424 protein-coding genes, 1 tRNA gene, 5 pseudogenes and 2 riboswitches (1 of these 432 only partly in view) are annotated in these 453,375 nt (G+C 62.7%); of the genes and pseudogenes, 187 read left to right on the forward strand and 243 right to left on the reverse strand.

Annotated elements, in window-relative coordinates; genetic code table 11:
* From ACFFNA_RS27435 to ACFFNA_RS27445, 3 genes are all read left to right on the forward strand, one after another.
* The coding region (locus tag ACFFNA_RS27435) for a sulfotransferase family protein (protein WP_378923094.1) at positions 1-342 on the forward strand (342 nt) is incomplete at its 5' end.
* Positions 343-589: 247 nt separating this feature from the next.
* A complete protein-coding gene (locus ACFFNA_RS27440) occupies positions 590-1,105 on the forward strand; it encodes a GNAT family N-acetyltransferase (protein WP_378923095.1) in 516 nt (171 codons plus the stop codon).
* A gap of 268 nt (positions 1,106-1,373) precedes the next feature.
* The gene (locus ACFFNA_RS27445; protein WP_378923096.1) at positions 1,374-1,688 is read left to right on the forward strand and encodes a VOC family protein; all 315 of its coding nucleotides are present in this window, start codon (positions 1,374-1,376) and stop codon (positions 1,686-1,688) included.
* Positions 1,689-1,947: 259 nt separating this feature from the next.
* Here the strand turns inward: ACFFNA_RS27445 and ACFFNA_RS27450 are convergent, their stop codons facing one another.
* The 8 genes and pseudogenes from ACFFNA_RS27450 to ACFFNA_RS27485 all read right to left on the reverse strand — a co-directional run bounded on the left by ACFFNA_RS27450 (position 1,948) and on the right by ACFFNA_RS27485 (position 9,830).
* Positions 1,948-3,162: an NAD-dependent formate dehydrogenase gene (locus ACFFNA_RS27450; RefSeq protein ID WP_378923097.1), complete on the reverse strand. Its 1,215-nt coding sequence runs from the start codon at positions 3,160-3,162 to the stop codon at positions 1,948-1,950.
* Between the two features lie 1,015 nt (positions 3,163-4,177).
* Positions 4,178-4,252, reverse strand: a pseudogene (locus ACFFNA_RS27455) (NADH-quinone oxidoreductase subunit D-related protein); the annotation flags it as partial.
* A gap of 42 nt (positions 4,253-4,294) precedes the next feature.
* Positions 4,295-5,938, reverse strand: a complete 1,644-nt coding sequence (gene groL, locus ACFFNA_RS27460) for a chaperonin GroEL (RefSeq protein ID WP_378923098.1) — start codon at positions 5,936-5,938, stop codon at positions 4,295-4,297.
* 50 nt (positions 5,939-5,988) lie between these two features.
* The gene (gene groES, locus ACFFNA_RS27465) at positions 5,989-6,303 is read right to left on the reverse strand and encodes a co-chaperone GroES (RefSeq protein ID WP_378923099.1); all 315 of its coding nucleotides are present in this window, start codon (positions 6,301-6,303) and stop codon (positions 5,989-5,991) included.
* A gap of 339 nt (positions 6,304-6,642) precedes the next feature.
* A complete protein-coding gene (locus tag ACFFNA_RS27470; RefSeq protein ID WP_183452182.1) occupies positions 6,643-7,080 on the reverse strand; it encodes a hypothetical protein in 438 nt (145 codons plus the stop codon).
* Positions 7,081-7,813: 733 nt separating this feature from the next.
* Positions 7,814-8,488, reverse strand: coding sequence for a protein-L-isoaspartate(D-aspartate) O-methyltransferase (locus tag ACFFNA_RS27475; protein WP_378923100.1), 675 nt, complete (start codon positions 8,486-8,488; stop codon positions 7,814-7,816).
* Between the two features lie 182 nt (positions 8,489-8,670).
* Positions 8,671-8,913 (reverse strand): hypothetical protein, encoded by a 243-nt coding sequence (locus ACFFNA_RS27480; RefSeq protein ID WP_378923101.1) that lies wholly within the window; start codon positions 8,911-8,913, stop codon positions 8,671-8,673.
* A 119-nt stretch (positions 8,914-9,032) separates the two neighbouring features.
* Positions 9,033-9,830: a phosphodiesterase gene (locus tag ACFFNA_RS27485; protein WP_136621989.1), complete on the reverse strand. Its 798-nt coding sequence runs from the start codon at positions 9,828-9,830 to the stop codon at positions 9,033-9,035.
* 892 nt (positions 9,831-10,722) lie between these two features.
* On the opposite strand from ACFFNA_RS27485, the gene ACFFNA_RS27490 reads away from it, so the two are divergent.
* The 4 genes from ACFFNA_RS27490 to ACFFNA_RS27505 all read left to right on the forward strand — a co-directional run bounded on the left by ACFFNA_RS27490 (position 10,723) and on the right by ACFFNA_RS27505 (position 14,106).
* Entirely contained in the window at positions 10,723-11,913 is a 1,191-nt protein-coding gene (locus ACFFNA_RS27490; protein WP_378923102.1) for an NADH-quinone oxidoreductase subunit D, read from the forward strand.
* A 456-nt stretch (positions 11,914-12,369) separates the two neighbouring features.
* Positions 12,370-12,921, forward strand: a complete 552-nt coding sequence (locus ACFFNA_RS27495; RefSeq protein ID WP_378923819.1) for a nuclear transport factor 2 family protein — start codon at positions 12,370-12,372, stop codon at positions 12,919-12,921.
* Positions 12,921-13,190, forward strand: a complete 270-nt coding sequence (locus ACFFNA_RS27500; protein WP_378923103.1) for a hypothetical protein — start codon at positions 12,921-12,923, stop codon at positions 13,188-13,190. Before ACFFNA_RS27495 ends, ACFFNA_RS27500 begins: the two co-directional genes overlap by 1 nt.
* A 586-nt stretch (positions 13,191-13,776) precedes the next feature.
* A complete protein-coding gene (locus tag ACFFNA_RS27505; protein WP_378923104.1) occupies positions 13,777-14,106 on the forward strand; it encodes a hypothetical protein in 330 nt (109 codons plus the stop codon).
* Positions 14,107-14,350: 244 nt separating this feature from the next.
* On the opposite strand, the gene ACFFNA_RS27510 is transcribed toward ACFFNA_RS27505, so the two are convergent.
* Positions 14,351-14,545 carry a hypothetical protein gene (locus tag ACFFNA_RS27510; protein ID WP_378923105.1) on the reverse strand — a complete coding sequence of 65 codons (195 nt, stop codon included), beginning with the start codon at positions 14,543-14,545 and terminating at the stop codon, positions 14,351-14,353.
* 138 nt (positions 14,546-14,683) lie between these two features.
* On the opposite strand from ACFFNA_RS27510, the gene ACFFNA_RS27515 reads away from it, so the two are divergent.
* On the forward strand, positions 14,684-15,544 hold the full coding sequence (locus ACFFNA_RS27515; protein ID WP_378923106.1) for an alpha/beta hydrolase: 861 nt from the start codon (positions 14,684-14,686) through the stop codon (positions 15,542-15,544).
* A gap of 72 nt (positions 15,545-15,616) precedes the next feature.
* On the opposite strand, the gene ACFFNA_RS27520 is transcribed toward ACFFNA_RS27515, so the two are convergent.
* The 7 genes from ACFFNA_RS27520 to ACFFNA_RS27550 form a co-directional block, all read right to left on the reverse strand.
* A complete protein-coding gene (locus ACFFNA_RS27520; protein ID WP_378923107.1) occupies positions 15,617-15,982 on the reverse strand; it encodes a response regulator in 366 nt (121 codons plus the stop codon).
* Positions 15,975-16,913: an HWE histidine kinase domain-containing protein gene (locus ACFFNA_RS27525; RefSeq protein ID WP_378923108.1), complete on the reverse strand. Its 939-nt coding sequence runs from the start codon at positions 16,911-16,913 to the stop codon at positions 15,975-15,977. The genes ACFFNA_RS27520 and ACFFNA_RS27525 overlap by 8 nt, the downstream gene beginning before the upstream one ends.
* The gene (locus tag ACFFNA_RS27530) at positions 16,861-18,006 is read right to left on the reverse strand and encodes an AI-2E family transporter (RefSeq protein ID WP_378923109.1); all 1,146 of its coding nucleotides are present in this window, start codon (positions 18,004-18,006) and stop codon (positions 16,861-16,863) included. The genes ACFFNA_RS27525 and ACFFNA_RS27530 overlap by 53 nt, the downstream gene beginning before the upstream one ends.
* Before the next feature lie 103 nt (positions 18,007-18,109).
* Positions 18,110-19,024: a hypothetical protein gene (locus ACFFNA_RS27535; RefSeq protein WP_378923110.1), complete on the reverse strand. Its 915-nt coding sequence runs from the start codon at positions 19,022-19,024 to the stop codon at positions 18,110-18,112.
* Between the two features lie 1,398 nt (positions 19,025-20,422).
* On the reverse strand, positions 20,423-21,610 hold the full coding sequence (locus ACFFNA_RS27540; RefSeq protein WP_111545937.1) for an NAD(P)/FAD-dependent oxidoreductase: 1,188 nt from the start codon (positions 21,608-21,610) through the stop codon (positions 20,423-20,425).
* Positions 21,607-22,326 carry a class I SAM-dependent methyltransferase gene (locus ACFFNA_RS27545; RefSeq protein WP_111545936.1) on the reverse strand — a complete coding sequence of 240 codons (720 nt, stop codon included), beginning with the start codon at positions 22,324-22,326 and terminating at the stop codon, positions 21,607-21,609. Before ACFFNA_RS27545 ends, ACFFNA_RS27540 begins: the two co-directional genes overlap by 4 nt.
* A complete protein-coding gene (locus ACFFNA_RS27550; RefSeq protein WP_378923111.1) occupies positions 22,323-23,555 on the reverse strand; it encodes a type III polyketide synthase in 1,233 nt (410 codons plus the stop codon). The genes ACFFNA_RS27545 and ACFFNA_RS27550 overlap by 4 nt, the downstream gene beginning before the upstream one ends.
* A gap of 200 nt (positions 23,556-23,755) precedes the next feature.
* Here ACFFNA_RS27550 and ACFFNA_RS27555 point away from each other — a divergent pair, with 200 nt between their 5' ends.
* The 5 genes from ACFFNA_RS27555 to ACFFNA_RS27570 all read left to right on the forward strand — a co-directional run bounded on the left by ACFFNA_RS27555 (position 23,756) and on the right by ACFFNA_RS27570 (position 28,077).
* Positions 23,756-24,310 (forward strand): group I truncated hemoglobin, encoded by a 555-nt coding sequence (locus tag ACFFNA_RS27555; protein WP_111545951.1) that lies wholly within the window; start codon positions 23,756-23,758, stop codon positions 24,308-24,310.
* A 657-nt stretch (positions 24,311-24,967) separates the two neighbouring features.
* Positions 24,968-25,207 (forward strand): DUF7546 family protein, encoded by a 240-nt coding sequence (locus ACFFNA_RS41305; protein ID WP_425374409.1) that lies wholly within the window; start codon positions 24,968-24,970, stop codon positions 25,205-25,207.
* A 160-nt stretch (positions 25,208-25,367) separates the two neighbouring features.
* On the forward strand, positions 25,368-25,550 hold the full coding sequence (locus ACFFNA_RS27560; protein WP_208647114.1) for a hypothetical protein: 183 nt from the start codon (positions 25,368-25,370) through the stop codon (positions 25,548-25,550).
* A gap of 212 nt (positions 25,551-25,762) precedes the next feature.
* Positions 25,763-26,047, forward strand: a complete 285-nt coding sequence (locus ACFFNA_RS27565; protein ID WP_111545950.1) for a hypothetical protein — start codon at positions 25,763-25,765, stop codon at positions 26,045-26,047.
* A gap of 497 nt (positions 26,048-26,544) precedes the next feature.
* Positions 26,545-28,077 carry an FAD-dependent oxidoreductase gene (locus ACFFNA_RS27570; protein WP_378923112.1) on the forward strand — a complete coding sequence of 511 codons (1,533 nt, stop codon included), beginning with the start codon at positions 26,545-26,547 and terminating at the stop codon, positions 28,075-28,077.
* Between the two features lie 461 nt (positions 28,078-28,538).
* Here ACFFNA_RS27570 and ACFFNA_RS27575 read toward each other — a convergent pair whose 3' ends face one another.
* Together ACFFNA_RS27575 and ACFFNA_RS27580 are read right to left on the reverse strand one after the other, a co-directional pair.
* Complete coding sequence (locus tag ACFFNA_RS27575) at positions 28,539-29,597, reverse strand: YihY/virulence factor BrkB family protein (protein WP_378923820.1); 1,059 nt, start codon at positions 29,595-29,597, stop codon at positions 28,539-28,541.
* Positions 29,598-29,618: 21 nt separating this feature from the next.
* Entirely contained in the window at positions 29,619-30,143 is a 525-nt protein-coding gene (locus tag ACFFNA_RS27580; RefSeq protein ID WP_378923113.1) for a DUF982 domain-containing protein, read from the reverse strand.
* A 298-nt stretch (positions 30,144-30,441) separates the two neighbouring features.
* On the opposite strand from ACFFNA_RS27580, the gene ACFFNA_RS27585 reads away from it, so the two are divergent.
* The 3 genes from ACFFNA_RS27585 (at position 30,442) to ACFFNA_RS27595 (ending at position 32,276) form a co-directional block, all read left to right on the forward strand.
* Complete coding sequence (locus ACFFNA_RS27585) at positions 30,442-30,705, forward strand: YMGG-like glycine zipper-containing protein (RefSeq protein WP_111545931.1); 264 nt, start codon at positions 30,442-30,444, stop codon at positions 30,703-30,705.
* 184 nt (positions 30,706-30,889) lie between these two features.
* A complete protein-coding gene (locus ACFFNA_RS27590; protein ID WP_111545930.1) occupies positions 30,890-31,546 on the forward strand; it encodes an outer-membrane lipoprotein carrier protein LolA in 657 nt (218 codons plus the stop codon).
* 268 nt (positions 31,547-31,814) lie between these two features.
* Positions 31,815-32,276, forward strand: coding sequence for a phasin (locus ACFFNA_RS27595; protein WP_378923114.1), 462 nt, complete (start codon positions 31,815-31,817; stop codon positions 32,274-32,276).
* Between the two features lie 74 nt (positions 32,277-32,350).
* Here the strand turns inward: ACFFNA_RS27595 and ACFFNA_RS27600 are convergent, their stop codons facing one another.
* Positions 32,351-32,530, reverse strand: a complete 180-nt coding sequence (locus tag ACFFNA_RS27600; RefSeq protein ID WP_111545944.1) for a DUF3606 domain-containing protein — start codon at positions 32,528-32,530, stop codon at positions 32,351-32,353.
* Between the two features lie 410 nt (positions 32,531-32,940).
* Here ACFFNA_RS27600 and ACFFNA_RS27605 point away from each other — a divergent pair, with 410 nt between their 5' ends.
* Positions 32,941-34,944: an ABC transporter ATP-binding protein/permease gene (locus tag ACFFNA_RS27605; protein WP_378923115.1), complete on the forward strand. Its 2,004-nt coding sequence runs from the start codon at positions 32,941-32,943 to the stop codon at positions 34,942-34,944.
* 785 nt (positions 34,945-35,729) lie between these two features.
* Here ACFFNA_RS27605 and ACFFNA_RS27610 read toward each other — a convergent pair.
* The 5 genes and pseudogenes from ACFFNA_RS27610 to ACFFNA_RS27630 form a co-directional block, all read right to left on the reverse strand.
* Entirely contained in the window at positions 35,730-35,924 is a 195-nt protein-coding gene (locus ACFFNA_RS27610) for a hypothetical protein (protein WP_111545928.1), read from the reverse strand.
* Positions 35,925-35,934: 10 nt separating this feature from the next.
* The gene (locus ACFFNA_RS27615) at positions 35,935-37,032 is read right to left on the reverse strand and encodes a glycosyltransferase family 9 protein (protein ID WP_378923116.1); all 1,098 of its coding nucleotides are present in this window, start codon (positions 37,030-37,032) and stop codon (positions 35,935-35,937) included.
* A gap of 276 nt (positions 37,033-37,308) precedes the next feature.
* Positions 37,309-38,007, reverse strand: coding sequence for a hypothetical protein (locus ACFFNA_RS27620; protein WP_378923117.1), 699 nt, complete (start codon positions 38,005-38,007; stop codon positions 37,309-37,311).
* Positions 38,004-38,642 (reverse strand): hypothetical protein, encoded by a 639-nt coding sequence (locus tag ACFFNA_RS27625; protein WP_378923118.1) that lies wholly within the window; start codon positions 38,640-38,642, stop codon positions 38,004-38,006. Before ACFFNA_RS27625 ends, ACFFNA_RS27620 begins: the two co-directional genes overlap by 4 nt.
* A 212-nt stretch (positions 38,643-38,854) precedes the next feature.
* Positions 38,855-38,958, reverse strand: a pseudogene (locus tag ACFFNA_RS27630) (VOC family protein); the annotation flags it as partial.
* Between the two features lie 643 nt (positions 38,959-39,601).
* Between ACFFNA_RS27630 and ACFFNA_RS27635 the strand changes: the two are divergent.
* On the forward strand, positions 39,602-39,946 hold the full coding sequence (locus tag ACFFNA_RS27635; RefSeq protein WP_111543870.1) for a hypothetical protein: 345 nt from the start codon (positions 39,602-39,604) through the stop codon (positions 39,944-39,946).
* A gap of 32 nt (positions 39,947-39,978) precedes the next feature.
* Here ACFFNA_RS27635 and ACFFNA_RS27640 read toward each other — a convergent pair whose 3' ends face one another.
* From ACFFNA_RS27640 to ACFFNA_RS27665, 6 genes are all read right to left on the reverse strand, one after another.
* Positions 39,979-40,338, reverse strand: a complete 360-nt coding sequence (locus ACFFNA_RS27640) for a helix-turn-helix transcriptional regulator (protein WP_146606032.1) — start codon at positions 40,336-40,338, stop codon at positions 39,979-39,981.
* Positions 40,339-40,346: 8 nt separating this feature from the next.
* Entirely contained in the window at positions 40,347-40,595 is a 249-nt protein-coding gene (locus ACFFNA_RS27645) for a type II toxin-antitoxin system RelE family toxin (RefSeq protein WP_111543868.1), read from the reverse strand.
* Between the two features lie 61 nt (positions 40,596-40,656).
* Positions 40,657-42,276: an ABC transporter ATP-binding protein gene (locus ACFFNA_RS27650; RefSeq protein ID WP_111543875.1), complete on the reverse strand. Its 1,620-nt coding sequence runs from the start codon at positions 42,274-42,276 to the stop codon at positions 40,657-40,659.
* Between the two features lie 17 nt (positions 42,277-42,293).
* Entirely contained in the window at positions 42,294-43,415 is a 1,122-nt protein-coding gene (locus ACFFNA_RS27655; RefSeq protein WP_111543867.1) for an ABC transporter permease, read from the reverse strand.
* Complete coding sequence (locus ACFFNA_RS27660) at positions 43,408-44,331, reverse strand: ABC transporter permease subunit (protein ID WP_111543866.1); 924 nt, start codon at positions 44,329-44,331, stop codon at positions 43,408-43,410. Before ACFFNA_RS27660 ends, ACFFNA_RS27655 begins: the two co-directional genes overlap by 8 nt.
* A gap of 164 nt (positions 44,332-44,495) precedes the next feature.
* Positions 44,496-46,088 (reverse strand): peptide ABC transporter substrate-binding protein, encoded by a 1,593-nt coding sequence (locus ACFFNA_RS27665; RefSeq protein WP_378923119.1) that lies wholly within the window; start codon positions 46,086-46,088, stop codon positions 44,496-44,498.
* 371 nt (positions 46,089-46,459) lie between these two features.
* On the opposite strand from ACFFNA_RS27665, the gene ACFFNA_RS27670 reads away from it, so the two are divergent.
* Positions 46,460-46,915 carry a TadE family protein gene (locus ACFFNA_RS27670; RefSeq protein WP_378923821.1) on the forward strand — a complete coding sequence of 152 codons (456 nt, stop codon included), beginning with the start codon at positions 46,460-46,462 and terminating at the stop codon, positions 46,913-46,915.
* Positions 46,916-48,682: a Tad domain-containing protein gene (locus tag ACFFNA_RS27675; RefSeq protein ID WP_378923120.1), complete on the forward strand. Its 1,767-nt coding sequence runs from the start codon at positions 46,916-46,918 to the stop codon at positions 48,680-48,682.
* Positions 48,683-48,739: 57 nt separating this feature from the next.
* Here ACFFNA_RS27675 and bglA read toward each other — a convergent pair whose 3' ends face one another.
* The 10 genes from bglA to ACFFNA_RS27725 form a co-directional block, all read right to left on the reverse strand.
* Positions 48,740-50,365 carry a beta-galactosidase BglA gene (bglA, locus tag ACFFNA_RS27680; protein WP_378923121.1) on the reverse strand — a complete coding sequence of 542 codons (1,626 nt, stop codon included), beginning with the start codon at positions 50,363-50,365 and terminating at the stop codon, positions 48,740-48,742.
* Positions 50,352-52,388, reverse strand: coding sequence for a glycogen debranching protein GlgX (gene glgX / locus ACFFNA_RS27685; protein WP_378923122.1), 2,037 nt, complete (start codon positions 52,386-52,388; stop codon positions 50,352-50,354). Before glgX ends, bglA begins: the two co-directional genes overlap by 14 nt.
* Positions 52,389-52,399: 11 nt before the next feature.
* Positions 52,400-54,028: an alpha-D-glucose phosphate-specific phosphoglucomutase gene (locus ACFFNA_RS27690; RefSeq protein WP_378923123.1), complete on the reverse strand. Its 1,629-nt coding sequence runs from the start codon at positions 54,026-54,028 to the stop codon at positions 52,400-52,402.
* Between the two features lie 3 nt (positions 54,029-54,031).
* Positions 54,032-55,477 carry a glycogen synthase GlgA gene (gene glgA / locus ACFFNA_RS27695; protein ID WP_378923124.1) on the reverse strand — a complete coding sequence of 482 codons (1,446 nt, stop codon included), beginning with the start codon at positions 55,475-55,477 and terminating at the stop codon, positions 54,032-54,034.
* Between the two features lie 91 nt (positions 55,478-55,568).
* Positions 55,569-56,834, reverse strand: coding sequence for a glucose-1-phosphate adenylyltransferase (glgC, locus tag ACFFNA_RS27700; RefSeq protein WP_378923125.1), 1,266 nt, complete (start codon positions 56,832-56,834; stop codon positions 55,569-55,571).
* A 19-nt stretch (positions 56,835-56,853) separates the two neighbouring features.
* Positions 56,854-59,067, reverse strand: coding sequence for a 1,4-alpha-glucan branching protein GlgB (gene glgB, locus ACFFNA_RS27705; RefSeq protein ID WP_378923126.1), 2,214 nt, complete (start codon positions 59,065-59,067; stop codon positions 56,854-56,856).
* A 94-nt stretch (positions 59,068-59,161) separates the two neighbouring features.
* The gene (locus ACFFNA_RS27710; protein WP_378923127.1) at positions 59,162-61,630 is read right to left on the reverse strand and encodes a glycogen/starch/alpha-glucan phosphorylase; all 2,469 of its coding nucleotides are present in this window, start codon (positions 61,628-61,630) and stop codon (positions 59,162-59,164) included.
* Between the two features lie 132 nt (positions 61,631-61,762).
* A complete protein-coding gene (locus ACFFNA_RS27715; RefSeq protein ID WP_378923128.1) occupies positions 61,763-62,551 on the reverse strand; it encodes an ATP-binding cassette domain-containing protein in 789 nt (262 codons plus the stop codon).
* Positions 62,548-63,630, reverse strand: a complete 1,083-nt coding sequence (locus ACFFNA_RS27720; protein WP_378923129.1) for an ABC transporter permease — start codon at positions 63,628-63,630, stop codon at positions 62,548-62,550. Before ACFFNA_RS27720 ends, ACFFNA_RS27715 begins: the two co-directional genes overlap by 4 nt.
* A 93-nt stretch (positions 63,631-63,723) precedes the next feature.
* Positions 63,724-64,701, reverse strand: coding sequence for a sugar ABC transporter substrate-binding protein (locus tag ACFFNA_RS27725; protein ID WP_378923822.1), 978 nt, complete (start codon positions 64,699-64,701; stop codon positions 63,724-63,726).
* Between the two features lie 268 nt (positions 64,702-64,969).
* Between ACFFNA_RS27725 and ACFFNA_RS27730 the strand changes: the two genes are divergently transcribed.
* The 4 genes from ACFFNA_RS27730 (at position 64,970) to ACFFNA_RS27745 (ending at position 68,961) form a co-directional block, all read left to right on the forward strand.
* The gene (locus ACFFNA_RS27730) at positions 64,970-66,196 is read left to right on the forward strand and encodes an ROK family transcriptional regulator (RefSeq protein WP_378923130.1); all 1,227 of its coding nucleotides are present in this window, start codon (positions 64,970-64,972) and stop codon (positions 66,194-66,196) included.
* Positions 66,196-66,642, forward strand: a complete 447-nt coding sequence (locus ACFFNA_RS27735) for an RbsD/FucU family protein (protein WP_378923131.1) — start codon at positions 66,196-66,198, stop codon at positions 66,640-66,642. Before ACFFNA_RS27730 ends, ACFFNA_RS27735 begins: the two co-directional genes overlap by 1 nt.
* Entirely contained in the window at positions 66,639-67,562 is a 924-nt protein-coding gene (locus tag ACFFNA_RS27740; RefSeq protein ID WP_378923132.1) for a carbohydrate kinase family protein, read from the forward strand. Before ACFFNA_RS27735 ends, ACFFNA_RS27740 begins: the two co-directional genes overlap by 4 nt.
* Positions 67,563-67,818: 256 nt before the next feature.
* On the forward strand, positions 67,819-68,961 hold the full coding sequence (locus ACFFNA_RS27745) for a DegT/DnrJ/EryC1/StrS family aminotransferase (RefSeq protein WP_111543852.1): 1,143 nt from the start codon (positions 67,819-67,821) through the stop codon (positions 68,959-68,961).
* A gap of 13 nt (positions 68,962-68,974) precedes the next feature.
* Here ACFFNA_RS27745 and cysQ read toward each other — a convergent pair whose 3' ends face one another.
* The 4 genes from cysQ to ACFFNA_RS27765 are packed head-to-tail and all read right to left on the reverse strand — an operon-like array spanning position 68,975 to position 72,888.
* Positions 68,975-69,766 (reverse strand): 3'(2'),5'-bisphosphate nucleotidase CysQ, encoded by a 792-nt coding sequence (gene cysQ, locus ACFFNA_RS27750; protein WP_378923823.1) that lies wholly within the window; start codon positions 69,764-69,766, stop codon positions 68,975-68,977.
* A gap of 10 nt (positions 69,767-69,776) precedes the next feature.
* Entirely contained in the window at positions 69,777-71,714 is a 1,938-nt protein-coding gene (gene cysN / locus ACFFNA_RS27755; RefSeq protein ID WP_378923133.1) for a sulfate adenylyltransferase subunit CysN, read from the reverse strand.
* Positions 71,715-71,716: 2 nt separating this feature from the next.
* Positions 71,717-72,622 carry a sulfate adenylyltransferase subunit CysD gene (gene cysD / locus ACFFNA_RS27760; RefSeq protein ID WP_111543849.1) on the reverse strand — a complete coding sequence of 302 codons (906 nt, stop codon included), beginning with the start codon at positions 72,620-72,622 and terminating at the stop codon, positions 71,717-71,719.
* 44 nt (positions 72,623-72,666) lie between these two features.
* Positions 72,667-72,888 (reverse strand): hypothetical protein, encoded by a 222-nt coding sequence (locus ACFFNA_RS27765; protein ID WP_378923134.1) that lies wholly within the window; start codon positions 72,886-72,888, stop codon positions 72,667-72,669.
* A 317-nt stretch (positions 72,889-73,205) separates the two neighbouring features.
* Here ACFFNA_RS27765 and ACFFNA_RS27770 point away from each other — a divergent pair, with 317 nt between their 5' ends.
* Together ACFFNA_RS27770 and ACFFNA_RS27775 are read left to right on the forward strand one after the other, a co-directional pair.
* Positions 73,206-74,456 carry an O-antigen ligase family protein gene (locus ACFFNA_RS27770; protein WP_378923135.1) on the forward strand — a complete coding sequence of 417 codons (1,251 nt, stop codon included), beginning with the start codon at positions 73,206-73,208 and terminating at the stop codon, positions 74,454-74,456.
* Positions 74,453-75,400, forward strand: coding sequence for an NAD-dependent epimerase/dehydratase family protein (locus ACFFNA_RS27775; RefSeq protein ID WP_378923136.1), 948 nt, complete (start codon positions 74,453-74,455; stop codon positions 75,398-75,400). The genes ACFFNA_RS27770 and ACFFNA_RS27775 overlap by 4 nt, the downstream gene beginning before the upstream one ends.
* A gap of 48 nt (positions 75,401-75,448) precedes the next feature.
* Here ACFFNA_RS27775 and ACFFNA_RS27780 read toward each other — a convergent pair whose 3' ends face one another.
* The 3 genes from ACFFNA_RS27780 to ACFFNA_RS27790 all read right to left on the reverse strand — a co-directional run bounded on the left by ACFFNA_RS27780 (position 75,449) and on the right by ACFFNA_RS27790 (position 79,110).
* On the reverse strand, positions 75,449-75,988 hold the full coding sequence (locus ACFFNA_RS27780; protein ID WP_378923137.1) for a sugar transferase: 540 nt from the start codon (positions 75,986-75,988) through the stop codon (positions 75,449-75,451).
* Between the two features lie 121 nt (positions 75,989-76,109).
* Positions 76,110-77,042, reverse strand: coding sequence for a glycosyltransferase family 2 protein (locus tag ACFFNA_RS27785; RefSeq protein ID WP_378923138.1), 933 nt, complete (start codon positions 77,040-77,042; stop codon positions 76,110-76,112).
* Positions 77,043-77,121: 79 nt separating this feature from the next.
* Positions 77,122-79,110, reverse strand: a complete 1,989-nt coding sequence (locus tag ACFFNA_RS27790; RefSeq protein WP_378923139.1) for a UDP-N-acetylglucosamine 4,6-dehydratase — start codon at positions 79,108-79,110, stop codon at positions 77,122-77,124.
* 268 nt (positions 79,111-79,378) lie between these two features.
* On the opposite strand from ACFFNA_RS27790, the gene ACFFNA_RS27795 reads away from it, so the two are divergent.
* From ACFFNA_RS27795 to ACFFNA_RS27820, 6 genes and pseudogenes are all read left to right on the forward strand, one after another.
* Positions 79,379-80,242 (forward strand): ABC transporter permease, encoded by an 864-nt coding sequence (locus ACFFNA_RS27795; RefSeq protein ID WP_378923140.1) that lies wholly within the window; start codon positions 79,379-79,381, stop codon positions 80,240-80,242.
* A gap of 5 nt (positions 80,243-80,247) precedes the next feature.
* Positions 80,248-80,949, forward strand: a complete 702-nt coding sequence (locus tag ACFFNA_RS27800) for an ABC transporter ATP-binding protein (RefSeq protein ID WP_111543843.1) — start codon at positions 80,248-80,250, stop codon at positions 80,947-80,949.
* 120 nt (positions 80,950-81,069) lie between these two features.
* Complete coding sequence (locus ACFFNA_RS27805) at positions 81,070-82,449, forward strand: glycosyltransferase WbsX family protein (protein ID WP_378923141.1); 1,380 nt, start codon at positions 81,070-81,072, stop codon at positions 82,447-82,449.
* Positions 82,449-84,047, forward strand: coding sequence for a rhamnan synthesis F family protein (locus ACFFNA_RS27810; protein WP_378923142.1), 1,599 nt, complete (start codon positions 82,449-82,451; stop codon positions 84,045-84,047). The genes ACFFNA_RS27805 and ACFFNA_RS27810 overlap by 1 nt, the downstream gene beginning before the upstream one ends.
* Positions 84,048-84,168: 121 nt before the next feature.
* The gene (locus ACFFNA_RS27815) at positions 84,169-84,312 is read left to right on the forward strand and encodes a hypothetical protein (protein WP_378923143.1); all 144 of its coding nucleotides are present in this window, start codon (positions 84,169-84,171) and stop codon (positions 84,310-84,312) included.
* 174 nt (positions 84,313-84,486) lie between these two features.
* Positions 84,487-84,709: pseudogene (locus ACFFNA_RS27820) on the forward strand (transposase); the annotation flags it as partial.
* A gap of 72 nt (positions 84,710-84,781) precedes the next feature.
* Here ACFFNA_RS27820 and ACFFNA_RS27825 read toward each other — a convergent pair.
* The 16 genes from ACFFNA_RS27825 to ACFFNA_RS27900 form a co-directional block, all read right to left on the reverse strand.
* On the reverse strand, positions 84,782-85,219 hold the full coding sequence (locus ACFFNA_RS27825) for a VOC family protein (protein ID WP_378923144.1): 438 nt from the start codon (positions 85,217-85,219) through the stop codon (positions 84,782-84,784).
* 227 nt (positions 85,220-85,446) lie between these two features.
* On the reverse strand, positions 85,447-86,208 hold the full coding sequence (locus ACFFNA_RS27830) for a methyltransferase domain-containing protein (RefSeq protein WP_378923145.1): 762 nt from the start codon (positions 86,206-86,208) through the stop codon (positions 85,447-85,449).
* Between the two features lie 144 nt (positions 86,209-86,352).
* Positions 86,353-88,299 (reverse strand): rhamnan synthesis F family protein, encoded by a 1,947-nt coding sequence (locus tag ACFFNA_RS27835; RefSeq protein ID WP_378923146.1) that lies wholly within the window; start codon positions 88,297-88,299, stop codon positions 86,353-86,355.
* Between the two features lie 67 nt (positions 88,300-88,366).
* The gene (locus tag ACFFNA_RS27840) at positions 88,367-90,319 is read right to left on the reverse strand and encodes a rhamnan synthesis F family protein (RefSeq protein WP_378923147.1); all 1,953 of its coding nucleotides are present in this window, start codon (positions 90,317-90,319) and stop codon (positions 88,367-88,369) included.
* A 59-nt stretch (positions 90,320-90,378) separates the two neighbouring features.
* Positions 90,379-91,437 carry an NAD-dependent epimerase/dehydratase family protein gene (locus tag ACFFNA_RS27845; RefSeq protein ID WP_378923148.1) on the reverse strand — a complete coding sequence of 353 codons (1,059 nt, stop codon included), beginning with the start codon at positions 91,435-91,437 and terminating at the stop codon, positions 90,379-90,381.
* 138 nt (positions 91,438-91,575) lie between these two features.
* Positions 91,576-92,490 (reverse strand): lysylphosphatidylglycerol synthase domain-containing protein, encoded by a 915-nt coding sequence (locus tag ACFFNA_RS27850; protein WP_378923149.1) that lies wholly within the window; start codon positions 92,488-92,490, stop codon positions 91,576-91,578.
* Entirely contained in the window at positions 92,477-93,457 is a 981-nt protein-coding gene (locus ACFFNA_RS27855; protein ID WP_378923150.1) for a glycosyltransferase family 2 protein, read from the reverse strand. Before ACFFNA_RS27855 ends, ACFFNA_RS27850 begins: the two co-directional genes overlap by 14 nt.
* Before the next feature lies 1 nt (position 93,458).
* On the reverse strand, positions 93,459-94,157 hold the full coding sequence (locus ACFFNA_RS27860) for an O-methyltransferase (RefSeq protein ID WP_378923151.1): 699 nt from the start codon (positions 94,155-94,157) through the stop codon (positions 93,459-93,461).
* Entirely contained in the window at positions 94,154-95,887 is a 1,734-nt protein-coding gene (locus ACFFNA_RS27865; protein WP_378923152.1) for a hypothetical protein, read from the reverse strand. Before ACFFNA_RS27865 ends, ACFFNA_RS27860 begins: the two co-directional genes overlap by 4 nt.
* 286 nt (positions 95,888-96,173) lie before the next feature.
* Positions 96,174-97,526, reverse strand: coding sequence for a class I SAM-dependent methyltransferase (locus tag ACFFNA_RS27870; RefSeq protein ID WP_378923153.1), 1,353 nt, complete (start codon positions 97,524-97,526; stop codon positions 96,174-96,176).
* A 21-nt stretch (positions 97,527-97,547) separates the two neighbouring features.
* A complete protein-coding gene (gene rfbD, locus ACFFNA_RS27875) occupies positions 97,548-98,429 on the reverse strand; it encodes a dTDP-4-dehydrorhamnose reductase (RefSeq protein WP_111542364.1) in 882 nt (293 codons plus the stop codon).
* Entirely contained in the window at positions 98,426-99,496 is a 1,071-nt protein-coding gene (rfbB, locus tag ACFFNA_RS27880) for a dTDP-glucose 4,6-dehydratase (RefSeq protein ID WP_378923154.1), read from the reverse strand. Before rfbB ends, rfbD begins: the two co-directional genes overlap by 4 nt.
* A gap of 22 nt (positions 99,497-99,518) precedes the next feature.
* Positions 99,519-100,073 (reverse strand): dTDP-4-dehydrorhamnose 3,5-epimerase, encoded by a 555-nt coding sequence (gene rfbC, locus ACFFNA_RS27885; protein WP_378923155.1) that lies wholly within the window; start codon positions 100,071-100,073, stop codon positions 99,519-99,521.
* Complete coding sequence (gene rfbA, locus ACFFNA_RS27890) at positions 100,074-100,955, reverse strand: glucose-1-phosphate thymidylyltransferase RfbA (RefSeq protein ID WP_111542366.1); 882 nt, start codon at positions 100,953-100,955, stop codon at positions 100,074-100,076.
* A gap of 132 nt (positions 100,956-101,087) precedes the next feature.
* Positions 101,088-102,113, reverse strand: a complete 1,026-nt coding sequence (locus tag ACFFNA_RS27895) for an NAD-dependent epimerase (RefSeq protein WP_378923156.1) — start codon at positions 102,111-102,113, stop codon at positions 101,088-101,090.
* Positions 102,114-102,150: 37 nt separating this feature from the next.
* Positions 102,151-102,741, reverse strand: a complete 591-nt coding sequence (locus tag ACFFNA_RS27900) for a biotin transporter BioY (protein ID WP_111545976.1) — start codon at positions 102,739-102,741, stop codon at positions 102,151-102,153.
* A gap of 124 nt (positions 102,742-102,865) precedes the next feature.
* On the opposite strand from ACFFNA_RS27900, the gene ACFFNA_RS27905 reads away from it, so the two are divergent.
* Positions 102,866-103,774, forward strand: coding sequence for an MBL fold metallo-hydrolase (locus ACFFNA_RS27905; protein ID WP_378923157.1), 909 nt, complete (start codon positions 102,866-102,868; stop codon positions 103,772-103,774).
* A gap of 11 nt (positions 103,775-103,785) precedes the next feature.
* On the opposite strand, the gene ACFFNA_RS27910 is transcribed toward ACFFNA_RS27905, so the two are convergent.
* The gene (locus ACFFNA_RS27910) at positions 103,786-104,571 is read right to left on the reverse strand and encodes a DUF1499 domain-containing protein (RefSeq protein WP_378923158.1); all 786 of its coding nucleotides are present in this window, start codon (positions 104,569-104,571) and stop codon (positions 103,786-103,788) included.
* Between the two features lie 155 nt (positions 104,572-104,726).
* Positions 104,727-106,355 (reverse strand): fatty-acid--CoA ligase, encoded by a 1,629-nt coding sequence (locus ACFFNA_RS27915; protein WP_111546016.1) that lies wholly within the window; start codon positions 106,353-106,355, stop codon positions 104,727-104,729.
* Positions 106,356-106,545: 190 nt separating this feature from the next.
* On the opposite strand from ACFFNA_RS27915, the gene ACFFNA_RS27920 reads away from it, so the two are divergent.
* A complete protein-coding gene (locus tag ACFFNA_RS27920) occupies positions 106,546-106,902 on the forward strand; it encodes a hypothetical protein (protein WP_111545979.1) in 357 nt (118 codons plus the stop codon).
* A gap of 147 nt (positions 106,903-107,049) precedes the next feature.
* On the forward strand, positions 107,050-107,439 hold the full coding sequence (locus ACFFNA_RS27925) for a DUF427 domain-containing protein (protein WP_378923159.1): 390 nt from the start codon (positions 107,050-107,052) through the stop codon (positions 107,437-107,439).
* A gap of 40 nt (positions 107,440-107,479) precedes the next feature.
* Here ACFFNA_RS27925 and ACFFNA_RS27930 read toward each other — a convergent pair whose 3' ends face one another.
* The 3 genes from ACFFNA_RS27930 to ppdK all read right to left on the reverse strand — a co-directional run bounded on the left by ACFFNA_RS27930 (position 107,480) and on the right by ppdK (position 112,437).
* A complete protein-coding gene (locus ACFFNA_RS27930; protein WP_378923160.1) occupies positions 107,480-108,220 on the reverse strand; it encodes a polysaccharide deacetylase family protein in 741 nt (246 codons plus the stop codon).
* Positions 108,221-108,391: 171 nt separating this feature from the next.
* Complete coding sequence (locus tag ACFFNA_RS27935) at positions 108,392-109,495, reverse strand: glycosyltransferase family 9 protein (RefSeq protein ID WP_378923161.1); 1,104 nt, start codon at positions 109,493-109,495, stop codon at positions 108,392-108,394.
* A 257-nt stretch (positions 109,496-109,752) separates the two neighbouring features.
* Positions 109,753-112,437 (reverse strand): pyruvate, phosphate dikinase, encoded by a 2,685-nt coding sequence (gene ppdK, locus ACFFNA_RS27940; RefSeq protein WP_378923162.1) that lies wholly within the window; start codon positions 112,435-112,437, stop codon positions 109,753-109,755.
* A 224-nt stretch (positions 112,438-112,661) separates the two neighbouring features.
* On the opposite strand from ppdK, the gene ACFFNA_RS27945 reads away from it, so the two are divergent.
* Together ACFFNA_RS27945 and ACFFNA_RS27950 are read left to right on the forward strand one after the other, a co-directional pair.
* Entirely contained in the window at positions 112,662-113,006 is a 345-nt protein-coding gene (locus ACFFNA_RS27945; RefSeq protein WP_111545984.1) for a VOC family protein, read from the forward strand.
* Between the two features lie 127 nt (positions 113,007-113,133).
* Positions 113,134-113,208: transfer RNA gene (locus ACFFNA_RS27950), tRNA-Gln, on the forward strand.
* A gap of 27 nt (positions 113,209-113,235) precedes the next feature.
* Here ACFFNA_RS27950 and ACFFNA_RS27955 read toward each other — a convergent pair.
* Positions 113,236-113,724, reverse strand: coding sequence for a hypothetical protein (locus ACFFNA_RS27955; RefSeq protein ID WP_378923163.1), 489 nt, complete (start codon positions 113,722-113,724; stop codon positions 113,236-113,238).
* Positions 113,725-114,301: 577 nt separating this feature from the next.
* On the opposite strand from ACFFNA_RS27955, the gene ACFFNA_RS27960 reads away from it, so the two are divergent.
* A complete protein-coding gene (locus tag ACFFNA_RS27960; RefSeq protein ID WP_378923164.1) occupies positions 114,302-116,401 on the forward strand; it encodes an O-antigen ligase family protein in 2,100 nt (699 codons plus the stop codon).
* A gap of 122 nt (positions 116,402-116,523) precedes the next feature.
* Here the strand turns inward: ACFFNA_RS27960 and smc are convergent, their stop codons facing one another.
* The 3 genes from smc to ACFFNA_RS27975 form a co-directional block, all read right to left on the reverse strand.
* Positions 116,524-119,982: a chromosome segregation protein SMC gene (gene smc, locus ACFFNA_RS27965; RefSeq protein ID WP_378923165.1), complete on the reverse strand. Its 3,459-nt coding sequence runs from the start codon at positions 119,980-119,982 to the stop codon at positions 116,524-116,526.
* A 129-nt stretch (positions 119,983-120,111) separates the two neighbouring features.
* Positions 120,112-120,855, reverse strand: a complete 744-nt coding sequence (locus ACFFNA_RS27970; protein ID WP_111545988.1) for a DsbA family protein — start codon at positions 120,853-120,855, stop codon at positions 120,112-120,114.
* Positions 120,856-121,017: 162 nt separating this feature from the next.
* Positions 121,018-121,518, reverse strand: coding sequence for a DUF721 domain-containing protein (locus ACFFNA_RS27975; protein ID WP_378923166.1), 501 nt, complete (start codon positions 121,516-121,518; stop codon positions 121,018-121,020).
* Positions 121,519-121,573: 55 nt separating this feature from the next.
* Here ACFFNA_RS27975 and mutY point away from each other — a divergent pair, with 55 nt between their 5' ends.
* Both mutY and ACFFNA_RS27985 read left to right on the forward strand, forming a co-directional pair.
* The gene (gene mutY / locus ACFFNA_RS27980; RefSeq protein WP_208647118.1) at positions 121,574-122,704 is read left to right on the forward strand and encodes an A/G-specific adenine glycosylase; all 1,131 of its coding nucleotides are present in this window, start codon (positions 121,574-121,576) and stop codon (positions 122,702-122,704) included.
* Positions 122,697-123,308 carry an HAD family hydrolase gene (locus tag ACFFNA_RS27985; RefSeq protein WP_378923167.1) on the forward strand — a complete coding sequence of 204 codons (612 nt, stop codon included), beginning with the start codon at positions 122,697-122,699 and terminating at the stop codon, positions 123,306-123,308. The genes mutY and ACFFNA_RS27985 overlap by 8 nt, the downstream gene beginning before the upstream one ends.
* Before the next feature lie 67 nt (positions 123,309-123,375).
* Here ACFFNA_RS27985 and ACFFNA_RS27990 read toward each other — a convergent pair whose 3' ends face one another.
* Positions 123,376-124,509, reverse strand: a complete 1,134-nt coding sequence (locus ACFFNA_RS27990; protein WP_378923168.1) for a site-specific DNA-methyltransferase — start codon at positions 124,507-124,509, stop codon at positions 123,376-123,378.
* Positions 124,510-124,686: 177 nt separating this feature from the next.
* Here ACFFNA_RS27990 and ACFFNA_RS27995 point away from each other — a divergent pair, with 177 nt between their 5' ends.
* Positions 124,687-125,376 (forward strand): HAD family hydrolase, encoded by a 690-nt coding sequence (locus ACFFNA_RS27995; protein ID WP_111545993.1) that lies wholly within the window; start codon positions 124,687-124,689, stop codon positions 125,374-125,376.
* A gap of 42 nt (positions 125,377-125,418) precedes the next feature.
* Here ACFFNA_RS27995 and ACFFNA_RS28000 read toward each other — a convergent pair whose 3' ends face one another.
* Positions 125,419-126,129, reverse strand: a complete 711-nt coding sequence (locus ACFFNA_RS28000; RefSeq protein WP_378923169.1) for a hypothetical protein — start codon at positions 126,127-126,129, stop codon at positions 125,419-125,421.
* Positions 126,130-126,258: 129 nt separating this feature from the next.
* Between ACFFNA_RS28000 and thrC the strand changes: the two genes are divergently transcribed.
* Genes thrC through ACFFNA_RS28020 form a run of 4 tightly spaced genes read left to right on the forward strand, consistent with a single transcriptional unit; the run spans position 126,259 to position 132,465 of the window.
* Positions 126,259-127,656, forward strand: a complete 1,398-nt coding sequence (gene thrC / locus ACFFNA_RS28005) for a threonine synthase (protein WP_378923170.1) — start codon at positions 126,259-126,261, stop codon at positions 127,654-127,656.
* A 14-nt stretch (positions 127,657-127,670) separates the two neighbouring features.
* Positions 127,671-128,963 (forward strand): M16 family metallopeptidase, encoded by a 1,293-nt coding sequence (locus tag ACFFNA_RS28010; RefSeq protein WP_378923171.1) that lies wholly within the window; start codon positions 127,671-127,673, stop codon positions 128,961-128,963.
* A gap of 13 nt (positions 128,964-128,976) precedes the next feature.
* Complete coding sequence (locus ACFFNA_RS28015; protein ID WP_111545997.1) at positions 128,977-129,573, forward strand: GNAT family N-acetyltransferase; 597 nt, start codon at positions 128,977-128,979, stop codon at positions 129,571-129,573.
* 3 nt (positions 129,574-129,576) lie between these two features.
* Complete coding sequence (locus tag ACFFNA_RS28020) at positions 129,577-132,465, forward strand: EAL domain-containing protein (protein ID WP_378923172.1); 2,889 nt, start codon at positions 129,577-129,579, stop codon at positions 132,463-132,465.
* A gap of 18 nt (positions 132,466-132,483) precedes the next feature.
* Here the strand turns inward: ACFFNA_RS28020 and ACFFNA_RS28025 are convergent, their stop codons facing one another.
* Positions 132,484-133,092 carry a YqgE/AlgH family protein gene (locus ACFFNA_RS28025; protein ID WP_091576862.1) on the reverse strand — a complete coding sequence of 203 codons (609 nt, stop codon included), beginning with the start codon at positions 133,090-133,092 and terminating at the stop codon, positions 132,484-132,486.
* 170 nt (positions 133,093-133,262) lie between these two features.
* Here ACFFNA_RS28025 and ACFFNA_RS28030 point away from each other — a divergent pair, with 170 nt between their 5' ends.
* From ACFFNA_RS28030 to ACFFNA_RS28040, 3 genes are all read left to right on the forward strand, one after another.
* Positions 133,263-134,069, forward strand: a complete 807-nt coding sequence (locus ACFFNA_RS28030) for a protein-disulfide reductase DsbD domain-containing protein (RefSeq protein WP_378923173.1) — start codon at positions 133,263-133,265, stop codon at positions 134,067-134,069.
* 82 nt (positions 134,070-134,151) lie between these two features.
* The gene (locus ACFFNA_RS28035; protein WP_111545999.1) at positions 134,152-134,634 is read left to right on the forward strand and encodes a peroxiredoxin; all 483 of its coding nucleotides are present in this window, start codon (positions 134,152-134,154) and stop codon (positions 134,632-134,634) included.
* A gap of 70 nt (positions 134,635-134,704) precedes the next feature.
* Complete coding sequence (locus ACFFNA_RS28040) at positions 134,705-135,181, forward strand: DUF2938 domain-containing protein (protein ID WP_378923174.1); 477 nt, start codon at positions 134,705-134,707, stop codon at positions 135,179-135,181.
* A 93-nt stretch (positions 135,182-135,274) separates the two neighbouring features.
* Here the strand turns inward: ACFFNA_RS28040 and ACFFNA_RS28045 are convergent, their stop codons facing one another.
* From ACFFNA_RS28045 to coxB, 13 genes are all read right to left on the reverse strand, one after another.
* Complete coding sequence (locus ACFFNA_RS28045; protein ID WP_378923175.1) at positions 135,275-135,598, reverse strand: hypothetical protein; 324 nt, start codon at positions 135,596-135,598, stop codon at positions 135,275-135,277.
* Positions 135,599-135,782: 184 nt separating this feature from the next.
* Positions 135,783-136,295: a ribonuclease HI gene (gene rnhA / locus ACFFNA_RS28050; RefSeq protein WP_378923176.1), complete on the reverse strand. Its 513-nt coding sequence runs from the start codon at positions 136,293-136,295 to the stop codon at positions 135,783-135,785.
* Positions 136,292-137,254, reverse strand: coding sequence for a homoserine kinase (locus tag ACFFNA_RS28055; RefSeq protein ID WP_378923177.1), 963 nt, complete (start codon positions 137,252-137,254; stop codon positions 136,292-136,294). The genes rnhA and ACFFNA_RS28055 overlap by 4 nt, the downstream gene beginning before the upstream one ends.
* A 5-nt stretch (positions 137,255-137,259) precedes the next feature.
* Complete coding sequence (gene ispH / locus ACFFNA_RS28060) at positions 137,260-138,270, reverse strand: 4-hydroxy-3-methylbut-2-enyl diphosphate reductase (protein ID WP_111546004.1); 1,011 nt, start codon at positions 138,268-138,270, stop codon at positions 137,260-137,262.
* Between the two features lie 88 nt (positions 138,271-138,358).
* A complete protein-coding gene (locus ACFFNA_RS28065; RefSeq protein WP_378923178.1) occupies positions 138,359-139,114 on the reverse strand; it encodes an SURF1 family protein in 756 nt (251 codons plus the stop codon).
* Positions 139,111-139,497, reverse strand: a complete 387-nt coding sequence (locus tag ACFFNA_RS28070) for a DUF983 domain-containing protein (protein ID WP_111546006.1) — start codon at positions 139,495-139,497, stop codon at positions 139,111-139,113. Before ACFFNA_RS28070 ends, ACFFNA_RS28065 begins: the two co-directional genes overlap by 4 nt.
* Before the next feature lie 3 nt (positions 139,498-139,500).
* Complete coding sequence (locus ACFFNA_RS28075) at positions 139,501-139,992, reverse strand: L,D-transpeptidase family protein (protein WP_378923179.1); 492 nt, start codon at positions 139,990-139,992, stop codon at positions 139,501-139,503.
* 185 nt (positions 139,993-140,177) lie between these two features.
* Entirely contained in the window at positions 140,178-141,059 is an 882-nt protein-coding gene (locus tag ACFFNA_RS28080; protein ID WP_111546007.1) for a cytochrome c oxidase subunit 3, read from the reverse strand.
* 1 nt (position 141,060) lies between these two features.
* Entirely contained in the window at positions 141,061-141,690 is a 630-nt protein-coding gene (locus ACFFNA_RS28085; protein WP_378923180.1) for a cytochrome c oxidase assembly protein, read from the reverse strand.
* 7 nt (positions 141,691-141,697) lie between these two features.
* Entirely contained in the window at positions 141,698-141,862 is a 165-nt protein-coding gene (locus ACFFNA_RS28090) for a cytochrome c oxidase system small membrane protein (protein WP_167458591.1), read from the reverse strand.
* Positions 141,859-142,803: a heme o synthase gene (locus ACFFNA_RS28095; protein ID WP_378923181.1), complete on the reverse strand. Its 945-nt coding sequence runs from the start codon at positions 142,801-142,803 to the stop codon at positions 141,859-141,861. The genes ACFFNA_RS28090 and ACFFNA_RS28095 overlap by 4 nt, the downstream gene beginning before the upstream one ends.
* Positions 142,804-142,880: 77 nt before the next feature.
* Positions 142,881-144,533: a cytochrome c oxidase subunit I gene (ctaD, locus tag ACFFNA_RS28100; RefSeq protein ID WP_111546010.1), complete on the reverse strand. Its 1,653-nt coding sequence runs from the start codon at positions 144,531-144,533 to the stop codon at positions 142,881-142,883.
* Between the two features lie 38 nt (positions 144,534-144,571).
* Entirely contained in the window at positions 144,572-145,438 is an 867-nt protein-coding gene (coxB, locus tag ACFFNA_RS28105; RefSeq protein ID WP_378923182.1) for a cytochrome c oxidase subunit II, read from the reverse strand.
* Positions 145,439-145,813: 375 nt separating this feature from the next.
* Between coxB and ACFFNA_RS28110 the strand changes: the two genes are divergently transcribed.
* The 5 genes from ACFFNA_RS28110 to ACFFNA_RS28130 all read left to right on the forward strand — a co-directional run bounded on the left by ACFFNA_RS28110 (position 145,814) and on the right by ACFFNA_RS28130 (position 149,076).
* A complete protein-coding gene (locus ACFFNA_RS28110; protein WP_378923183.1) occupies positions 145,814-146,338 on the forward strand; it encodes an invasion associated locus B family protein in 525 nt (174 codons plus the stop codon).
* A 6-nt stretch (positions 146,339-146,344) separates the two neighbouring features.
* A complete protein-coding gene (locus ACFFNA_RS28115) occupies positions 146,345-146,839 on the forward strand; it encodes a GNAT family N-acetyltransferase (protein ID WP_378923824.1) in 495 nt (164 codons plus the stop codon).
* A gap of 85 nt (positions 146,840-146,924) precedes the next feature.
* Positions 146,925-148,337, forward strand: a complete 1,413-nt coding sequence (gene tldD / locus ACFFNA_RS28120; protein ID WP_378923184.1) for a metalloprotease TldD — start codon at positions 146,925-146,927, stop codon at positions 148,335-148,337.
* Positions 148,338-148,424: 87 nt separating this feature from the next.
* The gene (locus ACFFNA_RS28125; RefSeq protein ID WP_378923185.1) at positions 148,425-148,700 is read left to right on the forward strand and encodes an AbrB/MazE/SpoVT family DNA-binding domain-containing protein; all 276 of its coding nucleotides are present in this window, start codon (positions 148,425-148,427) and stop codon (positions 148,698-148,700) included.
* The gene (locus ACFFNA_RS28130; protein ID WP_378923186.1) at positions 148,687-149,076 is read left to right on the forward strand and encodes a type II toxin-antitoxin system VapC family toxin; all 390 of its coding nucleotides are present in this window, start codon (positions 148,687-148,689) and stop codon (positions 149,074-149,076) included. The genes ACFFNA_RS28125 and ACFFNA_RS28130 overlap by 14 nt, the downstream gene beginning before the upstream one ends.
* Before the next feature lie 107 nt (positions 149,077-149,183).
* Here ACFFNA_RS28130 and ACFFNA_RS28135 read toward each other — a convergent pair whose 3' ends face one another.
* From ACFFNA_RS28135 to ACFFNA_RS28145, 3 genes are all read right to left on the reverse strand, one after another.
* Positions 149,184-149,477: a hypothetical protein gene (locus ACFFNA_RS28135; RefSeq protein ID WP_378923187.1), complete on the reverse strand. Its 294-nt coding sequence runs from the start codon at positions 149,475-149,477 to the stop codon at positions 149,184-149,186.
* 148 nt (positions 149,478-149,625) lie between these two features.
* Positions 149,626-150,867 (reverse strand): class I SAM-dependent RNA methyltransferase, encoded by a 1,242-nt coding sequence (locus tag ACFFNA_RS28140; protein WP_378923188.1) that lies wholly within the window; start codon positions 150,865-150,867, stop codon positions 149,626-149,628.
* Complete coding sequence (locus tag ACFFNA_RS28145) at positions 150,864-151,628, reverse strand: TlyA family RNA methyltransferase (RefSeq protein ID WP_378923189.1); 765 nt, start codon at positions 151,626-151,628, stop codon at positions 150,864-150,866. Before ACFFNA_RS28145 ends, ACFFNA_RS28140 begins: the two co-directional genes overlap by 4 nt.
* Before the next feature lie 172 nt (positions 151,629-151,800).
* Between ACFFNA_RS28145 and ACFFNA_RS28150 the strand changes: the two genes are divergently transcribed.
* Positions 151,801-152,202, forward strand: coding sequence for a GFA family protein (locus ACFFNA_RS28150; RefSeq protein ID WP_378923190.1), 402 nt, complete (start codon positions 151,801-151,803; stop codon positions 152,200-152,202).
* 30 nt (positions 152,203-152,232) lie between these two features.
* On the opposite strand, the gene ACFFNA_RS28155 is transcribed toward ACFFNA_RS28150, so the two are convergent.
* From ACFFNA_RS28155 to ACFFNA_RS28180, 6 genes are all read right to left on the reverse strand, one after another.
* A complete protein-coding gene (locus ACFFNA_RS28155) occupies positions 152,233-152,520 on the reverse strand; it encodes a hypothetical protein (protein ID WP_378923191.1) in 288 nt (95 codons plus the stop codon).
* A gap of 148 nt (positions 152,521-152,668) precedes the next feature.
* The gene (dxs, locus tag ACFFNA_RS28160; protein WP_111546831.1) at positions 152,669-154,582 is read right to left on the reverse strand and encodes a 1-deoxy-D-xylulose-5-phosphate synthase; all 1,914 of its coding nucleotides are present in this window, start codon (positions 154,580-154,582) and stop codon (positions 152,669-152,671) included.
* 143 nt (positions 154,583-154,725) lie between these two features.
* Positions 154,726-155,646, reverse strand: coding sequence for a pirin family protein (locus ACFFNA_RS28165; protein WP_378923192.1), 921 nt, complete (start codon positions 155,644-155,646; stop codon positions 154,726-154,728).
* Between the two features lie 37 nt (positions 155,647-155,683).
* The gene (locus tag ACFFNA_RS28170) at positions 155,684-155,950 is read right to left on the reverse strand and encodes a DUF2277 domain-containing protein (RefSeq protein ID WP_111546833.1); all 267 of its coding nucleotides are present in this window, start codon (positions 155,948-155,950) and stop codon (positions 155,684-155,686) included.
* A 112-nt stretch (positions 155,951-156,062) separates the two neighbouring features.
* Positions 156,063-156,314, reverse strand: a complete 252-nt coding sequence (locus ACFFNA_RS28175; RefSeq protein WP_027035956.1) for an exodeoxyribonuclease VII small subunit — start codon at positions 156,312-156,314, stop codon at positions 156,063-156,065.
* 3 nt (positions 156,315-156,317) lie between these two features.
* Positions 156,318-157,244, reverse strand: a complete 927-nt coding sequence (locus ACFFNA_RS28180) for a histone deacetylase family protein (RefSeq protein ID WP_378923193.1) — start codon at positions 157,242-157,244, stop codon at positions 156,318-156,320.
* Positions 157,245-157,365: 121 nt separating this feature from the next.
* Positions 157,366-157,545: riboswitch (cobalamin riboswitch) on the forward strand.
* Between the two features lie 60 nt (positions 157,546-157,605).
* Between ACFFNA_RS28180 and bluB the strand changes: the two are divergent.
* A pseudogene (bluB, locus tag ACFFNA_RS28185) lies at positions 157,606-158,223 on the forward strand (5,6-dimethylbenzimidazole synthase); the annotation flags it as partial.
* 116 nt (positions 158,224-158,339) lie between these two features.
* On the opposite strand, the gene ACFFNA_RS28190 reads toward bluB, so the two are convergent.
* Positions 158,340-159,323, reverse strand: a complete 984-nt coding sequence (locus ACFFNA_RS28190; RefSeq protein ID WP_378923194.1) for a hypothetical protein — start codon at positions 159,321-159,323, stop codon at positions 158,340-158,342.
* A gap of 97 nt (positions 159,324-159,420) precedes the next feature.
* Positions 159,421-160,029: a TetR/AcrR family transcriptional regulator gene (locus tag ACFFNA_RS28195; RefSeq protein WP_378923195.1), complete on the reverse strand. Its 609-nt coding sequence runs from the start codon at positions 160,027-160,029 to the stop codon at positions 159,421-159,423.
* Between the two features lie 121 nt (positions 160,030-160,150).
* Between ACFFNA_RS28195 and ACFFNA_RS28200 the strand changes: the two genes are divergently transcribed.
* Entirely contained in the window at positions 160,151-161,374 is a 1,224-nt protein-coding gene (locus tag ACFFNA_RS28200) for an MFS transporter (RefSeq protein WP_378923196.1), read from the forward strand.
* 53 nt (positions 161,375-161,427) lie between these two features.
* On the opposite strand, the gene ribB is transcribed toward ACFFNA_RS28200, so the two are convergent.
* Together ribB and aroC are read right to left on the reverse strand one after the other, a co-directional pair.
* Positions 161,428-162,528 carry a 3,4-dihydroxy-2-butanone-4-phosphate synthase gene (gene ribB, locus ACFFNA_RS28205; protein WP_111546838.1) on the reverse strand — a complete coding sequence of 367 codons (1,101 nt, stop codon included), beginning with the start codon at positions 162,526-162,528 and terminating at the stop codon, positions 161,428-161,430.
* Between the two features lie 101 nt (positions 162,529-162,629).
* Positions 162,630-163,745 (reverse strand): chorismate synthase, encoded by a 1,116-nt coding sequence (aroC, locus tag ACFFNA_RS28210; protein ID WP_378923197.1) that lies wholly within the window; start codon positions 163,743-163,745, stop codon positions 162,630-162,632.
* Positions 163,746-164,026: 281 nt separating this feature from the next.
* Between aroC and ACFFNA_RS28215 the strand changes: the two genes are divergently transcribed.
* Positions 164,027-164,281, forward strand: coding sequence for a DUF1344 domain-containing protein (locus ACFFNA_RS28215; RefSeq protein ID WP_111546839.1), 255 nt, complete (start codon positions 164,027-164,029; stop codon positions 164,279-164,281).
* Between the two features lie 181 nt (positions 164,282-164,462).
* Entirely contained in the window at positions 164,463-165,182 is a 720-nt protein-coding gene (locus ACFFNA_RS28220) for a carbonic anhydrase (RefSeq protein ID WP_378923198.1), read from the forward strand.
* 74 nt (positions 165,183-165,256) lie between these two features.
* Here ACFFNA_RS28220 and ACFFNA_RS28225 read toward each other — a convergent pair whose 3' ends face one another.
* The 4 genes from ACFFNA_RS28225 to ACFFNA_RS28240 form a co-directional block, all read right to left on the reverse strand.
* Positions 165,257-165,844, reverse strand: coding sequence for a histidine phosphatase family protein (locus ACFFNA_RS28225; RefSeq protein ID WP_111546841.1), 588 nt, complete (start codon positions 165,842-165,844; stop codon positions 165,257-165,259).
* A gap of 47 nt (positions 165,845-165,891) precedes the next feature.
* Positions 165,892-166,710, reverse strand: coding sequence for an enoyl-ACP reductase FabI (gene fabI, locus ACFFNA_RS28230; RefSeq protein ID WP_111546842.1), 819 nt, complete (start codon positions 166,708-166,710; stop codon positions 165,892-165,894).
* A gap of 107 nt (positions 166,711-166,817) precedes the next feature.
* The gene (locus ACFFNA_RS28235; protein ID WP_378923199.1) at positions 166,818-167,747 is read right to left on the reverse strand and encodes a DnaJ C-terminal domain-containing protein; all 930 of its coding nucleotides are present in this window, start codon (positions 167,745-167,747) and stop codon (positions 166,818-166,820) included.
* Between the two features lie 99 nt (positions 167,748-167,846).
* Positions 167,847-168,308 carry an RT0821/Lpp0805 family surface protein gene (locus ACFFNA_RS28240; RefSeq protein WP_378923200.1) on the reverse strand — a complete coding sequence of 154 codons (462 nt, stop codon included), beginning with the start codon at positions 168,306-168,308 and terminating at the stop codon, positions 167,847-167,849.
* Between the two features lie 41 nt (positions 168,309-168,349).
* Here ACFFNA_RS28240 and pdxH point away from each other — a divergent pair, with 41 nt between their 5' ends.
* Positions 168,350-168,967: a pyridoxamine 5'-phosphate oxidase gene (gene pdxH / locus ACFFNA_RS28245; protein ID WP_111546845.1), complete on the forward strand. Its 618-nt coding sequence runs from the start codon at positions 168,350-168,352 to the stop codon at positions 168,965-168,967.
* A 9-nt stretch (positions 168,968-168,976) separates the two neighbouring features.
* Here pdxH and ACFFNA_RS28250 read toward each other — a convergent pair whose 3' ends face one another.
* Positions 168,977-169,729, reverse strand: coding sequence for a crotonase/enoyl-CoA hydratase family protein (locus ACFFNA_RS28250; RefSeq protein ID WP_378923201.1), 753 nt, complete (start codon positions 169,727-169,729; stop codon positions 168,977-168,979).
* Between the two features lie 18 nt (positions 169,730-169,747).
* Positions 169,748-171,517 (reverse strand): acyl-CoA dehydrogenase family protein, encoded by a 1,770-nt coding sequence (locus tag ACFFNA_RS28255; RefSeq protein WP_378923202.1) that lies wholly within the window; start codon positions 171,515-171,517, stop codon positions 169,748-169,750.
* A 216-nt stretch (positions 171,518-171,733) separates the two neighbouring features.
* On the opposite strand from ACFFNA_RS28255, the gene ACFFNA_RS28260 reads away from it, so the two are divergent.
* Together ACFFNA_RS28260 and ACFFNA_RS28265 are read left to right on the forward strand one after the other, a co-directional pair.
* On the forward strand, positions 171,734-171,970 hold the full coding sequence (locus tag ACFFNA_RS28260; RefSeq protein WP_378923203.1) for a hypothetical protein: 237 nt from the start codon (positions 171,734-171,736) through the stop codon (positions 171,968-171,970).
* Positions 171,971-172,050: 80 nt separating this feature from the next.
* The gene (locus ACFFNA_RS28265; protein ID WP_378923204.1) at positions 172,051-173,217 is read left to right on the forward strand and encodes a glycoside hydrolase family 25 protein; all 1,167 of its coding nucleotides are present in this window, start codon (positions 172,051-172,053) and stop codon (positions 173,215-173,217) included.
* Between the two features lie 17 nt (positions 173,218-173,234).
* Here the strand turns inward: ACFFNA_RS28265 and purD are convergent, their stop codons facing one another.
* Both purD and ACFFNA_RS28275 read right to left on the reverse strand, forming a co-directional pair.
* Positions 173,235-174,512 carry a phosphoribosylamine--glycine ligase gene (purD, locus tag ACFFNA_RS28270; protein ID WP_378923205.1) on the reverse strand — a complete coding sequence of 426 codons (1,278 nt, stop codon included), beginning with the start codon at positions 174,510-174,512 and terminating at the stop codon, positions 173,235-173,237.
* Positions 174,513-174,670: 158 nt separating this feature from the next.
* Positions 174,671-175,492, reverse strand: coding sequence for a phytanoyl-CoA dioxygenase family protein (locus ACFFNA_RS28275; RefSeq protein WP_378923206.1), 822 nt, complete (start codon positions 175,490-175,492; stop codon positions 174,671-174,673).
* Between the two features lie 88 nt (positions 175,493-175,580).
* Here ACFFNA_RS28275 and ACFFNA_RS28280 point away from each other — a divergent pair, with 88 nt between their 5' ends.
* Both ACFFNA_RS28280 and ubiA read left to right on the forward strand, forming a co-directional pair.
* Positions 175,581-176,507 carry a LysR family transcriptional regulator gene (locus tag ACFFNA_RS28280; protein ID WP_378923207.1) on the forward strand — a complete coding sequence of 309 codons (927 nt, stop codon included), beginning with the start codon at positions 175,581-175,583 and terminating at the stop codon, positions 176,505-176,507.
* A gap of 31 nt (positions 176,508-176,538) precedes the next feature.
* Positions 176,539-177,522, forward strand: a complete 984-nt coding sequence (gene ubiA, locus ACFFNA_RS28285; RefSeq protein WP_111546852.1) for a 4-hydroxybenzoate octaprenyltransferase — start codon at positions 176,539-176,541, stop codon at positions 177,520-177,522.
* 40 nt (positions 177,523-177,562) lie between these two features.
* Here the strand turns inward: ubiA and ACFFNA_RS28290 are convergent, their stop codons facing one another.
* The 3 genes from ACFFNA_RS28290 to ACFFNA_RS28300 all read right to left on the reverse strand — a co-directional run bounded on the left by ACFFNA_RS28290 (position 177,563) and on the right by ACFFNA_RS28300 (position 180,729).
* The gene (locus tag ACFFNA_RS28290) at positions 177,563-178,129 is read right to left on the reverse strand and encodes a DUF6101 family protein (RefSeq protein WP_111546853.1); all 567 of its coding nucleotides are present in this window, start codon (positions 178,127-178,129) and stop codon (positions 177,563-177,565) included.
* A 185-nt stretch (positions 178,130-178,314) separates the two neighbouring features.
* Positions 178,315-179,745 carry an FAD-binding oxidoreductase gene (locus tag ACFFNA_RS28295; RefSeq protein ID WP_378923208.1) on the reverse strand — a complete coding sequence of 477 codons (1,431 nt, stop codon included), beginning with the start codon at positions 179,743-179,745 and terminating at the stop codon, positions 178,315-178,317.
* Between the two features lie 9 nt (positions 179,746-179,754).
* Positions 179,755-180,729 (reverse strand): L-threonylcarbamoyladenylate synthase, encoded by a 975-nt coding sequence (locus ACFFNA_RS28300; RefSeq protein WP_378923209.1) that lies wholly within the window; start codon positions 180,727-180,729, stop codon positions 179,755-179,757.
* Between the two features lie 178 nt (positions 180,730-180,907).
* Here ACFFNA_RS28300 and ACFFNA_RS28305 point away from each other — a divergent pair, with 178 nt between their 5' ends.
* Together ACFFNA_RS28305 and ACFFNA_RS28310 are read left to right on the forward strand one after the other, a co-directional pair.
* On the forward strand, positions 180,908-181,414 hold the full coding sequence (locus ACFFNA_RS28305; protein WP_378923210.1) for a hypothetical protein: 507 nt from the start codon (positions 180,908-180,910) through the stop codon (positions 181,412-181,414).
* A 153-nt stretch (positions 181,415-181,567) separates the two neighbouring features.
* Positions 181,568-181,957 carry a hypothetical protein gene (locus ACFFNA_RS28310; RefSeq protein ID WP_111546857.1) on the forward strand — a complete coding sequence of 130 codons (390 nt, stop codon included), beginning with the start codon at positions 181,568-181,570 and terminating at the stop codon, positions 181,955-181,957.
* Positions 181,958-182,134: 177 nt separating this feature from the next.
* Here ACFFNA_RS28310 and ACFFNA_RS28315 read toward each other — a convergent pair whose 3' ends face one another.
* Positions 182,135-182,836, reverse strand: a complete 702-nt coding sequence (locus ACFFNA_RS28315; protein WP_111546858.1) for an alpha/beta fold hydrolase — start codon at positions 182,834-182,836, stop codon at positions 182,135-182,137.
* Positions 182,837-182,942: 106 nt separating this feature from the next.
* Between ACFFNA_RS28315 and ACFFNA_RS28320 the strand changes: the two genes are divergently transcribed.
* Complete coding sequence (locus ACFFNA_RS28320; protein ID WP_111547187.1) at positions 182,943-183,869, forward strand: LysR family transcriptional regulator; 927 nt, start codon at positions 182,943-182,945, stop codon at positions 183,867-183,869.
* Between the two features lie 186 nt (positions 183,870-184,055).
* Here ACFFNA_RS28320 and ACFFNA_RS28325 read toward each other — a convergent pair whose 3' ends face one another.
* Both ACFFNA_RS28325 and glyS read right to left on the reverse strand, forming a co-directional pair.
* A complete protein-coding gene (locus tag ACFFNA_RS28325) occupies positions 184,056-184,364 on the reverse strand; it encodes an ATPase (protein ID WP_378923211.1) in 309 nt (102 codons plus the stop codon).
* Between the two features lie 108 nt (positions 184,365-184,472).
* A complete protein-coding gene (gene glyS, locus ACFFNA_RS28330) occupies positions 184,473-186,851 on the reverse strand; it encodes a glycine--tRNA ligase subunit beta (protein WP_378923212.1) in 2,379 nt (792 codons plus the stop codon).
* A gap of 434 nt (positions 186,852-187,285) precedes the next feature.
* Here glyS and ACFFNA_RS28335 point away from each other — a divergent pair, with 434 nt between their 5' ends.
* Entirely contained in the window at positions 187,286-187,462 is a 177-nt protein-coding gene (locus ACFFNA_RS28335) for a hypothetical protein (protein ID WP_378923213.1), read from the forward strand.
* 2 nt (positions 187,463-187,464) lie between these two features.
* Here ACFFNA_RS28335 and ACFFNA_RS28340 read toward each other — a convergent pair whose 3' ends face one another.
* A complete protein-coding gene (locus ACFFNA_RS28340; RefSeq protein WP_111546861.1) occupies positions 187,465-188,385 on the reverse strand; it encodes a glycine--tRNA ligase subunit alpha in 921 nt (306 codons plus the stop codon).
* A 242-nt stretch (positions 188,386-188,627) separates the two neighbouring features.
* Between ACFFNA_RS28340 and ACFFNA_RS28345 the strand changes: the two genes are divergently transcribed.
* Positions 188,628-189,089 (forward strand): GNAT family N-acetyltransferase, encoded by a 462-nt coding sequence (locus ACFFNA_RS28345; protein WP_111546862.1) that lies wholly within the window; start codon positions 188,628-188,630, stop codon positions 189,087-189,089.
* 104 nt (positions 189,090-189,193) lie between these two features.
* Here ACFFNA_RS28345 and ACFFNA_RS28350 read toward each other — a convergent pair whose 3' ends face one another.
* The 5 genes from ACFFNA_RS28350 to ACFFNA_RS28370 form a co-directional block, all read right to left on the reverse strand.
* Positions 189,194-190,969 carry a tetratricopeptide repeat protein gene (locus ACFFNA_RS28350; RefSeq protein ID WP_378923214.1) on the reverse strand — a complete coding sequence of 592 codons (1,776 nt, stop codon included), beginning with the start codon at positions 190,967-190,969 and terminating at the stop codon, positions 189,194-189,196.
* A 236-nt stretch (positions 190,970-191,205) separates the two neighbouring features.
* Positions 191,206-191,649 carry a DUF1284 domain-containing protein gene (locus ACFFNA_RS28355; protein ID WP_378923215.1) on the reverse strand — a complete coding sequence of 148 codons (444 nt, stop codon included), beginning with the start codon at positions 191,647-191,649 and terminating at the stop codon, positions 191,206-191,208.
* Positions 191,646-192,239 (reverse strand): biotin transporter BioY, encoded by a 594-nt coding sequence (locus tag ACFFNA_RS28360; RefSeq protein WP_378923216.1) that lies wholly within the window; start codon positions 192,237-192,239, stop codon positions 191,646-191,648. Before ACFFNA_RS28360 ends, ACFFNA_RS28355 begins: the two co-directional genes overlap by 4 nt.
* A 192-nt stretch (positions 192,240-192,431) precedes the next feature.
* Entirely contained in the window at positions 192,432-193,100 is a 669-nt protein-coding gene (locus tag ACFFNA_RS28365; protein WP_111546865.1) for a GntR family transcriptional regulator, read from the reverse strand.
* A 107-nt stretch (positions 193,101-193,207) separates the two neighbouring features.
* Positions 193,208-194,224, reverse strand: coding sequence for a polyprenyl synthetase family protein (locus ACFFNA_RS28370; RefSeq protein WP_111546866.1), 1,017 nt, complete (start codon positions 194,222-194,224; stop codon positions 193,208-193,210).
* 178 nt (positions 194,225-194,402) lie between these two features.
* On the opposite strand from ACFFNA_RS28370, the gene ACFFNA_RS28375 reads away from it, so the two are divergent.
* The 7 genes from ACFFNA_RS28375 to ACFFNA_RS28405 all read left to right on the forward strand — a co-directional run bounded on the left by ACFFNA_RS28375 (position 194,403) and on the right by ACFFNA_RS28405 (position 198,726).
* Positions 194,403-194,627 carry a putative signal transducing protein gene (locus tag ACFFNA_RS28375; RefSeq protein ID WP_015318845.1) on the forward strand — a complete coding sequence of 75 codons (225 nt, stop codon included), beginning with the start codon at positions 194,403-194,405 and terminating at the stop codon, positions 194,625-194,627.
* Positions 194,627-195,427 (forward strand): tRNA1(Val) (adenine(37)-N6)-methyltransferase, encoded by an 801-nt coding sequence (locus ACFFNA_RS28380; RefSeq protein ID WP_378923217.1) that lies wholly within the window; start codon positions 194,627-194,629, stop codon positions 195,425-195,427. Before ACFFNA_RS28375 ends, ACFFNA_RS28380 begins: the two co-directional genes overlap by 1 nt.
* 79 nt (positions 195,428-195,506) lie before the next feature.
* Positions 195,507-196,367, forward strand: a complete 861-nt coding sequence (locus ACFFNA_RS28385) for a S49 family peptidase (protein WP_378923218.1) — start codon at positions 195,507-195,509, stop codon at positions 196,365-196,367.
* 140 nt (positions 196,368-196,507) lie between these two features.
* Positions 196,508-196,693: a membrane protein gene (locus ACFFNA_RS28390; RefSeq protein ID WP_013896713.1), complete on the forward strand. Its 186-nt coding sequence runs from the start codon at positions 196,508-196,510 to the stop codon at positions 196,691-196,693.
* Between the two features lie 26 nt (positions 196,694-196,719).
* Complete coding sequence (locus tag ACFFNA_RS28395) at positions 196,720-197,607, forward strand: 4-(cytidine 5'-diphospho)-2-C-methyl-D-erythritol kinase (RefSeq protein WP_378923219.1); 888 nt, start codon at positions 196,720-196,722, stop codon at positions 197,605-197,607.
* 1 nt (position 197,608) lies between these two features.
* Positions 197,609-198,151 (forward strand): molybdenum cofactor biosynthesis protein B, encoded by a 543-nt coding sequence (gene moaB / locus ACFFNA_RS28400; RefSeq protein WP_111546870.1) that lies wholly within the window; start codon positions 197,609-197,611, stop codon positions 198,149-198,151.
* Between the two features lie 110 nt (positions 198,152-198,261).
* Positions 198,262-198,726, forward strand: a complete 465-nt coding sequence (locus ACFFNA_RS28405) for a GFA family protein (protein ID WP_378923220.1) — start codon at positions 198,262-198,264, stop codon at positions 198,724-198,726.
* A gap of 7 nt (positions 198,727-198,733) precedes the next feature.
* Here ACFFNA_RS28405 and ACFFNA_RS28410 read toward each other — a convergent pair whose 3' ends face one another.
* Together ACFFNA_RS28410 and ACFFNA_RS28415 are read right to left on the reverse strand one after the other, a co-directional pair.
* Positions 198,734-199,708 (reverse strand): hypothetical protein, encoded by a 975-nt coding sequence (locus ACFFNA_RS28410; RefSeq protein WP_378923221.1) that lies wholly within the window; start codon positions 199,706-199,708, stop codon positions 198,734-198,736.
* A 146-nt stretch (positions 199,709-199,854) separates the two neighbouring features.
* Complete coding sequence (locus ACFFNA_RS28415; RefSeq protein ID WP_111547189.1) at positions 199,855-200,379, reverse strand: glycosyltransferase; 525 nt, start codon at positions 200,377-200,379, stop codon at positions 199,855-199,857.
* A 150-nt stretch (positions 200,380-200,529) separates the two neighbouring features.
* Here ACFFNA_RS28415 and ACFFNA_RS28420 point away from each other — a divergent pair, with 150 nt between their 5' ends.
* Complete coding sequence (locus tag ACFFNA_RS28420) at positions 200,530-201,684, forward strand: PA0069 family radical SAM protein (protein WP_378923825.1); 1,155 nt, start codon at positions 200,530-200,532, stop codon at positions 201,682-201,684.
* 152 nt (positions 201,685-201,836) lie between these two features.
* Complete coding sequence (gene rnhB / locus ACFFNA_RS28425) at positions 201,837-202,532, forward strand: ribonuclease HII (RefSeq protein WP_378923222.1); 696 nt, start codon at positions 201,837-201,839, stop codon at positions 202,530-202,532.
* Positions 202,533-202,704: 172 nt separating this feature from the next.
* Here the strand turns inward: rnhB and ACFFNA_RS28430 are convergent, their stop codons facing one another.
* The 7 genes from ACFFNA_RS28430 to ACFFNA_RS28460 all read right to left on the reverse strand — a co-directional run bounded on the left by ACFFNA_RS28430 (position 202,705) and on the right by ACFFNA_RS28460 (position 208,323).
* A complete protein-coding gene (locus ACFFNA_RS28430) occupies positions 202,705-203,196 on the reverse strand; it encodes a F0F1 ATP synthase subunit B (protein WP_378923223.1) in 492 nt (163 codons plus the stop codon).
* 10 nt (positions 203,197-203,206) lie between these two features.
* Positions 203,207-203,806 (reverse strand): F0F1 ATP synthase subunit B, encoded by a 600-nt coding sequence (locus ACFFNA_RS28435; RefSeq protein WP_111546875.1) that lies wholly within the window; start codon positions 203,804-203,806, stop codon positions 203,207-203,209.
* A gap of 78 nt (positions 203,807-203,884) precedes the next feature.
* Entirely contained in the window at positions 203,885-204,109 is a 225-nt protein-coding gene (locus tag ACFFNA_RS28440) for a F0F1 ATP synthase subunit C (RefSeq protein ID WP_006206606.1), read from the reverse strand.
* A gap of 83 nt (positions 204,110-204,192) precedes the next feature.
* Positions 204,193-204,951: a F0F1 ATP synthase subunit A gene (locus tag ACFFNA_RS28445; RefSeq protein WP_111546876.1), complete on the reverse strand. Its 759-nt coding sequence runs from the start codon at positions 204,949-204,951 to the stop codon at positions 204,193-204,195.
* Between the two features lie 66 nt (positions 204,952-205,017).
* The gene (locus ACFFNA_RS28450; RefSeq protein ID WP_378923224.1) at positions 205,018-205,425 is read right to left on the reverse strand and encodes an AtpZ/AtpI family protein; all 408 of its coding nucleotides are present in this window, start codon (positions 205,423-205,425) and stop codon (positions 205,018-205,020) included.
* A 256-nt stretch (positions 205,426-205,681) separates the two neighbouring features.
* Positions 205,682-206,866: a cell wall hydrolase gene (locus tag ACFFNA_RS28455; RefSeq protein ID WP_111546878.1), complete on the reverse strand. Its 1,185-nt coding sequence runs from the start codon at positions 206,864-206,866 to the stop codon at positions 205,682-205,684.
* A gap of 149 nt (positions 206,867-207,015) precedes the next feature.
* Positions 207,016-208,323, reverse strand: a complete 1,308-nt coding sequence (locus ACFFNA_RS28460; protein ID WP_378923225.1) for an MFS transporter — start codon at positions 208,321-208,323, stop codon at positions 207,016-207,018.
* A 123-nt stretch (positions 208,324-208,446) separates the two neighbouring features.
* On the opposite strand from ACFFNA_RS28460, the gene ACFFNA_RS28465 reads away from it, so the two are divergent.
* Positions 208,447-209,370, forward strand: a complete 924-nt coding sequence (locus ACFFNA_RS28465; protein WP_378923226.1) for a LysR substrate-binding domain-containing protein — start codon at positions 208,447-208,449, stop codon at positions 209,368-209,370.
* 26 nt (positions 209,371-209,396) lie between these two features.
* Here ACFFNA_RS28465 and der read toward each other — a convergent pair whose 3' ends face one another.
* A complete protein-coding gene (gene der / locus ACFFNA_RS28470) occupies positions 209,397-210,830 on the reverse strand; it encodes a ribosome biogenesis GTPase Der (protein ID WP_378923227.1) in 1,434 nt (477 codons plus the stop codon).
* The gene (locus ACFFNA_RS28475; protein ID WP_111546882.1) at positions 210,827-211,492 is read right to left on the reverse strand and encodes a tetratricopeptide repeat protein; all 666 of its coding nucleotides are present in this window, start codon (positions 211,490-211,492) and stop codon (positions 210,827-210,829) included. Before ACFFNA_RS28475 ends, der begins: the two co-directional genes overlap by 4 nt.
* A 208-nt stretch (positions 211,493-211,700) precedes the next feature.
* On the opposite strand from ACFFNA_RS28475, the gene ACFFNA_RS28480 reads away from it, so the two are divergent.
* Positions 211,701-212,708: a polysaccharide deacetylase family protein gene (locus ACFFNA_RS28480; protein ID WP_378923228.1), complete on the forward strand. Its 1,008-nt coding sequence runs from the start codon at positions 211,701-211,703 to the stop codon at positions 212,706-212,708.
* 36 nt (positions 212,709-212,744) lie between these two features.
* Here the strand turns inward: ACFFNA_RS28480 and sbmA are convergent, their stop codons facing one another.
* From sbmA to ACFFNA_RS28495, 3 genes are all read right to left on the reverse strand, one after another.
* Positions 212,745-214,004, reverse strand: a complete 1,260-nt coding sequence (gene sbmA, locus ACFFNA_RS28485; protein WP_111546884.1) for a peptide antibiotic transporter SbmA — start codon at positions 214,002-214,004, stop codon at positions 212,745-212,747.
* 113 nt (positions 214,005-214,117) lie between these two features.
* Positions 214,118-215,278 (reverse strand): YbfB/YjiJ family MFS transporter, encoded by a 1,161-nt coding sequence (locus tag ACFFNA_RS28490; RefSeq protein WP_378923229.1) that lies wholly within the window; start codon positions 215,276-215,278, stop codon positions 214,118-214,120.
* Positions 215,279-215,428: 150 nt separating this feature from the next.
* Positions 215,429-215,761, reverse strand: a complete 333-nt coding sequence (locus tag ACFFNA_RS28495) for a hypothetical protein (protein WP_378923230.1) — start codon at positions 215,759-215,761, stop codon at positions 215,429-215,431.
* A gap of 95 nt (positions 215,762-215,856) precedes the next feature.
* Here ACFFNA_RS28495 and ACFFNA_RS28500 point away from each other — a divergent pair, with 95 nt between their 5' ends.
* From ACFFNA_RS28500 to ACFFNA_RS28510, 3 genes are read left to right on the forward strand one after another with little or no spacing between them, the layout of a single operon-like run.
* Entirely contained in the window at positions 215,857-216,855 is a 999-nt protein-coding gene (locus tag ACFFNA_RS28500) for a LysR substrate-binding domain-containing protein (RefSeq protein ID WP_378923231.1), read from the forward strand.
* Positions 216,852-218,108 carry an aminopeptidase gene (locus tag ACFFNA_RS28505; RefSeq protein WP_111546888.1) on the forward strand — a complete coding sequence of 419 codons (1,257 nt, stop codon included), beginning with the start codon at positions 216,852-216,854 and terminating at the stop codon, positions 218,106-218,108. The genes ACFFNA_RS28500 and ACFFNA_RS28505 overlap by 4 nt, the downstream gene beginning before the upstream one ends.
* A 27-nt stretch (positions 218,109-218,135) precedes the next feature.
* Positions 218,136-218,489, forward strand: coding sequence for a DUF488 domain-containing protein (locus ACFFNA_RS28510; RefSeq protein ID WP_111546889.1), 354 nt, complete (start codon positions 218,136-218,138; stop codon positions 218,487-218,489).
* 101 nt (positions 218,490-218,590) lie between these two features.
* Here ACFFNA_RS28510 and ACFFNA_RS28515 read toward each other — a convergent pair whose 3' ends face one another.
* Positions 218,591-218,947, reverse strand: coding sequence for an ArsC family reductase (locus tag ACFFNA_RS28515; RefSeq protein ID WP_111546890.1), 357 nt, complete (start codon positions 218,945-218,947; stop codon positions 218,591-218,593).
* A 163-nt stretch (positions 218,948-219,110) separates the two neighbouring features.
* Between ACFFNA_RS28515 and ACFFNA_RS28520 the strand changes: the two genes are divergently transcribed.
* Both ACFFNA_RS28520 and ACFFNA_RS28525 read left to right on the forward strand, forming a co-directional pair.
* A complete protein-coding gene (locus tag ACFFNA_RS28520) occupies positions 219,111-219,467 on the forward strand; it encodes an ArsR/SmtB family transcription factor (protein ID WP_378923232.1) in 357 nt (118 codons plus the stop codon).
* Positions 219,464-219,943 (forward strand): SRPBCC family protein, encoded by a 480-nt coding sequence (locus ACFFNA_RS28525; protein WP_378923233.1) that lies wholly within the window; start codon positions 219,464-219,466, stop codon positions 219,941-219,943. Before ACFFNA_RS28520 ends, ACFFNA_RS28525 begins: the two co-directional genes overlap by 4 nt.
* A 111-nt stretch (positions 219,944-220,054) precedes the next feature.
* On the opposite strand, the gene ACFFNA_RS28530 is transcribed toward ACFFNA_RS28525, so the two are convergent.
* The 8 genes from ACFFNA_RS28530 to ACFFNA_RS28565 all read right to left on the reverse strand — a co-directional run bounded on the left by ACFFNA_RS28530 (position 220,055) and on the right by ACFFNA_RS28565 (position 228,249).
* Entirely contained in the window at positions 220,055-220,408 is a 354-nt protein-coding gene (locus ACFFNA_RS28530) for a SnoaL-like domain-containing protein (protein ID WP_378923234.1), read from the reverse strand.
* A 262-nt stretch (positions 220,409-220,670) separates the two neighbouring features.
* Entirely contained in the window at positions 220,671-222,098 is a 1,428-nt protein-coding gene (locus ACFFNA_RS28535) for an aldehyde dehydrogenase family protein (protein WP_378923235.1), read from the reverse strand.
* Positions 222,099-222,134: 36 nt separating this feature from the next.
* The gene (locus ACFFNA_RS28540) at positions 222,135-223,220 is read right to left on the reverse strand and encodes an ABC transporter ATP-binding protein (protein ID WP_378923236.1); all 1,086 of its coding nucleotides are present in this window, start codon (positions 223,218-223,220) and stop codon (positions 222,135-222,137) included.
* The gene (locus ACFFNA_RS28545; protein ID WP_111547190.1) at positions 223,210-223,818 is read right to left on the reverse strand and encodes a helix-turn-helix domain-containing protein; all 609 of its coding nucleotides are present in this window, start codon (positions 223,816-223,818) and stop codon (positions 223,210-223,212) included. The genes ACFFNA_RS28540 and ACFFNA_RS28545 overlap by 11 nt, the downstream gene beginning before the upstream one ends.
* Positions 223,819-224,079: 261 nt before the next feature.
* A complete protein-coding gene (locus ACFFNA_RS28550; protein ID WP_378923237.1) occupies positions 224,080-225,144 on the reverse strand; it encodes an ABC transporter substrate-binding protein in 1,065 nt (354 codons plus the stop codon).
* A complete protein-coding gene (locus tag ACFFNA_RS28555) occupies positions 225,129-225,995 on the reverse strand; it encodes an ABC transporter permease (protein ID WP_378923238.1) in 867 nt (288 codons plus the stop codon). The genes ACFFNA_RS28550 and ACFFNA_RS28555 overlap by 16 nt, the downstream gene beginning before the upstream one ends.
* Entirely contained in the window at positions 225,992-226,876 is an 885-nt protein-coding gene (locus tag ACFFNA_RS28560) for an ABC transporter permease (RefSeq protein WP_378923239.1), read from the reverse strand. Before ACFFNA_RS28560 ends, ACFFNA_RS28555 begins: the two co-directional genes overlap by 4 nt.
* An 89-nt stretch (positions 226,877-226,965) precedes the next feature.
* A complete protein-coding gene (locus tag ACFFNA_RS28565; RefSeq protein ID WP_446685979.1) occupies positions 226,966-228,249 on the reverse strand; it encodes an NAD(P)/FAD-dependent oxidoreductase in 1,284 nt (427 codons plus the stop codon).
* A 242-nt stretch (positions 228,250-228,491) separates the two neighbouring features.
* Between ACFFNA_RS28565 and ACFFNA_RS28570 the strand changes: the two genes are divergently transcribed.
* From ACFFNA_RS28570 to ACFFNA_RS28590, 5 genes are all read left to right on the forward strand, one after another.
* Positions 228,492-229,649, forward strand: a complete 1,158-nt coding sequence (locus ACFFNA_RS28570) for a fumarylacetoacetate hydrolase family protein (protein WP_378923241.1) — start codon at positions 228,492-228,494, stop codon at positions 229,647-229,649.
* Between the two features lie 360 nt (positions 229,650-230,009).
* Positions 230,010-230,945, forward strand: a complete 936-nt coding sequence (locus ACFFNA_RS28575; RefSeq protein ID WP_111546900.1) for a substrate-binding domain-containing protein — start codon at positions 230,010-230,012, stop codon at positions 230,943-230,945.
* 119 nt (positions 230,946-231,064) lie between these two features.
* Positions 231,065-232,051, forward strand: coding sequence for an ABC transporter permease (locus ACFFNA_RS28580; RefSeq protein ID WP_111547193.1), 987 nt, complete (start codon positions 231,065-231,067; stop codon positions 232,049-232,051).
* A 3-nt stretch (positions 232,052-232,054) separates the two neighbouring features.
* On the forward strand, positions 232,055-232,846 hold the full coding sequence (locus ACFFNA_RS28585; RefSeq protein WP_111546901.1) for an ATP-binding cassette domain-containing protein: 792 nt from the start codon (positions 232,055-232,057) through the stop codon (positions 232,844-232,846).
* Positions 232,847-232,996: 150 nt separating this feature from the next.
* Complete coding sequence (locus tag ACFFNA_RS28590) at positions 232,997-234,019, forward strand: LacI family DNA-binding transcriptional regulator (protein WP_111546902.1); 1,023 nt, start codon at positions 232,997-232,999, stop codon at positions 234,017-234,019.
* Between the two features lie 339 nt (positions 234,020-234,358).
* Here the strand turns inward: ACFFNA_RS28590 and ACFFNA_RS28595 are convergent, their stop codons facing one another.
* Positions 234,359-234,949 carry a TetR/AcrR family transcriptional regulator gene (locus ACFFNA_RS28595; RefSeq protein ID WP_111546903.1) on the reverse strand — a complete coding sequence of 197 codons (591 nt, stop codon included), beginning with the start codon at positions 234,947-234,949 and terminating at the stop codon, positions 234,359-234,361.
* A gap of 246 nt (positions 234,950-235,195) precedes the next feature.
* Here ACFFNA_RS28595 and ACFFNA_RS28600 point away from each other — a divergent pair, with 246 nt between their 5' ends.
* The 3 genes from ACFFNA_RS28600 to ACFFNA_RS28610 are packed head-to-tail and all read left to right on the forward strand — an operon-like array spanning position 235,196 to position 239,786.
* On the forward strand, positions 235,196-235,450 hold the full coding sequence (locus ACFFNA_RS28600; RefSeq protein ID WP_111547195.1) for a hypothetical protein: 255 nt from the start codon (positions 235,196-235,198) through the stop codon (positions 235,448-235,450).
* Positions 235,444-238,620, forward strand: coding sequence for an efflux RND transporter permease subunit (locus tag ACFFNA_RS28605; RefSeq protein ID WP_378923242.1), 3,177 nt, complete (start codon positions 235,444-235,446; stop codon positions 238,618-238,620). The genes ACFFNA_RS28600 and ACFFNA_RS28605 overlap by 7 nt, the downstream gene beginning before the upstream one ends.
* A gap of 14 nt (positions 238,621-238,634) precedes the next feature.
* Positions 238,635-239,786, forward strand: coding sequence for an efflux RND transporter periplasmic adaptor subunit (locus ACFFNA_RS28610; protein ID WP_378923243.1), 1,152 nt, complete (start codon positions 238,635-238,637; stop codon positions 239,784-239,786).
* Between the two features lie 21 nt (positions 239,787-239,807).
* Here ACFFNA_RS28610 and ACFFNA_RS28615 read toward each other — a convergent pair whose 3' ends face one another.
* The gene (locus ACFFNA_RS28615; RefSeq protein ID WP_378923244.1) at positions 239,808-240,740 is read right to left on the reverse strand and encodes a LysR substrate-binding domain-containing protein; all 933 of its coding nucleotides are present in this window, start codon (positions 240,738-240,740) and stop codon (positions 239,808-239,810) included.
* Positions 240,741-240,845: 105 nt separating this feature from the next.
* On the opposite strand from ACFFNA_RS28615, the gene ACFFNA_RS28620 reads away from it, so the two are divergent.
* From ACFFNA_RS28620 to ACFFNA_RS28655, 8 genes and pseudogenes are all read left to right on the forward strand, one after another.
* The gene (locus tag ACFFNA_RS28620) at positions 240,846-241,634 is read left to right on the forward strand and encodes a HalD/BesD family halogenase (RefSeq protein WP_378923245.1); all 789 of its coding nucleotides are present in this window, start codon (positions 240,846-240,848) and stop codon (positions 241,632-241,634) included.
* A 118-nt stretch (positions 241,635-241,752) separates the two neighbouring features.
* Positions 241,753-242,490: a GntR family transcriptional regulator gene (locus tag ACFFNA_RS28625; protein WP_378923246.1), complete on the forward strand. Its 738-nt coding sequence runs from the start codon at positions 241,753-241,755 to the stop codon at positions 242,488-242,490.
* A 52-nt stretch (positions 242,491-242,542) separates the two neighbouring features.
* On the forward strand, positions 242,543-243,649 hold the full coding sequence (locus tag ACFFNA_RS28630; RefSeq protein WP_378923247.1) for a mandelate racemase/muconate lactonizing enzyme family protein: 1,107 nt from the start codon (positions 242,543-242,545) through the stop codon (positions 243,647-243,649).
* 1 nt (position 243,650) lies between these two features.
* Positions 243,651-244,835, forward strand: a complete 1,185-nt coding sequence (locus tag ACFFNA_RS28635) for a mandelate racemase/muconate lactonizing enzyme family protein (RefSeq protein WP_378923248.1) — start codon at positions 243,651-243,653, stop codon at positions 244,833-244,835.
* A 251-nt stretch (positions 244,836-245,086) separates the two neighbouring features.
* A complete protein-coding gene (locus ACFFNA_RS28640) occupies positions 245,087-246,751 on the forward strand; it encodes an ABC transporter substrate-binding protein (protein ID WP_378923249.1) in 1,665 nt (554 codons plus the stop codon).
* A 71-nt stretch (positions 246,752-246,822) separates the two neighbouring features.
* Positions 246,823-247,776: an ABC transporter permease gene (locus tag ACFFNA_RS28645; RefSeq protein ID WP_378923826.1), complete on the forward strand. Its 954-nt coding sequence runs from the start codon at positions 246,823-246,825 to the stop codon at positions 247,774-247,776.
* Complete coding sequence (locus ACFFNA_RS28650; RefSeq protein WP_378923250.1) at positions 247,773-248,651, forward strand: ABC transporter permease; 879 nt, start codon at positions 247,773-247,775, stop codon at positions 248,649-248,651. The genes ACFFNA_RS28645 and ACFFNA_RS28650 overlap by 4 nt, the downstream gene beginning before the upstream one ends.
* Positions 248,644-250,673: pseudogene (locus ACFFNA_RS28655) on the forward strand (dipeptide ABC transporter ATP-binding protein). The gene ACFFNA_RS28650 and the pseudogene ACFFNA_RS28655 overlap by 8 nt, the downstream one beginning before the upstream one ends.
* A gap of 37 nt (positions 250,674-250,710) precedes the next feature.
* Here ACFFNA_RS28655 and ACFFNA_RS28660 read toward each other — a convergent pair.
* The gene (locus tag ACFFNA_RS28660; protein ID WP_378923251.1) at positions 250,711-251,613 is read right to left on the reverse strand and encodes a LysR family transcriptional regulator; all 903 of its coding nucleotides are present in this window, start codon (positions 251,611-251,613) and stop codon (positions 250,711-250,713) included.
* Between the two features lie 113 nt (positions 251,614-251,726).
* On the opposite strand from ACFFNA_RS28660, the gene ACFFNA_RS28665 reads away from it, so the two are divergent.
* The 7 genes from ACFFNA_RS28665 (at position 251,727) to ACFFNA_RS28695 (ending at position 259,673) form a co-directional block, all read left to right on the forward strand.
* Entirely contained in the window at positions 251,727-253,382 is a 1,656-nt protein-coding gene (locus ACFFNA_RS28665; RefSeq protein WP_378923252.1) for an ABC transporter substrate-binding protein, read from the forward strand.
* An 89-nt stretch (positions 253,383-253,471) separates the two neighbouring features.
* Complete coding sequence (locus ACFFNA_RS28670; RefSeq protein WP_378923827.1) at positions 253,472-254,269, forward strand: DUF427 domain-containing protein; 798 nt, start codon at positions 253,472-253,474, stop codon at positions 254,267-254,269.
* 90 nt (positions 254,270-254,359) lie between these two features.
* Positions 254,360-255,124, forward strand: a complete 765-nt coding sequence (locus ACFFNA_RS28675; RefSeq protein WP_378923253.1) for an SDR family oxidoreductase — start codon at positions 254,360-254,362, stop codon at positions 255,122-255,124.
* A gap of 250 nt (positions 255,125-255,374) precedes the next feature.
* Positions 255,375-255,536: a hypothetical protein gene (locus tag ACFFNA_RS28680; RefSeq protein ID WP_378923254.1), complete on the forward strand. Its 162-nt coding sequence runs from the start codon at positions 255,375-255,377 to the stop codon at positions 255,534-255,536.
* A 26-nt stretch (positions 255,537-255,562) separates the two neighbouring features.
* The gene (locus ACFFNA_RS28685; protein WP_378923255.1) at positions 255,563-256,537 is read left to right on the forward strand and encodes an ABC transporter substrate-binding protein; all 975 of its coding nucleotides are present in this window, start codon (positions 255,563-255,565) and stop codon (positions 256,535-256,537) included.
* A 77-nt stretch (positions 256,538-256,614) separates the two neighbouring features.
* Positions 256,615-257,694, forward strand: a complete 1,080-nt coding sequence (locus tag ACFFNA_RS28690; RefSeq protein ID WP_378923256.1) for a quaternary amine ABC transporter ATP-binding protein — start codon at positions 256,615-256,617, stop codon at positions 257,692-257,694.
* Positions 257,691-259,673: an ABC transporter permease gene (locus ACFFNA_RS28695; protein ID WP_378923257.1), complete on the forward strand. Its 1,983-nt coding sequence runs from the start codon at positions 257,691-257,693 to the stop codon at positions 259,671-259,673. Before ACFFNA_RS28690 ends, ACFFNA_RS28695 begins: the two co-directional genes overlap by 4 nt.
* A gap of 15 nt (positions 259,674-259,688) precedes the next feature.
* On the opposite strand, the gene ACFFNA_RS28700 is transcribed toward ACFFNA_RS28695, so the two are convergent.
* On the reverse strand, positions 259,689-261,047 hold the full coding sequence (locus ACFFNA_RS28700; protein ID WP_378923258.1) for a trimethylamine monooxygenase: 1,359 nt from the start codon (positions 261,045-261,047) through the stop codon (positions 259,689-259,691).
* A 338-nt stretch (positions 261,048-261,385) separates the two neighbouring features.
* Here ACFFNA_RS28700 and ACFFNA_RS28705 point away from each other — a divergent pair, with 338 nt between their 5' ends.
* Entirely contained in the window at positions 261,386-262,111 is a 726-nt protein-coding gene (locus ACFFNA_RS28705) for a helix-turn-helix domain-containing protein (RefSeq protein WP_111546919.1), read from the forward strand.
* Here the strand turns inward: ACFFNA_RS28705 and ACFFNA_RS28710 are convergent.
* From ACFFNA_RS28710 to ACFFNA_RS28725, 4 genes are read right to left on the reverse strand one after another with little or no spacing between them, the layout of a single operon-like run.
* On the reverse strand, positions 262,108-263,148 hold the full coding sequence (locus tag ACFFNA_RS28710) for a heme-dependent oxidative N-demethylase family protein (RefSeq protein WP_378923259.1): 1,041 nt from the start codon (positions 263,146-263,148) through the stop codon (positions 262,108-262,110). The two genes, ACFFNA_RS28705 and ACFFNA_RS28710, sit on opposite strands and share 4 nt — an antisense overlap.
* A 9-nt stretch (positions 263,149-263,157) precedes the next feature.
* A complete protein-coding gene (locus tag ACFFNA_RS28715) occupies positions 263,158-264,123 on the reverse strand; it encodes a PDR/VanB family oxidoreductase (RefSeq protein ID WP_378923260.1) in 966 nt (321 codons plus the stop codon).
* Complete coding sequence (locus ACFFNA_RS28720; RefSeq protein WP_378923261.1) at positions 264,120-264,716, reverse strand: dimethylamine monooxygenase subunit DmmA family protein; 597 nt, start codon at positions 264,714-264,716, stop codon at positions 264,120-264,122. Before ACFFNA_RS28720 ends, ACFFNA_RS28715 begins: the two co-directional genes overlap by 4 nt.
* A 41-nt stretch (positions 264,717-264,757) precedes the next feature.
* Positions 264,758-265,891: an aminomethyl transferase family protein gene (locus ACFFNA_RS28725; RefSeq protein WP_378923262.1), complete on the reverse strand. Its 1,134-nt coding sequence runs from the start codon at positions 265,889-265,891 to the stop codon at positions 264,758-264,760.
* A gap of 298 nt (positions 265,892-266,189) precedes the next feature.
* On the opposite strand from ACFFNA_RS28725, the gene ACFFNA_RS28730 reads away from it, so the two are divergent.
* The 18 genes from ACFFNA_RS28730 (at position 266,190) to ACFFNA_RS28815 (ending at position 287,858) form a co-directional block, all read left to right on the forward strand.
* Positions 266,190-266,468 (forward strand): hypothetical protein, encoded by a 279-nt coding sequence (locus ACFFNA_RS28730; protein ID WP_245446195.1) that lies wholly within the window; start codon positions 266,190-266,192, stop codon positions 266,466-266,468.
* Between the two features lie 12 nt (positions 266,469-266,480).
* Positions 266,481-266,858 (forward strand): hypothetical protein, encoded by a 378-nt coding sequence (locus ACFFNA_RS28735; RefSeq protein WP_111546925.1) that lies wholly within the window; start codon positions 266,481-266,483, stop codon positions 266,856-266,858.
* Between the two features lie 18 nt (positions 266,859-266,876).
* Positions 266,877-267,038, forward strand: coding sequence for a hypothetical protein (locus ACFFNA_RS28740; RefSeq protein ID WP_111546926.1), 162 nt, complete (start codon positions 266,877-266,879; stop codon positions 267,036-267,038).
* A gap of 14 nt (positions 267,039-267,052) precedes the next feature.
* Entirely contained in the window at positions 267,053-268,447 is a 1,395-nt protein-coding gene (locus ACFFNA_RS28745) for an APC family permease (protein ID WP_378923263.1), read from the forward strand.
* A gap of 45 nt (positions 268,448-268,492) precedes the next feature.
* Positions 268,493-269,182: a hypothetical protein gene (locus ACFFNA_RS28750; RefSeq protein WP_378923264.1), complete on the forward strand. Its 690-nt coding sequence runs from the start codon at positions 268,493-268,495 to the stop codon at positions 269,180-269,182.
* Positions 269,179-269,508: a hypothetical protein gene (locus ACFFNA_RS28755; RefSeq protein WP_378923265.1), complete on the forward strand. Its 330-nt coding sequence runs from the start codon at positions 269,179-269,181 to the stop codon at positions 269,506-269,508. The genes ACFFNA_RS28750 and ACFFNA_RS28755 overlap by 4 nt, the downstream gene beginning before the upstream one ends.
* 84 nt (positions 269,509-269,592) lie before the next feature.
* A complete protein-coding gene (locus tag ACFFNA_RS28760) occupies positions 269,593-270,489 on the forward strand; it encodes a class II glutamine amidotransferase (protein WP_378923266.1) in 897 nt (298 codons plus the stop codon).
* A gap of 4 nt (positions 270,490-270,493) precedes the next feature.
* Positions 270,494-271,225 carry a GltB/FmdC/FwdC-like GXGXG domain-containing protein gene (locus tag ACFFNA_RS28765; protein ID WP_378923267.1) on the forward strand — a complete coding sequence of 244 codons (732 nt, stop codon included), beginning with the start codon at positions 270,494-270,496 and terminating at the stop codon, positions 271,223-271,225.
* A gap of 6 nt (positions 271,226-271,231) precedes the next feature.
* On the forward strand, positions 271,232-272,560 hold the full coding sequence (locus ACFFNA_RS28770; protein ID WP_111546931.1) for an FMN-binding glutamate synthase family protein: 1,329 nt from the start codon (positions 271,232-271,234) through the stop codon (positions 272,558-272,560).
* Between the two features lie 50 nt (positions 272,561-272,610).
* Positions 272,611-273,918, forward strand: coding sequence for a type III glutamate--ammonia ligase (gene glnT, locus ACFFNA_RS28775; protein WP_378923268.1), 1,308 nt, complete (start codon positions 272,611-272,613; stop codon positions 273,916-273,918).
* Positions 273,919-274,011: 93 nt separating this feature from the next.
* On the forward strand, positions 274,012-275,265 hold the full coding sequence (locus ACFFNA_RS28780; protein WP_378923269.1) for a sarcosine oxidase subunit beta family protein: 1,254 nt from the start codon (positions 274,012-274,014) through the stop codon (positions 275,263-275,265).
* A gap of 16 nt (positions 275,266-275,281) precedes the next feature.
* Positions 275,282-275,557: a sarcosine oxidase subunit delta gene (locus ACFFNA_RS28785; protein ID WP_378923270.1), complete on the forward strand. Its 276-nt coding sequence runs from the start codon at positions 275,282-275,284 to the stop codon at positions 275,555-275,557.
* A gap of 241 nt (positions 275,558-275,798) precedes the next feature.
* A complete protein-coding gene (locus ACFFNA_RS28790; RefSeq protein ID WP_378923271.1) occupies positions 275,799-278,780 on the forward strand; it encodes a sarcosine oxidase subunit alpha in 2,982 nt (993 codons plus the stop codon).
* Positions 278,773-279,402 (forward strand): sarcosine oxidase subunit gamma, encoded by a 630-nt coding sequence (locus ACFFNA_RS28795; RefSeq protein ID WP_378923272.1) that lies wholly within the window; start codon positions 278,773-278,775, stop codon positions 279,400-279,402. Before ACFFNA_RS28790 ends, ACFFNA_RS28795 begins: the two co-directional genes overlap by 8 nt.
* 284 nt (positions 279,403-279,686) lie before the next feature.
* Entirely contained in the window at positions 279,687-282,056 is a 2,370-nt protein-coding gene (locus tag ACFFNA_RS28800; RefSeq protein ID WP_378923273.1) for a trimethylamine N-oxide demethylase, read from the forward strand.
* 259 nt (positions 282,057-282,315) lie between these two features.
* The gene (locus ACFFNA_RS28805; RefSeq protein WP_378923274.1) at positions 282,316-284,025 is read left to right on the forward strand and encodes a trimethylamine N-oxide permease; all 1,710 of its coding nucleotides are present in this window, start codon (positions 282,316-282,318) and stop codon (positions 284,023-284,025) included.
* A gap of 182 nt (positions 284,026-284,207) precedes the next feature.
* Positions 284,208-286,310, forward strand: a complete 2,103-nt coding sequence (locus ACFFNA_RS28810; RefSeq protein ID WP_378923275.1) for an oxidoreductase — start codon at positions 284,208-284,210, stop codon at positions 286,308-286,310.
* Positions 286,311-286,319: 9 nt separating this feature from the next.
* The gene (locus ACFFNA_RS28815) at positions 286,320-287,858 is read left to right on the forward strand and encodes a trimethylamine methyltransferase family protein (RefSeq protein WP_378923276.1); all 1,539 of its coding nucleotides are present in this window, start codon (positions 286,320-286,322) and stop codon (positions 287,856-287,858) included.
* Here the strand turns inward: ACFFNA_RS28815 and ACFFNA_RS28820 are convergent.
* The 11 genes from ACFFNA_RS28820 to ACFFNA_RS28870 form a co-directional block, all read right to left on the reverse strand.
* A complete protein-coding gene (locus tag ACFFNA_RS28820; protein ID WP_378923277.1) occupies positions 287,855-288,535 on the reverse strand; it encodes a TetR/AcrR family transcriptional regulator in 681 nt (226 codons plus the stop codon). The two genes, ACFFNA_RS28815 and ACFFNA_RS28820, sit on opposite strands and share 4 nt — an antisense overlap.
* A gap of 43 nt (positions 288,536-288,578) precedes the next feature.
* Positions 288,579-290,138 (reverse strand): ABC transporter substrate-binding protein, encoded by a 1,560-nt coding sequence (locus tag ACFFNA_RS28825; protein WP_378923278.1) that lies wholly within the window; start codon positions 290,136-290,138, stop codon positions 288,579-288,581.
* Between the two features lies 1 nt (position 290,139).
* Positions 290,140-291,168 carry an oligopeptide/dipeptide ABC transporter ATP-binding protein gene (locus ACFFNA_RS28830; RefSeq protein WP_378923279.1) on the reverse strand — a complete coding sequence of 343 codons (1,029 nt, stop codon included), beginning with the start codon at positions 291,166-291,168 and terminating at the stop codon, positions 290,140-290,142.
* Positions 291,165-292,130: an ABC transporter ATP-binding protein gene (locus tag ACFFNA_RS28835; RefSeq protein ID WP_378923280.1), complete on the reverse strand. Its 966-nt coding sequence runs from the start codon at positions 292,128-292,130 to the stop codon at positions 291,165-291,167. Before ACFFNA_RS28835 ends, ACFFNA_RS28830 begins: the two co-directional genes overlap by 4 nt.
* Complete coding sequence (locus ACFFNA_RS28840; protein ID WP_378923281.1) at positions 292,127-293,014, reverse strand: ABC transporter permease; 888 nt, start codon at positions 293,012-293,014, stop codon at positions 292,127-292,129. Before ACFFNA_RS28840 ends, ACFFNA_RS28835 begins: the two co-directional genes overlap by 4 nt.
* On the reverse strand, positions 292,998-293,948 hold the full coding sequence (locus ACFFNA_RS28845) for an ABC transporter permease (RefSeq protein ID WP_378923282.1): 951 nt from the start codon (positions 293,946-293,948) through the stop codon (positions 292,998-293,000). The genes ACFFNA_RS28840 and ACFFNA_RS28845 overlap by 17 nt, the downstream gene beginning before the upstream one ends.
* A gap of 19 nt (positions 293,949-293,967) precedes the next feature.
* Complete coding sequence (locus ACFFNA_RS28850) at positions 293,968-295,977, reverse strand: CocE/NonD family hydrolase (RefSeq protein WP_378923283.1); 2,010 nt, start codon at positions 295,975-295,977, stop codon at positions 293,968-293,970.
* 197 nt (positions 295,978-296,174) lie between these two features.
* Positions 296,175-299,315 (reverse strand): efflux RND transporter permease subunit, encoded by a 3,141-nt coding sequence (locus ACFFNA_RS28855; RefSeq protein WP_378923284.1) that lies wholly within the window; start codon positions 299,313-299,315, stop codon positions 296,175-296,177.
* A 198-nt stretch (positions 299,316-299,513) separates the two neighbouring features.
* The gene (locus tag ACFFNA_RS28860; RefSeq protein WP_378923285.1) at positions 299,514-300,662 is read right to left on the reverse strand and encodes an efflux RND transporter periplasmic adaptor subunit; all 1,149 of its coding nucleotides are present in this window, start codon (positions 300,660-300,662) and stop codon (positions 299,514-299,516) included.
* A gap of 52 nt (positions 300,663-300,714) precedes the next feature.
* A complete protein-coding gene (locus ACFFNA_RS28865) occupies positions 300,715-301,320 on the reverse strand; it encodes a TetR/AcrR family transcriptional regulator (RefSeq protein ID WP_111546950.1) in 606 nt (201 codons plus the stop codon).
* 187 nt (positions 301,321-301,507) lie between these two features.
* On the reverse strand, positions 301,508-303,148 hold the full coding sequence (locus tag ACFFNA_RS28870) for an acyl-CoA synthetase (RefSeq protein ID WP_378923286.1): 1,641 nt from the start codon (positions 303,146-303,148) through the stop codon (positions 301,508-301,510).
* 294 nt (positions 303,149-303,442) lie between these two features.
* Between ACFFNA_RS28870 and ACFFNA_RS28875 the strand changes: the two genes are divergently transcribed.
* Together ACFFNA_RS28875 and ACFFNA_RS28880 are read left to right on the forward strand one after the other, a co-directional pair.
* Positions 303,443-304,408: a sugar-binding transcriptional regulator gene (locus ACFFNA_RS28875; protein ID WP_378923287.1), complete on the forward strand. Its 966-nt coding sequence runs from the start codon at positions 303,443-303,445 to the stop codon at positions 304,406-304,408.
* 195 nt (positions 304,409-304,603) lie between these two features.
* A complete protein-coding gene (locus ACFFNA_RS28880; RefSeq protein ID WP_378923288.1) occupies positions 304,604-306,658 on the forward strand; it encodes a bifunctional aldolase/short-chain dehydrogenase in 2,055 nt (684 codons plus the stop codon).
* Between the two features lie 66 nt (positions 306,659-306,724).
* Here the strand turns inward: ACFFNA_RS28880 and ACFFNA_RS28885 are convergent, their stop codons facing one another.
* The 3 genes from ACFFNA_RS28885 to ACFFNA_RS28895 form a co-directional block, all read right to left on the reverse strand.
* Positions 306,725-307,777, reverse strand: a complete 1,053-nt coding sequence (locus ACFFNA_RS28885) for a substrate-binding domain-containing protein (protein WP_378923289.1) — start codon at positions 307,775-307,777, stop codon at positions 306,725-306,727.
* A 48-nt stretch (positions 307,778-307,825) separates the two neighbouring features.
* Positions 307,826-308,821, reverse strand: coding sequence for an ABC transporter permease (locus tag ACFFNA_RS28890; RefSeq protein ID WP_378923290.1), 996 nt, complete (start codon positions 308,819-308,821; stop codon positions 307,826-307,828).
* Positions 308,822-308,903: 82 nt separating this feature from the next.
* Positions 308,904-310,415: a sugar ABC transporter ATP-binding protein gene (locus ACFFNA_RS28895; RefSeq protein ID WP_378923291.1), complete on the reverse strand. Its 1,512-nt coding sequence runs from the start codon at positions 310,413-310,415 to the stop codon at positions 308,904-308,906.
* 135 nt (positions 310,416-310,550) lie between these two features.
* Between ACFFNA_RS28895 and mtnK the strand changes: the two genes are divergently transcribed.
* Both mtnK and mtnA read left to right on the forward strand, forming a co-directional pair.
* Positions 310,551-311,822 carry an S-methyl-5-thioribose kinase gene (gene mtnK / locus ACFFNA_RS28900; RefSeq protein ID WP_378923292.1) on the forward strand — a complete coding sequence of 424 codons (1,272 nt, stop codon included), beginning with the start codon at positions 310,551-310,553 and terminating at the stop codon, positions 311,820-311,822.
* The gene (gene mtnA, locus ACFFNA_RS28905; RefSeq protein ID WP_111546959.1) at positions 311,819-312,913 is read left to right on the forward strand and encodes an S-methyl-5-thioribose-1-phosphate isomerase; all 1,095 of its coding nucleotides are present in this window, start codon (positions 311,819-311,821) and stop codon (positions 312,911-312,913) included. The genes mtnK and mtnA overlap by 4 nt, the downstream gene beginning before the upstream one ends.
* Before the next feature lie 19 nt (positions 312,914-312,932).
* Here the strand turns inward: mtnA and ACFFNA_RS28910 are convergent, their stop codons facing one another.
* On the reverse strand, positions 312,933-313,472 hold the full coding sequence (locus tag ACFFNA_RS28910) for an Lrp/AsnC family transcriptional regulator (RefSeq protein WP_378923293.1): 540 nt from the start codon (positions 313,470-313,472) through the stop codon (positions 312,933-312,935).
* A gap of 48 nt (positions 313,473-313,520) precedes the next feature.
* On the opposite strand from ACFFNA_RS28910, the gene ACFFNA_RS28915 reads away from it, so the two are divergent.
* From ACFFNA_RS28915 to fba, 3 genes are all read left to right on the forward strand, one after another.
* Positions 313,521-314,696: an MFS transporter gene (locus tag ACFFNA_RS28915; RefSeq protein WP_378923294.1), complete on the forward strand. Its 1,176-nt coding sequence runs from the start codon at positions 313,521-313,523 to the stop codon at positions 314,694-314,696.
* Positions 314,697-314,895: 199 nt separating this feature from the next.
* Positions 314,896-315,110, forward strand: a riboswitch (FMN riboswitch).
* Positions 315,111-315,184: 74 nt separating this feature from the next.
* Positions 315,185-315,658, forward strand: a complete 474-nt coding sequence (locus ACFFNA_RS28920) for a 6,7-dimethyl-8-ribityllumazine synthase (protein WP_111546962.1) — start codon at positions 315,185-315,187, stop codon at positions 315,656-315,658.
* A 163-nt stretch (positions 315,659-315,821) separates the two neighbouring features.
* On the forward strand, positions 315,822-316,886 hold the full coding sequence (gene fba / locus ACFFNA_RS28925; protein WP_378923295.1) for a class II fructose-bisphosphate aldolase: 1,065 nt from the start codon (positions 315,822-315,824) through the stop codon (positions 316,884-316,886).
* A 59-nt stretch (positions 316,887-316,945) separates the two neighbouring features.
* Here fba and ACFFNA_RS28930 read toward each other — a convergent pair whose 3' ends face one another.
* The 12 genes from ACFFNA_RS28930 to ftsZ all read right to left on the reverse strand — a co-directional run bounded on the left by ACFFNA_RS28930 (position 316,946) and on the right by ftsZ (position 332,282).
* A complete protein-coding gene (locus ACFFNA_RS28930; RefSeq protein ID WP_378923296.1) occupies positions 316,946-318,169 on the reverse strand; it encodes a VWA domain-containing protein in 1,224 nt (407 codons plus the stop codon).
* Positions 318,162-320,411, reverse strand: a complete 2,250-nt coding sequence (locus tag ACFFNA_RS28935; RefSeq protein WP_378923297.1) for a DUF5682 family protein — start codon at positions 320,409-320,411, stop codon at positions 318,162-318,164. The genes ACFFNA_RS28930 and ACFFNA_RS28935 overlap by 8 nt, the downstream gene beginning before the upstream one ends.
* A 4-nt stretch (positions 320,412-320,415) precedes the next feature.
* On the reverse strand, positions 320,416-321,495 hold the full coding sequence (locus ACFFNA_RS28940; RefSeq protein ID WP_111546965.1) for an ATP-binding protein: 1,080 nt from the start codon (positions 321,493-321,495) through the stop codon (positions 320,416-320,418).
* Positions 321,496-321,526: 31 nt separating this feature from the next.
* Positions 321,527-322,954, reverse strand: coding sequence for a DUF5691 domain-containing protein (locus ACFFNA_RS28945; protein ID WP_378923298.1), 1,428 nt, complete (start codon positions 322,952-322,954; stop codon positions 321,527-321,529).
* Complete coding sequence (locus ACFFNA_RS28950) at positions 322,951-324,159, reverse strand: SWIM zinc finger family protein (protein ID WP_378923299.1); 1,209 nt, start codon at positions 324,157-324,159, stop codon at positions 322,951-322,953. Before ACFFNA_RS28950 ends, ACFFNA_RS28945 begins: the two co-directional genes overlap by 4 nt.
* A 298-nt stretch (positions 324,160-324,457) precedes the next feature.
* Complete coding sequence (locus ACFFNA_RS28955) at positions 324,458-325,738, reverse strand: amylo-alpha-1,6-glucosidase (RefSeq protein WP_378923300.1); 1,281 nt, start codon at positions 325,736-325,738, stop codon at positions 324,458-324,460.
* A gap of 22 nt (positions 325,739-325,760) precedes the next feature.
* Positions 325,761-326,801: an ABC transporter ATP-binding protein gene (locus ACFFNA_RS28960; protein ID WP_378923301.1), complete on the reverse strand. Its 1,041-nt coding sequence runs from the start codon at positions 326,799-326,801 to the stop codon at positions 325,761-325,763.
* Between the two features lie 21 nt (positions 326,802-326,822).
* The gene (locus ACFFNA_RS28965) at positions 326,823-327,668 is read right to left on the reverse strand and encodes a carbohydrate ABC transporter permease (RefSeq protein ID WP_378923302.1); all 846 of its coding nucleotides are present in this window, start codon (positions 327,666-327,668) and stop codon (positions 326,823-326,825) included.
* Entirely contained in the window at positions 327,665-328,510 is an 846-nt protein-coding gene (locus tag ACFFNA_RS28970; protein ID WP_378923303.1) for a carbohydrate ABC transporter permease, read from the reverse strand. Before ACFFNA_RS28970 ends, ACFFNA_RS28965 begins: the two co-directional genes overlap by 4 nt.
* A gap of 155 nt (positions 328,511-328,665) precedes the next feature.
* Complete coding sequence (locus tag ACFFNA_RS28975; RefSeq protein WP_378923304.1) at positions 328,666-329,937, reverse strand: ABC transporter substrate-binding protein; 1,272 nt, start codon at positions 329,935-329,937, stop codon at positions 328,666-328,668.
* 35 nt (positions 329,938-329,972) lie between these two features.
* Entirely contained in the window at positions 329,973-331,016 is a 1,044-nt protein-coding gene (locus ACFFNA_RS28980; protein WP_378923305.1) for a substrate-binding domain-containing protein, read from the reverse strand.
* A gap of 228 nt (positions 331,017-331,244) precedes the next feature.
* Entirely contained in the window at positions 331,245-332,282 is a 1,038-nt protein-coding gene (gene ftsZ, locus ACFFNA_RS28985) for a cell division protein FtsZ (protein WP_111547204.1), read from the reverse strand.
* Between the two features lie 379 nt (positions 332,283-332,661).
* On the opposite strand from ftsZ, the gene ACFFNA_RS28990 reads away from it, so the two are divergent.
* Both ACFFNA_RS28990 and ACFFNA_RS28995 read left to right on the forward strand, forming a co-directional pair.
* Positions 332,662-332,931, forward strand: coding sequence for a GntR family transcriptional regulator (locus ACFFNA_RS28990; protein WP_378923306.1), 270 nt, complete (start codon positions 332,662-332,664; stop codon positions 332,929-332,931).
* Positions 332,874-333,374, forward strand: coding sequence for a GntR family transcriptional regulator (locus ACFFNA_RS28995; protein WP_378923307.1), 501 nt, complete (start codon positions 332,874-332,876; stop codon positions 333,372-333,374). The genes ACFFNA_RS28990 and ACFFNA_RS28995 overlap by 58 nt, the downstream gene beginning before the upstream one ends.
* Before the next feature lie 119 nt (positions 333,375-333,493).
* On the opposite strand, the gene ACFFNA_RS29000 is transcribed toward ACFFNA_RS28995, so the two are convergent.
* Entirely contained in the window at positions 333,494-334,306 is an 813-nt protein-coding gene (locus ACFFNA_RS29000) for a class I SAM-dependent methyltransferase (protein WP_378923308.1), read from the reverse strand.
* A 333-nt stretch (positions 334,307-334,639) separates the two neighbouring features.
* Between ACFFNA_RS29000 and ACFFNA_RS29005 the strand changes: the two genes are divergently transcribed.
* Complete coding sequence (locus ACFFNA_RS29005) at positions 334,640-335,995, forward strand: glutamine synthetase family protein (protein ID WP_378923309.1); 1,356 nt, start codon at positions 334,640-334,642, stop codon at positions 335,993-335,995.
* A 293-nt stretch (positions 335,996-336,288) separates the two neighbouring features.
* On the opposite strand, the gene ACFFNA_RS29010 is transcribed toward ACFFNA_RS29005, so the two are convergent.
* Both ACFFNA_RS29010 and ACFFNA_RS29015 read right to left on the reverse strand, forming a co-directional pair.
* Positions 336,289-336,978: an SDR family NAD(P)-dependent oxidoreductase gene (locus tag ACFFNA_RS29010; RefSeq protein ID WP_378923310.1), complete on the reverse strand. Its 690-nt coding sequence runs from the start codon at positions 336,976-336,978 to the stop codon at positions 336,289-336,291.
* A 186-nt stretch (positions 336,979-337,164) separates the two neighbouring features.
* A complete protein-coding gene (locus ACFFNA_RS29015) occupies positions 337,165-338,025 on the reverse strand; it encodes a MurR/RpiR family transcriptional regulator (protein WP_378923311.1) in 861 nt (286 codons plus the stop codon).
* Between the two features lie 208 nt (positions 338,026-338,233).
* On the opposite strand from ACFFNA_RS29015, the gene murA reads away from it, so the two are divergent.
* The 9 genes from murA (at position 338,234) to ACFFNA_RS29060 (ending at position 348,978) form a co-directional block, all read left to right on the forward strand.
* On the forward strand, positions 338,234-339,490 hold the full coding sequence (gene murA / locus ACFFNA_RS29020) for a UDP-N-acetylglucosamine 1-carboxyvinyltransferase (protein ID WP_378923312.1): 1,257 nt from the start codon (positions 338,234-338,236) through the stop codon (positions 339,488-339,490).
* The gene (locus tag ACFFNA_RS29025) at positions 339,487-340,368 is read left to right on the forward strand and encodes a glucosamine kinase nucleotide-binding domain-containing protein (RefSeq protein ID WP_378923313.1); all 882 of its coding nucleotides are present in this window, start codon (positions 339,487-339,489) and stop codon (positions 340,366-340,368) included. The genes murA and ACFFNA_RS29025 overlap by 4 nt, the downstream gene beginning before the upstream one ends.
* Positions 340,369-340,546: 178 nt before the next feature.
* Positions 340,547-341,470, forward strand: coding sequence for an N-acetylmuramic acid 6-phosphate etherase (murQ, locus tag ACFFNA_RS29030; RefSeq protein ID WP_378923314.1), 924 nt, complete (start codon positions 340,547-340,549; stop codon positions 341,468-341,470).
* A 169-nt stretch (positions 341,471-341,639) separates the two neighbouring features.
* On the forward strand, positions 341,640-343,160 hold the full coding sequence (locus ACFFNA_RS29035; RefSeq protein ID WP_378923315.1) for an ABC transporter substrate-binding protein: 1,521 nt from the start codon (positions 341,640-341,642) through the stop codon (positions 343,158-343,160).
* 34 nt (positions 343,161-343,194) lie between these two features.
* Positions 343,195-344,154, forward strand: coding sequence for an ABC transporter permease (locus tag ACFFNA_RS29040; protein ID WP_378923316.1), 960 nt, complete (start codon positions 343,195-343,197; stop codon positions 344,152-344,154).
* Complete coding sequence (locus ACFFNA_RS29045; RefSeq protein WP_378923317.1) at positions 344,154-344,993, forward strand: ABC transporter permease; 840 nt, start codon at positions 344,154-344,156, stop codon at positions 344,991-344,993. The genes ACFFNA_RS29040 and ACFFNA_RS29045 overlap by 1 nt, the downstream gene beginning before the upstream one ends.
* Entirely contained in the window at positions 344,990-346,738 is a 1,749-nt protein-coding gene (locus ACFFNA_RS29050) for an ABC transporter ATP-binding protein (RefSeq protein WP_378923318.1), read from the forward strand. The genes ACFFNA_RS29045 and ACFFNA_RS29050 overlap by 4 nt, the downstream gene beginning before the upstream one ends.
* Before the next feature lie 106 nt (positions 346,739-346,844).
* A complete protein-coding gene (locus ACFFNA_RS29055; RefSeq protein WP_378923319.1) occupies positions 346,845-347,852 on the forward strand; it encodes a serine hydrolase domain-containing protein in 1,008 nt (335 codons plus the stop codon).
* Between the two features lie 10 nt (positions 347,853-347,862).
* Positions 347,863-348,978 carry an anhydro-N-acetylmuramic acid kinase gene (locus tag ACFFNA_RS29060; RefSeq protein WP_378923320.1) on the forward strand — a complete coding sequence of 372 codons (1,116 nt, stop codon included), beginning with the start codon at positions 347,863-347,865 and terminating at the stop codon, positions 348,976-348,978.
* On the opposite strand, the gene ACFFNA_RS29065 is transcribed toward ACFFNA_RS29060, so the two are convergent.
* The 3 genes from ACFFNA_RS29065 to ACFFNA_RS29075 all read right to left on the reverse strand — a co-directional run bounded on the left by ACFFNA_RS29065 (position 348,979) and on the right by ACFFNA_RS29075 (position 352,669).
* Positions 348,979-349,407 carry a GNAT family N-acetyltransferase gene (locus ACFFNA_RS29065; RefSeq protein WP_378923321.1) on the reverse strand — a complete coding sequence of 143 codons (429 nt, stop codon included), beginning with the start codon at positions 349,405-349,407 and terminating at the stop codon, positions 348,979-348,981.
* 68 nt (positions 349,408-349,475) lie between these two features.
* The gene (locus ACFFNA_RS29070) at positions 349,476-350,867 is read right to left on the reverse strand and encodes a sigma-54-dependent transcriptional regulator (protein ID WP_378923322.1); all 1,392 of its coding nucleotides are present in this window, start codon (positions 350,865-350,867) and stop codon (positions 349,476-349,478) included.
* A complete protein-coding gene (locus tag ACFFNA_RS29075) occupies positions 350,864-352,669 on the reverse strand; it encodes a sensor histidine kinase (RefSeq protein WP_378923323.1) in 1,806 nt (601 codons plus the stop codon). The genes ACFFNA_RS29070 and ACFFNA_RS29075 overlap by 4 nt, the downstream gene beginning before the upstream one ends.
* A gap of 319 nt (positions 352,670-352,988) precedes the next feature.
* Between ACFFNA_RS29075 and ACFFNA_RS29080 the strand changes: the two genes are divergently transcribed.
* Positions 352,989-354,317, forward strand: a complete 1,329-nt coding sequence (locus ACFFNA_RS29080) for a dicarboxylate/amino acid:cation symporter (RefSeq protein ID WP_378923324.1) — start codon at positions 352,989-352,991, stop codon at positions 354,315-354,317.
* Positions 354,318-354,392: 75 nt separating this feature from the next.
* Here the strand turns inward: ACFFNA_RS29080 and ACFFNA_RS29085 are convergent, their stop codons facing one another.
* The 10 genes from ACFFNA_RS29085 to ACFFNA_RS29130 are packed head-to-tail and all read right to left on the reverse strand — an operon-like array spanning position 354,393 to position 363,906.
* A complete protein-coding gene (locus ACFFNA_RS29085) occupies positions 354,393-355,493 on the reverse strand; it encodes an ABC transporter ATP-binding protein (protein ID WP_378923325.1) in 1,101 nt (366 codons plus the stop codon).
* Positions 355,486-356,508, reverse strand: coding sequence for an ROK family protein (locus tag ACFFNA_RS29090; RefSeq protein ID WP_111546992.1), 1,023 nt, complete (start codon positions 356,506-356,508; stop codon positions 355,486-355,488). The genes ACFFNA_RS29085 and ACFFNA_RS29090 overlap by 8 nt, the downstream gene beginning before the upstream one ends.
* Positions 356,505-357,227 (reverse strand): ribulose-phosphate 3-epimerase, encoded by a 723-nt coding sequence (locus ACFFNA_RS29095; protein ID WP_378923326.1) that lies wholly within the window; start codon positions 357,225-357,227, stop codon positions 356,505-356,507. The genes ACFFNA_RS29090 and ACFFNA_RS29095 overlap by 4 nt, the downstream gene beginning before the upstream one ends.
* Complete coding sequence (locus ACFFNA_RS29100) at positions 357,224-358,057, reverse strand: alpha/beta fold hydrolase (protein WP_378923327.1); 834 nt, start codon at positions 358,055-358,057, stop codon at positions 357,224-357,226. The genes ACFFNA_RS29095 and ACFFNA_RS29100 overlap by 4 nt, the downstream gene beginning before the upstream one ends.
* Positions 358,057-358,875: a sugar phosphate isomerase/epimerase family protein gene (locus ACFFNA_RS29105; protein WP_378923328.1), complete on the reverse strand. Its 819-nt coding sequence runs from the start codon at positions 358,873-358,875 to the stop codon at positions 358,057-358,059. Before ACFFNA_RS29105 ends, ACFFNA_RS29100 begins: the two co-directional genes overlap by 1 nt.
* A complete protein-coding gene (locus ACFFNA_RS29110) occupies positions 358,875-359,951 on the reverse strand; it encodes a Gfo/Idh/MocA family protein (protein WP_111546996.1) in 1,077 nt (358 codons plus the stop codon). The genes ACFFNA_RS29105 and ACFFNA_RS29110 overlap by 1 nt, the downstream gene beginning before the upstream one ends.
* An 11-nt stretch (positions 359,952-359,962) precedes the next feature.
* Positions 359,963-360,784 carry a sugar phosphate isomerase/epimerase family protein gene (locus ACFFNA_RS29115; RefSeq protein ID WP_378923329.1) on the reverse strand — a complete coding sequence of 274 codons (822 nt, stop codon included), beginning with the start codon at positions 360,782-360,784 and terminating at the stop codon, positions 359,963-359,965.
* 5 nt (positions 360,785-360,789) lie between these two features.
* A complete protein-coding gene (locus ACFFNA_RS29120) occupies positions 360,790-361,626 on the reverse strand; it encodes a carbohydrate ABC transporter permease (RefSeq protein ID WP_378923330.1) in 837 nt (278 codons plus the stop codon).
* Complete coding sequence (locus ACFFNA_RS29125) at positions 361,623-362,555, reverse strand: carbohydrate ABC transporter permease (protein WP_378923331.1); 933 nt, start codon at positions 362,553-362,555, stop codon at positions 361,623-361,625. Before ACFFNA_RS29125 ends, ACFFNA_RS29120 begins: the two co-directional genes overlap by 4 nt.
* 4 nt (positions 362,556-362,559) lie before the next feature.
* Positions 362,560-363,906: an ABC transporter substrate-binding protein gene (locus ACFFNA_RS29130; protein WP_378923332.1), complete on the reverse strand. Its 1,347-nt coding sequence runs from the start codon at positions 363,904-363,906 to the stop codon at positions 362,560-362,562.
* A gap of 177 nt (positions 363,907-364,083) precedes the next feature.
* Here ACFFNA_RS29130 and ACFFNA_RS29135 point away from each other — a divergent pair, with 177 nt between their 5' ends.
* Positions 364,084-365,220 (forward strand): Gfo/Idh/MocA family protein, encoded by a 1,137-nt coding sequence (locus tag ACFFNA_RS29135; RefSeq protein WP_378923333.1) that lies wholly within the window; start codon positions 364,084-364,086, stop codon positions 365,218-365,220.
* A gap of 10 nt (positions 365,221-365,230) precedes the next feature.
* On the forward strand, positions 365,231-366,178 hold the full coding sequence (locus ACFFNA_RS29140) for an alpha/beta hydrolase (RefSeq protein WP_378923334.1): 948 nt from the start codon (positions 365,231-365,233) through the stop codon (positions 366,176-366,178).
* 10 nt (positions 366,179-366,188) lie between these two features.
* Here ACFFNA_RS29140 and ACFFNA_RS29145 read toward each other — a convergent pair whose 3' ends face one another.
* The 12 genes from ACFFNA_RS29145 to ACFFNA_RS29200 all read right to left on the reverse strand — a co-directional run bounded on the left by ACFFNA_RS29145 (position 366,189) and on the right by ACFFNA_RS29200 (position 381,168).
* Complete coding sequence (locus ACFFNA_RS29145; protein ID WP_378923335.1) at positions 366,189-367,223, reverse strand: LacI family DNA-binding transcriptional regulator; 1,035 nt, start codon at positions 367,221-367,223, stop codon at positions 366,189-366,191.
* A gap of 189 nt (positions 367,224-367,412) precedes the next feature.
* Positions 367,413-368,939, reverse strand: a complete 1,527-nt coding sequence (locus ACFFNA_RS29150) for a zinc-binding dehydrogenase (protein ID WP_378923336.1) — start codon at positions 368,937-368,939, stop codon at positions 367,413-367,415.
* A gap of 9 nt (positions 368,940-368,948) precedes the next feature.
* Complete coding sequence (locus tag ACFFNA_RS29155) at positions 368,949-369,386, reverse strand: SRPBCC family protein (RefSeq protein WP_111547002.1); 438 nt, start codon at positions 369,384-369,386, stop codon at positions 368,949-368,951.
* Positions 369,387-369,458: 72 nt separating this feature from the next.
* Positions 369,459-371,645 (reverse strand): flotillin domain-containing protein, encoded by a 2,187-nt coding sequence (locus ACFFNA_RS29160; protein WP_378923337.1) that lies wholly within the window; start codon positions 371,643-371,645, stop codon positions 369,459-369,461.
* A gap of 89 nt (positions 371,646-371,734) precedes the next feature.
* On the reverse strand, positions 371,735-373,960 hold the full coding sequence (locus tag ACFFNA_RS29165; RefSeq protein ID WP_378923338.1) for an ABC transporter permease: 2,226 nt from the start codon (positions 373,958-373,960) through the stop codon (positions 371,735-371,737).
* Complete coding sequence (locus ACFFNA_RS29170) at positions 373,953-374,738, reverse strand: ABC transporter ATP-binding protein (protein ID WP_378923339.1); 786 nt, start codon at positions 374,736-374,738, stop codon at positions 373,953-373,955. Before ACFFNA_RS29170 ends, ACFFNA_RS29165 begins: the two co-directional genes overlap by 8 nt.
* A 25-nt stretch (positions 374,739-374,763) precedes the next feature.
* The gene (locus ACFFNA_RS29175) at positions 374,764-376,011 is read right to left on the reverse strand and encodes an ABC transporter substrate-binding protein (protein ID WP_111547209.1); all 1,248 of its coding nucleotides are present in this window, start codon (positions 376,009-376,011) and stop codon (positions 374,764-374,766) included.
* Positions 376,012-376,061: 50 nt separating this feature from the next.
* The gene (locus ACFFNA_RS29180) at positions 376,062-377,090 is read right to left on the reverse strand and encodes a branched-chain amino acid ABC transporter permease (protein WP_378923340.1); all 1,029 of its coding nucleotides are present in this window, start codon (positions 377,088-377,090) and stop codon (positions 376,062-376,064) included.
* Positions 377,087-378,136 (reverse strand): branched-chain amino acid ABC transporter permease, encoded by a 1,050-nt coding sequence (locus tag ACFFNA_RS29185; protein WP_111547007.1) that lies wholly within the window; start codon positions 378,134-378,136, stop codon positions 377,087-377,089. Before ACFFNA_RS29185 ends, ACFFNA_RS29180 begins: the two co-directional genes overlap by 4 nt.
* Positions 378,133-379,461, reverse strand: a complete 1,329-nt coding sequence (locus ACFFNA_RS29190) for a metal-dependent hydrolase family protein (RefSeq protein WP_378923341.1) — start codon at positions 379,459-379,461, stop codon at positions 378,133-378,135. The genes ACFFNA_RS29185 and ACFFNA_RS29190 overlap by 4 nt, the downstream gene beginning before the upstream one ends.
* A gap of 52 nt (positions 379,462-379,513) precedes the next feature.
* Complete coding sequence (locus ACFFNA_RS29195; RefSeq protein ID WP_378923342.1) at positions 379,514-380,293, reverse strand: alpha/beta fold hydrolase; 780 nt, start codon at positions 380,291-380,293, stop codon at positions 379,514-379,516.
* A complete protein-coding gene (locus ACFFNA_RS29200) occupies positions 380,290-381,168 on the reverse strand; it encodes a fumarylacetoacetate hydrolase family protein (RefSeq protein WP_111547210.1) in 879 nt (292 codons plus the stop codon). The genes ACFFNA_RS29195 and ACFFNA_RS29200 overlap by 4 nt, the downstream gene beginning before the upstream one ends.
* Positions 381,169-381,392: 224 nt before the next feature.
* Here ACFFNA_RS29200 and ACFFNA_RS29205 point away from each other — a divergent pair, with 224 nt between their 5' ends.
* Together ACFFNA_RS29205 and rsgA are read left to right on the forward strand one after the other, a co-directional pair.
* On the forward strand, positions 381,393-382,061 hold the full coding sequence (locus ACFFNA_RS29205; protein WP_378923343.1) for a FadR/GntR family transcriptional regulator: 669 nt from the start codon (positions 381,393-381,395) through the stop codon (positions 382,059-382,061).
* Positions 382,062-382,271: 210 nt separating this feature from the next.
* Positions 382,272-383,315, forward strand: coding sequence for a ribosome small subunit-dependent GTPase A (gene rsgA / locus ACFFNA_RS29210; protein ID WP_378923344.1), 1,044 nt, complete (start codon positions 382,272-382,274; stop codon positions 383,313-383,315).
* A gap of 25 nt (positions 383,316-383,340) precedes the next feature.
* On the opposite strand, the gene ACFFNA_RS29215 is transcribed toward rsgA, so the two are convergent.
* Positions 383,341-384,000 (reverse strand): sterol desaturase family protein, encoded by a 660-nt coding sequence (locus tag ACFFNA_RS29215; protein WP_378923345.1) that lies wholly within the window; start codon positions 383,998-384,000, stop codon positions 383,341-383,343.
* 65 nt (positions 384,001-384,065) lie between these two features.
* Here ACFFNA_RS29215 and ACFFNA_RS29220 point away from each other — a divergent pair, with 65 nt between their 5' ends.
* Positions 384,066-384,536 (forward strand): NUDIX hydrolase, encoded by a 471-nt coding sequence (locus ACFFNA_RS29220; RefSeq protein ID WP_378923346.1) that lies wholly within the window; start codon positions 384,066-384,068, stop codon positions 384,534-384,536.
* A gap of 101 nt (positions 384,537-384,637) precedes the next feature.
* On the opposite strand, the gene pobA is transcribed toward ACFFNA_RS29220, so the two are convergent.
* The 6 genes from pobA to pcaD are packed head-to-tail and all read right to left on the reverse strand — an operon-like array spanning position 384,638 to position 389,443.
* Positions 384,638-385,810, reverse strand: coding sequence for a 4-hydroxybenzoate 3-monooxygenase (pobA, locus tag ACFFNA_RS29225; RefSeq protein WP_378923347.1), 1,173 nt, complete (start codon positions 385,808-385,810; stop codon positions 384,638-384,640).
* Entirely contained in the window at positions 385,810-386,862 is a 1,053-nt protein-coding gene (locus ACFFNA_RS29230; protein ID WP_378923348.1) for a 3-carboxy-cis,cis-muconate cycloisomerase, read from the reverse strand. Before ACFFNA_RS29230 ends, pobA begins: the two co-directional genes overlap by 1 nt.
* Positions 386,863-386,874: 12 nt before the next feature.
* Complete coding sequence (gene pcaG, locus ACFFNA_RS29235) at positions 386,875-387,489, reverse strand: protocatechuate 3,4-dioxygenase subunit alpha (protein WP_378923349.1); 615 nt, start codon at positions 387,487-387,489, stop codon at positions 386,875-386,877.
* Positions 387,489-388,244, reverse strand: a complete 756-nt coding sequence (gene pcaH / locus ACFFNA_RS29240; protein WP_378923350.1) for a protocatechuate 3,4-dioxygenase subunit beta — start codon at positions 388,242-388,244, stop codon at positions 387,489-387,491. Before pcaH ends, pcaG begins: the two co-directional genes overlap by 1 nt.
* On the reverse strand, positions 388,234-388,641 hold the full coding sequence (pcaC, locus tag ACFFNA_RS29245) for a 4-carboxymuconolactone decarboxylase (RefSeq protein ID WP_111547017.1): 408 nt from the start codon (positions 388,639-388,641) through the stop codon (positions 388,234-388,236). The genes pcaH and pcaC overlap by 11 nt, the downstream gene beginning before the upstream one ends.
* Complete coding sequence (gene pcaD, locus ACFFNA_RS29250; protein ID WP_378923351.1) at positions 388,634-389,443, reverse strand: 3-oxoadipate enol-lactonase; 810 nt, start codon at positions 389,441-389,443, stop codon at positions 388,634-388,636. Before pcaD ends, pcaC begins: the two co-directional genes overlap by 8 nt.
* 93 nt (positions 389,444-389,536) lie before the next feature.
* Here pcaD and pcaQ point away from each other — a divergent pair, with 93 nt between their 5' ends.
* The 8 genes from pcaQ to ACFFNA_RS29290 all read left to right on the forward strand — a co-directional run bounded on the left by pcaQ (position 389,537) and on the right by ACFFNA_RS29290 (position 397,701).
* The gene (gene pcaQ, locus ACFFNA_RS29255; protein ID WP_378923352.1) at positions 389,537-390,454 is read left to right on the forward strand and encodes a pca operon transcription factor PcaQ; all 918 of its coding nucleotides are present in this window, start codon (positions 389,537-389,539) and stop codon (positions 390,452-390,454) included.
* A gap of 237 nt (positions 390,455-390,691) precedes the next feature.
* A complete protein-coding gene (locus tag ACFFNA_RS29260) occupies positions 390,692-391,990 on the forward strand; it encodes an ABC transporter substrate-binding protein (protein WP_378923353.1) in 1,299 nt (432 codons plus the stop codon).
* A 21-nt stretch (positions 391,991-392,011) separates the two neighbouring features.
* Positions 392,012-392,755: an ABC transporter ATP-binding protein gene (locus ACFFNA_RS29265; RefSeq protein WP_378923828.1), complete on the forward strand. Its 744-nt coding sequence runs from the start codon at positions 392,012-392,014 to the stop codon at positions 392,753-392,755.
* Positions 392,752-393,480: an ABC transporter ATP-binding protein gene (locus ACFFNA_RS29270; RefSeq protein ID WP_378923354.1), complete on the forward strand. Its 729-nt coding sequence runs from the start codon at positions 392,752-392,754 to the stop codon at positions 393,478-393,480. The genes ACFFNA_RS29265 and ACFFNA_RS29270 overlap by 4 nt, the downstream gene beginning before the upstream one ends.
* Positions 393,477-394,367, forward strand: coding sequence for a branched-chain amino acid ABC transporter permease (locus ACFFNA_RS29275; RefSeq protein ID WP_378923355.1), 891 nt, complete (start codon positions 393,477-393,479; stop codon positions 394,365-394,367). Before ACFFNA_RS29270 ends, ACFFNA_RS29275 begins: the two co-directional genes overlap by 4 nt.
* Positions 394,364-395,428, forward strand: coding sequence for a branched-chain amino acid ABC transporter permease (locus ACFFNA_RS29280; protein WP_378923356.1), 1,065 nt, complete (start codon positions 394,364-394,366; stop codon positions 395,426-395,428). The genes ACFFNA_RS29275 and ACFFNA_RS29280 overlap by 4 nt, the downstream gene beginning before the upstream one ends.
* A 2-nt stretch (positions 395,429-395,430) precedes the next feature.
* On the forward strand, positions 395,431-396,216 hold the full coding sequence (locus tag ACFFNA_RS29285) for a coniferyl-alcohol dehydrogenase (RefSeq protein ID WP_378923829.1): 786 nt from the start codon (positions 395,431-395,433) through the stop codon (positions 396,214-396,216).
* A 39-nt stretch (positions 396,217-396,255) separates the two neighbouring features.
* Positions 396,256-397,701: an aldehyde dehydrogenase gene (locus ACFFNA_RS29290; protein ID WP_378923357.1), complete on the forward strand. Its 1,446-nt coding sequence runs from the start codon at positions 396,256-396,258 to the stop codon at positions 397,699-397,701.
* On the opposite strand, the gene ACFFNA_RS29295 is transcribed toward ACFFNA_RS29290, so the two are convergent.
* From ACFFNA_RS29295 to ACFFNA_RS29325, 7 genes are all read right to left on the reverse strand, one after another.
* Positions 397,689-399,092 (reverse strand): FAD-binding oxidoreductase, encoded by a 1,404-nt coding sequence (locus ACFFNA_RS29295; RefSeq protein WP_378923358.1) that lies wholly within the window; start codon positions 399,090-399,092, stop codon positions 397,689-397,691. The genes ACFFNA_RS29290 and ACFFNA_RS29295 overlap by 13 nt on opposite strands.
* A 149-nt stretch (positions 399,093-399,241) precedes the next feature.
* Positions 399,242-400,501 carry an ABC transporter substrate-binding protein gene (locus ACFFNA_RS29300; protein WP_378923359.1) on the reverse strand — a complete coding sequence of 420 codons (1,260 nt, stop codon included), beginning with the start codon at positions 400,499-400,501 and terminating at the stop codon, positions 399,242-399,244.
* 93 nt (positions 400,502-400,594) lie between these two features.
* Positions 400,595-401,023, reverse strand: a complete 429-nt coding sequence (locus tag ACFFNA_RS29305) for a DUF4440 domain-containing protein (RefSeq protein ID WP_378923360.1) — start codon at positions 401,021-401,023, stop codon at positions 400,595-400,597.
* Positions 401,020-402,075, reverse strand: coding sequence for an aldo/keto reductase (locus tag ACFFNA_RS29310; protein ID WP_378923361.1), 1,056 nt, complete (start codon positions 402,073-402,075; stop codon positions 401,020-401,022). The genes ACFFNA_RS29305 and ACFFNA_RS29310 overlap by 4 nt, the downstream gene beginning before the upstream one ends.
* Entirely contained in the window at positions 402,072-402,425 is a 354-nt protein-coding gene (locus ACFFNA_RS29315; RefSeq protein ID WP_378923362.1) for a TIGR04076 family protein, read from the reverse strand. The genes ACFFNA_RS29310 and ACFFNA_RS29315 overlap by 4 nt, the downstream gene beginning before the upstream one ends.
* Before the next feature lies 1 nt (position 402,426).
* Entirely contained in the window at positions 402,427-402,909 is a 483-nt protein-coding gene (locus tag ACFFNA_RS29320; protein WP_111547028.1) for a DUF3830 family protein, read from the reverse strand.
* Positions 402,906-403,640: a GntR family transcriptional regulator gene (locus ACFFNA_RS29325; protein WP_378923363.1), complete on the reverse strand. Its 735-nt coding sequence runs from the start codon at positions 403,638-403,640 to the stop codon at positions 402,906-402,908. The genes ACFFNA_RS29320 and ACFFNA_RS29325 overlap by 4 nt, the downstream gene beginning before the upstream one ends.
* A 126-nt stretch (positions 403,641-403,766) precedes the next feature.
* On the opposite strand from ACFFNA_RS29325, the gene ACFFNA_RS29330 reads away from it, so the two are divergent.
* The 5 genes from ACFFNA_RS29330 to ACFFNA_RS29350 are packed head-to-tail and all read left to right on the forward strand — an operon-like array spanning position 403,767 to position 408,517.
* Entirely contained in the window at positions 403,767-404,567 is an 801-nt protein-coding gene (locus ACFFNA_RS29330; RefSeq protein WP_378923364.1) for an ABC transporter ATP-binding protein, read from the forward strand.
* Complete coding sequence (locus ACFFNA_RS29335) at positions 404,564-405,331, forward strand: branched-chain amino acid ABC transporter ATP-binding protein (protein ID WP_378923365.1); 768 nt, start codon at positions 404,564-404,566, stop codon at positions 405,329-405,331. The genes ACFFNA_RS29330 and ACFFNA_RS29335 overlap by 4 nt, the downstream gene beginning before the upstream one ends.
* Positions 405,328-406,236 carry a branched-chain amino acid ABC transporter permease gene (locus ACFFNA_RS29340; protein ID WP_378923366.1) on the forward strand — a complete coding sequence of 303 codons (909 nt, stop codon included), beginning with the start codon at positions 405,328-405,330 and terminating at the stop codon, positions 406,234-406,236. The genes ACFFNA_RS29335 and ACFFNA_RS29340 overlap by 4 nt, the downstream gene beginning before the upstream one ends.
* A complete protein-coding gene (locus tag ACFFNA_RS29345) occupies positions 406,233-407,216 on the forward strand; it encodes a branched-chain amino acid ABC transporter permease (RefSeq protein WP_378923830.1) in 984 nt (327 codons plus the stop codon). The genes ACFFNA_RS29340 and ACFFNA_RS29345 overlap by 4 nt, the downstream gene beginning before the upstream one ends.
* Positions 407,213-408,517, forward strand: a complete 1,305-nt coding sequence (locus tag ACFFNA_RS29350) for an NAD(P)/FAD-dependent oxidoreductase (protein WP_378923367.1) — start codon at positions 407,213-407,215, stop codon at positions 408,515-408,517. Before ACFFNA_RS29345 ends, ACFFNA_RS29350 begins: the two co-directional genes overlap by 4 nt.
* Positions 408,518-408,524: 7 nt before the next feature.
* On the opposite strand, the gene ACFFNA_RS29355 is transcribed toward ACFFNA_RS29350, so the two are convergent.
* From ACFFNA_RS29355 to ACFFNA_RS29370, 4 genes are read right to left on the reverse strand one after another with little or no spacing between them, the layout of a single operon-like run.
* Positions 408,525-409,181, reverse strand: coding sequence for a GntR family transcriptional regulator (locus ACFFNA_RS29355; RefSeq protein ID WP_378923368.1), 657 nt, complete (start codon positions 409,179-409,181; stop codon positions 408,525-408,527).
* A 16-nt stretch (positions 409,182-409,197) separates the two neighbouring features.
* Entirely contained in the window at positions 409,198-410,514 is a 1,317-nt protein-coding gene (locus ACFFNA_RS29360) for an aspartate aminotransferase family protein (RefSeq protein ID WP_378923369.1), read from the reverse strand.
* The gene (locus tag ACFFNA_RS29365) at positions 410,515-411,573 is read right to left on the reverse strand and encodes a phosphotransferase (protein ID WP_378923370.1); all 1,059 of its coding nucleotides are present in this window, start codon (positions 411,571-411,573) and stop codon (positions 410,515-410,517) included.
* On the reverse strand, positions 411,570-412,871 hold the full coding sequence (locus tag ACFFNA_RS29370; RefSeq protein ID WP_378923371.1) for an ArgE/DapE family deacylase: 1,302 nt from the start codon (positions 412,869-412,871) through the stop codon (positions 411,570-411,572). Before ACFFNA_RS29370 ends, ACFFNA_RS29365 begins: the two co-directional genes overlap by 4 nt.
* A 181-nt stretch (positions 412,872-413,052) precedes the next feature.
* Between ACFFNA_RS29370 and ACFFNA_RS29375 the strand changes: the two genes are divergently transcribed.
* The 8 genes from ACFFNA_RS29375 (at position 413,053) to ACFFNA_RS29410 (ending at position 422,142) form a co-directional block, all read left to right on the forward strand.
* Positions 413,053-413,721, forward strand: a complete 669-nt coding sequence (locus tag ACFFNA_RS29375; RefSeq protein ID WP_378923372.1) for a GNAT family N-acetyltransferase — start codon at positions 413,053-413,055, stop codon at positions 413,719-413,721.
* Positions 413,722-416,436, forward strand: coding sequence for a winged helix-turn-helix domain-containing protein (locus ACFFNA_RS29380; RefSeq protein WP_378923373.1), 2,715 nt, complete (start codon positions 413,722-413,724; stop codon positions 416,434-416,436).
* A gap of 83 nt (positions 416,437-416,519) precedes the next feature.
* Positions 416,520-417,641: a histone deacetylase-like amidohydrolase gene (locus ACFFNA_RS29385; RefSeq protein ID WP_378923374.1), complete on the forward strand. Its 1,122-nt coding sequence runs from the start codon at positions 416,520-416,522 to the stop codon at positions 417,639-417,641.
* The gene (urtB, locus tag ACFFNA_RS29390; RefSeq protein ID WP_245446204.1) at positions 417,586-418,503 is read left to right on the forward strand and encodes an urea ABC transporter permease subunit UrtB; all 918 of its coding nucleotides are present in this window, start codon (positions 417,586-417,588) and stop codon (positions 418,501-418,503) included. The genes ACFFNA_RS29385 and urtB overlap by 56 nt, the downstream gene beginning before the upstream one ends.
* The gene (locus tag ACFFNA_RS29395; protein WP_378923375.1) at positions 418,500-419,486 is read left to right on the forward strand and encodes a branched-chain amino acid ABC transporter permease; all 987 of its coding nucleotides are present in this window, start codon (positions 418,500-418,502) and stop codon (positions 419,484-419,486) included. The genes urtB and ACFFNA_RS29395 overlap by 4 nt, the downstream gene beginning before the upstream one ends.
* Complete coding sequence (locus tag ACFFNA_RS29400; protein WP_378923376.1) at positions 419,483-420,187, forward strand: ATP-binding cassette domain-containing protein; 705 nt, start codon at positions 419,483-419,485, stop codon at positions 420,185-420,187. The genes ACFFNA_RS29395 and ACFFNA_RS29400 overlap by 4 nt, the downstream gene beginning before the upstream one ends.
* A 2-nt stretch (positions 420,188-420,189) precedes the next feature.
* Positions 420,190-420,891: an ABC transporter ATP-binding protein gene (locus tag ACFFNA_RS29405; protein ID WP_378923377.1), complete on the forward strand. Its 702-nt coding sequence runs from the start codon at positions 420,190-420,192 to the stop codon at positions 420,889-420,891.
* Between the two features lie 81 nt (positions 420,892-420,972).
* Complete coding sequence (locus ACFFNA_RS29410) at positions 420,973-422,142, forward strand: substrate-binding protein (RefSeq protein ID WP_378923378.1); 1,170 nt, start codon at positions 420,973-420,975, stop codon at positions 422,140-422,142.
* 72 nt (positions 422,143-422,214) lie between these two features.
* On the opposite strand, the gene ACFFNA_RS29415 is transcribed toward ACFFNA_RS29410, so the two are convergent.
* Positions 422,215-423,117 carry a LysR family transcriptional regulator gene (locus ACFFNA_RS29415; protein ID WP_378923379.1) on the reverse strand — a complete coding sequence of 301 codons (903 nt, stop codon included), beginning with the start codon at positions 423,115-423,117 and terminating at the stop codon, positions 422,215-422,217.
* Positions 423,118-423,213: 96 nt separating this feature from the next.
* Here ACFFNA_RS29415 and ACFFNA_RS29420 point away from each other — a divergent pair, with 96 nt between their 5' ends.
* From ACFFNA_RS29420 to ACFFNA_RS29430, 3 genes are all read left to right on the forward strand, one after another.
* Positions 423,214-424,203, forward strand: a complete 990-nt coding sequence (locus ACFFNA_RS29420; protein WP_378923380.1) for a zinc-dependent alcohol dehydrogenase family protein — start codon at positions 423,214-423,216, stop codon at positions 424,201-424,203.
* A 318-nt stretch (positions 424,204-424,521) separates the two neighbouring features.
* A complete protein-coding gene (locus ACFFNA_RS29425; protein WP_378923381.1) occupies positions 424,522-424,821 on the forward strand; it encodes a TFIIB-type zinc ribbon-containing protein in 300 nt (99 codons plus the stop codon).
* 72 nt (positions 424,822-424,893) lie between these two features.
* Positions 424,894-425,901: a Tim44 domain-containing protein gene (locus tag ACFFNA_RS29430; protein ID WP_378923382.1), complete on the forward strand. Its 1,008-nt coding sequence runs from the start codon at positions 424,894-424,896 to the stop codon at positions 425,899-425,901.
* 56 nt (positions 425,902-425,957) lie between these two features.
* On the opposite strand, the gene ACFFNA_RS29435 is transcribed toward ACFFNA_RS29430, so the two are convergent.
* A complete protein-coding gene (locus ACFFNA_RS29435; RefSeq protein WP_281004986.1) occupies positions 425,958-426,092 on the reverse strand; it encodes a hypothetical protein in 135 nt (44 codons plus the stop codon).
* A 199-nt stretch (positions 426,093-426,291) separates the two neighbouring features.
* On the opposite strand from ACFFNA_RS29435, the gene ACFFNA_RS29440 reads away from it, so the two are divergent.
* The 3 genes from ACFFNA_RS29440 to ACFFNA_RS29450 are packed head-to-tail and all read left to right on the forward strand — an operon-like array spanning position 426,292 to position 429,178.
* On the forward strand, positions 426,292-426,843 hold the full coding sequence (locus ACFFNA_RS29440) for a MaoC family dehydratase (RefSeq protein ID WP_378923383.1): 552 nt from the start codon (positions 426,292-426,294) through the stop codon (positions 426,841-426,843).
* A 2-nt stretch (positions 426,844-426,845) separates the two neighbouring features.
* Positions 426,846-428,006, forward strand: coding sequence for a CaiB/BaiF CoA transferase family protein (locus ACFFNA_RS29445; RefSeq protein WP_378923384.1), 1,161 nt, complete (start codon positions 426,846-426,848; stop codon positions 428,004-428,006).
* A gap of 32 nt (positions 428,007-428,038) precedes the next feature.
* Positions 428,039-429,178, forward strand: a complete 1,140-nt coding sequence (locus ACFFNA_RS29450) for an extracellular solute-binding protein (protein WP_378923831.1) — start codon at positions 428,039-428,041, stop codon at positions 429,176-429,178.
* Between the two features lie 10 nt (positions 429,179-429,188).
* On the opposite strand, the gene ACFFNA_RS29455 is transcribed toward ACFFNA_RS29450, so the two are convergent.
* Both ACFFNA_RS29455 and ACFFNA_RS29460 read right to left on the reverse strand, forming a co-directional pair.
* Positions 429,189-430,028: an amidohydrolase family protein gene (locus tag ACFFNA_RS29455; protein ID WP_378923385.1), complete on the reverse strand. Its 840-nt coding sequence runs from the start codon at positions 430,026-430,028 to the stop codon at positions 429,189-429,191.
* Positions 430,029-430,092: 64 nt separating this feature from the next.
* A complete protein-coding gene (locus ACFFNA_RS29460; protein ID WP_378923386.1) occupies positions 430,093-430,878 on the reverse strand; it encodes an IclR family transcriptional regulator in 786 nt (261 codons plus the stop codon).
* A gap of 168 nt (positions 430,879-431,046) precedes the next feature.
* Here ACFFNA_RS29460 and ACFFNA_RS29465 point away from each other — a divergent pair, with 168 nt between their 5' ends.
* From ACFFNA_RS29465 to ACFFNA_RS29500, 8 genes are all read left to right on the forward strand, one after another.
* Positions 431,047-432,366, forward strand: a complete 1,320-nt coding sequence (locus ACFFNA_RS29465; RefSeq protein ID WP_378923387.1) for an ABC transporter substrate-binding protein — start codon at positions 431,047-431,049, stop codon at positions 432,364-432,366.
* Positions 432,367-432,507: 141 nt separating this feature from the next.
* Positions 432,508-433,404 (forward strand): carbohydrate ABC transporter permease, encoded by an 897-nt coding sequence (locus ACFFNA_RS29470; RefSeq protein ID WP_378923388.1) that lies wholly within the window; start codon positions 432,508-432,510, stop codon positions 433,402-433,404.
* A 2-nt stretch (positions 433,405-433,406) separates the two neighbouring features.
* Positions 433,407-434,273 carry a carbohydrate ABC transporter permease gene (locus tag ACFFNA_RS29475; protein ID WP_378923389.1) on the forward strand — a complete coding sequence of 289 codons (867 nt, stop codon included), beginning with the start codon at positions 433,407-433,409 and terminating at the stop codon, positions 434,271-434,273.
* A gap of 3 nt (positions 434,274-434,276) precedes the next feature.
* On the forward strand, positions 434,277-435,374 hold the full coding sequence (locus ACFFNA_RS29480) for an ABC transporter ATP-binding protein (RefSeq protein ID WP_378923390.1): 1,098 nt from the start codon (positions 434,277-434,279) through the stop codon (positions 435,372-435,374).
* Positions 435,375-435,379: 5 nt separating this feature from the next.
* Positions 435,380-436,492 (forward strand): mandelate racemase/muconate lactonizing enzyme family protein, encoded by a 1,113-nt coding sequence (locus ACFFNA_RS29485; RefSeq protein WP_111547057.1) that lies wholly within the window; start codon positions 435,380-435,382, stop codon positions 436,490-436,492.
* 9 nt (positions 436,493-436,501) lie between these two features.
* Entirely contained in the window at positions 436,502-436,831 is a 330-nt protein-coding gene (locus ACFFNA_RS29490; protein ID WP_378923391.1) for an L-rhamnose mutarotase, read from the forward strand.
* Positions 436,827-437,900: a Gfo/Idh/MocA family protein gene (locus ACFFNA_RS29495; RefSeq protein WP_378923832.1), complete on the forward strand. Its 1,074-nt coding sequence runs from the start codon at positions 436,827-436,829 to the stop codon at positions 437,898-437,900. The genes ACFFNA_RS29490 and ACFFNA_RS29495 overlap by 5 nt, the downstream gene beginning before the upstream one ends.
* Complete coding sequence (locus ACFFNA_RS29500) at positions 437,897-438,352, forward strand: MaoC/PaaZ C-terminal domain-containing protein (protein WP_378923833.1); 456 nt, start codon at positions 437,897-437,899, stop codon at positions 438,350-438,352. Before ACFFNA_RS29495 ends, ACFFNA_RS29500 begins: the two co-directional genes overlap by 4 nt.
* A 140-nt stretch (positions 438,353-438,492) precedes the next feature.
* Here the strand turns inward: ACFFNA_RS29500 and ACFFNA_RS29505 are convergent, their stop codons facing one another.
* From ACFFNA_RS29505 to ACFFNA_RS29525, 5 genes are all read right to left on the reverse strand, one after another.
* Positions 438,493-439,149, reverse strand: a complete 657-nt coding sequence (locus ACFFNA_RS29505; protein ID WP_378923392.1) for a GntR family transcriptional regulator — start codon at positions 439,147-439,149, stop codon at positions 438,493-438,495.
* Positions 439,150-439,344: 195 nt separating this feature from the next.
* On the reverse strand, positions 439,345-440,775 hold the full coding sequence (locus ACFFNA_RS29510; RefSeq protein ID WP_378923393.1) for a DHA2 family efflux MFS transporter permease subunit: 1,431 nt from the start codon (positions 440,773-440,775) through the stop codon (positions 439,345-439,347).
* A 165-nt stretch (positions 440,776-440,940) separates the two neighbouring features.
* Entirely contained in the window at positions 440,941-441,465 is a 525-nt protein-coding gene (locus ACFFNA_RS29515) for a DUF5943 domain-containing protein (RefSeq protein WP_378923394.1), read from the reverse strand.
* 5 nt (positions 441,466-441,470) lie between these two features.
* Entirely contained in the window at positions 441,471-442,745 is a 1,275-nt protein-coding gene (locus tag ACFFNA_RS29520; RefSeq protein ID WP_378923395.1) for a metal-dependent hydrolase family protein, read from the reverse strand.
* Positions 442,746-442,773: 28 nt separating this feature from the next.
* Positions 442,774-443,658 carry a fumarylacetoacetate hydrolase family protein gene (locus ACFFNA_RS29525; protein ID WP_378923396.1) on the reverse strand — a complete coding sequence of 295 codons (885 nt, stop codon included), beginning with the start codon at positions 443,656-443,658 and terminating at the stop codon, positions 442,774-442,776.
* 145 nt (positions 443,659-443,803) lie between these two features.
* Between ACFFNA_RS29525 and ACFFNA_RS29530 the strand changes: the two genes are divergently transcribed.
* Positions 443,804-444,505, forward strand: a complete 702-nt coding sequence (locus ACFFNA_RS29530; RefSeq protein ID WP_111547065.1) for a GntR family transcriptional regulator — start codon at positions 443,804-443,806, stop codon at positions 444,503-444,505.
* A 76-nt stretch (positions 444,506-444,581) separates the two neighbouring features.
* Here the strand turns inward: ACFFNA_RS29530 and ACFFNA_RS29535 are convergent, their stop codons facing one another.
* From ACFFNA_RS29535 to ACFFNA_RS29575, 9 genes are all read right to left on the reverse strand, one after another.
* On the reverse strand, positions 444,582-445,628 hold the full coding sequence (locus ACFFNA_RS29535; RefSeq protein WP_378923397.1) for an extracellular solute-binding protein: 1,047 nt from the start codon (positions 445,626-445,628) through the stop codon (positions 444,582-444,584).
* 81 nt (positions 445,629-445,709) lie between these two features.
* Complete coding sequence (locus ACFFNA_RS29540) at positions 445,710-446,513, reverse strand: ABC transporter permease (protein WP_378923398.1); 804 nt, start codon at positions 446,511-446,513, stop codon at positions 445,710-445,712.
* Complete coding sequence (locus tag ACFFNA_RS29545) at positions 446,510-447,379, reverse strand: ABC transporter permease (protein WP_378923399.1); 870 nt, start codon at positions 447,377-447,379, stop codon at positions 446,510-446,512. Before ACFFNA_RS29545 ends, ACFFNA_RS29540 begins: the two co-directional genes overlap by 4 nt.
* A gap of 7 nt (positions 447,380-447,386) precedes the next feature.
* Positions 447,387-448,385 (reverse strand): ABC transporter ATP-binding protein, encoded by a 999-nt coding sequence (locus tag ACFFNA_RS29550; RefSeq protein ID WP_378923400.1) that lies wholly within the window; start codon positions 448,383-448,385, stop codon positions 447,387-447,389.
* A 209-nt stretch (positions 448,386-448,594) separates the two neighbouring features.
* Positions 448,595-449,686, reverse strand: coding sequence for an ABC transporter ATP-binding protein (locus tag ACFFNA_RS29555; RefSeq protein WP_378923401.1), 1,092 nt, complete (start codon positions 449,684-449,686; stop codon positions 448,595-448,597).
* 4 nt (positions 449,687-449,690) lie between these two features.
* Positions 449,691-450,620 (reverse strand): ROK family protein, encoded by a 930-nt coding sequence (locus ACFFNA_RS29560; RefSeq protein WP_378923402.1) that lies wholly within the window; start codon positions 450,618-450,620, stop codon positions 449,691-449,693.
* On the reverse strand, positions 450,620-451,663 hold the full coding sequence (locus ACFFNA_RS29565; RefSeq protein ID WP_378923403.1) for an SIS domain-containing protein: 1,044 nt from the start codon (positions 451,661-451,663) through the stop codon (positions 450,620-450,622). The genes ACFFNA_RS29560 and ACFFNA_RS29565 overlap by 1 nt, the downstream gene beginning before the upstream one ends.
* A gap of 62 nt (positions 451,664-451,725) precedes the next feature.
* A complete protein-coding gene (locus ACFFNA_RS29570) occupies positions 451,726-452,601 on the reverse strand; it encodes a carbohydrate ABC transporter permease (RefSeq protein WP_378923404.1) in 876 nt (291 codons plus the stop codon).
* Between the two features lie 8 nt (positions 452,602-452,609).
* Positions 452,610-453,375, reverse strand: partial view of a carbohydrate ABC transporter permease gene (locus tag ACFFNA_RS29575; RefSeq protein WP_378923405.1) — the 3' portion only. It continues 122 nt past the right edge of the window; 766 of the gene's 888 nt are visible here — the last part of the coding sequence; the start codon falls outside the window, past its right edge; the stop codon is at positions 452,610-452,612.

Consider the following 453,375-nt stretch of genomic DNA (forward strand, 5'->3'; position numbering starts at 1 on the left):
GTTATCCTGACATACCGATCGCCGGAAAGCTGGTGGAAAAGCTTCGAGAACACGATCCTGGCAGGCATCAGCCAGAGCACGGATCAGGAGTCGCTGGGTCTTGCGTTGATCTCCAGGCAAGTCTTCGGCGGCCGGCCGCACGATCGCGCCAACGCCATAGCCGTCTACGAAGCCAATGTAAGGGCGGTCATTGCGACAGTACCGCCGGGTCGGCTGCTGGTCCACAATCTGGGCGACGGATGGGAGCCGCTCTGCCTGCATCTTGGCGTGTCAGTACCGGACCAGTCCTATCCCAATCGCAACAACACCAAAGACTTTCAGTCGGCTCTTGCTCAGAACTAGTCTGACCGTCTGCAAGGGGTGGAAAGCAGACCTTCGGATCAAAGGACCGGTGACCGTGATGCGCCCACAAGGAGACGTTCGCTGCTGTCCGGTTGTGCAAGCATCGTAAATTGCACCGTTACTAGGGCAGCCCGGCGGCGCGGAGGGCCTCGCCGAGAGAGACCGCGAGCGCCGGCGCGCAATTCACGCCTGAAAATTGCCTCGCTCTCGGCCCGCCCGTGTCGATGAATTTGCGACCTCAATCTGAGTGACCTATGCTCAAGCAATGCAACATCTCAGTTCGTTGACCGCCAGGCCCCCGCATGGATATTCCGACAAAGAACTCGATGCCTTTGTCAAGTTGGTTGTTTCGGAGGGCGAAGTTTCCCACTATGGGCTGCTTGAACGCATCAAGGGTGCGCGGGGCCTAGTCATGCTTTATGACGGTAAGAAGCTGGTCGGAACTGCGGCGATTAAAAATCCAGAGCCGGACTATCGAACCGCCGTCTTTGCCAAGTCGAAATCAAATGCGGACGCCGCCGCCTACCCAGTCGAACTAGGGTATGTAGTCGTCGCAGAAAGCCATCGCCGTCATAAATTGGGCTGGCGTCTCGTCGACGCGGCGCTGTCATTCGCAAGCGGATCAGCCGTGTTCGCTACAACACGCAGCAATAATGCCGCCATGCGGCGAATCTTGCCGGCTCGCGGTTTCACGGCCAATGGGTCTCCCTACCCTTCCACTGAACATCCCGGTCAGGAAATTCATCTGTTCCTACGTGGGTAAGCGCCCTGAGGACCGAACCCGGCCCTATAGCCCGAGCACGCGGTCTTGTTCGACTTGCGGCAGAAAGCTTAGGATCCCTCGAGGAACGACTGCAGCGCCAATCGCGCCGATCCGCCGGTAACGTGCAGAGCCTACGGGCGCAGCATTGCTAACCCCTCGCCCCTCATGAAACTGTCGTGGCTGACTGATAGGGTGAGCAAATGGTCAAATTCAGCCCGATGGCTGGCGCACCGTCACGCCGAGAATCGTCACCGACGACGTCAGGGGCTTGGTTGAATTTCTCAAAACCGTATTCGACGCGACCGGCGAGTACCGGACTGGGGCGCCGGCAGGGATGAAGATTGGCGACCCTATCGTGATGGTCAGCGGCGATGGCGAACGCGAAGCAATGCCGGCTTTCCTCTATGTGTATGTAGAAGACACTGACGAAACGTACCGGCGTGCAATCGGTGCGGGCGGAGAGTCGATTGAGGAACCTAAGGACACGCCACATGGCGACCGACGAGCGATGATGTGGGATGCGCGGGGGAATAGATGGCAGATCGCGACACATCGGGAAGACATGTCAGTCAACGAAATTTGAGAATGCGCGGAAGCTGACTTGTTTCGGTTGGGATGAGTCCCCGTCCAACCGCTCCGCCCTAGCGTGTTAACGCTAATCAGAGGCACGGACACATCAATCTTCTTTAGCGGACTTTTTCAAACCGGCCAGCATCATCGTCCAATTTTTCTTGAGTTCGGCCTTGGTCTTTTCGTCAACCTTGGCAGCAGAACCCATGTCGATCTACCCCCACGTCACCCTTGTCTTGTTCTCGTCCGAGTCGAGCGCAGCGGAAATCGATCTAGCGCGGATCACTCCTGGCCTTGAAGCGTGCTGCCTCTTCCGAACCGCGGGTGGCGTCGCCGGCGCTGTAGGAATGCGCGCCGGCGCCGGCGAGCTTGCCGCCGTCGACGATCAGATATTCCTCACGGATCGGCCGGCCTTCGAACCAGCATTCGAGAATTTCGCGGGTGCCCGCGGCGTAGCGCGCCTGGGCGGAGAGCGACGATCCTGAGATGTGCGGCGTCATGCCGTGATGCGGCATCGATCGCCACGGATGGTCCTTGGGAGCCGGCTGCGGGAACCAGACGTCGCCGGCATAGCCAGCGAGTTGGCCACTCTCCAGCGCGCGGGCGATGGCGTCACGATTGCAGATCTTGCCGCGCGCCGTGTTCACCAGATAGGCGCCGCGTTTCATCCTGGCGATCATCGTCTCGTCAAAGAGGTTTTCCGTCTCCGGATGCAGAGGTGCATTGATCGTGACCACGTCGCAGACGCCGACCATGGATGCGGGATCCTGGTGGAAGGTGACGCCAAGTTCTTTCTCGACCGCCTCAGGCAGGCGGTGGCGATCGGTGTAGTGCAACTTGACGTCGAACGGCTTCAGCCGGCGCAACACCGCGCTGCCGATCCGGCCGGCACCGACGGTTCCGATCTGCATTCCCTCGATATCGTAGGAGCGTGCGACGCAGTCGGCGATATTCCAGCCGCCTTTCACGACCCACTGGTAGGACGGGATGTAGTTGCGCACGAGCCCCAGGATCATCATGACCACATGCTCGGACACGCTGATCGAATTGCAGTAAGTCACCTCGGCGACCGTGATGCCGCGGTCCATGGCGGCCTGAAGATCGACATGGTCGGATCCGATGCCGGCGGTGATCGCAAGCCTCAGTCTGCTTGCCTTGGCTATTCGTTCTTCAGTCAGATATGCCGGCCAGAACGGCTGCGAGATCACGATTTCGGCGTCAACGAGCTCGCGTTCAAAAATGCTGTCGGGACCGTCCTTGTCCGAGGTCACTATCAGGCTGTGGCCCGCGCTTTCGAGAAATTTCCTCAGGCCGAGTTCGCCCGACGCGCTACCGAGCAAGACCCCCGGTTCAAAGTCGATGGCCTTCGGCGTGGGAAGTGTCTGGCCGCCGGGATAGCGGTCGAGCTTTGGCAGGCCGTCCCGCGCATATTTTGTCGGATAACCGTCGACCGGATCGTCATAGAGGACGCAAACGACCTTTGCCATTGTGTATCTCCCTTCGTCTGACAACGAAGAGGAAAACGCTCTGTTGTTAACGCTGCCGGCCAACGATGGTCGGCACGGCGATGCTCTGTTGAATTGCTGGTGTGGAGCAGACTCATCTGCCGGCGCTTCCTCATTCGGAAAGTTGTGCGCTATTGCGTATTACATGGAAGACCCGGGCATGGTTTCAAGTGCTGCGGGCGGCACTGGTGCAGCGTTCGAGTTCCTTTATTTCAGACCGCGCGCACGGTCTGCTGACAACAAATGCTTGATGCGGACACTTCAGAATTGCCGAGGTTGGGCACCGTGCATCATGATCGCTGACAGGCTCCGACTTCGCAGGCCTCAGGGGCTTCGGCATCCCCTCAAAGATTGCAAACAACCTGTTAGTCAGCGCTTATCAAGCGGAGGAATCTCGCATCGCTTGCCGCTCAGACGGTATTGCCAAGCCAGTTCGCAACGCTCACCGATGTCACCTGGAAATGGCGAAAGTGACGAGACAGACAGGCAGCTTATGCGAGTCCTGATCAAGTTCGAGTTGTGGACGCACTAGCCAGCGCTACAAGGCTAGCCTTTCCACAATGCGGGCCGTTTGTTGCCTTTTTACAGAAGATACGAAAACGCCGCTCGACCGGAAGGGAGCGGCGTTTACCAAGTGTGGTGTCCTACCCTAGACGAAACCCCGATTTGGTCGGGGCCGTCGGACTTGAACCGACGTTTCCAGCTTGTTCGCTATCAGTCTATAGGTGGTGTTTTCGTGTCGTCCTTGCAAGCGCCATCGGCGCAGCTTTGCAGGGTGTGCAAGGATAGTCGGAGTCGATACAATTCCATCCGAATTCCGCAATTGAACGACCGCTGCTTTCCAGCTTCCGTGACGCGCACACTCGCTGGTTCTGCCGTCAGCAATGTCATCAATCGACCGGTCGCGTTCGACGCGGCTTGGAACGCCGATGATGCAACGATATCCTGACTCGCCGTAACGGCAGGCGCTGGCCCTGTCGCCTAACTGCTCCGTCACCTATCGATCGATCTCCCCGAACACGATGTCAAGCGAACCGATGATCGCCGAGATATCGGCTCGCATGTGCCCGCGTCGCTGGCCTTCCGGCGTCCCGGCTATAGTTTCAGGCGCCGCTCAGTAGTCCATTCCGCCCATTCCGCCCATACCTCCTGCGCCACCCATAGCGGGCGCATCCTTCTGCGGCATGTTCGCAATCATTGCTTCAGCGGTGATCAGGAGCGCAGCAATCGAGCCGGCATCCTGCAGGGCCGTCCGAACGACCTTGGCGGGGTCGACGATACCGGCCTTGATCATGTCGACGTAGAGTTCGGTCTGAGCATCGAAACCTTGATTGTGATCCTTGCTGTCCATGAGTTTCCCAACGACGATCGAGCCTTCGACGCCGGAATTCTCGGCGATCTGGCGGATCGGCGCTTCGAGCGCCCTCAGCACGATCGAAATGCCGGCCGTCACATCGGCATTGGCTCCCGTCAGCCCGTTAAGCGCCGACCTGGCGCGCAGCAGCGCCACACCGCCTCCGGGAACGATGCCTTCTTCCACCGCCGCACGCGTGGCGTTCAGCGCGTCGTCGATGCGGTCCTTCTTTTCTTTGACTTCCGTCTCGGTCGCGCCGCCGACGCGAATGACGGCAACGCCGCCAGCCAGCTTCGCCAGCCGCTCCTGGAGTTTCTCCTTGTCGTAGTCGGAGGTGGTTTCCTCGATATGCAACTTGATCTGCTGGACACGCGCCTGGATGGTGGCTTTTTCGCCGGCGCCGTCGATGATCGTGGTCGTGTCCTTTTCGACGAGCACGCGCTTAGCCCGCCCGAGCATGTCGATGGTGACGTTCTCGAGCTTGATGCCGAGATCCTCGGAAATCATCTGGCCGGCGGTGAGCACCGCAATGTCTTCCAGCATGGCCTTGCGACGGTCGCCGAAGCCCGGCGCCTTGACGGCCGCGACCTTCAGGCCGCCGCGCAGCTTGTTGACCACAAGGGTCGCCAGCGCTTCGCCTTCGACGTCCTCGGAGATGATCAGCAGCGGCTTGCCGCTTTGCACCACGGCTTCAAGGATCGGCAGCATCGCCTGCAGATTTCCGAGTTTCTTCTCGTGAATGAGGATGTAGGGATCCTCCAGCTCCGCGCGCATCTTGTCGGCATTGGTGACGAAATAGGGAGAAAGATAGCCACGGTCGAATTGCATGCCTTCGACGACATCGAGTTCGGTCTCGGCGGTCTTGGCCTCCTCGACGGTGATCACGCCCTCATTGCCGACCTTGTTCATCGCCTTGGCGATCATTGCGCCGACCGACGCGTCGCCATTGGCGGCGATCGTGCCAACCTGGGCGATCTCATCCGAAGATTTGACTTTCCTGGCCCGGGCTTGAACGTCCTTCACCACGGCAGCCACAGCAAGATCGATGCCGCGCTTGAGATCCATCGGGTTCATGCCCGCGGCAACGAATTTGGCGCCCTCGCGCAGGATGGAGGCGGCCAGCACCGTGGCGGTGGTGGTGCCGTCACCGGCAAGGTCGTTGGTCTTCGAGGCCACTTCGCGCACCATTTGCGCGCCCATGTTCTCGAACTTGTCGGAAAGCTCGATTTCCTTAGCGACGGCGACCCCGTCCTTGGTGATGCGCGGCGCGCCATAGGCGCGGTCAATGATGACATTGCGGCCTTTGGGGCCGAGGGTCACCTTCACCGCATTGTTGAGGATCTCGACACCGCGCAGCATCCGGTCGCGGGCATCGGTAGCGAATTTGATTTCCTTGGCAGACATGATTTTACGTCCAGTTCAGTCTAGAAATTAGGAGAGCGCAAATCGCCCGGTCAGGCGGCTTTCTTGGCCGCTTTGGTCTTCTCGACGATGCCCATAATGTCGCTCTCCTTCATGATCAGGAGATCCTCGCCGTCGATCTTGACCTCCGTGCCGGACCATTTGCCGAACAGGATGAGATCGCCGGCCTTGACGTCGAGCGGGATCAGCTTGCCGCTCTCATCACGTGAGCCCGGGCCGACGGCGATCACTTCGCCTTCCTGAGGCTTTTCCTTGGCGGTGTCGGGAATGATGATTCCGCCCTTGGATTTGTTTTCGCCTTCAGCGCCCCGAATGACGACGCGGTCGTGGAGTGGTCGGAATTTCATTGGGGGTTCTTTCTGCCGCCGCACATAGAGCGACTGCAACACTTAACATAGCCCCTTTGGCACTCGAATGATAGGAGTGCCAAATTTTCCAGGCTTGCCTGGCGACGCGTCGGCGCGTTCATTCACCTGCCGGCAATCGCCCTGCAGAGTTCGGCGCAACAGATGGTGCAGCTCAGCCCGGCAGACCTCGACGCCGCTCTCGAAAAGGACCTTGGATAATCATGACCGCACCATCCTTCATGCAACGCAGCCTTCCCGCGTGGGGAGCGCTTGCCTGCGCTGCGGCGGAGGCTTCCATGCGAGCCGCTTCAAAAATGATGCTGCGAAACGGCGCTGGCTTTATCCGACGAACGCGTCGCGCAACCGAGCGAACATGCCGGGCTGTCTCCCGGTACGCACCGCACGGATGTGTCGGGCGGCCGTTGCGGCGGTCACCGTTGCGCCAAAATGACAATAGCAGATGATCTCATGCAATTGCCTGTCGGTCAGTTCGAAGAACCGCTTCGCTTCGCCGTAGTTGTCGTTTTCCAACCCGGCGGCGCGCAGGACAGGATCCTCGAAAGCGACTGAGATCGGCGAGCCGTCGCCGCGCATGGCCCCGCGTGCTCTAACCGGCTGATACTCGGTCTGAGGCAGTGTCGAGAGACGCCGGTCAGGGTTCCGTTCGAGGAGCTCTGCCCAGCGTTCAAGACGTTCGCTGCGCGACATGGCCTGGCGCGGGTAGGCCTGATCGATCTCGGCGACGATCTGCAGTTGCTCGATCGTTTGGTGCTTCATGTTGGCCTCCTATTCGGACGATAGTTGGTCCACCCATATCCTTCGTATGCCTGCAGCCAGGGTGACTCCAACGGATCATGAAGTCCAATCACGATGATGCCTGGAGGGCTTCGTTCACGCAGATGTGGAGGCTTCTCAAAGATCCGGCCATTAATTTGGCGAACGCGGTCAAATGCGCGGCTGCTCAACGATGTTGGTCTGGAGTCCGTGCCGATCGAGGTGACCGACGGGCAGAGTCTGTGCTGGAGTAGCCCGGCTCCATTGCTGGCTGGGCGGCGGCGGGATCAAGGGAGTGGCAGTTTAGCTTCGAAACCGCCGAAGGCCCTTGTGGCTCCAGTGTACGACTTCCGGCACGACCTGGCGCCTGGCTACTCCGTAGGATTGCAGTTTGTCCGTGTCGAAACCCTATCGAAGTTACCCGGCCCGATGGCGGAGTGTTGCGGATTGCGCGCGATCCAAGGACCGGTCCTCCAACAAATTGAGCGGAAGCCATCTCAAAAACGGTCCAGCCTGTGCGTCGTCAGGATGGTAGCCGAACCAGCGAAACAGCCAATCAGGTGTCCCTTCCTTCAACCTTTAGAGACTGAGCAGTCAGCTGCCGCCAAGCGTGCTCGACGAGTAGCGTTGCGGCATGGATGTCAAAAGATCGGCGATGCCATCCAGCGCCCGTGTGATCGATGCGGCGCGCGTTATCCTGATCTTCCAGCACGGCTCCGCGCAGCCGCACCCCTCATTAGACCGTTTCGAGCCGACTGAACCGAACTGGGATGAGTTTCCGAGTCTTGAGTTGCCCTGCCGCATCCTTGTCGATGACAGTCAGCAACTGTACTTTTTCAGATCCCACAGGCAGAACCAGGCGTCCCCCTGGCTTGAGCTGCTCAAGCAAAGCCGGCGGGGTCGGCTCAGCCGCCACCGTGACCAGGATCTTGTCGAATGGGGCGTGCTCAGGCCAGCCACGAGACCCGTCTCCGACACGAATGCCGACATTGGAGGAGCCGAGGCCCTGCAGGAGAGACTCGGCATAGCTTGCGAATTCCTCGATGATTTCGACGCTCCAAACTTGCCCGGCGAGTTCCGCGAGGATTGCGGTTTGGTAGCCCAGGCCGGTGCCGACCTCGAGCACTGCCTCGTGCGGTTGGGGAGCAAGGAGATCGGTCATGAGAGCGACGATGAAGGGCTGCGAGACGGTTTTGTCGAAGCCGATCGGCAGCGGCATGTCCTCGTAGGCATAAGGCGCAAACGGGGTTGGCACGAAGCGATGCCGCGGCACCCGCCGCATCGCTGCCATCACCCGCTCATCGAGCGTCGCCTTGCCGAGTTCTTCGCTTGCAAGGTCGGCATGGATTGCAATCACCTCGACCATGTGCCTGCGTAGAACCGCGAGGTGCTCTTCGTTCATCGGCTTCATGACGGTGGGGCGTTCCTCAACCAGTCTGCTGCCTGATAGCCTTATACCCTGTTCGTCTTGTCACGGTAACCATGTCGTCGAGAACGCGGCTTCGGTTGGGGCGGGTTGTACCGCCCTGCTATTTCGTCGCCGTCCTTGGTGCTCTCCCGTTCCTCGCACCGGGGGGTGGAACGGCGTACGCATCAGAAGCTCGCCAGCCAGGCGACAACACCGATATAGCGGATCGCCAGCCAGTTGAGCACCAATAGGCCGAAGGCCAAAACGACGCCGAACCCTGCGCTGTCGCTCACCGGCTCCTTCCCGTGCTGATCGTGCGTGATCTGATGATTGACGATGACCGAACCTGGGCGAGCCAGCACGCTATTCGTGCTGCTGGCGAGGCGAGGGCGAACGCCGGCACAGCTGGCGCGGCGCTTCCGTTGCATTTACGCCGCCTCCGGACCGTCACTACTGCGCTGTTTGGATGCGCGTTCCGGCCTCCGCTTCCGCCGAGGCCAGCAGTAGCGGCTCATTTCTCGAGCTTCCACGGACAACCGGAATAAAGCTAAAAATCGCGACTCGGTCCGTAGTCGCCGATTGGCGCGACATGCGAGACCAAGCCGGTCTCGGGCGACCAGGCGTGGAGCGCAAAGCCCGGAGGCTCGAGGATAAATCGGATGGGCTGGCCCGGGCGAAGATCAAGCGCCAGCTGATGCGCCACTCCGGGCACAACGAAGCCGACGGTGCCGGCCCAGCGACGGGTGATGGGGCGATGGTGATGGCCGGCGACCACGCATTCAATTTCAGGATGGCTTTCGACAAGCCCCGCGAATGCGCTGTCGGTTCGGCACATCGTCGCGTCCATCCCGCTGACACCGGTAACGAAGGGTGGGTGATGCATGAAGACCAGCGTCGGGCGACCGTCGCCTTCAGCGAGACGATCGGCAAACCAAGCCGCTCGTGCGGCGCAGATAGCACCGCCGACCTTTCCCGGCACCACCGTGTCGAGGCCGATGAGCCGAACTGGAAAATCCTCGACAACGTAATGCAGAAAATCCTCAGCTTGGCGCAGATAGGGATAGGCCGCGGCGAGGCCGTCGCGCATCGTCTCGCGCCGGTCGTGATTGCCCGGAATGACGAATACCGGCATTGCCAGGCGGGACAAGATATCAACCACGAGAGCGTACTCGTCCAGGCCCCCGCTATCGGCAAGATCGCCCGTGACGAGGACGCAATCGGGAACAGGGTCCAGGGCAGCGATCGTGGCAATGGCGCGCCGCGTCATGGCATTGGTGTCGATGCCAGCATATACCATTTGGCCAACGGGATGGACATGGAAGTCGCTAATCTGCGCAACGAGCATGGAAAGAAGTCCAAGTGGAGGGATAACCGGGGGCCGGTTGGCGCCCGTGCGGTGAATGGGGTGGCGCCGATGCGGATCGGTACCTTACCTGCTCCGAAGCCGTGAGCTTTCGGAGCCCTGCTATCTCATCGGAGCCTGAGTTTCCTGGCAAGGCGTTCGGCCCATCCTCGGGGGGAGACCGGTAATTTTGCTGGGGTAAATTCCGCCCCTTGATCGAGGTAATCCATTCGATCGTCGCGTCCATGACGAAAACGACCGTGTTGGATCGGACCTTGCTGCCAATCCCTGTAGACACTACCACAGCAAAATTACCGGTCTCACGATTTACATGTCCAAGGCAACAGCTCCGAGGCACGGCTTTCACCATTGGGCACATCTGTGGCAGCCGAGGGCCACAACTAAGGGATACTCTTTGTTGCCATCAAGATGATCCTCCTTTGAGCAAACGAACGGAAAGATCATGCGCATGCTGACGACAATCGCCGTCCTTTTGGCACTCGGCGTGGCGTCGCCAGTTTACGCTCAATCCCCGGGCGCGCAACTTCCCCCAGATGTAACCCAGGCTCCGCCAACTTTGTGTGACCAGGCTTCACGAGCGTAGCGGTCATCGACATCGAGGATTTGCCTCCGGAAATTAGATCGGAGGTCGATGCCGTGATTACCCAAACGAGCTCGGAAGAGTAGTATATCCTGCAAAGTTCGATCGATGCGACGCCACCTGCCGTGTCGGTGTCGGTGTCGGCAGCGGTCGGGCTGGATTCGTCGCATGTGGTCGCTGCCAACATCGGTGACGATGGCCCAGACGACGACTTGATTTGATCGCCGGTCAGGCGCCGCACTTTGCATCGGGCATTCGAGATCGACTGCGAACTACGAGGCCGGAAGGATTGCCATGGCCGAGGCCGCAATTCGCAACTTCACCATCAATTTCGGACCGCAGCATCCGGCCGCGCATGGTGTCTTGCGGCTCGTGCTTGAACTCGATGGCGAGGTCGTCAAGCGCGTCGATCCGCATATCGGCCTGCTCCATCGCGGGACCGAGAAGCTCATAGAGCACAAGAACTATCTGCAGGCCCTGCCCTATTTCGACCGGCTCGACTACGTCGCGCCGATGAATCAGGAGCATGCATTCTGCCTCGCCGTCGAGAAGCTGCTCGAAATATCGGTTCCGCGGCGCGGACAGCTCATCCGTGTCCTTTTTTGCGAAATCGGCCGGCTTCTGTCGCACCTTCTCAATGTGACGACGCAAGCCATGGATATCGGCGCGCTGACCCCGCCGCTCTGGGGTTTTGCCGAGCGCGAGAAGCTGATGGTCTTCTACGAGCGCGCTTCCGGCGCCCGCATGCACGCGAATTATTTCCGGGTCGGCGGCGTGCATCAGGATCTGCCTCCGAAGCTTCTGGACGACATCTGGGATTTCTGTGACCCGTTCCTCAAGGTCTGCGACAATCTCGAAGTGCTGCTCACAGACAACCGCATCTTCAAGCAACGCAACGTCGATATCGGCGTGATCGGTCTTGACGGTGCCTGGGCTTGGGGCTTCTCCGGCGTGATGATACGCGGATCGGGCGCGGCCTGGGATTTGCGCAAGGCGCAGCCATATGAATGTTACCCCGAGATGGATTTCGACATTCCCATCGGCAAGAACGGGGACTGCTATGACCGCTATCTCGTCCGAATGGAGGAAATGCGCCAGTCTGTGCGGATCATGAAGCAATGCCTGGAAAAATTACGGTCGCCGGAAGGCCGGGGCCCGGTCGCACTTCCAAATCAAAAGATCACGCCACCGTCGCGTGCCGAGATGAAACGCTCGATGGAAGCGACGATCCATCATTTCAAACTTTACACGGAAGGGCATCACGTGCCCGCCGGAGAGGTATACGCTGCGGTCGAAGCACCGAAGGGTGAGTTCGGCGTATATCTGATTTCCGATGGCAGCAATGTTCCGTACCGGTGCAAGATCCGAGCACCCTCCTTCGCCCATCTGCAGGCAATGGATTTCTTGTGTCGAGGCCACATGATCGCCGATGTCTCCGCGATCATTGGTTCGCTCGACATCGTGTTCGGAGAGATCGATCGTTAAGCCGAGTTGCACATCTCGGCTGCTGGAAGATAGGCCTACAATCGCAGGATCATCCGTGGTTTATCGAAGTCGCGCAAAAAAAAGCCCGCCGGAGTCGTCTCTCTGGCCTGCTGCCGGTTCAGTGGAGAGGCAGCAGGCCAAGTTGACCCTACCCAGCCGTCAGGGAATGACAAATCCAAGAAGAACGGCTCGCCCTTTCACAAGGCGGGCCGTTCGTTCGCTTTTTACAGATGATACAAAAACGCCGGAGCGGCGTTTATCAAGTGTTGCTATGGACGGCAGCCGGCTACCGCCCCTCAGCCTCGACGTCTCCTAGCCGCCGCAGGCTCAAATCACGGACACGCAACGGACGATACTTTTAGTGGAATGCCCGATACCTTGTGGCATGGATTGGGCCGTCCTCATTGGTGAAATGAGGAATCCCATCTTATTCTCAAACGGAAGGAAGAATTGGCCATGTCCACTGGAACGAAGTCTTCGCATAGCGAGCCTTCAATCCCGTCAGGCCGCGACATTCCCAATGACACGACGGCGCCACTGGATTCGGCAGCGCGGACAACCTTGAGGAAGTGGCTCGCCATGATCGCAAGTGGTGACTTTGGCGACCTGGACTCTGTCATTGCCGCCGAGGCGGTCTACCATTCGCCAGTCGAATGGCACCCCTACCCGGGACACGATCTGGTGTGCCTTCTGGTCCGGACCGCGGCGGGGGTTTTCGAAGACTTCAAATATGAGCGCCAGATGGCGGGCGGCGACAGCGCCATGCTCGAATTCTCCGCGCACGTCGGCGACATCCAGATGAAAGGCGCGCACCTCATCCGCTTCAACTCTGATGGCGGGATCATGGACATCGACCTGATCGCACGGCCGGCGACGGGCGTCATGGCGCTCGGTAACGGAGTAGGAGACAAAATCGGACCGCAGATCAAGGCGGCACTGACTGCCGCCGGCGGGCGCAAGCCTGATGTTGGATATGGAACTTCCGACCGCAAAGGTTTAGCACCTTGATGTTCGAAGGTTTTCGACTTGAGACAATCCAGCTGCCCGAGGCGACGCTGCGGGCGAATGGAGAAGGGAGCGTCCCAGCGGTGGCCTATATGGTGATTTGGTACGGGAAAGAGGGCATCGTTGAGAAGACGCCCTTCGATGCCGAGAAAGCCGCAAGAGATCACGCGCTGGCGACATTTCTTGCTCGAAAGCGGAACGACCGCATCGTAGCGGTGGAAGTTCGCAAGGACGATGGCACGGTTGTATTCAGTCAAGCAGGAGCCGGCTAAGTCGTCTGGATCGTCGCCGCAGCGCCCCAGTGGGCAGCCTGGCTATAGGTCGAAAAGATCGTCCTTCAACTGGTCGAGCAGATCAGGCCTGTTCCAGCACGAAACGAAAAAGCCCGCGCCTCTGGCGGAGGACGCGAGCCCCTGGGGTACGGGTCCCGATCGAGCAGCATCCGGGAGATATCACTGCCAACCCATAACTCTTTAGCCCAGCTAAGGCTCCTGAAAGCCTCGAAGGTGACTTATCGACTGACGCGGTTCAGGCAAGGACGAAGCCGGCCAAAAGGACCGCAAGAACAAGCGACAGAGGAACGGCAAGAAGCCAGCGAGCCTCCACAATGCTGTTGTGCTGATAATCCATCACGGGGACCTAGTACCAGCGTCCGCGACCGTAAAAACCGCCACCACCCAGCAGAATGACAATAAGAACTATGACCAGAATTGTGGTGATATCCATATGTACCTCCTGAGCGCGCACGGCCGCGTTCGCCGTTCGCCGCTCTTGCCCTGTAGGGCATGAATTGTTCCTGTCACTTTGACATCCATCAACGTTCCGCGCGGCATTCTTGTTCCAATGGACCTATCAGGCATGACCAGCCCAACGGAACCGCTGGCCTCGCACCTCGGCTGGAAAGGTTTCAGAAACCATGTCCGGGTTCATCAAGGAACCAACTGGCCTGACGATTTCTTTAGCTGCATGAAAAAACCTGGCACGCTCGGAACGGAAGATCACGACCACACCGGTTCAGTCCGTACGCCGCCCGAATTGCCATCCCAACATCAGGATGCTGAAGGCGATTTCGGCGGTCGATTTGGATATGGGCATCCCGCTCACAAGCCGGATCCTTTTGCCACATACACGTTCTCTTCCGGGGCTGTTCGTCCTCTGCCGGTCGATAACAAGAAAAGATGGCGCTGACCGCTGTGCAAAAACCCTACGAAACAGCCTATTTCGCCAGGAAGCACGCAGGCCCAGGCACGACGGATCACCAAGGACTTCGGCCCTTTACGTGTCAGGTGCGACATTGCCGCCCAGTATCTGAACTTGGCCCTGACAGGCTCATCGCCCTGCATGAGCGTCAGCCAGCATCTGTGTTGATATCGAAGGAATAGCTGAGTTCTGAACGCAGACGGCCAAAGCCGATGCATCGGTCTTGGCACAATCAGCGAAGCCACTTCCTGAACCTCGCGGCTTTATTCCGCACGAATGCAGCAGCTGCAGCATCACACGTCCTTCGCGATGGTCCATTCGCGGCGATGATGAACTTGGCGTCTCTCACCGTGAGGCCGTACTTCTTTGCAAAGTAGATTGCTCCATAAGGGTCGTCTTGGGGTATGCCCCCGTTCGTGTAGGCCATTTGTGCCTCGCATGACGGATAGTCTGGCTCGACTTCGGCCTCTTTCCGCCCGCCCAGTTTGGTACACAAACCTTCGACGACAGGCGAAGGTTCCGATCAGATGTGGAACCTCCGACCACAGCCAAGGTTAGCACCTTGATGTTCGAAGGTTTTCGACTTGAGACAATCCAGCTGCCCGAGGCGACGCTTCGGGTCAGGCACGGCGGTTCAGGACCACCGGTCCTGCTTCTGCATGGCCACCCACGTACACATGCCACCTGGCACCGTGTTGCGCCGCTTCTCGCAGAAAACCATACGGTGGTTTGCCCAGATCTCCGCGGTTTTGGGCAGTCGTCGATTCCCGAGGACAGCCACGATCATGCGGGTTCATCCAAGCGCGCCAAGGCGAGAGACTGTGTCGCGCTCATGCGCCATCTGGGTTTTGACCGCTTTGCCGTCGCCGGGCACGATCGCGGAAGCTACACCGCTTTCCGGACGGCGATGGATCACCCGTCCGCGGTAACGCATCTCATCGTTATTGACGGCGTTCCCATCCTGGAAGCACTCGAGCGATGCGACGCCCGCTTCGCCGCCGAGTGGTGGCACTGGTTCTTTTTTGCCCAGCCCGACAAGCCGGAACAGGCGATCATGGCGAACCCCGAAGCCTGGTATGGCGGCTCCGCCGATCAGATGGGCGCTGAGGCGTTTGCGGACTACAGAGCAGCAATTTTCGACGCTCGTGTCATCCATGGGATGGTCGAGGATTATAGGGCAGGCCTCTCGATCGACCATCTGCACGACGCGGACGACCGAAGGGCCGGCCGGCGAGTCCAATGTCCCACCATGGTTCTATGGTCGATGCTCGATGATCTGGAACGGCTTTATGGCGATGTTCTCGGTGTATGGCGCCCGTGGACGACAAGCTTGCAGGGGAAAGGCCTCGCCTGTGGACACCATATAGCTGAAGAGGCGCCAGAGGCTCTCGCGGCAGAAATCCTCGCCTTCTTGCGTCCTATCTAGTTCCGACGTCCGAGGTCTATCAGCCAGGTGGCGATGGCCAGACGACCAAACAAGGGAGTCTTGTTTTCTCGATCAGGGAGAAAGAAGGCGTTCGAGTTTGCTGGTCAGTTCATCAAAGCTGAACGGCTTGCGAAGGACCGCACGGTCGCTGAAGCCTTCCCGCATGTCGCGACCGCTGTTGCCGGTCGAGTAAATGAACGGCACACCGCGCTCGGCAAGCGCGTCGGCCACGGTATTGCTGTCGCCGCCGTCCAGATTCATGTCCAGCATAGCGGCATCGAAAATCTGTGCTTCGATCAGGGCGACGGCCTGTCCGATCGTGGCGGCTGAGGTGACGGACTCGCAGCCAAGATCGCCGAGCATGTCCTCTATCATCATCAGGACCAGAATTTCATCCTCGACAACGAGCATACGTCGGCCAGAAAGCAATTTATCCATCGCGAGTTCCCGGTACCGGCATGTTCATCGTGCAGATCAACCCGTCTGGGCGATAGTCGAGTTGCACCGTGCCTTCGAGTTCGTGGGTCAAGCCGCGCTCGATTACACGCGAGCCGAACCCTTTTCGCAGCGGTGGCGTAACCGGCGGACCGCCCTGCTCTCGCCAGGACAGGATCAACCTACGGCCCTCCGACATCGGCTCGATAGTCCAGTCGATCCGGATCGAGCCCTTGTCGTTGGAAAACGCACCGTACTTCACCGCATTGGTCGCGAGTTCGTTGAACGCGATGCCAAGGGCCAGCGCCGCCTTTGTCGAAAGGCGGATGTTTTCGCCGGCAATCACCAGTCGCTCCGCTCGCCCGTCGGTGACGCCGAACGGTTCCAGGGCATCGTGGAGCACATCGAGCAGTCCGGCGCTATGCCAATTTTCACGGGTCAGCAAATTGTGCGATCGGGAGAGCGCAAACAGCCGCGACTCGACAGCTTCGCGGATCGCCCGCGGGTCGGAATTGGCTCGCGATGCCTGCCAGACGATCGACTGCACAGTTGCCAGCGTGTTCTTCACGCGATGGTTCAGTTCGTCGATGAGCATCTTGGATTGCGCCTGCTCCTCCTTGTGTCTGGTGAGATCGACGAAGGAGGCAAAATACTGGACGATGGCGCCGCTCTTGTCCTGGACAGGATTGGCGAAAAGACCCGCCCAAAATTCACTGCCATCCTTACGCCTGTAGAGGATTTCCGTACCCGCCTCCAAATTGGCTTCGAACTCCGCCTTGATACGTTTCAGCGCCCTGGCGTCGGTGCTGTCCGCCATCAGGAAATTGAAGGGCTGACCCAGCACCTCTTCCCTGACGTATCCGGTCAGCGCGAGGAAGGCGTCATTGGCAAAAATGATCGGATTGCCGGGTTCTTTTGCATCGGTGAAAACCATGGCCATTCGTGTTGTCTCTGCGGCAACGACGAACGGGCCAAGGTCGTCGTGAAAGCCCGCGACTTCGGCTTCGGCGTCCGACCGCGCCAATAAACCCCCACAGCCACGACCAGAACGCGATGGCGATGAATATTGCCACGGAGTTGATCTCAAGGCGTCGACCGACAACCGTCGGCGTGACAAATTGGCCTTCCAGCACATCGCACAGAAGCACAAAGGCCGGAGCCAACAGCGCGTAAGGCAGACTATCAAAGCTGATCAACCCGATAGCTGCAACCAGAACGATGGTGATCAGGGCACCAATGTACGGCAGAAAGTTCAGAAGGGCTGCGGCTGCCCCCCAGAGCAAGGGATTGGGCATGCCGAGCGCCCAGAGGCCGAGAGCGATAACGGACCCCAATCCGGTGTTAATGACCGCAACCGTGAAAAGGTAATGCGAGATTTCGCGCTCGACATCATAGGCGACCTGAAGCGCTCGTTTTTTATCGCTGAGCTTGGGAAATGACTGGATGATCTTCTCGTAGATCATGGTTCCGGAGGCGAGAATGAACAGCGACAGCACGAAGATGATGGTGATGCTGGTGCCTACCGATAGAAGGTTGCCAGCTGCCTGCGAGACAATGCCGGACGGAGCGACCACCACTTTCTGGACGCCCGGTTCCTGCGTTGCATCTGTAGCGCTCTCAACCTGATGCGAAATCTCGATGAAACGTTCAAAGGGATGTTTCAGGTCGGAAAGCCGTTCGCTCAGCTTTTGGCCGATCGAAGGCGCATTGCTGATCAACTGGACAATCGGGTCGCTTAGGAGATAGCCCGCGCTGGCGACCGCGCCGACTGCCAATAGAACGAGCATTGTCGCCGACGCAGCTTCCGGCACGCCATGCTTTTTCAGGAAACGAACGACTGGCCTCAACGTCAGCGCAAGCAGGAACGCCAGGATAACTGGCATGAAAAAGTCACGCGCAAAAAACAGGGCGTCGACTGCCATGAAAATGAATATTCCGATTACCAGAGACCGGATCAAATGCGTATCGGCTTGCGAATTAGGGGTGGCTGCATCTCCTGCGGCCACCCCAGCGGATTCGATTTTCATGGTTATCCTCCAACGCGATTCAATGGTCGCCCTGGCTGGCCGCGACGATGATTGAGAAAGCCCGACTTCGCGCCGGGCTTTCTCTTGAATCGAGTGGGCCGCTTTAGCGGCTGGTCAGGAAAACCGCTTCCTCCTCGTCGCGCTGCCTGCCGCCGAGTGCTGCCGCGGCACTGGCTATGAAGGCACCGATGACCAGCGAGAGAGCCCCGATCAGCGCGAAGGTGGCAGTCGCCTTCCTGGCGATGTCGGCTGCCTGCTTGGCCTTGACCTTAGCGTCCTGCACCTTGGCAAGCACCGCATCGACGCGCGTCTTGGCGTCCGCTTCCGACAACCCCGTGCGCGCAGCCACCAGCTGCGACAGATAGGTCTTGTCGTCGGCCGAAACCTCGCCTGCTGCGGCGCTGGCGATCAGGATGCGCGATGCCTGTGCCGTTGCCGCCGTATCGCTTTGCGGATTGGCAGCGGCGAGCTTGGTTGCATCGGCCGGCCGGAAAAGCGAATCCACGAAATAGGATGTCGCGTTGTCCGCCACTCCGCCAGCGTTTGCCGCTGCACCGGCCGAAACGCCCATGGCGGCCCCTGAAGCGACGGTCGATGCCGCCTGCACGCCGGAGCCGATGACCGCGGAGAGTGCCGAGCCGAGGACCCCGACGACGAGCAGCGTGGCGAGTGCCCAGGCAAGAAAGCCGTGGGCCGTATCACGGAAAAAAACTTCATCGGTGTGGATGCCGACCCATTTGGTGCGCAGGCGTCCGGCAAGATAGCCGCCGACGCCGGAGGACAGCCACTGCACGACAATCAGCCAGACTGCGGTGGAAACCGCAAATGTAGTGACAGAGGCCCCCGAACCTGACCAGGGCGAAACCATTGTCAGTCCAAGGCCGGAGCCGAGCAGCATCAAAATGAAGGTGAGCGTGCAGGCCGCGAAGGCGCCGGCAATGATCGGCCCCCAGCTGACGGCGGTGGAAGAGGATTCCGTCGAAGCGGAAACGTCGACAGCCGATAGGGTTGATTGCAACAGAACCTCCTACCGTGCAAAAAGCATGATGAGAATGATGATTGGAATCGGAATGCCGAGCAACCAGAGCAAGATGCCGCGTCCCATGAGAGCCTCCCGTTACTGCGTTACGATGCAGTAATAATTCGGTGATCGGCCTTTCGTTCCCTGTCCAAATGGATACGTCGTTTCGCAATCGACCGTTGGCGTTTGTGAAAAGGTCATCCTAACGAAAGATTTTTGGAACTGCTTGGCGCCATGCCACGTTGATCTCCGCCATTCGGAGATTGCAACGATGTCTGTGCAAAAAGAAGACTATCGGACCAACAGAGCCGACTATGCGTTTGCTGCGAAGCATGGCAGAGCGGTCGCGGACAGCGATCGCGACGAACTACTCGCACGAAAGAAGAAATCCCTGTGGCTAAGTGATCGGCGTTCCGCCAAATTGGCCAGAAACCCGGCGGAAAGCTCGCCAGAGCCGAAATCCAGACTGCGCGGTTAGCGCGTCCGGCGCCGGGCATCTTCCTCCTGCTGAAATCGTCAAGCGGCGCGCGCGGGGCGGATGCGTGAGCGTGTCTGCCTCGCCACTCCGCGCCCCTAAAGGCGTGGACCTATCTCGCGACAAGGCGCATAGTTCGCGGATGAAGCCGCTCCCTGTTATCGACCCGGCCAACTGCAACGGTGAGCCAGAAGATCACCCAGCCGTAGCCACAGTGGCCCTTCACGCTGCCGTCAAGGGGCTGGATGCACCCGTTGAATTGCTGGCCAGCAAGATCAAAGCGCCTGTAGAGGGAGCGTCGCAGCGGTGGGATACACGGTGATTTGGTACGGGAAAAAGGGCATCATTGAGAAGACGCCATTTGATGCCGAGAAAGCTGCGAGGGACCACGTCTTTACTACCTTTCCCGCCCGAAAGCAGGATGACGGTATGGTAGCGGTGGAAGTTCGCAAAGACGACGGCACGGTGGTTTTCAGCAGGGCGGGGTGACAAAATGAATTCGAGGGAAATGCAACTGGCCTACCCCCTGGACCTTTTGAGTGTTTGCCCGAGTGGCGGTTCCTGAATTTTGCGAGGCCATTAAAAATGAAGCGGCAAAACTGACGGGCGACATTGCATCCAACAGTCGAGTCGCATGTACCAAACCGACACGCCGTGTGTGGATGGTCGCCTGCACCTTTCCGCGGCGAGTGGAAGGGTGCACCACGCTCTCGCCCAACAAACCGAAGCGGGGTTTCTGGAGCTGTGGTCGGAAACGCACGCTCTCTCCAAGACCGCTGGTCAGGCCCGGCGGCCGGATGGTCGCCCTCTAAGACGGTCGGGCCGCGCCGGAGAAGCCTTTTCAACCCCAAAAAAGCCCGTCCAGCCGAGAGCTGAGCGGGCAAAGAGCGACTGGTTCGGGGTAAATCTCGCACCGACCGTCAGGTAAGATCGGGAATCGGCTTTGTCTTGCCGCTTAGCATTGCGCCCAATGTCAGCGCTTGCGGGAAATTTCGCACTGCCGCCCGCATCAGCGCGGCGCTGACTGGGCGAAGGACGATTTGGGCGACAGCAGCTGCTGCGTAGACCCGTGTCGAAAACAGTCCTTTCCAGGCTGCCTCATAGCGTCTGCGGGCAAACTCGCGCCCTGCATGACCGCTTGGCGCGCCTGCTAGTTCCGAAGCCAGTAGCCAGCCAGACTGAAGCGCCATCGAGATGCCCTCGGCGATGATCGGATGCGACTCTCCGGCTGCGTTGCCGACGCGGAAAATATCCCGTTTGTAGCAGGAGCGAATTCCCGGCCGGATCGGACCTGCGGCAAGCCATGGACCGTCGAGGTGAGCTGTTTCCAGGGCATCGCTGACGCCCCGACACGATTCCATGAGATGGCAAGAGACCGCATCGGCGGCCGACACATGGCCATGGTGTTCCCGCAACCGCGCGAGCATATCGCGCCGGATACAGCACGAGATCGACAACCGACCATGATCCGCCCAAACCATGCCGCCATAGCCCCCCGGAAACGCTAGGAGAGGCATTAAATCAGGCGCCAGGGTCGATCCCGTGAAATGCGCCTTGAAGCCGAGCAGGTCCGACGGGCGGTTTGTCTTTTCGAGCTGGCTGGGCAGCGGCCCCTGTTCCCAGGAACCGTGTGCGGCGACTATCACCGGAGCACGCAGCATCGTCTTTTCGTTTTTGGCTTCAATTCGCACCATCTGCATTTCGCCATCTCGGTCAATGGCGACGGCGCGGTAAGGCTGAAAGATCTCGACGCCTGCCGATCGCGCCCCCTGCAAAAGCAGAAGGTCGAGAATATCTCTGCCGAGCGCCCGGCCGAAGCCATCCTTTGCACAGGGCATTGCCGCCGCGACGCAGGTTTCGGCAGAAAAAAAGCCAACACGGCGGATTTCGGGGCCGGCATTGGCGCGCCAGGCATCGCCGACCGCGAACTGATCCAGAAGGGCAAGATTGCTTGCCGACATGTATTCGCCGCAGACTTTGCGGCGCGGGAACATGCTCTTTTCCACTATAGCCACAGCCCATCCGCGCTGGGCCAGTGTCAGCGCGACAGATGTGCCCGCCGGGCCGGCGCCTATGATGATCGCGTCATGGGTCGATAATCCCGTCATGGGTCAATTACCGGCACCGGCCTGGCGCCGACGAAGATGTGGGAAAAAAGGCCGGCGCGCCGTTCCTCGATCGGCTTGCCATTCGCCGCACGCCAGAGATCGGAAAGCTCGGCCCCGCGAAAGCCGGCACGCACGCTTTGAGCCGCGTCATTTCGTGTGACGTCGTTGGCGCCGATTGCCCAGAGAAGACGGGTCGCGGCCAGCACCAAATTCGCCCTCAGCGGTTCTGTCGCCAGCAGCACCGGGGCTTTCGGCGCCATCAGTGAGAATAGCCGCACGAGCTGCGCATCGTCGAAATGATGCAGAAACAGGTTGACGGTGATCGCGTCGAACTGCTTGCCCTCAACCTTAGCTGCCCAGTCGAAGACGTCGGCAGTGATCCCTTCGATGTTCCATCCCAACTTGCCAAAATCACCGCACAGCTGCGGGGTCATGAGGTCGACGCGATCGAGCATCGCCAATTTGACGCCCGGCCAATGTCTGGCCACCCGACGCGCTACCGCGAGCATAAATCTGCCGTCGCCGGCCCCAATCTCCAGAATGCGGTTTGGCGGCTTTGGCACGAATTTCCTGAGCATCGACGCCATGATCTGCGGCTGAAACATCAGCGCATTGATGTGATGAAGGTCGCGGCGCGAGGCAAGCGCTCGCGGATCGTCGGCCGCCAGTCCGTCAAGGATTTCCGGCGCAAGGTGACGGTGACTCAAGCCGCTCATGACACGGTTTGGAAAAGCATGGTTTCGGCCGTCAGTCCGGGTCCGAATGCCATGCCGCAACCGAGAAGGCCCGATGGCGCTTTCAACATCTCTTCCATCACGAACATGAAAGTCGCGGACGACATGTTTCCGTATCGGCGCAACACCTCGCGCGATTTCGCCAGCGCGGAGGGCGCGAGTTTCAGAGCCCTTTCGACTGAGTCGAGAACGGAACGTCCGCCGGGGTGAACGGCCCAAAGATCGATCGCCTCTACAGGCCGATCGCCCAGGATCGCATCTTTGCTGCCCTGCAACGCTTCGGAGATAGCGGCCGGAACCTGGCCGGAAAGGTACATCTCGAAACCATCGTCGCGAATGCTCCAGGTCATCAGATGCCGCCGCTCGGTCGCGACGATACAATGAAAGTCTTCGAGCAGGATGCCATGCGGCTCCGCGGTGACGAGCGCTGCAGCGCAACCATCGCCCCAGAGACAAAACGACAGCAGCTTTTCCAGTTCATTGGTTTCCTGCAGATGCATCGTGCAGAGTTCGATGTTGACCATGAGGACCCGGGCCTGCGGATCAGAACGGATGATATGGCGGGAAAGCTTGAGGGCGTTGATCGCCGCATAGCACCCCATGAAGCCGATCATCGTGCGTTGGATCGAGTTCGACAGGCCGCATAGTGCCATCAGGTCCAGATCGATGCCGGGCGCGTAAAAACCGGTGCAGGTGGTGACGATGAGGTGGGTAATACGGGAAGCGTCATCGCCAAGCTGCAATGCGTCGACGCCCTTTTGCGCCAGAACAGGCGCGGCGGCGCCAAACATTCCCATTCTGGAAGCCGTTCCAGGAAATGCACCGCGCACGAAAGTCCCGGCAAGATCGGCAGATGGTCCTTCGGGGTCGAGGGCGGGTGCAAAGCAGGAATAGCGGCTCTCGATGCCGGCGAGATCGGCCATACGTTCGAAAACCCTTCGGCGATCGGCCGCAAGCATGGAGGCTGCGAAACGCAGGTAGAATTGATGGACCTCGTGCTCCGGCACCGCAGTCGCGATCCGGTTGATGTAGGCGCTGGCGGGCATGTTCTGACTCCTGGCGCCGTAGACGTTTACCGTGGCGCCACTGCCGGAGGGTCTCTGCTCATCGACACTAGGTTTTGAGCTTTGCCTGTTCGATAAACGTTTCTGAAAACTAATTTCATCCCGAAAACTCAGCATGTCGCTTGGTTTCAGCTCGGCCGAACCCAATAGAAGTCGCTCGGCGCGGAGTCTCTCTGCCGCGGGCGGCGTAGCCTAACCCATTTCCATGGAATCGCAGTCCTGATTTGCCTTCGACACGGCAGCGGCTGCCTCGGCACACAACGGCCGGATGGTTAAGGCGCCGGCTCTTTTTGGTTCGTCCTGGAACAATCTCTCAAGATTGTCGTTTAGCCTGCCGCGAGGTGATGATGGCACAGGCTGTCTCGGCTTCTATCACAAGACGAACGTTGGTCGCAGGGCTGGCGGTGACCGTCGCTCCGATGGCTGTGTTGGCGGTGGCGCATAACGCGCAGGCCAAGCAAACCACACCCGAGAAGAGCCTGTACGAGCGGCTGGGGGGCGTCTTCGCCATCGCAGCGGTGGTGGATCACTTCAGCGACGCCGTCGTGAAGAACAAAATCGTCGGCCAGAGGTCCAAGAACTCGCAGCTGCGGAAATGGCACACCAAGAACCTTGGCAGGCTGCCTGGCCTCAAGTTCATGCGGACGCTATGGGTCTGCGACGTTTCTGGTGGGCCCTTCAAGTTCACGGCCACCAAGCCCGGCACGACGCCGCTCGGCCTTGAGGAGGCCCACCGGGACCTCCGGATCTCTCCTGCAGAATTCGATGAGGTCGCAGCGGAACTCGGACGGACCCTGGACTTCTTCAAGGTTCCGAAGCCCGAGAAGGCCGAGGTCATGGCCGCCTTCGCCGCCCACAAAGACGAGGTCACCGCCGGCTACGTCGCAGCTAAGCGGGGCTGAGCATCCCGGTCCAGACGATCCCGCCCAGCTTTGGCTGGCGGTTAGCTGCGCGCCGACGAGTGATATCTGCTTCCAGCATGGTTTGCCCGGAGTGGGAAGCGAGCGGCTCCGCCGGGCCCCCGTGCCTGGTGCGTCCATTGGAACAAGAATGCCTAGCGGAACGTTAGTTGAAGTTGACAGGCACAATTGCTGCACTGGTCAGGGCCAAGAGCGGCGAAGAGGCGAAAGCCGCGGGCGCGCTCTAGGAGGCGCATATGGATATCACCACAATTCTGGTCATCGTTCTTATCGTCATTCTGCTGGGCGGTGGCGGCCTTTACGGCCGTGGACGTTGGTACTAGACGGCGAAGGCAATCGAGTCCGGAACCTCTCGGTTCAGGAACATTAGCCTTGCTAAATAGTTCATGGGTTGGCAGCGATATCTCCCGGATATCGCTGCGGGATCGGGGCCTGTACCCGATGGCCCGCGTCCTCAGCCAGAGGCGCGGGCTTTCTTATGCACAGGCCCTGGAATGCCGACTGGCGGCAATCCTCCAGCCGAACCATGAATCCAGCGTGATGGAACAAGAATGCCGCGGCCCCGTTTGCATTTGATGACAAAAGTTTTCCCTATGTGGGTAGATCAACATAAAGGAGAGCCGTCATGAACGGCATTATTTGGATGGTCGGAGCCGTCGTTATCGTACTCGCAATACTAAGCTTCTTTGGCTTGCGTTAGGCCGCTTGGTTTGGCGAGATCCCGGGAGCCGACAGGCTGGCAAAGCGCGGCGCGCCGACATGATCGGCTGTGGCTACGCCTGTCTATTAGTCTACGCTAATGGAACCACAACCCAAGCCTGCCATTTCGGCTTGAGCAGTTTTGTCTTGCGTCCTGGTTGGTCGCCGTTTCCGACGTAGATCGGCCGCCGCCGCATCACACTGAAGAGTGGCCTGATGGGCGCCGGCCAGACCTATCGACAGTCCGCCGCTCGACGATCCGGCAAAAATGTCGCCCTTCTTAAATGCCGGCATGAAGACCATGAGATCCGAGAAGGAATTCATGGTCGCCTAGCTGGCCATGAAGGAAGGCGACCGCGCCAGCGTGACGAAGGAATGCGGCGATGCAGCCATTGCCAAGGCGCACGACAATTTCTGCAAGATGACCAAGCGCAGCTCGGCGACGCCAACTAGCGCAGCCCGTTCGAAGTCGGAGATGGCGGGCAAAGGTACCCGCCATTTTTCTTTGAACGGAGCATGGTGATCTGTCGCCAATCGCAGATGCTGGAGATTGGCGGCCAGCACATGGCCCGGAAGCACCGACCCTTCCGTTGCAGTAGATTTTTCTCCTCAATTGCTTTCCTTGGAAATATCATTCTATCTTTATGGAAATCTGCGGAACCTTTGCGCAAACGGTCCGTTTCTTTCTTCGATCGCTGCTTGGACGATCTCAAAAGCAATCAGGAGGAAACGATCATGAACATCAAGATGCTTTGCATGGGCGCGATGGCGCTAACGATGATGACCGGCGCGGCCCTTGCCGGCAACACCTCGGCACTCGACGATCCGGCGAAAATGGCGCCCTTCTTCACCGACGCCGACATGAAGACCATGAAGTCGGAAGCCGAGTTCAAAGCGGCGTGGATGGCTATGAAAGAAGACGAACGCGCCGGGATGATGAAGGAATGCGGCGACGAAGCCATCGCCAAAGCGCACGACAATTTCTGCAAGATGACCAAGCAGCTCGGCGGCGCCAATTGACCGTCGGCTTCTCGCCAACTGAAATGGCGGGCAGAGTTGCCCGCCATTTTTCTCTGAGGATGCGACATCTTCATAAAATTTGCTGACGATAGCGGTTGACCCTAGGCCGGCCTGGCGAAGCTGATTTCGAATGCCCATAATGCGGTCGATCCAATTCTCAGCAGATCGGTCGGAGCGAAGTCAGCCGTGTCCGACATATTCACAACGGTCAGGATGCGCTGAGAACTTCGAAAGTTCGCCGGAGGACCGGACAACGATCAATTGCTCGACTTGCGAGCCTACCCTGACTGAATGTCAGGCGGCGCCTTGATGGCGGGAATTTGAAGTGTGCATACTGCCCAACTCGCAACGAATGACATAGCCGGACGTTTGGGCAGAAGTGGTGTCAAGAACCTGAAGGCGCGCTAACCAGGCAGAAGGTATTTCGATGCTGGTGGACCTGGGAGTTGCTGCTTGGCCGTACAGGGATTTTGACACCGCCAAAGAGAGAGAAGAAAATGGCTGAAGGCCATACCAAATTAAACGGGCCGGATCTGGTTCAGGGCATCGCGTTCGCCGATCTTCCTGATGGCGGAAAGCTGGCAGGTTATTGCGGCGATGAGCAGGTGCTGCTGGTGCGCCATGGGGCCGAGGTCTTCGCCATCGGGGCGACATGCACACATTACGGCGGGCCCCTCGTCGACGGTCTTGTGGTGGAGGATACCGTTCGGTGTCCCTGGCATCACGCGTGCTTCGATTTGCGAACAGGCGAGGCTCTGCGCGCCCCTGCCTTCAATCACCTCGCTTGCTGGTCGGTCGAACTACGCGATGACCGGATATTCGTGGGAGAGAAACGCAAACGGACAGTACCGAAGCAGCGCGCCGGAGGCTCCGGCCAGGTTCCAGAGAAGATCGTCATTGTCGGCGGCGGCGCGGCCGGTTTCGCAGCGGCCGAAAAACTACGGCGCGAACATTATCAAGGCAGCATCGTCATGCTCAGCAACGACGACGCGTCGCCCGTTGATCGGCCCAATCTTTCCAAGGACTACCTCGCCGGCAAAGCACCGGAGGATTGGATTCCGCTCCGCGGCGAAAGCTTCTATTCGAAGAACGATATCGACCTGCGTCTCAGCGCGAACGTCGCCAGCATCGATGCACGTTCTGGCGAGGTTGTACTCGCGGACGGGTCCCGGACTCCTTACGACAGGCTGCTGCTTGCGACCGGAGCCGAACCGGTTCGCCTGACCATACCCGGCGCTGACCAGCCACACGTTCACACGCTGCGCTCGTTCGCGGATTGCAAGGCGATCATCGAGCGAGCCACGACTGCGCGCCGCGCCATCGTGCTTGGCGCCAGTTTCATTGGCCTGGAAGTTGCCGCGGCCCTGCGCTCGCGCAATATCGAAGTTCATGTCGTGGCGCCAGGTAAACGACCCATGGAGCGGGTCCTGGGTCCGCAAATGGGTGACTTCATCCGCGCCCTCCATGAGGAGAATGGTGTTGTATTCCATCTCGAGGACACTGCGACCAGCATCGACGGCAGGAAGGTGAAACTCAGCAGTGGCGATACGTTGACGGCGGATTTCGTCGTGGCCGGCATCGGCGTGCGACCGCGGACCGGGCTCGCCGAAAAGGCTGGCCTTAGCCTTGATCGCGGTGTCGTGGTGAACGCCTTTCTGGAGACGAGCGCGCCCGGCATCTTCGCGGCTGGCGACATTGCCCGGTGGCCAGATCCACACAGTGGCGAGAACATTCGGGTCGAGCATTGGGTGGTTGCAGAGAGGCAGGGGCAAACCGCGGCACTCAACATGCTCGGCCATCGCGAGAAGTACGCCGCCGTGCCGTTCTTTTGGAGCCAGCATTACGATGTTCCCATCAACTACGTCGGTCATGCCGAGCGATGGGATGAGATCGCGGTCGATGGAGACATCACTGCCAAGGATTGTCTGCTCCGCTTCAAACGCAAAGGACGCACACTGGCTGTCGCTTCGATCTTCCGCGACATCGAGTGCCTAGAGGCCGAGGTGGAATTGGAGCGTCAAGTGACCTAGCGAAACGCAGGCTGTTGTCCGCCTTCGGTGGCGATCAACATCCAATTGCGCATCCTTGACTGAAGAAGATAATTCGCAGGCCAGCTTGCAACCCGCTTTGTTTAGTCTAAATGACCGTTCGCTCGGTCGTCGGCTACGATGGGCGAGGCAAATTCGTTGGGTCATGAGATTGCTAAAAAAAGGGCGGCTATCCGTGTTCCGGTCACCCATCGATCGATGCCGGTGCCTCCCGATAAGATATCCGACCACCCCGCAGGCAATAAGCGCGGTGGCGATATCAGCCATGATGTCGCCGATATAATGGGGCCCGACATAGACACGGGAAATCAAGCAGGGCGGCAGCGAAGAACCATAGCGCCTTGCGGATACGAGCGTTGAACACATTGCTGAAGACGATGGCAAAGCTGGCGGTAGCGTGGTCCGATGGAAACGACGCCTGGTGGGGCGATCGAGATTTGGCGTCACTCGGCGACCTTGCCAAGCGTATCAGCAACAACCGCCCCTCTCTGACCCATTGGTAATGGCGGCCCGGTGGTTGAATCTCGCGACGTCTGATGTTCCATTTCGGCGTTGATCGCGGCCCCGACAATGAGGATAATCACCGAAATCCAAGTCCACATCATTAAGCCGACCACGGCGCCCAACGATCCGTAGGTCACATTGTAGTTGGCGAAATGCTGGAGATAGAATGAGAACAGCCACGATGCGGCTAACCAGACCAACGTGGCCGTTACGGCGCCCCAGCTCAGCCAGCGCCATTTAGCCTTTTCCCGGCTCGGACCGAACCGGTACATCAGCGATATTCCGGTGAGTATGGCCAGCATGAGGATTGGCCAACGCCCCACCGCGAAGAGCACTTCTGCCCATTTGTCGAGATATAAATACGACAAGATGACGGGGATGACACCGACGGTCAGAAGCAAAACGATGCCGATTATCAAAGCACCAATGGTGAATGCGATCGACATGAAGTTTAGTTGGATAAAGCTGCGTTTTTCGGTTTCCTCGTAGGCGATGTTCATGGCGTCGAACAGCGCCTTGATACCGCTGTTTGCGCTCCATAGCGCAATAGCCAGGCCGACGAAAAATCCCACCCCAAGCGCGCTTGTGTTCTGATGTGCCAGCGCCTGCAACTGCTGACGAATGAGATCGAGGCCGCCCGAAGGAAGCAGGCCGGCGAGATAGGAAACGTGATCGGCTACGGTCACTGGATCTGCCACAAACCCATATAGAGACATGAAGGCCGCCAGGGCCGGAAACAGTGCGAGTAGCAGGTAAAACGTGGCGCCTGCTGCGACCAGCATGATGCGGTCCTTGTTGAATTCCTCCCACACGCGCCAAGCGATATCCCTCCATCCAAGGGCAGGAATCTCGGATGGCCATTCCGCCTCCCTGCCTCGCTCTTGCCCGTCCTCACCTACAGTCGTAGGCTGACCCTTGGACGAGCGAGCAGCGTGGCCCTCAGCCTCCCTGTCAATCAGTGATTTGCTTTCGGCGGACCCAGAAGTTCTTGCTGACATTTCGAACAGGCACATCAATCGTCAGGCGGACTTATCAACCAGAATTCCGGCGTATTCTGCCAAGGCCACAAATGCATCACGCGCCTGATCAGGGGTGGCCTTCCCTTCAATCGCTCCCTCGATCGTCTCCCTGGCCGATTGATAGTAAGGTCCGCGTTTCGAATGAGGCCAATCCACCAGAACCTCGCTGGCGCCATTCACCGATTTTACTTCCCTCACCGAGGCGCTGCCGTGAGGACGGATGCTAACACTGCTTTCGAAATAGATCCGCTTGGGATCTGATGTTTGGGTATGGCTGTCGTCGAAAAGAATGACAGCTTCGCGCGCGGCCTCCAAAAAACGAATTTTTGCATCTTCCGTTGAACGGTAGCCTTCCAAGACTTTTTCGGCGGTTTCGAAGGCGTCCCGATGGATAGCGGTTCGCTCTCCAGGCCAATCGACGCTAGCAAGGATGGCTGAGGCATCGTTCGCGGACCGTATCCGCTGCAGCTTGCCGTTGGCGGTTAGACGTATGGTTACAGGCTCGTCAAACAACTTGTCGTCCATACCATATCCCATCTCGTCGACGCCAACGTCGTTAGGGTAACGAAACGGACGAACACCGGTTCCGAGCAGTCGTCCAACAAACCAAAATCTCATCGTTAGTTGGCGTCCAGGTGGGCGCGCCGCGCAACTCGTCGGGCACCAGGCGTCGGCTAGCGCGAGAATCCCTGCATCCTGTATCGCGACCGCGGGACCCACTATTTCGGAAGCCCGATCCGGGACTTACATTCCGATTGATGGATCGAAAAGCTCAGTCGCGCATTTATTCTTCGGCTCAAACCGGGCCTCAGGAGAGAAAATCATGAAAATGACCCTGCTCATGTTGAGCCTACTCGTTCCACTCGCGGCATGTTCGCGCACCGAACAAGGCGCCGCAGTTGGCGGGTTGGGCGGCGCAGCAATTGGCGCCGCAGTTGCTAACGATCCGGTGCAGGGTGCTGTCGTTGGCGGTGCCGTTGGTGTAATTGCTGGCGCGGTCATCGGGCACGCAAGTGAAGCTGGTCAATGCCGATATCGCGATCGTCAAGGCCGCGTTTACATAGCACGGTGCCCGCAGGGCTACTGATCTCGAGGCCGCGTGATCCCGTGTGTAGGTCACGCGCCTGCGCTCTCGGTCCTTGACAAAGTTGAGACTCTACCTGGTGTTCGTGCGCCGGCTCGCAACGAGGGATGCAGGAAGGCGATCTTCGCTACGACCTCTCGGAGCTTAAAGTCTGAGACTGCGTTTAACTCCACAGGAGGAGGACTGAATGGCTAGTAAGATCAAGCGACTCCTTGGTCTCTGTTTGGCCTTTGTCGGCGCAGCCTCGATCAATGTCGCACCCGGATTTCAGTTGATTGCTCCAGCACTCTCGGCCGCACCTGTAACAGCGCAGATGATCGCAGATCACTTCTCGTCAGTAAAATCCATGTCCGGGGATTTCGTTCAGTCTGGCCCGAAGGGGGAACAGACCGGCGGCAATTTTTTTCTGCAACGCCCAGGCAAGATCCGATTCAACTATACGGGGCGATCGAGTGTCAACGTAATTGCCGATGGAAAATCGTTGGTCATTTACAATAAGAAGCTTAAGACATCGCGCCTTTATTCACTCTCGAAGACGCCTCTCAAGCTCTTGCTCGACAATCAGGTCGACTTCTCTGGCAATCGCTTTAGAGGCATGAAAGAAGAAGGCGATCTCATCGCTATTCGGCTCGCCGACAAGTCATCTTTTGGAAATTCAAAGATTGCCATGATGTTTGACAGAAGATCCTTTGAATTACGCAGATGGACCATTACTGACGAGCAGGGACTCTCCACGACGGTGACGATTTTCAACGTCAAGCACGGCGTTCACTTCACAGAGGGAACCTTCACAATCGATTACTCGGCAAACCGCGAGTTCAACACCACCACAAAGGCTCGATGACAATTGAAGCTTTGGATCTGACCGATACGTCCCTCTGAGCACGGTATGAACGCTGGCATAAGCATCGCAGGACGCCGATATCTGAGGGAAGGTTCCGCAAAGCCCAGGCTGAGGCGTTGCAGGCCCCAACCAACACCGACAGTTGCAGTGCCCCACGCCCAGCAACATCTTTGGTGCATCGCAACAAAGATGTTGCATTGCACACAATCTTCCATTAGAGAATGCTAATAATACTTCTAGAAAGCTGCTGCTGGAAAGGATGGAAACGATGTCCAAAACCACTGAAAAAACCGCTGAATTTATCGACAACGGGTACCCCGCCTTGGACGCTTCCAAGGCCATCGAATATGTGAACTCGGTTGCCGAAAAGGGCGTCGAGCAGTCGAAAGAGGTCTATGCCAAATTCACGGCGGGGTCAGAGACGACCCAGAAGGCTCTCGAGTCGAGCTTCGAAGCCGCCAAGGCCGTTGGCGCCGATCTGTCGCTGAAGACAATTGCCGTTCTGCGCGCCAATGCCGACGCCGGCTTCTCGCACTTTGAAGCCCTACTTGCCGTGAGGTCGCCTTCCGAATTCGTTGAACTTCAGACCGCCTTCGTCCGTAAGCAGGTTGAAAAGGCCGTCGAGCAGGCCAAGGAACTCCAGGCCGTCACGACCAAAGCCGTCGAGGACGTGTCCAAGCCGATCAAGTCCGCCTTCGAGAAGGCGGTCAAGGAATTCAAAGTCGCCTAGCTTTTTCTTGGGGCGGAGCCTTGGTCGCTAGCCGCACCTGATTTGCCGCACCCCTACATACGCGTGTGGGTGCGTTAGCTTTCGGCCTTGTAGTTCTCGGCTTCGTCCTTGATCTTCGCCCAATCGTTGCCGTGCTTGCGCAGCAGCGCGCGCGCCTGATTGGGTGACAAGTCGGTAGTTTCGGCCAGGTGTTGCACCTCCAACTCCTGGCCCTTCACCACGCGGCTGGTGTCGCTCGTTTTTTTGACAGCCATTTCTGCGTTCTCCTCTTGCATACCAGCCAGATGAACGAGCATTGATGTGCATCGTTCCGTGTTGGGCTTGCGATCTCAGAATTCGGTGAGCAAACTTGCCCGCCCTATCCATCAGTCATTGCTAATGTATAACCTGCCGGCTTCGGCTGGGGCTTTCTGTAGGCGCGCTTAGCGGACCACGATCATGGTGCGCCGTTTAATTAGCCACAATGTTAGCACGAGCGGCCCAGCAGCCAACTGCCGGCATCAGACCCGTGGCCGACACTCAGCGGCGAACTGCCCGCAACAGGTGAAGGCTGTCATTCGAGAACGACCATAGGCGAGGCTGTTATGAGGGCTAGCCTCGGCGCTGTTTGCCTTCTTGAGAGGATACCATGAAACCTTTTGATTTTTAAGCCGTTGTCGGCCGTATGTCCGAGGCTAAATCCAAACCGAAACCGGCCAACAGCGCTAAACCACGCGGTACCGGGAAGCCGCGTCAGCAGGAGGGGCCGGCTGTCGAAGTCGCGTCCGAGGTCGTCGGAGAGGCCGAGCCGCCACCGGAAATCATCGAATCCAATCCGGAGCAGACGCCCGAGCAGGCTGAGCAGGCGGGCAAGAAGTATCTGCTGACGCGGTTCTGGATCAGCGCGCGCGGATATTGGAGCCGGCGCGGCGACCGGCTCGCCTGGCCGTGCACGATCGGACTGTTGGCCCTGATCGGCATGAATGTCGGTTTCCAGTATGGGATCAATGTCTGGAACCGCGCGATTTTCGACGCCATCGAGCAACGCAATGCCCCCACTGTCTATTTTCTCAGCGTCGTTTTCCTGCCACTCGTGGCCGGAAACGCCGGCCTCGTCGTCGCGCAGGTCTTCATTCGGATGACGATTCAGCGCCGCTGGCGCTCTTGGCTTACCACTTCGGTCATCGGGCGCTGGCTGGCTAACGGCCGCTATTATCAGCTGAACCTTATCAGCGGCGATCACCAGAATCCTGAGGCCCGCATCGCGGAGGATCTGCGGATTGCCACCGAGTCGCCTGTTGATTTCGTGGCCGGCGTCATTTCTGCGTTTCTGTCTGCCGCGACTTTTATCGTGGTGCTCTGGACAATCGGTGGCGCCCTTACCCTGCCGATTGGAGGTTCGAGCGTCACCATCCCTGGGTTCCTCGTCATCACTGCAGTAATTTATGCCGCCATCACCTCTACCTCGATGGTGGTCATTGGCGGCCGTTTCGTCGAGCTCTCCGAGGAGAAAAACCAGACGGAAGCCGAATTCCGCTACACGCTGACGCGGGTGCGTGAAAACGGTGAGAGCATTGCACTGCTTGGGGGCGAGGAGGAGGAGCGCAGCGGCATCGACAAGACGTTCGGGCACGTGCTCAAGCAATGGGCGCTGCTTACTGGCCAGCACATGCGCACGGCACTGGTGTCGCAGGGATCGAGCCTGTTCGCGCCGGTCGTGCCGGTCTTGCTTTGCGCTCCAAAGTTTCTCGAAGGCAGCATGTCGCTGGGACAGGTCATGCAGGCTGCTTCCGCCTTCGCCATCGTGCAGGGCGCGTTCGGATGGCTGGTCGACAACTACCCGCGCCTCGCCGATTGGAACGCTTCCGCGCGCCGTATTGCCTCGCTGATGATGTCGCTCGACGGGCTCGAGCGCGCGGAGCAAAGCGACGCCTTGGGACGCATCAACCATGGCGAAACCGAGGGCGAGGCGATGCTCAGCCTGAACGATCTCTCTGTGTCGCTTGACGATGGCACCGCCGTGGTCAGGGAAACCGAGGTCGCGATCGAACCGGGCGAGCGGGTGCTGGTGGCCGGCGAATCCGGCTCAGGCAAGAGCACACTGGTGCGGGCGATCGCGGGCCTGTGGCCTTGGGGTGGCGGCAGCGTCAATTTCCACCCTGACAAGCGAATGTTCATGTTGCCGCAACGTCCTTACATCCCCTCGGGGACGCTTCGGCGTGCGACCGCCTATCCCGGCGCCGCCGATAACTGGACGCTGGACGAGATCAAGGCTGCCCTCGACAAGGTGGGACTCGGTCATCTGAACGACAAGATCGAGGAAGACGCGCCATGGGACCAGACCTTGTCGGGTGGCGAAAAGCAGCGGCTCGCGTTTGCGCGCCTCCTCTTGCACGCTCCCGACATCATCGTGCTTGATGAAGCGACGGCAGCACTCGATGAGAAGAGCCAGGACAAGATGATGGAGACCATCATCCACGAATTGCCGAACGTCACCATCATAAGCGTGGCGCATCGGGTCGAGTTGGAGGCCTTTCACAGCCGCAAGATCACATTGGAGCGGCGCAAGGGCGGCGCCAAGCTTGTCAGCGATATCGAGCTTGTCCCGCGCAAGGGCAAACGGAACCTGCTCACGCGCGCTTTGTGGGGCTCCGGCGCGCGGACCGAAAGGCAGCGTGAGCTTGAGTAGGGCGAGGTGTACCGGGCAAGAAGTTGAGCTCCGCCAGATCGGCGTGCCCCCCGGGGGGACTTGGGCACGCACACGCTGTGCGAGGGAGGAGGTCGCGTCACGCGCACTGCCAACTGCTTGAACGGGCGTCAGCCATCAGCTCGAACTGAACTGGACGGCCGCGGCCGACTTCCAAGCGGATGCCGCAGAGGCAATCGTCTCTAAGGCGCGTTCGCGAAACCTTCCGAAAAATGTGGTCCGAATGCCTATGGCACAGAAGGCGAACGCTCCCGCCACTCCCCACAGAAACCCCACATCTAAGTCGGAAACAAAGGTGAACAGAAGCCGCCGACCGTGACGAGAAATGCCGGAAATCCGGGCTTTTCCTGGCAGCCCTCGTCGTTCGGGACGAGGGGGTCGCAGGTTCAAATCCTGCCACACCGACCAGAAAAAACAATGTGTTAGGCAGCCCGAAGACTGCCTACCCCACAGAAAAATGGAAAAGCATCTAGGCCGCTCGATGCATCGGGCAGACGCATAACTATCAAACTGCGATACGCTATTGCGGCCATTTCACTCGCCAGCCCAGGTCGGCTTGTTTCCGGCGCCTACCGTACCGAGACCGCATTGACCACTCGCTATTTTGCCGAAGGTTCTCGTCTCGCCATCTATGTCTGCTTCGCGCAAAAACGCGTCGATCGCCGACAGTTGTCGAATGACTCCAATGGGCCGGAAGCCGGCCGTCCGCTATCACGATGAAACGATCAAAAAGCGGCCGTACCGCCCGAGCGCCGCGGCTAGGCAGGTTAGATGTGCATAGTTGGGAGACGATGGGATGTTATTGACAGCCAGCAGCGTTCAAAATCGATTTCGCGACTGAGCGCGTTGTCGAGCGGACTGGTGAAGCTGTGCGGCCTGCCGATCACCGAATCGATGAGCGCACGATCCTTGTCGACATAGGCCTGCAGGGCCTTCTTCACGGTTTCAAGCGGGCCGGTCATGGCTGTAGGTTCAATTGGCCGTCTCATTCGCCTGTCTCACTGCATCTATCAAGTCTCGTGTCGCTTGAGCGACCTTGGCAACTGGTAGTCGATGAACGCAGTAAACGCCGCCCGGGTTGTCGGGTTTGCACAAATCGGGCGCAACACACTGGCAAGGCAACGGCGGCTCAACGGTGCGGTGAAGCACCCCAAAAGGCCCCCAGATGTCAGGGGGCGTCAGGCCATACAGGCCCACAACTGGAGTTCCGACTGACGCAGCCAGGTGCATTGGGCCGCTCTCGTTTCCCAGAAAGATGAATGCATCCGCAAGCAATGCTGTTAATGTCTCAAGCGAGGCTTTACCAACAACGCTCACCAATGGTGACACCGCCACATTCAGGATAGCTTGCGCGGTTGCGCTCTCATCAGGTCCACCAATCAGCAGTGACCGCAGGCCCGTCGTTGCATATACCTCGTCGATTACTGCAGCGAACCGTTCAGGTTGCCAACACCGCCCTTCGAACCTTGCTCCAGCGTGTACCGCGACGAAAGCTTTTACAGCCAGATTGCTTTGCGCCAGAACCTGGGTAGATGCGCTTCGGCCGACTGGTGTGGGTTCGAGCCTCGGTGTCACTTCGCGTAATTCTATCCCAAGAGCTTCAAGCGGGGACAGATATCGGTACAAGTAGTGCGCGCCTCCATGGCCGAAGGTTTCAGCAAATATATTGGCAGGCTGACTTTCCCAAAATTTCAGGGGCCTTTCCGGGGGATTGTATCCAACGCGCAGGGGGGCGCCGATTGACCTGTGCATTATCCTTGATGTCTTCGAGTCAGTTAGATCAATGGTGAGATCGAATTTTCGGCGGCGGAGGTCAGCGACCAAGCTTGAATATTCCTTCACTCGCTGAGGCAGACTTCTACCAGCACCTCGACGGTCGAATCCGATGGCCACGTCTGCGATATTCTGGCTGACTATGAAGTCTCGCAGGCCAGGAGCGCAAAGCATGGCTATCGCAGCGTTTGGGTAAGCGAGGCGCAGATTTCGCACGAGCGCCGAGGTCAGAATGACATCCCCGATGTACTTCGTCTGAATAACGAGAATGGACTTGATAGCCAGCCGATCAGCCATCGAGATATCCAGCACATCGACCTCACGAAGGGCGGGGCATATTGGTCATTGGTGGGCACCAACGTCCAATCGACCTCACGGTTCCGGCTAATGGATATCTCTCTTTTCAACATCGAAGCAAGGTCGTCTTTGAAAGCAGCTCAAAGACGAAGCCTCAAATCCTTGGTCACTGTCGCCGCTTGGCCTCACCATCATTACGCGCTTTTAGAAAATGCTAAGCAATGCCGTACTGGCTCGAGTATCTCGCCATTCGCCATTGGCCTGCTGCTGTCGTCGTCATGGCATCTGTCCCTGCCACAAGGGCAATCCACTTTCTGCAGCGAAGTCTCTATCCTCTGCGTAGATTGGCTCGCCTCTTCTCACCACCCGTCGAAGCAAATCCGCATCTTCGTCGGCATGATATCGAAAGGCATTTCGGGTGTCGTATCCATGCCCGGCTTGGGATAGGGAAAACCCGCTGACTACAACAGGAGCGAAACCGGCGAAACGCGCCAGCATGATCGCGAAGGCTCCGGTGGAGATTTTCCGGTGCCAGCCGCGGGACACATGATATTTGCCGCTAAGCGGCCAGACGATGTTGGCAAGCTGCCATTTGGTAAGCGCCTGCAAGGTGTCATAACGGTAATTGAAGGTGCGACAACCGGCTTTCAGCTTGTCCTCAACGTCCGGCCAAACCGGGATGATCAGATGCTTTGCCTGCCGTCCTTTTAACAAATCACGCTTGTAAAAATCCTGCTCGCTCTCGCCGACTAAAATGCCGCGGCGGATCAGGGCGATATCAGGAACGGGGAGGCCGAAGGTTTCCGCCAAAAGCTGGGAAGCGTTGACGGTCACAAGTGCCCAATCGGCATCATGTCCCTCCGGGAGGCGAAAATTCGGCGCCGACCCCATCACCAAGGCGGGGCCCGTGACCCTGGGCAAGCGAAGAATTGGCTTTGAGAAGGTTGGCAAGAGATCCGAAAGCGGAGTTTTCATGCGGGAATCTGAACCGCATGTTCCTCAAACGCGCGCAGAATGCTCTCTTCTCGGCTCCACAATTCGTCCCATTGCGTGGCGCCGGACCAGCCCGCAAACCAAGGACCGCCGAGCGTGTAGTGCGCCAGCGAGACATCGGCGGGGTCGAGTTCGGAAGCCGAAGCCCCTACGAGGTAGTTCCATGCCAGAGGCAATTCCCCGATCTCGTGGTCCTCAAGCCATTTGAAGGCATGGAGATCACGTCCGGGCCACGTATTAAGCATCTCGTTGGTCAGCCGTTTGTTGGCGGGATGATCTAGATTCCACAAAACGACCGACGACCAGTTTTTGCGGCGATAGAACGTCTGCGTTTGTCCATCCATCTTGACCGCTTCGGATTCGCGTTGCTGGTGCTTAACCGCCATAATCGCGTAGGAAGGATCGACTAGGTCGAGCAGCTTGACTGGATCCTTCAGAAACAGGACGTCACAATCGCAGAACATGGCCCAGCCGCCTTGCCCTATAAACGGAACGGCAAAGCGCGATATGGCAAACTCGGTCGACATCGGTGCCTCGGAAATCGGGCACCAGAGCTTACCATCACGTACCACCATCGGTCGCTTCATGATTCCTTGGGCTTCAAGGTCTTTGAGCACGAGTGGCTGTATCTGCAACGGCGTGCTTGTCCGCCGGTAGGCGCTCCATCGCGCTACGTCTAGAACTCGGGATTCGCGTGGGTCATACCCAATGTAGATTGGTATCACGTGGCAACTCTATAATTTGATGTGAATTTACTCGAATTAAGCATGGCAGCACTGCAAGCGGAAGACCCGAAGTACAGCGGATCACTTCGTCGCGGTGACGACCGTGCACGGTGAACGGCACCCACTGCGCTATCGGGAAAGGTCTCGACGTAGAAGCCGCAGCCTCCGCGTCCTTGTCGTACCAGAGGCAAATCGTATTCTTTGGCATTGCGTGTTCCTTTCGACCTGAAGCCAGGGTTCCGTCCTTGTTCCCCACCCACGCTCTCTGAAATAGGTCGCCAAAGTCGGCAGACGTAGCTAACCGCTTCGCGTCAGAGCCCAAAATGTGTTGACGGAACCCGGGCTGCGCCCGTTTCAGTCGCGCCGCCCGGTCTGCGGGATTTGTCTCCGCTTCGACTGATCCCATTCTGATGAAAGCTCGACGGGCCGATGAAAGGCTGACGGGCCAGAGCTCGCGTCGCACCTATCGGAGGCCGAAGAAGCTCAATATCACTAACACGATGACCACCGCTCCAACGAGCCAAATGATGTTGTTCATGATCTCTCTCCGGTTGCTCAGGGAGCCCGCGCCTCTGGCGCAGAACGCGGACCGACCAGCCATTGCCGGCTGATCTTCAGCAGACACCAAGCCGATGCCGGCTGTCAGGAATAGAACAGTTAGGCGCGCCTAATGTTCCGCCATTTGGTGAGGATCGAGAGATGGGGGGCAGATCGTTGTGCTGCCTGATGTGACCGAGACCGACGCGTCGACGGGTTCCGTAGCGATCGGAAACTTTGACGAAGATAGGCATTGGCTTTAGGTAGTTCGACGGATATGAGGGAGCCGGCAAAACGGCCAACCGGATGCGGACATGAATCTGATCTCAACGACAGCCTCGCCACCGGTTCTTGTGATTGCGCTGTTTCTCCTCGCCGGCTGTTCCTCGATCGGCCGAACCGTCGATCCTGCGAAATACGAGAGCATGAGTTGCACCGAGCTCAACAGCGCGCTGGGAGACATCGCTCGCGACATCTCGCAAACCGCAATCACCCGCGGCAAGGTGGCCAACACCAGCGTTCCGCGCTGGCTGCTGGGCGGCTCACGCGTGAAGACCGCGGTCGCCGACCGTGAAACGGCCAGGATCGGCCGGCTGAAGCAGCAGGAAGAGGCGATTGCCGCTGCGAGAGGGCACAAATGCTCGACGTCCTCAAATTGAATTGCACTTCATTAGACGCCGAGCGGATCGACTCAGTCTTCGTCAACCAGTTGATCGACCGGCACTTCAAGCACGCGCGACAACCGCAGCCACAGGCTGACATCCCCACCCCGCTTGCCGTTTTCGACTGCCGAAAGCATGTTTTGTGAAATGCCGACTTCCGAGGCTAGCGCCGCCTGCGTCCTTCCTTTCCTGGCTCGCCAGAAAGCGAGCGGCGACACCGCATTGGCGAAAGCCAGTGCCTCCTCAGCGGTGAAGCCGGGCGCCTCGCCGGCCCTGTAACTCGCCACCTCACGGGCACGGGCAGCGCGATCTTGTAGCGCATTGAGTTCAGCGCGCGGCAGTACAGCCATTTCGTCACCCTTGGGCGTGGTGAAATAGTGAATGCTCACTGTCACTCCTATTCGTAGATAGAGCCGCGCGGCCCGATCCTGCTTACAATGATCTCATTTTCGGTTTCGGTGAAGATGATGCGGTAGTCGCCGACCCGCAGCCGCATTTCGTCGGAACCGACCAGCTTCTTGATGTTGTTAGCCATGGCTTCCGGGGTTTCAGCATAGATCGTAATCTTGGCAACGATGCGGGCGGCATCAGATTGGTGCTTGCGAAGCGATTTGATTGCGGCTGCGAGGTAGATGACCTGCTTCACAATTTAATATCTCATATTGTGATATCTCAATCAACTGGAAATCACGAAATGGAGTGCACCATCACGCGCTGAGGCGAAACCGCGTGACATCGATCGCCGCGGCCATCAGCGTCTGTGTGTAAGCGTGCTGCGGATTGCTGAAGATCGCCTCGGTCGGTCCCTCCTCGACGATCTTGCCTTGCTTCATGACGATGATGTAGTCGGCCATGGCGCGCACGACCGAGAGATCGTGGCTGATAAAGAGGTAGGACAGTTCGTGGTCTGCCTGCAGCTTGCGCAGCAGTTCGACGATCTGTTTCTGCACCGAGCGGTCGAGCGCCGAGGTCGGCTCGTCCAGCACCACCAGCTTGGGCTTCAGGATCATGGCCCGCGCAATGGCGATGCGCTGCCGTTGCCCACCGGAGAATTCGTGCGGGTAGCGGTTGCGTGCGTTGGGGTCGAGGCCGACTTCGAGCAGGGCCTCGACCGCGCGTTGATCGCGCTGTTTGCCGGACAGGTTCGGCTCATGCACCAGAAGCCCTTCGGTGATGACCTGGCCGACCGTCATGCGCGGCGAAAGCGAGCCGAATGGATCCTGGAAGACGAGCTGCATCTGGCGCCGCAGCGGCCGCATCGCCTGTCGGTCAGCCTGTGAAATGTCGCGATCACCAAAACGAATGAGCCCGTCGCTCGGCAACAGCCGTAGCAAGGCGCGGCCGAGCGTCGATTTGCCCGAGCCGGATTCACCGACAATGCCGATGGTCTGGTTGCGTTGCAGCCGGATCGAAATGTGGTCGACGGCGCGCAGCATCAGCGGCTCGCCAGCGAGAAAACCGCCGCCGATCCTGAATGTCACTTCGACATTCCGGCCTTCGAGCAGCACGGGAGCATTGGCGGGCGGTGGCGCCTTGCTGCCGGTCGGCTCGGCGGCCAGCAGCATTTTCGTATAGGCATGCTGCGGGTTGACGAAGATGGCTTCCGCCTCACCCTCCTCGACAACCTCACCCTGGCGCATGACATAGACGCGGTCGGCAAAGCGCCGAACGATGCCGAGATCGTGGGTGATGAAGACGATGGCCATGCCGAGTTTACGTTGCAACTCGGCCAAGAGCATCAGGATCTGCGCCTGGATGGTCACGTCGAGCGCCGTCGTCGGCTCGTCGGCGATCAATATGTCGGGGTCGTTGGCGAGCGCCATGGCGATCATGACGCGCTGGCGCTGGCCGCCGGACATTTCGTGCGGATAGGATTTCATCCGCCGCTCGGGATCGGGGATATGCACGAGGCGCAGCAGCTTGAGCGCCTCTTCGCGTGCCTCGGCGGCATTCAAGCCGCGATGCCGGCGGATCGGTTCGATCAGCTGGTTGCCGATCGAATAGAGCGGATCGAGCGAGGTCATCGGCTCCTGGAAGATCATGCTGATCTTGGCGCCGCGCACCTTGTTGAGCTCGGATTTACTCAGCGTCAAAAGGTTGCGGCCGCGATAGTCGACACTGCCGGTGGCCTCGCCATTGGAGGCGAGCAGGCTCATCGCCGCCATCATCGTCTGGCTCTTGCCGGACCCGGATTCGCCGACCACGGCAACGGTTTCGCCGGCATTGACGTGGATGTTGATGCCTTTCACCGCCTCGACCGCGCCGTCGAGCGTGCGGAAGCGGACGCGCAGGTCCTTGACGCTGAGGATCGTTTCGGAAGCAGCCATCTTAGCGATCCCCATCTTTATCGATCTCTCGGGTCGAGCGCGTCGCGCAGGCCGTCGCCGACAAAATTCAGGGCGAACAGCGTCGAGACGAGGAAAAAGGCGGGAAACAGGAGCAGCCAGTTGGCGGTGCCGATGTTCTTGGCGCCGACCGAGATCAGCACACCCCAGCTGGTCATCGGTTCCTGCACGCCGAGACCGAGGAACGACAGGAAACTCTCCAGGATGATGACCTGCGGCACCAGCAGCGTCATGTAGATCACCACCGGACCGAGCAGGTTGGGAATGACGTGGCGCAAGAGGATGCCGCGCTGGCCGACGCCCATGGCTTCCGCCGCCTGGACATATTCCTGGCGGCGGATCGACAGCGCCTGACCGCGCACGATGCGCGCCATGTCGAGCCACAGCACGGCGCCGACGGCCAGGAACATCAGCACGAAGTTGCGGCCGAAGAACACCACCAGCATGATGACGAAGAAGATGAACGGCAAGGAATAGAGCACGTCGACGATGCGCATCATCACCTCGTCGATCTTGCCGCCGGAAAAGCCGGCCGCAGCGCCGTAGACCACGCCGATGACCACCGCCACGACGCCGGCGAGCAAGCCGATGGCCAGTGAGATGCGCCCGGCCATAAGCGTGCGCGAGAGAAGATCGCGGCCGGTGTTGTCGGTACCGAACAGGAAATACTGCTGCTTGACCGACGCGCTCATCGTCACTTCGAGGCCGTCAGGCGACTTGCTCTCGATCTTGGTGTCGTCAAAAGCATCGGAACGGTCGAGATAGCGGATATTGCGGTCGTCGATCGGCTTGGTCGACTTGACAGTAACGAAGACCTGATTGCCTTCCTGCCGCCATTCCTTGATGTCGACCCGCATGCGCTTGATCGCTTCGGTGAGTGCCGTCTCGATCATCTCGGCTTTCGGATAGGCCGACAGGCTTGGCGGCATGCGCACATAGTCGGCATAGATGGTGGTGTATTGATGCGGCACGAACCAGGGTCCGAACACGCTGACGACACCGATCAGGGCAAGGTAATACAGGCTGAACATGGCGGCGCGATTGGCCTTGAGGCGCGCCCAGGCATCACCCCAGAGCGAGCGGCCGATGACGGCGGGAGCCGTGGCTGCAATGTCAGTCATAGCGCACCCTCGGGTCGACGACCGCATACATGACGTCGACGATCAGGTTGAAGACGATGGTGAAGATGGCGATCACCACCACCGTTCCCATCACCAGCGTGTAGTCGCGGTTGAGCGCGGCATCGACGAAATAGCGGCCGACGCCCGGAATGGAGAAGATCGTCTCGACGATAACCGAGCCGGTCAGCAGCGCCGCGGCTGCCGGACCGGTGAACGAGACGATCGGCAGGATGGCGCCGCGCAGCGCGTGCTTGACCACCACCGACCAGTCGGAAAGGCCGAGCGCGCGGGCCGTGCGGATATGATGGGATCGCAAGGATTCGATCATCGAGCCACGCATCAGCCGGGCGACGATGGCGATCTGCGGCAGAGCGAGCGTCAGCACCGGGCCGACCTTGTTGATGAAAGCGCCATCGCCCCAGCCACCGATCGGCAGCAGTTTCCAGGTCAGCCCGAACAAAAGCTGGATCACTGGCGCGATGACGAAGGTGGGGATGGTGCTGCCGGCGGTTGCCAGCGCAATCACCATATAGTCGCCAAGCTTGTTCTGGTTGAGCGCGGCAGTGGTGCCGAGCACGGAACCGAGCAGAAGTGCAAGGACGAGCGCCGAGGCGCCGAGCTGAACCGAAATGGGCAGGCCCTTGGCGAACAGTTCGGTGACGGTGAAATCCGGCATGTTGTAGCTCGGGCCGAAATTGCCGCGCAGCAGATTGCCGAGATAGTGGACAAATTGCAGCCAGAGCGGGTCGTTGAGGCCGAACTGGGCTTCGAGATTGGCCCTGATCTCGGGGCTCAGCCCCCGCTCCTGGTTGAATGGGCCGCCTGGCGCGACGCGCATCAGGAAAAACGCCATGGTCACGATGACGAACAGCGTCGGAATGGCGGTCAAAAGCCGCCTTAGTACATATCGCAGCATCGGTGCCCCGCTTGATCCAGAGCAGCGCGCGTCCAACTGGACGATTGCGCTCTAGCCTTCAAATCTTCGCACCGACATTGCCGAAAATCGATTCCGGTTCCCGGGCCGATGCGATGGCAAACCAGCGCCGCCGCGCATTTAGTGCGCGGCGGCTTGGCCAGGGATCAGTCCTTGCTGACGAAGCGCGACGGATGGACGTCCATCACGTTGTCGACGAAGCCATGCAGCTTCGAGGAAACGATATCGTGGTAGCTGTAGTAGAGGAGCGGGATCTGGCCGACGTCGTCGACGAGGATGCGCTCGGCCTCGGAGAGTTCCTTCATGCGCTCTTCGGGCTTGCCGCCGGCGGCGGCGGCCTTGTCCATGGCCGCCTCGTATTTCGGGCTGTTGTAGTCCGAATAGTTGTTGCCGCTGGCCTTGCGCGAGATGCCGAGGAAGGTTTCCGGATCCTTGTAGTCGGCGATCCAGGCGGCACGCGCCACGTCATAGTCGCCCTTCTGCTCGAGGAAGGAGTAGTGGGTCTTGGTGTCGGTGTTGAGCAGCGTGACGTCGACGCCAAGCGGCTTCAACTGTTCCTGAATGGCCACAGCGGTGTTCTTGTGGTTTTCCGAAGTGTTGTAGCGGATCTCCATCTTCAAAGGATGCTCGGGCGTATAGCCGAGTTTCTCGAGGATCTTCTTGGCTGCGTCCTCGCGGTCGATCTGCGGCATGTCGGCATACTTGGCCATTGCCGGCGTGTAGCCCTCGATGCCGGGAGGCACCATCGAATAGCCAGGCAGCATCGAGTTCTGCCAGACCTTTTCGGCGATGAAATCGCGGTCGATCGCCATCGAGATGGCGTTGCGAAGCTCGACATTGTCCCAAGGCGCCTTGTCGGTCTTGATCGCATAATAGTAGGTGCCGAGATACGGTCCGACGTGGATCTGATCGCCAAACTTGGTCTTGAGGTCGGCCAGCTGTTCAGTCGGGAGATCGTCGTAGCTGTCGAGTTCGCCGGCCTCGAAGCGCTTCATTGCCGATGACCGGTCTTCGGTCGGAATGTAGTTGACCACGTCGAACTTGACGCTCGCGGCGTCCCAGAATTTCGGATTCTTGACCAGCTTCATGTGGTCGTTGGGAACCCACTCAGCGAGCGTATAGGCGCCGTTGGACACCAGATTGCCCGGCTTGATCCAGTCGGCGCCGAGCTTATCAATGGATGCCTTGCTGACCGGATAGGTCGCCTGGTGGGTCAGCATCTCGAGGAAGTAGGGCGTTGGCGCCTTCAGCGTGACTTCCAGAGTATTGGCGTCGATCGCCTTGACGCCCATATCCTCCGGCTTGCCCTTCTTGGTGTTGACTTCCTCGGCGTTCTTCACGGGATAGAGCATGGAGGCGTATTCGGCGCCGGTCGCCGGGTCTTCCAGCCGATGGAAAGCGTAGACGAAGTCATCTGCCGTCACCGGGCTGCCATCCGACCACTGGCCATCCTTGCGCAGCTTGAACGTATAGACGGTGCCGTCGTCCGATACTGTCCAGCTCTCGGCGGCACCTGGAATGAGGTTGGCCTTCTCATCCTGCATGACCAGGCCCTGGAACAGGTCGCGCAAGACATTGGCTTCGTAAACCGTCGAGGTCTTGTGCGGATCGACCGACTCCGATTCGGCGGCGGTGCCACGGTTATAGACGGTCTCGGCGAAAGCGGGCGTGTAGAACGTGCCGGCGGCCAGCGTCATGGTAGTGGCGAACACCGTCGCCTTCAGCATGTTTTTCAGCATGAAGTTCTCCCTGTCGGCGCAGCCGTCGGCGCGCCCTTAAGTGTTGACGCCCCGGAGCCGATATCTGACCCCTTTGAGCGCGCCGCCGGTTCCCTTCCTGCGGCTGGTGGCCAAACACTAACGCGGAGAATTTTTATTTCAACAGACTCTCTGGGTCACCCAAAGTAAGGCGGGTCGAAAGCTGTGCCGTGGCGGCCGAAATACGAGCCGAAACCAGGAGCTTGACTTGGTTTCCTCACCTCGACGCCATTTCTCACCGGGAATCTGTGGCCGCGCCAGTTTGCCGGAATGTGTTAATGCGTTCTTAAGCAACCAGAGGTTACATTATGACTGCCTTTTTGTGCGGTTTTTATCTCAGACACGTGGCAGTCATGAGTACCAGGTCAAGTAGATCATCGATAATCTGCCAAGCAACGCGGAAATTTCAAGAAGAATCTGGAACTTCGGCGGTTGAGTTCGCCTTGCTCTCGCCCATCTTCATCCTCCTTTTGCTCGGAATGGTTGCATACGGTATATATTTTGGCGCCGCCAACTCGGTCCAGCAGATCGCGGCGGATGCGGCCCGCACTGCAATTGCCGGACTGAACCAGACCGAGCGCCAGACGCTCGTAGCCAGCTTCGTCACCAACAATGCCGGCGGATATCCCTTCGTGGATGCCAGCAAGTTGACCTACCAGGCCAATGACAGCGTCGCCGACGGAAGCCAGTTCGTGGTGTCAATCCAGTACGATGCCCGCAACCTGCCGATCTGGAACCTCTTCCCGGGCATCGCCATGCCGGGAAGCACGATCAAGCGCCAGTCGACGATAAGGGTCGGGGGCATCTGAATGCTGCTGCGGGCGTGCACTGAGATCGGCCGGCTTGCCCGATCGATCCTGGCCGACAGAAGAGCGAATTTCACCGTCATGGCGGCATTGAGCGCGCCGGTCGCGCTGGCGCTGGCTGCGGTGGCCATCGACGAAGCCTCGATCTACGCCGAGCGCCGCGAAGCCCAGGCAATGGTGGACCTGGCGGCGATCACCGCCGCCTCGAACATCACCAACGTCGACACCGCTGTCGTGACCACGTTGACCGACAACGGCATGCCGGGAGTTGTCGTTCAAGGCTCGGGACAGACGATCGCGCCGGCCGTCGGCAAAACCGTCGTGACGGTCACGCCCGGGCGCTACGCGGCATCAACCGCGAATGTCAGTCAACGCTTCCAGGCCGGCGTAACGCCCTACAATGCCGTCCATGTCACCCTGAAGAAGATCCCTGCCCGCTATTTCGCGAGTTCGCTGATCCCCTCTCCCGTCATCGGCACCGAAGCCACCGCCAGCATGACGCCGCAGGCGACGTTCTCGGTCGGGTCGAGGTTGCTCAGCGTCAATGGCGGCATTCTCAACGCGCTGCTCAGTGGACTTCTCGGCGGCAACATCTCGCTCAGCGTCATGGACTACAACGGGTTGATCGCGGCCGATGTCAGCGTGTTGTCGTTCATAGACGGCCTTGCCACACAATTGAGCCTGACCGGCGTCACCTATTCGGACGTGCTGGCATCGAAGGCGACCGTCGGCCAGATCGCCACGGCCATGGCCAACGTGCCCGGGCTTGGCAATACGGCCAAGGTGGCGCTGCAGTCGATCGCGTCCAAGTCGACCAGCACTTTCAAGATCCCGCTCAACAAGCTCGTCGATCTCGGTTCCGTCGGCAGCCTGGCCCTCGGGCAAAGGCCAGCCGGCCTTGGAGTGGACGCCAGCGCCATGGGCATGCTGACCGCTGCCGCCGTGCTGGCGAACGGCACCAACCAGGCCCAGGTCAATCTCGGAGCCACCGTACCCGGGCTTCTGTCCACCGCGCTTAACATTGCCATTGGCGAGCCGATGCAATCTTCGCCGTGGCTCGCGGTCGATGGCATCGGAACGGTGGTGCGCACCGCCCAGACACGCATCAAACTGGTGGCCACCGTCGGTGTCGGCACGCCCAGTCTCGGCGGCGGTATCAGCCTTTTGGCCGTCAATCTGCCGCTCAATGTGGAAGTCGCCTATGCCGAAGCCAAACTGACCGACATCACTTGTCCGACCGGGCCCTCCAGCATCAAGGTTTCCATTGCCGCGCACCCAGGCATTGCCTCGCTGCATCTGGCCAACAGCAACAGTTCAGGTTTCGGCGACTTCAGCCAGCCGCAGACCTTCACTGACGCGGAGATCGCGGATGTGAGCCTCAAACTACTGCTGATCAACATTCCGCTGATACAGGTGATGGGTTCCGCCGCGACCGCGATCACCAACAACAGCCCGACGACGCTGACCTTCGATGCAACCGATATCGCCAACAAGACGATCAAGACCGTTTCGACACGCAACATCTCGCAGTCGCTGACCACGTCGCTGGTCAGCAACCTGTCGCTGTCGGTCAATGCGCTCGGTCTCGGGATCGATGTGACCGCCCTGCTCGGAACGGTCAAGCCGGCAGTTGTGGCCGTGCTGAACGGCGTAACGGCGCCGGTCGACGACCTGCTCTACAATGTGCTTTCGGCGCTCGGCGTCGGCGTCGGCCAGGCCGATGTGCGTGTCACCGGTGCGACCTGCGGGCGCTCGGTTCTCGTTCAATAAGGCATTTGCAGCCCAAGTGGGATCACTTGCGTTGCAAGCAGCGGCCGAAGCGCTGAATCAGCTGAGCTGACCAAGGAAACAGCCAAGCGCTGGCAGCGAGATCTGGCTCTCTTCAAAAACCCCGCTCCCGCCGTCAATAGCCACGACAGCTCCGGTATCCGTAGGCAACGGCCAATTCGCCGGGACCTCGGCGAAGTTGAAGACACAGAGAAGTTTCTCACCGCCGTCTTCGCGGGTGAAGGCGAGAATTTCGCCCTCCGCATCGAGAAACCGGATCGAACCGCCGACCAGCGCCGGATGCCCTCTGCGCAAGGCGAGCATGGCTCGATAGGAGGCGAGCACCGAGGCCGTGTCGGCGTTTTGCACATCGACCGCGCGGGCGCGATGGCTGGCCGGTATCGGCAGCCACGGCTTAGCCGTGGAGAAGCCTGCATTGTCGGCAGCGGCCTCCCAGACCATCGGCGTGCGACAACCATCCCTGCCCTTGACGCCTGGCCAGAAGCGGATGCCAAAGGGATCGCGCAGATCCTCGAAGGTGAGTTCCGCCTCTTCCAGGCCGAGTTCCTCGCCCTCGTAGAGACAGATCGATCCACGCAGGCAGGAGAGCAGCATGATCGATAACCTTGCGACGGTATCTGGATCGCTGCCCGGCCTTGTCCAGCGGCTGACATGGCGCACCACGTCATGGTTGGAAAACGCCCAGCAGACCCAGCCATCGGACACGGCTGCCTCGAAGGCTTCGACGCAGCCCCGCACATGCGCCGCCGAGAATTGTGGGCCAAGCAGATCAAAGGTGTAGCACATATGGAGCTTGTCGCCGCCGGTGGTGTAGGCGGCGAGCGTCTGCAGCGAGCGGCCTTCATCGCCGATCTCGCCGACAACGGCGCGGTCCTCATACTCACCGAGCAGCGCCCTGAAACGCTTGAGGAACGCCAGGTTTTCCGGCTGCGACTTGTCGAACAGGTGTTCCTGGTAGAGGTAGGTGTTGGTTTCGCTGTTGGTGCCGGCGACGCTTGACGCCAAGGGTGGATTGCTGCGCAGCCAGCGGTCGTGGACATAGTAGTTGACCGTGTCGAGCCGAAAGCCGTCGACGCCACGCTCCAGCCAGAACCGCACCGTTTCCAGAAGTGCGTCCTGGACCTCCAGATTGTGGAAATTCAAATCCGGCTGAGAGGCGAGGAAATTGTGCATGTAATATTGTCGGCGGGTCGAATCCCACTCCCAGGCCGGGCCACCGAAGACGGAGAGCCAGTTGTTGGGCGCCCCGCCATCGGGCTTCGTATCGGCCCAGACATACCAGTCGGCCTTGGGGTTGTCGCGGCTGGCTCGGCTTTCGACGAACCAGTCGTGCTTGTCGGAAGAGTGCGACAGCACCTGGTCGATGATGATCTTCAGGCCGAGCCGGTGCGCCTCGGCGACCAGCGCATCGAAATCCTCCATGCCGCCGAACATCGGATCGACGGCGCAATAGTCCGACACGTCGTAGCCCATGTCCGCCATCGGCGACTTGAAGAAGGGCGACAGCCAGATGGCGTCGACACCGAGTGAGGCGACATGCTCCAGACGGTTGGTGATGCCGCGCAGGTCACCGCTGCCGTCGCCGGTCGTATCCTGGAAGGATCGCGGATAGATCTGATAGATGACGCAGCCACGCCACCATCCGATCTGGTCACCTACCGCCATTGCGCTTCTCCCTTGTGCCGGCCTGCGCGGCTGCGCGTTCGATCATGAAGATCACCGTTCGCCCCGATACCGGCCGCAAGATGTCGGCCACCTCAGCCGTTTCAATGGCCGGCTCCCAGAAAAATCCCTCACGCTGAGGCAGCGTGAACATGCAGGCCCGGCGATCGCCGTTGATGAGCGCCGCAAGACGGCGTTCGTCATCGGTTGCGCCCCGCAGGATCATGACCAGGCGATGCCGCTGCGGGTCTTGCCAGCTCTGTTCATCGAGCGGAGCGCCTGTTTCGGTCAGCCATGCGACGTCCGGAATATCGGAATCTGCTGGAGGCCGCCCGATGAGGAAGCGCGTATCGGAGAGCGCCGGCACCGCTCGGCGCAGCGTCGAGAGCAGCGCCGTGTAATGCTCCAGCGCCTGGTCGCGCCCGGCCCAGTCGAGCCAGGTGATCTCGTTGTCCTGCGCATAGGCGTTGTTGTTGCCGTGCTGGCTGCGGCCGAATTCGTCGCCGGCCGTCAGCATGATGGTGCCTCGCGAGACAAACAAAGTGGCGAGCAGCGCGTACTGATCGTTAAGACGCGCCATGGCTACGGCCGGGTCGTCCGCCTCACCTTCCACGCCGTTGTTCCACGACAGGTTTTCATTGTGGCCGTCGCGGTTTTGCTCGCCATTGGCCCCGTTGTGCTTGCGCTCGTAGCGCACGATGTCGGCCAGCGTCATGCCGTCATGGGCGGCGATGAAATTGACCGTGCGGCTGGCGCTTTGGCCCTTCGCGGCAAACACATCGGACGAACCGGCAAGCCGGGTCGCCAGTGCGCCGACCATGCCGGCGTCGCCGCGCCAGAAGCGTCTGACATCGTCGCGATACTTGTCGTTCCATTCGAGGAAAGGCGGCGGAAAATTGCCGAGCTGATAGCCATCCGGACCGACGTCCCAAGGTTCGGCGATCAACACGCGATCGGCCAGCAGCGCGTCCTCGCCGATTGCCTTCAGCAACGGCGCCTCGGCGTCGAATGTCCCTTCGACCCTTCCCAGAATGGGCGCCAGGTCGAAGCGGAAACCATCGACCCCGACATCACGGACAAAATGGCGAAGTGTGTCGAGGACCATTTCCTGAACGACGGGGTGGTCGCAAGCCACGGTGTTGCCGGTGCCTGTGTCATTGGCCAACCTGCCGTCAGGTGTGTGCCGGTAATAGGCCTGGTTGTCGAAGCCGCGCAGCGACAGCGTCGGCCCGAGCCGGTCGCTCTCGCCGGTGTGGTTGAAGACGAGATCGAGGATAACGCCGATGCCGGCCTGCCGCAGCGCGGCGACCGTGTTTCGCAATTCCATGATGCCGCCGGGTGCAAGGCGTGGATCAAGCGCCATGAAGGTGACGGGATTGTAACCCCAGGCGTTGCGCAGCCCGAGCGGCGGCAGGTGCCGCTCATCGATCGACGCCGTCACCGGCATCAGTTCAACAGCACCGACGCCGAGCTTTTTCAGGTGCTCGATAACCACGGGATGAGCGAGAGCGGCGACCGTACCGCGCTGCTTTTCGGGAATGTCCGGATGCAGCATGGTGAAGGCGCGCACCGGCACTTCGTAGATCAGGGCGCCGGGCTGGAACAGCGGCGGCGCCGCCTGCACGGGTTTCGGCAAGGCTGCAACAATCGCCTTCGGCATTAGCGGTGCGGTATCGGGGCCTTCGCCCCGGCGCCGGGCCAGCCGCCAGTCATAAGCGTAAGGCCTGTCGATTTCGAGGGCGTAGGGATCGATCAGCAATTTTTCGGGGTCGAACCACAGGCCGCGATCCGGCGCATAATCGCCATCGACGCGAAACCCGTAGCGGGTACCGGTACCGAGACCAGCGACGAACAGCGCATGCACGCCCTCGCCTTCCGGCTGCAGCTCAAACCGTTCGATTTCCCGGTTGCCCTGCTCGTCAAAAATCGAGACCCAGAGCCGGCGGGCGGCTTGCGACCAAGCGGCAAAGCGAATGCCGCCCTCCGAAACAAGCCCGCCAAATCGCGGCCGCAGATCGGCCGGCATCGCAGATTTCATTAAGTGATGACACTCGGCTTGGCGCGGCCGGTATGGCTGCGAATCCCGGCAATATCATCGGCCGCCGAAATCAGATCGGCAAGGGCGGCCTGGGTATCGAGATCGTGCCTCGACTTGTCCGGCTCGTAGCGCTCGATATAGACGCGCAAGGTCGCGCCCGACGTGCCGGTGCCGGAAAGCCGGAAGACGACGCGCGAACCGCCCTCGAACAGCACCCTGATGCCCTGGTGTTCGCTGGTCGAACCGTCGACCGGATCGTGATAGGCAAAGTCGTCGGCGCTGGCGATTGTCATGCCGCGCACGCTGGTGCCAGGCAATGAGCCGAGCTTGGAGCGGAGTTCGTCGACCAGCGCGTTGGCGCGATCACTCTCGACCTCCTCATAGTCGTGGCGCGAATAGTAATTGCGCCCATAGGTCGCCCAATGCTCGGTGACGATCTGCTTGCAGCTTTCGCCGCGCGCGGCGAGGATGTTGAGCCACAACAGCACCGCCCACAGGCCGTCCTTTTCGCGGACATGGTTGGAGCCGGTTCCGGCACTTTCCTCGCCGCAGATCGTCGCCATGTCGGCGTCGAGCAGATTGCCGAAGAATTTCCAGCCGGTTGGCGTTTCATAGATGCCGATGCCGAGCTTTTCGGCGACACGGTCGGCCGCGCCACTGGTCGGCATCGAGCGGGCGATGCCCTTCAGGCCTTCCTTATAGCCGGGCGCCAGGCGGGCGTTGGCGGCAAGCATGGCGACCGAATCCGACGGGGTGACGAAGATACCCTTGCCGATGATCAGGTTGCGGTCGCCGTCGCCGTCGGAAGCGGCGCCGAAATCCGGCGCGTCCGCTCCCATCATCTCGTCATAGAGGTGTTTGGCATGGACGAGGTTCGGATCCGGGTGGTGGCCGCCGAAATCCGGCAGCGGCTTGAAGTTGCGGCAGGTGCCGTTGGGCGCGCCAAGCCGGTTTTCGAGGATCTCCTTGGCGTAGGGCCCGGTCACCGCATGCATGGCGTCGAAGCGCATGCGAAAGCCGTATTTGAAATTGGCGCGGATGGCGTCGAAATCGAACAGGCTTTCCATCAGTTCGGCATAGTCGGCGACCGGGTCGATGATCTCGACCGTCATGCCAGCGGCATCGACCGTGCCGATCGTGTCGATGTCTATCGCTGCGATGTCAGTGGTCTTGAAGCTCGCAATCGTCTTGGTCTTTTCGAAGATCGCGTCGGTCAGCTTTTCCGGCGCCGGACCGCCATTGCCGGCATTGTACTTGATGCCGAAATCCTCGTGCGGGCCACCCGGATTGTGGCTTGCCGACAGAATGATGCCGCCGAAGGTCTTGTATTTGCGGATGACATGCGAGGCGGCCGGCGTCGACAGGATGCCGCCCTGCCCGACCATCACCTTGCCGAAGCCGTTGGCGGCGGCCATGGCGATCGCCTTCTGGATGACCTCGCGGTTGTAGAAGCGGCCGTCACCGCCGATCACGAGGGTCTTGCCCTTGAAACCGTCGAGCGCGTCGAAGATCGACTGGATGAAGTTCTCCGCATAGTGCTCCTGCTGGAACACCGGCACCTTCTTGCGCAGGCCCGACGTGCCGGGTTTCTGATCGGAATAGGGCTTGGTGGGGACGGTCCGTATCATGCTTCAGGCAACCCTTTTCGAAAGCAGCGAGCGATAGAGTTCGACGTATTTTTCGGCGCTCTTGTCCCACGACACATCGGCTTTCATGCCTTGGCGCTGCAGCGATTCCCAGACCGCCGGACTGGCATGTGCGTCGACGAGTCGACGCAAGGCGTGCAGCAGGGCGCCGCCATTGTTGGGCGTGAACTGGAAGCCGGTCGCCACGCCGGCCGAAACGGCAGCCTCGTTGGCATCGATGACCGTATCGGCCAGGCCGCCGGTGCGGGCAACCACCGGCACGCAGCCATAGCGCAGGCCGTAAAGCTGCGTCAGCCCGCAGGGTTCGAAGCGCGAGGGAATGACGATGGCGTCGCAGCCGCCTTGCATGATGTGTGACAGTCCCTCGTCGTAGCCGATGACGACGCCGATGCGGCCACGATGCCGAGCCGCGGCGGCAAGCAGCGCGCCTTCGAGGCCGGCATCGCCCGAACCCAGGATGGCCAGCCGCGCGCCCCTGGCAACGATGCCGTCGACCACCAGCGCGAGTATGTCCATGCCCTTCTGCCAGGTCAGGCGGCTGATGACGCAGACAATCGGGCTGTCGTCGCGATCGAGGCTGAAGCGCTCCTCGACGGCAGCACGGTTGGGCGCGCGCGCCTTCAGCGTCCTGGCCGTGTAGGTGGAGACCAGATGCTTGTCGGTTTCCGGATCCCAGATGCCGGTGTCGATGCCGTTGACGATGCCATAGAGATCGCTGGAGCGCATGTTGATGAGGCCGTCGAGACCCATGCCGAATTCTGGCGAGCGGATCTCCTGCGCGTAGGTCGGACTGACCGTGGTGATCGCCCAGGCCGCCTGCAGGCCGGCCTTGAGGAAGCCGACGCCGCCATAATATTCGACACCGTCGAGCGCCATCGCCACCGCCGGCAAGCCAAGCTCGCCGAAGATGCCGGCGCCGAACTGGCCCTGGAAGGCAAGGTTGTGGACGGTCATCATCGATGGGATGCCGACCGCCTTGCCGTAGCGCATGTAAGCCAGCGTCATCGCCGACTGCCAGTCATGGGCATGGACGACGTCCGGCTGGTAGCCTGAGATGGCACCGCCGGCAATGTCGCCGCCGACCTGGCTCAGCGCCGCGAAACGCCGCCAATTGTCCGGCCAGTCGACGCCGGTCGCATTGCCATAGGGGCCGCCGGGACGGTCGAACAGATGCGGCGCGTCGAGCACGAACAGTTCGAGCCCGGCGAGCTGGACGGAATAAACGGAAGCCTTGGCGCCCTGCAGCAAGGGATATTGCAGAACGGCCTTCTTTTTCTTGAAGGCCGCCATCACGGTCGGAAAGCCGGGAATGAGCGTGCGCATGATCACGCCCTTGGCCGCCAGCGCGATGGGCAGCGCGCCGGTCACGTCGGCAAGCCCGCCGGTCTTGATCAGCGGAAAAATCTCGGGCGTGACCGACAGAACCTGCATGCGCCTACAATCCGATCCCGTCTGTCCTAGAGTTCTTTGTCTTGACACAATTCCGGACGGAAAACCGTTTCACACTTTTCCTGGAATTGCTCTAAAGCGCCAGCTTGTCGATCATATCCTGGGTGACCAGGCAGATGCCCTTTTCGGAAACGCGGAAGCGCTTGGCGTCGAGGACGGGGTCTTCGCCAACCACCAGCCCTTCCGGTATCCTAACACCATGGTCGATGACGACGCGCTTCAACTTTGCGTTCCGGCCGACATGAACGTCGGGCAGCATGACCACCTCTTCCAGTGTCGAATAGGAATTGATGCGCGCACCGGTGAAGATCAGGCTTCTCTTCAGCGAAGCACCCGAGACGATGCAATCGCCCGAGACCAGCGAGGAAACGGCCGAACCGCGGCGGCCATCCTCGTCATGCACGAACTTTGCCGGCGGCTTCAATTCGGCATAGGTCCAGATCGGCCAGTCGCGGTCATAGAGGTCGAGTTCCGGCGTGATGTCGGTGAGGTCGATATTGGCTTCCCAATAGGCATCGACCGTTCCGACATCGCGCCAGTAGGCCTCGTTCTCGGCGGTCGAGCGGACGCAGGACTTGGCGAAGCGGTGGGCGATCGCCTTACCGTGCTGGACGATATAGGGAATGATGTCCTTGCCGAAGTCGCGGCTCGACCCCGGCTCGGCGGCGTCACGGCGCAGTTGCTCCATCAGGAACTTGGTCTTGAACACATAGATGCCCATCGAGGCCAGCGCGAACTCCGGCCTGTCGGGAATGCCGGGCGGATCGGCGGGCTTTTCGACAAAGGCGATGATGTTGTCCTTGCCATCGACGTGCATGACGCCGAAGCCGGTGGCTTCCATGCGCGGCACTTCGAGGCAGCCGACGGTGACGTCGGCATTGGCGTCGACGTGCTGGCGAAGCATCATCTCGTAGTCCATCTTGTAGATGTGGTCGCCGGCGAGGATGACCATGTATTCGGGCCCGTAGGCCTCGATGATGTCGATGTTCTGGTAAACCGCGTCGGCCGTGCCCTCATACCACTGCGTTTCCGAGACGCGCTGGCTGGCCGGCAGGATGTCGAAACTCTCGTTTCGTTCGGGCCGCAGGAAGTTCCAGCCGCGCTGCAGATGGCGGATCAGCGAATGCGCCTTGTACTGGGTGGCGACGCCAAGGCGGCGAATGCCGGAATTGAGCGCGTTGGAGAGCGCGAAGTCGATGATGCGCGTCTTGCCGCCGAAATAGACGGCCGGCTTGGCGCGCCGGTCGGTCAGCTCCTTGAGGCGGCTGCCACGGCCGCCGGCCAGTACATAGGCCATGGCATCGCGCGCCAGCGGCTGGGTCCGTTTCAAGTCTGCCATTTCTACCCTCCCAAGTTACTCAGTCTGCGACAAGCTCGAGCATGATCGTCGACAGCGGCGGCAAAAGCATCGTTGCAGAGATGCCTCCTCCCTCCGCCCGCGCCTCGACCATGCCGCCATTGCCCTTGCCGGAACCGCCATATACCGAAGCGTCGGTGTTGATGATTTCACGCCAGTTTCCAGCCGTCGGCAACGGCACGCGATAATTGTCGCGCGGCACCGGCGTGAAATTGGAGATGACGGCCACCGGGCTGCCGCCCGGTGCGCTGCGCAGCCAGGCAAAAACCGAATTCTGGCTGTCGTCGACGATCAGCCAGGAAAACCCTTCCGGTTCGCAATCGCGGCCATGCAGCGCCGGGCGCGAACGGTAGAGATAGTTGAGATCGCGCACCGTCTGCCAGACGCCGCGATGCGGCCGGAACTCAAGCAGGTTCCAGTCGAGCGCGCGTGCCTCGCTCCATTCGCGGCGCTGCGCGAACTCCTGCCCCATGAACAGCAGCTTCTTGCCGGGATATCCCCACATGAAGGCGTAATAGGCCCGCAACGTCGCGAATTTCTGCCAGTCGTCGCCGGCCATCTTGCCAAGCAGCGTGCCTTTGCCGTGCACGACCTCGTCATGCGAGAGCGGCAGCACGAAATTCTCCGAGAAGGCGTAGGTCAGGCCGAAGGTGAGCTCGTTGTGGTGGTGCTTGCGGAAAATCGGCTCCTTGGCGAAATACTCCAGCGTGTCGTGCATGAAGCCCATGTTCCACTTGAAGCCGAAGCCCAGCCCGCCTTCATGCACCGGTGCCGAGACCTTCGGCCATGAGGTCGATTCCTCGGCGATGGTCATCACGCCCGGATGGTGGCCGTAGACCTCCTTGTTCATCTTCTGCAGGAAGCTGACCGCCTCGAGGTTCTCGCGGCCGCCCTTCTCGTTGGGGATCCATTCGCCCTGCTTGCGCGAATAGTCGAGGTAGAGCATCGAGGCGACCGCATCGACGCGCAAACCGTCGACATGATATTTCTCGGCCCAGAACAAGGCATTGTTGACGAGGAACGACACCACCTCGCGGCGGCCGAAATTGTAGATCGCGGTGTTCCAGTCGGGATGAAACCCCTTGCGCGGGTCAGCATGCTCGTAGAGCGCGGTGCCGTCGAAATGGGCCAGGCCGTGCTCGTCGACCGGAAAATGCGCCGGTACCCAGTCGAGAATGACACCGACGCCGGCACGGTGGGCGCCATCGACGAAGCGGGCAAAGCCGTCCGGATCGCCGAAGCGGGCCGACGGCGCATAGAGTCCGGTCGTCTGATAACCCCAGGACGGATCATAGGGGTGTTCGGAGATCGGCATGAACTCGATATGGGTGAAGCCGGTCTCGACTGCATAGGGGATCAGCCGATCAGCCAGTTCGTCCCACGACAGGAAGGTACCGTCGTCGTGAAGCTGCCAGGAGCCGGCATGGACCTCGTAGATCGAGATGGCTTCGCGCCGGGCATCGGCATTGCGCCAGAAACTGCGATGTGCCTCGTCGCCCCACGGATGCGCCGGCGGCACCGCGGTCACCGAGGCAGTCGCCGGCCGCAGTTCGGACTTGAAGGCGAACGGATCGGCCTTCAGCGGCAGCCTGACGCCATCAGGGCCGATGATCTCGTATTTGTAGGGCCGGCCGGCGCCGATATCGGGGATGAACACTTCCCAGATGCCGGTGTCGCGACGGTCGCGCATCGAGTGCCGGCGACCGTCCCATTCGTTGAAATCGCCGACCACCGAGACGCGCCGCGCATTGGGAGCCCAGACGGCGAAATGCACGCCCGTGGCGCCCTCGTGCTCGATGACATGCGCACCGAGTTTGTCGAACAGCCTGAGATGCGAACCCTCGGCGATGTAGTAATCGTCCATCGGCCCGAGCACCGGGCCGAATGAATAGGGATCCGTCAGCCACCAGTCGCCGCCGGCGTTCCTGGCATGATAGCGCAGCGGCTGACGCTTGCGGATCGAGAGCTTGCCTTCGAAAAAACCACCGTCGTCGCGCCTCGACAGTTCACCCGCGATATTGCCGGTCAGCGTATAGGCGGTGACGAACTCCGCATGCGGGACAAAGCAGCGGGCAAACAGGCTCTTGCCGACCTCATGGACGCCAAGAACCGCGAAGGGATCGCCATGCGTGCCGGCAACAATCGCCGCGACATCGCTGGCTGCCGCCAGTTCGTCCGGCCCGCTTGTGGCAGCGGTCGCGCGCGGCTTCTTCATCAGGCAGCGTCCCTCCCCGGGCACCAAGTGTTTTGTTTTAGGGTGTGCATTTCACACCCCTGGACCACATTGTTCGCGGCCTCATGCAATCACATCAGACAGGTACGTTCCAGATTTCTTTCGCATATTGGCGGATCGTGCGATCGGAGGAGAACCAGCCGACACGCGCAACGTTGCGGATTGCCTTGGCGTACCAGTCGGGACTGTTGCGCCAGACGGCATCGACTTGGCGCTGTGTCGCGGTGTAGGCGTCGAAATCGGCGGCGACCATGAACCAATCGCCCTGATAGAGACCGTTCATCAAGTCGCGGTAACGCTCCGGATCATCCGGCGAGAAGACGCCCGACGATACAGCGGCCACTGCTTGTGCCAGCTCGGACGATGCTTCGATCACAGCGCGCGGGTTGTAGCCATTGTTGCGCCGCTCGGCGACCTCCGCCGTGGTCAGGCCGAAGATGAAGATGTTGTCGTCGCCGACGCACTCCTTGATCTCGACATTGGCGCCGTCGAGCGTGCCGATGGTCAGCGCACCGTTCAGCGCGAACTTCATGTTGCCGGTGCCCGACGCTTCCATGCCGGCGGTCGAGATCTGCTCGGAAAGGTCGGCTGCCGGCATCATGATCTCGGCCAGGCTGACATTGTAGTTCGGCACGAACACCACCTTCAGCAAACCGCGCACGGCCGGGTCGCGGTTGATGACCTTGGCGACGTCGTTGGCGAGTTTGATGATCAGCTTGGCGTTGTGATAGCTGGGCGCCGCCTTGCCGCCGAAGAATTTTACGCGCGGCATCCATTCACGCTCGGGGTGCGAGCGGATCTGGTCGTAGAGCGCGATCGCTTCGAGGATGTTGAGGAGCTGGCGCTTGTATTCATGGATGCGCTTGACCTGGATATCGAACAGCGCCGAGGGATCGACCTTGATGCCGAGCCGCTCGGCGACGAGATTGGCCAGCCGTACCTTGTTGGCACGCTTGACGGCGGCGAACTTGTCGCGAAAGGCGGCATCGTCGGCGAAGACATCGAGACCCTTGATGGCGTCGATGTCGTCGAGAAAGCGGTCACCTATCGCCTCGCGGGCGAGCGACGTCAGCCCGGGATTGCACTGGATCAGCCAGCGCCGCGGCGTGATGCCATTGGTCTTGTTGTTGATGCGGTCGGGGTAAAGCTTATGGAGGTCGGCAAACACCGTTTCCTTCATCAATTCCGTATGCAACGCGGAGACGCCGTTGATCGAGTGCGAGCCGACAAAGGCCAGGTTGCCCATGCGCACCCGGCGGTCGCCGTTTTCCTGGATCAGCGAGATGCGGCTGATCTGCTCATCCGAAAACTGGTTGGAGGCACGCGCCTCCAAAAGCACCTCGGCGTTGATCGCATAGACGATCTGCATATGACGCGGCAAAAGCCGCTCGAACAGCGGCACCGGCCAGCTTTCCAGCGCCTCGGGCAGCAGCGTGTGGTTGGTGTAGCCGAAGGTGCGCTTGGTGACGCTCCAGGCCTGGTCAAAATCCATGCCGTGGACGTCCATCAACAGACGCATCAGCTCCGGCACCGCGATGGCCGGATGGGTGTCGTTGAGATGGATCGCCGCCTTGTCAGGCAGCGACAGCAGATCGCCATACTGGCTGAGATGACGCTGCAGGATGTCTTGCAGCGAGGCGGTGGAGAAGAAGTACTCTTGCCGCAGCCGCAGCTCCTGCCCTGCCTTGTGCGAATCCGCCGGATAGAGCACGCGCGACAAGGCATCGGCCTTGTTGCTTTCGGCGAGCGCGCCGATGTGGTCGCCGGCATTGAACTTGTCGAGCAGGATCGGATCGACCGGCATGCCCGACCATAGCCGCAGCGTGTTGACGCGGTTGGCCCGCCAGCCAACGACGGGCGTGTCATAGGCGACCGCCAGGACGTGCTCGGTCGGCTTCCAGACATGGCGCTCGAGGCGGCCGTCCTTCGAGGTGATCGATTCCACCGAACCGCCGAAACCGACCTCGAAGGAGCGTTCGCGCCGTTCGAACTCCCAGGAATTGCCATGATCAAGCCAGGTCTCAGGCAGTTCGACTTGCCAGCCGTCGTGAATCTCCTGGCGGAACATGCCGTTGGCGTAGCGGATGCCATAGCCATGCGCCGGAATGTTGACCGTTGCCATGCTTTCCATGAAGCAGGCCGCGAGCCGGCCGAGACCACCATTGCCGAGCGCCGCATCGGGCTCGAGCGAGGCGATGAGGTCGAGGTCGACCCCAAGCGACGACAGCGCCTTGCGCATATTGTCCATCAGGCCGAGATTGGAGAAGGCATCGCGCATCAGCCGGCCGATGAGAAACTCCAGCGACAGGTAATAGACGCGCTTTTCCTGCTGGGCGTAGGCCTCCTGTGTCGCCTGCATCCAGTGATCGACGATGCGGTCGCGCACGACCTTGATCGATGCGGTCAGCCAGTCGTGCTGCGTGGCAACGGAGGTACCTTTGCCGACCCGGTATTTGAGCGCCTTCAAGACTTCCCTTGCGAGCGTCTCTGGATCAGGATTTTCGAGCAGTGGCGGGAGGGGTTCGGATGTCATCGCGCGCGTCATGCTGCCTCTCGTGCGGTTGCCATGATCATACCGGCTTTCATCATTCCGCCCAGCCCATGCTAGCCGATACCGCTACATGTTCAATCGATTTAGATGAGCCCGTGCCGGCTTACCCTGCGGCAATTTGACAGTTCAGGCCGCCAGCACCGCCTCCGGCGGAACCTTGGCTCCAGTCATGAAGGCGACGGCATCCGACATCGTATATTGCTTGGGATCGATGACGCAGAGGCGGCGACCCAGCCGATGGATGTGAATGCGGTCGGCCACTTCGAAGACATGCGGCATGTTGTGCGAGATGAGTATGATCGGTAGCCCGCGCTTCTTGACATCGAGGATCAGCTCGAGCACGCGGCGGCTCTCCTTGACGCCAAGGGCCGCCGTCGGCTCGTCCATGATCACCATCTTCGAGCCGAAGGCGGCAGCGCGCGCCACCGCCACACCCTGGCGCTGACCACCCGAGAGCGTTTCCACCGCCTGGCTGATGTTCTGGATGGTCATCAGGCCCAGTTCGGTGAGCTTGTCGCGGGCGCGCTTTTCCATTGCCGGACGGTCGAGCATGCGCAGCCATTGGCCGAGGAAGCCCGGCTTGCGGATTTCGCGGCCGAGGAACATGTTGTCTGCGATGGACAGCGCCGGCGACAGCGCCAGATTCTGATAGACGGTCTCGATGCCTGCTTCGCGAGCCTCCATCGGCGACTTGAAGGCAATAGGTTTGCCATCGAGGCGGATCTCGCCCTCATCGGGCGTGACTGCACCGGAAATCGCCTTGATCAGCGACGACTTGCCGGCGCCGTTGTCGCCGATGACGGCAAGGATTTCGCCCGGATAGAGGTCGAAGTCGGCGTTGTCCAAGGCGGTGACGCGGCCATAGCGTTTGACGAGCCCGCGGGCGGTGAGAATAGGGTCCTGAGCCTGGGTCATGCCGAGATCTTCCTGATCCACTGGTCGATGCCAACCGCCACGATGATAAGGGCGCCGACGGACAATTGCGTCCATTGCGGATCCGTGCCCCAGAGCCTCAGACCGAGCGCAAACACGCCGACGATAAGGGCGCCGAAGATGGTCCCGAGAATGGAACCGCGCCCACCGAACAGCGAGGTGCCGCCGATCACCACGGCGGTGATCGAGTTGATGTTCTCGAACTGACCTGCTTGTGGCGAAACCGATCCGATGCGTCCAATCAAGGCCCAGCCGGCAATGGCACAGATGATGCCCGTGAGCGTATAGACCGCAAGCAGCATCCGGTCGACGCGAACACCCGACAATTCAGCCGCCTCCGGGTCGTCACCTACCGCATAGACATGCCGTCCCCAGGCGGTGTGGTTGAGCACGTACCAGGCGATCGCCGCCATGATCAGCATCAGCAGCACGCCATAGGTGAACACGGCGCCGCCGATCTTGAACGAATTGCCGAAGAACTGCAGCAACGGTGCATTTGCTTCGAGATCCTGGCTGCGGATGGTCTCGTTGCCCGAATAGATGAAGTTGATGGCCGCATAGATCGACCAGGTGCCAAGCGTGACAATGAAGGGCGGCAACTTCACCCTGGCGATGAGGATGCCGTTGACAAAGCCGCACAGCGCTCCGACCAGAAGGCCGACAGCGACGGCAATCGGGGCCGGGACGCCGTAGTGCATGGCGAACTGACCCATGACGACCGAACTCAGCACCATGATGGCGCCGACGGACAAGTCGATGCCGGCGGTCAGCACCACGAGAGTCTGGGCGATGCCCACCATGCCGGTAATCGCCACCTGCTGCAGGATCAGCGTCAGCGTGAACGGCGAAAAGAAACGTCCGCCGACGACGATGGCGAACAAGATCACCGAAAGGAGCAGGATGATCAACGGCACCATGGCCGGGCTTTTGTGCAGCCGGTGCTGGATGCTCTCCAGCGGTGTGCGCGAATGGGTGTCGAAGGAAGCGACGCTGGTGTCGCTTGCGGCCAGAGTCTTCTCGAACTCCTGTGGCCCGCTGGCCTTGGTGGTTTCAACGCTCAAAACGGCCTCCCCGCCATTTGCGCGAGGCGGCGGTGGCGCCTCGCGCAATTCTTCTTATCGTTGTCTCAAGATTGAGCCGATCGGAGGGTCAAATCAACCCCAGCACTTGGCGAGGCCTGCCTTTGTGTCGATGGACTCGACGCCCGCTGCCGGCTTGTCGGTGATCAGCGTCACGCCGGTGTTGTAGAAATTCAGGCCGGGCGACGGCTCGGGCTTCTTGCCAGTATCGGCGAAGGCTTTGATCGCCTCAATGCCGAGGGAGGCCATCAGCAGCGGATATTGCTGGGATGTGGCTCCGATCACACCCTCGGTAACGTTCTTGACGCCGGGGCAGCCGCCGTCGACGGAAACGATCAACACGTCCTTTTCTTTGCCGACCGCTTTCAACGCCTGATAGGCGCCGGCCGCTGCCGGTTCGTTGATGGTGTAGACGACATTGATGTTTGGATCCTTCTGCAGGCAGTTCTCCATGGCGGTGTGACCGCCATCCTCGTTGCCGCTCGACAGATCATGGCAGACATTGCGCGCATCGGTCTCGTCACCGATCTTCTTGGGATCACCGAGGTCGATGCCAAAGCCCTTCATGAATCCCTGGTCGCGCTGCACGTCGACCGACGGCTGGCTGGCAATCAGGTCCATGTAGGCGATATGGGCGTCCTTGGCCTTGTCGCCCAAGGTTGCCTTGGCCCAGGAGCCGATCAGCTCGCCGGCCTTGAAATTGTCGGTTGCGAATGTCGCGTCCGCTGCGTCGGCCGGCTCGAGCTGCGTGTCCAGCGCAATCACCAGCACTCCGGCATCACGCGCCTTCTTCACTGCCGGCACAATTGCCACCGTGTCGGTGGCGGTGATCAGAATGCCCTTGGCGCCGTCGGCGATGCAGGATTCGATCGCCGCAACCTGGCCTTCATTGTCGCCTTCCGCCTTGCCGGCGTAGGACTTGAGATCGACGCCAATTTCCTTGGCCTTCGCCGTGGCGCCTTCCTTCATCTTGACGAAGAAGGGGTTGGTGTCGGTCTTGGTGATCAGGCAGGCGCCGACACCGGCCGCGGATGCGGTCGACGCAAACGCCATCAGGCCAAGCGCGGCGGCGGCAAACACGGTCGATTTCAACAGTTTTGTATTGGTCACGATTTTCCTCCCAGTGGAACCATTCCGGATGCCGGCCAACCGGCACCTGCAGCGCATCCAACGATATTCTCCCAGCGCGGACGCCTCCTCAACAGACACCAGAGCGAAGTCTCTGTCAATAATTAAATCACTCTTATTTATTATTGACAGCCTTGCTTCGTTCACCCATTCTGGCCCAAAAGCATTGTGGGGAAACGACGGGAGAAACAGGGTGGAGACCGCCATTGCGAGGCACGGTTCGCCCGAGGTGAATGACAGCCTCATTCACCGCGGCACCAACCAGAGCGGCATGCGGGACCACAACGAGCGGTTGGTGCTCTCGCTGGTGCGCCAGCACGGCAGCCTGGCGAAGTCCGACATCGCCCGCATGACCGGGCTTTCGGCGCAGACGGTTTCGGTCATCATGCGCGAACTGGAGGAAGAAGGCCTTCTGCTGCGGCAGGCGCCGTTGCGCGGCAAGATCGGCCAACCCTCGATCCCGATGGCGCTCAATCCCGACGGCGCCTATTTCATTGGCCTGAAGATCGGCCGCCGCAGCGCCGAACTCGTGCTGATCGACTTCCTTGGCCATGTCCGCTCGATGCTGCAGCATTCCTACCGCTATCCTGCGCCACGCGAGACCGTGGACTTCGTCAGCAACGGCATGCGGCAGATGCGCGGCGAGCTGACACCCGCGCAAGACAAGCGCATTGCCGGTCTGGGTATCGCCATGCCGTTCGAATTGTGGAACTGGGCCGATACCGCGGGCGCCCCGCGCGACGTCATGGACGAATGGCGTCACCGCGACATCAGAGCCGACATCCAGGCGCAATGCGATTTTCCGGTCTACCTGCAGAACGATGCGACGTCGGCCTGCGGCGCCGAACTCGTCTTCGGCCAGACCGGTGCTGCGCGTGACTTCGTTTATTTCTACATCGGCGCCTTTGCCGGCGGCGGCATCGTGCTCAACGGCCGGCTTTTTGGCGGGCCAACCGGCAATGCCGGAGCACTCGGCTCGATGCCAGTGCCCGGGCCGGACGGCAAGCCAACCCAGCTGATCGACGTGGCGTCCATCGCCATGCTCGAAAAGGCGCTCAATGCGCGCGGCGTCGAGGCTTCGCATCTGTGGACATCGCCGGAAGATTGGGGCGAGATCGGTCCCGAACTCGACGACTGGATCGCCAGCGCCTCGCAGGCGCTCGCCTATGCCATCGTCGCCGCATCCTCGGTCATCGATTTCGAGGCGGCGGTGATCGACGGATGGATGCCAAAGGCAGTCCGCCGCCGGCTGGTTGATGCCGTTATCGCGGCCATCGCCACGATCGACGGCGAAGGCCTGAAGCTTCCCGCCGTTCGCGAAGGAACCGTCGGCATCCATGCCCGGGCGCTCGGCGGCGCCAGCCTGCCGCTCTCCGAACGCTTCCTGATCGGTTCGACGACGATTGCCAGGAGCGCCTGATGCTGATCGGAATCCCGGCGCTGCTTGGTCCAGAGCTTCTGGCGACGTTGCGCGCCATGGGCCATGGCGACGAGATCGCGCTTGTCGACGGAAACTATCCGGCAGAGCAACAGGCCAACCGGCTCATCCGAGCCGATGGTCATCATCTCTTGCCGGTGCTCGATGCGATCTTGAGCGTGCTGCCGGTCGACGATGCCGTACCAGAGGCACTGTTTCGTGCCTCGGTGAAAGGCGATCCATCGCTCGCCGATCCCGTGCATCACGAGATCGAGGCGCTATGCGCAAAACGCGCGCCCGGCCGCAAGGTGGTTGCACTGGCCGGCGCCGACTTCTATGCACGGGTCAAATCGGCGCATGCCATCGTCGCGACTAGCGAGCCGCGGCTCTACGCCAACATCATCATCCGCAAGGGCGTGATCTATCCGCCGGAGACCAGGAAGCCATGATCCTCTGCTGCGGCGAAGCCCTCATCGACATGCTGCCGCGCACGACGACCAATGGCGAGCCGGCCTTTGCCCCCTATGTCGGCGGCGCCGTCTTCAATACGGCGATCGCGCTCGGGCGGCTGGGCGCGCCGGCAGGTTTTTTTTCAGGCCTGTCGTCGGATCTGTTCGGTGGCCAGTTCCGGGACGCGCTTGGGGCGAGCAAGGTTAGCTCCACCTATGCACACACGTCACCACGGCCAACGACGCTGGCCTTCGTCAAGCTGGACAACGGCCAGGCGACCTACACGTTCTATGATGAGAACACCGCCGGCCGCATGCTGACCATCGACGACCTGCCGCAGCTCGGCAACGAGATCGAGGCCATGCTGTTCGGAGCCATCAGCCTGATCTCCGAGCCCGCCGGCAGTGCCTATGAGGAGTTCATGCGGCGCGAGCACGAAAGCCGCGTCATGATGCTCGACCCCAACATCCGGCCGAACTTCATTCCGGACAAGGCCAAGCACCTCAGGCGCATCCGCGCCATGATGGCGATGGCCGATATCGTGAAACTGTCGGACGAAGACCTGAACTGGTTCGGCGAAGCCGGCTCGCACGAGGATGTCATCCGCAACTGGCTCGACCGCGGCCCGAAGCTGATCGTCGTCACGCGTGGCAGCGAAGGCGCCATCGGCTACACCAAGGAACACACCGTCACGGTGATGACGGAGAAGGTCAAGGTGGTCGACACGGTCGGCGCCGGCGACACATTCAATGCCGGCATCCTCGCCTCGCTGCAGGAACAAGGCCTGCTGACAAAGACGGCAATCGCCGGCCTTTCGCAGGACGCCATCAGCAAGGCACTAGCGCTTGGCAACAAGGCGGCGGCCGTGACCGTGTCGCGGGCCGGCGCCAATCCGCCATGGCGGCATGAGATCGCCTGAACAGACGGCAAATCGCCTGGAAAGCGCTGGGATTGTCGATCACTTTATGTTTCGCCTGACCGCGCCGATCCGATATAGGCTGGTGGCGGCAGCCGCCGAAGCCCGGATTTCAGGCATCTCGAACGATCCGGCCGGAAATCCGAGGTAACAGACTGCGACACCTAGGCAATTCGCGGTTTTGCTCCTGCGGCTTTCTCGGCCGGCGCAACTCTGATACCAGCGGCCGGTTATCTGGCTAACCCGTTTTGAGGCCGACATGCAGTTCATCGATCTTGGCGCGCAGCGCGAACGAATCCGCGACCGGCTGAAGGCCGCGATCGACCGCGTCGTCGAAGAAGGCCGCTATATTCTCGGCCCGCAAGTCACCGAATTCGAAAACAAGCTCGCCGCCTATGTCGGCACCAAGCATGTCGTGGCCTGCGCCAACGGTACCGATGCGCTGCTGTTGCCGCTGTTTGCGGCCGGCGTCGGACCGGGTGACGCGGTGTTCGTGCCAAGCTTCACTTTCGCCGCCACCGCCGAAGTGGTGGCGTTGGCCAAGGCAGAGCCGGTGTTCGTCGATGTCGACCCGCATACCTACAACATCGACATCGCCAGCCTCGAGGCGGCCATCGCCATGATCAAGAAGGAAGGCCGGCTGAAGCCGAAGGCAATCATTCCCGTCGATCTGTTCGGCCTTGCCGCCGATTACGATGCCATCATGGCGATCGCCAACCGCGAAGGGCTGATGGTGATCGAGGATGCCGCCCAGTCGATGGGCGGCTCAAGCGACGGCAAGATGTGCGGCTCGTTCGGCGCGGTCGGCTCGACCAGCTTCTACCCGGCAAAGCCGCTCGGCTGCTATGGCGACGGCGGCGCAATGTTCACCAATGACGATGCGCTGGCCGAGCAACTCAGATCGTTCGCCTTCCATGGCAAGGGCGAGACGCAGTACGACAATGTCCGCGTCGGCATCAATTCGCGGCTCGACACCATACAGGCGGCCATCCTGGTCGAGAAGCTGGCCATCCTCGAAGACGAGATGGTGGCCCGCCAGGTGGTGGCCAACCGCTACGCCGAAGGGCTTGGCGACATCGTCACGGCGGCCCGCAATCTGGACGGCAGCCGCTCGGCCTGGGCACAATATGCGATCGAGACGCCCAAGCGCGACGGGCTGAAGGCGCATCTCGGCGAAAAGGGCATTCCGTCGGTCATCTACTACGTGAAGCCGCTGCATGCCCAAGTCGCTTATCGCGACTACCCGCGCACGCCGACCGGCCTTGCCGTGTCGGAGGACCTGCCGAAGCGGATCCTGTGCCTGCCGATGCACCCCTATCTCAGTGAAGCCGACCAGGACCGGATTATCGAGACGATCCGCAACTACATAGGCTCGAATTCGGCGCAGGCCGCAGCCGAGTAGGTTTCGGTCCGTCTCAGGCGGGGCTGACCCCTGCCCTGCCACTGGCAATGAAATGCGGATTGGCGAAATCCTCGTCATCGCTCTGCTTGCGCTTGCCATAGACCAGGGGCTGGCCGTCCAGCGTGCGCGTCATGCCGCCGGCCGCACGCAGCACGGCATCGCCCGCCGCCGTATCCCATTCCATGGTGCGGCCGAAGCGCGGATAGACATCCGCTTCGGCGCTGGCGAGAAGACAGAATTTCAACGACGAACCGACCGAAACGATCTCGGCGGCACCGAGATCGCGAATATAGGCTTCGGTTTCCGGCGTATTGTGGGAGCGGCTGGCGACGACGGCCAATGGTTCCACGGCCGTTCTCACCGAGATCGGCCGTCGGCCTGTGATCTGGTAGTCGTTGTCAACCTCGATGGCTTCCGCCCTGCCCGGCCGGCCCGAAAAAAAACGGCCGCTGCAGGGCGCAAAGACGACACCGACTTCCGGCACGCCATGACGGACAAGCGCGATGTTGACAGTGAAATCGGTACGGCGGTTGACGAATTCCTTGGTGCCGTCGAGCGGATCGATGAGAAAGAAAGCCCCGTCCAGGTCCGGCGGCACGATGCCGGCGGATGCCTCTTCCTCGGCCACGCAGGGAATGTCGGGAAATGCGGAGCGCAGTCCGGCGAGAATGATCTTCTCGCTCTCGCGGTCCGCCTCGGTCACCGGCGAGGCATCGGACTTCCGGTCGACCGCACAGCCGGCATGGAACACACGCATGACCTCGCGGCCGGCCGCCAGGGCCAGCCGCTCGAAGATTTCGAGCATCAGCCCGTCGTCAGATGCCGCCGCCGTTGTCGTATTGGTCTTCGGCAATGTCGCGCTCGTTCAGCCAGTGTTCCAGGGCGTCTACCATCTGTTCGGCCGATTTGCCGAGCGTCTTCAGATGGATTTCCGGTTTTTCCGGCGCTTCGTAGGGTGAATCGACGCCGGTGAAGTTCTTGATCTCGCCGTTCAGCGCGCGGGCATAAAGGCCCTTCGGATCGCGCCTAGCGCATTCCTCGAAAGGCGTGTCGACAAACACCTCGATGAATTCGCCGTCGGCCATCAATTCGCGCGCCATGCGCCGCTCGGCGCTGAATGGCGAAATGAATGAGACAATGACAATCAATCCGGCATCGGCCATCAAGCGCGCCACTTCGGCGACGCGGCGGATGTTCTCGACGCGATCGGCGTCGGTGAAACCAAGATCGCGGTTGAGACCGTGACGGACGTTGTCGCCGTCCAGGATATAGGTATGGCGGCCGGTGGCGAACAGCTTCTTTTCGAACAGGTTGGCGATGGTCGACTTGCCGGAGCCCGACAGCCCGGTGAACCAGAACACGGCGGGCCGCTGGTTCTTCATGTCGGCACGGACGCGCTTGCCGACATCGAGCGATTGCCAATGGATGTTTTCGGCCCGGCGCAGCGAGTGCAGGATCATGCCGGCGCCGACCGTGGCGTTGCTGATGCGGTCGATCAGGATGAAGGCACCGGTGGTGCGGTTCTCGGCGAAGGGATCGAAGGCGATCGGTGTCCGCGTCGAGATGTTGCAGATGCCGACTTCGTTCATTTCAAGCGACTTGGCTGCTTCATGGGCAAAGTCGTTGACGTTGATCCGGTACTTCAGGTCGGTGACGGTGGCGCTGCTCTGATCGGTCTCGGTGCGCAGGATGTAGGAGCGGCCGGGCAGCAGCGCATGCTCGTCGAACCAGACAATGTTGGCAGCGAACTGGTCGGCGACCTGCGGCCGTGCGGCCGGCGAAACCAGCATATTGCCGCGTGAAATCTCGACCTCGTCGTCAAGGACGAGCGTGACGGCCTGACCGGCGGCCGCTTGGGCCAGGTCGCCGCCATAGGAGACGATCCGCTTGACGCGCGAGGATTTGCCGGACTTAGCGACGACCACCTCGTCACCGGTTGCAACCGAACCGGACGCGATGGTGCCGGCGAAGCCGCGAAAGTCGAGATTGGGGCGATTGACATACTGGACCGGGAAACGGAACGGCAGCTCGACCACCGCTTCGTCGACCGACACGGTTTCGAGATGCTCGATCAGCGTCGGGCCGGAATACCATTCCATGCTGTCCGAGCGGCCGGTGACGTTGTCGCCGTAACGGGCGGACATCGGGATCGGCACGATGGTCTGGAAGCCGAGATCGCGCGAGAATTGCCCGTAGGCCTCGGTGATGCGTTCGAAGATCGCCTGGTCGAACCCGACGAGATCGATCTTGTTGACGGCCAGCACGATGTGCCGGATGCCGAGCAGCGAGGCGATGATCGAATGGCGTCTCGTCTGCGGCAATACCCCTTGCCGGGCATCGATCAGCACGATGGCCAGGTCGGCGGTCGAGGCGCCGGTCGCCATGTTGCGCGTGTATTGTTCGTGGCCGGGCGTGTCGGCAACGATGAACTTGCGCTTCGGCGTGGCGAAGAAGCGGTAGGCGACATCGATGGTGATGCCTTGCTCGCGCTCGGCCTCGAGGCCATCGACCAGAAGCGCGAAATCGATGTCGTCGCCAGTCGTGCCATGTTTGCGCGAATCGCGCTCGAGCGCGGCGAGCTGGTCCTCGAAAATCTGCTTGGTGTCCGACAGCAGGCGCCCGATCAGCGTCGACTTGCCATCATCGACCGAACCGCAGGTCAGGAAACGCAGCAGCGACTTCTTCTCCTGCGCCGCCAGATAGTCGCGGACACCGTCTGTGGGTGCGAGGCTCTTTGCCATGATGTGGCGCATGGTCAGAAATACCCCTCGCGCTTCTTCTTTTCCATCGAGCCGGCTTCATCGCGGTCGATCAGGCGACCCTGCCGTTCGGAGGTGCGCGCGGTCAGCATTTCGCCGACGATGGCTTCCAGCGTGTCGGCATCCGATTCGATGGCGCCGGTCAGCGGATAGCAGCCGAGCGTGCGGAATCGGACAAGCCGGTTCTCCACCGTCTCGCCGGGACGCAGTTTCATGCGCTCGTCGTCCCGCAGGATGAGCATGCCGTCGCGCTCGACCACCGGCCGCTCCTTGGCGAGATAGAGCGGCACGATCGGGATGTTTTCCTGCAGAATATACTGCCAGATGTCGAGCTCGGTCCAATTCGACAGCGGAAAGACGCGGATCGATTCACCCGATGCGATGCGGGTGTTGAATATCTTCCACATCTCGGGTCGCTGGTTCTTCGGGTCCCAGACATGCTGCGCGTTGCGGAAGGAGAAGATGCGCTCCTTGGCGCGCGATTTCTCCTCATCGCGACGGGCGCCGCCAAAGGCCGCGTCGAAGCCGTATTTGTCGAGCGCTTGGCGCAGCGCCACGGTCTTCATCACATGGGTGTGGGTGTTCGAACCGTGATCGAACGGATTGATGTTGTCGCGCACGCCATCTTCGTTGACATGAACCAAGAGATCGAAGCCGAGTTTCTGCGCCATCTGATCGCGAAAGGCGATCATCTCGCGGAATTTCCACGTCGTGTCGACGTGAAGAAAGGGGAACGGCGGCTTGGCGGGATAAAACGCCTTCATAGCCAGATGCATCAGCACGGAGGAATCCTTGCCGACGGAATAGAGCATCACCGGCTTGGCAAAGGCGGCCGCAACCTCGCGGAAGATGTGGATGGACTCGGCTTCAAGCCGCTGAAGATGCGTAAGCGCGATGGTCATGGACTGTAAGCGTTCTTTCGTGCCTTCCGACAGAAGACCTTGCCTCAAATCATCGAGCTTTTTGCGCCCGGTTCAAGCCTTGCTTCTGGACAATCTCTTTCGTGCCGGCGTTCTAGCAGATCGCCGTTGTCGAGAACAATGCAAGACTGGCCGGGCGGCGCACGGTTCGGGAATGAATTTTCCATGCGCGCGGCAAAACTCGGAAATTCCTGCTCGTGGGGCGAGCCGACGAGAAAAGCCGGGGAAAATATTGCCTGGCTGAACACGCAGATTGCCTGGTGCAGGCCTTGGCCAGGCGCCCGTCGGTGGCCATCGATTTCTGGCGGCAACTCCACCTTGCCGCACTATCGAAAAAAGGACCCAGCCGCTATACCGGCCGTTGAAGACGCGCACGACGCATGATGGAACATTTGCAATTTCGAGGCGATCATATCCGTTTCCGCCGATGACACCTATCGCTCCCAGAGAATTGTGACCTAGAGCATTGAACCGGTTTTCATCCATACGACAGCAATTCACTGCCTCGCGGGTGAATGTCTACCTCTCCATCCTTTGCTTCTTTTTTCCACCGGTTCTGGGATCGTTGGTCAGTTTCGTGTTCAATGGCGGAGCCCTCGCGTCCGTCGTGCTGATTGCCACCGGGAAAAGGCGCTTCAACATCGACCGGCCCATGATCTGGCTGACGGTCGCGATCTATGCCTATTGCGCGGCCAATCTCATGGCTTCCATCGTCAACAACTCGTTCGCTAGAGATGCGCCACACCTTATCCCGCTCGTCACCTTCCTGTTTTTCCCAATCTCCTATTCGACATGGAGCATCACGCAGAAAACCACGCTTGCCCGCATCATCGTGCTCAGCAGCATGGCCGCCTGTTTTGTCGCGCTGCTCATGGCCGTCATCCAGCAATATTGGATTGGGGTCAGAGCCGAGGGCGGGGCCGGCAATCCGATCGTCTTCGCAACCGTCGTCTGCCTTGCCGTGGTGGTCTGCGTGGCCGGTGCCTTGTCAGGCATTGAGCGAGCCCGGAACCCCCTCTTCTACGCCGCACTGGCCGGGACGATCGCCATCATCTATTCCGGTTCGCGTATTGTCTGGCTGGCGCTGCTGATTGCCGGCATCGCTGTTCTACTGATCAACCATCAGAGGCTCAGAGGCAGGAATGCCGTTCGCGTGCTGCTGCTGCTGACGGCAGTCGGCATCGTGATCGCCGCTTTCGGCTTCCAGGCGATATCCGGGCGCGTCGACTTTCTGCGCTCCGATTGGGATGCGCTTGGGACTCACGACAACTACGACACCTCGTTGGGAATACGCGTTGCCCTTTGGGAGATCGGCCTCAGGGCATTCCATGACATGCCAGTGTTCGGACATGGTGCGGGTGCGAGCCAGCTTTTGATCAAGCAGGGCTTTCATGACCAGTTCGCAATGGACACAGGCTTCAGCCATTTCCACAACGGCTTCCTGACCGCCTTGGTGCAAGCAGGAATTCTGGGCGCCGTGACGCTGGCGGCGATCTTTGTCGTTGCCGCTGGAAATGCCGCATGGGTCTTGCGAAACAGCAGCGATCCGGTCGAGCGGTTCGGTGCGACCATGATTGTCATCGTCGTGATCACCTATCTCACAGCCGGGATGACGGGCATCCTGATCGGCCATGACATTCTGGACTCGGTGCTGATGGTCTTCCTGGTGTGCGGGACATATCTTGCCTGCGGACGTCAGGCTCCGTTGGTGGAAGAGCAGGCGCTTCCACCAGTGACGGAAGGGCAAGCCCTTCCATCAGCGGAAGAGCAGGCGCTTCCACCGGCCACCCAAGAGCTGTTGCGAGCAAGGCAATGAAAGTCTTGGTGACAGGTGCCACGGGTTTCATCGGACGTCTTGTCGTGCACCACCTTCGCGAGGCCGGCGCCGAGCTTCGCCTCGCCTCACGTCACCCGGAGACGCTGGGTTCGGGAAGCGAGGCTGTGCTGATGCCAGGTTTCGATGCGCCTGCCGCGGCCTTCCTGGCACTCACCAGGGATGTGACCCATGTCGTCCATTGTGCCGGCCTCAACAATTGTCAGGGCGACGCCACCGAGGCCGATTATCGGGCGGCCAATGTGGAATTGAGCGCGCGGCTGGCGGATGCCGCGGCCGCGCAGGCAAGCGGACGTTTCATCCACCTCTCCTCGATCCGGGCCGTGATCGGCGCTCGCGTCAGCGCAACGATCGACGAGAACACGCTTGCTGCCCCGCAATGCGTATACGGGCGCTCGAAGCGCGAAGGCGAAATCAAGGTTCTCGGCGCCTATGCGTCGCACGGCCGTTCCGATGCCGCCGTGTTGCGCCTGCCTCCGGTCTATGGGAGCGGCATGAAGGGAAACCTGGCGACGCTGATGCGACTGGCTGATACGGCGCTACCGCTGCCGACGGGCGCCTTGACGGGAATCCGCTCGCTGATGTCCTCCGAGGCTGCGGCGCGAGCGGTGTCGCACCTGCTGAGCCATTCGGGGTCACTTCGCCCGATCTATATTGGCGCCGATGTACCGTCGGTCGCCGTCGCGGCCGTCATCGCCGCCTTTCGCAGCGGTTTCGGACGGCCGATGCGCCTGATCGCCGTGCCGGCCGGCCTGATGCGGCCGGCCGCCGCCGTGCTGGGCAAGCGGGCGTTTTGGGACAGCATGACCGCGACGCAGATATGCGACCCTTCGCTGCTGATATCGCAGGGGTGGGCACCGGAAACCGGTACGCTGGAGCGGCTGGCCGAACTGGCGCGGCTCGGTGAACCTCGACTTCCTGTTTGACCGTGATCTTTCCAAAAACCGGCTTCCAGTTTTGGGATCATGGTCTGCTCAGCTTCGATAGAGCGTTCCAAACAGGATCCGAAGGTCGAGCCAGAACGATGCTGTCCTGAGATAGGCGGCATCCGTTTTGGCCAAAAGCTCCGGGTTCGACATGTCGATGCCCCTGATCTGGGCCAGACCGGTTATGCCCGGAAGTGCCGCCAAAACCCCCAGCCGCCTGCGACACTCGATCAAATCCGTTTGAGTCGGCAGACAGGGACGCGGCCCGACCAGGCTCATCTCGCCCTTCAGAACGTTCCAGAACTGCGGCAGCTCGTCGAGCTTGAATTTCCGCAAGACCTTGCCAACCGAGGTAACGGAATTCGCGGGCGCCTCGTGCGAGGGCAATGACGGCGTTCCGACATACATTGTCCGCAATTTGTGACAGCGAAAAAGCAGGCCATCGCGGCCGACCCGCGTCTGCGAAAAAATGGCCGGACCGGGCGATGATGCCCGAACGGCAAGGAAGGCTAGCACCAGGACAGGAGATGTGACCACCAGCAGCAGAGCCGCACCGGCAAGATCGAAGATTTGCTTGGTTGCGTTCATGAACGGCCGATAGTGCTCCCTGCCAAAGCCCCGAGGCAACGCCGCAGACGAAGCCCGTCAATACGGTCGACGTAGCATGAGGTCATCTGTTGGCCAAGCACACCATGCAGCCGTTCGATGCTCAGATGCGACCCAGGATGAATGCGAGATAGAGCCCCAGGGTGCCGGAAAGAGTCTGCCGATAGACACCGCTTTTGCGCAGGCCGCCCAAACGCTGGAAAAGATTGCCCTGCCGCCCGTTTGTGAACAGGTCGAGGCACGCCGCTGCATCCTCGGTCAGGAGGTCGCGATTGACGGCAAGGCCCTCAAGATTGCGATCCGTCCAGCCGGCAAACTCGCCCTTGAACAGGCGGCCAACCCGGGAAACCCTTGCTCTCCACGACACGTTGGCGCCAACCAGGTTTGCGGCATGCTGCCGGTAGCGCACCAGCGGCCGCGGATCGTAGCGGACGATGCCGCCGGCGGCGGTCACGATGAGATAGGCCCACCAGTCGTGGCTGACGAACCCGGTCTGCGCGGAGGCCCTGGCCAGCAGGTCGCGGGCCGCGGCGTTGAGCAGGATGGTGTTGCCGCCGGCGATGCTTTGCACAAGTGCGTTGCGAAAGGATGGCGGCCGGCGAAACAGCGGCGAATGGCCGACAAGGCTTCCCGTTTCCGTCATGGTTGCGGTTCGCGAGCAAAACATCAGCGGGGTTTTTGCGTCATAGGCCTGCATCCAGCTGACAGCGCTCTCCAGCCGGTCGGACTCCCAGATATCGTCCTGGTCGCAGAAGGCATAGCAGTCCGCATCGATACGTCGATCAAGGATCATCGACCGGAAATTGCCGGCGAACCCCTGCCGCGGCCCCTCCACCAGGGTCATTCGACCCTTGGGCCAGCGGGACTTCCATGCCTCGATGATGGCGATCGTGCCATCTATGGAGCCATCGTCGGAGATCCACAGGTCGACCAGAGGGTGCGACTGCGCGAGCAGGGATTGCAGTTGCTCATCGATGAAGGCGGCGCCGTCTTTCGTGCCCATCAGGACTGCGATGCGCGGATCTTCTTTGCTCACAAGCTTCAAACACCCTGCAAATGCCTGGGAATGGCTGGTTTTGTCCGATCCACGATCAGGATCGCTTTCTGGATTGGGTTTAGGTCGCCCGCCGGGCCGTTTTCGGGATCACGTCCTGATGGATGCTGCCCCTGGCCTTCTTGGCGTGGTCGAGGCCTGCCAGCACGGCGAGCGCGGCATCCTTGTCCTGGTTCTTCACCGACTGCTGCAGCGCCGTGAGCGCGGCCTGGACATCCGACCATTCCACGACATCCGTGCTCAGGCCAAAGATCTTCGAAATGCCGAGTTCGACGAGTTCCTCATCTTCGCCATGCAGCGTTTCGTGGAGTTTCTCGCCCGGCCTTATGCCGGTGAACCGGATTGGAATGTCCGTGTATGGGCTCTTTCCGGCCAGGCGGATCATTGTTTCGGCGACTTCAAGGATCGGCACCGGCTTGCCCATGTCGAGCATATAGACGGCATAATCTTCCCTGCTCTGCCGCGATGCGGCATCGGCCGCCGACATGATGACCAGATCGACGGCCTCGGCCACGGTCATGAAATAGCGTGTCATGCGCCGGTCCGTGATGGTGACAGGCCCTCCGGCCTCGATCTGCGCCTGGAATATGGTCGCCACCGAACCGTTGCTGCCAAAGACATTGCCGAAGCGAACGGCTACGAACTTGGTGACCGATCGACGCGCGCCCGGCTCGCTCGCGGGGGGCCCATGCAAGGCGCTGATGATCTGTTCGGCAGCCCGCTTTGTCACGCCGAGCACCGATGAGGGATCCACCGCCTTGTCGCTCGATATCAGGACAAACTGCGCAACCCCGCATTTGGCGGCGACTTCGGCACAGACAAGCGTGCCGAAGACATTGGTCTGGATGGCCGAATCCCAGTTTTCCTCGAGCAGCGGAACATGCTTGAGCGCCGCGGCGTGAAAGACGATGTCCGGTCTGAATTCCGTGACCACACGCGTGATCTGGCGCCGGTCCGCGACATCGACGATACGGACCTTGAGACGGTCGTGGTCCTTCTCGTCAATGTACTGGCTCAACTGGAAGATGCCGAACTCGGAGTTGTCGGCGACGAGCACTGCCTCCGCCCCCAGTTCCAACGACCGTTTGACCAACGTTCGGCCGATCGACCCGGCACCACCCGTCACCAGAACACGCTTGCCGCCAACAAAGGCACCGATACGCTCGACATCGGAAGGCACTGTCGGGCGGCGCAGGATCGTTTCCATCTCGACGGCGTCAAGAACCAGCTTTCCGTGCTGTTCCAGTTCCGAAAGACCGGAAAACTGCACGACCGTTATGTCGCCGTGCCGGGCGACGCGGACGAGTTCCGAATACTCCTCGATCTCGTGCTCGGCGCCGCTGCCGAAAATCAGCAAATCCAGGCTTTCGGTGCCGGTCGCATAGTCCTCCAGGACCTCGATCAGACGCGGCCGGGTCGCAACCACGGGAACACTTTGAATCCGCGTGCCCAATGGCACGCCGCGCTCGGTCGCCATGATCCCGGCGATGGAATAGTCGGCCGGCTCGGCCGTGCGCGTGAAGCGAATGATCAGGTCGGCTTCGCCGAGCCGGCCAACGAACAACGCCTGCTTGGCCTGCGTCTTGTCGGTCTTGGTGCTCAGAATGCCCCAGCTCGCGCCGTCACGCAGGAAGCGGTAGAACAGCCGGGGCGCCGATATGATCGTGAAGGAGACGAGGAAGAAGACGATGAACTGACGCTCGTTGAGCCCCTGCACAGGTTGGAAAGAACGAACCAGCATCGAAGCGGCGTACAGAGCCAACGTCAAAATCCCGCAGCTCTTCAGGATATTGAAAAAGTCGGGTGTCGAGGCGAAGCGCCAGACGGTCTTGTAGAGACCACAATATCTGAACAGGAAATGGCTGATGACAACAATGCCCGCCCAGGTTGCCAAACCCTGGTTGGAGAGCGGATCGAACGAAAGATCCGACCGCGTAAGCACAAGGCTGAGCGCCACGGCGACCAGGACCATGACCACGTCCTGGACCATGATGAAGGCGCGCCGCATTTTCGGCCTGAGTCCGAATACAGCTTCGAGGTAAGAATTCATTGGACGGCACTAGACTCCAGGCTCACGGACAGGAACATCACCAAGGTGCGAACACGAATATGCTTCGTGGCAGATCACTCTTTCAAAGTGCTATCCCTAGCCCGCCCTGTTGTATCGCATACTGCGGGCTCGAAGTCATAGCCAGATGTTTTTTCAAGGGAGCGCGAGGGCAAGGGATCGGACCCGACGCCCAACTCGCGACATTAAAACGCAGTGCGTTGCCATAAGCACGTCGCAATGGCTATTAAGAGGTCCATGGTGGTTCGTCATGGGCCTTGAAGAGACGAAGCGCCGGAAAAACCAAAGCGCTGGAAAAAAACAGATTGCGATACTCCCAACTATGATTGCGGCACTAAGCGGCGCTTTTGACGATATCTCCAAGGCCATACGGTTGCACCGGGTCTGGATCGCGCTTGCCCATGAGGATATCGGCGACCAGCACAGACGCACGACCCTGGGACCGCTTTGGATGCTGGTCAATTATTTTGCTTTCGTCGGCACATTTGTCTTTGTTTTCGTGACCAAAGACGCCATCAACCCAAGCTATATAGCCTATGTAGCCATCGGCATGCTGGTGTGGTTCTATCTCAACGAGACCATCAGCGTGAGCGTGTCGCTGTTCCAGCGCGAAGCGAGCTTCATTCAAGGCACGACGCTGCCGTTGTTCGTCTATGTGATGCGGTTGACGATGCAATGCGTCATTCGAGCTGCTTATTCGATGGCGGGTTGCGTTCTCATCCTGTTGCTAAGCGGCTACGGCACCAACATGAACTGGCTGTTTTCGGTGCCGGGCCTGCTGCTCATCATCTTGGCTACTCCTGCATTTGTCGTGGTTTTTGCTTTCCTGGGCGCTTTCTTTCCCGATAGCGAATTCATCGTCGGCAACATGATGCGGGTGGGCATGTTCTTCACGCCGGTCTTTTGGGTCTATAGCGGGCAAGAGGGCGTTCAGAAATATGCCTATCATTGGAACCCGTTCACCTATTTCCTGGAGAGCGTGCGCGAGCCCATCACCGCAGGCACATTTCCGATGCACGCGCTGGCGGTGACAGGCTATTTCTGCCTCGGCCTCTGGGCGCTTGCATTGCTGCTGCTGGGCCTTTATCGCAAGCGCATCGTTTTCCTGATCTGAGTTCCATGACCGCCATCAAACTGAACAATGTCAGCCTCGTTTATCGCCTGTTCGAGAAGTTGACGCTTTCGGCGCCTGGCCGGCGTCGAAGCGCACTCGGCGGCAACATAGCGAGCTCCGGCACCAAGCAGGTCGTGCAGGCACTCGACGATGTCAGCTTCGAGCTCAAGGCGGGCGACCGGTTGGGGCTTGTCGGCCCGAATGGCTCAGGCAAGACCACCCTGCTCAAGGTTCTCTACGGAATCTACCAGCCATCGGCTGGTACGATATCGATCGCGGGCAAGGTCGATGCCTTGTTCAACATCAGCATAGGGTTTCGTCCCGAGGCCACCGGGCGCAGAAACATCGTGCTGAGGGGGTTGATCAGCGGCTGGACGGCGGCCGAGATCGAAGAGAAGATGGAAGAAATAATCGATTTCAGCGAACTGGGCGACTTCATCGACCTGCCATTCAAGGCGTACAGCCAAGGTATGGCGGCACGTTTGGCATTTGCGGCAGCGACCGCGCTTGAGCCTGAAATTCTGCTGATGGACGAGTGGATCGGCGCCGGCGACGCGTCATTCCAGGAAAAAGCCAAACGACGGATGGACGAACTGGCAGAAAAGGCCGGCATCATCGTGCTGGCCAGCCACGACGATACGCTCATCCAGCGCGTTTGCACGAAGAGAATGGTGCTTAAAAACGGCCGGGTGGAGTCGCTGACTTGAGGCGCCGCTGACAGTGCGTGGAGTCGCCGACCGTATCTAAAGTGCGAGCGTGTCACCTGACACTGAAAGCATAGATGGAATTTCGGTCCCAGAAAAATAATGCCGAATTCGGATGATAAAATGGATATACACAGCCCCTCTTTTGAGGCTCTATCCGAATTGGCGGATGAACACCCTTCAAATTACTTCGATGTAGAAAAAGATCAATCAAAATTAATTGCATTTTACTTGCCGCAGTTTCATAGAGTAGCTGAAAACTCAGAGTGGTGGGGACCCGGATTCACCGAGTGGAACAACGTATCAAGGGCAAAGCCGAATTTCGAAGGGCATGTCCAACCCAATATTCCTCGCGATCTGGGATATTACGATCTCGGAAACGTTGAAACAATGCGCGAGCAAGCTGATCTCGCGAGAATATATGGAATAGGTGGGTTTTGCTTTTATCATTATTGGTTTAGCGGTCGACGAATATTGTCAACTCCGGTAGATAACTTTTTGAAGTCTGATATAAGTATGGACTTCTGTCTCTGTTGGGCAAACGAAAATTGGACGCGGACGTGGGATGGAGACACAAAGAGCGTCCTGTTGGCTCAGGAATATGCTGACGGAGATGCCGAAGCGTTCTTTGATTCGATAGCCGACGCCTTGGGCGACGAACGGTACATTAAAATTTCAGGCGAACCATTGCTTCTGGTCTATCGCGCCAAGGCAATACCTAACGCGGGAAAGTGGTTCGCTATCTGGAGAAAGCGGGCCCAACAACTCGGATTCCCTGGATTGCACATTGCCGTTGTGGATTTTTACGATATTTCACACCCAAATGAGGTCGGGGCAGACTCTCTCGTGGAGTTTCCTCCACACAAGTTCAATGGCCCTCAAAGCAGGCCCGATGTACTCCCCAAGATAACAAATTCGGATTTTAAAGGCGGCATAATAGACTACCAAAGGGTTGTATTGCAAAGTGCACTCCGTGATGTGCCGCGCTTCAAATTATTCAGGGGCATCATACCATCCTGGGACAACACGCCCCGACGGCAAGACACCCCCGTAATCGTTTTGAATTCCAGCCCACGCCTGTATGGCGCGTGGCTCAGGTATCTGCGGGCATATGTTCGCTCTGAATCGCCGGAGGAATCCGGGAGACTTATCTTTGTCAACGCATGGAACGAATGGGGCGAAGGTTGCTACCTTGAACCCGACCAAAAAAACGGCCTCTCATATTTGGAGCAGACGCTGAAATCTTCTTTTTATCGCAAGGGAGCGGATGAGGAGAGCGGGATTGATGGCGCCCGGAAGCAGCTCTTCGATGCATTGACGCATGAAGAAGGTTCAGATCCAGCAAGTGGGAAGGCATCTCCAGCGAAGCGACGTGCCAAACTCACTTTATATACCCCAAGCTCTTTTTCTCAAAAAATCGCCTTCGCGCTTCGTAGCCGACCACTGATGCTCAAGATTGCCAAATTTGTCTACGTGGCATCATTGCGGTTGAGAGGCAGATAGTGGCAATTGACGTTGCAATTGTAGCGCATTTTGACCCCAACGACAGAATTGAGAGTAATTTCTGCGATTTTCTTGCATGCCTTCGGAGTGTCTTTGATAGGGTAGTGTTGGTTACCACAAGCGAAATTGGTAACTTGCCACCTATTGAAGGGATTGAAGTAATCAAGAGACCGAATATTGGGTATGATTTCTACAGCTATAGAGTTGGCGTAGAACGCGCTCTTATCTCCAATGATTTGGAGCATATCGCCCTGATAAACTCGAGCGTCGTCCTGCTAGATACACATCGACTTTCTGACGCGCTTCGAAATATGATAAGGCTGTGTGACTCGTATAACGCAGTCGGAGCAACGAGCTCGCGCCAATTTGGGTGGCATATTCAGTCTTATATGATGGTATTGGGTAGAGGTGTATTTTTATCCGAGTGGTTTCAGAAATTCTTTAGAGACATCTCCCCCATGAATACAAAAATGGAGATGATTTTAAGTTACGAGATAGGGTTTTCATCTGCGTTGGTGAAAAACCGGGTTAAAGTCGCGACGCTTCTATCACCGGCATCGAAAGCGGCGGTGAATTGGTCCCACATATCTGCCGGCCCGATTGCGCAACAGTTCGGTTATGTGAAGATGGAGGTCTTGAGGGACAACCCGCATGGGATAGATGTTCAGGGCATTCGCGATTCCGCGACCGAGGAGAGGCTGAAGCAGGTCGATGAAATGGTCGAGCGAGCCAGAGGGCATTACCAGGTTGGCGACGATAACCTGTTCACTCTGAAAAGACCGGAGAAGCTGCCTCTTTCAACGATGAAGACGGCGCGCTGGAGATTGCCGCATCGAAGTGGAGTGTTAACAGCGGTCGTTGTTCATTTGTATTATATTGAGATGATCGATGAAATTTGCGATTATCTTGAGAATATAATTGTACCATTTGACGTATTTGTCACGACCCCATTCGAGGGGGATGTCGCACCCATCATAGATCGGTTTGCTGAGGTTGGTGCCAGCGTATCAGTATATCTAACAGAAAATCGCGGAAGAGATATCGGCCCGTTCGTCTCACTTTATCGTTCAGGAGACTTGGATGGATATGACGCGATCCTTAAAATTCACTCCAAGAAGAGCACATACAGCGACAGAGGCGACGAATGGCGTGATCGCCTCTATCGAAGCTTGGTCGGTGATTCCCTGATCGTGCTAAGGGCAATTGATTTGTTGCGATCGGGGGAGATCGGGATTGTGGGGCCTCACGACTATTATCTCACCAACGAAAAATATTGGGGCGCAAATCGTGACACTGTGCGAGATCTCCTTACGGCGATGGATGTGCACAGCGCTGGAGACGAACCTGAGCTTGGTTTTTTTGCTGGCTCCATGTTTTGGTTCCACCCAAGCGCTTTGCGTTCTCTTCAGAGGATTGATGAGGAAAAGCTGAGATTCGAACCAGAAAACGGAATTCAAGACGGTACCCTTGCACATGCCGTGGAACGGGTGTTTTGCACGATAGCGCGCAAGGCTGGTTACCGCACGACCAGCGCCGCGCTGAAAGGTAATGAAATTCATCTTACCGAGACGGAGAAGAATAATGTGCCAGTTTTGTAGCCGCGCGAGATGAGATCCGGCTTGCTACAATCTGTCCGGAAAGTCGTCCGATGGCTCGATCGACCACTTGGTGCCTGAGCCTGAGTATCATGGCAATCCGATCAGTGACTCAGGATCTTTGGTGACCTTCCACTATGGCTACGACCTTCCCGAACGGATTTATTCCTGGTCTGCAATGGACGTGGAAGTTCGCCGTTTCCATGATCACCACTATGGGATCATTGGCGATTTTACGGAGGTTTACATCTGCAGAAAACTGACCTGAGATCCCAGTTTCCTCCCATTTTTCGGAGGAAACTTCGGGCTCAAGTCAGGCCAATGTGTGCGCCTTTTCCGCTATCCGCCATCACGCCGGGAATTTGGTTTGAGATCGCCCTTATGCTGCGATAGATCGGCCTGAGTATTTTGAACAGGATAGGCGATCTGAACGTAAGCGTCCGGCGCCTTCGCCAATATCCCGGCAAAGGCAAACCGCAAACGCAGCTTCCCCTTCAGCACCTTCCTCTATCGCTACCGCAACCTGGTCGACGGCTTCTTTGGAAAACTCAAGAGCGCGAGAGGCTTAGCTACCCGATACGACAAACGCGCCGACAATTTCCTTGCCCCCATCAAGCTCTTCGCTACTCGTATCTGGATTAAAAGCTTATGAGTCTACGGCCTAGTCTAACAACGGACCCTTTGTGAGACACGCTCGCTGACATTGGTCGCCCTTCGTCATTGTCGTCGTATTGCGCTCAGCTGAGTTCTTGGGCGAGTCCGATGAGAAGCCCTTCAGGCCCGCGGATGTAGCAGAGCCGATACACGTCTTTATACTGGACTACTTCGCCTACGAGCTGCGCGCCGCGATTGCGGAGTCTTTCAAGCGTCTCGTCGATGTCGTCCACGGCGAACATGACGCGGAGGTAGCCTAGGGCGTTGACCGGGGCGTTGCGGTGATCCGCGACGGCAGGCGGCGTGAGGAAACGGGATAGCTCGAGCCGGCCGTGGCCGTCCGGCGTGCGCATCATGGCAATCTCGACGCGCTGATCGCCCAGTCCAGTGACACGTCCGGCCCATTCTCCTTCGATCGTGGCCCGCCCTTCGAGCTCAAGGCCCAGCTCGCGAAAGAAATCAATCGTCCCTCCGAGGTCATCGACGACGATTCCTACGTTGTCCATCCGTTTGAGCGCCATGTGTCCAATCTACAGGTGTCGTCTAGGCCGTAAACCTCATGAAACTGCTTGCCAGGTGAGCAGATGGTTGATTCAGGGCTCTGGAACGGAGCCTTGTGATGCGTCACCGGTTTGATCTGACGGATTTTGAGTGGTCGCTAATCGAGCCATTGCTGGCGCAAACGTGTACGAAGGCCGGCGCCGCCATCGACACTGCGGGTACCATGATATCAGCGGACAGCGTACATCTAGTCAGTTTTCGGCCCCAACCGTCGCTTCAAGATCGCGCAGAATTCAAAGGTGTTGTGCGGCGTGGAATAGACACGCTCGACTTCCAGCTCAATGAGGCCGAGATTGGAAAGTGCCTCTATTCCCGAGCGGAAAGTTTGGGGTGTAAATTGCCATGCGTGAACATCGATATAGGCCCCGCCGGAATTGTCATACGCACTCATGGCCGAAGAAACAGTCGTCAGGTCATGCCGAAATTTTGGTACCCCGTGATCGTCGATCCAATGGCGAACCGGGTCATTATGCGTGGTTAGAGCTATGTGTTCGATGACGCTCTTTGCGCTGTGAACCCTGTTGCCCCGAGCGTTGATGAAATCTGCAATTGAACTCTCTGGAATGAAATGATCGAAGCAGTAGCGCTTGTCCGGGATAATCAGGAGGTATCTGCCCGTCGGCACGAGAATCCTCGCGACCTGGTTCAGATGGCGGATCAGGTCTGGTTGATGCTCGACACAGTGACTGCTTAGGCAAAAATCAAACGTCTCGTTTACGATGCTCAAGTCGCCAGTGGCGGAAACATAGTGGATATCGACGGGGCTGGAGTAAACATAGCCGATCGCATCCGCCCGCTTGATCAGTCCCTTTTTGTCCATGACTTCGAAGTATTTTACATGTGGACCGCGCAGGGTTGGATTCGTGAAAGGCCCCACCTCAAGGGTTGATTTGTGACCAACAAGGGAAGCGAGATCGTTTCGGTTGAACTCTGGCGGAGCGGCGTCCATGTTGAATTCCTCGGTTAGTTCGGCTTCATGTGGCACGCTTGGGATTTGCCGTAGCGGCCGCGCTCGAGGCTGAAATTCCACCGATGGATGAGTGGATTGGCGCCTGGGGCGGATGATTCCAGGGAAAAGCGCGAATCTTTCCCGCTATCCGCCATTGCGCCGAGAATTTGGTTTTAAGACCGCCCTTATGCCGCGGTAGATCGGCCTTAGAATTTTGAACAGCATAGGCGCTCTGAACTTGAGAGAGCTTTTGATGGCAAAACTGAGTTCAGCCAGAGAGCTCTTCACCGACGTCAGCGTCGCAGGCGTCTGCATCGCTGGCATCTGCATCGCTGACGCTCCCAAGGGATAACCGGCGTTCTTCCACGCAGACAACAGCTCATAGTGCCGCTGAAAGTCGTTAAACGGCAACGCGCCGACAAGCTTTTGCATCTTGAACTCGAGCATGGCGTAGTTGTGCGCCGCCTGATGCGCGCACACAATGTGCTGCGTTGTGTAACCCGCATCCTGGGCCGTATAGGCGATCAACCGCTCCAGCGCATGAGCCAGACCGCCGTCGACATGATGCGGTTCGGCATTGAAGTCTTCCCATTTCCACTTGTGTTCGAACAATTTGCGCAAGGCGCGCGGGCGGAACCAGAACATGGTGCCATAGGCAGCCACCGGAGTGGTGTCATCGAACTTGACGTCGATCTTCAACAGGCGTGCGGTTTCCTCAACCTTGGGCCTGTTGGCGAACCAAACATGCCCCATGGTCGGATACGAAATATGAATCATCGGCGGAACGGCGACCCCGATCGACGGGTTGTCGTGAAACATGTCCAACACGTTGTGCACGTAGCCGCTTGTATTGAGCAAATTGTCGAGCACATGCCGCTTGAACAGGTTGCCCCTCGACGCCTGCACCTGAGGCGATTTCTTTGTATGCAAACGGCAGACGAGGTCGTAGCGATCGTCGATGAACAGATCGCGGAAGGTGATGAAAAGCGACGACATATCACGACCGCGGTTCTGTTCGACAACGCGGACGATGACCTTCTTCACGCCAGGGCGCTTTGCCAAGATTGCTTCAATCTCGGCCTTTTTTTCCGGAGTGTTCGTGGTGGCAATGAAATCATAGGGAACCGGGATGTTCCCGGTCAGATCCAGCATCTCGTCAAGCATATCGGTGTAGTAAATATGCGCGCAGACGGCCACCTTGCCATAGTCGGCAGCGGCATCATCGTCTTTGGTCCGTATGTCGGGCAGGACACTCATCAGCGCCGCATTGGTGTTGAGATTCCTCAACTCCGAAGTGCGTAAAACATTGCGCCAAATCAAATTGACGTCGTAGTCGGATGTCTCTTTAAGTATCCGCAAAGCGCGCGGCAAATCGACCGGGTTATGCTCCAAAAAAGTCGGATCATGAAAAAACAGACGTCGCTTTAGAAGAGGGAAGCGATTGATGATTGTCTCGTCCACGTTAATGAACGCTGGGTAGTGTGAGCCATAATCGTCCGGATCAACATAAGCTTCCGCCGAATAGCCTAGATCTGTAAAATGCTTGGTAAACTGTGACTCGTGAAGCAGAACAGCATCGGTGTAAGTTTTTACCTCCGGCAGATTCTCCCAGTATCTTTTGAAGGCGCGTGACTTCAACATATCTTTCCGCATAGCGACGAAGTACGTTTGGAGATGCCAAGGCAGATAACCCGTTCCGGTAAATGGGTTTGGTGTCATTTCCCGATGGGCAGAACTGCCCCAGAAATCACAATTCCGTCCTTCCATCTCCGAAAACATTTCCGAAAAGGGGAAAATAGGTCCGTAGCAAGTATCGTTCAGAAGGATAAGTTCGTCATACTCAGAAAGAGCATCAAAGCCGATGGCTTCCATTCCGGCCTTGTATCCCCCGACATCGAATCCCTCGTTCTCACGGATCAGAAGCTGGTCACATACCTTTTCAACCGCGACTTCCGAATGCTTGGTCAGGTCTCCGTTGGAAACGACAACAATCCTCTCCACGAACTCTCGCAATTTTTCGAGCAGAAAGATGACATAGTCATCCACAATTCCGCGTTCGTCGTAGAGAGAAAATACGGCAATACGATGCACCTTGATGCTCCTACAATTTATACCGTAAACTTCATGTCCATGATAATTATTATTGTCACCGAATGCGCTATTCATTACGCTGATAGTTTTGTTTTAATACGCCCCTCGCGCCGCGATAGAATGGCCTTAGTATTGTGAACAGTATCGGCATTCTAAACTTCAGAGAGCTTTTGGTCGCCAGATTGAGTTTAGCCAGAGATCGTTTTACCGACGGCGACGGCGACGGCGGCGCCACTGGCGCCTGCGACATTGGCGCCTGCGCTCCCAAGGGATAGCCGGACTTCTTCCACTCAGACAACATATAACACTGGTTCAGGAATTCGGCCGACGGCATCATGCTTGCAAGCTTTTGCAGTTTGAACTCCAGCATCGTGTAATCGTGCGCCGCCTGATGCGCGCACACAATGTGCTGCGTTGTGTAACCCGCATCCTGGGCCGCGTAGGCCATCAACCGCTCGAGCGCATGAGCCAAATCGCCGTCGTCAAAATACGGTTCGGGATCGAACTCTTCCCATCTCCACTTGTGTTCGAACAATTTGCGCAGGGCGCGCGGCCGGAACCAGAACATGCCGCCATAGGCAGCCACCGGAGTGGTGTCATCGAACTTGACGTCGATCTTCAACAGGCGCGCGGTTTCCTCAACCTTGGCCTTGTTGCCAAACCATGAGTGCCCCATGGTTGGAAATGAAATATGAATCATCGGCGGAATGGCGAACCCGATCGACGGGTTGTCGTGAAACATGTCCAGCACATTGTGCACGTAGCCGCTTGTATTCAGCAGATTGTCAAACATATGCCGTTTGAAAAGGTTGCCCTTCGACGCCTGCACCTGAGGCGTTTTTTTGCTATGCACGCGGCAGACAAGGTCATAACGATCGTCGACCAGCAGATCGCGCGTGGAGATGAAAAACGCCGACATGTCGCGACCGCGGTTCTGTTCGACAACGCGGACGATGGCCTTGTTTATGCCAGGGCGCTTTGCCAAGGCGGCGTCAATCTCGGCCTTCTTTTCAGGCGTATCCGTGGTGGCAATGAAATCATAGGCAACCGGAATGTTCTCGGTCAGATCCAGCATCTCGTCGAGCATATCGGTGTAGTAAATATGCGCGCAGACAGCGACCTTGCCGTAGTCGGCGGCATCGTCTTTGATCCGCTTGTCCGGCAGGACGCTCATCAGCGCCGCGTTGGTATTGAGATTCCTCAATTCCGAAGTGCGTAAAACATTGCGCCAAATCAAGTTGAGGTCGTAGTCGGATGTCTCTTTAAGTATCCGCAATGCGCGCGGCAAATCGACGGCATTGTGCTCCAAGAAAATCGGATCATTAAAAAAAAGACGCCGCTTTAGCAGAGGAAAGCGATTGATGATTGTTTCGTCCACGTCGATAAATGCTGGATAGTGCGAACCATAGTCATTTGGGTCAACATATGCTTCTGCTGAATACCCTAGATCAGTAAAATGCTTGGTAAACTGTGACTCGTGAAGCAAAACAGCATCGACGTAAGTTTTTATCTCCGGCAGATTCTCCCAGTACCTTTTGAAGGCCCGAGATTTCAGCATATCTTTCCGGATAGCGACCAAGAACGTCTGGAGATGCCAAGGCAGATAACCCGTTCCGGTGAATGGGTTTGGTGTCATTTCCCGATGGGCGGAACTGCCCCAGAAATCACAATTCCGTCCTTCCATTTCCGAAAACATTTCCGAAAAGGGGAAAAGAGGCCCGTAGCAAGTATCGTTCAGCAGGATAAGTTCGTCATACTTGGAAAGTTCATCAAAGCCGATGGCTTCCATCCCGGCTTTGTATCCCCCGACATCAAATCCCTCGTTCTCACGGATCAGAAGCTGGTCACATACCTTTTCCACAGCGACTTCAGAATGTTTTGAAAGATTCCCATTGGAGACAACAACAATTCTCTCAACCAATTCTCTCAGCTTTGTAAGCAGAAATATGACATAGTCGTCTGCGATGCCACGCTCATTATAGAGCGAAAACACGGCAACCCGACGCAATACAGAGCTCATTCCTCGTCCCCTCAAGAAATCCAGATCGCCAAACCAATTCTAGATGTAAGGTCCAAATTTTAGCCGAGCTGTTTATCTATCCATTCGGAAAGCTGGCCGATCCCCTCGTCCACACTTTTCAAAGGTCGCCATTCCAGTTCGCGGACCGTCCTGTCAATGTTGGCGACAGCGCAGCGCACGTCGCCGTTGCGGAACATGCCGTTGACGTGCGGCTCCGGCGCTCCATACCGCTTTGCGATGATCCTCGCCAGATCGAGAACCGTGGTCTTGGAGCCAGTGCCGACATCATAGGCGAACGATTGCGACAGATCTGTTCTCGTGGCCTTGTCAATCGCCGCGGCGACATCGTCGATGAAAACGAAGTCCCTTCCGATATCCCCGTCTTCATAGATCGGGATGCTCTTTCCTTCCTTGGCCATCCTGATGAACAACGACACAATTCCCGTGTAGCTATTCGTCAGGGATTGGCCGGGACCATATACGTTCTGAAGGCGCAGCACGTTGACGGTTGTTCCGAACGAAAGAGCCCAAGCTCGCAATATCTGTTCCTGGGTTAGTTTGGTTGCTCCGTAGATGCTGGTTGGATTCGGTATCGTTTTTTCCGCGTCCATGGGGAGAGGTTCGAGCCCGGGAAAATCCCACTCCGCGCGTTCAAGCTGCTGCTTCGATCTCTGACCCGGATAGGTTACCTCTCCTGGATTTCTGGACCGCCATGCCCCTTCTCCGTAGACGGCGCGGCTCGAAGCCAGGACAAAACGCTCAGGAACATGCGATGCCGTGGCGAAGGCATCCAACATGCGGGTTGTGCCAAGGACATTTGCTATCGCGTGGCGAGAGGCCTCTGTGAGCGACTGTCCCGTACCCGTTTCAGCCGCCAGATGCACCACAATCTCAGGTCGGGCCGTGTCCAATGCCTGCGCCCAGGTAGAAGCCTCGGTCACATCGGCAACCATCAGTTCAACGCGAGGATCAAGTTCGGCGGGACGCTTTCGCTCAGCGTGAATCTGCGGATGCAAACTGTCGATGACAATTACACGCCCGAAACGATCCGCCAATTTGGCGGACAACGCGCATCCAATGAATCCGGCTCCACCGGTCACCACACATGTTTTGGACATTCAAGCCGCATTCCATGTTCCATTAACCAGGCTGTTCGTTATCAGCGTCAATCTCATTTGAACAGGTATAGAGCATCCGCTCCAGTCGAATTGGATTTGAGGTGTCGCATTCGATAGTCACGCGCAATACTATGCGCTCTAATCTGGTTCCGCGGTCCATTTTCGATAGCCAAACTCCCCAGCCGACAAGAGAACATCGCCCAGAAGAGTGATGACCCGATGCGCAACTGCAACGGCGGTGGCCGCAGCCGCGGGTATGCCGATCGACGAAAGACCAGCGATAAAAACGGCTTCTCTCACACCCAAACCGCCGGGAGCCCCAGGTACAACAAAACCAAGCAACCAACCGGCGGCTGAGACCCCGATCACCATCTGCCACTCAATCGTGGGTCCGTACAGCACATGGACAAGGAGGACGACGATCAAGCCATTGGCAAGGAAAAAAAGGCCATAGCAAGCGACACTGATAGCAGCCATCGAAAATGCGAGGTGTTTTTGGCTCTGCTTGAAATATCGGCCCGCGACAAGGGGGGCAAGCATGAGGGCCGCCAGGCCGGCACCGATATAGACCGCGGAGGCAAGATAGCGGCTTATTCCGTAGTCCTCACCGATTTTAAGCAGGAAAGAGAACGAGAAAAGGAGTGCTACGCTTCCGGAAGCGAGGACCATCAAAACGATCTCCATCACCTGCGCGTAAGAAAGCGCATCCTTTGCGGCACCATATCGAGCCGCCAGGACAAAGCGTCCGACGAGATGGATTACGTTGGTTGGCAGATATTTGTAGACTTGGGTACGCGCGAAAACGCGCATTGCACGGACCGGAGAGATTGCCTTTTCTCCGACCGAAACCAACAGGGTGAACCAGGCGAGCCCCACAAGCTGCAGAGCGAGTGCATAAAGAAGCGCACAGGCCACGACCACGACAATGAACCGGGGACGCTGCAGCATCTCGGCGAGCTGGTCAGCGTATCCGTAGACGGAGCGTATGACAAAGAACATTGCCGCGACGGCAATGACAGCGCCGCCGGCACGAATGATCCTAGAGTTCGGCACGAGCGCCGATCGGCTTCACAGGCAGCCTGCCGTCGGAACTTGCAATTTCGGCGACAATGCCCGGGTCGCGATCGCCACGGGTCGCAACAATCAACTCGGCGACCATGCCGAACAGCGTGAACTGCACACCGACGATCATCAAGAGCGTCGAAACAAGCAGCAACGGCCGGCCGCCAATGGCTTCACCGCCAAACCACCGCGCGCAGAGAAACAAGAAAATCAGAAAGCCGATCGAGAAGACGGCCACACCCAGACCACCGAAAAGATGGCCGGGGCGCGAATTGAACTTCGTGATGGTCACGACTGTAAGCAGGTCCAGGAAACCCTTCAGGAGCCGACCAACCCCATATTTGGATTTTCCAAATCGGCGTGGGTGGTGCTGGACGACGATCTCACTGACCTTGAAACCAGTCGCATAAGCCAAGGCTGGAACGAAGCGATGCAGCTCACCATAGAGGCGAATGTTGTCGAACACCTCGGAGCGGTAGGCTTTGAAGCCGCAGTTGAAATCGTGCAAGCTGACGCCGGTGACCTTCGCCGTCACTCGATTGAACAGCTTTGAAGGCAGCGTCTTGCCGAGCGGATCATGGCGCACCTGCTTCCATCCCGAAACGACATCGAAGCCCGCTCGGATCTCGTCCAGAAAACGTGAGATTTCCTTCGGGTCGTCTTGCAGGTCTCCATCCATCGTGACGATGACATTGCCCGACGCATTGGAGATCCCTGCCTGGAGCGCGGCTGCCTTGCCGAAATTCCTCCGAAGCCGAACGCCTTTCACATGGGGGTAAGCCTTGGTGGCGGCCAGAATCTCCTTCCAGGTATTGTCGCGGCTCCCGTCGTCAACAAAGATAACCTCCTTGAGCGAGGCAGTATCGATCTGCTCAAAGGCCGCCTCGATCTGGCCAATCAAAGCCTGAACAGTGTCTTGCTCGTCCTTTACAGGCACCAGTATCGATACGGTCTGCACGTCAGGCCCTCTGCGTCAAAATGGAGGTCTGGCTGGGGAATGGCAATGCAGGCGCAAGCCCCCGTGTCACGCGCTCCTGCAGGCCGCAAGAATTGATGGCCTGGCGATATTCGGGCCTGTTGCTGTTGTCGAACAAAATCATACCGCCCGGAGACAGGCGGCTAACCGATTTCGCCAGGCAGGAAACCCTTGCCCGGCCGTCGATCACAATGAGGTCGAAGGTGCCGTCGACCCGATCAATCGATGACACGTATTGATCGAACGAGCATTCCGTATATCCCTTTCGATTGGACCTGGCCTTGCTGGAAGCGGAAGCGGCTACTGGCTCCACAACTCGCACGGCGATGTTGGGATAGGCGCCAAAAATGCCGCCCATGGTCTGCGCGAACGGAGCGTCATGCTCGACGGAATCGACGGAGCCGCTTCGTTTCGCCAACCAAACGGTGCTGGCGCCAGCACCAAATTCATAAATACGAGCCTTGTGATTGCGCGAGGCCAGAAAAATATTCACGGCATCAATCGCGGAGAATGTCCACCATGGCATGTCAAGCCGAACCAGGTCGGCGCTGTCGTAGATGCCGAACAGACTTCTGATCCAGAGGGCAAAGCGGCTGTTCGACCGCTCCAACGCCGCAAGTAATCCGCAGCGCTCAGCTACTTTCCTGGCGAATCTTACGACGCTTACATAGGTATTTTTCAAAACTGGATTCCAACCCCAGGGGCCTGCAATCTCGTCCACCCGGACGGCGTAGGCAAAACTGCATATATCAATCGGGAAGCGGGGCTAGCCGGCACACGTCGAAGATCTATGTAGCCACTCCAGCCATAGTCGTCACGCCCTCGCCCGAGGAACTTTGCCACGTCCGGCCGATGCGCTCCTCCCAATCCCAACCCCACGACCGTTCCCGTGCCGTCAACGAAGGCAATGCAGCGGTAGGTGGAAAGAATATCGCTGCCCAGCAGTGGGGGCCATCTGTTCGACGTGTCCGCGGCCCAACCGGAGACGCGTCCCCACTGCGGATCTTGTATTTTGGACACGGCATCGATGTAGCCCGTCAAGCTGTTCGGCTGGGTGGGGATTGCCAGCTCCGCGCCGAGCGCGGGGCAGCCAAAATCCCTGCCGTCGAACGGGACATGATTGAATTTCCTCAGATTGTCTTCGACATTATAGTAATCAACCCCAGCCCATGTAACGTATTGCATCATGTCGGGGTCTTTGACGCCGAGCGACAATGCCAATGTTGCGAGATCTTTTCCTTCAGCCCTGACAAGAGCCGCCTGCACCCGCGGCATGCCGTTGACGACGATTACCGCGGCTGCCGCCACGAATATCGCGATCGACAGACGACGATTGAAATCAACGCGCCACACCAGACATGAAACTGCTCCAAACAGTCCGACCCAAAAAAGCGCTGGGAGGGTTGCATATCTGCTGGCTAAGGCTGCCGCGTCTCCTCCCATATTCGATCGACCAATAGCCGCCAACACACTCGACATGACGGCATAGGCCATGATCGCAATCCAGAAGGCTGATCGATACCTGCTTTCGCCAGGCCGCAAAAGGCAAACCCCGACGATCAGAGCGGCCGCTCCAATTCCGATCGCGCCCAACGGAATTGCGGTTGACTCGGTTGTGACGATGCCGCCACCAATGAATGTCAGGCAAAACAGTGCAATCTCTATTGGATTGAAATCGCGTGCGGGGTGATAGTCGGGGACCTTCTGATACACTGCGATATAAATCACGAAGGCCAAGCCCACCGCGAAAATCAAAATACCGAGCCGCCGCGTCTTGGCGGTGCAAAATCCCTGGATGCCGATCGCACACAATGCGGTCAGGCCCGTGCTGTAAAATTGCGTGGCAATGACAGCCAATGCTATCGCAGCCAGATAACCCAGCGGCATATCTTTTTCGGTCGACTGCCAAAAAGCCAATACAGCCAGCACGGTGAAGAAATTTGCGCCGATCCAGGCTACCCCACTCATGCCAACAAAGAAATTGTGTGCGGCGAGTGGACTGAACACAAACACCGATACGGCTATCCCGACGACCAATGCTTCAAGCCAGGACCGCGCAGAGAGCGAGAGTGCGCCTGAAAAAACCAGCGCTATGAGAAGGGAGAACACGACAACAGTGACCGAGAGGCCGATATTGTCGCCGTGGGTAAGATGAAAATTCAGCAGATAAAACAGTTTTGCGCCGGCAATGATATGCTCGTTTGCCGTTACATACAGGTCCGACAGCGTTGGTACCCCGTCCAGCGATCGGACCATTGAAGCGAAAATGCCCCAATAGTCGTTATCCGGAGCACCTCTCGCCTGCACCGTCAGGAGGAGCGCAACCAGGAACACCGCGATCGGACCAACAGACGCGATCGCGAAAGCGGGGGTTGAACGGCTGACAGAGAGGGTGCGAACGGTGGCCGACATTAGTCCTGCAGTCCTGCGTTTGCTGTGTATTGCCTTGCGTTGGTGTAGGTGGCACCTCGCACACACCGCCAGACTGCGCAACCAGAAATTCGACGGCTTGGCAAGCAGACTGCTGGATAGGTCCGGTGTGCGTCCCAAACGCCACAAGCCGGCGCGACTGGAACGATCAGCCGTCGCGCGAATGAGAAAGCATATCCGGTGGCTTGATGTTGGCCTGTTCTGAAGAAACGGATTTCCGATGGAGAGGCTAAGAGCAGAGCTGCCTATCTCCAATTCAATTTCGCTTTCAACGAAAAACCGCAGCGACCCTTTTCAATAGCCACCTGATATTCACGGATAGCGCTCGCAGGGGGCTGGTTATTCGCCAGCTCGTTGAGTCCTTGAACTCTTGAACGACCCGTTCGTTTTGCTCTATTCTTGCCTGGAGCGCAGTTGTCACCGCTTGCGCTCGTGCGATTTCGTTGTCGCGCTCGGCCCGCAGCACATTCGCAGTCGCGTGCGCAGCCGATATTTCTCCTTGCAAAACCTGGATCTCTTCAACTCTCTCGACGAGATGTGCCTCCATCCGTGCGATCTGGTCGCGGCCTCCCTGGAGCTGTTCGCGTATCTCGGCTACCTCGCGGGAGAGTTCCTCTATGCGCGCCCCGCGGCTCGTCACCAACGCCCGGTTGGTCTCGATTTCCTCCTCCATGGTCGTCGACGCTAGGGACCATGGGTTTCCGGTTTGATCGCGCGCTTTGCTTGTCGTGCCGTCAAGAGAAACCATTCCCCTGTCGGCAAGTGCAACCTGGCCTTGCACATCGCGAACCCCGAGAGAATTTTCCTGACTTGGCCGCTTGGTTACAATACAGAGCGAGTTCAAAAACTCGACGGAATGAATGGATGCCAGCGAAGCTTCCCCGAATACGATTTTATACCTATCGGAGAAAGTGGCTAAAGCATCCGCCCGAAAGCGGGGCAGTCCCCAATGCTCATGGTTGACCACATCGAGCAGGCGCTTGAAGAACGACATCGACGAAAGAGGATCATAGAGACCGCCCTCGAATTTCTGCCAGTAACTGCAATGCAAATCTTCCGCTATGTAAACCCCTCCATCAGAAAGATGAGGGAAATAACGGGCGAAAGAGCGCACTATGTCTGACGATGTATGCGATCCGTCATCAATTATGATGTCGAATGTCGCGGATTTCGTAACAATTTTTCTTTCTATCTCATCAGTATTGGCATCGCCGATGACCACAGCGATCTTCTGATCGTCGAAAACCAGGCCGCTGCAGGCAGTGTCGATATCGCAGCCAAGAATAAGCTCCGAATTCGGGAAATATCGCGGCCAAATTTCGAGCGAACCACCGTTTTGAACGCCAATTTCCAGCAGTCGAACCGGCTTGTTCCGATAGTCCAAAAAAACGCGGTCATATGCGTCCAGATAGGTAGACCATTTGTCCGACACTTTGCCGCTATGGGCATTGTACAGGTCGCGAAGTGAAGGGGTAAGCGCTCCAAACGGCGTGGCATGCGCCTTGGCCCGAACGCTCGCCGGCACTCCGTCGACCGCCTCTAGGGCGGCTGCCTCTGGGCCGACAACCTGTGGGCCGGCCTCTGCATCGCGCATGTTTTTCGGTGACGGGTCCTTCTTCATGCCCCAGGCCCATCCCGTCTCTCAGACCAGGACACGACGCGCCACCGCTTCAGTCGACAGCCGCCAGTCCGGCGCATTCCATCCGAAGACGGAGGCGAATTTCGCGCTCGATAGCCGGGAATTGGCGGGGCGTCGCGCCTTGGTCGGGTAGTCCATCGTAGCAATGTCCCTTACCCGCGCCCAAGGACCACCAGACACTCGGCTTGTGTCCAGGATATGGCGGGCAAAGCCGCTCCAGTTGGTCTCGCCTGTGCCGGCCAGGTGATAGACACCGAACGCAGTGAAGCTCTTGTCGCCGTGCAGCATCGCCGCCGCATGCAGGATTGCGTCGGCGATATCAAGCGCGGAGGTGGGATTTCCCCACTGATCGGCTACCACCGAGATCTCATCTCGGTCGGCGGCAAGCCGCAGCATGGTCTTGACGAAATTCTTGCCGAACGGGCTGTAGACCCATGCCGTGCGCAGGATCAGATGGCGCGGGTTGGCGGCTGCCACCGCCTGTTCGCCGGCAAGCTTGGAGGTACCATAGACGCTGCGCGGTGCGGTTGCGTCGGTTTCGACATAGGCGCCAGAAGCGCTGCCATCGAAGACATAGTCGGTCGAAAGATGGATGACGGGAATGCCAAGCTGCGCTGCGGCTTCGGCCACCTTGCCGGCGCCGACAGCGTTCACCGCGAATGCCAGATCGGGCTCATCCTCGGCCTGGTCCACGGCGGTGTAAGCGGCAGCCGACACGACGATATCCGGCTTCGCGGCCGCAATGGCGTCGATGACGGTGTCGGGGTTTGCCAGGTCGAGCTCCGGACGGCCAATGGCGACGACTTCCACGCCGGCACGCCCCTGGCCGGCCTCCAGAAGGCTTGTCGCGACCTGGCCTTCGCGACCGGTGACAACGAGCCTCACGCGGCACCCTTGCGCGCTTCGCCCAACCTCTCACCGGCATAGCGCTCTTCGCGGATCGGCCCCCACCACCATTTGTTGTCGAGAAACCAGTCCACGGTTCTCGCCAGGCCGCTGTCGAAATTCTCCTTGGGCGCCCAGCCAAGCTCGCGACCGATCTTGGAGGCGTCAATGGCATAGCGGCGGTCATGGCCCGGACGATCGGTGACGAAAGAGATCAGATCTCGATAGCTCTTGCCGCCGGCCCGCGGACGGCGGCGGTCGAGCAGATCGCAGATCGTCTCGACGACGCCCAGGTTCGTCCGCTCCGAATTGCCACCGACATTGTAGCTCTCGCCTGGCGTGCCCTTGGTGGCAACCAGCTCCAGCGCGCGCGCATGATCCTCGACGAACAGCCAGTCGCGCACATTGGCGCCGGCGCCATAGACCGGCAGTGTTTTTTCGTCGAGCGCGTTGAGGATGACCAGCGGGATCAGCTTTTCGGGAAAGTGATACGGTCCATAATTGTTCGAACAATTGGAAAGCACGACCGGCAGGCCGTAGGTTTCGTGCCAGGCCCGCACCAGATGGTCCGAGGCCGCCTTCGAGGCGGAATAGGGCGAAGACGGCGCGTAAGGTGTTTCCTCAACGAACAGACCGCCGTCGAAAGGAAGATCGCCGAACACTTCGTCGGTCGAGACATGATGGAAGCGGAAGCGGTTTTTCTTGTCGTCTGGAAGGCCGCGCCAATATTCCAGGGTGGCATTCAGAACCTTGTAGGTGCCGACGATGTTGGTCTCGATGAAGGCGCCGGGTCCGTCGATCGAGCGATCGACATGGCTTTCGGCGGCAAGGTTCATGACGATGTCGATTTCGTCCCGATGCAGAATGTCGAGCACCGCCCTCTCGTCGCAGATATCGGCATGAGCGAAGCGGTAATTGTGTGCATTCTCGATCGGCCGCAACGAGGCCAGATTGCCCGCATAGGTAAGCTTGTCGAGATTGGTCACGCGATAGGCCGGGTTGGCGCACAGATGCCGGCACACCGCCGAGCCGATGAAGCCGGCGCCGCCTGTCACTAGAAAATTCATGCTGCTGTCCTCATACAACCCATCAAGCAAACACCTCGGCGGCGGCCAACACCGGCGCCTTGAGGTCCTTGTCCGAAAGCTGGAACCCGCCAGCCAATGACGGCCAGTCGATGCCGATGGCAGGATCGTCGAAACGGATCGAGCGGTCGTGTTCGGGCGAATAGGTATCAGTCACCTTGTACAAGACTTCGGTGTCCGGCACGAGCGTCACGAAGCCATGCGCAAAGCCCTTTGGCACCAGAATCTGGTTGCCCTTTTCAGCGGTAATTTCGAGCGCAACCCATTTTCCGAAGGTTGGCGAGCTACGGCGAATGTCGACTGCCACGTCCAGCAGCGCACCCCGGGTGACACGCAGCAGCTTGTCCTGAGCTCGCGGCGCAAGCTGGTAGTGAAGCCCGCGCAGGACGCCTGCCGCGGCGGAATAAGAGTGATTGTCCTGTACGAAACGCAAGTCTATGCCGGCCTGCGAAAAGCGTTCGGCATGATAGGTTTCGACAAAGAAACCGCGGGCGTCGCCATGTCGTTTCGGAATGATTTCCAGCACGCCTTCGATGCCAAGGGACCTGACCTCCAGCATTTACTCCTCCAACCGCTCGACGACACGCCGGCGCAGATAGGCGGCATACTCGTTTTTTCCCAGGCGGGTGGCGCGCCGGAGGACATCGTCCGCCGTCAGCCAACCCTGTTCGAAGGCGATTTCCTCCGGGCAGGCAACCTTGATGCCCTGGCGATGTTCGATCGTGCGCACGAAGGAGGACGCTTCGTGCAAGCTGTCATGGGTGCCGGTGTCGAGCCAGGCGTAACCGCGCCCCAACCGGTGCACATGCAGCTGGCCACGATCGAGATAGACGTTGTTGACCGCCGTGATCTCGAGTTCGCCACGCGCCGACGGGCGGATCGCGGGGGCGATGTCAACGACATCGTTGTCATAGAAATAGAGACCGGTGACAGCCCAGTTGGATTTCGGCTGGGCTGGCTTTTCCTCGATTGTCAGGGCAGTTCCGGTGACCTTGTCGAAGGAAACGACACCATAACGTTGGGGATCCTCGACATGATAGGCGAACACCGAAGCCCCCTTTTCGCGCGATGCCGCTGCACGGCAGAGCTGCGACAGGCCTTCGCCGAAATAGATGTTGTCGCCCAGGATCATCGACACGCTGTCCTTGCCGATGAAGTCACGGCCGATGATGAAGGCTTCCGCGAGCCCGTTGGGTTGCGGTTGCTCGGCATAGGACAGCTCAAGCCCGAAGTTCGATCCGTCGCCAAGCAACTCGCGGAAAACCGGCAGATCCCGCGGCGTCGAAATGATCAGAATTTCACGGATACCCGCGAGCATCAAAACGCTCAGCGGATAATAGATCATCGGCTTGTCGTATATCGGAAGGATTTGCTTAGAGACTGCCAACGTTAGCGGATAGAGCCGCGTTCCGCTGCCTCCAGCAAGGATAATTCCTTTCAAGAAGTTCTCCTTGACATGCCTGAACCCCCAGCCCCTGACATAAACCGCTCGTGCTTAGGTTCCATGCAATGGCTTGTCAATCTCGGCGCTGGACAAACGGCCGGACTATTTCGCGCCGAGATGCGACCTCAGCTAGGTCAGTCCAAAATACGCCTGGTACCAATCCACAAACCGCCCGACCCCCTCGGCCACCGTCGTCGTCGGGCGGTAGCCGACCGCCTGCTCCAGCGCCGATGTATCGGCAAAGGTATCGGGCACGTCGCCGGCCTGCAGCGGCAGCAGTTCGATGATGGCCTTTCTGCCAAGCGCGTTTTCCAGCGCCTCGACATAGGCGGCCAGCTTCACCGGATTGTTGTTGCCGATGTTGAAGATGCGCCAGGGGGCGCTGCTGGTGGCCGGATCCGGGCGGCTGGAGTCCCAGGCGGCATTGCGGGCAGCCGGGCTATCGCTGGCCCGGACGACGCCTTCGGCGATGTCATCGACATAGGTGAAGTCGCGTGTGTGGTTGCCGTTGTTGAACAGCTTGATCGGCTCGCCGGCAAGAATGCTTCTGGTGAACAGGAAAAGCGCCATGTCCGGGCGCCCCCATGGACCATACACCGTAAAGAAGCGAAGCCCGGTCGTCGGCAGCCCGAACAAATGGCTGTAGCTATGCGCCATCAGCTCGTTGGCGCGCTTGGTCGCGGCGTAGAACTGCAGCGGATGATCGGCCGGCCGGTGCTCGGAAAACGGCATGTCGGTGTTGGCGCCATAGACACTCGAGGTGCTGGCATAGGTCAAATGCGCAACAGCGCTTCTGCGGCAGGCTTCGAGCATGTTGGTGTAGGCGATGATGTTGCTTTCGACATAGGCATGCGGGTTTTCCAGGCTGTAGCGAACCCCGGCCTGGGCGGCGAGATGGATCACCCGGTCGAATGCGTGCTCGGCAAAGCAGCCGTCGACCACGCTCTTGTCGGCGAGATTGCCGCGGATGAAATGATAGCCCGCATTGGTCTTGCGGCTCGTTTCCTCCAGCAGCCGCAGCCTCGCCTCTTTGATCTGCGGATCATAGTAGCTGTTGACGCTGTCGATGCCGACAACCTCGTCGCCGCGCTCCAGCAGGCGCTTCGATACGTGATAGCCGATGAAGCCGGCTGCGCCGGTGACCAGAACCTTCATCCGAAGCGCCCGTCCGGTCCTCGATCTCTCCCGGGGTTCAGTCGCGCTTCAGCAGCGACCACACGGCCGGCACCAGGCTTGCCGCCAGGGCAACCTTGATCAGATCGCCGACGATGAACGGCACGACGCCGAACTGCCACGACTTTTCGGGACCAATCAGCAGCGCCAGCCAGGCAAAGCCCATGGCCATCATGACGACTTCGGCAACCAGCATCGCGTTGAAAAGCTTGATCGGGTGGCGGTCCCAGCCCCGATCGGCGGCCCAGCCGACAATCGCCGCCATGACCACGAAACCGCCGAGATAGCCGCCGGTCGAGCCAAGCATGTAAGCAATGCCGAGACCCTTTTCCGGGGTGCTCTGGAAGACCGGAAAGCCCATCGCGCCCTCCGCCATGTAGAGCAGCACGGTGGCGACGCCGAGACGCATGCCGAAGGCGGCGGCGATCAGGAGCACGGCCAGCGTCTGCATCGAAATGTCGACCGGCCCGAGCATCACCTTGGTCTTGGCCGACAGGGTCAGCAGCAGCGTTCCGGCGATCGCCAGGAAAAGCTGCGTTGCCAGCCGCGCCGCGCCCTTCTGCGGCAAAGCCAGAGAGACAAGCGGACGCATCGTTGTTGCAATTGCCATCGTATTTCCCCAATCCGATTGCCGCTATCTCATGTTCGCGGCCTCGCGTTCTCCTATATTGGCTTGCGTGTTATGCGGCAATCGGTTTTGCCGCCTCCTCAAACAAAGCACCGATGCACCTGCCATGGCTCTCAAATTCGAAACCGGCTTCGATCCCGCCTACGGCCAGGCGGTGAGTGTCGCGCCTGATATCCAGCGCATCACGGCCCGCAATCCAAGCCCCTTCACTTTTCACGGCACCAACAGCTACATCGTTGGCCGCGATACGCTGGCGGTGATCGATCCGGGGCCGGATGACGAGGCGCATCTGCAAACCCTGCTCGATGTGATCGCCGGCCGGCCGGTCAGCCATATCTTCGTCAGCCACACGCACCGCGACCATTCCCCGCTGGCGGCCCGGCTGAAAGAGCGCACCGGCGCCGCCGTTCTGGCAGAGGGACCGCATCGCCCTGCGAGACCCTTGCACATCGGCGAGACCAATGGGCTCGACGCCAGTGCCGACACGGCTTTCGTTCCCGATATCGCATTGCCCGACGACAAGGTGGTCGACGGCGACGGCTGGTCGATCAGGACGGTTCTGACCCCGGGCCACACCGCCAATCACGCGACATTCGCGCTGGAAGGAACCGGGATCCTGTTCTCGGCCGATCATGTCATGGCATGGGCGACGTCCATCGTCGCGCCGCCGGATGGGGCGATGGCCGACTATATGGCCTCGCTGGACCGGCTGATCGAACGCGGGGACCGCCTGCTGCTGCCCGGACATGGCGGGCCAGTAACAGCACCACGCGGTTTCATGCGCGGGTTGAAGACGCATCGCAAGATGCGCGAGCGCGCCATCCTGGAGCGGGTCAGAGCCGGCGACCGGACGATCGTGAACATGGTCAAGGCGATCTATCGCGATACCGACCCGCGGCTGCACGGCGCTGCCGGATTGTCGGTGCTTGCCCATCTCGAGGACCTGGTGGGACGTGGTCTGGTCGTGACAGACACCGCACCGGCCATTGACGGCATTTTCACGCCGGCCATATAGCCCGCCAAGCTTCATTCGGCCGGAGCCGCGCCAACCTGACCGGCGACTTCCTGGTCGAGTTCGGCGAGGAAATCGACGATACGCGCGGCATTGTCGCCGAGGTCGTAGCGGCCGTAGCGAGAGGCCGACCGCATGTCGACGATGATGGTCTCCCCGTCGTCGGTCACACGGATCGCGACGTCGGCGGGAAGACCCAGGACGAAGCCCTTGGCCACCGCCGCAATCGTCACCTCGGTTTGCCCTCTGAGGTCCGGATAGGGTTCGGAAAGGTCCCAATCGCGCTGGTCGAGCACGGTCTCGACGGCATCCACGACAGTGTCGAACGGCAGATCGTAGCTGCGTCCGCTGACCAGCGGATAGCTCTCGGTCTGCAGCCGCTGTTCACCGGGCGTGGATGGGGAGAGCACATTCATGTCTTTCGTCCGGTCGCTCACGTCGAGCGCGGGTGGATTGTCGAAATCCGTCGAGATATCCCGGAGCGGCGGATAGATTGTCGCCCAGTAGGCGGCAACGCCATAGGGTGCCAGCACCAGCAGCGCCAGCAAGACGCCGACTGTCAGGTCACGACCGCCACGGTCGCCGAAGTTCCACAGCCGCGAAAAGGCAAACCCGGCAAACAACAGCGCCAGGGCGGCCAGCAGCGCAACGATACCCATCACCCACAGGAAAACAGGTGTTTCGACGAGGTCGAAGCGATGGCCGACGAAAGCGGTCAGCAGCAGCACCGCCGAAAAAGCTGCGGTGCGCCGCGACCATCCGGCCGCCCTCGACGTCTGCCGTTCAGGAATACTTGCCATCGATTGCCGCACCACCCCACCCGAACGGAGACTTAGAGCGGTTCATCGTTTCACGGAAACGACGAACCGCTCTATCTCATTGTTTTGACGCAATTCCTCGAATTGCTCTAGAACCTTTTGGTGGCGGCTTGAAGCCGAAAGACGCAACATTCCCGTCAATCCGTCGGCAAGCGATAGTCCCTGAATTGCTGACGCAAGGTGATCTTCTGGATCTTGCCAGTGGCGGTGTGCGGTATTTCGCCGACGAAGGCGACATCGTCCGGCATCCACCATTTGGCGACCTTGCCATCCATGAAGTCGAGAATGTCAGCCTTGGTCGGTTCCTTGCCCGGCTTGCGAACAACGACCAGCAACGGCCGCTCGCCCCACTTCGAATGATGGACGCCGATGGCTGCTGCCTCGGCGACATCGGGGTGACCGACAGCCAGGTTCTCGAGATCGATGGTCGAAATCCATTCGCCGCCCGACTTGATGACGTCCTTGGCGCGATCGGTGATCTGCATATAGCCGCCGGCGTCGATGTGAGCGACGTCGCCGGTGTCGAACCAGCCGTCCCCGTCGAACTGCTCCGGGCCGGCACCGCCATAGTAGGCACGGGCAACGGCCGGTCCGCGCACCTTCAAGCGGCCAAATGTCTTGCCATCCCAGGGCTGCGCGTTGTTGTCGTCGTCGGTCACCTTCATTTCGACGCCGAAGGGCGGGTAGCCCTGTTTCTGCTGGACATCAAGCCGGGCTTCACCCTGGAGACCGGCATAGTCCGGCTTCAGGGTGCACAGGGTGCCGAGCGGCGACATTTCGGTCATGCCCCAGGCATGGATGACCTGGACATCGTAGTTCTCCTGAAACTTCGACATGATCGCGCGCGGGCAGGACGAGCCGCCGATGACGACCTTGTTCAGATAGGGAAGCTTCTTGCCGGTCTCCTCCAGATGCTGCAGAAGCATCATCCAGACGGTCGGCACGGCGGCGCTGAAGGTCACCTTCTCGGTGTCGAGCAATTCATAGATCGAGGCGCCGTCCATCTTGCAGCCGGGCATGACCAGCTTGGCGCCGATCATCGGCCCGCTCTGGCCAAGGCCCCAGGCATTGGCGTGGAACATCGGCACGACCGGCAAGATCGTATCGCGTGACGACAGCCCCATGGCATCGGGCATGGCGGCGATCATGGCATGCAGCACGTTCGAACGGTGGCTGTAGACGACGCCCTTCGGATCGCCCGTGGTGCCCGACGTGTAGCACATGCCGGCGGCCGTGCCTTCGTCGAAGGTCTTCCAGGCGAAGTCGCCATCCGCCTCATCAAGCCATTCTTCATAGGCAACCACATTCGGCAGTGTCGTCTGCGGCATGTGCGCCTTGTCGGTCAGCACAATCACCTGTTTCAACGACTTGACGGCACCGGCGATCTTCTCGAGCAACGGCATGAAGGTCAGGTCGACGAAGACAGCCTTGTCCTCGGCATGGTTCATGATCCAGACGATCTGCTCGGGAAACAGGCGCGGATTGAGCGTATGGTAGATGGCGCCGATGCCCATGATGCCGTACCAGGCCTCGATGTGGCGTGCAGTGTTCCAGGCAAGTGTGGCGATGCGGTCGCCCAAGCGATAGCCGTCACGTTCCAGCCGCTGGGCGACCTTCAGGGCGCGACGATGGATGTCCGCATAGCTGGTGCGCACGATCGGCCCCTCGATCGAGCGCGATACGATCTCGCGCACGCCATGCTGCCGCTCGGCATTGTCGATGAGCTTATGGCAAAGCAGCGGCCATTCCTGCATCAGTCCGAGCATTCGTTCCTCCCTACGCTTTTGCGTTGTGCTTTTCGTGCCATTGTGGAGCGAACCGGCGGATTGTCCAGCCACCAGCACAGGCAAGCGCTGCATTGATCGGCATGACCGAGAGAACCGCCACAATCCGGCCATCGTCGGCGTTAAGCTTCGTTAACGGGCAAGGGGCGATTGGCGACTGAAAGAGGTTCGCATGGACGCGCAGCTCGACGACAAGGCCCTCGAAAATACGCTCGCCGAAAGTCTGGCCGATCTGGGGCCGGATACAAAGACTGTTTCCGAAGACGAATTTGTTGAAGTTGTCGGCGGCGCACTCGAAGCGGTCGGCGGCACGCTGCTGTTCAAGATGTGCGTCCAGAACGAAGGCGAAGGCCAGCACGTCGCGGCCGCATCCATCGGCGACGGTGGCAATCGCCAGTTCCTGCTGCTCACCTTGCCAACCGGTGGTGGCCCCTTGAAGGTCGAGACCGCCTCGAGAAGCAGCAACCCGGTGGCCGGTATCGCAGCCGCCTATGCCGGGCTCATGGATGCGTTCAAGACCGCCGCCTGACCGTCGCGGCGGACGAGGCCATCTTCAAAAGCCCAATCGGGCTCCACCAGGCCTGGGCCAATGGTTTTTGCGGGTTGCATGGCGACATCGGGCCTTGCGCAAAGCGCTTGCGCGACACACGTTAAGGCCGAGGCAAGGAGAACCCGCATGGATCAGATCGCCAACCCGGCACCCGGTTTTCAGCGAAATCCCGACAAGGTCATCACCATCGAGCCCTATGTCGGCACCGTTACGGTGCGTGTCGGAGACACGGTTATAGCTTCATCAACGAAGGCCAAGGTGCTGACCGAGCCCCCCTACCCCGCGGCCTTCTACATTCCGTTCGCCGACATCGATTTCGGCAAGCTCAGCAGCACGGAACACTCGACGCATTGTCCCTACAAGGGCGATGCCAGCTATTGGAGCGTGCTGCCTGCGGGCGAGACCGGCCTGAACGCGATGTGGGCTTACGAGCAGCCTTTCGACGAAATGGCTGAAATCCGCGACCACGGCGCTTTCTACGCCAGCAAGGTCACCATCGAAGCCAAACCGGGCTGATCTTCAAAAGCAACGAGAGCGCTTTACGCCTGGCTGCCGGTCAGTCCGTGGTGCCGTGATTGCCGAAGCCGTCGGCATCGTCGAGCCGCACGAAGGTCAGGCCCTTGGCTTTGAGCGCCAGAAGCCCCTGCACCACGCCTTCGCCGGCAGCATGGGTCGGCTGGTTTATGTGCGAGATAATGACGTCACCATCCTTGGCAGCCGCAATGCGCCGGGCGGTTTCCTTGGCGCCTAGCAATGAACCCCCGTCGCCGTTTATCGAGAATCCGGCGATCTTGAAGCCAAGCTTGCGGATCATGGCGATTGCCGACGGGCTGTATTCGGCGGTCGCGCCACGAAACCATTTCGGCGCCGGCTCGCCGGTCTTGGCGAGGGCGGCGGCGCCCGACTCGACCTCGGCCAGCACGGCGTCAGGGCTGCCGGCGCTGCGGATGCCGTAGATCTGCTGCGGCGTGTCGACCGCCGGGATATGATGGCCGCCGTGATTTTCCAGCTCGAAGAGGTCGGGATGCGCCCGCATGATCTCGACCGCAGCAGCGTTTCGCTTCAGCCAGATGCCGGTCACGAAAATGGTGGCGGGGATCTTGTTTTCGACCAGTGCCGAAAGGATCCGGTTGTCGGTCTGTCCACCGCAGGCATCGAGCGTGAGCGCAACGCGGCCGGCTCCGCTTGCCTCCGACCTGATGTGCAATGTGGGCTCGACGAGCGGCGCGGCATGGCCGCTGGACACCACGGCCAACGACATGGCGATCATGCAGAGATTTTTTTGCAGCAGGCGCATCAAACCGAATTCCCGACCGGTGCTTTCAAGCAGGCATCCCAAGACCCGCATGAAGGCGAAAATCGGGATGGTGCATAGCAGAAAAGCGCCCGGCGCGACAATTTGACTGTCCGTGTGGTGAACGGCCCACTCCACGACCCGCGATGGCGGTTTTCCGCGCGACGCATGAACTCAGATGGCGCGCTCCAGCTTCACGTGGGTGCGCGAAAGGAGTTCGCGCACCGCATCGACAACAGGTTTGACCTCAAGTCGCCAGACGCAGTAGGCCTTGCTGAAATCCGGCCGGCCGCAGATATCGCTGGCCACGCAGTTGCAAGGCATCGGCGGTTGAAGCGCGATGCTGGGCACGCCAACGGGACCCCACTGCGACGGCGGCGTCAAGCCGAACAGCCCGACAACAGGGATTCCGGCTGCAGCCGCCATGTGCATCGGGCCGCTCTCATTGCCGAGAAACAGCCGGGCCTGTTTCAGCACCGCCAGCAACGTTTCAAGCGACAGCGTTCCAACGAGATTGACGACAGGCGACGCTGTCCTGGCGACGATACGTTCGGCAATCTCTCGCTCGTCCGGGCCGCCCACCAGAACGACGCCCAAACCGGTTTCGCTTGCAATCTCGCCAATCGCCTCGGCAAATCGCTCCGGCTGCCAACGTCGCCCTTCGAAGCTTGCGCCGGCATGCACGGCGATGAAAGCGTCTGGGTGAAGTTGATGCGTGCCCAGCAGCGCCAGCGCTTTCGCCGTCTCGAACGGCAGCGGCTGAATATTTGGAACCGTCACGTGGAGACCGACGCCAAGCGCCTGGAGCGGCGAAAGATAGCGGTACACAAAATGCTCGCCGCCAAAACCAAATGGCTTGGCAAACACATTGGCGGGCTGCCGCTCCAGCAGACGCAAAGGCCTCTCGGTCGGATTGTAGCCGACGCGGGTCTTTGCGTTGACCAGCCCGGTGAGCATGCGCGACGTCTTTGAATCGGACAGGTCGATCGTCAGATCGAATCGAAAGCGGCGCAACGCCCGCACCATGGCGTAAAGCTCTTTGCCGCGCTGCGGGATGGTGCCGCGCAGGTGGGCACGCCTGAACGTGACCACCTCGGAAGCAATGCCATGGGCGATCACGAAGCTCGCGAGGCGCGCCTCGCACAGAAACACGAGCCTCGCATCGGGGAATTCGAGCCGCAGGTTTTCTGCGAGCGCCGAGGCGAGGACAATATCTCCAATGTACTTCGTTTGAATGACCAGAATCGAGCGAAGCGGAGCGGGTGAAGTCTGCAACATCTGTTTCCGAGGACAGTTGGCTTGATGTGCGCAAATTGGGCGCGAACAATGTCGAAATTACGCAATGATTACCCAATGCTGTCAGCACGTTCGTGTGAATTGCCTTACAAAACGGTAAGCTTGAGCCGGATGGATCCTATCCGCGGCCGACCTTAGAGCAGTTTACCGTTTCACGGAAATGGCGAACCGCTCTAACTCTTTGCTTTGGTGCAATTCCCTAGGGGAAAGCGCTACGCGCTTTTCCCGGGAAAACCGTATCACACTTTTCCTGGAATTGCTCTAGTGACCAACACCGCCGCCTGCGCGGCCGCCAACCTCGCAATCGGCACGCGATAGGGCGAGCAGGACACGTAGTCGAGGCCGACCTCTTCGCAAAACCGGATCGAGGCCGGGTCGCCGCCATGTTCGCCACAGATGCCGAGCTTGATGTCGGGCCGTGTCGCCCTGCCCTTTTCGGCAGCCATGCGCACCAGTTCGCCAACGCCGTCGATGTCGAGCGAGACGAACGGATCCTGATCGATGATGCCCTTCTGGCGGTAGGTCTCCAGGAACGAGGCCGCATCGTCGCGCGAGATGCCGAATGTGGTCTGGGTCAGGTCGTTGGTGCCGAAGGAGAAGAATTCGGCCGTAGCGGCGATGACATGGGCGCGGATCGCGGCGCGCGGCAGCTCGATCATCGTGCCGGTGAGATAGTCGATCTTGACGCCGGTTTCCTCCATGACGCTTTTGGCGACGGCATCGATGCGCGCCTTGACGTAGTCGAGTTCCTTCACCAGGCCGACCAGCGGCACCATGATTTCGGGAACCACCAACGCGCCGGCCTTGCGGCCAGCCTCGACGGCGGCTTCGAAAATGGCACGCGCCTGCATCTCGGCGATCTCGGGATACGAAACCGCAAGCCGGCAGCCGCGATGGCCGAGCATCGGGTTGAATTCATGCAGCGCCTCGGTGCGCTGGCGGAGCTTGTCCGGCGACACCTTCATGGCGGCGGCAACCTCGGCCACCTCCTCCTCGGTCTTCGGCAGGAATTCGTGCAGCGGCGGATCGAGCAGGCGGATCGTCACCGGCAGGCCGGCCATGATCTCGAACAGTTCGAGGAAATCCGAGCGCTGCATCGGCAACAGCTTGGCGAGTGCCGTGCGCCGGTCCTTTTCGGTGTCGGCCAGGATCATCTCGCGCATGGCAACGATGCGGTCGCCATCGAAGAACATGTGCTCGGTGCGGCAAAGCCCTATGCCTTCGGCGCCGAAGGAGCGCGCCATGCGCGCGTCGAGCGGCGTTTCGGCATTGGTGCGCACCTTCATGCGGCGCACGGCGTCCGCCCACTCCATGATGGCGGCGAAATCGCCGGACAATTCCGGCTGCAGCATCGGCACGGCGCCTTTCAGCACCTGGCCATTGCCGCCATCGATGGTGATGATGTCGCCCTTGCGGAAGGTCGACCCCATCGCCATCAGCGTGCCGGCCTTGTAATCGACGCGCAGTGAGCCCGCGCCCGATACGCAGGGTTTGCCCATGCCGCGGGCGACGACCGCGGCGTGACTGGTCATGCCGCCGCGTGTGGTCAGGATGCCTTCGGCCGCATGCATGCCGTGAATGTCTTCAGGACTGGTTTCGATGCGCACCAGGATCGCCTTGCGGCCTTGCGTCTTCAGCTCCTCGGCGTCAGCAGAGGAAAACACGATCTCGCCGGTGGCAGCACCGGGAGAGGCCGGCAGTCCGATGCCGATTACGTCGCGCGCTGCCTTGGGATCGATGGTCGGATGCAGCAGCTGATCGAGCGAGGCCGGATCGATGCGGGCGACCGCCTCTTCCCTGGTAATCAGCTTGTCCCTGGCCATTTCGACGGCGATCTTCAACGCCGCCTTGGCGGTACGCTTGCCGGAGCGGGTCTGCAGCATCCACAATTTGCCGCGCTCGATGGTGAATTCGAGATCCTGCATGTCGCGGTAGTGCTTCTCCAGACTGTCGGAGATGGTGACGAAAGACTGGAACGCGTCCGGCATCAGCTTCTGCAAGGACGGCTTGTCCGATCCGGCGGCAATGCGCGCCGCCTCGGTGATGTTCTGCGGCGTGCGGATGCCGGCAACGACGTCCTCGCCCTGCGCGTTGACCAGGAACTCGCCATAGAGCATCTTTTCGCCGGTCGACGGATTGCGGGTGAAGGCAACGCCGGTGGCCGAGGTCTCGCCCATATTGCCGAACACCATGGCCTGGACATTGACCGCCGTGCCCCAGCTTTCGGGAATGTCGTGCAGACGCCGGTAGGTGATGGCGCGGTTGTTCATCCAGCTCGAAAACACGGCGCCGATGGCGCCCCAGAGCTGCTCATGCGGATCCTGCGGAAACGACTTGCCGAGTTCTTCCTCGACCTTGGCCTTGTAGAGCGCGATGACGGCTTGCCATTCGAGCGCTGTCAACTCGGTGTCGAGCTCATGGCCGAACCCGCCCTTCTGGTCTTCCAGGATTTCCTCGAACACCTCATGCTCGAGGCCCATCACGACATCGGAATACATCTGGATGAACCGGCGATAGCTGTCATAGGCAAAGCGCGCATCGCCGGAATCGGCGGCCAGTGCCTCGACGGTCTCGTCGTTCAGCCCGAGATTGAGCACGGTATCCATCATACCAGGCATCGAGGCGCGGGCACCGGAACGCACCGACACCAGCAGCAGTTTCGACGGATCGCCGAACCGGCGGCCGGTCAGCCGTCCGATGTGATCGAGCGCAAGAGCGACATCTGCCTCCAACCCTGCCGGATAGGTGCGACCATTGGCATAGTAGGCGTTGCAGACCTCGGTGGTGATGGTGAAGCCCGGCGGCACCGGCAGGCCCAGGCTGCACATCTCGGCCAGATTGGCGCCCTTGCCGCCCAGCAGATTCTTGTCGCCGGCACGGCCTTCCGCCGCGCCATCGCCAAAGGTGAAAACCCATTTGGTCATGCTTTGCTCTCCGGTTGCAGGAGATTGGAAAGATTGGCGAAACGGAAAGTTCCGCCGTGTCCGACTGTGGAGCGATATGATGCTGCAGTGCGAAAGGCAAGGCGTTGGCAAGCCGTCCGGCCGCTACAATCGATTAAGCAAAAGCTCTGTCCGAGGATGCGGCAAAAAGACTTGCCATTCCGGGGCTTTTGGAGTAGAACATAACGGGAACAAACAGGTGTCACATGAAACTGCCCGGAAAACTCGACTATCTGGAAATGCCGGCTACCGGCGGAACGCTGGACCGGCTCAAGGCTTTTTACAGCGCTGCCTTTGCCTGGTCGTTCACCGACTATGGGCCGACCTATTCGGCCTTTGCCGAGGGACTGGACGGGGGCTTCCAGGCCGATGCCGAGGAAGCGCCCGCCAAGCCGCTGCCCGTGCTCTACAGCAGGGATCTGGAAGCAACCCTCGACGCCGTCGAAAACGCCGGCGGCACGATCGTCAAGCCGATCTTTTCATTCCCCGGCGGCCGGCGCTTCCACTTTGCCGATCCGGCCGGAAACGAGATGGCAGTGTGGGCTGAATAGCCATCGCATGTCATCGGCAGCACCGCGTTGCCTGCCCAATTTTGAGCGTTCCCATCGTCGCTCATAAGGATTGTGCTTTTTGGCCGCTCTGCTAATAACGCGCCGCACAAGCGACTCTGACGGCAATTGGGGCGTCGCCAAGTGGTAAGGCATCGGTTTTTGGTACCGACATTCCCAGGTTCGAATCCTGGCGCCCCAGCCAGATCTTTTTCCCAATAAAATCAAATGTTTAAGACATTGCGACTGCCGGTTTGTAACGGAGAGCTGCAAGGGCGCCTACAACGAGGAAGATCAAGAGGGTGACACCCTGTGTCACGACGAAAGGAATTTCAGTTCCGGTAGGTGCAAAGACATTCAGAATTGGAATCTTCTGGAAAGCTTGCACTATTCCGACGAATACCAAGAGATAGACACTCGCAGTCATTCCTGCGGCGTAAATGCCGCGCCACGCACCGGCGAAATGAAATCGCGAACGTGCAACAAGCACTGCTGCTAATATGACGAGCGCCACGATCCCTACTATCACTGCAGGTGTCACGCCATGAAATGGGAAAAGAAATCCAGTGATACTCGTAAACCCGGCCGTTTGCAGGAAAAAATCAGTGGCAAAACTAGATCTTTTGCCTCCGAACATTTCTATTATCGCGATGATCCCTGCAACGATTGCAACCAAGCTGACTAGGGTATGCAGGAACACGAGCACGCCGACGTAAGTCATCTTATCCCCCTGGGGTTGCCTTAGCATTCGCTCATAGGCGGCTGCGATCGCTAGTTCGCCCTGAAATCGAACGGTGTAAGTGTCCCGATACAATCGTGCGGCTGGTCCCGATTTTCTTGAACTTAATCGGCGACATTGGACAAAAGTGACTTTCTTTTGCCATCTCATATGAAGGCAATCGCCCAGCAGCTACCTTAGCCAACAAGAAAGCACGATTAGGCAAATGTCGAACTGATCAACGAACCTAACACGGGGAAATCTTCGAACAATGGGGCATCGTGACGTTGCCCCCAAGTTTATAGGCGGTTGGATTAATGTCCTGGCGCTCCAGCCAAGCGACCATGGGTCCGTTCCGGACACATCGGACCCCGAGAGTCCCTTTGCGATCTTCCCATGAGTCCGATTGGCCAATAATTCTACTGCGTCATAAGTTCAGCAAAACCAATGCAATCGCGGCAAATCGGGGTCGCCATTTTGCACAGGGTCTGAACAGTATCGCCTTGAACATCTCTCTCTTTTCCATACAAGGTCATCGAAGATTCGACCAAGATGGGTGGCGGTCCAAAATGGAACTTCAATGAGCCTTCCTATCTTCGCCATCAACCTTGATCGCGAGACCGGTCGCTGGAGCGGATTGCTCGCCAGCGCCGAAGCGGCCGGCCTGACCTTGCAGCGCAATGCCGCCATCGACGGCCGCGCGCTTGCCAAGGAGGACTGGACGGAGATCGATCTTCCAACCGCGCGCAAGTTGAGCGGCCGCGACATTCTGCCCGGCGAATATGCCTGTTACCGCAGCCATATCCAGGCGCTGGAAATGTTCCTGGCCGGTGGTGGTGCCTATGGCCTGATTGTCGAGGACGACGTTCTCTTCAGCGAAAACACCATGCGGCGCATCCAGGCCATCATCGCCGCGGTGCCGGATTTCGACGTCATCAAGCTAAACAACCATCGCATGAGCTTCTTCATGAGCGCCGTCGAGACGACGGAAGGCGACGAGATCGGTCGCGCGCTGCATGGCCCGCAAGGCTCGGCCGCCGCCTATCTGGTGACGCGGGAGGGGGCGCAGGGGCTGTTGTCGGCGCTCGCCGTGATGAAAATGCCGTGGGACGTCGCAATCGAACGATTTTGGGATACCGGCCTGAAAGTCTATTCGGTCCGCAAAAACGTGCTCGGCTTCGCCGCCAGCAGCAAGATTTCCGGCATAGCCGGCCCCTCGGGCAGCTATAAATTCGCGCGGCTTCCCTGGCCGGGCCGGCTGGACGCCGGGGCGTTCCGGGCCAAGGACGAGTTGAGCCGCGTGCATCACGTGCTGCTACGGCCGCCCTTACCGCGGGAAACCCCGGACTACGCCAGGGACGACGCGCCGCGCAACAACCTCTTTCTTGGACTTGCGGCACTTGCGACACTCGCCATTCTCGCCATGATCTCCTCGGTCTGGCGCGAGGCTGACACCTACCGCTATGCGGGGATAGCGCTCGCCGCGGTCGCAGCCATCCGCTGGTTCAGGCAGGATTTGTGGACTTACAGCAAGCCACTGATCGGATGGGTCGGCGGTCTCTGCCTGGGTTGGTCGCTCTATGTCTTCATCCGACTGGCGATCGTCTATTTCGGCACCCACCAGTTGGGTGCCGCCGAAGGCATCTACCTGTTTCCGCTGTTTTATGCGACGACCGGCTTCGCCCTCTTGCTGTTTGTCAGGCGGCCTGGGCGGCTCGTCCTCTGGTTCATGATCCTCAGTCTCGTCTTCCTGGCGGCGGACACCGGCTATTCGGACATCCTTCACGGAACCAGACCGGAGCCGTGGCTTTTCAACAATCCCATTCACGCGTCGGTGGCGGCTGGTTTCATCTTCCTTTGCACGCTGCAGTTCATGGCACACACGGCCCAAAGAACGGACCTGAACCAGATAACGCGGAGCCTGTACTGGGCGCTGTCGGCAGCCGTCCTGCTGTTTGCCCTCGCCAACATCATTGCGCTGCGGTCAAAGGGCGTCTGGCTTGCGCTCGCGCTCGTCCTGCTCCTGTTGGCGGTCATCACGCTGGCGAGAGGCCATCGCCGCGAGCTGATGATCGGGGGCGGCGTGCTGGCGATCGTGGCAGCCGGCGTTGTCGCCACACACAACATCTTCTGGTCCACCGCCGGCGACACCATGGTCTTCGTCAAGAGCCTGGTTTCGGATGTCTTGAGCCATGGCGTCCTCCCGGCCTTCGACCGCGCCATCGCGAGCAATACGGTTCCGGTTGCGGCCAAGGAACGGCTGATGCTGTGGGCCGATGCGATCGAGGTCTGGAAACGCCACCCGATCTTCGGAGCCAGTTCCAGCTGGCTCACCGAATGGCAGAACAGGACCTATCATCCCATGATCTTCAACGTCTTCCACAACGGCTATCTGGAGATAGCCGTGCGCTATGGTGTGGTCGGGCTGGCGTTCTTTGGCTTTCTCTACACCTGGTCGTCCAGACAAGTCCTGCTGGCCATGCGGGCCAAGCTTATCGCTCCGGCCGCATGGTCCTGCTACATCTCAACACTGGTCTTCTTCGCCCTCACCATTCTCAGCAATTCGAACAACCGGCTGGCGATCGGCGAGGCCTTCATGTGGCTCGCTGCCGCATTCGGCTTCTATTGTTTCTATCTTCGCCAGCAGAAGAACCTTGTCGAGCCGAGAACCTATTTTTAGGCGGGCCGGCATGTCGCGCAAAAATGTGCACGGCGGTACTCAAATCGTGACCGATCGAGCTCAACCGGCCAGTCTCAGTTCCATGGTCAAACTCGGAATCGCGGCAGCTTACCGCCGGCGGATCAGCTCGCTTCGCGCATCGCCTCGGCCGCCTGCAGGTCGACCGATACAAGCTGGCTGACACCCTGCTCGGCCATGGTCACGCCGAACAGCCGGTTCATGCGCGCCATGGTGATCGGGTTGTGGGTGATGATGACAAAACGCGTCTCGGTGGTGGCGGCCATCTCGTCCATCAGATTGCAGAAGCGCTCGACATTGTGATCGTCGAGCGGCGCGTCGACTTCGTCGAGCACGCAGATCGGCGCCGGATTGGTCAGGAACACTGCAAAGATCAGCGACATCGCCGTCAATGCCTGCTCGCCGCCGGACAGCAGCGTCATGGTCTGCGGCTTCTTGCCGGGCGGACGGGCCAGGATTTCGAGCCCGGCCTCGAGCGGATCGTCGGATTCGATCAGCTGCAACTCCGCCGTGCCGCCGCCAAACAGATGCGAGAACAGCCGCTGGAAATGGCTGTTGACCACGTCGAAGGCGGCAAGCAACCGCTCGCGGCCTTCGCGGTTCAGGCTCTGGATCGCTTGCCTGAGCTTGCGGATCGCCTCGATGATGTCCTCGCGTTCCGACACGATCGTCTCCAGCCGGTCGGAAAGCTCCTTCTGCTCTTCCTCGGCGCGCAGATTGACGGCGCCAAGCCGCTCGCGCTCGATCTTCAACCGGTCGAGCTGGCGCTCGATCTCGGCCATCTCCGGCATCGGGCTGTCGGCCTCCAGACCTGTATGGCGGATGACCAGATGCGGCGGCGTGTTGAGCGTTTCCTGGATGCGCGCCTCGACCTCCAGCCGGCGTTCGTCGGCCGCCGTCAGCCGTTCTTCGGCGCGGACACGGGTCTCGCGCGCCTCGGCCAGCGACTGGATGGCGCCGGTGGCCGCCTTGTCCATTTCGGATTGCCGGGTTTCCGCTTCCTGCAAACGATCGGAGGCCGCCTTGCGCAAGGTCTCGGCCTCGGTGAGCTGCGACAGCAAGGCGCGTCGCTTGGCGTCGATTTCATCGGGCGCATCCGCCAGTCGCTCGCGTTCGGCCTCGGCCTCGGCCTTGCGTTCGCCAAGCGATGCGATCTGCGTCGAGGCATTTTCGGCCCGCTCCAGCCAGTTGCTGCGCTCGGCGCCAATGGCATCGAGCCGGCGCGTGCGCGCCTCGGCTTCGCGGCGCAGACCCTCGTGGACGGCTCGTGCATCGGCGAGCGTGGCGCGGTCGCGGGCGACATTGGCCGAGGACTGTTCGAGCTGCAATTGCAAATCGCCAAGATCAGGCGCGTCCTGCAGCAGCATTTCGGCCTCGGCGAAGGCCGCCGAGGTCTCCTCATGGCTGTCGACGATGCGAGCGCGCGCCTCATCGAGGGCCGCGCGCCGGCTCGCCAATTCGCCACCAGCCTTTTCGGCCTCGGCCAGCGCGTTGCGGGCAGCGTCCAGCCGATGCTGGGCGTCACGTCCGGCCTGGCGCGCATTGCGCTCGGTCTCGCTCGCCAGGCGAAGCGCCTGTTCGGCCTGGGCCAGCGCCTCCTCGGCCTGACGCAGGATGAGCGTCGCCTGCACCGCTTCGGCATCGAGCTCGGCCAGCCGGTTCTTCTGCGCCAGCCGTTGCGCGGCGGCGGTCGGCGCGTCGGCACTGGCGGTAAAGCCGTCCCAGCGCCAGAGCGCGCCCTCGCGGCTGACCAGCCGCTGGCCAGGAGCAAGCAGCGCCTGCAGCCGGCGGCCATCGCCGGTCTCGACGATGCCGATCTGCGCCAGCCTGCGAGCGAGCTGTGCCGGCGCGTGAACCACGCTGGCAAGGCTCCTGACGCCTTCGGGCAGAGCGGCGTCGCCGGGCTGGATCTCGCTTTCGCCCCAATGCACCGGCGCGCTGCGGTCGAGCGGCACGTCAAGGTCTTCGCCAAGCGCCGCGCCAAGCGCTGTCTCGAAACCGCGTTCGACGCTGATCTGCTCCAGCACGGCCGGGAAGAGATCGCCACTGGCGGCATTCAGGATCTTGGCCAGCGTGCGCGCTTCGGTCTCGATGCGCGCCAGTTCGGCCCTGGCGTCCTGTAGCGGTGGCCGGGCCGCACTTTCGGTGGCGCGGGCATCGATGACCGACTGCTCGGCCTCCGCCACGGCAGCCTCAGCCTCCTCCAGCAGAGCCATCGCCTGTTCGACCAGCATGCGCTTCTCGGCCGGATCCGGCAGGCCGGCGACCTTGGAGAGGATGTCCGACAGTTCCCGGTCGACATCAGCAAGCTGACGGCCGAAACGGTCGCGGCGCTCGGCGGTGTCGCGCAGAGTCCGTTCGATCTGATTGCGCGAAGCGGCGGCCTCGGCTCGTTCGGCGGTCAGCGCGGCGAGTTTGGCTTCGCTTGCGGCAAGCGTCGATGCTGCCTGTTCGAAAGCCGCGCGGGTGCTGGCCTCGCGCTCGGCAGCACCGGCATTTTCGGAATTGAGCGCGGCCTCTTCGGTGCGAAGGCGCTCAAGAATATCCGCATTGTCGCGAACCATGCGCTCCTCGCGCGCAATGTCGCCGTCGAGTTGCTGCAGCCGGCGCTCAAGCTCGCTCTGGCGGGCGCGGATGCGGCCGGCTTCCTCCTCGATCTGCGACCTGGCGATCGACAGGCGCTGGAAGGCGGCGGCAGCGGCGGCTTCCGCGTCGCGCAAATCCGGCAAGCGGTGAGCGCCGATGCCTTGCTCCCTTGCGGCGGCCATCTGGGCTGCGGCGCGGTCGCCGACCAGTGCGGTGGCAACCGCCAGCGCCGAGCGTGCCTCGCCTTCCTGCGTCTTGGCCAGTGTCCAGCGCAGATGCAGCAGCGTCGCTTCGGCCTTGCGGATATCGGCCGACAGGTTCTTGAAGCGCGACGCCTGCCGCGCCTGGCGCTTCAGGCTTTCGATCTGGCTTTCCAGCTCGCCGACGACGTCGTCCAGGCGCTCCAGGTTCTGTTCGGCGGCCTTCAGCCGCAGTTCGGCCTCGTGGCGACGGGTGTGCAGACCGGAAATGCCTGCCGCCTCTTCGAGAAGAGCACGCCGCGCCTGTGGCTTGGCCTGGATGAGTTCGCCGATGCGACCCTGCCCGACCATCGATGGCGAGCGCGCGCCGGTCGACTGGTCGGCGAACAGAAGCTGCACATCCTTGGCGCGCGCTTCCTTGCCGTTGATGCGGTAGAGCGAGCCCGCCTCACGCTCGATGCGGCGCGAAACCTGCAGTTCGTCGGCATCGTTGAAGGCGGCAGGCGCGCTGCGGTCGCTGTTGTCGAGGAAGAGCGTGACTTCGGCGGTGTTGCGTGCCGGGCGCGTGCCCGAGCCGGAAAAGATGACGTCGTCCATGCCGGACGCGCGCATGTTCTTGTACGAGCTTTCGCCCATCACCCAGCGCAGCGCCTCGACCAGGTTCGACTTGCCGCAGCCATTCGGCCCGACAATACCCGTCAGGCCGCGTTCGATGACGAACTCGCCGGGCTCGACGAAGGACTTGAAGCCGAGGAGGCGAAGGCGCGAAAACTTCATTCGCGCCGCCCACTAGAGCGGTTCACCGTTTCACGGAAACGCAGAATCCCGCGATTTTGCGAAGAAAATCCGCGGCACGACAAATGGGCGCGCACGCCGAAGCGCCGTCGCTTCGGCGCTGCCTGGACGTCAGAGCAGAGGGTCGATGATGGCCGACATTTCCTCAATCGACATCGCCCCTTTGTAGGTCTTACCGTTGATGAAGAAGGTCGGTGTCGAGTCGACCTTGAATTCATTGGCGCCGCGCTTCTGGACCGATCTCACATCGTCCAGAAGTTTCTGGTCCGTCAAGCAGGCTTCGAAGGACTCCTGTGTAAAACCGGCGAGCTTCGAGATTTGCAGCAGCGCATCCTTGGTACTGGGCACTCCAACCCAATTCGCCTGCTGCTTGAACAGGACGTCCACCATCGGGAAATAGTTATCCTTGGCGCAGCGCGCCAGCATGAATCCTGCTTCGGCGCTCGGATCGAACGGGAATTCGCGCAGGATGTAGCGGGCCTTGCCGGTGTCGATGTACTTGGTCTTCAAGTCCGGAAAGGTGGTCTCGGCGAAATGCGCGCAATGCGGGCAGGTCATCGAGGCGTATTCGACGATGGTGACCTTGGCGTCGTCCTTGCCGAGTTGCTTATCGGGCAGCGCACCCGGCTTCAGCAGTTCCGCCATATCCACGGTGCCCTGGGCTTCCGGCGCAGTAGCGGCCGCCGGCGTGGCCGGCTTCGCAGGCGCGGCCGGATCCGCGGGCTTCACATCCGCCGCCTTGGCTTGCTCGCCAGAGTCGCTGCAGGCAGCGAGCAGGGCGACCGCCGGAATGGCGGCCAGCGAAGTCAGGACGTTTCTGCGAGACAAGCTTTGGCCAAACGGAGGACGGTTCATACGAATCACCTGACAAGGGTTGGATTTTGCAATGCAAAGGCACGAAAAGGCGAGAGTTGGCGCGAATTAAGGCATCTGTGTCCCCAATCCAATCGCGAAACCTGACAGGGGCGATCACGAATGCGAGATATTGAAGACAAATCCGAGATATTGACGACAAATCTATGACTTCTTTTCCCCCAGAATGGTCGCGCCAAGCCGTTCCAGCGAGGCGCGCAGCCCATCATCGTCGACCAGGCCGACGGTCGAGGACAACTTCGTCTTCTCGGCCGCGGTTAGCGGCCTGAAGGTCGGTTTGCGTTTTCCTTTGTCCGTTGTCACCGGCTTCTGCAGGATCCTGATCCTGCTGATGGCGGTGAAACCGAGGAAGGCGTTGACCCGGTTGATGATCTCGCTGGTCTCGTGCTGTAGATGCAGCGCCGCCATGCCTTCGCAGGCGATGACCAGCACCGCCGGCTCGAACGGATCGTCTTCATGCATGCGGCGCGGCCACTGGATCTTTTCGGGACGCGAGCGGCTGGCAAGGCGTGGCCCGGCGATCTCTTCCCACGACTGGACAAGGCCGATCGAAATGCCGGCCCGCTTGCGCAGCACCGGATCGAGGATTTTGGTCGCAAGATCGCTGACCGGGACGGGATTGCCGTAGGGCGTTCTCCCTGCCATGTACGTTCTCCAGCCACGACCTTCATCAGTATCGGCCAAGGCCAATTCCCGACCAATGGCACCAGCAGACCAGACCCGCAAGGCCACATCCCAAGACAGTGACATCGCGTCTCGCCTGCTCGGCTGGTACGATGTGCATCATCGCGAGTTGCCGTGGCGGATCACGCCGCGCGAGCATGCGCGCGGAATACGGCCCGATCCCTACCGCATCTGGCTGTCCGAAGTCATGCTGCAGCAGACCACGGTCGAAGCGGTGAAGGCCTATTTTCGGGTTTTCGTCGAAAAATGGCCTGATGTCGGGGCGCTGGCCGCGGCGCCGACCGAAGACGTGATGAAGGCCTGGGCCGGGCTCGGCTACTATTCCCGCGCGCGCAATCTCAAGGCCTGCGCCGACCTGGTGGCCCAGCGTGGCGGCCGGTTTCCCGACACGGAGGCCGGCCTCAAAGAGCTGCCCGGCATCGGCGCCTATACATCGGCGGCGATCACGGCGATCGCCTTCGACCGCCCCGCCGCCGTCGTCGACGGCAATGTCGAACGCGTCATCTCCCGGCTGTTTTCGATCACAACGCCGCTGAGCGAAGCCAAGGCCGAGATACGCGCGCATGTCGAGCGCATGGTGCCAGGGACAAGGCCGGGCGATTTCGCCCAGGCGATGATGGATCTCGGCGCCACGATCTGCACACCACGCCGGCCGCGCTGCATGCTGTGCCCGCTGCGCGAAGATTGCAGCGCGGTCGTTTCAGGCGATCCCGAGCACTTCCCGGTGCGGCTGCCCAAGGCCGACAAGCCCCTGCGGCGCGGCGCGGCCTTCGTCGCCGTGCGAAGCGACGGCGCCATCCTGCTGCGCAAACGGGCGGAGAAAGGCCTGCTTGGCGGCATGACCGAAGTGCCTACGACCGCCTGGACGGCGCGGGTCGACGGCGCCACCACGCAAGCGGCCGCACCTTTTCCCGGCAACTGGAAGCTCACGGGGCGGATCGCGCATGTCTTCACCCATTTCGCACTCGAGCTCGACGTGTTCCTTGCCCACACCAACGGCGAGACGCCAGCTGGCCATTTCTGGTCGCTGCCCTCAGACATTTCAGGCGAAGCGCTGCCCACTGTCATGAAAAAGGCAATCGAGGCTGCGATACCCGGCGCGACGAAAAAACCGTCGCCACACAGTGCAAAGAGGCCCCATGACTGAAATCCGCCACATCGTTTTCGACATCGGCAGAGTGCTGATCCACTACGATCCGAATATCCCGTTCAGCCGCCTCATTCCGGATGCCGAAGAGAGAAAGTGGTTCTTCGACAATGTCTGTACGCATGACTGGAACATCGAGCAGGATCGCGGCCGGACATGGGAAGAGGCCGAAGCGCTGCTGATAGCAGAGCATCCCGATCACGCGGAAAACATTCGCAATTTCCGCCGCTACTGGCACGACATGGTGCCGCACGCCTATGACGACAGCGTCGCCATCATGCTGGGCCTCATCGAGAGCGGCCACGACGTGACCATGCTGACCAATTTCGCCAGCGACACACTGGCCGAGGCGCGCGAACGCTTCGATTTTCTCGACCGGCCGCGTGGCGTCACAATCTCCGGCGAAGTCGGTATGATTAAGCCGGATCGCGGTATCTACGATCATCACGTCGCCGCGTTCGGGCTCGAGCCGTCGGCCACGCTGTTCATCGACGACAGCCCCAAGAATGTCGACGGCGCCAAGGCGGCCGGCTGGCAAGCGGTGCTGTTCACCGATGCCAAGACGCTTCAGGCAGACCTTGAACGCCTCGGAATCAAGGCGTGATTTGAATCGCTTCAAGCGATCTGTTGAGTCTTTGCATCAACGGGAATGTGCGGCAATTGGCAGGGGTTCAGGCCCCTGCCCGCTCCATGCCAAGCCGTGCAATGCGGCGAAGCTCGTCGATCGGGGTCAGGCCGCCGCTGCGCTCATAGTGCCAGAAGGTCCAGCCGTTGCAGGCGTCCAGGCCCTGCACTTCGGCGCCGATCTTGTGGATCGAGCCGGCGCTGTCGCCGATCGCCACGGTGCCGTCGGCGCGCACCTTGGCCGCCCAGCGCTTCTTGGCGTCGTAGAGCGTGGCGCCCGGAACCATCAGTCCGGTGTCGATGAGACTGACGAAGGCGACGCGCGGCTCGGCGCGCTTTCCGGTGAGCACGGTCAAGTCGGCGCTGTCCAGCGGCCGCACCGCGTCGATGCGCTCGTTGGCGGCGTCGATATAGGCCTGCTCGCGCTCGATGCCGACGAAATGGCGACCGAGGCGCTTGGCCACCGCGCCGGTGGTGCCGGAGCCGAAGAACGGGTCGAGCACGATGTCGCCCGGTTTGGTCGAGGCCATCATGATGCGCGCAAGCAAGGCTTCCGGCTTCTGCGTCGGATGCAGCTTGTCGCCATTGTCGTTCTTTAGCCGCTCGCCGCCGGTGCAGATCGGAAACAGCCAGTCGGAGCGCATCTGGATGTCGTCGTTCGAGGCCTTCATGGCTTCGTAGTTGAAGGTATAGCCCTTGCCCTTCTGGTCGCGAGACGCCCAGATCATCGTCTCATGCGCGTTCTGGAACCGGCGGCCACGGAAGTTCGGCATCGGATTGGTCTTGCGCCAGACGACGTCGTTGAGGATCCAGAAGCCGAGATCCTGCATCTTGGCGCCGACCCGGAAGATGTTGTGATAGGAGCCAATCACCCAGATGGTGCCGTTCGGCTTCAGAACCCGGCGCGCCGCCAACAGCCAGGCGCGGGTGAAGGCGTCGTAGGCCTCAAAGCTCTCGAACTGGTCCCAGTCGTCGTCGACGGCGTCGACCTTCGACTGGTCGGGCCGGTGCAGGTCGCCGTCGAGCTGCAGATTGTAGGGCGGATCGGCGAAAATGACGTCGATCGACTTTTCCGGCAGCCGATCGAGCGCGGCGACGCAGTCGCCCTTGAGGATCGTGTCCAGCCATTCGGATTGGTGGGGAGCGTGGGATAGCTCGTCGAGAAGACGCACGGCTGACATTCTGACACCCAAGGCACGCGTTACAGTTTTACTCTCTGTTATGGTTACCGATCAGCGTAAATATTCGGTGAAGGTCAAAGCTGCGGACTTGCGAATTTGCGAAGGTCGCCCCGTTGGTGTATGCCGCGCCGCCTGAGCCTTCAGAGGCCCCTTCATCCTCCCATTGTCCGGATCACCATGCCCCAGCCAGACCTTGTCATCTTCGATTGCGACGGCGTGCTCGTCGATTCCGAAATCATCGCCGCGCGGGTCGAGGCTGAATTGATAACCTTGGCCGGATACGAAATCTCGGCGGAGGAGATTGCCGAGACCTATGCCGGACTGACCTTCAAGGACATCCTGATGCGGGTCGAGGAAAAGTCGAAGATTCCCTTCCAGGCCTCACTGATCGACCGCGCCGAAGACCTGGTCGACCGCAAATTGCGCAGCGACGTCCGCGCCATCGACGGCGCGCGCGAGGCGGTCGCCGCGGTCACCGTGCCGCACTGCGTCTGCTCGAATTCGCGCTCCGAGCGGATCGAATTCATGCTGGAGAAAGTGCACCTGCTGCCGTTTTTCGCCGGCCGGATCTTTTCAGCGCTGGAGATACCAAGCAAGAAGACCAAGCCGGCCCCGGACGTGTTCCTGTTTGCGGCGGAAAAACTCAACGCCAACCCGGCGAACACTTTCGTCATCGAGGATTCCGTGCACGGCGTTCATGGCGCCCGGACGGCCGGCATGCGCGTGATCGGCTTCACCGGTGCCGGCCACAGCTATCCCGGCCATGCCGACGCACTCACGGAGGCCGGCGCCGAGACGGTGATCCGCCGCTGGGCGGAGTTGAAAAGCGTGATCGCGGCGCTATCGGAGTGGTCGGCGGATGCCTGAGAGGCGTGCGCGGCGACGCACGCTTCGCATAATCGCCGAGACTTAGTTTATCGCCGCAGCTTTCTTCCTTGTCTTCTTCGGCTTGTCGGTCGTCGCCTTCGGCGCGTTTTCATCATAGCCCGCATAGGCCTGATAGTCCTTCGCCGTCGGCTCGGGCACGACAACATTGGAATCGGTGAAGACGAATTGCGTAGCGACCGAGGGATCGGTCACCTGGACCTGATACGGGTGGATTTGCGAATAGAGAACATCGGTGCCATGCATCACCGCGACCCGGATCGGCATGGTGATGGTGCCCGGAGAAAACTTCGGCCCCGGCACGATCTTGCCGGCGACGGCGATCTTCATCGTCAACTGTCCATTGGCGCGGACGCAGTCGCGGGTCACGTCGCTGATCGATGCCTGGTAGATGATCTTGTCCGAATCGTCAGGCGGCGCCAGGGTCGGGTCGGCTGCGGCCTGGGCATCCTCTGCGGCATCGGCCTTTTTCCTCGGCTTGGACTTCTGGGCGTCCTTGGCATAGGTGTTGAAGAAGGCCGTACCGTCGCGCACCATCACTTTTGGACAATAGGCCTGCAACTGGCTGGCCAGGACCTTGGGATCCTGTGGCGGCGGTGGCGCCGTCGGATCCTTCTTGCCAAAACCGAGGTTCAGGATGCCATTGTCGCCCGATTGGCAGCCGGCGGCGGCAAGCATAAAGCCAGTGAGCGCAAGACCCGCCAAAAAGCGACCGCTGAATGTATGAAACGCCATGAAACTGCACTTCCCTCTCGCAAAGCTGGTGACGTATATCAACCGCGCGGCAAAAATGCGACTGAGCCAGCGCAGAAATTAACCACCTTGCGGTGGACGGAAAAGCCAAGCAGCAATGGATTTGTGACGATGCAATATGTGAGTACCCGCGGCGAAGCGCCCGTGCTTGGATTTTCCGATGCCGTGCTGGCTGGCCTGGCGCGCGATGGCGGGCTCTATGTGCCGCGCGAGTGGCCGCAGTTTTCCGCAGCCGAGATCCGCGCCATGCGCGGCCTTGCCTATCCCGACCTTGCCATCCGCGTGCTGTCGCCGTTCCTTGGCGACGAAATCCCGGCGCCGGTCTTCGAACGCCTGGTCCGCGAAGCCTATGCCACCTTCCGCCATGAGGCCGTCTGCCCGCTGGTGCAGACCGGCCCCAACACCTTCATCCTGGAACTTTTCCATGGGCCGACGCTCGCCTTCAAGGACGTGGCGATGCAGCTTCTGGCCCGGCTGATGGACCATGTGCTTGCCGAACGCGATCAGCACGCCACCATCGTCGGCGCCACCTCAGGCGATACCGGCGGAGCCGCCATCGATGCCTTTGCCGGGCGCAGCCGCACCGACATCTTCATCCTTTTCCCGCATGGCCGCGTCTCGCCGGTGCAGCAGCGGCAGATGACGACATCGACAGCGCAAAACGTTCATGCGCTGGCGATCGAAGGCAATTTCGACGATTGCCAGGGCCTGCTCAAGGATATGTTCAACGATCACGGCTTTCGCGACCGGGTCGCGCTGTCGGGCGTCAATTCGATCAACTGGGCCCGCATCATGGCCCAGATCGTATATTATTTCTCCTCGGCGCTGTCGCTGGGCGCGCCGGACAGGCCGGTCTCCTTCACGGTGCCGACCGGCAATTTCGGCGATATCTTCGCCGGCTACGCCGCCAAGAAGATGGGCCTGCCGATCGAACGGCTGGTTATCGCCACCAACGACAACGACATCCTGGCGCGCACTTTCGCAACCGGCGAATACCGCACCAAGGGCGTCTTTGCGACCACTTCGCCGTCGATGGATATCCAGGTGTCGTCCAATTTCGAACGCTTGCTGTTCGAGGCTTCCGACCGTGACGCCGCGACCGTGCGGCGCTACATGGACGGCCTGAAACAGTCCGGCGCTTTCACCATCGAAACCCAGCAAATCACCAGGATGCGGTCCGAATTCGATGCCGGCCGCGCGACGATGGACGAGGTCGCCGCCACCATCCGCTCGACGCTCGCGGCCAGCAACTACCTGCTCGATCCGCACACCGCGGCAGCCGTGCATGTCGCGGTAGGCAAGGCGGCGGGCGCCGTGCCGATGGTGGTGCTTGGCACCGCCCATCCGGCAAAGTTTCCGGCCGCCGTCGAAGCTGCCAGCGGCGTCTCGCCCGCACTGCCCGCATGGCTAGGTGGGTTGATGACATCAGAGGAAAAATACACGGTACTTCCATCCGACCTGAAAATGGTGGAAGATTACGTCGGCCGCCGCGCGCGGGCGGCGCGTTAGGGAGTAGTAGCCATATGGGTGTTGAGGTAAGCCGTCTGTCGAACGGCCTGACAGTCGCCACCGAAACCCTTCAAAGCATCGAATCGGTTGCCCTTGGTGCCTGGGTCAAGTCAGGTGCCCGCAATGAACGTGATGAAGAGCATGGCATGGCCCATCTGCTCGAACACATGGCGTTCAAGGGCACGAAAAGGCGAACCGCCTTCGAAATCGCCTCGGAAATCGAGGACGTCGGCGGCGAGATCAATGCCGCCACCAGCGTCGAGACCACCTCCTACTATGCCAGGGTGCTCTCCGACGACGTGCCGCTGGCCGTCGACATTCTTGCCGACATCCTGCAGGAGTCCGAGTTCGATCCGCAGGAGCTCGAACGCGAGCAGCATGTGATCCTGCAGGAGATCGGCGCCGCGCATGACACGCCCGACGACATCGTCTTCGACCGTTTCACCGAGACGGCCTTCCGCCACCAGACGATCGGCCGCTCGATCCTGGGCACGCCGGAAACCGTCAAATCCTTCACCTCGAAGCAGCTGCACGATTTCATCGAACGGCAATACGGCGCCGAGCGCATGGTGATCGTCGCTGCCGGCGACATCAAGCACGACAATTTCGTGCGCGAGGTCGAAAAGCAACTCGGCGGCTTCCGCAGCAAGGCTGACAGCACCATCCCGCAATATGCGCAATATGTCGGCGGCGACTTCCGCGAGGATCGCGACCTGATGGACGCGCAGATCGTGCTGGGCTTCGAGGGCCGCGCCTATCATGTGCGCGACTTCTATGCCTCGCAGGTGCTGTCGATGATCCTCGGCGGCGGCATGTCGTCGCGTCTTTTCCAGGAAGTCCGTGAAAAGCGCGGCCTGTGCTATTCGGTCTATGCCTTCCACTGGGGCTTTTCCGACACCGGCGTCTTCGGCGTCCATGCCGCGACCGGCCAGAGCGACATCGCCGAACTGGTGCCCGTCATCATCGACGAACTGCAGAAGGCCGGCGAGAACATCCTGCAGGAAGAACTCGACCGGGCCCGCGCCCAATATCGCGCCGGGCTGATCATGTCCGCCGAAAGCCCGGCCAGCCGCGCCTCGCAGATCGCACGGCAGCTGCTTCTGTTCGGCCGGCCGATCGCCAAGGAGGAACTGATGGAACGGCTGTCGGCGCTCACGATCGAGCGCCTGACCGACCTGTCGTCACGGCTGTTCTCGACCAAGCCGACGCTTACAGCTGTCGGGCCTGTGGGTACGCTGGCGCCATACGAGGCGATCCTCGATTCGCTTGCGGGCACGCAGACCACGACCCGCAAGCTCGCCGTCTAGCCCCCGAAGCGTCGTGTTCGCGCTCCCTTTCTTTCGCCGCGATCTACCGGCGCTGAAGGGCGACCGCGTCACGTTGCGCGTGCCCTTCACGAATGATTACCGCGAATGGGCGACGGTGCGTGGCGAAAGCCGTGCCTTCCTCGAACCATGGGAGCCACGCTGGACGCCCGATGAACTCGACCGCGCCGCGTGGCGGCTGCGCATCAGCCGCTACCGCGAAGACTATGCGCAGGGAACCGCGATCGCCTTCTTCATCTTCGAAAAGAGCAGCGGCAAGCTGGCAGGCGGCATCACGCTCGGCAACATACGCCATGGCGTCTCGCAAAGCGGCCATGTCGGCTATTGGATCGGCGAGCGCTTTGGTGGTCGCGGCCTGATGACCGACGCGGTCAAGGTGGTGGCGCGCTTCGCCTTCGATACGCTGCGGTTGCACCGGATCGAAGCGGCCTGTATTCCCGACAACGCCCGGTCGATCCGCGTGCTTGAAAAAGCCGGATTCCGGCGCGAAGGACTTCTGCGATCCTATCTCAGGATCAACGGCATCTGGCAGGACCACTACCTCTACGCCCGGATCGCGGACGATCCGCCGGGCGTTGGAACGAAGGACTGATTTTTGGCGAATTTCCTGCGAAACGGGCCGCTGTTCGCCTTTGTCCTCGCGACAATCCTGACGCTGTGCGCGGCATCATCGGCCTTCGCCGTCGAGCCGATCAAGATTGCCCGCGACGACGTCGCGCTCGACCTTTCCGGCGCCGTCGAGATCTACCGCAACCAGGGCGAGAATTTCCAGGTGTCGACCGCTCCCGGACCGGACGGCATCGTGCGGCGCATCGAGGTCGAGGCCAACGATGCGCGCTCGACCGGCGACTGGGCCGTGTTCGCGCTAGCCAACACCACCGACCAGCAGCTCGACAGACTGATCGTCGCGCCGCATTTCCGGCTGGTGAATTCCGGCATCTTCTGGCCGGATCTCGGCTCGACGCGTATCGCCGCCATCACGCCCAGCGAGGGCTTCGCTCTCGACCGCCAGACCAGCCCCGACGCCGACGTGTTCCGGGTGACGCTGAACCCGGGCACGGTGATCACCTTCATCGCCGAACTGGCCTCGCCGAAGCTGCCGCAGGTCTATCTGTGGGACCCGGAATCCTACAAGGACTCGGTCAATTCCTACACGCTGTTTCGCGGCATCGTCATTGGCATCGCCGGCCTGCTGGCGCTGTTCCTGACCATCCTTTTCGTCGTCAAGGGAACCTCGATGTTCCCGGCGACCGCGGCACTTGCCTGGGCGGTGCTAGCCTATATCTGCGTCGATTTTGGCTTTCTCAACAAGATCATCGAGATCTCACCCGGCAACGAGCAGATGTGGCGAGCGGGAACGGAGGTGGCGCTGGCGGGAACCTTCGTGGTGTTCCTGTTCGCCTATCTCAATCTCAACCGATGGCACGGCCATTTCAGTTACGGCGCGCTGGTCTGGATCCTTGGACTGGTGCTGATCGCCGGTGTCGCCATCGTCGATCCGGCGGTCGCCGCCGGCATCGCCAGGTTGTCCTTCGCCGCCACCGCGCTGACCGGGCTCGGCCTGATCATCTTCCTCGGCATACGCGGCTACGACCGCGCCATCATGCTGGTGCCCAGTTGGGTCATGGTGCTGTTGTGGCTATGCGGGTCGTGGATGGCGATCACCGGCATGCTCGACAACGACATCGCCCAGCCGGCATTGGGCGGCGGCCTGATCCTGATCATCCTTCTGATCGGCTTCACTGTCATGCAGCACGCCTTTGCCGGCGGGGCACTGCACCAGGGCCTGTTCTCCGACCTTGAGCGGCAGGCGCTGGCGGTAGCCGGATCGGGCGATACGGTGTGGGACTGGGACGTGCTGCGCGACCGCGTCGTCACCAAGCCCGATGTCAGCATCCAGCTCGGCCTGGCGCCCAACAGCCTGGGCGGTGCCGCGCGCAACTGGCTTCCGGTGCTGCATGCCGACGACCGCGATACCTTCCGCACGACACTCGACGTGGTGCTGGAACACCGGCGCGGCCGGGTGTCGCAGAACTTCCGCCTGCGTGGCGCCGACGGGCACTATCACTGGTTCTCGCTGCGAGCGCGCCCGGTGATCGGATCAGACGGTGAGGTCATCCGCTGCGTCGGCACCATGGTCGACGTGACCGAGCAGAAGAAGTCCGAAGAGCGGCTGCTGCACGACGCCGTGCACGACAATCTGACCGGCCTGCCGAACCGCGAGCTTTTGATGAACCGGCTGGAAGCGATCATCTCGATCGCCCGCACCGAAGAAAAAGTGCGCCCGACCGTCTTCGTCATCGACATCGACCGTTTCAAGCAGGTCAATGACGGGCTCGGCATCTCGGCCGGCGACACCATCCTTTTGACCATTGCACGCCGCCTGCACAGGCTGCTCAAGCCGAAGGATTCGCTGTCGCGCTTTGCCGGCGACCAGTTCGCGCTGATGCTGTTGTCCGAACAGGACCCGGCCCGCATCGCCGCGGTCGCCGATGCCATCAAGCATGCCATCAACAACCCGATCACCTTCGCCAAGCGCGAGATCGTGCTCACCGCGTCGATCGGACTGATCACCTGGAATTCGCCGCAGATGTCGGCCGAGGACATGGTCAAGGATGCCGAGCTTGCGATGCATCAGGCCAAGCGCTTCGGCGGCGACAGGATCGAGCCGTTCCGCCCGGCCTTCCGCACCGTCGGCACCGACAGGCTGCAGTTCGAATCCGACCTGCGCCGCGCCATCGAACGGCGCGAATTCACGCTCGCCTACCAGCCGATCGTGCGGCTGGAGGATGGCAGCGTCGCCGGCTTCGAGGCCCTTTTGCGCTGGGATCATCCGCGCCGCGGCATGATCCCACCTGCGGACTTCATCCCGGTCGCCGAAAGCTGCGGGCTGATCGTGCAGCTCGGCCTGTTCGCCATGCAGCAGGCGGCCGAAGACCTCGCCGGATGGCAAAAGCAGATCGGCGACGCGCCGCTGTCGGTCTCGGTCAACCTGTCCAGCCGCCAGCTCATCCGTCGCGATCTGGTCAGCGACGTCCGCTCGGTTATCGCACGCGCCAATCTGAAGCCGCGCTGCTTCCGGCTCGAACTCACCGAATCGCTGGTGATGGACAATCCCGAGCAGACCGCCCATGTGCTGACCAAGCTGAAGCAGCTCGGCATCGGTCTGTCGCTGGACGATTTCGGCACCGGCTATTCCTCACTGGCCTATCTGACGCGTTTTCCCTTCGACACCATCAAGATCGACAAGAGCTTCGTCGACGACAACACACCCAAACGCGCGGTGCTGCTCAAATCCATGGTCAACATGGCGCATGAACTCGGCCTGTCTGTGGTCGCCGAGGGCATTTCGGACGAAAGCGATGCGCTGGAACTGCGCCAGATGGGCTGCGAATATGTGCAGAGCTTCATGTTCGGCGCACCGATGCCGGGCGACCAGGTGCTGAAGACGCTAAAGGAACAGTATCCGCTGACGCAAGCCTGAGAGCCTTTGTGATGAGGTTCAGGCGTGTCCGGCAGCGAGGCTGAGATGGGCGAGGTCGATGCCGATCGAGGCAAGGATCCGATCGTATTTGCGCTCGATGTCGGTGTCGAACAGAAGCTCGGCGTTGGCCGGGCAAGTCAGCCAGCCATTCTCGGCGATCTCGGTCTCCAGCTGGCCGGCGCCCCAGCCCGAATAGCCGAGCGCCATCAGCGCGTGACGCGGGCCACGGCCAGACGAAATGGCGCGCAATATGTCGACGGTCGCGGTCAGGCAGATGTCGTCCGAAACGGTCAGCGACGATTCCACCCGGTAGTCGCCCGAATGCAGGACAAAGCCCCGGCTGCGATCAACGGGCCCGCCATTGCGCACGACGAAATCGCGGGCCTGCGCCGGCAAGCGGATCGCTTCCTGTTCGTTCATGATGCCCAGTTGCACGAGCAGGTCCGGAAACAGCATCTGCTGTGTCTGGTTGATGATCAGCCCCATGGCGCCTTCATCGCTGTGCGCGCAGACGTAAATGACCGAGCGCGTGAAGCGGTCGTCCTTCATGCCGGGCATGGCAATCAGGAACTGATCGTCGAGAAAGCCGCGGCTGGCGGCTGTCTTCTTGTGGCGCAACAAGTCCATGACGGCGAAGGTAACGCGTTTCCAAAGCGTCGAAAAGATGCACTGTGCGTGATTCGACCAAAGCCTATGCGACCGGGCCAAGCATTCCTCCCTCGAGGTCACGCAAATATGATACCGGCAATGGCCATGAAACCATTGCGCGGCCACGAACGGACTATCAAATCACCGCCATGCAAAGCTTGAAAATCCTGCTGCTCGGCGCTGCCATCGGATCGGCAACCGCTCTTCCCGCCGCCGCCTCTTCATCGTCGTGGTACAACAGCGAAGGCGGCAAGGTCCGGCTGGTGACGAGCGGCAAAGCCGATGCCGCCGGCCGCATCCAGGGCGTTCTCGACATAGCGCTCAAGCCCGGCTGGAAGACCTACTGGCGTGATCCGGGCGACGCTGGCGTGCCGCCGCAGCTCGACATTTCAGGCAGCACGAACATCGCCGACGCCCAGCTTTCCTTCCCGGCACCACAGCGTCATGACGACGGCTATGGCAAATGGGCAGGCTACGACTATCCGGTTTCGCTGCCGGTCGTGTTCACCCTGTCGGCGGCGAAAGATCCAGCCGTCATCGACGCTGACATTTTTCTCGGTATTTGCGAAACGATCTGCATTCCGGTGCAGACGCGGCTGACCGTCGATCCCGGCTCCGACCCGAACAATGCCGAAGACACGGCGCTGGTGAAGGCGAGTTTCGCGGCGTTGCCCACACCCGCAAGGTCCGATTTCGGCATCAACGTGCTGCCGGGCGACCACGAGACTCTGGTTGTCGAGGCTAGCTTTCCCGGCGATGCGGAGGCGGCGGATTTCTTTGTCGCCGGCGAGCGGGATTACATGTTCGGCAGCCCTGCCCGCAGCGAAAAGGACGGCAAGCTGATCTTCACCGTGCCGATCCTGGACCGCCCTTCGACGACGCCCACGGATGGCGGGCTTCACTATACGCTGACCAGTTCGACCGGCGCAGTCGAAGGGGTTCTGCCTTTTCCCTGATGCCGCTGCTCGGCGGTTGCAGGAGGCCGCTGAGTTCGCTAGGCAAGGATACGTCCTTCCCCATTCCCCAAGCGAGGAACTCATGACCATTTCCGTTGGCGACAAACTGCCTGACGCGACCTTCAAGACGATGACCGCAGATGGCGCGAAGGCGATCACGTCAGCCGAGGTCTTCTCGGGAAAGAAGGTCGTGCTGTTTGGCGTTCCAGGTGCCTTCACGCCGACCTGCAGCAACAACCATCTGCCAGGCTATCTCGAAAACCATGACGCCATCCTGGCACGCGGCGTCGATACCATCGCCGTCGTTTCGGTCAACGATGTCCACGTCATGGGCGCCTGGGCGCGCTTCACTGGCGGCGAGGGCAAGATCCTCTATCTCGCCGACGGCAGTGGGGATTTCGCCAAGGCAGTCGGCCTCGATAACGACCTTTCCGCGGGCGGCATGGGACTGCGCTCGAAGCGGTTTTCGATGATCGTCGAGGACGGCAAGGTCACCGCGCTCAATGTCGAGACCAAGCCCGGTGTCGACGAGTCCGGCGCGGCTCACATTCTGGGACAGCTCTGAATCTCGGCGACAGCGTCGGGCCAGGGACCGCAAGGTCGCCTCGCCCGACCGCTTTGGGGGGACCGCGACGATGTCTGACATCTTCTGGCGCACTATCGCGATCGGCATCGGCGCCACGGCGCTGATGGATATCTGGGCCATGTTCCTCCACAAGGCATTCGGCCAACCACGGCCGAATTGGGGACCGGTCGGTCGATGGGTCTGGCATCTCAGCGACAAGGTCTTTCACGACGATATCGGCGATGCAAAGCCGTACGCGCATGAAGTGGCGCTCGGCTGGGCCTTTCATTATCTTGTCGGTATCGTCTACGGCATCATCCTGGTGGTACTGGCGGGAGCGGCCTGGCTGGCAGCGCCGACCTTCCTGCCGGCCTTCATCCTCGGCATCGTCACCGTCGGCGCCGGCTGGTTCCTGCTGGCACCCGGCTTGGGCGCCGGCTGGGCTGCCTCCAAGCGCCCCAACCCGATGCAGATCCGTGCCCTGAACCTGGTGTCGCATACGGTGTTCGCACTCGGGCTCTACGGCACGGCGCTGCTGATCCGCTGAGAATGTTTTCGAGTCATCGGGTACCGATGGCTAGGCCATGACGAAATCGGCGGGCATGCGTTGGAACCATGCAAAAGTGTACTGGCACCTATTTTATCGAATAGAGCTTATGACATCAAAAATATCATTTAGCGGCGCCATTGAGATATAATCGGTACCAAATGAGCTCTTACGGAACTCTCTAGCGCACTGTACGTATATTCCAAAAATTTCACCAATATGTGCTTCTGGTATTTCAATAGAATTCGATCCGATGCTTTCATACTCCCTGTCGCCAGGGTATTTATATATCAATTCTGAAATACGATCGCTGAGTTTTTGCCACTGCTCTCTGTTATCACTATTCTTCTGTTGCTCTCTAATATACCGAAGGAGAGGGTCGAATATCTGATAGGCTGTCTCCATGAGCTGATTCATTTTCTCCACCCATCTCAAGGCTTCGGACTCAAGCCAAATTTTGCTTGTCAACTTTACGGATAATAGTTCCCTCCACAGTCGTTGTCACGGCCTCGGCGACAGGGCGGCCTATGTCTATGAAGGCTGCGGAGCAACCGCACCAGCGAGCAATTTTCCGACGTCAGTTCTCAACAATTTTTCGAATTCAATAGCTCTGGGTCGAGCGCCGAACCTTTGCCACCACCGGCTGCTTTGTCTGCGCGGCTGGCTTTAACGGGCCTTTCTTGAACGGCGCCATGCCTTCACGCGCGAGTTCGTCGGCGCGTTCATTCTCGGTATGGCCGGCATGGCCCTTGACCCAGTTCCAGGTCACCTTGTGGCGCCTGTTGGCCTCATCCAGCGCCTGCCAGAGCTCACCGTTCTTGACCGGCTTTTTGTCGGCGGTCTTCCAGCCGTTCTTCTTCCAGCCGTGGATCCACTTGGAAATGCCGTCCATGACGTATTTGCTGTCGGTGTGAAGGTCGACCGTGCAGGTTTCCTTCAACGCATTCAGCGCCGAGATGGCAGCGAGAAGCTCCATGCGGTTGTTGGTGGTCTCTGCCTCGCCGCCGGAAAGCTCCTTGGTAGTGCCGTTGAAGCGCAGGATTGCGCCCCAGCCGCCAGGGCCGGGATTGCCCGAACAGGCGCCGTCGGTGAAGATCTCAACGTGTTTGCTCATGCCAATCCATATTCCGAAGGAGACCTGATCGCCCGATGGAATCGCATCCTGCGGATATATTCGGTCGGGTCGCGTTTCATCACCAGCCCGCCATTGGGAACGGTCAACCAGTCGTAGAGCCGGGTCAGCATGAAGCGCAACGCCGATCCGCGCGCCAGCATCGGCAGCGCCGCCTTTTCCTGGTCGCTCAGCAGACGCACGCTCTGATAGCCGGCCAGCAATGCCTTGCCCTTGGTCAGGTTGAAGGAAAAATCCTTCTCGAAGCACCAGGCGTTGAGGCAGGTGGCGACATCATAGGCGTAGAGGTCGTCGCAGGCGAAATAGAAGTCGATCAGACCGGAAAGCTTTTCGCCGAGAAAGAAGACATTGTCCGGGAAAAGATCGGCATGGATGATGCCTTGGGGAAGATCCTTCGGCCAGTTCCGCTCGAAGTCGGCGAAGTCGGCATCGACCTCGGCCGCCAGGCCCGGCTCAACCTCGTCGGCGCGGTCGCGGGCGGCGTTCCAAAGCTTGCGCCAGCCATCGATGGCGAGCGCATTCGGACGCGTCATCGAAAAGTCGGCTCCGGCCAGATGCAGGGCCGCCAAGGCCTTGCCGACCTCGCCGCAATGCGTTGATGTCGGCCGCCGCAGCGAGAGCCCTTCGAGGAAGGTGATGATGACCGCCGGCCGGCCCGCGAGCGTGCCGATGACGCTGCCGTCATGCGCGGTCACCGGCAGCGGGCAGGACACGCCTTTTTTGGCGAGATGGCCCATCAGCCCGAGGAAAAACGGCAGATCCGCCTTCTCGACGCGCTTTTCATAGAGCGTCAGGATGTAGGCGCCGCTGGAGGTGTGCAGCAGGAAGTTCGAGTTCTCGGTGCCTTCGGCGATGCCCTTGTAGGACAGGAGATCGCCGACCGGATAGTGCTTCAGGAATGCGCCGAGTTCGCCTTCGGCAACGTCGGTGTAGACCGCCATGTGCCTTACGCGGCTCCATTGACGAAAGCCATGTCGGCTCGCGTCAGTTCGACATCGCGCAGTACCCGCATGACCGGAAAATCCTCCGTTTCCGTGGCCGTAATGGCCAGGTCGATCGTGACATCGAAGCGTTGCCGGAACGCGTCGATGATCTCGTCGACGATGATCTCCGGCGCCGACGCCCCTGCCGACAGGCCGAGCGTCGAGATGCCGGCGATGTCATTCCACGGAATCTCGGCGGCGCGCTGTACGAGAAGCGACATCGAGGCGCCGGCACGCTCCGCCACTTCGACAAGGCGCCGCGAATTGGAGGAATTGGGCGCGCCGACGATCAGATAGAGATCAGCGCCGGCCGCGGTTTCCTTGACCGCCTCCTGGCGGTTGGTGGTGGCGTAGCAGATCGATTCCGCCGCCGGGGCATGCAATTGCGGAAAGCGATCCTGCAAGGCGCGGATGATGCCGGCGGTGTCCTCGACCGACAACGTGGTCTGGGTAACGAAGCCGAGCGCCTGCGGATCGGCAGGCGCAAGCTTCGCGGCGTCGGCCTCGGTCTCGATCAGCGTCACCGCGCCGTCCGGCAGTTGGCCCATGGTGCCGATCACCTCGGGGTGTCCGGCATGGCCGATCAGCAGCACATGGCGGCCAAGCCGCTGATGGCGCATCGCCTGCTTGTGGACCTTCGACACCAGCGGGCACGTGGCGTCGAGATAGAAGAGGTTGCGCGCCTGCGCGTCCGCCGGCACCGACTTCGGCACGCCATGCGCCGAGAACACGACCGGCGACTGCCGATGTTCAGCGGGGATCTCTGAGAGCTCTTCGATGAAGACGGCGCCTAGGCTTTGCAGTCCCTCGACGACGTAGCGGTTGTGCACGATCTCATGGCGGACGTAGACCGGCGCGCCATATTTCTTCAGCGCCAGCACGACGATCTGGATGGCGCGGTCGACGCCGGCGCAAAAACCACGCGGCTGGCAGAGCCGGATCGTCAGGGGAGGCTTGGTGGTTGTCTGAAGCATGAATCCTGGCCGGTTGATCAAAGCCGAAATGAGGGGCCTACCCCTGCCCTGTCAAGTGCATCGGTAGAAAGGGGGGCGTCGATCGCCTTCATTCGTCTTTCGCGGGACGGCGAAGCCGCAGGATGAGCACGGCGGCGAGTGCGGCGGCAAGGCCATACCAGGTCATCGCATATTGCAGATGGCTGTTCGGCAGGTCGATGATGGTGACGCCGCCGACCGGCAATCCGCCCGGGTTCGGCGTCTTGTCGGCGTCGATGAAGACCGGCACCAGCGTGGCGCCCGCTGGCAGCCCGGCGCTCGCCGCCATCGCGTCGCGGTCCTTCCAGTAGAAGATGTTCTTCGCCACGTCATTGTCGGGAAGCATCATCGACGGCTTTGCCAGCAGCGGGTTGCGGGCGAGGCCGGTGACCGTCACCTCGCCGGTCACCTGCCCCTTCGCGCGCTTGGCGGCATCCTTGAGGTCGTAGGGCACGAAGCCGCGGTTGATCAGGACGAAGCGGCCATTGTCGAGGGCCAGCGGCGTGTAGACGTTGAAGCCGGCTTCGCCTTCCCAGGTGGCATAGAAATGCCGTTCGCCGGAATGCAGGAAGGTGCCGCTGACGGTTACCGGCGTATAGTCGACGTCTCCGGTCGAGGCGAATTCTCTTTCGACCTCGGCGAACGGCCGCGGCACAGAATGGGTGCGTTGGTCGATCGTCTGCAGAAGGCCTTCCTTCCAGTGCAGGCGCTGGACCTGCCAGGTGCCGAGCGCCAGCAGGATCAGCAGCAACACCAGGCCAAGGCCAAGCAGCAATGCCGTCCGTGGCCGCGAGCGGCCACCAGCTCTAATGGATGCCTCGCTCATTCGCCGCGATCCAGCCGGCCCTCGGCCGCCTTGTTGCGGTATTGCAGCGTCAGCAGCACGCCCTTGATCAGCCGAAGCGCCGTCAGGCACAGCACGACAGCCAGCGGGATCCAGAGCAGCAGATGCAGCCAGAGCGGCGGGCTCAACGTCACCTCGACCCAGAGCGCCAGGCCGACGATGATGAAACCGATGATCAGGATGACGAAGACCGCCGGTCCGTCGCCGGCATCGGCGTAGGAATAGTCGAGGCCGCAATTGGTGCAGCGCTTGCCGACGGTGAGGAAGCCGGAAAACAGCCGCCCCTCGCCGCAGCGCGGGCAGCGGCCATGCAGGCCGGCCGAGATCGGCTCGATCGGCGGCCAGATCGCCTTGTCGTCGCTCATTGCTTACCGCTCGATCTCGATCGGTGTCCCATCGGCCACCATTGCCCAGATTTCGTCCATGTCGCAGTCCGTAACCGCAATACAGCCGTCGGTCCAGTCGACCAATTGTAGCAGCCAGCCCCACCAGCCGAAACCGTTTGGCTGGCCGTGGATCATGATCATGCCGCCCGCATCGACATTGCGTGCCTTCGCGGCCGCCAGATCGTCGGCATTGGGATAGGAGATGTGGATCGACTTGTGGGCGATGCTGTTCGGGTTGCGCCAGTCGAGGACATAGCGCCCCTCGGGCGTGCGTTGATCGCCCTCCTGGTGCTTGTGCCCAAGCGGATCGCCGCCGAGCGTGATGCTGTAGCTTTGCAGGACCTTGCCGTCGCCGATCAGCTGCAGCCGCCGGTCCGACTTGTCGACACGCACCAGATCGACTTTCTCACCAGCAAGGGCCGGCACTGTCGCGATCATGCACGCGCAAATGGCACAGAGAACAGTCAGCCGCATCGGCCATCGATCGGCGATCATTGCGCCGAAATGAAGAAGGCGGCCACGTCGCCGCGGCCGCCTTCTCGAAATCCCTAGAGCCTGTTCCATCCCGATGAATCGGGATGGGGCTCTATCTCTTTGTTTTGAGCATGACCTTCTCCGAAAACCGGATTCCACTTTTCGGGGTCATGCTCAGGTCGAAATCAGTGGGCTTCGATCACCGCGCCGACCGATCCCCAGACATAGATCGCTGAGAACAGGAACAGCCAGACGACGTCGACGAAGTGCCAATACCAGGCGGCCGCCTCGAAGCCGAAATGCTGCTTGGGGGTGAAATCACCCTTCATCGCCCTGATCAGGCAAACAGCCAAGAAGATGGTGCCGATGATGACGTGGAAGCCATGGAAGCCGGTCGCCATGAAGAAGGTGGCGCCGTAGATGGAATCCTTGAAGGCGAACGGAGCATGCATGTACTCGTAGGCCTGCACCATGGTGAACAGCATGCCGAGGCCGACGGTCAGCACCAGGCCGTTGATCAGCCCCTTGCGATCGCCATGGATGAGCGAATGGTGTGCCCAGGTGACCGTGGTGCCCGACAGCAGCAGGATGATGGTGTTGTAGAGCGGCAGGTGGAAGGGATCGAGAACCTCCATGCCCTTCGGCGGCCAGACACCGCCGGTAAACGCGGTGCGGGCGTATTGCTGCGCCTCGCTCGGAAACAGGCTGGCGTCGAAGTAGGCCCAGAACCAGGCGACGAAGAACATCACCTCGGAGGCGATGAACATGATCATGCCGTAGCGCAGGTGCAGCGACACGACCCGCGTGTGATGGCCCTCATGCGCTTCCTTGATCGTGTCCGACCACCAGGCAAACATGGTGTAGAGGACGATCGCCAGGCCGATGAAGAACAGCCACGGATTGGCGATGTTGAAGCCGAAGATCGGGAAGTCGCCGGCCTTGAGATACTGCATCAGGCAGACGCCGCCGATCGCGGTCACCAGCGCGCCGATGGACCCCAGGAAAGGCCATGGGCTCGGGTCGACGAGATGGTAGTCATGGTGTGGTTTTGCGTGCGCGTCTGCCATATCAACCCCCGAGATTTGCTTCGGTATTCGAAATTGTCTTGCTGCTGCCTTGGACCGGCACTGATGACGCGACCGGCTTGCTCTTCTCGACCGGGAACATCGTATAGGACAGGGTGATTGTCTTCACGTCCTTCAGTTCCGGTACATTCACGATATCGGGATCCACATAGAAGACGACCGGCATGTCCAGCGTCTCGCCCGGCTTCAGCGTCGTATCGGTGAAGCAGAAGCACTCGACCTTGTTGAAGTAGGGACCCGCCAGTTCCGGCTGCACATTGAACGTGGCGCGGCCGGTAACCGGGCGATCGAACTTGTTGGTGGCCTGATAGTGCGCCTGCACCGTCTCGCCGATCTTCATTGTCATCGAACGATCGACCGGCTGGAAATCCCACGGCACGCCGGCGATGTTGGCATCGAAACGGACAACGATGTCACGGTCGAGCACCCGGTTGGCATATTGCTGCGTGGCGCGTCGCGTGGTGCCGCCATAGCCCGTTGCCTGGCAGAACATCTTGTAGAGCGGCACCGCAGCATAGGCCATGCCGATCATGCCGCCGAAAAAGGCAAGGCAGACAAACGCGAGGACGCGGTTGGTGTTCTTCCTGCTGGCGGTCATCGTGTCGTGGCTCATCGTGTCCTCACATCGAGCCGGGGTGATGACCGAATTTCACGATCGTCGCGATGTAGAAAATGATCACCAGCACCGCCAGCGCCAGGCCGATGGCGACAGAGCGATTGCGTCTGGCTTTCCTCTGCCGCTCGGTCAGCGTGATCAGCTCGAGCTTTTCTTCGATCATGGTCATGCACCACCCATGGCAAGCGCGCGCTCGACGACGCTGTCGGCGAGATAGACGGCGAAGATGGCGAAGAGATAGAGCAGCGAATAGGCGAACAGGGCCTTGGCCGGCTTCATCACGCGGTCATCGTCGGCCATATCAAGCACTTTCCACGCGTACCAGACAAAACCCAACCCAAGCATCATGGCGGCGACGCCATAGACCGGCGTGGTGTAGCCCAGGATCCATGGCAGCACGCCGACCGGCGCCAGCAGCAGCGCGTAAGCAAAGATCTGGCGGCGGGTCGAAGCCTGGCCGGCGACATTCGGCATCATAGGAATGCCGGCGCGGGCATAGTCCTCGGACTTGAACAGCGCCAGCGCCCAGAAATGCGGCGGCGTCCACAGGAAGATGATCAGGAACAGGACAAAGCTTTCCAGGCTAACGCTTCCGGTTACCGCGGCCCAGCCGATGACCGGCGGAATGGCGCCGGCGGCGCCGCCGATGACGATGTTCTGCGGCGTCCAGCGCTTCAGCCACATCGTATAGACGACGGCATAGAAGAAGATGGTGAAGGCCAGCAGCGTCGCCGACAGCCAGTTGACCAGCACGCCCAGCGTCATCACCGACAACACCGACAGCACCAGCCCGAAACTCAGCGCTTCGCCCGGCCGGATGCGGCCGGCCGGCACCGGACGAGAGGCGGTGCGCGTCATCACCGCGTCGATGTCGGCGTCATACCACATGTTGAGCGCGCCGGAGGCCCCGGCGCCGATGGCAATCGACAGGATGGCGATCACCGCAAGCAACGGATTGATGGTCACCGGGGCTGCGACCAGTCCGACGAAGGCCGTGAATACCACCAGCGACATGACGCGCGGCTTCAGCAGGGCGAAGAAATCGCCCGCCGTCGCTTCCGACATGCGGAAGCCCGCTTCGTCAATGCTGGTTTCGTCGACTAGGGCCATGCGTACTCAAGTCCATCATTCCGTTTGGCCAAAACCGCCGGCAGGCCGGCGGTTTCGATTCCATGGAGGCTGCCGCCTTACTTGATCTTCGGCAGTTGCTCCCACTGGTGGAACGGCGGCGGCGAAGGCAGCTGCCATTCCAGTGTCGTGGCGCCTTCGCCCCACGGATTGGCACCAGCGACCCGCTTCTTCTGGAAAGCCTCAAACACACCGTAAAGGAAGATCGCGACACCGACGGCCGAGATATACGAGCCGTAGGACGACACCATGTTCCAGCCGGCAAACGCGTCGGGATAGTCGATGGTGCGGCGCGGCATGCCGGCAAGGCCGAGGAAATGCTGCGGGAAGAAGATCAGGTTGACGCCGACGAAGGTGACCCAGAAATGGGTGTTGGCGATGGCAAAGGAATACATGTAGCCGGTCATCTTCGGGAACCAGTAGTACCAGCCGGCGAAGATGGCGAAGACCGCGCCCAACGACAGCACGTAGTGGAAGTGCGCGATCACGAAATAGGTGTCGTGCAGCGAGCGGTCGAGACCTGCATTGGCCAGCTGGACGCCGGTGACGCCGCCAATCGTGAACAGGAAGATGAAACCCAAAGCCCACAGCATCGGCGGCTTCAGCGAAATCGATCCACCCCACATCGTGGCGATCCAGGAGAAGATCTTGACGCCCGTCGGCACCGCGATGACCATCGTGGCGAAGACGAAGTAGCGCTGCGTGTCGAGCGACAGGCCGGTCGTGTACATGTGGTGGGCCCAGACGATGAAACCGACCGCGCCGATGGCGACCATCGCGTAGGCCATACCAAGGTAGCCGAACACCGGTTTCTTCGAGAAGGTCGAGACGATGTGGCTGATGATGCCGAAGCCCGGCAGGATCAGGATGTAGACTTCCGGGTGACCGAAGAACCAGAACAGGTGCTGGAACAGGATCGGATCGCCGCCGCCATCGGGCGCGAAGAAGGTCGTGCCGAAGTTGCGGTCGGTCAAGAGCATGGTGATGCCGCCGGCAAGCACCGGGAGCGACAACAGCAGCAGGAAGGCGGTGACCAGCACCGACCAGGCGAACAGCGGCATCTTGTGCATCGTCATGCCCGGCGCGCGCATGTTGAAGATGGTGGTGATGAAGTTGATGGCGCCAAGGATCGACGAGGCGCCGGCAATGTGGATCGACAGGATCGCCAGATCCATCGCCGGCCCGGGCTGACCCGAAGTCGACAGCGGCGGATAAAGCGTCCAGCCGCCGCCGACGCCATAGGCGCCGGGCGCGCTCGGCATGAAGGCCGAGGCGATCAAAAGCAGGAAGGCCGGCGGCAGCAGCCAGAACGAGATGTTGTTCATGCGCGGGAAGGCCATGTCAGGCGCACCGATCATGATCGGCACCATCCAGTTGGCAAAACCGCCGATCAGGGCCGGCATGACCATGAAGAAGATCATGATCAGCGCATGCGCGGTGGCGAAGGCGTTGTACATGCTCTTGCCGCCGTCGATCGCGGCATCACCGTTCATGCCGTAGACCATCTGCGCGAGGCCACTGAAAATCTGGATCCCCGGCTCCTGTAACTCCATGCGGATGGCGACCGACAAGGCACCGCCGACGATGCCGGCGAAGATCGCAAAGATCAGATAGAGCGTGCCGATGTCCTTGTGGTTGGTGGAGTACACCCACCGGACCCAGCCGTGATACGGCTTGTGGTCGTGGTCGTCGTGAGCTGCAGCGCCTGCCATGTTCCGCTCCGTTCCCTGATCTCTTATTGGCCGCGGCATCAGTTGCCGGCGGCCGCTACCTTGTTCTGGCCGTCGACCTCAGCCATCAGCGCCTTGTTGGCGCCGGGCAGGTTGGTTTTGGCTTCCGCCAGCCAGCTTTTGAATTGTGCGTCGGAGACGACGCGGATGGCGATCGGCATGAAAGCGTGATCCTTGCCGCAGAGCTGCGAGCACTGGCCGTAGTAGAGGCCTTCCTTTTCGGCCTTGAACCAGGTCTCGTTGGTGCGACCGGGAACCGCGTCCATCTTGATGCCGAATGCCGGCATGGCGAAGGAGTGGATCACGTCCGTTGCCGTCACCAGGACGCGGGTCATGGTGTTGACCGGCACAACCATCTCGTTGTCGACGGCGAGCAGGCGCGGATAGACCTTGCGATCTTCCTTGCCGGCAGCTGCCCGGTCGGCGTCCTGCAGGATCGCTGAATTGAAGGAAATCGTGTTCTCGGTCTGGTATTCGTAGTCCCAGTTCCACTGGTTGCCGGTCGCCTTGACGGTCAGCTTTGCGTCTTCCGGCGGCGTGTATTGCGCGGTCAGCAGCTGGAACGAAGGGATGGCGATGCAGAGCAGGATGACGACCGGGCCGACGGTCCAGATCACCTCGATCAGCGTGTTGTGGCTGGTCTTTGACGGGACCGGGTTCACGCTCGCGCGGAATTTGATGATGCAGTAGGCGAGAAGAAACAGCACCAGGGCGGTGATCGGGATGATGAACCAGAGCGTGTAGTTCCCGAACCACTCGATCTGCCGCATCATATCGGTCGCCGGCGCCTGGAAGCCGGTCTGCCAATCCTTGGGCTGATCGGCATGGGCGGATGCGCCGGCGAAAAACGTGGCAGCGGCAATTGCGCCTGCTAGGAATTTTCTCATCGCCCTCATCGTCTCCCAGTTCCTCGCGGCTATGCCCACAAGAATATCGAACAATGCCGGGACGGGAATCCCGACAGTCTCAAGGTGGTTCAAACCATACTCTTTTTCCCTCCGCAAGAAAGGAGCGGGCGAAACCGTGCGGCATTTTTGCGCGCAAGCCCGGATGTGCCTTTGAAGGCAACGGCAACGGTCCCGAATCGCATATGTTTTGCCAATGGCCACATTCCTGCGGGCCGGGCGTACCAACGTCGCAATTCGGGCGAAATTGGCAGGGAAAAGCGCCGTATTGGCTTTTTCGGGGCAGACCGGTTGCGGTCTCGTCCTTTACTTGGCTTTGGCGCGGCTTAAAGTGCCGTGATTCGCAATGGAGCCGTCATGAACTCTTGGCTTTCGAGAACCTTGGCGAAGGTCATCTTTCTCGCCGCCTTGTCCGCGATGGGCCTGTACGGCACGGCCAATGCCGCGCAACCGAGCGGCACCGTTCGCTCGACGCATGGCGCGTGGTCGATCATCTGCGACACACCGGCCGGCGCCACCTCCGAGCAATGCGTGATGATGCAGAACGTCGTCGCCGAGGACCGCCCGGAGATGGGGCTCTCGGTGGTCGTGCTGCGCACCGCCGACAACAAGGCGGAGATCCTGCGCGTGCTGGCGCCGCTTGGCGTGCTTTTGCCCAACGGGCTCGGCCTCAATGTCGACGGCAAGGATATCGGCCGCGCCTATTTCGTGCGCTGCTTCCAGGACGGCTGCTATGCCGAAGTCATTCTCGAAAAGCCTCTGCTCGACACGCTGAAGACCGGTACGTCGGCCACCTTCATTGTCTTCCAGACCCCGGAAGAAGGCATCGGCATCCCCGTCGACCTCAAGGGTTTCGCCGACGGTTTCGCCGCCCTGCCCTGAGCCTGACTGTTTGGCCTTGAAACTGCTCGATCCGGACGATTCGAGATCTTCAAGCGAATTCGCCTGGAGGCCTTGCGCGCTGCTCCCGAAGCCTTCGCCAGCAGCGCATCGGATTGGGAAAGTCTCCCTGATGAGGAGTGGCGTCGGCGCCTGACAACCAACCCGGTCGTCGTCAGCTTCCGGGGCGAGGAGCCTGTCGGCATAATGGGCCTGATGCGGCAGCAGGGCAGCAAGATGGCGCACCGCGCCACCATCATCATGGTCTATTTGCGCGACAGCGAGCGTGGCGGCGGACACGCCGTCGCGATGCTCAATCTGCTGCTCGATCATGCCCGCGCATCGGGCATAAGGCAGGTCGAGCTGGCTGTAAGCGCGGAAAATCCAGCCGCCATACGATTTTATCAACGCGAAGGCTTTCACGAAATTGGCTGCATACCTGCAGGCTTTCTTCATGAGGGCCGGGAGATCGACGAAATCGTGATGGCGCGCCGCCTGACATAGGATCTGCCGTGTTCCATCGTGAGGATTGCCGAACGGCGCCCTGGCGCCTACATCGGGTAAAACCGCTTATTGAAGGGCCCGCGCCATGAACAGCCTGATCGGCCAATTCGACATTTCAGACGATCGCATCAAGCAGATCGTCGCCAACACCATCAACGGCGCCGACGACGGCGAACTGTTCCTCGAATACAGCGAGAGCGAAGCGCTGATGTTCGACAACGGCCGGCTGAAGACCGCCAACTTCAACACCGACCAGGGGTTTGGCCTTCGTGCCGTGGCCGGCGAAGCCAGCGGCTATGCCCATTCCAGCGATTTGTCCGAGGCTTCGCTGCTGCGCGCCGCCGACGCCGTTTCAACCGTCAAGGGCGGCTATTCCGGCACGCTGGCCGCAGCGCCCGCCCGTACCAACCGCCGTCTCTATGGCGACGAGAATCCGATCCCCTCGCCCTCCTTCGAGGCCAAGGCAAAGCTCCTGCAGGAAATCGACGCCTGGCTGCGCGCCGAGGATCCGCGCGTGCGCCAGGTTTCGGCCTCGCTGACCTCATCCTGGCAACATGTCGAGATCGTGCGCGCCGATGGCCAGGTGGTGCGCGACATCCGCCCCTTGGTCAGGGTCAGCGTTTCGGTCGTCGTCGGCGATGGCGACCGCCAGGAGAGCGGGTCGTACGGCATGGGCGGACGCAAGGCCTTCGGCGACTTCCTTGTCGAGGACAGCTGGAGGCACGCGGCCAAGGAGGCGCTGAGGCAAGCGCTGGTCAATCTTGAGGCCATACCAGCGCCGGCCGGCACTTTTGACATCGTGCTCTCCAGCGGCTGGCCGGGCGTCATGCTACACGAGGCCGTCGGCCATGGGCTCGAAGGTGACTTCAACCGCAAGAAGACCTCGGCCTTCGCCGGCCTGCTGGGCCAGCAGGTCGCCGCCAAGGGAGTGACTGTCGTCGACGACGGCACCATGCCGGAGCGGCGCGGTTCGCTGACCGTCGATGATGAAGGGACACCGACAGCCCGCAACGTGCTGATCGAGGACGGCAAACTGGTCGGCTACATGCAGGATCGCCAGAATGCCCGGCTGATGGGCATGAAGGCCACCGGCAACGGTCGGCGCGAAGGCTATGCCCACCAGCCGATGCCGCGCATGACCAACACCTTTATGACGGCGGGCGACATGGAACCGGACGAAATCATCGCCTCGGTCAAGAACGGTATCTATGCCGTGTCCTTCGGCGGTGGCCAGGTTGACATCACCTCGGGCAAATTCGTGTTCGGCTGCACCGAGGCCTACATGATCGAGAACGGCAAGGTGACGCAGCCGATCAAGGGCGCCATGCTGATCGGCAACGGGCCGGATGCCATGCACCGCGTTTCCATGATCGGCAACGACATGAAGCTCGATACCGGCATCGGCATGTGCGGCAAGGCGGGACAGGGCGTGCCGGTCGGCGTCGGCCAGCCGCATTTGCGCATGAACCAGATGACGGTGGGCGGCACGCGGGTTTGACTGGTCGGCCGATCGAACCTTCATGGTCTTGAAGTCGGCGCAATCTCCAGTTATCTTACAGTTGTCTTACATCGGAGCCAAACTGCTATGGCTGCTCCAGAAAAGCTCACAACGACCGTCTCGACCAAGGGACAGGTCATCCTGCCCAGCGCGATCCGGAAACGGAGAGAATGGGGGGCCGGAACACGCCTACAGGTCGAGGACACGTCGGAGGGCGTCCTTTTGAAACTGGCGCCGGCCTTTGCCGAGACGCGGCCAGAAGACGTATTTGCCTCTCTGCCACACAGCGGCAAGCCGAAGAGACTAGAAGAAATGGACGCGGGCGTGCTCGCCGAGGCGCGGCGACGCCATGCTCGCGATTGATGCCAACGTTATCGTTCGCTACCTGACAGGCGACCATCCCGAGCAGTCCCAGCGCGCCCGGCAGTTGATCGACGGTCGGCTGGTCTTTGTCGCCATTACCGTGATCCTGGAAGTCGAATGGGTGCTGCGCAGCGCCTATGGTTACGGCAAGGCCGAAATCGTCCAGGCGCTGCGGGCGTTCGGCGGGCTCCCGACCGTTGAGATGGATGATGCCGCAATTGTGTCGTCCGCGCTCGATCTCGCGGAGAAGGGGATGGATTTCGCAAATGCACTGCATCTGGGCAAATCTGCGCATTGCGCTGGCTTCGCAACGTTTGACCGCAGGTTCATCAAGGCCGCGAAAGCAGCCGGACATGACAGCGTGCAAGAAGCATAGCTCCCCCCGACCTATTTCGACTACCTGCGGTGGCAAAAGCTAGCGTTCTTGGCAGTCGGCAGAGATCAACTCGATTGTCTGGTCGTCCAGCCTTTTGGGCCGAACAGTTATGTCTTGCTGACCGACCTGCGCGATGTCGTATAGAGAATGAGGAAGCCGACGACACCGCCGATCGCATACTTGATCCAGGCACTCAGGTAGTCGACAGTCCCGTCGTGGCCGGAGACATACAGCGCAGCTGCGACAAACGTCATGACCGTGATGCCAAGTGCATAGGACGGCAATAGCCCGATACGAGTAATCTTTCTAAAAAGCCAAGCGACCAGCGCACCTGTGAGCGCCATGGTAAAAGCCGCACCCAAAATCTCAGCCACGAACCCTGGTGAAATCATCTTTTTCATCCCCCCATTCCACGGCGCAATGTGCCTGTTTTGAGCAGCAAGCTCAACTGCGGCGGCATCTATCCCACAGCTTTGCAATCGCCCTGCCCAGCCTTTCGCCCCGTAAGGCTGTGGGACGCAGCCAGCTTTACCGAACGCTTCACAAGCCCTAACGCCGCCGCTTCGGCTTCTCCAGCAGCGCCACCGCCTCGACATGCGGCGACCACAGGAACTGGTCTATCGGCGTCACGCTTTTCAAGGTGTAGCCGCCGTCGAGCAGGATGCGCAGGTCGCGAGCCAGCGTCACCGGATTGCAGGACACGGCCGAGACAAGCGGAACATCCGACCGCGCGATCTGCTTCGACTGGTCCTCGGCACCCGCCCGTGGCGGGTCGAACACCAGGCCGTCGAAGGCATTCAATTCCTTGAATGTCAGCGGCCGGCGGAACAGGTCGCGGCGTTCGCCCGTCACCCGCTTCAGCCCGGTCGCGAAGCGTGAGCCCCGGTCGAGCGCCGAAAGGGCTGCCGCGTCGCCTTCCACCGCATGGACTTCCGACTTCACTGCCAGCCGCAAGGCAAAGCTGCCGCAACCGGCGAAAAGATCGGTGACCTTCTTGGCACGCTTCAGATGTCCGCCGACGATATCGGCCATGGTCTGTTCGGCGGCCTCGGTTGCCTGCAGAAAGGCGCCCGGGGGCACGGCGACGGCGACGCTGCCGAACATCACCACCGGCTTTCTTGGCTCGATGATGATCTCGTCATCGATCGACAGCCTGGCAAATCCCTGAGCCAAGACGAAGTTGGAGGCGACCCGACGCTGGTTTTCGCCAAGCTTGCCGGATTCGTGAACCGCGACGTCAAGGCCCGAACCTGTCACGGTGACCGCCAGCCGGAACGATTTGGTTGTGGCGCAAACCAGTTCGGCGAGCGCCTTCAGCCGATCGAGCGCGCTGACGATCTGGGGCAGCGAGATCGGACATTCCGATATGGAGATGATTTCCGGCGACAGATGGCGATTGAAGCCGAGCAGCATGCCTGTGTCTGTGCGCCGCGCGGCGAGCACGACACGGCGGCGCGTGTGCGGCGCGCATGCGACCAGGTCGCCGATCTCGCAATCGATGCCCTTGCCCTTCAGGGCGTGCACCACCTTTTCGCGTTTCCATTGGCGATAGGCTTCGGCTTCGAAATGCTGGAGCGCGCAACCGCCGCATTCGGTGAAATGGCGGCAGGCGGGATCGATGCGCAGCGGCGAAGCCTCCAGCACCGCCATCAGCATGGCGCGGTCTTTTTCGCGCGCGGCGGTGACGACCTCGCCGGGCAATGTGAATGGAATGAACAGATCGCCGCTCTCGGTCTCGGCGATGCCGTCGCCCTGGGCGCCAAGCTTCCTGATGCTGAAGCGCGCGCTCATCGATCCTTGATCCCACCGAGCAGGAATTCGCGGTTGCCGTCGCCGCCTTCGATGGGCGACAAATGCAGCCCGAGCGAACGCCAGCCGGGAACGGCGTCCAGCCAATCCTGCAGCAGGCCAGCGACACGGGCGGCATCGTAGGGATCCTTCAACAGGCCGCCCTTGCCGATCGCTTCGCGGCCCGCCTCGAATTGCGGCTTGACCAGAAACATGGCGCGTGCACCAGCCTTCGCAATGGCGAGCGCCGGCGGCAGCGCGAGTTTCAGCGAAATGAAGCTGACATCGGAAACGATGAAATCCGGGATACGGCCGCCAAGATCGGTGACGGCAAGATCGCGGGCGTTCAGGCCCTCGACGACTGTTACACGCGGATCGCCGCCGATATCGGGATGCATCTGGCCATGCCCGACATCGATGGCGGTGACGTGGGCCACGCCGCGCTCGAGCAGGACCTGGGTGAAGCCGCCGGTCGAGGCGCCGATGTCGAGCGCCTCGCGGCCGGCAGGATCGAGGCCGAAATGGTCGAGCCCGCCGATCAGTTTCAGCGCCGCACGCGAGACATAGCCCTGCGCCGGATCATCGATGGCGATCAGGCATTGCGGCGAAACGTTCTGGCCGGGCTTGCGGGCTATGACGCCGTCCACCATCACCTTGCCACGCTCGACCGCGTCACGGGCACGCGAACGGCTGGCAAACAGGCTCCGCTGGACGAGCAGGTCGTCGAGCCGCTGGCGGGTGCTGGCTGGCAGAGGCGAGTTCATCGGCCTTCATGGCGAAAGCTGGTCGCGAAGGCAAGGATATTGGGGCCGGACAAGAAACATCGTTGCAAGCGTGCGAACACATCAAGCCGCTCCGCCGCTTGCGCGCATCGCATCGGGTCGGCACAATGTTAAGCAGGAACGCCGTTTGTTGTCCGAACACTGGGAAGGACGGATGCTGACAGGAACCTGCCACTGTGGTGCAATCCACTGGACCCTGGAGGGCGATCCCGGGTCGATCACCGCCTGCAATTGTACGCTTTGCAGCCGCTATGGCGTGCTCTGGGCCTACGACTATGTCGATGAACGCATCCGCGTCGCGGGACCCGTGAGCAGCTATACGCGCGCCGGAAAGGATGTGCCCTCGCTCGAGATCCTGTTCTGTCCCACTTGCGCCTGCGTGCTCGCCTGGCGTGGCTTGCGCTCCAGCGCCACTGGCCGCACTCGAATCGCCGTCAATGTAAGGCTCGCACCGCCTGAGGCCGTCGCCGACTTGCCGATCGACCATTTCGATGGCCTCGATACTTACGACGACCTGCCACGCGATGGCCGCTGCGTGCGCGATTTGTGGTTCTAAAGCGCGCTGCGCACCTTTGGGCGACATGCGCTAGAAAATGGTTCGGGAAACCTGCCGCTCGACGGCGGGCGACAGACCGTCGTCTGGCTTGCCCGTGGCTTCTTCGCTCGGGCGTTCGGTCCCGGCAACAGGCGCGGCGTCTGGCACGACCACGAGCTGCGGCACCTGCTTGTAGGAAAAGCCGCCGCGGATATTCCCCATCTTGCCGGCGATGATGCCCATGGCCGCCTTTTCAAGGCTGCGATCATAGCGCGTTTCGGCGGCGGCCGGCGCGACGATGACCGCTGAAAGCGCCACGCCGCACAGAAGCGTTCTCATTGTTGTTGTCTCCCTGCCTGATCACGATCTAGCAGGGCGCCGTTGAAAAACGGCCAAGAGACACGGTAAGCAAAGCGCCAAACGGCAGCGTTAACAATGCGTTAAGGCATCAAGCCGGCAAACTGATTGAAGCCCTTGAGATTTTGATTCAGGCGCGCTGGGCGCGGGCTGTATGGCCGAGGGCGACGAATACCGTGCGCACGATGCCGGCGGCATCCAGCCCGGCATCGGCATACATCTTTTCCGGCTTGGCGTGGTCGGTGAACGCGTCGGGCAGTACCAGCGGGCGCACCTTCAGGCCACTTTCCAGCAAGCCCTCATGGGCGAGGAACTGCAGCACATGGCTGGCGAAGCCGCCGACGGCGCCCTCCTCCACCGTCACCAGAACCTCGTGCGAGCGGGCCAGCCGGCGGACCAGATCCTCGTCGAGCGGCTTGGCGAAACGGGCATCGGCGACCGTGGTGGAAAGCCCGGCCGCGCCAAGCTCCTCGGCAGCGATGAGGCAATCCTGCAGCCGCGTGCCGAAGGACAGGAGTGCGACCTTGGTGCCTTCCCTGACGATACGGCCCTTGCCGATTTCGAGGACCGTGCCGCGCTCCGGCATGTCGACACCGACGCCGTTGCCGCGCGGATAGCGAAAGGCGATCGGACCGTCATCGTAGCTCGCCGCGGTGCGCACCATGTGGCGCAGCTCCGCCTCGTCCGCCGCCGCCATCACCACGAAACCCGGCAAGGTCGCCAGGAAGGTGGTGTCGAAGGCGCCGCAATGGGTGGCGCCATCGGCGCCGACAAAGCCGGCGCGGTCGATGGGAAAGCGCACCGGCAATTTCTGGATGGCGACGTCGTGGACGACCTGGTCGTAGGCGCGTTGCAGGAAGGTCGAATAGATCGCCGCGAACGGCTTGTAACCTTCGGTGGCGAGGCCGGCGGCGAAGGTCACCGCGTGCTGTTCGGCGATGCCGACATCGAATATCCGGGACGGGAACGCTTCACCGAACAGGTCGAGGCCGGTGCCACTCGGCATGGCGGCGGTGACAGCGACGATGCGGTCGTCCTCGCGGCCTTCCTGGACCAGGCTTTCGGCGAACACCTTGGTGTAGGCCGGCGCGTTGGCCGGCGCCTTGGCCTGCGCGCCGGTGATGACGTCGAACTTGTTGACGCCGTGATACTTGTCGGCGGCGGCTTCGGCCGGTGCGTAGCCCTTGCCCTTCTGGGTGACGACATGGATCAGCACCGGGCCTTCGCCATTGTCGCGGACATTCTTCAGGACGGGGATCAAATGCTCGAGATTGTGACCGTCGATCGGGCCGATATGATAGAAGCCGAGCTCCTCGAACAGCGTGCCGCCGGTGACGTAGCCGCGTGCATGCTCGACCGCCCGGGTGATCGCACGATCGGCGCGCTTGCCGAGATAAGAGGTCAGTTTCTTGCCGAAGTCGCGCAGGCCGACATAGGTCTTGCCGGAAGCCAGACGCGCCAGATAGGCGCTCATCGCGCCGGTCGGCGGCGCAATCGACATGTCGTTGTCGTTGAGGATGACGATGAGCCGGGCATCGAGCGCGCCGGCATTGTTCATCGCCTCGTAGGCCATGCCGGCCGACATCGCGCCGTCGCCGATGACGGCGATGACGTTGTTGCGGCCGCCGGAGAGATCGCGAGCGGCGGCCATGCCGAGGCCGGCCGATATCGATGTCGAGGAGTGGGCGGCGCCGAAGGGATCGTATTCGCTCTCGGCGCGGCGGGTGAAGCCGGACAGGCCCCCTTCCTGCCGCAAGGTGCGGATGCGGTCGCGGCGGCCGGTGAGGATCTTGTGCGGATAGGCCTGATGGCCAACATCCCAGATCAGCCGGTCATCCGGGGTGTTGAAGACATAGTGCAGCGCCACCGTCAGCTCGACCACGCCAAGGCCGGCGCCAAGATGGCCGCCGGTGTGGGACACCGCGTCGATCAGTTCGGCACGAAGCTCGGATGCCAGTTGCGGCAATTCGCTCTCGGCAAGCGTGCGCAGGTCGGCGGGGATGCGGACCTTGTCGAGAAGCGGGGTATGCGGCGTTGCGTTCACGGATTGGCCTGCTCAGGCTTTCTGTTCATGGGCGGGATAGGCCGGCGGCCGGCGAAAGTAAATGCGTGTCAGTGACGCGGATCAGGTCTTTGTTTCATGCATGTCGTTCTCCCAGAACCGGGGCCACTTTTGGGCAACATGCATTAGCTTTCCGGCAACGGGATGAATTCTTCCTCATCGCCGGGAACGATATCGAAGCGGCCCGTCTTCCATTCTTCCTTGGCTTGTTCGATGCGCTCCTTGGAGGACGAGACGAAATTCCACCAGATGTAACGCTTCGAGCCGAGCGAGGCGCCACCGAACAGCATGAAATGGGCGCCGGTATCCGACGACACGACGATCTCATCGCCGGGCCGGAACACCAGCAGCCGTTCCGCCGGAAAAACATCGCCCGAAATCGAGGCCTCGCCTTCGAGCGTGTAGATAGCGCGCTCCTCGGCGTCGGCCGGGATTTTCACGCTGGCGCCCGGCGCCAGCCTGAGGTCGGCATAGAGCGTGTCGGAGGCCGTTGCGACTGGAGAGCGCAGCCCCTGGAAGTTGCCGATGACGATGCGCCCGCTGACGCCTTCGGCATCGATCTCGGGAAGCCGAAGTGCTGCGGTGTTCTCGAACACCGGGGCGACTTCTTCCCCACCATCCGGCAGTGCCAGCCATGTCTGCAGGCCGGAGACCGACATCGGCGCGCCGCGCAATTCTTCGGGCGTGCGCTCGGAGTGCACGATGCCGCGGCCGGCTGTCATCAAATTCACGTCGCCGGGCTGGATGACCATTTCGGTACCGAGGGAATCGCGATGCCGGATCTTGCCGTCGAACAGGTAGGTCACCGTCGACAGACCAATATGCGGATGCGGACGGACATCGAGTGCCTGGCCGGCCCGCAGGATCGCCGGGCCCATGCGGTCGAAGAAGATGAAAGGCCCGACCAGCCGCCTTTTGGCGGTCGGCAGAGCGCGGCGCACCTGAAAACCGCCAATGTCCTTGGCGTTAGGAATGACCATCAGTTCGATCTGGTCGCTGGCAAAGGCATCGCCGACTTCAGGGTCTTTCCCAGGGAAGAAACTCATGGACTCTCCTTGTCAGTGGCCGTGCCTGCTTGCCGCATCAGGCGAAACGGACCGCCGCCTTCGCCCGCGCCTTGGCCGCCACCTCTTCGCGATTGCGAGGATGCTGATGGGTTTCGAGGGAGCCGAGAAGCTCGCGCGCCGACACCGCAATGGCTTCGACCGCATGGTCGAAGGCGTGCTGGTTCTGCTTCGAAGGTCGCGTCGTTCCGCTCAATTTGCGGACAAACTGAAGTGCTGCGTCGCGCACCTCGTCATGGGTTGCCGGCGGATCAAAATTGAACAGGGTCTTGATGTTTCTGCACATCGTTTCCGAACCTCCTCTTGTCCTGAAGCCGTTTCAATCGAGACGGCTTCTATCCTCGATCATGATCATGTCCAAAAACCGGTGAGGCAAGACCATCGTTCGGCAGCATGCCTCAGTCGGCGTCGAGCGGCTCCGTTCCAACCGGCTTGCCGTCGCGCGACAGCCTGATCTTCTCGACCTTGTCCTCGGCGGCCTTCAGCAGCCGGTCGCAATGTGCCTTCAGCGCCTCGCCGCGCTCATAGATCCTGATCGACTGGTCGAGCGGCACGTCGCCACGCTCCAGATCATCGACGATCTTTTCCAGCGCGTCGAGTGCCTGTTCGAAGCTCATCGCCTTGATATCTTCGTTGGTCTCACCAGCCATCATTCATCCTTTCATCAGTCGCCCGACATGGGCGGCGACCGAAAATGCCAGTCCCTGCAGATCGTAGCCACCCTCGAGCAGGCTGACGAGCCGGTTGCCGCTGTGGCGCGTGGCGCGCTGCATCAGCTGGCCGGTCGCCCAGTCGAAATCATCCTCGGTCAGGTTGATCTCGGCCAGCGGATCGCGATGGTGCGCATCGAAGCCGGCCGAAATGATGATGAGGTCGGGCGCGAAATTGTCGAGTGCCGGCAGGACACGCGACAGGAAGGCATCGCGGAAAACCTCGCTGCCGGTCTGCGGCGCCAACGGCGCGTTGACGATATTGCCGGCGCCGGTTTCGCTCTTTGCCCCGGTGCCGGGATAGAGCGGCATCTGGTGGGTCGAGCAATAGAGCACCGATGGATCGTCCCAGAAAATATCCTGCGTGCCGTTGCCGTGATGCACATCCCAGTCGACGACCGCAACGCGCTCGACGCCATGTTTCCTCTGCGCATAGCGCGCGGCGATCGCCGCCGTGTTGAAGAGGCAGAAACCCATGGCCGTGGTTTTTTCGGCATGGTGGCCGGGCGGCCGGGCGGCGACGAAGACATTGTCGGCGCGGCCAGTGAAAACGTCATCCACGGCTGCATTGGCGGCGCCGATCGCGGTTATCGCCGCTTGCCAGCTCTTCGGGCTGGCGGTGGTGTCGGCGTCGATGCGGGCGATGCCCTCGTCGGGAATGGCGGCGCGGACACGGGCGACGAAATCGGCGGGATGCGCGTAGAGGATCGTGGCCTCATCGCCCTCGGTCGCCTGGACGCGATCGAGCGCGGTAAAAGCTTCATCGTCGAGCACCCGCTCGATGGCGCGCAAGCGATCCGGCCGCTCAGGGTGACCCGGCGGCGTGATGTGCTCAAGGAAGATTGGATGGGTGTAGAGACGAGTGGTCATCTTCCCTATCTAGTGCCCCGACGTCGCGATGGCCATGCGTTGTGGCCTGATGGTTGGGGAAAATCACACATGCGTCCATTGGTGTCGCTGCAGGCATTGGCGTCCTCGGCGCTTCGGCGTAAGGTCGCTGCCACTGCCTGGTGCCCGCCGCAAGCGGGAGAATCGGGAACACGGTTGAACTCCGTGGCGTGCCCAACGCTGTGAGGGGGACCGCGCCGGTAAATGCCACTGTCGATGACGGGAAGGCACCGGACGCGGGTTGATCCCGAGCCAGAAGACCGGCCTGGCAGACATCGTCATCCGCATGGTCAGGCGGATGGCATCTACTGCAATCGCAAGGGGACACGCGATGCCGGAACACATGACCGCTGCTGTTGGCGACGGATTTGACCAGAGCGCGCGCGACGCGGTCTATCGCGCCATGTTCACGCGGCGCGATGTCCGCAGCCATTTCCTGCCAAACGCGCTCGACGTTGAGGTGCTGGCGCGGCTGCTGCTTGCCGCTCACCATGCGCCGTCGGTCGGCTTCATGCAGCCTTGGAATTTCATCGTCATTCGCGATGCCGAGCGACGGGAAAAAGTGCGCGACCTGTTCCTGGCGGCACGTGAGCAGGAATTGCCGGCCATCGCGGAAGACCGGCAGGCGCTCTACCGCAAGCTCAAGCTGGAAGGCATCTGCGAAAGCGCGCTCAACATCTGCATCACGTGCGACCGCCAGCGCTCGAAGGGTTCGCCGCTGGGGCGCTGGCACAATCCGGAGATGGACCTCTACAGCACGGTCTGCGCGGTGCAGAATTTCTGGCTGGCGGCGCGCGCCGAAGGCGTCGGTGTCGGCTGGGTCAGCATCATCGAGGCGCAGGCATTGAAAAGCCTGCTGTCAATTCCCGAGCATGTGACGCCGGTCGCCTATCTCTGCGTCGGCCATGTTTCCGAGTTCGCGCCAAAGCCAGACCTCGAAGCGCATGGCTGGGGCCGCCGCTTGCCGCTGCCGGAGCTGATCATGAGCGAGACCTTTTCCGGGCAAGGTGAAGCGCTGCTCAAATCGACCGTGCAGCGCCTCAATGCCGTTGACGTCGCATCGGCGACCACCGCTGATCAGCGGGTCGCGCCGGCCGTGCCCCAGCGCGAGCCGCCGAAGGAGGCCAGCGCCTTGTCTTTGAGTTCCCTGAACTTCGACGACGCTTCGGCCAGCCGGGCGTCCCAGGCGGGATCTGGCACCTGGCCTTCGACAGTCCTGAAATAGACCTGCATCAGGCAGGCGATGGCGAAGGGTTCGATGAACGCTGCCTTGAAGGCCCAGGCGAAGACGATGGCGAGCACGAAGGCCCAACCGGCAAGTTGCCCGGGCATGAGGAAAAGAATGGCGCCGGCCGGAGCCAGCATCAACAGGAAGATGACGAACGACACGCCCCACATGATGACCGCCAGCCAGACGGCGTTCTTGACCATGATCTCGGCGTTCTGGGCGTAGAGCACGACGCCTTGCCGCGCCGTCTCGAACGGCGAGGCTGAATTGATGCGGATGTTGTAGCCGAGGATGATTTCGTCGACATAGGTCAGCGACAGGCGGATCACCGTGTTGATGAAGGAGACCAGGCCGCCCAAGCCCGGAATCGGCAGGAAGGCGGCGATGCCGCCGATCAGCCCGGTAATGGCGCGGATGGCGCCCTTGACCAGCTGGTCGACGACAAAAAGCATGTTGGCCTCGGCAAAACGCTGGGTCACGATGTCCTTGGCGTAGGCAATCTGGTTCTGGCCGGCGGGAATGTCACGGCCGTCGATCAGATGGACCATGACCGCGATATGGCCGGCCTTGACGACATACAGGATGTATTCGCGGATCCAGTAGACGGCGATCGAGACGACGCCAAAGCCAACCACGCCGCCCCACAAGGCAAAGGACAGCGGTCCGTCGGGATCGGTGGAGATATGGCCGACGCCGTAGCCAACGGAGGCGCCGGTGCCGGTCGCCATGATGTAGGCCAGCGTGATGCCGAAATAGACGATCATGCGAAAGACAATGAAGGGCCAGGTCCGCATCATGATGGACACCGACCTGCCAATATCGAAATCCCACATGCCCCGAATCTCCCGCTCAGAGATGGCGCAGGAGGATGCGCTCAAACCGGTTATTGTCAATCGCGGGCAGTAGCGGGCCAGGCCGCCAATGGGGATTCTAGTTCGGCTGCGGACCCGGCTTTTTGAGCAGACCCTCAAGCAGTTGCTTGAACGCCGTCACCACCTTCTTCGACGTCGCTTCGGGGTCGTTCGAATTGGCGATCCGCTGTGCCGCCTGACTGCTCGCTCCGTTGATCAGCCGCGAGGCGGTCTCGGGGTCGAGGCTGGAGACGATAACCCCCTCCTCCTGCAGCGTCGTCAGGTGGCCGGTCATTGAAGCGATGCACGCATTGGCGTTCGGCCATTGTGCCGGATCTCCCAGCACGGCCGGGCCATCCCGGAACATGATGCGCTGGATTTCCGGCTCCAGCGCCATCTCGATATAGGTCGTGCATTCGTCGACGAAATGCTGCCAGCGGGTCGGCGCTCTCGACGCCACTTCGTTCACGCGCGCCGCCATCTCGCCGTCGATTTCGGCGATGACCGCCTGCAGTAATCCCTTCTTGTCGCCGAAGTGATGATAGAGTGCGCCGCGCGTCAGCCCGGCCGAGGCAGTGAAATCATCCATCGAGGCCTGGGCATAGCCGATCGTACCGAAGGCATGGCGGGCCGCCGCGATCAGCTTGGCGCGGGTCTCGGCGATCATTTCCTTGCGAGGTTTGTGCATGGCTTCTGGACCCATTAACATACGCACCGTATGCCAATTGACATACGTGGCGTATGATCTATCTAACAATCATACGCTTCGTATGTAATTGTCGAATCTTCCTTTGTCGAGGAACCGGACCATGCAAAATCCCTATTCGGAAATCTTTCGCGCCCCCGGCGCCAAGGGCTTTGCAAGCGCAGGCTTCATGGCTCGACTGCCGATTGCGATGGCGCCAATCGGCATCGTGGCGATGCTGTCGCAGACGCGCGGCGAGTACTGGCTGGCCGGCGCCGTTTCCGCGACATTCGCGCTGGCCAACGCTTTCGCGGCGCCGCAGATATCAAGGCTGGTGGACCGCGTTGGCCAGACGCGGATCGTGGTGCCGACCACGATCATCTCCGTGCTCGCCTTCGCAGTCCTGATTGTGGCGGCCAATCAGGACTGGCCGGCATGGACGTTGTTCGTGTCGGCGCTGCTCGCCGCGGCGATGCCCAGCATCCCGGCAATGGTGCGCGCGCGCTGGACCGAGATTTTCCGCGGGCGGCCCGAAATGAACACCGCATTCGCCTTCGAGTCGGCGGCGGACGAGCTGGTCTACGTTGCCGGGGCATCGCTGTCGGTGGGCCTGAGTGCCGCCCTGTTCCCGGAAGCGGGAATGCTGGCGAGCACGCTGTTCCTTGCCGTCGGCTCGACGGCGTTCATCCTGCAGCGTTCGACCGAGCCGCAAGTGCGGCCGGCGGAACAGGGTTCGCGCGGCTCGGCAATCCGCCTGCGGCCGGTGCAGATCATCACCTTCGCCCTGATCTTCATCGGCGCAACCTTCGCGACGACGGAAGTGAGCACCGTGGCGATCACCAAGGAGCTTGGCCAGCCGGCCGCCGCAAGCCTGGTCATCGGTGTCTACGCGCTGGGGTCGTTCGTGCTCGGCATCATCGTCGGGGCGCTCAACCTGAAAATGGCCCTGCAGCGTCAACTTGCTATCGCCGTCGCCGTCATCGCGCTCACAGCGCTGCCGTTGCTCGCCGCCGACACGGTGCCGCTTCTGGCGCTGGCCGTCTTCGTCAGCGGCGTGGCGATCTCACCGACCTTCATCACGGCATTCGGCTTGATCGAGCGGCACGTGCCGGAAGCGATGCTGACTGAGGGCATCACCTGGGTGACCACCGGGATCGGCATCGGCATGGCGCTGGGCTCGTTCGCGGCCGGCTCGGTGGTGGATGCATTCGGCGCCCAGAACGGGTTCTGGGTGTCGGTGGCTTCAGGTACAATCGCACTGGCCACCGTACTGCTTGGCCAGCGCAGCCTTGCCACGCCTAAATGCGACCTGGACGGATGCGAAGCAGGCGTCGTTCCTGCAGAATGATCCCCGAAGCGCCCGGTTTCGAACGGACCGGGCGCTATCCCGGTGGTTGCCCTTCAGAGAATCTCGGTCTTGGCGATGTGGATGCCAAAGCCCTCGAGACCGACATAGTGGCGTTCGCGTGAAGCGATCAGATTGATCGAGGAAATGCCGAGATCCTTGAGGATCTGCGCGCCGAGACCAATCTCGCGCCATTCGTTCTCACGGCGGCGCGCCTCTTCGTGATCCTCGCGGTCGCCGCTGGCCGGCCGCTTGCGCTCCTGATGGGCGACGCCGACGGAGCCCTCGCGCAGATAGACGATGACACCACGCCTGCGCTCGCCCATCGCCTTCATGATGCCGTCCAGCCGATGGCTGGTGCCGAACACGTCGGTCACCACATCCTCGGAATGCAGGCGCACCGGCACCTCCTCGCCGTCGCGGATGTCGCCGAAGACAATGGCGACGTGATGCATCGAGTCCCAGGGCAACGTGTAGGTGAAGACCTGCGCCTTGCCGCCGAGCGTGTCGATTTCGGAGCAAGCCACGCGTTCGACCAGCGTTTCCTTGCGTTGCCGGTAGGCGATGAGGTCGGCGACCGAAACCTGTTTGAGGCCATGCTCTTCGGCAAAGGCCGAAACCTGCGGGCCGCGCTTGACGGTGCCGTCGTCGTTGACCAGTTCCGAGATGACGCCGACTGGCGCCAGGCCGGCGAGCTTGCACAGATCGACCGCAGCTTCGGTATGGCCCGAGCGCATCAGCACGCCGCCCTCGCGCGCGATCAGCGGAAAGATATGGCCGGGGCGGACGAAATCCGAGCCGCCGACATTGCCGTTGGCGAGATTGCGCACGGTCAACGTGCGGTCCTCGGCCGAAATGCCTGTGGTCGTGCCGTGCTTGAAATCGACGCTGACGGTGAAGGCGGTGGTATGGGCGGAATCATTGTCGGCGACCATCGGCGACAGGTTGAGCCGCTTGGCCTCCTCGCGCGGCATCGGCGTGCAGACGATGCCGGAGGTGTGACGGATGATGAACGCCATCTTCTCCGGCGTGCAGTGGACGGCAGCGACGATCAGGTCGCCCTCGTTCTCGCGCCCGTCATCGTCCATGACGACGACGATCTCGCCGCGCTCGAAAGCGCGCAGGGCTTCGACGATTTTCTTCTGGTCGTAAGGCATTGGGCTCGCTTCGCTCGCAGGGAATAGGGAGTAGGGCAGTAAGGGAGTAGGGAAAAGGAAAAATGGCTGGCTCTGTAGGCGGCCTAACTACTGCCTACTGCCTACTGCCTATTCCCTATTCCCTTCCCTGTCTGTCCCCTATGACGCAGATAATGATCGGCAATGGCGCAGGCAACCATCGCCTCGCCGATCGGCACGGCGCGGATGCCGACACATGGATCGTGACGACCCTTGGTCATGATCTCGACGTCGTTACCGTCCTTGTCGATCGACTTTCGCGGCGTCAGGATCGATGAGGTCGGCTTGACGGCGAAACGGGCGATGATCGCCTGGCCGGTCGAGATGCCGCCGAGGATACCGCCGGCATTGTTGGACAGGAACACCGGCTTGCCGTCATTGCCCATGCGCATCTCGTCGGCATTCTGCTCGCCGGTGATGCGGGCGGCCTCGAAACCATTGCCGATCTCGACGCCCTTGACGGCGTTGATCGACATCAGGCCGGACGCAATGTCCTGGTCGAGCTTGGCGTAGATCGGTGCGCCGAGGCCAGCCGGAACACCATCGGCAACGATCTCGATCACCGCACCGACCGAGGATCCCGCCTTGCGGATGCCGTCGAGATACTGCGTGAAGACGGGGACGGAAGCCGGATCTGGGGTGAAGAACGGATTTTCCGCGTCGCCGATGAAATTCCAGTTCCAGTTGGCGCGATCGATCGATTTTTCGCCCATCGACACCAGCGCGCCGCGCACCACCACGCCCGGCACCACCTTGCGGGCGAGTGCTCCGGCCGCCACGCGCGCCGCCGTCTCGCGGGCCGAGGAGCGGCCGCCGCCGCGATAATCGCGCACGCCATATTTGACGTCATAGGTGTAATCGGCATGGCCGGGCCGATATTGGCGGGCGATTTCGCCATAGTCCTTCGAGCGCTGGTCGACATTCTCGATCAGCATCGACACCGGCGTGCCGGTGGTGATCATCGTCTCGCCGTCCTCGTCGAGGATGAAGCCCGACAGCACCTTCACTTCATCGGGTTCGCGGCGCTGGGTGACGAAGCGTGACTGGCCCGGCCGGCGCTTGTCGAGTTCGGCCTGGATGTCTCGCTGAGTGAAGCGGATGCCGGGCGGACAGCCGTCGACCACACAGCCGAGTGCGGCGCCGTGGCTTTCGCCCCAGGTGGTGACGCGGAAAAGGTGGCCGAACGTGTTGTGAGACATGAAATGACCCTGCCCCGGCGTCGGAGCCGGCTTAGCACATGACCCGAAATCGAAGCAATTTTCGGAAAGGATCATGCGCAAAATCAAAAGTGCTACAGCGTCCCTGCGCATCCAAGAGGACGCGCGGCGCTGTGGTCTGCCTTCTATTGGCGTTTTTCACAGGGGTCAAACTGTGATCTGGCGGATTTAGTTTTGACACATTCGGTTGGTTTCTGCTCTCTTCCATCCGCCAGCCATCGCCTGCCGCCGCCATGCCGGTGCAATGACAAAAAGGAACGACCATGCGTACCCTGATTGGCGCCGTTGCCGCCACGCTGCTGCTTTCCACCGCCGCTTTCGCTGGCCAGACCGAAGGCCTGATCAAGAAGATCGACAAGGACACGGCGACGCTGACGCTGGATGACGGCAAGTCCTACAAGCTGAATGCCGAGACAGATCTCGACTCGCTGAAGCCGGGCATGGACGTCGTCATCGCCTACGATGAGACCAATGGCGAGAACATCGTCACCGACATGGAATTGCCGGACACCGAATAAGCGCTTTCCGGCTCCGCACGGCCAGATCCATTCCGACAGGGTCGGAATCGGCTTTATCTTCTTGTCCAAGCAGCTTGGGCGCGCTGGGCGAGGGCCGGCCCTTGCCAACGCCATCCGTTGGTAGCAATCTCAGCTCGCAGATCCAGCCATCGAATGGAAGATCCGCGGCGGGGGCCGAACAATGTGCAGCGACTGCGAGGGCGAAGGGGTCGACCGGAGGGATTTCCTCAAGGTCGGCGCGGGGCTCGTCGCGATCGGTCTTGGTGGAGCTTCCTGGTCGGCGCGCGCGGCCGAGGGCACTGCAACGACGCTGTCCCCTGATGAAGCGATCGCCGCGTTGAAGTCCGGCAACGAACGCTATGTCAGCCACCCGGAACTCTGCTCGATTGACCTTGCCGCGGAGCGGAACGCTGTTGCCGCACACCAGGCGCCTTGGGCTACGGTCATCAGTTGCGCCGACAGTCGCGTTCCGCCTGAGTTGATCTTCGGCGGCCACGGCGTTGGAGACCTATTCGTCGCCCGGAATGCTGGCAACCTCGTCGACACCGCGACGCTCGGCACGGTCGAATACGGCGCGGCGGTGCTCGGCTCGCCATTGATCGTCGTGCTCGCGCACACAAGCTGCGGTGCCGTCAAGGCGGCTTGCGACGTGGTCACCAAGAACGCTACCTATCCGGGCGCGATCGGCCCGATGATCGAACCGATCCTGCCTGCGGCGATCGCGGTGCGGAGCGAGGCGGGCGATTTCGTCGACAACACCGCTAAGGAGAGCGCGCGGCGAACTGCGCGGCGCCTGGCCGTTTCAAGCAAGCTCTTGGCCGGTCTCACCGGGGCCGGGAAGCTGAAGATCGTCGCGGCAATCTATGATCTTGAAACGGGTGTGGTGACCTACATCGAATAACACGTTCATCCTTAACGACCGGGGCCAAGAGTTGGGAGCCTTCTAAACCAGTCTCGGATGTATAGCCTTCATAGCTAGAGCCACTCCAGGCGTTCACCCTGCAGCCTGAGCACACGGTCCTGCGGTATTTCCAGGTTCGCCGCCTCGTCCTCTGCCATCCCCTCCACGAAGCGAAACAGGGCTCGCATGACCCCGCCATGCGTCACGCAGATCGTCCGGCGTTCGATCGCATCGAACAAGGGCTGCACCCGTTCGAGCAGCATCTGGTAACTCTCCGCGCCCTCGCCGGGCGGCTGAAAGTTCCATTTGTCCAGCGCGCGTGTCCGCTTCGCGCCCGGATACCGCGTCTTGAGCTCGGCAAAGGTAAACCCCTGCCAATCGCCGAAATTGACTTCGACCAGTCGAGGATCGGTTCGATAGGCATCTGGATCGAGCTTCATCGCGGCACGGATGCGCTGCATCGTTTCGCGCGTTCGTTTCATCGGGCTGGCGACGAAATCGAAATCCTCGGGATCTTGCACCAACGCGGCCAGCCGATGGCCGTTGCCGGTGGCCTGCTCGCGGCCAAGCGCATTGAGGTCGGTGTCGGCCTGCCCCTGCAGCCGGGCTTCGGCGTTCCACGCGGTCTGGCCGTGGCGCACGATATAAACCAGCGGGTACATCAGGTCTTCCGGGGCGGGATCGGGACGGACGACGGTTTGGCGGGGCGTTATTCCTTGACCGTCGAAATATCCGGCGCGTCGACCGCCTTCATGCCGACGACGTGGTAGCCCGAATCGACGTGATGTATTTCGCCGGTGACGCCGCGCGACAGATCGGACAGGAAATAGACGCCGGAATCGCCGACTTCCTCCTGCGTCACCGTCTGCTTCAGCGGCGAATTGTATTCGTTCCACTTCAGGATGTAGCGGAAATCGCCGATGCCGGATGCGGCAAGCGTCTTGATCGGGCCGGCCGAGATGGCGTTGACGCGGATCTTCTTGGCGCCGAGGTCGACGGCCAGATAGCGCACGCTGGCCTCGAGCGCCGCCTTGGCGACACCCATGACGTTGTAGTGCGGCATCACTTTTTCGGCGCCATAGTAGGTCAGCGTCAGCAGCGAGCCGCCATTGGTCATCAGCGCCTCGGCGCGCTTGGCGATGGTGGTGAAGGAATAGACCGAAATGTCCATGGTGCGCAGGAAATTGTCGCGCGTCGTCTCGACGTAGCGGCCGGTCAGCTCGTCCTTGTCGGAAAAAGCGATGGCGTGGACGAGAAAATCAAGCTTGCCCCAATGCTTGGCGACGTTGGCGAAAACCTCGTCGAGGCTCGCCGGGTCGGTGACGTCGCAATGGCCGGCGACAAAGGCGCCGAGTTCCGCCGCCAGCGGCTCGACACGCTTCTTGAACGCTTCGCCCTGATAGGTGAGCGCGATCTCGGCGCCATGGTCGACGCACGACTTGGCGATGCCATAGGCGATCGATCTGTTGTTGGCGACGCCAAGAATAAGGCCGCGCTTGCCGGCCATAAGGCCCTGTCCACCCGCCATGTGAGCGCTCTCCGCAAGATTTTCTGCTTTGTGGAGTGCCCTATCGCACAGGCACAGTGCCCCTTCAAGCGTTCAAACCGGACAGTTCGGGGGACAAAAGCCGCCAATCAACCTTTTTGGCTGCGCAACAGCGCTTCGAGCGCGCTGTCGCCGCCTTCCGGCAGCATGATCCGCACATGGGCATAGAGATCGCCATGGCCACCGGCTTTCTCCGGCAGGCCCCTGCCCTTCAGCCGCAGGACCTTGTCCGAGTTCGACCAGGCGGGAACGTTGACCGCGAGCTTGCCGGTCGGCGTCTCGACGGGCACCTTGGCGCCAAGCACCGCATCCGCCAGCGCCACCGGCAAATCGGCATGCAGGTCGCGGCCCTCGATCCGGTAGCGCGGATGCCGGCGCAGATGGATCTTGACCAGCGCATCGCCCGGCTGGCCCGGCCCTTGCTCGCCTTGCCCCTTCAGCCGGATGGTCTGGCCGTCCTCGACATAGGCCGGCAGCTTCACCGCCACCTTGCGGCCGTCGGGGAACATCGCCGTCACCTTTTCGGCGGTCGCCGCTTCCTCGATGGTGACGTCGAGCGTCACGTTCAGATCGGCGGCGGTCGCCGGATGGCGGCGGTCGCCCGTGCCGGGGCCGCGCGCGCCCGAAAAGGCGTCGCCGAAAATCTGGCTGAAGATATCGCTGTTGCCGTCGAACGGATCACCGCCCGGACGGCCGGAGCGGAATTCGAAGCGCGAACCGCCGGCCCCTTGCTGCCGGCGAAACCCGCCGAAGGGATCACCGCCACCGGCGGCACCCTCAAAGCCCTGGAAACGCGGCTTGCCGTCGGCATCGATCTCGCCGCGATCGAACGCGGCACGATTCTTCTCGTCGCCGACGATCTCATAGGCCTGGTTGGCCGCGGCAAAACGGTCCTTCGCCTTGGGATCATTCGGATTCTGGTCCGGATGATGCTTCTTGGCGAGTTTCCGGTACGCCGATTTTATGTCCTTGGCCGATGCGTTCTTGGCAACGCCCAGCACCTCATAGGGGTCGCGCATGCTTACTGCCCTGGAAAGGAGTGAGTCTGTGGTAGCCTCCTATATGCGCTCGCATAGGAAGAAATTCCAGTGGCCGAGCAGCATATCAAAAGCGGAAAGTCAGAGCGCCTTGAAGTCCTGCATGTGCCAGCCGCCGGCGCTGGCCAGGCAGAGTTCGCCTTCGAACATGGCAACGCCATCAAAGCTTTCGCGCGAGGCCCTGAAACGGCGGCATGTCTGGCCCTTGTCCTTCAATTCCGCCAGCTCGGTGATGGAGCCGCGTGACCCGGTGCCGGCATTCGCCCACGGCACGGCCTGCCCGCCGAGTTGCTCGATGTCGGCCGAGGACACCGCATTGCCGATCGTCGTCTGGTCGGAGTCGCGATCCAAACTGACCGGCGCAGATGGGGCGGACATGCTGCTGGTCAGGATCGACCGGTCGACTTCGGCTTTTTCCAGGCTGAAGCCACCCGCGCCGCAGGCGGCAAGCGGCAGAACGATCATCACGACCGCGGCTTTGGCGCTGGCTGAAGCAATTAGGCCGCTTTGCCTGCTGTCAAAAGCTTGCGCTATACGCGACAATCGGCAACCTCCCCCTGCTTCGTGACGATTTGGGAAAAACTATGAGTGACACAGAGTTAACAAGCCGTGACTTTACCGAGGCGGCAGAGCCGTTTCGCCTCTTTGCCGCATGGCTGGAAGACGCCACCAAGAGCGAGATGAACGACCCCAACGGCGTGGCGCTGGCGACCGTCGATGCCGACGGCATGCCGGATGTGCGGATGGTTCTGCTCAAGGGGTTCGATGAAGGCGGGTTTGTGTTCTACACGAATTTCGAGAGCGCCAAGGGCCAGGAGATTCTTGGCAGCATGAAGGCGGCGATGTGCTTCCATTGGAAATCGCTGCGCCGCCAGGTGCGCATTCGCGGTCCGGTGGAGATCGTCAGCGATGCCGAAGCCGATGCCTACTACGCGACGCGACCGCGTGGCAGCCGCATCGGCGCCTGGGCCTCGAAACAGTCGCGGCCGCTGGAGAGCCGCTTTGCACTGGAAAAAGCGGTGGCCGAATATACGGCGCGCTATCCGATCGGCGAAATCCCGCGGCCAAAGCATTGGTCGGGCTTCCGCATCGTGCCTACGACCATCGAGTTCTGGCACGACAGGCCGTTCCGGCTGCATGACCGGGTGGTCTTTTCCCGAGACGCGAAAGACGGCTGGAACAAGACGAGGCTTTATCCCTAGAAGAAGGGCTCAGGCCTTCTTCCTGGTCATGAACGCCGTGAGCGCGGCGCGCGCCTCGTCCGATTTCAGCCGCGCGCGGAAATACTCGCTTTCCTCGCTGATGCGGGCGACAAGCTCGTCACGCGAACCGCGCATCAGGTCGCGTGCGATCTTCAGCGCCTGCGGTGGCTTGGCCGCGATCTGGCCGGCGGCAGCAAGGACCGAAGCTTCCAGCACCGCTTCCTCGACCACCTCGTAGATCAGGCCGGCGGCTTTCGCGCGTTCGGCCGAAAAGCCCTCGCCGAGACCTAGCAGCGCGAAAGCAGCCTGCTGCCCCAGGATGCGCGGCGCCAAAAGGCTCGATCCCGCCTCTGGCACCAGACCGAGATCGACGAAAGGCGTCCTGAACACGGTGCGCGGCGTGGCGAAGGTCAGGTCGCAATGCAGGTTGAGCGTCGTGCCGATGCCGACCGCGATGCCGTCGACGCCGGAGACAATGGGCTTCTCGACCCTGGCCAGCGCCATCAGGAAGTCCCAGACCTCGGTGCCGCCGTCGCCGCCGGTGGCGACGACCATGAAATCGGCAAGGTCGTTGCCGGAGGAGAAGGCGCCGGGCACGCCGAGGAAGACATGGACGCGGATCGCCGGGTCGGCGTCGCCCCCGGCCAGGGTCTGCGACATCTTCGCGTACATGGCGCGCGTCAGCGCGTTCTTCTTGTCCGGCCGATTCATGCGGATGATCTGGATGGCGCCCTGGCGCTCGACGAGGATATGGTCTGTCATGGTTTTTCCTTGTGAGCGTCAGGCTGAAATCAGCATTTTGCCGGCAGCGGCGAGGCTTTCGGCGCCATCGATGATGCGATCCTTCAGTGCGCGTGCCTCACCGAGCAGGTTTTCGGCGAAGAAGCGGCAAAGCGCGATACGGCCCTGATCGGCAAGCGCGCCCTGCGCCAGATAAGCCGCGCCGGCGGCCAGCGAGATCAGCCTGAGATAGGGCGTAGCACCCGCCAGCGCCTCGTCCGACCGGCCATCGGCGGACATTTTTTGCAGGAAGCGGGTCGCATGTGTCAACTCGGCGAGCGCCTCGTCGAGGGCATCGGCCGTGCGGCCGAAACCCTCGAGATTCGATGTCCGCACCGCATTGGCGACCGCGGCCAGTTCGACGATATAACCATACACATGTTCGCCGCCGCCGAGCGGCAGCTTGCGTATGACCAGATCGATGGCCTGGATGCCGTTGGTGCCCTCATAGATCGGTGCGATGCGGGCATCGCGATAGAATGCTGCCGCGCCCGTCTCCTCGATGAAGCCCATGCCGCCATGCACCTGGAGGCCAAGTGAGGCAACCTCGACGCCGACATCGGTCGAAAAAGCCTTGGCCAGCGGCGTCAGCAGATTGGCACGGTCGCGCCAATGCGTCGCCTCATCGCCGGCCGACACGCGCGCCAGGTCCATGGCATGCGCGCAGCAGTAGCTGATGGCGCGTGCTGTCTGCGTGAGCGCCTTCATGGTCAGGAGATTGCGCTGCACATCGGGATGATGGACGATCGGCGCCATTCCGGCGCCAGCGTAGCTTGCCGCCTTGCCCTGGCGGCGCTCATTGGCACAGGCGATCGCCTTCTGCGTCGCGGCTTCCGCGACTGCCACGCCCTGCATGCCGACGGCAAGGCGGGCGTTGTTCATCATGGTGAACATGCAGGCGAGGCCCTTGTTCTCCTCGCCGATCAGCCAGCCGATGGCGCCGGGCTTGGCACCCCCGAAGCCGTCGCCATAGATCATGGTGCAGGTCGGCGAGGCGTGGATGCCGAGCTTGTGCTCCAGGCCGGAGCAGAAGACGTCGTTGCGCGCGCCCAGCGAGCCATCGTCACCGACCAGGAACTTCGGCACCAGGAACAGCGATATGCCGCGCGTGCCGGCCGGCGCATCGGGCAGCCGCGCCAGAACCAGATGGATGATGTTGTCGGTGAAGTCGTGCTCGCCATAGGTGATGAAGATCTTCTGGCCGAAGATGCGGTAGGTGCCGTCCCCCACCGGCTCGGCGCGGGCGCGCAGCGCATTGAGGTCCGAGCCGGCCTGCGGCTCGGTCAGGTTCATCGTGCCCATCCATTCGCCCGAGACAAGCTTTTCGAGATATTTCGCCTTGAGTTCCTGCGAGGCATGCTTGTCGAGCGCTTCGACCGCGCCCATGGTCAGCGTCGGGCCGATGCCGAAGGCCATGGCGGCGGAGTTCCACATTTCGAGCGCGGCGACGCCAAGCATCGTCGGCAGCGCCTGGCCGCCATACTCCAGGGGCCCGGACAACGCGTTCCAGCCGCCGTCGATCCAGCGGCGATAGAGTTCCTTCCAGCCGGGCGGCGTGGTGACGGCAGCGTCCTTCAGCACCGCACCTTGCTCATCGCCGATCTTGTAGAGCGGCGCGACCTCGTCGGTGGCGAAGCGGCCGGCCTCGCCAAGAACGGCGTCGACCAGATCCTCGCCGAGATCGCCGAACGTGCCGGCATCAAGGGCGGGCTTGAGACCAGCCACGTGCTTGAGCGTGAAAGCGATATCCTCGACGGGTGCCCGATACATGCCGATCCCTCCTCCTGATACATCGGCTCACTGATCCTAGGACCCGCACTGCCGCAAAAACCATCCGCCTTGGGCGGCGGTCTCCCATCTTCTTTTTACGTAAACGTCAAACTTTGTCACGCGGATTTTGTAATCGCGCCCGCACGTATTAAATTCAATCCACGCCGGATCGAGCCGAACGGCGACAGACCAGAACCAGCAAACCGGAACCACCCCATGCTTGCCAGACCTGACGCCTATCGCTGCATCGAATGCGGCCTGCCCTATCGCGCGGCAGGGTTCTCGTACCATCAGGGCAGACTGGAAAACGGCGCCGCCTACTGGTCGGACCGCGGCATATTGTGTTCGCCGCAATGTTCGCTCGCCCACCACCGCAAACGCGCCGCCGAAGGCACGCTGCCGCAAGAGCCAGCGCCCGACCTGTTTCAATTTCAGCCACTCATCCGACGATAGCTTTACCGGCGGCGCTTCCATAAGCACTTCCTTAACCATGACGGTCCAGGATTTGTCTTTGATCAACGGGGATTCCCTGTTTGAAAAGGACGGCGCGCCTCCTTCGCCGCACAGCGCTTCTCGCTTTTGCGGCGACGATGACGCTGTCGACGGTGGCAACAGCTTCGGATTTCTCCGAGCCCTGGAAGAATGCTGACCGCGCCCTGGTCGTCGACGCCTACGAATACAATTCCATCGACTGGGCCCAACTTGCCACCGACAAGCGGATCGTCGGCTTCATCAACAAGGCATCCGACGGCATGCCGCCGCCCTATTTCTGTTCCGGCGACGACACCGAGGTAAAACTCTGCAAGGCGCTTTGGAAACGCCACGCGGTGACGCGCGAACTGTTCCAGACGCGCAAGGTGGTCGCCAAGGCACTCGGCCTGAAATGGGGCGCCTATCACCTCGCCCGCCCCGGCAATCCGGTCGAACAGGCCAATAATTTCCTCGATTTCGCCGAACCCGGGCCGGACGATCTGCTGGCTCTCGACATCGAGGGCAACGACCCGACACAATGGATGTCGCTCGACGACGCTGAGGAGTTCGTGCGCCAGGTGCATCGGCGCATCGGCCGCTTCCCGGTGCTCTACAGCAATGGCAAGACGGCCCAGTACATTGCCGAAAACAGCTACAGATATCGGCTCCTGTCGCGGCTGCCGCTCTGGTATGCCCGCTACAAGTCCGACATCGACGTGCATTTTCCGATGGGCAACTGGCAAGGCTACGTTCTGTGGCAGTTTTCGGCGCAAGCCAATTGCGGCCGGTTCCGCTGCCCTTACAGGGTCGCCGGCACGCCCAAGGACATCGACGTCAATGTCGCGCCGACGGACGCCGCCACGCTGCGCGCGCAATGGCCGTTCGGCGGTCTGATCGACGTGCCGCCTGACTATCTCGCCTCGATACCGCTGCCGGTCTCACGCGAAGCCGGACTCGCCGGCAATGTCACCATCACCTACGCCTCGGTGGCGGCGCCGCCGACCTTCGAGGACATGGTCGCGGCGCTGGGCACGCGCTGGACGAAGTTCCGCGACGGCTTCCGCATGCCTGTCGTGAAGACGGTGCCGCGGCGGCCGGTTTTCGGCATTGTCCAATATGTCGCCTGGAAGCGGACCGAACAGCGTTCGCCCGCGCAACTCGATGCCGCCTTTGCCGCCCCCGATCCGCTCAGCACCGCTTCGACCGAACTCGATCGCGGTTTGCGATAGACTACCGTTCCGGAACTTCAGTTTGCCTGCTCGCGCGCCACGGCCTGCCAGCCAATGTCGCGGCGGCAGAAGCCGTCCGGCCAGTCGATCCGGTCGAGCGCGGCATAGGCGCGTTTCTGCGCCTCGCCGACCGTAGCGCCTGATGCCGTGACGTTGAGGACGCGGCCGCCATTGGCAACCAGCGCTCCGCAGTTGATGGCAGTGCCGGCGTGGAATATCTGGACGCCGTCGCCCGCCGCGTCTTCGACGCCGCGGATGACCGATCCCTTTTCCGGCGTGCCGGGATAGCCCCTGGCCGCCATCACCACGGTCAGTGCTGCCTCATCGCGCCAGCGCACCGAGGTGTGTGCAAGCTGGCCGTCGGTCGCCGCATTGAGCAGGACCAGCAGATCATCTTTCAGCCGCATCATCAGCACCTGGCATTCCGGATCGCCGAAACGGGTGTTGTATTCGATCAGCTTCGGCCCCTTGTCAGTGATCATCAGCCCGGCGAAGAGAATGCCGGCGAAGGGCGCGCCTAGTTCGGCCATGCCACGCATGGTTGGCTCGATAATTTCGCGCATGGTGCGCTCGATCATCTGCGGCGTCATCACCGGCGCCGGAGAATAGGCGCCCATGCCGCCGGTGTTGGGGCCGACATCGCCATCGCCAACGCGCTTATGGTCCTGCGCGGTGCCGAATGGCAGCGCTGTGATGCCGTCGCAGAGGCAGAAGAAACTTGCCTCCTCGCCGGTCATGAATTCCTCGATCACCACTTCCGCTCCGGCAGCGCCGAAGGACCCGTCGAAACAGGCATCGAGCGCCGCCTGTGCCTCGCCCAGCGTCATGGCAACGGTGACGCCTTTGCCGGCCGCCAGGCCATCGGCCTTGATGACGATCGGCGCGCCGGTCTTTTCGACATAGGCCTTGGCGGACGCCAGATCGCCGAAACGGCCATAGGCGGCGGTCGGGATGTCGTATCTGGCGCAGAGATCCTTGGTGAAGCCCTTCGAGCCTTCCAGCCGGGCGGCGGCCCTGGAGGGTCCGAAGACGCGAATGCCTTGCGCACGCAGATCGTCGGCAATGCCGGCGACCAGCGGTCCCTCCGGGCCGACCACGACCAGGTCGATCTTCTTGTCCTTGCAGAAGGCGGCAACGGCGGCGTGATCGGCAATATCCAGCTTCACCAGCTCGGCCTCGCCGCCGATGCCCGGATTGCCGGGAGCCGCATAGAGCCTGGTCAGCAGCGGCGACGCGGCGATCTTCCAGGCGAGCGCATGTTCGCGGCCGCCGGAGCCGAGAAGAAGAACGTTCATGGCCACCTCTTGATGCCGACTATTCCTGCAGAGAACCCGCTATTGCTCTCTGCACGATGGGTCAAGGCATCAGGGCGCTTTGATCGGAATTGCGCACGGGAACGTTACCCCTGCCGAACATCGGCGGCGGATACCGGCACCGGTGTTCTGGCTGTCGCTCAGCCCTGGAAGACGACTGGGAACCAGTCCTCGCGCAGCCTCTGTCCCGGCTGCATGCCGTGGCCATGGTAAGGTGGCGAGGTGCGTCCAGGCCGCTCGACATAGCGCGCATCGTCGCCGACCCAGCGCAATGACAGCGCCCGGCGCCGTGCCGAGGTCAGGTTGCCGCGCGCGCCATGCGCGGTCCTGAAGTCGAACAGGATGGCGTCGCCCGGCTCCATTTCCCACTCGAGCACCTTCATCCCAGGGTCCTTGTCGGGATCGGGCACCGGCAGATAGTCGCCGTCGCCGGCATAGAAATTGCCGTCGTCGAGCCAACGCACCGGCAAGATCATCTTGTCCCATTTGTGCGAACCGGCGATCAGGCGCAGCGTCGCCTCCTTCACCGGATCGATGGGGATCCAGAAGCTTACCGTCTGCTGGCCATCGACGAAGTAGTAGGGGATGTCCTGATGCCAGGGCGTCGGCTTCTGCGTGCCGGGTTCCTTGACCAGAACGTGGTCGTGGAAGAACTGCGCGGTGCGCGACTGCATCACCGCCGCCGCCAGTTCGGCGGCCGGCGAGTCTCGCACCACGCTGACGAATTCGGGAATGCGCTCCCAGTTGCAATAGTCGTCGAAGAAACTGCCGCGACCATTGGCGATATCGGACGCGGTGGCGCTGCGGTTCTGCATGTTTCGCTCTATGCCGGCGGCAATCGTGTCGACCCAACCCTTGAAAGCACCGCGGATGCAAACCGCGCCGTCGCGCTGATAGTCGGCGATCGTCTTTGCGTCGATGACCTGGGTGTCGATGGTCTGGGTGTCGATCTGGGAAGCCATGGCGTTCTCCTCTTGGAATAACCGACTATCGCAACCCTCTTTCATTCAGTAAAATAATAACTTCTCATTTGGTACATAGGGCTAGCCTATGAATGTGACCCTCACGCAGTTGCGTTATCTTGTCGCCGTGGCGCGCCTTGGCAGCGTGACAGGCGCGGCAAAAATGCTGAACGTTTCGCAGCCTTCGATTTCGGTGGCCATCGACGCCGTCGAAAAAAATTTCGGCCAGAAGCTGTTCGTCCGCCAGCGGGGCAGCGGCGTGTCGCCAACATCGTTCGGCCGCGCTGTCGTGGCGAAGGCAAGACAGATCCTCACCGAAACGGACGAACTCGTCGGCCTGGGTTCAAGCAAATCGGCTGTCGGCGGTGAACTGGTGCTGGGATGTTTCGAGGACCTGGCTCCTTTCTTCGCGCCGGCCCTGATCCGCGCCTTCTCCGAACGCTATCCGGCCGTGAAAATCGTCGTTCGCGACGAGACGTTCGAGACGCTCGGGCGGCGGCTCGGCGATGCCGCCATCGATCTCGGCCTCACCTATGACCTCAGCCTGCCGACACATTTCGCCCGCATCCTGCTGCGTGAACTTCGGCCGCATGCCTTGTTGCCGGCAGGCCATGCCCTGGCGGATCGTCCCGAGGTCAGCCTGGCGGATCTGGCCGCCTATCCGTTGATCACGACCGACCAGCCGCACAGCTGGCAACACATGCTCGACCTGTTCCGCAGCCGCGGCCTCTCCCCGGTCGCGGACTCAACGACAAGTTCGTTCGAACTCCAGCGCAGCATGGTGGCGAACGGCTTCGGCGTCGCCGTCAGTTACACCCGCCCGCATGGCGACCGCAGCTATGACGGCCTGCCGCTGATCTGCAAGCCGCTGTCCGATCCGCTGCCCATGCAGCGGATCCTGCTCACCTATGACACGCACCAGCGCGTCTCGAATGCGGCGCTGGCATTCATCGATGTGGCCAAGGTCTGGTTCGCCTCTCATGACATCTTCGCGTCCGCAAGCGAGACTGCTTGACGGCCTTCCAGTCTGCTGCCAATCCAGCGTGATGGAACCGATCCAGTCGAAAGCGGCCCAGGGCCGTGTCGCCGATGCACCGAACGGCCATTGGGTCTATCGTGTGCTGCCGCGCTCGATATGGCCCTATGCGCAGCTTGCCCGGTGGGACAGGCCGATCGGCTGGCAATTGCTGCTATGGCCGTGCTGGTGGTCGGCAGCACTTGCGGCGAGCGCCTATCCGCGTCCCGGCGATCCTCTGCTCTCGCTGCTGCCGGCGCCATTGTATCTCGTGCTGTTCCTGATCGGCGCCATCGCCATGCGCGGCGCCGGCTGCACTTACAACGACCTCGTCGACGAGGACATCGACAACAAGGTCGAGCGGACGCGCTCGCGACCGCTGCCATCGGGCAAGGCCACGCGCCGGCGGGCATGGGTGTTTCTTGTCCTGCAGGCGCTGGTTGGCCTGGTGGTGCTCATGCAGTTCAACAGTTTCGCCATTCTGCTTGGCATCTGTTCGCTGGCCATCGTCGCCGTCTATCCGTTCATGAAGCGGATAACCAACTGGCCGCAACTGGTTCTCGGCCTTGCGTTTTCCTGGGGCGCCCTGATGGGGTGGGCGGTCGAGTTCGGCGACCTCGATGGGCCCGCCATCATGCTCTATATCGGTTCGATCCTGTGGGTGATCGGCTACGATACGATCTATGCGCACCAGGACAAGGAGGATGACGCCATTGTCGGCGTGCGCTCGACGGCACGGCTGTTCGGCGAAAACACCAAGTCGTGGCTTGTCGGGCTCTATGGCGGCACGCTGATCTGCTTCGCCATCGCCTTCGCATCGGCACAGGCTCCTGTGCCGGCGCTGGCCGGGCTGATTGCCGCCGGCGCCCATATGGCCCGGCAGATCGCCGTGCTGGATATCGACAATCCGGACCAGTGCCTGCGGCTGTTCAGGTCGAACAACCAGGTCGGCTGGCTGATCTTCCTTGGCCTGATCGGCGGGGCGGTGTGGGTGGCGCTGAAGCCGCTGGTCTAGCGGCTTCGCCTTTCGAGCAAATCCAAAAGCCGGATTATGCTCAGTCTCTCGAAATGATCTCCTGGCCGTCGATGACCAGCCTGAGACCGAGATCGCCGGCCCTGCGGCGAGCAAGGAAACGCGGACGGCGCATGGTCGAAACGCGGCCCTTGCGGCGATCCTGCGGCGGCAGCGTCTTGATGGCGGCGCCGAGCGATTCTTCCAGGGTGCGGGCGACGCCGTCCGATTCGATCAAGAGCATCGGCAGACGGTAGGCGTCGGCCCAGGCGCGCCAGTCTGCGGCGACATCTTCGAGATCATCGGCAACCAGCAACGGCACCGACAGCATCGGATCGTTGTGCAGGAGTTCCAGGGTCACCGTGACATTGCCGTCCGGATCCTCCATCGCACGGGCGGCAACGCCGCGAAACGCATTGGCAGGCAGCGCGATGATCGCCGGCAAGCCGCTCATCTCGAGCATGCGGCGGATCACAGCGCCGCGCTTGTCGATGGTAAAGGTCACGTCGCCGTAGTCGTCGCGCGTGGCGTAGCTTACCGCTTGCGGCAGGCGGAATGGGTCGAGACGCATGTTGCGTCCCGCCCAGACTGGCTTCAGTCCGGTGTTCATAGAGTGCCTTCCTGTCTGTCTCCTGAGAGCCGGTGTCCGGTTCTCTCCGGGCCGGTTTTTCCAGCCTCGTTTGTGAGCAGACAGTAGCGCGGGCTCCTTACCGCCCCGCTTAAGAAAGTCGGTTAAATTTTGCTGATCTCAGGGATGGTTATCGGAATGCCACCAGCCACCAGACGTTGAAAGGATCAGATAACCTTACCGGGATTCATGATACCGGCCGGGTCGAAGGCAGCCTTCACCCGGCGCATCAGGTCGATCGCCATCGGCGGCGCGGTGGCGATCAGTTCGTCACGCTTCAACTGGCCGATGCCATGCTCGGCCGAGATCGAACCGTGCAGGCTGCGCACGACATCATGCACCGCCTTGTTCATGGTGTGATAGAGAACGAGAAACGCCTCGTCGTCGCCGTCGACGGGCCGCGAGATGTTATAATGCAGATTGCCGTCACCCATATGACCGAAGCAGACCACGCGGGCGCCGGCACTGACCGACGCCACCGCGCCGGCGGCCTCTTCGATGAGGCGCGGGATCATTGCCACCGGCACGGAAATGTCATGCTTGATCGAAGCGCCCTCCGGTTTTTGCGCCTCGGGCAGCAGCTCGCGGAAATTCCAGAAGGCGTCGCCCTGGCCAAGACTTGCAGCGATGACGGCATCGCCGACGAATTCCTGTTCGAGGCCAGCCGAGAGCACGTCCTCGATCAACGCTCTCGAATCCTCCGATGAGCGGCCGGACGAAATCTGCATCAGCACGTACCACGGCCAGTCCTCCATCAGCGGCCGCGTCACACCCTGGGCATGCGCCAGCGTGAAGTCGTACGGCCGCTTGCCGATCAGTTCGAAGGCGGTGAGCGCTGCTCCGGCGCGGTCCATTGCCAGGCTGAACAGGGAAAGCGCGGCTTCCGGCGATGACAGACCGACGAACGCCACCTCGCGCCCCTTCGGCTTCGGGAACAGCTTGAGCACGGCGGCTGTGATGACGCCGAGCGTTCCTTCGGCGCCGACGAACAGGTTCTTCAGGTCGTAGCCGGTGTTGTCTTTCTTCAGCTTGCGCAAATCGTCGAACACCTCGCCTGTCGGCAGCACCACTTCGACACCGAGGCACAGTTCGCGCGCGTTGCCATAGGCAAGCACGCCGGTGCCACCGGCATTGGACGACAGGTTGCCACCGATCTGGCAGGAGCCTTGCGCGGCCAGCGACAGCGGAAACAGCCGGTCGGCGGCATCGGCCGCTTCCTGCAGTGTCTGCAAGATGACCCCGGCCTCGACCGTCACCGTGTTGGACAGGACATCGATCTCGCGGATGCGGTTCAGCCGCGACAGCGACAGCACGATCTCGCGGCCTGATTTGTCCGGCACCTGGGCGCCAACCAGCCCGGTGTTGCCGCTTTGCGGCACGATCGGTGTTCCCGTCTCGGTCGCCAGCCGCATGATCTGGCTGACTTCCTCGACGCTGCCCGGCCGCAGCACCAGCGATGTCGCGCCATGCCAGAGCCCACGCCGCTCGATCAGGTAAGGCGCGATATCCTGCTCGTCGCGCAGCGCGTATTTGTTGCCGACGATCGCCGCGAAGCGATCGATGAGAACGGGATCGAGCTTTTCTGAAATTTCGGTCATGTGGGAAAACTATGTTGCGGGCTGTGTGTTGTCACGAGGGGCGGCGGCACGCGAGAGCCGATCGTTGATCGCCTCGCCGAGACCATCGAAGGGAACCGGCTCGACGGCGATGGTCCGTACGCCGCTGCGATCAAGATCCTGCATGTAGGCGAAAAGGTTGCTCGCCGCTTCGCGCAGGTCGCCCGTCTCGGACAGGTTGAGGAACGCGGCGGCGTGTCGCCAGCCTTCGGCTCGCTGGCTGCCGAAGCCGAGCAGGGCCTCGCCCTTACTGACTGTCCCGGCATTGAGCCGCATCGCAGCACCCGGCGCATAGTGCGAGGCAAGCATGCCCGGCGCCTCGACGCCGGCGGCACCGCCGCGCAACAGCTCCATGCCGATGGCCGCCTCGATCTCTTCGGCGGCGATGCCGCCGGGCCGGAGCAACCGCAGCCTTGCGCCTTCGGCCTTGACGATGGTCGATTCCAGCCCGACCGGCGTCGCCCCGCCATCGACCACCAGCTTGATCCGTGCGCCGAGATCCGCCGCCACCGCTTGCGCCGTCGTCGCGCTGATCTTGCCGGATGAATTGGCGCTGGGTGCTGCAAGCGGGCGGCCGAGGCGGGCGATCAAGTCGCCGCCAAAGCCCCTTGGCATGCGCAAGGCAATCGTATCGAGCCCGGCCGTGACCAGCGGGTGGATGCCGTTGCTGGGCCGCTGCGGCAGCACAAGCGTCAGCGGACCGGGCCAGAATGCCAGTGCCAGTCTTTTCGACAGCGGATCAAACAGCGCAATGCGTTCGGCCATGGCCATGTCGGCGACATGGGCGATCAGCGGGTTGAAGCGCGGCCGTCCCTTGGCTTCGAAGATGCGCGCCACACCGATGCCGTTGGTGGCGTCGCCGGCAAGCCCGTAGACGGTTTCCGTCGGGATGGCGACGACATCGCCGCTCTGGAGCAGCGCCAGCGCCCGCTCCAACGCCTCGCCGACGGCAAGTATTTCAGCCACTCTCGTCACCTCGCAGATGCCGGCTGCGTAGTACGACGGCGGCTGTTGGGCAAGTCGGCTGTTAGGCAAGTCGGGGCATTGGCGATTTATCAATTCCTAAAATGCTATGTTTCGGCGAAAGCCGGCATCAATTCCGGCCCGCTACTGTGCGGCTTCTGGGCAAAGGGGAGCGATCATCGTGTCTGTGCGTATGCTGCTGGGGATTGTTCTTGCGGTGACGACCGGCGGAGCACGGGCCTCGTCGCTGGTTTTTCCCGGCGCGCCCTCCTCGACGCCATCCATCATCAAGCTCGACGCCGCCAAACCGCTGAAGACCGCCGACACCGCCAAGGCCAGCAATGTGCAATCGGTGGTGGGGCTCGGCGAGGCGCAGCCCGACGTCACCTATGAAAAGGTGTCGGCGATCCCGGACAAGCCCGAGGCCAGGCATGGCTTTGAGCAGAACCCGATGATCATTCGCGGCGGCGTCGTCGGTCCCGCCTTCTCGGCGCCGACGCCAAGCGCCGCCCCTGCGACAGCCGCAGCACCAGAAACGGGCACCGCGCCGGCGACGGGGACCGCGCCGGCAACGGCTACCGCCTCCGCCGCCCCTGCGGGAGATGCCGGGACAAACTCGGCCTCACCACCGAACGCACCCGCACAGGCAGCAACCCAGCCCGTCCGCAGGGTCAGCAAAGCCAAATAGAGGCTGGACTGCGACTTGACTGCGGTCTGGCGCCCGGCGCACCATTGGCAGGCAAACCCGTTCCGGTTTTTCGCCGCTGGGTGCCACTGTCCGAATTTCGTCAAGCGGCCATGGTAGACGGGATTTTATCGTTTAGGGGTAAGGGGGGTGATCATGAGAAAATTCAAAACCGTCACTGCGGCCGGGCTTCTGCTGGCGTCGTCGCTTGGCGCCGGCACGGCTCATGCCGACGACATGCTGGGATCCTATGTCGCGCGCATTTCCGATCGGGATCATCAGGCGAGTGACGGCTATGCGCTGGAGAGCGCCGCGCAAATGGTGCGGCAGGACCGTGCCAACTGGCACAAATTCCACCGTCGCGACAGCGACGATGAGGGTGATGGCTGGTTCAGGACTAACGACCAGCGCGCCGACTTGCAACGCATGCTCGAGCGCTCCGGCGCCATGAGCTCCTCGACCAAGCGTGCCATCGTCAATGGCGAGCCGCTGATCCAGGTCGACGTCTACGAAAACAGCGTGCGTGTCAGCATTCTGGAAAACTGAGAAGGCTAGCATCTGACAGAAAAAGGGCGGCGCGTTACAGGCTGTGTGAAAAGTCCTGGAGCCTTAAGCACGCGCACATCCCTCCGAAGGGGGAGCGCTTTGGAGTTCCGCAACGCTTCGCACGAGCAGGAGAGACCGCCCTGCGGCAGTCTCTCCACATCCGTCAGACGGCTGCTCTCAACCGTTTTGAACAGCAGCTACAGCTTTCCGGATTACGTCGATGACGACGGCGGGCTGGGAGAGCATCGGCACGTGGCTGCTTGCCACCTCGGTGACGGTCGCTCCCATGCGCTTCGAAACCCAGCGCTGGAGATCGGGATGCACGGTGTGGTCTTTCGTAGCCAGCACATACCAGCTCGGCTTCGACTTCCACGCAATGCGATCCGCGCTCAGCTTCTGCTGGTGGAACAGATCGAAGACGGGTGCATAATGGGTGGCCCAGACGAGCTTCTGCTCTTCCGCCGAGAGGTCGCCGGCGAAGAACTCGGTGCCGTTTGGAAGCATCCAGGCGCGCCCATCCGCGACCTCGACGCGAGAGAAGATGTCCGACGGATACTTGTCGAGCTGGTCTTGCACAGTCTCGCCGACATCCGGGGCGACGGCGGCGACGTAGACCAGGCCGATCACGCGCTCATCGACGCCCGCAGCCGTGATCGTGGCGCCACCGTAGGAATGGCCGACGAGGACAACCGGGCTGCCGACGCGGTTGAGCGTGCGTTTGACCGTCGCCACATCCTCTTCGAATGAATCCAGGCCATATTGGACAGCAATCACCTCGTGTCCGTCCGCCTGCAGTGCCGGGATCACCTTGCTGAAGCACGAACCATCGGCCCAAATGCCGTGGCAGAACACGATGGTAGGCTTGGATGCTGTAGACATTTTGCTTTCTCCTTCTTTGACCTTAGCGCGAAGGTAAATCTCCCTTCTATCGGTGACAAATACCTTGTACGTTCGACCTATGCCTTGGAGGTATAGTGAGGACCCGATGGAACTCCGCCATTTACGCTATTTCATCGCGGTTGCCGAGGAAGGCAGCTTGTTGACCGCTGCCCAGCGGCGACTGAACACCTCGCAGCCGTCGTTGAGCCGGCAGATTCGCGATCTCGAATCTGAAGTCGGCGTACAGCTATTGGAGCGGCAGGCGCGCGGCGTTGTGCTTACCGCTGCGGGGCGCGTTTTTCTGGATCACGCTCGGCTGGCACTTCTGCAGGTCGAGGCTGCGACCGAAGGCGCCCGGCGGACGGCACAGCCGAAAAGGCCCGTACTTGCTATGGGGTTTCTGGTTGGGCTGGAGGTCACGTGGCTACCTCACCTATTGCGCATGATCCGCGAGGAAGCACCGGAGATCGAAGTCACGCTGTGTAGTCAGTCCTCCCCGGAGCTCGCTCTTGCGTTAATGCGCGGGAAGTTGGACGTAGCCTTCCTTCGCCCCGAGAAACAGAGCTTGGGCCTATCCTTCAAATTGTTAGCGAAGGAGCCTCTGATCGCCGTGCTGCCGGCAGGCCATAGCTTGGCATCGCGCAAAAAGATTCGGCCGCAGGATCTTGCCCGCGAAATTTACGTCAGCTCGGCGAGAACGTCTCCGGTATTGCAATCTGTGATTCAGGATTACGCATCAAGGGCCGGGATCACGCTCAAGGCAAAGTACGAAGGCGAGAACATATCGTCGGCAATGTCGCTCGTCGCGTCCACGGGCGGAGTTACTCTTGTCCCGCTTTATGCGCAAAATATGCTGGCACCAAACGTTGTTGCCAGAGCGCTCGAGGGTGTGCCTCCGACAGTTGATCTCACTCTGGGATACAACGAGGCAAATTCCTCTCCCTTGCTCCGCCGGCTTTTATCTCGTGCGGATGAATTGGTCGAAAACGTGCAAAATCAGAGCATCATCCGATACGCTGAAGCTCTACAATAGGTGTCGCACGCGGAGATGGGGCGTCAGGAATAAACGCTCTGTTAGCGCGACGAAATCGTCTAGCAAGGCCGAGCTGAGACGAGGACAATTCTCGAAGAGGGACGGCGCCCCTTGAGATGAGGCGCCGATGTTTTCACACAGCCTGGTTAGCGCCGCCCTGCCATCGATAGACTGAGCAGATGAAAATCAGGCGGCTTCTTCCTTGTCGTCGTCTTCTTCGGATTTCTCGTCGTCGCCTTCAGCCTTCACGCTGTCATCGGCGTCGTCTTCGTCCTCATCTTCGTCTTCGTCTTCATCGTCATCCGAGAGCGTGGCGGCTTCGGCGTCGTCAGACTCTTCGCCTTCTTCATCGTCGCCATCTTCGTCATCCGACAGATCGGTCGCTTCGACCGTCGCGGCAGCGGCATGGTCGAGGGCGGTTTCGGAAGCGGATTCAAGCGCCTCGGCGGGAGCCGGGGTTTCTTCTGTCACTTCGATTTCGTGATCGGAATTCATGGAAGCCTCCGTGGGTTGGGGAACATGTCCCTTTTGCCACGGAGAGATCATCGTCATATGACTGTAAGCCGGCTCGAACGGCCGGCCAGCAGAATTTTTTCCAGCGTATTAGCCGGCGATCTTCGAGAAATCCGCGACCTGACCGGTGGCCGCGCGGATGCGGGCGAGCAGCGCCAGGCGGTTGGCGCGCACGGCCTGGTCCTCATCATTCACGAGAACATGCTCAAAGAATGAATCAACCGGCTCACGCAACACGCTAAGCGCCAGCAGGGCACCGGAAAAGTCTTCGTTTTGAATCGCTTCGCCGGCTTGCTTCTCAGCCTGGTTCACCGCCGCAAACAGCGACTTCTCGGCATCCTCGCGAAACAGCGCCGGCTCAACAGTTTTGGCGACCGCCGTTTTCTTCTTCTCCTCGGCAGCCAAAATGTTGGCTGCACGCTTGGCGCCGGCGAGCAGATTCTTGCCGTCCTCGGTGTCAAGGAAGGAACCAAGTGCCTCGACCCGGCGGACGATCTGGAGAAGGTCGTCGGACTGCGGCGTGATGACAGCATCAATGAGATCGTGCCGGGCACCCTGGTCGCGCAGGTACACCTTCAGGCGGTCATGGAAGAAGGCGAGGAGGTCAGCGATGAATGGCGACAGCGATGCCTCCAATTCCATCACACGCTGGCCATCGAAAAACTCTCGTTCCTGATCGGCGGAGCCAAAGGCCTCTGAACTTGCTTTGGCCAGCCCGCCCTTCAACAACCTGGAGATCAAGCCCGCTTCCGACAACAGCTGGCTTGCCCCCTTGTGGTCGCGAATACGGGAATCGAGCATCGCGACCACACCACGGCTCTCAGCCCCGTCGCCCAGTCGTTCATATGCGGCGAGCGCCGAGGAGACTGCCGCTGCAATGGCGACGCCCAGGGAAAGCGTGATCCTGTTTTCCAGTATGATCCTAACCACACCCAGCGCCGCCCGACGCAGCGCATAGGGATCTTTTGACCCTGTCGGCTTTTCGTCGATAGCCCAGAAACCGACCAGCATGTCGAGCTTGTCGGCAAGAGCGACAGCGACCGACACCGGATCGCTCGCCACGCGGTCGGAAGGGCCTTGCGGCTTGTAATGTTCTTCAGTGGCGGCGGCGACAGATGGATGCTCACCCTGCAGCAGCGCATATTTGCGGCCCATGGCGCCTTGCAGTTCGGGAAATTCGCCGACGACTTCGGTGGTGAGATCGGCCTTCGCAAGGACAGCGGCGCGGCGCGCCAGCGTGGGATCGGCACCGACGATCGGAGCCAGTACCTCGGCCAGCCTGGCAATCCGCTCCACCCGCTCACCTTGCGTGCCGAGCTTGGCGTGGAAGGTGACGCCGAGATGGTCGAGGCGGGCCATGCGCTGGTCGAGCGGCTTCTTCAGATCGAGCCCGAATTTTTTCGCCGATGCCTCGAGCTCACCGAGATCCGGCAGATCGCCCTGATCGGTCGTCCAGAAATAGAGCGCGTCGGACAGGCGGGCGCGCACCACCTTGCCGTTGCCGTGGGCGATCTCCTTGCCGCCATCCTTGGCCTCGATGTTGGCGGTGAGGATGAAGCGATTGGAAAGATCCTCGGCAGCAACCTGCGGACGCGTCACAAAGCATTTCTGGTTGGCGCGGATGGTCAACCGGATCACTTCGGCCGGAATGGCCAGGAAAGCCTCCTCGAACTCGCCCATCAGCACGACCGGCCATTCGACGAGGCCAGACACTTCCTCCAGCAGCCCGTCGTCCTCGACCAGGTCGAGCCCGTTGGCGAAGGCAAGATTGCGGGCGTCGGCAAGGATGATCTCCTTGCGCCGGTCGGCGTCGAGCACGACCTTCGCCGCTTCCAGCTTGGAGACATAGTCGTCGAAGCGGCGCACCGTAATGGCATCGGGCGCATGGAAGCGGTGGCCATAGGTGATGTTGCCCGAGCGGATACCGTCGATCTCGAAATCGACCACCATCGGCTCCTCGGTCTCCGGGCCGAAGGTGCACAGGATCGACTGCAGCGGCCGCACCCAGCGCAGCGAGCCGGGCTTGGCCGAGGCCGGCCCCCAGCGCATCGACTTCGGCCACGGGAAATTGCGAATAATGCCCGGCACCAGTTCGGCGATGATCTCTTCCGCCGCCCTGCCCGGCTTCGAGATGTGGGCGACGTAGAAATCGCCCTTCTTCGGGTCGGAGTGGACATGCGCCTCGGCGATCGACGAAAGCCCTGCCTTGCGCAGGAAACCTTGCACCGCCTGTTCGGGCGCTGTCGTCGATGGCCCCTTGATCTCCTCGCTTATATCCTTCGAGCGCGCGGTCAGGCCCCTGATATCGAGCGTCAGACGCCGCGGCGTCCAGTACTCGCGTGCCGCCTCATAGGTCAGCCCCGCCTCGACCAGACCGTCGGTCAGCATCTTCTTGAGATCACCCGCCGCCTTGCGCTGCATGCGGGCAGGGATTTCCTCGGAGCGAAGTTCGAGCAAAAGATCCGGCATCAGAGTTTCTCCACCCGCATGCCTTCTTCCTGTTTGCACGTCCTCGCGCCTCCGGCGCTGCGGGCGCGCGGCTGGGCAGGGATTTCCTCGGAGCGAAGTTCGAGCAAAAGATCCGGCATCAGAGTTTCTCCACCCGCATGCCTTCTTCCTGTTTGCACGTCCTCGCGCCTCCGACGCTGCGGGCGCGCGGCTGGGCGGGGATTTCCTCGGAGCGAAGTTCTAGAAGCAGGTCAGGCATTGGGGTCAGCTCATGCGGGAGAGTGGTCCGCGCGGGGCATAGCAACTCGGCTGGCCGCTGTCACCCTTTCCGGAAATTTTGACCGCCCTGTCGGGACGAGGCGATCCCGCTCGTCCTTGGATCAAAGATTTCCATGAACCGAATGCAGCGCTGAAGCGACCCACGCTCAGGCAGGGAACTATTGGCTGAAACGACCATGAAAACGGCATCCAGACTTCTGCAGATCCTCGCGCTCAGCGCCTGCTTCACCGCGCAGGCTCACGGCGCTTTCTCGATGCCGGGTGTGAGGCAGGCATTGCGGACAATGGCTGGCCCGAGCGGCCAGATCCTGTCGCCGATCAACGCTTCCCTCGAGGTGATGAAGCGTGCCTGATTTCAGGCCGCCAGTCCGCCAGCCTGGGTCTTCAAAAACGCCTCGCCGCAGGCCTTCGCCAGATTGCGCACCCGCAAGATGTAGCTCTGCCGCTCGGTGACCGAAATCACGCCGCGCGCGTCGAGCAGATTGAAGACATGGCTGGCCTTGATGCACTGGTCGTAGGCCGGGAAGACCATGCGGTGCATCGGCAGATTGTCGTTCGACGCCGGCGCACCGGCATCGAGCAGCGCCTTGCATTCGGCCTCGGCGTCCTCGAAGTGGCGCAGCAGCATCGCCGTGTTGGCATATTCGAAATTGTGACGCGAATATTCCTGCTCGGCCTGCAGGAAGACATCGCCATAGGTGACCTTGTCGGCGCCTTCGCGGCCGTTGAAATTGAGGTCGTAGACGTTGTCGACGCCCTGCACATACATGGCCAGCCGCTCCAACCCGTAGGTCAGTTCGCCCGCCACCGGTGCGCATTCAATGCCGCAGACCTGCTGGAAATAGGTGAACTGCGACACTTCCATGCCGTCGCACCAGCATTCCCAGCCAAGGCCCCAGGCGCCCAGCGTCGGGCTTTCCCAGTCGTCCTCGACAAAGCGGATGTCGTGCAGCAGCGGATCGACGCCGATCGCCGCCAGGGAGCCGAGATAGAGCTCCTGCAGGTTCGGCGGATTCGGCTTCAGGATCACCTGATACTGGTAATAATGCTGCAGCCGGTTCGGATTCTCGCCATAGCGGCCGTCCTTGGGGCGGCGCGACGGCTGGACATAGGCGGCGTTCCAGCGCTTTGGCCCGAGTGCCCGCAGCGTCGTCGCCGGATGAAAGGTGCCGGCGCCGACCTCCATGTCGTAGGGCTGCAGGATGACGCAACCATAGTCCGCCCAGTAATTGTGCAAGGTCAGGATCAGCCCCTGGAACGAGCGGCTGGGATGCATATGAGCGGGGATTTCAATCGTCGGGATTTCATTCGTCACGGGGGCCTCGACAGCAAAGGCTAGCTTGTCGGCACGTCCTAGAGACCCGGCGGCGAGGCGTCAAGCAAGGCGCACCGGCGCGGACGCGGGGAGCATGCCGATGATGTGAAAGCTTTGCGAGTGACTGGCCCATTGCCGGCCATGGCAGCCTGCGGTCTGCTCGACGCCGGTATCGTCCCATGTCAACCACAACAGGCTCAGCCATGCCCAGCCCGATCGTCATCCGTCCCATCACGCGCCAGGATTTCGAGCAATGGCTGCCGCTGTGGGACGGTTACAATGCATTTTATGGCCGCTCGGGCGAGACGGCTCTGGCATGCGAGATCACTGCGATGACATGGTCGCGCTTCTTCGATGCCTATGAGCCGGTGCATGCGCTGGTTGCCGAGAGCGAGGGACAGCTTCTCGGCCTCGTGCACTACCTCTTCCACCGCAGCACGACAGCGATCGCGCCGAATTGCTATTTGCAGGACCTTTTCACCACAGAGGCCTCGCGCGGAAAAGGCATCGGCCGGGCCCTGATAGAGGGCGTTTACGACCGTGCCCAGGCTGCCGGCTCAGGCCGGGTGTACTGGCTGACGCATGAGACCAATCACACGGCGATGAAGCTCTACGACAAGGTCGGCGAACGCTCCGGCTTCATCGTCTACCGGAAAATGTTCTGAGGCCGTTCCAGCGCACTGGCGCGTGTTGGGTTTTTGGACGGATGGACGTCCAAACGAAAACGGGGCTCCGAAAAGAGCCCCGTTTGCATTCAAGAAACCTATTTTCATCCCTTCGGGGCGGGCACCGGCTCGGGCTTGACCTTCGGGGTTTCCTGCGCCGTGTTGGATTCGATCGGCGGCAGGCCCTTCATCAGCTTCTGCTGCAAAGTGGCCAGCACATCGGGATCCGGCTTCAGGTCGCGCGCCTGGTTCCACTGGAAGGTGGCTTCCAGCTTGCGGCCGACGCGCCAGTAGGCATCGCCGAGATGATCGTTCAGGACCGGATCTTCCGGCTTCAGCGACACGGCGCGTTCCATCTCGCGCACCGCGTCATCGAACCGGCCGAGGCGGAAATAGGCCCAGCCCAGGGAATCGACGATGTAACCGTCGCTCGGCCTGAGATCGACGGCCTTCTGGATCATCGCCAGGCCTTCCTTGAGGTTCGTATTCATGTCGACCCAGGAATAGCCGAGATAGTTCAGCACCTGCGGCTGATCGGGGAACAGTTCCAGCGCCTTGCGGAAATTCGGCTCGGCCTTGGGCCATTCCTTCAGCCGCTCATAGGAGATGCCGCGCTGGTAGAAGATGTTCCAGTTGGCGGCAGTCGGCGTCTTCAACACCGTGACTGCCTTGTCATAGAGATTGGCGGCCGAGCGGAAATCATCCTTCGACGAATAGACGCCGCCGAGCGCCAGGTAGGCGCGCATGTCATCGGGATGCGCATCGACGAACGCCTTCAGATGGGTGATCGCCTCGTCCTGGCGATTGAGATCGGCAAGGTTGAGGCCGAGCTGCAGGTCCGAAAGCTCTTTCAACGGCGAAGAGTCGGGGATGCGCCGATAGAGCGCGATGGCGCCCTCGCCGTCCTTCAGCTGCTCGGAGACGGCGGCGAGTTGCACCAGGGCTGCGTCGCTGTCAGGCTTCAGGGCCAGGGCATATTGTAGATAGAGGCGGACGAACGGCTCGCCGCCGCCGCGATTGAGCGCCGTGGCGAGATCAAGCAGGATCTCCGACGCACCGTCCGACGGGCCAGCAGCGAACGGCGCAATCTTGTCGCCCTTGCTGATCTTGTCGCGCAAGGCGACGATTTCCAGCTTGCCCGGCGCAAACGCCTCGGCCTGATCGAGCACCGACAGCGCCTTGTCCTTTTCGCCCTTGCGGGCCAGGAACGACGCGTAGGCCTGCGCATTGCGCATCCAGGTTTCGGGAGCCGCACCACCGGCGGCAGTATCCTGCATCGTCGCGGTGTAGATCGCCTCGGCCTTTTCAGGCATGCCAGACGCATCGGCGATCAGCGCGCGATGGAAGGCCTTGAACAGGCCGAACCAATCCGGGCCCTGGAGCTTGTCGATGGAAGCCATCGCATCGGAGGCTTCGCCGGCGCCTTGTTCGGCCCAGCCGGACATGACGCCGGAGATCAGCCGGTCGAGATCGGATTCCAGCGACAGCTTGAGCCAATACTGCGCCTTGGTGAAATCTTTCTTGTCGAAGGAATCGACCGCCAGCGCCAGGCGCGAGAAGCGCTCGACATCGGGAACTTCCTTGAGCTTGTCGGCATAGACCAGGGATTCGTCGAAGCGCCCTTGAGCGATCAGCGACAGCATCAGGCTCTGCTGCAGGCCGGTGTCGCTCGGATCGAAGGCCAATGCCTGCTTGTAATAGGCGATGGCGCTGTCGAGGTCGTTGTCGCCTTCGGCGATCCGGGCGGCCAGATAGGCCCCCGAGAACGACGTGATCCTGACCGGTTCGGTGGTTTGCTTGGCATAGGCCGGCAGAGCCGAGATCGCCATGCCTGTCACAATTGCCAGCCTTGTCAGCCAGCGCGCACGTCCTTGCTGCATCGTATCCCTTTCAGCCAGGCGCCATCTCCGCGTCAGCGGGATCGACGTAGACTCGATCTTTCCGGGCAAAGCATGGCCTTTTTGGGGTCGCGCTTCAATCCGCCTCGAATTCACAATCCGGGCACCCGATTAACAAACCATGGCGACAGGGACAGTTTTCCGTTTTCGAATCCGGCCATGCCCCTGCGCGGAGCCGAACATATCACAGATGCGACCGCGAGACACCGTCGCCGATATCAGCGCTTGCCTGGCAAGGCAGGCCGCCGCACCTGCGTGTCGCGATAGCCGTCGGCCGCAACCGCGCTGCACAGCCCATTCCACTCGCAGCCTCCGCAAGCCTTGCGCACAAGGCCGGCTGAAAATGCCTGCCGCATCCGTGCCAGGATTGCCGCATCGAGATCGAGACGGACGCCGGCCTGGATTGGCCGCGCCAGCAGATCCGCCACGTCCTGTGCCGCCAGTTGGTCCCGCTCGGCGGCGCTATCGTGCAGGCAGTGCGGTTCCGGCTCGTCGAGCAACGGGGCACAAACGTCGTCCGGGCCGGAAACGAGGAGGATGTCCTCGCCCCGGCTCAGGCGCTCCGCAATCCCGTCATAGTTGGCGGTGAAGGCGGGGGTATATCCCTTGCCCACATAGGTGAGCAGGCAAAGGAGGTGATGGGCGCGCAGCCTGATCGTCAAGGATTCGCCGGTTTTGCCTTGCCGCCGGGAAGAGCCATCAGTGTCGCAGCGCCGAGCGCCGACTTGAGCAGACCGCCGAGGAGAAAAGGCATGAACCCGAAAGTGATGGCCTTTTCAACACCGATCATGACGGCGAGCCATGCCGTGCCGAGAACAAGGCAGGCAAGGTTGCCGAGCAGCATGGCGGCGAAGGCGAGCATCACCCGGTTGCCGTTCCAGCCGCGTTCGGCCAGCCAGCCGACAAGCGCGCCGACAAGGGGAAAGGCGAAGAGATAACCGCCCGTTGGTCCGACGAAATGCGACAAACCGGCTGCTCCTCCAGCCAGAACCGGAAAGCCGACCGCGCCCTCGACCAGCCAGGCGGCAATGGTGATGGCGCCAAGCCGCCAGCCATAGAGCGCACCGATCAATGTCACGGCGAAGGTCTGCATGGTCACCGGAACCGGCACCATCGGCACTTCGATATAGGAGGACAGCGCCAGGAACAGCGTGCCGAGCACGACGGCTCCAACCTGCCAGCCGAGAGATCGACCTTGAAGCCGGAGCGGGCTGAACGACGGATTGTGGGACGAGAACGCGACGTCTGTCATTGGGATTCCTTCGATCGATTGCAAATTATAGATAATTTCTGTTTTCGATCTATTATCGAATCCACAATTCCCTTGGGATAGCAAGCCCTCCCTTTGCAAAGGCGGTCAAAAGCGCGGCGCGGCGCGCTTTTGACCGTTGTTTTTTATGCATGTCGTTCTCCCAAAACCGGGATCATTTTTGGGCGACATGCATCAACCCACGATGGCAAAGGCTTCGCGTGTCGTCCCTGAAGCCGTCCTGACCGGCTTGCGACCAATCCACTGGACATGCCGCCCCAATGTTGCCGCGGCCGATTCGGTGTTTCCCTGCCGCAAGGCGGTGAGTATTGCGCGATGGTCCTGGTCGGTGCGCGTCTCCCACTCCGAGCGCCATGCCGCAAACAGGAAGCGGGCGCTCGCCGCGTGCAGATCGTCGATGGTGGCAAGCAGGCGCGGCATGCCGCATGGCGCCAGGATCAGCCTGTGGAAGGCGCGGTTGGCTTCTTCCCACGACCTGACATCGCGGGACTTGTCGCCGGCCTTGGTCGCCTCTTCGGCCAGATCGAGAATGGCGGATGTCAGGTGCGGCGCGGCATGGCGCAGCGCCAGCACTTCAAGTGCCGCCCGCATTTCGGCGACCTCCTTGACCTCGCCCAGATCGAAAGACGCGACACGCACGCCACGGCGCGGCTCACCGACGGCCAGCCCTTGCGCCTCGAGACGGCGGAAGGCCTCGCGCACTGGCACATGGCTGGTTTGGAATTCCTCGGCGATGTGATCCTGCCGAAGCCGAGCCCCGGGCTCGATCGCGCCCGAGATGATGCGGTCCGCCAGTACCTTGCTGATGCGGACGGCGATGGTGTCGTCTGTGCCCTTTGCCATGTTTTATAGATAATTTGAGGCGAGGCAGCTTGTCGAGACGGCAAGAACGGGATTCGCGACCTTCCTCGCCACAATAGGCCAGAGGGAGCCGGCGAAACGCCAGCCGCTCAGTTCACCCGGCTGATGCAGAAATCGATGACGTCGATCAGCGCCGATTTCTGCGGCGTCGCTTCCAGCGGCGCCAGCGCATCGCGGGCGATCTCGCCGAAATGGCGGGCGCGCCCGATCGTGTCGGCAATGGCGCCGTGGCGGGTCATCAGGCCGATCGCCTTTTCCAGGCCGGCGTCATCGGTGACATTGTCCTCGATGGCGCGCTTCCAGAAGGTGCGCTCCGCCTTGGTGCCGCGCCGGTAGGCGAGAATGACCGGAAGCGTCACCTTGCCCTCGCGGAAATCGTCGCCGACATTCTTGCCCAGATCCTTGCTGGTGCCGCCATAGTCCAGCGCATCGTCGATCAGCTGGAAGGCGAGACCGAGGTTCATGCCGTAGGAGCGCAGTGCTGCACGGTCATTGCGGGTGGCCTGGGCGATGACCGGGCCGACCTCGGCAGCGGCGGAAAACAGCGCCGCGGTCTTGGCCTTGATGACGGCGAAATGCTCGTCCTCGGTGGTTTCGAGGTTCTTGGCGGCGGCAAGCTGCATCACCTCGCCCTCGGCGATGATCGAGGCCGCACTGGACAGGATGTCGAGCGCTTCAAGCGAGCCGACATCGACCATCATGCGGAAGGCCTGGCCGAGCAGAAAATCACCAACCAGGACGCTCGCCTGGTTGCCCCAGATCATGCGGGCCGTCTTCTTGCCGCGCCGCATGCCGCTCTCGTCGACGACATCGTCATGGAGAAGCGTTGCCGTGTGCATGAATTCGACTGCCGTTGCGAGCTTGACATGGCCCTCGCCGGCATAGCCGAACATCTGCGCGGCGGCGAGCGTCAGCATCGGCCGCAGCCGCTTGCCGCCGGACGAGATCAGATGGTTGGCAACCTCCGGAATCATCTCGACGTCGGAGCCGGCCTTGGACAGGATCAATTCATTGACGCGTCCCATATCGGTCGCCGTCAGATCGATCAAATCCTTGATGGAGGCGGGTTCCCGCTTCCCGTTTTCGATGTTGAGAACGACACCCACGACAATCACTCCCGTCTTGGTATAACGCGTGCGACGGCACCCTTAGTCCCTGCAGGGACTCTAGGGCGGCAGACACGGCCACGGCAAGTGGCGAATTGGCGCGGCGGCGATAACAGCCTGTCAACCGGGAATCCGCCTGCCCGTTTACATATGCGCCGCAAACTGAGAGTTTCGCCCGATGATAGAGCTCATTCGCACCAACGACGCCGTCATCATCTCCTTTGTCGAATCGCTGATGCGCGATGCCGGCATCGGCTGCTTCGTCGCCGACCAGAACATGAGCGTGCTCGACGGCTCGCTCGGCATCCTGCCGCGACGCGTCATGGTCGACGCCGACCAGGCCGACGCGGCACGGCGCATCCTGACGGATGCCGGCATCGCCAACGAGATCCGCGGAAAATAATGTCCGCCGCGCCGGCCACCCTCGCCCCGGACACGCCGGCCCATACGGTCGATGCTTTCCATCGCGGCCGGTTCTGGCTCGTGCAGCCCAAGCAGGGCGGCCATCGCGCCGGAATGGATGCGATGATGTTGGCGGCGTCCGTGCCATCCTCCTTTGGCGGACGCCTCGCCGATTTCGGCGCCGGTGCCGGCGCCGCCGGCCTGGCGGTGCTGTCGCGCTGCCCGGCGGCCGCGGCCGTGCTTGTCGAACGGGCGCCGGAAATGGCCGCTTTCGCCGCGGCTACCCTGGCTCATCCCGGCAATGCCCATCTCAGCGATCGTGCCTCGGTGCTCATCGCTGATGTCACCGTATCGGGCCGGGCGCGGGCGGCGGCCGGCCTCGCCGACAATGACTTCGATTTCGTCATCATGAACCCGCCTTTCAACGCCGCACGGGACCGCGCCACGCCCGATCGCCTGAGAAAGGAAGCCCACGTCATGGAAGACGGGCTGTTCGAGCACTGGATCCGCAGTGCTGCCGCTGTGGTCAGGCCGCGCGGCGGGCTTGCCGTGATCGCCCGGCCCGAGCAGCTTGGCGCCATTCTCGATGCGATCGCCGGCCGCTTCGGCGATGCCGAGATGCTCGCCGTCCACCCTCGCCCCGACGCGGCAGCGATCCGCATCGTCGTCCGGGCAGCGCTCGGGGCGCGGGGGAAGCTCGCCATCCGGCCTCCCCTGATGCTGCACGCGCAATCGGGCGACGGCCCTGATGAGCGCAGCGAAATGATCACCAACGGCCTCGCCTCGTTGTTCGGAGATTGAGCTATTCTTACCGGCCACATTGCCGTTGGCCGGGGAATCCCTACATGCCTGCAACCCATCGACCGGAGATCGCGCCCTCGTGAAACGACTTATCAACCGCCTGCTGCCGAAATCCTGGCGCTCCACCGTCGTCACCATTCCGGTCATCCGGCTGCACGGCACGATCATGTCGGGCGGCCAGTTCCGGCAGAATCTGTCGCTGGCCACGACCGCCGGTCTCATCGAGAAGGCGTTTTCCTACGACGCGCCGGCGGTCGCCATCTCGATCAATTCGCCGGGTGGCTCGCCGGTGCAGTCGCGGCTGATCTTCAAGCGTATCCGCGACCTGGCGACCGAGAAGAACAAGAAGGTGCTGGTCTTCGTCGAGGACGTTGCGGCATCGGGCGGCTACATGATCGCGGTCGCCGGCGACGAGATTTTCGCCGATCCGTCCTCCATCGTCGGTTCGATCGGCGTGGTCTCGGCCTCGTTCGGTTTCCCGGAACTGATGAAGAAGATCGGTGTCGAGCGCCGTGTCCACACCGCCGGCCAGAACAAGGCTGTGCTCGATCCGTTCAAGCCGGAGAAGAAGGAAGACGTCGAGCGCCTGAAAGCGCTGCAGCTCGAGGTGCACGGCACGTTCATCGACCTCGTCAAGGAGAGGCGCGGCACGAAGCTTAAGGACGATCCGGACCTGTTCACCGGCCTGTTCTGGACCGGCATGAAGGGCCTCGAACTCGGCCTGGTCGATGCGCTCGGCGACATGCGCACGGTGCTGAAAGCCCGTTTCGGACCGAAAACCCAGCTCAGGCTGATCACGGCGCCGCGCGGTTTCCTCGGCCGCTTTGGCCTGTTCGGCTCGAGCAACGGCTTTTCGGCGCCCGATATCGCCGCGGCAGCCGCCAGCGGTGTGATCGATGCGGCGGAAGAGCGCGCGTTGTGGGCACGGTTCGGGCTTTGAAAACCCGGCAAAACCGTCTAGCATGAGAGCTTGAAGTCTTATGCATGTCGTTTTCCCAAAACCGGATCCACTTTTGGGCGACATGCATCAACCGACCCGACCGGCCGCCTTCGCCGGCCCAGCGTGGGAGGAGTTTTGGCATGCCGCAGATCATTTTCTTCACCGTCGTTGGCGTCGCCGCCTATTTCGGCTATCGCACCTTCGTCCGGGAAGCCGAGCGCGTGACCGCCAAGGTGCGGCGCACCGAAAAGCAGGCGGCTAATGGCGCCATGGGTACGCTGGTCAAGGATCCGAAGACCGGCGAATACCGGCTGGCCAAGGACTGAGCATCATCCCGCATACGACTGACGCCGTGGACACCGAGATCGGGTCGCGCACCTGGCATGCGCATGCCAAGATCAATCTGGCGCTGCATGTCACCGGCAGGCGCCCCGACGGTTATCACCTGATCGAAAGCCTGGCGGTGTTCACGCGTTTTGGCGACCGGGTCGAAATCGCGCTCGCCGACAGTGATGATTTTACGGTGTCCGGCCGCTACGGGCCGGCGGTTCCTCTCGACACCAGCAATCTGGTGCTCAAGGCGCGCGATGCGCTGCGAAGAGAGGCTGGGCTGGAGAGGACTCCGCCGGTCGCCATCCGGCTCGAAAAGAACCTGCCGGTTGCCTCCGGCGTCGGCGGCGGCTCGAGCGACGCGGCAGCCGTGCTGCGCGGGCTGGCGGAGACATGGGCCCTGAACATGGACGGCGCTGAATTGGCGCGGATCGGCCTCTCGCTTGGCGCCGATGTGCCGATGTGCCTGGCGGCAAAGCCGCTGGTCGCGCGCGGCATTGGGGACGAGCTGTCGATGGTGCCGGATTTTTCGGCGCTGGGGCTGGTGCTGGTCAATCCCGGAACCGCCGTCTCGACCGCCGATGTGTTTGCAGCGCTTTCCCGTCGCGACAACGAGCCACTGCCGCCGCTGCCGCGCAGCATCGACTTCCACAGCCTGCGTAACTGGCTGGAGATCACCCGCAATGATCTTGAGCCGGCGGCGCTGGCGATGCAGCCCGCCATCGGCAGAGCGCTTTCCTGGCTTAACAAGGCCGGATCGGGATTCTCGCGTATGTCCGGATCCGGCGCGACATGCTTCGGTCTGTTCGAGACCGGCAATGTCGCCAAGCGCGCCGCCGCCGACATCCGCGGCCGCCAGCCCGACTGGTTCGTCGCCGCGACGCGCACCGTGACATCGGAGGCCGACTGAGATGGCCAGGACTGACGAGAGCCGGCCTTTCATCCCGATCCGCATCGCGGTGCTGACGGTGTCGGACACACGTAGCCTTGCCGACGACAAGTCCGGCCAGACGCTGGCCGACCGCATCACTGAAGCCGGTCACATCCTGGCCGCCCGCGATATCGTCATCGATGACCGCGAGAAAATCCGCGACAAGGTGCTCGGCTGGTCAAAGGACGCGGCGATCGATGTCGTGATCACCACTGGCGGCACCGGCTTCACCGGCCGCGACGTGACGCCAGAAGCGCTGGAGCCGATCTTCGAAAAGCGCATGGACGGGTTTTCCGAAGTGTTCCACCGCATCTCCTACGACAAGATCGGCACCTCGACGATCCAGAGCCGGGCGACCGGCGGCGTCGTCAATGCCACCTTCGTCTTCGTGCTGCCGGGCTCGCCCGGCGCCTGCAGGGACGCCTGGGACGGCATCCTGAAGGCGCAGCTCGACTACCGGCACATGCCGTGCAACTTCGTCGAGATCATGCCGCGCCTGGACGAGCATCTGCGGCGCGGGTGAGCCCATCCGCGTAGGGACCCAAGTCGCAGGCAATTCAAGTGCGCGACCTTGGTTTCGCCCAGCGGAGTGCCGCTTGCGCCTTCGAAGCGCCATTCCCAACCGGATGCCGCATGAATATTCTCAGCCACGACTTGGCGGCGGGAAATACGATGAACGCACACTCCGGCGGATGCCATTGCGGCAATGTTCGCCTGACATTCGAGACCGGGCTCGACCCGTCGCAAATCGAAGTTCGCGCCTGCCAATGCTCGTTCTGTGTCAAACATGGTTCGCGCGCCGTTGCCGATCCGGACGGCAGACTGATCATCTCGGTCAAGGACAGAGCGCAATTGCGGACATATCATTTCGGGCTGAGGACGGCCGACTATTTGATCTGCCGGGACTGCGGCGTCTATGTCGCCGCAATCGCCGGAGATGATGATGACGCAAGGGCGATCGTCATCATAAATGCCCTGGACGACCGAGAGCGGTTCGATCGGGAGCCGGTCCCGGTCGACTTCGACGCGGAAGGCAGAGAGCAACGCCAAGCCAGGCGTCGCGATCGCTGGATGCCTGTCGAGATGAGCTTCGGATAGTTCCCTTTCAGCGGATGACCGGCTCGCCATGAAAGCGGCGGCGTGACGGCGGCGATACGCCGAAACCAACTTCCATCATCAGCCGCGGCGTGCGCGCCGGCACGGTGCCCATGTGGAAGCCAAACGGATCCTCGACGAAGCCGAGGCCGGCATCGCCGGTGAGCGTCACCGGGCTCTGCTCGCCATAGACATCCAGAACCTCTTGCGCGGGATGGCCGACCAGCAGGGTGAGCTGATGCTTGAGGCTGCGGCGCTTGTGACTGCCCCGGACATAGACATGCGGGCCGGTGTCGGCGTCGACCGGCTTGAGATAGAAGAAGAATTTCAGCATGCGCCAGTCGTCGAGGTCGAAATGATACTTGCCGAGCGAGGCAAGGTTCTTGTCGGCGTCCGATGCCTCCCCAGTCGGAAAACTCCACCAGACGCGCGTCGTGATCAGCTTTGCCTGGCCGCCGAGATAATGCGCGGCAATATCCAGGAGCAGCGGATCGCGCTGGATGGCGAGTGCCGCCTTGCAGTCGAGGATGCGCTCGAAAAAATGCCCGCTGAGCAGCGAGCGGCCAAAGCGCTTCTCGGCCTCGGCATGTTCACCCGGCATGAATTCGAGACGGCGGTCGAAATTGCCGAAGCAAGGGGTGCGCTGGGCGAAACTGGCGATCTCTTCATGGATCGCCAGCGGCAGGACCAGGCCCGAAAACAGCCCATCGGAGCGCAGCGCTTCGACCACGGCCTCACGGTCGACGCCGGCAAACATCGTATCCCCCGCATTGTCGGCCGGACGGGCGCGTTTTGCGCCCAGCCAATGCATCCTGCGTCCAGGCATTGTGCGCGCCAGCACGAACATCGGCAGCCAGGCAGGGTTTTCGCGCAGGTCCGTCAGATAGGTCGGAATGCGCACGGCGATGCGCCGCAGCAGGCTGCCGTTGCGCGCAATGGCCTCGAGACTGACCGTGCCGGATTTGTCGGGGGTTGAAAGGTTCATCGGGTCCTCGGCTATGAGAGCGGCACCGATGCGGCATCGGTGCTCATCACTCGGCATGACCCAAACCCAATTCACCCGCCTGGATGGGAAGTTAACCTCGCGTCAGACATTGTGCAATGCACAATGGAGTGAGCAGCTGCAAAAAATCACTTTGGGGAGCGATGCTCTTGCTTTGGCGGCGCCACCCAGATTTCGGCGTCGAGCCGCTTTGCCGCGAGGCCGCGTGCGATGGCCTCGGCGCTGCCGGCACTCTTGGCCGAGGCCGCGGCCTGAAGCTTGCTGATCAGCAATCCATCGGCCAAGGCGCGGTTTCCCGAAAATATCCGGGCCAGGAACGGTGTGCGGCTGCCGCGGGCCCGCGAAAAGCGCGCCGCCATGGTCTGCCTGGCCGTGTGGGCAACGACCGCATCGATCCAGCCTTCCACCAGCCGCGAGCCCGGCTCCAGGAGCAGCAGCCAGTCGCCCTTGGCCTGGCGAATACCGGCAGCGATACCGCCAGTCACATACTGACAGCCGGCATGCTCGGCAACACGATGCGTCTGGTCGGTGGAACCCGTGTCGCAGACGATGACGTCACGCACCACGCCCTCGACCGCGCCGCCAATCAGCGAGGCGAGTGTGCGGGCGAGGCCCTCCTCGTCATTGCGGGTTTCGATGAGAACACTGAGCATCATTAGCCGAATAGCGGAAAGCCGGACGGAGCGCCAGTTTCTGCAACGCACCATAAAAAGTTCTTGCTTTGTTCTCATCGCCGAAATAGGAATAATTTCATGAACAGAGCGATTCGACACAACATGGACAGTCCCTGGGAGCGGGCGAAGATGGAACAGATCGTGCGTGCCGACATTGCAGCTTTCGGATCAGGAAGAGCCGAGATGGCCAATGCGATGATCGAGCAGAGTGGCGTGCGTGTCCGTCCGGACCGCAATCGCGGCAGGTCGGCGGGCATCAATCCGTCGGGACGGTTCGAGCCGGTCAGCCGGCATGTCTTCGACGATGGCTGGAATTCGCTCGAGGAACTGCCGCCCTTCAAGACCGAGGTGCAGGTCGAGAAGCCGCGCACCATCATCACCCGCAACGAATCGCCAGACATCTCCTTCGACCGGTCGATCAACCCGTATCGCGGTTGCGAACACGGCTGCGTCTATTGCTTCGCCCGGCCGACGCACAGTTTCATGGGCCTGTCGCCGGGTCTCGATTTCGAATCGAAGCTGTTCGCCAAGCCGGATGCAGCGCGACTGCTCGACAAGGAGTTGTCGAAAGACGGCTACCAGCCGCGCACCATCGCTATCGGCACCAACACCGATCCCTACCAGCCGATCGAGAAGCAATATCGGATCATGCGCGAGATCCTCGAAGTGCTGGAAGCGCGCGGCCATCCGGTCGGCATCGTCACCAAGTCCGCTTTGGTGACGCGCGACATCGACATCCTGTCGCGCATGGCCGAGCGCGGGCTGGCCAAGGTGGCGCTGTCCGTGACGACGCTCGATCGCATGCTGGCCAGAACGATGGAGCCTCGCGCCTCGACACCGACCAAGCGGCTGGAGGCGATCCGACAGCTTTCGGATGCCGGCATTCCGGCTTCGGTGATGGTGGCGCCGATCATCCCCGGCCTGACCGACCAGGAGATGGAGCGCATCCTCGATTCGGCACGCGCCGCCGGCGCGCGCGAGGCGGGTTATGTCGTGCTGCGCCTGCCGCTGGAGGTCAGCCCGATCTTCAAGGACTGGCTGCTGCGCCACTATCCCGACCGCTACCGCCACGTGATGTCGCTGATCCGCTCGATGCGCGACGGCAAGGACTACGATTCGGAATGGGGCAAGCGCATGAAGGGTGCTGGTCCCTACGCCTGGCAGATCGGCCGGCGCTTCGAGATCACCGCCAAGCGGCTTGGCCTCAACGTCGAACGGCGTACGCTTCGGACCGATCAGTTCGTTGCCGGCGGAAAGGATCAGGTGCAGCTGACGCTGCTCTGAGAATGCAAATCACTGCGGCGGTCTGATCTGTCGCAGCACACGAATCCCGTCCGGCCTGCCCCGGCCTGCAGACGGTGCCCTCCCGGTCCGGCGCCCCACCCGACCCGGAGGGACTTGCGGAGAATCGGAGCCGATGCGAACCTCGCCGCAACATGGCTCGTGCGCGTTCCGATTCTCCGCTTCTCTTTGAGATCATCGAGAAACCCGATTTCTCCTTCGAGACGAAGGCGATGGCCGACGGCCTGTGGCCGGTGGCGGGCATGGACGAGGCCGGTCGTGGTCCCCTGGCCGGACCGGTGGTCGCGGCGGCGGTGGTGCTCGACCCCGCCAACATTCCAGACGGGCTCGACGATTCCAAACGTCTCAGCCATCTGCAACGCGAAGCGCTGTTCGTGCGAATTCTTGGCTCCGCGCTGGCGGTTTCGATGGCGTCCATCAGCGCCGAAGGCATCGACGGCAGCAACATCCTCAGGGCTAGCCTGGAAGCCATGCGCCGCGCCGTGCTCGGCCTTTCGGTTCAACCGAAGCTCGCGCTCGCCGACGGGCGCGACGTGCCGCCGGGGCTTCCCTGCGCGGGGCGCGCGCTGATCAAGGGCGACCAGCGCTCGCAATCGATCGCCGCCGCCTCGATCGTCGCCAAGGTGATGCGCGACCGCATGATGTGCGGCTGCGGCAACCATCACGATCGCTACGGGTTCGAGGTCCACATGGGCTACGCCACGGCCCGCCATCGCACGGCGATCGAAGCGCATGGCCCGGTGGCGCGACTGCACCGCGTGTCGTTTGCGCCGTTCAGGCTTGGCGGCGCGGAAGTGATGGAAGAAGAGAGCTTGGCCGGCCTGGATTGAGCGGTTTGGCGATACTCTTGGGCGACTGGCGAGAGCAGCGGTGACAGCCAATCTCCCCCCAATGGGGGGAGATTAGGCGCGCAGCCGGTTTTGCCAATCTCCGGGGCAGTTTCCACAACAAAAAGCCGCCAGGTTTCCCAAGCGGCTTCGTTCTTTGCTCAGGGCAAGAAACTCAGTTGAGCTTGGACTTCACATCCACCAGCGATGCCTTGAACAGGTCAGCGCCGGCCTTGGCGTCCATCTTGCCAGCGAGCAGCGCGCGCGCGGCCTCGACGGCGATGTCGACGGCGCTGGCGCGGACTTCGCTGATCGCATCACGCTCGGCCTGACCGATCTTCTGTTCGGCAAGCGCGGTGCGCCTGATAACATAGTCCTCGGTCTTCTTGTGCGCATCCGCTGCAAGCATGTCGGCTTCGCGCTTGGCGGCGGCGACGATGTCGGCGGCCTCCTGCTCGGCTTCCTTGCGCTTGCGCTGATACTGGCCGAGCAGCTGCTGGGCCTCCTCGCGCAGCCGGCGCGCTTCGTCCAGCTCATTGCTGATCCTGGCGGCGCGGGCATCGAGTGCCTTGGCGATCATGCCCGGCACCTTGATGTAGACGGCAACACCGAGGAAGATGAAGAGGGCTATCGTGGCCCAGAGCGTCGCGAGAGATGTGTAATCCATGATGCGCTCCTCACCGGGCCACGGATTTGACCGCGGCCGCGATCTCGGCCTTACTGGCCTTGCCGCCGACCAGTGCCTCGACGATGGCCGAAGCGGTGTCCTCGGCGATGCTGCCGACTTCCTTCATGGCATTGGCCTTGATGGAAGAAATGCGTGCCTCGGCCTCGCCAAGCTTCTGGTCAAGTGCCGCCTCGACCTTCTTGCGTGCGGTCTCGGCTTCGGCCTTGGCCGCATCGTTGGCCTGCTGGCCGATCGCGTTGGCCTTGGTCTTGGCTTCCGCCAGTTCCTGCTCGTAGGCAGCAACAGCGGCGTCGGCCTCGCCCTTCAACTTGGCTGCCTGGTCGAGGTCCTGCGTGATGCGGTCGTTGCGGACATCGATGATGCCCCCGACGCGCGGCATCACGACCCGCTTCAGGAAGAGGTAGAACAGCCCGAAAGTGATCGCCAGCCACAGAAGCTGCGACGGGAACGTCGCAGGATCGAATGGCGGAAACGTGCCGTGTGCTTCGGCAGGAACGCTGGTGCCGGAATGCGTGTCGCCTTCCGTCGCAGCGTGGCTGGTGTCGGCTGCAGGTGCGGACTCTTGCGCGAAGGCAGATGTCACGAACATGGACTATCCCCGAAATTCAGGCCTGCCGCTCGAGCGGCCGGCCTGTCCAATCTTCCCAACGCTTGGCCAAACAGGGGCTCAGCCGAACAGGGCCAGAAGCGCGATGAGAAGCGAGAAAATGCCCAGAGCTTCGGTCACGGCGAAGCCGAAGATCAGACGGCCGAACTGGCCATCAGCAGCCGACGGGTTGCGCAGAGCGCCTGCCAGGTAGCTGCCGAAGATGTTGCCGAGGCCAATGCCCGCGCCACCCATGCCGAGGCAAGCGATGCCGGCGCCGATGTACTTTGCTGCTTCTGCGTCCATTTGTTCAACTCCTTTGGATCTAAAATTCCGTTGCGATTCCATCCGGCGCCAATGTTGGAAACTCTTGGGCCGGAAACTCTTGATCAGTGCCCGGGGTGCAGGGCGTCGTTGAGATACATGCAGGTCAACACCGCAAAGACGTAGGCCTGCAGGAAAGCGACCAGCAGTTCCAGTGCCGTCAGCGCCACCGCCATGGCCAGCGGCAGGACCGAGCCGGCCACGCCGACCGCGCCCAGTGCGCTCAGGCTGACGACGAACCCGGAAAACACCTTCAGCGTGATGTGGCCGGCGAGCATGTTGGCGAAAAGACGAACCGAGAGGCTGACCGGGCGCGACACGAAGGAGATCACCTCGATCAGCACCACCAGCGGCAGCAGGAACACCGGCACGCCATGCGGCACGAACAGTTTCAGGAAACCGAAACCGTGCTTCATGAAGCCGTAGACAACCACGGTTCCGATCACCAGGGCGGCGAGGCCGAAGGTGACGATGATGTGGCTGGTGATGGTAAAGAAATACGGGAACAGGCCAAGCAGATTGGCGACCAGCACGAACATGAACAGCGAGAACACGAACGGGAAGAACTTCATGCCCTGCGTGCCGGCGGCATCGCGCAACATGTTGCCGACGAATTCATAGGCCATCTCGGAGACCGACTGAAGCCGGCCGGGAACCAGGCTGCGGCTCGAGGTCGTGAGAAACAGAAACGCGGCGGCAACGACCACGGTCGCGACCATGAACAGCGCCGAATTGGTGAAAGACAGGTCGTAGCCGCCGATCTCGATCGGTATCAGCTTGTTGATATGGAACTGGTGGATCGGATCGACCTTGTCAGCTGCCACGTTCAAACCCCGTCAATGCCGCGTACGGCCTCGTTATCATTACCCGACCCGCCCATGAAAGCGCGGTCATTTCTTGTCGTCTTGGTCGGGGCGCGATTTATCGCCCTGTCCGAATTCTGCCACAACGCCCGCGGAACGCATGACATTGAGCACGCCGGCGCCAAAACCAAGCAGCAGAAACACGATCAGACCCCATGGCGATGTCCCCGCCAGACGGTCGATGATCCAGCCGATGCCGGCGCCGACCACCACCCCGGCGATGAACTCGCTGGAGAGTTTGAGCGCCTGGCCATAACCGGCCACACTGCCCGCTTTCGCGTCGTCTTTCCCCTCGAGCCGGTCCGGCCGCCTTGTCGCAAGCGATGCTTCAAGGTCACGCCGGCGGCGCTCAAGATCGTCGTCGCGGATGTCGGCTTCATGCTGCTTGCCGCGGCCGGTTTCTCCGGTTCCGCCTGGCCTGTTTTTATCGGCCATCGCAACCCCCCTGCCCGGTCAGACCGTCACCGTCCGTCCGCTTCTAAAGTCGCCGGCAACATAGTTAGAGGGTTTGCGCCAGTCAAGCCACGGGCGGAAGTTCATTGCCATGTATTTTAGGCAACAAAATCAATTGGTTATAGAGGTGCGACATCGTGCCCGCCACGATGACGGGGATGCATGGCGCGAATCCCCCCGGCAATGGCTCTTTGATCAACTGCGCGCAGCGCGAAAAAGATCGGCGACTGTCCGGCACTCAGCTCCAGCCGCCGCCATAGGTCCGATAGAAGATATGCAGGCCGATCTTGGTCATCTTCTGCATGGTGCGCGCCCAGCCGGGATGGACATATTGGGCGTAGTAATGGGTCGACGAGCCGACCTCGGGGATGAAGATCTTGCCGGCAGTGACGGCCATGGCGATATCCTGCGCGGTCTTGTAGGCGGCGGGACTGTCGATACGCTTCTTCCTGCCGTCGCAAGCGAAGGAGAACTGGCAACGGTTGAACCAGCTGTCGTTCTGGTAGACGACGCCGCAGATCGAATTCGGATAGGCCGGGTTGCGGACGCGATTGAGGATAACCTGGGCGACGGCGGCCTGGCCGCGCACGGATTCGCTCCTCGCCTCGAAATAGATGCCTTTTGCCAGGCATGCCTGTTCCGGTTTGGAGAAGACACTCGCGGGCAGCGGGTTCTGGATCCACTCATGGTCGCCCTTGGCCATCGGCGGAATGAAGCGGCCGTCATTGGGCTGCTCATCCTGAAGCAGGGCTTCGAAGGGTGACGCCTTGGCATAGTCGGGCTCGGCCTGCGCATAGGCGGTCGCCAGCACATCGGGATGGTCGTTGTTGACCAGCGCGGCAAGCATGGCCGGCACGCCGGGATCCGGCTTCTTGTCCTCACGCGCATGGAATGCCGCGGCGATCTGGATTTCCTTGCCTTTGATCTGCGGCTTGGCGAAAGCCATCTTCAGGTCGCTGTCCATACTGCGCCGCAGCAAGGAGGAGGTGCGCTCGAAGATCGACCCGGCATTGAAGTTCTTGGGCGGCGCGACGGGAGACATCTGGATGATGCGCCCCTTCTTGTCGGCGCGCACGATGCGATCCTCGTCGGGCGTGCCGCTGACCTTGCCGCCCTTGCCACGGAACGACACACTGCCGACACCGGCCAGATGGACACCCGATCCGGAGATCGAGCCGGTGACGTCGGAATCGACAAACGGCATCTCGGCCGCATGGGTCGAGCCGGCGACGGATTTCTCGACATAGGAATTCCAGCGGGTGTTCGGCGCTTCGAGGCCGGAGACAAGGCTCGTCATGTCCTGGTAGGCGGCGATGGTCGGAAAGCCGATCCAGATGCCGAGACCGATGACGAGCGGAGGTAGAAAGCCACGTTTTCTCTCACCGGCGGCAGCAATGAGCCGCTTCAACACACGTCGATGCACGGAACTCTCTCCAGGAACGCGACTGACCCCACTGGAGAGCAAAATGATGCATTAACCTTGATGGGACGTTAACGGGTTCGATCGGATTTTCTCAGTCGGCTCAAGGTCGTGGTTGCGAAGTCGGGCGATTTTGCGGCCGGGATGGGAACTCAGGCCGGCCGCAGGAAAATGGGCCAGGCGATCAGCGCGCAGATGGCGGCCGACAGCCAGACGACGGACCATGATCCGACAGCCAGAAGTCCAGGGATGGCGATCGGCACCAGGAAGAAAGCGACAAAGACAAAGCTGTTGGCGAGACCGAGCGCCGCCCCGGCGTTGCTCGCACCGGCAAGCGTGGCAATCTCGGTGTAGGCAACGCCGTGCCATGCCGAAACACAGATGCCGGCGACGATCAGGACGGCAACAATCGTTGTCGCGAGCACCGGCTGCCAGCCGGGAATGGCGGCCACGACAAACACAAGCAGCGCGAGGGTGGCGAAAGCGGCAGCGCTCAGCCTGCTGAAAAGGCGCAGGAACGAGCGGCGATTGCCGTGACGGTCGGTGAAGCGGCCGCTCCAGACGCGCATGACCATGGCGCCGACCTGCACGGCTGCCAGGCTGGCGCTGATCACTGCCGTTCCCATACCGCCGAAATCATGCAGGAAGACGGAGGCGAAGGTGAGCACCGCCACTTGCGGGACGCAGAGCAGGCCGATGGCCATTGCGATGCGCCAGACGTCCGGATTGCGCAGCGGCGCCGGACCGGCCGACACTATGCCGTCGCTGGCGGACATCGCGTCTTCGCCGATTGGCGGCTGGCGCAACCAGCGCCACGCGAAAAGCGCCGTGACGGCGGAGAATGCGGCCAGCAGACCGTAGACCGCTGCAAAACCATGCGTCGAGGCGAGCGACGGCAGGACAAGGGCGCCAAGCCCGCCGCCGAGCGGCACTGCGGTCTGCCTGATGCTCATGGCGAAGCCACGCTCGCCTTCACGGAACCAGGCCATGATGGCGCGGCCGCTTGAGCCGTTGACGCTGCCGCCGAGAAGACCCGTGACGAGCAACACGGTGGCCACAAGCACAACCCCGGGACTGTATGCTGGCAACGGCACGACCAGCAATGCCATGAGAAGCAGCCATGCCGCGGTGGCGCCGAGACCGGTGAGCAGCACGCGGCGATCGCCCCAGCGATCAGTGAGCAATCCCCATGGCAGTTCGCTCAGCGCCACACCCAGGCCGAGTAGACCGAGAACCAGCCCGAGCTCGCCATTGCCGAGATGATAGCCAGAGCGCAAGAAGACCGCTGTCGCCGGGATGCCGGAGAAGGTTGCGGAAAAACTGGCATTGGCGGCAACGCCAATGCCCAGCACCTTCCAGCGATGATTGGAGCGGACTGTCGCGGCACCAGCGGCGGCAGCATCCGCCTGCAGCCGAGGCCTGTCCCGGCTGCATTCCAAATCCGTAGCGACGAGCGACATGGCTGAATTTCCCTTGATTGTCCGACGGCATCCGGACCTTGACGGCCTGTGTCTATCGCCATAGCTTCATGCTGAATATCGGGAAGTATTTGACTGTTTGTCCCAAAAACCAGGATTATTGCCATGCGACGCGTGACGTTCGACCTCGACGTTCTCCGCAGTTTCGTCACCGGCATGGAGCTGGGCAGCTTCGCCAAGGCTGCCGACCGGCTTGGCCGGTCGACGTCGGCGGTCAGCGCGCAGTTGAAGAAACTGGAGGAGCAGGCTGCGACGCCGATCTTCCGCAAGTTGGGACGCGGCCTCGCCTTGACCGAAGCCGGCGAGACCATGCTCGGCTATGCGCGCCGTCTGATCGAACTCAACGACGATGCGGCATCCGCGATCCATGACGTCGAGCTGGAAGGCTGGGTACGGCTCGGCCTGCAGGAGGATTTCGGCGAGGCAGTGCTGCCTGACGTGCTCGGCCGCTTCGCTCGCGCCCATCCCAAGGTCAAGATCGAAGCCAGGATCGCGCGCAACTACGAACTTGCCGAAAGGATCATGTCAGGCAACCTCGACATCGCGCTCGCCTGGCACAGCGGCGAGACGCTGCCTTACAGCGAGCACGTCGCCGACGTGCAGATGCGCTGGATCGGCCCGGCAAAGCGCATCGAGACCAGCCTGCGCCACAGTGAGCCACTGCCGCTGGTGGCGCTTGAAGCGCCATGCCTTTTGCGCACGGTGGCAACCGAAACGCTCGACCGCGCCGGCCTGTCCTGGCGGATGGCCTTTTCCAGCCCGAGCCTTGGCGGCATCTGGGCGGCCGTGGCCGCGGGACTGGGGCTGACGATCCGCACCGACATCGGACTGCCGGCCAGCGTCAGCGCGATGACGCCGGAGATCGCCGGGCTGCCGGCACTGCCCAAAATGGCGTTGTTCCTGCATCGCAAGGACGCCGAACCCGAGCCGGTGGTAGCGCGCCTTGCCGAGATATTGCTGCAGGCGGCACGGCAAGCGCTGCCCGAAAATACGCGGGCCAACGACCACGGTTTGCGCGACGTGGCGTGATCATGGCGCCAGACAGGCGCCGATGCTCAGCTGCGTTTCTTGGCCCTGCCGGCGAACGGATTGTCGGAGGTGCGCAGCGCTATGCGGATCGGCACGCCGGGCATGTCGAAGGCTTCACGCAGGCTGTTGGAGAGATAGCGCACATAGGATTGCGGCATCGCATCCGGCCGCGAGCACTGGACAACAAAGCCCGGCGGCCGCGTCTTGGCCTGGGTAACATATTTGACCTTCAACCGGCGGCCGGCGACGGCAGGCGGCGGATGATGCGCCAGGATGCTTTCCAGCCAGCGGTTGAGCTTGCCCGTCGAGACGCGGCTGTTCCACACCTTGTGGGTCCTCAGCACCGCATCCATCAGCTTGTCGAGGCCGCGCCCGGTTTCAGCCGAGACAGGCACCGCCTGGATGCCGCGCACCTGCGGCAGCAGCCGCTCGGTCTTCTCGCGCAGCTCGGCCAGAAGCTCCTGCGGATGGTCGATCAGGTCCCATTTGTTGAAGGCGATCACCGGCGCCCGCCCCTCGCGGACGATCAGGTCGGCGATCTGCAGATCCTGCTTCTCGAATGGAATGGTGGCGTCGAGCACGATGATGACGATCTCGGCGAAGCGGATGGCGCGCAAGCCATCCTGCACCGACATCACTTCCAGCTTTTCGTGGATCCTCGCCTTGCGGCGCATGCCGGCCGTGTCGAACAGTTTCAGGCGACGGCCATGCCAGTCCCAGTCCACAGAGATGGAATCACGGGTGATGCCGGCTTCCGGCCCGGTCAACAGCCGCTCCTCGCCGATCAGTGCGTTGATCAGCGTCGACTTGCCGGCATTCGGGCGGCCAACGACGGCGATGCGCATCGGCTTGGTGTCGTCGTATGAAGGCTCCGCATCCGGGTCGACAATATCCTCGCCGATCAGTACCTCGCCGGCGACGACCTCTTCGTCTTCGCCGTCTTCTTCTTCACCAAAGGCGCGTGCCTCGCCAAGCGCGCCGATCACCGCGTCGCGCAGGTCTGGCATGCCCTGGCCATGTTCGGCCGACACCGGGATCGGTTCACCGAGGCCGAGCTCCCAGGCCTCCAGCATACCGCCCTGGGCGCCCTTCGCCTCGGCCTTGTTGGCGACCAGCACGACCGGCTTGCCGGACTTGCGCACGATCTCGGCAAACGTCTTGTCGTCGGGCATCAGGCCGGACTTGGCATCGACCGTGAAGAAGATCAGGTCGGCCTCACGGATGGCGATCTCGGTCTGCGCGCGCATGCGGCCGGGCAAGGTCGAGGCGGCGGCATCCTCGAAGCCGGCGGTGTCGATGACGTCGAAATGCAGGTCGTAAAGCTTGGCGGCATGGACGCGGCGATCGCGGGTGACGCCGGGCGTGTCGTCGACAAGCGCCAGCTTCCTTCCCACCAGCCGATTGAAAAGAGTCGATTTGCCGACGTTAGGTCTGCCGATGATGGCGACTTTGAAGGTCACGACGCACTGCCCGACCCGCGGATAAGCTCGGACATCAAGGTTGCCCGCTCACGGGTGTTGCGCGGGGCGCCGTCGTCGGCGGCAATCTGGTCGAACAGCTTCAGCGCATCCTGGGTCTTGCCTTCCTTCCAGGCGGAAAGACCGAGCGCCTCGCGCGCCGTGTGGCGCAGCGTGTTGGTATCGGATGTAAGCGCCTCGACACGGCTGGACACGTCGGCGAAGGAGCCATGGTCGACAAGCAGGAGCGCTGCCCTGAGGCGTGCCATGTCGCGAATGCCTGAAGGAATGGCCGTGTCGGCGGCAACGTTGTCGAAATCCTTGACGGCGGCGTCGACGTCGCCCTTGTTGGCCTTGACGGTCGCGGCCCGCATGCGGGCGAGCAGCGGATAAGCGCCGTAGCCGTCCTTCTCCAACTGATCGAGCGCGGTCAGCGCTTCGTCATTCTTGCCGTCATTGGCAAGTTTCAGCGCCTGCGAGAACGCATCGCCGGAGCGGTTGGCGCGCGTCTCGTCCCAATAGCGATAGCCGACGAAAGCGGCGGTGCCGAGCACCACGAGGATCGCGAGGACAAGCAAGGCGGGACCGAAACGGTCCCACAGCTTCTGCGCCTGTTCGCGACGCATCTCGTCGTTGACTTCACGGATAAAACTGTCGTCGGACATCAATCAAACCATTCCTGCCCTCGCGGGCCGTTGTCAGCCCGCGTTTTAGCGAAATTTTGTCGGCATGGAAGGGGTTCGACCGGAAAATCGCCTATTCCCAGGGCAGACGGCCGAAAAGGCCAATCGCACCCACGCCACATTTGCGCGATAGCCGGCTTCCAGACATTCCCCGAGTCAAGATCAGCCCGAGTTAAGATTCAGAGTGCCGATGTACCATCCGTTTCGCGTTGTTGCGTTTTCCCTCGCCTCGCTCGCCGTCGCCGGCGGAGCTTTGGCCGATCCACCGGTGCCACCGACGCCGGCAAAGCCCAAACAGGTCGTCATCATCTCGTTCGACAGCGCCCGCGACATTTCGCAGTGGAAGCGCAGCCGCGCGCTGGCGCAGCGCACCGGCGCGCATTTCACCTACTTCCTGTCCTGTGTCTTCCTGCTGTCGACGGAGACACGCAAGGAATACACGGCGCCCGGCAAAACGGCCGGCAAATCCAACATCGGCTTTGCCGCCTCCAAGCAGGAAGTGACCGAGCGGCTCGAACAGATCGGACTTGCCGCCTCCGAAGGTCACGACATCGCCAGCCATGGCTGCGGCCATTTCGACGGCAAGGACTGGAGCAAGGCCGACTGGCTGAAGGAGCTCGGTTCGTTCGAGCATATTCTCGAGAACGCCTATGCGATCAACGGTATCGCGCCCGAACCCAAGGGCTGGCGCGATTTCGCGCGGCATGCGGTGGTCGGTTTCCGCGCGCCGTATCTGTCGACAGGCAAGGCGCTCTACGAGGCGCTGCCGGCGGCCGGCTATCAGTTCGACGCCAGCGGCGTCTCGCAGGGCCCTGCCCGGCCGGCGGCCAACCACGGCATCATGCGCTTTTCACTGCCGCAGATTCCGGAAGGACCGAAATCAAGGCCGGTGATCGCCATGGACTATAATCTCTATGTCAGGCATTCCGGCGGCTTCGAGCGACCGAGCAAGGCGGACGAGTTCGCCAACCGGACCTATGACGCCTTCCGTGCCGCTTTCGATGCGCAATATCAGGGCAAACGCATTCCGTTGGAACTCGGCTTCCACTTCGCGCTGATGAATGACGGCGCCTATTGGAACGCGCTGGAGCGCTTTGCCAGCGAAGTCTGCGTCAAGCAGGATGTCGAATGCATCAGCTTCCGCGACTATGTTTCGCGGCAGGATGCTGCCCAGAAGCAAGCTTCGGTTGGCGGCTGAGCCGCCAACCCGGTTCGATTTCCAAACCTCAGCTTTTTAGGCCGGATCCTCGGCGCCTTGCCGTTCGAGATAGCGCTGATCGATAGCCGGCAGCGGCTCGCCTTGCAGCGTCGCCTCGAAGGCGCGCAGGCGTTTGTGGACCGATTGCAGCTCGACGATGGTCGACCAGGAGGTGAGCAGAAACTGCAGCGAACCCGTCACTTTGCCGAAGGCGTTCGATATCTGGTTCAGTGCGCCGAAGGTTATCTTGTGCGCCACCAGCGACGGGCCCAGGATCAGCAGCGAGAAGATGTTGTCAGCCTGCAGATACGTATACCGGACCACGTTGAAATAGATGTAGTGGAAATAGAGCCTGAAATAGTTGTGACGAACGTTCGCGAACAGCTCGGCAGTGGTGGCTGGCTGCGCCCTCTCCGCATGATCCTCGCCGTAGACCAATTCCTTGCGGTAGGCGGCTTCGACACGCTGGTTGCGGAATTGTAGTCCCGGAAGTTTCAGGCCGGCAATCATCACCGAGATCGTCCCGAACAGACACCAGGCAAGCGCTGCGACAACCAATGGCTGGGGAATCGCGCCGATGATCGGCAACTCGGTGATATGGGCCTGCAATTGGATCATGACCGGCAAGAAGGCGATCAGGGTCATGATCGACTGGACGAAGCTTGAGCCGAGATCCTCCATGATCTGCGAGAACCGCATCGTGTCTTCCTGGATACGCTGCGAGGCGCCCTCGATATGGCGTAGCCTACCCCAGTTTTCGACGAAATAATTGTTCATCGCCGTGCGCCAGCGGAAGATCCAGTGGCTGACGATGAAGGCGTTGACCACCTGCACATTCATGCCGACCAGCGCGAGCCACGAAAAGTCAGCCAGCCCGATGTAAAATTCGCCGTTGGTCGACTTTCCGGTTCCCGACATCAGTCCCTGCACATAGTCGAAGAAAGGCCCGTACCAGGCGTTGACGGCGACGCTGACCTGCACATTGAAATAGATGAAGAACAGGATGACCGCGGTCATCAGGATCGACCAGCGCTGCCATGGATGCGGCGAATACCAGCTCCAGAACGCGTAGAAGACGAGCACGCAAAAGGCGAAGTAGAGATAGAACCAGAGAAACGGCGGCGACAGGAGGATGGCGATGCCGATGATGGGGGGCGCGCCAGCCGCGGCGGGCGGCAGTCCGAAAACCGCACCCAACTGCTCCCCGCCGAAAAACCAGAACAGGATTGCCGCAAGGCTCCAGATGGCTGCCGAAGAGAAAAAAAGCTTCGGCTGCGGGAAGAAGGATACAAACACTGTGGGGAATTCCTCGATCTATGCGCAAATCAGCTGATATCGGCGGGCATAAAGTCACACATTAGGTGGAAAGCAAATGCCTGCCCGATGCCCGGCATCGAGCAACCCCATAATCATGGCGATTTTGGCGCAGCCGACCATGTGACGGCGCCGGAGACGACCAGCATGGCAGCGGCGGTGATCGAGGCGAGGAAGAAATCACCCGATGCCTGCGCCAACAACCCGGCGGCGATCGGGCCGATGATCTGGCCAAGGCCGAAGGACGCCGTCATCAAGGCAAAGATCCTCCGCGGCGCCCTTGGCGCCTGTTGCCGCGCGGCCTGCAGGCCAAGCGCGGTGATGGCAATGAAGGTGCCACCGAGCAGCAAGCCGCCAAGCAGCGGCCCTGTGCGTCCGCCGATGGCCACGCTGGCGGTGACGCCAACAACTTCGACGAAGCATCCCAGCGCATAGGCGGCATAGAGCCCGATCCGTCCGGCGATCTTCTGCCAGAGCCAGGTCGAGGGAAAGCCGGCAAGGCCGGCGACCATCCACACCATGGCCTCGAAGACGCGGCTGCCGCCGCCTTGCCGGACGATGGCGACCAGGAATGTCGCCGTCACCACGTAGCCAAAACCAAACAGGCCATAGGCGACGATGATCTTGATCAGCGACCGGTCCTTCGGCAGCGCCGGCTCACGGGTGGTTTCGCCATTGGTCAGTGGGCCCTCGTTTGCCAACAGTGCCACGACGACGAAACCGCAAGCCGAAATTGCCGCCGACCACAGCCAGCCCGCCGCCCAGCCGGCATGTTCGGTGACCAGCACCGCCATCATCGCCGCCGACATCGCGATGCCGAGGCCAACGCCGCCAAAATGCCACGCCTGCAGGTCGCTGCGGCCGGCAGCGTTTATATGGCTGAAAACGATGCTGGCCATGAACACCATGACGAAGGCGCTGGCCAGACCGGCCAGAAAGCGGATGACGAGAAAGGCGACCATGGTGTCGGTCAGCCCCATCAGGGCTGCCAGGACAGCGCTGGCGCCGAGACCCACCAGCATCAGCAGGCGCTCGCGCCCATGCGCCCAGCCGCCCGCCGCCACCAGCGCGCCGACGAGGTAGCCGAGATAGTTGGCGGAGGCGATCCACCCGGCATCGGCCGGCGACAGATGGAGTTCTTCCATCATGCCGGGCAGGATCGGCGTGTAGACGAAGCGGCCGATGCCCATGGCAACAGCCATGGCGATCATGCCGGCGAAGGCGAAACGCAGTGCTGTCGAGGTGGCGGGTATCATTGCAGCGCACAATAAATGCAGGGATCGCTGAAACAATCCGCCATCTGTTGGGCCAGTACGGCCACAGCGCGCGGCGCTCACCTCGACTTTTGCTTAAGCCGGAAAGCGTGACGTCCGCTCAGAGACCGTTTCGAAATTCGCTCTGGCGAGTCATATGGTGGTGGTTTCGAGAATCGTAGCGCAGCGGACATTGGTCCGTGAGCAACGGAAGCGCAGAAAACGCCATCCGATGGCCGCCAAAGTAGAATTTCCAAACAGTCTCTCAGCAGCACCGAAACCGGCATGCAATGAAGCGGTCTCGTACACCGTCCGCCGCGCCGTCAGCCTGAACGGCACGTCACCCAATTCGCGCTCCGACATGGTGTTAAGCACAGGATGCGAAAGCGGATCGGTCAGCCATCTCTGCGTCTCGCTCTCGCGGCTTGGCTCATGCTGAGCATCCGTAGCGAAAAAGACCTTCAGCGATGACAACATCCTCAGCATTTTCAGCTCCGCGGGTCTAGCTCCCGTCGATAAAGTCTGCCGTTTCGATGTGTCTTTCAATTGAGATTTCGGCCGGATCGGTTTAGAAAATCTGTATGGCTATGCTCAACCGAGTCCATCTCAACGGCCTTCGCGCCGTGGAAACCGTCGCCCGTCTCGGTTCGCTTGCGTCGGCGGCGGCCGAACTCAACGTATCCGTCAGTGCCGTCAGCCAGCAGATCAGCCGCACCGAAAAGCAGCTCGGCCAGGCGCTGTTCGAACGGACGGCGAGCGGTCTCGTGCTGACCGAATTCGGCGCCGTCTTCGCGGCCCGCCTCGGTGCGGGATTTCGCGAGCTTGCCCAGGCCGTGGCGCTGGCCGACGAGGCGACGCAATGCACATTGGTGGTTTCGGTGGCGCCGGCCTTTGCCTCGAAATGGCTGCTGCCGCGACTGTCGCGTCACTTCGCGCGGCATCCCAACGTGCTGTTGCGCATCGACGCTTCAGTGCGGCTGGCCGATCTCGATCATTCCGACATCGACATTGCCATCCGGCTTGGCGACGGCAAATGGCCGGGCGGGCGGGCGGAACTGCTGCTGGCCCAGGAAGTCTTTCCGGTCTGCGCCCCGGTGATCGCCAGAAAACTGAACTCGATCGAGGATCTTGCCCAGACCTGCGCTATCACCGACGAGCGGGCGATGATCAATTGGGAAAGCTGGTTCGAGGCAGCCGGTGTTCCGCCCGTCACTTTCCTGAAGGGGGCGCGCTTCACCGACCCGATGCTGTGCTTGGAGTCAGCGATTGCCGGCCATGGCGTGATGCTCGGCTGGCAATTGCTCACCGCCGATGCACTGGCCGACGGGCGGCTGGTGGCGCCGTTCGGAATCCGCGCCCAGAGCGGGCTCGGCTATTGGCTGGTGACCTCCTCCACCAAGGGCGAAAGCCGCAAGGTCCGGGACTTCAAGGTCTGGATCAAGGAAGAGATCGAGGCGACGATGGTACAGTTCGGGTCCGCGAATGCGGCCACCGCATCCTCCGGTGCGTTCACGGTGGAAAGGACGGTGGCACCGCTCTATGGTGGATCAGACATCAAACTACGGCAGGCAGGATCATGACCACACATTCGCGCGGCGTTTCCGCATCGATCGACCCGGTGAAGCTCGACAGGCTGGCGGAAGTCGCCATCAAAGTTGGACTGCAGTTGCAGCCCGGACAGGACCTGGTGCTGACGTCATCGATCGCGGCGCTGCCGCTGACCAGGCGGATCGTCGAGCATGCCTACAAGGCCGGCGCCGGACTGGTGACGCCGATCTTCAACGACGACGAGATGACGCTGGCGCGCTATCGCTTCGGCGCCGATGCCGGTTTCGACCGCGCTGCCGGGTGGCTCTATGAAGGCATGGCGAAGGCCTTCGCCAACAATGCGGCGCGACTTGCCGTGCGCGGCGAGGATCCGTCGCTGTTGTCGGCGCAGGATCCGGCGAAAGTGGCGCGCGCCAACAAGGCGAATTCGATGGCCTACCAGCCGGCGCTGGAAAAGATCACCGGCTTCGACATCAACTGGAACATCGTCGCCTATCCGGACCTCGCCTGGGCCAGGCAGGTTTTCCCTAGCGATGCCGACGACGTTGCCGTGGCCAAGCTCGCCGACGCCATCTTCGCCGCCTCGCGAGTCGACGTCGAAGACCCGATCGGCAACTGGAAGGCGCACAATGCAGCGCTTCGTGGCCGCACCGAATGGCTCAACGGCCACAATTTCCATGCGCTGCATTTCACTGGGCCGGGCACCGACCTGACCGTCGGGCTGGCGGACGGCCATGAATGGATGGGCGGCGCCTCGACCGCCAAGAACGGCATCACCTGCAATCCCAACATCCCGACCGAAGAAGTCTTCACCACGCCGCATGCCAGGCGCGTCGAGGGCCATGTCTCCTCGACCAAGCCGCTGTCCTACCAGGGCACGCTGATCGACGAGATTTCGGTGCGTTTCGAGGAGGGCCGGATCGTCGAGGCGAAGGCTTCGAAAGGCGAGGACGTGCTGAAGAAGGTGCTCGACACCGACGAAGGCGCGCGCCGTCTCGGCGAGGTGGCGCTGGTGCCGCATTCCTCGCCGATCTCGGCGAGCGGCCTGTTGTTCTTCAACACGCTGTTCGACGAGAACGCCGCCTGCCACATCGCGCTCGGCCAGTGTTATTCGAAGTGCTTCGTCAATGGCGCCTCGCTCAGCCAGGACGAAATCGCCGCGCGTGGCGGCAACAAGAGCTTCATCCACATCGACTGGATGATCGGCTCGGACAAGATCGACATCGACGGCGTCCACAAGGATGGCGCCCGCGTGCCGGTGATGCGCAAGGGCGAGTGGGCCTGACAGCCACCGCCGCCTACGGAGGGTCCGGTGGCCTTCGACCTGGTGGTCAAGCGGATTTACGAGCCGCCGGCGCCTGATGACGGGCAACGGGTTCTGGTCGACCGGATCTGGCCACGCGGCGTCAGCAAGCAAGAGGCCGGGCTGACGCTGTGGTTGAAGGAGATCGCACCGAGCGATGATCTGCGTGGATGGTTCGGGCATGCGCCGGCGCGCTGGGCGGAGTTTCAGAAGCGATATCGTGCTGAGCTGGACGGCAACGAAGAGGTGGTTGGGCAGTTGCGTGCCTTGCTCGACAAGGGAAAGGTCACGCTGCTCTACGGTGCGCGCGACGAGGCGCACAACAATGCGGTGGCGCTGGCGGTGTATCTGCGCGCGGCTTGAGGCGTGCCTACGCCCTGAAACTGCGGAAATTGGCGAAAGCCGAAGCAACATCTGATCTCCCCCCTTGCGGGGGAGATTGGCAGCTTCGCCGTCCCGTTGGCCTACTTCAACCCGCCCACCGCCTGCTGATAAACATCCGGCTTGAAGCCGACGAGAATCCTGTCGCCCAATTCCAGCACCGGCCGCTTGATCATCGTCGGCTTGGCCAGCATCAGCGCCTTGGCCCTCTTTTCGTCGAGGCCCTGCTTGTCCCTGTCCGCCAGTTCGCGGAACGTAGTGCTCGCCTTGTTGAGCAGGATTTCCCAGCCGACCTTGCCGACCCAGCCATCCAGCCGCTTCTCGTCCAGTCCCTCCGCCCTGTAGTCGTGAAACCGGTAGGGCACCTCATGACTTTCCAGCCAGACGCGCGCCTTCTTGACCGTGTCGCAGGTGGTGATGCCGTACATCGTGATCGTCAAAACACTTGCCCTTCGGACTTCGAATCTGACCGCAGATTAGGGACGCTCCGCGTGCTTTTCCAGCGGCCTCTCAGGCGTCCCCGTGATTTCGGGCTTGCCAACACTAAGGAATTCTCCTAAGTATCTTTCCGAGCCATTTTTGATGGCGCCCCAGGACCGACCAATGACCAGCCTCCAGACCGCAAATCCGAGCCCCCCGCCGATCGACGGCATCTTTCGCGCATTGTCCGACCCGACGCGGCGACGCGTGGTGGAGCGGCTGAACCGCAGCCCCGCCTCGGTCAGCGAACTCGCGCAGCCCTTCGACATGGCGCTGCCCTCCTTCATCGAGCATCTCAGGGTTCTCGAAGGCTGCGGGCTGGTGCATTCGCAAAAGACCGGCCGGGTCAGGACCTATCAATTGGCGCCTGAGCCGCTGAAGCTCGCCGAAAACTGGCTGGCCGAACAGCGCACACGGTGGGAGCGCCGCCTCGACCAGTTCGACGCCTATGTGATGACACTCAAGGAGAAAGACGCATGAGCTATCCGTTCAAGCCGGACCCCAGACTGGACCTCGTGCTGGAGCGCGCCGTCGATGCGCCGCGCGAATTGCTGTGGAAAGCCTGGACGACGCCGGGCCACGTCAAGCAGTGGTTCACGCCGAAGCCGTGGATGATCACCGACTGCGAGATCGACCTCAGGCCGGGCGGGCTGTTCCGCACGCGCATGCAGTCGCCCGACGGCAATGAGGTCAACGACCGCCATTGCTGCTATCTGGAAATCGTGCCGAACGAGCGGCTGGTGTGGACGGATGCGCTGCTGCCGGGCTATCGGCCGTCAGGGGAGCCGTTCATCACCGCCGTCATTTCCTTCCAGCCGGACGGTAAGGGCACACGCTACACCGCCACCGCCATCCACCGCGACGAGGCCACCCGCAAGAACCATGAAGAGATGGGTTTCTTCGACGGCTGGGGCACGGTGCTGGATCAGCTCGCGGAGTATGTGAAGACCATTTGAGCGTCTCATATGGCGGCCAAGGTATCGCCCCGGCCGCCATGCCTATTTTTCAACCCTGCAGCGAAGAGAGCAGGCTCCCGGAAGCCCTATGGTATTTCGGTATTTCCGGCCTCAATAGTAGAAGCGCTCTTCGGTGATCTTGCCGTTCTTGACCGTATACAAGCCGACCTCATCCATGGTGACACGCTCGCCCGTAGCCTTGGGCGTTATGTCAAACTTGAAGCGCACCGCGAACTGGTCGCCATTGACATAGGGGCCCTCGACCGAGCCGCCATGGACTTCGTGGTTCTCTTGCCACGACTGGCCCTTCTGCTTGAGGGCCGCCTTGCCATGGCTGACGGCCATCGGCCCCTCCATGGCTTCGTAGCTGGCGATATCGTCGGCATTGTATTTCTCAGCAGCGCCTTGGTGGTCGCCCTGCTGTAGGAGTTCGGTGAAATCCTTGGCAATTTCCGCGATGGTCATATGTGTTCCTCCTGTTCAGACGTAGTGCAAGTAGGGGACAGCTCGACCGCCTGCCATCGTCAATCCGCTTGTAGCTGACAAGCCATGTCAGGATGATGATATCTCGCGGATATGCGACGACGATTTGAGCCAGATAGTCGCCTTGAGAGAGCTAGAACAAAAGGGGACAAATCAAGCAAAAATGATGCGGGCGCTGATGCTTCCCGCACCAGCGCCCGCAATTCTAACCCTTGAAGGGGCCTGACGAGCAGGGATCCGAAGCCTACGCTCCGTAGCCGATGATGCCCTTGACCTCCAGAAAATCGTGGATCGCCCAATCGGCGTATTCGCGGCCGTTGCCCGACTGCTTGTAGCCGCCGAACGGTGCGAACGTGTCCCATTCCGGGTAGTTGATCGAGACCTGTCCGGCGCGCAACTGTCCGGCCACCTTGCGGGCGCGATCGATATCCCCGGACTGCACATAGGCAGCGAGACCGTAGACCGTGTCGTTGGCGATCCTCACCGCGTCGTCGTCGTCACTGTAGGAAATAACCGACAACACCGGGCCAAAAATCTCTTCCTTTTCGATGGTCATGCCTGATGTGACATGGCCGAACACGGTCGGCCTGACATAGTAGCCGCGGTTGAGGTGTTCGGGCCGGCCGGGGCCGCCAGTGACGAGCGTGGCGCCTTCCTTGATGCCGGCTTCGATCAGCCGTTGGATCTTGTCGTACTGGATGTTCGAGACCACCGGCCCGAGTTTGGTTTCCTCGGAGCGGGGATCGCCGACATTGTGCGCTTCGGCGGCTTTCTTGGCGATGGCGAGCGCCTCGTCATGGCGGGCGGCCGGCACCAGCATGCGCGTCGGCGCGTCGCAGGACTGGCCGCTGTTGCCGAAGCAACCCTCGACACCCTTGCGCACCGCCGTTTCGAAATCGGCGTCGGGCAGCACGATGTTGGCCGACTTACCGCCGAGCTCCTGCGCCACGCGCTTGACCGTCTCCGCCGCTGTCTTGGCAACGATGATGCCGGCACGGGTCGAACCGGTGAATGACACCATGTCGACATCGGGATGGCCGGCCATGATCTGGCCGACATCCGGGCCGGTGCCGTTGATCATGTTGTAGACGCCTTTCGGCGTGCCGGCGGCTTCCATCACTTCCGAAAAGACGATGCCGCTGATCGGTGCGATCTCGGAAGGCTTCAGCACCACGGTGCAGCCGGCGGCGATTGCCGGCGCCACCTTGCAGACGATCTGGTTGAGCGGCCAGTTCCACGGCGTGATCAGCGCGCAGACACCGATCGGCTCCTTGACGACCATGGTGCCGCCGCGCTTTTCGCTGAACTCGTAGTCCTCCAGCGCCTTGATGGTGGCTTCCATATGCGCCCTGCCCGCCCAGGCCTGCGCCTCGCGTGCCCAGGTGATCGGCGCGCCCATTTCCTGGCTGACGGCCTGGGCGATGTCCTCGTAGCGCTCGTTGTAGATTTCGAGAATACGTTTCAGGAGCTTCAGGCGCTCGGCCTTGCTGGTCTGCGAGAAGGACGGGAAGGCCGCCTTGGCTGCGGCCACGGCCTTGTCCACATCGGCCTTCGAGCCGACGGAGATCCTGGTGTAGGCCTCTTCGGTGGATGGGTCGATCACATCAAGCGTCGCCGGCACCACGGGTGCCACCCATTTGCCGTCGACAAAGAAGTTCAGATGATTGCTCAAGCGGTGGTGCTCCGGTTTCTTGGACTGTCGGTGGGACTAGCTTGGCAGCATAGGGCAGTTGGCCCCACGGCGCAGGCTGATATGCGCCACATCGCCGACGCTGAATTGAAAACCCTCAGCCTGGCGTGGCGCGTCGATGACAACAGGTGCGCCCTGCCCGAGTTCGGCATGCAGGCGCAAGGTGCGGCCGTGGAAGACTATGCTGTTGACGCGTGCCGGCGCCGTGCCGGTTGCCGCTTCAGTAGCCGCCAGCAAATCCTCGGGACGCACGCCGACGATGCGCATGGCGCCCTCGACGGGAGCCTCGCCGGATTCAGAGGTCGCTTCCAGCGGCAAGGCACCGGCGGCGAACCGCAAGCGATCGCCATCGCGTCCGAGAAACCGCGACTGTAACAGGTTCATGGTGCCGATGAAACTGGCGACGAATGTGGTGGCGGGCCGGTCGTAGAGCGTCGCCGGCGGCGCGATCTGCTCGATGCGGCCCTTGTTCATGACAACGATGCGGTCGGAGATCGACAGCGCTTCGGTCTGGTCATGGGTGACCATGACGAAGGTGGTGCCGAGCCGCGACTGCAGCCGCTTCAGTTCAACCTGCATCTGTTCGCGCAGATGCGCGTCGAGCGCCGACAGCGGCTCGTCGAGCAGCAACACGCGCGGCTCGCAGACGATGGCACGAGCGAGCGCGACGCGCTGGCGCTGGCCGCCCGACAGTTCGGAGACGCGGGCGCCAAGCTTGTCGGCGAGGCCGACCATATCGAGGGCTTCGCCAACACGCTTTGCCTGCTCGGCGCCGGATAGTTTTCGCAAGGACAGGCCGAAGCCGACATTCTCAGTGACGTTCATATGCGGAAACAGCGCGTAGTCCTGGAACACGGTGTTGACCGGCCGGTCGTAGGGCCTGAGTGCTGTGATGTCGCGGCCGTCGAGCAGCACCTTGCCGCTCGACGGGCTTTCGAAGCCGGCAATGACGCGCAGGCTGGTGGTCTTACCGCAGCCCGACGGCCCAAGCAGGGTGAGGAACTCGCCGCGGACGATGTCGAGATCGACGGCATCGAGCCCGACGATGCCGCCCGGAAACAGCTTTGAAACCGTCTGCAGCCGGACGAGAGGATCAGGCGCCATCGCGAACCTCGGACGGCTTCGTGGTGTTGACCCAAAGGATCTGGCAGCGCTCGGCACCAGGATTGCAGAAGGCATGCAAAAGCGTGCTCTTGAAGGCAAAACTGTCGCCGGTCTTCAGCACGTATTTTGTCGAATCCACAACCAGCTCGACCTCTCCCGAAACGACGAAGCCGAATTCATGGCCGGCATGGGCATAGGCCCCGGCGGTGCCGCCGCCGGCATCAACCGTCACCAGCATGCCGGTCAGTGTCGCGCCCGGCGGCGACAGCAGCGCCTTGGCGATGCCTTCCGACTTCACCGGAATGGCGCGGCGGCTGTTGGCACGCACGCAATAGAGATCGTTGACGGCATCGTTGCCGTCGGCGATCAGCGCCGACGGCTCGATGTCGAGGGCGGCGGCGAGAGGCCAGATCACCTTGACGCGCAGCGAGGACATGCCGCGCTCGATCTGGCTGAGCGCGCCGATCGACACGCCTGCCCTGGCGGCAAGATCGGCCAGCGACAGGTTGCGCTCAAGCCGCAGCGCCCGCACGCGCCGGCCGACCCGCACATCGGCATCGTCCTTCGGCTTTTCAGCCGCTTCGTCGAGCATGTCCATGCATTCGTCCTCGTTTTTTCCCTTCTCCCCTTGTGGGGTGAGAAGCGGTTCGCGCAGCGAACGAAAAGCCAATTGCTTGGCTTTTCGAGCTTCGAACGCCCTGAGCCTGCGAGGGGCCGGGCGTGGTAGCCGATCCACCTGCCGGGTCCCCGCTGCTTCGCAGCGTCCCGGCGTTCGCCGGCCTTCATCGTGCCACTGGCACGATGAATTCGCTTACGCGACCGGCTGCTCACCCCACAAGGGGAGAAGGAAGAGCCAGGCTCAGCCGCCGGCCTTGACCTTTTCGAACATCTTGGCGAGTTCGTCATTCTGTTTCATCGGTCCGGTGAAGATGGTGGTCTTCAGCATCACCTCCGGGTCAGACGGCAGTTGCAGCGTCTCCAGCTCCTCCTTCGGCACGGCGGCAAAGGCAGAGCTCAGCGAGCTGCCGTAGCCGTAGGACTGGATCAGGTATTTGCCCGAGTCGGCGTCCAGCCGGCTGTTGATGAAATCATAGGCGAGATCGACGTTCTTGGCGTCCTTGAGCATGACGAAGCCGCAGGCCCAGGTCAGCATGCCCTCCTTCGGCTTCATGAACTCGACCGGCACCCCTTGCTTCTTCAGCGAGGTGGCCGATGCGTTCCAGGTCATGGCGGCGACCAGTTGGCCGCTGGCCAGCGCCTGTCCGACCGAGGTCATGTCGGTGGTGTAGTTGGAGAGCAGCGGTCGCTGCTCGCGCAGTTTGTCTGCCACTTTGTCCATTTGCTCGGGCGTCATGTCGAACGGATTGACGCCGACCAGGAGCGCCGCAACGATCGGCGTGTCGTGTACGGCGTCGATGGTCGCCATGCGACCGGCATATTGCTTGTCCCACAGAAGGTTCCAGCTCGCTTCCGGGTTCTTCACCAGATCGGTGCGGTAGAGGATCGAGGTGTTGCCCCAGTCCCACGGCACCATCCAGACCTTGCCATCGCCGGCCTGCAGGTCGGGCAGGTTCTTGAACACCGGAAAGATCGAATCCCAGTTCTTGATGCGCTTGGTGTCGATCGGCTGCAGCAGGCCTTCCTTGTTCCAGCGCGCCACCTTGTCATAGCAGGGATGTGCGATGTCGGGGCGGAAGCCGGCCTTGACCTTGGTGAAGGCGTCATCGTCGTCACCGAAGATCGAGGCCTCGACGCCATCGGGATGTGCGGCAAGGAAGCTCTTGTTGAAATCGGGCAGTTCATAGCCCGACCAGGTGAAATATTGCAGCTTGTCGCCGGCGAAAGCGACGGTCGACGACAGCGCCAATGCCAGTGCGGCCAGGCCGGTCCGGGCCATCTTTCCAGATATTAGGTCGAATGCCATTGCAGTTCTCCTCTCTTGGTTTGTTTTGGTTGTGATGGATCCGCGGGTCGTGGCGCCGTTGCGGACAGGCCGCGATGGCGCAGGATTTCGGCGATTGCAGCGATGACGAAGGAGACCGCCAGGATCGACGTGCCCAGCGCCATGACCGTCGGCAGCGATCTGGGGAACCGCAGCTGGCTCCAGATGTAGAGCGGCAGCGTCGGCTCGGTGCCGGCGAGGAAGAAGACGACAATGAATTCGTCGAAGGAGATCAGGAAGGCCAGCATGAAGGCCGAGATGATGGCCGGCAGGCTGAGCGGCAGCATGACCCTCCGGAAGGTCGTCCAATCGGAAGCGCCGAGATCGAGTGCCGCCTCGCGAATGGTTTTCGGAATGGCGGCGAAGCGGCTGCGCATGATCACCACGGTCGTCGGCAGCGCCACCAGTATGTGGCCGAGAACGATGGCAATGCGCGATGGCCCGAGACCGATGAGGTTGATGAGGATCAGCAGCGATATGCCCACGATGACACCCGGGATCAGGATCGGCAGCCGGGCCATGGCGCTGATTGTGGCGGCGAGCGGCGAGCGGCCATAGAGGTCCATGTAGGACACGGTGATGCCGCACAGCGTTGCCCCCGTGGCGGCAATGGCGGCGATGACGAGGCTGTTGGCGAGCGCGCCGGAAAGCGCCGAATTGCCGTACAGCGTCGCGTACCATTGCAAGGTAAAGCCCTGCAGCGGAAAGGCTGCCTGGATCGAGTTGTTGAAGGAAAACAGCGGGATCAGCAGCACCGGCAGATAGAGAAAGACCAGATAGGCGATGACGTAGACACCAAGCCAGCGGCCGCCTCCCGTGCGCATGGTGCTCATGTGCGGCTGCCAAATCTGCGGTCCGTGAAGCGTGCGACCAGCACCACGGCAAGGATGACCAGCATGACGGCGACAGACAATGCGGCGCCAAACGGCCAGTCATTGGCCTTGCCGAACTCAGCCTGGATCAGCGTGCCGATCATGGTGCTGGCCGGGCCGCCGACGAGAGCAGGCGTGACATAGTCGCCGACCGTCGGCACGAAGACGACAAGTGCGGCGGCCAGCACGCCCGGCATCGAATTGGGCAGCACGACCCGGCGGAAAGAGGTGAAGGGTCTGGCGCCAAGATCGGAAGCGGCCTCGACCAGCGACTTCGGGATGGTGTCCAGCGCCACATAGATGGGCAGGATGGCGAACGGCGCATAGGCGTGGGCGAGCGTGACGACGACGGCGGCCGGCGTGTTGAGAAAGGCCAAAGTCGGCTCGGACCAAATGCCGCTTTCGATCAGCGCCGAGTTCAAAACGCCATTATAGGCGAGCACGATCTTCCAGGCGAAGACGCGCAGGAGATAGCTGGTCCAGAACGGCAGCGTCACCAGGAACAGCAGCAGGCCGCGCCGCCGTCCGGCATGGAAGGCAAGGTAGTAGGCAACGGGATAGGCGGTGACGACCGTGGCCAGCGTGACCAGGGCGGCGATGACCAGCGAGCGCAGCGTCACCGTCCAGTACAGCGGATCGGACACCACGGTGGCGAAGTTCGCGACGGTGAAACCCGTACCGAGCAGCGAACCGTCATTGGCGCGGAAGGCAAGGAACAGCACCAGGCCGAGGGCAAACAGGATCAGCAGGAAGGTGACCAACGCACCCGGCAGCAACATGGCAACCCGGAAGCCCGATAGGGACCGGGTCTCTGGCGCTTGTGCTGCAACAATGGTCGACATCGACCTGCCAATCGAAATTTTGAAATTACCTAAGAGTTTTTCATATTCGTGAAACTGTCAAGCGGAATCCCTTTTGGCGAATTGCTGGGTCAGCGCTCCAGCGCGTCGAGCAGGCGATACCAGGCGATGGTCGCGGCAACGCCGACCTGCCGGAAGGCGTGGAACGGGATCGGCCGGATCGGCGAGAGCGGAAATGGCAACTGCCTGGCGTCGCCACTGGAAAGATAGGTTGCGATGCGCTCGCCAAGCGCCGTCATCAGACCGACGCCACGCCCCTGGCAGCCGACCACGGCCACAAGGCCTTGCTCCGGCTCGTGAATGTGCGGCAGGTGGTCCGGCGTCATCGCCACCCGGCCGAACCAGCGCTTCTCGATGGCGACGTCGGACAGCATGGGATAGAGCCGCCGCAGCGCCCGCTCGAGATGCGCCCAGTCACTGGGGCTGGTCGGCAAGGCCATGCGGCCACGCCCACCAAGCACCAGCCGGCCATCGGCGCTCTTGCGGTAATAGACGAGGATGCGACGCGAATCCGACACAGCCTGCCCTTCCGGCAGGATCGTGGCCGCCAGGTTGGGCGGCAACGGTGCTGTGGCGATCTGGAAGGAATGCAGCGGCACGATCGTCTCGGCGAGGCCAGGGATCAAACCGTCCGTATAGGCGTTGGTCGCCAGCACGACCGCCTTCGCCTGCAATTCAGTGCCGTTTTCAGTCGAAACGCGCCAAACGCCCGCGGCATTGGCAAGCCGCACGACCTTTTGGCGCTCCGCTATCCCTATACCAGCCGCCGCCGCGACCCGGGCGAGTTCCGACGTGTAAGCGAGCGGATCGATGACACCGGCGCGGCGATCGAGCCAGCCGCCGAGATACCCTTGAGCGCCGGTCATCGCGGCAATCTCCGCCTGACTCAATAGCTTGACGTCAGCGCCACGCCCTCGCCATTGCCGGTCACGGTTTGCCGCCGCCTTCAGCGCAACCTCGGTATGAGCCGCCTGGATCCAGCCATTGCGAACGAACGGCACCGCCAGTTTTTCGTCGCGGATCAGTTCGAAAACCGCATCTGCGGTCGAAGCGGCAAAGTTGACGAGCGCCTCGCCGCGCTCCGGGTCAAAATGCTCGAGCAGCCATTCCGGATCGTATTTCAGGCCGGGAATGACCTGCCCGCCATTGAGCCCCGATGCGCCCTGGCCGATGTCGCCGGCCTCCAGCACCTGCACCGACATGCCAAGCCGGGCAGCATGCAAAGCCGTCGACAGGCCCATGATGCCGCCACCGACAATGACGACATCGACACAATCGCCACTGGCAAACAGCGACTGAAACATGGAAGCCGCTTGCGGCTTGCGCCAGATCGGATCGGAGAATGGTGCGGGCAAAGGTCACCTGAAAGCGCTGCGCTTAAATGAAAACCCTAGTCAAGATTTCACGTTTTTGAAAGAGCGTTTCAGTTTTCGTCTGTGGACCGACGCCGATAGGCAACCGGGAGTGTAAAATTCCGCGAACGAAAAGAGCCATCCCAGGTCGCCAGCGGCGGGATAGACCTTTGGCCGGAATCCGGTGAAAGTGCCGCGCCGATCCGGCCAGCCGCATTTTAGATTATTTCAGAGGACCGAACGCCATGACCAACCCGACGCACCTGCCCACTGAGGGCCTTTTTGTCGGCCGCGCCAGAAGCAGCGATGTCTCGCATCCTTTGGTGGTCACGGTGCGCGATGGCACCGTCTTCGACATCACATCGAGCACGGCACCGACCGTGCGTGATGTCTGCGAGATGGCCGATCCTGCCGGCCATCTGCGCTCGGCCAAGGGCAAGCCGATCGGCTCGCTCGACGCCATCGCGGCCAACTGTTTTGCGGCCACGCGCGATGCGAAAAAACCCTACCTGCTGTCCCCGGTCGACCTCCAGGCGGTCAAGGCCTCGGGCGTCACCTTCGTCGTCAGCCTGCTCGAACGGGTGATCGAGGAACAGGCGCGCGGTTCGGCGGAAAAGGCCGACGCCATCCGCGCCGACATCGCCGGGCTGATTGGCCACGATCTGTCGAAGCTCAAGCCCGGCTCGCCCGAGGCGATGGAGATCAAGGCCAAGCTCATCGCGCGCGGCGCCTGGTCGCAATATCTGGAAGTCGGCATCGGTCCCGATGCCGAGATCTTCACCAAGTGCCAGCCGATGGCCTCGGTCGGCTTTGGCGCCGATGTCGGCCTTCACCCGGTATCGACCTGGAACAATCCCGAGCCCGAGATCGCCATGATCGCCGCCAGCAGCGGCAGGATCGTCGGCGCCACCATCGGCAACGACGTCAATCTGCGCGACGTCGAAGGGCGTTCGGCGCTGCTGCTTGGCAAGGCCAAGGACAACAATGCCTCGGCCGCACTCGGCCCCTTCATCCGCCTGTTCGACGACACATTCTCCATCGACGACGTCAAGCGAGCCGTCGTGCGCCTGAAGGTCGAGGGTGAGGACGGGTTTTCGCTGGAGGGTGCGAGCTCGATGGCCGAGATCAGCCGCTCGCCGGAAGAGCTGGTTGCCGCCGCCATGGGCCCGCACCACCAGTATCCGGACGGGCTGGCGCTCTATCTCGGCACCATGTTCGTGCCATCGAAGGATCGCGGCGAAAAGGGCAAGGGCTTCACCCACAAGGTCGGCGACATCGTCACGATCTCGTCGGAGAAATTCGGCGCGCTGGTCAACCGGGTGCGGCTGTCGCCCGACTGCCCGCACTGGACCTACGGCGCCAGCCATCTCATGCGCGAGCTGGCAAAGGCCAACCTTATCTAGCGGCCTCTGCCCGCAAGCCGCCGCCCATGCCGGCATTCCGACCGCCAAGGTGCGGCGGCTGACGCTGGTGCTGATGGGCGCGATGGCGGGGCTTGCCGGAGTGATCCAGGTCGGCCGGCGGCATCCTCGACGCCAACCCTTCGACTGACGCGAAAAATCACCTCAACTGATGCAATCTGATGGGACCGTTGATGGCGCCCCGTCAGGCGCCCACTACATCTGCAGATGGAGGCTTGCCATCCGTCGAAAAAGGGGATGCTCTGACGCATCCAACCGGCGCTGGCAAAAAGACGCAATCCGGCGGTCGCCGGAACAAGGGACGGATTCGGAACTGACCATCTACAAACGGGAGGAAATCAAATGCTGACACGGCTAAGACTCGTTCTATACGGCCTGTTGGTGGCGCTAATGGTGATTCCAGCAGCGGCACAGGCCAAGACGTTCTACTGGATCTCGCATGGCGGTCCGGCTGATCCGGTGTGGACCTACTTCCTGGCTGGCGCCAAGCAGTGGGCCAAGGACACCGGCAACACCGTCAACACATCGTTCCACAATGGCGACGTGGCCTCCCAGCAGGAAGCGGTTCGCGCCGCCCTCTCCGCCAAGGCCGACGGCATCGTCACCACCAGCCCCGATCCGGGCAGCCTCGTCGAGATCGTCAAGGAAGCCCGCGCGGCAAACATCCCGATCATCAACTTCAACACGCCCGATCCCAAGGCCAATTTCAACGCCTACGTCGGCGGCGACAACGTCACCTTCGGCAAGCACTGGGCGCAGTATCTGGTCGACAAAGGCCTGGTGAAGAAGGGCGATTTCGTCTGGATGCCGGTCGAGGTCCCCGGCGCCACCTATGGCGTCCAGGAAGAGGAAGGCATCAAGAGCGTCTTCGGACCGCTCGGCATCACCTATGAGATCACCGAAGCCACGCTCGACCAGGCCGAAGTGATCAACCGCATGGTCGACTACCTCACCGCCAACAAGGCCAAGGTCAAGGCGATCATCGGCCTCGGCGACCTGGTGACCGGCTCGATCAAGCGGGTGTTCGACCAGGTCGGCATCAAGCCGGGCGAAATCCCGGTCGTCGGCTGGGGCAACTCGCTCGACACCACCCAGGAAGTGCTGAACGGCTATGTCAATGCCGGCCAGTGGCAGGACCCGCAGGCGACAAGCTATGTCGCGCTCTCACTTGCCAACATGGCCGCAGGCGGCATTCCTCCGGGCTTCAACGTCATCACTGGCGCGCTCTATGAAAAGGACACCGCCGGCGTCTACGACAAGATCCTGTCCGGCAAATAACATCCCCAACCCTAGCAGTCGCGACTGCCCCGGCGGTCGCGACTGACGTCCCATTTTCGCCGAGCCCTTCGCATGCGGATGTTCGGGGCTCAGCCTTTCCAATCATATCGCAGGTGCTTGTGGAACATCGTTCGCTCATCCAACGCCTGATCGCGCGACCTGAATTCGGCCCCTTGGTCCTGCTCGTCATCGAGATCGCCGTTTTCTGGAGCATCAACCACGACTTCCTGTCGCCGCAGAACATTTCGAACACGCTGGCCTTCACGGTCGAACTCGGCCTCATCGCGCTGGCGATGACACTGTTGATGACGTCGGGCGAGTTCGACCTTTCGGTCGGTTCGTTGTTCGGCTTCTCTCCGGTGCTGATGTGGACGCTGTTCAACAGCGGCCTCACGTCGCTTGAGGTCGGCTTTGTCGCAGCCCTGCTGGTCGCCGCCTTCATCGGGCTGGTCAACGGCTGGTTCGTCACACAGCTCAAGATCCCGTCCTTCCTGGTGACGCTCGGCATGCTGCTGGTGGTGCGCGGCACCGCCCTTTTCGTCACCGACGGTTTTCCGCAGCGCACCTGGAGCGCGGAAGGCAGCTGGCTGGCCGAGGCGCTGGTCGGCGACTTCTTCATCGGGCCGTTCCGCATCTACATGTCGCTGTTCTGGTTTATCGCCGCGGCCATCGCGCTCGGCTATGTCCTGACGCAAAGCCGCACTGGCAACTGGATCCAGGCGGCCGGCGGCAATCCCAATGCGGCGCGCGCCCGCGGCGTCAATGTCAGCGGCGTCAAGATCGGCCTGTTCGTGCTGTCATCACTGATGGCCTCGCTCGCCGGCGTCATCTCTTCGCTGCGCACCTCGGCGGCTAACCCCAACAGCGGCACCGGGTATGAGCTGGAAGTCATCGCCATGGTGGTGATCGGCGGCACGGCCCTGACCGGCGGGCGCGGCACGATCATCGGCACCGTGCTCGGCATCCTGATCCTGCGCGTCATGCGCAACGGCATCGTGCTGATCGGCGTGCCCGGCCTTGCCTACAACATCTTCATCGGCGCGATCATCCTTGGCATGATGGCGCTCCATTCATGGCTGGAACGCCGGCATCAGGCAGGGACTTGAACCATGGCCGAGCCACTGATCCGCATGCAGAACATCCGCAAGTCCTATGGCCGCGTGCAGGCACTCGAGGACGTCAGTTTCCATGTCAATGAACGGGAGATCGTCGGCCTGCTCGGCGACAATGGCGCCGGCAAGTCGACGCTGATCAAGGTGCTCTCAGGCGCCGTTCCGCTGACCAGCGGCGACATCTTCATCCGCGGCAAGAAGGTGAGCTTGCGCAACACCAGCGACGCCATCGCCCACGGCATCGAGACGATCTATCAGGACTCGGCGCTGGTCACGCAATTGTCGATCGCCCGCAACCTGTTCCTCGGACGCGAGCCGATCAAGCCGCCGCGCTTCCTCAACCGGATGGACCAGGACGCCATGAACACGGTCGCCCGCGACCTGCTCAAGCAGGTCGGCATCTCGAAGAACATCCCGCCAACGACACCGATCGGCTCACTCTCCGGCGGCGAGCGCCAGGCAGTGGCGATCGCGCGCGCCATGCATTTCGACAGCGACCTCATCATTCTCGACGAGCCGACCAACAATCTCGGCGTCGCCGAAACGCAGGGCGTGCTGAGCTTCGTGCGCAACGCCCGCGATTCCGGCCATTCCTGCATTTTCATCGCCCACAACATCCACCATGTCTTCCAGGTGGTCGATCGCATCGTCGTCATGCGCCGGGGCAAGGTGGTTGCCGACGACATCGATCCGAAGAAGACCAGCGTGGCGGAAGTCGAGCGGATCATCACCGGTATGTCGGACAAGGAAATCCGCGATGCCATTGCCGATGGCAAGCCATCGCACTGAGGCAGATGGCAAGCCATCGCCTGAGAACGGGCGGAAGCCGTCCTGTCGAGGCAGCCGAATGACCGTCCGGCTGACGGGCGGCAATCAGCCGTCACCTCAAATCGCATCGCTCGTCTGGCGCGGCATCGCATCGGCACATAGGGTTGCGGCATGAAAGCCACCGTCTCGGATATCGCCCGTAACTGCGGGCTGTCGACCGCAACGGTCGACAGAGTGCTCAACAACCGGCCGGGCGCGAGTGCCGCCAACCGGCAGCGCGTCATGGAGGCCGCCAAGCAGCTCGGCTATCTGCCGGTCGCCGATCAGGTGACGCTGCCCTCGCGGCCCGCCCATCTCGAATTCCTGCTGCCGATCGGCAGCAATGCCTTCATGCGCGATCTCGCCGGACATATCGAGGACTACGCCGCGCGGCTGCCGCTTGTCGCCTCGTGTCGGATCCACAACCTCGCCGGGATCTCACCGAACGCGCTGCAGACCGCTGTCGAAAACCTCTCGCTCCGGGCCAATGGCGTCGGTGTCATCGCCGTCGATCATCCGCGCACGCGCAACATCCTGCGCGACATCGTCGACGCCGGCATGCGCCTGGTGACGCTGGTGTCCGATGTTCCGGCAGCACCGCGATCGGCCTATGTCGGCATCGACAACCGGGTGGCGGGACGAACGGCGGCGCTGTTGATGGGCCGCTTCCTCGGCGGCCGCACCGGCCATCTGGCGATGGTCGTCGGCTCGCGCTCCTATCGCGGTCATGAAGAACGCGAAATGGGTTTTCGCTCGGTGCTCAATGAAGAGTTTCCCAACCTGACCGTCAGCAGCGCCGTCGAGATCAACGACGAGCCCGACGTCAGCTATGCCGAGACCATGAAGGCGCTGCACAACGAGCCCGAACTGCTCGGCATCTATTGCGTTGGAGCCGGCCACTCGGGCGTCGCAAAGGCGATCAGGGAAGCCAGGCCCAATCGCAAGCCGGTGTTCATCTGTCACGATCTCACCCGGGACACCCGCGGCTATCTCGTCGACGACCTGCTCGATGTCGTCATCGACCAGAATGCCAGGCTGATCGCCGAACAGTCGGTCATTCGCCTGCTTGGCTCGATTGCATCCTCGGCGCCCTATCTGACGCGGAAGTTCATCGAGCCGCGCTTGATCTTCAGGGAAAACGTTCCGGTACAATGAGGCAAGCTGAGCTTTTCTGGTCACACTCGACAACTTTCGCGGGTGATACAGCGAATCTGCACAGCTGCTATGCACGATCCACGATTGCCGAATCGTTAGGCACGTCATAGCTTCTGGTTGTCGGCCATCTACTCCTCCCAGATGAGATGCCGACGCTGAGTGGGGTGCACCTCCTCCCGCGCCACACTCGAAATCGAGCCCGCTGCCACCTCCTCCCGGCAGCGGGCTTTTTTCGTTCCAGTCGGCGACGGTTGCGGCGTTGCTCACGCCAGAAGACGTGAGGCATCGTTCGTTCTCGGTCACGAGATCGAATAAGGGCCGTTAGCTACTGCGGAGAATTCAGCCGGCTGCAGTGCCCCGGAAGGAAACGATCAGCCCTTCCGCCATGCGGACAAACTGCGCGCTGGGGCCTTCCGTGCCGACACTTTGAACACTGACACGGGCGCCTTCAAGCAGAAGCGACAGCGTATCGGCGAGCAACTCGGCCTGGCCGATGCCGGCATCCCGGCACAGCGTCACAAGGCGATCGCGCTGGGCCTCCTTGAGTTCCTTGATCACGCGCCTGGCCGGATGATCGGTTTCGCTCAACTCGATGGCGGCGTTGGCCATGTCGCAGCCGCGGCCGTCAGCCGTCAGGCAATCAGCGGCCATGCGAACCCAGGCATGCAGCTGCGCCAGCTTGTCGCCAGGGTGCTCGATTTCGAACTTTTCCCACATTGCGCCGGCCTTGCAGGCGGTGGCGCGCAGGCATTGGATGATGAGATCGTCCTTGGAATCGAAATGACGATAGAGCGTCATCTTGTTGGTTCCGGCGGCCTCAGTGATCGCGTCGATGCCGACGCCCTTGATGCCATGCTTGTGAAACATGTCCTGCGCCGTCTCCAGGATCCTGTCCCGGGGGCGAGCGCGTTCCACAGTGCCGTCTTCCATCAAAACCTCCTTGGTTTCCCAAAAATCCCTCGGTACGCCTCTTGACTAGGGTGTTACCGGTCTGTAACGTCACGAATGTTACTTACTGGTAACACCTATGTCGCCCTTCGTCAATCACAAGACCGTGAACTGGTCCTACCAGATAGAGATGGGCGAAAAATTACAGATCATGCGGCTTGGGCCGGTGAAGAGATGAAAACGGTTCGCGAGCATGGGCTGCGAACCGACAAGACAAGGAGCCGGCCAATGCCACAGCGCCGCGATCTTACCATAGATGAAGCCGTCCGGGATCCGATGATCCGGCTGGTCATGAAAGCAGATGGCGTCGACCCGCGCGCCTTCGAGAGGATGCTGCGCTCGCTCGCCGATGCGCAGCGCCGCGAGGTGTCGCTGCTGCGTTCGCTGGAAGAGCCCGGTGATGGGCGCGGCCAAAGGCTGTCCAGGGTTGCCAGCGCCTTCGGCAAGGCAAGAGCAGCCGGGGAGGCGTGCGTGTCGTGGTAAACTTTTTCATCCACCGTCCGATCTTCGCCTCGGCGATCGCCATCATCATGGTGCTTGCCGGGACGATTTGTTATTTCCTGCTGCCCGTTTCGCAGTTTCCCGACATCACACCGCCGCAGGTCGTGGTCAGCGCCCATTATCCGGGCGCCAGCGCGCAGGTGGTGGCCGATACGGTGACAACGCCGCTGGAGCAGCAGATCAACGGCGTGCAAGGCATGACCTACATGTCGTCGACGAGCTCGAATGACGGCTCCTCGACCATCACCATCACCTTCGATGTCGGCTACTCCCTGAGCACCGCCGCCGTCGACGTCCAGAACCGCGTGTCGCAAGCGGCCTCGTCGCTGCCGGCGATCGTCAATCAGGGCGGCGTGACCATCAAGAAGCAGAATCCGAACTTCGTCCTCATCGTCAACCTGACCTCGCCGGACAGTTCCGTCGATCCGGTGGCGCTGAGCAACCTCGCCTATCTGCAGGTGGTCGATCCGCTGAAGCGACTGCCCGGTGTCGGCGACGTGCAGATCTTCGGCGAGCGGCGCTATTCGATGCGTGTCTGGCTCGACCCGGACAAGCTCGCCAATCTCGGCATCACCGCCGTCGACGTCCAGAACGCGATTGCCGAGCAGAACGTCCAGGTGGCGGCCGGCAAGATCGGTCAGTCGCCGGCCCCGGCCGGCACCGCCTTCGAGATGCAGGTCAACGCAGTCGGCCGCTTGAGCGATCCCAAGGAGTTCGGCGACATCGTCGTGCGCGCCAACACGGATACCGGCTCGCTGGTGCGGCTGCGCGATGTCGCCCGCATCGAACTCGGCGCGCTGCAATATTCCTCGTCGGCGTTCTTCGGCAAGGATCCGACCGTGGTGCTCGCCGTCTATCAGATGCCCGGCTCCAACGCGCTCGATCTGCAGCAGCGCGTCAAGGACAAGATGCAGGAGCTGTCCGGCCGTTTCCCGAAGGGTGTCTCCTATGCGATGCACTACGATACGACCCGCTTCGTCTCGGCGTCGATGCATGACGTGCTGATCACGCTCGGTGAAGCGCTGGTCCTCGTCGTCGCCGTGGTGTTCATCTTCCTGCAAAGCTGGCGTACGACGATCATCCCGACCATCGCCATTCCGGTGTCGCTGGTGGCGACGCTCGTCGTCATGGAGATGCTCGGCTTCTCGCTGAACATGCTGAGCCTGCTTGGCATGGTGCTGGCGATCGGCCTCGTCGTCGACGATGCCATCGTCGTGGTCGAGAATGTCGAACGACAGCTGGAGGCCGGGCTCAAACCGCTGGCGGCGACCAAGGCCGCGATGGCCGAGGTCACCGGTCCGATCATCGCCACCACCGCCGTGCTGATGGCGGTGTTCGTGCCGGTCGCCTTCATTCCAGGCGTCTCCGGCAAGCTCTACAACCAGTTTGCGCTGACGGTGGCGATCTCCGTCGGCATCTCCGCCTTCAACTCTTTGACATTGAGCCCCGCGCTCAGTGCCGCCTTCCTGCGGCATCGCCAGCCAACGCAGTTCGTGCTGTTCCGCTGGTTCAACACAGGCTTCGACCGGTTGTCGCATGCCTATGCCCACGGTGTGCGCATTCTCATCCGCTTGCGCTGGATCATGCTTGGGCTGTTCGCGGCCGGACTGGTCGCGACCTATTTCGTCTGGCAGCGCCTGCCCTCGACCTTCCTTCCGGTCGAGGACCAGGGCTACTTCTTCGTCGTCATCCAGCTGCCCGACGGTGCTTCGCTGGAGCGCACCGACGCGGTGGCGAAGAAGGCGCGTGACATCCTGCAAGCGACCCCCGGTGTCGACATCGTCGGTTCGATCAGCGGCCTGAACTTCCTGACCAGTGCGGCGCAGTCGAATTCGGCGGTCGAATTCGCCATCCTGAAGCCTTGGGAGGAGCGCAGTCCCGACCAGAGCGCGTCGAAGCTCGTCGCCGACGTGCGCGGCAAGCTGCTGCAGATTCCGGAAGCCTTTGCGCTGAGCTTCGATCCACCCTCGATCCCGGGTATCGGGACGACGGGCGGCTTCGAATTCGTCGTCGAGGATCTCACTGGCCGCGGCAGCTCAGCCCTCAACGATGCGACGCAAGCCGTGATCGCCGAGGCGCGCAAGCAGCCGGAGATCAATCCGCAGCAGCTGTTTTCGCCGTTCTCGACCTCGACGCCGCAGTTCAACTACGACCTCGACCGCAGCAAGGCGAAACTGCTCGGCCTTAACCTGCCGGATGTGTTCAACACGCTGCAGATCTATCTCGGCTCGCTCTATGTGAACGATTTCAACCTGTTCGGCCGCACCTTCCGGGTGACCATCCAGGCTGACAAGGATGCACGTGCGGGCGCCGCCGACATTTCGCGGCTCTATGTGCGCAATGCCTCCGGCGGCATGGTGCCGTTGAGCACGCTGGGCAAACTCGTGCCGTTCGTCGGCCCGGAAACCGTGCCGCATTACAACAACAACGCGTCGGCCTCGATCAATGGCGGTGCCGCTCCGGGCTTCTCCTCTGGCCAGGCGGTCGCCGCGATGGAACGGGCCGCCGCAAGCGCGCTGCCCAGGGATTTCGGTTTCGAATGGACCGGCATCACCTTCCAGGAGCTCAAGGCAGGATCGATCGCGTCCGTCGTCTTCGGCCTCGCCATCGTCTTCGTCTTCCTGATCCTGGCGGCGCAGTATGAGAGCTGGGCAATGCCGTTCATGGTGCTCTTGGCGGTGCCGCTCGCTCTGTTCGGCGCGTTCGCGGTGCTGTGGGCGCGTGGCATGCAGATCGACGTCTACTCGCAGATCGGCTTCGTCATGCTGATCGGCCTGGCGGCGAAGAACGCCATTCTGATCGTCGAATTCGCCCGGCGACGACGCGAGGAGGGCCTCAGCATCGTCGACGCGGCGATGGAGGCAGCACGGCTGCGGCTGCGGCCGATCCTGATGACGGCCTTCGCCTTCATCCTCGGCGTGCTGCCGCTGATGTTCGCCACCGGCGCCGGTGCCGCAAGCCGCCAGTCGATCGGCACCACCGTCTTTGGCGGCATGGTCGCGGCGACCATCCTGTCGCTGGTGTTCGTGCCGGTCTTCTACGCGGTCATCGAACAGCTGCGCGAACGCCGTGGCAATGACGAGCCCGCCGCTGAACACACTGAACCAACTGCCGAAACCGCCTTCCCTCCCCTGGCGGAAGCGGCCGAATAAGATTGGAGACTATCATGCGTAAATGGAAAATCGCGTTGGGAACGGCTGTCGCGCTGGGAGCGATCTCGGTGGCCAGCGTCCACCTGCTCGACATGGGCAATGTCAGCCTCAATGCCGGCACCGCTGGTGCGGCGCCCGCGCCTGCGGCGTTCGTCATGCCGGTGCCGGTGGTCAGCGTCGTCAAGAAGACGATCCCGATCTACCTCGACTATGCCGCGCGGACGGAGCCGATCCGCAACATCACCTTGCAGGCCAGAATTCCGGGCTATCTGCAGGAGCAGACCGCTGCTGACGGCGTCGACGTCCGCCAAGGCGATCTTCTCTACAAGATCTCACCTGATGACTTCCAGGCGGCTCTCGACCAGGCCAGGGCGCAGGTGCAGCGCGACACGGCAACGCTCGACTATGCCCGGTCCAATCTCGGCCGGGGCACCGAGCTTGCCAAGAGCGGCTATCTTGCCAAGGACGGCTTCGACCAGCGCACCAGCACCTTGCGCGAGGCACAGGCGTCGCTGGCGCTCAACCAGGCGGCGGTCCGCACGGCCGAGCTCAATCTGAGCTATGCCGAAATCCGCGCACCGTTCCCCGGACGCCTGGGTCGCAACCAGGCCTCGGTCGGAACGCTGGTCAGCGTTGCCGGCACCGTGCTCAACACGCTGGTGCAGCTCGATCCGATCTACGTCACCTTCAATCCGAGCGAGACGGATCTGGCCGAAATCGAGCAGGCTCGCGCGGCTGGTCCGATCGAAGTCGAGGTCCTGCTTCCCGGCCAGACCGAAGCCAGCCAGAAGGGTGAACTCACCTTCATCGACAATTCGGTCGACCGTTCGACCGGCACCATCACGGCACGGGCGACAATCGGCAACGGCAAGTTCACGCTGCTGCCGGGCCAATATGTCCGTGTCCGGCTGCATGTGAAGCAGCAGGCCGATGCGCTGATGGTGCCCCAGACGGCGCTCGGATCGAGCCAGCTCGGCAAATATCTCTACGTCGTCGGCAAGGGCAACACGGTCGACCAGCGGCTGGTTTCGCTTGGCCCGACCAGCGGCGACCAGGTGGCGATCCTGACCGGCGTGGCCGAAGGCGATCAGGTGATAACAGGCAATCTGCAGAAGATCGGACCCGGAATGCCGATTTCTCCGCTGCCGGAAAAGCCGGCCACCTGAACACCCCCGTCAGGTCCGGCTTCAGCGCGGCGCCCTGACCTGCCCACAGGTCGCGGGCGCCGCTTTCGTGAGCAGCTCGACCAGACCCGCGACATCGGCACGGTCGGCCTTGGCCGGCGGCATGAACGCGCAATAGGGATGCCCGAGGCGGACCGAGACGGATGAGAGCGCGATCAAGCGGCCTGCCTCCAGATCGGCGCGCGCCATGACACGCTGACCAAGGGCAATGCCGAGACCCAGCCTCGCCGAGGTGATTGCCAGGCTGGACAGGCCGACGCGCCGCCCATGCGACGGGTCGGGCGAGCGACTGCCGCCGGATGCCGCGAACCAATCGGCCCAGGTCGGGTGCGAGGCATAATTCGGCCCCCAATTGGTGTGGATGAACAGGCTTTCATGCAGATCCGCCAGACCCGGATCGCCATTGCCATGCCTGTGCCAGAATTCGGGCGCGCAGACCGGAAAGACGTCATCATGGACAAGCCGGACGAGCTTCAATCCGGGATAGTGATAGTCGCCATAGCTGATGCGCAGATCGATGTTCTGGCGTATCAGGTCGACCGGATCGTCCTCGACCCGGACATCGATCGCCATCTGCGGGAAGGCATCGAGAAGCTCGGCGAGCTTCGGCGCCAGCCACAATTCGGCCAGCGAGAACGGCACGCTGACGACAAGGCGCGTCCGCAAGCCGCCTTCCAGCATACGCTGGCCGATCGCCGCGATGTCGCCCAGCGCCCGCGCGGTCTGCGGATAGATGGCGTGGCCGGCGTCGGTCAGCGTGATGCGGTTGCCGCTGCGCACGAACAACTGCTTGCCGAACCAGGTTTCGAGATTGCGTATCTGCTGGCTCACCGCCGCTGACGACACGCCAAGCTCGGTCGCGGCCAAGGTGAAGCTGCCGGCGCGCGCCGCGACCTCGAAAGCCTTGATCGCATTCAGCGGTGGCAGCCGTTCCACATCGATCTTCCCAAAAGTTTTTCTTGCCCAATCCTAATTATTTTCCGCGTTGAGAGAAAGATTTTTTTGCCGTCTCATAGGCTCATAACCTCGGAGCCTATGACCATGAAAGACATCCTCGATCTCGACCGCTATCCGCTCGACCGCGAAGGCAGCGCCGAATGGAAGCGCCTCGTCGACCAATCCATCGCCGCACTCGAAGCCGACGGCATGTTCAACCTCGAGGGGTTTCTGCGGCCCGGCATCGCTGAAAAAGCCGTGCGGGAAATCCAGCCGGTCATGGCTGCGCGGTCGCATGTGCACAAGCGCATGCACAACATCTATTTCAAGCCTGACATCCCCGAGCTTGCGCCCAGCCATCCGGCGCTGCGCAAGGTCGAGACCATCAGCCACACCGTCTGTGCCGACCAGATCCCCGGCAGCGTCGTGCTCGCCATCTACGAATACGAGCCGCTGCTGCGCTTCCTGGCGGCGGCGATGGGCAAGACCAAGCTGCATGTCATGAAGGACCCGCTGGCGCGCACCAATGTGATGGCCTATCGCGCCGGCGAAGCGCTCAACTGGCATTTCGACCGTTCGGAATTCACCACCACCCTTCTCTTGCAGCAGTCGCAACGCGGCGGCGACCTCGAATACCGCACCGACCTGCGGTCGGACGACAACCCGAACTATGAGGGCGTCGCCAGATTGCTCGAAGGGCGTGACCCCGAAGCCAAGATCCTGCGCATGAAGCCGGGCACGCTCAACGTCTTTCGCGGCAAGAATACCGCGCATCGCGTCACCACCGTCGAAGGTGAGCGCGAGCGCATGATCGCTGTGTTTTCCTACTACGAGAAGCCCGGCGTCATGTTCAGCGACGAGGAGCGGGTCGGTTTCTACGGCCGCGCGGCCTGACAGCCAGCCGGTTGAAGGTGCGCCCACCATGAGGCAATCAAAAAATCCGAAAATGACCTCTTGTTAGATTGTCGACAATCTGCTTGTCTTGCTCTCGGTTTTCCTTGGGAGTGGCCGAATGGGCAAAGCGGATTTCAGTCCGATCGCGGACACGACGCGGCGCGCCGAGATCGTCGCGCTGTTGCGGCGCGCGATCCTGACCGGCCAGTTGGAACCAGGCCAGAAGCTCAACGAGCTCCGGATTTCCGAACAGATGCGTGTCAGCCGCGCGCCATTGCGCGAGGCGATGCGCGAGCTGGTGCAGGAAGGCATCCTGACCAGCATTCCCTATGCCGGCACCTTCGTCATCGATGTCACCGCCAAGGACATCGACGATGCCTATTCGTTCAACAAGGTGATGGACGAGTTCGCCATCGAGCAGACCTGGCCGCTACGCGACCAGCGCTTCTTCGACGAGCTCGACCGGCGCCACGAGACGGTGAAGCAGGCGACGCGCGCGCTCGACACCACGCGCCAGATCGAGACCGCGCTGCAACTGCACGGACTGATTTATGAATGGGCCGATAATTCGGTGCTGCTCGAGACCTGGCAGCGGCTGACCAGCCGGCTGCAGATGTATTTTGCGCTCCACCAGCATGCTCGCAACGAGCCGGTGCCGGCCGAAGATGTGCACGAGACCTATGTGCAGTTGCTGAAGGGCAAGGACATGCTCGCCGCCCAGCGCCATGCCAGGGAGCATATCGGCCTCGATTTCGAGGAACTGATTGCCTATGCGCGCAGCCTCGAACAGCGGACGTCCAAGGGCGGCAGAGCCGATCGCGCCAGCCCCGCGCGCAGCGGCCCGGGAGGCAGCTGAGCCCGGTCAGTCTGGCAGCCCCATCCCGACATAACAGACAATGGACAGACACGTGCGGATCGAAACCATAAAAGCCTACCATGTCGTGCAGCCCTTCGTGGACGGGCCCTACCGCATGTCCAAGGGACGCGTTGCCAACGCCTTCGATGCGGTGATCGTGTCCATCACCGCCGACAGCGGTTTGACCGGCTGGGGCGAGATGGCGCCGCTCGGCAATTTCTACTCACCCGCCTTCGCTGCCGGCGTTCGTGCCGGCGTGGTCGAGATCGCGCCGCATCTCATCGGCCACGATCCGCGCGGGCTGGCCAGCATCGGCCGGCTGATGGATACGGTGTTCAAGGGCCACCCCTACATCAAGTCGGCGCTCGACATGGCCTGCTGGGATCTGGCCGCACGCGCCGCCGACCTGCCGCTGGTCACGCTGCTCGGCGGCCAGGAGAGCGAGACTGCCGAACTCTACAAGGTCGTCACCCACGGCAGCGTCGACGCCATGGCGGCATTGGCGAAGCGGATCGTCAAGGACGGCTTCCACCGGCTGCAGGTCAAGGTCGGCGGCAATGTCCATGACGACATCGAGCGTGTGACGGCGGTCGCCGCTTCGGTGCCGAAAGGCACGGTTATCTTCTGCGATGCCAATGCCGGATGGACGCCCTACCAGGCGCGTCAATTTGCAGATGCGACACGGGCCATCGACTACACGTTCGAGCAGCCCTGCACGACGATCGACGAATGCATGTCGGTGCGCCGCTCGCTCGACAAGCCGATGGTGCTGGACGAATCCGTCGCCTCGCTCGACGACATGCTCGATATTCATCGCAAGGGTGCCGCCGACGGGCTGACCTTGAAGATATCGCGGCTTGGCGGCGTGACGAAGACGCGGCAGATCCGCGATCTCGCCGTCGACCTCGGCTTCATGATCACCGTCGAGGACACCGGCGGCGCCGAGATCGACACCGCGGCAATGGCGCATCTGTCACTGTCGACGCCTGAAGAACGCCGCCTGCATGCCATCGCCTTCCACGAATGGGTGACGGTGCGCACGGCGTCGAACAAGCCGCCGGTCACCGGCAGCCGCATGGGCATTCCGGATGGACCGGGCCTCGGCATCGATGTGGTTCCCGACCTGCTCGGCGCGCCGTTCTTCGAGGTCGGCCGCTGAGATGAAAATCCGCAGCATCAAGGCGACGCCGATCAACCTGCGCCTCGAGGCGCCTTACGCCTGGGTGTTCGGCGAGCTCGACGGGTTTTCGCCAACCATCGTCGAGGTCGAGACCGAGGATGGCTTGATCGGCCTCGGCGAGGCGCCAACACCGGCGGCGGCCGCGATCATCAATGATGTCCTGGCGCCACGTCTGGTCGGCCGCGACGCCTTCGACATCGCCGGCGCCGAGAATGTCTGCCTGCCCTTCTGGACAGGCGTGCAGTCGATCAACGACCGCACCCGCATCATGGCCTTCGGCGCCATCGAAATGGCGTTCTGGGATCTGCGCGGCAAGGCGTGGAACCAGCCGCTTTACCAGCTGCTCGGCGGCGCCGTGCGCAAGGACATCCCGTTCACCGACTATTTCTCGCTGCGCGGCGACGGTCCAAAGGTCAAAGGCGAGACGACGCCGGAAGAAGTCGCCGATTATTGCGTCGAACTGCATGAGACCCATGGGACGACCTTCTTCGAAGGCAAGTTTTCGACGCAGGATCCGAAAATCTCGCTCAGGATGGTCGAGCTGATCCGCAAGAAACTTGGCGACGATGCGATGATCCGCATCGATTCCAACCAGGCCTATTCGCTGGCGACGGCGCGTCGCCTTGCGCGGCCGCTGGAGGAGCTGGGCGTGCGCAACTGGGAGGACCCGGTGGCGACCATCGAGGAGATGCGCGAGTTGCGGCGTCATTGCTCGATCCCGTTCTCGACCCACAACATCGACATTGCCCGCGCCATGGAAACTAAGGTTCCGGACGCCTTCGTCGGCAACCCGACGACGCATGGCGGCATCGGCCGCCTGCTGCGTTTCGTCGGCGCCTGCGAGCATGCCGGCATCGATTTCTGGTGCTACAGCGGCGACAGCGGCATCGGCAGCGCGGCCTATCTGCATCTGTGCGCGGCACTCGGCTGGATCAGGGAGCCGAACCAGTCGCTGTTTCGCATGCTGCCGATGGATGTCACCGAGGAAGGGCCATTTTCGCCCAGAAACAACGTTGTGCGCGTTCCGGAAGGCCCCGGTCTCGGCGTGATGTTGTCGCGGGAAAACCTCGCGGCCTGTCACAGAGACTTTACCGAGAACGGACCGTGCAACAAGTATCATGACCCGGCAAAGCCCGGAACCTATCGCCGTTTGCCGCTGAACTAGATGACGGCAGGCGACCAAGACAGGCGGCCAAGAGACGAGAAGCCAACCGCCGCGACTTCGGTCGGGAAGGTTGGACAAAGACGGGTGAAAACAGTGCAGCCAAGAATCCGGCGCATCCAAGCCAACGACTGGATGGACCGGACAAAATCGCATGCTACAGTCCCGGTCAGCGGGCTACCCTGGCGGCCGGAAAATGGAGCTATCCGCAAAAATTCGTTAGTCATAAAAACATAGGGGAAGGGTAAAAACCCATGAGCAAGAATTATCACATTCTCGACCTGATCCGGCGCAATCGCTCGCCGCTTGAAAATCACCTGATCGATGGCCTCGTCGACGGCAGGGTCAGCCGCCGCGACTTCATCCGCCACGGCAGCCTGCTCGGCCTGTCGCTGCCGCTGCTGGGCCGTATCGGCATGGCCGCCGGCCTCGGCGGCATGCCGTCGCTGGCGCGCGCCCAGGGTGCACCCGGCGCCACCATACGTGTCGCCAGCAGCGTGCCGGCGGCGACGATCGACCCGGTCACCATCGCGGACGCCGGCGGCCTGCTGGTCATGCAGCAGGTTGCCGAGTTCCTCTGCGTCGACGGGCCCGACCTCGTGCTGCAGCCGGCGCTGGCCGAAAGCTGGAAGCCGAACGACACCGGCACCGTGTGGACCTTCAAGCTGCGCAAGGGCGTGAAATTCCACAGTGGCGGCGAGATGAAGGCCGACGATGTCGTGGCCAGCATCGACCGCCTTGCCGATCCGGCGAACTCGTCCAACGCGCTGTCGGTGTTCACCGGCATCCTGCAGAAGGGCGCCAGCAAGAAGGTCGACGACTACACGGTGGAATTCCACCTCGACGCCCCGAACGGCAACTTCCCCTACATGCTGTCGTCCGACAATTACAACGCCGTCATCATCCCGGCGAGCTACAAGGGCGACTACGAGAAGAGCTTCGACGGCACTGGGCCGTTCAAGATCGAGAAATACACGGCAAAGGTCGGCGCTTCCTTCGTCCGCAACGAAGACTATTGGGGTCCGAAGGCGTTGCCCGAACGCACCGAGTTCACCTTCTTCGCCGACACGCAGCCGCAGATCCTGGCACTACAGGGCGGCCAGGTCGACATCATCAACCAGTTGCCGGTGCTGGCCGGCGTCGCACTGCTCAACGATCCAGGTATCGACATCATCAGCCTGAAGTCGGTCGCGCACCAGCAACTGCATCTGCGGTGCGATTCCGATCCGTTCAAGGACCCCCGCGTACGTCGCGCCATCGCCCTCAGCCTCGACCGCGATAAGCTTGTTGCCGGCCTGATGAAAGGCCGGGCTTCGCCCGGCAATGACAGCCCGTTCGCCCCGGCCTACCCCTCGACCGATGCGAGCGTGCCGCAGCGCAAGCAGGATATCGCCCAGGCCAAGCAGCTGATGGAAGCCGCGGGCGCCGGCAAGGGCTTCAAGGTGACGCTGACCACCGAGCGCTACCTCGAAATCCCCGAATACGCCCAGCTCATCCAGAACTGGGTCAAGGAGATCGGCATCGAACTGGAGCTCAACATCCTCGACCAGGGCGCCTATTACGGCGATGCGGTGTTCGGCAAGTCGAACTGGCTGGATTCGGTGATGGGCATCACCGACTACGGACACCGCGGCGTGCCGAACGTCTTCCTGGCCGCGCCACTGAAGAGCGACGGCACCTGGAACGCCGCGCACTTCAAGAACAAGGACTACGACACGCTGGCGACCAGCTACATCGCCGCGCTCGACCTCGAGGCGCAGAAGGCGACGGCGGGCAAGATCCAGAACCTGCTGCTCGAAGAAACGCCGGTCATCTTCGGCTATTTCTACGACTATCTGACAGCGACGGCGAAAGGCGTGGCCGGCGTGCAGCCGACGGCGATGTCGCAGCTGTTCCTCGACAAGGCATCGAAGGCCTGAACGGAAAGGGAAAGCCAATCCTGTAACAGCCAGCTCCCTCACGGGGGCTGGCTCCACAAGGAGTCTTAGCCATTCTCTCCTTCCTTGCCCGGCGTGTCTCGCTGTCGCTGGTGACGCTGTTCCTGCTCAGCATCATGGTGTTCCTGGGCGGCCAGGTGCTGCCCGGCAATGTCGGACGCGCGATATTGGGCCCGTTCGCCGACCAGCGTGCTGTCGACGCTCTCAATCACACGCTCGGCGTCGATCGCCCGCTGCTGGCGCAGTACTGGGGCTGGATCTCGAACTTCGTCCAGGGCGACATGGGTACGTCCTACATCTTCCGCTCGCCGGTCGCGCCCTTCGTCATCGATGCGCTCGGCAATTCGATGAAGCTGGCGGCGGTCGCCTTCGTGCTGGTGGTGCCGATCGGCATCCTTGGCGGGGTCGTTGCCGCGCTCAATCTCAACCGGCCGCTCGACCGCATCATCAGCCTTGGCGGCCTGTCGGTGACGGTGCTGCCGGAATTCGTGACCGGCATCATCCTGATCCTGATTTTCGGCGTCTGGCTGCGCTGGCTGCCTATCTCAGCCGCATGGCCGCGCAATGCCGGCTTCTTCACCCAGCTCTATTATCTGATCCTGCCTGCGCTGCCGCTGTTCCTGGTGCTGTTCGGCTACATCGCCCGCATGGCGCGCTCCGGCATGATCGAGGCGCTCGATTCCGACTACACGCGAACAGCCGTGCTCAAGGGCCTGCCATGGCGCACGGTGATCTGGCGGCATGTGCTGCGCAACGCCTTGTTGCCGACCATCACCGTCATCGCGACGCAGACCGGCTATCTCATCGGCGGCCTCGTCGTGATCGAAACGCTGTTCCGCTACCAGGGCATCGGCTCGCTGATCTTCACGGCGGCGCGCGGCAAGGATTTCCCGATGCTGGAATCGGGAATTCTCACCATCGGCATCGTCTACGCGGTGGCGACGCTTGCCGCCGACTTTCTCTATTCCGTGCTCAATCCGCGCATCCGGCTGGGGTCAGATCAATGAGCGCCGTTCAAACCACCTCCCCCACCCCCGATGACATGCGCCGGCGTGGGCCCTTGGCTGAGGCGCTGTTTTCGCTGCTGCGCTCCGGCACCTTCCTGACCGGTTTCGCCATCGTGCTGTTCTGGGTCGCTTGCGCATTGTTCGGCGAGCATTTCGCACCCTATGACCCGCTTGCCGACGACATCCTCAACGCGCTGGCACCGCCTTCGGCCGAACACTGGTTCGGCACCGACCAGATCGGCCGCGACGTCTTCTCGCGCGTCATCGTCGGCTCGCGCGACATCCTGACCGTCGCCCCGCTGGCGACCTTGCTGGCGACGGTGGCCGGCACGGCGCTCGGCCTCGTCACCGGCTATTTCCGCGGCCTTGTCGACGATGTCGTCAGCCGCATCCTCGAAGCCTTCATGGCGATCCCGGTGGTCATCGTCGCGCTATTGGCCATCGTGGCGCTCGGCACATCGAAGACGACGGTCATCGTCGTCATCGGCCTCAGCTTCGCGCCGATCATCGCGCGCACGGTGCGCTCCGCGGTGCTGGCCGAGCGCGAACTCGATTATGTCGCCGCCGCACAGCTCAGGCATGAAAGTGCGCTGCATACGATGTTCGTGGAGATCCTGCCGAACGTCATCCCGCCGATCCTGGTCGAAACCACCGTGCGTCTTGGCTACGCCATTTTCGCGGTCGCCACGCTCTCCTTCATGGGCTTCGGCATCCAGCCGCCCTCACCCGACTGGGGGCTCTCGATCTCCAACAATTACGGCATGATCGGCGGCGGTTTCTGGTGGACGGTGCTGTTCGACGCGCTCGCCATCGCCTCGCTGGTGATCGGTGTCAATCTGGCGGCCGACGGCGTTCACGGAGCGCTCAATGACTAAGTCCGCCAAGGCAGAAAACGCCCTCGAACTGCACGATTTGTCGGTTGCCTACCGCGTTGCCGGCCGCAACCGCGCGGTGCTGCGCAACCTCAGCCTCAACATTGGCCAGGGCGAAGCCTACGGGCTGGTCGGCGAGTCCGGCTGCGGCAAATCCACCGTTGCGCTCACCGTCGTGCGCTATCTGCCAAGAAACGGCTCGATCACCGGCGGCGAGATCTCGCTCGACGGCCAGGACGTCATGAAGCTGGATGCCGAAGCGCTCAGGCGGGCGCGGGCCGAGAGCGTCTCCATGGTCTACCAGGACCCGGGCAAGGCGCTGAACCCGTCGATCCGCGTCGGCCGCCAGCTGACCGAGATCTTTGAACTCGGCGGCATAACGGGACAGGCAGCCATCGACCGCGCGATCGCCATGCTGAACCGGGTGCGCATCTCCGACCCGACAAGCGTCATGCAGCGTTATCCACACCAGCTTTCCGGCGGCATGCAGCAACGCGTGGCGATTGCCATGGCGCTGGCCAACGATCCATCGATGCTGATCCTCGACGAGCCGACGACCGGTCTCGACGCGACGGTGGAGGCCGAAGTGCTCGACCTGATCGCACAGCTCAGGCAGGAGCTGTCGGCCTCGATCCTGTTCATCAGCCACAACCTCGCGGTCGTCTCCAACATGTGCGACCGGGTCGGCGTGCTCTATGCCGGCATGCTGGTCGAGGAAGGGCCGACCGAGGACGTGTTCAACGATCCGCGCCATCCCTATACGGTGGCGCTGCTGCGCTGCCTGCCGCGCGGCGGCCAGCGCAAGGACCAGGGTCGGCTCGACACCATTCCGGGCTTCCTGCCCGGCATTGGTGCTGACATCAAGGGATGCGCCTTCGCCGATCGCTGCGCGCTCGCCGACGACCGCTGCCGCAGCGAATTGCCGCCGCTCTATGATCTGGGCGGCCGGCTGTCGCGCTGCTTCTATCACGAGAAGGCGCAGGCGCTGCCGCGCGCAACCCCGAGCGACGTTGCGCCTGCACCAAAGGCGGCAGCAGCACCGGTGCTGCGGATCGCGGGGCTGAACAAGACCTATACCAGCCATGGCCATGCGCTGCGCGCCGTGAAGGACGTGTCGCTCGATCTGCGACCGGGAGAGACGCTTGGGCTTGTTGGTGAATCCGGCAGCGGCAAGACGACGTTCGCCAGGCTGCTGCTCGGCCTGGTGCCACCAGATGGAGGCGGCACCATCGAACTCGAGGGCAAGGCGCTGGCGCCGCGGCTGGAAAACCGCAGCGACGACCAGATCAAGGCAATGCAGATCGTCTTCCAGAATCCGGACTCGGCGCTCAACCGCTCGCATTCGATCCGGCACCTGATCGGCCGCGCGCTGAAGCGGTTGGCGGGTTTGAGCGGCAATGCGCTGGAGGCTCGCCTCAACGACCTCGTCCGCTCGGTGCGGCTGACCGACCGGCATCTCGCCGTCAAGCCGCGCCAGCTTTCGGGCGGCCTGAAGCAGCGTGTCGCCATAGCGCGCGCCTTCGCCGGCGACCCGCGCATCGTTGTGTGCGACGAGCCGACATCTGCGCTCGACGTGTCGGTGCAGGCGGCCATCCTCAATCTGCTCGCCGACCTGCAGTCGAAGGAAGACGTCAGCTACATCTTCATCTCGCATGATCTTGCCGTGGTGCGTTACCTCTCGGACAAGATCGCCGTGCTCTATCTCGGCCGGATCATGGAACTCGGACCGTCGGAAGACGTCTTTTCCGGCCCGCATCATCCCTACACCGAAGCGCTGCTGTCGGCCGTGCCCAAGCTCGATCAGACCGAGACGGCGCGCATTCGCCTCGACGGCGAAATCCCCAGCGCCACCAACCCGCCGTCGGGCTGCGTGTTCCACACACGCTGCCCGCGCAAGATCGGGGCGATCTGTGAGCAGCAGGAGCCGCCGCTGGCCGAGGCGCACCCCGGCCACTCGATCCGCTGCCATATCCCCTACGCCGAACTTGCCGGCTACAGAAGGCGGTGATGACCGAGCCGGCATAGCGAGCATCACTCTTGGATGCTCCTGTGACCTGGCCCGTCACATCCGGCCGGTCATGCCCAGGGAACGGTCGCCTTCCGAAAAGCCCTGACCTTCCGCCCAGTCTCTGGCCAGCGTGCGCAGCCCGGTGAGCGCCACATCCAGAACATCCGACGAGACGGGATTCGAGGGATAGGCGAGATAGATAGGCCGCTGGAACACCGGCGCGTTGTCGATGCGCCGCATTTCGCCACGCTCGATATGGGTGCTGACGGCGCTGAGCGGCAGATAGGCCGCCGCTTGCTGCGATAGCACATGCTGCAGCCCGATGAAGACCAGTCCGGCTGAGATGGCCGGCTTCACCATGCCGGCAAAGGCGCGGTCGTGCTCGATGCGGAACTCCAGCCCCCAATCCATCAGAATGTAGTTCTCGGTCCACGGCTTCGTCTGCGCCGCATGCTGAACAAGCACGACCTGATCGACCGCCAGCGTTTCGTAGACGATGCCAGGATGCGGGCGCGGCAGATAGAGGATGCAGATGTCGAGCAGGCCCTCCGCCAGTTGATCGATCGCCAGATCCGGGAAACTGCCCTCTAACCGCAGCGCCACGTTCGGCCGCCTGGCGCGCATCCACTCGACCCATGGCGAGGTGATGCGGTCCCACAGATAGGCGGGCGCGGTTAGCCGCAGCAAGGTCTCATAGCCATCGGGAACGGCGATGTCCTGCCTGGATTGCTCCCAGGTGCGGGTGATGGAAGAGGCGTGCGGCAGGAACTGCCGGCCGGCCGGCGTCAGCGTCACGCCATCGCGATCGCGCACGAAAAGCCGGCGCCCCAGCTGCTCCTCCAGCCCGCGGATCCGCGCGCTGACAGTGGACTGGGCAAGGTTCAGCCGGCTGGCCGCGACGGTGAAGCTGCCATGGGTGGCAACTTCGAGAAAGCTGCGCAGATTTTCAGTGTCCATGGCTCACCCCTTGCATCGAAAATTTCGATGACCCCTATCAAAAAATATCGCTTTCCGGCGGCAGTCAACAATGAACTAGATGACAAAACCCAAGCCAAGCGAGGAATGCAGCCATGCCAAAGCATTTCAGGATGATCGACGTCGCTCGCAGAAATCTCCCAGCAATCGAAAATTCCGCTGTCGATGAATTGCTCGCCGGCAGGATGGACCGGCGCGATTTCCTGCGCCATGGCACCGTGCTTGGCCTGTCCCTGCCATTCCTCGGCAGCCTCGTTGCCGCCGCCGGCCTCGGCACGCAGCAGGCCCGCGCCGAGGGCAAGCCGGGCGGCACCGTGCGCGCAGGCGTCGCCACGCCGGGCGGCGCCATCGATCCCGTCACCTATTATGACAGCGGCAGCTACCAGCTGGTTTTCCAGACCGCCGAGTTTCTCTGCATCACCCAGCCGGACCTCACCTTGAAGCCGGTGCTGGCGGAAAGCTGGGCGCCGAACGAGGACGGCAGCGTGTGGACCTTCAAGCTGCGCAAGGGCGTGAAATTCCACAATGGCGAGGACTTCAAGGCCGACGACGTCGTCGCGACCTTCGACCGGCTGGCCGACCCCAGCGGCGCCTCGAACGCGCTGTCGGTGTTCAAGGGCCTGCTGTCGAAGGGCGGCACCCGGAAGGTCGACGATCACACCGTCGCCTTCCATCTCGATGCGCCGAACGGCAGCTTTCCCTATTCGGTGTCGATCGACAATTACAACGCCGTCATCTTGCCGGCGAGCTACAAGGGCGACTACGAAAAGACCTTCGAGGGCACCGGACCATTCCGGCTGGAGACCTACACGCCGAAGGTCGGCGCGACCTTCGTGCGCAACCCCGATTATTGGGGCGAGAAGGCATTGCCCGACCGTCTCGAATTCAAGTTCTATGGCGACGTGCAGCCGCGCATCCTGGCGCTGCAGGCTGGCGAGGTCGACATCCTCGACGCGGTTCCGCTCGATGTCAGCCAGGTCGTGCTCAACAGCCCCGACATCACCGTGCTGCGTGTCGCCTCGACCGCGCACCGCCAGCTTCACATGCGCTGCGACACCGGCCCGTTCACCGACAAGCGCGTGCGCCAGGCCTTGGCGCTGTGCATCGACCGCTCCAAGCTGGTCGATGGCCTGTGCCGCGGCATGGCGGCGACCGGCAATGACAGCCCGTTCGCGCCGGCCTTCCCCGCGACCGACAAGACGGTGCCGCAACGCGTCCAGGATATCGCCAAGGCCAGGCAGCTGCTTGAAGCAGCCGGCGTTGCCAGCGGCTTCGACATCACGCTGACGACGTTGCGCTATTCCGACATTCCCGGCTACGCGCAGCTGTTCCAGAATTTCGCCAAGGAAATCGGCGTCCGCATCGCGCTCAACATCGAGGACCAGGACAAATATTACGGCAAGGCGGTGTTCGGCCAGTCGGACTGGCTGGACAGCCCGCTCGGCATCACCGACTACGCGCACCGCAGCGTGCCCAACGTCTTCCTCAAAAGCCCGCTGGTCAGCGACGGACCCTGGAACGCGGCGCATTTCAAGAGCCCGGCCTATGACGGCATGGTCACCAGCTACCTGAAAGCGCTCGACGTTGGCCCACAGCGCAGCGCCGCCTCCGACATCCAGAAACTGCTGCTCGACGAGACGCCTGTCATTTTCAGCTATTTCCCCGATCTGCTGGTGCCGGTGCGCAAGAATGTCAGCGGCTTGCCGCCGATCGCCGCCGGGCTGCTGCTCGATCGCGTGTCATTGAGTTGATCGTGCGCCAGCGTCCGATCATAAAAGAAAAGAACCGGGAGAGTACCATTCGCAAGCGCCACCTGCGCGGCCGCGGGCCGCATTTTCCGCTGCTCGACAGCATCACCCAATATGATTTCGAGCCGGGCTATGTCGCCTTCACCATGCCGACGCAGAAGCGGCTGCGCGTGCAGGTTGGGTCGATGACGGTCGCCGACACGGTCAACGCGCTGGTGCTCTACGAGTCCGACCATCTGCCGGTCTACTATTTCCCGATGAGCGACGTGCGCGAGGAGTTCCTGCTGCCGAGCACGATGACGACCGAGAGCCCGTTCAAGGGCGTGGCGACCCACTATTCGCTCAACACCGGCGTGACGCTGGTCGAGGACGCGGCCTGGCGCTACGCCGATCCGGTGAAAGGCTGCCCGCCGCTCGCCGACTATATGTCGTTCTACTGGAGCAAGATGGGCCACTGGTTCGAGGAGGACGAGGAGATCTTCGTCCATGCCCGCGATCCGTTCCGTCGTGTCGACTGCCTGCCGTCGTCGCGGCGCGTGCAGGTCATTCTCGACGGCGAATTGGTCGCCGATTCACGCCGTGGCGTGTTCCTGTTCGAGACCGGCCATCCGGTGCGCCACTATCTGCCGATCTCCGACACGCGGCTCGATATGTTCGCGCCCAGCCGCTACATCTCGCGCTGCCCCTACAAGGGCATCTCCAGCTACTATCACGTGACGACCAAGGCCAAGCGCCACGAGAACCTCGTCTGGTACTATCCCGAGCCGGTGCACGAGGCGGAGCGTATCAAGGGGTTGGTCTGCTTCCACCACGAACTGGTCGACAAGGTCCTGGTCGACGGCGTCGAAATCCCGAAGGAAGCCACGGCCGCGTCGGACGGTTATTTCTGAACGATAGCGCCCTTGGTCCGCTTGCGGGCAGAGCACGCTTGATCGAAACACGGTTCAGCGCATACCCTCCCCAAGGCAGGGAGGGCTATCATGGATCTTTTCAAGCTGGATGGCGACGTCGCGCTGGTCACCGGCGCCGGCAGCGGCATCGGCCAGGCAATCGCGATCGGGCTGGCCGAGGCGGGTGCCGATGTCGCCTGTTTCGGCCATACCTCGAAGGGCGGGCTGGACGAAACTGCCCACCGGATCACGGCGCTCGGTCGCAAGGCGCTGGTCCTGACCGGCACGGTGACATCGCAGAGCGATCTCGCGGCGGCGATCGATCGTGTCGAGAGCGAACTCGGCGCGCTGACCGTCGCCGTCAACAATGCCGGCATTGCCGGTTCGGAACCGGCCGAGACGCTGTCGCTGGAGACATGGCAGAACGTGCATGAGGTCAATGTCGCCGGCGTGTTCCTGTCCTGTCAGGCTGAAGCCCGCAAGATGCTGACCCGCCGCAAGGGCTCGATCATCAACATCGCCTCGATGTCGGGCACCATCGTCAACCGGGGACTGACGCAGGCGCACTACAACTCCTCGAAAGCCGCCGTCATCCACATGTCGAAGAGCCTCGCCATGGAGTGGGCCGATCGCGGGCTGCGCGTCAATGTCGTCAGCCCCGGCTATACGCTGACGCCGATGAACAAGCGGCCGGAGGTGGCGGAAGAAGTCAAGATCTTCAAGCGCGACACGCCGATGGGGCGCATGGCGGCCCCGGAGGAAATGGTCGGACCGACGGTGTTCCTGGCCAGCCGCGCCTCGAGCTTCGTCACCGGCCTCGACCTGATTGTCGATGGCGGCTACGTCTGCTGGTAGGACGGAAGATCTGGCGGCCGGGCTCGACTTCGCCTGCGGTCTGAAATTATGCATCCCGCGGGCGTTAGTCGTTGCGCGACATGAACCTTGGTATATATAATTTCATCCTATGAAACGGTCTAGGCGAGATGGGGCTTGCCTGGGCCAACAGCCGAGATCATGGGACCTTGATGGCTCGCACCTTGCAGGGCGCCGCAAGACTGGTAATTGATCCGCGGATGATCGCTCCCGCAGCGATCCGTCGGCAGCCATGACGCTGACACTCAAGTCCTATTCGACCATCACCAGAATTGAGCACCATCTTGCCTGCCTTGGCCAAAGCCAGGGCGACAATTTGGCGCCGACGGCCTTGCGCATCGACCAGTCTTACCAACACAATCAAGAAAAGCCGCAAGAAGGGAACCAACGATAATTTTCACAGCTTGAAGGAGAACAAGCATGTCATTTCGCAGCCAGATCTCGAAACTGTCGATGGGCGCCGTCGCGCTCGCGACCCTAAGCCTGCTGACACCTTCCGCCCAAGCCGCAGCACCCGAATCCAACGACCCGATCAAGATCGCGCTGTTCGACTGGACCAGCGTCAATCTGAACGCCAAGATCCTCGGCGGCATCCTGGAAAAGCTCGGCTATACCGTCGAATATCCGACTGCCGACTATCTCTCCAGCCTGACCACGGGTCTCACCAATGGCGACCTCGATGTCGGCCTGGAGTTCTGGGACACGACGGCTGGCGAAGCCATGAAAGCCTCCGATGCTACAGGCCAGACCGAACGGCTCGGCAAGCTCGGACCCAAGGCCAAGGAAGAGTGGTGGTTTCCCGAATACATGAAGGAAAAATGCCCAACCTTGCCGGACTGGCATGCCTTGCTCGACGCCACTTGCGCGGCTTCGTTCTCGACGGCCGAGACAGCACCCAAGGGTCGCTATCTCGGCGGCCCGGTGACATGGGAAGGGTTTGACGACGAGCGCGTCGAAGCGCTGAAACTGCCCTTCACCGTCATCCATGCCGGCACCGACGCGGCGATGTTCGCGGAGCTCGATTCCGCCTATCAGCGCAAGGCGCCGATCATGCTGTGGATTTATTCGCCGCACTGGGCGCCGGCCAAATACAAGGGCGAATGGGTGCAGTTCCCCGAATACACGCCCGAGTGCTACAACGATCCGAAATGGGGCGTGAACCCCGACGCCAAATATGACTGCGGCAAGCCGCATGGCGAGATCTGGAAATACTCCTGGTCCGGCATGAAGGACAAGTGGCCGGTCGCCTACAAGGTGGCGAAAGCCTACACGATCGACACCGACGAGCTCAACAAGATGAGCGGCGACATCGACCTCGGCGGCAAGACGCCGGAAGACGTCGCGGCCGCCTGGATCGCAGCGCACGAGGCAGACTGGAAAGCCTGGGCGCAGTGATCGTTCCGACTGGAAAAATGAGACCCGGCTGCTGATCAGCCGGGTCTCGATTCCTGATGTTCCAGAAGGACGATTGGATGACGGATACGACTGAACAGGCACCGACACAGCCGGGCAAGGATGCCCGCCCGATAAAGCTTGCCTGCCGCAACGTCTGGAAGCTGTTCGGATCGAACGCGGCCAATTTCATCCGCGAGCGCGATGGCAAGGCCAGCATGGCCGACGTCACTGCTGCCGGACTGGTCGGTGCCGTGCGCGCCGTCGATCTGGAGATCCGCCAAGGCGAGATTTTTATCATCATGGGCCTGTCAGGCTCCGGCAAGTCGACGCTGGTGCGCTGCATGTCGCGGCTGGTCGAGCCGACCCACGGCAAGGTCGAATTCGAGGGTAAGGACCTGCTGACAATCTCCGATGCGGCGCTGATCGAATTGCGGCGCCATCGCATGGGGATGGTGTTCCAGAATTTTGCGCTCTTGCCGCATCTCAACGTGCTGGAAAACATCGCCTTTCCACTCAGCATCCAGGGGCAGGATCGGCCGACACGCGAAGCGCGGGCCCGCGAGGTCATCGAGCTTGTCGGCCTGCGCGGCCGCGAGCATTTCTATCCGCGCGAGCTTTCCGGTGGCCAGCAGCAGCGTGTCGGCATCGCCCGCAGCCTGGCGACCAAACCGGAAATCTGGTTTCTCGACGAGCCGTTCTCGGCACTCGACCCCTTGATCCGCCGCGAGATGCAGGACGAACTGATGCGGCTGCAGACGATGCTGCACAAAACCATCGTCTTCATTACCCATGATTTCGACGAAGCGATCCGGCTGGCCGACCGCATCGCCATCATGAAGGACGGCGAGGTCATCCAGATCGGCACGCCGGAGGAACTGGTGGTCAACCCGGCGACCGATTATGTCGCCGAGTTCACCCGCGACGTCGACCGCGCCAAGGTGATCTCGGCGCGCAGTCTGATGCGCGCTTGCGACGGCGCCGAGCATGGCGGCACGGTGGCACCGGATGCCAAGATAGCCAGCTTTTCGGCAAGCATCGTTTCGGCCGGCAAGCCGTTCGCGGTGGTCAACGGCACTGGCAAGCCGATCGGCGAAGTGACGCCGCAAGCGGTGATCGATCTGCTGGCCGGCATCGATCGTTCGAGGGTCGGCGCATGACGGTGACGGCTGGCGCCAGCGAGGCAAAGGCGCGTCTGGTTCAGATCTGGCTGATCGTCTGGGCTTCGGCACTTGCCGCCGTGCTTGTTGTGTTCCTACTGCAGGACAGCCTGCCCTGGGCCGTCAACTATCCGGCCAGCGCGATCGTGCCGGTCGCCGACTGGGTCAGCGCATTGATGCGCTGGATCAAGTCGAACCTGTCCTGGCTGACACGCTCGATCACCGCCGTGCTCGGCGTGCCGCTCGACTTCGCGCTCAATCTGCTGGCCAAGAATTTCAAGATCGGCCACGGCGCCGACGCCTATGTCTTGCCACGCCTGTCCTGGGTCGGCGTCTGCGCTGCTGCGTTCCTTGCCGGGCATGCCGCAGGCGGCCGGAAGCTCGGCATGCTGGTCGGCGGCTGTTTCCTCTACATCGCGCTGTTCGGCCAATGGACCAGCGCCATGCTGACGCTGGCGCTGATCTCCATCGCCGTGCCGTTCTGCATCGTCACCGGGCTGTTCGCCGGCATCTGGGCATGGCGCAAGCCATGGGCGGAAAGGCTGATCGTCTCCCCTGCGCTTGACCTGATGCAGACGATCCCGACCTTCGCCTATCTCATCCCGATGCTGCTTTTGTTTGGCAACAGCCCGGTTTCGGCAATGATCGCGACGGCCATCTTCGCCACGCCGCCGATGGTGCGAGCGACGATGCTCGGCCTGTCGCGGGTGCCATCCGAGATCGACGATTTCAGCGAGATGGCCGGCTGCACGGCGCGGCAGAAACTGTGGCGGGTGCTTTTGCCCTCGGCGCGGCCGACGCTGATGGTCGGCGTCAACCAGGTCATCATGCTGGCGCTGAACATGGTCATCATCGCCTCGATGATCGGCGCCGGCGGCCTCGGCTACGACGTGCTTTTGGCGCTGCGGGCACTGAAGGTCGGCGAAGCGATGGAAGCCGGTCTCGCCATTGTCGCGCTGGCCATCGCGCTCGACCGGCTTAGCCAGGCGATCGCGCACAGCCAAGCAAAGGGCCATGTCCATCGGGAGGTGAGCCCGAGCTTCTGGCGGCGTTACCCCAACCTGACACTGGCCATCGCCATCCTTGTCATCACCACGCTGCTCGGCCTGTTCGTGCCGGCCTTCGCGGCGGTGCCGAAAGCGATCACCTTCACCACCGCGCCGCTGTGGAAGGCAGCCGTGAACTGGGTCACGATCAACTTCTTCGACACGATCGAGGCGTTTCGCGTGGCGCTCATCCTCAATGTGCTGAACCCGCTGCGCGCCTTCTGCGAGGGCTTTCCGTGGTTGGGCGCGGTGTTCCTGCTCGGCCTTGCCGGCTATCAGCTCTCCGGCCTGCGGCTCGCGGCCCTGGTCGCCGCATTGACCGCCTTCTGCGCTGTTACCGGGCTGTGGGAAAAGACCATGGCGACGGTCTATCTCTGCGGCATCTCGGCCTTCATCGCGTGCCTGATCGGCATTCCCATTGGCTTGATGGCCTCACGCAGCGACCGCTTCGAGAAGATCGTTGCGCCGGTCATCGACACGCTGCAGGTGCTGCCGTCCTTCTGCTTCATCATTCCGGTGGTGATGCTGTTCCGGGTCGGCGACGTCACGGCGATGATCGCCACCGTCGCCTTCGCCGTGGTGCCAGCCATCCGCTACACCAATCACGGCATCAGGCAGGTGCCGCCGGCGTTGATCGAGGCGGCGAAGGTTTCAGGCTGCACACCGCGCCAGACCTTCTTTCGCGTGCAGCTGCCGCTGGCGCTGCCGGAGATCATGCTCGGCGTCAACCAGACGATCCTGATGGCGCTGGCGATGATCATCATCTGCGCCATGGTCGGCACCCGCGATCTCGGCCAGGAAGTGTTCATCGCGCTGTCCAAGGCCGATTCCGGCCGTGGCATCGTCGCCGGCCTCGCCATCGCCTTCATCGGCATCGTCGCCGACCGGCTGTTCAACGCCTGGACGGCGAAGGCGCGGGCAAGGCTGGGGTAGTGAGAGGCGCGACGGCTACTCCGCCGCGACCCCCTTCACCTCGAGATAGCTCTCCATCGAGTCGTCCAGCGCCTGCAGCCAGGGTGTGTGGTGCAGCGGCGCCATGGTGCCGGTCATCAGCGAGCGATAGGCGTGGTCGCGGAAGCTCATAATGTCTTCCCCCTTGTGGTGCTCCCACTCCATGAAGGTCTGGTTGACCGCCTCGACGTCGAAGCCGGGATAATCGGTCTGGTCCATCAATTCCCTGGTGTAGTCGCCCTGGAACCAGATCATCTGCTCGGCGTCTTCCAGCGTTTCCTCGCGCGCCCGCCACTTTGCGCCGTGCGCTGCCATCGCTTCGGCCGACGGCAATTTGATGCGGCCCATGATGACGTCGCGCGCGAACCAGGCCTGCGCGTCGAACATGTTGAAGGTGTAGAACTGATCCTGCATGCCGATATAGGACAGCTTCGGGTTCTTCTCCCAGACGACGCCCTCATAGAGCCCGTCTGGCCACATGCGGTTGGCGGTCTTGAGCTTCAGATCCTCGGTGAGGAAGGGGAAGGAATGCAGATAGCCGGTGCACAGGATGATGGCGTCGACATCCTTGGTGGTGCCGTCCTTGAAATGCGCGGTCTTGCCGACGACCTTCTGCAGCAGCGGCACTTCTTTCCAATTGTCCGGCCATTTGAAGCCCATCGGCTTCGAACGGTAGCTGGAGGTGATCGATTTGGCGCCGTATTTGTAGCACTGCGACCCGATGTCCTCGGCCGAATAGGAGCGGCCGATGATCAGGATATCCTTGCCCTTGAATTCCATGGCATCGCGGAAATCATGGCTGTGCAGGATGCGGCCGTTGAAGGTCGAGAAGCCTTCGAAATAGGGCACGTTGGGCACCGAGAAATGCCCGGAGGCGACGACGACATTGTCGAACTCTTCCGAGTAGGTGACGTCATTGGTGCGGTCATGCGCGGTGACGGTGAACTTCTTCGTCGCCTCGGAGAAGGTCACCATGCGCACCGGGCTGTTGAAGCGCACCCATTTGCGCACGCCTGATTTCTCAACCCGGCCCTTGATGTAATCCCACAGCACGGCGCGCGGTGGATAGGAGCCGATCGCCCGGCCAAAATGCTCCTCGAAGGTGTAGTCGGCGAATTCCAGGCATTCCTTCGGTCCGTTCGACCAGAGGTAGCGGTACATCGAGCCGTGCACCGGGTCGCCATGCTCGTCGAGGCCGGTGCGCCAGGTGTAGTTCCACAGGCCACCCCAGTCGGACTGCTTTTCGAAGCAGACGATCTCTGGAATGTCGGCGCCCTTGTCGGCGGCCGACTTGAAGGCCCTGAGCTGTGCTAGACCGGACGGTCCGGCTCCGATGACGGCAACGCGACTTTTCATTGCAGGCCTCCCGGTCTGATTTCGACTTTTGGTTTGACGCAATTCCCAAGGGAAAGCGCTATGAGCTTTTCCCGGGAAAACCGTTTCACACTTTTCCTGGAATTGCTCTTACGAAACAAATTTCACTGACAGGACAGTAATTGCCCCTTCGATGCTGTCAACAGCCCCCGTGCTGAAACAGCGTTCCGCCAAGGTGGATTTCCCACAAAAACCGGACACGGCCAAACGCCGGATCGTGGGCATGCGCCTTCAGGAGACTTGCCGTCGCAGTTGCGCTGCTGTATCGGCACCGAATATGTTCACCTAGAGTGAAATATCCGCAGAGTCCCGGGGGCGACATGGCGAACAAGATTTCCGATCCCAAGCCTGGTGCCGGCCCTGCCGGCGCAAAGGCCAAGCCGCTGCCCAAGGTTTCGCCGGACGGGAAGACCATCCGGGCGCCGCTGACGCAGAACCCGCATGCCATTCGCGATACCCGCGAAAAAGTGCTGGAGGTCGCGATCGGCCGCGAGGTGCGGGCGTTCCGCAAGAAGCTCGGCATCACCGTCGCCGATCTGGCGGTCGCCACCGACATTTCGCTGGGCATGCTGTCGAAGATCGAGAACGGCATCACCTCGCCGTCGCTGACCACCTTGCAGGCGCTGTCGCGGGCGCTCGGCGTTCCGGTCACCGCCTTCTTCCGCCGCTTCGAGGAAGAGCGCAGCGCCGTCTTCGTCAAGGCCGGCGAAGGGCTCGATGTCGAGCGTCGCGGCACGCGCGCCGGCCACCAGTACAATCTGCTCGGCCATATCGGCTCCAACACCAGCGGCGTCGTCGTCGAGCCCTACCTGATCACGCTGACGGAGGATTCGGATGTGTTTCCCACCTTCCAGCACGAGGGCATGGAGTTCCTCTACATGCTCGAAGGCGAGGTGGTTTACCGGCATGGCAGCAACCTCTATCCGATGAAGCCAGGCGACAGCCTGTTCTTCGATGCCGACGCGCCGCACGGGCCAGAACAGCTGACACAGCTGCCGATGCGCTACCTCTCGATCATCTGCTATCCGCAGAACAGCGCGGGTTAGTCCGGCCCAAATCCCGGCGATGTCGCGCTCCCGTCATCCAGCTTCGACAGCCACTCGACCAGCGTTGGGCGATAGCGCGTCAGGCCCTTGTAGTTGGCGAGTTCATCGGGCAGATCGCGGATGACGCGGTGCAGCCGCCGTGCCCATTTCGGCTGCGTCACCAGCTCGTCCATCTTGATCAGATAGCAGCGGATCGGAAAGACGATGCCGTTCGAGCGCGGCAGTCGCCAGAAGCTCTGCAGCTCGACGCGCAGATGCACCTTGTCGCCGACATTCTCCGGCGTCACCGTGGTCCGGTCCGGGCCCCATTTGTGAAAGTTTTCCGGGCTCGTATCGAGGCGCGGATTGATGGTCATCGTCCAGTTCAGGCGCCTTGCCGGCTTGCCTTGCTGGATGTTGGTGAGGAATTTCAGCGCGCGGGTGAAAATCCCCTTCTCATGCGCCAGCGGCACCGGCGCGTGCCACTCGAAGAAATTCATGCCGATGTCGAAGTCGAGCGACCAGTCGGCCTGGGTGGTGACCATGCCGGCATCCATCCACAGATTGCCGTCGCGCTGGTCGAGAATGCAGAAATCGCCCTGGCTCTGCCGGGTGATGTACTCCATCGGCCCATAGGGCAGCGTCGAAGTGTCGCCGAAGGTGAAGGTGTCGTCGATGCCGAGCGGCCGGTTGATCCAGCGCCAGCGATCGCCGTCGCGGGTCAACGTGAAATGCTCGGGATAGCCGAGCGCCTGCTGCTCCATCAGGAGCTCGAGCAGGTCCCAGCCGGCCAGCGTCATGTGCGGCAGCGACTGGCAGCGCAGCGGATCCTCGGCCAGCACCAGCGCACGGTCCTGCATCTCGGCGACATAATGCTCGTCGACGTCGATCAGGTTTTCGAGCACGCTGCCCTTGGGTCCCACGACATGCGGCTCGATGTTGACCGCATACATGTAGGCGTCTTCGTGGAACGGGAACGGGAACCGCCGGATGTGCTCCGGGCTGTTCTTGAAGGTGAAATCGTCGCGGAACGTTTCCTTGCGAAAGGTAATGCCCAAGCTCGCCTCCTATCTTTCCAGCACCAGCGACCGGCCCTCGAAGCGCGACACGCACGGCATGATCTTGCAGCCCGAGCGGTGGTCTTCCTCGCTCAGCCAGTGGTCGTTGTGGATGAACTTGCCGTCAAACGAGATGACATTGGTTTCGCACTGGCCGCAGACGCCGCCACGGCAGAGATAGGGCGGATCGACGCCGGCCGCCTCGATCGCCTCGAGCAGGCTCTGCTGTTCGTCGACCCTGATCGTCTTGCCGCTGACGGCAAGCGTCACGTCGAACGGCAGCCCGGGCTGGGGGGCCGCGAAATGCTCGAAATGCACGGTCTCCGACGGCCAGCCGAGAGTGGCGGCGCGCTCACGCACCCAGTTGATCATGCCGGCCGGGCCGCAGACATAGAGATGCGTGCCGAGCGGCTGCGACGACAGCAGCCGGTCGAGCTCGATGCGCTCGTCAAGGTCGTCGTGATAGAGCCTGACCCGGCGATCGTAGCGCTCGCGCAGCACATCGGCATAGGTGCCGAGCGAAGCGGTGCGGCAGGTGTAGTGCAGTTCGAAATTGCCGCCTTCCGCCGCCAGCTGTGCGGTCTGCGCCATGAACGGCGTGATGCCGATGCCGCCCGCCAGCATCAGGTGTTTTTTGGCGCGCAGGTCGAGCGAGAACAGATTGACCGGATAGCTGACCACCATCTCATGGCCAGGCCTGACATTCCTGTGCATGAACAGCGAGCCGCCGCGGCCGACATCATCGCGGCGCACGCTGATCGTGTATTCGCGCGTGTCGAGCGGCGAGCCCATCAGCGAATAGGGATTGAGCCGGGTGCGATCGCCATCGCGCATCTCGACCACGACATGGGCACCGCCGGAAAAGGTCGGCAAAAGCTGCCCGTCGCGCCGGCGGAAATGAAAGCGGGTGACCAGATCGTTGACCGGGACGACATTGCTGACCACGACATCGAGTTTTGTTGTTCCGGTGCTCATCGAAAAATCTCCTCCATGGGAGGGATCTCGCTGCGATCCTCGGCATTGATGCAGACGCCCTGGAACGCGGCGATGCGCCTGGAATAGTGATCGCGCACCAGAAGCAGCAGGCCGCAATGCGCGCAGGTCGCCGGCTGCGTCGTCACGTTCTCGGTGATGCCCTTGCAGTGCACGCACTGCATGCGCCGCGCCAGCGAGCCGCGGTGCTCGGTCTCGATCGAAGTGTGGTCGATGCCGGCCTCAAGGGCCACCTGCATCGCCTGGCCGATCAGGCCTTCGGTGCCGGAGAGATAGAGGCGCAGGCCCATATGCGCATTGGCCAGCGTCTGCCTGAGCCGCGGCAGCAGGCTGGCGAAAGACGGCGCCTCATGAAACTGCGCCGGCTTCAGCGCTTCGAGCGCGGCAACGTGTTTGCCGTCAGGGCCGGGAATGAAGACGATTTCGGCCCCGTCGAAAAACCCGGCCGGAGCCCGCTTGGCCATCTCCGCTATCGCCAGCGCGCCCTCCGCATCCGCCACGAAAAGATGGTGCTTGCCGGGCTGTGGAGACAGGGTTCCGTAAACCGGCCGGCTGATGATGCTTTTGGCTGCCATTTAAGTCTTCGTGCCTCGAACCTCTCGCTGTTGACTATGCCTCAACCTTTCGCCGTGCGCTTGGTCTTCTTGGGATCGTCGAAGGGCAGCGGCTGCGCCGTCGCCTTGATCGAACCGCTCTTGTTGCGGATCTCGAGCTTGGTGTCCTTGACCGCGCAGTCGACGTCGAGCCGGGCGATGCCCATCGATTTCTTGACCAGCGGCGAATACATGGCGCAGGTCACCACGCCGACCTTCTTGCCGTCGCGACAAACCGGCGCGCCCTCGTCGGCCGGCTCCTTGCCGTCGAGCAGAACGCCAAAAATCTTGAAACGTTCCTTGCCCTTGAGACGGTAATGCTCCTCGGCGCCGCGGAAGCCGGTCTTGCCGGGACTGACGGTGAAGTCGAGGCCGAGCTCCCACAGCGTGTCGCCGGGGCCTTCATTGTCGAACGGATATTTCTGCGAATTGTCGTAAGGGTAGAAGAGCAGATAACTTTCGACGCGCAGCATGTCGAGCGTGGTGAAGCGGCACGGAATGATGCCGGCGCTCTTGCCCTCGTCGAGGATCCGATCCCAGATCGTGCCGGCATCCTGGCCACGGCAGAAGATCTCGTAGCCGCGCTCGCCGGTGTAGCCGGTGCGCGAAATCATCACCGGGAAGCCGAACAGCTGCGTCTGCATGTGATGGAAATAGTTGAGATCGCGGATGCCAGGCACATGCTTGGCCAGATAGTCGACAGCGGTTGGTCCCTGCAGCGACAGGTCGTGCAGATTGTCGTCGAAGCGCAATGAGACATCGCGCCCGACGGAAGCGCGCTGCAACTCCTCATGGCCGGTGCCGGAACCATGCACGACCATCCAGGAATTCGGCCCGGTGCGGTAGAGGATGCAGTCGTCGGTGAATTTTCCCGCCTCGTTCAGCATGCAGGCATAGGCCGACTTGCCGGGATAGATCTTCTCGACGTCACGCGTCGTCGCCAGGTCGATCAGATGCGAGGCGTGCGGTCCAGTGATGTGGACCTTCTTGAGGCCGGAAACATCCATCAACCCGGCCTTGGTGCGGATGGCGATGTACTCTTCGTCGGCATCCTTGTCGTAGGTCCAGGCGGTCCCCATGCCGCTCCAGTCTTCGAGGTTCGAACCGAGGGCGCGATGGCGATCCGCCAGGGTCGAAAATCTCCAGGATGCCGTCATCCGCTCGTCCTCCGTTTCGAAAAATCTTTTGCTGTTCCCTGCCCCCTGCGCAGCGGCGGGAGCGTTGGCCGAATATTGACCGCAAACATTCGGGCGCCGCAATACCCATAAGCAATTAATTTCATTGTCAGGCAAAATCCGTTGCGCGACACAAACGGTTAACGCCGCGTAAATTCGCCTTGACAATTGCGGAATTCGGTCTGAATTTATGAAAAAAATTTCACTCTCTTGAAAGAGGGCGGCGAACGGTGGATTCGGAACCGGGCGTCGGAAAAAGGGGAAAAAACCGATGTCAGACATGCAGCGGCGCATCGAAGCGCTGTACCTTTCCGACGTGCGCGGATCCGCGCTCCTGATCGTTTGCCTGTGGGCGACGATCCTCTTCGTCCTCCTCATGACGTGGCCGCACATCCCGAACATGGGGATCAGGGTGGTCGTCGCCGCCGCGGCCGCCGCCGTGCTGATCTTCAACACCGCGGCGATCCTGGCGATGGTCAATCACTACAAGGAAGACAAGGACTTCATCTACGGGCTCGACATCAAGAACGCCGACGCGTTCCGCAACCGCAAGTCCTGAGGGGTAGAAGACATGTCGCGCTACACACCGCCGGAGCAAAGCAAGGCCGGGCAGATTTTCGATATCGTCGTCGTCGTGGTCGCCATTTTCGTGGCGCTGTGGCTGCCGCTGAAGATGGGCCTCGCCGGTGCGGCGAAATCCATCGACGCGCTCGACGCCAAGACTTGGGAAGCGCTTGGCCAGAACCCGACCATGGCCTCGATCTGGGAAAAGCTCGGCTACACGCCCGAGACCGCACACGACATCATCCAGAACCGCTTCCACTATGTCATCGACTGGCCGACGCTGATCATCATGGCCGCGGTGCTGATCGGTTATTTCGTCTTCCTGTTCCGCGCCTCCGACCGCGAATATCGCGACGTCATCAACGAAAAGTTCGACGACAAGTAAACCCGAGGACTCACCTTCATGTGGATGGCACTCTCTTATGCGTCGTGGGGCATCTCGATCGTGCTCGCTTTGTGGATGCTCTACGACTGGTTCAAGGTCGACACGACCTTCTCCGAAGAGGTGCTGACCTCGTCGCGCGAAGGCGAATTGGAAGCCGTTTCCGAAAAACACCGGATCTGAGTGGGGATTGAACAATGACGATCACGCTTGAACCGGCAGTCCACGGGGACAGGGTTTCACTGCTGCGCGTGCTTGGCCCGGCCCATGTCTGGGCGCTCGGTGTCGGCATCGTGCTCGTCGGCGAATTCACCGGCTGGAATTTTGCCGCCGACAAGGGCGGCGCACTCGCCGCGCTGATCGTCTGCTGGGTCGTCGGCCTGCTCTACACTTCGGTCGCGATGATCGATTCCGAGGTGACATCGACCGTCGCCGCCGCCGGCGGCCAGTATGCGCAGGCCAAGCACATTGTCGGGCCGCTGATGGCGTTCAACGTCGCGCTGTTCCTGGTCTTTGCCTACACCATGCTCGAAGTGTCCGACGCCATCCTGCTCGGCGACACCATCGTCGCCAAGGCGGGGGTCGAAGGGCTCACCCACAATTCCTTCATCGCCGCCACCATCGTGGTGCTGGCGTGGCTGAACTATCGCGGCGTGCTGATGACGCTGAACGTCAACTTCGTCATCACCGCAATCGCCTATATCTCGATCGTCATCCTGTTTTTCTCGGTCAGCCCGTGGACGCAAGGCGCCGTGCTGAAGCTCAACGAACTGGTCACGCCCGGCAACGCCCTGCCCTATGGCTGGATCGGCGTCATCGCCGCCTTCCAGTTCGGCATCTGGTATTATCTCGGCATCGAGGGCACCACGCAGGCGGCCGAGGAAGTGCGCTCACCGGCCCGCTCGCTGCCCTATGGCACGATGGCCGGCATGATCACGCTTTTGATCGCCGCCGCCATGACCTGGTATGTCTGCGCCTCGATGATGCCGTGGGAATATCTGGGCATCACCTATTACCCGCTGTGGGACGCCGGCAAGCTGACCGGCAGCCCGCTGCTCGAGAACCTCTTGTTCATCGCCACTCTGCTTGCCGCACTGGCCTCGGCCAATGGCTGCATCAACGACGCGGCGCGCGCCTGGTTCTCGCTCGGCCGCGACCGCTACCTGCCGACCTGGTTCTCGGCCGTGCATCCGAAATATCGCACGCCCTATCGCTCGATCCTGTTCCTGTTGCCGATCGCGCTGGCTTTCGCCTTCATCGCCGACCTCAACCAGGCGATCACCTTCTCGATCCTGTCGGGTGTGCTGCAATACACGTTCATGAGCATCAACATCGTCATGTTCAGGAAGAAATGGCCGCTCGGCTCGATCCGCCGCGGCTATACGCATCCGTTCCATCCGCTGCCGGCGATCGTGCTGTTCTGCCTGTGCGTGGTGACCTTCTTCGCCATCTTCCTCGGCTTCGGCTCGCAGCTGATCGCCATGGTCGCCTTCTATTTCCTGATCTCGCTATGGTTCCATTTCTACCGCTACAGATTCGTGCGGCGCGGCGATCAGTTCACCATGCCGTGGCCGAAGCCGCAGGGTTATTGATGGGAGTAGGCCCGTCCGAATCCCGGACGGGCCTGGCATGACAAAATGTCCGAGGTGACGTCAGCACTGCTTGCCGGGGCAATTGTCCTGGCCCTCGTCCTTCACCTTGCCTGGCTGGCGCGTGCCAGCCGCAACAGGGCGTCAGCGGCGCTCGCCATCGACCTTGCCAGCATTCGTACCGTCATTGCAGACGCAGCTGATGTTTCGGATGGCACCGCCGGTGTCATCACCTGGGAAGGTTCCTGGAACGGCCGGCGCGTCCAGCTGCGCACCATCGTCGATACGCTGGCAACGCGAAAACTCCCGGCGCGCTGGCTGAGCGTCTCGATCACCGAGCCCGTGTCGGTGCCCGGCACCTTCGACATGATGATGCGACCGGGCTCACCGACGACCTTCTCCAATTTCGATCATCTCGACCATACGCTGCCGAAGGCTCCGGGATTTCCAGCCGAAGCAGTGCTGCGAACCGACCGCAGGGGGGCGCGTTTTCCCCAAGGTATCATCGCCAGCCATATCGAGATCTTCTCCGAAGGGCGGGCCAAGGAACTGCTGATCACGCCCAAGGGCATGCGCATCGTCTGGCTGCTGGCTGAGGCCGAGCGCGCACGCTACGGCGTTTTCCGGCAAGCCGAATTTGGTGATGCGACACTCGATCCAGCGCTGATCGAAAAGCTGCTGGTATCCGTGTCAGGGCTTCGCGACGCCATCAACAAAAGCGAACGGCAAGCCGCATGACCAGTTCCGCCACTGCCCCCACCCCTCCCAGCCCATATCTTGTTCTCGGCGCCGCAATCGTGTTGCCGGCAAGCGGACACGTCATTCTCGGCGTGCCGGTGCGCGGCCTGCAGTTTCTTTTCTTCATGGTGATCCTGGCATGGGTCACCGCCAAGATCTCACCAGCAGACGCCAGCTTCGTCGGCCGTCATGCCGGCGGCTTCCTGATCTATGCGCTGTCGATCCTCGACGCCTACAAGATCGCCCGCATCCGAACCGCCAAATGGGTTCACAACGCCCGGCGAGACAATGATAGTGCGCAGAGCGGCATTGAGACGCATACGTAACTAGAGGAAAATTTTTTTCATGTGATTGAATTCGAGGGACTCATTCGATACATCATCTCAGAGCTGCATCGCCGGGAGGCTGACATGTGTGGAATTGTCGGACTGTTTTTGAAGGACAAGTCGCTGGAACCCCAGCTTGGCTCGATGCTGTCGCAGATGCTGATCTCGCTCAGCGATCGGGGTCCGGACAGCGCCGGCATCGCCATCTATGGCGCGCCTTCCAGGAATGAGGCCAAGATCACCATCCAGTCGGCCAAGCCGGAACGCGATTTCCGCGGCCTCGAGGCTGAACTCGCCAAGGCCATCGGCACGCCGGTGACGATCGCGGTGAAATCGACCCATGCGGTCGTCAGGACCACGCCCGCCAAGATCGACGAAGCGCGCGAGGCGATCCAGACGCTGCGCCCCGACATCCGCATCATGGGTGCAGGCGACGTTGTCGAAATCTACAAGGAGGTCGGCCTGCCGGAGGCGGTGGTCGACCGCTTCGACGTTCGCGGCATGACCGGCACGCACGGCATCGGCCACACCCGCATGGCGACGGAATCGGCGGTGACGACGATGGGCGCGCATCCGTTCTCGACCGGCGCCGATCAGTGCCTGGTGCACAATGGTTCGCTGTCCAACCACAACAATGTCCGCCGCGAACTGATCCGCGAAGGCATGACCTTCGAGACCGAGAACGATACCGAGGTCGCGGCCGCCTATCTCTCCTCGCAGATGGCGCATGGCAAGAATCTGGGCGAAGCGCTGGAAGGCACGCTCTCCGATCTCGACGGCTTCTTCACCTTCGTCGTCGGCACCAAAAACGGTTTTGGCGTGGTGCGCGATCCGATCGCCTGCAAGCCCGCCGTGATGGCCGAGACGGACCAGTATGTCGCCTTCGGCTCGGAGTATCGCGCGCTGACCAAACTGCCCGGCATAGACAATGCGAGGGTCTGGGAACCCGAGCCCGCAACCGTCTATTTCTGGGAGCATTGAGTTCATGCCGGCTACCAAGCTTTCAAAAACGGCGGCGCACGACCATGCCTCTCGGGTCTTCGACCTCGACCAGATGTCGCTGCGCGAACTCAACCAGGCGCTGCACAATCTGACGCCCGGCTCGAACGAGACGGCGTGGGAAGTGCTGAACCCGAAAGGCAATCATTCGGTCGCCGTCGGCGTCGATCAGCCGATCACCATCGATGTGCGCGGCAGCGTCGGCTATTACTGCGGCGGCATGAATTCCGGCAGCGCCATTACCGTGCATGGCTCGGCCGGGCCCGGCGTCGGCGAGAACATGATGTCGGGTTCGATCACCGTCAAAGGCGATGCCAGCCAGTATGCCGGCGCCACCGGCAAGGGCGGCCTGCTGGTCATCGAAGGCAATGCCTCGTCACGCTGCGGCATTTCGATGAAGGGCATCGACATCGTCGTGCACGGCAATATCGGCCACATGTCGGCCTTCATGGCGCAGTCCGGCAATCTGGTGGTGCTGGGCGATGCCGGCGATGCGCTGGGCGATTCCATCTACGAGGCGCGGCTGTTCGTGCGCGGCAAGGTCGACAGCTTAGGTGCCGACTGCATCGCCAAGGAGATGCGGGCCGAACATCTGGAATTGCTGCAAGGCCTGCTCGATCGCGCCGGCGTCACCGGCGTCAAGCCGACGGACTTCAAGCGTTACGGCTCGGCGCGCACGCTCTACAATTTCAATATCGACAACGCCGACGCGTATTGAGGCAGCATGACCTACAGGAACCCGCCAACGACGCCGCGCAAATCCGCGACCTTCGACGACTACACGCTTTCTGAAATCCGCCGCGCCGCGGCGACCGGCATCTACGACATCCGTGGCGCCGGCGCCAAGCGGAAGCTGCCGCATTTCGATGACCTGCTGTTCCTCGGCGCCTCGATCTCGCGCTATCCTCTCGAAGGCTATCGCGAGCGCTGCGACACCAGCGTCGTGCTGGGTTCTCGCCATGCCAAGAAGCCGATCGAACTGAAGATCCCGATCACCATCGCCGGCATGAGCTTCGGCTCGCTGTCCGGCCCGGCCAAGGAAGCGCTCGGGCGCGGCGCGACCCTGTCGGGCACCTCGACCACGACGGGCGATGGTGGCATGACCGAGGAAGAGCGCGGCCATTCGAAGACGTTGGTCTATCAGTACCTGCCGTCGCGCTACGGCATGAACCTGCGCGACCTGCGCCGCGCCGATGCTATCGAGGTCGTCGTCGGCCAGGGCGCCAAGCCCGGTGGCGGCGGCATGCTGCTTGGCCAGAAGATCTCCGACCGCGTCGCCGAAATGCGCACGCTGCCGAAAGGCATCGACCAGCGCTCGGCCTCGCGTCACCCCGACTGGACCGGGCCCGACGATCTCGAGATCAAGATCCTCGAACTGCGCGAAATCACCGACTGGGAAAAGCCGATCTACGTCAAGGTCGGCGGCGCCCGGCCCTACTATGACACGGCCCTCGCCGTGAAGGCCGGCGCCGATGTCGTCGTCGTCGACGGCATGCAGGGCGGCACCGCCGCGACGCAGGAAGTGTTCATCGAAAATGTCGGCCAGCCGACGCTCGCCTGCATCAGGCCGGCGGTGCAGGCGCTGCAGGATCTCGGCATGCACCGCAAGGTGCAGCTGATCGTCTCCGGCGGCATCCGCAACGGCGCCGACGTCGCCAAGGCGCTGGCGCTGGGCGTCGATGCGGTCTCGATCGGCACGGCTGCCCTTGTCGCGCTGGGCGACAATGATCCGCGTTGGGAAGCTGAGTATAACGAGCTCGGCACCACGGCCGGCGCCTATGACGACTGGCACGAGGGCCGCGACCCGGCCGGCATCACGACGCAGGATCCGGAACTGATGAAGCGGGTCGACCCGGTCGCCGCCGGACGCCGGCTGGCGAACTACCTCAAGGTGATGACGCTCGAGGCACAGACCATTGCGCGCGCGTGCGGCAAGAACAGCCTGCACAATCTCGAACCCGAGGATCTCGTCGCGCTGACGATCGAGGCAGCCGCCATGGCCGGCGTGCCGCTGGCCGGCACCAACTGGATACCGGGGAAGAACGGCTTCTGATCAAGAAGGGCCGAAGCCCACCACAATCGACAAAAAAATGGGGAACTTCCGTGACAGCAGATCTTGCAGAATTCGCAAGGGCGAAAAACGTCAAATATTTCATGATTTCCTACACCGACCTGTTCGGTGGCCAGCGTGCCAAGCTGGTGCCGGCGCAGGCCATCGCCGACATGCAGAAGGACGGCGCCGGCTTTGCCGGGTTCGCCACCTGGCTTGATCTCACACCGGCACATCCCGACATGCTGGCGGTGCCGGACCCGGATTCGGTGATCCAGCTGCCATGGAAGCCGGAAGTCGCCTGGGTCGCCGCCAACTGCATCATGGACGACAAGGAGGTCGGCCAGGCGCCGCGCAACACGCTGAAGCGGCTGATCGCCGAAGCGGCCAGCGACGGCATGCATGTCAAGACCGGCGTCGAGGCCGAATTTTTCCTGATCTCGCCGGACGGCAAGACGATTTCCGACGAATACGACACGGCGTCGAAGCCTTGCTACGACCAGCAAGCGGTGATGCGCCGCTACGATGTCATCGCCGAGATCTGCGACCACATGCTGGCGCTCGGTTGGGGGGCCTACCAGAACGACCACGAGGATGCCAACGGCCAGTTCGAGATGAACTGGGCCTTCGACGATGCACTGGCGACCGCCGACAAGCATTCCTTCTTCAAGTTCATGGTCAAGTCGATCGCGGAAAAGCATGGTCTGCGCGCGACTTTCATGCCGAAACCCTTCCAGGGCCTGACCGGCAATGGCTGTCATGCTCATATCTCGGTGTGGGACAAGGCCGGCAAGACCAACGTCTTCGCCGACAATTCGATGGAACTTGGCCTGTCGGCCAAGGGCAAGAATTTTCTCGGCGGCATCATGAAGCATGCCTCCGCGCTTGCCGCGATCACCAACCCGACGGTCAATTCCTACAAGCGCATCAACGCGCCGCGCACCATTTCGGGCGCCACCTGGGCGCCGAACACGGTGACCTGGACCGGCAACAACCGCACCCACATGGTGCGCGTGCCCGGCCCCGGCCGCTTCGAACTGCGCCTGCCCGACGGCGCGGCCAACCCTTACCTCTTGCAGGCGGTCATCATCGCCGCCGGCCTCGACGGCATCCGCTCGAAGGCCGATCCCGGCAAGCGCTACGACATCGACATGTACCAGAACGGCCATACGGTGAAGGGCGCGCCGAAGCTGCCGCTCAACCTGCTCGACGCGTTGCGCGAGTTCGACAAGGACAAATCGCTGAAGGCGGCGCTGGGTGAGGAATTCTCGTCGGCCTACCTAAAGCTGAAGCACCAGGAATGGAATTCCTATGCTTCGCACTTCACGCAATGGGAGCGCGACCACACGCTGGATATCTAGGAGCATTGGACCGAAAAGTGTGAAACGGTTTTCGGGCAAATCCGATGCTTTAAGAAAGGTCCCAAGCGGTGCGGGCGACCTCGGAATGAACTGATGAAATACTCGATCTTCTCGCTCGCCCGCGCCGCCCTGTCCGGCCACAAGAACTGGCAGCGCACCTGGCGCGACGCCACGCCGAAGGACCGCTACGACGTGGTCATCATCGGCGGTGGCGGCCATGGCCTGGCCACCGCGTGGTTCCTCGCCAGCGAGTACGGCATCAAGAATGTCGCCGTGCTGGAAAAGGGCTGGATCGGCTCCGGCAATGCCGGCCGCAACACCACCATCATCCGCTCCAATTACGGTCTGCCCGGCAACACCGGCTTCTACGAATTGTCGATGAAGCTTTGGGAGCGGATGGAGCAGGACCTCAACTACAACACGATGGTCAGCCAGCGCGGCGTCATCAACCTCTACCACTCCGACGCACAGCGCGACGCCTATGCGCGGCGCGGCAACACCATGCGCATCAATGGTATCGATGCCGAACTGCTCGACCTCGCCGCGGTCAAGAAGATGATCCCGTTCCTGAACTTCGACAATGCGCGCTTTCCCGTGCAAGGCGGGCTCTTGCAGCGGCGTGGCGGTACGGCCCGGCATGATGCCGTGGTCTGGGGCTACGCCCATGCGGCGAGCGCGCTCGGCGTCGACATCATCCAGAACTGCGAAGTGACGGGCTTTGTGCGCGATGCCAACGGCAAGGTGACCGGCGTCGAGACCTCGCGCGGCAAGATCGGCGCCGGCAAGGTCGGCATGGCGGTGGCCGGCAGTTCCTCGCGCGTCGCGGCGATGGCCGGCCTGCGCCTGCCGATCGAGAGCCATGTGCTGCAGGCCTTCGTCTCCGAGGCGATTAAGCCGCTGATCCCTGGTGTCATGACCTTTGGTGCCGGCCATTTCTATGTCAGCCAGTCCGACAAGGGCGGGCTGGTCTTCGGTGGTGACATCGACGGCTACAATTCCTACGCCCAGCGCGGCAACATGCCTGTCATGGAGGATGTCTGCGAGGGCGGCATGGCGCTGATGCCGATGATCGGCCGTGTGCGCCTGTTGCGCCAGTGGGGCGGCATCATGGACATGTCGATGGACGGCTCGCCGATCATCGACAAGACGCCGGTCGACGGGCTCTACCTCAACGCCGGCTGGTGCTATGGCGGCTTCAAGGCGACGCCGGGATCGGGCTTTGTCTTTGCCCATCTGCTGGCCCGCGACACGCCGCACGAAGAAGCCGCGCGGTTCCGCCTCGACCGCTTCCGGACTGGTGCGATGATCGACGAAAAGGGCCAGGGCGCCCAACCGAACCTGCACTGAGGACGGACAGGAAACCATGCGCATTGTCTGTCCCTTCTGCGGCGAACGCGAACTCGGCGAGTTCACCTATCTGGGCGACGCCAAGCCCGTGCGGCCGGCGGCCGGCGCTTCGGAGGACGAGGTCTTCGACTATGTCTATCTGCGCGACAATGTCGCCGGCGAGACCAGCGAACACTGGTACCATGGTGGCGGCTGCCGGGCCTGGCTGAAGGTCGGCCGCAACACGCTGACGCACGAGATTTCTTCGGTTGAGCCGGCGGCCGGCGCTGGGGCTAGGCAGGTCGCGAAATGAATTTTTCTGCTCAGGTCAGTGCCGCCCCTCACCTGCCTGCCGGCATCCTCACCCCGTATAGTGACGGGGAGAGGGGCGCTGGCCGCAACCTCGGCGCCCTTTCTGCAACGTCGATGATTGGCGAAATCTTCGGTGACGGCGTCCTTCTCCCCGTCACTATGCGGGGAGAAGTGCCCGACAGGGCGATGAGGGGCAGCGCAACCCTCTCGCATTTCATCGAACTCACGGAAGGTCGGCAATCGTGAGTTCCAGTCAATCCCATCGCCTCCCAAGTGGCGGCCTGATCGACCGCTCGGCGCCGCTGAATTTTCGCTTCGACGGCAAGACTTTTTCCGGCTTCCAGGGCGACACGCTGGCCTCGGCGCTGATCGCCAATGGCGTCAAGCTGGTCGGCCGCTCGTTCAAATACCATCGCCCGCGCGGCATCCTGACCGCTGGATCGGAAGAGCCCAACGCGCTGGTCGAATTGCGCACAGGCGCGCGGCGCGAACCGAACACCAAGGCGACGACGGCCGAGCTCTATGAGGGGCTCGAGGCCGCCAGCCAGAACCGCTGGCCATCGCTGCGCCACGATGTGATGTCGGTCAACCAGCTGTTCGCGCCGATCTTCGTCGCCGGCTTCTACTACAAGACCTTCATGTGGCCGGCGAAATTCTGGGAAGCGATCTACGAACCGGCGATCCGCCGCGCCGCCGGACTTGGCCGCGCGGCAGGCGTTGCCGATCCTGATCATTACGACAAGGCGTGGGCGCATTGCGATGTGCTGATCGGCGGCTCTGGCCCGGCCGGACTGGCTGCGGCATTGGCTGCCGGACGCTCAGGTGCCCGTGTCATCCTGTGCGAGGAGGATTTTTCGCTGGGCGGCCGCCTGCTTGCGGACGGCGGCACGATCGATGGCCTGCCGGCAGCCGAATGGCTGTCGCGGACGCTAGCTGAACTGGCGGCGCTGCCAGACGTCCGCATCATGACCCGCATGACGCTGTTCGGCGTCTATGACGGCGGCACCTATGGCGCACTGGAGCGGGTCAACGACCACTTGCCCTCGCCGCCCGAGCATCAGGTGCGCCAGCGGCTGTGGCGGATCGTGGCCAGGCGCTGCGTCGTCGCCGCCGGCGCGATCGAACGGCCGATCGTCTTTGTCGGCAACGACACCCCCGGCGTGATGATGGCTTCCGCAATGCGGACCTATGTCGCGCGCTATGCGGCAACGCCGGCGAAACGCATCGCGCTGTTCACCAACAATGAGGATGGCTGGCGCACGGTCGAGACCGCACTCGGCTCTGGACTGCAGATCGCAGCGGTCATCGACGCTCGGCCTGACGTATCGCCCGCCCACCGTTCCCTCGCCTCCAAGGGTGGCTTTCCGGTGCTGCACGGCTCCGTCAGCGGCGTCGATGGCGGCAAGGATGGTGTCAGGAAAATCGCTGTGTCACTCACCGGTGGCGCGCGCGCCGAGGTCGAAGCCGACGGGCTTGCCGTCTCCGGCGGATGGAACCCGGCTGTCGGGCTGACCTCCTATCATCGCGGCCGGCCGAAATGGAGCGACGACATCGCCGCCTTCGTGCCGGATGGCGCGCCTCCTGGAATGGTGGCCGCCGGTGCCGCCAACGGCGCCTTCGGGCTCGGCGCCTGTCTGGCAGAAGGGTTTGCCGCGGGTAGCGCAGCCGCGCATGACGCCGGACACAGCGGCAAGGCCGGCACGGCTCCTGTCGCCGACGACGAGGCGTTCTCGCTCACACCGCTCTGGCATGTCGCCGGCAAGGGCAAGGCCTTTGTCGACTACCAGCACGATGTCACCGCCTCCGACATCGAACTGGCGCAGCGCGAAGGCTTTGAATCGGTCGAGCATCTGAAGCGCTACACGACGCTCGGCATGGCCACCGACCAGGGCAAGACCTCCAATGTCGCCGGCCTCGCCATCATGGCGGCTGTCAGCGGCCGGTCCATTCCCGAGACCGGCACGACGATCTACCGCCCGCCCTATGTGCCGGTCGCCATCGGCGCCTTCGCCGGCCATCACCGCGACGAGACGTTCCATGCGACGCGGCTGACGCCGTCGCATCACTGGGCCGCCGAACAGGGTGCTGTTTTCGTCGACACCGGCCTGTGGAAGCGGGCGCAATGGTATCCGCGGACTGGCGAGAAGGACTGGCTGGAATCGGTGACCCGCGAGGTCAAGGCGGTGCGCGGCGGCGTCGGCTTCTGCGATGTCTCGACGCTCGGCAAGATCGATGTGCATGGCCCGGATGCCGGCGCCTTCCTCGACCGCGTCTACATCAACACCTTCTCCAACCTCGCCGTCGGCAAGGCGCGCTACGGGCTGATGCTGCGCGAGGACGGCATCGTCTATGACGACGGCACGACGTCGCGGCTGGCTGAAGATCACTATTTCCTGACCACCACCACCGCCAAGGCCGGGCTGGTGATGCAGCATCTCGAATTCTGCCGGCAGGTGCTGTTTCCCGAACTCGACGTGCAGCTGACCTCGGTCTCAGACCAGTGGGCGCAGTTCTCGATCGCCGGGCCGAAGACGCGAGACCTGTTGAGGGAAATTGTCGATCCGGCAGAGGACCTGTCCAACGAAGGCTTTCCGTTCATGGGCGCACGCGAAGTGGCGCTGCGCGGCGGCATCAAGGCGCGGCTGTTCCGCATCTCGTTCTCCGGCGAGATGGCGTTCGAGATTTCGGTGCCGACGCGCTTCGGCGATGCCATGGCACGCAATCTGATGCTGGCCGGCAAGCCCTTTGGTGTAACGCCTTATGGCACCGAGGCGCTCGGCGTCATGCGCGTCGAAAAGGGCCATGTCGCCGGACCGGAACTGAGCGGCACGACGACGGCCGCCGATCTTGGTCTCGGCAAGATGATGTCGACCAAGAAGGATTTCATCGGCCGCGTCATGGCCGGGCGCGAGGCGCTGGTCGCGCCGGATCGGCAGGTCGTGGTCGGCGTCAAGCCGACGGACAAGGCGCGCAGGCTACGCTCCGGTGCGCACATCATCCCGAAAGGGCAGACACCTGGACCGGGCAACGACCAGGGCTATGTCACCTCGGTCTGCTTCTCGCCGACATCAGACCAGTGGATCGGGCTTGGCTTGGTCGAACGCGGCCGCGAACGCATCGGCGAGATCGTCCATGCGCATGATCCGCTACGCGGCGAGGACTATGACGTCGAGCTGTGCAATCCCGTCTTCTACGATCCGGATGGAGGGCGCCAGCGTGGCTGAGTTTTCCTGGTCTCCCCGCAGCCCGCTGGACCATGCACTTGTCACCGGCGCGCATGGTGCGCGCGGCGTCGAGGCCGGCGTTTCGCTGACGGAAGTCCGCAATTTCGACCTGATCCAGGTGATGACGAGGCGCGGCAAAGCGGCCGAACTGGCCAATGCCGCCAAAGGCCGTTTCGGCGTGGCGGCTCCGAATGCGCCCAAGGCGGTCCAGACCTCGGACGCGATGCTGATCTGGTCCGGACCGGATCAGTTCTTCGTCCTGTCGAAGGGCGGCAAGTATACGATGGGCACGCTGGCGCCGGCATTGTCCGGCCCAGCCTCGCTGTCGGACCAGTCGCACGCGCGCGCCCTGATCAGCATTTCCGGAGCCAAGGCCCGCACCCTGCTGGCCAAGCTGTCGTCGATCGACCTGCATCCGGCGGCATTCCCGGTTGGCGCGGCTGCCGCAACCTCGATGGATCACACCAGCGTCACGCTCTGGCGCGGCGGCGATCGGCCGGATGGGCAGGCCGTGTTCAACCTGCTGGTGTTTGCGACCTTCGCCGAAAGCCTGTGGCACACGATGCTTGATGCGGCGGCTGAGTATGGTGTGACGATCGCGCATTCGGAGGAGTTGGCGTAGCTTTCGCGAAGCCTTCCCTTCTCCCCCTGTGGGAGAAGGTGGCCTTGCGAAGCAAGGTCGGATGAGGGGTGCTCCAGCTTGGCACCGACGGCACTCCGTCCAACACCCCTCAACCGTCTTGGCGCTACGCGCCAATCCACCTTCTCCCACAGGGGGAGAAGGTGGAACCGCACGCCACCTTCGCCTTGCCAAATCCGACCTTGCTGCCTATTCTTGCTGCTAAAATAATTTCACGTACAGGCAAACTTGTTTCTCGAACCGATGTCTCGAAACGCAAGGCTGAGATGAGCCAGTCGCCCTACCCTGCAATCGCTGCCGGACCGCCGCGGCCGAGCCTCATCCTACGGCCCGGTCAGATCGCGCTGCCGCCCGGAATGGAGCGTTATACCATCCAGGGCAATGGCGCCGTCCTCATCGAAGTCGAGGCTGGCGATACGATCACCGTGCGCAATGTCGAAGGCGGCCAGGCATGCGAGTTGCTGGCGTGGGACAAGGCTGGCGTGACCGACCCCGGCATTTTCGGCGAGACATCGAACAGCAATGCCGCCGGCATCAAGGCGCTGCTCGCCGAGGGCGACGACAGTCTCGCAACACTTCGGCGCGGGCTCGCGCGGCGGCAGGTGCAGCTTGATCAGGCGAAAGCCGTGCGCGCATTTGGCGGCACCACGCCGGCCGGCACAGAGCAGGCTTTCACCGTCGTGCGCGACGGCGCGATGGTCATCGCCGCTCCCGGCGGGCCGATGCTGGTCGATGGCCACGACACGGTGACGCCGCTCAGCGTCATCGTCCGGCGCGCCACGATCCGTCCGGCGGCGAAGTCGCAATTGGCCGATCCGCTCGCCGACCCGGTGCTTGACCTGCGCGTCCACTCGGCGACGGCGGAATCCTATTTCGTCAAGGCCGGCGACCATCTGCAGATCATCGATGTCGACGGGCGCCAATGCACCGACTTCCAGTGCTTTTCGGCGCGCAAGCTGGACAAGGGCCGCGACCATCCGCTCGACGTGACGACGACCCGCACGTTGATGGGTGCGAGCTATCCGATGCCCGGCCTGCATTCGAAATACTACGACCAGGACATGGAGCCACTGGTCGAGGTGGTACAGGACACATGCGGCCGGCATGACGCCTTCGCGCTCGCTTGCGCTGCGAAGTACTACGACGACATCGGCTATCCCGGCCACACCAACTGCTCGGAGAATTTTAATCGCGCGCTGTCGGATAAGGGCGTCACGCCGCGTGCCGGCTGGATGGCGATCAACTTCTTCTTCAACACGGCGATCGACGCGCATGGCGTCATGGTGTCCGACGAGCCATGGTCGCGGCCGGGCGACTATGTGCTGCTGCGGGCGCTGACCGACATCGTCTGCGTGTCCTCAGCCTGCCCCGACGATACGACGCCGGCCAATGGCTGGAACCTGACCGACATCCATGTGCGGACCTATTCCGGCCAGCACAAATTCTCGCGAGCGATCGCCAGACGCATGACGCCTGATTCGGAACCGAAAATGACCCGCGAGACTTCATTTCATTCGAGCTTTGCCAAGCACACCCGCAACTTTGTCGAATACCGGGGCTATTGGCTGGCCAATTCCTTCGCCAAGGAAGGTCCCATCGCCGAATACTGGGCCTGCCGGCAGGACGCCGTGATCATGGACCTGTCGCCGCTGCGCAAGTTCGAGGTCACCGGCCCGGATTCCGAAGCATTGCTGCAATACACGCTGACCCGTGACGTCAAGAAGCTCGGCGTCGGCCAGGTCGTCTATTCCGCCATGTGCTACGAGCATGGCGGCATGATCGATGACGGCACGCTGCTGCGGCTTGGCCAGGACAATTTCCGCTGGGTCGGCGGCGACGATCTGTCCGGCGAATGGCTGCGCGAGACCGCCAAGAAGCTTGGCCTCAACGTGCTGGTGCGCTCCTCCACCGACCAGATGCACAATGTCGCCGTGCAAGGCCCGAAGAGCCGCGATATTTTGAAGGAGGTCATATGGACCTCGCCGCTGCAGCCGTCGATCGAGGAGCTTGAATGGTTCCGTTTCGCCGTCGCCCGCATCGGCGGCGGCAACGGCATCCCGGTCGTCGTCTCGCGCACCGGCTATACCGGCGAGCTTGGCTACGAGATCTGGTGCCATCCGCGCGACGCCGAGAAAGTCTTCGACGCCATCTGGGAGACCGGCCAGCCGCATGGGCTGAAGCCGATGGGGCTGCAGGCGCTCGACATGGTGCGCATCGAGGCCGGGCTGATCTTCGCCGGCTACGAATTCTCGGACCAGACCGATCCGTTCGAGGCCGGCATCGGCTTTACCGTGCCGTTGAAGACCAAGACCGACGACTTCATCGGCCGCGAGGCGCTGATCCGGCGCAAGGAAAACGCGCAAACCAAACTGGTCGGCCTCGACATCGACGCCAATGTCGCTGTCGGCCATGGCGATTGCGTGCATGTCGGCCGTGCCCAGATCGGCGTGGTCACATCAGGCATGCGCTCGCCGGTGCTGAACAAGACCATCGCGCTGGCCAGGCTCGACGTCACCCACGCCGCCGTTGGCACCGAGGTCGAGATCGGCAAGCTCGACGGCCATGCCAAGCGGCTGCCGGCGCGAGTCGTCGCCTTCGCCCATTACGATCCGCAGAAGACCAGACCGCGCTCCTGACCACCGCCGCTTTTTTGGGCTGACGAACCACCTGTCGGTGATGTCGCCGGGCGCCTGAGCCCGCGCGCTCGCAACCGTGATGTGCACGACTTCACAAATCGCTTGACGTGAAAGCGCGTCGGATCAATCTTCACTGTTAAGAAAAAAATGCGACTGAGTGGAAACGCCGGCAGCCGCTCAACGCATTGCGTCGATGATGAAGCCTCGCGAAGTCGCGGCCGTCACGAACGGGGAACATCAAAATGGGGAAGCCAAACACATGAGCACGATAGCGACTGCCTTGGAGCAGCCTGCGGAGAGCAAGCTGCACCGGAACATCGACTGGCGCGGCGCCTTCTGGGTAGCGAGCGGCGTTCCTGCCCTCGTCCTGTTTTCGATCGGCGGCATTGCCGGCACCACCGGCACGCTGGCCTTCGCGATCTGGATCGCCTCCATGATCATGGGCTTCCTGCAATCCTTCACCTATGCCGAGATCGCCGGCCTGTTCCCGAACAAGTCGGGCGGCGCCTCGATCTATGGTGCTACCGCCTGGCTGCGCTATTCCAAGTTCATCGCGCCTCTCTCGGTATGGTGCAACTGGTTCGCCTGGTCGCCGGTGCTGTCGCTCGGCTGCTCGATCGCCGCCGCCTATATCCTCAACGCGCTGGCGCCGGTGCCGCTGTTCACCGAAGCCTCGCCCGATGTCGTTGCCTATATCGCGGCCCATGCCGGAACGAGCGCCGCCGATGCGATCACGGCGGTGACCGCGGCCGCGACACCGGCGATCCGCACCTGGACGCTGTTCAGCCATACGCTGGGTCCGGTCTCCTTCACGCTCAATGCGACCTTCTTCATCGGCGCGGTGCTGATGCTGATCATCTTCTCGATCCAGCATCGCGGCATCCTGGGCACCGCCAATGTGCAGAAATATATCGGCCTGCTGGTCATCATCCCGATGCTGATCGTCGGCGTCGTACCGATCGTCACCGGCCAGATCAACTGGGCGAATTTTTCGCCGCTGGTGCCGCTGGCCGCTGCCTACGCGCCCGAGCCCGGCTCGTGGAACATTGCCGGCTGGACACTCGTCCTCGGCGGCATGTTCATCGCCGCATGGTCGACCTACGGTTTTGAGACCGCCGTCTGCTACACCTCGGAGTTCAAGAACCCGGGCACCGACACGTTCAAGGCGATCTTCTATTCCGGCCTGCTCTGCATGCTGCTGTTCATCCTGGTGCCGTTCACCTTCCAGGGCGTGCTCGGCCTGAACGGCATGCTGGCGACGCCGATCGTCGACGGCTCCGGTGTCGCCGACGCGCTGGCCGGCATGGTCGGTGGCGGCGCGCTGATCCACAGCCTGCTGGTGATGCTGATGATCCTGGCGCTGGTGCTGTGCATCATGACGGCGATGGCAGGGTCTTCGCGCACGCTATACCAGGGCTCGGTGGACGGCTGGTTGCCGCGCTATCTCAGCCATGTCAACGAGCATGGCGCGCCGACCCGTGCCATGTGGACCGACCTCGTCTTCAACCTGATCGTGCTGGCCATCGCCTCGGCCGACGCGACGAGCTTCTTCTTCATCCTCGCCGTGTCGAACTGCGGCTACATCATCTTCAACTTCCTCAACCTCAACGCCGGCTGGATCCACCGCATCGACAACGGCCACATCGCGCGGCCATGGAAGGCGCCGAGCTGGCTGCTCGGCGTCGGCGCCATCTTCGCCTATGTCAACGCGATCTTCATGGGCGCCGGCGCCAAGGTATGGAACCCGATGGCACTGTGGGCCGGACTGATCACGGCCGCTCTGATCATCCCGGTGTTCTGCTATCGCCACTACATCCAGGACGGTGGCAAGTTCCCCGACCATATGCTGGCCGACCTCGGCATGAGCTCGTCCGATCTGGCGGTCAAGAAGGCGGGGATGCTGCCCTACCTGACGCTGGTCGCCGGCGTGGTGGTGATGCTGCTCGCCAACTGGTATTTCGTCATCTGACGTCTGTTTTTGACCGGGCGCCCAAGGGGGCCCGGTCCGCACTCTCCCTTGATCTCCGATCCATCCCTGTGAAAGCCGGGATGGATTTTTTGTTGTTTGCCTCCCTGCCCATTGCGCAGGGACCGAGGTGCGAATATGCTTGTTGTACGATCGTTCAACAAGCATATTCGCGAAGCCCCCCGATGACCTGCAATCCCCGCTACGAAATCCTGTTCGAGCCGATGCGGATCGGGCCGGTCACCGCGCCAAACCGCTTCTATCAAGTGCCGCATGCAAGCGGCATGACCAATGCCCTGCCGCGGGTGCGCGCGGCCTTTCGTGAAGCCAAGGCCGAGGGTGGATGGGGCGTGATCTGCACCGGGGCCTGTTCGATCGACCCCAGCTCTGACGACACGCCGCTGCCTTTCGCCACGATGTGGGACGACAATGATATCCGCGCGCATGCGCTGATGACGGAGGCAGTGCACCGCCATGGCGCGCTTGCCGGCGTGGAATTGTGGCACGGCGGCGCATCGGTGATGAACCGGACAAGCCGCCTGCCGCCGCTGTCGCCATCTGGCATTCCATGGATGGCCACCCATGTCGGCTTCATGGGCAATTTGCGGCCGAAGACCATGGACAAGGCCGACATACGCGAGGTCTTGAGATGCCAGACTGAGGCGGCGCGCAAGGCGCGCACGGCCGGCTTCGACATCGTCTATGTCTATGCCGGCATGGGTTATCTCGGCTACGAGTTCCTGCTGCCGGAATACAATCATCGCATCGACTGTTATGGCGGGCCGATCGAGAACCGGGTGCGCTTCGTGCGCGAAATGATTGAGGTCACCAAGGATGCCGTCGGCAAAGACTGCGGTGTCGCCTTGCGGGTAAGCCTCGAGGAACTGCGCGGCCGGCCCGGCCGCAACCAGCCCTCCGAGGCGCACGAGTTGGTCGACCTGCTCGCCGATCTGCCGGATCTGTTCGACGTCAAGATGGATTCCAGCCCGACCGACTGTTCGGCGTCGCGCTTCACCGGCGAAGGCAGCCACGAGCCGGTGATCGATTTCGTCAAATCGCTGACCAAGAAACCGGTGGTCGGCGTCGGGCGTTTCACCTCGCCCGACACCATGGTCTCACAGATCCGGCGCGGCGTGCTGGACTTCATCGGCGGCGCGCGGCCTTCGATCGCCGACCCCTTCCTGCCGAACAAGATCCGCGAGGGCCGCGAGGCCGAAATCCGCGAATGCATCGGCTGCAACATCTGCATCTCGAGCTGGCATGACGGCGTGCCGGTGCGCTGCACCCAGAACCCAACCGCGGGCGAAGAATGGCGTCGCGGCTGGCACCCCGAGCGCGTCGAGCGCGCCGACGCGCCCGAACGGATCCTGATTGTCGGCGGCGGGCCGGCCGGGCTCGAATGCGCGCTGACGCTCGGCCGTCGCGGCCATGAGGTGATGCTCGCCGACAGCGGCCGGACCTTCGGCGGGCGGCTGACCTTCGAGAAGACCCTGCCCGGACTGTCGGCCTGGAACCGCGTCGTCGACTACCGCCTCGGGCGCCTCAACGAGATGAGCAACGTCTCGCTCTATCCCGAGAGTGTTTTGGGCGCCGACGAGACCATCGAGCTGGCGCCGGACCGCGTTGTGCTGGCGACCGGCGCGCGCTGGACCAACATGCTCTATTCCTCGCTGGAGATTCCGGCCGGCCGGCTCGATCATCCCGATGTCCTGACACCGGACGACATCGCCGGCGGCCGGCTTCCCCAAGGGCCGACCCTGGTCTTCGATTTCGACAATTACACCATGGGCGGCGTCCTCACCGAGCATCTGGCAGCACACGGCATCCCGGTCAGCTACGTGACCCCGGCTGGCCAGGCGTCCGCGTGGACGATCATGACCAACGAGCTGCCGCTGGTGCATCGCGCCCTGGCGCGGCGCAAGGTGCCGGTGACGACGCTGCATCTCTTGAAATCCTTCGACGGCGAGACGGCGACGCTGGCGCATCTGTTCACCGGCGAGGAAACCCGCGTCGCCTGCCGCTCAGTGCTGATCGTCGGGCTCAGGCTGCCGCGCGGCGAACTCTTCGAGGCGCTGACGCAACGCGCGGACGCGCTTGCGGCCGCCGGCATCAAAAGTGTCGATCGTATCGGCGACACGCTGGCCCCAGGTGCCATCGCCCATGCGGTGCATAGCGGCCACAAGCTTGCCCAGGAGATCGGCGCAAAAATCCGCTGGCAGCCCTACCGCCGCGACACGCCGATCGTCGATGCGGTGGCGGATTTCGACATGCGGACGGCAGCCGAATAGGAGAAAGCCATGGAGCGCATCACGGCACGTCGCAGACCCGGCCGCCCGCAGCGCGAGATCGGCGGCATCGAACAGCGGCCATGGAAGCAGCTGACGCGGCCCTATGTGCCGATCGAGATCCTGTCGGCCGACCAGGTGCAGACGATCCACGAAATGGGCCTCACCATCCTCGAGGAGATCGGCATGCGCGTGCTGCAGCCGCAGGCACGCCAGTTCTATCGCGCCGCCGGCTGTGATGTCGACGAAGGCGAGATGCGGGTGCGCTTCGACCGTGCGATGGTCATGGAGCGCGTCGCCATGGTGCCGTCATCGTTCGAACTGCGGGCCCGCAATCCGGCGAAGAACGTCAAGGTCGGCGGCAGGCACTGTATCCTGTCGTCGGTCGGCGGACCGGCCTATGTCATGGACAATGATCGCGGCCGCAGGCCGGGCACCTATGCCGAAATGTGCGACTATCTCAAACTCATCCAGTCGTTCAACGTGCTGCATCAGGAAGGCGGCGGGCCGTTCGAGCCGCTCGACCTGCACCAGAACACCCGCCATCTCGACCTCTACTATGCCGAGATCACTTTGCTCGACAAGAACTGGCAGCCGCAGGCGCTTGGCCGCGGACGCGCCATCGACGCGCTGGAGATGGTGGCGATATCGCTCAGCACGACGCGCGAAAACCTTGCGCAGGAGATGCCTGTCTTTACCGGCATCATCAACACCAACTCGCCGCTGCAGCTCGACGAGCCGATGGCCGAAGGCCTGATCGCGCTGGCCGAGCATGGCCAGGTCAATGTCATCACGCCGTTCACCCTGGCCGGGGCGATGAGCCCGGTGACACTCGCCGGCGCGCTGTCGCAGCAGCATGCCGAGGCGCTGGCCGGCATCGTGCTGACCCAGATCGTGCGCCCCGGCGTGCCGGTGATGTATGGCGGCTTCACCTCGAATGTCGACATGAAGACCGGCGCACCGGCCTTCGGCACGCCCGAATACACACAGGCCGCGCAGATCACCGGCCAGCTGTGCCGGCTGATCGGCGTGCCGTTCCGCTCCAGCAATGTCACCGCTGCCAATTCGGTCGATGCGCAGGCGGCCTATGAGAGCGCCATGTCGCTGTGGGGCTGCCTGATGGGCGGCGCCAATCTGGTGCTGCACGCCGCCGGCTGGCTCGGCGGCGGGCTGACGGCATCATTCGAGAAACTGGTCATCGATGCCGAGATGCTGCAGATGATGTGCGCCTATTTCGACCCGCCGGTGGTCGACATCGACACGCTGGCGCTGGAAACCGTCCGCGAGGTCGGCCCGGCCGGGCACTTCTTCGGCGCGGCGCACACGATGCAGCGCTACGAGCGGGCGTTCTACTCGCCGCTGGTGTCCAACTGGGACAATTACGACACCTGGATGGAACGGGGCCAGGTGACGGCGCGCGAGCGGGCCAATGTGGTCTGGAAGCGCATGGTCGCCGAGTATGAGCAGCCGCCGATCGATCCTGGGATCGACGAGGCGTTGCGCGACTATATGGAACGCCGCAAGCGCGAGGGCGGTTCGCCGCTGAATTAGGAATCTCGCAGCGGACCGACTTGCGCCTCAAGCATCTCGAAGCCGGCAGCTTCGGCGGCCTGCGGCGTCACCACGCTTTCGTCGAGGCACCATTCGAGCCAGAGCCCGTCGACCAGCGCGATGAAATTGCGCGCCAGCGTCGGGGCGTCGACTTGCCTGCCGCGCGGCACGGCGACCGCTGCGATATCCTCGGCGAGCTCCGCCCGGTAGGCGTCATAGAGTTCGCGGTGCGCCGCCTTGAGCCGCGGGTTGACGGCAATCTCCCCCCACAGCGACAGCCAGATCAGAAGATTGTCACGGCTGAAGTAATCGGGTGAAAAATTGGAGTGCACCAGCGCCGCGAGCGCTGCCTGCGGCGACCAATCGGACGTCTCCGCGCGACGACGCTTGGCTTCGGCGATCTGATTGTTGACGCTGGCATAGAGCGAGGATTTGTAGACCTCGACCAGCAAGCCATCGAGGCCTTCGAAGTGATGGTTGATGAGGCCGCGCGAGACGCCGGCCTCCTTGCAGATGCGATCGATGGTGAAGGCGCCGATGCCGCCGACCGACAGGCATCGCGTCGCCGCGTCGATCAGCATCGAGCGGCGCACGTCCGCCTGTTCACGGCTGAAGCGCGGCGGCGATTTCTTGGCGCCGCGCTTGCGTTTTTCAGGTGCTGGTTCTCTGTCAGTCATCAAGTCCAGCTAAACGATCACATCTTTCCTGTCCACGGAAGCGTCACGCCTTCTTGAACAGCACCGGATTGGGATGGCCATCGGGATAGATGACCGGCTCGAAATCCGCCTTGTGGATGACGACCAGCGGCTGGTGGCAGATGAAGACGAAGCCGCCGGATTGCTCCATCAGATCCTCCATGCGGTTGGACAATGCGATGCGCTTGGGCTCATCGCTTTCCGCCACCAGCTGCTGATAGCCGGTCTCGAACTCAGCGCTGTCGAAGCCGGACCAGTTGTAGGCGCCGATCTGGTCGGGACGGAACCAGACAAGGTTTTCAGATGGGTCGACGCCGCCGGCAAAATCCATCAGCGCCAGATCGATGTTCTTGTAGCCGTCGCCCTGCGTCTTGTCGCCGACGCCCCAGAAGGCGGCTTCGTCGTAAGGCTGGATCTCGACCTTGATGCCGGCCTGTTCGAGGCTGGCCTGGATGATCTGCGCGGTCGCGGTGCGGATGGAATCGTTCATCACAGTCAAGGTCAGCGACAGGTTGCTGACGCCGGCCTCCGTGAGCAGGGCGGCGGACTTCTCATAGTCGGGTGCGGCGATCAAATTGCCGGCCCGCGCGAATTTGGTCCCGGGCTGAACGACGCCGGTGGAACGCTTGGTGAGATCGTCATAGACGCCGGTCAGGATCTGCCCGACATCGACGCCATACTGCACGGCCTGGCGGACCTTGAGGTCCTTGAGCCGCGGGCTCAGCATGTTGATGGTCAGCCAGACATAGCGGGTCGACTGCGCTTCGATCACCTTGGTGTTGGCGGGCGGGCTGGCCTTGACCGCCTTGGTCGCCGAGATGGCGATCTTGGTGTAGTCGAAGGCATCGGCCTCATAGGCAAGCTGTGCTGCCTGATCGTCGGCGACGATGTAGATCTCGACCTTGCCGAAATCCGGCTTTGGCCCCGGCCAGTCAGGATTGGCGGTCAGCGTCACCTTCTGCTTCTGCTGCCAGTCGGAGAAGAGATAGGGGCCGCAGGTCGCCGGCGGTTCGGTGGTGAACTTGCCGCCTGCCTTTTCGGTGCCGGCGCGGCAAATGATGTGGCCGCCATAATAGGGCAGACTGGTGACAAAGATCGGCTGGTACGGGTCCTTGAGATGGATGATGCCGGACCTGGCATCGACGACCTCGACACGATCGAGCTTCTCGAACTGATAGGCCCAGGGCGATGACAGCTTCGGATCGGCAATTCGTTCATACGAGAATTTCACGTCTTCGGCGGTGACAGGGCCAAAACCGTTCGACCATTTCAGTCCGTCGATCAGCGTGAAGGCAATGGTTTTCGGATCCTTCAGCTCAAGCTTCTCCGCACCCCAGGGCGACCATGGCGAACCTGCCCTGAGATCGCCAAGCCGGTTCAGCGAGACATAGATGCCGCGCATCATGACATCCTCGATCCCACCGATCATGAAGGCGGGATCGAGGGTCTGGAGATCGCCTTCCATACGGACGCGCAAGGTGTCGCCGGCGGCCGACCAGGCGAAACCCGGCTTCATCGTCAGGCCGGCGCCCAGCGCACCGGCCGCTTTCAGGAATGCACGTCTGTCCATGTTCCATTGCGTCATGTCAGTTTCCCCTTTGGTTTGCGGAAGCGCGTGAGAAGGCTTCCCGTTCTTGCCCGCCTGTCTCCAGCGGGAAATGGCAGCGCACCATCCGGTCAGCGCCCATCGGTCGATAGGACGGTGCCTCGGTCTTGCAACGATCGCGGGCGATCGGGCAGCGCGTGTGGAATTCGCAGCCCGAGGGTCGCCGGAACACACTTGGGATCTCGCCAGTGACGGCCGGGTTTTGGCTGCGCCGGCGCGGATCGGGTATCGGCTCGGACTGGATCAGCGTCGCGGTGTAGGGATGCATCGGCGCGGAAAACACGTCCTGCGTCGGCCCGGTTTCGACCAGCCGGCCGAGATACATGATGGCCAGCCGATCGCTGACATGGCGGATCATTGCCAGATTGTGGGTGACGATCATGGCGGCGAAGCCGAGTTCGCGTTTCAACTCGCCGATCAGGTTGAGCACGTCGCCCTGCACCGACACGTCGAGACCAGCGGTCGGCTCGTCGGCGAGCAGCAGATGCGGCTTCATCGCCAGCGCCCGGGCAACACCGACGCGACGCGCCTGGCCGCCCGACAGCTCATGCGGAAAGCGGTCGACGAAGGAAGCCGGCAGCCCGACCAGCGCCAGCAGCGCTTTTGCCAGGGCGCGGCGGTCCGGCATCGGCAGCCCCTGGATGATCTGCGGCTCGGTCAGCAGCGTGCCGATGCGCAGGCGCGGGCTGAGCGAGGCAACCGGGTCCTGGAACATCATCGCTGAACGCCGGCGCATGGCGCGGAAATCGGCCGGCGTCCGCACGTCCCTGCCCTCAAAGACGATACGGCCGGCCGCCGCGCGCACAAGGCCAAGAATGGTGCGGGCAAGCGTGGTCTTGCCGGAACCGGACTCGCCGACCAGCCCGAGCGTCTCGCCCGGCATCAGCGACAGCGTCACGCCGTCGATGACGTTGAAGCTCGGCAAGGGGAACGGGTTGATCAGGCGGCTGAGCAGCCCGCTACGGGCGAAGGTTACCGACAGATCGTCGATGGCGAGCAGCGGGCTCATGGCGCCACCGCATGGCAGCGCGCCATATGCGAGGCGGACAGTTTCACCTGTGGCGGCGCGACGCTGCCGCATGGCGCGAAGGCGCGGTCGCAGCGCGGCGCGTAAACACATCCGGATGGCGGCTGGGTCAGGTTGGGCAATGAGCCCGGAATGGTCGGCAGCCTGTCCAGCCTTTCATGGAAGCGGGCCGGATCGCAGGCGAGCAGCGCCTGCGTATAGGGATGCCTGGCATCGTGGAAGATCGCGTCGACCTCGCCGCCCTCGACCACCTCGCCGGCATACATCACGTAGACGCGGTCGCAGAGCTCGGCGATGACGCCTAGATGGTGCGAGACGACGATGATGATGCCGTTGTATTCGCGCCTGAGTTCGCGCAGCAGATGGATGATCTGCGCCTCCATGGTGACATCGAGCGCCGTCGTCGGCTCGTCGGCGATGAGCAGGCCGGGATCGGTCAGCAGGGCAGCGGCGATCGCCACCCGCTGGCGCATGCCGCCGGAGAGTTCGTGCGGGTAGCAGTCCATCCGCCGTTCCGCGTCCGCGATGCCGATACGGCCGAGCATGGCGGCGATGCGCGCGCGCTTCTGCGCACGGCCGAGATCCTTGCGGTGATGCTGGAAGTCGACGAGTTGGTCGCCGATGGTCAGCACCGGGTTGAAGGCGGTCATCGGATCCTGGCTGACCAGGGCGATCTCGTCGCCGCGCAGCAGGCGCTGGTGGTGTGCGTCGAGCTTTGCCAGGTCGACGCCGTTGTAGCTGATCGACCCGTCGATGCGGGCGTTGGCCGGCAGCAAATTGGCCAAAGCGGTGACCAGCGTGGACTTGCCGCAGCCGCTCTCGCCGACGATGCCGATCACTTCGCCGGGATGCGCCTCGATATCGACATGGCGCAAGGCGTGCACGCTGCCATGCGGCGTCTCGTAGCGGACGCTGAGGTCGCTGGCGGCGAGCGAGCCGCTCATGCCGGCCTCCGCAATTGCAGGCGCGGGTCGAGATAGTCGCGCAGGCCTTCGCCGAGGAAGGTGAAGCCGAGCGTCGCCAGCACCAGCGGCAGGCCGCCGAAGATGACCATGAAGGGCGCCGAACGGATGCTGGTGTAGCCGTCATAGAGGATCGAGCCCCAGGACGGCGTCGGCGGCCGCACGCCGAGACCGAGGAAGCTCAAGCCGGCCTCGACCATGATGACGACCGGAATGTCCATCGACAGAAGGATGATCAGCGGGCCGACGACATTGGGCAGAAGGTGGATGAAGATGATGCGCGCGGCGCTGGCATCGAGCAGCCGCTCGGCGAGGATGTAATCGCTGTTCTTCAGCGCCAGCGTCTGCGCCCGGATCAGCCTGGCATAGCTCGGAAACGAGGTCGCGGCGATGACGATGATCAGCGTGCCGGTGCCGGCGCCGAGCACGGTGATGATGGCGAGCGCGAACATGATCATCGGCAGCGAATTCAAACTGTCGAAGGTCAGCACCAGGATGGCGTCGAGCCAGCGCGGCCCGTAGCCGGCGATCAGCCCGAGCAGCAGGCCGATCGCGCCGGCAATCGCCACCGACACCATGGCAATGGTCAGCGCCGTGCGCGCGCCATAGATGACGCGCGACAGGAGATCTCGGCCGAGATGATCGGTGCCGAACCAGTGTCCGGGCGATGGCGGCTGCAGCTTGTGCAGCACATCGATCTTGAGCGGCGAATAAGGCGCCAGCCAGGGCGCGAAGACGGCAGTGATGAGGAACCCGGTCACCAGGATCAGCGCCACGCAGGTGAACGGATCGGCAAGCAGCGCGCGCAGCAGCGGAAATCGTTGTCGATCCGGAAGGGACAGCGAGGCGTCAGCCACGGAAGACATCGCGCACCCTCGGATCGAGCCGCGCAATCAACAGATCGGCGGCGATGGTGATGGAGACGTAGATGGCGGTCATGATCAGCACGGTGCCCATGACGACCGGATAATTGCGGGTGTTGACGGCGTCGGTGATCAGCTTGCCGATGCCGGGGCGGGCAAACACCGCCTCGACGAAGACGGCGCTGGACAAGATGCTGCCGAGGCCGACGGCGACCAGCGAAATGGTCGGGATGATGGCGATGCGCAACGCGTATTTGGAGACGATCTTCCACTCCGGCAGGCCGAAGGAGCGCGCGGTGCGGATGTGCGGTTCGCCCATCACCTCCATCATCGAGGCACGCACCATGCGGGCGACGTAGCCGATCCAGCCGAGCGCGATGGCCGCGGCCGGCATGATCAGTGCCTTAGCCTGGCTGACAATGTCGCCGGCCTCGCCGGCGCCGATGGCCGGCAGCCAGCGCAGCGTCACCGCAAACAGCAGCAGCGAATAGATGGCAACGACGAAGGACGGCACGGCAATGACGCCGACCGAGAGCACGCCGATGACGGCGTCGGCAAGCGTGCCGCGCCGCATCACCGACAGGCAGCCGAGGGGAACGCCGATGACAAGGGCAACAGTGAGCGCGGTCAGCCCAAGGATCAGCGTGTTCGGCAGTGCCTCCAGGACCAGAGTGGAGACCGGCCGGTTCGACCAGACGTCGTAGCCAAGGTTGCCGGTCAGCGCGTTGCGGAAGAATTCGACGATCTGCCACCAGACCGGCTGGTCGAGGCCCATGCGCTCGATCAGCAGCCGCTTCAGTTCCGGCGTGGCGCGCGGACCAAGCGCCACGGTTGCCGGATCGCCCGGCACCAGGAAGACGGCCGCATACATGGCGATCATCACGAGCACGAGGATCAGGAGGCCAAGACCGATGCGCTTCACTGCATATGCAAGCATGGTCTCCTCTCCGCTCCTGTCAGGCGAAATCGCGCCTGATGCGCCGCGTTGCCGAGGCGCTATGGACGAGCTTGCCTCGTTCTCGCGCTTCGAGCCGCCAGCTCAGGTTGAAATGGGTTTCGTCTGATGTCAGTTCGGTCACCGCCATTGCCTCGGTGTCGGCATCGCCGCTGGCAATCGCCCAGCGGTATTCGGTGACGAGCTTGGCCGACAGCGGTTCGTCGGCGCGGATGCTCATCGTGTCGCTGTTGGCCGAGGACACGGTGATGGCGCGATCATCATAGCGCCTGCGTCCATGGTCGGAACTCAGCGCGATGGTCTGTATGCCCGTGCCGACATCATCGGTAACGATGCGGCGGTCGAAGCCGTCATCCAGAATGATCGTGGGAACCGGCGGCGCTGTTTCGGCCGGTTCGAAGCGGACGTCACGGTCGCGCGGCGACGGCGGGCGCACCGGAAGCATCACCGTGCTGTCGCCGCTCGCCACCGACAGCGTCGACAGTTTCGGCTGCGGCCACAGGATCGGCCAGTGCTGGTTGGCCAATGCCAGCCGGATGCGATGGCCCTTGGGCACGATGCGGGCGAAATCATTGAGCTTCAGCTGCACGCGGAACGGTGTTCCGACCGGGCACGGTGTCGGATGCTCGTGGCTGTCGCGATGGCTGAGATTGAGCACGCCATAGGTCATCAGCGCCGAGGTGCCGTCGGGATAGACGTCGCAGAGCCGGGCGGCGAGATTGACGTGCGGCTGGTCGACGGTGACGAGCAGATCGAGTTCCGGCGCGCCGAGCAAGGTCAGGTCGTCGTCGAGCGGTGGCGTGTCGAAGCACAGCGCCAGCCCGTCCTCGCGGCGCTGGTCGATGGCCATGTCCGGACAGGAGCCGCCATAGCCGCCCCAGCGACCGCAATCGCGGCCGGCGGTGGCCGGCGAACGTACGGCAAGCGTGGCGCCGGGCGCCGCCAGACTGCCCAGCCCGGCGGCGTTCAGGTGCAAGGCGCGGCGCTCGATGCGCGGCGACGGCCATTGATCCTCGGCGGCCCAGCTGCCGGCATGATCGGGTAGGTAAAAAGGTTGTGGCCGCTCCTCGCCGGTGATCCAGACGCGGTAGAGCGGCTCGTCCATGATGCCGGTGTCTTCGCCACACAGCCAATGGCGCCACCAGCGTAGCGCCTCCTGCAGATAACCGATCAGCGGCCCGGGCGCACCGCGGCAGGGATAGGCATGCGACCACGGACCGACGATGCCAAGCTTCGGTCCGGGCAGATGTTCGAGCAGGCGCGGCACGAAGTTGGAGTAGCTGTCCTCCCAACCGCAGACAGCCATGACCGCGCATTCGATCGCTGCGTGATTTTCGCAGACCGAACCTTGCCGCCAATAGTCGTCGCGGCGCTGGTGCGCCAGCCAGTTTTCCGACAGTGAGCTGGTCGCCGCCAGACGGCTCGCCCACATGGCGCGCCAGGCGTCGCCGACGATCTGCGGATCGGGCGCCATCGCCTTCTTCACCAGCATGAAGTTCGACCACATCTCCTGCTCGGTGAGCAGCGCGCCGCCCATGTAGTGGATGTCGTCGGCATAGCGGTCGTCGGTGGCGCAGTTGGTGATGATGGCCTTCAAGGCCGGCGGCCGGCGCGCCGCCACCTGCAGTGCGTTGAAGCCGCCCCAGGAAATGCCGGTCATGCCGACATTGCCGTTGCACCAGGGCAGTGCTGCCAAATGGGCGATGATCTCGCAGGCGTCTTCCTGCTCGAGCGGCAGATATTCGTCGGCCAGGTCGCCATCGGAATCGCCCGAGCCCCTGATATCGATGCGGGCGCAAGCGATGCCGTGACCGGCAAGCCAGGGGTGGATGTCGATATCACGCGCCACGGTGCCGTCGCGGCGGCGGTAGGGCACCATTTCGACGACGACGGGCACCCTGGTGTCGGTGCGTGGGCGCCACAAGGTGGCGGCGATGCGCGTGTCGTCGGCCAGCGTGATCCAGAGCGGATCGACGGTTTCGACGGCAAAGGGGAACTCGGTTCGTACCACGGGCAGGTACTCGTTAAATCGCCTTGTTGAACGTTCGTACAACAAGGCGATTTAACCTGCAATCCCGGTTCGCGCTTTTTGGCGCCGAATACCGCTCACGGCCCGTGCCGTCGGGCGGGCCAGCGAGAGACCGATTATGAAGCGGTGGAAGAGAACGCAGATTTGCGGGCCGGACGGTACCGTCCGGCCCGCAATATCTATTCGGCGGCCAGCGCCAGTTGCGGCCTTTCGGCAGGCAACTCTGGTTCAGGCATCTGTTCGGTATCCATCGCCTTCTTGGGCTCCCGCCCAAAGAACAGAGCGTAGCCCGCCGGCAGCACCAGGATGGTTAGCACCGTGGCAACCATGATGCCGCCCATCATGGCATAGGCGAGCGGCCCCCAGAACACGGCGCGCGAGATCGGGATCAGCGCCAGCACGGCGGTCATTGCCGTCAGCACGATGGGGCGGAAGCGTCGCACGGCCGAGCCGATGATCGCTTCATAGCGATCCATGCCAGTGGCGATATCCTGGTCGATCTGGTCGACCAGGATGATCGAGTTGCGCATGATGATGCCGAGCAGCGCGATGACGCCGAGGATGGCGACGAAGCCGAACGGCGCGCCGCTGATCAAGAGGGCCGCGGCAGCACCGATGATGCCGAGCGGGCCGGTCGCCAGCACCAGCATCGCCTTGCCGAAATTCTGCAGCTGGATCATCAGCAGCACGACGATGATGGCCAGCATGATCGGCGCCTTGGCGGCGATCGAAGCCTGGCTCTCGGCCGAATCCTCGGCACCACCCTGGATCTCGATCTTGTAGCCAGGCGCCAAGCCATCGCGCAGGCCCTGCATATCCTTGTACAGCTTGGTGACGACGTCATTGGACTGCACGCCGTCGGGCAGCGTCGCCCGCACGCTGATGGTCGGCAAGCGGTTTCGCCGCCATTCGATGCCTTGCTCCAGCACCGGCACCACCTTGGCGACCTGCGACAGCGGCACGAAGCCGCCGAAATCGGTCGGGATGTAGACGGAGTCGACCGAGGACAGCAGGCTGCGGCTGGCGTCCGGCTCGCGGGCTACGATGGAGACTGTCTCCTCGCCGTCACGGAAGTCGTCGAGCGGCGCGCCGGACATCGTCGCCTGCAGCATCTGGCGGATGCGCTGCGAGGTGACGCCGAGCGCGCGGGCGCGATCCTGGTCGATGACCAGCTTCATTGCCGGCACCGGTTCCAGCCAGTCGTCATGCACGGCGCCAAGCAGCGGATCTTCGCGGAACTTCGCCTTCACCTGATCGGCGATGCGGCGCACCTCCTGGCGATCCGGACCCATGACGCGCATCTGCACCGGCCAGCCGGTCGGCGGGCCGAGGAACAGACGGTCGACCTTGGCGCGGATCGACGGGAAGTCTTCAGCCAGAACCGTGCGCAGCTTGACGATCAACCGTTCGCGGGCCGGCTCGTCATTGGCCATCACCAGAAGCTGGGCGAAGTTCGGATTGGTCAGCTGCTGGTCGAGCGGCAGGAAGAAGCGCGGCGCGCCTTCGCCGATATAGGTGGCGATGAAACGCTTGTCCTTGTCGTCCATCATCTTGGTTTCGAGCGCCTTGGCCTGCGCCTCGACTTCCTTGATGCTGGTGCCTTCCGGCAGCCAGAGGTCGACGAGGATTTCCGGCCGCGACGATTGCGGGAAGAAGTTCTGCGGGATGAACTGGAAGGCCCAAAGGCTGGTGCCGAAGGTAACCAGCGTCATGACAAGCACGATGATGCGATGGCGCACCGCCCAGCTGACGGTCGAGCGAAGCCGGCGGTAGAAACGCGTGTCGAAAACATCGTGGTGGCTGCCGGCATGCTTGCGCTGCTTGAGGATCATGTGGCCGAGCCATGGCGTGAAATAGACCGCGACGAACCACGAGACGATCAGCGCAATGCCGACGACATAGAACAGCGTGCGCACATATTCGCCGGCCGTCGAGGCGGCAAAGCCGACCGGGATGAAGCCTGCGGTGGTGATCAGCGTGCCGGTCAGCATCGGGAAGGCGGTCGAGGAATAGGCGAAACTCGCCGCCTCGATCTTGACCAGCCCCTCTTCCAGCTTGCGCTCCATCATTTCGACGACGATCATCGCGTCGTCGACGAGCAGGCCGAGCGCGATGATCAGCGCGCCGAGCGAGATGCGCTGCAGATCGATGCCGAGCTCGTACATGATGGCGAAAGTGGCGGCCAGAACCAGCGGAATGGCGATGGCAATGACCAGGCCCGAGCGCCAGCCGATCGACAGGAACGAGACGACGAGCACGATCAGCAGCGCTTCGCCAAGCGCCTCCATGAACTCGTTAACGGCATCCTTGACGACCTCGGGCTGGTCGGAAATCTGGTCGACCGCAACGCCGTAGGGCAGTCCTTCCTCGAAGCGCTTGTAGGTCGCCTCGACATCCTTGCCGACGTCTCTGACGTTGAAGCCCTTGGCCATGACGACGCCGAGCTGCACGCTCTCATGGCCGTTGAAGCGGTATTTGCGCTGATAGGGATCTTCCAGCCCCGACGTCACCGTGGCGATGTCGCCGAGCCGGGTGACCTGGCCACCGGCGCGCAGGCGCAGGTGGCGGATATCTTCTACCTTGCTGACGTTGCCCTCGACGGAAATGCGAACTGAATTGGTGCCGGTGTCGACGGAGCCGGCCGGGTCGACATTGTTCTGTCCCTTGATCGCGTTCTGCAGATCGGTCAGCGTCAGGCCGCGTTCGGCGAGCGCCTTAGAGGAGACGTCGATATAGAGCTTTTCCGGCTGGTCGCCGATGATGACGGCCTTCTCGACGCCGGGCGTGGTCAAAAGCATGTCGCGCGCCTGGATGGCGAACTTCTTCAGCTCGGGATAGCTGAAGCCGTCACCGCTGATCGAATGGAGCGTGATGAAGGTGTCGCCAAACTCGTCGTTGAAATAGGGGCCGAGCAGGCCTTGCGGCAGGTCGCCAGCAATATCGCCGACCTTCTTGCGCACCTGATAGAAGGCGTCCGTCACCTCGGCGGCGTTGGTGTCGCCCTTGATCTGAACCGTGATGATGGCGCTGCCGGCGCGAGTGAACGAGCGCACGAAGTCGAGATGCGGCGTTTCCTGCAGCTTGCGTTCGATCTTGTTGACGACCTGGTCTTCCATCTCCTGGATCGAGGAGCCGGGCCAGATCGCCTGGACGACCATCACCCGGAAGGTGAAATCGGGATCTTCCTTCTGGCCCATACGCATCAGGCCGAGCGCGCCGGAAATGATGATCAGACCGAACAGGAACCGCGCAATGGAGGGATGGCCGATTGCCCAGCGCGACAGGTTGAAGGGCCGCTTCTCGTCCGTGGAATTGGTCATCGATGCTGGTCCATCTATTTCAACAAGATCGAGGTTCGGTAGCGGCTTCCGGGCGGCAAAGCTCTCCGAGCGGAGAACACTCATCGCGGTGGGACGCGAGAATTGATGCGCGGGGGTCACATCAATCGAGCGCCTCGGTTCGAGCGTTTGCCGCCCGGAAACCAGCGGCTGCGGGAACGCGCAGCCGGTTGTCTGTCGTCAGCGCACCTGCCTGGCGTCGCTGCCATCGCCGGCCGCGGAAGCAGATCGCAGCACTGTGTCGCCGGCGAGTTTCACTTTCAGGTTCTCGGTCATGAACTGCGTGCCGGCGGCGACCACGACATCGCCGGGCTTCAATCCTTCGGCGACCCGCACGCCATCGGCGGCGAACTTGGCGACCTTGACCGGGCGGGCATGGACGGTGTCGGCACCGCGATCGACGGTCCAGACGATCGACTGGCTGCCTTGCTCGGCCAGCGCGCTCAGCGGTATCGAAACGAGCTGCCGCTCATTGGCCGCCGAGGCTTCGATGCTGGCGGTCATGCCGAGGAGAACGCGCGAATCCTTGGGCAGGCTGACGCGAACGGCAAAGGTGCGCGATTGCGGATCGGCACTGCCGGCGACTTCACGGACCTTGCCGTCGAGCGCGAGCGCGTCATCGGACCAGAAGCCCGCCTTGACGATCTTGCCCGGCTTGAACTCGCCGATTTCCATTTCCGGCACCGCGATCAGCACTTCCTTTTCGCCGTCGACCGCGACGGTGACCACCGGCGTTCCGGAGCCAACCACCTGGCCGACATCGGCGCTGACCGCGGTGACGATGCCGTCCCTGTCGGCCTTAAGGTCGGTGTAGCCGGCCTGGTTCTTGGCCTGGTCAAGCGACGAGCGAGCAGAATCGCGGGTGGCGACCGCCTGGTCATAGCTCAGCGTCGCCTGTTCGAGCTGTGATTTCGGTGCAAAGTTCTTGGCAAAAAGCTGCTCGGCGCGCTTGCGGGCAAGCTCGACAGTCTCGACCTGCCGTTCGGCGGCATCAAGCGCTGCCTGAGCGCTTTTGACCGAAAGGTCGTAATCGATAGGATCGATGCGGGCGAGCACATCGCCTGAGGCCACATGCTGACCAATGTCGACAAGGCGCTCCGTGATCTTGCCGTTGACCCGGAACGCCAGCGCGCTCTCGGTGCGGGCCCGCACCGACCCGGAATAGGAGAGCGTGCGGGTGTCATGCGCCTGGGCGATCTCGACGACCTTGACCGGGCGGATGATGTCCTTGACTTCGGCTTTCTCCTGCGAGCAGCCGGCAAGCCCGAGCGCCGCTACGATCAGGCCGGCGACCGGCAGCTTGCCAAGGATGGAACGGGACAAAGACATCTTGCTACTCCGACTGGAGATGAATGGTCGACACCGGCACCTGCGTGCGGCGCTATTTCAAGGCCTTGATTGCATAATCGATGAGGTCGTCGGGCATCGCCCGATTGGTCTTGGCAAGACACTGCGCCACCATCTGCGGATGGCACAGGATGACGGTGGCAGCGCCGAAGCAACGCGATGCGATCACCGGATCCTGTTCCCTGAACTCACCCGCCTCGATGCCATCGCGGATGACCTCCGCGAACAGATCGTGGATGCTGTCGACGTGCTTGTCGATGACGCCCCAATCCCGTTCGAGCGCGACGATGACCATTTCATGGACCTTCTGCTCGTCGAGCATGACTTCCATCGTCATTTTGTATTGCGCATGTACGTAGCGCCGAAGCCGCTCCTCCGCGCTGATCGGCAAGTGGCAAATCTCATAGGCCATCTTGTAGCTGGCACCGAGCATCCGGCCGCAGACGGCCTGGTGGATTTCGACCTTGGTGGCGAAGAAACGGTAGATATTGGCCGGCGACATGCCGAGTTCACGGGCGATGTCGGCGACATTGGTCTTGCCGTAACCGTAGTGCCGGAACAGGCGCTCGGCGCAGTCGAGAATGCGCGTCACATTTTCCTGTCGGGCGACGTCAGGGACTATGTTGGCGGCTTCGGACATGGCTCTCTGTTGTTACGAGTGACGAATTTCAATTTTCGTCAGTCGTAAATCGAAATGGTCAGCCTGTCAACGCGAAATCGGCGTACGCGTACAACTGGTGACAACTGGTGACATCCCAATAGACGCCACCAAGCGGCACGAGGATGCGGGCCACTGGAAATATTTTCGCGAGAGGCCGTTGGAGACTTCAGGCGACCTTGGCCATTTCCCGCAGCCGGAACTTCTGGATCTTTCCGGTCGAGGTCTTCGGGATTTCGGCGAAGATCACCGCCTTCGGCACCTTGAAGCGGGCAAGCAGCGCGCGGCAATGCTCGATGATCTCGGCCTCGGTCGCCGCCTTGCCGGGCTTCAGTTCGACATAGGCGACCGGCACCTCGCCCCATTTGTCGTCGGGTCTGGCGACAACGCCACAGGAGGCAACCGCGGTGTGCTTGTAGAGTGCGTCCTCGACCTCGATCGAGGAGATGTTCTCGCCGCCGGAGATGATGATGTCCTTGGAGCGGTCCTTGAGCTGGATATAGCCGTCGGCATGCATGACGCCGAGATCGCCCGAATGGAACCAGCCACCGGCAAAGGCCTCGTCGCTCGCCTTGCGGTTCTTCAGATAGCCCTTCATGACGATGTTGCCGCGGAACATGACCTCGCCGATGGTCTCGCCATCCGCTGGCGTCGTCCGCATCGTCTCGGGATCCATGACGGTCAGGCCTTCGAGCGCTGCATAACGCACGCCCTGCCGCGCCTTTTTGGCGCTGCGCGCGCCCTTTTCGAGATCGTCCCAGGCGCCATGCCACTCGTTGACGACTGCCGGGCCATAGGTCTCGGTCAGGCCGTAGAGATGAGTGACGGCAAAGCCGGCGTCGGCCATGCCGGACAGCACGGCCTCCGGCGGCGGCGCAGCCGCGGTGTTGAAGGTGACGGTCTGCGGGAATTCGCGCTTGTCCTCGTCCTTCGCGTTGATCAGCACCGACATCACAACCGGCGCGCCGCACAGATGGGTGACGCCCTGGTCGGCGATGGCATCGTAGATCGGCTTCGGCCGCACCCAGCGCAGGCAGACATGGGTGCCGGCCTGGACGGCGAGCGTCCATGGAAAGCACCAGCCATTGCAGTGGAACATCGGCAGCGTCCACAGATAGACCGCATGCTTGGCCATGCCGGCATGAATGGTGTTGGTGTAGGCCATGAGGGCTGCACCGCGATGGTGGTAGACGACGCCCTTCGGATTGCCTGTCGTGCCGGAGGTGTAGTTGAGCGAAATGGCGTCCCACTCATCGTCGGGCATCGACCAGGCGAAGTCCTCGTCGCCGCCGGCGATGAAGTCCTCATAGTCTGATGTGCCTATGCGCTCGCCCTTCGGATAGGGCGCGTCGGCGGCGTAGTCGGGATCGTCATAGTCGATGACCAGCGGCTTGACCTTGGCCAGCCCCAGGGCCTGCTTGACGACGCTGGAGAACTCGCGGTCTACGATCAGTATCCTGGTCTCGGCATGGTCGAGCTGGAAGGCGATGACCGCGGCATCGAGGCGGGTGTTGAGCGAGTGCAGCACCGCCTTGGTCATCGGCACGCCGAAATGCGCCTCCAGCATCGGCGGCGTGTTGGACAGCATGACGGTGACGGTGTCGCCCTTGCCGATGCCGCGCTTCTGAAGGGCCGAGCCGAGCTTCAACGACCGACGCCAGAAGGTGCGATAGTCCATGCGCTGGCGGCCGTGGATGATGGCGACATGGTCGGGATAGGTCTTTGCCGCGCGTTCCAGATAGGTGAGCGGCGTCAGCGGCTGGTGGTTGGCCGCGTTCTTGTCGAGATCCTGTTCGTAAGGATTGCCCATCCCGTCCTCCCCTAGCGCATGACCCCGAAAACCGGAATCGATTTTCGGAAAGGATCATGCGCAAGATCAAAGTGCTACAGCGTCCTTTGCGCGTCCGTAAGGACGCGCGGCGATGTAGTGTCTTGTCTATGATCTTCTAATCACAGGCGCGGGCCGCGTCACCACCAACGATGCCGCGATAGAGCGCATTTGGCACAATGATGATCTAGATTCAGCGGATGAAAGGGCATCGTATACCTTGGCCTGGTTTGACTTTTGTCGAAGGCCGTGAATAATGTCAGCCGAGGAGACGGCATGGCGATCCGACCGGCAGAACAGCTCATCCACAAGGCCGCCTGGCTCTACTACGCCCATGGCCTGCGACAGGACCAGGTGGCGAGCCAGCTTAACATTTCCCGTGCCTCGGTCGCCATGTATCTGCGCAAGGCGCGTGAAACCGGCATCGTCAACATCTCGACCTCGACCCAGCTTTTCACCGACGATGTCCTGGCGCGAAAGCTCGAGGATGCGTTGAGCCTCGACGCCGTCTGGATCGCGCCGGAAAACGACCATATCGCCGATCCATCGACGGAAATCGCCGTGCTGGCGGCGAGCGTCTTTCTCGAGCTGGTCAAGAAGGGCGACCGCATCGGCGTCGCCTGGGGCCGCACCGTCTACATGATCGCCGACATCATGTCCTATGCCGACCTGCAGGATGTTACCGTGGTGCAGCTCTGCGGCAATCTCGGCGCGCCCTATTCCTACCGGCCCGACCAATGCACCATGGAAATCGCGCGGCGACTGAACGCCAAGGGCCTCAATTTCTACGCGCCGCTGGTGCTGTCGACGGAAGAGCTGGCGCGCGCGCTGCGTGCCGAACCGGTGATCCGGGAACAATTGTCCGGCGTCGGTGAATGCGATCTGGCGCTGTACTCGGTCGGCGCGGTCGACGCCGACAGCCATCTGGTCAAATGCGGCGCGCTGACATCAGGCGAAATGGCGGAACTGCGCAGCCGAGGCGCCGCCGGCGTCATTGCCGGGCAGATCATCGACGCCGGCGGCAAGGTGCTCGACTGCAGCTACAACCGCCGGGTGATCTCGGCCGAGCTTGCCTCGCTGCGCGCCATCGCCAGGCGCCTGATGGTCGTGCAGGAGGACAGCAAGTTCGAACCGCTGCTCGCGGCGATCGCCGGCGGACTTTGCACGCATCTGGTGGTCGGCGCACGCATGGCGCAGCGGCTGCTGGATCATGCTGGAGCGACGACAGAAAAGGCCTCCTAATGCATGTCGCCCAAAAGTGGCCCCGGTTTTGGGACAACGACATGCATAAAAACAAAGACCTAAAGCGCGTTGCCTGAATCCATTCAAAACGCGACGCGCTTTAGGAAACCACCATCTCCGCCGCCGGCGCATTGTCATCAAAGCGTCGCGGCATTCCTGTTTCACCATCAAAGACAGCAACTGGACGAAACGAACATGAAGAACCTGTGGAACGACGACGCAGCCGAGAAACTCGTTGCCGACTATGCAAAGAAGGGTGTCGGCCTCGACCTGGCGCTGCGTGTCTACACGACCCGGCTGCTGGGTGGCGAGCCACGGCTGGTCCTGCATGGCGGCGGCAACACCTCCTGCAAGACGACGGCCACCGATCTCGTCGGCGACCAGTGGGACGTGCTGTGCGTCAAGGGCAGCGGCTGGGACATGGGTGTCATCGAGCCGCAGGGCCTGCCGGCGGTCAAGCTCAAGCCGCTGCTCAAGGCACGCGCGCTGAACAAACTGGCCGACGAGGACATGGTCGCCCTGCAACGAGCCAACCTCATCGACCCGTCCTCGCCCAACCCTTCGGTCGAGACGCTGCTGCATGCCTTCCTGCCGCATAAATTCGTCGACCACACGCACTCGACTGCCATTCTGGCCATCGTCGACCAGGAGGACAGCAAACCGCTGGTCAAGACAGTGTTCGGTGCGAAGATGGGCTATGTGCCTTACATCATGCCCGGCTTCGACCTCGCCAAGGCGGCTGCCGATATCTTCGACGCCGATCCGACAGTCGAGGGCCTGATCCTCGACAAGCACGGCATCTTCACCTTCGGCGACGATGCCAGGCAGGCCTACGACCGGATGATCCACTATGTGAACGTCGCCGAGGACTACGTCGCCAAGAACGCCAAGCCGACAGCCGCGAAGGCAGCATTGCCGGCAAAGCTCGCGACACCGGCGACCATCGCGCCAACGCTGCGCGGTGCCGTTGCCGTCGCACGCGGCGAAGGTCGCTTCGACCGCATGATTAGCGACTTCCGCACCTCGGACGCGATCGTCGATTTCATCAATTCGGCTGAGATCGCCGACTATGCCGCGCGCGGCGTGTCGACGCCTGACCTGTCGATCCGCATCAAGACCGGACCGATGGCGCTGCCGGCGCCGGATGCCGACAAGGTCGGCGACTACAGGGCGGTGATCAAGGATCACGTCGAAGCCTTCGCCAAGGACTACCGCGCCTATTTCGAAACCAATGATGCCCTCGACGACGTCAAGCGCACCATGCTCGACCAGATGCCGCGGCTGACGCTGGTGCCAGGCCTCGGCATGTTCGGCCACGGTCGCACGCTGAAGGATGCGAAGATCGCCTCGGATGTCGGCGAGATGTGGATCGAGGCGGTGCGCGGCGCCGAAGCAATTGGCCATTTCCATCCGCTCGCCAAAGCCGACCTGTTCCCACTCGAATACTGGTCGCTGGAGCAGGCCAAGCTCGCCTCAAACAAGCCGAAGCCGCTGACCGGCCAGGTGGTGCTGATCACCGGCGGCGCCGGTGCGATCGGTGCCGCGACAGCCAAGCTGTTCGCAGACAATGGCGCCCATGCCGTCGTCGTCGATCTCGACGCCGAAAAGGCCGCTGACGCCGCCAAGAAAGCCGGCAACAATTCGATCGGTGTCGCCGCCGACATCACCGACCCGGCACAGGTGCGTGCCGCCTTCGACAGGGCGGTTGCGGTGTTCGGCGGTGTCGACATCCTGGTGTCCAATGCGGGCGCTGCCTGGGAAGGCCGGATCGGCGAACTCGACGATGCGCTTTTGCGCAGGAGTTTCGAGCTCAATTTCTTTGCCCACCAATCGGTGGCGCAGAATGCTGTGCGCATCATGCTCGAACAGGGCACCGGCGGCGTGCTTTTGTTCAACACCTCCAAGCAGGCGGTCAACCCGGGGCCGAAGTTCGGCGCCTATGGCGTGCCTAAGGCAGCGACGCTGTTCCTGTCGAGGCAATACGCGCTCGACTATGGCGCGCACGGCATCCGCTCGAACGCCGTCAACGCCGACCGCATCCGCTCGGGCCTTTTGACCGACGCCATGATCGCCAGCCGTTCGGGCGCGCGCGGCGTGTCGGAGAAGGAATACATGTCCGGCAATCTGCTCGGCCAGGAAGTGACGGCGCAGGACGTGGCGCAGGCCTTCCTGCACCACGCACTGGCTGACCGGACCACCGCCGATGTGACGACGGTCGACGGTGGCAACATAGCGGCAGCGCTGCGGTAGGCATTTCCGACTGACCAAAAAAGGGCGGCTCACGGGCCGCCCCTTTTTGTTGTGTCGTGACGAACCTTATTTGGCGTTCGGGTTCGGCATCCAGGCGGGCATCGCGACATCGGCATGGGCGAACTGCGGCAGCTTGGCCGACAGGTCTTCCATGTTCTTGATGTCCTTGTCGATGAGGTCCTTCTGGGTGATCAGCGTCGGCGGCACGACGACGTTGTGGCCGGGGTCCTCACCGGCCAGCAGCTGTGCCAGGGCGCGCACCGAGACCTGGCCGACGACGGCCGGATTGGTCGCGGCGGTTGCCGCCCAGGCGCTGTCGGGCTCGCGCATCGCGGCGATATCGGACGTCGAGATGTCGGCCGAGTAGATCTTGATGCCCTTGTTCAAACCCGCCTCGTCGACGGCGATCTTCACGCCCTTGGCGAATTCGTCATAGGGGGCGAACATCACCTTGATGTCGGGGTGAGCCGACAGCACCGAACGCGCCTGGTTGGCGACGGAGTTGGCGATCGGGTTGTCGAGCGTGCCGAACATCGCGACTTCGCTGATGCCGGCATACTTCTTCTTGACGTCGACCCAGGTCTCGTTGCGGCGGTCGAGCGGCGCGATGCCGGCGACATAGACATAGCCGGCCTTCCAGCTGTCGCCATTGTCCTTGACCGCCTGCTCGAGAGCGAGGCGGGCCAAGTCGCGATCGGACTGTTCGACCTGCGGGATCTTGGGGTTTTCGACATTGACGTCGAAGGCCACCACCTTGATGCCGGCGTCGACCGCCCGCTGGGCGGCGTCCTTCATCGATTCCGTCAGGCCGTGCTGGATGATGATGCCCTGCACGCCAAGCGCGATGGCCTGGTCGACCATGTCAGATTGAAGGGCGGCGTCCTGGCGGCTGTCGAGCACGCGCAGGTCGATACCGAGCGCCTTTGACTGCGCCTCGACGCCGCTGAGATAGGCCTGGAAGAAGTCGCCGGTCGAGAGATAGCGCACCAGCGCGATCTTGACGCCGGGCTTGTCGAAAGGCGCCGGCTTGTCCGCGGCCAGCGCCGGGAACTGCATCAGCATGGTTGCGCCGGCCAGCCCGAGCGCTGCCTTCCCCAGAAGTCTTCTTGTGATGTTCACTTCGTTTCCTCCACTCTTGTTGAACCCAAAATCCTATCCGGTCGAAAGCTATCTCCTGCCCCTGCCCGAAAGCGCAAAGGTGAAGACAAGGGCGACGACCAGCACCACGCCCTTGACGAAATCCTGCGTGTAGTAAGGCGCGTTCATCATCGTCAGGCCTTGCAGCAAGATGCCGACGAACAGCGCGCCGACGGCAGTGCCGAAGGCGTTCGGCTTGGCGGCGCCAAGCACCGCGTAGCCGATGAGCGCCGCGGCGACAGCGTCGAGCAGCAGATTATTACCCGAGGCGATGTCGCCGCGTCCAAGTCGGGCGGCGAGCAAAATGCCGCCGATCGAGGCAAAAACTCCTGAAATAACGTAGGCCCAGATCTTGTATGCCTTGACAGGCGCTCCGGCGAGTTCGGCGGCACGCTCATTGCTGCCGACCGCATACATCATGCGTCCGAAACGCGTGTATTCGAGGAAGAACCAGATCAGCACAGCGAGCACGAGCAGCACGACAACCGACGCCGGAATGAGGTTCGGGATGAAGAAATCGAAACGGTGGCGGCCGAGCGCCAGGAAGGCGTCGCTGAACTTGCCATTGGCGACCGAACCATCCGGCATGGTCATGCCGGTGGCGATCGAGCGGCCTTCGGTCGGGATGCGCTGCAGGCCGACCAGCAGGAACATCATGCCAAGCGTCGCCAAGAGATCGGGCACGCGCATATAGACGATCAGCCAGCCATTGATCAGGCCGACAATGGCGCCGATCAGCAGGCAGGCGACGACCGCGACGAAAGCATTCTGCTCCAGCACCACCATGACATAGGCCGCCGCCATCATGGCTGAGGTGGCGACCGAGCCGATCGAGAGATCGAAGCCGCCGACGACGAGCGTGGCGGTGACGCCGAGCGCCAGCACGCCGGTGATGGCGACCGACTGGAAGATGAAGACAGCACTTTGCGGCGAAACGAAACCGTCGGCGGCGATCGCGAAATAGGCGACGAGCCCGAACAACAGTACGATGAAGCCATAGCGGATGGCGAGGTCGCGCAGCGTCATTCAGCGCCCCCGCGCGCCGCTGCCATTTTTACCCAACTCGAACCCATAGTCTCTCCATTCCAATTCCTTTTTGCCGCCACGCTCAGGCGGCGCTGTGCAGCGGTCCGCCGGCGACCTCGGCCAGCAGGCGATCGAGATCGACATCGGCGTTGCGATGTTCGCCGACGATGGTCTGTTCGGACATCACCAGGATGCGATCGGCGGTTTCCAGCGCCTCATCGAGTTCGGTGACGAACAGCAGCGTGGCGCGGCCATTGGCGCTTGCCCTCAGCTTGGCGGCAATGTCGCGCCGGGCTGAAATGTCGACGCCCTGGAACGGTTCATCGAGAATGAACAGTCCCGCATCCTGCGCCATCCAGCGGGCGACCATCACCTTCTGCTGGTTGCCGCCGGACAGCGCCGACATCTCGTCCCTCTCGGAGCGGCAGACGATGCCCAGTTCCTCGATCTGCTGGCGCGCGGTGATGCGTTCCAGACGGCGCCTGAGAACGGCGAAACGCGACATGCGCTTGTGAAACGGCAGGCTGATATTTTCCTGGATATTGAAGCCGCCGACGATGCCGTTTTCGCCGCGATCCTTGGCAACGAGGAACACGCCGGCGGCGATCGCCTCGCCCGTCGATCCCGGCGCATAGGGTTTGCCGTTCAGCACCATGGTGCCGGCGAGCGGCTTGCGCACGCCAAACAGCGTCTCGGCCAGCGCCGTCTTGCCGACGCCGACGAGGCCGGTGATGGCAACGACCTCGCCGTCGCCGAGCGTCAGCGAGATCGGCCTGGCGCCTTGCGCTAAGCGCAAACCATCTATCTTGAGGACGATGTCGGCCGAATCCCTGACGACGATCTGGTCGAGGTGGATCTTGCGGCCGAGCATCGCGTTGACCGCGCCTTCATAGTCGAGCGGCTTCTTGTCGAAAACGCCTGAGATGATGCCGTCGCGCATCGAGACGATACGGTCGGCAAGCCGCCTGATGTCCGACATGCGGTGCGAGATGTAGAGGATCGCGACGCCCTGCTCGCGCAGCCTGTCGATCAGCGCAAACAGCCGATCGGCTTCGGCGCTGGACAGCGACGAGGTCGGCTCATCGAGGATCAGCACTTTCGGCTGATGCGCCAAAGCGCGGGCGATCGCCACCATCTGGCGATCGGCCAGCGAAAGATCGCTGATGCGCGCTTTGAGATCGATGGCCAGCCCCATGCGGTCGGCAACGGCCTTGGCCTCGCGACGCACGCGCGCCGGATTGAACAGGAACGGAGCGCCGCTGCCGCTCAACCGGTCGAGGGTCAAATTGGTGGTGACATCGAGATCGGCGACGACACCGTCATTGATGTTCTGGTGAACGGTAACGACGCCGGCACGGATCGCTTCCGCCGGCGTGTTCGGCGCGAAGGCCTGTCCAGCGAGGCCCATCGTGCCGTCACCGCGCTCATAGACGCCGCTGATGATCTTGACGAGGGTGGATTTGCCGGCGCCGTTGGCGCCCATCAGCACGGTCACTTCGCCGGCATGCAGCTCCAGCGAGACGCCGCCAAGCACCTCGTTGTGGCCAAAGGATTTCCTCAGCCCCTCTGCGCGGAACACGGCATTGCCAACCATGCGTTCCTCCCTGACATGACGCTATGGGCTGCATCGGCAATTGTCAACACGATTGACAATTGCCAGATCGCTTCCTAGCTTGGCCCGACCGCCATGCCTCCGTTATGTTCGGAGCGCATATGCGGGAGGATGACGATGACTGGGAAATTGCAGTTCGAAGCACTGTCGGTCGAGACGCTCCCGACCCGTCTTGGCGACAACGAGGCGTTGCGCGCGAAGATCGGCAAGGACACGAGCGCCTGGAAGGTCCGCGAGGTCGGCGACGGCAACCTCAACCTGGTGTTCATCGTCGAAGGCGCCAGCGGTGCAGCGGTGGTCAAGCAGGCCCTGCCCTATGTCCGCCTGGTCGGCGACAGCTGGCCGCTGCCGCTCAAGCGCTCCTTCTTCGAATACCACGCGCTGACCCGGCAAAAAGCGCGCGCGCCGGGCTCGGTGCCGACGATCTACCATTTCGATGAAGGCCAGGCGCTGATCATCATGGAGTATCTGTCGCCGCACATCATCCTGCGGCGGGCGCTGATCGAAGGCCGGCAGTTGCCGAACATTGCCAGGGATATCGGCCTGTTCATGGCCCGCACCCTGTTCCGCGGCTCCGACCTGCATATGGCAGCCAAGGACCGCAAGGCCGATCTGGCGCTGTTCGCCGACAATGTCGAACTCTGCGACATCACCGAGAACCTGGTGTTCTCCGACCCCTATTTCGATGCCAAGATGAACCGGCACACCAGCCCGCAATTGGACGGCATCGTCGCGGAACTGCGCGCCGACCGCGACCTCAAGGTCGAGGCGCAGCGGCTGAAGCATATCTTCGCCGCCAATGCCGAAACGCTGCTGCATGGCGACCTGCATTCCGGCTCGATCATGGTCACCGACAGCCAGACGCGGATGATCGATCCGGAGTTCGCCTTCTACGGCCCGATGGCCTTCGATGTCGGCATGCTGCTTGCCAATTTCTGGATGTCCTTCTTCTCGCAGCGTGGCCACGAGCAGATCGGCAAACGCGACGCCATGCGTGCCTATCTGCTCGAGGTGACCGTCGAAACATGGTCGGTGTTCCGCGCCGAGTTCTCGCATCTGTGGCGCACCGAGCGCACCGGCATGCTCTACCAGAAAAGCCTGTTCGAGAATCAGGACGACAGGCTCGGCGCCGAACAGGCGCTCGACCATGTGCTGCACCAGATGTGGACCGACCTGCTCGGCTTTGCCGGCATCGAGATCCACCGGCGCATCCTCGGCCTCGCCCACAATGCCGATTTCGAGACCATTGCCGATGAAGATTTGCGCGCCAGTTGTGAGGCCAAGGCGCTGAAATTCGGCCGTCACCTCGCCGTCAACCGGCGCCAGATCCACAGCATCGACGAGGTCAATCATCTGGCCGCGCTGATCGAACAGGAGAACAGCATTTGAACGTCGGCGACCGCCACTATCGCACCATCTGGCTGAGCGACGACGGGCGTTCGGTGGAGATCATCGACCAGCGCTGGCTGCCGCATGATTTCAGCGTCGAAAGGATCGGCACCGTCGCCGGCATCGCCACCGCGATCCGCGACATGTGGGTGCGCGGCGCGCCGCTGATCGGCGTCACCGCGGCCTATGGCGTCGCCATGCAGATGGCGGACGATCCGTCGGATGCAGCACTTGATGCCGTCTGGGAGACCTTGCACGAGACGCGCCCGACCGCGATCAATCTGCGCTGGGCGCTCGATGAGATGCGGCGCTTCCTCAAGCCGCTGCCAACAGAACAACGCGCCGAAGCCGCCTACCAGCGCGCTGGCGAAATCGCCGATGAGGACGTTGGCCTCAATCGGGCCATCGGCGAGAACGGTCTCGCCATCATCAAGGCCATTGCCGCGCGCAAGCCGAAGGGCGAACCGGTCAACATCCTGACCCACTGCAATGCCGGCTGGCTGGCGACCGTCGATTACGGCACCGCCACCGCGCCGATCTATCTGGCAACCGAGGCCGGCATTCCGGTCCACGTCTATGTCGACGAGACGCGGCCGCGCAACCAAGGCGCCCAACTGACCGCCTGGGAGATGGCCGGCCACGGCGTGCCGCACACACTGATCGTCGACAATGCCGGCGGCCATCTGATGCAGCGCGGCGAGATCGACATGGTCATCGTCGGCACCGACCGCACCACCGCCGACGGCGATGTCTGCAACAAGATCGGCACCTATCTCAAGGCACTTGCCGCCGCCGACAATGACGTGCCGTTCTATGTCGCGCTGCCGTCGCCGACCATCGACTGGACTGTGCATGACGGGCTGGCCGAAATCCCCATCGAGCAGCGCTCGGCCGACGAGGTCTCGCTGGTCTGGGGCAAGACCGCTGCCGGCGAGATTGCCCAGGTGCGCATATCACCCGAGACGACACCCGCGGCAAACCCGGCCTTCGACGTGACACCGGCGCGGCTGGTCACCGGCCTGATCACCGAACGCGGCGTCGCCAAGGCGTCGCGCGAGGGCTTGAAGGCGATGTTTCCCGAGCGCGGCTAAGATCTCACCGCAGGAGCGCCTAATAGAGCGGCTTGCTCATGTGCTTGGGCGTTGGCCACGTCGCGGTCACGCCCGGCTGCACCGGCCGCTCGAGATAGGTCGACAGGACCACATAGCTGCGCGTCGAGGTGACGCCCGGCGTTTCGTAGAGGCGTGACAGCAACCCTTCGAGCGCTCTGGTGTCTTCGGTGCGGACCTTGAGCAGCATGCAGGTGTCGCCGGCGACGGTGTGGATTTCCTCGACTTCCGGATACTGCGAAACCGCCATCAGTTCCGGGGTCTTTCCCCAACCCTTGGTGTCGATATGCACAAAAGCCAGCAGCGGCTTGTGCACCGCGTTGGGATCGATGATTGCCGCGGTATTGCGGATGGCGCCGCTGCGCCGCAGCCGCTTGACGCGTTCGTGCGCCGCCGGCGGTGAAAGCCCCACGCGATCACCGAGCTCGGCATAACTGACCGTGGCGTCATCGACCAGGACGCCTAATATTTTTCGGTCGATTGCGTCGAGCTCACGGGCCGCAGACCTGTTCTGCAGAATGCCATCTGTTTCTTCGTCCATGTTGAAATCTCCGATTGCGGCAGAATTTAATGCGGTCATTATGGTCTTATGTCGAACGCTGATCAAGTTGCACCATTGGCCGCAAGCGCCCGGGAGCCGATCCCGGCTCTCGCCTATCTCTTGACCGGATGCATCGCCGTGATCGGCTCGAATTCACTTGTGCTGGGCCCGATCGCACCGGCCGTGGCCTCGTCGTTTGCGACAAGCGTGCCGGTCGTCATGATTGCGGCGGCCGTGTTCGGCCTCGGCACCTCCGCAAGCGCCCTGTTCCTGGCACGCTACATCGACCGGGTTGGCGCCCGCCGGATGCTGCAAGGCGCATTGTTGTTGCTGGCGGTAGCGCTCGTCGCCAGCGCGGCGGCACCGACGGTGACGATGCTGGTCGCGGCACAACTGCTCGCCGGCATTGCTGCCGGTATCGCCATGCCGGCAATCTATGCGAGTGCGGCCGCAATCGCGCCGCCTGGCCGCGAAAGCGGCACGATCGGTGTCGTGCTGACCGGCTGGACCTTGAGCATGGTCGCCGGCGTTTCGCTGTCGGCCGTGCTTGCCGACCTCGTGCATTGGCGTGCCGTTTTCGCAGCGGTCGCGCTGCTGGCAACGCTTGCCTTGGCCGGCCTTACGCTGTCGTCGCTAAGCGACGTCAGGAAGAGCGGCCCGGCGCCGACACCGCTGGAGGCGCTCCGCATTCCCGGCATCGTGCCGCTTCTCATCGCCTGCGCCGCCTTCATGACCGCCTTCTACGGCGTCTATGGCTACCTTGGCGATCACCTTCACAGCGGATTGGGCAAACCGGTGAGTGCCAACGGGTGGGCAGCACTTGCCTATGGTATCGGCTTTGGCGCCGCTGCTCTCCTCGACGGCGTCATCGATCGCCTGGGCGCGCGGCGCGTCATGCCATTTGCCTATCTTCTGGTCGCCGTCGTCTATGTCGCCATGGCCGCGACAAGCGGCAGTTTCGGCCTGACCTTGGCCATGGTGGCGGTCTGGGGACTTGCCAACCACTTCGGCCTGAACGTCCTGGTGATGCGCCTGTCGGCGCTCGATCCGTCGCGGCGCGGCACGATCATGGGCTTGAACAGCGCGGTGACCTATCTGGCGGTCTTTGTCGGCACCACCGGCTTTGGTCCGCTCTACTCCAGCTTCGGTTTCGCCACCTGCGCAGCGGTTGCGGCCTTGCTCATGCTGGTTGCCGCTGCTGCGGCGGCTTGGCGCACGCGATAAAGCGGTTCATCGTTTCACGGAAACGCCGAACCGCCCTATCTCTTTGTTTGACGCAATTCCCTGGGGAAAGCGCTACGCGCTTTTCCCGGGAAAACCGTTTCACACTTTTCCTGAAATTGCTTCCAGTTGACAGACTGTATTGGCCATCAGCCTTTCACGCGATTGACAGCGGCGCCCTGCCCTTCCATACAAACGGCGTTAATGTTCTCAGGGCGGGGTGAGAGTCCCCACCGGCGGTAAGGGTTTCGGCCCAAGCCCGCGAGCGCTTTCCGACCCACGCATAGATGCGTGGATTCTTTGGGCTAGAGCGTCCTTTACGCGTCCAAGAGGACGCGTGGCGCTCTAGTGGAAAGGTCAGCAGATCCGGTGTGATTCCGGAGCCGACGGTTAAAGTCCGGATGGAAGAGAGCGAACGGAGACGGACCGCGTCAGCGGGCCGGATTTCGTATCGTGCGTCCTGATTCTGGTTCGAAACGAAGGATGGACCCATGAATCAGCATTCCCACAAAGACTATGAAACGACCCGCATCGCGGTCATTCGCGCACGCTGGCATGCCGACATCGTCGACCAGTGCGTGCAGGCGTTCGAGGCGGAACTGGCCGACATCGGAGGCGAGCGCTTCGCCGTCGATGTCTTCGACGTGCCCGGCGCCTACGAGATTCCGCTGCACGCCAAGACCTTGGCCGGGACCGGACGCTATGCCGCAATCCTCGGCACTGCCTTCGTCGTCAATGGTGGCATCTACCGGCATGAGTTTGTCGCCAGTGCTGTCATCGACGGCATGATGAACGTGCAGCTGTCGACCGGCGTACCGGTGCTGTCGGCGGTGCTCACCCCGCACAACTACCACGACAGCGCTGAGCATCACCGCTTCTTCTTCGAGCACTTCACCGTCAAGGGCAAGGAAGCGGCCAATGCCTGCGTGCAGATCCTTGCGGCGCGCGAATTGATCGCGGCCTGAGATCACCAAAGCGGCCGGATTTCAGCCCTGCAACAAGAATTGCGATCGACAGGACCTCTGAAGGTTGCGGTTGGCCTGAAATCCGGCCAGAAGCATCAGGGGCCGACCGGCGACCGGTCGGCCCGCGACGTTGCGCTTGAAACCAGATACGGGAGACTATTGGGTGGCTCGCATAACACTGAGACAATTGCTCGACCACGCCGCCGAATACGGCTACGGCGTGCCCGCTTTCAACATGAACAATATGGAACAGGGCCTCGCCATCATGGAGGCCGCCGAGGAGACCAAGTCGCCGGTCATCCTGCAGGCGAGCCGTGGCGCCCGCGCCTATGCCAATGACGTGGTGCTGGCCAAGCTGATCGACGCGCTGGTCGAAATCCACCCCGACATCCCGGTCTGCATGCATCTCGACCACGGCAACAATGAAGCCACCTGCGTCACCGCGATCCAGTACGGCTTCACCTCTGTCATGATGGACGGATCGCTGAAGGAAGACGGCAAGACGCCGGCCGACTACGGCTACAATTCCGGCATCACCCGCCGCGTCGTCGACATGGCGCATTGGGGCGGTGTTTCGGTGGAAGGCGAGATCGGTGTGCTCGGCTCGCTCGAGATGGGCGGCGGCGAACAGGAAGACGGCCACGGCGTCGAAGGCGAGATCAGCCACGACCAGCTTTTGACCGACCCGGAACAGGCGGTCGAATTCGTCAAAGACACCCATGTCGATGCGCTGGCTGTTGCCATGGGCACCAGCCACGGCGCCTACAAATTCTCGCGCAAGCCCGATGGCGCGGTGCTGGCCATGAACGTCATCGAGGAGATCCACCGCCGGCTGCCGAACATGCATCTGGTCATGCATGGTTCGTCCTCGGTGCCGGAGGATCTGCAGGAGATCATTAATAAATATGGCGGCCAGATGAAGCCGACCTGGGGCGTGCCGGTCGAGGAGATCCAGCGCGGCATCAAGCACGGCGTGCGCAAGATCAACATCGACACCGACAACCGCATGGCGCTGACCGGCGCCATCCGCAAGGTGCTGACCGAAAACCCGAGCGAGTTCGACCCGCGCAAATATCTGACGCCCGCCATGGCCGCGATGAGGAAGCTCTGCAAGGAGCGCTTCGAGCAGTTCGGCACTGCCGGCAACGCGCAGAAGATCAAGCCGCTGCCGGTCGCCGAAATGGCCAAGCGCTACAAGTCGGGGAGCCTCGACCCGAAGTTCGGCTGAACGCGATCAACCATCCCAGAGCTGCCAGGATGCTCCTGGCAACTCTGGTGGCGGCTATTTCATTCCGGTGTCTCGGTCTCGGCGCGAACCAGCTTGATGTCGGCCCCGGCCGCCCATGAGCCGATATCCTCGCGGCGCAATGCCGCCGCCATCATGTCTGGAAACAGATCCGGCGTGCAGGCAAAGACCGGAATGCCGAGCGCGGCAACCGACCCGGCCATCTTGGGGTCGTAACCAGGCCTGCCTTGATCGGTCAACGCCAGAAGCACCACGACATTGACGCCGGAACGAACCAGCGCGGCAAGCCGCTGCAGCAATTCCTGACCGTTGCCGCCTTCAAAAAGGTCGGTGATCAGCACCATATGCGACTTGGTCGGCCGTTCGATGCGATCCGCGCAATAAGCGACGGCCTGGTTGATGTCGGTTCCACCGCCAAGCTGCACGCCGAACAGGACTTCGACGGGATCGCTGAGTTCATCGGTGAGATCGACGATGGTCGTGTCGAAGCAGACAAGCCTGATCCGCACGACGGGTAACGAAGCCATCACCGCGGCGAATATCGAGGCGTAGATCACCGAGCTTGCCATAGAGCCGGACTGATCGACGCACAGCACGACCTCGTCCAGATCGACCAGCCGGCGCTGCTTGCGCAAGAACCCGACCAGCTTCTCAGGCACGATGGTTTTATGCTCGGGCTGGTAATGGCGAAGGTTGGCCGAGATGGTCCGCGGCCAGTCGATGTCGCGCTGGCGTGGCCGGTTGGTGCGTTGCGACCGATCGAGCGCGCCGCGGATCGCCTCGGCCGTCTTCTGCTCCAGCCGCCGCATCAGCTTGGCGACAATATCGGCGATGATCGTGCGCGCGATGTCCTTGGTCTTGGCCGGCATGACCGAGCGCAGCGAAATCAGGTCGGCAACGAGATTGACGTCCGCCTCGATCGCCTTGAGGAACTCCGGCTCCATCAGCATCTGCTTCAGGTTGAGGCGCTCGAAGGCATCCTTCTGGACGATCTGCACGACCTGCGCGGGAAAGAACGACCTGATATCGCCCATCCACTGTGCCACTCGCGGCGCCGAGCGACCGAGCCCGCCGCGCCGCTTGCGCGGATCGGCGGCCGCATCGCTGGCGCCATCGCCATAAAGCGCATCGAGTGCCGCCGAAAGCCGCTTGTCAGTGTCGGAAAGCGAAGTCGATTTCTCATCATCGGCGCCGATCGCCAGGCGCCAGCGGCGCTCCCGTCCGTCATCGGTCGACGCTTCGCCTATCTCGGCCTCGTCATCCATCGCCATTCCCGCCCATCAGCAAGGGTCCGAGCCGTTCCAGGTGACGGCGCCACGCCTCACCGCCATCCGGCGTTGGCGTCAGTCCGGCCGGCAGGCGTGCGGCGCGGCCGAGCACCGCTTCGATCAACCGCCGCCGCTCCATCGCATCCAGATGCGAAAAGACCCGGCGCAGCAGCGGCAGATGTGCAATGAAGGCATCTTCCTCCAGGGATTTGAGCCAGGCATCGACCGCTCCGCGCAGTGCCTCGTCATGGATGAGCCGTTGACCGGCGGTGCTGAAGAACCCTTCGAAGAACCCTGCAGCCTCGGTGACCGGTGTTCCCGGCGACAGGCGCCGTGCGATCAGGCCCGCCGCGGCGTCGGCGGACAGATGGCCGGCTTCGTAGAGCAGATGCGCGGCACAGCCCGCCACCAGCGCCGTCGAGCGCGATCCATCCAGCACGGCAGCCAGTCCATTGCGCCAGGCGTCCAGCACGTCCTGTTCAGGCTCGACCAGCTTGATCGCCTCGTCGGCCTTGCGCATCGCGCCAACCAGCGCCGAGGAAGCCTGCGCATCGAGGTCGCGAGCGGCATAGGCAAGCGCGATCCCGCCTTCGACGATCAGCCGCTCCAGCAGACCGGACAGGCGGGCCGTTTCCGTCTTGCGCGCCTCGCCATAGCGAATGATGTCGGCGAGCGGCGGCACCGATGCCAGGATTTCCAGGCATTCGCTGCTGCGCGCCGCTCGTTCCTCCAATGCCACGAGACCGGCCGCCGACGCCTCCGACAGCTTTGCCGTGATGGCGCCCTGAACCAGTGCCGCCAGCGCGTCGAGGGATGTCGCCGCGCCGATCATCTGGATCAGCCGGCCATTGGCGGCCTTCTCGATGGTCGGCCCGTAGATCAGGTTCTCGACCAGGTGAACGGCATATTCCGGCTCCCACGAGAGCGCCCATCGCTCGCGAAAGGTGCCGCGGCTGCGTCCGCTGTCGGTCAATTTACCCCAGTGCACGCCAAGCACGTTCAGCCGGTGCAGTAGTGTCGAACGAAACAGCCCGCTTTCACTGCGCAAATCGACCGACAGTTCGCGCTCCAGCGCCTCGGGCTTCAGCCGCGCCGCCTTCTGGTTGCGCTGCAGGTCCTCGATCAGCGGCGCCAGTGGCGTGTCGGGCGGAATTTCACCGACATCCGCGCCCAGAAGCAGTTCGGCTTCGACCAGCGCCCACAGCAGCGCTTCGCCGTTGAACAGGGCGGCGATCGCGGCGTCGCGCAATTCCTCGAAACCAGGCTTTGGCCGCTCACGGATTGCGGCCAGCGTACGGGCCAGCCGTTCGGCTTCGATCAGCGAGGCGGTCGAGACCATATGTCCCTTCGCTCTCAGCACCGCCGCGATCATCGCGAGCCACAGGGTCGCCGCGTCGTGTCGGCCGCGCGTACGCCACAGATGCTTGCACCAGCCAGGCGCGACGACGCCCGCGCCATAGCCGAAGCCCAGCGCCAGACGCGGCCCCGTCCATGGCGCCCAGGTCATCGTGCTTTTGCGCCGGGCGAGCCCCTTGAGAAGGGCCTGATCCTCTTTCTGCGGTCGCGTCGCCTGCAACGCAGGCACATGCCAGGCGCCGCAAACGACAGCGATCGGCCCCTCGAATTCCTTGCGCGCGGCGGTGATCTCAAGCCGCATATGCGCTTCCCGCCTGGCCTCGAAGGCGGCAAGTGGACCTTCACCATCCCGCAGCGTCGTCATGGCATCGGATATCGCGGCGAAGATGGGGCCCGGTTGCGGATTCTGCTCGATGATATCAGACCACCAACTCTCGCCATCCTCATAGCCGGCGGCCTGCGCCAGCGTCCCGATCGGGTCACGCAGATGCGGCGCCGTCTCGTTGTCGACGCCGGGCTCCGCTTCACCGGCATTGGCATTTTCCGCGCCGTCAACCGGCGCAACCCGGGCCGATGACGGCAGGTCGATGAACCGCAATGCCGCGTTGTTGCCTACAGCCCACAGGGCGGCCTGGTATTCCGGAGAGAACTCCGCGAAAGGCCAGAAGCTCGTCGAAGCCGGATCGTCTTCCGGATAGCAGAGCAGCGCCACCGGCGGCTGCATTTCGGGGCGGGCAAGCAGCGGCAGCAGCGCGGAGGCATCCGCCGGCCCTTCGATCAGCACCGCGACCGGTTTCAAGTCCTGCAACGCCTGCACCAGGCTGTCGGCGGAGCCGGGCCCGTGATGGCGTATGCCGAAATAGGAAACGTCGCGTTGCGCCATGGCGTCAGATCGCCGCGTTCAAGGCCGCGTAATAGCCGGCATAGTCCGGCCGCTTCTTGAGCACCGTTTCCAGATATTCTTCCAGCACCAACTTGTCCTGCACCGGATCCTTTATGATCGCGCCGACAAGGCTGGCGGCCAGACCTTCGGCGCCGAGCTTGCCGCTGTCGAACCAGGCCGCCTGGCTGAGGCCGCCAACCATGGTGGCGATCGCTTCGGCCGTGGACAGCGAACCGGACGGCGTCTTCAGCGTCACCTTGCCGTCTGATGTCGCACCGGAGCGCAATTCGCGGAAGATGGTCAACACGCGGGCGATCTCCTCGCCGACATTCTTCGGCACCGGCAGGTCGAGACCGCCAGCCATCTCGCCGACCCGCTTCGAGACGATCGCCACTTCTTCCGCCATATCTTCGGGCAATGGCAGCACGACGACATTGAAGCGGCGCTTCAGTGCCGATGACAGCTCGTTGACGCCCTTGTCGCGGTTGTTGGCCGTGGCGATGATGTTGAAACCGCGCTGCGCATAGATCGACGTGTTGAGTTCCGGGATCGGCATCATCTTTTCGGACAGCACGGTGATCAGCGTGTCCTGCACATCGGAGCCCATGCGCGTCAGTTCCTCGAGGCGGCACAGTTTTCCGTCCTGCATGGCGCGGTAAAGCGGCGTCGGCACCAGCGCCTCCTGGCTTGGGCCCTTGGCCAGAAGCTGCGCATAGTTCCAGCCATAGCGGATCTGGTTCTCGTCGGTGCCGGCCGTGCACTGCACGATCAGCGTCGAGTCACCCATGATGGCTGCCGCAAGATGCTCCGACACCCAGGATTTGGCGGTGCCCGGCACGCCGAGCAGCAGCAGCGCGCGATCGGTGGCGAGCGTCGCCACGGCGGTCTCCATCAGCCGGCGACGGCCGACATATTTGGGCGTTATCAGCGTCCCGTCATCAGCCTTTCCGCCGAGCAGATAGGTGAGAACCGCCTTTGGCGAAAGGCTCCACCCGGCAGGCCTTTGCCGGTCGTCGTTGCGCGCGAGCGCCTGCAACTCGGCGGCATAGGCCTGCTCGACCGGAAGACGGATGGCTGCGTTCATTTGCTGTTCTCCGGATTGATCATGTGTCGGTTCAGGGCCCGGCCAGTGACGCGTTGAGACGCAGAAGACCGAGCGAAGGCGCTGCCGGAGCCATACCGGCTGCAACAACGTCCCCGATCAATTTTTCCGCCGTCGCCGCCGTGGCGAGAAAGCCCATCGTTTCCAGTAGCTGGTCGACGCCTCGCCTTACGGCGTCATCGTTTCCCGCAACAGCGGAGCGCAGCGCCGGGAGCGCCTGGCCGTTTGTCAGGTCGGCCCATTCCAGCCAGCTTGCTTCGAGGCCCTCGGCCAGGTTGAGCGCACCAAGATATTGCGTGTCTTTCAGGATCAGCCTGACCAGGACACGCTTTCTGCGGCTGTCCAGACGCGGCATGAGGTGGAGGACGAACAGCGCCGGCTTGCCGCCTTCGGCGACAAGCGTATCGGCCATATGCGTCACCGCAGCGTCGCTCCCTGACGCGGCAACCATTCGCGCGACAAGGATATCGGCATTGTTGTCGGCGCCGAATTGCCACGCTCCGATGAAATCGGATTCAGTGACGCCGAAGCGCGCGGCAAGATCAACCAGGTTGCAGGTTTCGAACAGTTCGGCGCGGCGTCGTTCCTGTGCCGGCGATTTGAGTTTTGCCGGCGCGTAGGTGGTGCGGCGGCGGATGAAGCCGGATTTGCCTTCTGCGATGAAGGCGGCGAGTTCGGCGGTCGGATCTTCCGGCCCGCCATCGCCGGGCTGGCCGGGCTCTCCCAGCCTTGCCAGCAGCCGGCCAGCCAGTTCGCGCACCTTGCCGGAACGATCGGCGGAAAGGCTCTGCAGGAACGGCACATCATCGGCGCCGAGGCCGAAGCGCATCAGTTCGATGAGCGCGAGCCTGACCTCCGCCGGCTCGCCAGATCCCTTGGTCTCGATCAGCTGCCGAGCCGAAGCCGGTGCGGTGCGACGCATATCGGCCAGCGCGGTACGGCGGGCAGCGGGATAGAAGTCGTCCCAATTTTCCGCCGTCAGATGCTCCTGGCTTGTATGTTTTTCGCCGTCCACGCCTGACTGCCAGTCGATCCAGGGCGCATAGACGTCCGGACTGTTCTGATCCGAGGCGGCAGGCATCCAGTCCATCGGATGCAGCACGAAGCCGCGGCTGGCGACGAGCGTCACGACACGCGTCTTGCCTCTTGTGTCGCTGGCATGTTTCAGCGCGGCTCGCAAAAGCGGCCGCAGCCGCTCCGGCAGCATCGGCAAGGCAAGTTCAGGCAGTGGCGGGCGTCGTTTCAGCGTCTTCGGCGCGGCTGGCCGCAAGGCAATTTCGAGGGCCTGCGCGGCGATTGCCAGCAGCCGGCGTTCGCGCTCGTCGGGACCTGCACTGCCGGCAATCTCCTTCCACGCGGCCGGAGCCAGGTCGAAAGTCGTTCCGCCAGTGATCCAGCAGTCGCGCATGGTCGCCAGCCCGGTCTGCTCGATCTCATTCATGACAGATCAAGCCTCCCGAACCCACTCTGCGCCGCCAGCAGCTCAAGCCGGCTGCCGTTCCAAAGTGCCGCCGTTGCCTTGAGGTCGAGCCCAAGCAGCGTTGGATTGACGGTGTCGGCGATCGGCAAGGCGATGCCGTGCGGATCGCCGGCGGCCTGCCACCAGGCGGCACCCCGATCGTCCAGCAGGATCGCTCCGGGCGGCAGCATGACGGGGCAATCGGTCACCCAGGGCGCGGCGTCCTGGCGAGCAACATGGGCCGCGAGCGTATCCGATGCGCCAAGGCTGAAATCGGGCCATTCACCGGACGGGACGTCGCCCTTGCGGTCCGCCACCAGTGCCCTTAGCGGCTGACGCGCCGGATAGAAGACCAATCGGGCATCGAAGCGATCCCCCGGAGTGAACGCGTTCGACCGGCGACCGGCCGACGCCGGAAAATAATCGAGCAGGAGGGCAAATTGCGAGGTGGCGCTGTTCAGATCGAGCAGCCAGGTCGAATGGCTGACAAGACCGTCACGGCGAGACTCGATCTTCTCGCCGAGCACCTCCCAGACGCTATCGACCTGTGTCGCATCGGGATTGGCCAGCACCTGTTCGCGGCCCTCAGAGGTCGAGACGAGCCGCCTCAGTTCCGGGTCGTCGGGTGCCGATCGCCAGGCTTTGGCCAGCAGTACAAGCTTGCCGAGTTCGCGGATCGCCGCGTCCGGCCGTTCCTCGCTGCGCAGCCCCATCAGCCGTGACGGTATCTCGTCGATGCGGCCGGCAAGTGCTGTCGCCTTCATGTCGACCAGCCGCGCGGCGATCCGGCGGCAACGATCGCTGCTGTTGTCGACAAAGCCGGCAAGGCCAAGCCGCAATTGATCGGCGACCCATTGATCCAATTCATCCAGCCCTGCCGACACGGAGGATCGCGTGTCTCCTGCCCGCTTGCGCTGCGCTGCCTCGCGGCGCTCGACTGCTGCTGCGGCCTCGATATCTGCGCTTTCGTCGCGCAAGGCCTCGCCGATGCTCTTGCCTCCCGCACCGGGTGTCGGTTCCACAGGCTGCGACGCGGTCTTCCTGCGCCGACCCAGCCAATCGTTCACCCATTCCGGCGTCGAGCCGGCAGCGGCAAAGCTGGCCGGCGCGGTGGCAGCGATCCACATCAGCGCCAAAGGTGTGCTTGCAGGGAAATTTCCGCGACGGGCAGGTGCATTTGTAGCCATGGTCGCCGGTGTCGACGACCACACGGTAGGGATTGGAGCCGGAACCCTGGCACTCCCCCCAGATGAGAGCGAGCTGTTCGTTCTTTTCGAGCCGTGGCCAGTTCGATTGCTTGGTCAACTTGGAAGCGGCGCTCAACGACGCCTGGTCGGGCGCAAGCGCCTCGATGGTTTTCAAGTCAAATTCCAAGCCGCGCCTCTCGTCGCTCGAACGAATGCCGGTTGCCAGTATAGATGGCCGTTTGTGAAGAATTCTTGTAGCAGCAGAGGGATAGAGACCGATACAGCGGCCCGCAAGTATTCAGCTCGTGTGGCGCAAAAATTCGATCACCATCGCCGCCGTCCAGGTGAAGCGGCCGCCGCCGAGCGGGTCGCCGGCGAGCGGGTCATAATATTCGGCAAAGCCGCTTTCCCTGATCAAATCCAGGCTGGATTGCGTGATGCGCCGCGCGGCGTCGTGGTGGCCGGCGGCGGCGAGGCCGTCGGCGATCATGTAGTTGACCACCAGCCAGACCGGGCCGCGCCAGTAGCGCTTGGCGTCGAAACGCGGATCGTCGGGATCATGCGACGGCACGACGTAACGCGCCTTGCCGGCAAGACGCTCGACAGTGGTGGCCAGCGTCGCGGCGCGCGCTTCGGGGATGGCCGCGAAGGCTGGCAGGATGCCGCCAACGGAGGCGCTGTCGATCAGTTTTCCGGTGACGCGGTCGAGACAGAGATACTGGCCTTGCGCATCGCTCCACAGTCGCTCCATCGCCGCCAGGCCCTTTTGCGCGCGAGCACGGTTGGCGCCGGCAATTCCGGTTTCGCCCAGCGCTTCCGCGAGCTCGGCAAGATCGGCCGCGGCGCGGATCAGGATGGCGTTGAAGCCGGGATCGACGACCTGGAAGGGCGAGGCATCATGCAGCCTGGCATTGTCCCAGCCAAGCCCGCGAAAATGCTGCAGTAGCCAGATGTAGCGGTCATACTGCTCTCGTGTCGGGCGATGCGCCGGATCGGCATGCAGGGTGTCGCGGCGCGTGTAGGGCTCGACGCCCTCGGTCGGCACGCGCTCGAAGGCATCGTCCCAGTCGATCGAGTTGTCGCGGCCGGATTCCCAAGGGTGGATGATGGCGACCAGCCCCTCGCCTCCGGGGTCGCGGTTTTCGTAGAACCAGCGGTGCCAGGCATCGATCTTCGGCAGCAGCGCACGGGCGCGATCCGCGGCTGACTTCTTGTCCTTGGCACGATCGAACAGGCGGCGCACGGCAAAGCCGGCGACGGCCGGCTGGGTGATGCCGGAGGTGGCCGTCGGGCGGCCGGTCCGCCACACCTCCGGCCCGGGAAAATAGCCGTCGTTCCAGACATGGAAGACGATATGCGGCACCATGCCGTCCGGCCACTGGTGTGCGAACAGCGTCTCGATCTCGGTCCATGCGCGCGCCTCGTCATAGTGGGCAAGGCCGAGCGCGGTCAGGCAGGAATCCCAGTTCCACTGAAAGGGATAAAGGCCCTTCGTCGGGATGGTGTAGGCGCCCTGGTCGTTCTCTTTCAGCACCTCGACGGCGCGGGCGATGATGTCACTGGTGGCGGAAGCAGTCATGGATGTTCGTGGGCTTTCGATGTCAAAGGGCATTTGTGGTTTCGGGATCGAACCAGCGGATGCGGTCGGGTTTGGGCGCCAGGCGCAGGTGATCGCCGACCTGAACGCTGGCATTCGATTCCAGGATGGCGCGGAACAGGCCGCCCTCGACATCGCAGGTGACCAGCGTGTGTGGTCCGAGCGGCTCGATGACACGCACGGTGGCCTGCAGTCCCTCGCCGCCGGCATCGACGTCTTCCGGGCGGATGGCGAATTCGAGCTTCTGCCTGTCTGATTTGGGGCCGGGCAGCGTCAGCCCTGCAACGCTCCAGCTGTCGTTCGCGGCCTTCGTCGCGGGCAGGAAATTCATCGGCGGATTGCCGATGAAGGAGCCGACGAAGCGCGCGGCCGGATTGCGGTAGACCTCGACCGGCGACGCGGCCTGGACGATGCGGCCCTGATGCATGACGGCGATGCGGTCGGCCAGGCTCATCGCCTCGACCTGGTCGTGGGTGACATAGATGGTGGTGGTCTTGGAGGCGGCGAGCACGCCCTTGAGTTCGGCGCGCATTTCCAGCCGCAGAAGCGCGTCGAGGTTCGACAGCGGCTCGTCCATCAGGATGACGTCGGGCTCCATGGCGAGCGCCCGGGCGACGGCAACGCGCTGGCGTTGGCCGCCGGACAGCTGGCCGGAATAGCGCTTCAGCAATTGCTCGATATGCATGAGTTCGGCGGTGCGGGTGACGCGGCGCTCGACGTCGGCCTGCGGCAATTTCTTCATGCGCAGGCCGAAGGCGATGTTCTCGAACACGGTCAGATGCGGGAAGACGGCATAGTTCTGGAACACCATGGCGATGCCGCGGTCGCGCGGCGGCAGATGGTCGACGCGGCGACCGCCGATCCAGACCTCGCCCTGGCTCGGCGTCTCCAGCCCGGCGACGATGCGGAGCAGCGTGGTCTTGCCGCAGCCCGAAGCGCCGAGCAGCACCATGAATTGCTGGTCGGCGATGGTTAAGTCGACCTGATGCAGCGCGGTGAAGCCGCCGAAGCGTTTGGCCACGCCCTTGATTGCGATCTCAGCCATGACTTGTCTCCGTGTCGTGCGTCATCGGTTGGCGATCCCCCACATGGCGAACAGATATTTTCGAACGGCGAAGATGAAGATCAGCGCCGGCACGACGAGCGCCGCACCGCCGGCGAATTTGAGATAGAGCGGTGATTCGCCGAGGCTCTGCAAAAGGAAGGCGGTCAGCGTGCGGTTTTCGATGGTCAGCACGGCGGCGGCGAACACCTCGTTCCAGGAGATGGTGAAGGCAAACACTGCCGAGGCCGCGATGCCGGGCAACGCCAGCGGCAGGATGACCTTGCGAAAGGCCTGCCAGCGCGTGCAGCCGAGCGTCCACGCCGCCTCCTCAAGCTCGACCGGAATGCCCGAGAACAGCGAGAAGGTGATCAGCACGGCGAAAGGCAGTGCCAGCGTGGTGTGAACCAGCGCCAACCCGATGGCGGTGTCGTCGAGGCCGGTGCGGATGAACATCACCGCCAGCGGCAATGCCAGCAGCGGCAGCGGAAAGGCGCGCGTCATCAGCACCAGGAAGCGGAAGGTTCCCTTGCCCGGAAAGTCGAAGCGCGACAGCGCGTAACCGGCCGGCGCGCCGAAGCCGATGGCGAGGACCATCGTTAAGGTGGCAACCAGGACCGAGTTCCACAGCGCCCTGGCGACACCGGCGAAATTGATGAAGAAGGACAGGCTGCCAAAATCAAAGGGTGGGAAGAAGCGCTTGGGAAAGGCGGTGACCTCATCCGGCGACGACAGCGCGTTAACGATCAGGAGATAGATCGGCAGCAGCACCCAGACGCAAAGCAGGATTGCGGTGGCGATCAGCAGCCAGTCGCCGGCCTTGCGCGCATCGGCGGTCGCGGCAGCCGGTGCTTCGCTGACGGCGCTCATATCCGTGCCTCTTTGGGCACGCGCAGCACCCTGAAGAAGAACAACGTGAAGCCGATCGAGATGGCGAGGATGAGCAGCGCCGAAGCGGCGGCGACATTGCGATCCTGCAGCGTGAATTGCCAGTTGTAGGTTTCGCCCATCAGCACCGGCAAATTGGTGCCGCCAAGGGCTGCGACGACGGCGAAGACCTCGAAGGCGAGGATGACGCGCAGGATGATCGCCGTCTGCAGGCTGGGGCGCAGCAATGGCAGCGTGATGCGAAGGAAGCGCTGCCATGGGCTTGCCCCGAACACTTCCGCTGCCTCGTAATACTCCTTCGGGATGAGGCCCATGCCGGCGACGAGGATGACCATCATGATTGCGGTGGCCCGCCAGATCTCGGCCAGCGCCACGGCGATGAAGATGGTCAGCTTGCTCTGGTAACCGAGGAACATGATCGGCTTGTCGACGACGCCCAGGCTGGAAAGCAACGTGTTGAGGAAACCCGACTGGTCGAAGATGGCGAGCCAGATCAGCCCGGCGGCAAGGTCGGAAATGCCGAGCGGAATGGCAAAGACATAGAGGGCGGCACTGCGCCCGGTTTCCAGCCGCGACACCACGCTCGCCATCAGCAACGCCATGACCAGTTGGATCGGCACGACGATGGCCGCAAGCAGCAGCGTGTTGCGGACGGTGACCGGGAATTTCCAGCTGCCGGCCATGCTGCGGAAATTGTCGAGCGTGAAGGCGCCATCGCGGGTCACCGCCTCGAAGGCGACAAGCGCGAACGGGTAGAGGAAGAAGATGCAGAGGAACAGCGTCGCCGGCATCAGCAGCAGATAGGGCAGAGCCTTGCCGTGCATGGTGGTGTCCTTTGCGGTGGCACGGTCGGGCGCCCGGAGTGCAACAAACTCCGGACGCCCCCTCGGGAGGATTCCTACTTTTGTTTGACCATGATCTTTTCCGAAAACCGGTTTCCACTTTTCGCTGACGCGGTCCTTCGGTTCGGGATCATGGTCTAATCGACCGGGCAAGCGCCGTCAGACGGCTTGTCGGGTGCCCAGCATGGCGCCTTCGCCTGGTCGATGATCGCCTTGAGCGCCGTCGCTTCTTCGCCGAGCACGCCATGCACGTCTTCACCGCCGAGAACGATGCGCTCGAAGCTGTCGGTGTAGATCTGGTTGAACTTGCCATCGAGATCGCCGAGCCCCATCGGCAGCAACGCCGGCAGCGCATCGGAAGCTCCGGTCATGATGGCGATCGCCGGGCCGAAGGCCTTGACCGAGGCCGGCATGTCGTCAGGCAATTTGACGTCGACGACCGGGAAGAAATTGGTCGCCTTGAGCGTCGCGATCTGGGTTTCCGGCTTCAGCATATAGGCGACCAGCGCCTTGGCCTTGTCCATGTCCGGCGACGTCTTCGGGATGGCGACCCCGGCCACGACAGGCATGAAGCCGCGACCGGCAGGACCGGCCGGCGCCGGGAAGGCGACGAACTCGTCGGGCTTCTTGTTGAAGGCGTCGGCCAGACGCGCGACATGGTCGAACGCCACCCAGACATCGCCGCTCAAAAGCGGTTCCTGCATGAAGGCATAGTTGGTCGAGTTCGGATTGGTGTACTGCCACAATTCCTTGAACTTGTTCCAGGCTGTCTCGGCCTCGGCCGAGCGGAATTTGGTCACCATCGAGCCGGTGTAGGACGGATAAAGGAAGCCCTCGAAGAAGCGATGCTTCAGCCCCTTGGGACCGGCCGGAAAACCGAACTTTGGCGAACCGGTCTTCTCGGCGATGTTTTTCGACCATTCGATCAGCTGGTCATAGGTGATGGTGTTGAGATCGACGCCTTGCGGCAGGTATTGCAGCGCCTGCTTGTTGGCCGCCATCAGGTAGGTGGCCTGCATCCACGGCAGGTATTTCTGCTCGCCAGTGCCGAGCATGCCAAGCTTCTTGTAGGCCTCGTTGACTTTGACAGTGCCAACATCGACGCCGGACAGATCGACAAGGTCCGCGCCGGTACTGGAGAAGTCGCCATGCAGGCCACCGAGCACGCCGATGGTGCCGGTGCCCGCCTGCAGTTCGGCCTGCAGGCGGGTGAGCCAGGGGCCGGTCTCGGCGACCTGATAGTCGACTGCGCCGGCAAAACCCTTCAGCACCTCGTCGCGCATCTTCTGGGTTTCCTCGACCGGGCGCGCCTGCGTCGACCAGAACAGCACCTGCTGGGCCTGCGCGCCGCCTGAGGCGATCGATAACGCCAGCGCGGCGCCGGCGAGTGTCTTCAACGCTTTCATCATGGTCTTCCTCCCTGGATATGCGCCGTCAGGCGGCGTCAGCTTCTTGTCTGCGGTGCGGGTCCATGGCTTGCGCGCGCAACCAGCGTCGGCCGGATCAGCCGCGTCAGCGGTGCGGCAGGCTTGTCGGCAATGACTGTGAGCAGCATGTCGGCGATCTCGCGCGCGCATTGGCGGATCGAAGCATCGAACGTGGTCAGGCCCGGCGGCGCGTAGGCCGACGCGGCGATGTTGTCGAAGCCGATGACGGAGAGGTCGCGCGGCACGTCGAGACCCGCGCGAACGGCCTCCTCCATCACCGTCAGCGCCAATTCATCGAACAGAGCGACGATGGCCGTCGGCCTGTCAGGCCCCTTTAGCATCCGGTTGACGGCCTGGATGCGGGCTTCATGATCGAAGCGCGGCGCCGTCATCACATCGAGCCGCACCGACGGATCGCCGCGACGGGCAATAGCCGCGGCGAGGCCGTCTTGTCTGAGATGCCGGAAGGTCATCGGCTCGGAAATCGTCACCAGGCCGAAATGGCGGTGGCCGAGGTCATAGAGCATGTCGAACGCCTCGCCGAAGGCGTGCGCGCCGTCGGTGTCGAGCCAGTTGTAGCCAAAGTCGCTGTCGAGCAATCGGCCGTGGGCAACAAACGGAAAGCCACGCTCGCGCAGATAGGCAAGGCGCTCGTCGACTTCGGCGATACGCGTGACGACGACGCCATCGGCGCGTCCGGATTCCACAACATGGCGCAGCACCGACAGTTCCGAATGGCCAAAAGCCGCGGTGGCCAGGATCAGGTCGGCTCCGTGCGACACCAGTCCTTCGCCAAGCCCGGTGACGAACTCGCCAAGGAAGGAGTCGACAAGGTTTGGCCCGCGGATCGGCAACACCAGGCCGACGAAACCACTGCGGCCGGAAACGAGCGTGCGTGCCGCTGTGTTGGGCACATAGCCGGCCTGACGCGCCGCCTGCGCAACACGTTCGCGCGTCTTGAGGGCGATCTGTTCGTGGCCGGCAAGCGCCCGCGACACCGTCGTGATCGACAGGTCGAGGCTCGCCGCAAGCTCCTTGAGTGTGATGACGCGGGTCGTCATCGTTCCTCCCTCGAACGAATTTGAAACGTTTGTAATCGACTTTCGTAAAAATGCAAACGTTCTAAATTTCAGTTGGAAGCTTATCAAAGAGAACCTGCCGTCCGTGAGAAGCAGCTTCAGCTAAGGCGCGATGGAGTTGCAGGCGGTCACCATGCGGCGAGCCTGTTCATGGCTGAACAAGCAGCCCACCCGGCAATCCCGGGCTCGGTCAATCCGGATCGAATAAGTCTACTGAAGCGTCCGCGCTGGCGGCTGGCCAACATGGGCCCGGGCGATGCCGGCATCGGCATCCTCGGCCCCAAACGAACGATCGAGCCCCGTCGCCACCACGGAGACCCTGAAGCGGCCTTCCATGCTCTTGTCGAAGATGGCGCCGACGATGATGTCGGCGTCCTCATAGACCTCTTCGCGGATGCGGGTGGCTGCCTCGTCGACCTCGAACAGGGTCATGTCCCTGCCGCCCGATATCGAGACCAGGACACCCTTGGCGCCCTTCATCGACACTTCGTCGAGCAACGGGTTTGCGATTGCGGCTTCCGCCGCCTTCATCGCCCGGCCCTCGCCGGACGCCTCGCCGGTTCCCATCATGGCGCGGCCCATGTCGCGCATCACCGATTTTACATCGGCGAAGTCGAGATTGATCAGGCCTTCCTTGACGATCAGATCGGTGATGCAGCTGACGCCGGAATAGAGCACCCGGTCGGCGATGACGAACGCATCGGCAAAGGTGGTCTTGGCATCGGCGATCCGGAACAGGTTCTGGTTCGGGATGACGATCACCGTGTCGGCGCTCTCGCGCAGCCGCTCGATGCCCTCTTCGGCCATCTGCATGCGGCGCCTGCCCTCGAAGGCGAAAGGCTTGGTGACGACGCCCACCGTCAGGATGCCGGCCTTGCGCGCCGCCTGGGCAATGATCGGAGCAGCGCCGGTTCCCGTGCCGCCGCCCATTCCGGCGGTGACGAAACACATATGCGTGCCGGCCAGATGATCCATGATCTCGTCGAGCGATTCCTCGGCCGCGGCGCGGCCGATCTCGGGAAGCGATCCGGCGCCCAATCCTTCGGTGACATGCGCGCCAAGCTGGATCAGTCGCGTTGCCTTAGACATGGTCAGCGCCTGCGCGTCTGTGTTGGCGGCAATGAACTCGGTTCCCTGAAGCTGCTCCGCGATCATGTTGTTGACGGCGTTGCCACCGCCGCCACCGACGCCGATGACGGTGATCTTGGGTCTCATCTCGGAGATTTCGGGCTTCTTGAACTCGGCCATGCCTGCTTCTCCTTCGCCAATTGCGCGCACTTCACGATCCATCCGCGACTGCCTTGGGGAGATTGCAATCGAGCGGCATGACGCGAATCAGTCCGTTCGGATGGGTACCTTAAAAAGCCAGAGAGCGGCCAGAGGTGCAAGTGCGCGCAAGGTCAAGATTTGTGATGACGGTTTTGCACACCGTGGCACAGACGCCGGCCGCCGGGGCCGCCAGGGGCCGGCTTTGCCAACACGGCTTGCCGCGCAATGATCGAAGCGGCTATCATGTGCTTGATAAATCGCTGACTTCGGCGTTCCTGCCGCGTTCGGCCAACCAAGATTATCTACGGCGAATGTCGTCAGGGTAGATTTCAGAACGAATGAAGTAGCGCCCGCGCCAATGGCCGACAAAACACAATTCGGGTTGACCGCCGTCGACACCGTCCCCTTGCATGAGAAGGTCTATCTGGAGCTCGTCAGAGCCTTGATGTCCGGCCAGTTCTTGCCTGGCCAGAAGCTGACCTCGCGCAAGCTCGCCAAGGAACTCGGCACCAGCGACATGCCGGTGCGCAGCGCCTTCATGCGACTGCAGGCGCTGCGGGCGCTGAGCCGATGCCGAACGGCAGCGTGGAAGTGCCTGTCATCTCGGCCGAACGGTTTTCGCAGTTGACCGCCGTGCGGACGATCCTCGAAGGCTCGGCGACTGAATTTGCGACAAAGCTCATCAACGGCAACAATCTGCGGACGATCCGACGCCACTGCACCGACCTGACTTTGGCGGCCCGCAAGGGCGATATCGACGACTATCTGCGGAAGAACCACGACTTCAAATTCTCGATTTATCGCCATTGCGGCAACGAGCAGATGATCTTCCTGATCGAGACCGTATGGATGCAGGTCGGCCCTTTTCTGAGGAACCTGGCCATGGGATTCGAGGACGATCTCGCCTCCATTCTCGACATCGACTATCACGAGGAAATTGTCGCGGCGATCGAGGCCCAGGACGGCGAGCGTGCGCGTGCGGCCATCGTTCGTGACATCGACGAAGGCGCCACGCATATCCTTCAGCAGGCCAGATTTCCGGAACCGAGAAACCAGGGCGCGTACTCATAAATTCGGTTCATGTCCGCTAAAGCGCGTCGCGTTTGAACGGACCCATGCGACGCGCTTTAGGTCTTTGTTTTTATGCATGTCGTTCTCCCAAAACCGGGGCCACTTTTGGGCGACATGCATTAGACCACAGCCACGATTACGTGGGCCTGAATTTTGGCAGCAACCTCGCCGCGGCCATGTCTGTCTGCAATCGCGGCGGCGGCATAGTCGGTTGCAGTTTCGAGTTTTCCCGCGCCTTTGGCCTCGATTTCGTTGCGAAGCGGAGTTCCCTGACAATAGGCAACGGCCGGGATGCGCGGCGAGGATGCACGGCTTTGTTCGGCTCTCGTCTCGATCAACACACGGGAGAAGCCTGCGCCCTCCAGCTCGCTGCGGATCAGTGCCGTATCGTGGTAGCCGTGTGGCGTGCGTGCCAAAAAGCGCGGCGGATCGTTCGGAAAAATCCTTGCGAGAGCATTCGTCACATCATAGGCAAATACATTCTCTTCGATGCGATCCCACACGTTGAATAAAAAATGGCCTCCGGGCTTCAGGACCCGCTTTGCCTCGCGGTAGCCAGATGAGCGGTCGGGAAAGAACATCGCGCCGAACTGACAACAAACGAGGTCGAAGGCCGCATCTTCAAACGGTAGCGCCAAAGCGTCCGCCTGGCGCCATTTGATGCGACTGTCGGGAGCTTGTCGCGAAGCGGCGTAATCGAGCATCGGCTGGTTGAGGTCGGTTACGACATAGCTTGCGCCGGGGGACAGTTTTGGCGCCAATGCGCGGGTGACAACCCCGGTGCCCGCGGCGATTTCCAAAACGGCACGTGGCGACAAGGACGCTGCTCGTTGTGCAAGATCCGCGGCGAACGGCTCGAAAATCAACGGCACCATATAGCGGTCGTAGTTTTCCGGAATCGAGCTCGCGAACACCTTGTCCGTTTCCAACATTGCCACCACCCGCGATCCGTTGAATAGCGCGCGAGACTAGCACATTATTGCCCGCATAGATCGTTTTCGACCGAGGCGACCGTGCAAGCCATCTTGGCTGAGCCGCGGCCGTGCAAATGCCACTTGGCTTTCCATCCCCTTGCCTCTATGTTGCGATCGCAGATCGCGCAATTGGTTTTGAAATGCCTCCCGACATCCCGGCTAGTGACTTGAAAAAATAAAGAAAACGCCTGGCGACGGCCGGGTTTTGTTTTCAAAAACTCACGAGCTATTTTTACCAGGGACAGTGCGGCCGATCAGGCTGCGGCACCTTCAAAAACCAGGGGTTAGAAATTGAGCGATGCAATTGCGGACGTTTTGAACTGGCTTGAAAGCAGGAACGACATCCAGAGCCTGAGGGCGGCTGTGTGCGACCTCAACGGTGTCATGCGCGGCAAGCGCATCCCGGTCGAGCAGGCGCGCAAGGCGCTCGAAGGCAAGCTGCGCATGCCTTATTCCCTGATCGGGCTCGACATCTGGGGCGAAGACATCGAAGGCAACACGCTGGTTTTCTCGACAGGCGACGCCGACGGACTTTGCCAATGGACAGGGCGCGGCATTCTCCCGGTGGCCTGGACGGCGCATCCGACGGCGCTTGTCCCACTCTGGCTCGCCGACGAAACCGGCGCGCCCTATCTCGGCGATCCACGGCGGGCGCTGGCCCGTATTCTCGATCGCTACAAGGCCTTGGGTTTGACCCCGGTCGCGGCGACGGAACTCGAATTCTATCTGGTCGATCCGCAATCGCAGCGGCCGGTCGGGCCGGTCTCACCGGTCACCGGGCGCCGGCTCGATTCCGACGCCGCCCTGTCGATCGATGAGATCGACGACTTCGAATCCTTCATCCACGACGTCTACGAAGCCTGCAGAACGCAAGGCATTCCCGTCGACACAGCCATTGCCGAAAATGGCGTCGGCCAGTTCGAGATCAATCTGAACCACGTCGCCGACGCTCTGCGGGCGGCTGACGATGCCGTGTTGTTCAAGCGCACGGTGAAGGGCATCGCCCGCAAGCACGGTTTCGCCGCCTGCTTCATGGCGAAGCCCTATGGTGACCGCGCCGGCAACGGCTTTCACGTCCACTTCAGCCTGATCGACGCCGAGGGGCGCAACGTGTTCGACGACGGCACGGATCAAGGCTCGGAAATCATGCGCCATGCGGTCGGCGGCCTTCTCGCGGCGATGGCCGAGAGCACGCTGGTGTTCGCACCGCACTTCAATTCATACCGCAGGTTGCGTCCGAGGTCCTATGCGCCGACCGCCGTGGCCTGGGGCTACGAGAACCGCATGGTCGCGATCCGCATTCCCGGCGGCTCGACCGGCGCGCGTCGCATCGAGCATCGCGTTTCGGGAGCGGATGCCAATCCCTATCTTGTGCTTGCCGCAATATTGGGCGCAGCACTGATCGGCATCGAAAGACAGATGTCGCCTGGCGATCCGACCAGGAGCGATGGGCAAGGGCTTGTGCCGGCCAAGCTGCCGCCGGACTGGGCCTCCGCGATTGCCGCCTTTGAAAGCGGGACACATGTGGCCGAAATCTTTCCGACGATCCTGCGCGACTCTTTCATCGCCTGCAAACGCCAGGAGTTGAACACGTTCGCCCTCAATGTCAGCGACTTCGAGATCGAGACCTATCTGGAAAGCGTTTAGGTTCGACTGCCCTAAAGGGCATCGTGGTCGACCAGATTGTCGGCGGCATGAACTATGGCAGCATCGACCCCGACGATGCGCAACGCATTGCCGCTCGCGATAGGCTTTGGGGCGTTCTCCGCCTGCTGTCCCGGAGTGCTAACCGCCCAAGCTTGCGAGATCAGCAACCCGCGGCTTCCGGCCGCAAGCAGCGTACGACGTGTAACGTAGCGTCGCGAAATATGCGGATTTCCTATTATATGAGGAGTAGCGAATAGGTTCGTTACTTCCTACTTGGGCAATCAGTTGGATTGTCAGAACGCCTCGACCCACGGCCTGAGCTCGACTTCGAAGCTCCAAGCGCTCCGGTGCTGACGATGGACCGCGAGATAGGCCTCGGCGATCGCGTCTGGCGACAGGCGGTGGTCCGGCCTGTCGGGATCGGCTGCCTGTCCGGGCGGCTCGATCTGACCGTCAATGATGAAATGCGCGATATGGATGTTTTTGGGCGCAAGCTCGCGGGCCATGGATTGCGCCAGTCCGCGCAGGCCGAATTTCGGCATGGCAAAGCCGGCCGAGCCGGAAAACCCCTTGAGGCTGGCGGTGGCACCGGTGAACAGGATCGATCCCGAGCCCCGCGCCAGCAGCCGCCGCGCCGCCTGCTGGCCGACCAGGAAGCCGCCGTAAGCACCGACCAGCAGCGCCTGCCTGACCGCATCGGGATCGAGATCGGCGATCGGGCCGCGCGTGCGCCCGCTGGCGTTGAACACCGCAAGCGCAAGCGGACCGGCCTTGTCGGCGGTGTCGAACAAATTTGCGACGGAGGCTGGATCGGCGACGTCCGTCTCGACGGCCAGTGCGCCGGTCTCGTCGACCAGGGCGCGCAGCTTCTCGACGTTGCGGGCGGCCAGAACCACACGGAAGCCCTCTCTCGTGAGAAGACGCGCAAGCGAGGCGCTCAGGCCAGCGCCCGCGCCTGCAATGACGGCCACATCGGATGTCATGATTTTTTCCTCCTGTGGTTCGCAACGTCGCGCCTCCGGCGACAAGAGGCAAGAAAAGCCTTGCTGCGATTTTGGTGTCACGTGGATGTGGATACCAAAAGCCGCACGTGCAAGCCTCTGGCAGGTCGTGGGAGAGGTAGGCTCAATTCAAGATGACGGCGGGACTGCCCCTCCGTCCTGAGGAAACTACGAAGACCGCTCGGCCTTCAGGACCGAGACCGCCACTTCGCTGTTATGGACATACTCGTTGGCGTCGGGCTGCTTTTGCACCAGCAGGATGAACAAAAGGTCGGTCAGCGTCAGCTGCGCGTCGCGCGCGGTGATCGAGGACGAGCGCGCACGCTCCTCGTCGGCGATGGTGTAGAGACAGATGTCGGCGACCCGGCTCAGCGGATTGTCGTGCAGGCCGGTGACGGCGATCACTGTCGTGCCGCGCTTGCTGGCAAGCTCGGCGATGCGCAAGGTTTCGATGCTGGCGCCGGAATAGGAGAGTGCAAACAGCACGTCACCCGGCCCGAGCGTCGAGACATTGGCCATCTGGATGTGGCTGTCGCTGTCATGCAGGACATTGCGGCCGAGCTTCATCAGCTTGTAGGAGAAATCGCGCGCCACCAGCGAGGAAGCGCCGACACCGACCAGATGGATGCGGCGCGCGCCATCGAGCAGTTCCAGCGTCCTGGAGATGATCCGCTCGCTGTTGGCGGCGACGGTCCGCTGTATCGACAGAAGCTTGCTGCCGATCAGCTTTTTCAGAATGACCTGGTAGCTGTCGCCAACCTCGATCGAACCGTGGATCACGCCGGCCGGTACCTGCCATTCCTGCGCCTTGGCCTCGCTGACGGCGAGCTTGAGCTCCTGGTAGCTGGCATAGCCAAGCTTCTGGCTGAACTTGACGACACTCGACTGGCTGCGTCCGATCTCGGCCGCGAGTGCGGCCGTCGACAGACGCAGCATCTGGTCGGGATTGTCGACGATGTACCGGCCGATCTCACGATCGCCAGGCGCCATGCCGTCGAGCTTTGCATTGATCCTGTTCAGAACGGACACGGGATTCCCTCGCGCTTTTCAGGCCGGCAAGCCGCACAGTCGATCCCACTGACGGCGCGTCAAGATAGGAATAAAATATTCCAATTCTGATTGACAGCCAAGAATGCACAATTAATTCTCGACCTGGACCCAAGCCAATCTAGGATTCGGAGCAGGACTCCGGAGCGAGACGGCGGCGGCCCGGCTCCTCGCACAAGGTTTTCGGCGCATGGACAGATTGCGGATCGTCGGCGGACAAAGACTGGAAGGCGCGGTCACCATATCCGGCGCCAAGAACGCCGCCCTGCCGCAGATCGCGGCGGCCCTGCTTAGCCCCTACCCGCTCGAACTGACCAACCTGCCTGATGTCACCGATGTCGAAAACATGCTCGGCGTGGTGCGGTTGCACGGCGCCGAAGTGACGCGGTCGGCCCATGCCGCGACGATCGACACCAGTGCCGCCGTTTCCAAGGAGACGTCCTACGACACGGTGCGAAAGATGCGGGCGACGGTGCTCGTGCTGGCGCCGCTGCTGGCCCGGTTCGGCCATGCACGGGTTTCGCTGCCAGGCGGCTGTGCGATCGGCGCGCGGCCGGTCGACATGCATGTCGCGGCACTCGCGGCACTGGGCGCCAGGATCGCCATCGAAAATGGCTCGATCGTCGCATCAGTGCCGAACGGGCTGACCGGCACGCGCATCGTCTTGAGCTCGCCATCGGTCGGGGCAACGGAGACCGCGATGATGGCGGCGACCACGGCAAGGGGCGAAACCGAGATCCTCAACGCGGCGCGCGAACCCGAAGTGGCGGACCTCGCCGCTTGCCTCAACGCCATGGGCGCGCGCATCGAGGGTGCCGGCACGCACCGCATCCTGATTGCCGGCGGCACAGACTGGCATGCTGCCAGGCACGACATCATCCCGGACCGGATCGAGGCCGGCACCTATGCCATCGCCGCTGCCATCACAGGCGGCCAGTTGGAACTGACGCATGCCCGGCTCGAGCATATGGCCTCGGTGGTGCAATTGCTGGAGGCAACCGGTGTCAGCGTCTGGCCGGGCGACCGCGGGCTCATCGTGTCACGCGACCGGCCGTTGAAGGCTGTCGACGTCACGACGGAACCCTATCCGGGGTTTCCGACCGATCTCCAGGCGCAGTTCATGGCGCTGATGTGTTGCGCCGAGGGTGCGTCTCTGCTGCGTGAAACGATCTTCGAGAACCGCTTCATGCATGTTCCCGAACTGATGCGGCTCGGCGCCAACATCAAGCTGCAGGGCACCACTGCGCTGGTGCGTGGTGGCGCGATGCTGCATGGCGCACCGGTGATGGCCACCGACCTGCGTGCATCGGTGTCGCTGGTGCTGGCGGCATTGGTGTGCGAGGGCGAGACGACCATCAACCGGGTCTATCACCTCGACCGCGGCTATGAACAACTGGACCGCAAGCTGCGCCTGTGCGGCGCCGACATCGAGCGGCTGAGCGCATGAACAGCGGCGCGGATTATTTTCTCGGCGTCGACGGCGGCGGGACCGGATGTCGCGCCCGCATCGAGGACGCCCAGGGAAATGTGCTGGGACAGGGCCTGTCGGGCCCGGCGACAACGCGGCTCGGCATCGATGCGGCCTGGGCCTCGATTGCGAAAGCTTTTGGCGCGGCGATCGAAGAGACAGGCTTCGGACCAGCCGAAACAGCCAGAATTCGCGCCGGCATTGGCCTTGCCGGCATCGGCCGCAAGGGCGCGCTGGAGGCGTTGCGGGCGATCGTGCATCCCTTTGCCAGCATCGATTTCGTCAGTGATGGCGTCGGGGCCTGCCTTGGCGCGCATTCCGGTCAGGACGGCGCCATCGTCATTGCCGGCACGGGCTCGATCGGCCTCGGCTTTGTCGACGGCCGCGACCTGCGTGTCGGCGGTTACGGTTTTCCGATCTCAGATGAAGGCAGCGGCGCCGATCTTGGGCTGAAAGCCGTGCAACTGGCGTTGCGCGCCCATGACGGCCGGCACGAGCGGTCGGCGCTGCTGGCCGAGGTGATGCGGCGCTTCGAGGGCGACCCTATGGAAGCGGTTGCCTGGATGGACCGCGCCAGCGCCACGGACTATGCGGCGCTGGCGCCGATGGTGATGCGCCACGCCGACCAGGGCGATCCGGTCGGCCGGCGCATCGTGCAAAGTGCGGCCGAGCAGATCGACACGCTGGTGCGGGTGCTGTTCGAACAAGGCGCGCCGCGCGTGACCTTGCTGGGCGGTCTCTCCAGCCCGCTCGAGCCATGGCTCTCCCCCGATGTCCGGCGCCGCCTGAAGCCCGCTGATGGCGACGCCGTCTCAGGCGCGATCATCCTCGCCAAGCGGTCCTGCGGCGGGCGATAGCGCTCTGTCCGATAGGAATAATATATTCCACATTCCTGTTGACGATGCGAATATTCAATTCTAAAAAGTTAACGAAAGAAAACAGGTAGCGACAACGGACCCATCGTCCGTGTGCGCAGGTGCCGGTCAAGGAGCTACGCTCGACGCCGGCCGTGCAGCATGATTTGAAAGCACTGGGATGACCGAACAAGGGTTGATGTCCGAGCTGGACCGGCTGATTTCCGAGGGCCGCAACCCGAGGACGATGGACATCGACCTGCTGCCGACCATCGACGTGCTGCGCAAGATCAACGATGAAGACAAGGCTGTCCCGGCGGCGGTCGAAAAGGTCGTCCCGGAAATCGCCGCCGCAGTGGACCGTATCGTGCTTGCCTTCCAAAAAGGCGCACGCCTGATCTACATGGGCGCCGGCACCAGCGGCCGGCTTGGCGTTCTCGACGCTTCGGAGTGTCCGCCCACTTTCGGCGTGCCCGAAGGCATGGTCGTCGGCCTGATCGCCGGCGGTCCTGACGCCCTGGTGCGATCGACGGAGGGCGCCGAGGACGATCCCAAAATGGGCGCCAAGGCATTGCAGGAGATGGGGCTCACATCAGACGACGTGGTGGTCTGCATCGCCGTCAGCGGACGCACGCCCTATGTCATCGGCGGATTGAACTATGCCAAGCAGGTGGGCGCAACGACGGTCGCGCTGTCCTGCAATCCGGCCTCAACCATTGCCGGCATCGCCGACATTGCCATCTCGCCGGTTGTCGGCCCGGAAGTGCTCACCGGCTCGACCCGGCTGAAGTCGGGAACCGCGCAAAAACTGGTGCTCAACATGCTGACCACCGCCAGCATGATCCGCATGGGCAAGAGCTACCAGAACCTGATGGTCGACCTTAACCCGTCCAACAAGAAGCTGGTCGCCAGGGCGACCAGGATCGTCATGCAGACCACCGGTTGCGCGGCGCAGCAGGCCAAGCGCGCGCTCGCCCAGACCGGCAATGATGTGAAGCTGGCGATCCTGGTGACGATCACCGGCATGGGCGTCGAGGAGGCGCGTGCGGCTCTCGGCAAGGCCGGGGGATTCCTGCGAAAAGCGATCAGCGACACGACGGCATGAGCCGCATGGACATGACGGCAAAGCAGCATAAGACAAAACGGGATGAACCCGCATAGGACAAGACGGCGTGAAGCCGCATAGACTGGGCCGATACTCCAAAGCATGTGTGTCTTGGAAGCGGTCCGCAGAAACTGCAAGGCATCGAGTTCAATCATAATGGGAGACGAGAATGGTTCACCTCACAAGAAAGCTGCTGTCGGGCATCATGTTGGCGGCGATGCTCGGCGTAGCCGCGGTTTCAACGCAGGCGAATGCAGCAACGCTGCATATGGCCTGGTCGCAGGACGCCACCGGGCTCGACCCGCACAAGCAGACGGCCTTTTCGTCGCTGCGGCTGCTGGAGTTGATCTATGAGCCGCTGGTGCGGGTCGACGCCAGCCTGCAGATCATTCCCGCCATCGCCACCTCCTGGGAATTCTCCAAGGACGGCAAGGAGCTGACCTTCAAGCTCGATCCCAAGGCCAAGTTCCAGGACGGCACGGCTGTGACCCCGGCCGACGTCAAGGCGTCGTTCGAGCGTATCCTCGACGAGAAGACGGGCGCGGCCGCCCGCGCCAATTTCCTGTCGATCGCCAGCATCGACACGCCGGATGCGGCCACTGTCGTCTTCCATCTGTCGCAACCCGACGTGCCGATCCTGACGGCGATGAGCGACGTCAACGCGGCCATCGTTCCGGCAAGCGAGATCAAGGCCGGCTCGATCGGCACCAAGGCGGTCGGCTCGGGCCCGTTCAAGCTCGACAAATGGGACCCCAATGCCAAGGAAGTGCTCAGCGCCAACAAGGATTGGGCCGGCGGCGCGACCGGTGTCGACGGCATCGAGATCAGCGTGCTTCCCGACGAAGCCGCAATCCTGGCCGCCATGCGCACCAAGCAGATCGATTTCGCGCTGCTCAACGACCCGCTGGTCGCCACGCTGGTGCCGAAGGAGGCCAGCCTGCAACTGAACCGGGTGCCGGTGCTCACCTATCACGTGCTGCAGCTCAATCCGTCGCGCAAGCCGATGACGGAGCTCAAGGTGCGCCAGGCCATCTCCTGCGCCATCGACCGGCAAGAGGTGCTGGACACCGCTTCGCTCGGCGAAGGCAAGGTCACCGGACCGCTGACCATCCCCGCACTCGCGACCGACCCCAGCCAGCTGTTCTGCTACAAGCGCGACGTCGAAAAGGCCAAGAAGCTGATGTCCGAGGCCGGCTATGCCGACGGCTTTTCAGCGACGGTGATCGGCGCCACCGGCGAGCCACCGACGGCGGCGGCGGAAGCCCAGGTCATCCAGTCGCAGCTGGCTGAAATCGGCGTCAAGCTCGACATCAAGATGATGGAGCTTAACGTCTATGTCGACGCCTGGCTGAAGGGTGATTTCGACATGGCGATCGCGCTCAACGGCGGCCGTGCCGACCCGTACACCATGTACAACCGCTACTGGACCAAATCAGGCAATTTGCAGAAGGTGGCCAACTACATCGACGACACGCTCGACAGCCAGATGCAGAAGGGCCGCGCCGAGACCGATCCGGCGGCGCGCAAGGCGATCTTCGCCGAGTTCGAAAAACACCTCGCCGAGATGTCGCCGTGGATCTGGCTCTACACATCGTACAGCTATACGGCCCAGCAGAAGAACATAGCCGGGTTCGTGCCGACGCCGACGGGCACGCTGTTTTCCCTGAGCAAGGTGACGATCCAGCAGTAGCCGCCGCCGGCATTGGACGAGAGGTACTCTTCGCGTGAACTATCTGATGCGACGACTGGCGACGTTTCCTCTCGTCCTGCTTGGCGTGTCCATCCTGGTCTTCGTTGCGATCCGGTTGGTGCCAGGCGATTCGATCATGGCGATGCTGGGCACCGAAGCCGGCCTGCTGACCCCGGCGCAGCGTGACTCGCTCGCCGCCTATTTCGGCATCGACCAGCCCTGGTTCGTCCAGTACTGGCGCGGGATAGGCGGCATTCTGCACGGCAATCTCGGCATCTCGGTCACCTATGGCAGGCCGGTGCTCGACGTCATCCTCGAGCGCTTCCCGCTGACGCTCGAACTGGCTGTGCTGTCGATGATCATCGTGCTCGCCGTCGGCATGCCGGCGGGGATCTTTGCCGCCACGCACAATGAGAAACTATCGGATCTCGGGGTGCGCATCGCCGCCATGATCGGCCAGTCGACGCCGAGCTTCGTGCTTGGCTTGCTGATCATCTACACGCTGTCGGCCGGCTTCGGCGTGCTGCCGGCGATGGGCGAGTTCGCGCCGCTCTGGCAGGATCCCTTGCGCAACCTCAGCCAGCTGATCCTGCCGGCCATCACGCTCGGCTTTGCCTTCGCCGCCTCGGTCACCCGCATATCGCGCTCGGCGATGCTCGACGTGTTGAGCGACGACTATGTCAGGACGGCCCGCAGCAAAGGCGCCTCGGCACGCAGCGTCATCTGGCGGCACGCACTGCCCAATGCGCTGATCCCCGTCGTCACGCTGAGCGGCATCGAGTTCGGTTATCTCCTGGGCGGCGCCGTCATTGTCGAGCAGATCTATGCGTTGCCCGGACTTGGGCGCATGGTGCTCGATGCAATCCTGCAGCGCGATTACGCGCTGGTGCAAGGCAGCGTGCTGTTCATCGCCTTCAACTTCATGATCGTCAATCTTCTGGTCGACCTCGCCTATGTCGCGCTCGATCCGCGCATCCGGCTGGGAGAGCCGTGATGCGCATCCTGCGCGCCATCTTCGGCCACGGCAGCGGCCGCATCGGCGGCATCATCGTCGGCGTCTATCTGTTGGTCGCCATCCTCGGCATGCTGGGGCTGACGCCGCACAATCCCATCACGCAATACCGGGTCGACCGGCTGCATGCGCCCGACGGCGCCTACTGGATGGGCACCGACCTTTTCGGCCGCGACGTGGCCAGCCGGCTGATGGCGGGCGTCGGACAATCCTTCACGGTTGCCTTCTTCTCGGTCGCCTTCGCGACGCTTGCCGGCACCGTGCTGGGGCTCGCCGCAGCCTGGCTCGGCCGCCGCTGGGACGGCATTGTGATGCGGATCATGGACGTGCTGCTGGCCTTCCCGGCAATTCTTTTGGCGCTGCTCATCGTCACCGTTGCCGGGCCGGGCACATGGACCAGTGTCGTTGCCATCGGCATCGTCTACACGCCGATCTTCACCCGCGTGGTGCGCGGCCCTGCTTTGTCCCTCAAGGCGCGCGAATTCGTTGACGCCGCACGCACCTTCGGCAGCAGTTCGAGCTACATCGTCACGCGGCATTTGCTGCTCAACCTGGTGGCGCCATTGACCGTTCAGGTGACGCTGGCGCTGGCCTGGGCGCTGCTGACGGAAGCGGGCTTGAGCTTTCTGGGGCTCGGCACGCAGCCGCCCGCCGCCTCGCTCGGCCTGATGCTGAGCGACAGCCGCAATCTGATGGAGACCGCGCCCTGGCTGATGATCTTCCCGGGTCTGGCGATCATGATCAGCATCCTCGGTTTCAACCTGCTCGGCGACGCCTTGCGCGACATCCTCGACCCGAAGATGCGGAGGGCGCCGGCATGATCCCGCTGCTGTCCGTTTCGGACCTGCGCGTCGGCTTCGGCCGCAATCCGCAAACCAATGAGGTGGTGCGCGGCGTCAGCTTCGACCTCGCCGACGGCGAGACGCTGGCCATTGTCGGCGAGAGCGGCTCGGGCAAATCCGTTACCGCATTGTCGATCAACCGCCTTATCGACTTTGGCGGCGGCCGCATCACCGGCGGCGCCATGAAGCTGAAGCGGGCTGACGGCACCGTCTTCGACCTGATGACCGCGACCGAACTGCAACTGACCGGCATTCGCGGTGCCGAGATCGGCATGATCTTCCAGGAGCCGATGACCTCGCTCAATCCGGTGCTGACCATCGGCCGGCAGATCGAGGAATCGTTCCAGCTGCACCGGGGCCTCACCGGGCGGCAAGCCACGGCGGCGGCCAGGGATGCGCTCGACCGCGTGCGCATTCCCGATGCGGCACGGCGGCTAAAATACACGCCCAACCAGCTGTCCGGCGGCATGCTGCAAAGGGTGATGATCGCCATTGCGCTGGCCTCCAACCCGCGCCTGCTCATCGCCGACGAACCGACGACGGCACTCGACGTGACGGTGCAGGCGCAGATCATGGCGCTGCTCGCCGAGCTGAAGCGGGAAACCGGCATGTCGATGATCTTCATCACCCATGACATCGGCCTGGTTGCCGGCATCGCCGACAAGGTGATGGTGATGCAGAACGGGCAGGCCGTGGAGCAAGGCGAGCTGAACCAGATCCTCGACAATCCGCAGCATCCCTATACGCAGCACCTGCTGCACGCCGTGCCGCATTTCGCCAATGGCAGCGCGACGCGTTCGGACGGACGGCGTGATAAAGGCGCAAGCACTGAACCGGCCTTGAAGGTCGACGGCCTCGTGGTGCGGTTCCCCCTCAAAAGCAGCTTCTTCAGCCGCGCCACGGGCGCGGTGCATGCCGTCGATGGCGTCGATTTCGACCTGATGCCCGGCGAGACGCTGGCCATCGTCGGCGAGAGCGGTTCGGGCAAATCGACCACCGCGCGCGCCGTGCTGGGGCTGGTGCGGTCGACGCGCGGCAGCTTCTCGGTCGGCGTCCGAAAGGCTTCGGCCGAGCAGAGCGCCCTGCCCGTGCAGATGGTGTTCCAGAATCCCTATGCCTCGCTCAATCCAAGGCTCAGCATCGAGAGCATTCTGGCCGAGCCGGTGATCGCCACCGGCGGCCGGGTGAAGGCTGAAACGCGGGCCAGGATGGTGAGCCTGCTGGAGCGCGTCGGCCTGCCAAAGAACAGCCTGGAGCGCTATCCGCACGAATTCTCAGGCGGTCAGCGGCAAAGGCTGTGCATCGCCCGCGCACTGATGCTCAACCCGTCCGTTGTTGTTCTGGATGAGGCGGTGTCCGCGCTCGACGTCTCGGTCCAGGCCAAGGTGCTGGAACTGCTGGTCGACCTGCAGCGCGAGTTTGGCCTCGCCTATCTGTTCATCTCGCACGACATGGCTGTCGTCGAGCGGATCGCCCACCGGATCGCCGTCATCTATGCCGGCCAGATCGTCGAGATCGGCGACGCGACCTCGGTGCTGTCGAAGCCGAAGCATTCCTACACGAAGAAGCTCATCGCCGCCGTTCCGACCATCGACCGGCGCCACGAACATTTCGAACTCGACACGCGCCAGGTTCCCTCGCTGGTGCGCCCGCAGGGGTTTGAGCCGGCGCCGGCGAGATGGGAGCAGTTTGGGCCTGATCATCGAGCGAGGGCGGAGGCGTGATGGATTGTGCCCGGAAATATTCAGGGTCTGCCGGACAGCACCCCCCTCTGCCCTGCCGGACAGAGGGGGGCGCGAAGGATCGCCAACTTTCGCGTGGAGCCTGGCATTGAGCGCCCTCGCCCAGCTCTTCGATCGCGCGTTCGCACCGCTGAAAGCCGCAGTGGCCGCCAAGCGCATTCCCGGCGGCGTGCTCGGCATTGTCGATAAAAATGGCGAACGCGTCGTCAGATCGGTCGGCTCCGCGCAATTGGTGCCGAAGCCGCGACCCATGCAGGACCAAACCTGGTTCGACCTGGCGTCCCTGACCAAGGTGATCTTCACCACGCCGCGCATCCTGGCGCTGGCGGAAGACGGTGCCATCGATCTCGATGCGCCGCTGATCTCGGTCCTGCCGGACCTTCGCCAGTATGACGCAGAGGCCTGGGAGCGCAAAGTGACCTTCCGCCAGTGTCTCGGCCACCAGACGCCGTTTCCGGCTGTCGAGCCAATCTACACCTATGGGCGCGACCCCGAACTGCTGCGCGCCTTCATCCTGCAGCGCGAATGGCGCGCCCGCGACCCGGTCTATTCCGACATCAACTTCATTCTACTCGGCTTTGCGCTGGAGCGGCTGTCGCGAAAGTCCATCAGGGACATGGATCCCGGCCCCGGCTTTGCTTTTTCCGCCGGACCGGATGCTGCCGCCGCGACCGAGGACTGCACCTGGCGCCATCGCGTGCTGTCCGGCGAGGTCCACGACGACAATTGCTCGGCGCTGCAAGGTGCGGGACATGCCGGCCTGTTTGGAACAGCCGCTTCTGTCCTCGATTTCGCGCAAGGGCTATTGGATGGCACCGGCGCGTCCGAGCGTTCGATCGCGCTGATGCGAACGCCCTTGTCCGCCACCCGCACCCATGGCTGGGAGCGCCCCTATGAGGGCTGGTCCGGCGGGGCGTTGTGCAGCCCGCGAACCATCGGCCACACCGGCTTTACAGGCACGGGACTGTGGATCGACTTCGACAGAGGCAAGGCCTGGACCTTGCTCACCAACCGGATCCATCCGACACGTCATTTCGACAGCGGCATCGTTTCGCTTCGGCAGGCGGTCGGCGACCTTGTTAACGGGGACTATTAGGGAAGTGACCATGGAACCAATCTGGGCCGTCGGCCTGATGACCGGCACCGTGCTTGACGGCAATATCGACGTCGCGCTGATCAAGACCGATGGCGAGCGCATCGACGATTTCGGCACCTATCGGCTGATGCCCTATCCCCCGTCGATCCGCTCTCTGCTGGAAGAGACGCTGACGGAGGCAAGAGCCTGGAATTTCACCGGGCCGGAGCCGGCGATCTTTCGCAAGGCGGAAGAGGCGCTGACGCGTGCCCAGTCGGCGGCAGTCAAGGAACTGGTCGAAGGCTATGGGATGACGATGGCCGACATCGGCGTCGTCGGGTTTCATGGCCAGACCGTGCTGCATCGCGCGCCGCAGGTTGGACGGCTCGGCCAGACCCGGCAACTCGGCGACGGCGAGTTGATGCACGCCATCCTCGGCACCAAGGTCGCCTACGACTTCCGCTCGGCCGACATGCGCGCCGGCGGGCAAGGCGCGCCGCTGTCGGCCGCCTACCACGCCGCGCTGATGCGCAATGCCGGCGCCAGCGGCGACATGGCGGTGCTCAACCTTGGCGGCGTCGCCAACGTCACATGGTGGGATGGCGCCGACAATGTCGTCGCCTTCGACACCGGACCGGCCAACGCCCCGCTGAACGACTTCATCAAATCGAAGGGACTGGGAGAAATGGACCGCGACGGCGCGCTCGGCCGTGCGGGAACGGTCGACGAGGCACGGCTCGCCAAACTGTTGCAGCATCCTTATCTCACCAAGCCCTATCCCAAATCGTTGGATCGTTTCGACTTCGGCGCCGCCATGGCGGACGGCCTGAACGCAGAGGATGGCGCAGCCCTTTTGACCGCCTTCACCGCCGCCGCCGTCGGCAAGGCGCTCGACCTTTTGCCACGCCGGCCGGAAAAACTTGTGGTCAGCGGCGGTGGCCGCCACAACCCGACGATGATGGCGATGCTCGCCAGCCGCGCCGGCGTCGAGGTGGTGCAGGCCGAGACCCTCGGCTGGAGCGGCGACGCGGTGGAGGCGGAGTGTTTTGCCTTCCTCGCGGTTCGCGTGCTGCGGGGCCTGCCGATCAGCTTCCCCAGCACGACCGGCGCACCGCAACCGATGCGCGGCGGAAAACTTGCCGGCTGATCAAGCCGGCGACAGGTTCTTCCGCAGGAAGATTCGGCTGCGGCCGACAGGGAAATCGGCAAGCGTTCCGAAGGGCTGATAGCCCTGGCGCTGATAGACCTTGGCGGCGTTCGGATTGAAGGTGTCGATCCAGGCATTCCGACAGCCGCGCGCCACCGCTTCCTGTTCGGCTGCGGCCAGCATGTTGCCGGCCATCTGCTGGCCGCGCAACCTTTCATCGACCCACAGCCACTGCACGTAAAGCCAACCCCAGGCCGTGTAGCCTGAGATGCCGGCGACGACCGCGCCATCCTCGCCGCGCACGAACACAGCCAGGGCCTTCCTTTCGGAAGCGCCGACATCACTGTCATTGAACGCCGTCAGCCGTTCGGCGAGAAAGGTGAGTTCTTCCGGCAAGGGATTTGCCGTCGTTTCAAGGGTCGTTTTCATGACTTTGTCCAAAATGCGCGCCTGGATACGAACACAGCGTTACGAGGGGCACGGCGCTTGCGCAATGTCTATATCTGGCCCCGAACAGCGTGCGGATCCGCATCGCCGCCATTGCGAAACTCGGACGCTGCAATGCCGTAGCGCTTTAGCTTGTCGTAGAAGGTCTTGCGCGGCACGCCGAGTGCGTCGATGGCGCTGCGCACATCGCCGCCGTGATCGCGCAGCGCATCGCGGATGAGTTGCGCCTCGTAGTGGCCTACCCGTTCAGGCAGTGTGGCCGCCGGCTCAGGCAAGTGCGCGGGAACCGCTTTCGTCTCGTCGTCCGGGCCGAGACCGAGCGCGACGCGATCGGCAAAATGCGCAAGCTCGCGCACATTGCCCGGCCATGCATGCGACTGGAGATGATCGCTGACCGCTGCGTTGACCCCGGCGACCGGCCGGCCGAACCGTTCCGCGGCCTTGCCGAGGAAGTGCCCGAACAGCATCGGGATGTCGCCGCGCCGCTCGCGCAATGGCGGGATGCGCAGCGTCACCACGTTGAGGCGAAAATAGAGATCCTCGCGAAAATCGCCGCGCTGATCCTGCCGGCCGAGATCGACCTTGGTCGCCGCGACGACCCTGAGGTCGACGCGCCGGGTCTCGTTCGAGCCAAGCGGGGTGACGCTGCGCGTTTCGAGCACGCGCAGCAGCTTGACCTGGAGGGCCGGCGGCATGGATTCGATCTCGTCGAGGAACAGCGTGCCGCCGCTGGAATGCTCGATGCGGCCGATCCGTCGCCGCTGCGCGCCGGTGAACGCGCCCGCCTCATGGCCGAACAGTTCGCTTTCTATGACGGTTTCCGGAAGGGCGCCGCAATTCAGCGCCACGAACGGTTTTGCGCGCCGCCGGCCCCATCTGTGCAGGAGATCGGCCACCACTTCCTTGCCGGTTCCGGTCTCCCCTTCGACCAGCACGTCGACATCCATGTCGGCGATCTGGCGCAAGGTCTCCCGCAGCCGCCGGATGGCCAGCGCTTCACCGATCAACGGCAGGCTGTCGGCAGCCTGCGTTGCGGCCTCGCGCAGCCGCCGGTTCTCCATCACCAGCCGCCGCTTCTCGCTCGCCCGTCTCAGTGCCTCAACCAGGCGATCGCCGGCATAGGGTTTCGGGATGAAATCGTAGACGCCGTCCTTGAGCGCGGCCACCGCGAGATCGACGTCGCCGTGCCCGGTGACCAGGATCACCGGTATGTCCGGGTCGATCGCCTTGATGCGATCGAACAGCTGCAGCCCGTTCATGCCCGGCATGCGGATGTCGCTGACGACCACGCCCTCGAAATTCCTGTCGACGACGGCTAGCGCTGCCTCGGCCGCGTCGAGCGCGATCACCGCGAAGCCGGCGAGCTCGAACAGTTGCGTGGTGGCGTGAAGCAGGTCCGCATCGTCGTCGACGAGTGCCACCAGCCCAGATCCCTCTGTCATTCAATTCGCCTCAAGTCGATGGTGAAGGACGCGCCGCCGGCGCTGCCGGGATCGAGCCGCAGCGTGCCGCCCAATTCCTGGGCGATCTCCTGCGAGATCACCAGCCCGAGGCCAAGCCCCTTCTCCTTGGTGGTCTGGAACGGCATGAACAGATTGCCGGCCGCCTCCGGACCGAGGCCGGGGCCGTTGTCGCGCACCGAAATCAGCACCCGGTCGTCGCGCTCGGCAATCTCGATCTCGATGCGGGGATCTGGCTGGTCCTTCATCGCGTCCAGCGCGTTTTGCAACAGGTTGACGAGGATCTGCTCGAGCCGGATGCGGCTGGCCATGACCACCGGCGACGCGCTGCCGCGCGGCTTGACGATGGTCACGCCGGAATCGCGGATGCGGCCGGACAGAAGCGACAGCGCGCCGTCGATCGCCTCGCGCACCGGCAATGGCGAGGCGGCAACGCCGGGCCGGCGGGCGAAGGTGCGCAAGGTGCTGGTGATCGCGCCGATGCGCTCGGTCATCGACACGATCGACGTCAGATTGCCGCTGACCGGCTCGATCTTGCCGGTGTCGAGAAAGCGGCCGGCATTCTCGGCATAGGTGCGGATGGCGGCGACCGGCTGGTTGATCTCGTGCGCCACGCCGGCGGCGATCTGGCCGAGGATGGAAAGCCGGTTGGCCTGGGCGAGATCGTCACGCAGCCGGCGAACCTTGGCTTCGGCATTCTCACGCTCGGCGATTTCGCCCGCAAGGGCCGTGTTGGAACGCGTCAACTCGGCCGTTCGCGTGCTGACCCGGCTCTCCAGTTCGGCGTTCATGCGCGCCAGCGCTTCCTGCCTCAGCCGGCGGGCGCGTCGGCGCCGGGTGAGCACGAAGGCAAGCAGGCCCATAAGCAGCAGCCCGAGCAGCGTGGTCAGTCGCGCCGTGTTGGCGGCGGATGACAGAGCAGCGTCGGCGGGCGTCAGCAGCCACAGACGCCAGCCGGGTACCGCACCGGGCAGGTCCTGCACCACTTCGACGAACTGGCGCGGCTTTCCAGAACTGTCGATCGTCGCCAGGCCGTCGCCAGCGCCACGCCGCAGCGGCAGCGGTTCGAAGCCGGCATCAGCCAGCTGAAGCTGTTCGTGGGCAATTGCGGCGTCCTGCGCCGACAGGGGCGCCAAGGCTCGAAACCGCCACTCGGGCTGGCTGGTGGCCAACACAACGCCGCGTTCGTCGGTGACGAAAACAAGAAAGCCGCTGGAGCGCCAATTGGCCTCGACGCGATCCAGCTCGACCTTCAGCACCGCAACGCCAAGCGGCTTGCCGCCGTCGTCGACGCGGCTCGCGAGGTAAAGACCCGGCCGGCCGCTGATCGTGCCGAGGCCATATTGGCTGGCGGCACCCTTGGCCATTGCCTCCTGGAAATAGTGACGAAAATTATAGTCGATGCCGACAAAGCTTGTCGGCTCGCCGGCATTGCTGGCTGATATCGCGATGCCGGCTGTGTCGATGACATAGATGGCGGACGCCGATGCATCGCCGGCAATCGCCCTAAGCTTGTCGTCGAGGGCCGCCTCTTCCATCGTTCCGGCCCGGCGCAGCGCCCCGCGCACGGCATCATCGCGTGCCAGCACCAGTGGAACCAGGCGCTGCTTTTCGATTTCGCCGGTCAGGGTTCCTGCCGCCAGCGGCAGAGCGGCAAGTGCTCCGTCGCGCAGATTGTCGGCCGCCTGGCCGGTGGCGATGCGCCCGGCGATGGCGATCGCGCCTGCCAGAACCGCAAGAGCGACGACCACGACACGCCAGCGGCCGTCGCGCAGCCGGGCCATTGCCTCGCGCAGCAATTCACGGCCGGCCGCGGAGCCCCTATCGATGTCAGCTTGCAGCGTCTGCCCTCTCCCTTTTTCCTCGCGGCCTTGCGGCCAGTGTAATGCGAAATTCCGCCCAGGCAAACGCTGCCTGTGCGGAAATCCGCACAGGCATTCGCCGCACGGCCTCGAACAAAGGCCGAAATGCTGGGATTCCGGCCTTTCCGCGATCTGGCACAGCGCTTGCAAAAGTCCTTGCAGCGGCGTGCGACCGGAGCGCCGCGATGGGAGAAGTCACGCAGGGCGGTGCATTTCCGTCCATCCGGCCAGGGAGAGTTCGATGCACATCGCAGGCCAATCAGGCGCGCTTGCCGCGCAGCGCAAGCCTTTCTATGCCCAACTCTACGTGCAGGTGCTCGTCGCGATCACCGTCGGCATCCTGCTCGGTCACTTCTATCCGTCGATCGGCGAGAGCATGAAGCCGCTCGGCGACGCCTTCATCAAGCTGGTCAAGATGATCATCGCCCCGGTCATCTTCCTGACCGTGGCGACCGGCATCGCCGGCATGAGCGACCTGCAGAAGGTCGGGCGTGTCGCCGGCAAGGCGATGCTCTACTTCCTCACCTTCTCGACGCTGGCGCTCATCATCGGCCTTGTCGTGGCCAATGTCGTGCAGCCGGGTGCGGGCTTCAACATCGACCCGGCGACGCTCGATGCCTCGACCGTCAACACCTACGCCGCCAAGGCGCATGACCAGTCGGTCACCGGCTTCCTGATGAACATCATCCCGTCGACGATCGTCGGCGCCTTCGCCGACGGTGACATCCTGCAGGTGCTGTTCTTCTCGGTGCTGTTCGGCATCGCGCTGGCGCTGGTCGGCGACAAGGGCACGCCGGTGCTCAACTTCCTGCAGGCGCTGACGGCGCCGGTCTTCAAGCTGGTCAGCGTGCTGATGAAGGCTGCCCCGATCGGTGCCTTCGGCGCCATGGCGTTCACCATCGGCAAATACGGCATCGGCGCCGTCATCAACCTCGCCATGCTGGTCGGCACCTTCTATGTGACGTCGCTGCTGTTCGTGTTCGTCGTGCTGGGTGCCGTCTGCCGCTACAATGGTTTCTCCATCCTGTCCTTGATCCGCTACATCAAGGAAGAGCTGCTGCTGGTGCTGGGAACCTCCTCGTCGGAAGCCGCCCTGCCCTCGCTGATGGAAAAGATGGAGAAGGCCGGCGCCAAGCGCTCGGTGGTCGGTCTGGTCATCCCGACCGGCTATTCCTTCAACCTCGACGGCACCAACATCTATATGACGCTGGCGGCGCTGTTCATCGCGCAGGCGACGAACATCCACCTGTCGATCGGTGACCAGATCCTGCTGCTGCTGGTTGCGATGCTTTCCTCGAAGGGCGCCGCCGGCATCACCGGAGCCGGGTTCATCACCCTTGCCGCCACGCTGTCGGTCGTTCCCTCGGTGCCGGTCGCCGGCATGGCGCTGATCCTCGGCGTCGACCGCTTCATGTCGGAGTGCCGGGCACTGACCAACTTCGTCGGCAACGCTGTCGCCACGCTGGTCGTCGCACGCTGGGAAGGCGAACTCGATGAAGCCAAGCTGGCCAGGGCACTGGCGGGCACCGCCGACGACAGCCTGCCGGCAGACGTCGTTCCCGCCGAGTAATCCGCGCGCGTCAATACCTAATCAACGGCCGGAGGCTCACAGCTTCCGGCCGTTGCCGTACACATCACAACGATGTCAGGCGGTGCCGGTTTTGCCCAGAGGTGCCAGTGCTTTGCCGTCGGCGGCGAAGAGATGGCAGCGGGAGGGGTCGGCCTGCATGGCGATGGGGCTGTGCAGCGGTGTCGTGTCGATGCCCTCGGTCTGCACGACCAGCCTTGTCTTCTCGCCGATCTCGGTATGCAGGATGGTCAGTCCGCCGAGCCGTTCGGCCAGCACCGCCTCGCCCTTGAACTGGCCCACATCTGCGATGCGGATATGCTCCGGTCGGATGCCGAGCAGCAACTCGCTGTTCGGCGCAAGCGGGCCCGCCTCGACCGGAACGACCAGGCTGGCCCCGCCCGGCAGGGCAACGGCAACGCCATCCGTGTTGGCGGAGAGAACCCGCACCGGCAGCATGTTCATCTTCGGCGAACCGATGAAGCCCGCGACGAAAACATTGGCTGGTCTCGCATAAAGGTCGAGCGGCGAGCCGACCTGCTCGATGTTGCCGCCATTGAGGACGACGATCTTGTCGGCCATGGTCATCGCCTCGGTCTGGTCGTGCGTGACATAGACGATGGTGGCGGCGAGCCGTTCGTGCAACTGCATCAGCTCCAGCCGCATGTTGACGCGCAGCGCAGCGTCGAGATTCGACAGCGGTTCGTCGAACAGGAACACCTTCGGCTGGCGCACGATCGCGCGGCCGATCGCGACGCGCTGGCGCTGGCCGCCGGAAAGCTCCTTCGGCCGCCGCTCGAGCAGATGCGACAGCTGCAGCACCTCGGCCGCCGCCTTGACCTTGGCGTCACGCTCGACGACCGGAAGCCCGGCGATCTTCAGGGCAAAACCCATATTTTCGGCGACCGTCATATGCGGATAGAGCGCATAGGACTGGAACACCATGGCGAGGCCGCGTTCGGAGGGATCGACCTCATTGATGCGCGCGCCATCAAGCATCAGCTCGCCGGCGGTGATCTTCTCGAGACCGGCGATCATGCGCAGCAGCGTCGACTTTCCGCAGCCCGACGGGCCGACGAAGACGACGAACTCGCGGTCGCCGACATCGAGGTCGACACCCTTGATCACCTCGGCATTGCCGTAGGATTTGCGCACGCCGCGCAGCTTGAGCTCAGCCATTGAAGTCCCTCCTCGCATCCGGATATGTGCTTGGACCGACAGGCATGCGTGCCGCCAACGTACCTCCGTCATCGAACAGGACAAGGCTGGCAGCACCAACGAGCCCGGCGTGGCGGCCAAGCTGGGCCTGAACGACCGGCACGTCGCGATAGGCACGCATGGCCCGCTGCCTGATGGTCGCCTCGATGGCAGGCGCCATGAGGTCGAGCCCATTGGCAATGCCGCCACCGACGACCAGCACATCGGGCGAATAGAGATGCAAAAGATTGGTGAAGCCGATGCCAAGCCAGCGGGCTTCCTCCTCGAGCAGGGCCAAGGCAAGCTCGTCTTGCAGCCGTGCCGCCTCGACCACGTGACGGCCGGTCACCTCACCGTTCGCAGAGAGGCGCCGCAGCGCCGAGCCATCCCAGGGCGCTGTCGCGGCATTGGCGCGGCGGCCGAGCGCGGTGCCCGAGGCGATGGCCTCGAAGCAGCCGACGACGCCGCACATGCAACGCTCGCCTTCATTGGTGATGGTCATATGGCCGATCTCGGCGGCGAGCCCACGGCGGCCATGGAGAATGCGTCCGTCGACGACGACACCGCCGCCGATGCCGGTGGAAACCGTGACGAAGACCAGCGAGCGGGCGCCATGACCGGCGCCGAAGCGCCATTCGCCGAGTGCCGCGGCATTGGCATCGTTTTCCAGCCGCACCGGCAGGCCGAGCCGCCGTTCGAGGATATCGGCAAGCGGCACGTCCAGCCAGCCGGCGAGTGTCGGCGGTCCGACGGCGATGCCGGCCAGCGGATCGAGCGGTCCCGGCGCGCCGACGCCGACGCCGACGATGGCGAGCGCCGGGGCCTCGGCATGGACGGTCGCGGCCAGCGCTTCGATCTGGCCGATCACCACGTCGGGGCCGGCCTGCGCCTGCGTCGGCACCGCGGCGAACGCCAGGATCTTGCCGTCGCGGTCGACCAGGGCGGCACGAAGCTCGGTGCCGCCAAGATCGATCGCGAGGGCGGCTTCGTTGTTCATGCCGCGACCTTCAAGCCGTGCAGCCAGCCAATGCGGCCGGCCAGATCCTTGTCGCCGAAGGCGAGCGAGCCGAGAACCACGGTTTCGGCGCCGGCGGCACGCAGCAACGGCACCGTCTCGTGGCGAATGCCGCCATCGGCGGCCAGAACCACGGCCGCCTCGCGGCCGGCCTCTCTCAGGATGGCGCGGGCAGCGCCCAGCCTGTCGCAGGCCTTGTCCGACAGGCTCTGGCCCTTGACGCCGATAGCCGTGCCAAGCAGCGTGACGAAAGCGACCTCCGGGACGAAAGGCGTCACCGTTTCGACCGGCGTCTCGAGCCTGAGCACGACGCCGGCTTCCGCGCCGAGTTCGCGCGCCAACCGAACGGCGCGCAATCCCGCCTCGCCGTTCTCGGCATGGACGCTGATCATGTCGGCGCCGGCCTCGATGAACTGGCGCGTCTGCGCCTCGACAACCGCCGCATCGACCATCAGATGGACGTGGATGGGTTTGGCCGTCAGCCTGGCGATGCGGGCGACGAGATCGGGAAAGAACAGGAAGGACGGGGCGAAATGACCGTCAGCCACATCGATGTGGTGAAGGTCGACATAGGGCTCGATGCGCTTCAGGTCGCTCTCGAAATTGACGAGGTCGGCGGACCACAGCGAGAATTCAGCGATCATGCGGTCGCGCGGCAGTGCGGCGATGGCGGCCGGGCCTGTGAGTGGTTTCGAGATCATGACTGGTCCTGGTTGTTGAAACGATCATCGAGGAAGCCCGCGATAGAAGCGCGGACCTCGGCGAAATGGCGATCCTTGTCGGTGGCCTTCGGCGTCACCTCGGCAAAGGCGGCGTTGGGGATGGCATCGGCGAGGAAGCGGGCGGTCGCCAGCGGATGGACGAGATCGATGCCGCTGCCGATGACCAGCGCGGGGACCTTGAGGCCGGCGGCCGCTGCCTGCGTGACGCCGGGCCCATCGTTTGCGATCGCCTGCATCACCTCGGCGAAGACAGCCGCATTGTCGCGCTCGAAGAAGCCGAGCAGGGAAGCGAGATTGTCCGGTGCTTCCTTGCGAAAGCGGGCGGCGGTGACGGAGGTTGCAAAGGCGTTGCGCGCGTCATCCAGCGGGCGATCGCGGATGAGCTCCGCCACCTCCGCGTAGGGGCGCATGTTTTGCGGCGCCGCATCGAAGGCCCAGGCAGGGCGCACCAGCACCAAACCCAGGACGCGGTCCGGGTAACGGCTTGCAAGCCGCAGCGCGATCGCCGCGCCCATCGAGATGCCGCCGGCGACGAAACGGTCGATGCCGGCCGCGTCGGCGGCGGCCAGCACATCATCGGCAAACATGGCGATCGAAAAGGGCCGCCCACGGCCGGCGCCGGAGCCACCCTGTGCGCGACACTCGACGGTCAGTCGGCGGTATGACGGGCTGTCGGAAAAGTTCTGCGCCACCTGCGCTGCATCGCCGCCGAGACCGTGCTGGAAAACGACCGGAAGCCTGCCCTGCCCCGTGTCGAAGACACGAAGTGCTGCATCGTCGCGAAGCATGACCGTCGGCGCGGCGTCCATCAGAGGAACCTCCGCAGGAAGGCGGCGACGCCGGGGGCTTCGTCGGCGGACAGCCCGTGAGTAACGAGCGCCCCGTCGAAGCCCACTGCCTTCAGCCGCGCGGCTAAATCCGGGAAGTCGACAATGCCTTGCCCGGCGGTGGCGAAGCGGCCGTCACCATAGCGGTCCTTGGCGTGCGCCATTGCGATGTGGGCGGCAGCCTCGTCGATCGCGGCGGCGACAATGGCGCGCGTCTCGTCAGGCGTCGCGTGCTCGAACAGGTTTGCCGGATCAAGCACGATCTTCAGATGCCGCGACCCCATCTCGGCGATCAGCCGGGTGGCATCCTTGGCCGAGGTGACGATGTTGGCCTGCTCGGGCTCGATGCCGAGATCGACGCCTGCCTGTTCGGCCAGCACCAGCGCCTTCGCCATCTCGGCGGCCATGTCGGACCAGGCGACCGGATCGGCATTGTCGGGATGGTACGCCCATTGATCGGCGGCGTTGCGCGAGCCGGTGCAGAGTGTGACCAGGGGAATGTCCAGGACAGCCGCCGCCTCGATGACGATGGCCAGGCGCCTGAGGCCGTCGTCGCGGACGGCCTTGTCGGGATGCGCCATGTTGTAGGTGCCAGAAAGTGCTGCGAGCGAAACACCAGTCGACTGCGCGGCGGCGCGGATCGCCGCGACGGCTTCCGCCGGCACGGCATCGGGCATCGACGGCAGGCCGGCGCAGGCAAGATTGAACTGCGTGGTCTCATAGCCAGCCTGCCGCACGGCGGCCAGCACGGCGGCCGGCTCGGCGCCGGGAAAGGTCTTGGCGAAAATGCCGAGACGCATCAGACCGCCCCCGAAACCGAGGCGAGTTCGACCCGCTCGCCGGTCTCCACCGAGCGCGCAATGGCGACCATGGCGCGGATCGACGCGATGCCGTCCTCGACATTGGCGCCGCGCATCGGCGCGCCTTCAAGCACCGTTTCGGCAAGACCTTCGAGCTGGCGGCGGAAGAAATGGCCGTCAGCGCCGAGCGGCTTATGGGCCGTGGCGGTCTTCTCGTGAAAGATCTCGACCTCGCTGGCGCGGAAGTACCAAGGGTTGAAAGTCTTGGCGATGACAGAGCCGTTCTCGCCATAGAGCTGGAAACCTTCGTGCCAGTCCATCCGCACGGCAACGGTGAGATCGAGATGGCCGAGCGCGCCGCTGGCGAACTCGGTCTCGACGAACCAGCAATAGGCGCCGAAACGCTCGTTGAGGCGGGCGCGCACGGCGACGATCTCGCCGCACAGGAAACGCGCCGTGTCGACGAGATGCGAGCCATGCGCGAGCATGAAATACTGCCGCAGGTCGGCCTTCGGATTTCCGGCCGGCTTCCTCGCCAGTTTGCTGGTGACGGGCAGCGGCTGGATGGCATCGGTGTTGGTATAGCGATGGGTGGAATCGCAGTACCACGCCTTCAGTGCCAGCACGTCGCCGATCTCGTCGCGGACGAAGTCGCGCGCCGCCTCCAGCGCCGGGTCGAAGCGCTTCATGTGGCCTACCTGCAGGACCTTGCCCGAGCGCCTGACCGCCTCCGCCAGCGCCTCCCCTTCTTCCACTGAAGTGCCGATCGGCTTTTCGCACAGTACATGCTTGCCGGCATCGAGCGCCTTGATCGACATCGGCACATGATAGGCGTCCGAGGTGGCGACGATCACTGCCTCCAATTCGGGATCGGCGAGCATCGCGTCATAGTCGGCATACATCTTCCGCGGCTCGTAGGTGGCACCCATGCGGGCGAGCAGGTCGGGTGCCGCGTCGCAGATGGCGTAGAGGTCCGCGTTGCCCGCCTTGACGCAGGATTGCAGATGCGCGAACTGCGCGATGGGGCCGCAGCCGAGCACGCCGACCCTGAGGCGTCTGTCCTGTTTCTTGATCATCGTCTCGTTCTTCAGGCGCCGTAGCTGCGCATTGTCTGGCGGTTGGTCTTGACCGCGCCGGCGGGGTCGGCGGCAGCCGTGTCGGATTCCTCTTCGAGCACCAGCCAGCCGGTGAAGTGCGGCGCGGTGCCGGCGATCTCGATGACCGCGGGGGTATCGCAGACGCCCTTGCCAAGCATGGCCCAGGTGCCTTTGGCGTCGACGTCCTTGAGATGGATGTAACGGATGCGGTCGCGGTGTGTGCGCAGCGTGTCGAGCATGTCCTTGTGGCCGCGCAAGATATGGCCGGTATCCGGCACCCAGCCGACCAGGTCGGGGTCGAGCAAGGCAAAGATCGTGTCGTAATCGGCGCGGTCGAACAGCAGCGTGTTGTGGTGCGAGCTCGGATGCACCGCGACATCCACACCGGCCTTGCGGCCGATCTCGGCGGCGCGATTGTAGAATTCGGCTGATATGGCGAACTTGTCTTGGCGCGGACCATCGGAGACGACCGTCGCCGAACCAATCGACACCAGCGCGCCGGGAAAGTTCGCGGCAAAGCCGACCCAGCGCCGGGCGGCTTCGAGGTCACTTTCCAGCGCCTCTTTCAGCGTGAAACCGCTCTTCGAGCCAAAGGCAAAGGAGACGAGGGCGAGGCCTCGGGCGTCGAGCGCGGTAGCGAACTCGGCCGGCCTGTCGGCATAATGGCCGATCATGGTGTCGGTGATCTCGACGCCGGCATAACCGCCATCGTCTATCGCGTTCAACAGATCGTCGGGGCCCCCGGTCCAGGCCTTGCCCAGCATCTCCCAGGTGAAGGTCTGGCAGCCGACCTTGAGCTTCGTCTTCGTCATGTTGTTCATTCCTTGACGCCGCCCTGAGTCAGTCCTTCGATGATGTGGCGCTGGAAGAACAGCACCAGGAGGATCAAGGGCACGGTCACCACGGCGGAGGCCGCGGCAATATCGCCCCAGGGGACGTAATAGAGGTTGGTGAAGTTGGCGATGCCGACCGGTATCGTCTGCCGGTCGATGTTGGAGGTGAAGGCGAGCGCGAACAGGAATTCGTTCCACGCGGTGATGAAGGCGAGCAGGCCGGTGGTCACCAGGCTCGGCAGCGACATCGGCAGGATGATGCGCCAGAGCAGGCCGGGCACGCTGACGCCATCCATGCGCGCCGCCTCGTCGATCTCGCGCGGCAGCGTCTCGAAATAGCCGAACAGCACCCAAGTGACGAGCGGCAGGCCGAGCGCCAGGTAAGTAATGATCAACGCCGTGTAGGTGTCGAGCAGGCCGAGATTGGTGGCCACCAGATAGAGCGGCCCGACCAGCGCGATCTGCGGAAACATCGACACCGAAAGGATGACCATCAGAATGCCGAAGCGGCCCTTGATGTTCAGCCGCGACAGCGCGAACGCGGCCAGCGAGCCGACGAACAGGCACAGGAAGGTTGTCGCCAGCGAGACCACCAGCGAGTTCCAGACATAGCGGTGAAGCTGTTTCTCGACGAAGGCGTTGTAGTAATGCTCCAGCGTGAAGGGATGCGGGATCAGCGACGGCGAGCCTGACGTCAGCGCCTTGTCGAGCTGGAACGAGGTCGAGAACTGCCAGATGAACGGACCACCCGACCAGACGAGGATCAGCAAGGCGCCGAGATAGATGGCGACTGTCTGCAGCGGCGAGCGCGTATCGTTCATTGCGCTCTCCTGATCTGCCGGATGAGATACAGGCAGAACACCAGCGCGATGATGCCCTCGGTGACAAACATCGCCGTCGAGACGGCCGAACCGTAGCCGAACTGCAGCGTCGAGAAGAGCACCTTGTAGGACAGCGTCGACAGCGTCTCGGTCGAATCGGCCGGGCCGCCGCCGGTCAGCACGTAGACGAGATCGAAGACGCGGAAGGCATCGAGCGCGCGGAACAGGCCGGCGATCAGCAAAGTCGGCATCAGGAGCGGCAGGCGGATATACCAGAAGGTGATCCAGCCCTTGGCGCCATCCATGCGCGCCGCCTCGATCAGCGAATTGGGCACGGTCTGCAACCCGGTCAGAAGCAGCAGCGCCATGAACGGCGTCGTCTTCCAGACATCGGCGATGATGATGGTGATCATCGCCGTGTCGGTGGAGCCGTACCAGTTGATGTTCTGGTCGATCAGCCCTGCATGCAGGAGGATGTAGTTGACGATGCCGTTCTGGCCATCGAACAGCCAGCCGAACATCTTGGAGGTGACGACGGTCGGCATCGCCCACGGCACCAGCATGGCCGCGCGGACGAGCCCCCGCCCTTTGAAGGCTTCGCACAGGATGAGCGCCATGCCGAGCCCGATCACCGTCTCCAGCACCGTCGAGGCGGCGGTGAACCACATCGTGTGCCACCACGCATTCCAGAACTGCGGGTCGCCCCACAGCTCCACATAGTTGTAGAAGCCGGTGAATTCCTGCTCCTGCGTGATCAACGAGGTGTTGGTGAGCGAGAGGTAGAGCCCGTTGACGATCGGGTAGAAGGAAACCGACGCCAGCGACACGAAGGCCGGCGTCAGCAGAAGCAAGGCCCACATGGCGCCCGGAAGCGCCTTGCCGAGGCGCCGCGGCCGGCCGATGCCAGGAATAGTGGCCGCCGCGGACATTCAATCAGCCTACGATCTTGTCGATTTGCGCCGCCGTCGCGTCCATCTCGGCCTGGATGTTGCCAGAGACCAGTGCCTTGGAGATGCCGGACTGCAAGGCCAGCGTCACTTTCGCGTATTCGGGCGTGATCGGCCGCGCCGTGGCGCCGGTGAAGACTTTCTCGAGGCTGGCCATGAACGGCTGTTCCTTCTTGATCTGTGCGTCCTGGAACAGCGCCGGCCGCGTCGGTGCGAGGCCGAAGTTCAGCGCGATGCGGTGCTGGGTCTCGGTCGACGACAGCCAGGTCAAGAGTTCGATCGCGGCTTCGCGCTGCTTCGAATTGGCATTGACGCCGAGCTGGTAACCGCCGAGGCAGGCCGAGCTCTTGCCGCCGGGGAACGACGGCAGCGGCGCGACGCCGACCTTGTCGACCACCTGGGATGCCTTGGCGTCCTGGGCGATCGGATAGACATAGGACCAGTTGCGCATGAACATCGCCTTGCCCGAGGTAAAGGGCTGGCGCGACGGTTCCTCGTCCCAGGACAGCACGTCCTGCGGGCTGACCTTGTTGGTGGCGATTGTGTCGTGCAGGAACTGGATCGCCTCCACCGCGCCTTTCTGGTTGATCAGCGACGACTTGCCGTCGGGCGCCAGGATGGCGCCGTTGTTGGAGGTGATGATCTCGACCGCGTCGCAGACCAGAACCTCGGCCTGCTTGCCTTGCCAGAGATAGCCGAAATCGATGTCGCCGGCCTTCTGTGCGGCGGCGGCAATGGTCGCCATGTCGGTCCAGGTTTCCGGCACCTTGCCGCCATGCTTTTCCAGCACGTCCTTGCGGTAATAGAACATGCCCGAATCCATGAACCAGGGAAGGGCGGTGAGCTTGCCGCCATAGGTACAGGCATTGAGGGTTCCGGTGAAGTATCCGCTGCGCTTGTCGGCCGGGAAATACTCGTCCAGCGGCAGCGCCCACCCGGCGGCCGCAAAGCCGGCGATCCAGATCACGTCCTGGCTGAAGACGTCAGGCGTGCCGGTGCGGCGTGCGAGCTGCTGGACGAGGCCCTGGTAGACCTCGGTGGAGGAGCTCGGCGGCGGCAGTTCGATGTTCTTGACCAGGATGCGGTCCTGCGATTCGTTGAAGGCCTTGATCAGGTCGCCGAAGGTCTCCTTGCCGAAGAAGGCGGCGCTGGCAAACGAGATTTCGGCCCGGCTCTGGGCGCGAGCCCGGCCAATGCCGAGCGACGTCCCTGCCCCGAACGCCGCCGCGCCGAGAAGGCCGGCGGAACCGATGAGAAATTGCCGGCGATCGGCAATGGTGACATGCCCAATCGACTTGGAGCCGCTGCGCGGCCCCTTCCTTGACTCGTCCATGTGTAGTCCTCCCAGAGTTGACGGCAGCCACTCCCGCCCGTCCAACTTCGCACATGATTTATAAAAAATTGTCGCGCGTCAAGATTTAAACTGCATAATGATGCATCAATGTGCCCACTACGTGGACGAAGAATCGCCGATCCGCCATGGAATGACGGACGGCAGCCGACTGGAGGAATGATGGAAAAGCTTGGTGTAGGGGTCATAGGTTGCGGCAACATCGCCATGACCTATATGCGCAACGCAGCACTTTTTGCCGGCGTGGAGTTGAAGGCCTGCGCCGACATCTCGCCGGACGCCGCCGCCCTGCGAGCCCGCGAATACGGCATCAGGGCAATGGGCGTCGATGCCTTGCTTGCCGATCCCGAAATCGGCCTCGTTCTCAACCTCACCATTCCCGCCGTGCATTTCGACGTCACCATGTCGGCGCTTTCGGCCGGCAAGCACGTCTTCACCGAAAAGCCGCTCGCCACCTCGGCCGCCGACGGGCAGCTTCTGGTCAGCGAGGCGAAGTCGCGCGGCCTGCGGCTCGGCTCGGCGCCCGACACCTTCCTCGGTGCCGCTGGACGCCGGGCGCGCCGGCTGATGGACGCCGGCGCCATCGGCCGTCCGGTCACCGGCACGGCCTTCATGATGGGCCGCGGCATGGAGCACTGGCACCCCAACCCGCAATTCTACTACCAGCCCGGCGGCGGGCCGGTGTTCGACATGGGGCCCTACTATCTGACCATGCTGGTCAACCTGCTCGGACCGGTCGAACGTGTCATGGCTATGGCGACACGCGGCCAGGAGGAAAGGCTGATCACCGCCGATGGACCGTTCAAGAACACCACATTCAAGGTCGGCACGCCGACCAACGTGCTGTCGCTGCTTGAATTCCGCTCGGGCGCGACGGTCACCTTCGGCGCCTCGTGGGACGTCTTTCGCCACTCAAACCACCCGATCGAGCTGCATGGCACGGAAGGCTCGCTGCGCCTGCCCGACCCCGACACGTTCGGCGGCACCGTGTCGCTGTCCGAACGCGGCGCCGACTGGAAGGATTTCGCCAGCGAAGGCGATCTCTACGGCGCCCGCAATTGGCCCTATGCGGCGCCCGACCGCGCCAATTACCGCATGCTCGGCGTCGCCGATCTGGTGCGCTCGCTTCAAACCGGCAACACGCCACGCGCCTCCGGCAATCTCGCGCTGCATGTGCTGGAAATCATGGAGGCTGTCCTGCGTTCCGGCGAGAGCCAGGGCTCGGTGATGGTCGCGGGGGATGTCACCCAACCGGCCCTGCTGACAGAGGAAGAGGCGAGCGACCTGCTTGCCTGAGGATATGACGATGACGCTTGACCAGGATGCGCTGCGCGTCCTTGAAATCGGCCGTGCGGCTGGCGGCGAGCCGTTCGAGACCGGCAGCGTGGCGGCGGCGCGGGCCGCCTACAACGCTTCGTTCCCGACGCAACAGGGCGAGCACGAACCGGTCGCAACGACTTCGGAACAGCGGATAGACGGGCCGAACGGGCCTATTGCGATCCGCATCTATCGCGGCATCAGTGCGCGGCAAAGCGGGGCGCCGGCGCTGCTCTATCTGCATGGCGGTGGCTGGGTCATCGGCAATCTCGATTCGCATGACGAGATCTGCCGCTGGCTGGCCAATCTCGGCAACGCCGTCATTATCTGTCCCGACTATCGCCTGGCACCGGAACACAAATTTCCCGCCGGGCTGGAGGATTGTCTGGCGACGCTCCGCTTCATGGCAGAGAATGCCGACGAGATCGGCATCGCTCGTACCCGCACCGGCGTTGCCGGCGACAGCGCCGGCGGCAATCTCGCCGCCGTACTGGCGCTGCTTTCCCGCAACGGGCTTGCGCCCTCGCTTGCCGCCCAGATCCTGATCTATCCCAACACCGATGCTCGGCAGACGGCCGACAGTTACCGGCGTTTCGGCGACGGTTTCGGGCTTACGGCAACCACCATGGCATGGTTCCGCGACCACTATGTGCGAACGCCTGATGACATCGTGGACTGGCGCGTCTCACCGTTGCTGGCGCCCGATCTCGCCGGCGTCGCGCCGGCTTTCGTGGCCCTTGCCGGCTGCGACATCCTTGCCGACGAAGGGGCAGCTTATGCCGAGCGCCTGCAAGCCGCAGGCGTGCCACTGGTCCTGCGGCAATGGGCGGGCCAGATCCATGGCTTCGTCTCGATGGGACGCCATATCCCCGCCGCGCGGCAAGCGGTGGCCGAGGCGGTGGGGATATGGCGCCAATTCGAGAAGAAGGATCGCTGACGGTGGCTGCTCAAGCCGACTGACGCATCACCAGGGTCGCGCCAAGCTTGACCGTGCGTGCCAAGTCCTGCTTTGGCGGGTCAGCCTCGTCCAGCAAGGCCAGCAGGATCTCGACGCTGCGGCCGGCCATGGCGGCGAAATCCTGCGCCATGGTGGTCAGTGCCGGACAGGTGTAGCGGCTCAACGGATGATCGTCATGCGCGGCAACGCGCAGATCGCTGTCGGGCCTGCGGCCGATCTTCAGTCCGCGCGAGAACGCAGCCGCCATCACGCCAAAGGCGAGACGATCATTGGCACACAGGATCGTGCGGCCGGGCAGACCGCCAACATCGAGCGTCCTTTCCATCCATTCGTGGCCGATGCGCTCGAAGTCCCAAGTATAGTCGCGCGCCGCGTCGATGACGACGGGTTCCAAACCGGCTACTTGCATCGTCGCGATGTAGCTTTGCAGCCGTTCACCCGAATTGTGGTTGACATGCGGAATGTCGACATAGACAGGCGGTTCTCCGGAGCGGTTGAGATAGTCGACCATGGTCGACGTGCTCTGGTGGTTGTCGTTGCCAACGAAAGGCGTGTCGCCCTCGATATAGGTGTCGAAATAGACGATCGGAATATCCTGTCCGAGCTTGTCGAAAACGCCGCGATCGGAGGCCAGGCCGAGCGGCGCGATGATCGCGCCGGCGACCTTCAGTGACAGCAGCGTCCTGACCGACTCCGCTTCCAGCTTCGGCGAGCCATGCGAGGAGATGACGATCGGCCAATAGCCCTCGTCGCGGCAGCGAAATTCGATGCGGCTGACCATCTCGGCATAGAATGGATCGGTGATCGTCGGCACGACGATGCCGATGTTGCGGGTGCGCTTGCGATTGAGATTGCGGGCGAACAGGTTCGGTTGGTAGTCCGAGGAACGCAACGCGGCTTCGATGCGCGCCCGCGTCGCCGGCTTCACGCTCGCCGGATCGTCAAAATATTTCGACAGCGTCGGCCGTGACACGCCACATGCCCGGGCGAAATCATCCATCGTGCGGTGCGTCTTCTCCGCCATCGATCTATCAGGTCCTCTTGCCGCGTCGCCAACCGAAACGATCCGGCCGTCACCAGTCATGCGGCCGTTGTCCGGAAGCGGCAATGCTTGGCCGAACTTATTCAGTCAATTTTCACAGTTTCCAATACAACGCAAAAACATTACGTGCGTCAAATTCTTTATTGGCGCCCTGAAATTGACGGCCCTCGATTAAGGCTGGGGCAGCAGGACCAAGGCTCCCGTCGTGCGGCGGGATTCCAGATCGCGGTGAGCGACAGCGGCGTTGACAAGGTCGTAACGCGTCGGCGCCTCGACCCTGACGACGCCTTGGCGAAGCGCTTGGAAAAACCTGGCGACGTGTGGAGCGAGCTTTTCCGGCGTGTCGGTGTAATGGGCGTAGTTGGGCCGCGAGAGGGTCAGTGACTTGGTGGCGAAGCGACCGATGTCCCAATTGCCGACCGGCCCCGAGGCCTGGCCGAAACTGACGAGGTGGCCGCGCACGGCAAGGGCAGCAATCGAACCGCCGAAGGTGTCGTTGCCGACCGCATCATAGGCGATATCGGCGCCCGCGCCATTGGTCAGCCGCATGACGGCCTCGGCGAAATTCTCGCGAGAATAGACAATCACATGGTGTGCGCCGAGGCGTTCGACGATGCGCGCCTTGTCATCGCTCGACACCGTAGCAATCACCGTCGCGCCGAGATGACGGGCCCACTGCACCAGCAACTGGCCGATACCGCCGGCCGCCGCATGAATGAGAACGATGGCGCCGCGCTTCACGACATGGACATCGTGCAGCAGAAAACTGGCGGAAATCCCTTTGAGCAGGCCGGCGGCGGCGATCTCGTCCGAAATATCGTCGGAGAGATGGATCAGCAATTCGGGCGTCATGTTGCGCCGCTCGCAGTAGGCGCCGACCGGCGGACAGGCATAGGCGACACGGTCGCCGACGGCGAAACCCGACACCGCCGAACCAACGGCTTCAATGACGCCGGCGGCCTCCATGCCCGGCACACCAGGCGGCTGCAAGAGGTCGAAAAAACCGGTGCGGCAATAGACGTCGATGAAATTGACGCCGATCACCGTGTGGCGGATCCGGACCTCGGTCGGCGCTGGCGGCGGCAGTCCGATTTCCTTAAGGAGCAACTCCTCCGGCCCGCCATAGCGCTCGATGACGATAGCCCTGGTTGTCGCGCCCTGCCCTGGGGCGAGTGTTGATACGGCACGCGGCAGGCTTGCGGAAGGCACCGGGGCGGCAACGGCCCGAGGTGATCTCGCATCGACCGGCGAGCCGACACTTCCGCGCCGCAGGAGATCGCGCACGGCCGCGAAGCCGGCCTGATAGATGCCTTCGGTGACCAGTTTGACCAGTTCGTCGCGGCGATGCGCCGGCGGGTTGAACTCGGAACGCCATTCCCAGAAGGTGGCGTTGCCGTCGGTCACCGGCTTCAGCCGCACCGAGGCGACATAGCCCATCAACGGCAGCGGCGCCTCGAGCAGGCAATAGCTCAGCCTTCGGTCCTTGTCGGACAGCGCCAGCAATTGTTCGCGCAACTCGCCGCCGTCGGCGAGCCGGAAGTGTCGCACCGAGCCGACCGCATCGACCGGCTCACCGCCCTCAATCTCGCTGAAGGAAATTGCCGGGTGCCAACGGTCATGGCCGTTGAAATCACGCAGGATCGCCCAGACCTCGTCGATCGGTGCGTCGATGATCGTGCTCTGGCAAACCCTGACCATCGGCTGATGTCAGCGCCCGAACCGGTGTTTCAACGCGGTCAAGGCGGTCTGGAACACGCCGGTGCCGATCTGGTGCATCAAGGCTGCCTCGCGATCGGGCGCACAGTCGAACTCCGCTTGCCATTCGGCGAGTGTCAGATTGCCGTCGGTGATCGGCGTCAGCGACAGGGTGGCGACATAATTCTCCACCGCCATCGGGCTTTCCAGGATCGCGTAGCTGCAGGACAGATCATAGTCGGACAGCGCCAGCAGCCTTTCACGAATGCGCCCGCCATCCCTGAGCGTGAAACTCCTGATGCAGCCGATCTGGTCGGCTTGCGCATTCTGTTCGATGCGGCTTTCGGCAACGAACGGTGCCCAGCCCGGCAATCCATTGAAATTGCGCACGACCTTCCAGACTTCCGCCGCCGGAGCGGGGATGACCGAGGAGACATAGACCTTGGTCATTTTGGGCGACCACCCGCATCACGGAGAACCTGCCGTCTGGCGCAACGCATCTGCAACCGCACGATCGTCTCGTCAGTGATCGCGATCGTCATCGTCGTCCTTGGCGGCCTTGCCCTTGCCCTTCTTGTCGCGGGTCAGGCTCGCAATGTCCTTGGCGTCGCGCAGCACGTCGGTCATGCGGCCGAGCGAGCCGCCCTCGATGCCGATCTCCTTCATCAGATTGTCGATCATCGGCGCCTGCACCCGGTAGCGCAGCGCCGAGTCGATGACTTCGTCGGTGACGTTGCGGCTGCCGCCGGTGCCGCCGTTGATGCCGTCGACATGCAGGATCTTGATGCCTTCGATCTTCTCCATCGGCTTGACGCTTTCGCGAATGATGCCTTCCATGTGATCCAGCAGCTTGCCGCGCAGGCGCCCTGCCCGCGCGCCCTCGGAAAGGATGTTCTCGGCCTCGTTGAGCTGGCGATGGCCGGCGGCGTCGACCTCATAGCGCTGAGCCGCGGCAAGGGCGTGGATCTTCTCCGACTCGGCCGAGGCGACGGCTGCAATCTTCTGCGCTTCGGCGAGGCTCTTTGCCGCCTTCATCTCGGCATCCGCCGCGGAGACTATGCGCAAGGCGTCACGCTCGGCTTCGCGTTGCGCGCCGATCAGGTCGGTCAGCTTGCGGCGCTCGGCAATCTCGCGTTCGCGGGCGGTGAACGCCTGTTCCTCGGCCTGGATGGCCTTGGCGCGAACCGCTTCCGAGGCCGCGATCGCCGAGGAGCGTTCCTGCGTCTTCTTGGCGATGTCGATCGCCTTCTGGATCTCGGCGATCTCGATCTTCTGGTCGCGGTCCACACCAAGCTGCCTGATGTCGCGATCCTTGATCAGGCGCGCTTCCTCGATGCCGCGTTCGGTGGTGATGCGGGCGCGCTCGACCTCTTCGCCGGCCGAAATCTCGGCTTCCTCGAAGGCCTGGCGCTTGGCGATCTGCAGCGCTTCGAGGTGACGCTCCCGTTCAATCCTGACCTCGTCGACGACACGTTCCTGCGCGATCCGCGCCGTCTCGGTCGCCTGGTTCTCGACGATCTCGGCGCGGCGCTTTTCCGCTTCTGCCCTGGTCACCTCAAGCGCCTTTTCGGCGAGCGCGATCTGGCGCTCCAGCTCGGCGACCTCGAGCCGCTTCCTGCGCTCGATCTCGAGCTGGCTCTGCGTGCCCTGGCGCTCGATGCGCGCCTTTTCCAGCGACAGTTCGAGCGCGATCTGCTCGCGCTCGGTCAGCTCGCGCATCTTCATCTCGGTCTCATCGAGCGAACGGCGGCGAGCGATCTCGCGGCGCTGCGTGTCCTCCTCGCTCTTGATGCGCTCCTCGGTGATGTTGCGCTCCTGGTTTAGGCGCGACTTCTCGACGGCTTCGCGCGACGAAAGCTGCGCCTGTTCGGATTCCTGGTCGCGCAGCGCGCGGTCGATGGCGAGTTCGGAACGCTGCGCGGCACGGCGGATCTCGACCTCACGCTCCTGTTCGAGGCGGGCATATTCGCTGTCGCGATCGATCTCCAGCACCTTGCGCTGGGTGTCGAGATTCTGGTTGCGGATGTCGACCAGCGTGCGCTGCTCGATCTCGTTGCGCATCCGGCGCCGGGTCTCGATCGATTCCGTCAGCTGCGTCAGGCCTTCGGCATCGAAAGCGTTGGACGGATCGAAATATTCGAGGCTGGTCTGGTCGAGATCGACGATGGCGACGCTCTCCAGCTCAAGCCCGTTGGCGGCGAGCGATTCCGAGGCGAGGCTGCGCACCCTGGCGGCGTAGTCGCCGCGCAATTCGTGCATCTCTTCCAGCGTCATCTGCGCGGCGACAGTGCGCAGGGCGCCGGCGAATTTGCCCTCCAGCAATTCGCGCAGGCTGTCGGGCTGCAGCGTGCGACGGCCAAGCGTCTGCGCGGCGGCGGCGACCAGCTCGCGGCTGGCGCCGACGCGGACGAAGAATTCCGCGATCAGATCGACGCGCATGCGGTTTTTGGTGATCAGCGCAACGCCATCCTCGCGGCGCACTTCGATGCGCAGCACATTCATGTTGACCGGGGTAATCTCGTGCAGCACCGGAATGACGAAGGCGCCGCCATTCACCACCACCTTCTCGCCCATGAAGCCGGTGCGCACGAACGCCGTCTCCTTGGTCGAGCGGCGATAGAGCCACCGCAAGATGTAGACGGCGATCACCACGACGACCGCGGCAATGATCAGCCACAGCAGGAAAGCGCCAAAGGTTTGCGCGTCCATGATCTATCCTCCCCAAGACAATACGGTCGGCACGGGGCGACCGGCAGTGTTTTCAAACATCCACCCGCACGGTGGCGAAGTCCAATTCTTCATGCCCGCCTCTGCAGCTTCGGCGTGATCGCGTGAAACGCAGAAATCACCGCGTCGACGAAAGGCGTATCGTTGATGTTCGCCCGCACCCGCTCGACATGGCGCAGCGGTGTGCGGCGAACTGTCTTCTCGATGGCCTCGAACAGCGCGTTGTCAGCCTCCGGATCGTGAAACGGCTGACCGGGCGCATCGAGCATCGAGACGCCGCCTTCGGGCAACAGGAAGCGCACCGGGCCGTTCATGGCGTTGAGCCGCGTGCCGATCCATTCGCCGAAGGCGCGGTTCTCGTCGCGCGTGGTGCGCATCAGCGTGACATTCGGATTGTGGATGACGAGTTTGCGGCTGCGGAATTTCTCCGGCACGCTGTCGCGCGGGCCGAAATTGACCATGTCCAGCGCGCCGGTCGAGCCGACATACGGCAGTCCGGTGCGGATCGCCGCGCCGAAGCGATCCTCTGTCGCCGGGAACACACCGCCGACGATCATGTCGGCCACCTCCGTGGTGGTCAGGTCGAGGAACGCCGACAGCAGCCGCGAGTCGCCGAGATTTTCCATCGCCCGCCCGCCGATGCCGGTGGCGTGGAAGACGAGACAATCATAGTCGGCTTCAAGCCGCCTGGTCACCGCTTGCACGGCGGGCGTGGTGACGCCGAACATGGTGATGCCGACGGCCGGCCGCGCCAGCTTGCGCTTTGCTTCCCACGCCTCGGCGTTGGGCAGTTGCGCGACCATGCCGGCCATCGCATGCGCGGCATTGGACAGCACCTGTTCGGTGATCGAGTTCAGACCCTGAACATCGGCGACCGAATGGAACATCATGATGTCGGCGCCGCCGACATATTTGGCGACATCGCCGGCCGCCACCGTCGAGACCATCAGCTTGGGGATGCCGACAGGCAGCACCCGCATGCCGGCCGTGGCCAGTGTGGTGCCGCCGGAACCGCCGGCCGAGATGACGCCGCCGATGCGTGGCTCGCGCTCGATCCAGCGGGCGAAGGCGTCAGCCATGGCGCTGACCGAGCCGCCGCGATCATTGGTGAAAACCGCGGACGAACCGCGCGGGTGCATGCCGGCCACTTGCATGGCCGGCACGTCGGCGCTTGTCGGCTTTCCCGATGTCGACAGATCGACGGTACGGACCGGGATGCCCAGCGACTTCAGCCGGTCGGCGACGAAGCGCAGTTCCTTGCCCTTGGTGTCGAAGGTGCCGACAACCAGCACGGTCCGGCCGATGCGCTCGGCAAAGGGAATGGCGAAGACCTTCTTCAGGTCGTCCTGAGGTGCTGCCTTGTCGACCGCGGCCTGGCGCAATTCGGTGACCGGTACGTTCCAGCGGTTGGGCAATTCGGTGACGGGACGATAGACGCCATTCCGCGGCGTTGGTTCGGCCGAGCCGGCGCCAGCGCGGTCGACCCGATAGACTTCGGCCAATTGTTCCTTTGCCTGCGCGGCTTCGGCCGGCGTTACGGGCGCTTCCTCGGCATGGCGGCCGACACCGAGCAGCCGCTGCTGCAACTCACGATCGGCGGCAAGTGCCTTGGCGTCCATCAGCCGGTTGATGCGGCCGTTGACCATGATGGCGACATGGTTCGACACCGCGGTCGCCACGCCGATGTTCTGCTCGATTACCAGAACCGCCAACTCGCCTTCGGCGGCGAGGTCGACCAGCATCTGTTCGACCTGGTCGACGATGATCGGCGCCAGTCCTTCGGTCGGTTCGTCCATGACCAGCAGCTTCGGATCGCTGAGCAGCGCGCGTGAAATCGCCAGCATCTGCTGTTCGCCACCCGACAATTGCGAGCCGCCATTGGTCCGGCGCTCGGCGAGGCGCGGGAAGGTCTGGTAGACGCGCTCGACCGTCCAATTGGCATCGCGCCTGTTGCCGGCGGCAAGCCGCAGATGTTCGTCGACCGTCAGGCTCGGCCAGACGCGGCGCCCTTGCGGCACATAGCCGACGCCGAGACGATGTATCTCGTGCGGCTCGAGAGACGTGATCTCACGGCCGTCGACACGGATCGAACCGGACTTCGCGCGCTTCAAGCCGACGATGGTGTTGCAGAGCGTCGACTTGCCCATGCCGTTGCGGCCGACCACCGACAGCACGCCGCTCTCCAGCGTCAGCGAAACGCCCTGCAGGGCATGGCTTTCGCCGTAGAAGACCTGCAGGTCGTCTATCCTGAGGATGTCCTTGGCCGGCTTGCCGGAGGGGGTCTGGCGCTCAGCCATGCTTGCCCCCGAGATAGATCTCCTGGACCTCGGGATCGGCCTCGATCTCCTGCGGCGTGCCTTCCTTGAACAGGCGGCCATTGTGCATCATCGAGACATGTTCCGACACGCGCAGCGCGACATCGAGATCGTGCTCGATGATGATGTAGCCGATATGCTTGGGCAGCGCGTTGAGGATGGCAACGAGGTCGCGGCGCTCGGTCGGCGACAGACCTGCGGCCGGCTCGTCGAACAGGATGAAGCGCGGTGCACCGGCGAGCGCCAGCGCAATCTCCAGCTGGCGCTGCTGGCCGTGGCTCAGCGTCGCCACAAGGGTGTCACGATAGGCTTCGAGATGCACGGCGTTGAGGATCGATTCCGCCTGCACCATGTTGACGTCGGTCGTGGTCGGGCGCAGCAGCGAAAACCGCCGGCGCGAGACGCCACGGCAAGCGAGAAAGATGGAATCGAGAACCGACAGTCCTTTGAACAGCTGCGAAATCTGATAGGTGCGCCGCAGGCCGCGGCGGATGCGTTCATGCGGCGGCAGATCGGTGATGTCCTCGCCGAAGAAGCGGATGCGTCCGGCTGTCGGCAGGAAGTCGCCGGTCATGGCGTTGAACAAGGTCGTCTTGCCGGCGCCGTTGGAGCCGAGGACCGCGCGCCGTTCACCGGCCGCGATCCTCATAGTGATGCCCGAGAGCGCCACCAGCGCCCCGAAATGCCGCGCCACGCCATCGAGCTCCAGCGCATAGGCGCCGGTGCTCTGGAGGCGGTTTGCTGCGAGGCTTTCGGTCACTGGCGGCTACACTCGAATTCCGATGTTACGGGCAGCTCGGATTGTCGCGGTTGACCGCGCCGAGCTTCATGAATTCGTCTTCGGGAATGCCGAGCGTCTGGTTGACCTGCGGCACGACCTTGACCAGCTTGTTCATGAGATTGCCGTCAGCGCCTTCGGTGACCTCGGTCAGGAAGATGTCGGCAATGGCGTTGCGGTTCTTGTCGAGCGACACCTTGCCGGTCGGCGTGTCGAAGGACAGTTTCGACAGCGCGTCCCGCAACTTCTTGCCGCCGTCGGAGACATCGCCACCGACCTGGTCGAGACCGAGCAGCGTCGCCTTCATGTCGACATAGTAGCCATGGGCGAAGAGCGAGGGCGAGGGAAAGGCGCCTGGCTGCTTCTTGTAGGCCTCGACAAACGTCTTCCACGCCGGTGCGTCATTGGTGTCTGCCGTCGGCCCGGCCGAGGGTGTGCCCTTCAGCACATCGCGCAGCTTGCCTTTCGAGGTCAGCACCGTCTGGTCGACGGTGATCGAACCGCCGATCAGCGGTGCGGAGCCGCCGCCCTGCTGGTATTGGGTCAGGAAGTTGACCGCGTCGGCACCGCCGAGCGCGACGTAGATCGCATCGACGTCCTCGGGGATGGCGGCGATAACCGAAGAGAAATCCTTGTTGCCGATCGGCACCCAGGACTTCGACGGCACATGGCCGCCGGCCTTGCAGAACTCGGCCATGAAGCCGAACACCTGCGTGTAGGGGAAGGAATAATCCTCGGCGACGGTGGCGACCTTCTTGTAGCCCTTGTCCTTGAAGGCATAGGTGCCGAGGCCGGCCATCCACTGGGCGCCGTCGGTCGAGAAGCGGAAGAAATTTTCCGCCGGATCGCGCAGCGTGGTGTCCTGCGCGGCCGAGGTGCCGTTGATGAAGGTCACATTCGGCTGCGTCTTGGCATAGTCCTTGACGGCGAGGCCTTCGTCGCCCGAAAGCGGGCCGACCAGCACCTTGACGCCGTCCTGCTCGACCAGCTTGCGCGCCGCGCGCACGGCGCTGTCGGGCGAGGCGTCGGACGAGCCCTTGACGATCTCGATCTTCTTGCCGGCGACGGTGCCGTTCATCTCGGCAACCGCCGTCATGGCGCCGCGCTCGCTGTCTTCACCGAGCACCGTGAACGGCCCCTCGAAGGTGGCGAGCAGGCCGATCTTGATGGTGTCGTCGGCAGCCAGCGCCATTGAAGGGGCGGTCAGCCCGGTGAACACCGCCAGGGCAAGTAATGTACGTCTATGCATCCTCATGATTTCCTCCCGTTGATTTCGTTTTTGCAGTGGTTGATCCATCCCGACAGCTAGGGGCCGGGACGCAAGGACTCCTGGGCAAGATGTGGCTTGATCCTCCCCCACAACCCAAGAATTCCATCCGGTGAGACGAAGACGATCACCAGGAACACCATGCCGATCAGCGTGTTGAAACGCTCGGCGCCGACGATGTCGATGGCGAAGGTCTGCATCAGGACGACGACGACCGCGCCGAGAAACGGCCCGATCGGATGGCGAAGGCCGCCGATGACAGCAATGATCAGCACGTCGATGGCGGCGTCGACGCCGATGGTGCCGGGCGAGACGCGGCCGTTGAACCAGACCAACAACACGCCCGCCAATCCGGCGATGACGCCGGCCAAAGCCCAAGCAAAAACCTTGTGCGCGGTGACGTGATAGCCAAGCGCGCGCATGCGTCGCGGGTTATCGCGGATCGCCTGCAAAGTCATGCCGAAGGTCGAGCGCGAGCCATAGAGCACGGCCGCATAGGACAGCACCGCCAGCCCAAGGCAAAGGTAATAGAAGGGCCGAGGGTCGCGCCAGCTGATACCCCAGAACGCCGGTGCGCGGATGCCGGCATAGCCGGAATGGCCATTGAAGATGGCGTAGTTCTGCTGGGCGAAATAGTAGGTCGCGGTGGCGATCGCCAGCGTGATCATGATGGTGTAGATGCCCTCGGTGCGCACCGAGATCCAGCCGATCAGCGCCGACGACAGTGCCGCCGCCAGAACGGCGAAGGGCACCGCGAGCCACCACGGCCAGCCGAAGCCAAGGACGTTGGAATTGTTGTTGCCGAGGATGGCGATGGCATAGGCGGCGATGCCGGCGACCGTGATCTGCGCCAGGCTGACCATGCCGCCATAGCCGGCGAGCAGCATCAGCGACAGCCCCAGCATGCCGAAGACCAGGGAATACCCCCCGATCTGGGTCAGGAAGAAATCCGAAGCCACCAAGGGATAAAGCACAAGCGCGACGGCGAGGATGATGTGGCCGGCGCCGAGCTTCTCCAGCCAGTTCTGCTGCGGCGTCGTGCCGTCTGTGGCAATGGCCAGGCTCATCTCGCCTTCCCCATGATGCCTTGCGGCCTGACCGCCAGCGTCACCACCATGATGACGAAGGTCAGCACGATGCCATAGGTCGGGAAGTAGACGAGGCCGATCTGTTCGGCGAGGCCGATCAGCAACGCGCCGATGGCGGCCCCTGATATCGAGCCCATGCCGCCGACGATGACGACGACCAGCGACGCCAGGAGATAGCGGACGTCCTCGCCGGGCGCGACGGACAGCGCCGAACCGCCGACGACACCGGCAAAGCCGGCAAGCCCGGCGCCGACCGCAAAGACGATGGCAAACACCGCATGCACATTGACGCCGGACGCCTGCAGCATGGCGCGGTCATCGACGCCGGCGCGGATCATCATGCCTACACGGGTCCGGTGCAGCATCAGCCAGAGCCCGACGCCGATGACGATCGCCGCCGCCAGCACGACGACGCGGTAGAGCGGATAGGTGAGGAAGACCGAGGCGCCGTTGGAGCGCACCGCCGTGATGATCGGGAGCGTCAGGGCGCCGTCGAGCCATTCCGGCGTGGTGATCTGATAGGTGCCGCCCGCCCATACAGCCAGCATCAGGTCGGCGGCGACGATCGAGATGCCGATGCTGACCAGGGTCTGGCGCAGGTCGTCGCCTTCCAGGCGGCGGAAGACGAAGACCTGCATGACGACGCCGACGATGGCCAGCACGGCAAAGCCGGCAGCGACGCCGAGCAGCCAGTAGCCGGTGCGGTTGGTGACCTCGTAGCCGATATAGGCGCCGAGCAGATAGAGCGAGCCATGCGCCAGATTGACGTTGCGCATCAGGCCGAAGATCAGCGTGAAACCGCTGGCGACGAGGAAATACAGGCCGGCCAGCGTGATGCCGTTGAGGATGGCGCTGACAAAGGCCTTCTTCGAGATCAGGATCGCGTTCAGCCAATCCGGCCAGACGGCAAAGACCAGCCATGCGATGACGGCGGCGGCAAGCAGGCCGACGAGGCCCCAGGCCTGCCGGCGTGTCATGCCGCCGCCGGCAAGCGACGACGAGGATGGCTGGTCGAGCAGGCTCATGCCGTCAGCCGCCGGCGCTGCTCGTTCATGCGCGGCGCCTTGTGGAACTTGCCGTCCTTCATGATGGCGAGGATGCGGTTCTTGTCCTGCAGGATGCGCACATCGGAGATCGGATCGCCGTCGACCAGCAGGATGTCGGCGAGATAGCCTTCCTTGATCATGCCGAGCTCGTCGCCCATGTTCATGATCTGGCCGCCATATTTGGTGCCGGCCTGGATCGCTTCCATCGGCGAGAAGCCGAGCATCTCGACGAAGGTCTGGATATCCTTGGCGTTGGTGCCTTGCGGCGTCCAGGCAAAGCCGTAGTCACCGCCGATGCAGACGCGGATGCCGCGCCGGTGCATCTTCTTCATCGTCTCGATGCACATTTCCAGCTCGCGCTCATATTCGAGCGACAGCGGCGAACCCGGCTTGATGCCCCATTGCTCGGCATAACGCGCGGTGTTGATCAGCCAGGCAATGCCGGGCGCGACGAAATGCTTGTCCTTGACCGCCTCGAGCATGTCGAGCGCTTCCTCGTCGGCAAAAGAGGCATGGTAGATGTTCTGGATGCCGTGGCGGACGCACTGCTTGACCGATCCGGACGAACGCGCATGCGCCGACAGCACCTTGTTGCGGCAGCGCGCCTCGGAGGCAGCCATGGCGACCTCCTCTTCCGACATCGGCGTCTCTTCGGCGCCCATGCCGGTGATGCTCTCGCCGGACAAATTGAGCTTGATGGAATCGACGCCGTATTTGATCAGCTGGCGGACGGTGCGGCGGATTTCCTCGGGGCCGGAAACGACGATGCCGAGATTGAGGCCTTCGTGCGGAATGTGCGACGGCGCGGAATCGCCGAGGCCGCCGACCGTGGTGATCTCCGGACCGGCCGCGAGATAACGCGGTCCCGGGAAACGGCCCTGGTTGATGAATTTCTTCGCGACGACATCGAGACGCGGCTTGGCGGCGGCCGCACCCCGGCCGGCGGTGAAGCCGGCATCGAGCACCAGCTTGGCCATTTCCATGGTGACCAGCATGTGCTCTTCGACCTCCATCATCTGGATGGGATCGATGCCGGGCGCGTTGTTCCAGGACAGATGCAGATGCGCGTCGATCATGCCGGGCATCAGCGTCGCGCCCATGCCGTCAATGACCGTTGCGCCACCGCCGTAGGAAGACGACGAGGACGAGCCGAAGCGCGACGAGCCCTTGGTGATCTGCTTGATGCGGTTGCCCTGCACCAGCACCTCGCCGGTGTAGGGATATTCACCGGTGGCGTCGAGCACGCGCACATTGGTGAACAGCGTGCTGCTCGAACCGTTGCTGTTCCAGCTGTCGTCTGCCATCACAAGCCTCCCAACTTGCCGAGCGCGTAGTTCTACGCCCGATCAGAAATTCTCACCTATCAACCCGTCTCAAAAAATCGGCGAGCTTCTGGCTGCTTTCGCGCGGGCTTTCCACCGTGGCCCAGTGCCCGCACCGATCCAGTGACGAGAATACGGCGCCCTTGATCTTGTCGGCAAGCGCCTGGCCGACGCCCGCCGGATTGACCGTGTCTGCATCGCCGGTGACGAGCAGCGCCGGCGCCGAGATCCGGCGCGCATCGACCGCGATCGCCTTGGCCAGCGCCTCGCAGGTGCGGGCGTAGGATTCCGGATCCTGGCGGGTGATCGATTCCCGCACGAAGGCGACGGCTGCCGGTGAGGTTTCCCGGGTGTGCGCCGAAATCGCATTGGCGACGATCTGGTCGGCGATATCGGCGATGCCGCCCGAGCGCGCCAGCCGTGCCCGGTTGGCAAGCCCTTGCCTGGTGGCTTCAGCCGGCTCGGCCAGTGCACCGAACAGCGCCAGCGAGGCGACCAGCGAGGGCTGCGTTGCTGCAATCTGCTGGCAAACGATGGTGCCCATCGAATGGCCGACGAAATGCGCAGTAGTGACACCCATGCCGGCCATGGCGCGGATGACGGCGTCGCTCATCAGTTCCATGGTCAGCGGCTCGATCGGGCGCGGCGAACGGCCGGAGCCCGGCAGGTCGAGCCGGATGACACGATAGGCCGAAAGCGCCGCCATCTGCGGCTGGAACATGTTCGAGGTGCCGCCGAGGCCATGGATCATCACCACGGCAGCGCCCTCGCCGACGACTTCCGCAACGACCTGGCCAACTGTCACCGTCGTCATTGCGCATACTCCGCGAAGCGGTTTTCCAGCGTGCCGATGCCGTCGATCTCGATGCGAACGACGTCGCCGGCCTTCAAATATTTTGGCGGATCAAAGCCGATGCCGACGCCGACCGGCGTGCCGGTGGCGATGATGTCGCCGGGTTTCAGCGTGATGCCTTGCGAGAGCGTGGCGATGATGGTCGGAATGTCGAAGATGAGCAGCGATATCCGGGAATCCTGGCGCAGGTCCTCGTTGACGAAACAGCGGATGCCGGCGGTCGCCAGATCGAGTTCATCCCTGGTCACCGCCCACGGCCCCATCGGACAGAACGTGTCCTGCGATTTGCCGATCAGCCACTGACTGTATTTGCCTTGCAGGTCGCGGGCCGTGACGTCGTTGACGATGGTGTAGCCCCAGACATGGTCGAGGGCGTCCGCTTTCGAGATGCCGCGTCCGCCCTTGCCGATGATGACGGCGAGTTCGGCCTCATAGTCGATGGCCGTCGAGACGGAGGAATCGATCAGCACGCTGGCATGATTGGCGACGACCGATTCCGGAACCTTGGAAAAGATGATCGGGTGTTTCGGGATCGCGCCGGCGCCGGCGCTGGAATCGAAGCCGCTGCGGGCGAATTCATGCGCATGCTCGTGATAGTTCTTGCCGACGCAAAAGATGTTGCGGCGCGGCCGCGGGATCGGCGCCTCGATCTCGACCTGCGCCAACGGAATCGGCGACAGGGTGCGCGGCAAGCCGGCGCCATTGCGCTCGATCAAGGCCAGGATGCCGGCCTTAGCCTGATCGACGGCAAAATCGAAAGGGGCGACGGTCTGGGCATCAAGGTCGACAAGACCCACGCGACGTTCGCCGGCGATCGAAAAAGTCGCGACCCGCATCCACATCCTCCCTGAACCAATACTGAGCCAATTTTTCGCTCTTTCGTTACACGCTATCGCCGATTGGTTTAGGCCGCAAGTGGAATCTGACTTGGTCCTACCAACCGCGTTCGTTGGCTGCCAATGGACTTCCGCGGGGCATGCCGGCAATCTGGCGGAATGGACGACGGCTTCGGAAGCTGATATCTATGGTTCAACACCGGATCAGATAAAAGCTGCCAGACATGCCAAAGCTCGTCGCCAACGATATCGCCACCGCCCTGAAGAAACGCATCTCGTCAGGCGAATGGATCGAGAATGGCCGCATGCCGCCCGAGCGCGACCTGGCAAGCGAATTCGGTGTGGCGCGTAACACGGTGCGGCGCGCCGTCTCCTTCCTCGAGGATGACGGTACAGTGGTCCGCCATGTCGGGCGCGGAACGTTCCTGACCGCCACTCCGGGCTCGATGGCGGCGACCGTCAGCCGGATGGAAGGCACCAGCCCGGCCGACATGATGGAGATCCGGCAATTGCTCGAGCCGGCAGCGGCATCCTTCGCCGCCACCAATGCCAGCGCCACCGAACTCAACGCTGTGCGCGAGGCGCACAAGATCGCCTCGGAGTCGCAAGACATGCCGACCTTCGAGCACTGGGACGCGGAGTTTCACCACCGCATCTTCGCTTGCTCGCGCAACGACTTCCTCAAGGAGATCCACAATCTGATGCGCATCCTGCGCAACCAGGCGCCATGGTTCGAAATGAAGAAGCGATCGTTTTCGGAAGAACGCCGCAGCATCTATTGCAGCGAGCACCAGATGGTTCTCGATGCGCTGTTGCGGCGCGATCCCGAGAGTGCCAGCCAGGCGATGCTGGCGCATCTGAGAACCGTCGAGCGCAATCTGCTGGGACGGTAGCAATCGGGGGCTCACGCGACGCCTCCCCGATCTGGTCCGTCACTCACCGCGCATGGTCGCCTGGATAGGTTCCGCACAGACGCTTGCCGCTCGGCCATCGGCAAGGGTCCGGCTTGCCAAATGCCGCCATGCCGCCCATACACGGCTGGGCAATCGCCCCACCCCGTTCGCGCCTCACCTGCCAGGATACTGTCCGATGTCTGCGACGCCGTGCCCTTGGTCAAAGCCGTGACGGATCACGCCACACCATCGCTCGCCAGCCTGGGCTGGACGGATTTCTTCGGCGACCAGCTCGAGCCCGGCGAAGCAAATCTCGTCCCGACGCGGATCGCCACGGTCCATCGCGACCGCCTGACCGGCCTGTCTCAGGCTGGGCCAATCGATCTGACGCTGCCGGCGCAGGCGAACACCGGTGACTATGCGGTCGGCGACTGGGTGCTCGTCGACGCGCATGACAACCTTGTGCAGCGCCGCCTGACCCGCAAGACGGTGCTGGAACGCCGCACCCAGGGCGGCAGGGTGCCGCAGCTTGCCGCGGCCAATGTCGACACGCTGTTCATCGTCACCTCATGCAATGCCGACTTCAATCCGGCCCGGCTCGAGCGCTATCTGGCGCTGGCCAACGAGGCCGGGACGACGCCGGTGATCCTGCTGACCAAAGCCGATACCGCAGCTGACGCCGAGGCATATCAGCGGGGGGCTGCCGCGCTGCAGCGTGGCTTGGCGGTCGTGACGCTGAACCCCCGCACATCAGATGCGGCATCCGCGCTCGCTGCCTGGTGCGGCGCGGGGCAGACGGTCGCGCTGGTCGGCTCCTCCGGGGTCGGCAAATCGACGCTGGTCAACACGCTGGCCGGGTCGGCACAGCACTTGCCGCAACAGACCGGAGACATCCGCGAACACGACGCCAAGGGACGCCACACCACCACGTCGCGGTCGCTGCATTCCATCGCGGGTGGCGGTTGGGTGATCGACACACCGGGAATGCGGACGCTGCAGGTCAGCGACGTCGCTTACGGCATCGACACGCTGTTTGCCGAAATCACCGAGCTCGCGCCGCTCTGCAAGTTCCGCGACTGCACCCACGTGCATGAACCGGGCTGCGCGGTGCAGGCTGCGTTGAAGGCTGGTACGCTCGATCCGGAGCGTCTTGCCCGCTGGCGAAAACTGTCCGACGAAAACCAGAACAACACGCCGGTTCAGAGCGGACCTCGCGGAGCCAAATCCCCCGGCGGTCGCGGAAAAAGGCGTTGAACGACTGAGGCACGCGCCTCTGGCTTCAAAGCCGCGCCGTGCCGAAAACACGATCCCAGAATATGGACGTCACGCCAAAATTGGCCGTTTCGTCGACATGATGATGCAGCGCGTGGCGACGCTTGAGTGTGTAGAGATAACTCGGATGGGAGGGGTGCCAATGATGAATCATGTGATGGATGCTGATGTACCAGAGGTACCCCAGCATCAGCCCGCAACTGACCGCGCTTGCCGTTGCAAAATCTGAAACCATCCAAACCGGGAAAAACGCGACCAGCGCATGCACCCCCAGACTGAGCCAGGTCGGCGTGCCCACCGAACTGCGCTCCTCGACATGGTGACGATCATGCAAATCCTTGATGTAGGGAATATGGTGAAGGACGAACCGGTGCAGCAGGTATTCGGTCAGCGTCCAGAGGAAGAGACCGGCGACGACAGTGACTATCCAGCCAGGCGCATTGTCTTCGCCGGCCTCGATCAGCCCGGCCACTGCCAGCAAGGCGATCACCAGCGGATACACCACGAAGTCGCTGTAGTAGCCAATAAGACCAAGTTGCATCGTCACGCCCCAACTAGCCTTCGAGCCGCCAAACAAGCGATGGTGCCAGATTGCCGGACTCGCGGGTGAGGAGCAATGCAGCTGCACCTGACATAGCGTCGCAATCATCTGGCGCAAGGTCGGCACCCATGATCCAGGAGAATCGGTAGACCGCCGCCTTCGCAACCAGCTTCACAAACGGACATCAAAAAATGGCAAAACGCAGTGCGGGATTGCTGATCTACTGTCGAGGCGACGGCGATCTCAGGGTGTTGCTGGTTCATCCAAGCGGACCGTTCTGGGCGAAGAAGGACGATGGCGCGTGGTCGATACCGAAGGGCCTCGTCGACGAGAACGAGGACGAGTTGACGGCAGCGCAACGCGAGACCGAGGAAGAGCTCGGCGTCAAGGTCGATGGTCCCTTCGCGCGGCTCGGCGACTACAGGCAACCGGGCGGAAAGATCGTTATGGCATGGTCTGTCGAGGCGCGCATCGACATCGATGTGGCTGCCATCAAGAGCAACACTTTCACCATGGAATGGCCGCCAAGGTCGGGATCCCTGAAGGAGTTCCCGGAGGTCGACAGAGCGGGCTGGTTCACCTTGCCGGAGGCCGAGGTAAAAATCCTCAAGGGGCAGCGCCCGATGCTGTCGGACTTAGCTAGGCAGCAAGACGCTGAATGATGATCGCCGGCGGTGCGGCCCTTAAAGCGCGCCGCGCTTTAAGGCTTTGTCTTTATGCATGTCGTTGTCCCAAAACCGGGACCACTTTTGGGCGACATGCATTAGTAAGGCAGCCCGACATAGTTCTCGGCCAGCGCGGTCGACGCGGCACGCGAATGTACGAGGTAGTCGAGCTCGGCTTCCTGGATGCGCTGGCCGAAATCGCCGGTGTCGGGAAAGCGGTGCAGCATCGTCGTCATCCACCAGGAAAAGCGCACCGCCTTCCAGACGCGGGCCAGCGCCTTGCCTGAATAGGCGTCGATGCCTGCGTGCGATTTCTCGCGGTAGTAGTCGCGCAGGCCGGTAGAGAGGTAGCGCACATCGCTGGCGGCGAGGTTAAGACCCTTGGCGCCGGTCGGCGGCACGATGTGGGCGGCGTCCCCAACCAGGAACAGCCGGCCGAAACGCAGCGGCTCGGCTACAAAGGAGCGCAACGGCGCGATCGACTTCTCGAAGGATGGGCCGGTAACGACGCCTGCTGCCGTCTGCTCCGGCAAGCGGCGACGCAACTCGTCCCAGAAGCGGTCGTCGGACCACGCCTCGACGCGGTCGCCCTCGGGGCATTGCACATAGTAGCGGCTGCGGTGCGTCGAGCGCATCGAGCATAGCGCAAAACCCCGCTCGTGATTGGCGTAGACCAGTTCGTGATCGGCCGGCGGCACTTCGGCCAGCACACCGAGCCAACCGAACGGATAGTGCCGCTCGAAGGTTTTCAGCGCCCGCTCAGGCACCGATTTGCGGCTGACGCCGTGATAGCCGTCACAGCCGGCAATGAAGTCGCAGTCGATGCGATGCGTGACGCCATCCTTGTCATAGGTGGCAAAAGGCGCCTCACCGTCGAAATCGTTCAGCGTGACGTTTGCCGCCTCGTAGATCGTGGTCAGCCCTGCCGCATCGCGCTTGTCCATCAAATCATGCGTCACTTCGGTCTGGCCGTAGACGGTGACATGCTTGCCGCCAGTCAGCGCCTCAAGGTCGATGCGGTGCAGGCGTTGGTCGAAGGCGAGCGAGATACCGGAATGCGGCAGCCCCTCGGCGTGCAGCCGCGCCGCGGCACCCGCTTCCTCCAGCAGTTCGACCGTGCCTTGTTCGAGCACACCGGCGCGCACACGGCCGAGCACATGCTCGCGGCTCGAGCGCTCGAGAATGACCGTCTCGACTCCGATCGTGCCGAGAAGCTGGCCAAGCAGCAGGCCGGAGGGTCCGGAACCGACAATGAGGATTTGCGTGCGCATCAGCGCCCCAGGCTTTCGATCTGCCCGGCCAGTCCGGCGGCAAGCCGCAGCGACGCGGCTGTCGCCACCACCATCTGCGGCAGCAGCAGCCATTCCAGCGTCCAGGCGGCGCCCGACCGCTCCTGCTCATGCACCACGGCCTGATGCATGCCGGAAAGCTGCGTGGCGTTGAAGCGGGCAAGTGCCACCAGCGCTTCGGCCTTCACCGGGTTCTGCTTGTGCGGCATGGCCGACGAGCCGCCGCCGCCCGAAAGCGCGATGTCGGTGCCACCTTGCGCCATCAGCGCAATGTCCTGGCCGAACTTGCCGAGGCTGCCGGTCACCAGCGACAGCCAGCCGGCAAAATCGGCGAGCGCGTCGCGCTGGCTCTGCCATTGCGGCGCATCGGCAAGGCCGAGCTTTGCCGCAAGTGCGGCGCGTACCGCCGGCCCCTTGTCATCCAACTTTTCCAGCGTGCCGGCGGCACCGCCGAATTGCACCGCCAGCAGGCGCCTCGATTGTTCCGACAGCCTCTCCTGGTGCCGTTGCAGCGGCTCCCGCCACGCCACTATGCGATCCGCCACCTTGATCGGAACCGCCGGCTGCATGCGTGTCATCCCGGTCAGCGCCCTGCCCCCAAAACGCTCTTCGAGCGAAGCGAAGCGCATGACGGTTTCGGTCAACAGCAGGCCGAGATGTTCGACGACGGATTTGAGCCGAAGCATCAGGCCCGTATCGATGACATCCTGGCTGGTCGCGCCGAAATGAACGGAGGCACCATGCGGTTCGCCGACCGCCGTCCTGATCTGGCGAACCAGTTCCGGCACCATGACGCCGTCCCTGGCGACGCCGGCGCGCAGCAGGGCGGTGTCAGGCCGGAACGAGGCCAGCGCCGACACGATGGCTGCTGCCGCCTCCCCTGTGATCAGTCCGTTTTCCGCTTCCACTTCGGCCAGCGCACGCTCGAACGCCAGCATCGCCTCGATTTCCGCCTCGACGGAAAAATGTCGGCTCGCTTCCTCGTCGCCGAGAAGGGCGGAGAGCAATGGATGGTCGAAGGGCGATACGGTCATGTCGCGGCTCTCCTAGCTGTCGAAGAAGACCGTTTCCTTCTCCCCCTGGAGATGGACGTCGAAGACATAAATATCGCCGGTGCGATCGGCGATCAGTGTCGGCACACGAATGCGGTGCTCGATGCGCGCCAGGATCGGATCCTGCGCATTGGCCTTTTCCTCGTCCGAAAAATAGAGCCGCGTGTGCAAGCCGAGATTGATGCCGCGGGCAACGATCCAGAGCGTGATGTGCGGCGCCATCAGGCGGCCATCGCCGAACGGTACGCGGCCGGGCTTGATCGTCTCGAACGCGCACAGGCCGGTGTCCATGTCGGTCGGGCAACGGCCCCAACCGAGGAAATTCGGATCGGCAGCGCCGCGCAATTCAGCCGGCGAATTGTAGAGCCCGTCCGCATCCGCCTGCCAGACCTCGATCAGCGCGTCCTTGAGCGGCGTGCCGGTGCCGTCGAGCACGCGGATGCGCAGGCCGATGCGCTCGCCCCTGGTCTTGTCGTTGACCATGGTCGCACCAAGGTCGCTCGCATAGACGCCGCCGATGCCGCAGAAATTTGGGGTCAGCCCGATATGGACATAGGGTCCCGCGGTCTGCGAAGGGCTTTCCCTGAGCCGGTCGAGCGACTGGGCCATCAATTGCCCTCCAGCCTGTTTTCGAACAGCGAGGAGCGGCGCCCGCGCAGCACGATGTCGAACTTGTAGGCGCGCGCGTCGAAAGGGATCGTCGCTTGCATGTCGAGCGCGGCGATCAGCGTTTCGATGGCTGCCCTGTCGGGGATGCCGCGCGCGATCGGGCAGTGCCAGATCAGCGGGTCGCCTTCGAAATACATCTGCGTGATCAGCCGTTGCGCAAAGCCGTGGCCGAAGACCGAAAAGTGAATATGCGAGGGCCGCCAGTCGTTCGGCCCGTTCGGCCAGGGATAGGGACCGGGCTTGACGGTGCGAAAGGCATAGCCGCCATCCTCACCGGTGATGGCGCGGCCGCAGCCGCCGAAATTCGGGTCGAGCGGCGCCAGATAGCCGTCCTTCTTGTGGCGGTAGCGGCCGCCGGCATTGGCCTGCCAGAATTCGAGCAGCGCGCCGGGCACGCCCATGCCGCGTTCGTCGAGCACCCGTCCATAGACGATGATGCGCTCGCCGATGGCGCTCTCGCCGGGTCTGGCGAAATTATGGATCAGGTCGGCGTCGAGTTCGCCGAGCATGGCGTGACCGAAGACCGGGCCTGCAATCTCCGACAGCGTGTTGTCGAAGGCGAGCGGCGCCTTCTGCGGCGAGCGCAGCACGGAGGTCTTGTAGTTCGGCGTCAACGCCGGCGGATGCCAGGTCCGGTCGCGCTGGAAGAAGGCGCCGGTCTCGGGCCTCCGGTTCGATCCGGACTCAGCGGGCATTCTTGGCTCCGTCCATTTCCGAAAACACGTCCTTGGCGATCTTGAAGGCACGGTTGGCGGCCGGCACGCCGGCATAGATGGCGACATGCAGGAACGCTTCGCAGATATCGTCGCGCGAGGCACCGGTGTTGACGGTGGCGCGCACATGCATGGCGACCTCCTCATCATGGCCGAGTGCGGCCAGCAGCGCCAGCGTGACGATCGAGCGCTCGCGCTTGGTGAAGCCCGGCCGCGCCCACACCGTTCCCCACGCGGCCTCGGTGATCAGCTCCTGGAAAGGCTGGTCGAAATCGGTGGCGGCGACCTCGGCCCGGTCGACATGGCGGTCGCCGAGCACGGACCGCCGCACCGCGAGGCCCGTGCGATATCTGGCGGCGTTGGCGGGGACTTCATCCATGGGTTTCGGCTCCAAGGGCAAGCGATGCGATAAAATTGCGGATCAGGGCGGTCAGCGCTTCGGGCTGTTCGACACAAGGAATGTGTCCGGCGTCGCGGATGATCTCGAAGCGCGCGCCGGGAATCAGAGCGGCGAGCGAGCGGACAAGGTCGGGAGGCGTCGAGCCGTCCTGGTCGCCGGCGATGCAAAGGGTCGGCACCGCGATCCGTCTAGCGCTATCGGTGAAATCGGCGTCGCGGACCGCGATGCAGGTTCCAACATAGTCGGGCAGCGCTTGCCGGGTCAGCATGTTGCGGCAGCCAGCAAGGTCGGCAGCGCGCGCGACATGGAAATCCGGCGTGAACCATACTTTCATCACGCCGTCGGCGATCGCCTCGATGCCGTGCCGTTCCACGATCGAAATGCGTGTGTTCCAGCTCTCGGTCGTGCCGATCTTGTGGGCCGTGTCGCACAGGATCATGGCCTCGACGATCTCCGGGCGCCTGGCATAGAGCCCTTGCGCGATCATGCCGCCGACCGACAGGCCGCACAGCACGACCTTGCCCAGTCCGAAATGATCGATGAGCGCCGAGAGATCATCGACATGATCGTCGATCGACCTGATGTCGCCGATGTCGGAGAGCCCGTGGCCACGCTTGTCGTAGACCAGCAGCGGCATTTCACCGTCCAGGATCGACAGGACCTGGTCCCAGATCCGGAAGTCAGTGCCTAGCGAATTGATGAACACGATCGGGTGCGCACTGCCGTTCGTCTCGATGCGACGGTGGTGCAGCGTGATGCCGCCGATGGTGACGAATGGCACGATTTCGGTCCTCCATCCCCACATTGCACAAGGCATTTGGTTCGGTAAAATGATATTTTGCGCCGTTTCATTAACTCAGGGGTTATCAAATCCATGTCCGAGAGCCGCATCCGGTTCCGTCACCTACAGACATTCCTGGAAGTTGCGCGGCAGGGAAGCGTGGCGAGAGCGGCAGATTTTCTGCATGTCAGCCCACCGGCGGTGACCAAGACGTTGCGCGAACTGGAAGAGGCGCTCGGCGTGGCGGTGGTCGAACGCGACGGCCGCGGCATCAGGCTGACGCGCATCGGCGAGATCTTCCTTCGCCATGCCGGCACGGCGATCACGGCGCTCAAGCAAGGCGTCGATTCCGTCAGGCAGGACGGGGCGGTCAACCGGCACCCGATCCGCATCGGCGCGCTGCCGACGGTGTCAGCGCGGGTGATGCCGCTTGCCATGACCCTGTTTCTCAAGGAGGGCACCCGGGCGGCGATCAAGATCGTCACCGGCGAGAACGCGGTGCTGCTCGAACAATTGCGCATCGGCGCGCTCGATCTCGTTGTCGGGCGGCTGGCGGCGCCGGAGAACATGACCGGCTTCTTCTTCGAGCACCTCTATTCCGAACAGGTGCTGTTCGTGGTGCGAGCGGGACACCCGCTGCTAGATCCCAACCAGGATGTGTTCGCACGGCTCGACGAATTCCCGATGCTGATGCCGACGCGGGAATCGGTCATCCGCCCCTTCGTCGACCGGCTGTTCATCACCAACGGCATGACCGCACCGGCAACGGAGATTGAAACCGTCTCGGACTCCTTCGGCCGCGCCTTCCTGCGGCAGAGCAATGCCGTCTGGATCATTTCGGCCGGCGTCGTCGCCAATGAACTCGGCAGCGGCGCCTTCGTCGCCTTGCCGGTCAACACCGAGGAAACCAAAGGTCCGGTCGGCCTGACGATGCGGACCGACACGGCACCCTCGCCGGCCTTCTCCATCCTGCTGCAAACCATCCGCGAAGCGGCAAGGCAAGGCAGCTGACGTCTCGGAGCATTTCAACCGGACGTCATCCGGACCGCGCCGTTTCCTAACCCAGGGGTTAATGAAACACCGAAAAATATCATTTTACCGAACCAAACCGGTGGTGCACTGTGACGATGGAGGATCGAAAATCGTGCCATTCGCCGCCATCGATGGCGGTGGATCACCGTCTCAAGCGGCAAAAGCGTTGAACGAACCGGTGGTTGCCGCGAGGCGTCACCACAGAGGGAGGAACACATGACCCACGCTATTCCAGGCATATCGCGACGCCAGTTCATCGCCACATCGATCGCCGGCGGCACAGCGCTCGCGCTTGGCGGCCGCAGCGCCTTTGCCCAGGCAGGCGACACGATCAAGGTCGGCTTTGTCAGCCCGCGCACCGGGCCGCTCGCCGGCTTCGGCCAGACCGATGGTTACGTGCTCGATCTGGCCCGCAAGGCGCTGGCCGGCGGGCTCGACATCGGCGGCAAGAAATACAGCGTCGAAATCCTCGACCAGGACACGCAGTCCGATCCGTCGCGCGCCGGTCAGTTGGCCAAGGACCTGATCAACAACCAGGCCATCGACCTTATGCTGGCGGTGTCGACTCCCGAAGTGATCAACCCGGTGGCCGACGCCTGCGAAGCCGCCGGCGTGCCGTGCCTGTCGACAGTCATGCCGTGGGAAGCCTGGTATTTCGGCCGTGGCGCCAAGCCCGGCGCACCCTCGCCGTTCAAATGGACCTATCATTTCGGCTTCGGCGTCGGCGAGTTCTTCAAGACCTACATCTCGCAATGGAACCTGATCGAGACCAACAAGAAGGTCGGCGTCATGTATCCGAACGACGCCGACGGCAATGCCATCCGCGCCAATCTGGCACCGTTGCTGGCCAAGCAAGGCTTCACCATCGTCGATCCCGGCGCCTATGAGACCGGCACCACCGACTATTCCTCGCAGATCGCGCTGTTCAAGCAGGAAGGCGTCGAGATCTTCAATTCCTTCCCGATTCCGCCGGATTTCGCGGCGTTCTGGCGCCAGGCGGCGCAGCAAGGGCTGATCAAGCAGATCAAGATCTGCCAGGTCGCCAAGACCGGGCTGTTCCCCTCGGATATCGAGGCGCTCGGCGATCTCGGCATGAAGATTTCAAGCGCCGCCTACTGGCACAAGGCCTTCCCCTACAAGTCGCCGCTGACCGGTGTTTCGGGCACCGAGCTGGCCGATGGCTATGAGGCCGCGAGCGGCAAGCAGTGGACGCAGCAGCTCGGCGCCTCGATGTCGCTGCTCGACGCCGGCTTCGAAGCGCTGAAGGCAAGCACCGACGCCAAGGACAAGGCGGCGGTGGCCAAGGCGCTGAGCCAGCTCAAGACCGAGACCATGATCGGCAAGGTCGACTTCACCAGCGGGCCGGTGGCCAATGTCTCGCCCGGCCCGATCATCGGCACGCAGTGGGTCGCCGCCAAGGAAGGCAGCAAGTTCCCGCTCGATTATGTCGTGACCGAGAATGCCACGGACCCGAAAGTGCCCGTCGAAGCCAAGCTTCTGCCTTACAACGGCTGATGGACCGCTGACGAGGATCACCTGGTGACCCATCCGCAACAACAGGCGATCCTGACCGCCGCCGGTATCCACAAGCGCTTCGGTGCACTGGTGGTGCTGGATGCTATCGACTTCACCATGGCCGCCGACGAGGCGGTCGGCATTGTCGGCCCGAACGGCGCCGGCAAGACCACGCTGCTCAGTGTGCTGGCCGGGGCATTTCTGCCGAGTTCGGGCACGGTCAGCTTCAAGGGCGGCGATGTGACTCCGCTGTCGGCAACGCAGCGCTGCCGGCTCGGCCTGGTGCGCACGCACCAGGTGCCGAAACCGTTCAGCGGCATGACCACCTTCGAGAATGTCTTCGTCGCCGCCTCGCATGGCGCCGGCCTCGGCCGCGACGAGGCCTATGAGGAAGCGCTCGGCTCGCTGAAACTGTGCGGCATGCTGGGCGTTGCCAACCGGCGCGCCGAAACGCTCGGGCTGCTCGACCGCAAGCGGCTGGAACTGGCGCGGGCGCTCGCGGCAAGACCGACGCTGCTGCTGCTCGACGAGATCGGCGGCGGCCTGACCGATGGCGAAGCCGGCGAACTTGTCGACACGATCAAGGAATTGCGCCGGCGCAAGATCGGCATCGTCTGGATCGAGCACATCGTCCACATCCTGCTGCAGGTGGCAGAGCGGCTGATCTGCATGGACGCCGGCAAGATTATCGCCGACGGCGAGCCGCAAGCGGTGATGGGCAATCCCGAGGTCGTGCGCGCCTATCTCGGCGGAGGCCCGAAATGAGCCTGCTGTCGGTCGAGAACCTGGTTGTCCGGCACGGCCTCCTGCAGGCGGTGCGCGGCGTGAGCTTCACGATCGAACGCGGCGAAACACTGGCGCTGGTCGGCGCCAATGGCGCCGGCAAGACGACGCTGCTCCGGGCAATCGCCGGTGCGCATCAGCCGGCGGCCGGCCGCGTGCTGCTGGACGGCGCCGATCTTACCAGCGTGCCGTCGCACAGACGCGTCGGCATGGGTGTGGCACTGGTGCCGGAGGGGCGCAGACTGTTCGTGCAGATGACGGTCGAGGAGAACCTTCTGCTCGGCAAGACCGCCGGCCGGCCGGGCGACTGGAGCGTCGACAAGGTGCTGGAGATGTTCCCAAACCTCAAGCCGCGCCGCCATGCCAAGACGGGCCATCTCTCGGGCGGGGAGCAGCAGGCGACGGCGATCGGCCGCGCTCTGATGAGCAATCCGGACGTGCTGCTGCTCGACGAGGTTTCGCTCGGCCTGTCGCCGCTGATCGTCGACCGTGTCTATGCCGCGCTGCAAGGGCTGATCGCTTCAGGCACGACGATCATCCTGGTCGAACAGGACCTCAACCGGGCGCTCGCGGTATCCGACAGGGTCATCTGCATGCTCGAAGGCCGTGTCGCGCTTGAAGGACCAAGCAAGGAGGTTTCGCGCGACGAGGTAACGAAGGCCTATTTCGGCCTGCACCGGAAAGGCACCGCGAGCGTTCCCGCATGAGCAACCAGATCATCCAGGGCATCCTTCTCGGCGGCTATTACGCGCTGATCGCCTGCGGCCTGTCGTTCATGTTTTCGGTGATGCGCATCATCAACCTCGCCCATGGCAGCCTTGCCGTGTTCGCTGCCTATGCGCTGTGGCTGCTCGCGTCGCGATTCCACGTCTCGCCCTTTGCCGGCCTGCTCATCGTCCTGCCGCTGATGGCGGCGATCGGCTGGGCATTGCAGCGCTTCCTGCTCGAACGCAGCGCACGCGGCGGCGCCCTGCTGCCGATCCTGACGACGTTCGGCCTCGCCATCGTCATCGACAATCTGCTGTTCGAGCAATTCGGCGCCGACACGCGTTCGCTGGCTCCCTATATCGGCAGCCTGTCCTATGATTCCTGGGAATGGCCCGGCAACATCTATGTCGGCAAGCTCGCCGTGATCATGTTCGCCACGGCCGTGGTCCTGCTGGGCGGGCTGCAGCTGTTCCTCACCCGCACCCGGCTTGGCCGCTCGATCCGCGCCACATCGGAAGACCCCGACACCGCCGGCCTGGTCGGTGTCGATGCGCGACGCGCCAACGCAATTGCCGCCGCCATCGCCATGGTCACGGTTGGTCTTGCCGGCGCGTTCCTGGGCATGCGCGCCACCTTCGATCCCTATGCCGGCGCGCCGCAATTGCTGTTCGCCTTCGAGGCGGCGGTGATCGGCGGCGCCGGATCGCTGTGGGGAACGCTGATCGGCGGCATCGTACTGGCGCTTGCCCAGACGCTCGGCGCGCAAGTGCATCCGCAGGGGTTTCTGATCGGCGGCCACGCTGTCTTTCTCGTCGTGCTGTTCGTGCGGCTGTCCGCGTACGGCCTCGGCCTGCGCGGCCTGTTGCGCCTCGGGAGGACGTCATGAGCACTCCCGCCACCATGCCTGTCATCCAGCGCGGCACTGCGACGTCGCGGATCGCAGCGATGGCCGTCGCAATCATCATCGCGCTGCTTGCGATTGCTCCGCAATTGCTGTCGGCCGGCGCGGTCGATCGCATGACCGCGCTGTTCATCTATGTGATCCTGGCAGCGATGTGGAATGCGCTGGCCGGCTTCGGCGGCCTGGTCTCGGTCGGGCAGCAGGTGTTCTTCGGGCTCGGCGCCTATTTCGCCATCCGGCTGGCCGATGCAGGCCTCAACCCATTCCTGGCGCTGTTCGCGTCGGGAATTGTCGTCGGCGTGGTGTCTATCCCGCTGTCGCTGTTCATGCTGCGGCTCAGGAACGGCGAGTTTGCCATCGGCATGTGGGTCATCGCGGCATTGACGCATCTCCTGGTCAATCTCGACCGGCTGGTGCAGGGCGAAACCGGCACGTCGCTGATCTCGCTCAATGTCTATGACGCCGGCACCAGGCGGGCGACGATCTACTGGCTGGCCCTGGCCTCGATGACCGCCCTGCTCGCCATCCTGTTTGGCCTGCTGCGCGGCAGCACGGGTGCCGCGATCCGCGCGATCCGGGACAATGAGGACGCCGCCGCCTCGGTCGGCGTGCGCGTCACCGGCACCAAGCGGCTGCTGTTCGTGCTTGCCGCCTTCGGCATCGGCATTGCCGGCGCGCTGTGGCTGGCGACCTCGATCACCTTCCAGCCGAAAACCTACTTCAACGTGCAATGGACCGCCTACATGATCTTCATGGTGCTGGTCGGCGGCATCGGCACCTTCGAGGGCGCCATATTGGGCGCACTGGTGTTCTTCCTCATCGAGACCTGGTTCGGCGGCACCGGCGTCTGGTACCTGGTCGGGCTTGGTGCCACTGCGGTGCTGTTCTCGCTCTTCCTGCCGCGCGGCTTGTGGGGAACGATCGAGGAGCGCTTTGGCCTTCGCCTGCTGCCGGTCGGCTACCGCGTCAGGCTCGCGGCGGCCTCCGCCGACGATGACGCGACGCCTTCGCCACAACAAACCACGATGCATCAGGAAAAGGCATGACCATGCTCTTCGGCAAGACCATCCTCATCACCGGTGTCGCCTCCGGCATCGGCGCGCGCACGGCGGAACTCGCCGGCCAGCTCGGCGCCGACGTGATCGGCGTCGACGTTCGTGAGCCGGCTGCAGCGGTTGGCAGTTTCGTCAAGGCCGACATCTCGTCGAAGGCCGGCGTCGACGATCTCATCGCGCGTCTGCCACAGCGTATCGACGCGCTCTGCAATGTCGCCGGCCTCTCCGGCAACACCGGTGCGGCGGCGACGCTGGCCGTCAACTTCTTCGGGCTGCGGGCGCTTTCGGAAGGCCTCGCGCCAAGACTTCGCGAAGGCGGTGCCATCGTCAACGTGGCCTCGATCGCCGGCTATGGCTGGCGCGCCAATCTCAATCGCACCGTCTCGATGGTCGGCATCGAAGGTTTTCCGGATGTCGCCGAGGTGGTCTGCGACCATGCGGTCAGGAACGAGGAAGGCTATCCCGTCTCCAAGGAGCTGCTGCTCTTGTGGACGTTTCGCGCGGCGCACCAGGATCTGTTCAAACGCCGCGGCATCCGCGTCAATGCGGTGAGCCCCGGCCCGGTCGAGACACCGATCCTGAAACAGTTCCGCAGCGTGCTCGGCGATGCCCGCGTCGACAGCGACATTGCCAGGGTCGGACGCGCCGGCACCTCCGGCGACATCGCGCCGGTGGTGCTGTTCCTGTGCTCGGACGGCGCGCGCTGGATCAACGGCGCCAACGTGCCGGTCGATGGTGGCCTCGAAGCATCGATCAATGCCGAAATGTTCGGATTCTAACCCAAAAGAATACGCTCAACGGGAGCGATGGAGACAGTCATGGACATCGGACTTCTGATCGACGGCGACGAACGGGCTGCCTCAGGTGCGGCGTCCTTCGAACGCATGGACCCGTTCACCGGCAGGTTGGCGACACGCGCCGCCGCGGCCACAATCGCCGACGCCAATGCCGCGGTCGAGGCCGCCGCAGCCGCCTTTCCGGCCTGGTCGAAGACCGGGCCTGGCGAGCGCCGCGCCTTGCTGAGCAAAGCGGCAGACGTGATGGCCTCGAAGGTCGATGAATTCACCCGGCTGATGATGGAAGAGACAGGCGCGACCGGCCCGTGGGCCGGCTTCAATGTCATGCTGGCGGCCAACATGCTGCGCGAGGCGGCGGCGATGACGACGCAGATTTCGGGCGAGATCATACCCTCCGACAAGCCGGGCACGCTGGCCATGGCGATCCGTCAAGCGGCCGGTGTGTGCCTCGGCATCGCGCCATGGAATGCGCCGGTCATTCTCGGCACCCGCGCCATCGCCATGCCGATCGCCTGCGGCAACACGGTGGTGCTGAAAGCATCCGAAATGTGCCCCGGCACGCACCGGCTGATTGGCCAGGTGCTGGTCGAGGCCGGCCTGCCCAAGGGCGTCATCAATGTCGTCACCAATGATCCGAAGGACGCCGCCGGCATCGTCGAGGCGCTGGTCGCGAACCCTTTAGTCAAGCGCGTCAACTTCACCGGCTCGACCAAGGTCGGCAGGATCATCGCCGAGCTCGCCGGAAGGCACCTGAAGCCGGCGCTGCTTGAACTCGGCGGCAAGGCGCCATTGCTGGTTCTGGACGATGCCGACATCGACGCCGCGGTCAACGCCGCCACCTTCGGCGCCTTCATGCATCAAGGTCAGATCTGCATGTCGACCGAACGGCTGATCGTCGACGAGAAGGTCGCCGATGAATTCGTTTCCAAGCTGGCGGCCCGCGCGTCGCAGCTGCCGGCCGGCGACCCGCGCGGCCATGTCGTGCTGGGCTCGCTGATCAGCAGCCAGGCGGCCGACAAGATGGAGGAACTCATCACTGATGCCGTCGCCAAGGGCGCCAGGCTGGTGGCCGGTGGCAAGCGCAGCGGTACCGTGGTGGAAGCAACGTTGCTCGACCATGTCACACCGGCCATGCGCGTCTATGCCGAAGAATCCTTCGGGCCGGTCAAGCCGGTGATCCGGGTGAAGGGTGAGGATGAGGCCGTGCGTGTCGCCAACGACACCGAATACGGCCTGTCGTCAGCCGTGTTCAGCCGCGACATCAAGCGTGCAATGGCGGTGGCCGCGCGCATCGAAGCCGGCATCTGCCACATCAATGGCCCGACCATCGGCGACGAGGCACAGATGCCGTTCGGCGGCGTCAAGGGCTCGGGCTATGGCCGCTTCGGCGGAAAGGCATCGATCGCCGAATTCACCGATTTACGCTGGGTGACGATCGAGGATCCGGGCCAGCACTATCCGTTCTGAACCGATGGGCCAAGGTCGAAGACCCGTCCCGGATTCAGGATGTTTCTGGGGTCAAGCGCTGCTTTCAGCCGCCGCATCGTGGCGATTTCTGCGTCGCTGCGAACCAGATGCAGCCACTTCTTCTTGTCGAGGCCGATGCCATGCTCGGCCGAAACGCCGCCGCCGGCTGCCGCCACGCCGCGATAGACGATGTCGTATGCCGCCGCCGGATCCACCGTGCGGACCTGGTAGTGCAGGTTGCCGTCACCGAGATGACCGAAGACATAGATGTCGGCGCCGGGATCGACGGCGTGGATGGCGGCGTCCGCTTCCCGCAGAAAAATTCCCATCCGCGCCAGCGGGATGCTGATGTCGACGCCGATCAGACCTTTCGTCGTAAACAGGAAACGGTTGGCATCCTCGCGCACGGCCCACAGCGCCCGGACTTCGCGCGGCGACTGCGAGACGACCACATCGTCGACCACGCCATCCTCGACCGCTTGCATCAAGACCTCGGCGAAGCGCTCGCCGTCGCGTTCGGGCTCACTGCCCTGGATCTCGGCCAGCACATAGACCGACGAACCCGCCGGCAGCGGCGCCGGCATGTCCATGCTGGCGACCATCGCGTCATAGAGCGGCGCGAAGTTGACCTCATAGGCGGACAAGAGTGGGCCAAGCTTTTGCCGGAGCAGCCCGAGCAGGGCGATCGCCGCATCGAGCGAAGACAGCGCGCAGAAGGCGTTCACCTCGGACACCGGCTTCGGATGCAGCCTGAGCGCCGCGCGTGTGACGACGCCAAGCGTCCCTTCCGTGCCGATGAAGAGCTGGCCGAGGTCATAGCCGGAATTGTCCTTGGGCAGACCTTTTAGCGATGTCAGCACGCTGCCGTCGGCAAGCACCGCTTCCAGCCCCAGCACCTGCGCCCGGTACATGCCATAGCGCAGCACGCGGATGCCGCCGGCGTTGGTGGCGACATTGCCGCCAACCGTGGCCGAACCGCGTGCGCCGATGTCGACGCCGAACATCAGACCGGCGCCGTCGGCCGCCTCCTGCACCGCCTGCAGCGTTGCGCCCGCCTCGGTGACGATGCTGGCAGCCTGACGATCCGGTGCATCGAGACCGGTCATGCGCTCCAGCGACAACACGACCTCGCCCGGCTGCACACGCGCGGCGCCGGTCAGCCCGGTGCGTCCGCCCTGCACAACAACTGGCTGGCCGAGATCGTTGCATGCGGCGAGTGCTGCCGCTACACCCTCGGTGTCGCGCGGGCGCAGCACCGCTTCGGGAAGCGCGCCGAGCTTGCCGTCGGGATCGTCGCGATAGCGCTGGTCGACGTCGGAGCCGGCGAGGACACCGCCCGCGCCCATCCGGTCGTCGAGAGCAGATAGAAGCTGTTGGGTTTTAGGCGACATTGGCCAATCCTAATCATGATCGCCCGCCGATCAAACCCCTGTCCGTGCAAGCACCATCGTCCGCATGACTGGTTGCGACAATGCAGGACAGGCCGACCGTCCAGCATCGATCGCGATGAGATCGGATCGACGCCGGACGGTAGGTTGTCTTACTGAAGTTTGGCCTGCAGCGCGTTGACGTCGTCGGTGGTCATTTCACCGTCGGTCGTCACCTTGCCGTCGACGATCTTCCAGAGGCGGAACGGACCGGTGATGTCGCCATATTTGTCGAAGGCGACCGGGCCGATGACGCCTTCGTAGCGGATCGGCTTGCCGTCCTTGATCAGGCCTAGCGCCTTGGCGAACTCGTCCTTGCCGGCAAAGATCGGCGTGCCGGCCGGGTCGACCGCCTTGTACATCGCATCCTTGATCTTGGCCGGATCCTCGGAGCCGGCAATGGCGATGGCGAGGCCAACGATGGCGCCGGCATCGTAGGAACGGTCGGCCGCCGGATTGGACGGCTCGATGCCGGAAAATTCCTTGTAGTTCTTTATGAAATAGTCGGTGGAGGCCGTCGGGCTGGTGCCGGACGACGTGCCATAGGCTTCCTTCAGATAATCGGCCCCGACGGACTCGATGAAGTCCGGGCTGTTCATGCCGTCATTGAGCAGGAATTTCTGCACACCGCCTTGCGAAATCCAGGTGCGGGCAACCGTTGCACCGTCGACCGGGGTGCTGACGAGATAGAGCCCGTCCGGCTCGCCGGCCATCGCCGCCGTCACTTCCGAGGCATAGCTCGACTGCTTTTCGTTGTAGGGCGTATCGGAGACAATGGCGCCGCCGAGCGCTTTGTAGGCGCGCGAGAATTCGGCGACCATGTTGACGCCGAAGTCGTTGTTGACATGGATGATCGACAGCTTCTTGAAGCCCTTGTCGATGGCGTATTTGGCGGCAGCGACACCCTGCAACGCATCCGAGGTGATGGTGCGGAAGAAGATGCCGTTGGTCTTGCCGTCGCGGCCGAGCGCCGTCAGCGTCGGCGAGGACGAAGCCGGCGACACCTGGACGATCTTGGCTGGTGCCGTGACCGAGGTCAGGATCGGGATAGACACAGACGAGATGATACCGCCGATGATGACCGGGACCTTCTTGACCTGAACCAGCTGGGTGGCGGCGTCGACCGCGATGTTGCCCTGGCTCTGGCTGTCACGGGTGTCGGTCGCTAGGTCGCAGCCGCGCACGCCACCGGCGGCGTTGATGTCGCGGAAGGCCATCTCGACCGATTTGGCGCCGGCCTGACCGTATTCGCCGGCCGGGCCGGTCAGTTCCATGACGAGGCCGACGGTGATCTTGCAATCGGCGGCCTGTGCTGCGCCGGCCATCGTCACGAGAGCGAGCGCGGTGGTGAGTTGGAGTATCGTCTTTCTCATTGTTGTTCCCCTTTGAGCTACACGAACTGGATTACATGTCTCTTTGTCTGCGCATCGGATTTACCTTCGCACTTTTTGGCCCGATGCTCCTGTTCAGCGTTCCGGCACCTGCAGCCACGTTTCATGCAGATGTCGCCATTCGACACCGTTGGGCGCCGATGAACTGGTGGTGAAGACGGCACTCGATTGGCGACGGCTGTGCTTGCCGCCGCGCAGCTGCGCCTCGACGTAGAAGACGACGATCGTGTCCCCGCCCTGCCAGCCGGGGCGGATGTCCTCGATCGAAATGGCGAAGCCGTCGTCGCAAGTGGCGCGGCTGGTGCGGACATGATCGACGACCGAGGCGCGATCGAGGACCTGGCCGTCCGGCGCGACCATGGCGAAGCCGTCGCCCATGACGCGCTCGAAGCGGCTGAAGTCGGCCTTGCCGGCGCGCGCGGCGACGAACCAGTCGACGAAAAAGCGATGCAGGTCGACGACCTCGGCGCTGGCGCGTGAAAACAGGGAAGGCTCGCCGCTCATTGTTTCCCCGCATTGAGGTTGTAGTGCATGATCGAACCGTGGCGGCCGTGGCGGTCGCGCTCCAGCGTGTAGACATCTCCTTCAAGCCCGGAGCCCTGTGCGATGACGGCGGCAATCCGCGCCCGGTCCTCGGCGTCGAGCGCAACGTCCATGATGCCAGCATTGGCAAGCGCATGCGCCTGGTTGCGGGCACCGACGATGACGGCCGCCACTTGCGGCTGCTCCAGCACCCAGGCGCTGGCGACGGTGGCGATGTCGACGCCATGGCGGTCGCCGACGGCCTTCAGCGCCTGAAGCAGTTGCTGGAACAGGTCCCAGCCGCCAAAGTCATCGATGATCAGCTTGTATTTGACCAGCGAGCGGTTTTCGAGCGGCGTGGCAGGCTCGGCCATGCCTAGCCATTTGTCGCTGAGGAAGCCGCCGGCAACGGAGCCGTAGCAGAGGAAGCTGACGCGGTTCTTCGCTGCGAGTGCGGCAAGGCTGTTGCCCGGCCGCTGGTCGAGCACCGAATATTGCAACTGCTGGCTGACCAGCGGGATGCCGGCGGCGAGAATTTCGGCGAGCCGCGGCGTGTCGAAATTGGTGGTGCCGAGATTGCGCACCTTGCCCTCAAGCCGAAGCTCATTGAGCCAGCCCATCGCCTCGACATAGCGCGGCTGCGCATAGTCCCACCAGTGAAACTGCACGAGATCGAGCCGCTCGGTCTTCAGCCGCCGCAGCGACTGGTCGACGATGCTCCTGATGTAGTCGCGGCTGATGCCGGCCAGCCGTTCGAGGTCGGGCACCAGCTTGGTGTGCACCTTCATCCTGGCGGCGACATCGAGGCCACGCTCGCTGGCCAGTCGCAGGCGCGCGGCGCCGATCAGCTCCTCGACGCCCGTGTAGATGTCAGCGCAATCATAGGTCCAGATGCCGGCATCGAAGGTGGCGATCAGATCGGTCACCGCCTGCTGGCGGTCGATGGCGCCATGGCCGCCGGCCAATTGCCAGCCACCGCGGATGACGCGCGAGATCGTATAGCCGGGGCAGAGTTCGAAGGTCTTGGCACTCATTTGTCGTCTCTCTGCTTCGGCAGCGGTACGGCCGTGGTCTCGGCATGGCTGAACCGTCGCTTGCCGGTCCTGACGATCCTCAGCCGGCTGGCGCAATTGGGATCGGGACAAGCGATCTCGGCGTCCGAGGTCATCCAGTCGTTCGGGTGGCTGGGGCGCTGCTTGGCTGCCAGCAGCGGCAACACGGCCGATATCGAATAGATCGAAAAGCCTTGCCCTGCCGGCATCGACAGCATCTCGCCCTTGATCTCGAAATAGTCGCCGGCCTTGGCGCCGCAATAGATCGGCTTGCCCTCGGGGATGACCGCCTCGATGCGAAGATCGAAGAGTTCGAAACTGTCGTCAGCCATTTCAGACCTCCACCAGGCTGAAGGTGACGTCGCAGGCGCCATTGCGGCGGATGACGCCGCAAGCGGCGGCGAACCGATCACGCTCTTCGGCGCGCACTTGCGCCACCACGCTGCCGGCAAGCCAGCCGATCGGGAACAGCAGGCGCGCGCCCTGCCCGTAGTAGAGACCGATGTCGAAGATCGCATTGGGATTGCCGCCCCACATGCGCGGCGGCACATAGGACAGCACGATGTCACCCGGCTGCGGCGTCAGCGTTGCGTTCTCCGCCGGCAAGGGCCTGGCATAGGGCTGGCCCTCGAGATCGGCAGCGGGAACCGGGCACGAGATTTCCGGCCCCGTCCACATCGCATGGATGCCCGGGACGACGCGTGGCGTGCCGAGATATGCCTTGAGAAAGGCGGCGTTTTCCGGCGCCTTCTCAGGCAGCAACAGCGCCGTGACGGAAAGCTGCGAGCGCGGCTCGGTGATCCTGATGGCGGTCATGTCTGGTCTTTCGCGGCGGCGGATTGCAGCTTGCTGCGCAGGAAGGTGAAGGGCCGGCTGATGTCGGCGACCAGCGATTCCCGCGCTGCTTGCGCATCCTGCGTGGCCAGCGCCGTGACGATGCGGCGGTGATACTGGGCGGTGTCGACCTCGCCGGCTTCCGAGAAGGCGTAGATGGCGACACGAATGCAGGGGCCTGATTGCAGCCACAGGCTCTCGATCATCGGGATGAGCACGGCCGAGCCGCAGGAACGGTAAATCTCGAAATGAAAGCTCTGGTTGAGCGTCACTTCGCGATCGACATCCTTCTTGTGCTTCAACGCCCGCATGTCGTCCCATTCGCCGAGAATGGTCTCGATGGTGGCGATCTGGCGCGGCCCCATACGAGCGGCGGCCAGCGCGATGGCCTCGCCTTCGATGAGGATGCGGGCACGCAAGAGATCGTCGAGGCGTTCCAGCGTGATCGGCGGCACCCGCACCGAACGGTTTGGCAGCGCCTCCAGCGCCTTTTCCGTGATCAGCCGGCCGAGCGCCTCGCGCACCGGCATGGTCGACGTGACCAGCGCATCGGCGAGCCCACGGATGGTCAGCACCTGGCTTGGCTCGAACAGGCCGCCGATCAGGGCGCGGCGCAATTCCGAATAGACGCGATCCTGCACGGTTTCGCGGCCGACCGGCGCAAGCTGGGCCGCGATCGCCTCATTGTTCTTTTCGATGGCAGCCTTTTGCATGGATTTCCGGTCTTGGCGGTTTTCGGCTTGCAGACGAAATTAAAGCCGAATAGCGTGATCAAAGCAAGTGTGATCACAAATCAAAAATCAGGAGACGGCAACGATCGTCTTCGGCCAGAGGGTTTGATGAGCGAGGCAGCGCAACAGCAGGGGCAGAAGACCCGTGCGCCGGTTCTGACGGCAAGGAACGTCGTCAGGCGGTTCGGCGGCCTCATCGCCGTCAACGATGTCTCGTTTGACGTCAGGGCGGGAGAAATCCTCGGCCTGATCGGGCCGAACGGCGCCGGCAAGACGACGATGTTCGACCTGCTCGCCGGCAGCATCCTGCCAACCAGTGGCGAGATCCTCCTCAACGGCACGCGCGTTTCGGGCGAAGCCGCGCATCTGCGCATCGGTCGCGGCCTTGGCCGCACCTTCCAGATCCCGCGCCCGCTGCCCAATCTGACGCTGATCGAAAACATAATGCTGGCGGCACAGGGCCAGGCCGGCGAGAGACTGCTCGCCAACTTCGTTACACCGTGGCGGGTGGCGGCGCAGGAGAGAGCCGCCAGGATCAAGGCGCTCGAACTGCTGGAGCTGGTCACCCTCACCCACCTTGCGCATGAGCCGGCGCGCGTGCTTTCCGGCGGCCAGCGCAAGCTGCTCGAACTCGCCCGCGTGATGATGGCCGACCCGGCGATCATCCTGCTCGACGAACCGGCGGCCGGCGTCAACGCAACCCTGCTCGAAGTCATCATCGACCGCATCCGCGATATCAACGCGCGCGGCATCACCTTCCTGCTGATCGAGCACAACATCGACATGGTGACGCGGCTCTGCCATCGCGTCCTCGTCATGGCGAGCGGCCAGTTGCTCAGCGAAGGCACGGCGGAACAGGTTGCCCGCGACCCGCGCGTCATCGAGGCCTATCTCGGAGGCGCGGCATGAGCGAAATCGTCCTCGATGTCCGCAATCTCGAGGCCGGCTACGAGCCCGGCGTACCGATCGTGCGCGGCGCCTCGATCACCGTCGGCAAGGGCGAGATTGTCGTCGTGCTCGGCCCCAACGGCGCCGGCAAGTCGAGCTTCATCAAGGCGATCGCCGGCCTCGTCCCGATCACCGGCGGTACGGTGTTTTTGGACGGCAAGGACATCACCGCCGCACCGGCGCACACCATGGTGCGCCTCGGTCTTGCCTTCGTGCCGCAGACCGAAAACATCTTCCCGCTGATGTCCGTCGAAGACAATCTGAAAGTCGCCTGCGGCATCCTCGAGCGGCGCGAAATCCCTGCCCGCATCGAGGAGATGTATGCCGCCTTCCCCGACCTCGTCCGCCAGCGCCGCACCGCTGCCGGCAACCTTTCGGGCGGACAGCGGCAGATGCTCGCCGTCGCGCGGGCGCTGATCGTCCACCCCAAGGTGCTGGTGCTGGACGAGCCGTCGGCCGGCCTGTCGCCGAAATTCGTGTCGATGGTGTTCGAGATGCTGGCCGGCATTCGTAAATCCGGCGTCACCATCCTGCTGGTCGAACAGAATGCCAAGGCAGCACTTGCCATCGGCGATCGCGCCTATGTGCTGGTCGAAGGCAAGGACCGGCACGAAGGTGTCGCCTCCGAACTGTGGAACGACCCTGTGGTTGCCGAACTCTATCTTGGCCAGCGCCCCCTCAAGGCAGAAAAGACGTCGCAGACCGGGAAAGGAGGCGCGGCATGAGCCTGCAATTCATCGTCGACGGGTTGCTGACCGGCTCGATGATCGGCCTCGGCGCCATCGGCGTGACGCTCACCTATTCGATCCTGCGTTTTTCCAACTTCGCCCATGGCGACTTCATGGCCTGGGGCACCTATGCGACGCTGGCCGTCGTCAGCGCCATCGGCGCGATGGTCGGCAAGGTGGCGCCGATCGGACCGCTGTCCTTCGGCTGGCCGCTGATTGTCGCACTGGTCATCGGCATGGCATTCACCGCCCTCTTGGCGCTGCTGCTCGACAAGGTGCTGTTCGCGCGGTTGCGCTCGCAAGGCCAGGCCATCATCGTGGTGATGGCGAGCTTCGGCGCCTCGATGGCGCTCAGAAGCCTGCTCGAATTCACTTTCACCTCGCGCCCGACCTATTTCAGCCGGGCGATCCAGATCGCCATGCCGGTCGGCTTCGGCATCCGCATCACACCCGACCAGATCGCGCTGCTGCTGCTGACCGCCGTGCTGGTGCTCGGCGTGCATCTGTTGATGACGCGCACCCAGACCGGCCGCTCGATGCAGGCCTTGAGCCAGAACGCGGCACTGGCCCGCATCGTCGGCATCGACGTCGCCAGCGTGGTGCGCGTCACCTGGATCATCGGCGGCGCGCTGGCCTGCGTCGCCGGCGTGATGATCGGCATTCTGGTGCAGATCCGCCCGTTCATGGGCTTCGACATGCTGCTGCCGATGTTCGCCGCCGCCATTCTCGGCGGCATCGGCAGCATTCCCGGCGCCGTGCTCGGCGGCCTGATCATCGGGCTCGCCGAGGCCGGCGCGGTGCAGCTGATCGGCGCCGAATGGCGCGCCGCCGTCTCCTTCATCATCCTGATGGCGGTGCTGTTCGTGCGACCAATCGGCCTGTTTGGTGTGAGGGAACGCTGATGGACCTGCTCGGCTACGGCGCCTTCTTCCTGACCACCGCGCTGATCTTTTCGCTGGTCACGCTGGGGCTCAATCTGCAGTGGGGGCTGACCGGGCTGTTCAATGTCGGCCTCGCCGGCTTCGTCGCCATCGGCGCCTATACATCCGCACTGCTGACGACACCCGACGATGTCGCGAGGCTCGGCGGCTTCGACCTGCCGATCGTCGTCGGCTGGCTCGGCGCCATGGCCGTCGGTGGCATCGCCGCCGCGCTCACCGGCATGGCCACGCTGCGTCTGCGATCCGACTATCTGGCGATCACCACCTTCGGCGTCGCCGTCGTCGTGCAACTGGTCGCGCTCAACGCGCAGAGGCTGACCGGCGGCCCGTTCGGCATCGGTTTCATCCCGCGCCCGTTCGGCAGCCTCGCCGAGACGCCGCTGCTCTTCAACCTGTCCAACCTTGCCGTGGTCTGCGCGGTGACGCTGATCGCCTATCTCGCCTTGGAGCACCTGTCGCGCAGCCCTTGGGGGCGGGTGCTGAAGGCGTTGCGGGAAGACGAGCGGGCAGCGATCTCTTTGGGCAAGAGCGCGCGTTTTTACCGCGTCCAGGCCTTTGCCGTCGGTGGCGCCATCATGGCGCTGGCGGGCGCGCTGCAGGCGCATTTCACCGGCTTCATCGCGCCGGACAATTACCTGCCGATCCTGACTTTCCAGGTCTGGGTGATGCTGATCGTCGGCGGCTCGGGCAGCAATCTCGGCGCCGTCATCGGCAGCATCCTGGTCTGGGCGATATGGGCTGGATCCGGCACCTTGACCAGCGTTCTGTTCCCGCCGGAGCAGCAGGCCCGCGCCGCCGCGCTGCAGATCGCCGCCATCGGCGTCATGCTCTGCGTCATCCTGCTGATCCGGCCGAACGGCCTGTTCGGCGACAGACCGCGGCGACCATGGTTCGGCAAGCGGGCGAAGGTCGTTACGGGCAAGAGCAGTTCAGGGCCATGAATGCCGTGGTCCGGCAGGAAGCGCATGGCGCTTCGCTCTGGCATGCCGTCAGCCGCAACCACCGTGACCGGCCGGCGCTGCAAGGCGGGCTCGATGTCGACCTCGCCATAGTCGGCGGCGGCTTTTCCGGCCTCTCGACAGCGCTGCACGCCGCCGGGAAAGGGCTTTCCGTTGCCGTTCTCGAAGCCGAATTCATCGCCTGGGGCGCGACTGGCAGAAATGCTGGCTTCGTCGTGCCGAACTTCGCCAAGATGGACCCGGACAACATTATCGGCCGTCTCGGCCCCGAACACGGTAAACGGCTGATTGATTTCGCCGCCGGCAGCGCCGACCTGGTCTTCGGCCTGATCCGCCGGCACGGCATCGACTGCGACGCCGTGCAGAGCGGATGGATCCAGCCAGCGCATTCGCCCGCCGCGTTCGAGAAGGTCAAATCCCGCGCCGGGCAATGGGCGCAGCGCGGCCGGCCGGCCGTTACCCTGGCCCGGCAGGAGGTCGAAGCGCTGACCGGTGCGCGGGGTTATGTCGGCGGCTGGATGGATCGTTCGGGCGGCGTGCTCAATCCAGTCGAATACGCGCGTGGGCTGGCCGATGCGGCCGAGAAGGCCGGCGCGCGCATCTTCGAGCATACGCGCGTCACCTCGGTCGATCGCACGACGGATTGCTGGGTGTTGAAAACGCCATCGGGCTCGGTGCGCGCCGGCAAGGTGCTGGTCGCCACCAACGCCTATGGAGGGTCGCTCAATCCGTTGCTGCAACGAACCTATTTTCCGCTGAAGGTTTTCCAGATCGCGACAGGACCGCTGCCGCAGGAAATCCGCACGCGTCTCTTGCCCGGCGGGCAAGGCGTCGGCGACACCAGGCGCAATCTCTTCACCTTCCGCTTCGACAGCGAGAACCGGCTGATCAGCGGCGGCATGCATATCCTTGGCGCCGGTGCCGATGCGCGCGTGCCGCAGACGATCTGGCGACGGCTCGCCAGGCATCTCGACCTGCCCGAGTTGCCTCCGCTTGCCTATAGCTGGTCGGGAATGGCCGCGGTCGAGCCGGATTTCCTGCCGCACCTCTTGGACCTTGGGCCGGGGTTCATCGCCGGTCGCGCCTGCAACGGGCGCGGCATCGCCATGACGACGGCGATGGGCAAGGTGCTGGCCGACTGGGCGGCTGGAACCGATGCCCGTGATCTGCCGCTACCGTTTGCGCTGCCGGCACCGATCCCGTTCCATGCCTTGTTGCGGCACGCACCCAACATGCTGCTCGGCTGGAGCATGTTGCGCGACCGGATGGACGAAACGAGATAGGCGACCGTCACGTGGCCGCGCCAAGGTTTGCCGACAAGACAGCGGCCGCTACAGTGATGTCCTCTTCAATGAAAGTCCGGACCGCGGGACCGCCGCGCTGCTCCAGCGCGGCGACGATCTGGCGATGCGCATCGTTCGACTGCGGAACGTAGCGATCGGCCTGCATCAGCAGCTTGAGATACGGCCCTACCCGACCCCAAAGGTCGCGGATCATATTCAAAAGGATCGGCGCGCCGGCATGCTGGTAGATAGCGAAGTGGAAGGCCTCGTTCAGCGCGAGATAGGCCTTTGCGTCACCTGTCTCGATGGCTTGCTGCATGCCAGCGAGCGCGGCCTTGATCTCGACCAGACCACTTTCCGTCATCCGCGACGCGGCCATCTCGCCCGCCAGTCCCTCGACGGCGATGCGGATGCGCGTCAGTTCCTCGAAGGCTGGCGCGGACAGCAAAGGCACGATGACCGAGCGGTTGTTCTGCATCTCGAGCAGCCGCTCGGCGACGAGCCTTTGCAGCGCCTCGCGGATCGGGGTCGTCGATATGCCGAACGTCTCGGCGAGCTTGCGGATGACCAGTGTCTGGCCCGGGCTGAAGCCGCCGGAAATCAATTCCTGCTTGAGCGCGCCATAGGCGCGGTCATTCAGGGTTTGATGTTCGAGCTTCAGCATGCGCGGCCCGCTCCGATCACCAGTTCGACAGTGCGCGATCGAGCGTCTCGGCCAGTTGCTCGGCATTGTCCCTGGCAAAGGGCAGCGGCGGCCTGATCTTCAGCACATTGCCGCGCGGACCGCAGGAGGAGATCAGCACGCCGTCTTCGCGCATGGCTTCGACAACCGCCGATGTCTTGGTGGCGGCCAAGGCCTCGTCGCCCTCCGCCGTCAACTCGACGGCGAAATAGAGGCCGTTGTGCCTGACGTCGGCGACCGCGTCATGCCGGCTCTGCAGGGCGCGCAGCAGCTCGCCCGTATAGGCGCCAACCATGCGCGCATTCTCGATCAGGCCCTCGCCTTCGATCACCTCGAGAACGGCGATGCCGACGGCGGCCGCGACCGGATTGCCGCCGAAGGTGTTGAAGTAACCGGTGTTCGAGCCGAAGGAGGCGACAAGCTGCGGCCGCACGATCACCGCGCCCATCGGATGCCCGTCTCCGATCGGCTTGCCCATCGTGATGATGTCAGGCTCGATGCCATAATTGGCGAAACCCCACATGCCCTGGCCGAGCCGGCCGAAGCCGGACTGAACCTCATCGGCAATGACGATGCCGCCGGCTTTTCTAACGAGGCTTGCTGCCTCGCGCATCACCGCCGCATCGGGAAAGAAGATGCCGTCACTGGAAAACGCGGAGTCGAGAAGCAGTGCGGCCGGACGGACGTTCTGCGCGCGCATGTCGTCGATGGCGGCGGTGACATTCCTGGCGAAATCGCGCGCGGCCCGGCCATGATCGCGGAACGTATCCGGCGCCGCGACAGTGCGGTGCTGCGCGGGCACCGCTTTCACCCCGACCGCGGCCGGAGACAATTGTGCAGTCGCGATCGTGGCGCCATGGTAGGCGAAGTCGGTGATGATCACCCCGGTGCCGCCGCTGGAATGCTGTGCTATGCGGATGGCAAGGTCGTTGGCCTCGCTGCCGGTGCAGGTGAACATGGCGTGGCCGAGATGGGCCGGACAGGTGCCGAGCAACTTCTCGGCGTAATCGAGGATGATCTCGCTGAGATAGCGTGTGTGCGTGTTGAGTGTCGCCGCCTGCCCCGACAGCGCCTCGACGACGCGCGGATGGCAGTGGCCGACCGAGGCGACATTGTTGTAGGCGTCGAGGAATTTTCGGCCCTGGGCATCGTAGAGCCAGACGCCGCTGCCCCGCACCAGATGGATCGGGTTGCGGTAGAAGGCGCGGTAGGTCGGGCCAAGCAGCCTGGCGCGGCGCTCGAGCAGGGCACGCTCTTTTGCCGACGCGCCGGCATCGGCAAAGGCATCTGCAGGCGAGGATTGGGGCACGAGCATCTACTCCGGATTGGAATTGTCGAGAAAATAACGGCGGGCGTCAGTGGACGACAGCTCGTCCAGCCGTTCGAGCGATGCCCAGACTTCGGTGGCGAGCCGCAGGACATAGTCGCGCTTGGCCGGGAAGCGCTCGGCCTGCCAGCTGGCGATGTTGGCGATGAGCGCAAGGCGGGCGCGGATCAGATCGAAGAGGATGCCGACTTCTTCGGCCTCGAGCGGCTGCACCGACTGGTAACCGGCGACGAAGCGCGCCGCCGGCGCCAGTGGATGACCTTCGGCCGGCCAGCGATAGACGGCGCCGATGGCGAGATCGCAGATTAGCGGCGAGTGGATCATGTCGCCAAAGTCGAGAATGCCGCTGACCACTTCCGGCCGCGACGCATCCATCACCACATTGTAGGAGTTCATGTCGTTGTGGACGATCTGCGCGCGCAATTTCGGGATGACCGGCGCTGCATGCTCCTCGAAGGCGTCGATCGCACGCTCGACCATCGCCCGCCGGCTGGGGTCAGCGATGTGCGCCAGCATCGGCCGCGTCTTGGCGACCTTGCGGATATCCCAGAGCAGGTCGCTGCCGGCGGCCGGGTGGAAGAAGCCGCGCAGCGCGCGGCCAAGGCGGGCAAGGAAGATGCCGAGATTGCGATCCTGCGCCGCCGATGTGGGCGAGCGCGAAAGCAGCTGGCCGGGCAGATAGGTGACCAGCCGGACGATGCGCGGCGCCGATCCACCGACGCCGACCGCGAATTGCGCTTCACCTTGCAGGCTTTTGCGCACCGAGGGAACCGGCAAGGTCGGGTCGACCGCAAGGATGTGATCGAGCGCCTTGTTCTGGAAGTCGGTGAAGCCGGCCTCTTCCGCCGGATGCGAGATTTTGAGGACGAACTCACCCTCACCGTCCGTCTGGATGTGGAAGTTGTGGTCGCGTTCGCCCGGCAACGGACGCGCGGTGCCGGTGAGCCCGTAGTGCCGGCGCAGGATGGCCAGCGCATCGGCTGTCGAGACGTCAGGCGCATCCTCGGCCAGTGTGTCGCCGAAAGCGTCAGGCACAGCCGCGTTCATCGCCTGGCCTCGGGATCGATGGGTTCGAGGCCGCACCAGTCAGCGATGAACAGCGCGATTGTCTGGGTGACCTTGCGCACGGAGTCCAGATCGACGGCCTCGTCATAGCCATGCGGCATGCGGCAGATCGGGCCATAGACGATCGCCGGCGTGTCGGCATAGAGGCCAAAGAAGCGCGCATCGGTCGTCGCCGAGGTGACGTGTTCCTTCAACGGCTCGCCCCAGACAGCGGTATGGCTGCGGCGCAGCACGGCTTCCATCTCGTCCGCCCCTTGCAGCACATAGCCCTCGGCCATGAAGCCATTGTAGGTGAGGCGCGGCGGGCGGTTGGCCAGGAACGGGTCGGCGCGCGCCGCATCGGCGATGCAGGCCTCGATTTCGACCCGGGCATCCCTTAGCTTCTGGCTGGGATAGGTCGCGACCCGCATCTCGAAGACACAGCGCGCCGGAACGCTCGATGTCCACTCGCCACCTTCGATCTTGCCGAGATTGAAGCGGATCGGGTGCGGGTGGTCGCAAAAATGCGGGTCATCGACCTTGCGCGCATTCCAGACGATTTCGAGCTGCTTCAGCGCCTGGATGATGGCGAATGCCTTTTCGATGGCATTGGCGCCGGCGGAAAAAGCCCCTGACGCGTGCTGCGGATCACCGTCGACCTCAACCCTGAACCAGATCGGCCCGACCTGCGCCCGCATCAGCCTTGGTTCCAACGGCTCGGGGATGAAGGCGGCATCGGCGCGATAGCCGCGCTGCAGGCAGGCGAGCGCGCCATTGCCGGTGCACTCTTCCTCGACCACCGACTGCAGGAACAATTTCGCGGCCGGCTGATAGCCGAGGCTGCGCAATGCCGTCAGTGCATAGAGACAGGCTGACAGGCCAGCCTTCATGTCGCCGGCGCCGCGGCCGTGCATCCAGCCATCCTCGATCGCCGGATCGTAGGGATCACGCGCCCAGCGGTCGTGCGGTCCTGTCGGCACGACATCGATATGGCCGTTGAGGATCAGCGAGCGGCCGGTCGCGTTTCTCGGCGTATGAGTGGCAACGACATTGAAGGCGTCATCGTAGGAAACCGCCACAGGTGAAAAACCTGGCAGGTCGCGAATTGCATCGACATCGACGCGCCACATGTCGACCGCATAGCCGTCAGCCTCATAGGCGGCCGCCATGAACGATTGCGCCGCGTGTTCCTCGCCGCGCTGCGAGGGAAAGCGCACGAGATCGGCCAGGAACGCGACCTGTCGCGCGAAGCCGTCGTCGACCGCGCTGAGAATGGCCTCGTCAGCAATCCGCTCAGGCATCATATTTCACTTCCGTTCGAATGGTGTATCATATCTCATATGCCATTTCTGTGAAATGCAAGAGGCAGCGGCGCCAAAAAATCCGATCCACGCCCAGCCGCCTCTGGTCAGTTCATTCGCGCTGTTGGCATCAGCGGCCGCAAGCCGATACTGCTATCGGGCAGACACCAAGAGGAATGCGTTGATCACCGAAGATACGATGCCCGCCGAAATCACCGATCTTGCCATTGGCTACCGGCGCCTGCCGGCGGGCAAGCTCGCCAATGCCGTGACGTGGATGGAGGCGCGCGCGCCGCAGCCCGCTCTCGCAAAACCCTTGGCCATGACCCGCATCACCATGCCCGACTGCGCTTCGTATCGGGCGATGTTCCAGGAGATCGGCGCGCCCTGGCTGTGGGACCGCGTGTCCGAAATGTCCGACGCCGAGATAACGGATCACTTCGCCGATCCGCGCCAGCATCTCTACTACGGTTACGATGAAAGCGGCGTGCATCTCGGCATGGTCGAATTCTTCGTCGCCGACAGCAGCGAGATCGAGATCACCTATTTCGGCCTGTTCCCCTCATTGACTGGCCGCGGTTTCGGCAAGCGGCTGATGGCCGGGGCGCTCGAGCTGGCATGGCGCCTCGCTCCGAGCCGCATCTGGCTGCACACAAGCAGCTTCGATCATCACAGCGTCATCGGTTTCTACAGCGCCTGCGGTTTCGTGCCCTTCGCGACCGGTTTTGAAATCGTCGACGATCCCCGGATAAAGGGAACCTTGCCGCGCAATGCCGCGCCGCAGATTCCGCTGATCGAAGCCGAGTGGCACCCCTGTAATCCGGAGAACCGCCAGGTTGCGCGAGCCTAGATGAGAACAGCTCCGCAACCCACTCCGCACGCGTCGCCGCATCACCGCCGATGGGTCCGTCGCGAGACCATCCTGTCGACGCTGAAGCGGCATATCGATACCCGCATCGTGCTGTTCGCCGCGGCCGCCGGCTTCGGCAAGTCGACGACGATGGCGCAATGGGCTGCGGAAGTCGCGCGCCTCGGCCGGCTGACCGCATGGCTGTCCTGCGAGGTATCAGACAATGACGAAGGCGCCTTCCTGTCGCATCTGGTGGGAGCGCTGCGCCACCTCGTGCAGAGCCCGGCGGAACTCGACCTCGCCTTCCAGTCGAGCCCGATCCCGCAGTTGGATGTGGTGCTCGCCGCGCTGGTGGCGGGGTTGGCGGCGCGCGACGCCGACATCACCTTGTTCTTCGACGACTACCACGCCATCGAAGCGCCGGCGGTGAAGCGGTTCATGGAACGCCTGACACGGCAGGCGCCGGCAAACGTCGCCTTCGTCATCGGCTCGCGCAGCCTGCCCGACCTGCAGCTCGGCAAGCTCAGGGTGCTGGGCGACGTCTGCGAAATCGGCCCCGACGATTTGCGCTTCGCCTCCTCCGAAGCGGAGGCCTTCTTTAACGACAAGCTGGGCTTGAGCGTCAGCAGTAGCACTGTAGCGACCTTGTGTTCGCGGACCGAAGGATGGGCCGCCGGCCTGCAGCTCGCCTCGCTGTCGCTCGGTGCTGCGCATGCGCCCGAAACTGTCATCGGCAATTTCACCGGCGCCAACCGCAACGTTGCCGACTTCCTGATGGGGGAAGTGTTTTTGGAACTGCCGCCGGCGATCGCAAAATTCCTGCTCTACAGTTCGATCTTCGAACGCTTCAGCGCCGAGGCCTGCCGGGCGGTGATGCGGGCGGCGGATGCCGAGGCGGCGATCACCGAAATCGAGACGCGCAACCTGTTCCTGGTGCCGCTTGACGAGGAGCGGCGCTGGTTCCGCTATCATCATCTGTTCCGCGACTTCCTTAGCCGCGAGATGGAACGGCGCGAACCTGAGATGATCGCACCGCTGCACTTAGCGGCTGCCGAATGGTTTGGCGAACGCAAGATGCTGACCGAGGCGATCAGGCATGCGCTCGCCGCCGGCGACCAGGCCCGCGCGGCGGTGTTCGTCGAGAACAACGCGCTCGACCTCATCGCCCAGTGCCAGCTTCTCTATGTGCGTCAGTTGCTGGCGCTGCTGCCCAAAAAGCTGATCGACCAGCGCATCCGGCTGCAGCTTGTCGTGTTGTGGCTTGCGGTACACAGCAGCCAACCCGAGCTTGCCCAACAGACGCTGAGCAATGCGCGCAAGCTGGTCGAGACCGGGCCGGCTGACAGCAATGACCCCGGCACGCTGACCGGCACCACGATCGAGGCCGAACTCGTGGTGCTCGCCGCCGCCGTGCACAGCACGCTCGAGCAATTCGATCAGGCGCGCGACACGGCACTCGCGGCCCTGCGCGTCATCGCACCCGATGCCTGGTTCATGGAAGGCGCGACGGCCAATGTCATCGGCTACAATCTTTATGCGCTGGGCGACCTCGACGGCGCACGCGCGGCGGTGGACGCGGCGCGCAAGGCGCATGAGCGAAGCGGCAGCCTGCTCGGCGTCACCATTGCCAATTGCTACATGGCCGTAATCGAGCGCTCGGCCGGTCGCTTGCCCGCCGCCGAACGGCTGCTGCGCGACGCAATCGCCGAGGCCAGGGCGCGGATCGGCCCGAATTCCTACGCCGAAGCGCTGGCCGGCACGCTGCTTGCCGAACTCGCTTACGAGACCAATGCGTCGGGCGAGGCGCTGACGCTGGTCGAGAATCTCGGGCCATTGATCGAGGGGGCGGCGGTCATCGTCTATCCGCTCGCCAGCGTGCCGACCTATGCCCGCGTGCTGCAGCTGACCGGCCGCACGGAGGCCGCGCTCGATATGCTGGAGCGCGTCTACCAACGTGTGCGCGGCTCCGTGTACCGTCGTCTCGCCTCGGTGCTCGTGCATGATCGCGTCAGGCTGCTGCTCGACCAGAACCGCAGCGCCGAGGCGCGCGCCTTGTTGAATGAGCATCGCAGCGAACGGGCCGAGACCACTCCCACTGTCGCCAACGAATTCGAGTTCTTCGCCGAGGGCAGACTGCTGACGGCGGAGAAATTCTATGCCGCGGCCGCCGGTATCTTCGACGCGCTTCTGGAGCGAACGAAAGACAGCGGGCGCATGCGCCGCCATATCCTGGCGCTGATCCTGCGCGCCAAGAGTGCCGGCCCTGACCCACACGAGGCCGACCGCTATCTGCTCGAGGCGCTGCGTCTCGCTCAACCCTCTGGCTTCATCCGCTCCTTCGTCGATGAGGGAAGACCCGTTATCGAAGGATTGGCGCGGCTGCGTGCGGCTCAGACACAGACCGATCCGGCGCTGTCAGCCTATGCCACCCGCATCATCAATGCCGCGCAGACGACGCCTGTGGCGACGCGCAAGCCGGCCACGCCAGCCGCCGAGAAGGAACACCTCACCCAGCGCGAGGCCGAGCTGCTGCGCTATCTCACCGAAGGCATGTCCAACCGCGATATCGCGCTTGCCCTGTCGGTCAGCGAAACGACGGTGAAGTGGCATCTCAAAAACATTTTCGGCAAGCTGGCGGTGAGCAACCGGGTCCAGGCCGTGCGTGCCGCGCAAGGCTCCGCAAACCTCCATACCCCTCCGAAAGGAGGGGCATAGATAACTGGCACAACCCCTCTTTCGGGTCGGGCCATGTCATCGTTAGCCTGCTAGCGTCACCTGGTTTTTAGAGGACGCTGCGGATGGCGACAGGCTACGTTTTTCACGAACAGCTGATGTGGCATGACACCGGCTCCAGCGCCGACATGATGCCTCCCGGCCGTTTTGTGGAACCTGGCCGGCATCTGGAATCGCCCGGCTCGAAGCGTCGGCTGAACAACCTGATCCAGGTCAGCGGCCTGTCGCGCCACCTCGTGCCGATCATTCCCGAGCCGGTCTCGGTCGAGGACCTGCTGCGCGTGCATACGCAACGCCATGTCGACGATATCAGAATGCTCAGTGAGCGCGGTTCCGGCTTCGCCGGCCCGCAGGCACCGATCGGCCTCAACAGTTTCGACATCGCCCTGCTGTCGGCCGGCACCACCTATGCCGCCATGCGCGCCGTGCTGACCGGCCGGGTCGACAACGCCTATGCGCTGGCGCGGCCGCCGGGGCACCATGCCGAGCCAGACCAGGCGATGGGCAATTGCCTGTTCTCCAACATCGGCGTGTCCGTGCGCCGGCTGCAGCATGAAGGCTTGCTTGGCCGCGCGGCGGTGGTTGATTGGGACGTGCATCACGGCAACGGCACCGAGACGGTGTTTTATTCCGACCCGTCGGTGCTGACCATGTCCGTACATCAGGACAATCTCTATCCGACCGGGCGCGGTGCGCTGGCCGACAACGGCAAAGGCGCCGGCGAAGGCTACAACATCAACATCCCGTTGCCGGCGGGCAGCGGCACCGGCGCCTATGAATTGGCTTTCGACCGCGTCATCGCCCCTGCGCTGCGCGCCTTCAAGCCGGACCTCGTCATCGTCGCTTCCGGTTTCGACGCATCGGGTTTCGACCCGCTCGGCCGCATGATGCTCAACAGCGAGTGCTTCCGGCGCCTTGCCGCACGCATGGTGGCGCTGGCCGCGGAGACGTCGAACGGACGCCTGATCATGAGCCATGAGGGCGGCTATTCCGAAGGTTATGTGCCGTTCTGCGGCCATGCCGTCATCGAGACGCTGGCCAATCATCGTACCGAAGTGGTCGACCCGCTGTCGGACCATATCGACGAATGGGCCGGGCAGAATCTGCAGCCGCATCAGGCCGATGTGATCGATGCCGCCGAAGGCCTGCTCGCCGGCCTGCGCCAACGCATCGCCGGCGCGGCCTGACGCGATGGATTTTGTCGTCACCACGCTCCTCAATGCGCTGACGCTGATCAGCATCCTGATGCTGGTCGGCCTCGGGCTGGCGATCAGCTTCGGACTGATGAACGTGACCAATCTGGCGCATGGCGAGTTCGTCACCGTCGGCGCCTTCGCGGTCTATTTCGTCCAGAGCATGGGCGGTTCCTTCTGGCTGGGGCTGGCCGCTGCGCCCATCGCCGGCGCGGTTGTCGGCTGCATCCTCGAGTTCGCCATCATCCGCCATCTCTATTCGCGGCCGGTCTCGACCGTGCTCGCCACCTGGGGCGTCAGCCTGATCCTGCAGCAAGGGCTGGAACTGACCTTCGGTCTCGGCGCCAAGCCGGTGACACCGCCGATCGAAGGCACGCTCGATCTCGTCTTCACCGTCTATCCGGCCTACCGGCTGATCCTGATCGCCATCGCCGCGCTGACCCTGCTCGGCGTCGTCCTGCTGATCAGCCGAACGTCCTTCGGCCTCGATATCCGCACCGTCATCCAGAACCGTGAAATGGCCGAGGGCGTCGGCATCAACACGCGGCGCACCTATGCCATCGCCTTCACCTTCGGCGCGGCAATCGCGGGCCTCGCCGGCGGACTGGTCGCGCCGCTGGCGATCGTACTGCCGCAGATGGGGGTGAACTATCTCGCCAATGCCTTCTTCGTCGTCATCGTTGGCGGCGTCGGCTCGATCGGCGGCCTCGTCGCCGGCAGTGTTTTCGTCGGCGGTCTGACGAGTGTTCTGAACTACCAGATATCGCCATCGCTGGCGCAAGCGATCGTGCTGCTGGCGGCCATCGTCGCCGTGCGGCTGCGGCCCAACGGCCTGTTCAACGGGGCGTCGCGATGATCGCCCGGGACCGCAACTGGCTGCTGATCTTCGTCGTCTGCGTGGCGCTGGCTATCCTCTATCCGTTCATTGCCGACGGCTATCAGCTGACGGTGATCCGCGACGCACTGATCTTCGGCCTGTTCGCGGCAAGCCTCGACTTCTTCTGGGGTCGCACCGGCATTCTGTGTTTCGGCCACGCCGCCTTTTTCGGCATTGGCGGCTACATCATGGCGCTGGTCACGCTCAACGACGCCATCCCCTTTGCCAGCCTGCTCGGCCTTGCCGGCGCGGTCGCTGGCGCGGCTTTCGTCGCTGCGATCATCGGTTACTTCCTGTTCTTCGGCGGCATCCGTGGCAGCTATTTCACCATCGTCACGCTGGCGATGGGCGTCATCTGTCAGCAGGCGGCGGTCTCTTGGAGCTCGGTCACCGGCGGCGACAGCGGGCTGATCGGCATTCCGCCGATCGAGTTCGATGTTGCCGGGCTGCATGTCGATCTCAGCCAGGACCTGCCCTCCTATATCTTCGTCTCGGCCATCGTTGCGGTGGCCGTGCTGGCGTTGTGGTCGATCAGCCGCGGGCGCTGGGGCACGGTGCTCACCGCCATCCAGGACAATGAGGTCCGGGCGGCAGCACTTGGCCACAACGCACCCTTGCGGCTGCTCGTCACCTTCGTCCTGTCCGCGGCCATCGCCGGACTTGCCGGCGCCCTCTATGTCTGCATGGCGGGGCTGGTGGCGCCGGACCTTTCCGGGCTGCTTCTGTCGACGGAAGTCATCGTCTGGGTGGCTGTCGGCGGGCGCGGCACGCTGCTTGGTCCGGTGCTCGGCGCCATCTTCATCCAGCGGGCGCAGCAGACGATCAGCAGCTTCAACCCGAGCCTGTGGCCGCTGTTGCTCGGCTGTGTCTTCGTCGTCATCGTCTTCGTCTTACCGGACGGCATCCTGTCGATCTACGCGCGGCTGAAGAGCCTGTTCAAAGGCCGGAGGCGCGCGCAATGAGCGACGTCCTGCTCCAGGCCGAAAATGTCGGTATCCGCTTTGGCGGGCTGCAGGCGCTGGAAGCGCTTGATCTCACCGTGCGCGACAAGGAGCTTTGCTGCATCATCGGGCCGAACGGCGCCGGCAAAAGCACGTTCCTTAACGTGCTGACCGGCACGCTGCGCCCGACCAGCGGCAGCGTGCGCTTTCTCGGCCGCGATATAGCCGGCCTGCCGCTGCACCGCATCGCCCGGCTCGGCATCGCCCGCAAGTTCCAGATCCCGTCGGTCTTCCCCAGCCTGTCGGTGGAGGACAATCTGAAGGTGGCGCGGTGGGGCGCGCCCTCACCGGTCCGCCCGGTCGCTGAGTTGCTGGAGCTGGTTGCGCTCACCAATCGTGCCGCCACACTGGCCGGCGAACTCGCGCACGGCCAGAAGCAATGGCTGGAGATCGGCATGGCGCTGGCGATCGAGCCGCGGCTGCTCCTGCTCGACGAGCCGACCGCCGGTATGACGCCACAGGAGACACTGGCGACGGCCGAGATGCTGCTGCGGCTCAAGGGCGAGTTCTCGATCGTCGCGGTCGAGCATGACATCCGCTTCGTGCGGGCGCTGAACTGCGAAACACTGGTGCTGCATCAGGGGCGCCGGCTGCGCAGCGGTCCTTTCCATGACATCGAGACCGACGAGATGGTCCGCGACGTCTATCTGGGGAGGCGCTGACCATGCTGCGGACACTAGCGGTCTCGGCTGGCTACGGCCTGCTTCCGGTGCTGAACGGCATCGACCTCAGCGTCGCACCGGGCGAAGTCGTCGGCATGCTCGGCCGCAACGGCGCCGGCAAGACGACGCTGCTGCGCGTCATCGCTGGCGCCTTGCGGGCAAGTGGCGGCGCCGTGGTTCTCGGCGACCAGGACCTCACCAATGCTCCGGCCTTCCGCCGGGCGCGGGCCGGCATCGCGCATGTGCCGCAGGGTCGCGGCATCTTCAACCAGCTGACCGTGCGGCAGAATCTGGAAGTCGGCACCCGCGCCGCCAAGGAGCGTGGCGACGGCGGCATTCCGACCGACATCTTCGGCTATTTCCCGATCCTGCGCGAACGCGAAGCGCAGGTCGCCGGAACGCTCTCGGGTGGCCAGCAGCAGATGCTGGCGATCGGCCGCGCGCTGTGCGGCCTGCCATCGGTGCTGCTGCTTGACGAACCCTCGGAAGGCATCCAGCCGAACATCGTACAGTCGATCGCCGAGCTGGTGCCGCGCATCGCCCGCGAACGCGGCATCGCGATCGTTCTCGTCGAGCAGAATCTCGATCTCGTTCTCAAGGCGGCGGACCGCTGCCTGGTGATGGAGAAGGGCAGGATCGTGCACGAAGGCGCGCCGGAGGCGTTCGCCGACGAGACCCTGCTCAAGGATTTGTTGGCTTTATAAGGCGCGCCTGAAGCGCGCCTGGGACCTGTTGGCTTTGTAAGGCGTGCATGGGGCGCGCCTGGACTGGAAGGGAACACAAAAATGATAAGCAGAAGAACTGTTCTGAAATCGGGCGGCGCCGCGGCCGCCTTCGCCATGGTCGGCGCTCCGTCGATCCTGCGTGCCGCCGACACCGTCAAGGTCGGACTGTCGATCCCGATCACCGGGCTGCAGGCGATCCTCGGCGAGACGCTGCTCAATTGCTACAAGCTGGCCGCCGCCGAACTCAACGCCGCCAATGGCATTGGCGGCCGCCAGGTCGAATTGTTCATCGAGGACAACCAGACCACGACCAAGGGCGCGATCGACAAGGCACGCAAGCTCATCAACGAAGACAAGGTCGACGTGATCATGGGCACGATCATCTCGCCCGAGCGTAGTGCTACGCTGTCGGTGACTTCGAAGGCCAAGAAGCTGTTCTTCTACCCGACCAATTTCGAGGGCGGCGAATGCAACCGCTACTTCGTCGCCACCGGCCCGATCCCGATGCAGCAGGTCGACCCGATGATGCCGTGGGTGGCCGAGAACCTCGGCAAGACGATCTATGTCATGGCCTCCGACTATGCCTGGCCGCAGAAGATGACCGAAGCGATCACGGCGGCCTATGAGAAGGCCGGCGGCAAGATCATCGGCGCCGACTATTATCCGTTCGGCACCACGGATTTCGGTCCGGCCTTCCAGAAGATCAAGTCGCTGAAGCCCGATGTCGTCTGGTCGATGGTGGTGGGCAACGACGCCGTCACCCAGCTCAAGCAGTATCGCAGCTTCGACATCAAGCAGCCGCTGATCGCACCGCTCGACGAGGTCTTCAACAAGGATGCACTGCCGGCCGGCGTGGCTGCAGGCACCTACGCGCCACAGCCCTACTGGATGGCGCTCGACAACCCGGTCAACAAGAAGTTCATCTCGAGCTTCCGCGAAAAGTTCGGCCAGGAGAAGATGGTCAACGGCATTGGCGAGGCCGGCTACAACGGCCTGCACCTCTACGCGCTGGCCGCCGAGAAGGCCGGATCGCTGAAGGACGACGATGTGCTGGCGGCGTTGCCATCGATCGAGTTCGATGCGCCGCAAGGCAAGATCCGCGTCGACGCCACCAACAACCACACGCTCTGCCATTCCTATGTCGGCAAGGCGGCGGCAGATGGCATCGGCTACGAGATCGCTAGGGATTTCGGCGTCATCGCACCGGTGACGCCTTACTGCAAACTGTAGCGAACTAGCTGCGCAGCTCAGGCACCGCAACGTGGCCTGAGCCGCGCAGAACTTCCGATGGCACCGCTGCGGTTAGGCCATCGATTTCGGCAAGGCAGCCGCAAGCGCATCGACGGCAAGCCGGACCTTCAACGGCAGATGCGGTGTCTGCAGCCAAAGCGCATAACAGTCGTAGAGATATCGCGGCTGATCCGGCAACAGTGCCGCCAGCGCGCCGGCCTCGATGCGCTCGCGAACCAGCCAATAGGGCAACCAGGCAAGGCCCATGCCTTCGACCGCGGCATCGGCGATGGCATCGAGATCGTCGAGCCGCAGCCGGCCGGTCGGCATGATCTCCTGCGCGGTTTGCCCCTCGCGGACGAACAGCCACGGCTGAACGACCTGGCCAAGCCGGCGGTAGACGATGGCCTGATGGTCGGCGAGATCCTCGATCTGCCGGGGTTCGCCGTGGCGCTGGAGATAAGAGGGTGCAGCGCAGACGACCATGCCCTGGCGCGCGACGCGGCGCGCGATCACTCCGGCCTTGTCGTCCAGGGCACCGGTCCGGATGGCAAGATCGTAGCCGTCCTCGGCGAGATCGGCGAAGCGATCATTGAGCGATAGGTCGAGTTCCAGCATTGGATATTGCCGTGCCAGCCGCAGCAGCACGGGTGTCACGCAATGGCGACCGAAATGCGCCGGCATGGTGACGCGCAGTTTTCCCCGCGGTTCGGTGAACTGGTCGGCGGCGAGCGCATCGGCCGCGTCGGCCTCGGCCAGCACGACCCGGCAGCGTTCATAGTAGGCGCGGCCGAAGTCGGTCAGGCTCTGCCGGCGCGTCGTCCGGTTGAGCAGCCGCACGCCCAGCCGTTCCTCGAGAAACCGGACATGCTTGCCGACCATCGGTCCGGACAGATCGAGCGCGATTGCCGCGGCCGCGAACGAGCCGAGGTCGACCGCCTTGACGAACACGGCCATGCTCTCAAGCCGATCCATATTCGGAACTCCTGGTTTTTACTGTTCTATCTGGACTTATTGCCGATAATCTTGTCTGCATAGCTCATTCGGTTCAAATAATTTGGAGTAGACCGAATGGCACGTCTTGTTCGCTTTCATCAGCATGGTGGCCCCGAGGTGCTGCGCGTCGAGAATGTCGAGCTTCCCCGACCGGGTCCGGGCGAAGTTCAAATCCGCGTCAAGGCGCTCGGCCTCAATCGCGCCGAGGCGTTGTTGCGCGCGGGTGCCTATATCGAGACGCCGACGCTGCCTTCGGGGCTTGGCCTCGAAGCGGCTGGTATCATCGAGGCGGTGGGCGAAGGCGTGAAGAACTTCGCGCCAGGCGACAGCGTCAGTGTCATCCCGCCACAATCGATGATCCGCTGGCCCGCCTATGGCGAGCTTGCAACTTATCCTGCCGGGCTCGTCGTCAAGCACCCGCCCTCGCTCGACTGGCCAACGGCGGCGGCCGTCTGGATGCAGTATCTCACCGCCTATGGAGCGCTGATCGATATCGCTAGGCTGCACAGCGGAGATGCCGTCGTGATCACCGCGGCATCGAGCGGTGTCGGGCTTGCCGCGATCCAGATCGCCAACAGGATCGGCGCGACAGCGATTGCGGTGACGCGGACATCGGCGAAGAAGCAGGCCCTGCTCGACGCCGGCGCGGCTTATGTCGTGGCCTCGGCGGAGGAGGATCTGGCGGCACGGCTGAACGAGATCGCCGGGCCGCAAGGCGTGCGCGTCGTGTTCGATGCGATCGGCGGGCCGATCTTCGAGCCGTTGACGGCGGCGATGTCGCGGGGCGGCATTCTCATCGAATATGGCGGCCTCAGCCGCGAGCCGACGCCGTTCCCGCTGTCCGTCGTGCTGGCCAAGACGCTGACGCTGCGCGGCTATCTCGTCCACGAGATCACCGGCAACACGGCGAAGCTGGAGGCAGCAAAGGCCTTCATCCTCGAAGGCCTGGAGACCGGCGCGCTGAGGCCGATCATCGACAGAACTTTCCCGTTCGAGCAGATCGTCGAGGCGCATCGCTTTCTGGAATCGAACGAGCAGTTCGGCAAAATCGTTGTGACGGTTTGAGCGCCAACCTTCCCCGTCATCAGCTCAGGCATCAGACCGCCGCGCTCAAGACACGATCATGTTGCGTGGCGGCACTCCGGCCGAATATGCCGGCCCCAGCCGCACTCCGACAAGACCAAAGCCTGCGATGGCGAAACAAATCATTCTTGCAGGCAACATCACCCTTGAAGGCGCGGCTCTGCATTCCTAGTTGTTGCATGCGGGCCGGGCCCCTCTGACTATCGCTTTTGGGCGATTGTGATGTCGGACCGCTGTAACGGGCCCGTTTCCATCCTTTTCGGTCAAGCGGGCTCATTCCTTTTCGGTTCGGAGCCCCGCATGACATCTTCCCTCCTTGGTTTGGTTTGCCCCTCCTGCCGCGTCGCGCTCGTGATGAGCGAACGCCAGGGTATCGAGATCGATTACTGTCCGCAGTGCCGCGGCGTCTGGCTTGATCGAGGGGAACTCGACAAAATAATCGAGCGTTCCGGCAGGGACGCGGCGCCCGCACCGCAACCTCACCCGGCAGCATTCTCCCAGCCGCAACATGGACAGGGCGGCGGCGACGATTATCCCCGTTCGCAGAACCACCGCTATCCGAAGCGGAAGAAATCATTCTTCGAAGAGTTGTTCGATTGACCGCATGACGCCCGGTATCCGGGCGCCGTTTGCTGAAAACTTCCGAAACCGCATCGATAAAGGTCCATCCCGATGATTTCCCGCACGAGCCGATTTGCAGCCCTCTTTGCAGGACTGTTCCTAGCATTCTCCATGGTCGCGATGGATCATGCCGAGGCTCGTCGCGGCGGCAGTTTCGGCAGTCGTGGCACGCGCACGTTCCAATCGGCACCGCCGACCAGAACGGCACCAGCGCCGACCGCTCCGGTCGAGCGTTCCATGACGCCCAACACCGGCGTGAACACTTCGGCCCGGCAGCCGCAGGCCGGCCTGCAGAGGCCCGGCTTCATGAGCGGCTTCGGTGGAACGATGATGCGCGGCCTGCTGCTCGGCGGCCTGATCGGCCTGCTCGTTGGCCAAGGCTTCGGCGGCTTGGCCGGCATGTTCGGTTTCCTGCTTCAGGCCCTGCTCATAGGTGGCGCAATCATGCTGGCCATTCGCTTCTTCCGGTCGCAATCCGCGCGTGGTCCTGCCCCTGCGCTCGCCGGCGCCGGCTATGCCCAAGCTTCCAATGCCCAAGGTTCGAAATTTGAGAATCTCGCAACGGCACAGCAGCAGACGGACACTCAACGCTCCTTCACAATTCCCGGCTTTGGCGGCGGTTCGGGCGGAGGCTCCCCGGCCACCGGTTCTGATGAGATCACGCTGGCCCAGACCGACCTCGACGCATTCCAGCAGCTGTTGACTGATGTCCAGGAAGCATTCGGGCGCGAAGACCATGCCGCTCTGCGCCGGGCGGTGACCCCCGAGATGGTGTCCTATCTGTCCGAAGAGTTGGCCGAAAATGCCCAGAAAGGTCTTAGGAACGAGGTGTCGGACGTCACTTTGCTACAGGCCGACATCGCGGAAAGCTGGCGCGAGGATGACCGCGATTACGCCACGGCCGCATTGCGCTACGAGTCTCGTGACGTGACGCGCGAACGGGCCAGCGGCAAGGTCGTCGAGGGCGACGATGATCATCCGACAGAGACGACCGAGCTGTGGACATTCATGCGTGAGAATGGCTCGAGCTGGAAGCTGTCGGCAATACAACAGGCTTGAGCCCGGCCAGTTTTGTCCGAGGCTTCGATGCAGATGTGATGGGTGGTTGCGGGCGTTCAGCGCACGATCTTGACGCACATCGGCGTCGCTTCGTCGAAGCTGTAGACACCGAGACCGACGCCGCGCGCGCCCTGAAAATACGGCGCCTCACGGTTCAGGCTGCCGACGAAGACCAGACAGGCATTGCCCATGTTTTCCTCCCCTGCCCGCCGGCGCTGCGGCGCGCGGGAACGGCCAAAATTTCGCCTGTTCACGCTTGCAACGCAACCCCATATGTGAAAATACTATTTACAAAAGAAGATTGACGGGAGGAGACGTCGTGCTTTCAGGCGCTTTGATGCGTGTTCAAACGGTTGCCGGGAACCTCCTGCGGGACATGCGGAGCCGGCCATGAACGACTTCGCGCCCACCGTTGGCGTCGCCTCGACGCACCCCAGAAATATGCCTGAGGAGCACGCCGCGCTGCCGGTTTGGAACGCCGAGAACTGGTTTTACGAGGACTGGCCGGTCGGTCAGAAGATCCGCTCGCTGCGCCGCACCATGGCGGAGGGCGACAGCCACCTGTTCAACACGCTGGTGCTCGACATCCACCCCTATGTGCAGGACCAGATGTTTGCCGAGACCGAAGGCATTTTCGGCAAGCGGCTGATCGCCGGCGCTTTCGTCTTTTCTGCTGGCCTGGGACTGGTCGCCACCAATTGTATCAATGCCTTTTCCTATGGCTACGACAGGCTGCGTTTCATAAAGCCTGTCTTCATTGGCGATACGATCTATTCGATCCGCTCCAACCTCGACAAGAAGCCCCGCTACAAGGAGATGGGGCTGATCCGCGCCAGCTACGAGGTGTTCAAGGGCGAAGGCGAACTCGTTCTCTACTGCGAGCATCTGCAGACGGTGAAGTACCGCAACCCTACCGACTTCGTCGGCAAGACGGAGAAATAACGATGCCGGCAGTAGCCGAATTGCCGCTCGCCGGTCTCGTCGTCGTCGACATGAGCCAGTTCCTGTCCGGGCCTTATTGCTCGCTCAGGCTGCTCGATCTCGGCGCCCGCGTCATCAAGATCGAGCGTCCGGATGGCGGCGACCTGTCGCGCCGGCTCTATCTCAGCGACACCGAGATCGGTGGCGACTCGACGATCTTCCATGCCATCAACCGGGCCAAGGAGAGTTTTGCTATCGACCTCAAGAACGAGGCCGATCTCAAGGTGCTGCGCGGGCTTCTGGCCAAGGCCGACGTGCTGATCCAGAATTTCCGGCCGGGCGTCATCGAGCGGCTGGCCCTCGACTACGAGGCCGTCCGCAAGATCAACCCGCGGCTGGTCTATGCCTCGATCAGCGGCTATGGCGAGGACGGTCCCTGGGTCAAGCGGCCCGGTCAAGACCTCCTGGCGCAGTCGCGCTCAGGCGTGATGTGGCTGAACGGCGATGAGGACCAGGGGCCGGTGCCATTCGGCCTTGCCATCGGCGACATGCTGGCGGGCGCTGCCTGCGCGCAAGGCATCCTGGCGGCGCTGGTGCGGCGCGGCATCACCGGCCAGGGAAGCCATATCGAAACCAGCCTGCTCGAAGCGCTGGTCGACTTCCAGTTCGAGGTGCTGACCACGCATCTCAATGATGGCCGCCGCTTGCCCCGGCGCTCCAGCTTCCGGAGTGCTCATGCCTATCTGTCGGCGCCTTATGGCGTGTATGCCGCCAAGGACGGTTATCTCGCCATCGCCATGACGCCGATCCCCAAGCTGGCCGACCTGCTGTCGCTTGGCGAACTGGCGCCCTATCGCGACAGGCCGGCGTCGTGGTTCACGGCGCGCGACGACATCAAGGCGATCATCGCGCAAAGGATCGCCACCAAGACCATCGACGAGTGGCTGGCCATTCTCGAGCCGGCCGACATCTGGTGCGCCAAGGTGCTGACCTGGCCGGAGATGCTGGCAAGCGAAGGGTTCCAGTCGCTCGACATGCTGCAGACGGTGACGCGCGAGGACGACGTGTCGATCCTGACCACCAGCTCGCCGCTCAGGGTCGATGGTATCAGGGCCAAGGTCGACCGGGCAGCACCGCGGATCGGCGAGCACAGTGCGGCAATCCGTGAGGAGTTCGGGCTGTGAGCGTGCGCACGCTCGTGCCCACCCTCAGGGGCATGACCTGGAGCCATCCGCGCGGCTACGATCCGATGGTCGCCTGTTCGTCGCTCTGGCAGCAGAAGACCGGCGTTGCGATCGAATGGGACAAGCGCTCGCTGCAGGATTTCGAGTCCTTCTCGGTCGAGGAACTGGCGCGGGCCTATGACCTTATCGTCATCGACCATCCGCATGTCGGCCAGATCACAGCGGAGGGCTGCCTCGAGCCGCTCGATGTCGCCGGCCGCGAGGCGGAGCGCACAGCCCTTGCCTCAGGCAGCGTCGGCCAGTCCTATCCGAGCTACAGCTGGCAGGGACGGCAATGGGCGTTTCCGATCGATGCGGCCAGCCAAGTCCAGGCATGGCGGCCGGATGCGCTCGATGCGCCGCCGGCGCGCTGGAGCGACGTGCTCGATCTCGCCCGGCAAGGCCGCGTGCTGTTGCCGCTGCGCCCGCCCCACTCACTGATGGTGTTCTACACGCTTGCCGGCAATCTCGGACACTCGTGCGCGACCGATCCGTCCCGCGATCTCATCGACATTGCGACCGGCGGCGAAGTCTTCGAGGCGATGCGCGAGATCGCGGCACTGGTCGACGCGGCCTGCTTCGAGATGGATCCAATCGCCGTTTCGGAACGTATGGCAGAAGCCGATTCCAAAATCGTCTGCGCGCCGCTGATCTACGGTTATGTCTCCTATGCGGTGACGGGTTTTCGGGTGAACCGACTGGCCTTTGCCGACATCCCGGTCATCGGTGCCAGTGGCCTCATCGGTTCGGCGCTTGGTGGCACCGGCATAGCGGTTTCAGCCTTCTCCAAGGCAAAAGATGCAGCGATCGACTTCGCCTACTGGGTCGCCAGTGGCGATGTCCAGCGCGGTACGTATGCCGCCGCCGGCGGCCAACCAGGCCATACCGCGGCTTGGGAAGACGAGGCCGTCAATGCCGCGACCGGCAACTTTTATCGCGATACGCGCGCGACGCTGGAGGGCGCATGGGTGCGACCGCGCCACGATGGCTCCATGGCGTTCCAGCAAGCGGCGTCCGATCGCATTATCGCCGGCCTGACTTCCAGGCATCGGGCTGGCCAGGTCGTTGCCGATCTCAATCGCCTGTTCCGGGAGAGTGTTCCGGCGCCCGGCGCTGCCTGTGGAGGAGCCTGAACGAAACCGGCTAATCGAGCTGCCACAACTTGCTGGCATTCGCGGACAAGAGCCTGTCGCGTTCATCGACGCTGCAACCTGACAGCAGCGCATGGGTCGCCGCCACCCAGGTCGAGAGGCCGCCGCCGAGCGTGCAGACCGGCCAGTCGCTGCCCCAGACGACGCGGTCCCAGCCGAACGCACCGATGGTGTGTTCGACATAAGGCCGCAGTGTCTCGGCCGTCCAACTGCCGGGCTCGGCATAGGCGACGACACCGGAGACCTTGGCCGTGACATTCGGGCGGCGCGCGATCTCGCTCATGTGTTCGCGCCATGGATGTTCGCCATTGCCCTTGATGTCGGGGACGCCGCAATGGTCGAGCACGAACTGGACATCGGGCGCCAGATCGGCAAGCTCGATCACCTTGGGAATCTGGTGCGGCAGGACGACGAGATCGAAGCTCAGGCCGGTGCCGCCAAGCCGCTTGATGTTGTCCCGGAACAGTGCGCCTTCCGAAAGATCGTCGGGCACGACATGAAGCACGCGGCGGAACCCTTTGACGAACGGCCTTGCGCGCTGGCGTTCGAGATAGGCTGCAAAATCTGCTTCTTCAGGCCGGCAGGACGCAATCGCCCCGGCCAGCATGCTGCCAGGCTGCCGCGACAGCCCTTCGACACGGGTGGTCTCGGCCTCGATGTCGCCCGGGTCGACGTCGACCTCCATGTGCAGCACGCGCCCGACGCCGACGCGGTGGGCCTCCATTGCATATTCGTCGTAGGAAAAATCGCGGTTGAGCGCCGGCACGCCGGCGAGCCAGGGATAGCGCAAGGCCGAGCGATTGATGAGATGCAGATGGGTGTCGATGATCATGGTCGCCCCTCCTCCGGGCTTTTTCAAATCATCTCACGGAGGAATTCTTCATTCAAATAAGAATTTACGTGGATGAGCCGACCGCCGATCCGGCCAGATGCGACAGCTTTTCGGCCGTGACCAGCAACAACTCGATGGTCCTGGTGATGTCCGGCGCGGAGGGCGCGTTGACGACGGTGATGTAGGGAATCGACAGCGCCGCAATGGCCTTGCCATCGGAACTGCGCACCGGGGCCGACAGGTTGAAGACACCGGCGGTCTGCATCGAAGCCATCATCTCGTAGCCGCGGTCGCGGATCTGGTCGAGGCGGGCGAAGAACTCGGCCGACTGCGCCGTCTTGTCGGTGCTGCGGACATGTTCCGATATCATCATCTGCCGCTCTTCCTGTGAACGGAAGGCGAGCAGCACATGTCCCGAGCCGGTGTCGAACAGGCTGATGTGGGAGCCGACGCGGATCGAGATGCCCCAGTAGTTCGGCGCCTCCTGCTGGCCGATGACGACGGCGGAACCGCGATCAAAAACAACAAGTTGGTTGGCCTGCTGCGATGTCTCGGCCAGTTCGCGCATCAGCGGCGTGGCATAGGAAACCAGCCGCCGCACTGGGGCGTGCAATTGCGCCAGACCGAAGAGCTTCAGCGTCAATGAATAGCGATCGCCATCCAGCCTGGTGACGTAGCCGCGCCGCACCAGCCGGTCGAGCATGCGGTAGAATTCATTGGGGCTGCGGTCGAGTTTCTTGGCGATTTCGGCCTGCGTCAGGCCGCCGTCGACGCCGGCCAGCAGTTCGAGGATGTCGAGCCCCTTATCGAGCGCCGGCGCGCGATAGCGCTCGTCTTCGCTGTCGTCCATGGCTCATCTCTCCAGTGAATTCGATTCTTCATATACGCAGGAACGCGGCCGGCGGAAACAAATTTCGTCTTGACGTATCCGTGAATGTTTTGTTTGTATATGAATGTAGCACTTCTTGTCATCAGACGAGTTGCGGTCGCCGCTGAGGCGCACCAAGGGAGGATACCAATGAACAGACTGCTTTCCGGCGTGTCCGCCGGCGCATTGTTGCTTGCATTCGGTGCAGGCACGGCCCTTGCCGGCGACCTGCCCGGCAAGTTCGAAGGCGTCACCATCGACGCCAAGCTGATCGGCGGCCAGCAATATGAAAAGCTCTATGAGCGCATCCCCGAATGGGAGAAGCTGACCGGCGCCAAGGTCAACATCCTGACCAAGAAAAACGGCTTCGACATCGACAAGGAGCTCAAATCCGACATCGCCTCGGGCAGCACCAACTGGTGCGTCGGCTGGAACCATTCGTCGTTCGCGCCGCAGTACACCAGCCTCTACACCGACCTCAGCAAGCTCTTGCCCAAGGAAGAGATCGACGCCTTCGTGCCTTCGACGATCAAGGCGGCAACCATCGACGGCAAGCTGGAGATGCTGCCGCGCGCGCAGTTCGACGTTTCGGCGCTCTATTACCAGAAGAGCCTGTACGAGAACGCCGACAACAAGACCAAGTTCACGGCGAAATACGGCTATGACCTGGTGCCGCCGGACACCTGGAAGGAGGTCACCGACCAGGCCGAGTTCTTCGCCAACCCACCCAATTTCTACGGCACGCAGTTCGCCGGCAAGGAAGAGGCGATCAACGGCCGCTTCTACGAGATGGTGGTCGCCGAAGGCGGCGAATATCTCGACAAGGACGGCAAGCCGGTCTTCAACTCTGAGGCCGGCATCAGGGCGCTCGACTGGTTCGTCAACCTCTACAAGGCCAAGGCCGTGCCGGCCGGAACGACCAACTATCTCTGGGACGATCTCGGCCAGGGCTTTGCCTCCGGCACGGTCGCCATCAACCTCGACTGGCCGGGCTGGGCCGGCTTCTTCAACGATCCGAAGTCGTCGAAGGTCGCCGGCAATGTCGGCGTCAAGGTTGCGCCGAAGGGCTCGTCGGGCAAGCGCACCGGCTGGTCCGGTTTCCACGGTTTCTCGGTGACCGAGAACTGCCCCAACAAGGAGGCCGCGGCTTCCCTGGTGTGGTGGCTGACCAACGAGGACAGCCAGAAGCTCGAGGCGGCCGCTGGTCCGCTGCCGACCCGCACGGCGGTGTGGGACTGGGACCTGCAGCAGGCGGCAAACGACCCTTACAAGAAGGAGGTTCTTGCCGCCTTCCAGGAAGAAGCCAAGCACGCCTTTGCCGTGCCGCAGACGCCTGAGTGGATCGAGATTTCGAACGCCGTCTATCCCGAACTGCAGGCGGCTATCCTTGGCGACAAGACGTCCAAGCAGGCTTTGGATGAAGCCGCCGCCAAGGCGACGCAAATCCTCGAAGACGCCGGCAAGCTCTAGAAACTACTCCCAAGGCTGCCTCCCCCATCAGGAATGGGGGAGGCGATCGCGCCTTGCGCCATGAGGGCAGCCGAGGATTCACGATCGTCCTTAGCTGCTCCTGGCTCCATTACTCAGTTCACTTTACCTGACAGGATCCTGATGAAGGGCTTCAAGCCATCTGCGCCATTCCTGCTGCTGCTTCCGGCCATGATCGTGCTGGCGGCGGTGGTCGTGGTGCCGCTGCTTTTGTCCCTCTATTCCAGCTTCACGCCGTTCCGCCTGACGCGGCCCGAGACATTTTTCGTCTTCATCGGCTTCAGGAACTATCTTGCGATCCTGTCCAACACCGATTTCTGGTGGGCGTTCGGTCGCACGGTGCTGCTGCTGACGATCGCGCTCAATCTCGAAATGCTGCTTGGCCTCGGCCTCGCCATGCTGGTCGAGAAGGCGACGCGCGGCCAGCGCATCCTGCGCACGCTGATGATGTTTCCGATGATGTTCTCGCCGATCCTCGTCGGTTTCCAGTTCAAATTCATGTTCAACGACAATATCGGCCTGGTGAACAATGCCTTGCAGTCACTCGGCATCACGCAAGACGCCATACCTTGGCTGATCGAGAGCCACCTCGCCTTCATCGCCATTTCGATCGCCGAAATCTGGTCGTCGACGGCGATCTTCGCCATCCTGATCCTCGCCGGCTTGCTCGCCATGCCCAAGGAGCCGATCGAGGCGGCACGCGTCGACGGCTGCACGCCCTGGCAGACATTCCGTTATGTGACGTGGCCGTTCGTCATGCCCTTCGCCTATATCGCCATGACCATCCGCTCGCTGGACGTGGCGCGCGCCTACGACATCGTCAAGATCATGACCGATGGCGGACCGGCGGGCCGCACGGAACTTCTTTGGACGCTGGTGGCGCGCACCGCCTATAGCGACGGGCGCATGGGCATGGCCAACGCCATGGCCTATGTCTCGATCCTGCTGTCGATCGCCTTCACCGTCTACTTCTTCAACAAGCTCGCCGCGGCGCGCACGCAGATCGGTGCTGAGTGGTGAGAATGGACGAGAATTCTTCCGCCCGCTTGAAGCGCCGGCTCGTAGGCGTCGTCTATCGCATCGGCTTGTTCCTGGCGATGCTGACCATCTGTCTGCCTGGTCTGTGGATCGTCCTGTCGTCGCTGCGACCGACCGTCGAGATCATGGCCAAGCCGCCGGTATGGATCCCGCAGGAGATTGCGTTCGACGCCTATGTCGCCATGTTCAGCGGCATCGGCAAGGGCGGCATCCCGGTGATCGAGTACTTCCGCAACTCGCTGATCATCTCGGTGACCTCGACGGTCATTGCCGTGGCCATCGGCATGGCCGGCGGCTATGCGTTTGCGCGCTACCGCTTCCGCGGCAAATCGAGTGTCTTCCTCGGCCTGATGCTGACACGCACGGTGCCAGGCATCGCTCTGTCGCTGCCGCTGTTCTTCCTCTATGTGCGGCTTGGCATCATCGACACGCATTTCGGGCTGATCCTTGCCTATGTCGCGCTCAACGTGCCGTTCACGATCTGGCTGATCGACGGCTTCTTCCGCCAGGTGCCGAAGGACCTCGCGGAAGCGGCGCAGATCGATGGCTGCACGCGCTGGCAGGCGTTCTGGCAGGTCGAGTTCCCGCTCGCCGGGCCGGGCATCGCTTCCGCAGCGATCTTCGCCTTCCTGACCTGCTGGAATGAATTCGCGCTGGCCTCGCAGCTGACCCGCTCGGTGAGCGCCAAGACGCTGCCGGTCGGCCTGCTCGACTACACGGCCGAGTTCACCATCGACTGGCGCGGCATGTGCGCGCTCGCCGTGGTGATGATCATTCCGGCGCTCACCCTCACCTTTATCGTCCAGAAACACCTTGTCGGCGGCCTGACCTCCGGCGCGGTGAAAGGCTGATCCATGGCAACTGTTTCCCTCACCAAGCTGACCAAGCGCTACGGCAATGTCGGGATCGTGCACGGCATCGATCTCGACATCGCCGACCGCGAATTCATCGCGCTGGTCGGCCCCTCCGGCTGCGGCAAGTCGACAACGCTGCGCATGATCGCCGGACTGGAGGAGATCAGCGCCGGCTCGATCGAGATCGGCGGCCGCGTCGTCAACGACCTGCCGCCGCGCTCGCGCAACATCTCGATGGTGTTCCAGTCCTACGCGCTCTATCCGCATATGACGGTGCGCGAGAATCTCGGCTTCTCCCTGAAGATCGCCGGCGCGGCCAAGGAAGACATGGACCGCCGCGTCGCCGAAGCCTCGGCCATCCTCGGCCTCGACACGCTGCTCGACCGCCGCCCCTCGCAACTGTCAGGCGGCCAGCGCCAGCGCGTTGCCATGGGCCGCGCCATCGTGCGCGATCCCGACGTCTTCCTGTTCGACGAGCCGCTTTCCAATCTTGACGCCAAGCTGCGCACGCAGATGCGCACCGAGATCAAGAAACTGCATGCCAAGGTGCAGTCGACGGTGATCTACGTCACCCATGATCAGGTCGAGGCGATGACGCTTGCCGACCGCATCGTCATCATGCGCGACGGCCATATCGAACAGGTCGGCACCCCCGACGAGGTTTTCCGGCGGCCGGCGACGCGCTTCGTTGCCGGCTTCATCGGCTCGCCGCCGATGAACCTGCACGAAGCCACGATCGACGGTGGCCAGATGGTTTTCGCCAGTGGTGAAAAGCTGCCGCTGCCCGGTCAGTTCAAGGGCAATGTTGCCGCTGGCGACAGAGTGATGTTCGGGCTGCGGCCGGACGACATCTATCCGACCGGCCATGGCATCAGTTCCGGTGGCGTCGCCGACGTCCACCAGATCGAACTGCCGATCACGGTCACCGAGCCGCTCGGCAACGAGACGCTGGTGTTCGTCGAATTCAACGGCACTGACTGGGTGTCGCGCATGCTGAACCCGAGGTCGCTGAAATCGGGGGAGCGTATCGCCATGAGTTTCGACATGTCGCAGGCACATCTGTTTGCCGCCGACACCGGGAAGACATTGCGGAGCTGACGGACATGGCCAGAATCGAGAAAGTCGAACTGCGGATGGTGGACCTTGTCCCCAAGGTCAAGCGCACCGACGCGATCCAGAGCTTCGTCAGCCAGGAAACGCCGATCGTGACGATCACCGATTCCGACGGCGCGGTCGGCACCGGCTACAGCTATACGATCGGCACCGGCGGTTCGTCGGTGATGCGGCTCCTTTCCGACCATCTCGCGCCGCGCCTGATCGGCCGCGACCCCGACATGATCGAGGCGATCTGGCACGATCTCGAATTTGCCACCCACGCCACCACGATCGGTGCGATCACGGCCATCGCGATCGCGGCGATCGACACGGCGCTGTGGGATCTGCGGGCGAAGAAGCAGAAGCTACCACTGTGGAAGCTGGCCGGCGGTGCCAAGGACCGCTGCCCGCTCTACACGACCGAAGGCGGCTGGCTGCACATCGAGACGCAGGCGCTGGTCGACGATGCGCTGGCCGCCAAGGCCAAGGGCTTTCGCGGCTCGAAGGTGAAGATCGGCAAGCCGCACGGCTCGGAAGATCTTGCCCGCCTGTCGGCGGTGCGCAAGGCGGTTGGCGACGGCTACGAAATCATGACCGACGCCAATCAGGGGTTCTCGGTCGATGAGGCGATCCGGCGCGCGGCCAGGTTGCGCGAGCTCGACCTCGCCTGGATCGAAGAGCCATTGCCGGCCGACGATATCGACGGGCATGTGCGGTTGTCGAACTCGACGCCGACGCCGATCGCCATCGGCGAGTCGCTCTATTCCATCCGCCATTTCCGCGAATACATGCAGAAAGGCGCCTGCTCGATCGTCCAGGTCGATGTCGGCCGCATCGGCGGCATCACACCCTGGCTCAAGATCGCCCATGCGGCGGAAGCCTTCGACATTCCGGTCTGCCCGCATTTCCTGATGGAACTGCATGTCAGCCTGACCTGCGCTGTTCAGAACGGCCGCTATGTCGAGTACATTCCGCAGCTCGACCAGTTGACCGGCAAGCACATGCGCATCGAGGATGGGCAGGCGCTGGCGCCCGACGAGCCGGGCATCGGCATCGATTGGGACTGGGATGCGGTCAAGGCCATGAGCATCGCCGAATTCACCACGGCGATCACCAGATAGGAGACGGGCATGCAGCGGATGGGGATGGTTCTGGGGCTGAAGCCGGAAAAGGTCGAGGAGTATGTCCGCCTTCATGCCGCCGTCTGGCCCGACGTGCTGACCATGATCTCGGCCTGCAACATCAAGAATTACTCGATCTACCTGAAGCGGCCGGAGAACCTGCTGTTCAGCACGTTCGAATACCACGGCACCGACTACGCGGCCGACATGGCCAGGATGGCGGCCGACCCGAAGACGCAGGAATGGTGGGCGGTTTGCATGCCTTGCCAGGAACCGCTGGCGACGCGCGGGGAAGGCGAATGGTGGGCAGCGATGGACGAGGTTTTCCATCATGATTGAGGGCGGTTTCGACCCTGCCTCACTCGTCCAGTCCTGGCCCAAACCCTCGACGCCCCGACCGATCGTCACCTTCGGCGCCGGTTCGATCGTCGGCGATGCGCATTTCCCGGCTTACAGGAAGGCCGGCTTCCCGATCGCCGGGCTTTACGATCCCGATCATGCCAAAGCAGAAAAGCTGGCCAGCCAATGGGGTGTGACGGTCTTCCGCACGCCCGAGGAAGCGGCCACTGTCGAGGGTGCGATCTTCGACCTCGCGACGCCACCCACTCACCATGCCGATGTGCTTGACGCATTGCCTGACGGCGCGGTGGCGTTGATCCAGAAACCGATGGGCAGCAACCTTGCCGAGGCGACCGCAATCCTCGATATCTGCCGTTCCAAGAAGCTGCAGGCGGCGGTGAATTTCCAGGCGCGTTTCGCGCCGATGGTGCTGGCGCTCAAGGATGCCATCGCCAAGGGCTGGCTCGGCGAGATCGTCGACTTCGACGCCTGGCTGGCGCTGGCGACACCATGGCAGCTGTGGGAGTTCCTGCTCAAGGCGCCGCGCGTCGAGATCGCCATGCATTCGATCCACTATCTCGACCTGATCCGGCAGTTGCTCGGCGACCCGCACGGCGTGCACGCCAAGACGCTCGGCCATCCCAACCATGCCGTGGCGCAGACGCGCACCAGCGCCATTCTCGACTATGGCGATACCGTGCGCTGCGCACTGTCGATCAATCACGACCACAAATTCGGCCGCCGGCACCAGGCCTCCGAGTTCCGCATTTGCGGCACCGAGGGCGCGGCCTATCTCAAGCTTGGCCTCAACCTCGACTATCCGCGCGGTGAACCGGAGGTGCTGGAAATTTATCCGAAAGGCGGAACCGATTGGATCGCGGTGCCATTGGCCGGAGCATGGTTCCCCGATGCCTTCGTCGGCCGCATGGCCAATGTCCAGCGCTATGCAGCGGGCGAAGACGCGATGCTGATCAGTCCGGTCGAGGATGCGTGGTACACCATGGCGCTGGTCGAAGCCGCCTACCAGTCGAGCGCGGCACCGGCGACGCCGATCGCGGAAAGACCCTGATGGAACAGATCCAGTATTTCGAAGACTACGAGATCGGCGCCTCGCGCCTCACCAGCGGCCGCACCATCACCGAAACCGACTTTGTCGTCCATGCCGGCCATACCGGCGACTTCTTTCCGCATCACATGGACGCCGAGTTCATGAAGACGACGCCGTTCGGCCAGCGCATCGCCCATGGCACGCTGGTGTTCTCGATCGGCATCGGGCTGACGGCAACCATCGTCAATCCCGTCGCTTTTTCCTATGGCTACGACCGGCTGCGCTTCATCAAGCCGGTGTTCATCGGCGACACGATCCGCACGCGCACCACCATCGCGGCCAAGGAGGACGATCCCAAGCGGCCGGGCTCCGGACGGGTGATCGAACGCTGCGAAGTGATCAACCAGCGCGGCGACGTGGTGCTGGCAGCCGACCACATCTACATCGTCGAACGCAGGCCGGCGCAGAGCTGAAACTCGGGGCAATTCCTATGAGCCGGTGGCGCGCGCGGTGATGCGTTCCAGCCGGAGCAGCAGGACCAGTGTCGCCGCCACCAGGATCATGCCTGTGCGCGGCACCCGCCACTGGACTCCGAGCACGCCTTCACCACGGCCTAGGATTTTCGCGACAGACCATCTCCCTCTATCGCGTTGACCAGCGTCTCGCTTCCTTCGCGAAGATGGCGCATCAAAATGCTTACGGCCTTGTCGCCGTCGCGCCGCCGGCAGGCAGCCAGCAGGTCGCGGTGCTCCGTCTGCGAGCGGTTGCGATAGTCCAGGTTCGACAGCAGGATACGGACATAGCGATCGGCCGCGTTGTGATGCGCCTCGATCAGGCCGAGCAATCGCCGGTTGCCGCAGGCATCGTAGAGAGCCAGATGAAAGGCCCGGTTCAGCGCGCCCCATCGGCCGACATTGCGCTCCGCGTCGATCTGGTCGAGCACCTGTTCAGCCTCCTCGAGCTTCGCGCCGGCGAGGCCGGGTACCGAGAGCCGGAGCGCCTCGCTTTCGAGCAGTTCGCGCAGCGCGTAGATTTCGCTGATCTCGGCGCTGTCCATCCGGGCGACATGCGCGCCCTTTGTCGGGTGGATGGAAACAATACCCTCGGCTTCAAGCTGGCGAAGGGCGTCACGAATGGGCATCCGGCTGAAGCCGAACTGCTCGGCCAGCTCGTCCTGGCGAAGCGGAGTGCCTGCCTTTATCGTGCCATTGGCAATCGCCTCGCGCAGGACATTGGCGACCTGCTCGGCCACGGTCCGCGGGCCCTGCATCACGCTTTCCGCAAACCCTCGCAAGCGATGCTCCTTTTCACACGTCGCCCAGCCTAACCGAAGACTCCCTGCATGGATATAAGTATGCCCGTATACGCGCCGTCAGACAGGCGGCGGCGGCAAGGATCGGCACGGCGCCGGTGGATCATGGCAAGGAGAGCATGCCTCGAAACTGGCTACGCCACGTCCGTCGCCTTATTTGCGAGACTGCCCTTTCCGAACGTGACCGCTGACCTGCACGCCGTCCTCGGCGCGCAGGTACAGGAAGCCGGGAATGGACAGCAGCGGGATGATCGCGGTCAGCAGGAACACCTGATGAAAGCGCTCCGGTGTCACGATGTGGGTTTCCCCTGCAACCAGACCCAGCACCATGGCGGCGATTGAAACGCCGAGCGAAACGCTGAGCTGCTGCAGGACGCCGCCGAGGCTGGTGGCGCGGCTGAGCTTGTCCGCCGGCAGGTCGGCATAAGACAGCGTGTTGGAAGTCATGAACTGCGCCGAACGGATGATGCCGAACACAAAGACGTAGAGGCCGATCATCCAGTGCGGCGTGTCGGCGCTGATCAGGGCGAAGCCCGCAACAGCGGCGGAGCCGACAAGCGCGCTACCGATCAGCACGACATTGAAGCCGAAGCGCCGCAACAGCGGCGACAGCAACGGCCGGATGAGCAAGGCGCCGAAGCTGCCGACGAATGTCAGCGAGCCGGAAGTGACCGGGCTCATGCCAAAGCCGACCTGCAGCATCAGCGGCAACAGGAATGGCACGCCGTTGAGGCCGACGCGGCACAGGCCGCCGGCCAGCGTGCCAACCCAGAACGAGCGAAACCGAAACAGCGTCAGGTCGACTGCCGGCGCGACGACGCGGCGCGCATAGCGCCCGAAGGCGAGCAGCAGCAGGACCGCCGCGGCCAGCACCAGCACTGTCGCCGAAACAGGGATGATCGGCCGGCCGATACTCTCCAGCCCGAATTGCAGCAGTGCAACGCCGCACCCCACCATCAGGAACCCGGCGAAGTCGAAGCGTTGCACCGCTTGCTCATGGAAATCGTCGACGAAGCGCAGCGCGGCCAGAATGCCGAGGCAGCCGAACGGCACGTTGACATAGAATATCCAGCGCCACGAGGCATAGGTGGTCAACAGGCCGCCGAGCAGCGGCCCGATGACAGGTCCCATGATGGCGGGCAAGGTCATGTAGGTCATGGCGGTGATCAGCCCGCTGCGCGGAAAGCTGCGCAGCAGGATCAGCCGCCCGACAGGCGTCATCATGGCGCCGCCCAGCCCCTGCAGGGCGCGCATCGCCAGCAGCATGCCGAAACTGTTGGCGATGCCGCACAGCGCCGAGCCAAGGGTGAAGGTGAAAAGCGCCAGCGCGAACACGCGTCTTGCGCCGAACCTATCGGCGAACCAGCCGCTGACGGGAATGAACACGGCCAAGGTCAGAATGTAGGTGGTGATCGCCAGGTTCAGCCTGACCGGCGTCGTGTCGAGGCTGCGCGCGATGGCCGGGATTGCGGTGGTGATGATGGTGGAATCGAGCTGCTCCATCAGAAAGGCGATGGCGACGATGATCGGGATGATGAGTCTCAGCCTCGGGTCGTGCTCGGTGGCAAATTGAGGCTGTTCCAATGCTGTGACCAATTCCGGCGGCTGTGTGCGACCAGTTGGGACCTGATCACGCGGCCTGTCTTATGATCCGACAAAAAGCGGAACGGTAGTCATTTCTGCCTGGATGGAGGTCAACAAATCTTGACTGCAGGCCGCGAGTTCTGCGGCGAAGACGGCAGTGATTGGCTACGGCTTGGCCGCGAAGTCGAGCCGGCAATGGTCGTGCTGGCCTTCGCAAGCGCAGCATGTCTCCTCGCATTCGACTTCCGTCGCTGTCGCAAGACCGAGCAGGAACGAGGAGGCGCCGGTGACAAAACCCTCGAACATGTAGCAGACGCGCTGGCCAGGCCCCTGCCCGGCCTCCAGCGCGAAGATCGAATTCCTCAGGCTGATGCTGCCATGACGGCCGGCGACATCCAGCGCGTCGATCGAGAACTGGCCCCAGCCGCGTTGCGACAGACGCTGAAAATAGTGGCGGAACGTCGCCTCGGGATCGAGGCCCTTACCGCGCACCTGCGCCTCGCACCATTCGATGGCGGACTTTGCGGTCGCCGCTCGCAGGATGGCGCGATAGGCGTCGCGGCCAAGCGCTGCCTCGACCGCGAGATGATTGTTCACCAGGAAGTGCCTGGGCAGGTAGACCATCGGCAGCCCGTCGGTCCGCCAGATGCCGCTCGTCTCGTCGACATCGATCGGAACCGCGGGCTGCATGATGCCTAGGCCGCTTGACGCTGCGCGGCGACCGACGCCGACTGGTCCTTGTAGAGCTCGCCGTCCTTCATGATGACGACGAGGTTCTTCTCATGCACCATCATGTCGAGGTCCTTCAGCGGGTCGCCATTGACCAGCAGCAGGTCGGCGATGAAGCCTTCCTTGACCATGCCGAGTTCGTCGCCGAGGCCCATCACCTGGCCGCCGAGCCGCGTGCCGCATTGCAACGCCTCGCTCGGCGAATAGCCGAGCAGGTCGACGAAATGCTTGAGGTCGCGCGCGTTGGTGCCTTGCGGCGTCTGCGCGAAACCATAGTCGCCGCCGATCAGCGCACGCACGCCGCGCTTGCGCAGTTCGGTGTAGACCTTGCGGCTGTCGTCGAGGATGCGCTGCATGCCGAACTTGACCGCCATCTCGTGGGTGAAGCCGAAGGGCTCGCCCTCGTACAGCGTGCCGTAGATGATGCCGATGGCCGGGCCGACGAAGATGCGGTCCTTGGCCGATTCCAGCGCGTCGAGCGCTTCCTCGTCGGCGGATTCGCAGTGGTAGATGACGTCGACGCCGCACTTCACCGCGCGCTTCACCGAACCGGCGGCGCGGGCATGGCAGTTGATCTTCTTGCCGAAGTCACGCGCGACCGACACCGCCGTCATCACCTCGGCCTCGCTCATCACGGTGAGGCCGCCATGCGCCGCAGGGCTCAGATCATCGCCGGAAATGTTGATCTTGATGTTGTCGGCGCCTTCGCGGCAGCACAGGCGCACCGCCTTGGTGATCTCCTCGACGCCGTCGGCGATCATGCCGAAGCTCTCGTGATACATATGCTGCTGGCGCTCGTCGCCAAGGCCGCCGGTCACAGTGATCTCGGGGCTGCCGGCACGCATGCGCGGCCCCGGCAGGCGGCCGGCATTGATTTCGTTGCGGATGACGATGTCGAGCCTGAGCTTCGAGGTCGCGGCGCTGTAGGCGCTGGTAAAGCCATGGTCGAGCAATGTCTTGGCATTGCGCATGGTGAGCAGAAGGTGCTCCTCGGGCGGGATCAGGCCGAGGTCGGAATCCTTGATCGCGCCGCCGAAGGAAATGTGGGCATGACCTTCGACAAGGCCCGGCATCAGCGTCATGCCGCGGCACTCGACCGTCGTCGCGCCGTCGCCGGACAATTGCCCGGGCGTGCGCGCGATGGTGACGATGCGGCCGTTGTCGACCAGCAGATCGGCCGGAAAGGCATCGACGCCGGTGCCGTCCCAGATCATGGCATTTCGAAACATCACTCTTGTCATGACATCGTCCTTTCGGAGTTGACGGGTTTTATTGGTTGACGGCTTGCGCTGATATGACGTCGTCGGCAACGACATTGGACAGGATGCCGACGTCCTCCAGCTCCACTTCGCAGACGTCGCCATGCTTCATGAACAGCTGCGGCTTGCGCGCCATGCCGACGCCGGACGGCGTGCCGGTGACGAGGATGTCGCCCGGCTCGAGCGTGATCGCCTCGCTGATGATCGAGATCAGCGACGCGACATCGAAGATCATGTCGCTGGTCGAGGCGCTCTGGACGATTTGGCCGTTGAGGCGTGTCTGGATGCGCAGCCCCTTGCCGCCCGGCGGCAATTCGTCCGCCGTCACGAAGATCGGCCCGAAGGATCCGGTGCCGTCGAAGTTCTTGCCGACGGTCCATTGCGGCGACTTGGTCTGGAAGTCGCGGATCGAGGCATCGTTGAAGATGGAGTAACCGGCGACATGGCTCAGCGCCTGGCCGGGGGCAATGTGGCGGCCGGCCTTGCCGATGATGGCGACCATCTCGCCTTCGTAGTCGAGCTGGATCGAGGCCTCCGGACGGCGGATGGCCGCGCCATGCCCGATCAGGCTGGTCGAGAAGCGGGCAAACAGCGTCGGATAGGTCGGCGGCACGAAGCCGCTCTCGATCGAATGGTCGACATAGTTCAGACCGACGCAAATGATCTTGCCCGGCGCCGATATCGGCGGCAGCCATTCGACGGCTTGAGGATCGATCCGTCGTCCGCTGCCCAGCCGCTCGCCTGCCGCCTGCAGCGCCTGTGCGCCTTCGGCGATCAGGTCCTCAAGCCGTCCGGGAAACATCGCATCGCTTTCGTCGATGCCGCGGAACTCACCTTCCGGCAATGCGATTGCCAGTCCGGGTCCCCGCGACGACTTATAGGCTGCAAATCGCACTGGCCACATCCTCGCTTGTGAAGGCTGGACTTTGTTCAGAAATTATATATCTGTCAACAGAGAATATATTATTTTGCATTCTGATTCCTGCCTGGGATAATGTATGAGGGGCATTCGATGGACAGATTCGGCCGCGGGCGAACCAATGGCTAGGGAAGGCTCGATCAATCTCACCCAGGGCGCGTATGAGGATCTGCGCGCCGACCTGTTGTCGTGCCGTATCGCGCCCGGCAGCCGGCTCAAGGTGCAGGAACTGTGCGACAGGCTGTCCGTCAGCCTCGGTGCCATCCGCGAGGCACTGTCGCGGCTGACGTCCGAGGGCCTTGTCGTGGCCGAGCCGCAGCGCGGCTTTCGCGCCGCGCCGATTTCGGCCGAGGACCTGCTCGACCTCACCAAGACCCGCATCCAGATCGAGACGCTGTGCATCCGCCGTGCCATCGAGGTCGGCGACGTCGCCTGGGAATCGCAGCTGGTCGCCGCCCTGCACCGGCTGTCGCGCACGCCCGAGCACACACCGGATGATCCGGTGCATTCGAGCGACGAATGGGCGACCGCGCATGCGGCCTTCCACAAGGCCCTGGTCGGCGGCTGCGACAGCCGCTGGCTGCTGCGCCTGCGCGACCAACTTTACGACCAGAGCGAGCGCTACCGCCGCCGTTCGGTCTCGTTGGCGCCCAATGCCCGCAACATCAGCAAGGAACATCAGGACCTCGCCAATGCGGTGCTCGACCGCGATACCGAGAAGGCAGCCGAACTGCTGGCGGCGCATCTGGCGGTGACCACCGACATCCTGCTGGCCGCCGAAGCCGATGACCTGCCGGCGCGCAAGACAATTGTGCGGGCATAGCGTTTCATTTTCGAGTTCCTCGGACAGGATGTAAAAACGCCGCCCGTACAAACGGGCGGCGTTTTGCGTCACGGGCCTACTGGCGCAGATTGGTCCAGATCCGGTCATAGGCACGGATCGCCTTCTCGTCGCATGACGGTGCAAACGAGATTTTCAGGTCGGCCGGCGGGTTGAACTCCGGCGAGCCGCCAATATCCGCCGCCAGATATTTGTTCGATCCAGCGATCGCACTCTGGTAGCCGGTGTATTTCTGCTGCAACGCGATGTTTTCCGGGTCCATCAGGAAGTTGAGGAACTTCTTGGCGTTCTCGACATTCGGCGCCGTCGAGGGCACGGCGACATTGTCCATCCAGCCGACAACGCCTTCCTTGGGATAGACATATTTGACCGTCGACTTCTGCTGGCGTGTCGCCAGCGCCTTGCCCGACCACTGCTCGTGCATGACCGTCTCGCCCGCAACCTGGCGCTCGACGATGCCGTCGGAATTGTAGACCTTGACGAAAGGCTTTTGCGCCTCGAGCAAGGCATCGAGTTCCTTCAAGTCCGCCGGATTGCTGTTGCACTGGTCCTTGCCGAGATAGACGAGCGCCAGCGACATCACCTCGGTCGGCGAGCCGAACATGCCAACCTTGCCCTTGAGCTCCGCCGGTGGATCGAAGAGTGGCTTCAAGCTGTCGGTCGGCCCTTTGTAGACAGCGGTATCGACCGAATAGGACGTGGTCCCCCACACCCATGGCACGGTGTATTTCGCATCCGGATCCCAGGACCGGTGCTGCCATTTCGGATCGACGTTCTTGAAATTCGGCATCGCCCCAGCATCGACCTCCTGGAACAGCTTCTGCTTGACGAAGATCGGCACGAAGTCGTTGCTGATGATCATCACATCGTAGCCGGCGGCGCCCGAGCTCAGCTTGGCGAGCGCGGTCTCGTTCGAATCGTAGGTGTCGATGGTGACTTTGATGCCGGTCTCCGCCTCGAACTTCTTGATCATTTCGTCCGACGTGTAGTCGGTCCAGTTGTAGATGTGCAGCTCGCCGGCATCGGCGAGCGCGGTGGTGGTGATGGCCCCCATGATGGCGGTGGCCAGGGCAATTCCCGAAAGTCCTTCTTTCCATTTGGTCACGGTCGTTCTCCTCTGGTTTTGTTTTCTTGTTGTGACCATGATCTTTTCCGAAAACCGGCTTCCACTTTTCGGGATCATGGTTCAGGCAAATCTGTTGCGCCGTCCGACGAGCAATGCCGCCGCGACGAAGACGATGGAAACAGCAAGAAGGATGGTGGAGATGGCGTTGACCTCCGGCGTCACGCCAAGCCGCATCATGCCGTAGATGTAGACCGGCAAGGTGGTCGAGCCGGCGCTCGACACCATCATCGAGATCAGAAAATCATCGAGCGAGACGACGAAGGCCATGATGGCGCCGGCCGAGATCGCCGGAATCAGCAAGGGCAGCGTGACGCGGCGAAACAGCCGCCACTCGTCGGCGTAGAGGTCACGGCCGGCCTCCTCCAGCGTGCCGCCCATGTCGCGCAGCCGCGCCTGGATCGGCAACAGCGCGAACGGGATGCAGAAGACGGTGTGGGCGATCATCAGGTTGATGAGCCCGTGATGCATGCCGAGCCCGGAGAAGAAGATCAGCGTGGTGATCGCCACGACGATCTCCGGCACCACCAGCGGCATCGCGATCAGCGCCGTTGCGGCGCTGCGTCCGAAGCTTAGCCGGCCGCGTTCCAGCGCCAGCGCACCGGCCGTGGCAATGGCCGTCGAGGCGACGGTGGCGACGATCGCGATGATGACGCTGTTGAAGGCGGCGTCGCGGATCGAGTTGTTGTTGGCGACCGCCACGAACCATTTGAAACTGAAGCCGACCCACACGGTGACCAGCCGGCTCGAGTTGAAGGCATAGATCACCAGGATCAGCAGCGGCGCGTAGAAGAAGAGGAATATGGCGGCTGTGTAGGCCGACAGGCCCGGCGTGTGCCGCCAGTCAAAGGGTTTTGCGCCAGTCATCGCCGCTCCTCCTGTGCCCTGCGCGAACGGATGACGAAGACGGTCAGCACGACGACCGTGACGACGGTCGAGAGCGCGGCTCCAAACGGCCAGTTGCGCGACGATGTGAACTGCATCTGGATCAGGCTGCCGATCAGCAGCTTCTTGCCGCCGCCGAGCAGGTCGGGGGCCAGGAACGAGCCGAGCGCCGGTGCAAAGACAAGCGTGGCGCCGGCCAGCGCACCTGGTCTCGCCAGCGGCCAGACGATGCGGCGGAAGACGGCGGCGCGACTGGCGTAGAGATCGTGCGCGGCCTCGATCAGCCTGGGGTCTATGCGCTCCAGCGTCGAATAGATCGGCAGCACCATGAAGGGCAGGAAAGTGTAGACGAGGCCGAGCAGGATCGACCCGTCATTGTAGAGCAGCGGCAGCGGGTCGGAGATGATGCCGGCATGGCGCAGCGCGCCGTTCGCCAGGCCTTCGTCGCGCAGGATGAGGATCCAGCAATAGGTGCGGATCAGCGTGTTGATCCAGAACGGCAGCGTGACGGCAAACAGCAGGACCCGCCGCCGTTCCGGCGTCTGGCAGACGATGTACCAGGCAACCGGCAGGCCGAGCACGAGGCAGATAGCGGTCGTGGCAATGGCAAGGTAGATCGAACGCAGGATGATCAGCGCATAGCTCGGCGAAAAAACCAGGCTGTCGTCGAAGTCGCGCTGATACAGGAACTGGAGATAGGCGTCGAATGTCGCCGGCGCCGTGACGCCGCCATAGGGATTGGCGGTCATGAAGGAATAGGCGACCGCCAGGAAGAGCGGCAGCACCATGAAGATGCCGATGACCAGCATAGCGGGTGCAATCAAGAGATAGGTGCGGTTCGGACCCATCGCCGCCTCAGTTCGCCAGTTCGCGTTCGACATCGCGGGCCCAGTCGACGACGACCCTGTCACCGGTCGCCAGTGCCGCGCCACCGCGCGAGCGCGAATGCAGCCTTGCTCCCTCTTCCAGGACAACCTCATAGAGCGTGTCGGAGCCGAGGAAGGTGATGGCTGAAACCGCTCCCCTGGCGTGGCCCCTGGCGCCGTCTGATGCCGGCGAGACGACGATGTGTTCGGGACGCACGACGATCGTCTTGGCCGGGTCGCGGCCAAGGGCAGCCCCCGGCAGCAGATTGGACTCGCCGATGAAGTCGGCGACGAAGCGGTCCTGCGGATTGTCGTAGATGTCCCGCGGCGTGCCGACCTGCAGCACGTCGCCGCTGCGCATCACCGCGATCCTGTCGGACATGGCGAGCGCCTCTTCCTGGTCGTGGGTGACCAGCACGAAGGTGATGCCGGTTTCGCGCTGCAGGCGCTTCAACTCGCTCTGCATGCCCTTGCGCAGTTTGAGATCGAGAGCCGACAGCGGTTCGTCGAGCAGAAGCACACTAGGCTTGGGAGCGAGGGCACGCGCCACCGCGACGCGCTGCTGCTGGCCACCCGACAATTGCGCCGGGCGGCGCGTGGCAAAGCCCTCGAGCCGCACCATTTCCAGCGCTTCCCTGACGCGCTCGTCGATCAGCGATTTCGGCGCGTTCTGCATCTCGAGCCCGAACGCGATGTTCTCGGCGACGCTCATATGCGGGAACAGCGCGTAGCTCTGGAACACGGTGTTGACCGGCCGCTTCTGCGGCGGCAAGGCGGCGACATTGCTGCCGGCGATGCGGATGACGCCCGAGCTCGGCGCCTCGAAGCCGGCGATCAGCCGCAAGAGGGTCGTCTTGCCGCAGCCCGACGGGCCGAGCAACGTGAAGAACTCATTGTCGTAGATTTCCAGGCTGACTTCGTTCAGCGCGTAAACCGGATCGGCGTCCCTGGTCACGAAGGATTTTGACACGCTTTGGATGTCGATCATGACCGGCAAATTCCTGGGACTGCGGTGAGATGGCCGGGCGTGTCGAAGGCCATCGCGGTCTTTCGGAACCGCGCCTAAAAATTCGCTCCAAAATTATATTTGTCAATAAATAATATATTGTTTTTGCTTTCTGACACACGAAAGTGTGGCAGGGAACCATCATCCCCTAGGCCGGGCCCTTCGCAGGTCGTGGCGATACGCCGTGGCGCTCAGAGCACCTTGCCGCTGTCGGGATCGAGCAGGTGCATATGGGCCATGCCAAGCGAGAGTGTCGCGACCTCGCCGGGCTTCGGTGTCGAAGCCGGATCGATGCGCGCCGTTGCCTCCGCGCCGGCGATCAGCACATGCAGCAGCGTCTCCATGCCCATCGGCTCGACCACCTCGACCGGCGCCTTGATGTCGACAACGTCGGGCCGCTCGCGCTGCTCGGTGATGTGCTCGGGACGCAAGCCGAATTCGAGTTCGCGCCCGACATGGCTGGCATAGCGTGCGGTACGGACAGCCGGGACGGCGAGTGCTGTGCCATCGACGAGCACGACCGCGAGCCGGTCGCCGCGTGCTTCCAGGCGACACTTGAAAAAGTTCATGCCGGGGCTGCCGATGAAGCCGGCGACGAAGCGGCTGGCCGGCTCATGGTAGAGGTCGTTGGGCGGTCCGATCTGCTCGATACGCCCCTTGTTCATCACCACGACACGGTCGGCCAGCGTCATCGCCTCGACCTGGTCATGGGTGACGTAGACTGTCGTGGTCGCGACCATCTGGTGCAGCTTCTTGATCTCGGCGCGCATCTTCACCCTGAGCTTGGCGTCGAGGTTGGAGAGCGGTTCGTCGAACAGAAACACTTTCGGCTGGCGCACCATGGCGCGGCCCATCGCAACGCGCTGGCGCTGACCGCCGGACAGCTGGTGCGGCTTGCGCTGCAGCAGTTCGCTGAGGTCGAGGATGTCGGCGACACGGGCGATGCGTTGCGTCACCTCGCTATCCGGCACCTTGCGGATGCGCAGGCCGAAAGCCATGTTCTGCGCGACGGTCATCTGCGGATAGAGCGCGTAGCTCTGGAAGACCATCGCGATATCGCGATCCCTGGCCTGAACGTTGTTGACCAGCCTGCCGCCGATATGGATCTCGCCGCCGCTCGGCCTGTCCAGTCCCGCCACCATGCGTAGCGTCGTCGACTTGCCGCAGCCGGACGGCCCGACGAGGACAACGAATTCGCCCTCGGCGATGTCGAGATCGATATCGTGCACGACCTTCAGATTCTGGAAGCTCTTGGAAACCTGCCTCAGTTCGACATCCGCCATGGCGCTATTCCTTTCCGGCCGGCGCGAACATGTCGAGCGCCAGCGCCGCGGCACCAATCACGCCGGCGTCGTTGCCATGCTCCACCGCCACGATCACCGGCGGGCGGCCGGGCTTGAGCAGCACGAAATCCCTGACGTTGCGGGCAATGCGGTCGGTGAAGAACGGACCGGCCAGCGCCAGGCCGCCGCCGATGATCGCCGCCTCGATGTTGAGCATGTTCGACATGATGCCGATCATCTGCCCCAGCCAGCGCGCCACCTCGTCGACAACCTGCAGCGCGATCGGCTCACCCTGCTTGGCGAGATCGCAGACGGTCTCGGCGTTGGTGGCGTCGGTGTCCGGCTTGAGCTGGCGATAGCGGTTGACGAGCGCGCGGGCGCTGGCCAGGTTCTCGACCATGCCAGGCACCGGATCGGCAATGTCGGTGCGGGCCGGATCGAGCGAGATGCAGCCAAGCTGTGGCGGCAAACCGTCCGGACCGTCGATGACCTTGCGGTCGATGACCATGGCGCCGCCGATGCCCGTGCCAAGCGTCAGCAGCGCAAAGCGGGAGAAGGGACGGCCGGCGCCGTGCCGCATTTCGCCATGGGTGGCGCAGACGGCATCGTTGCGGACGATGGCCGGGACGCCAAAGCGAATGCCGAACAGTTTTGACAGCGACCCCTTCAACAGCGCCGGGATCGCCGGGCAGCGACCGTTCAGCATGCCGGTCTCGGGATTTGGCGTGCCCGGCACACCAATGCCGATGGCCGCGATGTCCGGAAACTGCCGCGTCAGCTCCTCGGTGGCCTTGGTGACCAGATGGACGAAATCGGCAAACTCGATATCCCGATGCACCGGGACAGTGCCGCGCGCCAGCACCTTGCCCGATCCGTCGACGGCGCCGAGCTTGACCAGGCTTCCACCAATATCGATTCCGATCGCGGTTGCCATCAGGCCTCCTTGCGGATGCGCACGTTGAGCCGGCGTCCGAGATTGGGGTAGATCATCTTGTCCGGATCGATGCCACGCGCGATTGCCAGTTCGCAGCCATACCATTGCAGCGGGATCGGCGCCCAGCAACCGGCGAGCCATTGCTGTTTCGGCGCCGTCGGCCAGCTGACATCGAGGTCGAAGCGGGTTGGATGGCCGGAGAGGTTGAGCACGACCGTTCGCGGTCCGAGTTCGGCCAGCGCCTCGCCGAGATTGGCGGCGACTTTCGCCTCGGTCTCGGTCTGCGCGATGGCGATCACCAGGCTGTTGTCCGTCGTGCCATAGACATGACCGTGCAAGGCCTCTTCGGTGTCGAAGGCGGCTGTCGGCACGCCGCTGATCTCCGCGATCTTGAGCGATGCCTCGAGTGCGGTGCCAAGATGCGTCGCCTGTCCGGCGACCAGTATGTAGTCGGGGACGCCGAACCGCGTGATCAGATCCTTTGCAGCCGCCAGACCGGTTTCCGCTGTCTGCTCCAGTTGCGCAAGCAACCCCGACAGATCGACCGCCTTGTTGGCGAGCTTGGCCGCGACCGCCAGCACCGAGATAACGGTGGCGGTATAGCCCATGGTCTTGGGGCCGACCGTCTCCGGGCCGATCGGCATGACGATCACCTCGGCACCCGCCTCCGTAATCAGGCTGCCCTCCTCACCCGTAATGACAAGGGTGGGAAACCCGCGCGCCACGGACAAACGCACCGCCTCGATCGTGGTGATGCTCATGCCGGACTGCGAGGCGGCGAGAACCAGCGTGCGTTGGCCCGATGCCTTGGGCGGCAGCCGCAGGAAAGCCTCCGGCTCCTTGGCGATCACCGATGCGCCCGTCCCCTCCTCCAGCGCCTCGGCGCCGGCCAGAAGCGCATTCATCGACGACCCGGTGCCGAGCAGCACGATCCGCTCCGGCTTCCGGCGCAGGCTGGCGAAGCTGTCGAGATCCGCGCCGATGGCGGCGGGCAGCCCGGTCAGGGTCGAGGGCTGCCGGCGGATGTAAGTGCCTATCTGCATCTTGGTGTTCCATCAGTTCGAAATTGGAGGGTCTTCTGAAAATCTGCCTGTCGGCCGTCCGGCTATTTGCTGTAGCCCTTGCTGAGGCCGCTGATGAATTGCCGCGAGAACAGGGTGAACAGCAGCACGAGCGGCACCGCGCCAAGCGTCAGCGCGGCGAGAAGTGCCGGATAGTCGTTCATGAACTGGCCGACGAATTGCTGCACGCCGAGCGTCACCGTCTGGTTCTGCCGGCTTGGAGCCAGGATCAGTGGGAACCAGAGGTCGTTCCAGACCGGCAGCATGGTCAGCGCGGCCACCGCGGCGAGCCCCGGCCTGACCAAAGGCAGCACGATCCAGAAGGTGCGCAGCTCGCTGGCGCCATCCATGCGCGCCGCCTCCTTGAGATCGGTCGGAACGGTGCGGAAATAGGTGACCATCAGCGTCACCGCGATCGGGATGCTCATGGCGGTGTAGACGAGGATGAGGGCCGCCAGCGTATCCATCAGCTTCCAGGCGAGCATCATCTCAATGAGCGGGATGGTGCCGAGCCGGATCGGTAACATAATGCCGAGCACGAACAGGCCGCCGAGCAGCGAAGCAAGCCGCACACGGTATTCGACCAGGGCAAAGGCGGCGAGCGTCGACAGCACCACCGTCAGCACGATTGTCGTCACCGTGACGATCAGGCTGTTGCGGTAGTTGACGATGAAATTGCCGCGGGTGAAGACCCGCTTGTAGCCTTCGAGGCTGAACGTCTTGGCCGTCGGCAGATCAAACGGGCCACCGAAGATCGCCGGCGTCGTCTTCAGCGAATTGATGATGACGATCAGCACCGGTCCGATGGCAAGCACGACAAAGAAGATCAGCAGTGCGTGGACGATGATGCGTTCGAGCGTCCAGGGTTCGCGGTCCTGGCGGCGGCGGGCAACGGGTATGGTGAGGTCCGGGGCGCTCATGTCCGCTCCTAGACCGAGTATGATTTCAGGCGGCGCTGGATCAGCCAGAAATAGGCTGCGGTCACCAACAGAACCGTGAGGAAGATGATAGTTGCGACCGCGGCGCCAAGGTCGAGATCGGCAAGCTGTCCGCTCGAACCGAAGAAGGTCCGGTAGAAATAGGTGCCGAGAATATCGGTGCTGTAGTTCGGCCCGGGCGCCGAACCGTTCAGCGCGAACACCAGGTCGAAGCCGTTAAACGTCCAGATGTAGGTGAGGATCGCGATCAGGCCGAATTGCGGCGCGATCAGCGGAAACTTGATCTTCCAGAACGTCGTCCAGCCACCGGCGCCATCGATGTTGGCGGCTTCGACAAGCTCGTTGGGCACAGCCAGCAGGGCGCTGTAGAGGAAGACCATCGGGATGCCGAAATATTGCCAGACCGACATCAGCGAAATGGTGGTCAGTGCGGTCGATTCCGTGCCCAGCAGCGGAAAGCCGACCAGCCCCCAGAGCGGATTGATGATCAGGCGCCAGACGAAGCCGACGATGACCACCGACAGCGTGGCAGGTATGAACAGCAGCGTGCGATAGATGCCTTCCGACCGGGCCAGTTTTCCCGACGTCAGCAACGCCGCCAGCAGCAGCCCCATCGGCACTTCGACAATCAGATGGATGGCGAAATACTGCATGTTGTTCAGAAGCGCATTCCAGAAGCGGGCGCTGATCGTCGGGTGAGTGAACAGGCGCTGGTAATTTGCGAGGCCGACAAAGGTGTCGCCGGAGGCGCCACTG

This window comes from Mesorhizobium kowhaii (assembly GCF_042431665.1).
GTDB classification, from domain to species: domain Bacteria; phylum Pseudomonadota; class Alphaproteobacteria; order Rhizobiales; family Rhizobiaceae; genus Mesorhizobium; species Mesorhizobium kowhaii.

What these genes read in the sequence shown, in the direction of transcription:
- ACFFNA_RS27450 (WP_378923097.1), bottom strand. Translation starts at nt 3,162, where the DNA reads ATGGCAAAGGTCGTTTGCGTCCTCTATGACGATCCGGTCGACGGTTAT.
- groL (WP_378923098.1), bottom strand. Translation starts at nt 5,938, where the DNA reads ATGTCTGCCAAGGAAATCAAATTCGCTACCGATGCCCGCGACCGGATG.
- groES (WP_378923099.1), bottom strand. Translation starts at nt 6,303, where the DNA reads ATGAAATTCCGACCACTCCACGACCGCGTCGTCATTCGGGGCGCTGAA.
- ACFFNA_RS27470 (WP_183452182.1), bottom strand. Translation starts at nt 7,080, where the DNA reads ATGAAGCACCAAACGATCGAGCAACTGCAGATCGTCGCCGAGATCGAT.
- ACFFNA_RS27475 (WP_378923100.1), bottom strand. Translation starts at nt 8,488, where the DNA reads ATGAAGCCGATGAACGAAGAGCACCTCGCGGTTCTACGCAGGCACATG.
- ACFFNA_RS27480 (WP_378923101.1), bottom strand. Translation starts at nt 8,913, where the DNA reads ATGCAACGGAAGCGCCGCGCCAGCTGTGCCGGCGTTCGCCCTCGCCTC.
- ACFFNA_RS27485 (WP_136621989.1), bottom strand. Translation starts at nt 9,830, where the DNA reads ATGCTCGTTGCGCAGATTAGCGACTTCCATGTCCATCCCGTTGGCCAA.
- ACFFNA_RS27490 (WP_378923102.1), top strand. Translation starts at nt 10,723, where the DNA reads ATGGCCGAGGCCGCAATTCGCAACTTCACCATCAATTTCGGACCGCAG.
- ACFFNA_RS27495 (WP_378923819.1), top strand. Translation starts at nt 12,370, where the DNA reads ATGTCCACTGGAACGAAGTCTTCGCATAGCGAGCCTTCAATCCCGTCA.
- ACFFNA_RS27500 (WP_378923103.1), top strand. Translation starts at nt 12,921, where the DNA reads ATGTTCGAAGGTTTTCGACTTGAGACAATCCAGCTGCCCGAGGCGACG.
- ACFFNA_RS27505 (WP_378923104.1), top strand. Translation starts at nt 13,777, where the DNA reads ATGACCAGCCCAACGGAACCGCTGGCCTCGCACCTCGGCTGGAAAGGT.
- ACFFNA_RS27510 (WP_378923105.1), bottom strand. Translation starts at nt 14,545, where the DNA reads ATGGCCTACACGAACGGGGGCATACCCCAAGACGACCCTTATGGAGCA.
- ACFFNA_RS27515 (WP_378923106.1), top strand. Translation starts at nt 14,684, where the DNA reads ATGTTCGAAGGTTTTCGACTTGAGACAATCCAGCTGCCCGAGGCGACG.
- ACFFNA_RS27520 (WP_378923107.1), bottom strand. Translation starts at nt 15,982, where the DNA reads ATGGATAAATTGCTTTCTGGCCGACGTATGCTCGTTGTCGAGGATGAA.
- ACFFNA_RS27525 (WP_378923108.1), bottom strand. Translation starts at nt 16,913, where the DNA reads ATGGTTTTCACCGATGCAAAAGAACCCGGCAATCCGATCATTTTTGCC.
- ACFFNA_RS27530 (WP_378923109.1), bottom strand. Translation starts at nt 18,006, where the DNA reads ATGAAAATCGAATCCGCTGGGGTGGCCGCAGGAGATGCAGCCACCCCT.
- ACFFNA_RS27540 (WP_111545937.1), bottom strand. Translation starts at nt 21,610, where the DNA reads ATGACGGGATTATCGACCCATGACGCGATCATCATAGGCGCCGGCCCG.
- ACFFNA_RS27545 (WP_111545936.1), bottom strand. Translation starts at nt 22,326, where the DNA reads ATGAGCGGCTTGAGTCACCGTCACCTTGCGCCGGAAATCCTTGACGGA.
- ACFFNA_RS27555 (WP_111545951.1), top strand. Translation starts at nt 23,756, where the DNA reads ATGGCACAGGCTGTCTCGGCTTCTATCACAAGACGAACGTTGGTCGCA.
- ACFFNA_RS27560 (WP_208647114.1), top strand. Translation starts at nt 25,368, where the DNA reads ATGAAGGAAGGCGACCGCGCCAGCGTGACGAAGGAATGCGGCGATGCA.
- ACFFNA_RS27565 (WP_111545950.1), top strand. Translation starts at nt 25,763, where the DNA reads ATGAACATCAAGATGCTTTGCATGGGCGCGATGGCGCTAACGATGATG.
- ACFFNA_RS27570 (WP_378923112.1), top strand. Translation starts at nt 26,545, where the DNA reads ATGGCTGAAGGCCATACCAAATTAAACGGGCCGGATCTGGTTCAGGGC.
- ACFFNA_RS27575 (WP_378923820.1), bottom strand. Translation starts at nt 29,597, where the DNA reads ATGTCAGCAAGAACTTCTGGGTCCGCCGAAAGCAAATCACTGATTGAC.
- ACFFNA_RS27580 (WP_378923113.1), bottom strand. Translation starts at nt 30,143, where the DNA reads ATGGACGACAAGTTGTTTGACGAGCCTGTAACCATACGTCTAACCGCC.
- ACFFNA_RS27585 (WP_111545931.1), top strand. Translation starts at nt 30,442, where the DNA reads ATGAAAATGACCCTGCTCATGTTGAGCCTACTCGTTCCACTCGCGGCA.
- ACFFNA_RS27590 (WP_111545930.1), top strand. Translation starts at nt 30,890, where the DNA reads ATGGCTAGTAAGATCAAGCGACTCCTTGGTCTCTGTTTGGCCTTTGTC.
- ACFFNA_RS27595 (WP_378923114.1), top strand. Translation starts at nt 31,815, where the DNA reads ATGTCCAAAACCACTGAAAAAACCGCTGAATTTATCGACAACGGGTAC.
- ACFFNA_RS27600 (WP_111545944.1), bottom strand. Translation starts at nt 32,530, where the DNA reads ATGGCTGTCAAAAAAACGAGCGACACCAGCCGCGTGGTGAAGGGCCAG.
- ACFFNA_RS27605 (WP_378923115.1), top strand. Translation starts at nt 32,941, where the DNA reads ATGTCCGAGGCTAAATCCAAACCGAAACCGGCCAACAGCGCTAAACCA.
- ACFFNA_RS27610 (WP_111545928.1), bottom strand. Translation starts at nt 35,924, where the DNA reads ATGACCGGCCCGCTTGAAACCGTGAAGAAGGCCCTGCAGGCCTATGTC.
- ACFFNA_RS27615 (WP_378923116.1), bottom strand. Translation starts at nt 37,032, where the DNA reads ATGGCTGATCGGCTGGCTATCAAGTCCATTCTCGTTATTCAGACGAAG.
- ACFFNA_RS27620 (WP_378923117.1), bottom strand. Translation starts at nt 38,007, where the DNA reads ATGAAAACTCCGCTTTCGGATCTCTTGCCAACCTTCTCAAAGCCAATT.
- ACFFNA_RS27635 (WP_111543870.1), top strand. Translation starts at nt 39,602, where the DNA reads ATGAATCTGATCTCAACGACAGCCTCGCCACCGGTTCTTGTGATTGCG.
- ACFFNA_RS27650 (WP_111543875.1), bottom strand. Translation starts at nt 42,276, where the DNA reads ATGGCTGCTTCCGAAACGATCCTCAGCGTCAAGGACCTGCGCGTCCGC.
- ACFFNA_RS27655 (WP_111543867.1), bottom strand. Translation starts at nt 43,415, where the DNA reads ATGACTGACATTGCAGCCACGGCTCCCGCCGTCATCGGCCGCTCGCTC.
- ACFFNA_RS27660 (WP_111543866.1), bottom strand. Translation starts at nt 44,331, where the DNA reads ATGCTGCGATATGTACTAAGGCGGCTTTTGACCGCCATTCCGACGCTG.
- ACFFNA_RS27665 (WP_378923119.1), bottom strand. Translation starts at nt 46,088, where the DNA reads ATGCTGAAAAACATGCTGAAGGCGACGGTGTTCGCCACTACCATGACG.
- ACFFNA_RS27670 (WP_378923821.1), top strand. Translation starts at nt 46,460, where the DNA reads ATGAGTACCAGGTCAAGTAGATCATCGATAATCTGCCAAGCAACGCGG.
- ACFFNA_RS27675 (WP_378923120.1), top strand. Translation starts at nt 46,916, where the DNA reads ATGCTGCTGCGGGCGTGCACTGAGATCGGCCGGCTTGCCCGATCGATC.
- bglA (WP_378923121.1), bottom strand. Translation starts at nt 50,365, where the DNA reads ATGGCGGTAGGTGACCAGATCGGATGGTGGCGTGGCTGCGTCATCTAT.
- glgX (WP_378923122.1), bottom strand. Translation starts at nt 52,388, where the DNA reads ATGCCGGCCGATCTGCGGCCGCGATTTGGCGGGCTTGTTTCGGAGGGC.
- ACFFNA_RS27690 (WP_378923123.1), bottom strand. Translation starts at nt 54,028, where the DNA reads ATGATACGGACCGTCCCCACCAAGCCCTATTCCGATCAGAAACCCGGC.
- glgA (WP_378923124.1), bottom strand. Translation starts at nt 55,477, where the DNA reads ATGCAGGTTCTGTCGGTCACGCCCGAGATTTTTCCGCTGATCAAGACC.
- glgC (WP_378923125.1), bottom strand. Translation starts at nt 56,834, where the DNA reads ATGGCAGACTTGAAACGGACCCAGCCGCTGGCGCGCGATGCCATGGCC.
- glgB (WP_378923126.1), bottom strand. Translation starts at nt 59,067, where the DNA reads ATGAAGAAGCCGCGCGCGACCGCTGCCACAAGCGGGCCGGACGAACTG.
- ACFFNA_RS27710 (WP_378923127.1), bottom strand. Translation starts at nt 61,630, where the DNA reads ATGACGCGCGCGATGACATCCGAACCCCTCCCGCCACTGCTCGAAAAT.
- ACFFNA_RS27715 (WP_378923128.1), bottom strand. Translation starts at nt 62,551, where the DNA reads ATGACCCAGGCTCAGGACCCTATTCTCACCGCCCGCGGGCTCGTCAAA.
- ACFFNA_RS27725 (WP_378923822.1), bottom strand. Translation starts at nt 64,701, where the DNA reads ATGGCGTTTGCGTCGACCGCATCCGCGGCCGGTGTCGGCGCCTGCCTG.
- ACFFNA_RS27735 (WP_378923131.1), top strand. Translation starts at nt 66,196, where the DNA reads ATGCTGATCGGAATCCCGGCGCTGCTTGGTCCAGAGCTTCTGGCGACG.
- ACFFNA_RS27740 (WP_378923132.1), top strand. Translation starts at nt 66,639, where the DNA reads ATGATCCTCTGCTGCGGCGAAGCCCTCATCGACATGCTGCCGCGCACG.
- ACFFNA_RS27745 (WP_111543852.1), top strand. Translation starts at nt 67,819, where the DNA reads ATGCAGTTCATCGATCTTGGCGCGCAGCGCGAACGAATCCGCGACCGG.
- cysQ (WP_378923823.1), bottom strand. Translation starts at nt 69,766, where the DNA reads ATGCTCGAAATCTTCGAGCGGCTGGCCCTGGCGGCCGGCCGCGAGGTC.
- cysN (WP_378923133.1), bottom strand. Translation starts at nt 71,714, where the DNA reads ATGCGCCACATCATGGCAAAGAGCCTCGCACCCACAGACGGTGTCCGC.
- cysD (WP_111543849.1), bottom strand. Translation starts at nt 72,622, where the DNA reads ATGACCATCGCGCTTACGCATCTTCAGCGGCTTGAAGCCGAGTCCATC.
- ACFFNA_RS27775 (WP_378923136.1), top strand. Translation starts at nt 74,453, where the DNA reads ATGAAAGTCTTGGTGACAGGTGCCACGGGTTTCATCGGACGTCTTGTC.
- ACFFNA_RS27780 (WP_378923137.1), bottom strand. Translation starts at nt 75,988, where the DNA reads ATGAACGCAACCAAGCAAATCTTCGATCTTGCCGGTGCGGCTCTGCTG.
- ACFFNA_RS27790 (WP_378923139.1), bottom strand. Translation starts at nt 79,110, where the DNA reads ATGAATTCTTACCTCGAAGCTGTATTCGGACTCAGGCCGAAAATGCGG.
- ACFFNA_RS27795 (WP_378923140.1), top strand. Translation starts at nt 79,379, where the DNA reads ATGGGCCTTGAAGAGACGAAGCGCCGGAAAAACCAAAGCGCTGGAAAA.
- ACFFNA_RS27800 (WP_111543843.1), top strand. Translation starts at nt 80,248, where the DNA reads ATGACCGCCATCAAACTGAACAATGTCAGCCTCGTTTATCGCCTGTTC.
- ACFFNA_RS27805 (WP_378923141.1), top strand. Translation starts at nt 81,070, where the DNA reads ATGGATATACACAGCCCCTCTTTTGAGGCTCTATCCGAATTGGCGGAT.
- ACFFNA_RS27825 (WP_378923144.1), bottom strand. Translation starts at nt 85,219, where the DNA reads ATGGCGCTCAAACGGATGGACAACGTAGGAATCGTCGTCGATGACCTC.
- ACFFNA_RS27830 (WP_378923145.1), bottom strand. Translation starts at nt 86,208, where the DNA reads ATGGACGCCGCTCCGCCAGAGTTCAACCGAAACGATCTCGCTTCCCTT.
- ACFFNA_RS27840 (WP_378923147.1), bottom strand. Translation starts at nt 90,319, where the DNA reads ATGAGCTCTGTATTGCGTCGGGTTGCCGTGTTTTCGCTCTATAATGAG.
- ACFFNA_RS27845 (WP_378923148.1), bottom strand. Translation starts at nt 91,437, where the DNA reads ATGTCCAAAACATGTGTGGTGACCGGTGGAGCCGGATTCATTGGATGC.
- ACFFNA_RS27865 (WP_378923152.1), bottom strand. Translation starts at nt 95,887, where the DNA reads ATGTCGGCCACCGTTCGCACCCTCTCTGTCAGCCGTTCAACCCCCGCT.
- ACFFNA_RS27870 (WP_378923153.1), bottom strand. Translation starts at nt 97,526, where the DNA reads ATGAAGAAGGACCCGTCACCGAAAAACATGCGCGATGCAGAGGCCGGC.
- rfbB (WP_378923154.1), bottom strand. Translation starts at nt 99,496, where the DNA reads ATGAATTTTCTAGTGACAGGCGGCGCCGGCTTCATCGGCTCGGCGGTG.
- rfbC (WP_378923155.1), bottom strand. Translation starts at nt 100,073, where the DNA reads ATGCTGGAGGTCAGGTCCCTTGGCATCGAAGGCGTGCTGGAAATCATT.
- ACFFNA_RS27895 (WP_378923156.1), bottom strand. Translation starts at nt 102,113, where the DNA reads ATGAAGGTTCTGGTCACCGGCGCAGCCGGCTTCATCGGCTATCACGTA.
- ACFFNA_RS27900 (WP_111545976.1), bottom strand. Translation starts at nt 102,741, where the DNA reads ATGGCAATTGCAACAACGATGCGTCCGCTTGTCTCTCTGGCTTTGCCG.
- ACFFNA_RS27905 (WP_378923157.1), top strand. Translation starts at nt 102,866, where the DNA reads ATGGCTCTCAAATTCGAAACCGGCTTCGATCCCGCCTACGGCCAGGCG.
- ACFFNA_RS27910 (WP_378923158.1), bottom strand. Translation starts at nt 104,571, where the DNA reads ATGGCAAGTATTCCTGAACGGCAGACGTCGAGGGCGGCCGGATGGTCG.
- ACFFNA_RS27915 (WP_111546016.1), bottom strand. Translation starts at nt 106,355, where the DNA reads ATGCTCGGACTGATGCAGGAATGGCCGCTGCTTTGCCATAAGCTCATC.
- ACFFNA_RS27920 (WP_111545979.1), top strand. Translation starts at nt 106,546, where the DNA reads ATGGACGCGCAGCTCGACGACAAGGCCCTCGAAAATACGCTCGCCGAA.
- ACFFNA_RS27925 (WP_378923159.1), top strand. Translation starts at nt 107,050, where the DNA reads ATGGATCAGATCGCCAACCCGGCACCCGGTTTTCAGCGAAATCCCGAC.
- ACFFNA_RS27930 (WP_378923160.1), bottom strand. Translation starts at nt 108,220, where the DNA reads ATGCGCCTGCTGCAAAAAAATCTCTGCATGATCGCCATGTCGTTGGCC.
- ACFFNA_RS27935 (WP_378923161.1), bottom strand. Translation starts at nt 109,495, where the DNA reads ATGTTGCAGACTTCACCCGCTCCGCTTCGCTCGATTCTGGTCATTCAA.
- ppdK (WP_378923162.1), bottom strand. Translation starts at nt 112,437, where the DNA reads ATGACCAAATGGGTTTTCACCTTTGGCGATGGCGCGGCGGAAGGCCGT.
- ACFFNA_RS27945 (WP_111545984.1), top strand. Translation starts at nt 112,662, where the DNA reads ATGAAACTGCCCGGAAAACTCGACTATCTGGAAATGCCGGCTACCGGC.
- ACFFNA_RS27955 (WP_378923163.1), bottom strand. Translation starts at nt 113,724, where the DNA reads ATGACTTACGTCGGCGTGCTCGTGTTCCTGCATACCCTAGTCAGCTTG.
- ACFFNA_RS27960 (WP_378923164.1), top strand. Translation starts at nt 114,302, where the DNA reads ATGAGCCTTCCTATCTTCGCCATCAACCTTGATCGCGAGACCGGTCGC.
- smc (WP_378923165.1), bottom strand. Translation starts at nt 119,982, where the DNA reads ATGAAGTTTTCGCGCCTTCGCCTCCTCGGCTTCAAGTCCTTCGTCGAG.
- ACFFNA_RS27970 (WP_111545988.1), bottom strand. Translation starts at nt 120,855, where the DNA reads ATGAACCGTCCTCCGTTTGGCCAAAGCTTGTCTCGCAGAAACGTCCTG.
- ACFFNA_RS27975 (WP_378923166.1), bottom strand. Translation starts at nt 121,518, where the DNA reads ATGGCAGGGAGAACGCCCTACGGCAATCCCGTCCCGGTCAGCGATCTT.
- mutY (WP_208647118.1), top strand. Translation starts at nt 121,574, where the DNA reads ATGGCACCAGCAGACCAGACCCGCAAGGCCACATCCCAAGACAGTGAC.
- ACFFNA_RS27985 (WP_378923167.1), top strand. Translation starts at nt 122,697, where the DNA reads ATGACTGAAATCCGCCACATCGTTTTCGACATCGGCAGAGTGCTGATC.
- ACFFNA_RS27990 (WP_378923168.1), bottom strand. Translation starts at nt 124,509, where the DNA reads ATGTCAGCCGTGCGTCTTCTCGACGAGCTATCCCACGCTCCCCACCAA.
- ACFFNA_RS27995 (WP_111545993.1), top strand. Translation starts at nt 124,687, where the DNA reads ATGCCCCAGCCAGACCTTGTCATCTTCGATTGCGACGGCGTGCTCGTC.
- ACFFNA_RS28000 (WP_378923169.1), bottom strand. Translation starts at nt 126,129, where the DNA reads ATGGCGTTTCATACATTCAGCGGTCGCTTTTTGGCGGGTCTTGCGCTC.
- thrC (WP_378923170.1), top strand. Translation starts at nt 126,259, where the DNA reads ATGCAATATGTGAGTACCCGCGGCGAAGCGCCCGTGCTTGGATTTTCC.
- ACFFNA_RS28010 (WP_378923171.1), top strand. Translation starts at nt 127,671, where the DNA reads ATGGGTGTTGAGGTAAGCCGTCTGTCGAACGGCCTGACAGTCGCCACC.
- ACFFNA_RS28025 (WP_091576862.1), bottom strand. Translation starts at nt 133,092, where the DNA reads ATGGACTTGTTGCGCCACAAGAAGACAGCCGCCAGCCGCGGCTTTCTC.
- ACFFNA_RS28030 (WP_378923173.1), top strand. Translation starts at nt 133,263, where the DNA reads ATGCAAAGCTTGAAAATCCTGCTGCTCGGCGCTGCCATCGGATCGGCA.
- ACFFNA_RS28035 (WP_111545999.1), top strand. Translation starts at nt 134,152, where the DNA reads ATGACCATTTCCGTTGGCGACAAACTGCCTGACGCGACCTTCAAGACG.
- ACFFNA_RS28040 (WP_378923174.1), top strand. Translation starts at nt 134,705, where the DNA reads ATGTCTGACATCTTCTGGCGCACTATCGCGATCGGCATCGGCGCCACG.
- ACFFNA_RS28045 (WP_378923175.1), bottom strand. Translation starts at nt 135,598, where the DNA reads ATGAATCAGCTCATGGAGACAGCCTATCAGATATTCGACCCTCTCCTT.
- rnhA (WP_378923176.1), bottom strand. Translation starts at nt 136,295, where the DNA reads ATGAGCAAACACGTTGAGATCTTCACCGACGGCGCCTGTTCGGGCAAT.
- ACFFNA_RS28055 (WP_378923177.1), bottom strand. Translation starts at nt 137,254, where the DNA reads ATGGCGGTCTACACCGACGTTGCCGAAGGCGAACTCGGCGCATTCCTG.
- ispH (WP_111546004.1), bottom strand. Translation starts at nt 138,270, where the DNA reads ATGCTTCAGACAACCACCAAGCCTCCCCTGACGATCCGGCTCTGCCAG.
- ACFFNA_RS28065 (WP_378923178.1), bottom strand. Translation starts at nt 139,114, where the DNA reads ATGAGCGAGGCATCCATTAGAGCTGGTGGCCGCTCGCGGCCACGGACG.
- ACFFNA_RS28070 (WP_111546006.1), bottom strand. Translation starts at nt 139,497, where the DNA reads ATGAGCGACGACAAGGCGATCTGGCCGCCGATCGAGCCGATCTCGGCC.
- ACFFNA_RS28075 (WP_378923179.1), bottom strand. Translation starts at nt 139,992, where the DNA reads ATGCGGCTGACTGTTCTCTGTGCCATTTGCGCGTGCATGATCGCGACA.
- ACFFNA_RS28080 (WP_111546007.1), bottom strand. Translation starts at nt 141,059, where the DNA reads ATGGCAGACGCGCACGCAAAACCACACCATGACTACCATCTCGTCGAC.
- ACFFNA_RS28085 (WP_378923180.1), bottom strand. Translation starts at nt 141,690, where the DNA reads ATGAGCCACGACACGATGACCGCCAGCAGGAAGAACACCAACCGCGTC.
- ACFFNA_RS28090 (WP_167458591.1), bottom strand. Translation starts at nt 141,862, where the DNA reads ATGACCATGATCGAAGAAAAGCTCGAGCTGATCACGCTGACCGAGCGG.
- ACFFNA_RS28095 (WP_378923181.1), bottom strand. Translation starts at nt 142,803, where the DNA reads ATGGCCCTAGTCGACGAAACCAGCATTGACGAAGCGGGCTTCCGCATG.
- ctaD (WP_111546010.1), bottom strand. Translation starts at nt 144,533, where the DNA reads ATGGCAGGCGCTGCAGCTCACGACGACCACGACCACAAGCCGTATCAC.
- coxB (WP_378923182.1), bottom strand. Translation starts at nt 145,438, where the DNA reads ATGAGAAAATTCCTAGCAGGCGCAATTGCCGCTGCCACGTTTTTCGCC.
- ACFFNA_RS28110 (WP_378923183.1), top strand. Translation starts at nt 145,814, where the DNA reads ATGAACTCTTGGCTTTCGAGAACCTTGGCGAAGGTCATCTTTCTCGCC.
- tldD (WP_378923184.1), top strand. Translation starts at nt 146,925, where the DNA reads ATGAACAGCCTGATCGGCCAATTCGACATTTCAGACGATCGCATCAAG.
- ACFFNA_RS28125 (WP_378923185.1), top strand. Translation starts at nt 148,425, where the DNA reads ATGGCTGCTCCAGAAAAGCTCACAACGACCGTCTCGACCAAGGGACAG.
- ACFFNA_RS28130 (WP_378923186.1), top strand. Translation starts at nt 148,687, where the DNA reads ATGCTCGCGATTGATGCCAACGTTATCGTTCGCTACCTGACAGGCGAC.
- ACFFNA_RS28135 (WP_378923187.1), bottom strand. Translation starts at nt 149,477, where the DNA reads ATGAAAAAGATGATTTCACCAGGGTTCGTGGCTGAGATTTTGGGTGCG.
- ACFFNA_RS28140 (WP_378923188.1), bottom strand. Translation starts at nt 150,867, where the DNA reads ATGAGCGCGCGCTTCAGCATCAGGAAGCTTGGCGCCCAGGGCGACGGC.
- ACFFNA_RS28145 (WP_378923189.1), bottom strand. Translation starts at nt 151,628, where the DNA reads ATGAACTCGCCTCTGCCAGCCAGCACCCGCCAGCGGCTCGACGACCTG.
- ACFFNA_RS28150 (WP_378923190.1), top strand. Translation starts at nt 151,801, where the DNA reads ATGCTGACAGGAACCTGCCACTGTGGTGCAATCCACTGGACCCTGGAG.
- ACFFNA_RS28155 (WP_378923191.1), bottom strand. Translation starts at nt 152,520, where the DNA reads ATGAGAACGCTTCTGTGCGGCGTGGCGCTTTCAGCGGTCATCGTCGCG.
- ACFFNA_RS28165 (WP_378923192.1), bottom strand. Translation starts at nt 155,646, where the DNA reads ATGAGTTTCTTCCCTGGGAAAGACCCTGAAGTCGGCGATGCCTTTGCC.
- ACFFNA_RS28170 (WP_111546833.1), bottom strand. Translation starts at nt 155,950, where the DNA reads ATGTGCAGAAACATCAAGACCCTGTTCAATTTTGATCCGCCGGCAACC.
- ACFFNA_RS28175 (WP_027035956.1), bottom strand. Translation starts at nt 156,314, where the DNA reads ATGGCTGGTGAGACCAACGAAGATATCAAGGCGATGAGCTTCGAACAG.
- ACFFNA_RS28180 (WP_378923193.1), bottom strand. Translation starts at nt 157,244, where the DNA reads ATGACCACTCGTCTCTACACCCATCCAATCTTCCTTGAGCACATCACG.
- ACFFNA_RS28190 (WP_378923194.1), bottom strand. Translation starts at nt 159,323, where the DNA reads ATGTGGGATTTCGATATTGGCAGGTCGGTGTCCATCATGATGCGGACC.
- ACFFNA_RS28195 (WP_378923195.1), bottom strand. Translation starts at nt 160,029, where the DNA reads ATGCACAAACCTCGCAAGGAAATGATCGCCGAGACCCGCGCCAAGCTG.
- ACFFNA_RS28200 (WP_378923196.1), top strand. Translation starts at nt 160,151, where the DNA reads ATGCAAAATCCCTATTCGGAAATCTTTCGCGCCCCCGGCGCCAAGGGC.
- ribB (WP_111546838.1), bottom strand. Translation starts at nt 162,528, where the DNA reads ATGCCTTACGACCAGAAGAAAATCGTCGAAGCCCTGCGCGCTTTCGAG.
- aroC (WP_378923197.1), bottom strand. Translation starts at nt 163,745, where the DNA reads ATGTCTCACAACACGTTCGGCCACCTTTTCCGCGTCACCACCTGGGGC.
- ACFFNA_RS28215 (WP_111546839.1), top strand. Translation starts at nt 164,027, where the DNA reads ATGCGTACCCTGATTGGCGCCGTTGCCGCCACGCTGCTGCTTTCCACC.
- ACFFNA_RS28220 (WP_378923198.1), top strand. Translation starts at nt 164,463, where the DNA reads ATGTGCAGCGACTGCGAGGGCGAAGGGGTCGACCGGAGGGATTTCCTC.
- ACFFNA_RS28225 (WP_111546841.1), bottom strand. Translation starts at nt 165,844, where the DNA reads ATGTACCCGCTGGTTTATATCGTGCGCCACGGCCAGACCGCGTGGAAC.
- fabI (WP_111546842.1), bottom strand. Translation starts at nt 166,710, where the DNA reads ATGGCGGGTGGACAGGGCCTTATGGCCGGCAAGCGCGGCCTTATTCTT.
- ACFFNA_RS28235 (WP_378923199.1), bottom strand. Translation starts at nt 167,747, where the DNA reads ATGCGCGACCCCTATGAGGTGCTGGGCGTTGCCAAGAACGCATCGGCC.
- pdxH (WP_111546845.1), top strand. Translation starts at nt 168,350, where the DNA reads ATGAGTGACACAGAGTTAACAAGCCGTGACTTTACCGAGGCGGCAGAG.
- ACFFNA_RS28250 (WP_378923201.1), bottom strand. Translation starts at nt 169,729, where the DNA reads ATGACAGACCATATCCTCGTCGAGCGCCAGGGCGCCATCCAGATCATC.
- ACFFNA_RS28255 (WP_378923202.1), bottom strand. Translation starts at nt 171,517, where the DNA reads ATGTATCGGGCACCCGTCGAGGATATCGCTTTCACGCTCAAGCACGTG.
- ACFFNA_RS28260 (WP_378923203.1), top strand. Translation starts at nt 171,734, where the DNA reads ATGCTTGCCAGACCTGACGCCTATCGCTGCATCGAATGCGGCCTGCCC.
- purD (WP_378923205.1), bottom strand. Translation starts at nt 174,512, where the DNA reads ATGAACGTTCTTCTTCTCGGCTCCGGCGGCCGCGAACATGCGCTCGCC.
- ACFFNA_RS28275 (WP_378923206.1), bottom strand. Translation starts at nt 175,492, where the DNA reads ATGGCTTCCCAGATCGACACCCAGACCATCGACACCCAGGTCATCGAC.
- ACFFNA_RS28280 (WP_378923207.1), top strand. Translation starts at nt 175,581, where the DNA reads ATGAATGTGACCCTCACGCAGTTGCGTTATCTTGTCGCCGTGGCGCGC.
- ubiA (WP_111546852.1), top strand. Translation starts at nt 176,539, where the DNA reads ATGGAACCGATCCAGTCGAAAGCGGCCCAGGGCCGTGTCGCCGATGCA.
- ACFFNA_RS28290 (WP_111546853.1), bottom strand. Translation starts at nt 178,129, where the DNA reads ATGAACACCGGACTGAAGCCAGTCTGGGCGGGACGCAACATGCGTCTC.
- ACFFNA_RS28295 (WP_378923208.1), bottom strand. Translation starts at nt 179,745, where the DNA reads ATGACCGAAATTTCAGAAAAGCTCGATCCCGTTCTCATCGATCGCTTC.
- ACFFNA_RS28310 (WP_111546857.1), top strand. Translation starts at nt 181,568, where the DNA reads ATGAGAAAATTCAAAACCGTCACTGCGGCCGGGCTTCTGCTGGCGTCG.
- ACFFNA_RS28315 (WP_111546858.1), bottom strand. Translation starts at nt 182,836, where the DNA reads ATGTCTACAGCATCCAAGCCTACCATCGTGTTCTGCCACGGCATTTGG.
- ACFFNA_RS28320 (WP_111547187.1), top strand. Translation starts at nt 182,943, where the DNA reads ATGGAACTCCGCCATTTACGCTATTTCATCGCGGTTGCCGAGGAAGGC.
- ACFFNA_RS28325 (WP_378923211.1), bottom strand. Translation starts at nt 184,364, where the DNA reads ATGAATTCCGATCACGAAATCGAAGTGACAGAAGAAACCCCGGCTCCC.
- glyS (WP_378923212.1), bottom strand. Translation starts at nt 186,851, where the DNA reads ATGCCGGATCTTTTGCTCGAACTTCGCTCCGAGGAAATCCCTGCCCGC.
- ACFFNA_RS28335 (WP_378923213.1), top strand. Translation starts at nt 187,286, where the DNA reads ATGAAAACGGCATCCAGACTTCTGCAGATCCTCGCGCTCAGCGCCTGC.
- ACFFNA_RS28340 (WP_111546861.1), bottom strand. Translation starts at nt 188,385, where the DNA reads ATGCATCCCAGCCGCTCGTTCCAGGGGCTGATCCTGACCTTGCACAAT.
- ACFFNA_RS28345 (WP_111546862.1), top strand. Translation starts at nt 188,628, where the DNA reads ATGCCCAGCCCGATCGTCATCCGTCCCATCACGCGCCAGGATTTCGAG.
- ACFFNA_RS28350 (WP_378923214.1), bottom strand. Translation starts at nt 190,969, where the DNA reads ATGCAGCAAGGACGTGCGCGCTGGCTGACAAGGCTGGCAATTGTGACA.
- ACFFNA_RS28360 (WP_378923216.1), bottom strand. Translation starts at nt 192,239, where the DNA reads ATGACAGACGTCGCGTTCTCGTCCCACAATCCGTCGTTCAGCCCGCTC.
- ACFFNA_RS28365 (WP_111546865.1), bottom strand. Translation starts at nt 193,100, where the DNA reads ATGGCAAAGGGCACAGACGACACCATCGCCGTCCGCATCAGCAAGGTA.
- ACFFNA_RS28375 (WP_015318845.1), top strand. Translation starts at nt 194,403, where the DNA reads ATGATAGAGCTCATTCGCACCAACGACGCCGTCATCATCTCCTTTGTC.
- ACFFNA_RS28380 (WP_378923217.1), top strand. Translation starts at nt 194,627, where the DNA reads ATGTCCGCCGCGCCGGCCACCCTCGCCCCGGACACGCCGGCCCATACG.
- ACFFNA_RS28390 (WP_013896713.1), top strand. Translation starts at nt 196,508, where the DNA reads ATGCCGCAGATCATTTTCTTCACCGTCGTTGGCGTCGCCGCCTATTTC.
- moaB (WP_111546870.1), top strand. Translation starts at nt 197,609, where the DNA reads ATGGCCAGGACTGACGAGAGCCGGCCTTTCATCCCGATCCGCATCGCG.
- ACFFNA_RS28405 (WP_378923220.1), top strand. Translation starts at nt 198,262, where the DNA reads ATGAATATTCTCAGCCACGACTTGGCGGCGGGAAATACGATGAACGCA.
- ACFFNA_RS28410 (WP_378923221.1), bottom strand. Translation starts at nt 199,708, where the DNA reads ATGAACCTTTCAACCCCCGACAAATCCGGCACGGTCAGTCTCGAGGCC.
- ACFFNA_RS28415 (WP_111547189.1), bottom strand. Translation starts at nt 200,379, where the DNA reads ATGCTCAGTGTTCTCATCGAAACCCGCAATGACGAGGAGGGCCTCGCC.
- ACFFNA_RS28420 (WP_378923825.1), top strand. Translation starts at nt 200,530, where the DNA reads ATGGAACAGATCGTGCGTGCCGACATTGCAGCTTTCGGATCAGGAAGA.
- rnhB (WP_378923222.1), top strand. Translation starts at nt 201,837, where the DNA reads ATGGCTCGTGCGCGTTCCGATTCTCCGCTTCTCTTTGAGATCATCGAG.
- ACFFNA_RS28430 (WP_378923223.1), bottom strand. Translation starts at nt 203,196, where the DNA reads ATGGATTACACATCTCTCGCGACGCTCTGGGCCACGATAGCCCTCTTC.
- ACFFNA_RS28435 (WP_111546875.1), bottom strand. Translation starts at nt 203,806, where the DNA reads ATGTTCGTGACATCTGCCTTCGCGCAAGAGTCCGCACCTGCAGCCGAC.
- ACFFNA_RS28440 (WP_006206606.1), bottom strand. Translation starts at nt 204,109, where the DNA reads ATGGACGCAGAAGCAGCAAAGTACATCGGCGCCGGCATCGCTTGCCTC.
- ACFFNA_RS28450 (WP_378923224.1), bottom strand. Translation starts at nt 205,425, where the DNA reads ATGGCCGATAAAAACAGGCCAGGCGGAACCGGAGAAACCGGCCGCGGC.
- ACFFNA_RS28460 (WP_378923225.1), bottom strand. Translation starts at nt 208,323, where the DNA reads ATGTCGCTCGTCGCTACGGATTTGGAATGCAGCCGGGACAGGCCTCGG.
- ACFFNA_RS28465 (WP_378923226.1), top strand. Translation starts at nt 208,447, where the DNA reads ATGCGACGCGTGACGTTCGACCTCGACGTTCTCCGCAGTTTCGTCACC.
- ACFFNA_RS28475 (WP_111546882.1), bottom strand. Translation starts at nt 211,492, where the DNA reads ATGTCCGACGACAGTTTTATCCGTGAAGTCAACGACGAGATGCGTCGC.
- ACFFNA_RS28480 (WP_378923228.1), top strand. Translation starts at nt 211,701, where the DNA reads ATGTACCATCCGTTTCGCGTTGTTGCGTTTTCCCTCGCCTCGCTCGCC.
- ACFFNA_RS28490 (WP_378923229.1), bottom strand. Translation starts at nt 215,278, where the DNA reads ATGATACCCGCCACCTCGACAGCACTGCGTTTCGCCTTCGCCGGCATG.
- ACFFNA_RS28495 (WP_378923230.1), bottom strand. Translation starts at nt 215,761, where the DNA reads ATGCTGAGGATGTTGTCATCGCTGAAGGTCTTTTTCGCTACGGATGCT.
- ACFFNA_RS28500 (WP_378923231.1), top strand. Translation starts at nt 215,857, where the DNA reads ATGGCTATGCTCAACCGAGTCCATCTCAACGGCCTTCGCGCCGTGGAA.
- ACFFNA_RS28505 (WP_111546888.1), top strand. Translation starts at nt 216,852, where the DNA reads ATGACCACACATTCGCGCGGCGTTTCCGCATCGATCGACCCGGTGAAG.
- ACFFNA_RS28520 (WP_378923232.1), top strand. Translation starts at nt 219,111, where the DNA reads ATGACCAGCCTCCAGACCGCAAATCCGAGCCCCCCGCCGATCGACGGC.
- ACFFNA_RS28525 (WP_378923233.1), top strand. Translation starts at nt 219,464, where the DNA reads ATGAGCTATCCGTTCAAGCCGGACCCCAGACTGGACCTCGTGCTGGAG.
- ACFFNA_RS28530 (WP_378923234.1), bottom strand. Translation starts at nt 220,408, where the DNA reads ATGACCATCGCGGAAATTGCCAAGGATTTCACCGAACTCCTACAGCAG.
- ACFFNA_RS28540 (WP_378923236.1), bottom strand. Translation starts at nt 223,220, where the DNA reads ATGGCGCCTGATCCTCTCGTCCGGCTGCAGACGGTTTCAAAGCTGTTT.
- ACFFNA_RS28545 (WP_111547190.1), bottom strand. Translation starts at nt 223,818, where the DNA reads ATGGACATGCTCGACGAAGCGGCTGAAAAGCCGAAGGACGATGCCGAT.
- ACFFNA_RS28550 (WP_378923237.1), bottom strand. Translation starts at nt 225,144, where the DNA reads ATGGCATTCGACCTAATATCTGGAAAGATGGCCCGGACCGGCCTGGCC.
- ACFFNA_RS28555 (WP_378923238.1), bottom strand. Translation starts at nt 225,995, where the DNA reads ATGAGCACCATGCGCACGGGAGGCGGCCGCTGGCTTGGTGTCTACGTC.
- ACFFNA_RS28560 (WP_378923239.1), bottom strand. Translation starts at nt 226,876, where the DNA reads ATGTCGACCATTGTTGCAGCACAAGCGCCAGAGACCCGGTCCCTATCG.
- ACFFNA_RS28570 (WP_378923241.1), top strand. Translation starts at nt 228,492, where the DNA reads ATGACCAACCCGACGCACCTGCCCACTGAGGGCCTTTTTGTCGGCCGC.
- ACFFNA_RS28575 (WP_111546900.1), top strand. Translation starts at nt 230,010, where the DNA reads ATGCTGACACGGCTAAGACTCGTTCTATACGGCCTGTTGGTGGCGCTA.
- ACFFNA_RS28585 (WP_111546901.1), top strand. Translation starts at nt 232,055, where the DNA reads ATGGCCGAGCCACTGATCCGCATGCAGAACATCCGCAAGTCCTATGGC.
- ACFFNA_RS28590 (WP_111546902.1), top strand. Translation starts at nt 232,997, where the DNA reads ATGAAAGCCACCGTCTCGGATATCGCCCGTAACTGCGGGCTGTCGACC.
- ACFFNA_RS28595 (WP_111546903.1), bottom strand. Translation starts at nt 234,949, where the DNA reads ATGGAAGACGGCACTGTGGAACGCGCTCGCCCCCGGGACAGGATCCTG.
- ACFFNA_RS28600 (WP_111547195.1), top strand. Translation starts at nt 235,196, where the DNA reads ATGCCACAGCGCCGCGATCTTACCATAGATGAAGCCGTCCGGGATCCG.
- ACFFNA_RS28610 (WP_378923243.1), top strand. Translation starts at nt 238,635, where the DNA reads ATGCGTAAATGGAAAATCGCGTTGGGAACGGCTGTCGCGCTGGGAGCG.
- ACFFNA_RS28620 (WP_378923245.1), top strand. Translation starts at nt 240,846, where the DNA reads ATGAAAGACATCCTCGATCTCGACCGCTATCCGCTCGACCGCGAAGGC.
- ACFFNA_RS28625 (WP_378923246.1), top strand. Translation starts at nt 241,753, where the DNA reads ATGGGCAAAGCGGATTTCAGTCCGATCGCGGACACGACGCGGCGCGCC.
- ACFFNA_RS28635 (WP_378923248.1), top strand. Translation starts at nt 243,651, where the DNA reads ATGAAAATCCGCAGCATCAAGGCGACGCCGATCAACCTGCGCCTCGAG.
- ACFFNA_RS28640 (WP_378923249.1), top strand. Translation starts at nt 245,087, where the DNA reads ATGAGCAAGAATTATCACATTCTCGACCTGATCCGGCGCAATCGCTCG.
- ACFFNA_RS28650 (WP_378923250.1), top strand. Translation starts at nt 247,773, where the DNA reads ATGAGCGCCGTTCAAACCACCTCCCCCACCCCCGATGACATGCGCCGG.
- ACFFNA_RS28660 (WP_378923251.1), bottom strand. Translation starts at nt 251,613, where the DNA reads ATGGACACTGAAAATCTGCGCAGCTTTCTCGAAGTTGCCACCCATGGC.
- ACFFNA_RS28665 (WP_378923252.1), top strand. Translation starts at nt 251,727, where the DNA reads ATGCCAAAGCATTTCAGGATGATCGACGTCGCTCGCAGAAATCTCCCA.
- ACFFNA_RS28675 (WP_378923253.1), top strand. Translation starts at nt 254,360, where the DNA reads ATGGATCTTTTCAAGCTGGATGGCGACGTCGCGCTGGTCACCGGCGCC.
- ACFFNA_RS28680 (WP_378923254.1), top strand. Translation starts at nt 255,375, where the DNA reads ATGACGCTGACACTCAAGTCCTATTCGACCATCACCAGAATTGAGCAC.
- ACFFNA_RS28685 (WP_378923255.1), top strand. Translation starts at nt 255,563, where the DNA reads ATGTCATTTCGCAGCCAGATCTCGAAACTGTCGATGGGCGCCGTCGCG.
- ACFFNA_RS28690 (WP_378923256.1), top strand. Translation starts at nt 256,615, where the DNA reads ATGACGGATACGACTGAACAGGCACCGACACAGCCGGGCAAGGATGCC.
- ACFFNA_RS28695 (WP_378923257.1), top strand. Translation starts at nt 257,691, where the DNA reads ATGACGGTGACGGCTGGCGCCAGCGAGGCAAAGGCGCGTCTGGTTCAG.
- ACFFNA_RS28700 (WP_378923258.1), bottom strand. Translation starts at nt 261,047, where the DNA reads ATGAAAAGTCGCGTTGCCGTCATCGGAGCCGGACCGTCCGGTCTAGCA.
- ACFFNA_RS28705 (WP_111546919.1), top strand. Translation starts at nt 261,386, where the DNA reads ATGGCGAACAAGATTTCCGATCCCAAGCCTGGTGCCGGCCCTGCCGGC.
- ACFFNA_RS28715 (WP_378923260.1), bottom strand. Translation starts at nt 264,123, where the DNA reads ATGAGCACCGGAACAACAAAACTCGATGTCGTGGTCAGCAATGTCGTC.
- ACFFNA_RS28720 (WP_378923261.1), bottom strand. Translation starts at nt 264,716, where the DNA reads ATGGCAGCCAAAAGCATCATCAGCCGGCCGGTTTACGGAACCCTGTCT.
- ACFFNA_RS28725 (WP_378923262.1), bottom strand. Translation starts at nt 265,891, where the DNA reads ATGACGGCATCCTGGAGATTTTCGACCCTGGCGGATCGCCATCGCGCC.
- ACFFNA_RS28730 (WP_245446195.1), top strand. Translation starts at nt 266,190, where the DNA reads ATGCAGCGGCGCATCGAAGCGCTGTACCTTTCCGACGTGCGCGGATCC.
- ACFFNA_RS28735 (WP_111546925.1), top strand. Translation starts at nt 266,481, where the DNA reads ATGTCGCGCTACACACCGCCGGAGCAAAGCAAGGCCGGGCAGATTTTC.
- ACFFNA_RS28740 (WP_111546926.1), top strand. Translation starts at nt 266,877, where the DNA reads ATGTGGATGGCACTCTCTTATGCGTCGTGGGGCATCTCGATCGTGCTC.
- ACFFNA_RS28745 (WP_378923263.1), top strand. Translation starts at nt 267,053, where the DNA reads ATGACGATCACGCTTGAACCGGCAGTCCACGGGGACAGGGTTTCACTG.
- ACFFNA_RS28750 (WP_378923264.1), top strand. Translation starts at nt 268,493, where the DNA reads ATGTCCGAGGTGACGTCAGCACTGCTTGCCGGGGCAATTGTCCTGGCC.
- ACFFNA_RS28755 (WP_378923265.1), top strand. Translation starts at nt 269,179, where the DNA reads ATGACCAGTTCCGCCACTGCCCCCACCCCTCCCAGCCCATATCTTGTT.
- ACFFNA_RS28760 (WP_378923266.1), top strand. Translation starts at nt 269,593, where the DNA reads ATGTGTGGAATTGTCGGACTGTTTTTGAAGGACAAGTCGCTGGAACCC.
- ACFFNA_RS28765 (WP_378923267.1), top strand. Translation starts at nt 270,494, where the DNA reads ATGCCGGCTACCAAGCTTTCAAAAACGGCGGCGCACGACCATGCCTCT.
- ACFFNA_RS28770 (WP_111546931.1), top strand. Translation starts at nt 271,232, where the DNA reads ATGACCTACAGGAACCCGCCAACGACGCCGCGCAAATCCGCGACCTTC.
- ACFFNA_RS28780 (WP_378923269.1), top strand. Translation starts at nt 274,012, where the DNA reads ATGAAATACTCGATCTTCTCGCTCGCCCGCGCCGCCCTGTCCGGCCAC.
- ACFFNA_RS28785 (WP_378923270.1), top strand. Translation starts at nt 275,282, where the DNA reads ATGCGCATTGTCTGTCCCTTCTGCGGCGAACGCGAACTCGGCGAGTTC.
- ACFFNA_RS28800 (WP_378923273.1), top strand. Translation starts at nt 279,687, where the DNA reads ATGAGCCAGTCGCCCTACCCTGCAATCGCTGCCGGACCGCCGCGGCCG.
- ACFFNA_RS28805 (WP_378923274.1), top strand. Translation starts at nt 282,316, where the DNA reads ATGAGCACGATAGCGACTGCCTTGGAGCAGCCTGCGGAGAGCAAGCTG.
- ACFFNA_RS28810 (WP_378923275.1), top strand. Translation starts at nt 284,208, where the DNA reads ATGACCTGCAATCCCCGCTACGAAATCCTGTTCGAGCCGATGCGGATC.
- ACFFNA_RS28815 (WP_378923276.1), top strand. Translation starts at nt 286,320, where the DNA reads ATGGAGCGCATCACGGCACGTCGCAGACCCGGCCGCCCGCAGCGCGAG.
- ACFFNA_RS28820 (WP_378923277.1), bottom strand. Translation starts at nt 288,535, where the DNA reads ATGACTGACAGAGAACCAGCACCTGAAAAACGCAAGCGCGGCGCCAAG.
- ACFFNA_RS28825 (WP_378923278.1), bottom strand. Translation starts at nt 290,138, where the DNA reads ATGACGCAATGGAACATGGACAGACGTGCATTCCTGAAAGCGGCCGGT.
- ACFFNA_RS28830 (WP_378923279.1), bottom strand. Translation starts at nt 291,168, where the DNA reads ATGAGCCCGCTGCTCGCCATCGACGATCTGTCGGTAACCTTCGCCCGT.
- ACFFNA_RS28835 (WP_378923280.1), bottom strand. Translation starts at nt 292,130, where the DNA reads ATGAGCGGCTCGCTCGCCGCCAGCGACCTCAGCGTCCGCTACGAGACG.
- ACFFNA_RS28840 (WP_378923281.1), bottom strand. Translation starts at nt 293,014, where the DNA reads ATGTCTTCCGTGGCTGACGCCTCGCTGTCCCTTCCGGATCGACAACGA.
- ACFFNA_RS28845 (WP_378923282.1), bottom strand. Translation starts at nt 293,948, where the DNA reads ATGCTTGCATATGCAGTGAAGCGCATCGGTCTTGGCCTCCTGATCCTC.
- ACFFNA_RS28855 (WP_378923284.1), bottom strand. Translation starts at nt 299,315, where the DNA reads ATGACCAATTCCACGGACGAGAAGCGGCCCTTCAACCTGTCGCGCTGG.
- ACFFNA_RS28860 (WP_378923285.1), bottom strand. Translation starts at nt 300,662, where the DNA reads ATGTCTTTGTCCCGTTCCATCCTTGGCAAGCTGCCGGTCGCCGGCCTG.
- ACFFNA_RS28865 (WP_111546950.1), bottom strand. Translation starts at nt 301,320, where the DNA reads ATGTCCGAAGCCGCCAACATAGTCCCTGACGTCGCCCGACAGGAAAAT.
- ACFFNA_RS28870 (WP_378923286.1), bottom strand. Translation starts at nt 303,148, where the DNA reads ATGGGCAATCCTTACGAACAGGATCTCGACAAGAACGCGGCCAACCAC.
- ACFFNA_RS28875 (WP_378923287.1), top strand. Translation starts at nt 303,443, where the DNA reads ATGGCGATCCGACCGGCAGAACAGCTCATCCACAAGGCCGCCTGGCTC.
- ACFFNA_RS28880 (WP_378923288.1), top strand. Translation starts at nt 304,604, where the DNA reads ATGAAGAACCTGTGGAACGACGACGCAGCCGAGAAACTCGTTGCCGAC.
- ACFFNA_RS28890 (WP_378923290.1), bottom strand. Translation starts at nt 308,821, where the DNA reads ATGACGCTGCGCGACCTCGCCATCCGCTATGGCTTCATCGTACTGTTG.
- ACFFNA_RS28895 (WP_378923291.1), bottom strand. Translation starts at nt 310,415, where the DNA reads ATGGTTGGCAATGCCGTGTTCCGCGCAGAGGGGCTGAGGAAATCCTTT.
- mtnK (WP_378923292.1), top strand. Translation starts at nt 310,551, where the DNA reads ATGACTGGGAAATTGCAGTTCGAAGCACTGTCGGTCGAGACGCTCCCG.
- ACFFNA_RS28910 (WP_378923293.1), bottom strand. Translation starts at nt 313,472, where the DNA reads ATGGACGAAGAAACAGATGGCATTCTGCAGAACAGGTCTGCGGCCCGT.
- ACFFNA_RS28915 (WP_378923294.1), top strand. Translation starts at nt 313,521, where the DNA reads ATGTCGAACGCTGATCAAGTTGCACCATTGGCCGCAAGCGCCCGGGAG.
- ACFFNA_RS28920 (WP_111546962.1), top strand. Translation starts at nt 315,185, where the DNA reads ATGAATCAGCATTCCCACAAAGACTATGAAACGACCCGCATCGCGGTC.
- ACFFNA_RS28930 (WP_378923296.1), bottom strand. Translation starts at nt 318,169, where the DNA reads ATGGATGACGAGGCCGAGATAGGCGAAGCGTCGACCGATGACGGACGG.
- ACFFNA_RS28935 (WP_378923297.1), bottom strand. Translation starts at nt 320,411, where the DNA reads ATGGCGCAACGCGACGTTTCCTATTTCGGCATACGCCATCACGGGCCC.
- ACFFNA_RS28940 (WP_111546965.1), bottom strand. Translation starts at nt 321,495, where the DNA reads ATGAACGCAGCCATCCGTCTTCCGGTCGAGCAGGCCTATGCCGCCGAG.
- ACFFNA_RS28945 (WP_378923298.1), bottom strand. Translation starts at nt 322,954, where the DNA reads ATGAATGAGATCGAGCAGACCGGGCTGGCGACCATGCGCGACTGCTGG.
- ACFFNA_RS28950 (WP_378923299.1), bottom strand. Translation starts at nt 324,159, where the DNA reads ATGGCTACAAATGCACCTGCCCGTCGCGGAAATTTCCCTGCAAGCACA.
- ACFFNA_RS28955 (WP_378923300.1), bottom strand. Translation starts at nt 325,738, where the DNA reads ATGACTGCTTCCGCCACCAGTGACATCATCGCCCGCGCCGTCGAGGTG.
- ACFFNA_RS28960 (WP_378923301.1), bottom strand. Translation starts at nt 326,801, where the DNA reads ATGGCTGAGATCGCAATCAAGGGCGTGGCCAAACGCTTCGGCGGCTTC.
- ACFFNA_RS28965 (WP_378923302.1), bottom strand. Translation starts at nt 327,668, where the DNA reads ATGAGCGCCGTCAGCGAAGCACCGGCTGCCGCGACCGCCGATGCGCGC.
- ACFFNA_RS28970 (WP_378923303.1), bottom strand. Translation starts at nt 328,510, where the DNA reads ATGCACGGCAAGGCTCTGCCCTATCTGCTGCTGATGCCGGCGACGCTG.
- ACFFNA_RS28975 (WP_378923304.1), bottom strand. Translation starts at nt 329,937, where the DNA reads ATGATGAAAGCGTTGAAGACACTCGCCGGCGCCGCGCTGGCGTTATCG.
- ACFFNA_RS28980 (WP_378923305.1), bottom strand. Translation starts at nt 331,016, where the DNA reads ATGACGACCCGCGTCATCACACTCAAGGAGCTTGCGGCGAGCCTCGAC.
- ftsZ (WP_111547204.1), bottom strand. Translation starts at nt 332,282, where the DNA reads ATGGCCGAGTTCAAGAAGCCCGAAATCTCCGAGATGAGACCCAAGATC.
- ACFFNA_RS28990 (WP_378923306.1), top strand. Translation starts at nt 332,662, where the DNA reads ATGGCCGACAAAACACAATTCGGGTTGACCGCCGTCGACACCGTCCCC.
- ACFFNA_RS28995 (WP_378923307.1), top strand. Translation starts at nt 332,874, where the DNA reads ATGCCGAACGGCAGCGTGGAAGTGCCTGTCATCTCGGCCGAACGGTTT.
- ACFFNA_RS29000 (WP_378923308.1), bottom strand. Translation starts at nt 334,306, where the DNA reads ATGTTGGAAACGGACAAGGTGTTCGCGAGCTCGATTCCGGAAAACTAC.
- ACFFNA_RS29010 (WP_378923310.1), bottom strand. Translation starts at nt 336,978, where the DNA reads ATGACATCCGATGTGGCCGTCATTGCAGGCGCGGGCGCTGGCCTGAGC.
- murA (WP_378923312.1), top strand. Translation starts at nt 338,234, where the DNA reads ATGGACAGATTGCGGATCGTCGGCGGACAAAGACTGGAAGGCGCGGTC.
- ACFFNA_RS29025 (WP_378923313.1), top strand. Translation starts at nt 339,487, where the DNA reads ATGAACAGCGGCGCGGATTATTTTCTCGGCGTCGACGGCGGCGGGACC.
- murQ (WP_378923314.1), top strand. Translation starts at nt 340,547, where the DNA reads ATGACCGAACAAGGGTTGATGTCCGAGCTGGACCGGCTGATTTCCGAG.
- ACFFNA_RS29035 (WP_378923315.1), top strand. Translation starts at nt 341,640, where the DNA reads ATGGTTCACCTCACAAGAAAGCTGCTGTCGGGCATCATGTTGGCGGCG.
- ACFFNA_RS29045 (WP_378923317.1), top strand. Translation starts at nt 344,154, where the DNA reads ATGCGCATCCTGCGCGCCATCTTCGGCCACGGCAGCGGCCGCATCGGC.
- ACFFNA_RS29050 (WP_378923318.1), top strand. Translation starts at nt 344,990, where the DNA reads ATGATCCCGCTGCTGTCCGTTTCGGACCTGCGCGTCGGCTTCGGCCGC.
- ACFFNA_RS29060 (WP_378923320.1), top strand. Translation starts at nt 347,863, where the DNA reads ATGGAACCAATCTGGGCCGTCGGCCTGATGACCGGCACCGTGCTTGAC.
- ACFFNA_RS29065 (WP_378923321.1), bottom strand. Translation starts at nt 349,407, where the DNA reads ATGAAAACGACCCTTGAAACGACGGCAAATCCCTTGCCGGAAGAACTC.
- ACFFNA_RS29070 (WP_378923322.1), bottom strand. Translation starts at nt 350,867, where the DNA reads ATGACAGAGGGATCTGGGCTGGTGGCACTCGTCGACGACGATGCGGAC.
- ACFFNA_RS29075 (WP_378923323.1), bottom strand. Translation starts at nt 352,669, where the DNA reads ATGGCCCGGCTGCGCGACGGCCGCTGGCGTGTCGTGGTCGTCGCTCTT.
- ACFFNA_RS29080 (WP_378923324.1), top strand. Translation starts at nt 352,989, where the DNA reads ATGCACATCGCAGGCCAATCAGGCGCGCTTGCCGCGCAGCGCAAGCCT.
- ACFFNA_RS29085 (WP_378923325.1), bottom strand. Translation starts at nt 355,493, where the DNA reads ATGGCTGAGCTCAAGCTGCGCGGCGTGCGCAAATCCTACGGCAATGCC.
- ACFFNA_RS29090 (WP_111546992.1), bottom strand. Translation starts at nt 356,508, where the DNA reads ATGAACAACGAAGCCGCCCTCGCGATCGATCTTGGCGGCACCGAGCTT.
- ACFFNA_RS29095 (WP_378923326.1), bottom strand. Translation starts at nt 357,227, where the DNA reads ATGATCTCGAAACCACTCACAGGCCCGGCCGCCATCGCCGCACTGCCG.
- ACFFNA_RS29100 (WP_378923327.1), bottom strand. Translation starts at nt 358,057, where the DNA reads ATGGACGCCGCGCCGACGGTCATGCTTCGCGACGATGCAGCACTTCGT.
- ACFFNA_RS29105 (WP_378923328.1), bottom strand. Translation starts at nt 358,875, where the DNA reads ATGCGTCTCGGCATTTTCGCCAAGACCTTTCCCGGCGCCGAGCCGGCC.
- ACFFNA_RS29110 (WP_111546996.1), bottom strand. Translation starts at nt 359,951, where the DNA reads ATGATCAAGAAACAGGACAGACGCCTCAGGGTCGGCGTGCTCGGCTGC.
- ACFFNA_RS29115 (WP_378923329.1), bottom strand. Translation starts at nt 360,784, where the DNA reads ATGACGAAGACGAAGCTCAAGGTCGGCTGCCAGACCTTCACCTGGGAG.
- ACFFNA_RS29120 (WP_378923330.1), bottom strand. Translation starts at nt 361,626, where the DNA reads ATGAACGATACGCGCTCGCCGCTGCAGACAGTCGCCATCTATCTCGGC.
- ACFFNA_RS29125 (WP_378923331.1), bottom strand. Translation starts at nt 362,555, where the DNA reads ATGTCCGCGGCGGCCACTATTCCTGGCATCGGCCGGCCGCGGCGCCTC.
- ACFFNA_RS29130 (WP_378923332.1), bottom strand. Translation starts at nt 363,906, where the DNA reads ATGGACGAGTCAAGGAAGGGGCCGCGCAGCGGCTCCAAGTCGATTGGG.
- ACFFNA_RS29135 (WP_378923333.1), top strand. Translation starts at nt 364,084, where the DNA reads ATGATGGAAAAGCTTGGTGTAGGGGTCATAGGTTGCGGCAACATCGCC.
- ACFFNA_RS29140 (WP_378923334.1), top strand. Translation starts at nt 365,231, where the DNA reads ATGACGCTTGACCAGGATGCGCTGCGCGTCCTTGAAATCGGCCGTGCG.
- ACFFNA_RS29145 (WP_378923335.1), bottom strand. Translation starts at nt 367,223, where the DNA reads ATGGCGGAGAAGACGCACCGCACGATGGATGATTTCGCCCGGGCATGT.
- ACFFNA_RS29150 (WP_378923336.1), bottom strand. Translation starts at nt 368,939, where the DNA reads ATGGTCAGGGTTTGCCAGAGCACGATCATCGACGCACCGATCGACGAG.
- ACFFNA_RS29155 (WP_111547002.1), bottom strand. Translation starts at nt 369,386, where the DNA reads ATGACCAAGGTCTATGTCTCCTCGGTCATCCCCGCTCCGGCGGCGGAA.
- ACFFNA_RS29160 (WP_378923337.1), bottom strand. Translation starts at nt 371,645, where the DNA reads ATGGACGCGCAAACCTTTGGCGCTTTCCTGCTGTGGCTGATCATTGCC.
- ACFFNA_RS29165 (WP_378923338.1), bottom strand. Translation starts at nt 373,960, where the DNA reads ATGGCTGAGCGCCAGACCCCCTCCGGCAAGCCGGCCAAGGACATCCTC.
- ACFFNA_RS29175 (WP_111547209.1), bottom strand. Translation starts at nt 376,011, where the DNA reads ATGAGGATGCATAGACGTACATTACTTGCCCTGGCGGTGTTCACCGGG.
- ACFFNA_RS29180 (WP_378923340.1), bottom strand. Translation starts at nt 377,090, where the DNA reads ATGAGCCTGGCCATTGCCACAGACGGCACGACGCCGCAGCAGAACTGG.
- ACFFNA_RS29185 (WP_111547007.1), bottom strand. Translation starts at nt 378,136, where the DNA reads ATGAGCCTGCTCGACCAGCCATCCTCGTCGTCGCTTGCCGGCGGCGGC.
- ACFFNA_RS29190 (WP_378923341.1), bottom strand. Translation starts at nt 379,461, where the DNA reads ATGGCAGACGACAGCTGGAACAGCAACGGTTCGAGCAGCACGCTGTTC.
- ACFFNA_RS29195 (WP_378923342.1), bottom strand. Translation starts at nt 380,293, where the DNA reads ATGACGACGGTGACAGTTGGCCAGGTCGTTGCGGAAGTCGTCGGCGAG.
- ACFFNA_RS29200 (WP_111547210.1), bottom strand. Translation starts at nt 381,168, where the DNA reads ATGCGGGTCGCGACTTTTTCGATCGCCGGCGAACGTCGCGTGGGTCTT.
- ACFFNA_RS29205 (WP_378923343.1), top strand. Translation starts at nt 381,393, where the DNA reads ATGCCAAAGCTCGTCGCCAACGATATCGCCACCGCCCTGAAGAAACGC.
- ACFFNA_RS29220 (WP_378923346.1), top strand. Translation starts at nt 384,066, where the DNA reads ATGGCAAAACGCAGTGCGGGATTGCTGATCTACTGTCGAGGCGACGGC.
- pobA (WP_378923347.1), bottom strand. Translation starts at nt 385,810, where the DNA reads ATGCGCACGCAAATCCTCATTGTCGGTTCCGGACCCTCCGGCCTGCTG.
- ACFFNA_RS29230 (WP_378923348.1), bottom strand. Translation starts at nt 386,862, where the DNA reads ATGACCGTATCGCCCTTCGACCATCCATTGCTCTCCGCCCTTCTCGGC.
- pcaG (WP_378923349.1), bottom strand. Translation starts at nt 387,489, where the DNA reads ATGGCCCAGTCGCTCGACCGGCTCAGGGAAAGCCCTTCGCAGACCGCG.
- pcaH (WP_378923350.1), bottom strand. Translation starts at nt 388,244, where the DNA reads ATGCCCGCTGAGTCCGGATCGAACCGGAGGCCCGAGACCGGCGCCTTC.
- pcaC (WP_111547017.1), bottom strand. Translation starts at nt 388,641, where the DNA reads ATGGATGAAGTCCCCGCCAACGCCGCCAGATATCGCACGGGCCTCGCG.
- pcaQ (WP_378923352.1), top strand. Translation starts at nt 389,537, where the DNA reads ATGTCCGAGAGCCGCATCCGGTTCCGTCACCTACAGACATTCCTGGAA.
- ACFFNA_RS29260 (WP_378923353.1), top strand. Translation starts at nt 390,692, where the DNA reads ATGACCCACGCTATTCCAGGCATATCGCGACGCCAGTTCATCGCCACA.
- ACFFNA_RS29270 (WP_378923354.1), top strand. Translation starts at nt 392,752, where the DNA reads ATGAGCCTGCTGTCGGTCGAGAACCTGGTTGTCCGGCACGGCCTCCTG.
- ACFFNA_RS29275 (WP_378923355.1), top strand. Translation starts at nt 393,477, where the DNA reads ATGAGCAACCAGATCATCCAGGGCATCCTTCTCGGCGGCTATTACGCG.
- ACFFNA_RS29280 (WP_378923356.1), top strand. Translation starts at nt 394,364, where the DNA reads ATGAGCACTCCCGCCACCATGCCTGTCATCCAGCGCGGCACTGCGACG.
- ACFFNA_RS29285 (WP_378923829.1), top strand. Translation starts at nt 395,431, where the DNA reads ATGCTCTTCGGCAAGACCATCCTCATCACCGGTGTCGCCTCCGGCATC.
- ACFFNA_RS29290 (WP_378923357.1), top strand. Translation starts at nt 396,256, where the DNA reads ATGGACATCGGACTTCTGATCGACGGCGACGAACGGGCTGCCTCAGGT.
- ACFFNA_RS29295 (WP_378923358.1), bottom strand. Translation starts at nt 399,092, where the DNA reads ATGTCGCCTAAAACCCAACAGCTTCTATCTGCTCTCGACGACCGGATG.
- ACFFNA_RS29300 (WP_378923359.1), bottom strand. Translation starts at nt 400,501, where the DNA reads ATGAGAAAGACGATACTCCAACTCACCACCGCGCTCGCTCTCGTGACG.
- ACFFNA_RS29305 (WP_378923360.1), bottom strand. Translation starts at nt 401,023, where the DNA reads ATGAGCGGCGAGCCTTCCCTGTTTTCACGCGCCAGCGCCGAGGTCGTC.
- ACFFNA_RS29310 (WP_378923361.1), bottom strand. Translation starts at nt 402,075, where the DNA reads ATGAGTGCCAAGACCTTCGAACTCTGCCCCGGCTATACGATCTCGCGC.
- ACFFNA_RS29315 (WP_378923362.1), bottom strand. Translation starts at nt 402,425, where the DNA reads ATGGCTGACGACAGTTTCGAACTCTTCGATCTTCGCATCGAGGCGGTC.
- ACFFNA_RS29320 (WP_111547028.1), bottom strand. Translation starts at nt 402,909, where the DNA reads ATGACCGCCATCAGGATCACCGAGCCGCGCTCGCAGCTTTCCGTCACG.
- ACFFNA_RS29325 (WP_378923363.1), bottom strand. Translation starts at nt 403,640, where the DNA reads ATGCAAAAGGCTGCCATCGAAAAGAACAATGAGGCGATCGCGGCCCAG.
- ACFFNA_RS29330 (WP_378923364.1), top strand. Translation starts at nt 403,767, where the DNA reads ATGAGCGAGGCAGCGCAACAGCAGGGGCAGAAGACCCGTGCGCCGGTT.
- ACFFNA_RS29335 (WP_378923365.1), top strand. Translation starts at nt 404,564, where the DNA reads ATGAGCGAAATCGTCCTCGATGTCCGCAATCTCGAGGCCGGCTACGAG.
- ACFFNA_RS29340 (WP_378923366.1), top strand. Translation starts at nt 405,328, where the DNA reads ATGAGCCTGCAATTCATCGTCGACGGGTTGCTGACCGGCTCGATGATC.
- ACFFNA_RS29350 (WP_378923367.1), top strand. Translation starts at nt 407,213, where the DNA reads ATGAATGCCGTGGTCCGGCAGGAAGCGCATGGCGCTTCGCTCTGGCAT.
- ACFFNA_RS29355 (WP_378923368.1), bottom strand. Translation starts at nt 409,181, where the DNA reads ATGCTGAAGCTCGAACATCAAACCCTGAATGACCGCGCCTATGGCGCG.
- ACFFNA_RS29360 (WP_378923369.1), bottom strand. Translation starts at nt 410,514, where the DNA reads ATGCTCGTGCCCCAATCCTCGCCTGCAGATGCCTTTGCCGATGCCGGC.
- ACFFNA_RS29365 (WP_378923370.1), bottom strand. Translation starts at nt 411,573, where the DNA reads ATGAACGCGGCTGTGCCTGACGCTTTCGGCGACACACTGGCCGAGGAT.
- ACFFNA_RS29370 (WP_378923371.1), bottom strand. Translation starts at nt 412,871, where the DNA reads ATGCCTGAGCGGATTGCTGACGAGGCCATTCTCAGCGCGGTCGACGAC.
- ACFFNA_RS29380 (WP_378923373.1), top strand. Translation starts at nt 413,722, where the DNA reads ATGAGAACAGCTCCGCAACCCACTCCGCACGCGTCGCCGCATCACCGC.
- ACFFNA_RS29385 (WP_378923374.1), top strand. Translation starts at nt 416,520, where the DNA reads ATGGCGACAGGCTACGTTTTTCACGAACAGCTGATGTGGCATGACACC.
- urtB (WP_245446204.1), top strand. Translation starts at nt 417,586, where the DNA reads ATGCCGCCGAAGGCCTGCTCGCCGGCCTGCGCCAACGCATCGCCGGCG.
- ACFFNA_RS29395 (WP_378923375.1), top strand. Translation starts at nt 418,500, where the DNA reads ATGATCGCCCGGGACCGCAACTGGCTGCTGATCTTCGTCGTCTGCGTG.
- ACFFNA_RS29400 (WP_378923376.1), top strand. Translation starts at nt 419,483, where the DNA reads ATGAGCGACGTCCTGCTCCAGGCCGAAAATGTCGGTATCCGCTTTGGC.
- ACFFNA_RS29405 (WP_378923377.1), top strand. Translation starts at nt 420,190, where the DNA reads ATGCTGCGGACACTAGCGGTCTCGGCTGGCTACGGCCTGCTTCCGGTG.
- ACFFNA_RS29410 (WP_378923378.1), top strand. Translation starts at nt 420,973, where the DNA reads ATGATAAGCAGAAGAACTGTTCTGAAATCGGGCGGCGCCGCGGCCGCC.
- ACFFNA_RS29415 (WP_378923379.1), bottom strand. Translation starts at nt 423,117, where the DNA reads ATGGATCGGCTTGAGAGCATGGCCGTGTTCGTCAAGGCGGTCGACCTC.
- ACFFNA_RS29420 (WP_378923380.1), top strand. Translation starts at nt 423,214, where the DNA reads ATGGCACGTCTTGTTCGCTTTCATCAGCATGGTGGCCCCGAGGTGCTG.
- ACFFNA_RS29425 (WP_378923381.1), top strand. Translation starts at nt 424,522, where the DNA reads ATGACATCTTCCCTCCTTGGTTTGGTTTGCCCCTCCTGCCGCGTCGCG.
- ACFFNA_RS29430 (WP_378923382.1), top strand. Translation starts at nt 424,894, where the DNA reads ATGATTTCCCGCACGAGCCGATTTGCAGCCCTCTTTGCAGGACTGTTC.
- ACFFNA_RS29435 (WP_281004986.1), bottom strand. Translation starts at nt 426,092, where the DNA reads ATGGGCAATGCCTGTCTGGTCTTCGTCGGCAGCCTGAACCGTGAGGCG.
- ACFFNA_RS29440 (WP_378923383.1), top strand. Translation starts at nt 426,292, where the DNA reads ATGAACGACTTCGCGCCCACCGTTGGCGTCGCCTCGACGCACCCCAGA.
- ACFFNA_RS29445 (WP_378923384.1), top strand. Translation starts at nt 426,846, where the DNA reads ATGCCGGCAGTAGCCGAATTGCCGCTCGCCGGTCTCGTCGTCGTCGAC.
- ACFFNA_RS29450 (WP_378923831.1), top strand. Translation starts at nt 428,039, where the DNA reads ATGACCTGGAGCCATCCGCGCGGCTACGATCCGATGGTCGCCTGTTCG.
- ACFFNA_RS29455 (WP_378923385.1), bottom strand. Translation starts at nt 430,028, where the DNA reads ATGATCATCGACACCCATCTGCATCTCATCAATCGCTCGGCCTTGCGC.
- ACFFNA_RS29460 (WP_378923386.1), bottom strand. Translation starts at nt 430,878, where the DNA reads ATGGACGACAGCGAAGACGAGCGCTATCGCGCGCCGGCGCTCGATAAG.
- ACFFNA_RS29465 (WP_378923387.1), top strand. Translation starts at nt 431,047, where the DNA reads ATGAACAGACTGCTTTCCGGCGTGTCCGCCGGCGCATTGTTGCTTGCA.
- ACFFNA_RS29470 (WP_378923388.1), top strand. Translation starts at nt 432,508, where the DNA reads ATGAAGGGCTTCAAGCCATCTGCGCCATTCCTGCTGCTGCTTCCGGCC.
- ACFFNA_RS29475 (WP_378923389.1), top strand. Translation starts at nt 433,407, where the DNA reads ATGGACGAGAATTCTTCCGCCCGCTTGAAGCGCCGGCTCGTAGGCGTC.
- ACFFNA_RS29480 (WP_378923390.1), top strand. Translation starts at nt 434,277, where the DNA reads ATGGCAACTGTTTCCCTCACCAAGCTGACCAAGCGCTACGGCAATGTC.
- ACFFNA_RS29485 (WP_111547057.1), top strand. Translation starts at nt 435,380, where the DNA reads ATGGCCAGAATCGAGAAAGTCGAACTGCGGATGGTGGACCTTGTCCCC.
- ACFFNA_RS29490 (WP_378923391.1), top strand. Translation starts at nt 436,502, where the DNA reads ATGCAGCGGATGGGGATGGTTCTGGGGCTGAAGCCGGAAAAGGTCGAG.
- ACFFNA_RS29505 (WP_378923392.1), bottom strand. Translation starts at nt 439,149, where the DNA reads ATGCAGGGCCCGCGGACCGTGGCCGAGCAGGTCGCCAATGTCCTGCGC.
- ACFFNA_RS29515 (WP_378923394.1), bottom strand. Translation starts at nt 441,465, where the DNA reads ATGCAGCCCGCGGTTCCGATCGATGTCGACGAGACGAGCGGCATCTGG.
- ACFFNA_RS29520 (WP_378923395.1), bottom strand. Translation starts at nt 442,745, where the DNA reads ATGACAAGAGTGATGTTTCGAAATGCCATGATCTGGGACGGCACCGGC.
- ACFFNA_RS29530 (WP_111547065.1), top strand. Translation starts at nt 443,804, where the DNA reads ATGGCTAGGGAAGGCTCGATCAATCTCACCCAGGGCGCGTATGAGGAT.
- ACFFNA_RS29540 (WP_378923398.1), bottom strand. Translation starts at nt 446,513, where the DNA reads ATGACTGGCGCAAAACCCTTTGACTGGCGGCACACGCCGGGCCTGTCG.
- ACFFNA_RS29545 (WP_378923399.1), bottom strand. Translation starts at nt 447,379, where the DNA reads ATGGGTCCGAACCGCACCTATCTCTTGATTGCACCCGCTATGCTGGTC.
- ACFFNA_RS29550 (WP_378923400.1), bottom strand. Translation starts at nt 448,385, where the DNA reads ATGATCGACATCCAAAGCGTGTCAAAATCCTTCGTGACCAGGGACGCC.
- ACFFNA_RS29555 (WP_378923401.1), bottom strand. Translation starts at nt 449,686, where the DNA reads ATGGCGGATGTCGAACTGAGGCAGGTTTCCAAGAGCTTCCAGAATCTG.
- ACFFNA_RS29560 (WP_378923402.1), bottom strand. Translation starts at nt 450,620, where the DNA reads ATGGCAACCGCGATCGGAATCGATATTGGTGGAAGCCTGGTCAAGCTC.
- ACFFNA_RS29565 (WP_378923403.1), bottom strand. Translation starts at nt 451,663, where the DNA reads ATGCAGATAGGCACTTACATCCGCCGGCAGCCCTCGACCCTGACCGGG.
- ACFFNA_RS29570 (WP_378923404.1), bottom strand. Translation starts at nt 452,601, where the DNA reads ATGAGCGCCCCGGACCTCACCATACCCGTTGCCCGCCGCCGCCAGGAC.